Below are 453578 nucleotides of genomic sequence, written 5' to 3' on the forward strand. Positions count from 1 at the left end.
GGGCGCGTCCTCGACCGTGGGCGCGGCGGCGGGGGCGGCGGGGGCGGCGGGGGCGGCGGCCGCCGCGGCGGCGGCGGTCGAGGGCGGCGGCGCCGAGGCGTCCGGCGGCGGCACGGGTGGAGCGTCCTGCACGATGGGTGGATCTACCCGGAGGCCGGGGGTGACCGCCAGCGGGTCGGCGGGCCGCGGCGCCCGCGCGCGCGCCCACCACCACCCCGCCACACCCACAGCGGCGGCGAGCCCGATCACCGCGGCCGCCCGCGCCGTCCGGCGGCGGCGATCGGCGGCAGGGGCCGGCGTCCCGGCGCGCACGGTGGGAACGCCGCCCGGACGCCCGGCGCTGGACGGGTGCGTCGGCACGGGGAGCACCCCGGGCAGCTCGTAGCGCGCGGTGGCCGCGGCGGAGGACGGCCGCGCGTAGTCGCCGGCCAGCGTCGACAGCCGGATGCGCGTCACCTCCGCGGCGAAGTCGAGCATGGTCGCGAAGCGCCCCTCCGGCTGCTTCGCGAGCGCGCGCAGCACCAGCGCGTCCACCTCCGGCGGGATCCCGGCCCGGCGGCGCGACGGCGGCTCGGGCGCCTGCGTCTGGTGCGCGACCAGCGTCGCGATGGCGCTCTCGCCGACGATGGGGAGCGCGCCGGTGAGCATCTCGTACGCGAGGACGCCGAGCGCGTAGACGTCCGAGCGGTGGTCCACCGGCCCGCCCACCGCCTGCTCGGGCGCCATGTACTCGGGCGTGCCGACGATGGCGCCGGCGCGGGTGATGCGGTCCGTGCGGCCGAGCTGCTCCACGTGCGAGATGCCGAAGTCGAGCACCTTTGCGCGCTCCACGCCGTCCGGCCCCCGCACCACGAACACGTTCTCCGGCTTCACGTCGCGGTGGACCACGCCGCGCGCGTGCGCCGCGGCGAGCGCCCGGCACACGTGGTCGAGCAGGCCGAGCGCCCGGCCCACCGGGAGCGGCCCGTCCTCGCGCAGCACGGCACCGAGGCTCCGCCCTTCCAGCGCCTCCATCACGTAGTAGAGCGTGCCGTCGGTCTCCTCGCCGAAGTCGAGCACGTCCACCACGTTCTCCTGGCCGATGCGGCTCGCGGCGAGCGCCTCGTTGCGGAAGCGCTCGCGGAGCTCCGCGTCGGAGGCGCGCTCCCCCCGCAGCACCTTCACCGCGAAGCGCCGGCCCAGCACCGAGTGCTCGCACAGGTAGACCGCCCCCATGCCGCCCTCGCCGAGCTGGCTCAGCACGCGATATCGCTGTCCGAAGACACGGCCCACGAGCGCGTCGGCCGCGGGGCCGGTCGGGTCACCCCCCCGCGGGATCGATTCTGGCGGGCGTGAGGCGGACATGCGCGGGTCACGGCTAGGGTATCATGGAAGGCCTGCTGCACCGAGGGGACGCACCTTGGCCGATCTCGTGATCCTGAATGGCTCCCGCGCCGGGGCCGTCTTCGCGCTGCCGGAGATCCCGACGGTGCTGGGCCGGTCGCCCGAGGCGCACCTGCAGATCGAGGATCCGTGGATCTCCAGCATGCACGCCATGTTCGAGCGGCGGGCGGACGGCGTCTGGGTGATCGACCTGGAGAGCCGCAACGGCACGTTCCTGGGTGAAGACCGGATCGCCGAGGCGCGCATCGAGCCGGGCATGGTGCTCCGGTTCGGGCGCACCGAGGTGCGGGTCGCCGACGGCGAGCGGGCCGCCGAGCCGATCGAGGAGTCCCCTCCGGAGCGGCCGCGCGTCGAGTCGCCCACCGAGCCGCGCCCGCGCGCCGAGGCCCGCGCCACGCTGCGCGGCGACGCGGAGCCCGCGATCACCGCGCTCCGCACCGGCGGCGCCGACCCGAACGCGCTCGCCGCGCGCCCGCTCACCGTGCTGCGCCTCTCCATCCAGGCGACCGGGCGCGGGCGCCCCGCCGACGCGCTCGCGGTCCGCGCCGCGCTCGACGCCGCCGCGCGCGCCGCCAGCAACGAGGGCGCCGTCACCGCCCGCCTGGCGGCCTCTGGCGTCCTGGCGGTGTTCGGGATGCCCGCGCCGGGACCGAAGGATCCGCTGCACGCGCTCCGCGCCGCCCGCACCGCCCGCGCCGCGGTGCGCGCGTTCGGGGTGGCGCTCGACGTGCGCGCCGCGGTGGACCGCGGACCGCTGCTCACCGGGACGCTGCCGGTGCACGACGGCACCGAGCTGGTGGCGCTGGGCGAGGCGGCCGACCGCGTCGAGCGGGTGCTGGCGCTGGCCGGGCCGGGCGAGACGCTCGGCGGGCCGGGCGTGGCGGGCACCGAGGGGCTCGGCCCGGGCATGGTGCTGCGCCTCGGCCGCGAGGAGATCCTCGTCTTCCGCGACGACGGCCGCTGACCGGCCGGTCGCGCCGCGGGCGCTGGCCTGCCGTTCTTGCATCACGTGCCGAATCGGCAGTAGAAGGGGCGGCAGGAGGCCCCATGGGCGCGAGCGATGCGGCCGAGCCGTTCGGCGCGGGAAGGTCCTGCCTGGTCGTCGCGGCGGGCGGCGCGCCGGAGATCGCGGCGGCGCTGGTGCGGGCGGGCTTCGCCCCCGCGGTGGTCGAGGGCGAGCACGACGCGCTCGCCGCGCTGGAGGGCGGCGGGTTCGCGGCGGTCTACGTGGAGCAGGCGCTGGGCAGCGCCGCGGTCTCGACGCTCGCCGCCGCCGCCGGGCAGCGGCTGGGCGGCGCGCCGGTGACGGTGCTCGGGCGCAGCGGCACGGTCCAGGAGGCGGTGGACGCCATGCAGCTCGGCGCCGACGACTACCTGCCGCCGCCGTTCCCCGCCGGCGAGCTGCTGCGGCGCCTCGCCCGCGCGCTGGAGCGCCCCGGGCCCGCGCGCACGGCCGCGCCGGGCCGGCTGCTCGGCCTGGACGGCTCCTCGCCCGCGGTGCGGCGGCTCCACGCCGCCATCGAGAAGATCTCGCGCTACAAGAGCAACGTCCTGCTGCTCGGCGAGAGCGGCACCGGCAAGGAGATCGTCGCGCACGCGCTGCACGACCGCGGGCCGCGCCGGCAGCACCTGTTCGTCCCGGTGAACTGCGCCACGCTCGGGCGCGACATCCTCGAGAACGAGCTGTTCGGGCACGAGCGCGGCGCGTTCACCGGCGCGAACGAGCGCAAGCGGGGGCTGTTCGAGCTCGCCGACGGCGGGACGTTCTTCCTCGACGAGATCGCCGAGATGGACCTCTCCACGCAGGCGAAGCTGCTGCGCGTGCTGGAGCGGAACGAGTTCCGGCGCGTGGGCGGCACCGGCAAGGTGAAGGTGGACCTCTCCATCGTGGCCGCCACCAACCGCGACCTCGAGCAGGCCATCGCCGCCGGGCGCTTCCGCCACGACCTGTACTACCGGCTGAAGGTAGTGACGCTGGTGGTCCCGCCCCTGCGCGAGCGGCGCGAGGACATCCCGGCGCTCGTCCACGCGTTCATCGCCGACTTCAACCGGCGGAGCGGCGGGCAGATCGCCGGGATCGCGCCGGCGGCCATCCAGCGCCTGGTGGAGCAGGACTGGCCGGGCAACGTCCGCGAGCTGCGCAACGCGGTCGAGGGCGCCTGCGTGCTCGCGAACGGCGAGGTGGTGAAGCTCGAGGACCTGGAGCTGGCCGGCCGGCCCGCCGGCGAGGTCCCCGCGCCCCGGCGCCTCGCCGCGCCCCGGCGCACCGCGGCGGCTCCCGCGCCGACCTCGACCGTCGCCGCGCCCGCGCCGGCCGCCGGCGCGGTGGTCGAGGTGTCGCTCGACGAGACGCTCGCCGAGGCGGAGCGGCGAATCGTGCTCGCGGCCCTCCGCCGCCACGGCACGCGCGCCCGGACCGCGCGTGCGCTCGGCATCGGGCTCCGCACGCTCTACACCAAGCTCGCGGCCTGGGGCCTCGAGCCCGAGGATGCCGGATCGGCATGATGCGGCCGGCGCCCACCGACGCCTGCGGATGCGCCAAGCGCCCGGATTCCCGGCGTTCCGGATGAAATGACGCGGTGGCGCGGTTCCTGCTCTCGGGTGGGACGACGCGATGCAGACCGCCCCGCCGCCGCCCTCCGTGCTGCTCCTCGCCCACCCCACGCCGGCGAGCGAGGACCTGTTCGCCGACCTCGCCCGCCGCGAGGACCTGTGCCTGCTGCGCGTCGCCACGGCGGCCGCCGCGAACCGGACCATCGACGAGATGCCGGTCGCGCTGGTGGTGACCTGCCCGGAGGTCCCGGTGGCGGCGGTGGAGTCGGTGCTGTCGCACCTGGAGCGCGCCCGCCCGGGCACGCCGGTGCTGGCGGTGCGGCCGCGCCAGCCGCCCGAGCCGGCCGGCTGGGGCGAGCGCGGCGTGGCGGTGCTCCGCCTGCCGCTGCTCGCCGGCGTGCTCTCGCGGTCGATCGACGTGGTCCTGGGCATGAAGCGCCTGGGTTGAAAGGAACCGGAACGGAATGCAGCTCACCGAACGCGACGCGGCCCGCCTCCTCGGCGTCCCCGAGGCCACCCTGCAGCGGTGGCTGAGGAGCGGCGAGCTCGCCGCCACCCGGCTGAACGAGCAGTACCGGCTGAACAAGATCGACCTGCTCGAGTTCGCCTCCTCGCGCGGGATGGAGATCTCGCCCGACCTGCTCGCCGAGCTGGAGCAGCCGGCGCTGCCGAGCCTGGCCGAGGCGATCCGCGCCGGCGGCGTGCACCACGGGCTGGCCGGCGCCGACAAGTCGGCCACGCTGCGCGACCTGGTGGACCGGCTGGCGCTGCCGCGCGAGGCCGACCGCGACCTGGTGCACCGGATGCTGCTCGCGCGCGAGGCGCTCGGCTCCACCGGCGTGGGGAACGGCATCGCCATCCCGCACGCGCGGAACCCCATCGTCCTGCACGTGTCCACGCCCGCGGTGGCCATCAGCTACCTCGACCGGCCGGTGGACTTCGAGGCGCTGGACGGGAAGCCGGTGCACACGCTCGTGCTGCTGGTGAGCCCGTCCACCCGCGCGCACCTGCACCTGCTCGCGCTGGTGGCCACCGCGCTGCGGGATCCCGGCGTGCTCGCCGCGCTGGACGCGCGCGCCGGAGTGGACGCGCTCGTCCCCGAGATCGAGCGGGTGGAGGCCGCCATCGCGGAGAAGCGCGCGGCGGCGAGGAGGCCATGACGCTCTACCTCGCCGCCGTCGGGGTGCTGGTGGCCGGCGGGCTCGTCGCGCTGGCCGCCTCCGCGCGCCCGCGCCTCGCGCTCGCCGTGGGCAGCGTCGGCGCCGCGCTGGGCTGCGCGCTCGGGCTCGCCGCCTCGCTCGCCGCGCTGCGCGCCCCGCCCGCCGCGCTCGACCTCTCCTGGCCGGTGCCCTCCGGGGCGCTCGCGCTCGGCCTCGACCCGCTCTCGGCCGCGTTCGCGACCGCGATCTTCGCGCTCGGCCTCGCCGCCTCGGTGTACGGCGCCGGCTACCTGCGCCCGCAGGCCGACCGCCGCTCCATGGGGCCGTTCGCGCTGTTCTTCGCGCTCACCCTCGCGAGCATGGCGCTCGTGGTCGCGGCCCGGCAGGCGGTGCTGTTCCTGGTGGCGTGGGAGGGCATGACCGCCGCGTCCTTCCTGCTCGTCGCCCACGAGCACGAGGACGCCTCGGTGCGCCGCGCCGCCCGCACCTACCTCGTGGCCTCGCACCTCGGCGCCGCGTTCCTGTTCGCCCTGTTCCTGGTGCTCGGGCGCGAGGCGGGCTCGCTCCGCTTCGAGGCGTTCGCCGCGCTGCGGGCCGGCGGCGCGCCCGCGGCGCTCCTGGTCCTGTTCGCGCTGGTGGGCTTCGGCACCAAGGCCGGCCTGGTGCCGCTGCACGTCTGGCTGCCCGAGGCCCACCCGGCCGCGCCGAGCCACGTGTCCGCGCTCATGTCCGGCGTGCTCGTGAAGATGGGCGTGTACGGCATCCTGCGGGTGCTCACGTTCCTGCCGCCCGCGCCGGCGTGGGCCGGGCTGCTGCTCGCCGGGGTGGGCCTGGTGGGCGCGCTCGCGGCGCTGGCGCTCGCGCTCGGGCAGCGCGACCTGAAGCGCGTGCTCGCGTACTCCACCGTCGAGAACGTGGGGATCATCGCGCTCGCCGCCGGCCTGGGGCTCGTCGGGGCCGCGGTCCACGCGCCGCTGGTGGCGGCGCTCGGCGTCACCGCCGCGCTGCTCCACGTCTGGAACCACGCGCTCATGAAGGGGCTCGCGTTCCTGGGCGCCGGGGCGCTGGTGCACGGCGCGGGCACGCGCGACCTGGAGCGGATGGGCGGGCTGCTCCGGCGGCTGCCCGTCACCGGCGGCCTGCTGGTGCTCGCCGCGGTGGCGCTGTGCGGGCTGCCGCCGCTGAACGGGTTCGTCTCGGAGTGGCTCGTGTACCTGGGCCTGCTGCAGGGCGGGCGCGGCGCGCCGGGCGGCCTGGCGCTGGCGGCGTGGCTGGCGCTCGCCGCGCTCGCGCTGGTGGGCGCGCTCGCGGCGGTGGTGTTCACGCGGCTCCTCGGCACCGCGCTCCTGGGCGAGCCGCGCAGCGAGGAGGCCGCGCACGCGCACGAGGCCGGGCCGCTCCTGCTCGCGCCGCTCGCGCTGCTCGGGGCGGGCAACGTGGCCCTGGCGCTGTTCCCGGCGCACGCGGCCGCGCTGCTCGCGCCCGCCGCGGCGCAGGTCCTCGGGACCACCGAGGGCGAGGTGCTCGCCGCGCTCGCGCCCGCCGCCGGCGCGCTGGCCGGCCCGCTGCGGGCGGGCGTCCTCGTGCTGGTGGCGCTCGGGGTCGGCGTCGCGATCGCCGCGCGGCGGCTGCGGGCGGGCCGGCCGGTGGCCGAGTCCTCGACCTGGGGCTGCGGCTTCTCCGCCGCGAGCCCGCGCGTCCAGTACACCGCCGCCTCCTACGCGCAGCTCGCGCTCGACGCCGCCGTGCCGCGCCCGCTCCGGCCGCGCGCGCGCCTGCGGCCGCCGGAGGGCGCGTTCCCGGCCGGCGCGTCGCTCGCGCTGGAGGGCGACGACCCGGCGCGCACCCGCGTGTTCGAGCCGGCGTTCCAGCGGGTGGGCGGCTGGTTCAGCCGGCTGCGCAGCTTCCAGCAGGCCCGCCTCAACCTCCAGCTCCTCTACACCGTCGCGGCGCTGCTCGGGCTCACGGCGCTGCTGCTCCTCCGGTACGGTCCGTGACCTCCGCGCTCGCCCTCGGCGCCATCGCCCTCACCGCCGCGAGCGGCCTCGCCGCGGCGCTGCCCGGCCTCCGCCCCGCGCGCGCGCAGGCGCTCGCCACCGCGGTGCTCTGCGCCGGCGCGGCGCTGGGCCTCGCCGCGGCGGGCGTGGCGCTGGCGGGGGGCGAGGCGGCGGCGGGCGGGGTGCTGCGGGTGGACGCGCTCTCCGGGCTGTTCCTCGTGCCCATCCTCGGCATCGCCGCGGCGGGCTCGGCATACGGGCTGCGCTACTTCCCGCAGGCGGAGCGCGGCGCGCGCGCGGTGCGGCTGCAGCTCTTCTACGGCCTCGCGGTCGCCGGGATGGCGCTGCTCGTGTGCGCCCCCGACGCCATCGGCTTCCTCGTCGGCTGGGAGGTGATGGCGCTCGCGAACTTCTTCATGGTGCAGACCGAGGACGAGGACCCGTCGGTGCGCCGCGGCGCGTTCCTGTACCTCGCCGCCACGCACGCCGGCACCCTGGCGCTGTTCGCGCTGTTCGCGCTGCTGCGCCGCGAGGCGGGCACGTTCGAGCTCGCGGCCATGGAGGGCCTCCGGCTCTCCGGCCCCACGGCGGCCGCGGTGCTGGCGCTGGCGCTGGCCGGCTTCGGCATGAAGGCCGGGCTCGTGCCGCTCCACTTCTGGCTGCCCCCGGCGCACGCGGCCGCGCCCAGCCACGTGTCCGCGCTCATGTCCGGGGTGGTGGTGAAGACCGGCATCTACGGGCTGATGCGGGTGACCGGCCTGGTGGAGTCGCCGCCCGAGTCGTGGGGCGTCGCGCTGCTCGCGCTGGGCGGCGTCTCGGCGGTGCTGGGCGTGGCGTTCGCGCTCGCGCAGCACGACCTGAAGCGGCTGCTCGCCTACCACACCGTGGAGAACGTGGGGATCATCGCGCTCGGGCTCGGGCTGGCGCTGCTCGGGCGCGCCCGCGGCGTCCCGGCGCTGGTGGTCCTCGGCCTGGGCGGCGCCGGCCTGCACGTCGTCAACCACGCGCTGTTCAAGTCGCTCCTGTTCCTCGGCGCCGGCGCCGTACACCACGCCACCGGCACGCGCGACCTCGACCACCTGGGCGGCCTCGCGCGCGCCATGCCGCGGACGGCGCTGCTGTTCGTGGTCGGCGCCGCGGCCATCAGCGGGCTCCCGCCGCTGAACGGCTTCGCCTCGGAGTGGCTGGTCTACCTGGGCCTGCTCGACGGCCTGCGCCAGCCCGGGGGCGACCTGCTCGCGTACGTGACGCTGGGCGCGCCGGCGCTGGCGCTGGTGGGCGGCCTGGCCGCGGCCTGCTTCGCGAAGGTGGTCGGGGTGGTGTTCCTGGGCAGCCCGCGCAGCCACCACGCCGACGGCGCGCACGAGCCGCCCGCGGCCATGCTCGCGCCCATGGCGCTCCTCGCCGCCGCCTGCGCCGCCATCGGCCTGTTCCCGGCCGCGACCACCGCGCCGCTCGCCCGCGCCGCGGCCGCCTGGGCCCGCGTCGATCCCGCGCTGCTCGCCGCCCCCGCCGCGCGCGCGGCCGCCGGCGCCGCGCGGGTGAGCGCGGTCGCCGCGGTCCTGCTCGTGGCGACGCTGGCGGTGGCGGCGTGGCGGCGGCGCCGGCTGGCCGGCCGCATCGCGCCCGCCGTGCAGACCTGGGGCTGCGCCTTCTCCGCGCCGACCGCCCGCATGCAGTACACCGGCTCGTCGCTCGCCGCGCTGCTGGTGGCGCGCTTCTCCTGGGCGGTCCACCCGCGGCGCACCGAGCCGCGGCTGGAGGGGCCGTTCCCGGCGCCGGCGCCGTTCGCCACCACGGTGCCGGACACCGTCCTCGACCTCGCCCTCCTCCCGGCGGCGCGCGCGTACGGCTGGATCGCCGAGCGCGCGCGCCTCCTCTACCTCCGCAGGATCCACTTCCAGATGCTGCTCGTGCTCGTGACGCTCCTCGCCGTCCTCGCCTGGGGGTTCGCGTGGTGAACGCACCCATGGTCCTGCGCACCGCGCTCCACGTGGTCGCGCTGCTCGTGCTCCCGCCGCTGCTGCTCGGCGTGATCAACCGCGTGAAGTCCATCGTCGGCGGCCGCCGCGGCCCGCCACTGCTGCAGCCGTACCTCGACCTCGCCAAGCTGCTGCGCAAGGGGGCGGTCTACAGCCGGACCACCACCTGGGTGTTCCGCGCCGGCCCGGTGATCGGGCTCGCGGCGGTCGCCTCCGCCGGCCTGCTCCTCTCCATGGGCGGCGCCCCCGCGCCCATCGCGTTCACCGGCGACTTCGTCCTGTTCGCCTACCTGCTCGGCCTGGGCCGCTTCTTCACCGCGCTCGCCGCGCTCGACACCGGCTCGTCGTTCGAGGGCATGGGCGCGGCGCGCGAGGTGACGTTCGCGAGCCTGGCCGAGCCGGCGCTGTTCCTCTGCCTGCTGGTGCTGGCGCGCGCCACCGGCTCGCTGTCGCTCTCCGGCATGCTCGGTCCCGACCTCGACGCGGCCTGGTCCTCGGCGGCGCCGGGCCTCCTGCTCGCCGCCATCGGCCTGTTCGTGGTGGCGCTCGCGGAGTGCTCGCGCATCCCGGTGGACGACCCCAACACGCACCTCGAGCTCACCATGATCCACGAGGTGATGGTGCTCGACCACGGCGGGCCCGACCTCGCGCTCATCCTGTACGGCGCGGCCATGAAGATGTTCCTGTTCGGCGCCCTGCTCTCCCGCCTGGTGCTCGGCCACGGCGCCGGCGCGCTCGCCTCGGAGGCGCTGTTCTTCCTGGGCGTGATCGCGTTCGCGGTGGCGGTGGGCGTGGTCGAGTCGGTGATGGCGCGGCTGCGCATCGTGCGCGTGCCGCAGCTCCTGGTGGGCGCCTCGGTGCTGTCCGCCTTCGCCCTGGTCCTCCTGCTCCGGTGACCCCGTGACCTCCCTCACCGACCTCGTCTTCATCCTCGTCGTCGTCATCGACTTCTTCCTGCTCGCCTCGAGCCGGCTCGGCGCCGCCATCCGCGCGGTCGCCACGCAGGGGGCGCTGCTCGCGGCCCTGCCGCTGCTGCTGCTGGAGGGCGGGCACCAGGTCGGCCACGTGCTGCTGCTCGCGGTCGGGGCGCTCGCCATCAAGGGCGCGCTCATCCCCTGGCTCATGTTCCGCGCCATCCGCGAGGCCTCCATCCGGCGCGAGATGGAGCCCATCGTCGGCTTCGTCCCGTCGATGGTGCTGGGCGGCATCGGGGTGGCGCTCGCGTTCGCGTTCTCGAGCCGCCTGCCGCTCCCGGGCGGCGAGGCGCACCCGTACCTGGTCCCGACGGCGCTCTCGACGGTGTGGGCCGGGATGCTGCTGGTGGTCTCGCGCCGGAAGGCCGTCAACCAGGTGCTGGGCTTCCTGGTGCTGGAGAACGGCGTCTACGTCTTCGGCCTGCTGCTCACCGGGATCATGCCGGTGATGGTGGAGGCGGGCGTGCTGCTCGACCTGTTCGCCGCCGTGTTCGTCATGGGCATCGTCATGTTCCACATCAACCGCGAGTTCGCCTCGCTCGACACCGAGAAGCTCTCGGCGCTGAAGGACTGACCGCGCATGGTGCTCCTCATCGCCGCCCCGCTCGCGCTCGCGCTGGTCGCGTTCGCGATGCCCTCCGCCCGGCGCCGCCCGCTGGTGCTCCTCGCCGGTGCGCTGGTCCACACCGCCGGCGTCCTGGCGCTGCTGGCCGCCCCGCCGCCCGCCCGCGAGGGCGCCTGGCTCGCGTTCGACCCGCTCGCGCGCGTCACGCTCCTCACCGCCACCGCGCTGTTCCTCGCCTCGGCGGTGTACGCGCAGGGATACCTCGCCCGCCGCGCCGATCGCGACAACCGCGTGTTCGTGGGCGGCCTGCTGGTGCTGCTCTCGGCCATGACCACGGTGGCGCTCTCGCACCACCTCGGCCTGACCTGGGTGGCCATGGAGGCGAGCACGCTCTCCACCGCGCCCCTCATCTACTTCAACCAGAACGCCCGCTCGCTCGAGGCCGCCTGGAAGTACCTGCTCATCGGCTCGCTCGGCATCGCGCTGGCCCTGCTCGGCACGTTCTTCCTGGCGCTCGCCGGGGCGGGCCCGGGCGGCCCGAAGTCGCTGATGGTCGAGGACCTGATCGCGGCCGGCGGCGCGCTCTCCCGGCCGTGGGTGCGGGCGGCGTTCGTGTTCCTGCTGGTGGGCTACGGCACGAAGATGGGCCTCGCGCCGCTGCACTCCTGGAAGCCGGACGCCTACGGCGAGGCGCCCGGGATCCTCGGGGCGCTGCTCGCCGGCGGGCTCACCAACTTCGCGTTCGTCTCGGTGGTGCGCGTGTTCCAGGTGACGATCGCGGCCGGCGAGGGCGCGTTCGCGCGCGACGCGCTCATGGCGCTCGGCCTGCTCTCGATCGGCCTCGCCGCGGTGTTCGTGGTCGGGCAGCGCGACTTCAAGCGCATGCTCGCGTACTCCAGCGTCGAGCACATGGGCATCCTCGCCATCGGCGTGTCGCTGGGCGGCGCCGCGACCGCCGGCGCGTTCTTCCACACCATGAACAACGGCCTGACCAAGGGCGTGCTGTTCCTGTCGGCCGGAAACATCCACCGCGCCTTCGGCTCGAAGACCACCGACGACGTGCACGGCGCCGCGCGTCGCCTGCCGCTCTCCGGGCCCCTGTTCCTGGCCGGCTTCCTCGCCATCACCGGCTCGCCGCCGTTCGGGCCGTTCTTCAGCGAGTTCGCCATCGTGAACGGCGCGTTCGGCGCCGGACGCTACTGGGTGGGCGGGCTGTTCCTCGCGTTCCTGGCGGTGATCTTCGTGGGCATGGCCGCGACCGTGCTCGACGTGGTGCAGGGCGACCCGTCGGACGCGCCGCGCGTGCCCGGCACCGGGGACAGCTGGCTGACCGCCGGCCCGCCGCTGGCGCTCATGCTGGTGGTCCTGGCGCTGGGGGTGTTCCTGCCGGCGGGGCTGAAGGACCTGTTCGGCGCCGCGGCGGCGCTCGTCGGGGGAGGCTGGTGATGGCCCGCAACACGACCGCGACCGCCGGGCACGGCGCCGCGCCCCGCGCCAGCGACGTCCTCGAGACCTGGAACGGCGAGCCGGTGGACGCGCGCGCGGTGCCGGTGCACGAGCCCGCCCGGTTCAACGAGATCGTCCTCGCCGCGCACCGCGGCGGCGGGCGCCTCGCCGCGCTGTTCGGCCGCCCCGACGCCGGGGGCGGCGTCCTCGTGACCGCGGTGCTGGCGGACGACCCGGAGGGCCGGCTGGCGCTGCTCGCCACCCGCGTCGCCGACGCGTTCCCTTCGATCGCGGCCGAGCTGCCCGCGGCCCAGGCGTTCGAGCGCGAGCTGGCGGAGCAGTGGGGGCTGCGCCCCGAGGGCCACCCCTGGCTGAAGCCGCTCCGCTTCGAGCCGCCGCGCCGCGCCGCGCCGGATCCGTTCGGCCGCCAGGACCCGCGCGCCACCATCCCCGGCGAGTACCCGTTCTTCCGGGTCGAGGGCGAGGAGGTGCACGAGGTCGCGGTGGGCCCGGTGCACGCGGGCATCATCGAGCCGGGCCACTTCCGCTTCCAGTGCCACGGCGAGCGCGTGTTCCACCTCGAGATCGTGCTCGGCTACCAGCACCGCGGCGTGGAGCGCCTCCTGCGCGGCGGCCCGGACCGCCGCTCCATGGCGCTCGCCGAGTCGATCGCCGGCGACACCGCGGTGGGCCACGGGCTCGCCTACGCGAAGGCGGTCGAGTCGCTCGCCGGCGTGGCGCCGACCGCGCGCGCCATGTCGCTGCGCGGGATCGGGCTCGAGCTGGAGCGGATCGCGAACCACGTCGGCGACCTGGGCGCGCTGGCCGGCGACGTGGGCTTCCTGCCCACGGCGTCGTACTGCGGCGCGCTCCGCGCCGAGTTCCTGAACGCGGTGGCGGAGATCTGCGGCAACCGCTTCGGGCGCAGCCTGGTGTGCCCGGGCGGCGTGAAGCACGACCTCGACGCGGAGGCGGCGCGCGCGCTGGCCGCCCGCGTCCGCGCGGCCTGGGAGAAGACCCGGCGCGCGGCGTCGCTCATGTTCGAGTCGCCCTCGGTGCGCGCCCGGTTCGAGGGCACCGGCACCGTGCCCACCGCGCTGGCGCAGGCGCTCGGGATGGTCGGGCCGGCCGCGCGCGCCAGCGGCGTGGACCGCGACGTCCGGCGCGACCACGCGTTCGGCATCTACCGCTTCTCCCACGTGGCGGTGACCACCGCCGAGAACGGTGACGTGCTGGCCCGCGCGCTCATCCGCCTGCTCGAGGCCGAGCGGAGCGTGGAGTTCGTGCTCGACCAGCTCGAGCGGCTGCCCGGCGGCCCCTCGCGCACGGCGCCCGGGCCGCTCGCGCCCGGCGCGCTGGTGGTCTCCATGGTGGAGGGCTGGCGCGGGGAGATCGCCCACGTCGCGGTGACCGACGCGCAGGGGCGCCTCGAGGCCTACAAGGTGAAGGACCCGTCCTTCCACAACTGGTTCGGGCTCGCCATGGCGCTCCGCGACGGCCAGATCTCCGACTTCCCGCTCTGCAACAAGAGCTTCAACCTCTCCTACGCGGGGCACGACCTGTGATCGACATCCTGAAGTTCCGGCTCGGCTACGGGAACCAGACCGTGGCCTTCCCCGACGGCCCGCCCCGCTTCCCGGCGCGCTTCCGGGGGCGGCCGGTGGTGGATCCGTCGCGCTGCGAGGCCGGCTGCGCCGGCTGCGCCGGCTGCGCCGAGGCGTGCCCCACCGAGGCGATCCTCGACCCCGGCACCGCGACGATGCGGGTGGACCTGGGGCGCTGCACGTTCTGCGGCGACTGCGTCACCGCCTGCCCGCCGGGCGCGATCCGCTTCACCGGCGACCACCGCCTCGCCGCCCGCACCCGCGAGGCGCTGGTGGTGTCGCGCGACGCGCCGGTGCTCGCGGAGGCGCTCGACGGCGAGCTGCGGCGGGTGCTGGGCCGCTCGCTCAAGCTCCGGCAGGTCTCGGCGGGCGGCTGCAGCGGCTGCGAGGCGGAGCTGAACGCCTCCGGCAACATCCAGTTCGACGTGGGCCGCTTCGGCGTGCAGTTCGTCGCCTCGCCCCGCCACGCGGACGGCCTCGTGATCACCGGGCCCGTCACCGAGAACATGCGCCTCGCGCTGCGCCAGACCTGGGAGGCGGTGCCCGCGCCGCGGATCGTGATCGCGGTGGGCGCCTGCGCCATCTCCGGCGGCCCGTTCGCGGGCAGCCCGGTGACCTGCGGCGGCGCCGCGGCCGCGCTCGACGGGATCCCGGTGGACCTCTACGTCCCCGGGTGCCCGCCGCACCCGATCACGTTCCTCGACGGGATCCTGCGGCTGCTCGGGCGCCTGAAGTAGGCCGGCCGCCGCCCGCGTCAGCCCGTCCAGCCGGTCGGCGCCGGGCGCGCGTCCTCCCGCGGCGCGTGCGGCGGGAGCAGGAGCGGCTCCTCGGGCATCGCGATCCAGAGCGCCACGTAGACCACGATCCCCCAGCCGCCGAGCACGACGGAGAGCAGGAACGCGAGGCGGATCGCGGCGCACGGGACGCCGAAGCGGTTGGCGAGCCCGCGCGCGACGCCCGCGATCATCCTGCCCTCGCGGGCGCGGGTCCACTCGCGGAAGGGCGGGCGGCCCACCAGCCAGCTCGTGCAGGCGGCGCAGCGGGTCGCGCCCGGCGCGGTCTCGGTGCGGCAGTACGGGCAGAGCATCGGTGCGTCCTCCTCCGGAGCCCTACGCGCGCCCAGCCGGGTTTATTTCGCGCGCGCCTCGGCGCGCCCGAAGGCCCCCGCCCACAGGCTCGTCCCGCCGGGCGCCTGGACCACGCGCTGCCGCCGGAGCGGCAGCCCGTAGTGCTCGAACAGGCGCACCAGCTCCTCGGGCGGGACCGGCCGGGCGGCGCGCTCGATCAGGCGCAGCGCCTGCGAGGGCGGCTCGGGCGCCTCGCCGCCGGGCAGGCGCAGCACGATGGAGCAGGCGCCGCCGTCGGCCAGCCAGCCCGCGATGCGCCGCACCAGCGGCTCCGGGTGCAGGTACTCGAGCACCAGCGCGGCGTGGACGAGGTCGAACGCGCCGGGCGGCGCGCGCCAGGTCTCGGCGTCGGTGCAGTACAGCTCGAGGCGCGGGCCCAGGTGGAAGAAGCGCTGCCGCGCGATGGCGAGGTACTGCAGGTTGACGTCGAGGCCCACCACGCGCCCGGTGACCGATGGGTCCACGTGCTCGAGGCCGTCGCCGGTGGCGCAGCCGACCACGAGCAGCCGGTCGGGCTGGGCCGAGAGGTAGGCCTCCTGGAAGAGGCCGTCGAGCGTCGAGCGGAGGTCCAGGCCCTCCGGGCCCAGGTATCGCGCGTGGTCGGCGGCGGGGACCACGGTCCACGGGTTCGGAGCGCGCATCGGTCGCTACCCTACCCCGAAACGGCCGGCCGCGAGCGCGCGCGGCGGAGGGCGGGCCGGGCCGGGTGTCGCGCAACCGGCGGCCGTCGCCTACCCTGGAGACATGCGCGTGCGGCGCCTCGAGCCTGCGGACCTGGACGCCTGCCTCGACCTGTTCGCGGCGGTGTGCGCCGAGCGCCGCTGGCTCGCGACCGAGCCGCCGGTGGACCGCCGCGAGGTGCGCCGCGGGTGGGAGGCGCTGCTCGGGACCGGCGAGGGGACGCTGCTCCTGGCCGAGGCGGGGGCGGGCGCGCCGCCGGCCGGGATGGCGATGCTGGTGGGCCGGACCCTGCCGCAGCTCGGCATGCTGGTCGCCGCCGGCTCCCGCCGCCAGGGCGTGGGCGACGCCTTGGTGCAGGCCGCGGTGGGCTGGGCGCGCGCCGCCGGCGCGCGGGAGCTCGTGCTGCACGTGTTCCCGCACAACACCGCCGCCCGAGCGCTGTACGCGAAGCACGGCTTCGCGCAGACCGCCGTGCTCCGCCGCGCGTTCCCCCGCAGCACCGGCGAGCGCTGGGACGCGATCCGGATGACCAAGCCGCTCGAGCCAGTCTGAGGGAGCTCGGCACGCGCGGCGAAGCCGCGCCCGCGAGGACCTCGCGCGGGCCCGTGCCAGCGGGCGCGCGAGGTCACGGACCCGCGAAGCAGGGTGGGGCCCGCGGAGCTCCGCTCCGTGAGGCGGGCGCAGCCCCGTTCAGATGGGCGCGCCGCGGGCCGCCAGCACGAGCTCCGTCCGGAGATCGTGGAGCTCGCGCTCGAGGCCCACCGGGAACTGGTGCGGGTTCACGAAGCGCTTCACGCCCGCGTGGAAGCGGGCGAGCTGCGCCTGGGTGCGCGCGCGCGCCGCGTCGAGCGGCGGCGGCCGGTACACCTGCCGCCCGCCGCGGAACACCGGGACGAGCAGGTCCTCGGCCGGCGTGCCCTCCGCGAGCTGGCGGCGGCGGGTGGGATCGAGCGGGTCCACCATCACCGGCGACGCCGGGAGGCCGGTGAGCTCGTCGTAGACCACGTCCGCGAGGAAGCCCTGCGGGCCGGAGAACCGGCGCACCTGCAGCAGGCCCGGGATGGTGGTCTTCGCCGCCTGCTCCGACACCTTCACCCGGTGCTCCCAGCGCGCGTCCGCCGACGCGCGGACCGCGCCCAGCTTGTACACGCCGCCCAGCGCGCCGTCGTCCTGGCCGGTGACGAGCCGCGTGCCGACGCCCCACACCCCGATGCGCGCGCCCTGGTCCTTCAGGCTCTGGATGATGATCTCGTCGAGCTCGTTCGAGGCGTACACCGCCGCGCGCGGGAAGCCCGCCTCGTCGAGCATGCGCCGCGCCTGGATCGACAGCCAGGCGAGGTCGCCGGAGTCGAGGCGGACGCCGAGCAGGTCGTGCCCGTGCTCGCGCAGCCAGCGCCCCACCTCGACGGCGTTCCGGATCCCGTCCAGGCTGCCGTAGGTGTCCACCAGGAACACGCAGTTCGCCGGCATCGCCTTCGCGTACTCCAGGAAGGCCTCGCGCTCGCCCGCGTGCAGCATCACCCAGGAGTGCGCGTGCGTCCCCTTCCCCGGGATGCCGTAGAGCCGCGCGGCCAGGGTGTTCGAGGTGGCGGCGCAGCCGCCCACGTACGCGGCGCGGCTCGCGGCCAGCCCGCCGTCGATCCCCTGCGCCCGCCGCAGCCCGAACTCGAGCACCGGGTCCCCTCCCGCCGCGAGGCACACCCGCGCGGCCTTGGTGGCCACGAGCGTCTGGAAGTTCACCACCGCGAGCAGCGGCGTCTCGAGCAGCATGCACGGGATCACCGGCCCGGTGACGCGCACCAGCGGCTCGGTGGGGAACACCACCGTCCCCTCCGGCACCGCGTCCACGTCCACGTCCACCTCGAGCGTGCGGAGCGCGTCCAGGAACCCGGCCTCGAACAGCGGCGCGCCGTCCGCGCCGGCCTGCGTGGCCAGCCAGGCGAGGTCCTCGTCGGAGAAGCGCAGGTGGGACACGAGGTCCATGGCGTGCTCGAGCCCGGCCGCCACCGTGAACCCACCGTGAAACGGGTTCGACCGGAACGAGAGCGTGAACGACGCCTGCTTCGCCGCCGCGCCGCTCTTCCAGGCCGCGTACGCCATGGTCAGCTCGTAGTAGTCGGTGAGCAGCGCGAGCGAGGGGCGGTAGAGCTGGGACGGGACGGACATGCGGTCTCCTGACGCGCCACCCCGGGTGCGGGCGGGACCCTCTTTGCTTGCTTCGGCGCGGCGCGACGATAAGTAGCCTGCCACCGGAGGCCTCGCACCCATGAACGATTTCCTCGGCGTCGTCACCCCCTTCGATCTCGGCCCCGGCCGGACCGGCAAGCTCGTCTCGCTGCCGGCGCTGGAGCGCAAGGGCTTCGGCCCCATCTCGCGCCTGCCCGTCTCGCTGCGCGTCGTGCTCGAGTCGCTCGCCCGCAACGCGGACGGCCAGCGCGTGACCGAGGAGGACGTTCGCGCGCTCGCGCAGTGGAAGCCGCGGGCGGAGCGGACCCGCGAGGTCCCGTTCGTCGTGGGCCGCGTGCTGCTGCAGGACTTCACCGGGGTGCCGCTGCTCGTGGACCTCGCCGCGATGCGCGCGGCGGTCGCGAAGCTCGGCAAGGACCCGATGATCGTCGAGCCGATCGTCCCGGTGGACCTGGTGGTGGACCACTCGGTGCAGGTGGACGCGTTCGCGTCGCCCGAGGCGCTCCGCTGGAACATGGACCTCGAGTTCGACCGGAACGTGGCGCGCTACGAGTTCCTGAAGTGGGGCACGCAGGCGTTCGAGCGGCTCCGCATCGTCCCGCCCGGCATGGGCATCTGCCACCAGGTGAACCTCGAGTTCCTGGCGAAGGGCGTGCTGGAGAAGGACGGGGTGTACTACCCGGACACGCTGGTCGGCACCGACTCGCACACGCCCATGGTGAACGGCCTCGGCATCGTGGCCTGGGGCGTGGGCGGCATCGAGGCCGAGGCGGCCATGCTCGGCCAGCCCACCTACTTCCTCACCCCCGACGTCGTGGGCGTGCACCTGACGGGCGCGCTCCGCGAGGGCGTCACCGCCACCGACCTGGTGCTCCGCGTCACCGAGGTGCTCCGCAAGGCCCGGGTGGTCGGGAAGTTCGTCGAGTTCTTCGGCGCCGGGGCGGAGACGCTGCCGGTGCCGGAGCGCGCCACGCTCTCGAACATGGCGCCGGAGTACGGCGCCACCATGGGCTTCTTCCCGCCCGACGAGCAGTCGCTCCGCTACCTCGAGCAGACCGGCCGGCCGAAGGAGGTCGTGGACACGTTCCGCGCCTACTACGCGGCGCAGGGCATGCTGCGCATCCCGCGTCCCGGCGAGGTGGACTACTCCGAGGTGATCGAGCTCGACCTCGGCACCGTGCGCCCCGCGGTGGCCGGGCCCAAGCGCCCTCAGGACCGCATCGAGCTGCCCGCGCTGAAGCAGACGTTCCGCGAGCTGTTCGCGCGCGCGGACGCGACCGGCTACGGCAAGCCGGCGTCGGAGCTCGGCCAGCGCCACCGGCTCGCGTCGGCGCCCTCCGGCCAGACCCGCCCCGGCGGCGGCCTGCAGGACCCGGACACCGCGCCGGACGGCCGGCACAAGAACACCAGCACGCTCACCGAGACCGAGATGATGAACAACCGGCCCACGCCGGATCCGGTGGGGCTGGTGCCGCGCCTCCCGGACGCCGACGTGGAGGTCGGGCACGGCGACGTGCTCATCGCCGCCATCACCTCCTGCACCAACACCTCGAACCCGAGCGTCATGCTCGCGGCCGGCCTGCTCGCCCGCAAGGCGGTGGCGAAGGGCCTCACGGTGAAGCCGACCGTGAAGACCTCGTTCGGCCCCGGGTCGCGCGTCGTGTCGCGGTACCTCGAGCGCACCGGGTTGCAGAAGGACCTCGACGCGCTGGGCTTCAACGTCGTCGGCTACGGCTGCACCACCTGCATCGGCAACTCCGGACCGCTCGACGGGCGCATCGAGAAGCTGCTCACCGAGCACGACCTGGTGGGCGCCGCGGTGCTCTCCGGGAACCGGAACTTCGAGGCCCGGGTGCACCAGTCCATCAAGGCCAACTTCCTGATGAGCCCGCCGCTGGTGGTGGCGTTCGCGATCGCCGGCACGGTGGACGTGGACCTGGAGCAGGAGCCGCTCGGCACCGGCAAGGACGGCAAGCCGGTGTACCTGCGCGACGTGTGGCCCACGCTCGAGGAGGTGGAGGCGCTGCGCGGCGCGGCGGCGGATCCGGAGCAGTACCGGCAGAACTACGCCGGGTTCTCGCAGAACGATCGCTGGAACGCGCTGCCGGTGCGCGGCGGCAAGCTCTACGAGTGGAACCCGGAGTCCACCTACATCCAGCAGCCGCCCTACTTCGAGGGCTTCGGCCTCTCCGCCGGCACGATCGGAGAGATCACCGGCGCGCGGCCGCTCGCGATCTTCGGCGACTCGGTCACCACCGACCACATCAGCCCGGCCGGCTCGATCAAGCCGTCCTCGCCCGCCGGAAAGTACCTCCAGTCGCTGGGCGTGTCGGTGGCCGACTTCAACAGCTACGGCGCGCGGCGCGGCAACGACCACGTCATGGTGCGCGGCACGTTCGCGAACGTGCGGGTGAAGAACCTGATGGTGCCCGGCGTGGAGGGCGGGGTCACGCGCCACCAGCCGGACGGGGCGCAGCAGCCCATCCACGACGCCGCCCTGCAGTACGCGCGCGAGGGCGTCCCGCTGTGCGTGGTGGCCGGCCAGGAGTACGGCACCGGCAGCTCGCGCGACTGGGCCGCGAAGGGCACGGTGCTGCTCGGCATCCGCTTCGTGGCGGCGCGGAGCTTCGAGCGCATCCACCGCTCCAACCTGGTGGGCATGGGCGTGCTCCCGGTGCAGCTGCCGGAGGGGGTCTCGGCGGCGACGCTGAAGCTCGACGGCAGCGAGACGTTCGACCTGCTCGGCATCTCGGAGGGCCTCGCGCCGCGGCAGGCGGCGCGGCTCGTGATCCACCGCGCCGGGGGCGCGCGCGAGGAGGTGCCGGTCACCGTGCGGATCGACACGCCCATCGAGGTCGAGTACTACCGGCACGGCGGCATCATGCAGTACGTGCTCCGGCAGCTCGTCCAGCGCCGCTGACCCCGGCGCCCGCGCGCCGCCGCCGGCCGCGGCGGTGCGCGGGGGTGGGCGCGCCGCGCGGCGCCGGCCGCTTCCTTGCCCGCGCCGCCCGGCGGGCGTAAGAACGCCGGCCATGTCGCTCCACACCCTGCTCGCGTTCGTCGCCCTCGCCGGTTCCGCCCTGCTCTTCGCGACCGGGGGCCGCGTGCTCGCCACCATCGCGCTCGTGGCGAGCGGCCTCGAGGTGCTGATGGCGCTGGGCGTGCTGCAGCTCCGCGTGGTGCAGCTGCCGCTCGGGCTGGTGCTCGGCCTCGCGCTCGCGCTCCCCGGCCTGGTCGCCTGGTTCCGCGCCACCGCGAAGCCGGCCATCTCCGCCGCCACGGTGGTCGCGCTGGTGGGCACGGTGCAGGTGGTCGCCTACGCGGCGCTGCACCGCTGAGAGCACGTGAACCCATCCCCTCCCGTCGCCGCGGCGGCCGATCCGCGTCGCATCGCGTCGTTGCTCCTCCCTCACATGCCTCGGGGCATGCTCGGTCGTCGCGCCTCGCGCTGCTCGCGTCTCGACCGCCTGGCTCGGTCCGGGGATGGATTCACGCGCTCTGAGCGCCGCGCCGGCGCGCGCTTCAGCGCAGCACGCGCCCGAGCGCGAACACGCCGGCGAGCCCGAACGCCGCGATCCACACCACCAGCCAGGTGACACCCCAGCCGTCGCGCGCCGGCACCGCCGGCGCGGGCGGCTCCGCGGCGTGCGCCGGCTCCGGCGTCGCCAGGATGTCGCGCGAGCGGTCGAGGTCCATGGCGGGCACCATGAGCCGCAGCGCGCGCGTGCCGGGCAGCAGCGCCGCGTCGGCGCCGTCGCGGAACGCGGCCGGGATGCCGTCGGCCTCGAGCATGCCGCGGGCGAGCTCCGCCTCGGCGCGCGTCCAGTAGACGGCGACGGTCCGGTACTCCGACGAGTGCTGCGCGCTCCCCTCGCGCTGCGGCACAAGCTCCACTGGCTCGCCCCCCCAGGCACCCCGATGCTGCCAAACTCTCGCGCCCGGGTCCAATGCGGGCTCGCCTGTTCGTGCGAGGTGCACGTCCTGTCGCCCGCCAACGGGCGAGGCCGGACGCCGGGCGCGCACCCGGCGTCACGCCGCCCGGACGGTGGGTGCGGGACCGGCCGCCGCCGCGGGCGCCGTCCCCATCCGCCAGCGGAGGAGCGGAGGCGTCACCAGCGTGGTCACGAGCACCATGGCGACGATGGCCGCGAACGCGCCCGGCCCGAGCAGCGGCCGCCCGCCGGGCGCGAGCGACATGCCGATGTTCGCGAAGATGAGCCCCACCTCGCCGCGCGGGATCATCCCGAGCCCCACCGCGAGCCGGTCCACCCCCGGCGTCACCACCGCGAGCGCGCACGCCTGCTTGCCGAGGATCGCCGCCACCGAGAGCGCGCCCGCGAGCGCGAGCGAGCCGGTGCCCAGCGCGCCGAGGTCGACCGCGAGGCCCATCCGCACGAAGAACAGCGGGACGAGCACCGCCGCGAGCGGGGTGAGCCGCTCCTCGAGCCGCTCCGCGCCGTCGCTCAGCTCCGCGAACGGCACGCCCTCCAGCACCAGCCCGGCCGCGAACGCGCCCACGATGGGCGCGAGCCCCACCGCCGAGGCCGCCCAGGACAGGGCGAAGCAGACCACCAGCGCCAGCGTGAACAGCACGCCCTGGCCCCGGAGCCGCGCCGCGATCGCGAACAGCCGCGGCGCCGCCCACCGGCCCGCCACGAGCGCGACGCCGAGGAACCCGACCGCCTTCGCGCCGACCCACGCCAGGACCGTCATCACCCCGGAGCCGCCGCCGCCGCCGGCCAGGCCGACCATCACCGCCAGCACGAGCAGGCCGAGCACGTCATCGATCACCGCCGCGCCGAGGACGATCTGCCCGGCCGGCGAGCCGATGCGGCCCATGTCGCGGAGCACGCGGGCGGTGATGCCCACGCTGGTGGCCGAGAGCGCCGCGCCCAGGAACAGGTGCGCGACCGGGCTCGCCTCCGGCAGGAGCCACGCGCCCACCCCGTAGCCGAGCGCCATGGGCACCACCACGCCGATGCACGCCACCAGGAACGCGGACGCGCCGACCTTCACCAGATCGGCGAAGCGCGTGGAGAGCCCGACCTCGAACAGCAGCAGGATGACGCCGAGCTCCGCGAGCGCCTCCAGCACCGCGTCGCGCGCCAGCCCCTCCGTCCCGTGCAGCCCGAGGGCGGGGAGCGCGCCGAGCGCGACGCCGGCGAGGAGCTCGCCGAGGACGGGCGGCTGTCCCAGCCGGGCCGCGAGGACGCCGCCGAGCTTCGCGGCGGTGAGCAGGACGGCGAGGGCGACGAGCAGGTGCGCGATCACGATGGAAGCCTCCACTGCGCCGGCTGCCAGCGGTCCGGGCAGCGGCGCCGGCGCGCTGCCCGGATCGGCGGCGGGGGCCGGCCCGGCGAGGCGCGCCGCCGGCCGGGATGGCCCGCCACCGCGGTCCGCCGCGGGAGAAATGCATCCGCCGGACCACGGCGGGTCGGGAGGCGCCGCCACGCGTCCGCGCGCCTCGGCCGCCGGCCCGTGGATCCGGGGCCGGCGCCCTCCCCGGCGCCCGCCCATGTCAGAGGCTCCGGCTAGGGTCCGCTCGCCGACCCTTCCCCGCGCCTGGCCGTGACCGGCCTGGGCGCGACGGGAGCAGGGGCGGTGTCCGCTAGGTGGAGGTTCCGAGAATGGCCGTGAAGGTCATGGTGGCACCCGCGATCGTGAAGGGCGAGCTCGACAAGCCGCGATCTCCCGGCCGGCAGAAGGAGCCCGGCGACGCCGCGAAGCCCAGGCGGCGCCGCTCGTCCGTCTACGACGCCGACGGCAACGAGGTCTTCATCACGCTCATGTGCCTGAAGTGCCACAAGATGCGGCCGCTCTCGCAGTTCGGCCTGCGCCGCATGGCCGACGGCGCCATCCGGAACCAGCCGTGGTGCCGGACCTGCCGGTCCGGGACCGCCGAGAAGCCGCGCGGGGGGGCTGCAGAAACCGTGGAGTCCTCCGCGGTGGAGGCCCCCCCGGCCGCGAACGGGGTGGCCGCGCCGGCCGAGCCGGAGCGCAAGCGCGCCTCGGGCGCGGTGGCCGCCGAGGTCGCCGCCGCCCTGGCGGCAGGCCGCGGATAGCCGCCGGGCCCGCACCGGGGATCGGGTGGCCCGCGGGGCCGGGGGCGGTGCGCCGCCCTGGGGTGCTGGCGCGCTCGCCTCCGGGGCGCGCCGGCCGCCGGCGCCGCGCGCTCGGTGGCGAGCGGCATTTGGTCGCGGCGGCGCGCGCTCCGGCGAGCGCGCGCCCGCCGGCACGCCCGCTCGACCCGGGACGGACGGCGCGTTCGCCTGCGAGCGAAACCCCAGGATTTGCCGGGCGCTGCCTGCGCACATCGGCGCCATTGACCAATCGCGCGGGCTGAAGTGGACTGCTCCGGGCGCTCGCCCGGCGCCTTTCAAAGCGTAAATAGACCTTTGTGCTCCACGACTTAGCGGCCCTTTCCCGTTTGCGCCGTCCCCTCGCCCGCGAGTAGGATTCGGGCCCTCGCGTTACGAAATCCCAAGCAACTCAAACCTTCAGACAGTTGGCCGGAGTGACCATGGCTGAGTCCACGCTGAAGCAGGTGCTGAAGCAGAAGATCGAGGCGTTCCGCCCGCGGATTCAGAAGCTGAACAAGGAGTTCGGCGAGGTGGTGATCGACAAGGTCAACATCGGCCAGGCGATCGGCGGCGCCCGCGACGTCCGCTGCCTCGTGACCGACATCTCGTACCTCGACCCGCAGGAAGGCATCCGCTTCCGCGGCAAGACCATCCCCGAGACCTTCGAGGCGCTCAAGGCGCACGTGGTCCCGGGCGGCGAGATGCCGACCGTGGAGAGCTTCTTCTACTTCCTGCTCACGGGCGAGATCCCGACGAAGGAGCAGGCGCAGGAGGTGTTCGCGGAGTTCAAGAAGCGCGAGGCGCTCCCGCAGTACGTCATCGACGTGCTCCGCGCGATGCCGCGCGACTCGCACCCGATGGCGATGTTCTCGGCCGGCATCGTCACGATGCAGCGCGAGTCGGTGTTCGCGAAGCGCTACGGCGAGGGCAACCTCAAGAAGACGGACATGTGGGACCCGATGTACGAGGACGCGATGACGCTCGTCGCGCGCCTCCCGGTGCTCGCCGCGTACATCTACCGGATGAAGTACAAGGGTGACACGCACATCGCGTCGGACGCGAGCCTCGATCTCGGCGGCAACTTCGCCAAGATGATCGGGCAGGTGAAGCCGTACGACGACGTGGCCCGCATGTACTTCATCCTGCACTCGGATCACGAGTCGGGGAACGTCTCGGCCCACACCTCGCACCTGGTCGCGTCGGCGCTCTCCGACGCGTACTACTCCTACTCGGCCGGCATCAACGGCCTCGCCGGCCCGCTGCACGGCCTCGCGAACCAGGAGGTGCTCGGCTGGATCCAGCAGACGATGAAGAAGCTGAACAACCAGGTGCCCTCGAAGGAGCAGCTGAAGCAGTTCCTCTGGGACACGCTGAACTCGGGCCAGGTGATCCCGGGCTACGGCCACGCGGTGCTCCGCAAGACCGACCCCCGCTACACGGCGCAGAACGAGTTCGCGAAGAAGCACCTGCCGAACGACCCGCTCTTCCAGCTCGTGAACATGATCTACGAGGTGGCGCCGGGCGTCCTCACCGAGCACGGCAAGACCAAGAACCCGTGGCCGAACGTGGACGCGCACTCGGGCGTGATCCAGTGGTACTACGGCGTCCGCGAGTGGGACTTCTACACGGTCCTCTTCGGCGTCGGCCGCGCGCTCGGCGTGCTCGCCAACCTCGTGTGGGACCGCGGCCTCGGCTACGCCATCGAGCGGCCGAAGTCGGTCACCACCGAGATGCTGGAGAAGTGGGCGCACGAGGGCGGCCGGAAGATCTAGGCCCGCGCCCCGCAGCAGCCTGAAGACACCGAAGGCCGCCCGCGAGGGCGGCCTTCTCCGTTTCCGGATGTCGGAGGCGGCGCGCGCGCTCGCGCCCGGGCGCGGCCGGCGCTCCCCGCTCCCGGGGGCGCCGGCGCGCGTCCCGCGATCAGCGCGCCGCGGGGAGCGCGACCGGGGTGGCGGGGACGGCCGCCGGCGCCTGCGTCGCGGCCACGGCACCGCCGAGCGCGGCGTCGAGCGCGGTGCGCCGCGCGTCGTAGGCGGGGCGGCGGGCGGGGTCGAGCGAGGCGCGGCGGATCTTGTGGATCTCGAACGGATCCAGGATCCGGCCGTCGGGCGCCTCGAGCTGATAGTGCAGGTGCGGCGCGGTGGAGTGGCCGGTGTTCCCGGACAGCGCGATCTGCTCGCCCTTCTTCACGCGCCGGCCCGGGACCATGTCCTTGGGCAGCACCTCGAGGTGCAGGAAGATCGCGTGCCGCCCGGAGGCGGGATCGCGGAGGTCGAGGCAGTTGCCGTTCCCGGCGAAGTTCCAGTTCCGCCGCTCGATGACGCCGTCGAACGTGGCGAACACCGGCGTGCCGGTGGGCGTGCGAAAGTCCACGCCCTTGTGGCGGCGGCCGTCGCGCAGCAGCGAGGTGACCTGGTCGTACTCGTGGATGGGCGCGTCCACCAGCAGCTCCTCGAGCTCGGTGCCGTCGGCGCGGTAGTAGCGCGGCCAGCGCGATCCCTCGGGCTGGAAGCGGTACGCGGCGAACACGCGGCCGAGCTTCTGCGACGCGAACCGCACCGCCTCGACCACCGGCTCGCCCGACGCGGGCAGGCCCTGGGCGGCAGGCGCCGGCGGCGAGTAGAGGATCTCGATCCGGTCGCCCTTGCGGCCGTCGCGGGCGACGCGGAGGTCCCAGACGAGCAGCCGGTTCACCACCTGCGTGAGCTGCTCGCCGACGTCCCGGTCCTCGGGCGGGAGCGCGCGCTGGATCGACTCCTCCAGCGCCCCGGAGAGCGTCGCGACGACGCGGCGCGGGCCGGCGGGCGCGGCGGGCGGCGCCGCGGCGGGCGCGGGCGCCGCTGCGGTCGCGCTCGCGTCCGGCGCCGCGGCCGGGGCGGCCGGCGCAGCCCCGGGGGCAGGGGCGGCCTGCTGGACCGCGGCGGCGGGCGCGGCCGGCGCCTGCGCGCCGGGGGCGGCGTCGCCCGGGGACGCTCCGCCGATCGCGAAGCGGCCGCCGGGAGCCGTGAGGCGGCCGAGCAGGATGCCCGCGGCGAGCGCCACCCCCAGCGCGATTCCGACGCCGACTCGGCGCGCTCCGGGCCGCGGCGTGTGCCCCGGCCGGTGGGGAGGCGGATCGATGGAGAGGCTGACCATGTGCGGGGCTCCGGGGGTGCGGGAGGGCGACGGGAGGGCGGATGATAAACGGCCGACCGGCCCGCGATCTTCCGCCCAAGGGACGCCCCGCGGGCTCCCTCGCGGGCCTGCCCTCCGCCCTCCCCCGTCCGAGCGATCGAGCGGTCGGTCGACCGCGTTGCACCGAGCGCAGCCAGGGCTGCCCCGAGCGCGGCAGCGCCGCGCCGCGGGGACGTCGCGCGAGCCCGCGAAGGCGGGCGCGCGAGGTCACGGGCCCCCGCGCAGCAGGGTGGGGCCCCGCGGAGCTCCGCTCCGTGGGGCGGGGCGCAGCCCCGTCAGAAGAAGAATCGGTCCGTCACGCCGGCGGACCACTCGAGGATCGTCGGCCAGCCCACCACCGCGTCCAGCGTCCGCTCCGCGTCGGCGAGCGCGACCTTCTGCTCGACGACGCTGGCGCTGCACGCGATCAGGCGGCACTCGCCCACCGTCCGGGCCTGCTGAAGCGCCGCACCCGGCTCCTCCGGGTCGGCGTCGTGCGCGGCCACCAGCGCCGGGACGGCCGGGCCGAACAGGTAGACGTCCACCCGGTCGCCCAGCGCGGCGGCGGCCAGGGCGGCGGAGCCGGCCAGGCGGAGCGCGCCGGCGTCGGCGTGCGACACGAAGATCACGGCGCGGCGCTCCATGCGCCCCTTTTACGCGAGACCCGGCGCCTGTGCTATGAGACGCCGCCATGTCGGACCAGAAGAAGCCCGAGTCCCCGGGCCCGGTGGTGATCCGCAAGGGCCACGTGAAGCCCCCGCCGCCCGGCGCGAAGATCGAGGCGCCCGAGGAGGAGCGGCTCGCGCCCGCGACGTCGCAGCCCGCGCCGGCGGCGCAGGACCGCCGCCCGCTCTGGCAGCGCGTGGCGGAGGATCGCAACCCGCGACCCGGCGGCGCCGGCCCGCAGCAGCGCGGCGGCCCGCGCGGCCCCAGGCCCGGCGGCGGCGGTCCGCGCGGCGAGCGGCGCCCCCGCGGCGAGCGTCCCGAGCGGCGGGAGCACGGTGAGCCGGCCCCGGCCGCCTCGCTCGACTCCCCGCGCCCGCCGGCCGGCGAGCCGCCGCCGGCGCCGGAGGTGGAGGTTCCCGACGAGGGCTCCTTCGCGGACATGCTCGCGGGCTCGGAGGCGGGGCCGCGGCGCCGCTTCCAGGTCGGCGAGAAGGTCGCCGGCAAGATCATCCAGATCGGCGGGGACGTCGCGTTCCTCGAGCTCGGGTCCGGCGTGGCCGAGGCGATGATCGAGACCGTCGAGCTGAAGGACGAGGCCGGGAACGTGGCGGCCCGCGTGGGCGACATCATCGACGCGGTGGTGGTGAAGGCCACCGATCGCGGCGCGGTCGTCTCGAAGGGCCACGGCCGCGCCACCCGCGACAACGCCCGCGACGCGGTGATCGAGGCCGCCCACACCGGCCTGCCGGTGGAGGGCGTGGTGAAGGCGGTGAACAAGGGCGGGCTGGAGGTCGAGGTCCACGGCGTCCGCGCGTTCTGCCCGATCTCGCAGATCGACGTGCGGTTCGTGGGCGACGCCTCCTCGTTCGTCGGCCAGAAGCTCCTGTTCAAGGTCACCCGCGCCGACGCGCGCGACGCCGTGCTCTCGCGGCGCGCGCTGCTCGAGGAGGAGCGCGCCCACAAGGCGGCCGAGACGCGCGCGCGGCTCGCGCCGGGCGCGGTGTTCGACGGCGTCGTGACGAGCGTGCAGGACTACGGCGCGTTCGTGGACATCGGCGGCGTCGAGGGCCTGGTGCACGTCTCCGAGCTGGCCTGGGACCGGGTGTCGAAGCCGCAGGACCTGCTCTCGGCCGGCGACGCGGTGCAGGTGCAGGTGCTCCGCATCGACGAGGATCCGAAGAAGGGCGAGCGCATCGGGCTCTCGGTGAAGGCGCTCGCGCCCCGGCCCGAGCCCGCCGCACCGGCCCCGGGCGCGGAGGGCGCCGAGCGGCCCGCCCGCCCCACCCCGCCGCCGCCGCCGCGCGTGGGCGACGTGGTGCAGGCCACCGTCGACAAGGTGGAGAGCTTCGGCGTGTTCGTGCGCTTCGCCGGCGGCCGCGGCCTGGTGCCGGCGAGCGAGACCGGCACGCCGCGCGGGTCCGACCTGCGCCGGAGCTTCAAGGTCGGCGACACGCTGCAGGCGCTCGTGTCGGCGATCGACGAGCAGGGCCGCATCCGCCTCTCCAAGACCGAGGCCGAGCACGCCGCGGAGCGCGCCGAGGCGCGCGAGTACATGGCGAAGGCGCCGCGCGGGCAGGGCAAGGGCTTCGGCACGCTCGGCGACCTGCTCCGGCAGAAGCTCGAGAAGAAGTAGCGCGCCGCCGCGGGACGCGATCACCGTGCGTGGCTTCACGCACGGTGATCGGCGGCGCCCACCGTCTCGACGGACGCACGGTCCGTGCGGGCGCCTCCGGGCCACCCCATCAGAGACAGCGCCAGCGCCGGCTCTCCCGTTCGCGTGTGACCTGCCCGTGCGGTCAACATTGACTCGCGGAGTCCACGTTCCCGGAGCGCCTTCGGAACCTCGAGGTCTCGTTCCGGCGAGCAGTGATCCGCGTCAAAGGCCATGGGACGTAAGCCATTGAAACCATTAGGTCAGCGTCCTTTTGGCCCATCGCAGGAGCCGCCGCGACCTCGTATCTGATGGCCTGTGATCGCCCGGCACCCGAGCGACCCGCGGCCGCGCCGGCGACGCGGCGAAGGAGCGACGCGATGGCCACACAGTACGGTGCACTGTCGTACTCGTCTCGAACCCAATCCCCCGCCCGGGTGATCACCCGCGCCATGGTCGAGGCCCGGCGCGTGCTCGTGGGGGCGCTCGCGACCGCGGCGGTGGTCGCGTTCATGAGCGCGGTCGGCTGGGTCGCGCTCCTGGCCCTCACCGTCACCGTCCCGTTCGCAACCATCGTGATCGCGCTCGCCGTGGGCATCCGCCACCTCCGCCAGGATCGGCGCGCGCTCGCCTGAAGCGCGCCCCGGCGCGGGCCGGCCGACCGCGAACGCCGGCGGCCGGGCCCCGCACCGCTGCGCGCCACGACCCGCGCGCCGCCAGAGCGCGCCCCGAGCCGCCGGCGCGTGCCCGGGGCGCCCTCGCCAGGGCGCGTCGCGCCTCACCCCTCGGTCACGCTCCAGCCCCACGGGCCCAGCCCGGCCCCGGCGCGGTCGGAGAGGTTCGCGCGCACGGTGAGCCCCGGGCGGCGGAGCGTGAACGCCGCGCCGTCCCGCGCCACCTCCGGCCAGCGCGCCGCGATGGCGTCGCGGTGGCGGCGGCGCACCTCGAGCAGCCGCCGGTGGTGCTCGCGGAGCGCGCCGTGCCGGCCGTCGCTCCGGTGGGAGAGCGTCGACCGCAGGAACGTCCGCTCGTCCTGCGGGTCCGGCGGCTCGCCCTGCCCGCGCGCGATGTGCTCGGCGCGGCGACCCTCGGAGACGGCGCGCGCCAGGGCCGCGTCGCCGTGGCTGGTGAAGTACTGGAACGGGCGCGTCTCCCCGTACTCCTCGCCCATGAAGAGGAGCGGCAGGGCCGAGCCGAGCAGCACGAGCGCCGCGATGGGCTCGAGCGCCGGCCAGGGCAGGAGCGCGGCCAGCCGCTCGCCGTGCGGGCGGTTGCCGATCTGGTCGTGGTTCTGCGCGCAGGCCACGAAGCGCGAGGGCGCGAGCCCCGCCACCGGCGTGCCGTGCGGGCCGCCGCGGTAGGCCGAGCGCTCGCCCTGGAAGACGAAGCCCTCCGCCAGCGCGCGGGCCACCTGCTCCGGCGCGCCGAAGTCGGCGAGGTAGCGCTCCCGCTCGCCGGTCACGAGCGCGTGCAGCGCGTGGTGCAGGTCGTCGGCCCAGACCGCGGAGCAGCCCCAGCCGGCGGGCGGCGGATCGAGGACCCGGCGGTCGTTGTCGTCGTTCTCGGCGATCACGTGGATCCGGCGCCCCTCGCGGCGCGCCAGCGCGGAGACCTCGTCGCACAGCGCGGCCACCAGGTGACGCGGCCCGTCGTCGCGGATCGCGTGCGTGGCGTCGAGGCGGAGCGCGTCCACGCGGAAGTCGCGCACCCACTGCAGCGCGGCGCCGAGGAAGTAGGCGCGCACCGGCCCGGCGTCCGGGCCGTCGAGATCGAGGCCGTCGCCCCAGGGGGTGCGGTGACGATCGGTGAGGTACGGCGCGAGCTGCGGGAGGTAGTTCCCCTCCGGGCCGAGGTGGTTGTAGACGACGTCGAGGCACACCGCGAGGCCGAGCGCGTGCGCGCGGTCCACGAAGCGCTGCAGCGCCGCGGGCCCGCCGTACGCGGCGTGCACCGCCCAGCTCTGCACGCCGTCGTAACCCCAGTTGCGCGCGCCCGCGAACGGCTGCACCGGCATGAGCTCGACGCAGGTCACGCCCAGCTCCGCCAGGCCGGGCAAGGCCTCGGCCGCCGCGTCCAGCGTGCCCGCCGCGGTGAACGTGCCGACGTGGAGCTCGTAGAAGACCAGTGCCTCGAGCGGCAGCCCCGCGAACGCGCTCCGCCAGCGGTGCCGCGCCGGGTCGAACACCTCGGACGCCGCGTGAACGCCGTCCGGCTGGGCGCGGGAGGCGGGATCGGGGAGCGCTCGCCCGCCCGGCAGCACGAGCTGGTAGCGCGTGCCGTGCCCGGCGCCGCGGACCTCGCCGGTCCACCATCCCTCCGGCGCGGGCGAGAGCGGGTGGTCGGCGCCGTCGACGCGCACCGCCAGGCGCTCCGCGCGCGGCGCCCAGGCGCGGAACCGGACGCCTCCGGTCGTGATCTCGGGGCCGTGTGCCGGACGCGACATGCGAGCAACGTAGCGCCTCCGGGCGCGCGCGGCGCGGGGTCGCCGCGGGGCCGTGTCGCCCGATCGCGGGGCGCAGCGGCGCACGTTTGCGCGCGGTGCGCGCCGGCGCCAGCTTGCAGGTCGGAACGCGAATTCGGGGCTCGACTCTGCGACCTCTCGTGCGCTAGCTTGGCGTCCCCGTTTTCCGCGCTGCAGCTGCGCGTCCCCAGGCCCTTTTTCCGCTCAATCGTAAAAAGGAATTCCTGATGTCCACCTCTCCTGCCGCTCGTCCCACGTCGAACGCGCACCTCCTCGGCTGGGTCGACGAGATGGCGAAGCTCTGCAAGCCCGATCGCGTCTACTGGTGCGACGGCTCCGAGGCCGAGAAGAAGCGGCTGACCGACGACGCCGTCGCCGCCAAGGTCCTCATCCCGCTCGATCAGCAGAAGTGGCCCGGCTGCCACTACCACCACTCGAACTCGAGCGACGTCGCCCGCGTCGAGCACCTCACCTTCATCTGCACGCCGACGAAGGAGCAGGCCGGCCCGACCAACAACTGGATGGAGCCGAAGGAGGCCTACCGGAAGCTCGGCGCCATCTTCGACGGGTCGATGAAGGGCCGCACCATGTACGTGGTGCCGTACGTGATGGGCCCGAGCACCTCACCCTTCGCGAAGGTCGGCATCGAGATCACCGACTCCGTGTACGTGGCCCTGAACATGGGGATCATGGCGCGCATGGGGAAGGTGGCGCTCGACCGCCTCGGCGACTCGGACGAGTTCAACCGCGGCCTGCACTCGGTCGCCGACTGCAACCCCGAGCGCCGCTTCATCTGCCACTTCCCGCAGGACAACACCATCTGGTCGGTGGGCTCCGGCTACGGCGGCAACGCGCTGCTCGGCAAGAAGTGCCTCGCGCTCCGCATCGCCAGCTATCTCGCGAAGAACGAGGGCTGGCTCGCCGAGCACATGCTGATCCTCGAGGCGGAGAGCCCGACCGGCGAGAAGCAGTACGTCGCGGCCGCGTTCCCGTCGGCCTGCGGCAAGACGAACTTCGCCATGATGATCCCGCCCGCCGCGTTCCCGGGCTGGAAGATCCGGACGGTCGGCGACGACATCTCCTGGATGCGGGTGGGCGAGGACGGCCGCCTCTGGGCGGTGAACCCGGAGAACGGCTACTTCGGCGTGGCCCCGGGCACGAACCGGAAGACGAACCCCAACGCGATGGACTCGGTCCGCAAGGACACCATCTTCACCAACGTCGCCCGCACGCCGGACGGCGACATCTGGTGGGAGGGGATGGACCACGAGGCGCCGGCCGAGCTGATCGACTGGAAGGGCCAGCCCTGGAAGAAGGGCTCCACCGAGAAGGCGGCGCACCCGAACAGCCGCTTCACCGCGCCGGCGAAGAACAACCCCGCCATCTCGCCGCTGGTGGACGATCCGAAGGGCGTGCCCATCTCGGCCATCATCTTCGGCGGGCGGCGCTCCACCACGGTCCCGCTGGTGCTCGAGGCGTTCAACTGGACGCACGGCGTGTACCTGGGCTCGACCATGGGCTCGGAGACCACCGCCGCCGCCACCGGCCAGGTCGGCGTGGTCCGCCGCGACCCGATGGCGATGCTGCCGTTCATCGGCTACGACTGCGGGAGCTACCTGCAGCACTGGCTCGACATGCAGTCGCGCATCCCGAACCCGCCCAAGATCTTCCTGGTGAACTGGTTCCGGAAGAGCGCCGAGGGCAAGTTCCTGTGGCCGGGCTACGGCGACAACATGCGCGTGCTGAAGTGGATGCTCGACCGCGCCGCCGGCCGCGCGCCCGCCAAGGAGACGCTGCTCGGGTACACACCGGGTGACTCGGGCCTCGACCTGCACGGCCTCGACGTCTCGAAGGACGCGATCGCGGCCGCGACCCAGATCGACCTCGGCGAGTGGGAGCAGGAGCTGGAGTCGCAGTCCGAGTGGTTCGAGAAGCTCGGCAAGACGCTGCCCCGGCCGCTCGCGCTCCAGCGCGAGCTGCTGCTCGAGCGCGTCCGCGCCGCCCGCAAGGTGAAGTAGCGCGCGCCGCGCGAGACGTTCCGGGGGCCCGGCCGGCGACGGTCGGGCCCCTTCCCGTCGCGCCGGGCGAGCGGGACCGCCGGCCCCGTGTTAAGCGTCCGGGCATGTGCACCCTCGCCGTCGCGCTGCAGGCGGACCGCCGCTGGCCGGTGATCGTGGCCGCCAACCGCGACGAGCGGAACGGGCGCCCGTCGGAGGGCTGGGGCCTGCGCGACGGCGCGACCGGCATCCGCTACGCGGCGCCGCGCGACCTCCTCGCCGGCGGCACCTGGATCGGCCTCTCGGCGCGCGGCGTGTTCGCGGGCGTGACCAACTACCACGCGCCGGTGCAGTGGTACCCCGACCCGGAGCGCCGCTCGCGGGGCGACCTCGTCCCGCTCGCGCTCGCCGCCCCGGACGCGGAGGCCGCGCGCGCGGCCTTCGAGCGGGCGGACGCGGCGCAGTGGAATCCGTTCCACCTCGTGGTCGCCGACGCGCGCGCCGCGTTCCTCTGGTGGTACGACGGCGAGGCCTCGGGGATCGAGCCGCTCGGCCCCGGCCTGCACGTGGTCACCGAGACCTCGCCGCATGGGCGCGGCCCGCGCCCCGACCTGGTGCGCGCGCACTGGCCGCTCGAGCCCTCGGTGCCCCGCCTGCGAGAGGTGCTGACCCAGCACGCGGCGGTGCCCGGCACCGGCACCGCGCTCGCCACCTGCATCCACATGGACCCGGACTACGGCACCCGCTCGTCGGCGCTGGTGCGCCTCGCGCCCGAGCTGGACCGCTCGGAGCTGTACGCGACCGACGCGCGCCCCTGCCTCGGACCGTACCAGGACCGGGCCGACCTGGTCGCCGCGCTGGCGCGGTCGGCTTGACAGCGCGCCCGCCGGGCGCCATCCAAGGAACCGCCATGGGACTCCTCGATCGGATCACCTTCCAGAAGCAGACGGCCGAGCCCCCCGAGTCGATCGACGTCCAGCCCGATCACGCGATCCGCATCGTGTGGCCGGGGGGGCGCGAGACGACGCTCACCTCCTGGGCGCTGCGCGACTTCTGCCCGTGCGCGTCGTGCGTGGAGGAGGGCACCGGCAAGAAGCTGCTCGACTCCTCCACCATCCCGCCCGACATCCACCCGCTGGAGATCAACCCGGTGGGCGCGTACGCGATCCAGATCCAGTGGTCCGACGGCCACAACACCGGCCTCTACGCCTGGCCGACGCTGCGCCACGCGTGCGGGCTGGAGTAGGCGGCCCCTCGGCTCCGGACCGCTCCGCGGCCCTGCGCTCGCGGTGAGGGCCTACAGCGGACTTCTTCCAGGTGCCGCGACGGGCGCGTGCCGGTTCACCTCGGGCGCGTGCCCCTCGCGCGCACCGCCGAAGCGGATCGCGCGCGGGTCGCCGCGGCCGCCGCGGAGGGCGTGGACCAGCAGCTTGGCGGTGTTCGCGTCGGCGTGCCCGGCCAGCACCTCCGCCACGATGACGTCGGCGGCGCCGCGCGCGTCGTAGGCCGCGGAGCGGTACGCGCGCGGCCGCGTCAGCGCCGCGAACGCGCTCGCCACCGACACCACCTCCACCGCCCGCGAGGGCGCGGCGCCCATGCCCGGGTAGCCCTGCCCGCAGCGCCAGTGGTGGCAGCGCGCCGCCGCCACGGCCGGGTGCGGGCCCAGCTCGCGGGCGAGCTGGAAGGCGCCGAGCAGCGGGTGGGCCGCGATCCGGTGCGCCTCGCGGATCTCCAGCCGGTCGGCGCGCTCCACCACCGTCGCCGGCACGTGGCGCATGCCGAGGTCGTGCAGCAGCGCCGCCGCGGCGAGGTCCGGCAGGGCGCGCGCGCCGCCCACCGCGCTGAGCAGCATGCGGACCGCCACCGCCGCGGTGGTGAACGCGTGGAGGTGGAGCGCCGGCCGCTCCGCGCGGAGCGCCAGCAGCTCCTCGACCAGCCCCTCGGTCAGGCCGGCCGCGGCCACCGCCCGCGCCACCGCGTCGCGGGCCCCGGCGCGCGCGAACAGCGCCCGGTAGGTGGGGTCGTCCAGCGCCACCCCGAGATCGCCGCCCAGCGGCGTGTCGGCGAGCGCGCGGCGCGGCGCCGGCCGCGCGTGCTGGGCGGCCTCCTCGATGGACTCGGGCGACACCACCAGGCCGCGGCGAGCGACCACCCGGCCCTGGCAGTCGAGCAGATCCTCGGCGAGCGTGAGCCGGTCGAACACCGACACGAGGCTAGCAGGCCCGCGCCGCGCGGCGGGAGCCACCGCCCCATCGAGAACGGCGGCCGCGCGATCGGGGGCCCGCGGAGGAAGGAGCGAGCCCCGGGACGCCGGGGCGCACGCTAGCGACGCCGGCCCCGCGCGAGCGCCCGGTCCATCTCGCGCTTCGACTCCCGCTCGGCGATGGCCCCGCGCCGGTCCTCGTGCGAGCGCCCGCGCGCCAGGCCCAGCTCCACCTTGGCCCAGCCCTGCTTGAAGTAGATCCGGAGCGGCACGAGCGTGTAGCCGCGCTGCTCGACCTTGCCGCGGACGCGGTCGATCTCGGCCCGGTTCATGAGGAGCTTCCGGTCGCGCAGCGGCGCGTGGCCGAAGTGCGCCGCCTGCTGGTACTCGCCGATGCGGCAGTTCAGGAGCCACAGCTCCTCGCCGCGCGGCATCGCGTACGCGTCGGACAGGTTGACGTTCCCCTCGCGCAGCGACTTCACCTCGCTGCCGGTGAGCACCAGCCCGGCCTCCCAGGTGTCCTCGACGTCGTAGTCGAAGCGCGCGCGGCGGTTGGACGCCGCCACCTTCTCCGCGGCGTCCGCCGCCTTGCCGCCGGCCTTGCCCTTCATGGCAGCCTGCCGTTGTCGATGAGGCGCGTGGCGCCGAACCACGCGGCGAGCAGCAGCACGCTGCCGGGCTCGGCGCGCGCCACCGGCGCGAGCGTCTCGGGGTGGACGATCTCGACGTAGTCCACCCGGCCGCCGGCCGCCTCGAGGCGGGCGCGCGCCCCGGCCCGCAGCGAGGCCGCGTCCCGCTCGCCGCGGGCGGTGGCCTCGCGCGCGGCGGCGAGCGCCCCCGAGAGCGCGAGCGCGCGCCGCCGCTCGTCCGGCGAGAGGTACGCGTTGCGCGAGGAGAGCGCCAGGCCGTCCGGCTCGCGCACGATGGGCATGCCCACGATCTCGATGCCGAAGGCGAGGTCGCGCACCATGGCGCGGATCACGGCGACCTGCTGCCAGTCCTTCTCCCCGAACAGCGCCACGTGCGGGCGGGTCAGGTTGAACAGCTTCGCGACCACGGTGGCCACGCCGCGGAAGTGGCCCGGGCGCGAGGCGCCGTCCAGCCCCTGCGAGGCGCGCTCCACCGTGACCCAGGTCTCGTGCCCCGGCGCGAACATCAGGGCCGGGTCGCTCGGGGCGAGCACCGCGTCGAGCCCGGCGGCGGCGCACTTCGCGAGGTCGCCCTCGAGGTCGCGCGGGTAGCGGGCCAGGTCCTCGGTCGGACCGAACTGCGTCGGGTTGACGAAGATGGTGCCCACCGCCAGGCCGCGGCGGCCGCCCTCGTCGGCGCGGCGCCTCGCCTCCCGCATGAGCGAGAGGTGGCCCTCGTGCAGGTAGCCCATGGTCGTGACCAGGGCGATGCGCGTGCCGGCCTCGCGCGCGGCGGTGCAGCGGGCCTGCCAGGAGGCCGGGTCGGTGATCAGCTCGGTTGTCTTCACCTTGGGTGTGCTCGATCCCGGCGCTAGATGGGGGCGCCGATGGCGTCCGGCGGCTCTTCCTCCGCCGCTTCGGCGTGGCGCTCCACCGGAACGAGGCGGACCGAGCTGGAGTGGAAGCTGTGCGCGTCGTCGGGGAACGCGCGCGCCTTCACCTCGCCCACGTACGCGCCCACCGCGTCCTGCACGGCGGCGCCGACCTCGCCGAAGCGCTTCACGAACCTGGGCGTGAAGGACGCGTCGAGGCCGAGGAGGTCGTTCAGCACCAGCACCTGCCCGTCGCAGTGCGGGCCCGCGCCGATGCCGATGGTCGGGATCCGGAGCTGCGAGGTGACGATGCGGGCCAGCTCGGAGGGGATGCACTCCAGCACCAGCGCGTAGCACCCGGCCGCCTCGAGGGCGCGGGCGTCGCGCAGGATCTGCTGCGCCTTCTCCGAGTCCTTCCCCTGCACCACGTAGCCGCCCATCTTGTGGACCGACTGCGGGGTGAGGCCGATGTGGCCCATCACCGGCACGCCGGCGCGCACGATCCGGCGGATCACCTCGCCGAACTCGGCGCCGCCCTCGAGCTTGACGGCCTCGGCGCCGCCCTCCGCCACCAGCCGCATGGCGGCCTTCACCGCCTCGTCGGCGCTGGCCTGGTAGCTGCCGAAGCTCATGTCCGTGACGAGGTGGGCCCGGCCGTCGCCGCGGGCGAGCCCGCGCCGCACCATGGCCGAGTGGTAGACCATCTGGTCGAGGGTGACCGGCAGCGTGGACTCGTGGCCCTGCACCGCCATGCCCAGCGAGTCACCCACCAGCACCGCGTCCACGCCCGCGACCGCGACGAGCCGCGCGGCGGTCGCGTCGTAGGCGGTGACCATGGCGATGCGCTCGCCGGACTCCTTCATCCGGCGCAGCTCGTGGATGGTGACGTGCTTGCGTGGCGCGGGGGGATGGGACGACATCTTCGACGACCTCCGGTGTAGGCCCCGGGTCCGGGGTCCTGCCCATTGGTGAGGCGAGGAGACGACTCTAATACGTCCTGGTGCCCAGCGGTACGTAGTGCTGCGTGCCCTTGCGATGCTTGCGGATGACCGCGAGCAGCGCCTCGAGGTCCTCGGGCTCGGACTCCACGTCGATGTCGCTGGTGTTGACCACGAGCAGCGGCGTGTCCTCGTAGTGGAAGAAGAAGTCGTTGTAGGCCTTCGCGAGCGCCTCGACGTAGGCGGGATCGAGGCCCCGCTCGAAGTCCCGGCCGCGCTTCCTGATGCGCGACAGGAGCACGTCGGTGCGGGCCTGCAGGTAGATCACCAGGTCCGGCCGGACCACCCGCGGCCCGAGCAGCTCGTGGATCTGGCGGTAGAGCGCCAGCTCGGCCGGCTCGAGCGTCAGCGTCGCGAAGATGCGGTCCTTCGCGAACAGGTAGTCGGCGACCGTGGAGCTGGAGAACAGGTCCTGCTGGAACAGCACCTGCTGCTGCTGGAAGCGCGAGAGCAGGAAGAACACCTGCGCCTGGAACGCGTGCTTCTTCCGGTCCGCGTAGAAGGCCGGGAGGAACGGGTTCGACTCCGCCTCCTCCAGGACCAGGCGAGCGCCCAGGCGCTCGGCCAGCACCTGGGCGAGGGTCGTCTTGCCCACGCCGATGGGTCCTTCGACCGCGATGTACCGAGGGCGCTCCATCAGGGAAGCTCGCAGGAACGCGCGAGATTGCCACGCACGGAGGTCGCCCGCAAGGCGCGCCCGCGACGGGCCGTCCCGCGGGCCGGCGGGCCGTCGCGCTGCGGCGATCTGACATCTGGATCGTGGGATCCATGATCCCAGGATCAGGGCTGGCCTTGACCCCGCATGTGCAGCCACGTATCGTCATGCTGATTCGCAGGGCGGGAGCTGGAACGCGGGGCTCGGAGGCGGAGATGCGGAGCAGGGTGGCGGTCGGGCAGAAGGCCGTGGCGAAGGCCGGGAAGGCGCAGGAGGACGGGATCGACCCCGCCTACCACCGCGCCATCCTCAAGATCGCGCTCGAGCTCAAGAAGCCGAACGCCCCCAGCTACGACGCCATCGTGGCGACGACCATCCGGTCGATGAAGCTCGACCCGGTCGCGTTCCGGCGGTACCTCGGCGAGAACGGCGCTCGGAACATGAGCCTGATGCTCGCCACCGCCCGCACCGGAGGCCTCTAGGCCGCCGGGCACGGCTCACGGGCGCCCGTTCGACGGATGGGGTCGGTCGGGGCGGGCGGGGAGATTGAGGACGGGCGCCCGTGACTTCTCCGTTGCACGTCAGCCCAGCGTGCGCTCCAGCGCGGCCCACTCGGCCAGCGTGAGCGTCTCGCCGCGTCGGCCCGGGTCCACCCCGGCGGCCGCGAACGCGGCCTCGAGCCGCGCCGGATCCGCGAGCTTCGCCGAGCCGAGCGCGTTGCGCAGCGTCTTGCGCCGCTGACCGAAGCCGGCCTTCACCAGCCGCCGGAAGCGCGCCGGGTCCGCCACCGCGTCCGCGGGCGGGCGGAACAGCGCGCAGAGCACCGCGCTCGCGACCTTGGGCGGCGGCCAGAACGCGCCGGGCGGCACGATCCGCTCCACCGACACGTCCGCCTCGCGCTGCAGCAGGACCGAGAGCACGCCCCAGTCCCGGCTCGCGGGCGGGGCCGCGAGCCGCTCGGCCACCTCGCGCTGGAGGAGGAACACCGCGCGCGACACGTGGGCCACCTGGTCGAGGATCGAGAACAGGATCGGGCTGGTGAGGTGGTACGGCAGGTTCCCCACCACCGCGAGCCGCGGCCCCTCCCCCGCGGCCGCCGCCGCGCCGAAGCGCGCCGCCAGGTCGGCGTAGTCGAGCCGCGCCGCGTCCGCCTCGAGCAGCGTGATCCGGTCGCCCAGCTCGCCGCGCAGCACCCGGACCATGTCGCGGTCGCGCTCCACCGCGGCCACGCGCGCGCCCCGCGCCAGCAGCCGCGCGGTGAGGTGGCCGAGGCCCGCCCCGAGCTCCAGCACCGCGTCGCCGGCGCGCGGCGCGGCGAGGCGCGCGATGTCGTCGAGGACCGCCTCGTCCCCGAGGAAGTTCTGGCCCCAGCTCTTCTTCGCGCGGAGGTCGTACCGGTCGAGCAGCGCGCGCGGGCTCGGATAGTGGTCGGTCATCGCGGGGCGCAGTATGCCCCGGCGCGGCCGCGCCGTCCCGCCCGCCGCTCGGGGGCGCGAGCCGTCAGGTCGCTGGGGCGGCCCGTCCGCGCGGCCGGTGCGGGCGCGGCGGCGTGAGCGCCACCCAGCAAACCAGGATCCCGACGACGATGTCGTTCACCGCCAGTCCGGCATCGAGGTAGCCGAGCACGAAGGGCGACAGCACGGCCCAGGCGCCCAGCACGACGTTGACGGCCTGGAGGCGCGGCAGCGCCATGGCCAGGAACGCCACCAGGAAGATGGCGAGGCCGAGGAAGATGTGATCGCCGAACTCCGGCGTGCGCGGGCCCGCGACCAGCCCGGTCGCGAGCATCCACCCGCCGAACACCACGTTGAGCCACCGCAGGGACATGGCCGCTCCGATCCTCCTGCCGATCAATAGGAACGGACGGTCGCGGCCGCAGGGGCCGGCCGGGCGGGCGCCCGCGCGGCGGGTGCGCGGGTGTGGCCGGATCAGAGGCGCCAGGCGGGATCGGCGTTCAGGTCCGGCCCGGCCCGCTCGCCGCGGAGCAGCGCGTGCGTGCCGGCGACGGCGATCATGGCCGCGTTGTCGGTGCAGAGCCTGACCGGCGGGATGAACACGGACATGCCCTCGTACTCGGCGGCGCGGGCGGTGGCGGCGGCGCGCAGCCGGCTGTTCGCGGCCACGCCGCCCGCCAGCACCAGCCGCTCGAACTGGAGGCGGCGCGCGGCGCGGAACGCCTTCTCCACCAGCGCGCGCACGATCGCCTCCTGGTAGCTCGCGCACAGGTCGGCGAGCGCGGGCCCCTCGGGGACGCCGTGCTTCTTCACGTGGTGCAGCAGCGCGGTCTTCAGCCCGGAGAAGCTGAAGTCGAGGTCGGCGCCCTTCACGATCGCCTTCGGGAAGCGGATCGCGGCCGGGTCGCCCTCCTTCGCCAGCCGGTCGATGGCGACGCCGCCCGGGTACGGCAGGCCGAGCAGCTTCGCGCCCTTGTCGAACGCCTCGCCGGCGGCGTCGTCGCGCGTCTGGCCGAGCAGGCGGTAGTCGCCGAAGCCGTGCGCGGCGTAGAGCGAGGTGTGCCCGCCCGACACCACCAGCCCGAGATACGGGAACGCCGGCGGGACCTCCGCCAGGAACGCCGCCACCAGGTGGCCCTCGAGGTGGTTCACGCCGACCAGCGGCTTGCCCCAGGCGAGCGCCAGCGCCTTCGCGGCCTGCACGCCCACCAGCAGCGCGCCGACCAGCCCCGGCCCGCTCGTCACCGCCACCGCGTCGAGGCCGTCCGGCCCGACCCCCGAGCGCGCCAGCGCCTCGTCCACCACCGGCATCACCTGCACCACGTGGTTGCGGCTCGCCAGCTCCGGCACCACCCCACCCCAGCGCCGGTGGATGTCGATCTGCGTCGACACCACGTCCGAGAGCGCGCGCCGGCCGTCCTCGACGACCGCGCAGGCGGTCTCGTCGCAAGACGTTTCGATGGCGAGGACGCGGGTCATGGCCGTTCGCCCCCTGCGACGAGACCGTTGCGAGCGCAGGGGCAGGCGGATGAGCCTGCCCCGGAGCGAGCGGGGGGACCGGGGGGGCGCGCAGTCCGCGTCCCCCCGGATCCGAATGCCTCGTCGCAGGAGGTCTCGATGGCGAGGACGCGGGTCGGCATGACGGGGGCGGAAGGTAACGCGGTCCGGCCTCGCGCGCGAGCGCAACCCGCGACGCAGGGCTCGCGCCTCCGGGGGACTACCGGAGCTGCCGGCCGAGGATGTCGCGGACGGCGCGCGCCTCCGGGCCGCTCGGGGACAGCTCGAGGAACCGGGTGTACGCGGCGCGGGCCTGCGACGCGCGCCCGGCGCCCTGGTGGATCTCGCCGCGCAGCAGCCAGGCGGGCGCGTAGGCCGGGTCGAGCTCGATGGCGCGGTCGAGCGCGCGGACGGCGTCCCCCGAGCGCTGCGCGTCGTGCAGCGCGCGAGCGAGCCCGACGTACCCGGGCGCCGTCGGGCGCAGCCCCACCGCGCGCCGGTAGTCGACGGCGGCCTCGGCGAACCGGCCCTCCTCGTACTTGCGGGCGGCGGCGGCGAGCAGGCGACGCGGGTCCGCGCCCTCCGCGCGCGGAGCGGCCGCAGCAGGAGCCGCGGTCGTCGCCGGGGCCGCGGTCGGCTCGACGGCCGCGGCCACCGGCGCCGGCGAGGGCGCCTCGGTCGCGGCGGGGGCGCTCGCGGTCGCGGCGGCAGGGTCGGCGTGTGCCGGCGGCGCGGGCGCCTCGACGGGCGCGGCGGCCGCGGCCGGCTGGACGGGCGGGGCAGCGGCCGGGCCGGCGGCCGGGCTCGCCGCGGCGGCAGGCGCGGGCCCGGCGCTCGCGCCGCGCCCCCGCAGCGCGACGGCGCCAGCGACGGCCGCGAGGACGAGCACGCCGAGGCCGATCGCGAGCGGCGCGCGCGAGCGGGCCGCCGCGCGCGACGGCGCCGCCGGTGCCGGGGGCGGGCCCGGGATGACGGCCGCGGCCGGCGTGGGCTCCGGGCGCGCGCGCGGTGCGACGGGCGCCGCGACCGACGGCGCGGCCGGCGCGACCGGCGCCGGCGCTGGCCGCCGCGCGGGGGCGGCCAGCGAGGGCGGCGGGGGCAGCGACCCGGGCGGCGGCAACGGCATCGAGAAGCCGCCCTGGGGGACGAAGCTCGGCGGCGGCGCCGCGGGCGGCTCTGGGCGCGCCGGCGCGGCGCGAGGCGGCTCGGGGGCCGGCTCGGCGGCCTCCGGCGCGGGCGCGTGCGGCGCGGAACGCCCCACCGGCCCGGCGAACCAGTCCACGCCCTGCGGCTCCGGCGTGGCCTCCGCCGGCGCGGTGCGCGCGGGCCGGCCCAGGCGCGGCGCCTGCTCGACCGGCTCCGTCGCGGCCTCGACGGCGGGCGGCGGCGCGGCGACCGGCTCGGGCGCGGGCGGGACCGCCACCTCCTTCGCGATCCCCTCGAAGAAGAGCTTCGAGATCACGCCGGCGGCGGCCAGGTCGTCGTAGTCCGCCTCCTCGATCACCTGCTCGAGCGGGCGCCGCCCGTCGAACAGGCGGAGCAGCGCGTTCACGTCGTCGGGGATCTCCGCCAGCCGCTCGGCCAGCGCGGTCGGGTCGATCTCGAAGACGCGGTCGAGCGAGGGCAGCTGCTCGACGATGCGGCCCCACTCGTCGATGCGGCGCATGCCCTCCATGAGCAGCCCCTGCGTCGAGACCGGGATCCGCTCCTCGCGCTCGATGGGCTTGAACTCGATGGCGAACTCGCCCTCCTGCCAGTTCAGCAGCCGGTAGAACGCGTTCTCGCCGGTGACCTTGCCGCCCAGCTCGCAGTCGAGGATGCGGCCGTCCTTGAAGTAGCAGACGGCCTCGAGCCCCCGGCGGCTCTTCACGTGGAGCGCGCCGGACTTCTTCCCCATCTCCAGCGTCTGGACCAGGTCCACCACGCCCATGTCGGAGAGGTTGCCGGCGAAGCTCGCCTTCAGGTCCTTCTTCTCGAGCCGCTCCTTCTCCTTCTTCTGGAGGAGGAGCTTCACGCGGGTGACGATCTCCTTGATGTAGATGGGCTTCGTCAGGTAGTCCTCGACGCCCAGCTCGAGGCCCTTCACCTTGTACTCGACCGACTTCTGGCCGGTCAGGAAGATGAACGGCGTCCCGCGGTGACGCTCGTCTTCCTTCAGCCGCCGGCACAGCTCGAAGCCGTCCATCTCCGGCATCTTGGTGTCGGAGAGGATCAGGTCGGGCGGCGAGACCGCGCACCGCTCCAGCGCGTCGCGCCCGTTCACGGCGGTCGTGACGGTGAAGCCCGCCTTCTTGAGCGAGACCTCCATCACCCTCAGTGATTTGGGGTCGCCGTCGACGAGGAGCAGGTGCTGCTTCGCCAAGCTGCCGCCTTTCCGCACGTTTCCGTACGTCCACACGCGCCGCGATGACGCCCGGATCTCGCAGCAACGGCCCGGCGGAGTCAAGGCGCGGAACCCGGGGACAGCGCGCGCCCGGGGACGATCAGCGCCCGCGCCGCTCGGCGCGCCGCGCCTCCAGGTTGCGCAGCTCGCGCAGCGCGTCGGCGTTGCGCGGGTTCGCCGCCACCGCGGCGCGGAACATGCGCTCGGCCTGGCCCACGTCGCCGTCGTCGCGCGCCAGCAGGCCAGCCACCTGGCACACGCGATCGCTCGCCGCGCCGGCGGGCTCGCGCAGCGCCTGCTCAACCAGGGCGCGCGCCCGATCGAGGTCCCGGCGCTGCGGGTCGGCCAGGAAGGTGTGCGCGACGGCGGCCAGGTACTCCGGGCGCGGGTCGGCGCGCACCGCCGACTCGTAGAACCCCCGCGCGCGCGCCAGGTCGCGCGTGCGCAGGCACGCCTCGCCCTTCTGGAAGTCCACCCGCGCCGACTCGGCCTGCGCGGGCGTCACGCCGTGCGCGCCACGCACCGCGAGGTACTCGGCCCGCTTGCGGTCGTCGGACAGCGTCTCGTACGCCTCGTTCACCGCGGTGAAGAAGTCGCGCACCGGCTCGGCGAGATCCGCGAGCGCCGGCGCGGCGAAGCGATCGGGGTGGAACTGGCGCGCGAGCTGGAGGAAGGCGCGCTTCACCTCGTCGCGGCCGGCGGTGGGCTGCAGGCCGAGGCGGGCGAACAGGTCGCGCTCCCGTGCGCGCGGCGCGGCGGCGAGCAGCGCGGCCCGGAGCGCGGCCTCGGGCGAGCCGGGCGGCGCGCCGACCGGCGGCGGGGGGGCGGGGGGGGCCGCGGGGATCGCGGGCGCGCCGGGCCGCGGCGCCGCGGCGGCGGGAGGCCGCCCGGCGAACGGCCCGATGCCCATGTTGCGCATCGCCTGCTGCAGCAGGCGCTGGCGCCGCTCCCGCGCCTCTGCCGGATCGCTGCGGCGCGCCGGGACGGCGGGCGCGGGCGGCGGCGCGGCGGGCGCGGCCGGCGCCGCCGCGGGGGCGCCGGTGCGACCGGGCGCGATCGGCTCGGGCTCCGGCTCGAGCTCGAGCACGAGGCCGGCCGCGGTCTCGCCGCTCGGCTGCCGCCCGGTGGCCGGCACCGCCAGCCCGAGCAGCAGCAGCGCCGCGAGCACGGCGCGCGCGCGCTCCGGCTCCACCTCGTCGCCGGCGAAGAACGCCTCCAGCGTCGCGGACGGCGCGAGCCGGCGCAGCAGCGCCTGCTCGGGCGCGGTCCAGCGGAAGGCGCCGGCCACCTCCGCGTAGCCCGAGGCGAGGCGCACCGCCTGGTGCGCGACGGGCTGCAGCGCCGACACGACCAGCGCGCCGGCCTGCGGCCGCTCCAGCGCGTCCACGATGGTGCGCAGCGGCGACAGCCGGCTGCCCCGGGTCCACTCCGGCACGGGCGCGGCCGGATCGAAGCGGAAGGCGCCCGCGTCGAGCGCGGCGATGAGCGCGAAGTAGCCGGCCTGCTGCTCGGCCAGCGTCCGGTCCACGTCGGCGCGCGAGACCGCGCCCAGCTCGACCAGGATCTCGCCCTGCGGGCGCCGGGTGGAGGCCATCAGCCCGAGGCTGCGCGAGAGCGCGTCGATGTCGATGAGCCCCGCCTGCAGGAGCAGCAGCCCGAGCGGCCGGAACCCGGTCACCACCTGCGCGCCGACGGGCCGCCCGTCGCGCAGCCACAGCCGCGAGGTGCCGCCCTCGTGCGCCACCTCGAGCAGGCCGGTGGCGCGCACGTTCAGCGCCTCGAGCAGGATCGCGGCGAGCGGTGTGCGGGCCAGGTCGCCCGGGGCCTCGAGGACGGACATTCGCGACATCTTACCGCGGGCGGGCGGCGTGCGCTCCCGGTGCGGCCGCGCGGGCGTTTTCGGTTTGACCCGGCCACGCCCGCGCCGCAGAGTCGGCGGACGGGGCGGTGGCACCGGGGATCCACCTGGGACGGGTCGGCATGGGCGGCATCGGCATCGTGAACAACCCCCGCTCGCGGCGGAACCGGCGCGACCCGCGCCTGGGCGAGCGGCTGCGGGCGCGACTCGGCGACGCGGGCGAGGTGATCGACGCCGCCACCCCCGACGAGCTCGACCGCGCCGTGGAGCGCTTCCGCGCGCGCGGGGTGGACGTGCTCGGGATCGGCGGGGGCGACGGCACCGCGCACGTGGTGCTCTCGGCGTTCGCGGACGCGTACGGCGACGCGCCGCTGCCGCAGATCCTGCTGCTGCGCGCCGGGGCCATGAACACGGTGGCGCACGGCAACGCGATCCGCGGCAGCCCGGAGGCCATCCTGCGGGCGGTCCTCGCCCGGCGGCAGCAGGGGATCCCCCTCGCCACCGTCGAGCGCGACCTGCTCCGCGTCGAGGCGGACGGGATCGCCACACGCCACGGGTTCATCTTCGGCACCGGCGCGGTGGTGGCGTTCCTCGAGGCCTACTACGCGACGGGCCGGCCCTCCCCGCTCACCGCGGGCCTCCTGCTCGCGCGCTCGGTCGGCTCGGCGCTGGTGCGCGGGCCCTTCGCCGCCTCGCTCACCCGCCGCGATCCGCTCCGGGTGTGGAGCGACGGCGAGGAGTGGTCCGACGCGCGCTACCTCGCGCTCGTCGCCGGCTCCACGCCCGACATCGGCTTCGGCTTCCGCGCGTTCCACCGATGCAGCGAGCAGCCCGGGTCGTTCCACGCGGTCGGGGTCACCGCCAGCCCGCTGCAGATCGCGCTCGCGCTGCCGCGCATCCGCGCGGGGCGGCCGTGGAAGCGGCGCCACGCCCAGGACGAGGTGGCGCGCGAGCTGCGGGTCGAGGGCGACGGGCTGCGCTTCACGGTGGACGGCGACCTGTACGGCCCGGCGCGGGCGGTGCGGATCTCGACCGGTCCGGGCGTCGAGCTGGTGGTGCCCTGACCGCGTTTTCCGGCGGATCCTTTTGACCGGTGAGGGGGTCGCGACTAACCTTCCCGGTCCCACCATGCGCCTGAGCCACGCGGGAGCGAGCGACGTCGGGCGGAAGCGCGCCCACAACGAGGATGCCTTCCTGCTCCTCCCCGAGGAGCAGCTCTACTGCGTCGCCGACGGGATGGGCGGCCACGCCTCCGGCGAGGTGGCCGCGCGCATCGCGGTCGAGGAGATGGCCGAGTTCTTCCGGATCACCGGCCGGGACGACGAGGCCACCTGGCCCTTCCGGCCGGACCCGGTCCGCGACGCCGACGAGAACCGGCTCCTCACCGGCGTGAAGCTCGCGAACCTGCGCATCCACGAGCGGGCCCGGACCGACGAGCGGCTCCACGGAATGGGCACCACCCTGGTCGCGGCGCAGTTCCCCCGCGACGGGCGCGAGGTGCTGGTCGGCCACGTGGGCGACAGCCGCGCGTACCTGTTCCGCCGGGGCGCGCTGCGGCAGCTCACCGAGGACCACTCGCTGCTCAACGACTTCCGGCGCACGCGCCAGCTCACGCAGGCCGAGATCGAGGCGTTCCCGCACAAGAACGTGATCGTCCGCGCGCTCGGCATGAAGGAGTCGGTCGAGGTGGACCTGCTCCGCGAGCCGCTCGAGGACGGGGATGTGGTGCTGCTCTGCTCCGACGGCCTGTCCGGCATGGTGCCGGACGCGCGCATCGCCGAGGTGCTGCGCGCGGTGCCCGGCGACCTCCGCCGGGCGGCCCAGGCGCTGGTCGACGCCGCGAACTCCGCCGGCGGCGCCGACAACGTGACGTGCGTGCTGGTCCAGGCGCAGGGCTAGGGCCGCACCGAGCGTCAGCCGCCCCGAACCCGATCCGGCCCGGCGGCGATCGCGTCCTCGACGCGCTCGCCCGGGGCGAGCGCGGTGCCCGCCCACAGCACCGCCCGGCGCACCGCGGCGCCGGCGGGCACGCGGCAGCCGGGCCCCACCACCGCGCCGGGCCCGATCTCGGCGCCCGCCGCCACCTCCGCGCCGGCGCACACCAGCGCCGGCCCGGCGAGCCGGGCGCCGGGGTCCACCCGCGCGCCCGGGGCGATCCTCACGCCGGGCAGCTGCTCCACCGCGCCCGTGAACGGATCCGCCCCCGCGAAGCGCGCCAGCGGCACGCGGCCGGCGAGCAGGTCGCGGTTCGCCTCGAGGTAGCGCTCCGGCGTGCCGAGGTCGTTCCAGTACCCGGCGGCGACGTGGCCGCGGATCGCGCCGGACGCCATGAGCGGCGGGTAGACGTGGCGGTTCACGTCGGCCTCGAACGGCTCGGCGGGCACCGCGTCGAGCAGCGCCGCCGAGAGCACGTGCACGCCCGAGAAGTGCCAGGGCCGGAGCCCCTCCCCGCCCGGCCCGAACCGCGCGGCGATGCGCCGCACCGCGCCGCCCGCGTCCACCTCGACCGCGGCGTAGCGCGCGCCGGCCGGCATGGGGAGCAGCACCAGGGTGGCGAGCGCGCCCGAGGCGCGGTGGGTGGCGAGCGCGGCGCCGAGATCCACGTCGAACAGCACGTCGCCGTTCACGAGCAGGATCTCGTCCGCGCCGCGGAGCGCCGCGCGCGCCTCGCGGAGCGCGCCGCCGGTCCCGGCGATGACGGGCTCGCGCGAGACGGTCAGCGACAGCCCCAGCGCGCGCGCGGCCGCCTCGGCCTCTGCCGCCATGAGGTCCGGCAGGTGGTGCACGTTCACCACCGCGCGGCGCACGCCCGCCCCGGCCAGCAGCGCCAGCGAGCAGCGGACGAGCGGCACCCCGCACACCGGCACCGCCGGCTTGGGGACGTGCGCGGTGAGCGGGCGCAGCCGCGTCCCGAGCCCGGCACAGAGGACCATCCCGGCGAGGTCGCCCATGGTAGACGCGAGTCTAACCGATGGCCTCCGCGGCGCGACTCCGGCTCATGTACTTCCTGTACTACGGGAACGTGGGCGTGGCGCAGCCGTACCTGGCCGCGTACCTGCGCGGCCTGGGGTTCAGCGGTGAGCAGATCGGCACCGTGCAGATGATCCCCTCGCTGCTCGCGCCGGTGGTGGCGATGTCGTGGGCGACGTTCGCCGACCGCCACGCCACCCCGGCCCGCGGGCTGCGCCTCGCCACCGCCTGGAGCGCGCTCTGCGTGCTGGCGCTGCCGTTCGCGCGCACGCCGGCGGCGGTCGGCGCGGTGCTGGTCGCCGCGGCGCTCGGGGACCGCGCGTACGTGCCGCTGCTCGACTCGGTGACCCTGGAGCACACCCGGGCGCGGCCGGAGCGGTCCTACGCCTCGGTCCGGCTGTTCGGCTCGATCGGCTTCGTGGTGCTGGCGCTCGTGGTCGGGCGCGCGCTCACGCTGCGCGGCAACCGACCGGCCGACCTGCTCGTGCCGTCGCTCATGACCGCGCTGGTGGCCGGCTACGCGCTGGCGGCGCGGCGGCTGCCCGCGCACGCCGGGCCGCCGCACGAGGATCGGCCGGGCCCGCGCGACATGCTCGCGCTGCTCCGCCGGCCGGCGCTGCCGCTCCTGCTGGGCGCGTGCGCGGTCCACTGGGCCGCCTGCGCGCCGTACCACCTGCTGTTCGGCGTGTACGTGCGCGACCGCGGCCTGCCCGCCGACGTGACCGGGCTCGGCACCGCCGCGGGCGTTGCGGCCGAGATCGCCGTGCTGCTCCTGTTCCCCAGGCTGGAGCGGCGCCTGTCGCTGCGCGGGCTCCTCGCCGCCTCGTTCCTGGGCTCGGCGGTGCGCTGGGCGCTGCTCTGGCGCGCCGAGGGCGCGGCGGCCATCGTGCTGCTGCAGCTCCTGCACGGCCTCACCTTCGGCCTGTTCTGGGCAGCCGCCATGAAGGGCATGGCCGAGGTGGTGCCGGCGCGGCTCCGCGCCACCGGCCAGGCGCTGTTCAGCGCGGTGGTGTTCGGGGCCGGCAACGGGGTCGGGTTCGCGCTCTCCGGCGCCGCCTACGACCGGCTCGGCTCGGTGGCCCCGCTGTTCGCGGGCGCCGCGCTGCTGGAGCTCGCGCTGGTGGGCGTGGGCCTCGCCGCGGCCGGCGCGCTGGCGGCGGCGCGCGCCCGCGGGGCGGGGCCGGCGGCGCCGTGATCGCGCCCGCGGTCAGGTGAGCTCGCGCAGCCTGCGGGCGCCGAGCGCCTCGCGCAGCACCAGGAACAGCTCGGCGGTGGCGACCGCGTCGGTGAGCGCGTCGTGCGCCTGGTAGTCGGGGAGGCCGAGCCGGCGCCGCGCGGCCGAGAGGTTCAGGACGGGCGGGTCGGCGGGAAGCTCCGGGAAGCTCCGGCGCTCGCGCGCGTCGAGGCGGAGCAGGAGCTTCACCGTGTCCACCACCGGCGGCCCCGGCCACCGCAGCCCCGCCGCCCGGAACGCGCGCTTCAGGAACCCGAGCTCGATGGGCGCGTGGTGGACGAGGAGGACCGCGCCGCGCAGGCGGCGCTCGAGCTCGGGCAGAACCTCCGCCAGCGGCGGGGCGCCGCGCGTGTCGCCGGCCACGAGCTGGTGCGCCTGCACCGATCGCGGGCTCACCGCCTTCCCGTGCTCCGGGCGGACCAGCGTGCGGTACGCCTCCCCGAGCCGCAGGTGCCCCTCGCGCACCGGGAGCATCCCGACCGCGAGGATGGCGTCGCGCCGCGCGTCCAGGCCGCCCGTCTCGAGGTCGAGCGACCAGTAGACGGCGGACTCCCAGGGCGGCGACGAGAAGAGCACGGCGCGATGGTAGCAGCCGGAAGCGGGAGGGGCTCCGGTCGCAGGCCGGGGTGGGGCAACGCCGCTCCGCGCGGAGACCCCCGCGGGCGCCCGCGCACGCGGGCCCGCGAGGTCACGCCCCGCGCAGCAGGGGTGGGACGCCGACGGCTCCGCCGGCGGGGCGGGGACGCAGTCCCCGTCGGGTCAGAAATCCGTCTTGAAGTGGAACGCCGCGCGGTCCTGGAGCGTCTTCACCGCGCGCAGCGCGTCCTTGAGCCGCGAGCGCTCCATGGCGCTCAGCGCCGCCAGCGTCGCCTCGTTCGACGGCGGGCGGCCCTCGGCCACGGCGCGGAGCTGGAGGCGGAGGCGCAGGCCGTTCAGGAACCGGAACCCCTCCGCGGCCGCCGCGACCGCGTCGCCGTCCAGGATCCCGGCGTCGCGCGCGGCCTCCAGCCGCTCCAGCGTGCCCCGGGCCTCGGTCCGCAGCTCCAGGCCGTAGCAGCGCGCCACCGCCACCACCGCGGCGATGCCCTGCAGCTTCAGGTCCACCGTGGTGGAGCCGCCGCGCAGGCGCAGCAGCAGCGACGTGGGCGGGCGGAAGCCGAGCGCGGCGCGGGCCAGGAAGCGCAGGAACACCGGGCGGTCCACCGCGGTCGCCAGCACCGCGTCGAGCGGCCCGACGTCGAGCCGGCCGGCCACCCGGCGGTAGTCGAAGAAGATGGCCGCCTCGAGCAGCGCCTGCGGCCCGGGCGCGTCCAGCCACGCCTCGAAGCGGCCGCGCCACTCGGCCAGCGGCCCGACCCACCGGCGGGCCATGTAGCCGCCCGGGCACGCGGGGAACCCGGCCAGCTCCAGGTCCGCGTTGACGCGCTCGGCCAGCACCTCGTACCAGGCGCGCCGCGCCTCGCCCTCGTCCGCGTAGACGAGCGCGTTGTCCTGGTCGGTGAGCAGCGTCTGCTCGCGGCGCCCCTCCGACCCGAGCGCCAGCCACGCGTAGGGCGCCGGCGGCTCGCCCAGGTCGGCCTCGGCGAAGCGCAGGATGCGGTGCAGCAGCGCGTCGTTGAGGCGCGCCACGAACCCGGCGATCGCGGCGGCGTCGAGGCCGCCCGCGAGCAGCGCGCCCGCCATCTCGGCCACCCGCCGCCCGTAGCCGGCCAGGCTCTCGCGCGTCGAGACGCGCTCCACCCCGCGCAGCACGGCCATGGGGCCCTGCGCCGAGGCCCGGAGCAGCTCGCCCGAGGTGAGCACGCCCACGATCTCCGCGCCGCGCGTGACCGGCAGGTGGTGCACCCGGGCGTCCAGCGCGAGCCCCCAGGCCTCGTGGATGGGCGCGGTCGCGGGCGTGGTGCGGAGCGGCGAGGTGGCGACGCGCGCGAGCGGCGTGTCCGGCCCGAGCCCCTCGGCGAGCACGCGGTTCCGGAAGTCGTGATCGGTGGCGATGGCGGGCGGGTCGGCGCGGAGCAGCACCGAGGAGACGCCCTCCGCCCGCATGAGCCGCGCCGCGTCGCCCACGGTGGCGTCCCCCGCGATCCAGACCGGCGCCCGGCGCACCAGGTCCCCCACCTGGCGCGAGAGGTCGGCCTGGAACGTGGTGATGGCCGAGTGCTCGAGGCTCGACTTGAGCCGCTCGGCCAGGCCCACCGCGAAGTGCGAGGCGAACTGCGCGTCACCGAGCAGGCGCTGGAACTCGGCGTCCGGCAGCCGGTACGCGAGCAGGTCGTCCTCGACCACCACGTCGATGGTGGCCTTGCGCGTGATGAGCGAGGTGTAGCCGAAGGTCTCGCCCTCCTCGAGCACCTGGAGGATCTGGCCGTCGCGCTCGAGCCGCACCGCGCCCTTGCGGATCACGTACAGGTGGGCGAGCGGCTCGCCGCCCACCCGCGCCAGCCGCGAGCCGGCCGGGTAGTAGCCCACCTCCAGCGACGCGGCCGCCGCCTCGAACAGCGGCTGCGGCAGCGCGTGGAACGGGGGCGTCGCCCGCAGGTACGCGACCGGGTCGAGCGCGGCCATGCGGCGAGGATAGCGGGGCGCGCGGGCGGCGTCACGGCGCAGCGCCGGCGCCGGGGACGGTCAGCGGCGGTCGCCCACGCGCAGCGCGGTGGGCGCCGGCGCCGGACGCACCGGCTCCCGCGGATAGCGCAGGTTGGTGACCAGCTCCTGCACCGCCTGCGGCGGCGCCGGCGTCCGCAGGGACACGACGACCAGGACCGTGAGGTTCACCAGCATGCCCACCGTCCCGAACCCCTGCGGCGAGATCCCCAGCCACCAGTGCGCCGGGACGTCCAGCTCCGGGTGCCAGAACTTGAACCAGTGGACGTAGGCGGTGGTCACCGCGAGCCCGGTCACCATGCCGGCGATGGCCCCCTCGCGCGTGGCGCGCCGCCAGAAGATGCCGGCCACCAGCACCGGGAAGAACGACGAGGCGGCCAGGCCGAACGCCAGCGCCACCACCTCGGACACGAAGCCGGGCGGGTGGACGCCCAGCCAGCCCGCCACCAGCACCGCCACGGTCGCCGCGCCGCGGGCCCAGGCCAGCTCGCCGCGCTCGGAGACGCGCGGGATCCACATGCCCTTCACGAGGTCGTGCGCCACCGCCGCCGAGATGACGAGCAGCAGCCCCGCCGCGGTGGAGAGCGCCGCCGCGAGCGCGCCCGCCGCCACCAGCCCCACCACCCAGGGCGGCAGGCCGGCGATCTCCGGGTTCGCCAGCACCAGCACGTCGGGGTCGATCCGCACCTCGTTGCGGGCCGGATCGCCGGAGATGCGCATCACGCCGTCGCCGTCGCGATCGGTGAACCGCACCAGGCCGGTGCGCTCCCAGTCCGCCACCCAGGCCGGCGCGTCCGCGTGGCGCTTGCCGTTCAGCGACTGGATCATCCCGGCCCGGGCGAACGCCGCCACCGCGGGCGCGGTGGTGTAGAGCAGCGCGATGAACAGGAGCGCCCAGGCGGCGGAGGCGCGCGCGTCGCGCACCTTCGGCACGGTGAAGAACCGGATGATGATGTGCGGCAGGCCGGCCGTGCCGATCATGAGCGCCAGCGTGCTGAACAGCACGTCGATGCGCGGCCGCGCGCCGGCGGTGTAGCGGCCGAAGCCGAGGTCTTCCCCGATGCGGTCGAGCACCTGGAGCAGGTGCACCCCGGGCTCGACGCCCAGGATCCGGGCGCCCTCCGCGCTGACCCGGCCGCCCAGCCCGAGCTGCGGCACCGGGTTCCCGGTGAGCATGATCGACACGAAGATGGCCGGCACCAGGTACGCGGCGATGAGCACGACGTACTGGGCCACCTGCGCGTAGGTGACGCCCTTCATGCCGCCCAGCACCGCGTAGAACAGCACGATGGCCATGCCGAGCAGCACGCCGCGCTCCACCGGCACGTCCAGGAAGCGCGCGAACACCACCCCGACCCCGCGCATCTGCCCGGCCACGTAGGTGAACGAGACGAACACCGCGCACACCACCGCCACGCCGCGCGCCGAGCGCGAGTAGTAGCGCTCGCCCACGAACTGCGGGACCGTGTACTTGCCGTACTTGCGCAGGTACGGGGCGAGCAGCACCGCCAGCAGCACGTAGCCGCCGGTCCAGCCCATCAGGAAGATCGAGCCGTCGCGCCCGAGCAGCGCCACCACCCCCGCCATCGAGATGAACGACGCCGCGGACATCCAGTCCGCGCCCGTCGCCATCCCGTTCAGCACCGGGCTGACTTGCTTCTCCGCCACGTAGTACGCGCTCGTGGTCCGCGCGCGGCCCCACAGGCCGGCGAGCGCGTAGAGCGCGAAGGACGCACCGACGAGCACCCAGGTCCAGGCGACGGGTCCCACGCCTCAGTCCTCGAACACGTCGTGGGCGCGGTCGAGCCGGTTGGCGATCGCCACGTAGGCCGCGACCAGCAGCACGAACACGAGCTCCGCGCCCTGCTGCCCGAACCAGAAGCCGAGCGGGAAGCCGCCGAGGTGGAACGCGTCCAGCGCGTCGGCGAACAGGATCGCGGCGCCGCACGACACCGCCAGCCAGATCGCCAGGATCGCGGCGACGGTGCGCAGGTTGGCCCTCCAGTACGCGTCCCGCCGATCCCGTTCCATGCGAGCCCTCCGCGCGGCGTCCGGACGTCCGGGCCCGAGAGTACCCCGCCTGCGGCGTTCTGGCCTCTTCCGGGGCGCCAGATCCGTCCGCCGCGCCCCTGCCGGGCGCAACATTCGTCGGGACGGTGCACCTCTTGCGCGGACGCGCCGCGTCAACGACCCAACTCGGCGTACCTCCGCGATAAATCTCGCCACCGACAAGGGGCGTTCGTCGCAGTTCGTGCGCGCAGGGACTGCGCTAAGCGCGGTATTTGCGCGCAGACCGTTGTAAACGGCGAATCCGGTGTGCTACCTCGTACCTCAGGCCACGCGGCTGGCGTACCAACCTCACCGTGGAGGAAGAAAATGTCCGTGTCGTCGGCATCCCCTGTCCGACCCGTCCCCCCCGACTCCGGGTCACGTGCTGGAATCACCCGCGAAGAGAAGATGGTCATCTTCGCGTCGTCCCTCGGAACCGTGTTCGAGTGGTACGACTTCTACCTGTACGGCTCGCTCGCGGCGATCATCAGCAAGCAGTTCTTCGCCGGCGTCGACGAGCGCACCGGCTTCATCTTCGCGCTGCTCGCCTTCGCCGCCGGCTTCGCGGTGCGCCCGTTCGGCGCGGTGGTGTTCGGCCGGCTCGGCGACATGATCGGCCGGAAGCACACCTTCCTCCTCACCATCCTCATCATGGGCGGCTCGACGGCGATCGTCGGCATGCTCCCCAGCTACGCCACGATCGGCGTGCTGGCGCCGATCATCCTCATCTCCATGCGCATGCTGCAGGGCCTCGCGCTGGGTGGTGAGTACGGCGGCGCGGCCACGTACGTGGCCGAGCACGCGCCCCCGGGCCGGCGCGGCAACTTCACGAGCTGGATCCAGACCACCGCCACCCTCGGCCTGTTCCTCTCGCTCCTCATCATCCTCGGCACCCGCATCGGCCTGGGGAACGAGGCGTTCGAGAAGTGGGGCTGGCGCGTCCCGTTCCTGCTCTCGCTGATCCTGCTCGGCATCTCCGTCTACATCCGCCTCCAGCTGAACGAGTCCCCGGTGTTCAAGCGGATGAAGGAGGAGGGCAAGGCCTCGAAGGCCCCGCTCACCGAGTCCTTCCTGCGCTGGAACAACCTGAAGATCGTCCTGATGGTGCTGTTCGGCGGCGTCGCCGGCCAGGCGGTGGTCTGGTACACGGGCCAGTTCTACGCGCTGTTCTTCCTCCAGCAGACGCTGAAGGTGGACCCGACCGCGTCGAACTACATGATCGCGGCCTCGCTGATCATCGGCACGCCGTTCTTCATCGTGTTCGGCACGCTGTCCGACAAGATCGGCCGCAAGCGGATCATCATGGCGGGCTGCGTGCTCGCCGCGCTGACCTACTTCCCGATCTTCAAGGGCATCACGAAGTACGCGAACCCGGCGCTGGAGCACGCGCAGGCGACGAACCCCGTGACGGTGGTCGCCGATCCGAAGGACTGCAGCTTCCAGTTCGACCCGATCGGCAAGGCCAAGTTCACGAAGTCCTGCGACGTCGCCAAGGCCTCGCTCGCGAAGAAGGGCGTGCCGTACCGCAACGAGGAGGCGCCCGCGGGCACCGTCGCCACCATCAAGATCGGCGACGTGGCGGTCTCGAGCTTCGCCGGCAACACGCTCTCGCCGGCAGACTTCAAGACGCAGAACGCCGCGTTCGAGAAGACCCTCGGCGACGCCATCAAGACCGCCGGCTACCCCGCCAAGGCGGACATGAACCAGGTGAACTACGTGATGGTCGTGCTGCTCCTGACCATCCTCGTCATCTACGTGACCATGGTGTACGCGCCGATCGCGGCGTGGCTGGTCGAGCTCTTCCCGGCTCGCATCCGCTACACCTCGATGTCGCTGCCGTACCACATCGGCAACGGCTGGTTCGGCGGCTTCCTGCCGACCATCTCGTTCGCGATGGTCGCCGCCAGCGGCGACATCTACTACGGCCTCTGGTACCCCATCGTCATCGCGCTCATCACCGCGGTCCTCGGCACCCTGTTCATGCCCGAGACCAAGGATCGCGACATCAACCACGAGTAGCATGAGCGGCGCGCAGTTCGGGATGATGGCCGGTGGCCTGGCCGTGCTGGGCCCCGTCATCTGGGGAGTGGCGGAGGTCACCAGCAGGTAGTCGCCGCTCGTGCCGGGGCCGGACGTGCACATCCCGCACGTCCGGCCCCTTCCCTTTTGTCCGCGCGGCGCCGGTGGCCGCCGCGGCGACGGGAGGGGATGGGTTCACGTGCTCTCAGCGCCGGCCGGGCGGGCGCACCAGCGTCACGGTGCAGGGCGCCTCCAGCGCGACCTTCGTCGCGACGGTGCCGAGGATCCCGCGCAGCGGCACGTCGGGCGGGGGCGCGCCGATCACCAGGTGCTCGACGCCGTTGGCGCGCGCGTAGTCCACCAGCGCCTGCGCCGCGTCGCCGGACTCGATCACGTGCAGCGAGACCTGCCCGGCCGCGAGCCCCAGCGGCTCGGCCCAGTGGCGGAGCAGCGCCAGGTGCTTGATGCGCTGGTGCGCGGCCGTCTCGTCGGCGCTCGAGCCGCCCAGCTCCGGGGTGGGCCGGATGACCGTCGCCACCGCGAGCCGCCGCGCGTCCTGGAGCGAGAGGAGCCGCCGCACCGTCTGGCGGATGGCCTCGAACTGCGCCTCGTTCGTGTGCTGCGTGGCGATGCAGGCGAGCACGATCGCCGCCCCGGACAGCTCGGTGGACGGGAGCGCCAGCGGCGCCGGCTCGTAGCCGGCGGCCTTGATCCAGCGGCGGAGCAGGGTGAGCGGCCCGGCGGCGCGCCGGCGGCGCCCGCGCTCGGTGATCGTCACCTGGTCCGGGTGCGCCAGGTCGAACGCGACCTGCGCGGCCGAGGCGTGGCGGCGGCTCGCGTCCGGCTCGAGGCACCGCAGGACCAGCTCCTGGAACCACTCCGGCAGCGCCGGCACCAGGGCCCGCGGCGGGGTCGGATCGCGGTACAGCCGCCGGCGCAGGCCGCCGGGCGTGGTGGGCGTGCCGAACGGCAGCCGGCCGGTGGCGAGCTCGTACAGCACCACCCCGAGCGCGAACAGGTCGCTGCGCGGGTCGCTCCGCGCGCCGACCACCTGCTCCGGCGCGATGTACGGCGCCGATCCGATGGGGCGCCGGAACTCCTCGGCGAGGAGGTCCGGGTAGTGGGCGTGGTGCGCGAGCCCGAAGTCCACCAGCACCGCCTCGCCGGTGGGCCGGAACACCACGTTGGCCGGCTTCAGGTCGAGGTGGATCGCCTCCTGCTGGTGCAGGTCGTGAAGCGCGGTGGCGAGCGCGATCCCGATGCGCACCACCTCGTCGAGGGGGACCGGCCCGTCGCCGACCCACTCCTTGAGCGAGCGGCCGCGGACCTCCTCCATCACGAGGTAGGGCTGCCGCTCCAGGTCGCCGGCGGCCACGAAGCGCGGCACGTGCGGCCCCTTCAGCGCGGCGAGCACGGTCTGCTCGACCTCGAAGGAGATCACGCTGCTCGCCGGCTCCCCCGGGCCGAGGCGCGGGATCTTCATGATCAGCGGGAAGCCGGTGTCCGGGCCCGTGACCCGGTAGATCACGCCCATCCCGCCCGCGTGGAAGCGCTCGCCGATGCGGAAGCCGTCCACCACGTCGCCGGGCCCGGGCAGGTCGCTCACTGGGCTCACTCTCCGTGCGCGAGGCGCTGCGCGAGCCGCTCGGGCAGCCCGGCCGCGCGCACCTTCGCGGCGGCCGCCGGCCAGTCGTAGGGGACGCGGTGGAAGGTGATGGACGCGCGCGCCACGTCCACGATGGCGTAGCACGCCGCGGTGTTCCCGTCGCGGGGCTGGCCCGCCGAGCCCACCACCGCGAGCCAGCGGCGGCGGGGCGGGGCCGGGATGGCCACCCCCGGGATCGGCCGGAACGCCACCGGCCGGTCGGCCGCGCCGGTGTAGTAGAGCACCGGCTCGTGGACGTGCCCGCAGAAGACGTAGGGCGCGCCCGCCGCGGCGAGGCTCCGCTGCGCGTGCAGCGGATCGGTCACGTAGGTCCACTCCCGCGGCGCGTCGGCGCTGGCGTGCACCAGCACCAGCGGGTCGCGCCGGATCACCAGCGGCAGGCCGGCGAGGAACGCGCGCGCGGCCGGCCCGAGCCGCTCGCGGGTCCACGCCACCACCTCCTCGGCGATGGGGTTCATGGTGGCCGCCTCGCGCGGCTCGATCACCGCCGCGTCGTGGTTGCCGAGCACCACCAGCGCGCCGCGCTCCGCGTGCGCCTGGACGAGCTCGAGCACCGCGACCGGATCGGCGCCGTAGCCCACCAGGTCGCCGAGGAACGCGTGGCCGTCCACGCCCGCCGCCTCCGCGTGCGCGAGGCAGGCGGTGAGCGCCTCCAGGTTCGCGTGCACGTCGGCGAACAGCGCCAGCCTCATGCGCACCCCCGGGCCGCGTCGCCGCGGCGGACCGCCGGTCCGGCCCCGCGGGCCAGCATAGCAAGCGCAGCCCGTGCGGCCGCGCGGCGCCAGCATTGCGCCAGCGGCCGGACGTGCGGCCGGCTGCCTCCCCCGTTCCGGCGCCGCGCCGTCACGCTCCGTGCGTTTCGACCCAGGGGAAACGCAAAGCGTTCGCGCAAGCGGTGCGTCGCGCGGGCATCATCGACTCGAAGCGGCGACGTCGATTGACCAAGGTCAGCAATTCGCGCAATTTTGTGCGCGGGCGACTCTATCGTTCGCGCATTTCGTGCTGTAGGCTTGCCGCTCGAAATGCCCGAACCCACGATGTGCGCGCTCCCCACGCAATCGCGGTCCTCGGGAGGCAGCCCGGCTGACTCGTCGCACCGCACTTTCGAGAGACGCCCGGCGCGTTCGCGCAGGCATCCAAGGAGAGTCAAATGGCAGAAGCGGCACGGAGCGGTTCCAGCACGGACAAGGGCCACAAGAGCTCGCTCCAGGTCCTCGATTCCCCGGACTTCAAGGCGCTGGTGAAGAAGCGCTGGAGCGTCAGCATGGTGCTGCTCGCCCTGCTCTTCGTCGGCTACTACGGCTTCATCCTGCTGCTCGCGACGAACAAGGCCTTCGTCACGCAGAAGGTCGGCGAGGTCACCACGCTCGCCATCCCGCTCGGCGTCGCGGTCATCATCTTCGCCTGGCTGCTCACCGCCTACTACGTGGGCTGGGCCAACAAGTCGTACGACCCCGAGGTCGAGCGGCTGAAGTCCCAGCTGAAGCGTTGACCCGGATCGCACCAGGAGACCCGTGACCATGACCCACCTCGGCGTGATCCAGCAGCTCATCCTCCAGCAGGCGCAGCAGGCGGCGCCCCAGGCGACCACCACCCTCGGGAAGCCGACCGTCGCGTCCATCGGCTTCTTCTTCCTGATCGTGGCGGTGACGCTCGTCATCACCTACTTCGCGGCGAAGAAGACCAAGACCTCCTCCGAGTTCTACGCCGCCGGCCGCAGCGTGTCCGCGCTCCAGAACGGCTTCGCGCTCGCCGGCGACTACATGTCCGCCGCGTCCTTCCTCGGCATCTCCGGCATGGTCGCCCTCAAGGGCTACGACGGCATGATCTACGCCACGGGCTGGCTCGTCGGCTGGCCGGCGCTCATGTTCCTGGTGGCGGAGCCGCTGCGCAACCTGGGCAAGTTCACGTTCGCGGACGTGGTCGCGTTCCGCCTGCGCCAGAAGCCGGTCCGCATCGCGGCGGCCATCGGCGGCATCCTGACCGTGCTCTTCTACACCATCGCGCAGATGGTCGGCTCCGGCGCGCTCATCCAGCTCATGTTCGGCCTGAAGTACGAGATCGCCGAGATCATCGTCGGCGTGGTCATGCTCGCGTACGTGCTGTTCGGCGGCATGCTCGCCACGACCTGGGTGCAGATCATCAAGGCCGGCCTGCTGCTGTTCGGCGTGACCATCCTGACCGGGCTCGTGCTCGCGAAGTTCGGCTTCAACCCCGGCAACCTGTACCAGGCGGTGGTGGCGCAGTACGGCCAGCCGTCGCTCGAGCCGGGCGGCTTCGTCGCGAACCCGGTGGAGGCGGTCTCCCTGGGCCTCGCGCTCATGTTCGGCCTGCTGGGCCTGCCGCACATCCTGATGCGCTTCTACACGGTCCCGGACGCCAAGGCGGCCCGCAAGTCGGTGCTCTACGCGACCGGCCTCATCGGCTACTTCTACCTGATCATCCCGATCGTCGGCTTCGGCGCGGCCGTGCTCACGCCGGGCGGGCGCGCGTTCATCACCTCGGTCGACAAGGGCGGCAACATGGCCTCGCCGATCCTGGCGGAGCAGCTGCTCGGCTCCGGCTTCCTCGGCTTCATCGCCGCGGTCGCGTTCGCGACCATCCTCGCGGTGGTGGCGGGCCTCACGCTGGCCGGCGCGTCGGCCTACTCGCACGACATCTACGTGAACGTCATCAAGGGCGGGCACGCGACCGAGGAGGAGCAGGTCAAGGCCGCCAAGACCGCGACGGTGGTGTTCGGCATCTTCGCGGTGGGCCTGGGCATCCTCTTCAAGGGCCAGAACGTGGCGTTCATGGTGGGCCTCGCGTTCGCCATCGCGGCCAGCGCGAACTTCCCGGCGCTGCTCATGTCCATCGTGTGGAAGCGCTTCACCACCATGGGCGCGGTCTGGTCGATCCTGGTGGGCGCGTTCTCGTCCTGCATCATGATCCTGCTGTCGCCGACGGTCTGGGGCGAGGTGTTCCACCACCTCGACGCCGCGGGCAAGCCCTACGGCATCCTGCCGTGGAAGAACCCGGCCATCTTCTCGATGACCGCCGCGTTCGTCGCGGGCATCGTGGTGTCGCTCGTGACCGCCGACCAGACGGCGCAGGACAAGTTCGAGGACGAGAAGCTCCGCACGTACCTCGGCGTCGGCGCCGAGTAGCGTCCCGGGCGGCGGCCCCTCCTCGACGCCGCCCTGAAGCCGCGCGGGCGGGCCCCTCCGGGCCCGCCCGTTCTTCTTTCGCGCGCGCCGCGGCGCGCGGCCCGGGCGGCGGCCGCCTAGAACCGGCGGAACTCGCCGTCGCCGGCCTTGCCGTTGCGCGCCGGGAGCGCGGGGAGCTCCGGCGCCACCGGCCGCGCGGCGGGGCGCGTCGGCGCCGCCGCGGTGAGGTGCGGCACGGGGGCCGGCTGCGCCCGCGGGGCGGTGTGGCCGGGGGCGCGGTGGTCGGCCGCGAGCTGGAAGAAGCTCATGAGCTGCTGGAGCGCCTCCGCCTGCGAGGCCATCTCCTCGGCGGTGGAGGACAGCTCCTCCGCGGCCGAGGCGTTCCGCTGCGTCACCTGGTCCACCGTGGCCATGGCCTTCGACACCTGCGCCACGCCGGCCGACTGTTCCTGCGACGCCGCCGCCACCTCCTGCACCAGGTCGGAGGTCTTGCGGATGGCGGGGATCATCTCGGCGATCATGTCGCCCGAGCGCACCGCCACGGCCACCGACGAGGACGCCAGCCCGCCGATCTCCTGCGCCGCCTTCTGGGCGCGCTCGGCCAGCTTGCGGACCTCCGTCGCCACCACCGCGAAGCCCTTGCCGTGCTCGCCGGCCCGGGCCGCCTCGATGGCCGCGTTCAGCGCGAGGAGGTTGGTCTGGTAGGCGATCTCCTCCACGATGCCGATCCGCTCGGCGATCGCGCGCATCGCCTCGACGGCCTCCTTCACCGCCGCGCCGCCCGCGTCGGCGCTGCGCGCGCCGTCCTTCGCCATCGCCTCCGACTGGCGGGCGGCCTCCGCGTTCTGCGTGATCGACGCGCTCATCTCCTCGAGGGACGAGGTGGTCTCCTCCACGCTGGCGGCCTGCTCGCCGGTGCCCTGGGAGAGCGACTGCGACGTGGCCGAGACCTGCGCCGACGCGCCGGTGAGCGCCTCGGCGCCGCCGCGCACCTCGGCGATCACCGTGGCGATGCGCTCCGCGGTGGCGCGCATGGCCGCCTGGAGCCGGCCGGCCTCGTCGGCGCGATCCACGGTGGGGAGCTCGCGCAGGTCGCCCTGCGCCATCCGCTCGAGCGCCGCGACCACGCCGCTCACCGGCGTCACCACCGAGCGCGTGATCACCACGCTGAGCACGCCGCCGAACAGCACCGCGACGAGGAGCGTGACGGCGAGCGTGGTCCGGACCGAGGACGCGACCGCGGTCACCATCTCCGCCCGAGACTGCATCTGCCGGTGGTGCTCCTCGGCCAGCTCGTCGGCCGCGTCCACGACCCCGCGCGCCGACGCGTTGAACTCGGCCGCCGCGGCGCTGCCGGAGTCGGTGGACCCGTGCTTGCCGGCGCGGATCTCGGCCAGGAGCCGGCCCATCCCCGACACGTACGCGTCGAGGTCGCGGTGGATGGCCGAGAGCCGGACCCGGTCGTCCTCGCCCGCCAGCCGGTCCATCTCGCCGACGGACGTGCGGAGCTGCGTGAGGTCGGCCTCCCACTGCCGCTGGTAGTCGGCGACGGTGGCGGCCTGCTCGATGTTGATGAGGATGTCCTTCTCGAAGCGGCGCAGGCCGAGCGCCGCCGCGCGGGCGTCGTCGGCGTGCCGCGCCAGGAGCGCGTCGCCCCCGAGCATCTCGGCGGTGGACGCGCGGATGCGCTCGGTACCCCAGTAGCCGGATGCCGCGACCGCGGCGGTCGTCAGGGCCATGAGGCCGAAGGCGAGGAGCAGGCGGACTCGGATCGACAGGTCTTTCACACAGCCTCCCGGCGCGGACGCGCCAACGGCCCGGGCGGGTGTGCAAGCACGGGCCCGGCCCCGGCGCGGCAGTGCGCCGCGCGCGTCGGGTGCGTGTGGGACGGCGGAACGCTCCAGGTCCCGCGGGCTTGGGACCAGCAGGGGCAGGTTTCCCCATCACCCGCCACAAATGGGTATGGGTCAACCCAGGGTCCGCGGATCGGCCCCGTTCTTGCTCTCCCAGTGATGGCGCGGCGCGGTGCGCGCGGCGGCGGCGCGAGGGCGCGCGCCCGCTACGGCGCCAGCTCGGGCACGTGGCGCGCGAGGACGCGCTGGAGCTCCGCCAGCTCGGGACGGCGCGCGAACGCGTCGCGCACGTAGCGCAGCGAGGCCGGGATGGAGACCAGGAACCCCGGGTTCCCCTTCACGCGGTCGATGAACACGAAGCGCCCGGCGTCCTTCAGCTTGCGCTGCACGGTGAGCAGGTCGAACGTGGCGCGGAACGGGCCGTACTCGAGGCGCGGACCGCCGGCCGCCGCGAACCGCTCCAGCCAGCGGCGCAGGAGCGCGTCGATCAGCTCGGGCGGGAGCTCCACGTAGCTGTCGCGCAGCAGCGCCACGAGGTCGTACTGGCGCGGCCCGAGCAGCGCGTCCTGGAAGTCGATGACCGCCTGCGCGCCGGCGGGCAGCACCATGATGTTGCGCGACTGGTAGTCGCGGTGGGTGAACCCGCGCGGCTCCGCCGCGAGCGCCGCCGCGATCCGGTCGAAGTCGCGGTCCACCACCGCGCGCTCCTCCGGCGAGAGCCGCGCGCCCTTCCAGGCCTCGAGCCCCCACTCCACGAAGTGGTCCAGCTCCCAGCGGTACAGCTCCTCGTCGAACGCGCGGGTGAACGCGACGCACCCGGCCGGCCGGGCCTCGGCCGCGGCGCGCAGCCGGGCGAGCTGGTCGATCGCGTCCTCGTACAGGCGCGCGCGGGGCGCGCCGGCGAGCAGGCGCGTCTCGAGCATGTCGTCGCCGAGATCCTCCAGCACCATCAGCCCCTCGGCCTCCTCGAACGCGAGGATGGCGGGGACGCGCACGCCCAGGCCGGACAGGTAGCGCTGCACGTCGACGAACGGGTTCACGGCGGGCGCGCCGCCCTTCGTGACCTCCTCCGGCTTCGCGTCCGGCGGCATCACCATGACGACGTGCGAGCGCGGGCGCTCGCCGACCCGCCAGTAGCTGCGCAGCGACGCGTGGCCGGCCAGGCGCCGCACGGGCGCGCGGGAGACGTCCTCGCCGGTGGCGCGCGCCACCGCCGCGCGGACGCGGGCCTCGGTCTCCAAGGGTTCGCTCATGCCGTGGGCCTCGCCTCTCCTAGGGGTCGCGCCGCGCCGGTCCGGCGCGTTGACGCGGGTCACGCCGCCTGCCTATAACGCCGGGATTCCCGTCGATCTTTCCGGATCCGGAGCCCCCATGGCCTACCACGAGACCGTCCTCTCCGCGATCGGGCACACGCCGCTCGTCCGCCTGCAGAAGCTCACCGGTCCCGACGACGCGACCGTGCTCGTGAAGCTCGAGTACCTGAACCCCGGCGGCTCCATCAAGGACCGCATGGCGGTGCACATCCTCGAGAAGGCGGAGCGCTCGGGGCTGCTGCGGCCGGGCGGCACCATCGTCGAGAACACCAGCGGCAACACCGGCGTGGGCCTGGCCATGGCGGCGGCGGTGAAGGGGTACCGCTGCGTGTTCACCATGCCGGACAAGATGTCGAAGGAGAAGCAGGACACGCTGAAGGCGTTCGGCGCGAAGGTGATCGTGACGCCGACCAACGTGCCGGCCGACTCGCCCGACAGCTACTACTCGGTGGCCAAGCGCATCGCGGCGGAGACGCCCAACAGCTTCTACGTGAACCAGTACCACAGCCTCGACAACGTCGAGGCCCACTACCAGCTCACCGCCCCCGAGATCTGGGAGCAGACCGGCGGCCGGCTCGACGCGTTCGTGGCCGGCCTGGGCACCGGCGGGACCATGAGCGGCTGCGGGAAGTTCTTCAAGGAGAAGGCCCCCGCCATCCTCAACGTCGGCGTGGACCCGATCGGCTCGGTGTACCACTCGATGTTCAAGACCGGGAAGCTCTCGCAGCCCCACGTCTACAAGGTGGAGGGCATCGGCGAGGACATGATGTGCGGCGCGATGGACCTCTCGGTCCTCGACGACGTCCGCCAGGTGAACGACGCCGAGGCGTTCGTGATGGCGCGCCGGCTCGCCCGCGAGGAGGGCGTCCTCGCCGGCGGCTCCTCCGGGGCGGCGGTGCACGTCGCGGTGAAGCTCGCGAAGGAGCTCGGCAAGGGCAAGGTGATCGTGGTGCCGCTGCCCGACGGCGGGCGCGCCTACATCTCCAAGTTCTACTCGGACGAGTGGATGCGCGACAACGGCTTCCCGGTGGGCGCGGGCGGCCCGGTGTCCGCCGCCACCGTGAAGGACGTGCTCGGCCGCCGCCGCGGCGAGGTCATCTCCGCGCGCAAGACCGACAAGGTCGAGGCGGTGGTGAAGAAGATGAAGGAGCACGACATCTCGCAGATGCCGGTGGTGGACGACACCGGCCGCGCCATCGGGATGATCCACGAGTACGACCTGCTCAACTTCCTCATCGAGGGGAAGCACCGCCTCACCGAGGTGGTCGAGCCGCTGGTGCAACCGCTGCAGGGCGTGGTGGAGCCGGAGACGGCGCTCTCGCGCCTCCGCGACATCTTCAACGACGATCACGTGGCGGTGGTGAAGGAGGGCGATCGGGTCACCGGCATCGTGACCAAGATCGACCTCATCGAGTTCCTGGCGCAGCGGCTCCGCTAGCCGCCCCGCCCTCCCACGGAGCGACCATGGCCGACGCCGAGACGAAGCCCGGGTTCGACACCCTCGCCATCCACGCCGGCCAGGCGCCGGATCCGACCACCGGCGCGATCATGACGCCGGTGTACCTGTCGTCCACCTACGTGCAGGCCTCGCCCGGCGTGCACAAGGGCTTCGAGTACTCGCGCACCCGCAACCCGACGCGCGACGCGCTCCAGGGCTGCCTGGCGGCGCTGGAGGGCGGCCGGCACGCGCTCGCGTTCGCCTCCGGCCTCGCCGCCACCGACGCGATCCTCCACCTGCTCCAGGCGGGCGACCACGTCCTCGCCTCGGACGACGTGTACGGCGGCACCTTCCGCATCTTCGACAAGGTGTTCCGCCGCCACGGGCTGGAGTTCTCGCACGTGGACATGAGCGACCCGCGCAACGTGGAGCGCGGGCTGCGCCCGAACACGCGGCTGGTGTGGATCGAGAGCCCCACCAACCCCATGCTGAAGATCGTGGACCTCGCCGAGGTGGCGCGGATGGCGCGGGCGCACGGGGCGCGCACGGTGGTGGACAACACCTTCGCCACGCCGTACTTCCAGCGTCCGCTCGAGCTCGGCATCGACCTCGTCGCCCACTCCACCACCAAGTACCTGAACGGCCACTCCGACGTGATCGGCGGGGCGCTGGTGACCTCGGACGACGCGCTGCACGAGCGGCTCGCGTTCCTGCAGAACGCGGTGGGCGGGGTGCCCGGGCCGCTCGACAGCTTCCTGGTGCTGCGCGGGCTGAAGACGCTGCACGTGCGCATGCAGCGCCACGCCGAGAACGCGCTCGCGCTGGCGCGCTTCCTGGAGGGCCACCCGCAGGTGGAGCGCGTCACCTACCCGGGCCTCGCCTCGCACCCGCAGCACGGGCTCGCGGCCCGGCAGATGAGGGGCTTCGGCGGCATGCTCACGTTCGTGATCCGCGGCGGCCTGCCGGCGGCGCGCGCCTTCCTCGAGCACGTGCGGATCTTCGCGTGCGCGGAGTCGCTCGGGGGCGTGGAGAGCCTCATCGAGCACCCGGCCATCATGACCCACGCGTCGGTGCCGAAGGAGACGCGCGAGGCGCTCGGGATCGCGGACGGCTTCATCCGCGTCTCCGCCGGGATCGAGGCGGTGGACGACCTCCGAGCCGACCTCGAGCGCGGCTTCGCCGCCGCGCGCCGCGCGTGACGGCGGCCCCGGTCCGTGCCACGCTCGCGGGCATGAGACCGCTCGCTGCCGCCTGCCTCGCCGCCGTCCTCGCCGTCACCGCGGCTCCGGCCGCCCGGGCCGACGACGAGGGCCTCGACGCGCAGGTGCTGGCGCTCCGGGTCGGCGCCTGGATCCCGGCCGGCCCTTCCATGGCCGGCCTCGAGCCCGGCCCGGAGGGTGAGCTCACCCTCGGCGTCCGCCTGCTCTCCTGGCTCGGCGCCGAGATGGGCGCGGGCGTCGCCCGCCCGTCCTCGACGTCGGCGGCCGTGCGCGACGCCGCCGGGGTGGCGCGCACGGTGGAGCCGCGGCTGTGGGACGTGCCGGTGGGCGGCGGGCTGCGCGCGTTCCTGGCCGCCGGCCCGGTGGAGCTCTCGGCAGCGGCCGGCGTCGCGGTGCACTTCGTCAGCGCCGAGCGCGACGTGGCGAGCAGCGCCACCACCGCGGTCACGACCGAGAAGGAGGAGGACGCGTCGCTCGGCGGCTGGGCCGCGGTCGCCGCCATGGTGCCGGTGGGACGCCACACCTCGCTCGGCGTGGAGGGCCGCTTCACCGTGCTGCGCCCGCACCTGTTCGGCGAGCGGCAGCGCCTCGACGCGTTCGCGGCCGGGCTGCGGATCGCGCAGGGGTTCTGATCCGCCTCGGCCCGCGCGCGCCGCTCGGAGCGCGTGAATCCATCCCCGGACCGAGCCAGGCGGTCGAGCCGCGAGCAGCGCGAGGCGCGACGACCGAGCATGCCCGTCGGCATGTGAGGGAGGAGCAACGACGCGATGCGACGCGGATCGGCCGCCGCGGCGACGGGAGGGGATGGGTTCACGTGCGCTTCAGCGCTCCTCGGGCGGGCGCAGCGCGCGGAAGCGCCGCCAGAGCAGCAGGTCGTACAGGACCTTGAGGCCGCCCGCGACCAGGAACGGGACGCTCGCCAGCGCGCCGGCGCCGGCGTAGAGCGGCCCCGCCACCGCCGGCGCGAGCGCCGAGCCCACCGTCCGCGCGATGCCCGTCACCCCCGCCGCGGCGGAGCGCTCGTCCGGGTCCACCACCGCGACCGTGTAGGACTGGCGCGTCGGGACGTCCATCTGCGAGATGGAGAAGCGCAGCAGCAGGACGCCGATGGCGAGCGGCAGCGTGGGCATGAGCGGGACGAGCGCCAGCAGCAGGTTCGAGGGCAGGTGCGTCGCCACCATCGTGTTCACGAGGCCGATGCGCCGTGCGATGGCGGAGGCGGACAGCGCCGAGATCCCGGCGAGCACGTTCGCGCCGAAGAAGATCGCGCCGATGGTGGCGGGGCTGGCGCCGAACCGGCGGTGGAACCACCAGGCCACGAAGCTCTGCACCACCAGGCCGCCCGCGAACGCATCCAGCGAGAACAGCGCGGAGAGCTCCAGCACGACGCGCCGGGAGCGGTGCAGGCCGAGGAGCGCGGCGCGCGGCGAGGCCGCGGGGCGCGGGGCGGTCTCCACGCGCGAGGTCAGGCGCAGGAACAGCGCCGCGAGCGCGAGGCCGAGCGCGCCGTAGAGCGCGGTGACGGCGCGGTAGGAGGCGAGCGGGGCGAGGCCGCGGCGCTGCAGGCCCCCGGCGAGCGCCCCGCCGGCGAGCGCGCCGAGCGCCGTCGCGACCGCGCCGGCCAGCTGGTACCAGGCGAACGTCGCGGTCCGGCGCCCCGCCGGCACCGCCTCGGTGAGCGCCGCCTGCTCGATGGCGAGGAACGGCCCCACCTCGTTGCCGGAGGGGCTCATCACGCCGACCGTCGCCGCGAGCAGCAGCAGCGGGAACGCGGTGGTGGCGGAGAACGCGGCGCCCGCGAGCACCATGAGCAGCGCGCCGGCCACGAGCATGCGGCGGCGGCCGATCCGGTCGGCGCGGGTGGTGATCCAGAGCGACAGGGCGGTGTCGCCGAGCAGCGTGAGCGTGAGCAGCGCGCCGATGCGCGGCTGGTCGAGCCCGGCGGCCTCGAGGTGCAGCACCAGCACCACCGAGAGCAGGCCGTACGCGAACAGCCGCACGGCGCGCGTCGCGAACAGCGTGACGACGTCGGCGGGGCGGCTCACGGGCGGTCCGGGGCCGGCGGCGCCCCGGCGCCGGCGCGCTCCGGGTTCCGCACCTCGAGCGCGAGGCGCGGGAAGCGCAGCGCCACCGCGAACGCCGCGCCGGCGATCACCGCCACCGCCGCGAAGATGCTGCCCATGGCGCCCTGCAGCGCCCCCGCCAGCGGCCCCAGGATGCTCGCGTCGATCGACGCCCGCTCCGGCCCGAGCAGCCGCGAGACCAGCGCCCCGTCGGCGCCGCCGCTCGCGAGCGCGTGCGCGAGCACGCCGCCGAGCACGCCCACCGAGAGCGTGCCGCCGATGGTGCGGAAGAACATGGTGGTGGCGGTCGCGACCCCGCGCCGGTTCCAGGGCACGCTCGCCTGCACCGCGATGACGAGCGGCGTGGAGGCGAAGCCCATGCCGGCGCCGTACGCGAACGCCAGCGCCTGGGGCACGAGGAGCGGCACGCCCGGGCGGAGCAGCAGCGCGAGCGCGACGGCGGCGAGCGCGGTCAGGCCCATGCCGGCCCGGACCAGCGCGCGGTAGCCGGTGCGCGGGAGGAGCCGCCCGGAGAGCGCGCTGCAGATCGGCCACCCCACCGCCATGGACGCGATGGCGCTGCCCGCCTGCGTGGGCGTCCCGCCGAGCACGCTCTGGACCCAGAGCGGCACGAACGTGACCATGCCCAGCATCGCCGCGCCGAGCAGCGCGTTCGCCGCGGAGGACACCGCGATGACGCGGTCGCGGAACAGGTCGAGCGGGAGGAGCGGCTCCGGCGCCCGCCGCTCCACCGCGAGGAAGGCCGCCAGCGCGACGGCGGCGAGCGGCAGGGCCACCAGCCCGGTGGCGGGCGAGCGCACCGCGAGGAGCGCGGAGACGACCGCGATCGAGAGCAGCGCCGCCCCGGCCACGTCGAGGCGGTGCGCGTGGCGCTCCGGCCGCTCGTGGTACACGAGCGCCAGCACCAGCGCCGAGCCGAGGCCGAACGGCACGTTCAGCCAGAACACCCAGCGCCAGGAGGCGAGGTGCACGATCGCCCCGCCGAGCAGCGGCCCGACCAGGCCGGCGATGCCCCAGACCGCGCCGAACACGCCCTGGATGCGCGCGCGCTCCTGCGGCTCGAACAGGTCGCCGGCGATGGTGAGCGTGACGGGCTGGATGGCGCCGGCGCCCAGCCCCTGCAGCGCCCGCGCGGCCACCAGCGCCTCCATCGACCGCGCCATCCCGCAGGCGATCGAGCTCGCCACGAACAGCGCGAGCCCGAACAGCATCACCACCTTGCGGCCCTTCAGGTCGGCGAGCTTGCCGTAGATGGGCACGCTCACCGTGGCGGTCAGCATGTAGGCGGCGAAGGCCCAGGCGTACAGCGCCAGCCCGCCCAGCTCCCCCACCACCGACGGCATGGCGGTCGAGACGACCGTCATCTCCATCGCGGCGAGGAACATCCCGAGGAGCAGGGCGACGACGGTGAGTCCGCGGTGGGTCCGGCGCATGGTCGTGAATCGGGAGGGGCCCCAGCCACAGGCTGGGGAGGGGCACTGCCCCTCCCCGCGGGGACCTCGCGAGCACCCGCGCAGCGGGCCGCGAGGTCACGGGCCCCGCGAAGCAGGGGTGGGGCCCCGACGGCTTTGCCGGCGGGGCGGGGACGCAGTCCTCGTCGTAGTGGAACTGGCCCGGCGCGTCAACGCGGAGCGCAGGCCGCGGCCCCCGGCCCGCCGGACGGCGGGCGGGACCGGGCCTGCGTGCGGCGGGAGCTCAGCGCTGCGACGACGCGGGGACGGCGGCGCCCCGCAGGCCCGCCTTCCGCATGATGATCTCGGCCGGGCAGAAGCCGGTGAAGCCGCTCTGGAACAGGTTCGCGCCCACGAACACGGTGAGCCAGAGCCAGCGGGCGTTCACGAAGAGCGGGCTCGCCTCGACGCCCAGCAGGAGCGATACGAGGATGAAGGTCCCGGCCAGGATGCGGACACCGCGTTCGGCGGTCATGACGAGTCTCCTTCGGGGCGTCCGGCGCCCCTCATTGCAGGCGTGAGAGGCCGGGAACGCCGGGAAGGGTTCGCGATAGAGTGCGCGGCCATGTCCATCGCCGCCGCGACCCTGATCGCCCTCGCCATGACCGCGACCCCGAAGCCCCCGCCCGCCCTCGCCCGCGCCGTCGATCGCTGCACCGCCGCCCTGGTCGCGAAGCACGGCGACGCCGAGCGGGATCGCGCCGCCCGCGGCGCCGCCCAGGCGGCCGCGTTCTGGCGGCCGTCGGACGGCGACGCGAAGGCGTTCGAGGCGCTCTGCGTCGAGCAGTTCCGCCCCCGCGGGAGCGACCTCGATCAGACCTTCAAGCGCTTCGAGGCGAGCTTCGAGGCGCTCGACGGCAACGGCCTGGAGATCGCCCGGACGCTCTCCTCCTTCGCGCAGCTGGACGTCGGGCCCATGCAGCCGGTGGACGGCCTGCTCGCCGCCTACGACCCGTCGGCGCACGTGGTGGACGACCTGTTCGACGGGAAGATCGCGTTCGCGGCGCTGCTCAACTTCCCGCTCACCACGCTCGACGAGCGGCTCCGCCAGGGCGAGGCCTGGTCCCGGCGCGAGTGGGCCGAGGCGCGGCTCGCGAACCGCTTCGCGCGCCGCGTGCCCGCGGCGGTGAACCGCGAGATCGCGAAGGCCGGCGCGGACGCCGACCTCTACATCGCCGACTACAACGTCTACGTGCACCACCTGGTGGACGACCAGGGGGCGCGCCTGTTCCCGAAGGGCAAGCGGCTCCTGTCGCACTGGAACCTGCGCGACGAGCTGAAGGCGCAGTACGCCGACCCGCAGGGCCTGGCGCGGCAGCGCGCCATCGCCAAGGTGATGGAGCGGATCGTGACGCAGACCATCCCGGCCGCGGTGGTGAACGACCCGGCGGTCGATTGGAACCCGTGGACGAACGCGGTGCGCCCCGCGCCGGCCGACGCCATCGAGGCCGGGGCGAAGCCGCGCGCGAAGGTGGACGGCGCGCGCGAGGCCGACGTGCGCTACGCCCGCATCCTCGCGAACTTCCGGGCGCAGCGGGCCGCCGACCCGTACTCGCCCTCGGTGCCCACGCTCATCGCCCGCAAGTTCGAGCTGGAGCGCGAGCTGCCCGAGGCCCGGGTGGTCGCGATGCTGGAGGAGGTGCTGGGCGCGCCGGAGATCAAGCGCATCGCGGCGCTCATCGAGGCGCGGCTCGGGCGCAAGCTGGAGCCGTTCGACATCTGGTACCCGGGCTTCAAGCCGCGCGCGCGCCAGTCGGAGGCGGAGCTGGACGCGATGACGCGCAAGCGCTACCCGACGCCGGCCGCGTTCGCGAAGGACCTCCCGAACGTGCTCCAGCGCCTCGGGTTCGCGCCGGAGAAGGCCGCCTGGCTCGCGGAGCGGATCGCGGTGGACCCGGCCCGCGGCTCGGGCCACGCCATGGGCGCCGCGCGCCGCGGCGACCAGGCGCACCTGCGCACCCGCGTCGGCCCGGACGGCATGGACTACAAGGGCTTCAACATCGCCGTCCACGAGCTGGGGCACAACGTCGAGCAGACCTTCTCGCTCTACGGCGTGGACTCGACGCTGCTGCAGGGCGTGCCGAACACCGCGTTCACCGAGGCGATCGCGTTCGTGTTCCAGGCGCGCGACCTCGAGGTGCTGGGGCTGCCCGGCCCCGGCGCCGAGGAGCAGCGGCTGCGCGCGGTGAGCGACCTGTGGGACGCCTACGAGATCTCCGGCGTGGCGCTGGTGGACCTCGGGATCTGGAAGTGGATGTACGCGCACCCCCAGGCCACGCCGGCGCAGCTCCGCGAGGCGACGCTCGGGATCGCGCGCGACGTGTGGAACCGCTGGTACGCACCGGTGCTGGGCGCCCGCGACGTCCCGCTGCTCGCCATCTACTCGCACATCGTCTCGAACGTCCTCTACGTCCCCGACTACCCGGTGGGCCGGCTCATCTCCGCGCAGATCGAGGACCACCTCGCCGCGCTGCCGAAGAACGCGACGCTGGGCTCGGAGATCGAGCGGATGACCACGGTGGGCGCGGTGTCGCCGGATCTGTGGATGAAGAAGGCCACCGGCGCGCCCGTCTCCGCCACCCCGCTCGTCCGCGCCGCGGCCCGCGCGCTCGACGCGATGCCGGCGCAGGGCGCGACCGGGAGCCGGTAGGCGCGCGACGGCTCCGCCCCCGGCGCGGGTCGCCGCCCCGGGGGCTCGCCGTCAGCGCGCGGCGCCGGCGTCCTGCGCGCCGGCGCTCCCGCAGGCCCGGCACGAGGCCACGAACGCGTGCGCCTCGTCGTAGGCGCCCACGAAGCAGCGGCGGCCGCCGGGCGCGTCGTCGTAGACGGCCACCGCGCGGCTGTACGAGAAGGCGGGCTCGAACTCCTCCCAGCCCACCTCGGCCAGCTCCGCCGGGCACGACTCGCCCGGCATCGCCAGCGCGAGCCGGCCGCTCGCCTCCTCGCGGCAGGGCCGGGCCGCGCGGGCCTCGGCCCAGCGGCGCAGCTCGACGACGTCCTGCGTGGTGCGAAGCATGGCGGCTCCTTCCGTCGCGGGGTGCGGGCCCGGACATGGCGCGCGGGGCCGACGCGCGCACGAGAAGATGGAGGGGCCCCCCGCGCGGCGCCGTCGCCGGGGGATGCGCAGCATGCGGGCATGGCCGAGAACGAGTGGACGGACGGGGCGGCCGACCGGGCGCGCGAGGCGGCCGAGCGGCGCGAGACCGGCGGGGCGAGCGTGCCGGCGGGTGGATCGAAGGGGCCGGGGGACCTGCGGGTGCCGGGCGAGCGGCGCGAGCCTGAGGACGCACCGCCGCGGCGCGCGGGCGTGGTGCCGCCGCCGGAGCGCGAGGAGGCGCCGGAGCTGCTGGGCGAGCAGAGCGACTACCCGATCTCGCGGCCGGATCCCGACCGCGAGCCGGGGTCCTGAGCGCCGGCGCCGGCGACGCGCAGCAGCGTGCGGAGGAGCTCCGCGACGCCCCACGCCTGCGCCACGCAGCCGCGCGGCGTGTACGGCGGCTCGGCGTCGAACACCTCGGAGATCTGCCCGAGGCAGGCGTGGCCGAGCTCGCGAACGAGCCCGTCGAGCGCCCGCCGCGCGCCCTCCAGGTCGCCGGGGTGCACCCGCAGCCAAGCGTCCACCCACGGGCCGATGAGCCAGCTCCACACCGTGCCCTGGTGGTAGGCCGCGTCGCGGGTCCTCAGGTCGCCGTGGTAGGTCGCCTTGTAGTCCGGGTGGTCGCGGGACAGCGACCGCAGCCCCACCGGCGTGAGCAGCCGCTCGCGCACCGTCTCGAGCACAGGCGCCCAGCGCTCGCGGTCGAGCACCGGGCTGGGCAGGGAGATGGCGAGGAGCTGGTTGGGCCGGCACGCGGGGTCGTCCCGCCCGTCCTCGCCGTCCACCACGTCGAAGAGCTGCCGCCCCGGCCCGTTCCAGAAGCGCCGGTTGAAGGACGCGCGGGCGCGCGCCGCCGCCGCTCCCGCGGCCCGGGCCGCCCCGCCCTCCCCCTCCTCCTCGAGCCAGCGCGCCAGGTTCGCGAGCGCGTTGAACCACAGGGCGTTGATCTCGACCGCCTTGCCGCGGCGCGGGGTCACCACCCAGCCCTCCACCTTCGCGTCCATCCAGGTGAGCTGGTAGCCCTGCTCGCCCTGCCGGAGCAGCCCGTCCTCCGGGTCCACCCCGATGCCGAAGCGCGTGCCGCGCTGGTGGTGCGCGACCACGTCCCGGAGCACCGGCAGCAGGCGGCGCAGGAGCTGCCGGTCGCCGGTCGTCCGCACGTACCGGTCCACCGCGTGGAACATCCAGAGCGTCGCGTCGGCGGTGTGGTACAGCCCCGCCGCGTCGCCCTCGGGGAACAGGTTGGGGATGAGCCCGTCGCGCGCGTGGCGGGCGAACGCGCGCAGGATCGCCGCGGCGTCGCGCGCCCGGCCGGTGCAGAGCGCCAGGCCCTCGAGCGAGATCATGGTGTCGCGGCCCCAGTCGGTGAACCAGTGGTAGCCGGCGATCACGGTGCGCGGCGCGTCGCCCTCGGCGCGCGCCTGCGCCTCCTCCTGCACCCGGCCGGCGGGCTCCACCACGAACGCGTCGGCTGCGAGCACCAGCTCGGCCGCGGGACTCTGCCGCGCCGCCTCCGGCGCGCGGGCCAGCAAGGCCTCCCGCCGCGCGCGCTCTGCCCGGAGCGCCTCCTCCGGCGCGAGCGCCGTCACCCGCTCCCACGGCTCGGTGGACGCGACCAGCGTCACCGGCGCCTCGCGCCCGAGGTCCACGCGGAAGCGCCCCGGGCTGAACAGGTCGCCCTGCGTGTCGTAGCCGCGGCTCGCCTCCACCCGGTAGACCACCTCGGCGAGCCGCTCCTCCTCCACCGTGAACGCGGCGCGGGCGCCGTGGAGGACCAGGCGCAGCGGCGGGAAGCGCGGGTCGTCGCCGGCGACCTCGAAGCGCCCGCGCGCCGTCACCAGCCGGTAGGCCGTCACCGGCCCGGACACCGGCGCGTCCTGGGGACGGAAGTGGACGCCGGGCCGCAGCGTGAGCCGCACCGGGCCCTCGCCGTCGAGGAGGCGGTAGGAGACGTGGACCGTGTTCTGGCCGTGCACGAGCACCACGCGCCGCTCCAGCACCAGCCCGCCGAGCCGGTAGGTCCACACCGGCAGCCCGCCCTCCAGCCGGAACGCGCGCAGGTGCTCCGCGCCGTGCAGCGCGAGCCCCACCGAGCGCTCGTCCCCGGCCAGCCGGATGGCCCTGCCGTCGGCGAGCCGGACCCGGTCGGAGAGGTGCGAGAGCATCACCGCGCGCCCGACGCCCGGCAGCGCCGCCACGAGCAGCCCGTGGTAGCGCCGCGTGCAGGCGCCGGCGAGCGTGCCGCTGGCGTAGCCGCCGAGGCCGTTCGCGACCAGCCACTCGCGCTCGAGCAGCGCCTCGGCGCCGTCGCCCGGCGCCCAGCCCTGCCGCACCGGAAGCTCGATCACGCCGCGCCTCCGCCGCCGGCTCGAGCAGCAGCGCGGCGTGCGCCGGCACGAGCCATCCGGCCGCGTCGTCCAGCGCCGGCGTCCCCGCGCCGCCGTAGCGCGGGTCCTCGGTGGAGAGCGCGACGCGCCAGGCGTGCCCCTCCGGCGGCGCGACCAGCGGCTCCGGCAGCGCGTCCGCCTCGAGATCCGGGCCCAGGTTCACGAGCAGGAGCCGGTCGCCCGCGCCGTCGGCGAGCCAGCGGAGCGAGCCCCATGCCGCCCTCGGCGCGCGACCGGAGCAGCGCGGTGTCCTGGGGCTCGTTCTCGGCGACCACCAGGATGCTCCGGCCCGCGGCGACCGCGGCCGCCCGCGCGCGCCGGGCGACGAGCGCCACCACGTGCTCCTCGGAGGCGTCGAACATGCCCTGGGTGGCGTCGAGCCGCAGGCCGTCCACCACCTGCGACGGTCCGTGCGGCCCCTCCGGCTGGAAGCGCGAGGCGGGATCCGGGTAGGCCGCCCCGCCGTCCAGGCGGTAGCGGTAGCGCGCCCCGTCCCCCAGGCCCGGCACCAGCCCCGCGTGCCAGCCGCCGGGCTCGGCCGCGAGCGCGTGGCAGCCGGCGCGCGCGCCCTCGAGGCGCACCTCGACCTGCGCGCAGGTCGGCGCCCACACGCGGAAGTGCACGCCCCCGTCCGCCACCTCGGCGCCGGCGGCGAGCCGGCGGTGCGGGACGGAAGGTGGCGCCTTCGCCGGCGGAGCGTCGATCCTCACGCACGTCACCGTAAGGCGCGCGCCGCCGGACGGCGCCCCGGGCCGCGGCGCCGTGGTTAGCGTGACGTGCGGACGGGGGCGGTCATGACACTCGGGATGATCCGGCGCGGGCGATCGGGCCGGGCGGCGGCGATCGGGGCGGGCGGGCTGGCGGCCGCCTCGGCGCTCGCGTCGCTGGCGTGGTTCCTCTCGCCGGGGCAAGGGGCGGAGCGGCGGGCGCGCGCCACCAGGGCGTTGCGGCAGGCGCCGGGGAAGGCGCGCGCGCAGCTCGAGCGGCTGGAGGTGCGCGCGTCCCTCACGGCGGAGCGCGCGGCCGGGGCGGTCCAGCAGGCCCGCGCCGCCGCCGCGCGGCGCCCCGAGCGGCCGGCCGGCGCCGCGGCGGGCTTCCTGCTCGTGCGCGCGCTCGTCGGGCGCGGGCTGCTCCGCGTCCCGGGCGGCCTCGTGGGCGCGTGGCTGCTGGCGCGGACGGCGTCCGCGCGGCGCGCGTTCGCGGCGACCTCGGGCGCGCTCCGGGCCGCGGCGGCGCGGCTGCGCGGGCTGCGAGGCGGCGGCGCGCCGGCGGCGGGGCACGCGCGGCGCGAGCCGGAGGTGGTCGAGGTGAAGAGCCCCGCCGAGCTGGAGGCCGGGGTGGCGCGTGGGCGGCCGGAGCCCACCTACCGCGATCGTGCCGACCGGAGCGGCCCGCACATGCGGGCCGGCGCCGTTCCCCGCACGCGACGGGCGCCCGCGCCGGCGCTCCACTCGCCGGGCAGCGACGACGTTGCGCCGCGCGCCGACTTCGACGCGCCGGATCCGGGCGCCTCCGTCCGGACCTCCGAGCTCGGCGCCGTCGAGCCGCGAGAAGGCGAGCCCGCGGCGGAGGACGAGGGCGAGCCGGGTGGGCGCGAGCCCACCGGCGACGGCGGGTGACCCGCTGCGCCGCTGCGCCGACCCGGAGGCTCGACCCACCCGCCCCGAGTCGAACCGTACGTACGGGTGAACGCGCACCGAGCGGGGCACAAGTCGTTGAAAACATGTGCTTACGCTCCACGCGGATCTGACCCGTGCGGGATGGCGCACCCATCGGCACGAACCTTCCATTGCGCTCGGGCGGGGAGCCCCTTGGAGGACGGATGCTGCACGCACTCGCCAACCTGTCGATCTCCACCCGCCTTCGCCTGGTGCTGCTCGCCGGCGCCGCCGGCCTGTTCCTGCTCTCGTGGCAGTCGGTCCGCGTGCTGGAGGCGCGCATGCTCGCCGAGCGCCAGGCCAAGGTCCGCGCGCTCGTGGAGGCGGCGCACGCGCTCGTCGAGCACCAGGGCGCCCGCGCCACCCGCGGCGAGATCTCCGCCGAGGAGGCCCGCCGCGCGGCGCTCGAGGCGCTGCGCGCGCTCCGCTACGACGGCGCCGAGTACTTCTGGGTGAACGACCTCGAGCCGCGGATGGTCATGCACCCGACCAACCCGCAGCTCGACGGCCAGGACCTGTCCGGCTACCGGGACCCGAACGGCAAGCTGCTGTTCCAGGAGTTCGTCCGCACGGTGCGCGCGCGCGGCAGCGGCTTCGTGGACTACCTGTGGCCGAAGCCGGGCAGCACGGTGCCGGTGCCGAAGATCTCCTTCGTGACGCAGTACCAGCCCTGGGGCTGGGTCGTCGGCTCGGGCCTGTACGTGGACGACCTCGACGCGGCGGTCCGGAGCGAGGCGCGGCGGGTGCTCGGCACGGGCGCGCTCATCGTGGCGGTGATCCTGGGCGGCGCGGCGCTGGTGGCCCGCGGCGTCCGCCGCTCGCTGGCGCGCGCGGTGAACGCGGCCGGCGCGGTGGCGTCCGGCGATCTCACCGTGCGGATCCCCGACGCGGCGCGGGACGAGCCGGGCCGCGTGCTGGACGCGCTCTCCGGCATGGCCGACCGCCTGTCCGCGGTGGTGGGCGAGGTCCGCGGCGCCTCGGAGTCGATCGCCTCGGCGGCCGAGGAGACGCGCACCGTGGCGGGGACGCTCGCGGAGGCGTCGAGCGGGCAGGCCTCCGACGTGGCCCGCTCCAGCGAGGCGGTCCGCGAGCTGGTCGCCGAGATCGACGGCGCCGCCTCGGAGGCGCGGGCCACCGACGCGCTGGCGCGGCGCGCCGCGGACGACGCCGGCGAGGGCGCCCGGGCGGTGCGCGAGACGGCGCTCGCCATGCGGGCCATCGCCGAGAAGATCGGCGTGGTGGGCGAGATCGCCTACCAGACCAACCTGCTCGCCCTCAACTCGGCCATCGAGGCGGCCCGCGCCGGCGTGCACGGGCGCGGGTTCGCGGTGGTCGCGACCGAGGTGCGGCGCCTGGCCGAGCGGAGCCGCGCCGCCGCGCAGGAGATCGGCGAGCTGGCCGGGGGCAGCGTGGCCGCGGCGGATCGCGCCGCCGAGCTGATCGCGCGCGCGCTGCCCTCCATCGGCGCCACCAGCGAGCGGGTGCAGCGCATCACCGAGGCCGCCGGCCGGCAGCACCAGGCGGCGCGCGCCATCGGCGACGTGCTCCACGGGCTCGCCGGCGCCTCCGAGCGCCAGGCGGCCGCCTCCGAGGAGCTGGCCGGCTCGGCCGCCGCGCTCTCCGACAACGCCGAGGAGCTGGCCCGGACGGTGGGCTGGTTCCGCGTGCCCGAAGGAGGGAGCGCCCTCGCGCCGGTCCCGGCCCGCGTCGAGGCGCCGCGGCGCCCCGGCCGCGAGGCTGCGTGAAAGTGCCGCTTGCGGACGGGGCGCGACGGCGTTCCATTTGAGGGCATGCACCTCTTCAGCCCGCTCGCGCTCCGCTCCGTCACCGTCCGCAACCGCATCGCCGCCTCCCCGATGTGCCAGTACTCGGCCAGCGAGGGCCGGGCCAACGACTGGCATCTCGTCCACCTCGGCGCGTTCGCCACCGGCGGCGTCGGGCTGGTGCTGGTCGAGGCCACCGCCGTCGAGGCCCGCGGCCGCATCTCGCCGCTCGACCTGGGCCTGTGGGAGGACGGGCAGATCGAGCCGCTCGCGCGCATCGTGCGCTTCGCCGAGGGGCAGGGCGCGGCCATGGGCGTCCAGCTCGCCCACGCCGGGCGCAAGGCCTCCACCGCCGCGCCCTGGAGCGGCGGCGGGCCGGTGGCGGCCGCGGACGGCGGCTGGCAGCCGGTGGCGCCGAGCGCGCTGCCGTTCGCGGACGGCTACCCCACCCCCGCGGCGCTCGATCTCGCCGGGATCCGCGGCGTGGTGGACGCGTTCGCGGCCGCCGCCCGCCGCGCGCGCGCCGCGGGCTTCCGGGTGGCGGAGGTCCACGCGGCGCACGGCTACCTCCTGCACCAGTTCCTCTCGCCGCTCACCAACCGCCGCACCGACGCGTACGGCGGCGGCTTCGAGAACCGCACCCGCCTGGTGCGCGAGGTCACCGCGGCGGTGCGCGCCGCCTGGCCGGAAGAGCTCCCCGTGCTGGTCCGCATCTCCGCGACGGACTGGGTGGAGGGCGGCTGGGACGCGGAGCAGTCGGTCGAGCTGTGCCGCGCGCTGAAGGCGCTCGGGGTGGACCTGGTGGACGTCTCCACCGGCGGCCTCGTGCCCGGCGCGAAGATCCCGGTCGGCCCCGGTTACCAGACCGGCTTCGCCGAGCGGATCCGGCGCGAGGCCGGCGTCGCCACCGGCTCGGTCGGCATGATCACGTCGCCCGAGCAAGCGGATCACGTGATCCGCTCCGGCCAGGCCGATCTGGTGCTGCTCGCCCGCGAGCTGCTCCGCGACCCCCACTTCCCGCTCCGCGCGTCGAAGGTGCTGGGCCACGAGGGCCCGTGGCCGAAGCAGTACCTCCGCGCGCGGTAGCGCCGCGGCGGGCGCCGCCGTGGCTCAGGCGCGCCCGCCCGCCCGCGCGTCCTCCTCGGTGACGTCGGTGGCGCCCTCGGCCACGTGGCCGGTGCGGCGCAGCGACCAGCCGGTGGCGAGCCCCAGCACGAACCAGCCCAGCACCACCGCGCCGGCGGCGAACACCGTGTCGCCCGGCACGCGCAGCCAGCGCAGCGTGTTCATGAGCGGGGTCTGCATGAACTCGGCGCTGCGCGCCCACCAGGTGCCGGTCTCGACCGCCGCCCAGGTCTGCAGGATGCCCACCGGCAGCACCGAGATCATCACCATCATCGCCAGCCCCACGTTGATGAGCCAGAACGACCACGCGATGGGGCGCTCCTTCCACGCCGCGCCGGGGCGCAGGGCGCGCAGGCAGAACAGCATCAGCCCGATGCCCAGCATGCCGTAGACGCCGAACAGCGCGGCGTGGCCGTGCACCGGGGTCGTGTTGAGCCCCTGCATGTAGTAGAGCGCGAGGGGCGGGTTGATGAAGAAGCCGAACAGCCCCGCGCCCACCAGGTTCCAGAACGCGACCGAGACGAAGAAGTAGATCGGCCAGCGGTACGCGCTCACCCAGGTCCGCGCCCGGGTGAGCCGGATGTTCTGCCAGACCTCGAGGCCAACCAGCGTGAGCGGGACCACCTCGAGCGCGCTGAACGTGGCGCCGAGCGCCATCACCGAGGACGGCGTGCCGGCGAAGTAGTTGTGGTGGAACGTGCCGACGATCCCGCCCGCCAGGAACACGGTGGTGGAGAAGAACGTCGCGCGCGTCGCCTTCTCCGGGTGGAGCAGCCCGAGGCGCACGAACAGGAACGCGATCACCACCGTCGCGAACACCTCGAAGAAGCCCTCGACCCACAGGTGCACCACCCACCAGCGCCAGTACTCCACCACCGCGAGGTTGGTGGTGCGGCCGTACATGAGCCCGGCGCCGTAGAACAGCGCGATGGCGAGGCTGGAGAGGACGAACAGGAGCAGGAGCGGCCGCGTGGCGCTCGGGCGCCGCAGGGCCGGCCAGAGCGCCCGGAGCATGAGGCCGAGCCACAGGAACAGGCCCACGAACAGGAAGATCTGCCAGAAGCGCCCCAGGTCCACGTACTCGTAGCCCTGGTGGCCGAACCAGTACCAGCTCTCGCCGGGGAGCCGCTGCATCACCGACAGCCACTGCCCGGCGAGCGAGCCGATCACGATGACGAGCAGCGAGACGAACAGCAGGTTCACGCCGAGGCGCTGCCCCGGCGCCTCGGTGCCGGACACCGCCGGCCCCATGTACAGGCCGGTCGCGAGCCAGGCGGTCGCGATCCAGAAGATGCCGAGCTGCGTGTGCCAGGTGCGGGTCACCGAGTACGGCAGGATCTCGGCGAGCGGGAAGCCGTACAGCTTCGAGCCCTCCACGCCGTAGTGCGCGGTGAGCGCGCCGAGCGCGATCTGCACCACCAGGAGCGCGGCCGCCACCCAGAAGTACTTCACGGTGGCGCGCTGGCTCGGCGTCGGGTTCAGCCCGAACAGCGGGTCGCGCAGCGGCAGCTCGTCCGCGGCGACCTCCGGCTCCTTGCGGCTCCCGTGGTACCAGGCGAGCGCGCCGATCCCGGCGAGCAGCAGCACGAAGGAGATGACGCTCCAGACCACCGCCTGGCCGGTGGGGCGGTTCCCGACGAGCGGGTCGTGCGGCCAGTTCTGCGTGTACGTGACCTGCTCGCCGGGGCGGTCGGTCACCGCGGCCCACGCCGTCCACCAGAAGAACGCGGCCATGTCGCGCGCGCGCGCCGGGTCGGTCAGCGCACCGGCCGGGATCGCGTACGCGTCCACGCCGTCGCGGAACACCGAGGCGTAGTGGCGCGCCAGCTCCTCGAACGCCGCGGCGCGCTCCGGGCCGACGCGGATGGTGCGGGCGTCCTCGCTGTAGGTGTTCTCGTGCAGCGTGGTGCGCAGCCGCTCGCGCAGCGCCGCCTGGCGCTCCGGCGACAGCGCCGCGTAGCGGCCCCCACCCTCCGCCCGCGCCCACGTGTCGAGGATCGCGTTCGCCTCGCGGTGCAGCCAGTCCGCCGTCCAGTCCGGCGCCACGTACGCGCCGTGCCCCCACACCGAGCCGACCTCCTGGCCGCCGATCGACTGCCACACGTTCTGCCCGCGCAGGATCGCGCTGCCCTCGATCACGGTCGTGCCGCCCGGCCCGATCACGCGCTCCGGCAGCGGCGGCGCGGACGAGCGGATGCGGGGCGCGTAGCCGCCCAGGATGGCGAACGAGCCGGCGAGGACGATGAACAGCGCGATCCAGTGGGCACGATAGGGCACGGCGGACACCTCCGGCTGCAAGGTGGGTCCCGCGCTCGGGGTGGGCAGCGGGGACGCACGCGGGGTGCGGGCAATCTGGCGCCCGTCTCCACGCCGCGCCCGACCCTCTCGGGCCTCCACCGTACGTGATGGCTGCGCGCGCCGCCTCGCCGGGCGATCCGGCGGACGCGCGCGTGGTGTAGCGTTCGTTTCATGCGCGTCGGCAGGTACGAGATCGCGAGCCTGGTGGACGCACGGTACGCGGTGGACGGCGGTGCGCTGTTCGGGGTGGTGCCCCGGCCGCTCTGGGAGCGGCAGCTCGCGCCGGACGCCCGGCACCGCGTGCCGCTCGTGTCCCGCTGCCTGGTGGCGGTGGACCGCGGCGCGGGCCGGGTGGTGCTCGTGGACGTGGGCCTCGGCGACCGCTGGGACGCGCGGCGGCTCGAGCGCCACGCGGTGGACCGCGCCGGCGCCGGGCTGGACGCGGGGCTGGCGCGGCTGGGCCTGGCGCGCGGCGACGTGACCGACGTGCTCCTCACGCACCTCCACCTCGATCACGCCGGCGGCCTGGTGCGGCTCGACGCGGGCGGCGCGCCGCGGCTGGCGTTCCCGCGCGCCGTGCATCACCTGCAGCGCCGCGCGTGGCACTGGGCCCACTCGCCCAGCGAGAAGGACGCGCGCGGCTTCCTGCCCGAGGACTTCGAGCCGCTGGAGCGGTCGGAGCAGCTGCACCTCGTCGAGGGCGAGCTGCAGCTCTTCCCGGGCCTGGACCTGGTGGTCTCGGAGGGCCACACCGCCGGTCTGCAGCTGCCGCGCTTCGAGGGGGACGACGGCTCGCACCTCGTGTTCGCGGGCGACCTCATCCCCACCCACCTGCACCTCCGCCCCGCCTGGATCTCGGCCTGGGACGTGCAGCCGCTCCTCTCGCTCGAGGAGAAGCGGGTGCTGATGGCCGAGGCGCTGGAGGACGACGGCGTGGTCGTGTTCGGCCACGACGCGCAGATGGCCGCCTGCCGGCTGCAGGAGGCGGACGGCCTGCCGGCGTTCCGGGAATCGGTCGAGCTGTAGCGGGCCTGCGCCGGTCTCCGCTGGCGCCGGAGCGCGTCCTCGGGTACGGAGTGCCGCCATGGACGAGCGGAAGGTGACGGTCACGCGCCGCGGCGCCGAGCGGATCGCCCGGGGCCACCTCTGGATCTACCGGACGGACGTGGAGAAGGCCCCGGCGGGCGCCGAGGCGGGCGACGTGGTGGCGCTGGTGGACGGGCGCGGGCGGTTCCTGGGGAAGGCGTTCTGGTCGGCGCGCTCCAAGATCGCGCTGCGGCTCGTCACCCGCGACGAGGTCCCGGTGGACGAGGCCTTCCTCGCCGCGCGCCTGTCGGACGCCATCGCGCTGCGGCGGCGCGTCTTCGGCGAGGAGCGCTTCGTGCGGCTGGTGCACGGCGAGGCCGACCTGTTCCCGGGCCTGGTGGCGGACCGCTACGGCGACGTGGGGGTGGTGCAGACGCTCGTGCCCGCCACCGACCGGCGCAAGGGGCTCATCGCCGAGCTGCTCGCGGGCGCGCTCGACCTGCGCACGGTGGTGGAGCGGAACGACGTGCGCGTGCGCGAGCTCGAGGGGCTGGAGCAGGTGAAGGGCGTGGTGCGCGGCCCTGCGCCCGGGCCGCTCGAGTACCGCGAGGGCGAGGTCCGGATGCGGCTGGACGTGCTCGCCGGCCAGAAGACCGGCGCGTTCCTCGACCAGCGCGAGAACCACCTGCGCGCCGGGGAGTACGCCACCGGCCGCTGCCTGGACTGCTTCAGCTACGCGGGCGGCTTCGCGCTCCACCTCGCGCGCCGCGCCGAGCGCGTCACCGCGGTGGAGATGCAGCCGGTCGCGGCCGGGCTCCTGCGCGAGAACGCGGCGCTGAACCGCGCCGAGAACCTGGAGGTCGTCGAGGAGAACGCCTTCGACTACCTGCGCGACCGCTCCGAGGAGGAGCCCGCCTTCGACCTGGTGGTGCTCGACCCGCCCGCGTTCGCGAAGAACAAGGAGTCGCTGCCGGCGGCGCGGCGCGGGTACAAGGAGGTGAACCTCCGCGCGCTCCAGGTGCTGGTGCCGGGCGGCATCCTGGTGACCGCCTCGTGCAGCTATCACCTGTCCCCCGAGATGCTGGAGGAGCTGGTGCTCGACGCCGCCAACGACGCCGGGCGCCGCGTGCAGGTGCTCGAGCGGCGCGGCGCCGGCCGAGACCACCCCGAGCTCGCCGGCGTGCCGGAGACCCGGTATCTGAAGGCCCTGTTCCTGCGGGTGCTGTGAGGCGCTTCCGCCGGCCCCCCGTCCGCCCGGCCGCCGGGGGCGCGCACGCAGGGACCGGGTGCGCTTTCGCGCGCACCCTGGACGCGCTAGCATCGTAGGCCCCCGCCGAGGAGGCGCCCACCGGATGGCCATCCGGCCACAGGACCTGTCCCGCCCGCCCGGCCCCGCGCTGGAGCGCGGCCCCCTGCTCGCCCGCATGGACGCGGCGGGCCGCGAGCGGCTGCTGGCCCGGGCCGAGCGGCTCACGTTCGCCGCGCGCACGCGCGTGCACGGGGACGCCGACGCGGGGCGCCACCTGTACCTGATCCTGGAGGGCACCGCGACGCTCCGGCGCGAGCAGCTCGCGCTGCGCCGGCTCGGGCCGGGCGACCACTTCGGCGAGCTGGCGGGGCTGGGCGGGCGGCACCGGGGCGAGACGGTGATCTCCGACGGCCCGCTCACCGTGGCGCGCCTGTCCCCGGCCGCGCTCGCCGACCTGGAGCGCGAGGCGCCCGCGGTCGCGACCCAGCTCGCCATCGGCGTGGCGGCGGCGCTCGCCGAGGACCTCGAGCGCGTGAGCGGCGACATGGACCTGCTGCTGCGCGGCCGCTCGCTGCCGCGCGCGCAGGAGGTCACGGTCCAGGTGATGGGCGAGGCGCGCCGGATCCGCACCGGCACGCGCGTGCGCGACCTGCTGCCCGAGGCCATCGAGGGGGACCTGGTGGTGGCGGGGCTGCTCGGGCAGAAGCCGGTGTCGCTCGCGACGCCGGTGTTCACCGACACCACGGTGGCGCCGCTCACCGTCTCGCACTGGGAGGGGCGCCAGGTCTACGCCCACTCGCTCGGGCTGGTGCTGCTGGAGGCCGCGCACCAGGTGGCGCCGGCGCTGCGGGTGCGCATGGGCCCGTCGCTCGGGGTGCGCCAGCTCGTGGTGGTGGAGGGCGCGGGCGGGGAGGATCGCGCCGCGCTGGCGGCGCGCCTCGCGGCCGGGATGGAGCGGATCGTCGCCGCCGACGCGCCGTTCCGGAGCGAGTACTGGTCCACCGACGAGGCGCAGGGGTGGTTCCTGGAGCGCGGCTGGAGCGACGCCGCCCGGCTGCTGCGCGTCCGCCGGCAGGCCACGGTCCGCCTGGTCTCCTGCGGCGACGTGTACGCGCTGTCCATGGGGCCGCTGCTGCCGTCCACCGGGGCGCTGCACGGCTGGACGCTGGAGCCGGCGGACGGCGACGACGGCCTGCTGCTCGACCTCGGCCGGCTCGACCCGCGCAACGGCCACGGCGCGACCCCGCGCCCGCGGCCGCGCCGGGCCGGCGACATGGTCCGCGACCACCGGGCCTGGCTCGACGCCATGGACGTCACCAGCGTGGGCGCGTTCAACGACCTGTGCATCTCCGGCCAGGTGACGCAGCTCATCCGCGTGGCGGAGGGCTTCCACGAGAAGCGGATCGGCCAGATCGCCGACGCCATCGCGGCGGGGCGCGAGCGGATCCGGATCATCTCCATCGCCGGCCCGTCGTCGTCGGGCAAGACCACGTTCATCAAGCGGCTCACCGTCCAGCTGCAGATCGACGGCGTGAACCCGGTGGGCATCTCGCTCGACGACTACTACGTGGACCGCGAGAAGACCCCGCGCGACGCCCGCGGCGAGTGGGACTTCGAGGCGCTGGAGGCGCTCGACCTGCCGCTCCTGCAGGACCACGTCCGCCGGCTGCTCGCCGGCGAGGCGGTGCGCACGGCGCACTACCACTTCCTCACCGGCCGGAGCCACCCGGAGGGCGGGCCGGTGATCCAGCTCCGCCCGGGCGACGTGCTCATGCTGGAGGGGATCCACGGCCTGAACCCGCGGCTGCTCGGCGCCATCCCGCGCGCGGGCGAGTTGTTCCGCGTGTTCGTGCACCCCGCCACCACGCTCCCGTTCGACCGGCTCACGCGCGTGTCGGCTACCGACCTCCGCCTGCTGCGCCGGATCATCCGCGACCGCCACCACCGCGGCTACTCCGCGGCGGACAACATCGTGCGCTGGCCGTCGGTGCAGGCGGGGGAGCGCGAGCACATCTTCCCGTACCAGGACGAGGCCGAGGCGGTGTTCGACACCTCGCTCATCTACGAGCCCGCCGTCCTGAAGGTCTACGCGGAGCGCTACCTGCTGGAGGTCCCGCCGGACCACCCGGCCTTCCCGACCGCGCACCGGCTCCGCTACCTGGTGGACCGCTTCGTCTCCATCTACCCGGACCACGTCCCGCCGACCTCGCTCATCCGCGAGTTCATCGGCGGGAGCGGGTTCGAGTACTGAGAGGTCTCCCGTGCCGCCGACTCCGGATCGCCGACGGCTCCTCGAACGGCTGGGCGCGCTGCTGGACGACGCGGCGCGGAGGGGATCGCTCCCCGAGGCCGCCACGCTGCGCGACGGGCTGCGCACGCTCGCCGAGGACCAGGCGGTCGCCGAGGCGGTGGCGGACAGCGCCGGCACGCTGGTGGTGGTGCTCGATCGCGAGGGGCGCGTGGTCCGCTGGAACCGCACCTGCACGCGGGTGACCGGCTGGCGCGCGGGCGAGATCGTCGGCCGGCCGTTCTGGGACGTGCTGCTGCTGCCCGAGGAGCGCGACGGGATCCGCAAGGCGTTCTCGCGGATGCTCGCCCGGGACTTCCCGAACCAGCAGGAGGTGCACTGGCGCACCCGCGACGGCGAGGCGCGCCTCATCGCCTGGTCCAACGCCGCGCTGTTCGACGCCGCCGGCGAGGTGGACCGCATCGTCTCGACCGGCATCGACGTGACCGACCGCACCCGGGCCGAGACGGCGCTGCGCCGGCAGGCGCGCCGGCTGGAGGCGCTGGCCGAGGCCTCCCGCGTGTTCGCGGCCGGGCTCGACTACAAGACCACGCTCGACACCGTGGCGCGGCGGCTCTCCGAGCTCATCGGGGACGGCGCGCTCATCCGCGTGGTCTCCGAGGACGGCGAGTGGCTGGTGCCGGTGGCCGTCTACCACCCGTCCCCCGAGCGCGCCGCGCTGCGCCGCAGGGTGCTGCTCGCGTCCCCGCAGCGCACCGGCGAGGGCATCACCGCCGGCGTCCTCGCCTCCGGGAAGCCCCTGCGCATCCCGCACCTCACCCGCGAGATCATCCGCAACGAGATGAAGCCGGAGTACCTGCCCTACCTCGAGGGCGTCTCCAGCCTGCTCATCGCGCCGCTGGAGCAGCGCCGCACCGTGGTCGGGCACCTCACGCTCATGCGCGACGCGGGCGGCGCCCCGTACACCTCGGAGGACGAGGCGCTGCTCGAGGACCTCGCCCACCGGGCCGCGCAGGCGCTCGAGAACGCGCGGCTCTACGGCGAGGCGCAGGCGGCGGTGGCCGCCCGCGACGAGTTCCTCTCCATCGCCTCGCACGAGCTGCGCACCCCGCTCACCGCGCTGCGCCTCGCGCTCGAGAACATGCGCCGGGTGGCGAGCCGCGAGGCGCTCGAGTCGCTCCCGGCCGCCTACGTCGAGCGCGTGCTCGCCACCGCCGAGCGGCAGGGGCAGCGGCTCGAGAAGCTGGTGGCCGCGCTGCTCGACGTGTCGCGGATCCACATGGGCCGGCTGGAGCTCGAGATCGAGGACGTGGACCTCGGCCACGCGGTGTCCGAGGCGGTCGCGCAGGTGGAGGACGAGGCGGCGCAGGCGGGCTCGCAGGTGACCGTGCAGGGGGAGCCGGTGCGCGGCCGCTGGGACCGGCTGCGCATCTCGCAGGTGGCGACGAACCTGCTCTCCAACGCGGTGAAGTACGGGGCCGGCAAGCCGGTGGAGGTCTCGTTCGGCACGCGCGACGGGCGCGCGTACCTGCGGGTGCGCGACCAGGGCATCGGCATCGACCCGGCCGACCAGCGGCAGATCTTCGAGCGCTTCGAGCGGGCGGTGTCGTCGCGCAACTACGGCGGGCTCGGGCTGGGCCTGTACATCGTGAAGCGGATCGTGGAGGCGCACGGCGGGGCGGTCCGGGTCGAGAGCGCGCCGGGCGAGGGCGCCGCGTTCGAGGTGACGCTGCCGCTCCGGCCGGCCGTGCCGCTCCCGGGCGGCGAGGCCGCGCCGCCGGTGCAGCACTGACGCGCCCTTCCCGCCGAGGGCAGCGCGCCGCCAGGCGCGCCCGCGGGGACTTCGCGCGAGCCCGCGCAGGCGGGCGCGCGGGGTCACGGGCCCCGCGCAGCCGGAGCGGGGCCGCGACGGCTCCGCCGGCGGGGCGAGGGCGCAGCCCTCGGGGGTGATTGCCCCACGGCCGCGGCCGCGGCACATCCCGCTCCATGGGATCACCTGACGTGAAGGCGTTCGGCGCGGCGGACCCGGAGCTGGCGGCCTGGGCCGCGGCCACCTACCGGCCCGAGGACGAGGTGCTGCGCGGCATCCGCGAGCGCTCGATCGCCGCGGGCCTGCCGGCCATCCAGGTCGGCGCCATGGATGGGCTCCACCTCGAGGTGCTGGCGCGCGCCTGCGGCTGGCGGAGCGCGGTGGAGATCGGTACGCTCGGCGGCTACAGCGGCGTCTGCCTGCTCCGCGGCATGGGCGAGCGCGGGCGCCTGGACACGTTCGAGCTCGACCCCGGGCGCGCCGCCCTGGCGCGCCGCCACTTCGAGGAGGCCGGCGTGGCGGACCGGGTGCGGGTGCACGTGGGCCCGGCGCTGGAGCGGCTGGCGGCCGTCGAGGCCGAGGGGCCGTTCGACGTGGTGTTCATCGACGCGGACAAGAAGGGCTACCCGGCCTACCTGGACTGGGCCGCCGAGCACCTGCGCGTGGGCGGTGCCGTGCTCGCCGACAACACCTTCGGCTTCGGGCAGGTGCATCGGGCCCGCCCTCAGGGCGAGGACCCCGAGGCCATGGAGGCGCTGCGGACCTTCAGCGCACGGCTCGCGCAGGGCGGCCGCTTCCGCGCCACGCTGCTGCCCACCGGCGAGGGGCTCTCGCTCGGCGTGAAGGTGCGCTGAGAGAGCGTGAAGGAATCGGCCGGTGCCCCATGGACTGGGGCCGCCGGCCGTGATCTTCTCGGGGCGTGAGCGAACACGACGCGCCGCGGGTGGTGAGGCCGGTCCGAAATCAACTCTCGCTGCAGCCGACGGACCTCGAAGCGCTGGTCCCGGACGAGCACCCGGTTCGCGCCATCTGGACGTTGGTCGAGCGGCTGGACCTGTCGGCGTTCTACGACGAGATCGCGTCGCGCGGCAGCAATGCTGGGCGGCCAGCAACGGACCCGGCGGTGCTGCTCGCGCTGTGGCTGTTCGCCAACTCGGAGGGCGTGGGGAGCGCGCGGTTGCTCGAGCGGCTGTGCGAGCGGGACGCGCCCTACCGCTGGATCTGCGGCGGGGTGCCGGTGAACCACCATACGCTCGCCGACTTTCGCGTGGAGCACGGGAAGAAGCTCGACCGGCTCATGACGCAGGTGCTGGCCGCGCTCATGAAGGAAGGCGTGGTGCAGCTCCGGCGCGTGGCGCAGGACGGGATGAAGGTCCGGGCGAGCGCCGGCGCGGCGAGCTTCCGGCGTCGTCAGTCACTGGAGCGCTGCCGCAAAGAAGCCGAGGAACAGGTCCGAAAGCTCAGGCGCGAGATCGAGAGCGATCCGTCAGCTTCGACGAAGCGTGTGCAGGCTGCGAAGGAGCGGGCCGCGCAAGCTCGGCTCGATGCCGTCGAGGCCGCACTTGCGGAGGTCGAAGTCGTCGAGAAGCAGCGCGTCGAGCGAGACGAGAAGAAGCCCTCGGACGCGAGGCGTCGCGGCGAGATCCGCGTCAGCACCACGGACGCGGAGAGCCGCGTGATGAAGATGGCGGACGGTGGGTTCCGGCCCGCCTACAACGTGCAGTTCGCGACGGACGAGAGCGGTGTCATCGTGGGCACCGACGTCACGAACAACGGTACCGACCAGCCGCACGTCGTGCCGATGCTCGACGAGATCCGGCGCCGAACGGGCGAGACGCCACGCGAGTACCTGGTCGACGGTGGCTTCGTGACGCTCGACAACATCGAGGCCATCGCAGAGCGGGGCGCGACTCCGTATGCGCCGCTGCCGAAGCCGAAGAGCAAAGCCGTCGATCCGCACGCTCCGAAGCGCAACGACACACCTGCGATCGGGGCCTGGCGCGTGCGGATGGGGACAGAGGACGCCAAGCGCGTCTACGTGCAGCGCGGCGTCCTCGCCGAGAGGACGAACGCAGATCTCCGTGTGCACCGGCGACTCGACCGGCTGAACGTCCGAGGGCTGGTAAAGGTGAAGACGATCGTGCTGCTCGCCGCGATCAGCTTCAACATCATGCGTCTCGTCGCGAGCAGACTCTCGGCCTAATCGCCTCCGGACGGGACTCCCGGCGCCGGACCGAGCTCCGCCGGCTGAACGAGCCCTCCGACGCCCCTGCGTCCCCGAAGGTGGGCGCGTCTCGACCCCGGGCGCCTGCCCGCGCCGCTTCCCTCAGCGCGGACGGATTACTTCACGGTCCCTGAGCGGGCCCGGGGCTCAGTCCCAGAAGCCGTGCGCGGGGAAGAGCAGCACGTCCTCGATGGACGCGCCGCCGGTGAGCAGCATGAGCACCCGGTCGAAGCCGACCGCCACGCCGCCGGCCTCGGGCATGCGCCCCACCGCCTCCAGGAACCGCTCGTCGAGCGGGTACGCGGGCCGGCCGAGCCTGCGCCGGAGCGCCTGCTCCTCCACGAGCCGCGCCCGCTGCTCGCGCGCGTCGGTCAGCTCGGTGAACCCGTTCGCGAGCTCGAGCCCCCCTGCGTACAGCTCGAACCGCTCCGCCCAGCGCGGGTCGCCGGCCTTCACCTTCGACAGCGCGGCCATCGAGGCGGGCCAGTCCACCAGCCAGGTGGGCCGGTCCACGCCGAGGCGCGGCTCCACCGCGTCGAGCATCACCCGGAAGAAGACGTCGTCGAACGGCTCGCCGGGCGGGCCGGGATCGTGCCCGGCCTCCCGCGCCGCGCGGGCCAGCCGGTCCGCGTCGCCGGCGCACGCCTCCAGGTCCACGCCGGCGTGGCGCCGGAACGCCTCGGCGACCGTGAGCGTCTCGAACGGCGCCCCCAGCCACAGCGCCCGGCCGTTCCGCGTCACGCGCGGCTCGCCGCCGGGCAGGAGCGCGCGGGCGGCGCCCTCCAGCAGCGCCTCCAGGTCGGCCATCATCCCCCGGTAGTCCGTCCCGGCCCGGTAGAACTCGAGCATGGTGAACTCCGGGTTGTGGGTGCGCGAGACCTCGCCGTTGCGGAACACCCGGGCGAGCTGGAACACCCGCTCGAAGCCATCGGCGAGCAGCCGCTTCATGGCGTACTCGGGGCTGTTCTGGAGCCACAGCGGCCGCGACGCCCCGCCGCCCTCCGGCACGAAGGTGGCCTGGAACGCGTCGATGTGCGGCTCCATGCCCGGCGCGGGCACCAGGGACGGCGTCTCCACCTCTTCGTACCCGAGGCCGCCCAGGATCCGGCGCACCTCGGCGGAGAGGCGGGCCCGCGCCCGGGCGGCCTCCCTGCGGCGATCGCTCATGCGGCGGACTCTACCGCCGCGCCCTCCCGTGCGCGCGAGAACCCGCGCGCCGCGCTAAGATCCCCGCCTCGTGAAGCGCCTCCGCCCGATCCCCGCCCTGCTCGCCGTGCCGCTCGCGCTGCTCGCCGCGTGCGCGCACCGCGCGCCCGCCACCCCCCCGACGCCGGCGACCGCCGCGCCGCCGTCGCCCGAGCCGGGCAGCGCCGCCACCACCGCCGCGCTCGCGCCGCTGCGGGCCGGCGCCGACGCGGTGCTGCGCGCGCAGGCGGAGGCGTACTGGGAGGTGTTCACGAAAGGTGCGGACGCGGACCCGGCGGGCGCCTGGAAGGGCCACGAGGACCTGCTCGCGGATCCGGCGCTCGCGGCGGCGCGGGCGGCGGTGGAGGCCGAGCGCGGCGACGGGCGACGGGCCGCGGCGTACCTGCGCGCCTGGCTCGTCGGCGAGCGGCTGGCGCGCGACCTCGCCGAGCCGGTGCGGCGCGTCGCCGAGGCGCGCACCGCCGCGCACTTCCGCTGGGCCGGGCACGAGGTGCCGGTGCGCGAGTCGGCCGCGCTGCTCGCGGCGGAGCCCGAGCCCGCCCGCCGCCGCGCGCTCGCCGAGGCCGCCGCCCAGGCCGCGAGCCCGGTCGCGCCGCTGATCGAGGCGCGCGACGCCCGGCTCGCGGCCGCTGCCCGGACGCTCGGCTATCCGTCGCCGGAGGCGCTCGCGACCGACCTGCGCGGCGAGTCCCCCGCGGTGCTGGGCGCGCTCGCCGACGCGGTGCTCGCCCGGACCGACGCGACCTGGCGCGCGCTCGTCGCCGACCTGGCCGGGCGCGAGGGGATGGCGCCGGAGGCGGTCCGGGCCCGCGACCTGCCGCGGCTGGTGCGCCCGGCGGCGCCCGCGTCCGCGTTCCCGGCCGGCAAGGCGCTCGACGCCGGCGCGGCGATCCTGTCCGGCCTGGGCCTCGACCTCGCGGCCCAGCGCAACCTGCTCCTCGACGCGGCGGCGCGGCCCGGCAAGCTGCCTCACGCCATCGCGCTGCCGGTGGACCCGCCGCGCGACGTGCGGCTCTCCGCGGCGCCGGTCTCGGGCATGGAGGCGCTCCGCGGCGTGCTCCACGAGCTGGGCGCGGCGCTCGCCTACGCGCACGTGGCGCCCCAGGCGCCGCTCGAGTTCCGGCGGCTCGGCCCGGGCGCGGTGAGCGGCGCGTGGGCCATCCTGCTCGAGGAGGTGGCCGGCGCGCCGCAGTGGCTCGAGGCGCAGGGCCTCGACGCCGACCAGGCGCGCGCCGAGGCGCGCAGCGCCGCCGCGCGCCGGCTCATGCGCACCCGCGAGGCGGCCGCCCGCGTGCTCGCGGCGCTCGCGCCGGCCGGCCCCGCCGGCGCCGAGGCCCGCGCCGCGCTCCCCGCGCGCGCCTACGGGTGCCCGGTGGAGGAGCCGGACCTCGCGGCCTGGCGGCTCGAGCCCGATCCGCTGCTGCGCTCCGCCGAGGCGCTCCGCGCCGAGCTGCTCGCCGCGCAGGCCGAGCAGTTCCTCGCCGGCCGCGCCGCGGCGCCGGCCTGGTGGGGCTCGCCGGCGGCCGGCGCGTGGCTGGTGCGCACCTGGGCGGACGGCACGCGGCGCACGCCGGAGGAGCTGTCGCTGGCCATGGGCATGCCCGGCCTCGACGCGGCCGCGCTCGACCAGGTGGTGCGGGCGAGGACCGGGCTGTAGCGCCGCGGCCGGGCTGCCGCGCGCGCGACGGAATGTGCGTGCCCCGCCGCCGCGCCCGGCGCTACCATCGCGCCGGATGGCCGCCGCACCTGCCCCCTCCCCCGCGCCCGCGCGCGCCCCGCTCCGCGTGGCCGCGCCCGCCGACCTCGCGCCGGTCGGCGAGGCGCTCGCGGCGCTCGGGATCGGCCTCACGCTGGTCGACCGCGAGATGCGGGTCCAGCTCGCGAACGACCTCGTCCGCGACCAGGCCCCGGAGCTGTCCTGCGGCGCGGATCACTGCTTCGCGGCGCTGTGGCGCAAGGCGCAGCGCTGCTCCGACTGCCTCCCGCTCCTCGTCTTCCGCACCGGCGAGCCGCAGGAGGGCCTGCGCGAGCGCGGCCGCCCGGGCGCGGCGCCGGAGGCGTGGCGCGTCCGCGCGGTGCCGGTGCACGACGCCGGGGGGCGGCTGGCCTGGGTGGCGGAGTCGTTCATCCGGCTCGCCTCGCTCGCGCCGGACCTCGCCGGGCGCGCCCCCGCGGCCGAGGCGGGCGCCGCTGCGCTGGTGGTCATCGACCGCGAGGAGCGCATCGTCTCCTGGAGCCCGGCGGCGGCGGCGATGTTCGGCTTCCCGCTGGAGGAGGCGCTGGGCCGGCGCATCGATCTCATCGTCCCCGAGGACAAGGTGGACGAGGAGCGGGCGCGCGCCGCGCGGGTGGCCGCCGAGGGGCGCGCCCCGCGCACCGAGACGGTCCGGCGCGCCCGCGACGGGCGGCGCGTCCCGGTGGCGGTCTCGGCGGTCGCGCTGCGCGACGAGGCGGGCGCGCTGGTGGGCAGGACCTGCGTCATCGAGGACCTCTCCGCGCTGCACCAGCTCCGGGGCCAGGTGCGCGCGCAGGAGCAGCTCCTCGCCCACATCACCCGCGAGGCCGCCGACGCGATCCTCGCCGTCGATCTCACCGGGAACGTGACCAGCTGGAACCGCGGCGCGGAGCAGCTCCTGGGCTGGTCCGCCGCGGAGATCACCGGCCAGCCGCTCACCCGCGTCGCGCCGGCCGGCCCGGTGGCGCGGCTGCTGGAGCGGGCGGTGCAGCGCGGGGCGCAGCGCGGCGTCCGGATGGAGTGGCAGGACGCGCGGGGCGCGCCGGTGCCGGTGGACGTCTCGGCGGCGGCGCTGGGCGGCGACCGCGCGCCGAGCGGCGTGGCGCTGGTGGCGCGGGATCTGTCGGCGCAGGTCCGGCTCGACCGGCAGCTGGTGCGCTCGGAGAAGCTCGCCATGGTGGGCAGCCTGGCGGCGGGCCTGGCGCACGAGATCGGCACGCCGCTGAACGTGATCAGCGCGACCGCGGAGTTCCTGCTGCCCGACGCCGGCGAGGAGGCGCGGGCCCAGCTCCGCGGCATCGTCGCCGAGACCGAGCGCATCAGCCGGCTGGTCCGCGACCTGCTCTCCTTCGCGCGCGGCACCTCGCCCGGCAAGACCGCGGTGGCGCTGCCCGGCGCGGTCGCGCGGGTGCTGTCGCTGCTGCGCATCACGCTGGAGCGCCGCCGCGTGCGCCTCGAGACCCGGCTCCCGGACGACCTCCCCGCGCTGCACGCCGACCCGGACGGCCTGCACCAGATCCTCCTCAACCTGGTGGTGAACGCCTCGCAGGCGGTGGCCGAGGGCGGGCGCGTGGTCGTGGCGGCGCGCGCGGTGGAGGAGGACGGCGAGCGCTCGGTCCAGCTCGAGGTGCACGACGACGGTCCGGGCGTCCCGCCCGCGCTGCGCGAGCGCGTCCTCGATCCGTTCTTCACCACCCGCGCCGAGGGCACCGGGCTCGGCCTGGCGGTGGTGGCGCGCATCGTGGCCGACCACGGCGGCGACCTCCGGGTCGGCACCGGGCCGCTCGGCGGCGCGTCCTTCACCGTGCAGCTCCCGGCCGAGGAGGGGCGATGAGCGCGGGGACGGCGGAGGCGGCGGCGCCGCGGGCGGGCGCGCTGCGGGTGCTGGTGGTCGAGGACGACCCGCGCCTGCTCGACATCCTCACCCGGCACCTCGACCGCATGGGCTACGCGGTGCGCGGCGCCGGCGGCGCGGCGGCCGCGCTCCAGCTCCTCGAGGCCGCGCCCGCCGACGTGGTGCTCTCCGACGTGCGCATGCCGGGGATGGACGGGCGCACGCTCCTCGCCGAGGTGCGGGCGCGCCACCCGGACGCGAAGGTGATCCTCATGACCGCGTTCGGCAGCGTGGACGACGCGGTCGAGGCGATGCAGGCCGGCGCGTACAGCTACGTGGTGAAGCCGTTCAAGGTGGAGACGGTCGCGGCCGTCCTCCGCAACGCGGCGCGGGAGCTGGAGCTGCACCGGGAGGTGGACGGGCTGCGCCGCGCGGTGGCGGAGCGCTTCTCCGCCGACCGGCTCATCGGCGGCTCCGCCCGGATGCGCGAGGTGCGCCGGGCGCTGCGCGAGGCCGCCGAGGTGGGCGCGACCGTGCTCGTCACCGGCCGGAGCGGCACCGGCAAGGAGATGGCCGCCCGCGCCATCCACTACGGCGGCCCGCGCGCCGCCGGCCCGTTCGTGGCGGTGAACTGCGCCGCCATCCCCGAGCCGCTGTTCGAGAGCGCGATGTTCGGCCACCGCCGCGGCGCGTTCACCGGCGCGGTCGAGTCGCAGGCCGGCTTCGTGGAGCAGTCGTCCGGCGGCACGCTGTTCCTCGACGAGGTCGCGGAGATCCCGCCCGCGCAGCAGGCCAAGCTGCTGCGCGTGCTGCAGGAGGGCGAGGTCACGCCGGTGGGCGCCGCCCGGCCCGTGAAGGTGGACCTGCGGGTGGTGGCGGCGGCGAACCGCGACCTCGAGCAGATGGTGGCGAAGGGCGCGTTCCGCGAGGACCTGTTCTACCGGCTCAACGTGCTGCGCATCGAGCTCCCCACGCTCGCCGAGCGCGCCGAGGACGTGCCGGCGCTGGCGGAGCACCTCCTGCTCGACATCGCGCGCGGCCACGGCGTGCCCGCGCTGGGCTTCACGCCCGAGGCGCTCGCCGCGCTGGAGCGCCACCGGTGGCCGGGCAACGTGCGCGAGCTGCGCAACGCGGTCGAGCGCGCGCTGCTCGCCGCGCGCGGCCGGCGCATCGACGCCGCCGACCTTCCCGCCGCGGTCGTGCGGGCCCCGACCGGCGCCGAGGCGGTGCCGCCGCCCGGCGAGGGCGGGCTCACGCTCGCCGAGGTGGAGCGCGCGCACGTCGAGAAGGTCCTCGCCATGGTGGGCTGGAACCGCTCGCTCGCGGCGCGGCTGCTCGGCATCGACCGCCGCACGCTGTTCACGAAGATCCAGCGCTACGGGCTCATCGGCCCGCTGCGCCCCGGCCCGGGCGGCGGCGGGGACGCGGACGACGAGGACGCGCCGGGCTGAGAGCACGTGAACCCATCCCCTCCCGTCGCCGCGGCGGCCGATCCGCGTCGCATCGCGTCGTTGCTCCTCCCTCACATGCCTCGGGGCATGCTCGGTCGTCGCGCTTCGGTGCTCGCGGCTCGACCGCCTGGCTCGGTCCGGGGATGGATTCACGCGCTCTGAGCGCCGGCCAACGTACAAGACGATCCCACCGCCGCCCCCGCAGATCCGCCCCACCCCCCGCCCGCCGCGCCTGCGCGCCCGCGCGCAGGCGCGCAGCTGCCCGGCCCGCCTCGGAGATCCGGCGCGGCGCGCCCCGGCCGACCGGTGGCACCCCGGTTGCTGAAGCGGGCCCCGGCGCCCGCGCGGCGGGCCGCGGCGATCCACGGTGGACGCCCCGGGCCGCGCGCCGGCGAAGGAGGCCCCCATGGACGCACTCACGCTCGCGCGGCTCCAGTTCGCGGTGACCGCCGGGTTCCACTTCCTGTTCCCGCCCATCACCATCGGCCTGGGCTGGCTGCTCGTCCTGGCCGAGTGGTTCGGCTGGAAGCACCAGGACGCGGTCTACGTCGAGGTGGCGAAGTTCTTCGGCAGGCTGTTCGCCATCACCTTCGCGGTCGGCGTGGCCACCGGCATCGTGATGGAGTTCCAGTTCGGCACGAACTGGTCGGCGTACTCGAAGTTCGTGGGCGACATCTTCGGCGCCCCGCTCGCCGCGGAGGGCGTGTTTGCGTTCTTCCTCGAATCCACCTTCCTCGGGCTCTACCTGTGGGGCCGCGGGCGGGTCTCGAAGGGCCTGCACTGGTTCTCGGCGCTCATGGTCGCGGTGGGCGCCACGCTGTCGGCGTTCTGGATCATCGTCGCGAACTCCTGGCAGCAGACGCCCACCGGCTACGTGGTCCGGAACGGCCGCGCCGAGCTGGTGGACTTCTGGGCCGCGGTCTGGAACCCGTCCACGCTCCCGCGCTACTTCCACACCGTGGTGGGCGCGCTGGTGGTGGGCGCGTTCGTGATGGCCGGCGTGGCCGCCTGGCACCTGCTCCGCGACGCCGAGTCGGCGTTCGCGCGCAAGGCCCTGAAGCTCGCGGTGGCGTGGGGCCTCCTCGTCTCCTGCCTGGAGGTGATGCCGTTCGGCCACCTCCACGCGCAGCAGGTGGCGCGCACGCAGCCGGAGAAGTTCGCGGCCATCGAGGGGCTCTACACCAGCCAGACCGGCGCGCCGCTGGTGCTGTTCGCGGTGCCGTTCTCCGAGCCGCCGCGGCTGAAGGGCACGCTCGAGATCCCGGGGCTCCTCTCCTGGATGGCGTTCGGCGACACCGGCGCCCACGTGCAGGGCCTCGACCAGTTCCCGCCCGCGAACCGGCCGCCGCTGTGGCTCACGTTCGTCTCGTTCCACAACATGGTGCTGCTGGGCGTCTGGTTCATCGCCATCATGGCCTGGTCCGCCTGGCAGTGGTACCGCGGGCGCCTGTGGACCGACCGCTTCACGCTGCGTGCGCTGGTCTGGTCCATCCCGCTGCCCATCGTGGCCTGCCAGCTCGGCTGGGTGGCCGCCGAGGTCGGGCGGCAGCCCTGGATCGTCTACGGCCTGCTGCGCACCGGCCAGGCCCACTCGCCGACGGTGACCGCCGCCGAGATCGCGTTCTCGCTCGGCCTGTTCGGCCTGGTGTACCTGGCGCTGGGCGCGCTGTGGCTGACCCTGATGGTGAAGAAGGCGCGCGTCGCGCCGCGCCTCCCCGCCGCCGAGCGCGCGCGGGCCGCCGCCTGAGAGGAGACCGACCATGGATCTCAACGTCATCTGGTTCGTGCTGGTGGGCGTCCTCATCGCCGGCTACGCGGTGCTCGACGGGTTCGACCTCGGCGTGGGCGTGCTGTCGCTGTTCGCCCGCGACGAGGAGGAGCGGCAGGTACACCTGAAGGCCATCGGCCCGGTGTGGGACGGGAACGAGGTGTGGCTGCTCACCGGCGGCGGCGCGCTGTTCGCGGCGTTCCCGGTCGTCTACGCCACGGTGTTCAGCGGGTTCTACCTCGCGCTCATGCTGCTCCTGCTCGCGCTCATCGCCCGCGCGGTCGCGCTCGAGTTCCGCGCGCAGCTCGACGGGGCGGCCTGGCGGCGCGGCTTCGACCTCGCGTTCGGCATCGGCAGCCTGCTCCCGGCGGTGCTGCTGGGCGTGGCGGTCGGCAACGTCCTGCGCGGCGTCCCGGTGACCGCCGAGCAGGAGTGGGCGGGCAGCTTCCTCGGGCTGCTCCACCCGTACGCGGTGCTGGTGGGGCTCGTCTCCCTCTCGATGTTCGCGATGCACGGCGCGCTCTGGCTGCGCCTGAAGGCGGAGGGCGCGCTCGAGGCGCGGATGGCCCGCTGGATCCCGCGGCTGTGGGGCGCGTTCGTCGCCACCTACGCGATCGCCACCGCGGCGTCGCTGGTCGAGGCGCCGCACCTGTTCGCCGGCGTGCTCGCGAACCCGCTCTTCCTCGCGCTGGCCGTGCTGGTGGTCGCGTCGATCGCCGCCATCCCGGCGCTGAGCCGCCGCGGCGCCGCCGGCAAGGCGTTCCTCGCCTCGTCCGTCGCGATCGTCGCGATGATCCTGGTGGCGGCGGTCTCGATGTTCCCGCGGCTCGTGCCCTCCTCGATCGACCTCGCGAACAGCCTCACCATCTACAACGCGTCCTCCTCCCCCCGGACGCTCGCGGTCATGCTGGTGATCGCGCTGGTCGGGATGCCGCTCGTGATCGGCTACACCGTGCTCGTCTATCGCGTGTTCCGCGGCAAGGTCCGCCCCGGGACCGGCGGCCACTACGGGGAGCCGGCCCGCGCGATCCAGCCCTAGGGGCCGTCCCCGCCCCGAAGGTCCGGCGCCCCCCTTCCGCCGGTCCCCGCCGCCTCGTCAACCGTGACCTCCGGGTACGGTTGACGAGGCGGTCCTCGCTGGTATCCTGCGCCACTCCGGCCCAGCGATGCCCCTCCTCGTCACCGACAGCGGCGTGCGCCTCGCGTACGCGGATCGCGGCGCCGGCGCGCCGCTGGTGCTGGTCCACGGCTGGTCGCTCTCCTCCGCCGCGTTCGACGACCTCGCCGTGCGGCTCCCCGGTCGCCGCCTGGTGACGCCCGACCTGCGCGGCCACGGCGGCTCCGGCGCGGCGCCCTTCGCGCTGGAGGACCTGGGCCGCGACCTCGCGCTCCTGCTGGATCGGCTCGACCTCCGCGGCGCGGTGCTGGCCGGCTGGTCGCTCGGCGCGCAGGCCGCGCTCGCCGCGCTCCCGGCGGTGCGCGCACGGCTCGCGGGGCTGGTGCTGATCTCCGGGACCCCGCGCTTCACGCTCTGTGACGGATGGCCGCACGGGCTGCCCGCGCAGGCGCTGGAGGTGCTGGCGCACCGGGTCCGCCGCGAACCGGCGCGCGCGGCGGCCCGCTTCTTCGACGGCATGTTCGCGCCCGGCGAGCTCGACCCGGCCGCGCGCGCGCGCACCGGGGCGCTCCGCGCCGCGATCCCCTCGCCCGGCTCCGCCGCGGCGCTCGCCGGGCTGGACGTGCTCGCCGCCGCGGATCTCCGGCCCACGCTCGCCGGCGTCGGGGTGCCCGCGCTGGTGATCCACGGCACGGCCGATCCGATCTGCCCGCCCGGCGCCGGCAGGGCGCTCGCGGCGGGCATCCCCGGCGCGCGCCTCGCCCTGCTCCCCGGCGCCGGCCACGCGCCGCACCTCACCCGCCCGGACGAGGTCGCCGCGCTGCTCCAGGCGTTCCCCGCCGGGGCCGGGGCGGTGGCCGCGTGAACCGCGTCGACAAGCGCCGGGTCCAGGCCGCGTTCTCGCGCTCCGCCGCGGCGTACGACGCGCGCGCCTCGGTGCAGCGCGAGGTGCAGGACCGCGTGCTCGCGCTGGTGGCCGAGGCCGCCCCCGACGCGCGGCGCGTGCTCGACGTCGGCGCCGGCACCGGCGCGCTGCTGGCCCGGCTCGCCGCCGCGCGCCCCGGGCTCCGGCCCGCGGCGGTGGACCTGGCCCCGGGCATGGCGGCGGCGGCGCGCGCGCGCCTGCCCGGCGCCGCGGTGGCGGCCGGCGACGCGGAGGCCCTGCCGTTCGGCGACGCGCGCTTCGACCTGTTCCTCTCCACCTCGGCGTTCCAGTGGCTGCCGCGGCTCGCGCCGGCGTTCGCCGAGGCGCGCCGCGTGCTCGCGCCGGGCGGCGTGCTCGCCGTGGCGCTGTTCGGCGCCCGCACGCTCCACGAGCTGCGCGGCGCCTGGCGCGAGGCCGCCGGCCCGGGCCCGGGCGAGCGCACCCATCGGTTCTTCGACCGCGACGAGGTCGCCGCCGCGCTCGCCGCCGCCGGCCTGCGGGTCCGCGCCGTCGTCGAGGAGGAGCGCCGCGAGCAGCACGCCGACGCGCGCGCGGTGCTGCGCGCGCTGAAGGAGATCGGCGCCACCGCGGCGGTGCCCGGCGCGCGCGGGCTGGGCGGGCGACGCGCCACGCTCGAGCTGCTCCGGCTGTACGAGGCCCGCCACGGTGGCCCCGCCGGCGTGCCCGCCACCTGGCACGTGGTGTACGCGCTCGCGCAGCGCTGACCCACCTGTGGGCGCTGCACCCAGCCCGGTACCCTGCCGCCCGGCGTCCGCCGCGCTACCCTCTCGCGATGTCCCGACCGCGCCCCTTCCCCGCCGCCGTGCTCGCCGCGCTCGCCGTGGCGACGCTCGCGGCCGCGCCGGGGATCGCGGGCGCCGACGCGGCCCGGGACGCCGACCGGGCGGAGGAGGAGGTCGCCGCGCCGGAGCGCGGGGCGGCCCGGCCGCTCCACCGCTCGCCCTGGTACGTGGGCTTCGGCCTGGGCTACGGGACCGGGGCGGTGGGCTCGAGCGTCGACCGACGCAGCTTCCGCGACCTGGTCGGCGGGACCTCCACGTCGCTCGCGGCGCAGCTCGAGGCGGGCGCCACGCTCGGCGCCCGTACCCTGCTCGGCGGCGAGCTGCTGGTGGCCGGCGCCGCCGCGCACCCGGACGATCCGCTGCTCGGCCGCACCACGCGCACCGTCCGCGTCGCGAACCTCGACGCGGTGCTCACGTTCTTCCCGCTCGGCGACGGGCTCTTCTTCCGCGCCGGCGCCGGCGCCTCGCGGCTCTCTCTCTCGGTGAAGTCCGCCTCGGGCAGCGAGGGCGACGCCTGGCTCGGGACGAACGTGCTCGGCGGGATCGGCTACGCGTTCCGGATCGGCCGCCGCTTCAGCCTGAGCATGAAGCTCGACGGCTCGCGCCAGTGGTACCGCGGCGCGGCGGGCCCCGGCGCGTCGCGCTTCTGGGCCGCCTACGGCGGCTTCGCGTGGTACTGAGCGTCCGGTGGGGGCCCGGCGCGCGCGGACCGTCTCCCGGCCACGGGACACCCCCTCGGCGCCGCCCTCGACGTGGGGAGGCGAGAAGGTCGGAGCACCCACCATCCCTGACCGGCTCGCACCCGATAGCGTCGCGTCGCGCGTTCACGGCCCTTTCCGCCCCATGGCGGCCGCGCTAGTGTTCGCTCGAAGCGTCGTTCGATGGTCGAAGGGGGATCCCATCGCTCGCCTGGCCCAGAGACTCGCGCTCGCCGCTCCCGTGACGCCGCAGGCCGAGGCGGACGTCCTCGACCTCGCCGAGCTCGCGGATCGCGACGCGGTCGAGCGCACCCTCGCCGGCGACACCGACGCGTTCGCGGGCGTGGTCCGCCGCCACGCCGGCGGCCTGGTCGGCATGTGCAGCCGCATGGTGAGCGACCCGCGCCTGGGCGAGGAGCTCGCGCAGGAGGCGTTCGCGCGCGCCTACACGCGGCTCGCCTCGTTCCGCGGCGACTGCCGCTTCCGCCACTGGCTCTACCGCATCGCCGTGAACGGCTGCCGCGACTGGCTGAAGGCCGGGGCGCGGGCGGAGCGCGCCAGCGACCTCTCCGGCGACGAGCTGGTCAGCGCGGTGGACCCGGAGCGCGACGCCGCCGCCCGGCAGGCGCTGCTCGCGCTGCAGGGCGCGCTCGCCGCGCTCCCGGCCAAGTACCGCGAGGCGTTCACGCTGTTCCACGTCGAGAACCTTCCCTACGAGGAGATCGAGGCGGCCACCGGCGTGCGCGTCAACGCGCTGAAGGTGCGCGTGCACCGCGCGCGCCTGATGCTGCGCGAGCGCCTCGGCGACCTGCTCGATCCCGACGAGGTGACGCCGTGACGGAGCGCGAGCTCCAGGACCTGCTGGACGGCCGCCCCGGTCCGCTCGCCGCGGAGCGGCTGCTGTCGTCCCTGCCGCCGGAGGAGCGCCAGGCCGCGCTCCGCCTGGTGGCGCTCTCGCGCCTGGCCGGCGCCGGCCCGCGCCCCACGCCGTCCGACGACTTCGTCCGGCGTACCCTCGTGCGCGTGCGCGCCAGCCGCCCGCCGCGGCGGCGGCCGCTGCTCGCCTGGCTGACGGCGCCGCGCCTCTCGCCGCTCGGCGCGCTCGCCGGCGCGGGGGCCGCGGCGTTCCTGGCGCTGGCGGTGGCCCGCTTCCCGGCGCCGCCCCCGCCGGACGCCGCGCGCGCCCCCGAGGCGCGGGTGGTGCGGGCGCGGCTCGCGCTGGCCGCCCCCGACGCGCGGGTGGTGCGCGTCGCCGGCGACTTCAACGGCTGGAAGCCCGAGGTGACGCCGCTCCGGCGCGGCGCCGACGGCGTGTGGACGGTGGAGGTCCCGCTCCGGCCCGGCCGCCGCTACGAGTACATGTTCGTGGTGGACGGCTCGTGGACCACCGACCCGGGCGCGCGCGCCCTCGCCGACGACGGGTTCGGCGGGAAGAACGCGATCCTGGACCTGTAGGCGTGCTCGCGCCGAGCCTCGTCGCCCTCGCGCTGTGCTCGGCCGCGCACGGCGGCAACGGCCGCCTGGTGCTCTCGGCGCGCGCCGGCGCCGGGTGGGCCGGCGACACCTACCTGGGCGCGGACATGGGCGGCGGCGCGTTCGCAGAGCTGGCGCCCTCGGCGCGGCTGGATCTCTCGCTGGCGCCGCGCCTGAAGCTGGACGCCACCGGCGAGGTCTCCCTCGCGCGCTACCAGGCCGGCGGCTTCGGCGCCACGTCCGGGTCCGCCGGGGTCCGTACCCGCTGGCTCGGCGACGGATGGGACGCCTCGCTCGCCGCGGCCGTCGAGCACGCCGCGTTCACCTCCGGCGTGCCGCTCGGCGACCTCGCCGCCGGGCCACAGGTGGACGCCACCACCGCGGCGCTGCTCACGCCGCAGCTCCGGGTGCGGACCGGGCCGGTCGCGCTGCGCGCCGCGGTCACCGGCGCGCTGCGCTCCTCGCGCGCGTCCGGCGACCGGGTGGGCGAGCGCGGGCTCGCGGCGCTCGCCGCCGCGGAGTGGGCGCCGTGCCGGCGCGCGGCGCTGGAGCTGTCGCTCCGGCACGAGCGCGTCGCGAGCGAGGACCCCGCGTTCGAGCTGCGCGCCTGGGGCGGCGCGGCGAGCGCGCTCCTCAACCCCGCCGGCGCGCTGGAGGCGTCGGCGGTCGCGCAGGTGCACCGCGCCGCGCTGCACGGCGGCGTGGACGAGACGGCCTGGCGCGCCACGCTGGACCTCGCCCATCCGGCGGGCCCGGTCTGGCTGGTGGTCTCCGGCGGCTGGGCCCGCAGCGCGACCGGCGGCGCCGGGCGCGCCGTGGCCGACCGCGCGACGGTGTTCGCGGGCGTGCGCGGCAGCGCGCGGGTGCTCTCGTGGTGAGCGGGCGCGGCCGGCTCGCGGCGCTGGCCCTCGCGGCCCTCGCCGGCGCGGGCGCCTGCGCGCCGCGCGCGACCGTCCGCGCGCCCGCGCGGGCATCCACCCAGGGTGAGCGCGCGCCCACCGTGTTCACGTTCCGGGGCCCCGCCGAGGCGGTCGCGCTGCGCGGCACCATGACCGGGTGGGACGCGCTCCCGCTCGAGCGCGAGGGCGATCGCTTCGTGCTCGCGATATCGCTCGCGAGCGGTCGCTACGAGTACCGCTTCGAGGTGCGCCGCGGCGGCGAACTGCGTATCGTGCTCCCGGCGGACGCCGAGCGGGTGGACGACGGCTTCGGGGGCGAGAACGCGGTCCTCCGTGTCCCGTAACCGCGTGCTCCCACGCTCGTCGGGTCGGGTGGTGCGGACGTCGGCAGAACGGAGACACCGTCGGTGATCGTCGCGCTTTTCCTCACCTCGCTCGTCCTCGGCGTCCCCGCGCCGTCGGCGCCGTCCGCGCCGGACCCGGTGCAGGCGGCGGGCGCCGCAGGCGTCCCCGCCGCGCTGGCCCGCGACGTGGCGAGCCGGGCGGGGGCGCGCGGCGTCGCGCCGGAGCGGGCGCTCGCGCCGGTGGTCGCGGCTGCCCGCGCCGGCCTGCCGGGCGAGGTGGTCGCGGCGAAGATCCTCGAGGGCCTGGCCAAGGGCGCCCCGCCGGAGCGCGTGCTCGAGGTCGCCGCGGAGCTGGGCGGCCGCCTCTCGCGCGCGGCGGCGCTGGTGGCGCAGGCGCGCGCCTCCGGGCTGCCGCTCCGCGGCGACCGGACCGCGGCGCTCGCCGACCTGGCCGGCGCGCTCGGCGCGGGCGTGCCGCCGGACGCGGTGCTCCAGCTCGTCGACGCGGCGCGGGGCGCGTCCGGCGGGAGCTGCGAGGCGGTGGTGGCGGCGGCCCGCACGCTCGGTGAGCTGGCACGGCGCGGCGTGCCGGTCCGGGAGACGCTGCCGCTCGGCGCGGCGCTCGCGCAGCGCGCGCCAGCGTCCGCCGGCGAGGTGGCGGCGCTCTACGACGCGTACCGGGCCGAGGGCGGCCGGGACGCGGCGGCGTTCCTGGTCGAGGCCGAGCGCCGCGTCCAGGCCGGCGCGGCGCTGCAGGGCATGGTGGACACGTTCGGCGAGTCGCCCGACCACCTGGTGCGCGCGCGGAGCCGCGCCGCCGACGCCGCCGCCGGCGGCCTGGACAAGGCCTCCGAGCACGTCCGCAGCGCGCGCGAGGGCGTCGGCCCCGGGTCGCCGCCCGGCCTGGAGCGCGTTCCACCCGGCCGCGGGCCGAAGAAGCCCAAGTAGGACCGCCGCCCACCGGTGCGTCGCCTTGTGGTCCCCCGAGGGGGCGGGCTAACATCCCGCCGTGGTCGAGGCCGCCCCTTCCATCCCGACGGACTTCAAGCCGCACCTGTTCGGCAAGTTCTTCCTCCTCCAGCGTCTCGCCATCGGCGGGATGGCGGAGATCTTCCGCGCGCGCGTCCCGGGCGCCGGCGGGTTCGAGAAGGAGCTGGTGGTGAAGCGCATCCTGCCCGCGCGCGCGCAGGATCACGGCTTCATCAAGATGCTGGTGAACGAGGCGAAGCTCACCGTCCAGCTCACCCACTCGAACATCGCCCAGGTCTACGAGTGCGGGAAGATCGACGGGAACTACTTCATCTCGATGGAGCTGGTGAACGGCGTCTCCCTCAAGGAGATGATGCAGGCCTTCGCCCGCGCCGGCGCGCAACTCTCGCCCGAGCAGGCCATCTACATGGTGCTGCAGCTCCTCACCGGGCTCGACTACGCGCACAAGAAGACCGACGCGCAGGGCCAGCCGCTGCAGATCGTCCACTGCGACGTCTCGCCCGACAACGCGCTCGTGTCCTGGGAAGGCGAGATCAAGCTGCTCGACTTCGGCATCGCGCGCGCCGCCACCGGGCTGTCGAACTACAAGGAAGGCATGCTGATGGGGAAGCTCGGGTACGTCGCGCCCGAGCAGGCCTCGCTGGAGCGGCGCTGGGATCACCGGGTGGACCTGTTCGCCGCGGGGATCCTGCTGTACGAGCTGCTCACCAAGCAGAAGCCGTTCCCCAAGGCCACCGACGTCGAGTCGCTCGTCGCCGCGCGCAAGGCGCGGGTGGTGCCGCCGACCTCGATCGACCCGCGCCTGCCCAGGGAGATCGACGCCATCGTGGCGCGGGCGCTCGCCTACGATCCCGACGAGCGCTTCACCGACGCGCGCGCGTTCGCCGGCGCGCTGGTGGACGTGCTCTTCCCGACCCCGCAGTCGTCCATCCAGGACCTGCTCGGCAAGCAGATGCAGCAGGTGTTCGCGGAGAAGATCGCGCGGCAGCGCAGCGCGCGCGCCCACGACCCGCTCATCATGAAGGTGCTCTCCAACCTCGCCGAGAAGCAGCAGGCGCAGGCGGAGTACGAGCGGCTCTCGGCGCCGGCCACCACGCCGCCGGCGGGGCTGCCCGCCGCGGCCGGCTCCGGCGCGTCGCCCTTCGACCCCATCGCGCCGCTGCCCTCGGACGTGCTCCCGGCCGCCGAGCCGGCCCGGCCCCCGCCGCGGAAGGCGCGCAGCCACCGCCCGCCGCCGCGCGAGGGCATCCGGCTGCGCACCGCCGTGCTGGTCGGGCTGGTGCTGGCGGTCGGCGGCGCCGCCGGGCTGCACTACGCCGAGACCTGGCTGCGCACCGGCATCCTGGTGGTCACGTCCGAGCCGCCCGGCGCCGAGGTCACGCTGGATGGCGTCCGCTCCGGCGCGACCACGCCGGCGGTGCTGGAGGGGCTCGTCCTGTCGAGGCCGCACCAGGTCGCGCTGGACGGGCCGGGCGTGCGCGCGGTGACGATGGACCTGGCGCCGGTGCCCGGCACGCTGGTGCGCCGCGTCCACGCCCGGCTCGAGACCGCGCTCGGCGCGGTGACGATCGAGAGCCAGCCGGCGGGCGCCGAGGTGCGCCTGGACGGGCGCGTGGTCGGGCGCGCCCCGGTGACGGTGCTGGGGGTGCGCCTCGACGAGCGCCACCGCGTGGACCTCACCCTCCCCGGCCACGAGATCGACCAGTTCGTGGTGCTGCCGGAGAAGGACGGGACGCGCTTCACCCGCAAGCTCGGCCGCAGCGATCAGCCCGAGCCGCGCGAGAAGGCGATCGGGCCGTAGCCCGGGGGATCGGCGTGCGATGAAGCTCGTCATCGAGGACGCCGAGGGGACGCGGTCGGTGGTGCCGTTCGACGGCGACGAGGTCAGCGTCGGCCGGGCGCCGGAGGGCAACTCCTTCCACATGGCCGATCGCGACGTGTCGCGCCGCCACGCGCGGTTCGTGCGCGCCGGCGGCGCGGTGTTCGTCGAGGACCTGGGCAGCCTCACCGGCACGCGCGTCAACGGCGAGCGGATCTCCGGGCGGCGGCGGCTGCGCGAGGGCGACCTGGTGGAGATCGGCGCCTACGATCTCGCGCTGCTGCCCGACGTGGACGCGGCCGGCGCGGGCGCGCCCCCGCCCATCCCGCACGGCGCGCGCACGCCGGATCCGACCGCCGGCCGCCGCACGCCCGAGCCGGGCACCGCCGCGCCGCCGCCCGGCCGCCCCACCCCGCCCAGCCTGCGGATCCCCGTTCCTGCGGCGGCTGTCGCGCCCGCTGCACCGACCCCGGCCGCGGCGCCTGCCCCCGCGCCGTCCGCGCAGCCCCCGCCGGCCGCCGCCGCGCCGTCGCGGCCCACGCCGCGCCCGTCCGCGCCGGCCCACGCCGCCCCCGCGCCCTTCCCCTCCGCCCCGACCCCCGCCGCGCCCGCGGTGGCGCCGCCCGCCCCGCGCACCTCGCGCACCGGCCGCACCGTGGCGGTCGCGCTCGTCGCGGGAGCGGTGGCGCTCGCGCTCGGCATCGCCGCCGGCTGGACGGTGGGCCGGCTCGGCGCCGCGCCCGCCGCGGAGCCGCCCGGCGCCCCCGCGTCGCGCTGAGGCGCGCCCGCGCCGTCACTCACCGCGGAAGCGGGGCGGCCGCCGCTCGGCGCGCGCCTGCCGCGCCTCGCGCATGTCCGCGCTCTCGAACGCGCGGCGCCGGAGGCCGGCGATCTCCTCGCGCTCCCGCTCGGACAGCCCGCGCTCGTGCATGCCCTCCAGGAGCTGGAGGATCCGCTTCATCCCCTGCACCGCCAGCGGCGCGTTGGCCGCGATCTCGTCGGCCAGCGCGAGCGCCACCGCCTCGGCGCCGGCGGCGGGCGCCACCCGGTTCACCAGCCCCCACGCCAGCGCGGTGGCGGCGTCCACCGGACGGCCGACCAGGAACAGCTCGCGCGTGCGCGCCGCGCCCACCAGGCCGAGGAACCGCCGGATCCCGCCCTCCGGGTAGACCACCCCGAGCTTCGCCGGCGGCAGGCCGAGCAGCGCGCCCTCGCGCGCGACCCGCAGGTCGCACGTGGCCGCGAGCTCCAGCCCGCCGCCGAACGCGCCGCCGTTCAGGAACGCGACCGTCGGGCAGGGGACCGCCGACAGCGCGTCCGCGACGCGCTCCACCGCCTCGTCCGGGCGCAGCCCGGCGCGCGAGGTGCGGCCCATCTCGGCGAGGTCGAACCCGGACGAGAACGCGTCCTCGCCTGCGCCGCGGAGCAGCAGGCAGCGCACCCCGTCCCGCGCGGCGGCGGCGCAGGCCTCCTCGAGCTCGTCCAGGGCGCGGAAGTCGAGCGCGTTCCGCTTCGCGACGTTGTCGACGACGAGGACCCGGACCAGGCCGCGGTCCTCGGTGCGGACGCGCCGGCCGGTCATCCGACGACCAGCAGCACGTCACCCTCGGTGACCGACTGGCCCTCGCGGCAGCGCACCTCCTGCACCGTGCCGCCGTCCTCGGCCTCGAGCGGCATCTCCATCTTCATCGACTCGAGGACCACCAGCACGTCCCCGGGGCTGACCGGGTCCCCGGGCTTCTTCTCGATCCTCACCACGGTGCCGGTGATGTGCGCCGCCACGTTCGCCATCGGTGTCTCCGTCTCGGGCGCCGGACCTGGGGCGCGTGCGGGCCGAAGGTAGCTTGCCCGCCCGGGCCCGGCAACGGGCACGGTGGGCGCCGTCGGCGCCGCGCGCTCCGACCTCGCCCGGCACCCGCCGCGCCCCGCGCGCCCGCCCGGCAGGGCGGCTATCCTCGGGAGGCGGGGTCAACCGTCCTTCCCCGCCGCCACCCCGGGAGCCGCCATGTCCGACGCCGCCGAGCCCAGCCTGCAGGAGCGCTACGCCCCCCGGAACGCCTGCTTCGGCTGCGGCCCGGCCAACGCGAAGGGGCTGCGCGTGCGGAGCTTCGAGCGTGGGGACGAGGTCGTGGCCGAGTGGCAGGCCGAGCCGCACCACGAGGCGTTCGAGGGCATGCTCTCCGGCGGCATCACCGGCACGCTGCTGGACTGTCACTCGAACTGGACCGCGGCGGTGCACCTGATGCGCAAGGCCGGCCTGGACGCGCCGCCCTGCACCGTGACGGCGGACTTCCACGTGCGGCTGCTGCGCCCGACGCCCACCCGCGGCCCGGTCCAGCTGGCGGCGCGGGTGGTGGAGTCCGGCGAGGACCGGGCGGTGGTGGAGGCGACGCTGACCGCGGACGGGAAGCTGCGGGCCACCTGCCGCGGCACGTTCGTGGCGGTGAAGGAGGGCCACCCCGCGTATCACCGCTGGTGAGCGCCGCCGCGCGGCCGCGGCCTGAACGCGAGAGGGCCCGCCGTGGCGGGCCCTCGAGCGCTGGAGGCTTCGTGCTGCTGCCCCCGTTCACCGGCGGGAGGCCGGTTTCGCGTCTGCCCGATCAGTGCCAACCTCGGCGTCCGCCGTCAACGCCTCCCGGCGGGCCTCCTCGCGAGGGGGAGCCGCCTGCAGGTGAGCCGCCCGCCCGTCGAGCAACGATCGGACCGCGCCGGAGAGATCCTGGTAGCTCACCGGCTTGCGCAGGAACAGCGAGACGCCGAGCCCGGAGAGCCGCTCGCGCTCCTGCTCACCCCCTGCGGTGATCACCACCACCGGCAGGTGGGCCAGCGTCGGCTCGGCCCGGATCCGCTCCACCAGCGTGATGCCGGAGACGATGGGCATGAAGACGTCGGTCACCACCACGTCCACGGCCGGCGCGCGCAGCAGCCGGTCGAACGCGGCCGCGCCGTCGCTCGCCACCTCGATGCCGAGGCCCGGGACGTGCTCGGTCTCGGACAGCCGGCGCAGCGCCGCCGCGTACATGGTGGCGACGAGCGCGTTGTCCTCCACGAGGAGGATCCGGAACGACGGGTCCGGGTGGCGCACCCCGGCCACCCGCCGCGCCACGTCGGCGAGCCGCGCGCGGTCCTCGGGGCGATCGTCGGGGACGCGCACCGCCACGCCGGCCGGCGAGCCGTCCGAGCCGTCGCGGCGGCGCACCACCTCGATCTGGAGCTCGACGGGCTCGAGGAGCTGCGGGAACGAGAGCACCAGCGTGACGCGCTCGCCCTCGTCGAACGAGCGCTCGGTGCGGATGAACAGGCCGCCCGCCGAGAGGTTCTCGGTGTAGTCGAGCACGTTCTCGGCGCCCAGGTACTGGACCGCCAGGATCAGCGGGAACCTGGGGTGGGCGCGCCGTTCGTCCATCGCCGCTCCTCGTCCGCGCCGCACGCCGGCGGGACCTCCATGACGCTCGCCTACTGTAGCGCTTCGCCCGCGGGTCCGCGCCTTCCCGGCCGCGCACCACGGTGCACCATGAGGACGCGACGCGCAGAGGGGTGACGCCGTCGGTGCGCCGCGGCGCGGGGGTCGTGCGGGCGGGTGTGCGGCCGTGCGGCGCGCACGCCGGAGGTTGCACCTCCCCTCGCGCCGCCGCTATCGTCGCACGGGCTCGCCCGGGCGAGCGGGAGGCGATCATGGCCGGCATCGAGGGGCGCGTGGCGCTGGTCACCGGCGGTGGGCGCGGCATCGGGCGCGCCATCGCGCTCGCGCTGGCGCGCGCCGGGGCCGACGTGGCGGTGTCGGCCCGCAGCGTGCCGGAGATCGAGGCGGTGTCGGCGGAGGTGGCGGCGCTCGGGCGCCGCACCCTGTTCCTGCCGCTCGACGTCTCGGACCGCGCGCAGCTCGCCGCCGCACCGGCGGCGGTGGCGGCCCGGCTCGGCCCGGTGGACGTGCTCGTCAACAACGCAGGGATCCACGCGAGCGCGCCGCTGCAGCGCATGGACGACGAGACCTGGGACGCGCTCGTCGCGGTGGACCTCACCGCCCCGGTGCTGCTCACCCGAGCGTGCCTGCCCTCGATGTACGACCGCGGCTTCGGCCGCGTGATCAACGTCTCCTCGGTGGCGGGCCGGATCGGCCTGAAGTACGGCTGCGCCTACTCCTCGGCCAAGCACGGGCTCATCGGCTTCACCCGGAGCCTGGCGCTGGAGGCGGCGCGCAAGGGCGTGACGGTGAACGCGATCTGCCCGAGCTGGACGGAGACGCGGATGCTGGACGAGGCGGTCGAGGACATCGCCCGCGCCACCGGTCGCAGCGAGGCGGAGGCGCGCGCGGCGATCCTGAGGGCGAACCCGCTCGGCCGCGCGGCGCTGCCGGAGGAGGTGGCCGACGCGGCGGTGTTCCTCGCGCTGAACGGCGCGGTCACCGGCCAGGCCCTCCACGTCGACGGCGGCGAGGTGATGGCCTGAGAGCACGTGATCCCCTCCCGTCGCCGCGGCGGCCGATCCGCGTCGCATCGCTTCGTTGCTCCTCCCTCACATGCCGACGGGCATGCTCGGTCGTCGCGCCTCGCGCTGCTCGCGGCTCGACCGCCTGGCTCGGTCCGGGGATGGATTCACGCGCTCTGAAGACGGCGCGGCCGGGCGCGCCAGGGGCGCGTCCGGCCGCGGAGGACGCCGCCGCCCGTGCGGGCGGCGGCCCCGGTGCGATCGCTACGGGTTCGCGTTCTGGATGGTGAACTCGACCCGGCGGTTGGCCTCGCGGCCCTTGGCGGTCTTGTTGGACTCGACCGGCTGATCCGGGCCGAAGCCCTTCGCCTCGAGGCGCGACGCGTCCACGCCCTTCGAGACCAGGTAGTCCTTCACGGCCTCGGCGCGCTTCTGCGAGAGCGCCCGGTTCGTCGCGGCGGAGCCGGTGCTGTCGGTGTGGCCCTCGATCGTCACCACGCCCACCTGCGGGTTGGCGGCGACGAGCTTCGCCACGTCGTCGAGCAGCGCGTTGGACTTCGCCTTGATGGTGTCCTTGCCGGTGTCGAAGTAGACCTTCTCCTTGATGTCGATCTTGCCGGCCTTGATCTCGGCGCGCTCCGGGGGGCAGCCCTGGTTCTCGGGGATGCCCGGCTTGTCGGGGCAGCGGTCCTTGTCGTCCGGCACGCCGTCCTTGTCGGAGTCCTTCGGGCAGCCCTGGTTGTCGGTGGCGCCGGGCACGCTCGGGCAGCGATCGAGGCGATCCGGCACGCCGTCACCGTCGGTGTCCTTGTCCGGGCAGCCCTGGTTCTCGGCGACGCCCTTCTCGAGCGGGCAGCGGTCCTGACCGTTGGCGACGCCGTCGCCGTCGTCGTCGAGCGTCGGGCACTGCTCGGGCGTGTGCGACTGGCCGGCCGCGCAGGGATCCGGGGGCGGCGGGGGCGGCGGCGGGGCGGCCTTCTTGCCGCCGGTGAACGCGAAGCCGATCAGGCCGCGGTAGGTGGGCGTGCCGGGGGACTCCATGAAGCCGGGGCCACCCAGGGCGTAGATCTCGCCCTCGCCGAAGCCGTAGCGCACGCCGGCGAGCAGCTCGGCGTTCTGCGACAGGCCGTCGAAGTTGAACGCGCCGCGCGCGGTGAGCTCGGCGCGCAGCTTGCCGGTGGTGGCGACGCCGATGCCGCCGAGCACCTCGTGCGAGAGCTTGTCGCCTGCGGTGAGCTCCACGTCCTTCGTGCGGAACTGGCCGCCCGCGTCCGCCATCACGCGGAGGCCGCCGAAGGTCTTCCCGACCTCGAGGCGCGGCGCGATGATGAAGCCCTTCTCGCCGCCGTAGTCCACCTTGTCGGTCCACGGGAACACGACCTCGACCGCGATCGCGCTCGCGAGCGGCGCGCCGGCGCGCTCGCTGGTGATGCCGTAGCGGAGCATCGCGGAGGGGGCGGCGACGCCGCCCTGCGTCGGGTGGTTGATGGTGGTGTCACCCAGCGGCGACACGTAGTTCTCGGCGTACTGGTAGGCGACGGCCGGCACGTGGATGCCGAGCTCGAGGCGCTTCCAGAGGTTCATCGCCAGGTTGAGGTGGATGGTGGCGCGCTCGCGCAGCAGCTGCGTCTCCTTGGTGCCGTCCGAGAACAGGCCGCGCCCGCGGAGCTCGCCGTTCGTCAGGAGCACCATCGGCGACCGCTCGTAGTGGCCGGTGAGCGCCGCGCGGAACTGGCCTTCCTCGAGCACCTCGCCGTCGCCGAGGACGAGCGAGCCGTGCGCGGTGGGATCGAGGCGAAGACGCTGGCTGTCGATCGCCGGCCGGAAGTTCTGGGCGCTGGCCGTGCTGGCGAGCGCCAGCATGGCTGCCACCGCCAGGAAGCGGATACAGCGTGTCATGTGAAACCCCCTGAAATGGGCGGAGTAGGGTCCCCCTGGGACCTCGAACGGACGGCATTTTGCCACCTCCGGTGGACCCGGCGTCGGGAATTGCTCTACACACCTGAGGGGGGCGCCCCCTTAGGGCCTCCGAGGCAAGCGGTCGCCTTGACGCCCCTGTCGGGCTCTGCGCTAATGATCGATTTCTCGCGCCGCGCCCTCGGGCCTGCGGCGCCGGCCATCCCTCCTGCGAGGCGCGAATGCAGACGAAGTTCCTGCTCGGCGAGAACCAGATCCCCACCCACTGGTACAACGTCATCCCGGACCTCCCGGAGCCGCTGTCCCCGGTGATCCACCCCGCCACCGGCAAGCCGGCCAGCCCGGACGACCTGGTCCGGATCTTCCCGCCGCAGCTCATCGAGCAGGAGGTCTCGACCCAGCGCTGGATCCAGATCCCCGAGCCGGTCCGCGAGATCTACCGGCTGTGGCGGCCGGCCCCGCTGTTCCGCGCCCACCGCCTGGAGAAGGCGCTCGGGACCCCCGCGCACATCTACTACAAGTACGAGGGCGTCTCGCCGGCCGGCTCGCACAAGCCGAACACCGCGGTGCCGCAGGCCTACTACAACAAGCTCGCCGGCACGAAGCGCCTCGCCACCGAGACCGGCGCCGGACAGTGGGGCTCGTCGATCGCGCTCGCGGCGCAGATGTTCGGGCTCGCCTGCACCGTCTACATGGTGAAGGTGTCGTACGGGCAGAAGCCGTACCGCCGCAGCATGATGCAGCTCTGGGGCGCGGAGGTGATCCCCTCGCCCTCCGACCGCACCGCCGCGGGCCGCGGGATCCTGGCCGCGGATCCGGAGAGCCCCGGCTCGCTCGGCGTGGCGATCTCCGAGGCGGTGGAGGACGCGGTCACCCACGAGGACACGCGCTACGCGCTGGGCAGCGTGCTGAACCACGTCTGCCTGCACCAGACCGTGATCGGGCTCGAGGCGAAGGAGCAGCTCAAGCTCGCCGGCGAGTACCCGGACGTCGTCATCGGGTGCCACGGCGGCGGCTCCAACTTCGCCGGCATCGGCTTCCCGTTCCTCGCCGACAAGGCCGCCGGCAAGGACGTCCGCATCCTCGCCATCGAGCCGTCGTCCTGCCCCACGCTGACGAAGGGCGCGTACACGTTCGACTACGGCGACACCGCCAAGATGGCGCCCATCATGCGGATGTACACGCTGGGTCACGACTTCATGCCGCCCGGCATCCACGCCGGCGGCCTGCGCTACCACGGCGCGTCGCCGCTCGTGTCGCAGCTCGTGCACGCGGGCCTGGTGGAGGCGCGCGCGGTGGGGCAGCTCGCCTGCTTCGAGGCGGCGGTGCAGTTCGCCCGGGCCGAGGGGATCATCCCCGCGCCGGAGTCGTCGCACGCGATCCGCGGCGCGGTCGAGGAGGCGCTGCGCGCGAAGGAGGAGGGGAGGGAGCGCGTCATCCTCTTCAACCTCTCCGGCCACGGCCACGTGGACATGACGTCGTACGACCAGTTCCTCTCCGGCAAGCTCGACGACTTCGAGTACCCGGAGGAGAAGGTGCGCGCGTCGCTCGCGCACCTGCCCAAGGTCGAGCTGTAGGCGAGGCCGCCGGGCCGCGCGGGCGCCCGCGCGTGCCCGGTGACGCGTCGCGCGAGCGAGCGCGCGCCGGGAGCACCTTCGGTGCGACGACCCAACCGAGATCGAGCGCCCCGGTGACACCCGCGCAGGCGCCCGGTTAGGTTCATGCGTCCGTCGTTCGACAACTGTCCGTGAACATCACCGCGGCGCGCTCCCCCGCTCGCCGCGACGTCCGGAGGTCCCATGGTCCGCATCGCCGCCCTCGCGGCGCTGCTCGCGCTCGCGAGCGGCCCCGCCCGTGCCCAGGAGACGGTCCGCCTCGGCAACCTCAAGTTCGCCCACTACGGCGCGGTCTCCTACATGAAGGAGCACTGCAAGAAGTTCGGGCTCAACGTGGAGGAGATCGTCTTCCCGAAGGGCATCGACATCTTCCCCGCCATCGTGAAGGGCGAGGTGGACCTCGCCGCCAGCGCCGCCGACGCCGCCATCGCGAACCGCTCCGGCGGCGGCCAGGTCTACGTGGTCGCCGGCTTCGCCAAGGGCGGCGCGCGCCTCGTGTCCGCGGTGGACCAGGCCATCACCAAGGTCGCCGACCTGAAGGGCAAGAAGGTGGGCGTGGCCCGCGGCGGCGCGCAGGAGCTGCTGCTGCTCGCCGAGCTGTCCAAGGCCGGCCTCACCTGGTCGGACAAGCCGGGCAAGGACGTGCAGATCGTCTACATGGCGTTCGCCGACCTCAACCAGGCGCTCATGCAGAAGCAGATCGACGCCATGTGCCAGTCCGAGCCGCAGTCGTCGCAGGCCATCAACAAGGGCTTCGGCAAGGAGGTGCTGAAGCCGTACGACACGCCGCTCGGCGAGCCGGTCCGCGTGATGGTGATGACCGAGAAGCTCTACAAGGAGCGGCCGCAGGTCGCGCAGAAGGTGCTCGACTGCTTCGTGGACGCGACCAAGTACTTCATCGACAACCCGAAGGCCGCCGAGAAGTACGTCGTCGAGCAGATGTTCAAGGGCCAGATCACGCCCGAGGACTACCGGGACGCGATCTCCAACTCCCCGTTCTCCTACGACGTCACCGCCGAGCACATCCAGATCACCACCGACCTGATGGCGAAGTACGGCGTGGGCAAGATGCAGAAGCCCCCCAAGGCCACCGACTGGGTGAAGACCGACCTGCTGCAGCACGCGAAGCAGAAGGCGGGCGTGAAGTAGCGATGAAGGGCGCGCTCCGACTCGCACGGTCGCTGGCCGTGCCGGTGATCTTCCTGGCCGCCTGGGAGGGCGTCTCCCGGGCCGGCTGGGTGTCCCCCATCGTCCTCCCCTCGCCCTCGCAGGTGCTGCTGCGCTGGATCGCCTACGCGCGCCCGCTCGAGCCGTACGCGGGAGGCAACTGGCTGGCCTGGGCGTTCTCCGGCGAGCTCCCGCACGACGCGCTCACCAGCCTGTACCGGGTGGTGGGCGGCTTCGCGGTGGGCGCCGGGCTGGCGCTGCCGCTCGGCCTGCTCATGGGCTCGCGGCCGGTGGTCTACGAGCTGATGAACCCGCTCGTGCAGATCCTCCGGCCCATCCCGCCCATCGCGTACATCCCGCTCGCGATCCTCTGGTTCGGCCTGGGCGACCCGCCGGCGTTCTTCCTCATCTCGCTGGGCGCGTTCTTCCCGGTGCTCATGAACACCATCGCCGGCGTGCGGAACGTGGACGCGATCTACGTCCGCGCCGCCCGCAACCTGGGCGCGTCGGAGTGGACGCTGTTCTGGCGCATCATGGTGCCCGCGGCCATGCCGTACATCCTGGCGGGCGTGCGCATCGGCATCGGCGTCGCGTTCATCGTGGTGATCGTGGCGGAGATGATCGCGGTGAACGCCGGCCTCGGCTACCGCATCCTCGAGGCGCGCGAGTACTTCTGGTCCGACAAGGTGATCGCGGGGATGATCTCGATCGGCATCGCCGGCCTGGGCATCGACCTCGGGATGAGCCGGCTCAACGGGTGGCTCCTTCGGTGGCACCGGGGGATGGAGGGATGAGGATGCCCGCCGAACTCCCCGGCGCCGCCGACGCGGCCATCCGGATCCGCGACGTCCGCAAGGTGTTCACCACCGGCGGGCGCGAGGTGAAGGCGCTCGACGGCATCGACCTCGACATCGCCGAGGGCGAGTTCGTGTGCCTGCTCGGCCCCTCCGGCTGCGGCAAGTCCACGCTGCTCAACGCCATCGCCGGCTTCTCGCCACCCACCGCCGGCACCATCGTGGCGGGCGGCCGGCCGGTGACGGCCCCCGGGCCCGACCGCGCCATGGTCTTCCAGGAGTACGCGCTGTTCCCCTGGATGACCGTGGAGAAGAACGTCGCGTTCGGCCTCGAGATGAAGGGGGCCTCGCGGGCCCAGATCCGCGAGCGGGTGGACGCGCTGCTCGCGAAGCTCAACCTGCGCGACTTCCGCGACCGCTTCCCGAAGGACCTGTCCGGCGGCATGCGCCAGCGCGTGGCCATCGCCCGCGTGCTCGCCATCGACTCGCCCATGCTGCTGATGGACGAGCCGTTCGGCGCGCTCGACGCGCTCACCCGGCGCAACCTGCAGGACGAGCTGCTCCGCATCTGGGCAGAGCTCCGGAAGACCATCGTGTTCGTGACGCACGGGATCGAGGAGTCCATCTACCTCGCAGACCGCGTGGTGGTGATGACCTACCGCCCCGGCACCGTGAAGCGCGACCTGCGCATCACCCTCCCCCGCCCGCGCGACCCCGCCTCGCCCGAGTTCAACGACGTGAAGCGCGAGATCTCCCGGCTGGTGATGGAGGAGCAGCTCCGCCACGAGCAGGCGGAGGCGGCGGCCACCGCCGACTGATCCCGCCGCCGCGGGTCGCGCCCGGCGCGGGCGCTTCCCTGCGGCGCCGCGGGTTCGCATGCATCTCCGGTCGCCGCGCGCGGGGCGGTTCGCGCGCGCGGCCGGAGGTGCCCCGTGACCCTCGCTCGCCTCGCCCTCGCCGCGCTCGCGGCCGCGCTCCTGCCTCGTCTCGCGCACGCCGAGGCGCCGGCGGCCACCCCGGCGGCGCGCCTCGACGAGGCCGCGCTCGTGGCCCTGGCGGTGGCGCTCGCGGTCTCCCCCGCGCCCGCGCTCGACCCGGCCGCCGGCGCCGCCGACCCGGCCGCGGTCGAGCTCGGCGCCACCGTGCGCCTCCGCCAGGTCACGTTCGAGGAGCGCCCGCGGATCCGCGTCACCCTCGCCGGCGCCGGCCCGGCGCGCGCGTGGTGGAAGGTGGAGCGGACGAACCTCCCCGCGGAGGTCGAGCCCGGCGTCGTGTACCGCGACGTGGTGCTGAAGCTGACGCTCGGGGGCCCTGCCGACGCCGTGCAGGCGCTGCTCGACGACGCGGCGCGGCTCGCGCCCGGGGTTCGCATCGAGCCCGCCATGAAGGACCCGGCCCGGGCCACGCCGCCGCCGGCCGCGCTGGCGGCTGCCACGCCGCTCCCTGCGGTGGCCGCCGCCTCGCCCGGGATGCCGGAGGACGCGCCAGCGCCCACGACGCTGGCTGCCGCCGCGGCGCCCCCGGCGGCCGCACTCCCTGCGTCGCCCGCGCCTCCCGGGCCCCCTGCTCCGGCTCCGGCCGCTCCGGCGCCCGCCGCTCCATCCGCCGCTGCTCCGGCGCCGGCCGCGGCGCTCCCCGCGCCCGCGCTCACCCTGCTCGCCGAGGCGCGGACCTCGGAGGGAGAGCGCGTCCAGCGCCTGCTCACCCCCGACGGCCGCGTGCTCGAGCGCGCGCTCGACGCGCACGGGGTGCTGGTCGGCCAGCGGGAGGCGGGCGACCTCTCCACGCTCCCGATCCGGACGCAGCGGCGCGACGAGCGCGGGCAGGTGGTGCAGGTGGTGGACGCGGGGGGCGGCCGCGCGCTGGAGATCCTGCGCGATCCGATGGGCCGCCTCCTGTCCGCCCGCGTCCTGCCCGACGGGCGCTGAAGCGCGACGTCGATCCGCGCGCCCTGCGCGCGGGCGACGCCTCGCCGCGGATGAGACGCGCCTCATCATCGACCTCACCGCTCCACATCCGGACGCGTACGCGCCGCTCGCTCGACGCACGGTCCATGGCGCCACGCGTCACGACGCCATTCACGAAGAGTCAAGGAAGGTGGGTGCCCCAACTGGCCACGCCGCGCCTCTGCCATCCGCCGAAGGACGGGGCTATGGAGATCGAACCTCCTGGAGGTTCGAGCCATGTCCGTCACCCGACGCCAGTTCCTTCAGCTCACCGCCGCCGGCGTGGGCAGCACCGGCCTGGTCGCGCTGGGCTTCTCCCCGGATCGCGTCCTCGCCGACGTCCGCAACTTCAAGCTGTCGCGCACCGCCGAGACGCGGAACACCTGCCCGTACTGCTCGGTGGGCTGCGGCGTCATCCTCTACACGCTGGGCGATCGCTCCAAGAACGCGCACAGCGCGGTGATGCACGTCGAGGGCGATCCCGACCACCCCGTGAACCGCGGCACGCTCTGCCCGAAGGGCGCGTCGTTGCTCGACTTCGTCCAGAGCCCGAACCGCCTGCGCTACCCCGAGTACCGCGCGCCCGGCTCCGACAAGTGGGAGCGCGTCACCTGGGACTGGGCGCTCGACCGGATCGCGCGCCTCATGAAGGACGACCGCGACAAGAACTTCGTCGCGAAGAACGCGGCGGGCGTGACGGTGAACCGCTGGCCCACCGTCGGCCTGCTGGCCGCGAGCGCCTCGTCGAACGAGACCGGCTACATCACCCACAAGGTCTGGCGCGCGCTGGGCGGGGTCGCGATCGACAACCAAGCACGTGTTTGACACGGTCCAACGGTGGCCGGTCTGGCCCCCACGTTCGGCCGTGGCGCGATGACGAACAGCTGGGTCGACATCAAGAACGCCAACCTCGTCCTCGTCATGGGCGGCAACCCCGCCGAGGCGCACCCCTGCGGCTTCAAGTGGGTGGTCGAGGCGAAGGCGCACAACAAGGCGCAGCTCATCGTGGTCGACCCGCGCTTCACGCGGACCGCCGCGGTCGCCGACGTCTTCGCGCAGATCCGCCCGGGCACCGACATCGCGTTCCTGGGCGGCGTCATCCGGCACCTGCTGGAGAAGGACGCGATCCAGAAGCAGTACGTGACCGCGTACACCAACGCCTCGCTCATCGTGAAGGAGGGCTACGGCTTCCAGGACGGCCTGTTCTCCGGGTACGACGAGGCGAAGCACACCTACGACAAGTCGACCTGGTCGTACGAGACCGGACCGGACGGCTTCGCGAGGAGCGACCCGACGCTGCAGGACCCGCGCTGCGTGTACCAGCTCATGAAGAAGCACTACGCGCGCTACACGCCGAAGATGGTGGCGGACATCACCGGCGTGCCCGAGGCCGCGTTCACGCGCATCTGCGACGCGATCGCCACCACCTCCGCGCCGGACCGCACCATGACGGCGCTGTACGCGCTCGGCTGGACGCAGCACTCGGTCGGCTCGCAGAACATCCGCTGCATCGCGATGATCCAGCTGCTGCTCGGCAACGTGGGCATGGCCGGCGGCGGCGTGAACGCGCTGCGCGGCCACTCCAACATCCAGGGGCTGACCGACCTCGGCCTGCTCTCCGACCTGCTGCCCGGCTACCTCACCGTGCCGCGCGACGCGGACACCGACGTCGAGACGTACCTGGCGAAGCGGACCCCGAAGCCGCTCCGGCCCGGCCAGATGAACTACTGGCAGAACTACCCGAAGTTCTACGCGTCGCTCATGAAGGCCTGGTACGGGAAGGCCGCCACCAAGGAGAACGGCTGGGCGTACGACTACCTGCCCAAGCTCGACAAGGTCTACGACATCCTCGCGGTCTTCGACCTGATGCACCAGGGCAAGGTGAACGGGTACCTCTGCCAGGGCTTCAACCCGCTCGCGTCGATCCCGAACAAGCCCAAGCTGCTCGAGTCGCTCTCGAAGCTGAAGTTCCTCGTCACCATCGACCCGCTCGTCACCGAGACCTCGAACTTCTGGCAGAACCACGGCGACCTCAACCCGGTCGAGTCCGCGAAGATCCAGACCGAGGTGTTCCGGCTGCCCTCCAGCTGCTTCGCCGAGGAGGACGGGTCGCTGGTGAACTCCGGGCGCACGCTGCAGTGGCACTGGAAGGCGGCCGAGCCGCCCGGCGAGGCGAAGGGCGACCCCGAGATCGTCGCGGCGCTCTTCACCCGCATCCGGGCGCTCTACGAGAAGGAGGGCGGCGCCTTCGCGGATCCGATCCGCGACCTGACCTGGGACTACAAGATCCCGCGCGCGCCGTCGGCCGAGGAGCTCGCCCGCGAGTTCAACGGCAAGGCGCTCGCGGACGTGAAGGACCCCAAGGCGGATCCGAAGGACCCGAAGGCCCCGCTGCTGGCGAAGGAGGGCGAGCAGCTCGCCACGTTCGCGCACCTGCAGGACGACGGCAGCACCGCGTCCGGCAACTGGCTGTACTGCGGCTCCTTCACGCAGGCCGGCAACCAGATGGCGCGCCGCGACGTCTCCGACCCGAGCGGCCTGGGCGTCACGCCGTCCTGGGGCTGGTCGTGGCCGGCCAACCGCCGCGTGCTCTACAACCGCGCCTCCTGCGATCCGTCCGGGAAGCCGTGGGACAAGAACCGCAAGCTGGTCTGGTGGAACGGCGCGAAGTGGGTCGGGCACGACGTGCCGGACTTCAAGATCGACTCGAAGCCCGAGGAGGGCATGTCGCCCTTCATCATGAACCCGGAGGGCATGGGCCGGCTGTTCGCGCTCGACAAGATGGCCGAGGGGCCGTTCCCCGAGCACTACGAGCCGTTCGAGTCGCCGGCGGCGTCGAACGCGATGCACCCGAAGGTCGGGCCGAACCCGGCCGCGCGCATCTTCCCCGGCGACAAGGCGCAGCTCGGGCTGCCGGGTGAGTTCCCGTACGCCGCGACCACCTACCGCGTGGTGGAGCACTTCCACTTCTGGACCAAGCACGCGCGGATCCCGTCGGTGCTCCAGCCCGAGCTGTTCATCGAGCTGGACGAGGTGCTCGCCGGCAAGAAGGGCATCCGCAGCGGCGACGCCGTCGCGGTCCGCTCGAAGCGCGGCCGCATCGTGGGCAAGGCCGTGGTCACCAAGCGCATCAAGCCCCTGAAGATCGCGGGCCAGGAGGTCCACACCGTCGGGATCCCCATCCACTGGGGGTTCAACGGGCTCACCAAGCCCGGCTACATCTCGAACACCCTCACCCCCTTCGTCGGCGACGCGAACACCCAGACGCCCGAGTTCAAGGCGTTCCTGGTGGACGTGGAGAAGGCCGCGGCGGGGCAGGTCTAGGAGGCGGCCATGGCGTTCCAGTCGCTCGACGTCATCAACCGGTCCGCCTCCACCAGCACGCCGCCGCAGGCGCGCGGCGCGCTGGAGGTGGCGAAGCTCATCGACATCTCCAAGTGCATCGGCTGCAAGGCCTGCCAGTCGGCGTGCATGGAGTGGAACGACCTCCGCGACGAGGTCGGGGTGAACCCCGGGCACTACGACAACCCGGCCGACCTCACCGCGCAGTCGTGGACGGTGATGCGCTTCTACGAGGAGGAGCTCCCCGCGGACAGGGGGCTCGCCTGGCTCATCGTGAAGGACGGCTGCCTGCACTGCGCCGAGCCCGGGTGCCTGAAGGCGTGCCCGGCGCCGGGCGCGATCGTGCAGTACGCGAACGGGATCGTGGACTTCCAGCAGGACCAGTGCATCGGCTGCGGCTACTGCCAGACCGGCTGCCCGTTCAACATCCCGCGCTACTCGATGAAGGACCAGAAGGCGTACAAGTGCACGCTGTGCTCCGACCGCGTCTCGGTCGGGCTCGAGCCGGCGTGCGTCAAGACCTGCCCCACCGGCGCGCTCGCGTTCGGCACCAAGACCGACATGAAGGACCTCGCCGGCGAGCGCCTGGTCGAGCTGAAGGCGCGCGGCTTCGAGAAGGCGGCGCTCTACGATCCGTCCGGCGTGGGCGGCACGCACGTGCTGTTCGTGCTCCCGCACGGCGATCCGGAGCTGTACCGCCTGCCCAAGGACCCGCGGGTGTCGCCGCTGGTGGCGCTGTGGCGCAGCGGCGTCGCCAAGACGCTCGGCGTCCTCACCATGGTCTCGGTCGTGGTGGCCGGGATCTTCCACTACATGAAGGTCGGACCGGTCGAGGTCGACGAGGACCAGAAGGAGAACGGGTCATGATGCCTGCGATGCGGATGCCGCCGGGGAAGGAGGTCGTCCCCCGCTACTCGACCGGCGAGCGCCTCACGCACTGGGCGGTGGCGGTCGCGTACGTGGCCCTGTTCCTGTCCGGCCTCGCCATGTTCCACCCGTTCTTCTACTGGACCAGCGCGCTGTTCGGCAGCGCCGCGTTCATGCGCGTGCTCCACCCGTTCCTCGGCGTGGCGCTGTTCGTGCTGTTCTACGCGTACGCGCTGCGCCTCTGGCGCGACAACATCCTGAGCGACAGCGACCGGAAGTGGATGGGCCAGATGGTCGCGTACATGAACAAGGCGGCCGAGCCCTACGTGGACGGCAAGTACAACGCCGGCCAGAAGCTCATGTACTGGTCGATGATCGTGGTGATCGCCGGCCTGTTCCTCACCGGCATCGTGCTGTGGCGCCCCTACTTCGCGCCCTCCTTCTCGCTCGTCGCGCGCCGCTTCGCGGCGGTGATCCACGCCGGGCTCGCGTTCGTGATGTTCGTGGGCATCGGCATCCACGTGTACGCGGCCTACTGGACCAAGGGCTCGATGCGCGCCATGACCCGGGGCACCGTCTCCGGCGCGTGGGCGCGCTTCCATCACCCGGGCTGGTACGCCCGGATGACCGGCAAGGAGCGGCCGTGACGCGGCGGCGCGGGGCGGCGATCTCGGGGGAGGCCGCGTGAGCACGCTCGTGCAGCTCCCCGGGGTCGAGATCCCGTACCTGCGCCTGCCCGAGCCGGGCCTGCTCTTCACGGGCCGGGCCGCGCGGCTCGAGGCCGTCGCGGCGGAGCGCGGGGGCGATCCGTTCCTCGGCTTCCTGGGACGGCTCGCCGGCGCGCAGCGCGCCGCGACCGCGGCGGTGCCCGGCTTCACGCCGCCGCGCGCGCCGGGCCGCCCCGTGGACCGCGACGCGCTCGCCGCCGATCCGGCGCTCGGCGCGGTGCTCCGTGCGCTCCTCGTGGCGCTCCCCGCGGACGGCCTGCCCGACGCCGCCGCGGAGGCCGTGCGCGGCCTCCGGGACGCCGCGCCGGACGCGCTGCGGCGCATCGCGGGCGGCGTGCTCGCCGGGGCCTCCCGCCCCGAGGACCTGGCCGCGGCGACGTTCGTCGGGGCCGCGCTGCAGGTGCTCGCCACCGTGCGGGCCGCGCGGCTCGACCCGTCCACGGTGGCGCGGGTGGAGGGCGGCTGCCCGGTGTGCGGCTCCCCGCCGGTGGCCGGCGTGGTGCAGGGCGACGATCGCCTCCGCTACCTCACCTGCTCGCTCTGCGCGGCCGAGTGGCACCTCCCGCGGATCCGCTGCGCCGGCTGCCAGGCCACCGCCGGCCTCGCGTATCACCACCTCGAGAACGATCCCGGCGCGCGCGCCGAGACCTGCGCCGCCTGCCAGGGCTACGTGAAGCTGTTCGACCTCGAGAAGCGCCCCGGCTCGGAGCCGTTCGCCGACGACGCGGCCACCCTCGCGCTCGACCTGCTCCTCGGCGAGGCCGGGCACGGGCGCGTCGGCCCGAACCTGTTCCTGCCCGTCGCCGGCTGATCGGGCGCGCGCTACCGCCCGGACTCGACCCAGGCGCGCAGGTGCAGCCGGGCCAGCTCGGCGTGCGCGGCGTGGCCGGCCGCCTCCGCCGCGTCGAGCATCCGCCCCAGCACGTCGTCCATGTCCACCGCCACGTGGCGTTGCCAGCCCGCGCGCAGCGCGAGCGCCCACGCGTCCGCGTGGCGCCCTCCGGCCCGGGCCCGATCGCTCTCGGCGAGGCGGTGCGCGCGCAGCGGCCCCGGCCCGGCCAGCGCCGCGCGCAGCGCAGGATCCGGCGCGGCGCGCCCGCGGGTCGCGCGCAGCCAGGCGGCGGAGATGACGCGCGCGGCGCTCTCGCCCGGGCGCGCCAGGCGGCCGGCGAACGCGAGCGTCCCCCCGAACGCGCCCAGCGCGCCGGCGTACGCGCGGGCCGCCTCCGCGGCGCGCCCGCGCCCCTCCTCGTGCCAGCCCAGCACCGCGCCCGGCCAGGCGAGCTCCGGGCGCCTCTCGAGCGCGGTCCGCGCGGCGGCGGCCGCCGCGGCCCAGTCCTGCGCGAACAGCGCCGTTTCGTCCGCCCCGGTCAGCCGCCGCAGCGCGGCGCGCGCGGCGGCGGGCACGAGCCGTGCGTCGAGCAGCCAGTCCGAGAACGTCTCCCGGGCGACGCCGAGGTCCTGCGCCAGCGCCGCCGCGCCGGTTTCCCGCGCCAGCGCCGCGAGCCCGCTCTCCAGCGCTGCCTCGCACGCCCGGCGCAGGCGCGCCGGCTCGGACGCGAGCCCGGGGGCGAGATCGGTGGGGTGCCAGGCGCCGCCAGGGTGCCAGGCGATCGCCTCCACGGCCCGGCCGCCTGCCCCGAAGCGGATCGCGAGCACCGCGCCGTCGGCGCCGCGCGCGATCGGGAGCGCGTCCGGCAGCAGCTCGCCCCCGCGCACCGCGCCCGCGCCCGGCTCGAGCAGCGCCTCCGGGTCCACCGTCTCGTCGAACGGGCCCAGCCCGCCCGGCAGGAACAGCCCGCGAGGGAGCTGCAGGTGCAGCGCGCGCTCGACGGCGGCCAGGGCGCGGTCCGCGGAGTGCATGCCGGGATGGTAGCCATCCCGGCGGGAGCGCGCTTCTTCTGACGGGGCTGCGCCCCGCCCCACGGAGCGGAGCTCCGCGGGGCCCCACCCTGCTGGCCGGGTCCCCTGCGCCGCCGCGGGCGGCTTCGCCGCGCGCACGGCGGCGCCCCGGCGGGCTCCCTTCGCTCGCCGGGGCTGCGCCCCGCCCCACGGAGCGGAGCTCCGCGGGGCCCCACCCTGCTGGCCGGGTCCCCTGCGCCGCCGCGGGCGGCTTCGCCGCGCGCACGGCGGCGCCCCGGCGGGCTCCCTTCGCTCGCCGGGGCCTCTCCGCGCTACAGCGACCTGGACACCAGCACCACGCCGCAGCCCTGCCAGCTGAACAGCAGGCCCGCGTCGGCGTACTCGCCGGTGGTGGGCATGCCGGGCGCGCGATCGGTCCAGACGCGGCGCAGCTCCAGCGTGCCGCCGGTGACGCAGCCGTTGCCGTCGTGCTCGAGGTCGAGGTCGGCGAGCGTGGCGTAGGCGACGTGCATGCTCGCCTGCGCGGTGTGGATGGTGGCCGCGTTGTCGGACCGGACGCGGCCGATGATGGTCCCCGTGCCGAAGGTCAGGTTGCCGGTGAGGTGCGCGGAGACGTCGAGATCGTACCCGTCCGCCACGCTGTGGAGCGCGCTGGTGACGTCCCAGGCCAGCGTGGCGCCGTCGCGCGCGAACCAGCCGTTCACCGAGAGCTGATCGAGCCCCACGGTGATGGTGCAGCCGGAGTAGGAGATCCGGCCCGCGGTCACGGTCACGCACGTCGGGTCGTCGAAGCCGGTCAGGTCGGCCGCCGGGCGCACCGTGGTGACGGCGCGCTCGATGCCGGCGGCGCGGAGCGCGGTCACCGCGACGGTGGCGCTGCCCCAGGCCTGCGACGCCATCGCGTCCGCGAGCCCGGCCACCGAGGAGCCGTCGCTGCTCGTGCCCGACTGGACCAGCTGCGCGTCGGCCGCGCTGCCCTGCGCCAGGTCCGCTGCGGCCTGCTCCTCGAACGTCGCCGCGCCCGCAGCGCCGTACGTGAACTTGCGGGAGGCGGGATCCGCCGCCTTGTCGTCGCCACCGCAGGCCATCGCCGCCGCGCACAGGGCGGCGATCGTGAGCTTTCGCATGAGAGTCCCCGTCGGCATTCGCCGGTTGGTGAAGCCCATCGCGTAGCACGCGCCCTCGCCGGGAGGGAGCCCCCGAAGCGTGCGGGGACGAACGCCCGACGTCCGCCCACAGGCGGCCAGGTGAGACACGGTGGGTGAACGAGCCTCCGGCCACCGGCGCGGCGGCGCGCCGCGTCAGCCGAGGAACAGATCCGGCATCAGCTCGGCGCCGGGCTCGACCGCGTAGCGCGTGAGATCGGTGATCCCGGCCTCGCGCAGCACCTCGTCGTCGATGAAGAAGTTGCCGGTGCAGCCGCGGGACGGCCGGCGGAGGATCTCCAGGGCAGCGTCGGCGACGATCTCGGGCGTGCGCCCGTGGCGGGCGGTCTCGTCGCCGCCGAGCAGGTTCAGCGCGGCGGTGGCGATCACGGTGCGCGGCCACAGGGCGTTCACCGCGATGCCCTGGTCGCGCAGCTCCTCGGCCATGCCCAGCACGCACATGCTCATCCCGTACTTCGCCATGGTGTAGGCGAGGTGGTTCGCGAACCAGCGCGGCTCCATCGAGAGCGGCGGCGACAGGTTCAGGATGTGCGGGTTCCCGGCGCGGGCGAGGTGGGGGATGCAGGCCTGCGAGGTGGCGAACGTGCCGCGCGCGTTCACCCCGTGCATCAGGTCCCAGCGCTTCATGGGCGTGTCCACCGTCCCGCCGAGGAAGATGGCGCTGGCGTTGTTCACGAGCACGTCGATCCCGCCGAAGCGCTCGACCGCGCGCGCGACGGCCGCCGCGATCTGCGCCTCGTCGCGGATGTCGCACTCCACCGCGAGCGCGCGCCCGCCGGCGCGCTCCATCTCCTCGGCCGCGTCGTGGATCGTCCCCGGCAGCCTCGGGTGCGGGGCCGAGGTCTTCGCGGCCACCACCACATTCGCGCCCTGGCGGGCGGCGGCCACGCCGATGGCGCGCCCGATCCCCCGGCTCGCGCCGGTGATGAAGACGGTCTTGTCCTTGAGTGAAGTCATGGCGGCCTCGGGCTGGGGGTCGAGCCGTTATTCAGGGTCCTGCCACGGCGCGTCAACGGGTCGCTCGGGGCGCCGGTCCGGCCGCGTCCCACCGCGATATCGCTGCGGCCGAAGCGCGCGCCCAGCCTCGCGACGCTCCCACCGGTCGCGTGTGGGACAACGCCCACCCCCACGGCTCCAGATCCGATCCTGAACGCCGGCCCAGGCCCGTCCCGGCGCGCCGGGGCGACCGTTGACTTCCCCGGCCGATGTCCGTAGATCCGAACCGTCCGGTGGGAGAAAGTGGCAAAAAGCGGATCCCGGCGGGAAGATCGGCCAGCCCGTGTTCTTCGGAACCTTCAACCACGCGATCGACGCGAAGGGGCGCACCAGCCTCCCCGCGAAGTTTCGCGAGGCGCTGGCGGCGGCCGGGGAGCCGCGCATCGTGCTGATGCAGTACCCGCACTGGCGGGCCGTGCAGGCGCTCCCGCAGTCGGTCTGGAACGAGCTGGTCAAGAAGGTGATGGAGGCCTCGCCGCTCGACGCGCGGTGGCAGCGCAACGTGCTCAAGTTCGTCTCGAGCGCGCACGAGGTGGACCTCGACGTCCACGGCCGCGTGCTGGTCCCGCCGCCGCTCCGCGAGTGGGCGGGCCTGCAGAAGGACGTCGTCTGGGTGGGGATGGGGCGGACCATCCACCTCTACGACCGGGCGGCCTACGACGAGCAGATGTCCGCGGAGATCCCGGCGGACCAGGTGGTGGACTTCTTCAGGACGGCGTAGCGGGCGAAGGGGAACGGGCAATGTACGAGGCGCGCAACCAGGACGAGGTCACGGTGATCCGCTGCGTGGGCGAGCTCACGCGCGACGAGCTGTCCGCCATCGCGGGGCTGGCGCAGCGCGCCCGCCACGAGGGCCGGATGGTGGTGGTGGACCTGAAGCGCGTCACGCACCTGCACTACGCAGGCGCGGCGCTGCTGAAGGCCATCCCCGGCCTGCGCGCCGCGGGCGCGAGCCGCTACGTGCGCGACCTGGTCCACGCCGGCGGCGCGGGCGGCTACGTGGAGCTGTACGGCGACGTGGAGGAGGCCGTCCGGGCGGCGTGAGCGCGGACTTTCGCCATGAGCCGGTACTCGCGAACGAGATCCTGGAGCTCCTGCGCCCCCGGCCGGGCGAGCTCTTCCTCGACGGCACGCTCGGCGGCGGCGGCCACTCCGGCCTGCTGCTCGAGGCGGGGGCGCGCGTGATCGCCCTCGACAAGGATCCCCGCGCGCTCGCCGCGGCCACCGCCCGGCTCGCCCGCTTCGGCGAGGCGTTCCGCGCGGTGCGCTCCGACTTCCGCGACGCGAAGAACGTGCTCGAGGCGCTCGGCATCGCCGCGGTGGACGGCGCGCTGGTGGACCTGGGCGTCTCCTCGCCCCAGCTCGACGAGGCGGAGCGCGGCTTCTCCTTCTCGCGCCCCGGGCCGCTCGACATGCGCATGGGCGACACCGGCGAGACGCTCGAGGACCTGCTGCGCCGGATCGACGAGCGCGAGCTGGCCCGCATCCTGCGCGAGTACGGCGAGGAGCCGTTCGCGCGGCCGGTGGCGCGCGCCGTCAAGGCGGCGCTGGAGACCGAGGCGCCGCTCGACACCGCGCGCCTCGCCGAGGTGGTCGCCGGCGCGATCCCGCGCAAGGCCTGGCCGCACCGGATCCACCCCGCCACCCGCACGTTCCAGGCGCTGCGGATCGCGGTGAACGACGAGCTCGGCGCGCTGGCCGCGTGGCTGGACGGCCTGCCCGGCGTCCTCGCCCCCGGCGGGCGCGCGGCGGCCATCTCGTTCCACTCGCTCGAGGACCGGATGGTGAAGGAGAAGTTCCGGGCGCTGACGCAGGCCTGCACCTGCCCGCCGGACCTGCCGGTGTGCGCCTGCGGGGCGAAGGCCTCGTTCGCGGCCATCACGCGCAAGGCCGTCAAGGCGTCCGACGAGGAGATCGCGCGCAACCCGCGCGCCCGGAGCGCGCGCCTGCGCGCGGTGGAGAAGCTGCGATGAGCGCCCGCGCCCCCGCGCGCCGCGCCGCGCCGGGCCTCCCCGGCGCCCGGCTGGCCGGCGAGATCGCGCTCGCGGCCGCGCTGCTCGCGGCGCTGGGCGTGTTCCACATCTGGTCGCGCACGCGCGTGGTGGCCGCGGGCTACGCGCTCGGCGAGCTGCAGAAGCAGCACGCCGAGCTGGTGGCCGCGCAGGATCAGCTGCGCATCGAGCTGGAGATGCTGCGCTCCCCCGGGCAGCTGGAGCGGGCGGTGCGCACGAGGCTTTCTGGGCTGGGCATGGCTCCGCCGGACCGCGGTGCGGTGTTGGCGGCAGGCCCGGAGCGTCCGCTAGACGCTCCGGGTAGGGCGGGCGTGGATGGGGTTGGTCACCCTCCTCGGCCGGCGGAGCCATCCCCTTCTGCTGGGCGGGCGGCGGCGGCGGGGCCTGTGGCGGCTCCCGGGGCGGCGTACGCGCTCCGGGGCCCGCTGCGGGCGGGTCGCGCGCCGCCGGGGGAGCCGTAGGCCGTGCGCGCCGGGCCGGACCCCCGCGCCGCGCGCTGGATCGCCATCCGCATCACCGTCTTCGCCGTCCTCCTCGCCGCCGGCCTCGCCGCGGTCGCGGGGCGGGTGTTCTGGCTGCAGGTGCTGCAGCGCGACGCGCTCGCCGGGGAGGCGGTGGACCAGTACCTGCGCGAGCTGGTGCTCCGCCCGCGGCGCGGCGTCATCACCGACCGCAGCGGCGTGCTGCTCGCCGGCAGCGCCGACGCCCAGTCCGCCTACGCCGACCCCAAGCTGCTCGCCGAGCACGACCGCTCCGGCGCCGCGGTCCGCCGCATCGCGCGGATCCTGAAGCAGGACCCGCGGGCGCTGCAGCGGAAGCTCGCGAAGGGCGGGCGCTTCGTGTGGCTGGAGCGGCGCATCCCGCCCGCCGAGGCGGCCGCGCTGCGCAAATGGATCGACGAGGAGCGGGTGCGCGCGGTGCGCCTCGTGCCCGAGACGCGGCGCTACTACCCGAAGCTCGAGCTGGCCGCGCAGGTCCTGGGCGTGGTGGACGACGACGGCGCGGGCCGCGAGGGCGTGGAGCTCGCCGAGGACGAGCTGCTCCGCGGCGAGCCGGCGCGGGTGCCGTCGCTGCGCGACGGGCGCGGGCGGGTGGTGCTCGCCGACGCGCCCTCGCCCGGCCGCGAGCGCGAGGGCGCGCGGGTGGAGCTGACGCTCGACCAGGGCCTGCAGGTGGTGACGGAGCGGGCGCTGGCGCGGGCGGTGACCGGCTCGCGCGCGCTGTCCGGCACCGCCGTCGCGATGGACCCGCGCACCGGCGAGGTGCTGGCGCTCGCCAGCTACCCGGTCGCGAACGCGAACGCGCCGCGCAGCGCGGACGCCATCCGCAACCGCCCGGTGACCGACGCGTTCGAGCCGGGCTCGACCATCAAGACGTTCGTGATCGCGGCGGCGCTCGACCGCGGCGCGGTCGGCCCGAAGGACCCGTTCGACTGCGGCGCCGGGCGCTGGCCGGTGGGCAGCCACGTGATCCACGACACGCACCCGGTGGGCTGGGCGGGCCCGTCGCGCATCCTGGTGGAGAGCTCGAACATCGGGGCGGCGCACGTCGGCGCCCGGCTCGGGCGCGAGGGCGTGCGCGAGGCGCTGCTCGCGTTCGGCTTCGGCGAGCGCCCCGGGATCGGGCTGCCCGGCGAGATCCGCGGGCAGGTGCTGCTGGCCCGGTCCGACATCGCGCTCGCCACCCAGAGCTTCGGCCAGGGCCCCATCACCGCCAGCCCGCTCCAGGTCACGACGGCGATGGCCGCGATCGCGAACGGCGGCGCGCTGGTGCGCCCGCGCCTGGTGAAGCGCGTGCTCGACCCCGCCACCGGGCAGGTGCTGGAGGCGCCCGCCGCCGAGGTGGTCCGGCAGGCGGTGCGCCCGGAGGTCGCCGCGATGGTGGCGCGGTGGCTGGTGGGCGTGGTGGAGGAGCCGAAGGGAACGGGGAAGCGCGCGCGGCTCGACGGCTGGCGCGCCGCCGGCAAGACCGGCACCGCCCAGAAGCCGGACCGGATCTCCGGCGGCTACTCCTCCGACCGGCACTACAGCTCGTTCGTGGGCTTCGCGCCGGCCGAGCAGGCGCGCATCGCCATCGGCGTGTTCATCGACGAGCCGCGGGGCGAGATCTACGGCGGCGAGGTGGCGGCGCCCGCGTTCCGGGAGATCGCCGAGTACGCGCTGCGGATGATGGGCGTGCCGCCGGATCCATCGGCGGTGCGCACGCCCCCGCCCGCCGCGGTCGAGGTGGCGCAGGCGCCGCCCGCGGACGAGCCGCCCGAGCCGCCGGCGGTGGAGTGGGCCGACCGGCGCCAGGCGGCGATGCCCGCAGGCAGCGTGGCGGTCCCGGCGCTCGCCGGGCTCCCCATGCGCGCCGCCATCCGCCGCCTGGAGGAGCTCGACCTCGCCCCCGAGCCGAGCGGCTCTGGCCGGGTGGTCGGCCAGACGCCCGCCGCGGGCAAGGTGGTCGGGCGCGGCTCGCGCGTCCGGGTGACGCTCGCTCCGGCGGGATGATAGAAGGAGGCGCGCCGCCCGTGTCCCGCCGGACACGCCCGCGCGCAAGCGGCCGGACCCGCGGAGGAAAACGAGGCGGACGGCCGTTTGCATGGTATCTCCCGCTGGTAGCGAACAATGAGGCTCTCCACCGTCATCGCCGGCAGCGGCGCCCGCGGCGATCTCGCCGGCGATCCCGAGATCACCCGCGTCACCGGCGACTCGCGGGAGGTGATCCCGGGCGCGGTGTTCTTCGCGCTCCCCGGCGTCCAGCACGACGGCCACGCCTTCGCCGCCGAGGCGGCGCGACGGGGCGCCATCGCCGTGGTCGCCGAGCGGCCGGTCGAGTGCGCGCCCGCGCGGCTGCTGCTCGCCCCGTCCGCGCGCAGGGCCATGGCGCTCGCCGCCGCCAGCTTCCACGGCCGGCCGGCCGAGCGCCTCCGCATGGCCGCGGTCACCGGCACGAACGGGAAGACGACCGTCACCTACCTGGTGGAGGCGTGCGCGCGCGCCGCCGCGGTGCCGGTGGGCGTGCTCGGGACGATCTCGTTCCGCTTCCCCGGCGCGGACCGGCCCGCCAGCCACACCACTCCGGAGTCCACCGCCATCCAGGCGGTGCTGGCGGAGATGGTCGCGGCCGGCGCGAGGGACGCGGTGATGGAGGTCTCGTCGCACGCGCTCGCGCAGGAGCGGGTGGCCGGGATCCGCTTCCAGGCGGCCGGCTTCACGAACCTCACGCGCGACCACCTCGACTACCACCGCGACATGGACGCGTACTTCGCGGCGAAGCGCCGGCTGTTCACCGAGCACCTCGCGCCCGGCGGCACCGCGGTGATCAACGCGCGCGATCCCTGGGGCGCGCGCCTGGCCGACCAGCTCGGGCCGGGGCCGCGCGTCTGGCGCTACGGCGTCCGGGCCGGCGACGCGCTGCGCGCGCTCGAGGTGCGGACCGGCCTCGCCGGCACCAGCGCGACGTTCGAGACGCCGGCCGGCGCCATCGCGATCCGCTCCCCGCTCGTCGGCCAGCACAACCTCGAGAACCTGCTCTGCGCCGCGGGCCTCGCGCTCGGCCTGGGCCTGCCGCCGGAGGCGGTCGCCCGCGGCCTCGCCGCCTCGCACGGCGCGCCGGGCCGGCTGGAGCGGATCGACGGCCGCGGCCTGTCGGTCTTCGTGGACTACGCCCACACCGACGACGCGCTGGCGCGCATGATCGCGGCGCTGCGCGGGCTCTCGCCGCGGCGGCTGATCTGCGTGTTCGGCTGCGGCGGCGACCGGGACCGCGGCAAGCGCCCGCTCATGGGCGCGGCGGCCGCGGCCGCGGACCTCGCCATCGTCACCAGCGACAACCCGCGCACCGAGGACCCGCTCGCCATCATCGCCGACGTGCTGCCCGGCCTGGACCGCGCCGGGAAGCCCTCCCTCGGCGCCGCCCGCGCGCGCGCCGGCGAGGACGGCTACCTGGTCGAGCCGGACCGTCGCGCCGCCATCGCGCTCGCGGTGGAGTGCGCGCGCGAGGGCGACGCGGTGCTCGTCGCCGGCAAGGGGCACGAGGACTACCAGCAGGTGGGCGCCGAGAAGCGCCCCTTCTCCGACCGCGACGAGGCGCGCAAGGCGCTCGGGATCGCATGACCACTCCCCGCTCCACCCCGCAGTTCACGCCCGACGAGCTCGCGGGCGCCACGCGAGGCCGCTGGCTCGGCGCGCCGCCGTCCGCGGTGGCGGGCGTCTCGACCGACACCCGCACGCTCTCCCCCGGGCAGCTCTTCGTGGCGCTGAAGGGCGAGCGCTTCGACGCGCACGATCACCTGGAGGCCGCGGCCGCCGCCGGCGCCGCCGCGCTGGTGGTGTCGGAGGCCTGGGCCGCCGCGCACCCCGCCCCGCCCCGCGCCGCGCTGGCGGTGGCCGACCCGCTCGCCGCCCTCGGCGCCATCGCCCGCCACCACCGCTGCCGCTTCGGCATCCCGGTGATCGGGGTCACCGGCTCGAACGGCAAGACCACCACGCGCGAGATGATCGCGGCGATCCTGGCCACCCGCGGCCCGGTGCTGAAGACCGAGGGCAACCTGAACAACGAGGTGGGCGTCCCGCTCACGCTGTTCGGCCTCGAGGACGCGCACGCGACCGCCGTCATCGAGATGGGGATGAACCACCCCGGGGAGATCGCGCGCCTCGCCGCCATCGCCCAGCCGCAGGTGGGCGTGGTGACGCTGGCGGCCCCCGCCCACCTGGAGGGGCTCGGCACGGTGGACGCGGTGGCCGACGCGAAGGCCGAGCTGTACGAGGGGCTGCCCGCCGGCGGGATCGCGGTGGTGAACGCGGACGACGCGCGCATGCTGAAGCGCGGCGTCGCCTCCGGGCGGCGCATGCTCACCTTCGCCTCCGGCCGCGGCCGCCGCGGCGACGTGGTGGTGCTCGAGGTCGTCTCGCAGTCGGTGGAGGGGCTCCGCTTCGTCCTCGGCGTGGGCAACCGCGAGGTCCCGGTCCACATCCCCGGCCTGGTCGGCGCGCACAACGCCCGCAACGCCGCGGCCGCCGCCTGCGCGGCCATCGCGGTGGGCTGCACCGACCGCGAGATCGCGCAGGGGCTCGCCGCGGTGCGCCCGGTGGGCCGCCGCCTGCGCCTGGAGCGCCTCCCCTCCGGCGTCCAGCTGGTGGACGACTGCTACAACGCGAACCCGGCCTCGATGTCGGCGGCGCTGGACGTCCTGCGCGACCTCGCGGCCGCCCCCGGCGCCCGCGCGTTCGCGGTGCTCGGGGACATGCTCGAGCTGGGCGCGTTCGAGGCGGAGGCGCACCGCGCGCTGGGCGCCGAGGCGGCCGCCGCGGGCGTGGCGGTGCTGGCCGCGTTCGGGCCGCGCGCCCGCGCCACCGCCGAGGCGGCCGGCGCGGCCGGCCTCGCCGAGACCTTCCACACCGAGGACCTGGACCGCCTCGTCGCGTTCGTGCGCGAGCGGCTCCGTCCCACCGACGTCCTGCTCGTGAAGGGGAGCCGCGGCATGAAGCTCGAGCGGCTCGTCGAGGCCCTGCGCTAGATGCTCTACCACCTCCTCTACCCGCTGGCCTACAAGCTCAGCCTCCTCAACGTCCTCCGCTACCCGTCGTTCCGCATCGTGGCGGCGGGCCTCACCGCCATGGTGCTGGGCCTGCTGCTCGGGCCGATCTTCATCGAGCGGATGCGGGTGCTGCAGTACGGCTCGACCAACGTCCGCGAGGACACGCCGGACACGCACAAGAAGAAGGCGGGCACGCCGTCGATGGGCGGCGCGCTGATCCTCGCGTCGGTCGCGATCGCCACCCTGCTGTTCGCGGACCTCGCGAACCGCTTCGTGTGGGCGGCGCTGCTCGTGACGCTGGGCTACGGCGCCATCGGCTTCACCGACGACTGGCTCAAGATCTCGAAGAAGAACTCGAAGGGCCTGGCCGGCAAGAAGAAGCTCGTGCTGCAGGTGCTGGTGGTGGTGGTGGTCTACTACGCCTGCCTGACCGACTGGCGCTTCCACGTCGAGCACCGCTTCCCGTGGGTGTTCGTGGGCAGCTACGTGGACCTCCACGTCACCCTGCCGTTCGTGCCCTCCCGGCTCTTCAACCCGGACCTCGGCTTCCTGTACCTGCCGTTCATGGTGTTCGTGGTGATCGCCACCTCGAACGCGGTGAACCTGACCGACGGCCTGGACGGCCTCGCCATCGGCCCGACCGTCGTGTCGGCCATGACGTTCCTGGCGCTGTCCTACGTGGCGGGCGCCACCATCGCCGGGTTCAGCCTGGCCGAGTACCTGCGGGTGCCGTACATCCCCGGCGCGGAGGAGCTGGGCGTGTTCTGCTCGGCCATCTTCGGCGCGGGCGTGGCGTTCCTCTGGTACAACACCTATCCGGCGTCGGTGTTCATGGGCGACGTGGGCTCGCTCGCCCTGGGGGGCGGCCTCGGCATGATGGCGGTGCTCACCAAGAACGAGTTCGCGAGCGCCATCCTGCACGGCGTCTTCCTGACCGAGACGGTGAGCGTCATCCTCCAGGTCTGGTCGTTCAAGACCACCGGCAAGCGCATCTTCCGGATGGCGCCCATCCACCACCACTACGAGCTGAAGGGGTGGGCGGAGCCGAAGATCATCGTCCGCTTCTGGATCATCTCGGTGATGCTGGCGCTGGTTGCGCTGCTCTCCATCAAGCTGAGGTAGCCGTGGCCGCACCGGACCTGAAGGGCACGAGGGTGACGGTGGTGGGGCTCGCGAAGAGCGGCGTCGCCGCCGCGCGGCTCTGCGCCCGCGAGGGCGCGCGCGTCACCGTCACCGACCGCCGCGGCGAGGCCGAGCTGGGCGGCGCGCTCGCCGCGCTCCCGGCCTCGGTGACCCGCCACCTGGGCGGCCACGACCCCGCCGACTTCACCGGCGCCGAGCTGGTCGTGGCGTCGCCGGGCGTGCCGCTCGCGAACCCGGAGATCCAGGAGGCGCGGCGGCGCGGCGTGGCGGTGTGGGGCGAGGTCGAGCTGGCCGCGCGCTTCCTGGGCGGCCTGCCGATCGTCGGGATCACCGGGACGAACGGCAAGTCGACCACCACCGCGCTCACCGGCGCGCTGCTCGCCCGCGACCGGCGGACGTTCGTGGGCGGCAACCTGGGCACCCCGCTCTCCGAGCTGGTCCTGTCCGGCGAGCCCGCCGACGCCGCGGTGGTCGAGCTGTCCTCCTTCCAGCTGGAGGGGATCGAGCGCTTCCGCGCCCGGGTGGCGGCGGTCCTGAACGTCACCCCCGACCACCTCGACCGCTACCCCGACGTGGACGCGTACGCGGCCGCCAAGGCGCGGCTGTTCGCCACGCAGCAGCCGGACGACGTGGCCGTCGCGAACGCGCGCGACCCGCGGGCGCTCGCCATGGCCGGCGCGTCCCGCGCCGACCTGCACACCTTCGGCTTCGGCGCGCCCACCCCCGCCTCCGCCCGCGACGAGGGCGGCGAGCCCGGGCCCGAGGGCACCGCCATCTGGTTCACGCCGCGCGGGCGCGCGCCCGAGCGCTACCAGCTCCGCAACCGCGCGCTGCGCGGCCGGCACAACCGCGAGAACGCCATGGCCGCCGTGCTCTGCGCGCGCCTCATGGGCGTGCCCGGCGAGGCGGTCCAGGCCGGGCTCGACGCGTTCCCCGGCCTGCACCACCGGCTCGAGCTGGTCGCGGAGGGGCGCGGGGTGGAGTGGGTGAACGACTCCAAGGCCACCAACGTGGACTCCACCTTCGTCGGCCTGGCCGCGTTCCCGTCCGGCGCCCCGCGCGTGGTCCTCATCATGGGCGGCCGCGGCAAGAAGGCGCCCTACGCGCCGCTGCGCCCGCTGTTCGGCGGGCGAGTCAAGGCGCTGCTCACCATCGGGGAGGACGCGCCCGCCATCGAGCGGGAGCTGGGCGACCTCGCGCCCACCGAGCCGTGCGGCGACCTGGCCGACGCGGTCCGCCGGGCGGCGGTCCTCTCGGGGCCGGGCGACGTGGTGCTGCTCTCCCCCGCCTGCGCCAGCTACGATCAGTTCGCGAACTACGAGGAGCGCGGCGAGGCCTTCCGCCGGCTCGCGACGGAGCAGGCGCGATGAGGCTCTTCCGCCACGCCCGGGAGGAACGCGCGCCCGAGGCGCCGCGGGCGGGCGCGCCCGGCTTCGACCCGCTCCTGATCTCGGCGGTGCTGCTGCTCGTGGCGCTCGGCCTGGTGATGGTCTACTCGGCGAGCGCGGTGGAGGCGGGCCGCCGCCTGGGCGACGAGTTCTACTACCTGAAGCGGCAGCTGGTGGCCGTCGCCATCGGCCTGGCCGGCATGGCCGCGGTGCTGCGGGTGGGCTACCGCCGGCTGGCCGCGCTGGCGTACCCGCTGCTCGCGGCCACGCTGGCGGCGCTCGTGCTGGTGAAGCTGGTGGGCCGCACCGCCGGCGGCGCGCAGCGCTGGATCCCGCTCGGCCCGGTGAACCTGCAGCCCGCCGAGCTCGCCAAGGTCGCGCTGGTGCTCTACCTCGCGCACTCGCTCTCGCGGAAGCAGTCCAAGATGCGGATGTTCTCCATCGGCCTGCTGCCGCACCTGCTCGTCACGCTGCTCATGGTGGGCCTGTGCCTGTGGCAGAAGGACCTCGGCACCGGCTTCATCCTGTTCATGGTGCTGTTCGCGATGCTGTTCGCGGCCGGCGCGCGGGTCTCGTACCTGGTGGCGGCGGGGCTGGTGGCCGCGCCCATCGCCTGGCACTTCATCAAGTCCACCGAGTACCGGTACCAGCGGTGGCTCGCGTTCATGAACCCCGAGCAGTACAAGACCACCTTCGGCTTCCAGCTCTGGGAGTCGCTGCTCGGCACCGCGAACGGCGGCTGGCTGGGGCAGGGGCTGGGCCAGGGCAAGGGCAAGCTGTACTTCCTGCCCGCCGCGCACACCGACTTCATCGCCGCGGTGCTGGCGGAGGAGACCGGGCTCATCGGGATGGCGCTCCTGCTCGTGCTCTACGGCGTCGTCCTCTGGCGCGGCACCCGCGCCGCGCTGCGCGCGCCGGACGCGTTCGGCTGCTACGCCGCCCTGGGCGTCACCGCGCTCGTCGGCACGCAGGCGCTCGTCAACCTGGCGGTGGTGTTCGGCCTCGCGCCGACCAAGGGGCTCACCCTGCCCTTCGTATCGTACGGCGGCAGCTCCATCATGACGCTGCTCGCCGCGACCGGCCTGCTGCTGTCGGTGAGCGGCGAGCGCGGCGGCTTCCTGACCCGGGCGCCCGCGGCGGTGCGGGTGGGCGCGCCCATCGGCGGCGCGCCGCGGCTGTCCGCGGCCCGCGCGGAGGACGCGTCATGAGGATGATGGTGGCGGGCGGCGGCACCGGCGGCCACGTGTTCCCCGGCATCGCGCTGGCGGAGGAGGTGGTCACGCGCCACCCCGCCAACGACGTGGTCTTCGTGGGCACCGCCCGCGGCCTGGAGGCCTCGGTGGTCCCGGCCGCCGGCTTCCCCATCGAGCTCATCGAGGTGAAGGGGCTGAAGGGGAAGGGCATCGCGGGCGCGCTGCTCAACCTGCTGCTGCTGCCCCGCGCGTTCCTCCAGTCCTGGCGCATCCTGCGGCGCTGGCGGCCGGACGTGGTGGTGGGCGTGGGCGGCTACGCCAGCGGCCCGGTGGTGCTCACCGCCTGGGCCATGCGCATCCCCACCGCGGTGCAGGAGCAGAACGCGATCGCCGGCCTCACCAACCGGCTCCTCGGGCGCGTCGTGAAGGCGGCGTTCACCGCGTTCCCCGAGGCGGCCCGGCACTTCGCGGCCCGCAAGGTCTACCAGCTCGGCAACCCCATCCGCCGGCGGCTGATGGAGAACTACATGCGGCCCGAGTCGGCGCACGGCCAGCCGCGGCTGCTCGTGTTCGGTGGCTCGCAGGGCGCGCACGCGCTCAACATGCGCGTCATCGAGGCGCTGCCGCACCTCGCCGACCTGCGCGAGCGGATCCAGATCACGCACCAGACCGGCGCGCGCGACCGCGAGTACGTCGAGAAGGGCTACCGCGCCTGCGGGTTCACCCCGGACGTGCGCGAGTTCATCGACGACATGAGCGCGGCGTACGCGGGCTGCGACCTGGTGGTGTGCCGGGCCGGCGCGACCACGCTCGCCGAGCTGACCGTCTGCAAGAAGCCGTCGATCCTGGTCCCCTTCCCCGCCGCCGCCGACAACCACCAGGTGAAGAACGCGCGCAGCCTGGTGGACGCAGGGGCCGCGGTGATGATCGAGGAGCGCGACCTCACCGGCGAGGTGCTGGCGCGCGAGATCCGCGAGATCCTGGACGCGCCGGAGCGCCGCGAGCGGATGGCGCGGGCCGCGGGCCGGCTGGGCAGCCCGCAGGCCGCCAAGGAGATCGCGGACGTGTGCATGGAGCTGGTCCGCCGCCGCTGGGGCTCGCCCTTCGGCCAGGCGCGCGAGCCCGGGCAGAAGCCCGCGCGCCCGCCGGATCCCGCGTCGTAGCGCCCGAGGAGCGTCCCGAGACATGAGCCTCTTCCGTTCCAGGCAGGCCAAGATCCACTTCGTGGGCGTGGGCGGCATCGGCATGAGCGGCATCGCCGAGGTGCTGCTCAACCTCGGCTACACCGTCTCGGGCTCCGACCTGCGCGAGTCCGAGACCACCCGGCGGCTGGCCGGGCTGGGCGGGCGCATCTCCTACGGCCACGCCGCCGAGAACGTGCTGCAGGTGGACGTGGTCGTGATCTCGTCCGCGGTGAAGCGCGACAACCCGGAGGTGCTGGAGGCGCGGCGCCGCAAGATCCCGGTCATCCCGCGCGCCGAGATGCTGGCCGAGCTGATGCGCCTCAAGTACGGCGTCGCCATCGCCGGCTCGCACGGGAAGACCACCACCACCTCGATGGCGGCGCACCTGCTCGCGCACGCCGGCCTCGACCCCACCGCGGTGGTGGGCGGCAAGGTGAACGCGTTCGGCTCGAACGCCAAGCTGGGCAAGGGCGACTACATGGTGGTGGAGGCGGACGAGTCCGACGGCTCGTTCCTGCGCATCCCGCCCACCATCGCCATCGTCACGAACATCGACCCGGAGCACCTCGATCACTGGAAGACCCCGGACGCGCTGCGCCGCGGCTTCGTGGACTTCGTGAACCGGGTGCCGTTCTACGGGCTCGCCATCCTCTGCATCGACCACCCCACCGTGCAGTCGATCCTGCCCGACGTGGAGAAGCGGGCCGTCACCTACGGCGAGAGCCACCAGGCCGACTACCGGGCCGAGGCCATCGAGCTGTCCGGCCACGCGGTCCGCTTCGACGCGTTCCGGCGCGACGAGGCGCTGGGGCGCTTCGAGGTGGCCATGGTGGGCCGCCACAACGCGCTCAACGCGCTCGCGGTGATCGCGCTCGGCGACGAGATGGGCATCCCGCCGCTCGTGACGCGCGAGGCGCTCCGCAGCTTCCAGGGCGTGCAGCGGCGCTTCACGGTCCGCGGCGAGGCGGCGGGCGTGACGGTGGTGGACGACTACGGCCACCACCCGGCCGAGGTGAAGGCCACGCTGCAGGGCGCCCGCGAGGCGTTCAAGCGGCGCGTGGTGTGCCTGTTCCAGCCGCACCGCTACACCCGCACCCGCGACCTCATGGCCGAGTTCGCCACCGCGTTCAACGACGCGGACGTGCTGCTGCTCACCGACATCTACGCCGCCGGCGAGGAGCCCATCCCCGGCGCCACCGCCGCGAACCTCGCCGACGCGATCCGCGCCTGGGGCCACCGCGACGTGACGCTCGTCCCGCGCGCCGAGCTGGCCCGCGCCGCCAGGGAGCGGGTCCGCCCGGGCGACCTGGTCCTCACGCTCGGCGCCGGCGACGTGACCGCCGCCGGCCCGGAGCTGCTGGCGCTGCTCGAGCGATGAGCGCTCCCTCCCCCCGCCCGCGGCGCGGCCCGGCCCGCCCGGCCCCCCGCGCATGACCTGGCGCGACGAGATCGCCCGCCGCGTCCGCGGCGAGCACCTGCGCGACGCGCCGCTCGCGCCGCGCACCGCGGTGCGGGTGGGCGGTCCGGCCGACCTGCTCTGCCGCCCCGCCGACGGCGACGCGCTCTCGGCGCTGCTCCGCGCGGTGCGCGAGCTGGGGGTGCCGCTCTCGGTGCTGGGCGGCGGCGCGAACACGCTGGTCGCGGACGCCGGCGTGCGCGGGGTGGTGCTGCGGCTGCCGCAGGAGTTCCCGGGCGAGTCCACCGACGGTGACACGCTGGTCCTCTCCGCCGGCGCGCCCATCTCGCGGCTGCCGGCGCGGGCGCACGCGCACGGCCTCGTCGGCATGGAGTTCCTGGGCGGGATCCCGGGGACGCTGGGCGGCGCGGCCGCCATGAACGCCGGCACGCGCCTGGGCGAGATGAAGGACGTCGTCACCCGGCTCGAGCTCGCCACCCCCGACGGCACCGGCTTCGTGCCGGCCTCGGCGCTGGGCTACGCCTACCGGACCTGCCGGCTCCCGCCCGGCGCGGTCATCGCCCGCGTCGAGGTGCGGCTCCACCCCGGCGACGTGGCCGCGAGCGAGGCGCTCATGCGCGAGGACCGCGAGCGCCGCCGCGCCACCCAGCCGCTCTACCGGCCCACCTTCGGCTCCACCTTCACGAACCCGCCGGGCGAGTACGCCGGGCGCCTGGTGGAGGCGGTCGGGCTGAAGGGGCACCGCGTCGGCAACGCGATCTGGTCGCCGGTGCACGCGAACTTCGTGACGAACCTGGGCGGCGCCACCGCCCGCGACGTGCTCGCGCTCGTGCGGCTGGCGCGGGCCCGGGTGCAGGAGCGGTTCGGGATCGCGCTCGAGACCGAGGTCCGGCTCCTGGGCGAGTTCCTCGAAGAGGATCTGGAAGGGCTGGACGGGCACGCCGCCGCGGGCGGCGGCCCCGGCGCGGCGAGCGGGGGCGTGCGCCCCCCGGAGGCGACATGAGCACGTGGACGGGCAAGCGGGTGGCGGTGCTGTACGGCGGACGCTCCAGCGAGCGCGAGGTGTCGCTCAGGACCGGCGCCGCCTGCGCCGACGCGCTCCGGCAGAAGGGGCACGAGGTGGTGCTGCTGGACGTGGACCTCGAGGTGGCGGCGCGGCTCCGCGCCGAGCGGGTCGAGGTCGCGTTCGTGGCGCTGCACGGCCGCTTCGGCGAGGACGGCAGCATCCAGGGGCTGCTCGAGTCGATGGCCATCCCGTACACCGGCTCCGGCGTGCTCGCCTCGGCCATGGGCATGGACAAGACCGTGTCGAAGGCGATCTTCCGCTCGCTCGGCCTGGCCGTCGCCGACTACCGCGTGTTCCCGCGCGCCTCGGCCGGCTCGATCGGCGTGGGCGATCTCCCGTTCGGCCTTCCGTGCGTGGTGAAGCCCGCCGGCGAGGGCTCGTCCGTGGGCGTGCACCTCGTGAACGAGGCCGCGGAGCTCGGCCCCGCCTGCCGCGACGCCGCCTCCCACGCCGGCGACGTGATCGTCGAGCGGTACGTCAAGGGCACCGAGGTGGACGTGGCGGTGCTGGACGGGAAGGCGCTCGGGGCGATCGAGATCGTCCCCGCGAACGCGTTCTACGACTACGCCGCGAAGTACACCGCCGGCACCACGAAGTACTTCTACCCGGCGCGCCTCCCCGAGGCGCACGTCCGCGCGGTGATGCAGGCGGCCGAGGCCGCGCACCGCGGGATCGGCTGCAGCGGCGTGACCCGCGTGGACTTCATCGTGGCCGGCGACGGGACGCCGTACATCCTGGAGGTGAACACGCTGCCCGGGATGACCGCGACGTCGCTCGTCCCGAAGATCGCCGCCGGCCTGGGCCTGTCGTTCCCCGACCTGTGCGAGCGGATCCTGGACGGCGCTGCGTTGAAGGCCTGAGCGAGGTCCGCGCCGCCCGTCAGCGGGCGACGTACGCCTTCGCCTCGTGGCACGCCTTCGCGCAGCTCCCGCCGCTGGCGGTGCGCGTGAAGCCGAGCTTCAGCACGTAGCCGCCGCTCCCGTAGGCCACGCTGTCGCGGACGTGCCGCTCCTGCCTGGACGCGTGCGCGTCGTGGCAGGCCCGGCAGGCGAGGCCCCGCTCCCGGTTCACGTGCACCGCGTGCAGGTTCCGGGCGCCGTCCCGGAAGCGGGTGAACGCGGTGGTCTCGGCCTCCGAGACCAGCCGGTCGTTGTGGCAGCCGAAGCAGAGCGCGTAGCTTCGCCGGTCGTAGGGCGCGTACAGCTTGTCGGGCAGGTCCGCCACCAGCAGCCGCGGGTGGTCGCCGCCGTGGGTGCGGTGGCAGGCGGCGCAGTCGCGCTCGCGGACCGGCTCGTGCCAGACCGGGTTCTCCTCCAGCCATCGGCGCATGTTGAGCATCGTCCGCCCGTCCGCCGCCGTCATGCCGTCCTTCGAGTGGCAGCCGACGCACAGCTCGAATGCCGGCGCGATGAGCAGCGCCTCGTGGCGGGCGGCGTGGGGATCGTGGCAGCTCGCGCAGGCCCGCCCCTCGGTCACCGGGGCGTGCTTCATCGGCGCCGCGGCGGCCTGGGCGGCGACCCCGGGGTGGCAGCGGGCGCACAGCTCGGCCACCGGGGCCGCGAGCAGCGACGGGCCGGCGCCGTCGTGCGGGTTGTGGCAGGTGGTGCAGGAGCGGACGGCCGGCGCGTGCTTGAGCTTGCGCGCCATCACCTCGCGCATCTCCTCGTGGCACTCGAGGCACCCGGCGTTCACGCTCGCGTGGCGCAGGGGGCCGGGGCTGGCGCGGTCGGCCGAGCGGTGGCAGGCGCCGCAGTCGCCGGCCGCGTACGGCGCGTGGGTCGAGCGGGCCTGGCCGGGCGGGAGCGGCGCCGTCGCCGCGGCGGCGCGCCGCACCGCGGGCACGGGCGGCGCCGCCGCGGCCGTCCCCGCGGGCGTAGCGCGGGCCGGCCCGGCCGCCCCGGCAGCGATGCTGGCCGCGGCGAGGAATCCCGCCACCTTGGCGCGCCCGTGGTGCATGTGCGTTCGCTCCCGGTGGCCGGCCGGCGCGGGCGACTCCTCCCGCCCGGCTCGGAGCGCTGCGTGCTGCCCGAGATGCTAGCGCATCCTCACCGGAAGACGAGAAGCCGGGCGGTCCGGGATTCGCGGGCGGAAAACTTGCCAGCGGCCGGTGCTGCGGCATCCTGCACCGTCGGGTGATAGCGCCCGGAAGCGCCCTCTGGTTTCATGCACGTGGGCTGCGGTGGGCGGATGTATCCGGGTGGCGGGAGCGGCGGTGGCGCGGGGTCCGAACCGGCGGCGCGTGGACAGGGTTCCGGGGGAGCGGCGGCGACGGCTGGCCCGCGCGATGGCGCTCGCCCTGCCCTCGATCCTCGCGCTCGCGGCCCTGGGCGGCGCCGCGACCCTCGGCTGGCGCGTCGGCTGGAAGAGCGACCTGCTGCGCGTCCGCGAGATCCGGTTCGAGGGGCTCTCGCGCGCGACGCCGCAGGAGCTGCTCGATCTCTCGCCGGTGCAGCCGGGCGACCACCTCCTGTTCGTCGACACCGACGCGATGGCGGCGGCGCTGCGGCGCCACCCCTGGATCGCGTCGGCCCAGGTCCGCCGCACCTTCCCGCCCGCGCTCGAGGTGCAGCTCGCGGAGCGGCGGCCGGCCGCGCTGGTGGACCTGGGCGGCCTGTACCTGGTGGACGACCGCGGCGAGGTGTTCAAGCGCGCGGTCCCGGGCGACGGGCTGGACCTGCCGGTCATCACCGGCATCGAGCGCGAGGCGTGGGCGGAGGGGCGCGGCGAGCTCGCGCCGCTGCTGGGCGGCGCCCTGGCGCTGCTCGGCCGCTGGTCGGCGCGCGGCCTCGACGCGCGCTCGACGATCTCGGAGATCCACGTGGACCCGGAGTACGGGACCACGCTCTGGTCGGACGAGGGGACGGAGATCCGCCTCGGACAGGGAGATCTGGAGGAGAAGCTGACGCGCCTCCACCGCGTCCTCTCGGCGCTCGACGCCGAGGGGGAGCGGGCGGAGGTGCTGCACCTGGACAACCGCCGCCGCCCGGACTGGGTGGCGGTCCGGGTGGCCGGTCGGCGCGGTGAGCCGGACGGACGGTCGTCGTACGCAGCGGGTGGTGGTGGTGGTCCGCAGGGACGCTCGTCGTCGCTGCGGTAGGACGGGTCCGAGAGGGCCCTAGGTGGGCGAAAGCGCGACGGCGCGGTCACGCCCGGAGGTTCAACATGGCGAAGAGCGGGGACATCCTCGTCGGCCTGGACATCGGCACGACGAAGATCTGCGCCATCGTCGGCGAGGTCACCGACGACGGCTCGATCGACATCATCGGCATCGGCTCGCACCCGTCGAAGGGGCTGCGGAAGGGCGTGGTGGTCAACATCGACGCCACCGTCGCCTCGATCAAGCGTGCGATCGAGGAGGCCGAGCACATGGCGGGGTGCGAGATCACCACCGTCTACACCGGCATCGCCGGCGGCCACATCAAGGCGTTCCCCTCGCACGGCGTGGTGGCGGTGAAGGACAAGGAGGTCCGCCAGCAGGACGTGGACCGCGTCATCGACCAGGCCAAGGCGGTCGCCATCCCGCTGGACCGCGAGGTGATCCACGTGCTCCCGCAGGAGTTCGTGGTGGACGACCAGGACGGCGTGAAGGAGCCGGTCGGGATGAGCGGCGTGCGCCTGGAGGCGAAGGCGCTCATCGTCACCGGCGCGGTCTCCTCGGCGCAGAACATCGTCAAGTGCGCGCAGCGCACCGGCCTGAACGTGGCCGACATCGTGCTGCAGCCGCTGGCCTCCTCGCTCGCGACGCTCTCCGAGGACGAGAAGGAGCTGGGCGTGTGCCTGGTGGACGTCGGCGGCGGCACCACCGACATCGCCATCTTCCACAACGGCTCGATCCAGCACACCGCGGTGATCTCGCTCGGCGGCAACCACCTCACCAACGACGTGGCGGTGGGGCTGCGCACGCCCACCCACGAGGCGGAGCGGATCAAGAAGCAGTACGGCTGCGCCATGGCCTCGATGGTGGACAAGACCGAGACCATCGAGGTGCCGAGCGTGGGCGGCGGCCAGCCGCGGGTCCTCTCGCGCCACATCCTCGCCGAGATCGTGGAGCCGCGCGTCGAGGAGATCTTCATGCTGGTGCAGCACGAGATCCAGAAATGCGGGATGGAGGAGATCCTCGCCTCGGGCGTGGTGATCACCGGCGGCTCGACGCTGCTCGCCGGGATGCCCGAGATGGCCGAGGAGGTGCTGGGCGTGCCGGTGCGGCGGGGGCTGCCGCGGGGGATCGGCGGCCTGGTGGACGTGGTGAAGAGCCCGATGTACGCCACCGCGGTCGGCCTGGTGATCTACGGCGCGCACCAGCAGGACGACAGCCCGTACTTCAAGATCCGCGACGAGAACGTGTACCGGAAGGTGAAGGTCCGCATGAAGGAGTGGCTCGGGCAGATCTTCTAGCCGCGGGGGAACCGACCAATGATCGAGTACACCGACAGGCAGGACGCGGCGAAGATCAAGGTGATCGGCGTCGGCGGCGGTGGCGGCAACGCCATCAACACCATGGTGGCGGGTCGCCTCGAGGGCGTGGAGTTCATCGCCGCCAACACCGACGTGCAGGCGCTGGCCGCGAACAAGGCGGGGGTGAAGATCCAGCTCGGCAAGTCCGCCTCGCGCGGGCTGGGCGCGGGCGCGAACCCCGAGGTGGGGCGCACCGCGGCGCTGGAGGAGCGCGAGCAGATCGCCGCGGCGCTCGAGGGCGCCGACATGGTGTTCGTGACCGCCGGCATGGGCGGCGGCACCGGCACCGGCGGCGCGCCGGTGGTGGCCGACATCGCGAAGGCCACCGGGGCGCTCACCGTGGGCGTGGTGACGAAGCCGTTCCTGTTCGAGGGGAACAAGCGGCGCAAGCAGGCCGAGGCCGGCATCGCCGAGCTGGCCGCGGCGGTCGACACGCTCATCGTGATCCCGAACCAGCGGCTGCTCTCGGTGGCGGGCGAGAACATGTCGCTCGCCGACGCGTTCAAGCGCGCCGACGAGGTGCTGCTGAACGCGGTGCAGGGCATCTCCGACCTCATCACCGTGCACGGCATCGTCAACGTGGACTTCGCCGACGTGCGCACCATCATGGGCGGCCAGGGCATGGCGCTCATGGGCACGGGCCGGTCCTCCGGCGAGCAGCGCACGGTCGAGGCGATGCAGGCCGCCATCAGCTCGCCGCTGCTCGAGGACGTCACGCTCGACGGCGCCACCGGCCTGCTGGTGAACATCACCGGCGGCCCGAACCTGACGCTGCACGAGGTGAACGAGGCGGTGTCGATGGCGCAGTCCGCCGCCGACGCCGACGCGAACATCATCTTCGGCTCGGTCATCGACGAGCGGCTGGGCGACGAGGTGAAGATCACCGTCATCGCCACCGGCTTCCAGGCGCGGGAGGAGCGCAGCCGCGCCATCGCCCGGAAGGTCGAGCCGGTGGAGGCGCGGGCGCCGGCGACGGTCCGGCAGGTGCCGCCGCCGCTGCCGGTCGAGGCCACCGCCAAGGCGCCCATCCGGCTGCAGACCCCGGCGGCGCCGGCCCACGCCACCGCGCCCGCGAAGGTGTCGTTCCGCCGCGAGGCGCCGGTGTACCGCCCGGCCGACGAGGACCAGTACGACATCCCGGCGTTCCTGCGCCGGGGCAACCCGCCGCGCGAGTAGTCCTCCCCGGAACCTCGCGCCCCGCGGCGCGCCCGCTCGCCGGGCGCGCCGCGCTTCGTTCCGGGGCCTGCGCTACGGCGCGGGCGGGGGCGGCTCCGGCGGGACCGGGGCGTCGGGCAGGTCCGCCGCCGGCGCGCCGTCGAGCCCGAGCCGCGCCGCGATCGGCACCTGCGCCCGCAGCACCAGCGCGACCAGCTCCGGGAGCGGCAGCCCCACCTCCTCCGCGCCGCGCCGGATGTACTCGCGGTCCACCGAGCGCGCGAACGCCTTGTCCTTCATCCGCTTCACCACCGACTCCACCGGCACGTCGGCGATCCGCCTCGAGGGGCGGACCAGCGCGCAGGCGCCCACGAAGCCGGTCAGCTCGTCGGCCGCCACGATCGCCTTCTCCATGGGCGCCTCGCGCGCGACGCCGGTGTAGAACGCGTGCCCGCCCACCGCCTTCACGATGGGCTCCGGCCAGCCGCGGGCGCGCAGGATCTCCATGCCGCGGAACACGTGGTCCTGCTCGGTCGGGAAGCGCTCGTAGTCGAAGTCGTGGAGCAGGCCCACCAGGCCCCAGGTCTCCAGCCCGGCCGGATCGGCCACGCCGGCGCGCAGCGCCAGGGCGCGCATCGACGCCTCGACCGCCAGCGCGTGGCGGCGGAGCGGCTGGGACGCGGTGTGCTCGCAGAGGAGCGACCAGGCGGCGGCGCGGGACGGGACGGGGGCGGTCATGCGCCGATGGTAGCCGCCGGCCGGTGCGCGCGCACCGGGTCTCCCCGTTCCGGCGCCGCTCCCCGTCCGCGCTCAGCCGAGCTCACCCAGCAGCGCGCCCAGCCGCGCAAGGACCGCCGGCCAGCCCGGCTTCATGCCCTCGAACGCGCGGCGGCCCAGCGGCGAGTCGAGATCGAACCCCTCGTGCGTCAGCGTGAGCCGGGTTCCGGTGCCCTCGGGCGTGAGGCGCCAGGTGATGATCGTGTCGAGGGTCCCCGAGGCGAAGCGGTACCGCAGCAGGCGCTCCGGCTGGACCTCCAGCACCTCGCACGGCTGCTTGCCGAACGGGCCCATGTCGAGATCGAACCGGTGGCCGACGACCGGCCGGACGTCACCCGCGGCCCACCAGCGGGCGTGCAGCTGCGGGTCCGTGAGCGCCCTCCACACCGCCGCGGGCGCGTGCGCGTAGAAGTGCTCCAGGTGGATGCCAGGCGAGGGGGTCATCTCGTTCCTTTCTCGTCGAGGAGGTCCTCGAGCGCGGTGAGGCGCTGCGTCCAGTAACGCTCGAACGTCTCGAGCCAGCGCTCGACCTCCGAGAGCGGGCGCGGATCGAGGTGGTAGTAGCGCTCGCGACCGCGCGGCTCCTCGCGGACGAGCCGGGCCCGCCTGAGGACCTGGAGGTGCTCGGAGACGGCCGGGCGCCCGACCTCGAACGCGCGCGCCAGCTCGTTGACGGCGCGAGGACCCTTGCGGAGCTGCCACAGGATCTCGCGCCGGATCGGGCTCGCGAGCGCGGAGAAGACGTCGACGTGCGGCATGCGTCGACAATATGTCGGAACTTTCCGACGCGTCAACGATCTCCGACGGGTCGCTCCCGGCCGGGCCGGACCCCGGCGCGCGCACGCCGCGCGCCGAGGGAGCTACGCGCCGCGCGCGAGCCTGGGCACCAGGTGCCGGACCGAGGCGTCGTAGCGCCAGCTCGTGCCCATGTGGCCGCCCTCGAACTCCTCGTGCACCACCGGCACGCCGCCCGCGCGCAGCGCCTCCGCGACCATGCGGGCGCCCCAGCGCAGGTGGAACTCGTCGCGGGTGCCGCAGTCGAGGAACACGCTCGCGAGGCGCCGGTAGGCCTCGAGCGCGCGCGGCACGAAGCGGACCGGATCGGCCTCCAGCCAGCGCGACCACACGTCCTCGCGGATCCGGCCGCTGGGCAGCTCGAACGGGAGCGCGAGGCCGAGCGGCGCGGCGGGATCCGCGGCGTAGTGCGCGGCCATCGCGAGCACGTTCAGCACCGGGTGGTCGGCGCCCGCGAGCCTCGTCTCGCGCGCCCGCTGCTTCGCGTCGTCCAGCCACGCGGCCGCGTCGGGCGCGCCGAGCAGCGCCGCCGCCGCCTGGGGGAGGTCGTGCAGGTAGCAGTACTCGAAGTAGGCGTCGCCGGCGTGGCAGCCGAGGTGCGCGAAGACGTCGGGCCGGTCCCGGCCCATGCACAGCGCGCCGTAGCCGCCCGAGCTCTTCCCCACCACGGCGCGCGCCTCGCGCCGCGGGACGGTCCCGAGCCGCGCGTCCACCAGGCGCACCACGTCCTCCGCCACGTAGTCCTGGTAGCGGCCCACCGCGGGCGCGTTGATCCACTGCGTCCCGCCCAGCGCGGTGAAGCCGTCCGGGAACACCGCCACGAACGGCGGGACCTCGCCGGCCGCGACCAGCGCGTCGAGCCGCTCCGGCACGGTGGGCTGGAACGCGCTCACGTTCAGCCAGCCGCGCGCCGAGCCGGCGAAGCCGTGGAGGAAGTAGACCGCGGGCAGCCCGGCCGCGCCGCCCGGCGGCACCCAGCACAGCAGCGGCCGCCGCGCCGGATCGCCGAGCGGGTTCCCGGCCAGCGCCTGCGAGTCGATCTCGAGCTCCAGCAGCGATCCGTGCATGTCGCCTCCGCGTGGTCGAGCGGTAACGCGGCGCCGCTGCGGGGGCAAGCGCAGCCCCCGGGACGCACGAAGGCCGCCCCGGGGGGCGGCCTCCGGCGCTGCGCGCTGGGCTCCGCGCGCTACAGGTCGAACTGGCCGCGCCAGCCGACCTGCAGCCACTCGTGGAACTTCTTGTCGTTGATGCTGCCGCCGCCGGAGATCACGCCGGAGGCGTCGCCCTTGTCGTAGCGGCCGAGGCTCAGCATCAGGAACGGCCCGGTGCGGAGCTGCGGCGCGACGAAGAAGTCCATGCCGGCCTGCAGGTTCAGCCACTCCACGCCCTTCCACTTCATGGTCAGGTTCTCGCCGCCGCCCTCCGCCTTCAGCCGGTTCCACTCGTACCCGATGCCGAGGCCGAGCCACGGCGCGAGGTTGCCGGCGCGCGGCAGCGTGTAGATCCCCTCGACCCCGAGCCGCATCACGTACGCGGAGCAGTCCACCCCGGACACGTCGCACGTCGACTTCAGGTCGCCCCCGGCGCGGGCGAAGCCGTAGGAGAAGTAGGGACCGACCGCGAGGTCCGGCGTCACCCGGAACAGCGCGTCCACCTGGATCGGCACCTGCCCGTCCACCCAGTCGGACATCTTCAGCTTGTCGCCGCCGCCGCCGCCCACGTCCCCGAGCCCCCAGGCATAGCCGAGCCGGAGACCCAGGCTGACCTGCGCGCTCGAGGCGGTCGGCAGCATCAGCGCGGCGAGCACCGCGCCCAGCGTCACGATCCTGCGCATGGCGTTCCCCCTCACGTGATCGGGGTCGCCGCCGGCGCGGAAGTCGCGCCGCGAGCCCCGCTGCCGCGAGATGATACGTGGCGGGGGTCCGCCGGCAACTTCGCGGCAGGGCACGCGATCCGGCGCTGCGACACGCCGCCGCGGCGGCAGCGGCGGCGCTCGGAGCGCGTGAATCCATCCCCGGACCGAGCCAGGCGGTCGAGCCGCGAGCAGCGCGAGGCGCGACGACCGAGCATGCCCGTCGGCATGTGAGGGAGGAGCAACGACGCGATGCGACGCGGATCGGCCGCCGCGGCGACGGGAGGGGATGGGTTCACGTGCTCTCAGCGGCCGCGCGCGAGCACCAGGCCGGTGCGGGCGGTCAGCTCGGTGGTGCGGGCGAGGAGCGACTGCGCCTCCGCGTACAGCGGATCGGCGTCGCCCGCCTCCTCTGCCGGGAGCTCGCCGATGCGCGCGAGCAGGTCGGTCACGCGGAGCAGGTGCTGGTGCGCGAGCAGGAGGTCGCGCCCGAGCCGCGCGCCCTGGCGCGTGAAGATGAGGCCGCTCTGGAACAGCCGCGAGAGGCCGCGCCGGTTCACCTCGTCCACGCCGCGGCAGCGCGCCTGCAGCTCGCGCAGCCGGCGCGACTCGCGCGCCTGCGCGAGGTCCACCACCGTGGACGGGCTCGCGGCGGCGCGGCGCGATCGGGGGAGCGGGGACGGCATCGCGGGGAATCGTAGGCACCCCGCGCCACCACGGTCAACGGGCGCCGGCGCTTGACAGTTCGCGCCGGAGGTGGAGGCCGCGCGCGCTCCCGCGGGGGCGCGCGCCGCGCGTCACGCGAGCGCGCGCGTGGCGAGCTCGGCCACCTTCTCGAGCGCCTTCTCCAGGCCGGCCGGGTCCGAGCCGCCCGCCTGCGCCATGTCCGGCTTGCCGCCGCCGGAGCCGCCCACCAGCTTCGCGGCCTCCTTCACCAGGTCGCCGGCCTTCAGGCGCGCGGTGAGATCGCGGGTCACCGCCACCAGCAGGATCGCCTTGCCGTCCTGCTCGGCGCCGAGCGCCACCACGCCCTTGCCCAGGCGATCGCGCAGCTTGTCGGCGAGCTCGCGCAGCGCCTTGCCGTCGCCGTCCACGCGCGCGGCCAGCACCTTCGCGCCGCCCACGTCCTTCGCCAGCGCGGCGAGGTCGCCGGACTGCGCCGCGGCGGCCTTCGAGCGCGCCTCCTCCAGCGCGCGCTCCAGGTCCTTCACGCGCCGCTGCGTCTGGTCGATCTTCTGCGCGACCTCCAGCGCGCCGGCCTTGAGCAGCGCCGCGGCGCGCCGCAGCTCCTCCGCCTCGCGCTGCTGGACCTCGACCGCGCGCGCGCCGGTGTACGCCACCAGGCGCCGCACGCCCGAGGCGATCGACTCCTCCGAGCCGATCTTGAAGAACGCGATGTCGCCGGACCGGCGCACGTGCGTGCCGCCGCACAGCTCCTTGGAGGGGCCGATGCGGACCACGCGCACCACGTCGCCGTACTTCTCGCCGAAGATCATCATCGCGCCGGCGTGGCGCGCCTCCTCCAGCTTCAGCACCGCGGTCTCGGTCTCGGCGTTCTCCCGGACGAGGTCGTTCACCCGCCGCTCCACCGCGGCCAGCTCCTCCTCGGTGACCGGCTGGAAGTGCGAGAAGTCGAAGCGCAGGTAGTCCGGCGCCACCACCGAGCCGGCCTGCTTCACGTGCTCGCCCAGCACCTCGCGCAGCGCGAACTGCAGCAGGTGCGTGGCGGAGTGGTTCGCGCGCACGAGGTCGCGCCGGCGGTCGTCCACCGCGAGCTCCACCGCGTCGCCCACCGCCACCTCGCCGCGCAGCACCTCGCCCACGTGCGTGACCAGCCCCGGCACCGGGCGCTGCGCGTCGTCCACCCGGATCTCCAGCCCCGGGCCGGTGATGCGGCCCACGTCGCCCACCTGGCCGCCGGACTCGCCGTAGAACGGCGTCGCGTCGGTGACGAGCTCGACCTTGTCGCCCTTGCCGGCGCGCGCCACGCGGGCGCCGTTCGCGAGGATCGCCTTCACCTGCGCGCGGGCCGCCGGCTGCTCGTAGCCGAGGAACTTCACCTCGCCGAGCTCGCGCGCGATCTGCTTGTGCAGGTCGTCGACGCCCTGCTCGCCCGAGCCCTTCCACTCGGAGCGCGCGCGCTGCTCCGCCATGTGGCGGTCGAAGCCCTGCTCGTCCACGTCGAACCCGCGCTCCGCCGCGATGACGCGGGTGAGGTCGAGCGGGAAGCCGAACGTGTCGTAGAGCTGGAACGCCACCTTGCCGTCGATGATCGGCCGCGCCCGGCCCGGCGCCGGGGTGGCGGGCTTGCCGTCGTGGATCGCGTCGGGGACGAGCTTGCGCATCTCGCCCTCGAGGATGGCGAGCCCCTTGTCGAGCGTGCGGCGGAAGGACTCCTCCTCCTGCTGCGCCACCTTCTCGATGAACGCGCGGTTCTCCCGCGTCTCCGGATAGGCCCCGCCCATCTCGTCGATGACGGCCCCGCACACCGCCGCCAGGAACGGCTTCTCCAGCCCGAGCCGCTTCCCGTGCCGGATGGCGCGCCGCATGATCCGGCGGAGCACGTAGCCGCGCCCCTCGTTCGACGGGAGCACGCCGTCGCCCACCAGGAACGTGGTGGCGCGGGCGTGGTCGGCGATGACGCGCATCGAGACGCCGTCGTCGGACGCGGCGTCGTAGCGCTTCCCGGAGAGCCGCTCCACCGCCTGGATGATGCTGCGGAACAGGTCGGTGTCGTAGTTCGAGCGCTTGCCCTGCACGACCGACGCGAGCCGCTCCAGGCCGGCGCCCGTGTCGATGGAGGGCTTGGGCAGCGGCGTGAGCCCGCCGTCCTGGCCGCGCTCGAACTGCATGAACACGAGGTTCCAGATCTCGAGCCAGCGGTCGCAGTCGCAGGCGACGCCCTGGCACTTGCGCCCGGCCAGCTCCTCGGCGCAGGGGATGTCGTTGCCCTGGAAGTAGTGCAGCTCGGAGCAGGGGCCGCACGGGCCGGTGTCGCCCATGGCCCAGAAGTTGTCCTTCGCGCCCAGCTTGTGGATGCGCTCCACCGGCACGCCCTGCGCCTTCCACAGCTCGAACGCCTCCTCGTCCCAGGGCAGCGTCCCCTCGCCCGCGAAGACGGTGGCCGCGAGCCGGTCCTTCGCGATGCCGAGCCACGCCGGGCCGGTGACGAGCTCCCACGCCCAGGCGATCGCGTCGCGCTTGAAGTAGTCGCCGAAGGAGAAGTTCCCCATCATCTCGAAGAACGTGTGGTGACGGGCGGTGAACCCGACGTTCTCGAGGTCGTTGTGCTTTCCGCCGGCGCGCACGCACTTCTGCGCGGTGGTGGCGCGCGAGTAGTCGCGGCGCTCGCGTCCGGTGAACACGTCCTTGAACTGGACCATCCCGGCGTTCGTGAAGAGCAGCGTCGGATCGTTCTGCGGGACGAGCGAGGCGCTCGCCACCCGGCGGTGGCCGTGCTCCTCGAAGTAGCGCTGGAACAGCTCGCGGATCTCGGCGGCGGTCAGGGTCTTCATAGATGGGATCGGCATCAATAACAGAGGTTTGCGCCGGGAGCCACCGCCGCGCGGCCCGCCCGCGTCCCGCGCGTCAGCGACCGGCGGCGTCCACGCCGGGCAGGACCACCCGCCAGGCGCCGTCCTCGCGCACCAGCGTCACCTCGCCCTTCCCGCCGGCCTCGTCCTCCACCGCCACGATCGCGGTCCCGGACGACTCGCGCACCACCACCGCGCTGCGGATCCGCGCGGCCCGGGCGGCGAAGTCGCCCAGCACGAGCTCGCGCCCGCTCGCCGGCACCACCCCGGGCGCCCGGCCTGCCAGCGCCTTCGCCTCGGCGTCGAGCGCCTCGCGCGAGCGCGCCGAGAGCATCGACCAGACGGTGCCGGCGTCGCCGGCGCGCGCCGCGGAGGCGAAGCGGCGGTACTGGTCGGCGGGGCTGGCCGGGGCGCGGCAGGCGGCGAGGGCGAGGGCGCCGGTGACGAGGACGGCGAGGAGCGCAGGGGAGCGGAGGCGTCGCATGGCGCGAGTGTAGCCTCGCGGCCGGCCTCCCGCCTCCCCGGCAGGCGCCGGCCCTGCGGGGCCCGGCTCGCCCGCCGGCGTGCTGCCCGGGGCTGGCCCACCACGCGCCGGGCGCCCAGCTTTTCGTCCGGGAGGAACCACGATGAGGATCCATGCCTTGCTTCTGGGCGTCCCGGCCGCGATCGGGCTCGCCTGCAGCACCCCGAGCTCCCGCTCCAGTGCGCACACGTCGAGCGCGCGCACCAGCCAGCGGGCCAGCGCCGACGCCGCCGCCAGCGCGCCGGCGGCGACCAACCCCGCCGCGCGGGCCGAGGAGGGCGCGCAGGCCGGCGCGACCTCGGACGTGAAGGGCCACGCCAGCGACCAGGTGATCTCCGGGCGGGTGGCGCAGTCCGACGGCAGCACGCTGACCATCCAGTCGGCGGACGGGACGCAGCGCTCGCTCCACGTGGCGGCCCAGACCGTCGTCACCGTGGACGGCCACGACGCGCGGATCTCCGACCTGGCGCCCGGCCAGGACGTGCGCGCCAGCTTCAACGAGGTGGACGGCCGCGAGATCGCCGTGAAGGTCGAGGCGATGGGCGCGGCCGGCACCGGCAGCAGCGGCTACACGCCCGGCACGCCGCCGGGGGCGCACCCGTCGGACGGCTCGCGCAACGACGCCGGGCGTGGCGGGACCACCGGCGCGCCGGAGAGCACCACGCCGCAGGGCTCGAGCCCCGGGACGCGGTACTAGCGACCGGACGACGAGCGGGAGGCGGGGGCGTGGGGGCCTCCGGGCGCATCGGCCCGGGGGCCCTCGCGATCACGGCTTCAGGAGGCGCAGGCGCCACACCGGCTCGCCGCTCGCGAGGTAGCGGCGCTCGCGCGTGGACGGGATCTCGTCGGGCGCGGCCTCCGCGAAGCGGCCCGGGCCGGCGGCGTTGCGGAAGCCGGCCTCCTCGAGGCGGATCACCGCCTCGCGCGCGTAGCGCTCCACGTCGGTGCGGAAGTCGAGCACGCCGCCGGGCGCGAGCAGGCCGAGGAGCAGCGCGGACATCCGATCGTCCACCAGGCGCCGGCGGTGGTGGCGCCGCTTCCACCACGGGTCGGGGAAGTGCACGTGGATCGCCGCGAGCGAGCCCGCGGCGAACAGCCGCGGGGCGAGGAGCCGCGCGTCCCCGTTCAGCACCAGCAGGTTGGAGAGCCCGTGCCGCGCGCCCTTCGCCGCCAGCACCGCGGCGAACTTCCGCCGCTGCTCGATCCCCACCAGCGCCCGGTCGGGGAACGCGCGCGCGAACCCGAGCGCGAAGCCGCCGTGTCCGCAGCCGATCTCCAGCTCGAGGCGGCCGCCGGCCGCGCCGAAGCGGGCGCGCCAGTCGGGCAGGAGGTCGCGCACGATGGGTGCGTCGTCTTCGATGGAGAAGATCATGAGCGGGCCTCTCTTAGCATGGTAAGAAACCTCCGTGCTCCGGCGCCTCCTCCTGCCGGCTCTCCTGGCCGTGGCGCTCGGCGCCGGCGGCTGCCGCGGACGCAGCCCCGGCCCGCCCCCCGAGCGCTTCGTGCCCGCCGCCGTGCGGGCGGTGGTGGTCGTCCCGGAGACCGGGCGCGCCAGCCGCGAGCTGGCGGCCCTGCACGCCGCCGTGTCGGCGTTCCCCGGCGCGACCGCCGTCGCCGAGGCGCGCGGGGCCATCGCGGCCCAGCTCGGCTTCGACCCGCTCGATCCGAAGGGCCTCGCCGAGGCCGGCGTGGACGCGCGCCGCGGGGCGGCGCTCGCGCTGCTCGACGCGGGCGGCGCGCCGCCGCGGGCGCTGCTGGTGCTCCCGGTGGGCGACGCGGCCAGGATGGACGCGTTGCTGGCGCGCCTCGCCCGCGAGCGGCTCGGGGCGGACCTCCGCACCGCCGAGCCGCGCGGGACGTTCTCGACCGTCGCGTTCCGGCGCGCCGCCGGCGAGCCCATCGCGCTCGCCTACCTCGTCACCCAGCGCACCGCGCTCGTGTCGCAGGGGCCGGGCGCGGCCGACCTCGTGGCCGAGGCGGCCGGGCTCGCGCCGGAGCGGGCGCTGGCGGGGGACGCCGCGTTCGGCGCCGCGCGGCGGGCGCTGGGCGACGCGCCGGCCGCGGTCGCCTTCGCGCCGCCGGGCTCGCCGCTCCTCGCGCGCGCGTGGCCGGTGCGAGACGGCCTCGCCCTGGGCCTCTCGGGCGGGCCGGGCGGGCTGCGCGCCAGCGCGGCCGTGCTGCTCGGCGCGCGCGAGCCGTCCTTCCGCGCGCTCGCCGGCGGCGGCGCGGCCGCGGCCCTGCTGGCGCGCCTCCACCCCGAGGCGCAGCTCGCGGCGCGCTGGGACGGCGAGCCCGGCCCGCTCGGCGGCAAGCTCGTCCCGATGCTCTCGCGCGCCGACCGCGCGCGCCTCGCCGCCCGCGGCCTCGACCCGCAGCGCGACGGGTTCGACCTGCTCGCGCCCGGGGTGGCCCTGGCGCTCTCGCTCTCGCCGGGCCTGGAGCTGACCGGGCTCACCGAGGCGACGCTCCGCGCCGATCCGCTGCGGCTCGTGCGCCTCGAGGCGGTGGCGCGCGTGAAGGACCGGGAGCGCGCCCGGGCCGCGTTCGACCGGATCGCCCCGCCCCCGCGGCGCCCGCGCGCCGCCCGCGCCGGCGCCGGGTCGCCCGCCCCGGGCACCTGGCGGATCGCCACGCCGAGCGGCGAGCTGGCCTGGCGGCTCGATGGCGATCGCCTGGCGCTCGCCGGCGGCGCTCCCGGCGCGCTCGACGCGCTGGTGGCGCGGCTCGACGGCGGCGGCGACGGCTTCCGCGCGCCCACGCGCGCCGCCGGGGCGGCGCTGAAAGGCGGGCTGGGGGGCGCGGTGCTCGACGTGCAGCGGCTGGTGGCCGGCGTGCGCGCGCTGCCGGAGGACGCCTTCGGCACCGGGCCGTCCGGGTTCGTGGTCCGGTCGGTGGTGGACCGGTTCCTGGAGCCGGCCGCGCGCCTGTCGGCGGTGTCGCTCGGCGCGCAGCTCGCGGAGGGGGCGCTGGTCCTGGCCGCGGAGGTGGAGGTGATGCCGTCCGCGCCGCAGGTGCGGCCGTGATCCGGCTCGCCGGCGTCACCAAGGCGTTCCGCGACGGCGACCGCCCGGTGCCGGTGCTGCGCGGCATCGACCTGGAGGTGCGGCCGGGCGAGCTGGTCGCGATCGTGGGCCCCTCGGGCTCGGGCAAGTCCACCCTGCTCTACGTCGCCGGCGCGCTCGACCGTGACTTCGCCGGGGAGGTCGAGGTGGCCGGCACGCGGCTCGCCGGGCTCTCGCCCCGCGCGCGGGCCGAGCTGCGGAACCGCGCGGTGGGCTTCGTGTTCCAGTCGTTCAACCTGCTCGCGGGGATGTCGGCCCTCGAGAACGTGATGCTGCCGGGGATGCTCCGCCGCGAGGGCGCGGAGGGCACCGCCGCGGTGCGCGCCCGCGCCGCCGAGGCGCTCGCGTCGGTCGGGCTCGCGGAGAAGGCGCGCGCCACGCCGGCGCACCTCTCCGGCGGCGAGCGCCAGCGTGTGGCCATCGCGCGGGCGCTGCTGGCGCGCCCGCAGGTGCTCCTCGCCGACGAGCCGACCGGCAACCTCGACGCGGTGAGCGGCGACGGCATCATCCGGCTGTTCCAGCGCATGGCCGCCGGCGGGATGACCGTGCTGGTGGTGACGCACGAGGAGCGCGTGTCCGAGGCGGCCTCGCGGGTGCTCCACCTCGAGGACGGGAGGCTCCGGTGAGCGCGCGTGGCGTCCTCTGGATCGCGCGGGCGAACCTGCGCGCCGACCGCAAGGGCGCGCTGCTGAACGCGGCCGCCGCCTGCGTGGGCGCGGCGGCGCTGGTGTTCATCCTGGCGCTCGGCATGGGCGTCTCGCACGCGGCCCGGCGCATGTTCCCGGCGGACGCGCGGCTGGTGGAGGTGGTCCCGGCCGGCGTGGCGCTGGGCGGGGTCCTGGGCGGCGGGCGCCTCGACGACGCGGCGCTGGCGCGGCTCGGGCGCCTCCCCGGCGTCGAGCAGGCCTGGCCGCGGCTCTCGCTGCGCGTGCCGGTGGCGGCGTCCCGGCCGCCCACCGGGCTCGACTACAACTGGCCGCCCGGCATGACCCTCCAGATCCCGGTGGTGGGCGTGGCGCCCGGGCTGGTGCAGGCCGACCTGCGGGCGGGGCGCGCCTTCGCGGACCCGGGCCCGGGCGGCGGCCCGATCCCGGTGCTGCTCTCGCGGCGGCTGCTCGAGGTCTACGACAAGACCATCGCGCCGGCCTGGAACGTGCGGAGGCTGCCGCCGGGCCTGTCCATCGTGGGGCTCCAGCTCCCGGTGCGGGTCGGCTTCTCGATCGTGCCGCAGAAGACCGAGGACCGGGTGTACGAGGCGCGCCTGGAGCTGGCCGGGCTCTCGGATCGCGTGCCGCTCTACCTGATGGCGATGCCGCTCGACACCGTGCGGCGCCTGCACCGCGAGTACGGCAAGCCGGACGCGGGCTACACGCAGGTGACGCTGCTCGCGCGCCGCCCCGACGACGTGCCGGCGGTCATGGCGGCGGTGCGGCGCATGGGCTTCTCGGTGGACGAGGGGGAGCGCTCGGCGGCGGAGCGCGTGGGCACGGTGGTGGCGGTGACCACCGGCGCGCTCGCGCTGCTCGCCGGCGTCCTGTGCGCGCTCGCGGCGCTCGCCATCGCGCAGTCGCTCTCGGCGAGCGTGCGCGGCCGGGCGAAGGAGATCGCGATCCTGGAGGCGGTGGGCGCGGCGCCCGCCGACGTGCGCGCGGTGGTGCTCGCGGAGGCGGCGCTGGTGGGGCTGGTGGGCGGCGCGATCGGCACCGCGCTGGCGGTGGCCGCGGCGCGGGTCACCGACGCGGCCGCGGCCCGCGCGCTCCCGGACTTCCCGTTCCGCCCGGACACCTTCTTCGCGCTGCCGCCCTGGCTCGTCGTGCTCGGCGTCGCGGTGCCGGCGGCGGCGGCGGTGGTGGGCGCGCTCGCGCCGGCGGCGTTCGCGGCGCGGATCGATCCGGCGAGAACGTTGTCGTGATGACCCTTCGACTCCGCCCGCTCGTCCCGACCCTTCGACTCCGGCGAGCCTCCGGCTCGCCTACGCTCAGGGTGAGCGGAAGTCAGAGACGCTCGGGGTGAGCGAGACGACTGGGGCACGGCCGGAGTCGAGGGACGCTCAGGGTGGCCCTTCGACTCCGGCGAGCCTCCGGCTCGATCGCTCATCCCGAGCGTAGCGCGGCCTTCGGGCCGCGCGGAGTCGAGGGACGAACCACGAGCAGCGGTGCCGCCGCCTACCCGCGCCCGGGCCGCACGACGATCATCGCGCCCACCAGCAGCTTGTGGCTGCGGGGGTTCTTGATCCCGTTCCAGCGGCACAGGTCCTGGAGCTCGACGCCGAAGCGCTGCGCGATGGACCAGAGCGTGTCGCCGGCGCGGACCCGCAGCGTCTGGTGCGCGGGCTTCGCGGCGGGCGCGGCGGCGGAGGCGGTCCGCACCGGCGCCTGGGCGGCGGCGCGCTCGGCGGCGGCCGGGCGGCGCGCCTCGGGCTCCGGCGCGCGCGCGGCCACCGCCACCCCGGCGGCGGGCCGCGGGATGATCAGCTCCGTGCCGACGCGCAGCTTCCGCGCGCTCTTCAGGCCGTTCATCTCCAGGATGCCCTGGGCCGGCACGCCGTAGCGCTGCGCGATCCGGCCGATGCTGTCGCCGCGGCGGACCACGTGCCCGGCGAACGTCAGGCGGGTCTTCGCGCGGAGCGCCGGCCACGCCTCGGCGAACGCCTCGGCGCGCTCGGCGGGGATCTTGATCCTGTACGGGCGGGGCGGCGTGCAGGCGCGGCGCAGCTCGGGGTTGAGGTCGATGATCTCCTTCTCGGAGACGCCGGCGGCGCGCGCGATGACGGTGAGCAGCGTGGCGTCCGGGACGTCCACCTCCTCGTACTCCGTCCACGCCTGCCGCTCGATCTCCTCCTGCCGGAACCCGAACGCCTCGTGGTGCTTGGTGATGATGGCGGCCGCCATCAGCTTCGGCACGTAGCCCTTGGTCTCGGCGCGGAGCACCTTCTTGCCGGGGACGTCCGCCATCTCCCAGAAGTCGTCGTACCCCATCCGCTGCGCGGCGAGGACGCGGCCGGCGCCGGCGTTGTAGCCGGCCCACGCCAGCCGCCAGTCGCCGGTCTGCTCGCGCAGCCGCTTCAGGAAGCGCGCGGCGGCGCGGGCGGAGCGCTCCGGATCGCGCCGCTCGTCCACCCAGAAGTCCTGCTTCAGGCCGTAGCTCTTGCCCGTCGCGGCGATGAACTGCCAGGGGCCGGACGCCTTGGCGCGGCTGTAGGCGAAGTTGCCGAAGCCGCTCTCGATCATCGCGAGGAAGACCGTGTCCTGCGGCAGCCCCTCGTCCTTCAGGATCTTGCGGTACCGCTCCATGTACCGGTGCGAGCGCCCGAGCCACTTCACGAAGTGGGCGCGGACGCTGGGCGACTGGAAGAAGCGGACGTACGCGACCACCGCCTCGTTCACGTCGATGGGGATGTCGTACTCGGCCTGGAGCGTGGCGAGATCGTGGTCGATCTCGGGGAGCAGCGGGATCCGCCCGGCGCCCTCGCCCCGCGGCGTGGCGTCGCGGCCCAGCGCGCCCTCCACGCGGTCGCGGATGGGGGACTCGAGCCCGAGCCCGTCGGCGCCCACCGTCCGGCGGCCCTCGGCGCCGTCCTGCACCCGCGACGCCTCCTCGGCCTGGCGCAGGTCCTCCAGCTCCGCCGACTCCTGCTCGATCTCCTCCGCGATGGCGGGCTCGTCGGGCGCGTCCGCGTTCGCGATCGCGTCCTGCACCGACGGCTCCTGGCGGCGCTGCGCCGGCTTCGGCGGCGCCACGATCTGCGCCTCCGGCACCTCCGCGGCGGGCAGGGCCTGGGCGGCGGCCTGGACGGTGACGCCCCGGGAGGCGGGGCCCTGGGGGCTGGCCGGCCCGGCCAGGGCGAGCGCGCAAACGGCTAGGAAGGTCGTGCGGATCTGCCTCATCGCTCCTCGGCTTCTGCTGCGGGGGGCCGGTCCGTTGGCCGGCCGTTCGGATGCCACATCGTACCGGGGCCACCGGGTCGTGCCAAATCGGGCGCCCGGGGGATCTGCTGACTCCTCTCACTGCGGCGGACCGTCCTCCTCCTCGCTTCGGGGGACCGCTGCCTCGCCTGGCCGCCGATCGACCACCCCGATCGCCGGAAGCCTGTGCACCGCCCTCGCGGCAACGTCAGGCCCCTTCGGCGGCCATCCGCGCGGGTGCGCGCAGGGGGCCGCGCGGCTAAAGCACCCCGCCACGGTCGCTCCGGTACCGCCCTGGAACCGCCGGCACCCCCGGGCATTCCGGCGTTCCCCACCGAAATCGGTCCGTGCTACACCCCCGACCCCGCTTGCCGCACGCCTGACCATGCAGATCGGCCCCTACCAGTTCCCCGGCCGCTACTTCCTCGCCCCGCTGGCCGGCGTGTCCGACCGCCCGTTCCGCGCCATCTGCCGGCGCATGGGCGCGAGCTTCGCGTACACCGAGATGGTCTCGGCGCACGGCCTGATGCACGGCGCGCTGCAGACCTCGAGCTACCTCGACCGCGAGCCGGACGAGGACCCGTTCGCGGTACAGATCTTCGCCTCGGAGCCGGAGGTGCTCGCACGCGGGGCCGCGGTCGCGGTCGCGGCGGGCGCCGGCATGATCGACGTCAACATGGCCTGCCCGGTGAAGAAGGTGTGCGGCAGCGGCGCCGGGGCGGCCATGGGGCGCGATCCGCGCAGGGTCGAGGAGGCGGTCCGCGCCATCCGCGCCGCGGTCCCGGTACCGGTCACGGTCAAGATCCGCGCCGGCTGGGACGAGGGCGAGGTGAACTGCGTCGACGTCGCGCGCGCGGCCGAGGCCGGCGGCGCCGCGGCGGTGGCGCTGCACGGGCGCACCCGCAGCCAGCTCTACTCCGGCAAGGCGCGCTGGGAGCTGGTCCGGGCGGTGAAGCAGGCGGTCGCGATCCCGGTGCTCGGCTCGGGGGACGTGTGGACCGCCGCCGACGCCGTGCGCATGCGGGAGGAGACCGGGTGCGACGCGGTGCTGGTGGCGCGCGGCGCCTGCGGCAACCCGTGGATCTTCCGCGAGCTGCGGGCCATCGAGGCCGGCCGCCCGCCGCCCCCGCCGCCCGGCCGCGACGAGTGGGTGGGCACGGTGCTCGAGCACGTCCGCCTCCAGGTGGAGCACCGGGCCCGCATGGCGCCGGGCGAGCCCGCCGAGGCCTCGGAGCGCCACGCCATCCGCGAGCTGCGCAAGCACCTGCTCTGGTACACGCGCGGCCGGCGCGGCGGCGTGCACTTCCGCCGCGACGCGGCCGCGCTGGTGACCGCGGCCGACGTGGCGGCGCAGCTGGAGCGCCACTTCCCCGCGGGCGGCGACAGCTTCGAGCTCGATCCCGGCTTCCGCGCCTCGGAGGACGGCGAGTGAGCGCGCGCGGACCGCACGGCGGCCGGCGGGGATCGGCGCGGTGAAGGCGCTGCTCCTCGAGGGCGCGCCCGACGCGCTCCGGCGCGCCTGCGAGGCGGGGCGGCTGGAGGTGGTCGAGGTGCGCTCGATCCCGGACGGCCGCGCCCGGCTCGCGCGCGAGGCGTTCGCGCTGGTGGACGGCCGCATCACGCGGCCCTGCGCCCTCGACGAGGAGCTGCGCCAGCGGGTGGACGCCTTCTTCGACCGGCTCGAGGGCCAGCCCGCGAGCGGTCTCTACGACGCGGTGATGCGCGAGGTGGAGCGCCCCCTCATCTCGGGCGCGCTGGCCCGGGCCCGGGGCGTGCGCTCCGCCGCCGCGGAGGCGCTCGGCATCGACCGCGGTACGCTGGCCCGCCGCATGCGCGCGCTCGGCCTGGACGAACCATGACCCAGACGCAGTCCCTCGCCCTGTACACCGCCGCCATCCTGGTGGGCGCGCTCACCGGCGGCTCGCTCCCGCTGCTCGGACGCGTGGGCCGCTCCGACATCGGCCTGTCGTTCTCGGCGGGCGTGATGCTCGGCGCCGCGTTCTTCCACATGCTGCCCGAGGCGGTGGAGGAGAGCGGCGCGGGGATCCTGCCGTACGTGCTGGTCGGGTTCCTGCTCCTGTTCCTGCTGGAGCGCTTCGTGCTCGTGCACGTCTGCGCCGAGCCCGGGCCGAACGCGCGGCTCTCGCAGGCCGCCCCGCTTCCGGCCGGGGTGGAGGCCGCCGGCCACGATCACCACGCCCACGCCCACGCGCACGTCGGCGCGGACGGCGCGGTCGCGCTGGAGGAGGACGGCACCGGGTGCGCCGTCCACACCACGCTCGGGCTCGCCGCGTTCGTGGGGATGAGCGCGCACACGCTGGTGGACGGCTTCGCGCTCGGCGCCGCGAGCGGCCACGCCGAGCTCGGGCTGCTCGTGTTCCTCGCCATCCTCGCGCACAAGATCCCGAACTCGTTCTCGCTCTCGGCCATCCTGCGCGCCGAGGGCTACTCGCGCGGCCGGGCGCTCGCGATGAACGCGGCCTTCGCGCTGATGGTGCCGGTCGGCGCCGGCATCTACCTGGTGCTGCGCCAGGTGGTGCGGGTCGAGACGTTCACCGCCGCCGCGCTCGCCGCGAGCGCGGGCACGTTCCTGCACCTGTCGCTCTCGGACATCCTCCCCGACCTGCACCGCCGCGGCGGCTCGAAGTGGGTCCTCTCCGGCGCGCTGCTGTTCGGGCTCGCGGTGATGTGGGGGCTGCGCGCGCTGAACCACGCGCACTGAACGACAGTCCGCGGCCGGCGATCACCTGCGGTGATTGGCGGCCGCGCTGTCGTTCAGCAAGGTTGCCACGGGGCGTGCCGCCCCGCCCCGTCGAGCGGAGCTCGCCGGGGTCCCCACCCCTGCTGCGCGCGGATCACCGCGCGGACGCGAGGGGGCTACGCGATCCGCAGGTGCTCCGCCAGCGCCCGGTCGCCGCGGCGGAACGCGTCGAGCGCGTCGTCGGCGGGGGAGCGGCGCGAGGCGGCGCGCTCCCGGAGCGGCGCGAGCCATACCCGCTCGTCCTCGCCGCGCTGGCCGCAGCAGTGCTGCCGGCACAGGCCGTTCCCGGCCGCGTCGAGCAACGTCGCCGCCACGTCCGCCAGCACCCGGCCGTCGGGCAGCCGCGCCTCCAGCCCCTCGCGGCCGGCGCCGATCATGAGCGCCCGCCGCTCGGCCACCGACAGGCCGCGCACCGTGTCCCAGGCCCAGGCCCGCGCCTCGCGGTCGTAGAGCAGCCCCTTCCAGAACGCGACCAGCGCCTTGGTCATGGCGGCGTCGCAGGCGTCGGCGGCGCGCACCTCCACCACGCCCTTCACCCGCACCTCGGGGAACAGCGTGGTGAGGTGATCCTCCCAGTCCATGAGCGTGGGGCGCTCGCCGGCGATGCCGTCGGCGAGGAACTGCCGGAACGTCCGCCCGCCCGGATCGACGTAGCCGCCGTCGCGGCGGAAGAAGATCATGGGGATGTCGAGCGCCCACTCGGCGTAGCGGCGGTACGGGTCGTCGTCGAACCCCGGCTCGAACGCGAAGCCGAGCAGGCCGGCGCGGGACGGGTCGGTCTCCTCCCACACCGCCACCCGGTACGACTTCCAGCCGACGGGCCGGCCATTCACGATGGGTGAGTTCGCGAACAGCGCCGCCACCGCCGGCTGGACCGCCAGCGCGACCCGGAGCTTCTCGGCCATGTCGCGCGGCCCGGAGAAGTCGAACGAGGCCTGGGCCGAGGCGGTCATGGACATCATGTCCGGCCCGAGCCGGCCCCGGGCGGCCAGGTACGGCCGCATCACCGCGTAGCGGTTCTTCGGCATCCAGGGCGAGCTCGCCGGCGTGCCCCACGGCCGGTAGCCGGCGGCGAGGAACTCGAGCCCGAGGTCGGCCGCGAGCTCGCGGCACTTCTGGAGGTGCCGGTCCAGCTCGGCGGCCACCACGTGCACGTCGGCGAACGGCCGGCCGGACAGCTCGATCTGCCCGCCCGGCTCGATGGAGACGGTGAGCCCCTGGCACTGCGAGGCGATGATCCGCCCGTCCTCCTCGAACGGCTCGTAGCCGTACCGCGAGAACCCGCGCAGCACCGCCGCGACGCCCCGCGGCCCGTCGTACGGGATGGGCTCGAGCGTGCCCGCGACGAGCGCGAGCTTTTCGTGCTCGAGGCCGACCTTCCAGCCGGCGCGAGGCCGCTCGCGCGCCGCGAACCAGCCGGCGAGATCGTCGATCCCGCGCACCGGCGGGCTGTCCTGGACATGGGCGTCGAGCGACATGCGGGCGGAATCTACCCGCGCCCCGCCGGTGGCGCTACCTCGTCTCGCCGCCCGCCGGGCGTGCGTCCGCGCGCGCCGGCGCCGCGGGCTGGAGCAGGTCCTCCAGGAAGAACGCGGACAGCTCCGCGCGCCCGGCGAGACCCGCCTTGCGGTACACGGCGAGCGCCTGCTGCCGCACGGTGCGCTCGCTCGTCCGCCGCAGGTCCGCCACGTCCTTGTGCGCGAGCCCCTTCAGCAGGAGCAGCGCCACCTCGCGCTCCGCCGCCGAGAGGCCCCAGCGGTCGAACTGGTGGTCGATGGCGGCGGCCAGGCCGCGCAGGTGCTCCTGCGACTCGGCGCGGAAGCGGGCCAGGTCGGCCTCGGCGCGCACCAGGTCGCGCTGCAGCGCCCGGGTGCGGCGCCGGGCGAGGGCGAGCTGCGCCCACAGCGCCACCGCCCCGCCGAGCGCCACCGCCATGATCGCGACCTCGAGCGCGATGTGCCCGGGGGAGCCGCCCGCGCGCGCGTCGGAGGCGACGTCGAGCCCCACCAGCACCGTCACGAGGCCCAGGATGGCCGAGGGGACCGCCAGCACCCACGGCCTGGGCGCGTCGGCGTCCGCCGCATGTGCGCCGCCCAGCCCCGCGGATGCGCTCTGCTTTTCCACGTGTGTCATCCGTCGGATGGCGGCCGGCCGGGGGGCCGGACAGGTTGGGCGCGTCCGGCCCGAACCCGCCGGCCCAGGAGCCCGCACGCCATGCCGACCCTACCCCTGCACCCCGCCATCGTCCACGTCCCCCTCGGTCTCGCCTTCGTGCTGCCGCTCGTCGCGGCCGGGCTCGCCGTCGCGCTCTGGCGCGGCGCCCTGCCCCGGCGCAGCTTCGCCGTCGTGGTGGCGCTCCAGGCGATCCTGGTCGGGGGCGGCGTCGTGGCGATGCAGCTCGGCGAGCGCGACGAGAAGCAGGCCGAGACGGTGATCTCGGAGAAGCTCATCGAGGCGCACGAGGAGCGCGCGGAGGTGTTCGTGTGGGCCGCCGGCGCGGTGCTCGCCGTCAGCGCCGCGGTGCTGGTGGTGCCGGCGGCCGCCGCGACCGCGGTGGCCGGGGTCGTGGTGGCGGGCACGGTCGCGGTCGCCGCGCTGGCGGTGTCCGCCGGCCAGGCGGGGGGTGAGCTCGTGTACCGCCACGGGGCGGCGAGCGCCTACCTCCTGCGCAGCGCGCCCGCCGGGGCGATCCCGGCGGTGGACGCGGCACGCGTTCACCGCGAGGCCGAGCACGACGACGAGGACCGCTGAGGGGGCATGGGCCGCCCCCGGGCATGATTCCCGGCCCCGCCGGTTGGATCCCGGTGGGACCTGGGCCGGGCCGATCTGCTTGCGCGGGATCCTGCTGCAACCTATCCTCCCACGATACGTAGGTTTTCCCGCTTGCCTGCCCTACCCTCCCTGCCCAGGCGCCCCATGATCCGCCCCTTCCGGCTGTTCGCCACCCTGGCGGCCTCGCTCGCGCTCGCGCTCGGCGTCACGGCCCGCTTCGTCCGCGCCGAGCCCGAGGCGCCTCCGCCGGCCGTCGCGTTCAAGGGCGCCGCGCCGGTGCCGGCGCGCGCCGGCGGCAACGGCGACTACCAGCTCGAGCGGCTGCCCATCCTGTCGAGGGTGATCCTCCAGGTGAAGGACAACTACGTGGACCCGGGCCGCGTGGATCCGAAGGGCATGGTGGTCGCGGCGCTCGAGGCGGTGGAGAAGACCGTCGCCGAGGTGATGGTGCAGGGCGACGAGAAGTCGCCCCGGCTCACGCTCACGGTGGGCAGCGCCTCCCGCGAGCTCGACATCTCCGGCGTGAAGAGCATCTGGGAGATCCGCACCGTCCTCGGCGAGGCGATGGGCTTCATCCAGCAGCACCTCGTCGCCCACAAGGACCTGCGCGAGATCGAGTACGCCGCGGTGAACGGCCTGCTCCAGACGCTCGACCCGCACACCGTCCTGTTCGACCCGAAGTCGTTCAAGGAGATGAAGCTGCAGACCCGCGGCGAGTTCGGCGGGCTCGGGTTCGTGGTGGCGATGCGCGACAGCAACCTGACCGTGGTCCGGGTGCTCCGGAACACGCCGGCGCAGCGCGCCGGGGTGAAGCCGAAGGACGTGATCGCGCGCATCGAGGAGCAGTCCACCGTCAACATGGACCTGCAGGACGCGGTGGACCGCCTCCGCGGTCGGCCGCAGAGCAAGGTGGCCATCACCATCCAGCGCCCGACCCAGGAGCCGCGGCGGATGGTGCTGACCCGCGAGGTGATCAGCATCGAGACGGTGCCGCAGGCGCAGCTCCTCGACGGCAACGTCGGCTACGTCAAGCTCACCCAGTTCTCCACCAACAGCACCCGCGACCTGGTGCAGGCGCTCCAGCAGCAGCGCGCGCAGGCCGGCGGCAAGCTGCAGGGCCTGGTGCTCGATCTCCGCGGCAACCCGGGCGGCCTGCTCGACCAGGCCATCTCGGTCTCCGACCTGTTCCTCTCGGAGGGCGTGATCGTCAAGACGGTGGGCGAGGGCGACAAGCAGCAGATCCACGAGGTGAAGGAGGCGAGCGCCGAGCCCTCCGACCTCACCGGCCTGCCCATCGTCGTCATCGTCAACAACAGCACCGCCTCCGCCAGCGAGATCGTCGCCGGCGCGCTCAAGAACAACGGGCGCGCGCTGGTGATCGGCCGCCAGAGCTTCGGCAAGGGCTCGGTGCAGGTGCTCTACGACTTCAGCGACCCGAGCCGCCCCGCCGACGAGGCCGCGCTCAAGCTCACCATCGCGCAGTACCTCACCCCGGGTGACGTCTCCATCCAGGAGGTGGGCATCACGCCGGACGTGCTGCTGCTGCCGGGCCGCGCGCTGAAGGAGCAGGTCAACTACTTCGCCCCGCCGCGCTCGATGGGCGAGGCCGACCTCGACCGCCACCTCACCAACCCGGCCGACCGCACCGTCCCCGAGGCGGCCCGCGCCGAGGCGCGCAAGAAGCGCCAGGACAAGCCGCCGCTCGAGCTGCGCTACCTGCTCGACGAGAAGGAGGACCTGGTCGCGAAGCAGCTGAAGAAGGACGCGGCCGCCGAGGCCTCCCCGCACGGCGACGTGACCGAGCTGACGCCGGAGCAGCAGGAGGACGAGGACGCCGACGCCGATCCGGATCGCTTCGTCGAGGACTACCAGATCCGCTTCGCGAAGGACCTGCTGCGCCGCGCGCCCTACCCGGATCGCGCCCGCCAGCTCGAGGCCGCCAAGGCGCTCGTGTCCGAGCGGCACCAGCAGGAGGAGACGCGGCTGCAGAAGCGCCTCGCCGAGCTGGGCGTCGACTGGGCCGACGGCCAGGCCAGCCGCGGCAACCCGCGCGCGGTGGTGACGGTGTCGCCGCCGCCGGGCAAGGAGCTGCGCGCCGGCGAGACGATGCCCTGGACCGTGACGGTCGAGAACCGCGGCGACGCGCCGTTCCGGCGCCTCCGCGCCTGGACCACCGCCGACAAGAACGGGCTGCTCGACCGCCGCGAGTTCGTGTTCGGCGCGGTGCGCCCGGGCGAGAAGCGCACCTGGACGGCCCCGGTGAAGCTGCCGAAGGGCATGGACACCCGCCGCGACGAGGTGACGCTCCACTTCGAGGACGAGGGCGGCAAGGCGCCGCCGGACGTCACCACGGCGGTGGCGGTCACCGAGGTGCAGAAGCCGGTGTTCGCGTTCAGCGCCCAGGTGGACGACGCCAAGGGCGGCAACGGCGACGGGCTCCCGCAGCGGGGCGAGACGTTCAACCTCCGGGTGGACGTGCGCAACGCCGGCCCGGGCGTCTCGGGCGACAAGACCTACGTGCTGCTGAAGAACCTCGGGGACGAGAAGCTCTTCATCAAGAAGGGGCGCGAGGTGATCGGCGCGCTCAAGCCGGGCGAGGTGAAGACCGCCACCATGGAGGTCGAGCTCCGCCGCGGCTCGAAGAGCGACACCTCGCCGGTCCGCGTCACCATCGTGGACGAGAAGATGGACGAGTACGTCTCCGAGAAGCTCGACCTGCCGGTGGCGACGGACGAGCCGGCCCGCACCGCCGCGCACGGCGCGGTGCGCGTGGAGGTCGCGGACGCCCAGCTCCGCACCGGCGCGAGCGCCACCGCCCCGGTGATCGCGGCCGCGCGCAAGGGCGCGGTGCTGCCGGTGGACGCCCGCTTCGGCGAGTTCTACCGGGTCGAGTGGCAGAAGGGGCGCTACGCGTTCGCCGCCGAGGGCGAGGTGAAGCCGCTGAAGGCGGCCGGGACGGCGCGGAGCGGCGCCGTGGTCGAGGTGTGGCAGCGCGAGCCGCCGCGCATCGCGTTCTCGCCCGACCCGCTGAAGGGCGCGCCGGTGGTGGACGGCAACACCTTCAAGCTCCAGGGCACCGCCAGCGTGCCGCCCTCGGCGGATCCGACGGCGCGCCTGCGCGACGTGTTCGTGTTCGTGAACGAGCAGAAGGTCTTCTTCAAGGTCCAGCCGGACACGGCCACCTCCTCGAAGATGGACTTCACCGCCGACCTGCCGCTCAAGCCCGGCAACAACGTCGTCACCGTGTTCGCCCGCGAGGACGACGAGTTCCAGAGCCGCCGGAGCGTGGTGGTGTTCCGCCGCACGCCGCCGGAGGTCGCGGCCGAGGCCGGGCGCGGGCAGGCGCAGCGGAGCAGCGGGCAGTAGGCAGGAGCCACCGCCCTCGCCTCTCCAGGGCCCCGGACCGCTCCCCGCGGCCGGGGCCCTCTCGTCGGAGGCCGGACCGGCGCCGCGGGGAACCTGCTCCCGGGTCCCACCCGGCGACCCGCGATTCGCCCCGCGGGGCCCCCTCCGGTAGAATTCCGCCCCCATGGCGGAGGTGAGACAGCAGCCCGCCCCCGCCCACTCCTCGGAGCCCGGGGCGGGGTCCGGGGCCGGCTTCGAGCTGCGGCTCGAGCGCGGCGGCGCCTCGGTGCGGCTCGCGGATCGCGAGCTGGCGCCGGGGCTCACGCTCGAGTCGCTCACGCTCCGCGTCCCGGACGTCCACTTCCCGTTCGACGCCGGCGCCGGCGCGGCGCAGTTCCGCAGCCGGCTCACCGACCTGCTCGAGCTGCGCGTGGCGCTCACGCCCGCGCCGGTCGAGGCCGCCCTGGCCCGCGCCGGCCTGGGCGCCCTGGGCCTGGAGGACGTCCGGATCGCGTTTCGCGAGGGCTTCGCCGAGCTGGCCGGGCGCATCGCCGCGGGGCCGGCGTTCACGCTGCAGGCGGGGCTCCTGCCGCGCGGCGAGCGGGGCCTGGCGCTCGTGTTCCACTCGCCCCGGCTCTACGGGCCGGCGCCGCTCCCGGCCGCCGCGCTCCCGCACCTGGCGGCGCGGGCGCTGGAGGCGGCCGGCGCCGCGGCCCTGCCGGGCGACCCGCTCGCGCCGCTGCTGCGCGCCGCGCTCGCGCCGCGGGGCTGGAAGCTGCCGCGCCCGCACGGCGCGCGCCTGGCGAAGGCCGCGTTCGCGCCGGGCGTCGCGCGGATCGCCTGGGAGGCGGCGGCCGGGCCGGCCGAGGCGGGCGGCGCGCCGGAGCTGCTCGCCGCCGACGAGGGCGCGCGCGCGTTCGCGCCGGCCTGCGAGGCGCTGGCGCGCGGCGAGCCCGAGCACGCGCGCGAGGCGCTGCTGGCCCAGGGGGCCGCCGCGGCCGCCCACCCGTTCGCGGCCGAGCTGCTGCTCTCGCTCCTGCTCCTCGAGGATCGCTTCCACGACGAGGCGCTCGACCTCGCCGCGGCCTGGCTGCAGCGGCGCCCGGACTTCGCGCCGGCGCTCCTCGCCGAGGCGCTGGTGCGGCAGGCGCGCGGCGAGCCGGCCCGGGCGGCGCGCGCGTACACGGCGCTCGCCGCCGCCGCGGGCGGCCGGGGCGAGGCGTTCGCGGCGCTCGCCGCCGCCGAGGCGGTGTTCGACGTGCCGGGCGCGGACCCGGCCGACGCGCTGCGCGCGGCCGAGGTGGCGCTGGAGGTCCGGCGCGACCACGTGCCCGCGCTCCGGGCGCTCCGCGCGCTCTCGGCCGCCTCGGGGGATCGCGAGGCGCTGGTCCGCGCCGACCGGCGGCTGGTGGCCTACGATCCGGATCCCCAGGAGAAGGCCCGCGCCCACGCCGAGCTGGGCGAGCTGCTGCTGCACAGCGATCCGGCCGCGGCCCGCCTCCACCTCGACCAGGCGCTCCGCCTCGCCCCGGAGGATCCGGCCCCGCTCGCCGCGCTGGCGCGGGCCTGCGCCGCGGCGGGCGAGCCGCTCCGCGCCGTCCGGGCGCTGGACCGGCTGAAGGAGCTCCACCTCGCGCGCGGGGATCGCGCCGCGGCGGCGGATGCGGCGCTGGAGGCGGGCGCCGCCTGGGAGGGACCGCTCGCGCACGCCGAGAACGCGCTCCTGCGCTACCGCGCCGCCGCCGAGCTGGCGCCGGGCCCCGAGGTCCACGCCCGCGCCGCCCGCGCCGCCGAGGCGCTCGGGCACTGGGCCGAGGCGTCCGACTTCCACGCGATGGCGCTCGCCGGCATCGACGCGGCCACGCCGGACGGCGCGGCGCTGGCGGTGCGCACGCGGCTCGCGCTCGCCGAGGTGGCCGAGCGGCGGCTGGGCGATCCGGCCGCGGCGGCGGCGCACCTCGAGGCGGCGGCGACGCTCGCGCCCGGCGACGCGACGGTGCTGGCGCGGCTGGCGGAGCGGCTCCGCGGGCTGGGACGGCCGCCGGCGCTCGCCGCCGCGCTCGACCGGCTCGCCGGGCTGGAGCCGGACCCGGACGCGCGGGCGGCGCTGCTGGCCGAGGCCGGCGCCGCGCTGCGCGCGGCCGGCCAGGACGGCGAGGCGGCCCGCCGCTTCGCCGCGGCGCTGGCGCTCGCGCCGGCCTGCGCCCCGGCCCTCTCCGGCCAGGCCGAGCTCGCCGCGGCGCTCGGCGACGCCGCCGCGGAGCGCGAGGCGCTGGAGCGGCTGCGCGCGCTGACCGCGGACGCGGAGGCCGCCGCCGCGCTCGACGATCGCATCGCCGCGGCCGCGGAGCGCGCCGGCGACCTCGCCGCGGCGCTCGCCGCCGCGTCCTCGGCCCGCGCCGCCCGGCCCGACCCGGCCCGGCTCGCCGCCGAGCTGCGGCTGGCGCGACGGGTGGCGGACGCGAGCACCGTGGCGGAGCTGCTGGCGGAGTCCGCCCGCCTGGCCGCGGCGGCCGGCGACGCGCCCACCGCGGCCGCGGCCTGGCTGGAGCGGGGGCGGTTGCTCGTGCCGGTGGACCCGCCCGCCGCCCTGGCGGCGCTCGCGGAGGCGCGGGCGGCGGCGCCGGGCGACCCGGCGGTGCTGCGCGTGCAGGCGGACGCGGCCGCGCGCGCCGGCGACCCCCGGCTCGCGCTCGGGGCGCTGCGCGCGCTGCTGGCGGGCGGCGCCGCCGACGCCGCCGAGCTCGAGCTGCGCGCGGCGCGGGCGGCGCTGGACGCGGGCGAGCCGTCCGCGGCGCGCGAGCACGCGGAGCGGGCGCACGCGCTCGAGGCCCCCGGCGCGGGCGCGCTGCTCGCGGAGGTGCTCGCGGCCACCGGCGACGACGCGGCGCGGGCGGCGCTCCTCGAGCGGCTCGGGCGCTGGCTGGAGGCCGCCGAGCTGCACGAGCGGGCCGGCGACCTGCCGCGCGCGCTCGCCGCGTGCGAGCGCGCCGCCGACGATCCGGCCACCACCCCGGCCGCGCTGGCCCGCCTCGCCGAGCTGCGGGCGGCGGGCGGCGACGCGCGGGGCGCCTCGCGGGCGCTGCTGCTCCTCGCGCGGCTCACCGGCGGGCGAGACGGCGCCACCCTGGCGCTGCGCGCGCACGGGCTCGATCCGGCCGGCGAGGCGCTCGACCTGGCCGCGCAGCTCGACCCGTCGTTCGCGCCCGCCCGCGCCCGGCGCGCCGCCGGGCGCGTGGCGGAGGACCCGCGCGGCGCGCTCGGCGACGCGGAGGCGGCGCTGGCCGGCGACGCGCTCCCTGCCGCGGAGCGCGCCGGCCTGCTCGCGCTCGCCGCCGGGGCAGCCGCGGCGTGCGGCGACGCCGGGGCGGCGCGCCGGCACCTCGCCGCCTACTGCGAGGCGGTCCCCGGCGACGACGCGGCGCTGGCGCGCCTCGCCGGGCTGCACCGGCGCGCCGGCGATCCGGCCGGGCTGGAGGCGGCGCTCCGCCGGCGGCTCCCGCCGGCGCGCGGCGCGGACGCCGCCGCGGTGCGGGCCGAGCTGGCCGCGCTCCTCGCCGGGCGCGGCGAGGCGGCCGAGGCCGCGCGGCTCGCGGGCGAGGCGCTCGATCGGGATCCGGCCTGCCTCCCGGCGCTCCGCGTGCTCTGCGCGGCCCCCTGCGCCGGCGCGCTCTCCCCGGCGCAGGCGCTCGACCTCCTCGGGCGGCGCGCCGCCCACCCGCTCGCGGACGCCGCCGAGGCCGCCGCCGCGCAGGCCGGGCGCGCGCGGCTGCTGGCCGCCGCCGGCGATCTCGCGGGCGCGCTCGACGCCGCCCGCGCCGCCGCCGGGGCCGGCGACGACGACGCCGCGCTGGAGCTCCGCGCCGACCTGGCGGCCCGCGCCGGGGCGCCCGCCGAGGCGGCCCGCGCGCTGCTCGCCCGGGCGCTCCGGGCGCGCGACCGCGGCGAGCCGGACGCGGGCGACCGGCTCGCCGAGGCCGGGCTGGCGCTGCTCGCCGCCGGTGCGGCCGAGGACGCGGCCGGCGCCGAGGCGGCGCTGCGCGACGCGCTCGCGCTCGCGCCCGGCCGCGAGAGCGCCCGCGCCGCGCTCGCGGCCCTGGCCGAGCGCGCCCGGGCCCGGGGGGACGCCGCCGCCGAGCGGGACGCGCTCGCCGCGCTGGTGCCGCTGCTCCCCACCGGCGCGAAGCCCGCGGCGCTCCTGCGCCGGGCCGCGCTCGCGGCCGCGCTCGGCGACCGCGCCGGCGCGCTCGCCGCTGCCGAGGAGGCCCGCGCGCTCGCCCCGCGGGATCCCGCCGCGGTCGAGGCGGCGCGCGCGCCCGCGGAGGCCGCGGGGGACCTGGGCGCGGTGGCCGACCGGCTGGAGGACCTGGCCGCGCTGGAGCCGGCCTCGGCCGGGCGGCGGCGGCTCGAGCGCGCCGGCCTGCTGGCGCGCCTCGGGCGCACCGTCGAGGCCGACCGCGCCTACGCGGCGGCGCTGGCCGCGCTCCCGCCCGACCGCGGGCTCGCCGAGGAGCACGCGGCCTTCCGGCGCGCGCACCTGCCCGCCCGCCCCGCCGGCGAGCCGCTCGAGGCGTACGCGCGCCGCGCGCCGACGCCGCGCGACGCGGCCCGGGCGCTCCGCGCCGCGGCGGCGCTGGCGCTCTCGCAGGGCGATCTCGCCGGCGCCATCCGCGCCGCGCGCCGCGCCTACGCCCGCACGCAGGACGACCTCGCCTTCGCGGCGCCGCTGCTGGCGCGCGTCCTCTACCTGGGCGGCGCGTCCGGCGAGGCGCTGGTGGTGCACCGGCGCCTGCTCGAGGCCGGCCTCGGCGCGCTCCCGCCCGAGGACGCGCTCGCGCTGGCGCGCCAGCTCGCCGAGCTGGCCGAGGACCGCGGCGAGCGCGCGCTCGCGCTGGCCGCGCTGACCGAGGTCCTGGCCCGCCGTCCGCAGGACCTCGAGGCGGCGGTGCGGCGGCTGGCGCTGGACGACGACCCGGAGCGCGGCGCCCGCGTCGTGCTCGCGGCGGCGGAGGCGGCCCGGTCCGGCGCGGCGCGGGCCGACGCGCTCGGGCGCGCCGCGACGGCGCTGCTCGCCGGCGGCCGGCCCGACCTCGCCCGCGACCTCTACCGGCGGGCCCGCGCCGCCGCCGCGGCCGACCCGGCCCGCAGCGCCGCGCTGGCCGAGGCGCGCGCCGGGGCGCTGGCGCGGGCCGGCGCGCCCGAGGCCGAGCGGCTCGACGCGCTGGGCGAGGCCGCCGACCTCGCGCTCGACGCCGGCGAGCCGGACGCCGCGCGGCGGCTGCTCGCCGACGCGGTGGTGCTGGCCCGCGCCCTCGATCGCCCCGCGGAGGCCGCCCGGCTCTCGCTCCAGCTCGACGCGCTCGCGGCCGCGGCCGGCGACTTCGCCGCGGCGGCCGCGCACGCCCGCGCCGCCGGCGCGCTGCTGCTCGACGCCGGCGATCCGGCCGGCGCCGCCGAGGCGCTGGAGCGCGCGGTGGCCGCCGCGCCGGGCGAGGCGGAGGGCGTGGCGCTGCTGGAGCGCGCCGCGCACGCGCTGGGCGACGCGGGGACGCCGCACCTCGCCCGCGCGCTCGCCGCCCGGGCCGCCGCGGCCGCGCCCGGCCCCGCCCGCGCCGCGGCGCTGGTGGCGCTCGCGGACGTGCACGCGGCCGCCGGGGCCACCGGGCCGGCCGAGGCCGCGCTCCGGGAAGCGCTCGCGCACGACCGCGGGAGCGCCGCCGCCCGGGAGCGGCTCACCGCGATCCTGAGCGCGACCGGCCGCGATCCGGAGGTCGCGCGGATGCTGCTGGAGCGCGCCGAGCGCGAGGCCGACCCGGCGGCGCGCGCCCGCATGCGGCGCGACGCGGTGACCCGGCTGGCCGCCTCGCCGGATCCCGCCGACCGCGCCCGCGCCGCGGAGGCCTGCGCCGCGCTGGCCACCGAGGGGCCGGCCGATCCGGTGGCGCTCCGCGCGGCCGCGGCGCTGCTCCGCGACCTGGGGCGCCGCGAGGAGGCGATCCCGCTGCTCGCCGCGCTGCTGCGCGCCGACCCGGACGACGAGGACGCCGCCCGCGAGCTGGCGCACGCGTACGCGGACCGCCACCTGGAGCGCGCCGAGCTGTTCCTCGGCCGCGCCGCGCACGCGCGCGGGCCGGCGCGCGCCGGCCGGCTGCGCGAGGCCGCGCGGGCGCTGCACGCGGCCGGCGAGGACGGGCGGGCGCGGGCCGCGCTGCGCGACGCGTTCGACGCCTGGCCCGCGGACGACGGCGCGTTCGTGGCGGCGCTGCGCGAGGCGGCCGCCGACCCGGAGCGGCTCGACGGCGTGCTCTCCGCCCGCGCCGCGGCGGTGCCGGCCGAGGCGGCGAGCTGCCACCGCGCGCGCGCCGACGCGCTGCTCGCGTTCGGCGAGGGCGAGCGCGCCGCCGCCGCCTACGAGGCCGCGCTCGCGGCCGCGCCCGGCGACGTGGAGACGCTCGCGGCGCTGGCCGCGTGCCTGGCCGCGACCCGCGGCCCGGCGGCCGCGGCCGAGCTGGACCGCGGCCTGGTGGCGTGGGCCGGGGAGGCGCGCGGCGCCGTGCCCGCCTCCGCCGAGGCGGCGGCGCGCTACCGGCTCGGCCTCTCCGCCTGGGCCGAGGGCCGCGCCTCCGACGGGATCGCGCACCTGGAGCGGGCGCTCGCGCTCGCGCCCGCCGACGAGCGCGCCGGCATCGCCTGGGCGGCGCTGGCGCACGGGCACGCCGCGCTGGGCGACCCGGCGCTGGCGCTCGCCGCCGCCCGCAGCCGCGCCGAGCGCGCGCTCGCGCTGGGCCTGGCCGAGGAGCGCCGGGTGGCGCTGGAGGCCGCCGCGGAGCTGGCCGAGGGGCTCGGCGACGCCGGCCGCGACGCGGCCGAGCTGCTGGAGGCCCTGCTCCAGCTCCGCGCGCGCGACGGCGAGGGGCCGGAGGCGCTCGCGGCGCTGGCCGGGCGCACCGCCGCGGCGCTGGACGCGGCGGGCGAGCCGGCGCGGGCCCGCGACGCGCGCGCGCTCGGCGGCCTGGAGCCGGCCGCGCCGGACGCCGCCCCGCCGCCCGCGGCGCCGCCCGCCGGCGCGCGCGAGGCGGCCCGCGCGGCCGCGGAGCGCGCGCTCTCCTCCGAGGATCCCGCCGAGCGCGCCGAGGCGTTCACCGCCGCGGCCGAGGCGCTGGCCCGCGCCGGCGCGCCCGACGACGAGGTGCGCGGCGCGCTCGAGCTCGCCGCCGGCGCCGACCCGGACGCGCCCGGCCCGTGGCGCGCGCGGGCGCGCCTGGAGGCCGCCTGGGGCGAGCCGCTCGCCGCGGCCCGCGCGCTCCTGTCGGCGTCCATCCGCAGCGACGGCGACGAGGCGTCGCGCAGCGCGCTCGAGGCCGCGCGGCTGTTCGAGGACGCCGGCGCCCACGGCGACGCCGCGCGCGCGTACCGGGCCGCGGTGCTGGCGCGGCCCGGCTGCGTGCCCGCCCGCACCGTGCTCGCGGAGGAGGCGCTCGCCGCGGGCGACCCGGGCGCGGCGGTCGAGCACCTCCGGGCCATCCCCGAGGCCGGGCTCGCGCCCGACGCCCGCACCGCGCACCGCCGGCGCCTCGCCCGCGCCCTGGACGCGGCCGGCCGCGCCGGCGAGGCCGAGGCGCTCTACGCCGAGCTGCTCGCGGCCGACCCCGGCGACCCCGAGGCGTTCGAGCGCGCGGCCGCGCTGGCGCTCGCGCGCGGCGCCCTCGACGCGTGGCTCGATCTGGCCCAGCTCCACGAGCAGGCGCTCGCGGCCTGGGGCCAGACCGCGCGGCGGCGCGATCTGCGCCAGGCCCGCGGCGAGCGCTTCGCCGCGGCCGGGCACCTCGAGGCGGCGCGCGGCGCGTTCCTGTCGGTGCTGGAGCTGGATCCGGTCCACCCGCCCGCGCTGGACGCGCTCGCGGCGCTGGACGGCCGGCGCGACGGGTGGGCGGAGGCCGCCGCGGGCCTCGCGGCCGAGGCCGCCGCCGCCGGAGATCCCGCCGAGGCCGCCGCGCTGCACCTGCGGCGCGCCCGCATCCAGCTCGACCGGCTCGGCGACGAGGACGCCGCGGCCGCGACGCTCCACGACGCGCTCGCGGCGGCGCGCGCCAGCGGCACCGCCGCCGCGCTGCGCGGCGCCGAGGAGGCGGAGGCGCTGCTCGCCGGGATGGGCCGCCCGGCGGCGCCGCCCGCGGCGGAGCCGGACCCGATCGCCCCTCGCGCGCCCGCCGCCGACCCGGTCGCCGAGGTGCTGCGGGCGCAGGCGGCCGCGGCCGAGGGCGTGGCCCGGGCCGAGCTGCTGGAGCGCCTCGCCGGCCACCTCGAGCGCGCCGGCGACGCGCCCGGCGCCGCGGACGCGCTGATCGAGGCGCTCGAGGCCGACCCCGAGCGCGACCTCACCTGGTCCTGGCTCCTGTCGGTGGCCTCCGGCGACGTGACGCGGCTCGCCCGCGCCGAGGCGATCCGCGCCCGGAGCGCCGAGCCCGCCGCCGCCGAGCTGCCGCCGCCCGCCGGGTGGTCGGACGAGGAGATCGCGCTCGCGGCCGAGGGGCCGGGCGCGCTGCCCGCCACGCCCGCGGTGGGCGCCGAGCTCGGGCCGGACCACCCGCTGCCGGTGGCGGAGCTGGCGGCCCGCGGGCGCGCCTGCCTGCAGGCCGCGGAGTGGGAGCCGGCGCGCGCCTGGCTCGCGGAGGCGCTGGCCCGCGACCCCTCGGACCTGACGCTCGCCCGCGACCTCTCGCGCGCCGCCGAGAAGCTGGGCCGCTTCGACGACTACGTGCGCCTGGGCGAGGCCTGCGCCGACGCCATCGCCGCCTACGACCCGCTCGCCGCCGCGGCGCGGCTGCGCCACTTCGCCGAGCTGCTCCGCACCCGGCTCGGCGACCCGGAGCGCGCCGCGGTGATGCTGGAGAAGGCGCTCTCGCTCGTGCCGGACGACTTCGAGGCCCAGCGCGAGCTGCTCGTGGCCCGGGCGGCGCGCCCGGAGACGCAGGCCCGCGCGGCGGAGGGCTGGCTGGAGCTGGCGCGGCGCGATCCCTCCGACGCGACCGCCCTCGCCGAGGCGAGCGCGCTGTGCGCGGCCCTCGCGGCCGCCGAGCGGACCGGCGCGGAGGACTCCGCCCGGCTCGCCGAGCGCGCGCGCCTGGCGGCCTCGCTCGCCGCGTTCGCCGATCCGTCACGGAGCGCGCCCGCCGGGGCGCCGGTCGCCGCGCACCTGCCCGCCGCGCTCCGCGAGCGCGTCGCGGCGCCGGGCGCGAACGGCCCCTGCGCGCGCCTGGTGTCGCTGCTCGCGCCGTGGCTCGAGCCGCTGTTCCCGGCCGACCTCGCCGCGCGCGGCGCCGGGCCCGCCGACCGGCTCGCGCCCGCCGCCGCGCCGGCGCTGCACGCCGCGCTGGAGCGGGCCGCGCGGGCGCTCGAGGCCCGCCCGCACGCGGCGCTCCTCGGCGCCCGCCCCGGGCGCGAGGTGGTCATCGAGAACACCCGCCCGCCCTCGGTGGTGCTGCCGGCCGGGCTCGCCGGCCTGCCCGAGGGCGCGCTCGCGTTCCTGGCCGCCCGCACGCTCGACCTCGTCGAGCACGGCTGGGCGCTGCTCGGGAAGTTCGCGCCGCGCGACGCCGCCATCCTGCTCGAGCTGGCCTGCCGCTTCGGCGGTGGCGCGCCGCCCGCCATGGGCCTCCCCGCCGCGCACGCCGGCGCGTTCCTCGCCGCGCTGGAGCGGACCGTGCCCGGCGAGGTGAGCGCCACCGCGGCCGCGCTGGCCGGCCCGGCCGCGGCGGAGCTCCGCACGCTCGACCCGCGCGCGCTCGCGGCGGCGGTGCGCCGGACCGCGAACCGGGTGGGCCTGCTCCACGCCGGCGACCCCGGCCACGCGCTCCGCACGCTCGCGCTCCTCGACCGGCGCCTCGACGGCGGGCCGCTCGATCCGGTCGAGGCGCTCGCCCTCCCCGACCTCCGCGACCTGGCGCTCCTGGCCCTGTCGGATCCGTTCGTCGAGCTCCGGCTCGCGGTGCTAGGCTAGCCGGCCCCGTGCCTCGCCCTCCGTCCCACCGCGCGCCGCGCGCGCTCTCCCTCGCCGGAGCCGTCCTGCTCGGCGCGCTCGGCCCCACCGCGTGCCGCAGCGACGGCGCCGAGGACTGCCCGGGCGAGGTCGTGGGCGTGTTCGGCCTGCAGGCGCGCCGCGTGGAGGCCTCGACCGCCTGCACGGTCGAGCCGGCGGGCGGCTGGGCCGCGACCGTGCCCGAGACGATCCCCGCCGAGCTCGCCGGCGATCCGGAGGCCGTGTTCCCGGTGACGCTGGCGCAGGACCCGCGCACCGGGGCGGTGGCGCTGTGCACCGGCCGCGACCACGAGGCGGTGCTGCGCGGGGTGCGGAGCGGCGACCACGTCCAGGCCTCGGCGGCGGCCGGCGAGGCCGTGCTGAGCGCGTGCGCCGCCACCTGCACCGCGGCGCTCACCGTCGCGATCGAGGGCGACCTCGCGTTCCCGGCGGGTGGGCCGCCCACGCTGGCGGGGACGCTGGTGGAGACCTACGGGGCGACCGGCGGCGCGTGCGCGCCCTGCGCGCTCCCCTGCACCGCGAGCTACGCGTTCACCGCGGTGGCCCGCTAGGATCCTGGAATGGCGAAGGCGACGAGCAAGGCGCGGCGCGCGGTGGTGCTCCTGTCGGGAGGGCTCGACTCGAGCACCTGCCTGGCGGTGGCGCGCGCCGAGGGGCTGGAGGCGCACTGCCTCTCGGTGGACTACGGGCAGCGGCACAAGGGCGAGCTGGCGCGGGCGCGGCGCATCGCGCGGGCGCTCGGCGCCGCCGGCCACCGCGTGGTGAAGGTGGACCTCTCCGCGTTCGGCGGCTCGGCGCTCACCGACGCGGCCATCGCGGTGCCGAAGGGGCGCAGCGAGGCGCGGATGGCGCGGGACATCCCGGTCACCTACGTGCCGGCCCGCAACACCGTCATGCTCTCGCTCGCGCTCGCCCACGCCGAGGTGATCGGCGCGGAGCAGATCTTCGTGGGCGTGAACGCCATCGACTACTCCGGCTACCCGGACTGCCGGCCGGCCTTCCTGCGGGCGTTCGAGCGCCTGGCGAAGGTCGCCACCCGGGCCGGCGTGGAGGGGCGGCCTCTCCGGATCCGCGCGCCCCTCCTCAGGCTCTCCAAGGCGGGGATCGTCCGGCTGGGCACGAAGCTCCGCGTCCCCTACCGCTTGACCCTCTCGTGCTACGACCCGATCCGCGGCCGCGCCTGCGGCCGGTGCGATGCCTGCCGCCTGCGCCGAAAGGGATTTGCCGAGGCGGGGGTGCAGGACCCAACTCAATACGCGAAGTGACCGGCCGAGGGCCGGCGGAGGACCCGCAAGGATGCCGCAGATCACGAGGAAGTACCCCGGCAAGAACGCCGGTGAGATCTACGAGAAGGTCGACGAGGTGATGGACCGCCTCGCCCAGAAGCTGTCGCTCGACTACCAGAAGGACGGCGGCGCGAAGACCGGCAAGGTCTCGAAGATGGGCGTCAGCGGCGCCTACGCGGTGAAGGACGAGGAGGTCGTCATCGACCTCAAGTTCCCGATGCTGGTCCCGGGCTCGATGCGCCAGAAGGTGCAGGAGGACATCGAGCGGAAGCTGGACGGGCTGTTCGGCTGAGCCGGGGCCCTCCGCGCGCCGGAGGTCCGCGCGTCCTGGGCCGCCCGTCGAAGGACGAGCAGCGCCGCGCGCCCTAGTCCAGCGGCACCACGATCGCCCCGGCGCGCTCGTTCATGCGCTCCACCGCGGCGTAGATCGCCTGCAGGGGCGAATCGCCGGACCCGCTCGCGGACTTGAGCGCGGTCCGGCGCCGCTTCGCGGACGGGCCGGCCACGATGCGGGCGCCGGCGCGCCCGTGCAGCGCGTCCGGCCACACCCGGACCTGCATGCCGGCGCGGTAGAGCGCGAGCAGGACACGTCCCATCTCTGCGGCGACGCGTTCGTCGGCGTAGGTCATCGAGCGTTCCGTGGTGCGATCCCGCCGGGTCCGGCCGCGAGGCATGGCCCCATCCTCCCGGAATCCGGCGTTCGGCTGCGCATCCTAGCGGGGGTGCCTGACAGCGCCAGTTTCCGGCCCCGCCGGTCGGGTGCGGCCGGACCGGCCAGGCCCCAACAGGCCTGTCCCGCCTGGCGCCCCGGCGGCTTCTCGCCCCCGCGCGGCACGGCTACGTTCAGGGTGCATGATCGCGCGCTGGACGAGCTTCGCCGTGGGGCTGGCGCTCCTGCTCGCGCCGCTCGTGCTGGGCTACGGCGAGGTCGGGCCCATCCTGCACGACGTGGCGGTGGGGCTGCTCGTCTGCATCGGCACGGTCGCGGCGATCGAGTGGCCGCCGGCGCGGTACGCGCTCGCGGCGCCGGCCGCGTGGCTGGTGTGGACCGGCCGCGGCGCCACCGAGCCCGCCGCCGGCGTGGCCGAGATGACCGCGGGCGCGGCGCTGCTGGTGCTCGCGTTCGTGCCCGGCGCCCGCGCGGTGCCGCGGCTCGGGCGCGAGGACCGGCCGGACCACGCGCGCGCCTGAGGCCGGGCGCTCCGCCCCCGCTCCGGATCCCGCATCGCGTACAATCCGCCCGTGCCCGCCGCCGCCCCCGTCGCGATCGCCCACGCCGGAGCGCCCGCGCGGTGAGCCCGCCGCGCACTCGCCCTCCCGCCGATCCCACGCGGACCGCGCTCGACGCGCTCGCGGCGCTGCCGCCGGCGGATCAGCTCACGGTGGCCGCCGCGCACCTGGGCGGCGCCCCGCAGGCCGTCCTCGCCGCGCTCGGGCTCCGCGCCGGCTCCGAGCTGGACCCTTCGCCGGAGCGGCTCGACGGCGCGCTGCTCGAGTCGCTCTGCGCGCGCGCGCTGGCCGGCGCGGACGGCGCGGTGTTCACCCCGCCGGCCGAGGCGCGCGCGCTCGCGGCGCTGGGGCTCGCCCACGCGGCGGCGCGGCGCGGCGGGCCGGCGCCGGCGGAGGCTGCGGCGGCGCTGCTCGCGGGGCGGGCGCAGCCGGCGCTCTCGCGCGCGCTCGACGGGCTGGCGGTGCTCGACCCGGCCTGCGGCGGTGGCGCGCTGCTCGCCGCGGCCGAGCGCCTGGCGCGCGGCGTGGGCGCGCGGCTGCGGCTCGCCGGGATCGACCTCGCCCCGCTGGCCGCCCGGGCCGCGGAGGCACGGCTCGCGCTCCTCGGGGCCCGGGCTGCGATCCGCCGCGGCGACGCGCTCGCCGCCCCGTGGCCCGCCGCCGACCTGGTGCTCGCGAACCCGCCGTTCCTGCGCCACGAGCGGCTCGCGGCCGCCGCGAAGGCCCGCGCCGCCGCGGCGAGCGGGCTGGGGCGGCAGGCGGACCTCTCCGCGCACTTCGCGGCGGTGGCGCTGCGGCACGCGCCCGTCGCGGCGCTGGTGTGGCCGCGGGCGCTCGACGTGTCGCGCTCGTCGGAGCCGCTGCTCGCCGACGCGCGGGCGCGCGGCGGGTTCGCGGTGCGCCTGCGCTCGCGCGCGGCCGGCAGCTTCGCCGCCTCGGTGGACACCGCGCTGGTGGTGTGGGCGGAGGGCGCCGCCGAGGCACCGGCCGCCGAGGCCTCGGTGCCGCTCGCCGCGCTCTCCGACGCGGAGCTCTCGGCGCTCGCCCGGGGCGCGGGCGGCCGGCGCGTCCGGCTGCGCCGCCCGCGGGCGGCGGCCCCGCGTGGCGCCACGACCCTGGGCGCGCTCTGCGAGGTGCGCTTCGGCACGAAGAGCGGGTGCAACGCGTTCTTCCACCTCGCCCCGCTCGGCGGCGGCCGCTACGCGTCGCCGCTCGCCGGCGAGGTCCGGCTCGCGCCCGCCGACGTGGTGCCGCTGCTCGCCTCGCTGAAGGAGGCGCGCGCGCCGGAGCTGGCCGACCCGCAGGGCGTCCTGTTCCGCCCGCCGGCCGCGCCCGGCGCCGCCGCACGCCGCTACCTCGCGCTCGGCGAGGCGGCCGGGGTGCACCACCGCCCGAGCTGCGCGGGCCGCGCGCCGTGGTGGCGGCTCGCGCCCGGCCGCGGGCCGGCGCCGCTCCTCTACCCGGCCAAGGTGGGCGCGCGGGCGTTCGCGTTCCTGAACGAGGCGGGGCTGTGGGAGGACAAGAAGTGGCACGCGCTGTTCCCGCGCGCCGGGGCGCCGCCCGCGTGGCAGCTCGCGCTCCTGCTCGCCGCCACGCCCGTCCGGCTGGCGGTGGACGAGGGCGCGCGCCAGCTCACCGGCGCGCAGGCCATCGCCGACGTGGACTGCCGCGTGCTCGCCGCCGCGCCGTTCCCGCCGGCGGACGCGTTCCGCGCCGAGGCCGCCGAGCTCGCCGCGCTGCGGGCCGCGCTGGCCCGGGACCCCGTCACCACCGACCTGCGTGCCACGCTGGACCGGCCGGCCCAGCGGGCGCTCGACCGGCTGGCCGGGCGCCTCCTCGGCGAGACGGCGGCGGCGGTGGAGCGGCAGCGCGACGCGCTCGCGGAGCGGGTGGCGGCTCGCCTCGCGCACGCGGCCGAGGTGCGGCGCCTCCTGCTGCGGGCCGGCTAGTCTCGAGGCGGCTCGCGCGCCGGATCGGAAGCGTCGAGATCCGGCAGGACGTCCCCAGCGCGCCGCGGGAGGGTCGCGACGTAGGTCGTGCCGGCGCGCGTCCGGATGCGCGCGAGCTCCCCGCGATGCTGCAGCATGATCTTGCGCGCGGCCGCGACCCGGAGCGTACCGACCGCGTCGTCGGCGCCGTCGGGTCGCACGCCGCGCTCGAAGAACGTCACGAGCGTGTCGCCCCGGTCGAGCGGGCGCGCGAACTGGACGCGCACCACCACGACGTCGTCGTGCTCCCGCCAGCGCAGCGACACCCGTTCCTCCGCCCGGGTCCGCTTCAGCGCGTCCTCGAGCAGGATCGTCACCGCGTACGCGATCCGGCGCGGATCCCACTCCCCCGTCCCGTCGCGCTCGGCGTCCGGCGCGTACTCGACCGCGCGATCCGGGAACCTCGCCGCGACGTCGTCGAGCGCGCTCTGGCAGAGCTCGGAGAGCGTGGTCGGCTGGAGGTCGAGCGGGAACTCCTCGTGCTCGGTCCCACGGTTCGGGTTCCGGTCGGCGGCCGGGGCCTGGCGGCCGAGGAGCAGCTCGCTCCCCCGGTCCATCGCGCTGGTCTCGATCGTCATGTCGTGCTCCGGAGCTGGGGCCCGCACCGCGGACCTCGTTCGTGTAGGGAAAGGCCGGGCGACGTGAGGAAATTCCGGCCGCCCTTTCGGATGGTGGGCAGCGTCGAGCACGCGGGCCGCGCGGCCACTGCGGGCCCGATCGCGAGCACGGCGCGGGGGGTGCCGTCCGGCACGGCGCTCGCTCCCACGCTCGCCGGCGCCCGCCTGCACGATCCGCCGCGCGCGCCCATGTTTCGCGCGCGAAGGAGCGCACATGGCGCGCGAGCGGCGAAGGGAGCGCGGGCGGCGCACGGTCGGGTACGCGGTGGTCGGCCTCGGGCACATCGCGCAGGCGGCGGTGCTGCCGGCCTTCGAGCACGCGCGGGGCACCTCGCGCCTCGCGGCGCTCGTCTCCGGCGACGCGACCAAGCGGAAGGCGATCGGCAAGCGCCACGGCGTGCCGACGTTCGGGTACGAGGACCTCGACGACGTGTTCGCCCGCGAGGACGTGGACGCCGTCTACATCGCGCTGCCGAACACCGAGCACGCCGCCTGCGCCGTTCGCGCCGCGCGCGCGGGCGTGCACGTCCTCACCGAGAAGCCGATGGCGACCTCCGAGGAGGACTGCCGCGCGATGATCGCCGCCGCCGAGGAGGGCGGCGTGAAGCTGATGGTGGCGTACCGTCTCCACTTCGATCCGGCCACGCTCGAGACGGTCGAGCTGGTGCGGGCCGGGAAGCTCGGCGAGCCGCGCTTCTTCTCGTCCGACTTCTCCTACCAGGTGGAGCCGGGCAACATCCGCACCGACGCGCGCCTGGGCGGAGGCGCGATCTGGGACCTCGGCCCGTACTGCGTGAACGCCGCGCGCTACCTGTTCGGCGCGGAGCCGATCGAGGTCTTCGCGATGGAGGCGCTCGCCCGCGACCGGCGCTTCCACGGCGTGCCCGAGGCCTGGTCGGTCACGCTGCGCTTCCCCGACGAACGGCTGGCGACGCTGACGTGCAGCTTCGGCGCCGCCCCCGTGGACACCTGCCGCCTGGTCGGCACGAAGGGCGACGTGCGCCTCGAGCCGGCGTTCGAGTACGTCGGGAGCCTCGTCCGCCACCTCACCATCGACGAGCGCACCAGGACGAAGAAGTACCCGCCGTCCGACCAGTTCGCGCCGGAGCTGGTCCATTTCTCGCGCTGCGTCCTCGAGGACCGCGAGCCCGAGCCGGACGGCTGGGAGGGGCTCGCCGACGTGCGGATCATCGAGGCCGCGCTCCGCTCCGCGCGGGAGCGCCAGCCGGTGCGGCTCGAGCCGATCGAGCGCCGCCGCCGGCCGCGGGCGGAGCAGGCCATGCACCGCCCGCCGGTGGCGAAGGCCGGCGTCGTGCACGCGCAGGCGCCGTCGCAGTGAGGGCGTCGCCGGGGCGAGCTCGACCAGGCCACCCGCCCGCCATCTCGCGGGCGAGCGGCGTCCAGCGCCTCAGCCCCGCGGCGGCTCGCCCGCCTGGCAGTCCGGGCACGTCCCCACCAGCTCGTGGTGGTGCGCCTCCAGCCGGAACCCGTACCTCGAGGCCACCTCGCGCTGCAGGATCTCGAACGCCTCGAACTCGAACTCGACCACCCTCCCGCAGCGGGAGCAGACCAGGTGGTCGTGGTGGTGCCGCCCGAAGGTGGTCTCGTAGCTGCGGGCGTCGCCGGCCACGATGGCCGGCTCGAGGATGCCCGCCTCGGCGAGCAGCGGCAGGGTCCGGTACACGGTCGCCTTGGACCCGCGGATCCCGCGCTGCTTGAGGTCGGCGATGAGCTCGTCGATGGGATAGTGCCCCTGGCGCGCCAGGGCGGCCTCGACGATGGCGGCGCGGGCCTCGGTGAGGCGGAGGTCCCGCTGGTGCAGGAACCGCTCGAAGCGCTCCAGCGCCTCGCGCGTGCGACCGTCCACGCCTTCCGCGCGTCCCTCGCTCACATCGCCATACCTAGCGAGCGGGGGACCCTCCCGTCAACGCGGCCCCGAAATACCCCCCGCCCGCCCGGGCGTTCACCTGGGCGCGCGCTCGCCTGCGCGTCCACCGCCCGCCCATCCGATAATGCAGCCCACCGTGCCCTCCTCCTCCCGTCCCCTCTTCCCGCCCGCCCTGCTCGCCGCGGCGCTCGCCGCCGCCGTCGTCCCCGCCGCCGCGCTCGCCGCGCCTCCGCCCCCGGTGCCCACCGCCGACGCGCCGTCCCGCGAGGCCGCCCGCGCGCTCACCGCGATCGTGGACGGCTCGCCGCTCGCCGGCGCGCGGGTCGGGATCCTCGTCTCGGCAATCGACACGGGCGAGGTGGTCTACGCGCGCGACCCCGACGTCCTGCTCAACCCGGCGTCCAACGTGAAGCTGGTGACGAGCGCCGCCGCGCTGGCGCGGCTCGGGCCCGAGTACCGATTCGCGACCGAGGTCCTGGCCGAGCCGAAGGGTGGCGCGGCGCGGGCGCTCTACGTGCGGGGCAAGGGCGATCCCTCGATCGTGACCGAGCGGCTCTGGGCCATGGCGGGCGACCTCCAGCACCTCGGCGTGAAGCGCGTCGGCGAGCTGGTGGTGGACGAGGGCTTCTTCGACGGCGAGCGGACCGGGCCCGGCTACGACCAGGAGGAGGGCGATCGCGCGTACCTCGCGCCCGCCGGCGCGCTGTCGCTCAACTTCAACGCGGTGGCGGTGCACGTCGGACCGGGCGACCGGCGCGGCGCGCGCGGCCGGGTGGAGCTCGAGCCCGCCAGCGACTACCTCGAGATCGAGAACCGCACCACCACCGTGCGCGCGGGCTCGCCGCGGCGAGTGATCATCGAGTCGGTCGCGCGCGGCGGCAAGCAGCGGATCGTGGTGAAGGGGCGCGTGCCGCTCGGCAGCCGGGTGCAGCCGCAGTGGCGCCGCATCGAGGACCCGGCGCTCTACCTCGGCCACACGCTGGCGCGGCTGCTCGAGCTGCGCGGGGTGAAGGTTGGGAAGGTGCGCGCCGGCGCGACGCCCGAGGGCGCGCGGCTGGTGCTCGTGGCGCAGTCGGACCCGCTCGGCGAGCTCGTGCGCCGGCTCAACAAGACCTCGAACAACTTCGTGGCCGAGCAGCTCCTGAAGACGCTCGGCGCCGAGGTGAAGGGCGCGCCCGGGACCTGGCCGAAGGGCGTGCAGGTGGTGGAGGAGTTCCTGGCCGAGGCCGGCGTGCCGCGCGGCACGTACGTCATGAAGAACGGCTCGGGCCTGAACGACACGAACCGCTTCAGCGCCCGGCAGCTCGTGACGCTGCTCCGCGCCATGTACGCGCGGTTCCCGCTCCAGCCCGAGTACCTCTCCTCGCTGCCGGTGGCCGGCCGCGACGGCACCATCCGCTGGCGGATGGAGGGCACCGAGGCCGCCGGCCGGCTCCGCGCCAAGACCGGCACGCTCGAGAACGTCACCAGCCTCTCCGGCTACGTGGAGGACGGCGCGCACCGGACGCTCGCGTTCGCGGTGCTGGTGAACGACTACCCGGGCCGCTCCGCCGGCGTGCGCCGCGCCGTCGACGCGCTCGGCGCCGCGCTGGCCGCGAGCGGCGGCCCGCCGGCGGGCCTCGCGGCGGCGGTGGCGCAGGGCAAGGAGCCGGGGCCGGCGGCCGTCGTGCCGGTCGCCGCGACGCTGGACCTCGCGCGCTCGGCGCAGCCGTACTACGCGCTCGCCCGCACCGGCGACCCGCGCAACGAGCCGTTCCTGCGCGGCGCGCTGCGGGCCGAGAGCGACCCCGCGCTCCGGCTCGCCATCGCCGAGGCGGTGTACCTGTCCGACCCCGAGGGCGAGGCGGCGCGGCGGAGCTTCCTCGACCAGGTCACCCCCGACGCGCGCGTCCTCGGGCGGCTCTGGTCGGCCCTGGGGACCGAGGAGCCGCCGCCGGTCGTCCCCTCCCTCGCCGAGCTCGCCGGCGAGGGCGTGCCGGAGGCGCTCGCGAAGCTGGTCGAGCTCGCGCCCGCCGCCGCGCTCGACGGTGCGCTCGCGGCCCGCCTCGCCGAGGCGCTCGCCGGCGTGGCCGCGTCCGCGCCCGACGAGCTCGTCCAGGCGCTCCGGGCCGCGCGGGCGTCCGACGCGGACGCCGCCGTCGGCGCGCTCGGCGCCGGGCTGGCGCGCAGCGACGAGCGCGAGCACCCCTTCCCGCCCGCGCTCGCCGCGCTCGCCGGCCGGCAGGACGAGCTCGGGGCCTACGCCCGCACGCTAGGCCCACGGCTCGAGGAGGCCCGCCACGCCGCCGAGGCGGTCCGCGCCGCGCCGGCGCTCGTGCCCGTCGGCGGGACGGTCGTGCCGGCCTCCGGGCGGTAGGCCGGGGCCCCGGCGTCGCCGATGTCAGGGGGGGCGGCTAGGCTCCAGCCTTCACTCACGACGCCTGCGTCCAGCGCAGGCCACGCAGGGGAGAGCGACGCCATGGTGAACAGGGTCATCCTCGTCGGGAACCTCGGGAAGGATCCGGAGGTCCGGTACACGTCCGGCGGCCAGGCGGTCGCGAACCTCCGCATCGCCACCTCCCGCTCCTGGACCGACAAGCAGTCCGGGCAGCGCAAGGAGGAGACGGAGTGGCACGACGTCGAGGTCTGGGGGAAGCAGGCCGAGCAGTGCGGTGAGTACCTGGCGAAGGGCCGCCAGGTCTACGTCGAGGGCCGGCTCAAGACCGACAAGTGGCAGGACAAGCAGTCCGGCCAGGAGCGCTCGAAGGTGAAGGTGGTCGCCGAGACCGTCCGGTTCCTCGGCGGTGGCGGCGGCGCCGGCCGCGGCGCCGGCGGCCCCGGCCGCCAGCACGGCCCCGACGACGCCCCTCCGGGCGGCTTCGAGGAGCCGGATTCCGGCCCTGGCCCCGGCTTCGGCTCGGGGGGCGGCGCGGGCGGCGGTGGGCCGGACGACATTCCGTTCTAGCCGGCGCGCATCGCGGGCAGCATCGACGGCGCGGGCCACTGGCCTCCGCCGTCTTCCTTTCGAGGCCATGGCGCCCCGCGGGCCCGGAGGTGCGCGCGTGTCGGCGCGGCGCGCATTTCTGGTGTTCGCTCTCCGTGCGATAAGGCTGCATGTCCTTCTGGAAGCGATGGCTGGGCCGAGGCGCGTCCGAGGTGGAGCCTGCCGGCGAGGCGCCGGCGGCGGAGACGCCGGAGTTCCCCTACCCGCTCGTGGCCGTCCCGGGCCGCATCGCGCTGGAGGAGTGGCAGCGCCTGCGCGAGGCCTGGCGGCCGGAGGGCGCGTGCCCGGTGCTGCTCGGCACGCGCGAGCAGGTGGAGTCCGCGCGCGAGGGGCTGGAGGGCGGCGACGCGGCCACGATGCTGAAGGCCGCCGAGGTCCTCGACGCGCGCGAGGCGCTCGATCGCCGGCTGCGCGAGCTGGAGCAGGACTACGCGGAGGATCCGCCGGACGACAACGAGACCGGCCTCTTCGTCCCGCAGGGCGCCTGGCCCGCCGCGCCGTCGCGCGGCCACCAGCTCGGCGCGCACTGCGACATCACCACCGACCTCCCGCATCCGGTCGTGTACCTCGCGCGGATCCCGACCGTGCGCTCGTGGGAGGCCTTCGCCTACCTGAACTACGGTGCGTGGAACGCGTGCCCGGCGACCGAGGAGCACGTCGCGCTGCACCGGCACTGGCACGAGCGCCACGGCTCGGAGGTCTACGCGATCGCCGGAGACGTGGTGGAGTGCTGGGTGCCGCGCCCGCCGGAGGATCGCGAGGGCGCCGAGGCGCTCGCGCGCGAGCAGTGCCTGTACTGCGACGACATCGTGCACCAGGGGACGCAGACGCTGCTGAACCTCGCCGCCGAGCTGAAGGACGCGCACGCGTGGTTCTTCTGGTGGGACTGACCCGCCGTTGCCCCGGTCGACGAGGGAAGACGATGATCAAGCTCACCGAACTGCTCCGCACTCGCGGCTTCAGCGAGTCCAAGTCGACCAAGATCGTTCGTCATCTGGACAGCCGAGTGGACATGAGGATGCTGCGGCGACGCGGGCACTTCGAGTTCTACCAGCGCACCCAGCCGAAGGACGTCTTCAACTGCGAGCAGATCGTCTCGTTCCTGGGCGACGAGAACCGCCGTGCGATCTTCTGCGGCGTGTATTCGGTCGGCGGCAAGCGCGAGGTCACCGCGGACGAGCCGCTGAGCATTCCGATCGGCTACCCGCATCCAGAGCTGCTCGACGGACCAGGGGTCATTTACGATCTCTCGAAAGTCTCAGGGTTCGAGGACCTCGAGGATCGGGTGGTGATCGACTGGGGCGACGCTGCGCTCTCATGGGCCCAGTGGTTCCGGGATCGCGAGGTGGTCGAGGTCCTGCCCACGGGCTACGTGATGGACTGGCCCGGGTACCAGGCCGTGCGGCTCCCGCTCGCCGATCTCCGCGCCATCGTCGCGAGCCCTAGTGCGAACCGCGAATGGGTCCGTCGGCTGAGCTCCGTAGCGGGCGTCTACTGCATCCTCCATGCAAACACCGGTGAACTGTACGTCGGCTCGGCGTCCGGGAAGGAAGGCATCTGGGGAAGGTGGCGCGTCTACGCGGACACGGCGCACGGCGGCAATGTTCGCCTTCGAGCCCGGTGTGAGAACGTTGCCGGCTACGAGGACGATCTTGTGTTCTCGATCCTTCAAGTGCTCCCGATCGGCTCGTCCAAGGACGAGGTCATCGCTGCCGAGACCTGCATGAAGGAGAAACTGGGAGCGCGAGCGTTCGGGCTGTGCGCGAATTGAGGAAGCTCCGCCGCGAGGACGGCCGCCGCCCTCGTTGCCTCCGTGCCTTGTTGGAGCGGGCTGTTCGCTGACGCTGTGCGCCCTGCGAACGCGCGGCGCAGATCGCAAGCTCCATCGAGGCCACGTCCTGCCTGGCGGGCGTGCAGTCGCGAGGCGCGGGTGCACGCACCCATCGGCACCCCGCGCCACACGGGACGACATCCCGCGACTGCGGCCTTGCCGGCGCGCCGCTGGAGTCGCGACCTTGCGTGATAGGCTCGCGCCCTCCCCCGCCACATGGCCACCATCCTCGAGAAGTACGAGCAGATCCTCGCGGCCGACCCCCGGTCGCGCATCTTCGTCGAGCTCGCCCGGGCCTTGCTCGAGCGCGGGCAGCACGCGCGCGCCATCGAGATCTGCCGGCAGGGCCTCGAGCACCACCCGTCCTCCATCCTGGGGCGCGTGATCTGGGGACGGGCGCTCCTCGAGTCGGGTGACACGAAGGACGCGAACGATCAGTTCGAGATCGCCATCGCCGTCGATCCGGGCAGCCCGTACGCGTACAACCTGGTGGGCGAGGCGCTGGTCGCGAAGGGGCTCTTCCGCGAGGCGCTGCCCGTGCTCCTGCGGGCGGTGGAGCTGCAGCCGGCGGACGCCCGCGTGCGCGGCTGGCTGGAGCAGGCGAAGCGCGGCGTGCGCGAGGACGGCGCCGCGCCGGGGGCCGAGGACACGCCCGCGCCGGCGCGCGCCGCCGCGCCGGACGAGGTGACCGAGCCGTACCGGCCGCTCGCCGACGAGCCGCCGAAGGCGGAGATCCCGCCGGAGCTCGAGGCGACCGCGACGTTCGAGCTCCCGCCGCGCGCGGCGCCCCGGCCGCGGACGGCCGCTTCACCCACCGTCGCGCCGGCGCCCCCGGTGCTGGCGCGCGAACCGGGCCGGGCGCCGCCGGCCGACGGCGGCGACGCGGCGCTCGAGGCCGCGCTCGCCTTCGACGTCGCCTACCCGCGGAACGCCGCGCTGCCCGCGGACGAGCCGCTCGATGCGCCCGCGGCGCCGGCCAGCGCCGTCGAGCCCCCGGACGCGGACGAGCCGCTCGGCCGGCCCGCCGAGCCGGCGTCGAGCGCCCCGGCGGCCCCCGCGCCCCCGCGCCCGCCGCCCATCCGCGCCACCCCGCCGCCGCTCGCGCGCGACGAGCTGCCCGCCTCCCTGCTCTCGCTCATCCCCGGTCCGCCGCCCCGCGGCGGCGCGGCGGCCGGCGCTGCGATGGGCGCGCCCGCGGCCCGCGCCCGCCCTGCGACCGCGCCCACCCCCGACGCCGCCGAGGCGGAGCGGATCGCGGCGGAGTACGAGCGCGAGGTGCGCGAGCGGCTCCTCGCCGCGCCGGAGCCGCCGCCCTCCTTCCTGCGCCGCCACCGCCGCGCGGTGCTGGCCGGCGCGGCCGTGTTCGCGCTCCTCGCCGGCGCCGCCGTGTACCTGGTGGTGGACGCGCGCGTCGCCGCCCGCAACGCGGTGGGCGCCGCCGCGCGCGCTCGCGCCGGCCTCGCCCGCGACACCGCCGGCTCGCTCGCCGAGGCGGCGCGGCTGCTCGCCGAGGCGCGCCGCTTCGGCGCCGGGCCGGAGGTCACCTCGCTCGCCGCGCAGGTGGCGGCGGTGCGCGCGGCCGAGTTCGGCGACGACGACGCCCGCGCGCTCGCCTCGGGCCTCATGACCTCCGACGCCGCCGGGGACGGCGCGCTGGCCGCGCGCTGGCTGCTGGCGGAGCAGCCCGGGGAGCGCGCCGCGGCCGAGGCCGCCATCCTCTCCGCGCCGCCCTCCTCCGAGCCGCTGGTCCAGGCGCTCGCCGGCCGGATCCTGGCCGGCCGGGGCGAGCGCGAGGCGAGCCGCGGCCGCCTCGAGATCGCCGCGCACGCGAACCCGCCGCTGCTCCGGGCCCTGTCCGACCTGGGCGACGCCGCGCTCGCGGCCGGCGACGCCGAGGGCGCGCTCGCGACCTACGCCGCGGTGCTCTCGGCGCACGCCACCCACCCGCGCTCGGTGGTGGGCGCCGCCGAGGCGCGCCTGGCGCTGGGGCGCGATCTCGACGCGGCCCGCGCATCGCTCGCGGCGGTGGAGGCCGACGCCGGCAGCGCCCCGCCGCGCGACCTGTGCCTGCGCTTCGAGCTCGCCTCCGCCCGCGTCCTCGCCGCCACCGGCGACGCCGCGGGCGCGGCCGCTCGCCTCGCCCGCGCGGCCCAGGCGCTCGGGGACAGCGCGCCGCTCGCCGCGGCGCTCGCCGACGTGCACCTCGCCGCCCGCGCCTGGGACCGGGCCGAGACCGCCGCCGCCCGCGCGGTGGCGCTCGCGCCGAAGGACGAGGGCGCGAAGGTGCTGCTCGCCCGCGCCCGGATTGGCCGCGGCCGCCTGCTCGAGGCGCTCGCGGCCACCGACGGCGCCGAGGGCCGCGCGGTCCGCGTGCAGCGCGCCATCGCCCGCTACCGGCTGGGCCAGTACGCCGCCGCCCGCGCCGAGCTGGAGCGCACCGCCCGCGACGGCCGCATGCCTGCCGAGGCCGCGGTCTGGTACGCGCTGACCGACGTGGCCCAGGGGCGCGCCGCCCGCGGGCGCACCCTGCTGGAGAAGCTCGCCGCCACCCGCTCGCCGCCGCCGCTCGCGCACGTGGCGCTGGGCCGCGCGCTCGAGGCCGAGGGACGCGCCGACGACGCCGAGAAGGCGTACCAGGACGCGATGACCCGCGAGCCGCGCGCGCCCGAGCCGGCGCTCGCGCTCGGCGACCTCTTACTGCGCCGCGGGCGCGCCACCGACGCGCTCCCGGTCCTCGAGAAGGCGGTCGCGCTCGATCCGGCCGAGCCCGAGGCGCGCCGCGCGCTCGGCGCGGCCCGGCTCGCCGGCGGCGAGCCCTCGGCGGCGCGCGCCGAGCTGGACGCGGTGCTGCTGGCCCGGCCGAAGGACGCCGCGGCGCTGCGCCTGCTCTCCGCGGCCTGGCTGGCGGAGTCGCAGCCGGCGGAGGCGCGCCGCGCCGCCGAGCGCGGCCTCGCCGTCGCGCCGCGCGACCCGGCCCTGCTGCTCGCCGGGGCCCGGGCGGCGCAGGCCGACGGCGATCGCGCCGTCGCCCGCGCCCTCGCCGAGCGCGCCCTGAAGGCGGGAGCCCGGGGCGAGGACGCCGCCGAGGCCCGGCTCCTGGCGGCGACCCAGACGGCGAAGCGCAGGTAGCGCGCGCGGCGCTAGCATCGGGGCCATGGCCCTCGCCCCGGTCCGCGCCGCCGTCTTCGACGCTTACGGAACCCTGTTCGACGTGGCCAGCGCCGCCGCCGAGGCGCGCGGCGCGCTCGGCGACCGCTGGCAGCCGCTCGCCGAGCTGTGGCGATCGAAGCAGCTCCAGTACACCTGGCTCCGCAGCCTGGCCGGCCGCCACGCCGACTTCTGGCAGGTGACCGGCGACGCGGTCGACTTCGCGCTCGAGGCGCTCGGCCTCGCCGACGCGGCGCTGCGCGCGCGGCTGATGGAGTCCTACCGCCACCTCGCCGCGTACCCCGAGGCGAAGGACGTCCTCACGCGCCTGCGCGGCGCCGGCGTGCGCCTGGCGGTGCTCTCGAACGGTGCGCCGGCCATGCTCGCGTCCGCGGCGGAGAGCGCCGGGCTCGCCGGCCTGCTCGAGCAGGTCCTCTCGGTGGAGGACGTGGGCGTGTACAAGCCGCACCCGGCCGTCTACCGGCTGGCCGTGGACCGCCTCGGCGTGCCTGCGGCGGAGATCGTGTTCGTCTCCTCGAACGGCTGGGACGCGTTCGGCGCGAAGGCGTTCGGCTACCAGGTGGCCTGGTGCAACCGCGCCGGCCAGCCCGCGGAGCGGCTCCCCGCCGCCCCCGACGCCGAGATCCGCTCGCTCGCCGAGCTGCCGCCGCTGCTGGGCCTGCCGTAGGGCGCTCGCCCTTCGACAGGCTCAGGGCGAGCGGGTCGGAAGCCGCTCGGGCTCAGGGTGAGCGGAGAGGATCCGCTCGTGGTGAGCCCCGTCGAACCGCGAGCGGATCTGGCCCGACCATCCCGTTGGGTCGCACGCGCGGTGAGGGCTTGCGCGGGCCGGCGGCCTGCTAAACACTGAACCATATGGTTCAGTATACGGAGCGGCTCGACACCACGTTCGCGGCGCTCGCGGATGCGACCCGGCGCGGCGTGCTGGAGCGCCTCGGGCGCGGCGACGCCTCCATCGGCGAGCTGGCGACCGGCTTCGAGATGACGCTCACCGGGATGAAGAAGCACGTGCGGGTCCTGGAGGACGCGGGGCTCGTCACGACGGAGAAGGTCGGTCGCGTTCGGAGCTGCAGGCTCGGCCCGCGCCGGCTGGAGGACGAGCTCGCCTGGATGGCGGGGTATCGCCGGATGCTCGAGGCGCGCCTCGACCGCCTGGACGCGCTCCTGAGGCGCACGAAAGGACGGACCGAATGACGAGCCAGGCCGTGAAGCAGCGCGCCGCGAAGGCGGCGGTGTCCACCCCGACCGATCGCGAGATCCGCGTGGAGCGGATCTTCGACGCTCCGCGCGAGCGCCTGTGGCGAGCGTTCACCGACCCGGCGCTGCTGGCGCAGTGGTGGGGCCGGGGGAACCGCCTGGTGGTGGAGCGCTACGAGCTGGAGAAGGGCGGTCACTGGCGCTTCGTGGAGCACGCCGACGACGGCGTCCACGGGTTCGAGGGGCGGTTTCGCGAGGTGACGCCGCCGGAGCGGCTCGCCATGACGTTCGAGTGGGACGGCATGCCGGGCTACGTGGCGATCGAGACCACCGTCCTCGAGGATCTGGGCGACGGCCGCACCCGCCTCGTCGCGACCACGCTCTTCCACACCACCGAGGAGCGCGACGGCATGCTCGGCGCCATGGGCGAGGGCCTGGACCAGAGCTACGCCGCCCTCGACCGGCTGCTCGCCGGCGGCGCGTGAGCGGGACCGCCGCCCGCTCGCGGTTCGACGGGGCTCACCGCGCGCGGGCCTCTGGATGCTCCGCTCGCCCTGAGCCTGTCGAAGGGCGGGCGGAGGCGGCCCGGCCGGCCTGGCGGCGCGCGAACCGCTCCTTCACCTCGTAGGCGAAGCCGTCGAGGATCTCCGGATCGATGGGATCGCCGTTCGCCGCGAGCGTCAGCGAGAGCAGGCCCTCCCGCGCGGCCGCGTGGTAGAGCTGCGCCTCGGCGAGCCGGGTGGGCATGCAGTCGAGCGGGCCGGCGCAGAGGATCCCGTCCACGCCGCGGTGCCGCCAGGCCTCGAGCGCGAGCCCCATCGCCAGCACCGACTCGTGCTCGAGGTCCTCGCGGAGGTAGCCCTGCGCCTCCCTCGCGACCCGGTGCGGCGGCTCCGGGGCAGGCCAGCCCAGCGGCTCGCCCGCGGCGCGGAACACGAGGTTCACGATGCGCTGGCGCAGCCGGCGCTTCAGGTGGTCGCCCACGCTGCCCTTCAGGCCGCGCCGGAACTGCACCGCCTCGGAGTACTGCAGGTACTCCACCACCGGCTCCAGCCGGACGCGCACGCCGCGCCGCTCCAGCTCGTCGGCCACGTAGCCGTTCGAGGCCGGATCGGAGCGGACGTAGATCTCGCCCACGATCTGCACGGTGGGGTACGGCCGCGGGTCGCGCGCATCCGCCAGCTCGCGTGCGCACCCCGCCACCGCGTCGCGGATCCCCCAGAGCCCGCCGCCGAGCACCTCGCGGAGCACGGTGCGGGCCGACAGGTCCCCCGCAGCGCCCCGCTCGATCGCCTCGAGCAGCCGCGCCGACCCGCGCGCGTGGATGGCGTTTGCCGCGCCGGGCGTCCGCTCGACCGGGCGCGCGTCGCGCAGCGCATCGGCGAGCGCGCCGCGGGCGGAGGCGCCGGCGAGCACGATCGCGCCCAGGCCGGGCGGCACGCCCTCGAAGTAGTCGTGGTCCGGCGGCGACCAGATCTCCACCCGGTCCGAGAGCCCGGCGCGCTCCAGGATCAGGCGGTGGAGCTGGCGGTACATGCCGAACCGGCACGGGCCGCTCGAGCCGGGCATGAAGAAGGTGAACCGGCCCTCCGGCTCGCGGGCGAGGTGCTCGAGGAGCGCGCCCGCGGTGATCGTCATGGGCAGGCACTCCTTACCGCTGGTGTGCCGCCGGCCGAGCCGGATGGTGTCGGCGGTGGCGGGCGGCAGCACCTCCGCGTGCAGGCCGACGCCGCGGAACGCGGCCGCGAGCGCCTCGGCCTCCGGCCCCATGGGCGGCACGAGCACGCGGGTCCCGTCGGCGCGCACGTCGGCGAGCGTCCGCTCGCGGAGCGGCATCGGCTCCGCCGCCGGGCGTCCCTCGGCCCCGCAGCCGCGGAGGTCCTCGCGGACGCAGTGCAGGAACGCCTCGACGCGGGTCTTGGTGCCGGCGTCGGCGGCGTGGCCGTCGGTCTCGACGATCGCGAAGGGCTTGCCGTCGAGCAGCCGCGCGAGGTGGTGCTGCGTGAAGCTGTCCGGGCCGCAGCCGTAGTTGCTGGTGAAGATCGCGTACACGCCCGGCGTCCGGCGGACCCGGTGCGCCGTGCGCAGGATCCGCTGCGTGTAGGACCAGAACGCGCCGGGGACGAGCGGCGTCGCGCCGTCGAGCGGGAAGCAGTCGAGCGGGATCGCCACCGCGCCCTGCTCGCGCAGCAGCGCCGGCACGTTCGCGTTCAGCACCTCGTCGTGGATGGTATAGGTCCGGCCCAGCACCACCACCGCGAGGAGCCCGTCCGCCCGGCAGCGCTCGAGCGCCGCCGCGCCGATCGCCTCGAGCCGCGCGTCGAACGCCCGCTGCGCCTCGCGCGCGGCCTGGTGCGCGCGCCGTGCGGCGGCCCGATCGCGGACGCCCACCCGCGCCGCGAGCGCGTCCATCGACGCGACGAACCGCTCCGAGTCGAGGTAGCCCGCGCCGCCCGCGTTCAGCGTGGGGGCGACCAGCCGCCGCGCGAAGTCCTCGCCCAGGTCGGCGGCGAGCACGTCCGGCGCGCCGTGCACCATCGGGCAGAGCCAGGTGTGGCGCTCGTCGCGGACCCGCGGCAGGTCGCGGATCATCGGGAAGAAGAGGTGCTCGGCCCCGGTCGCGGCGAGCGCGGCCGCGACGCCGTGCACCTGCTGCATGGGCGCGCAGAACGGGACGTTGCAGAGGTCGATCCCCTGCCGCAGCGCCTCGCGGCCACCGGACCCGAGCACCTCCACGCCCAGGCCCAGCGTCCGGAAGAACGTGCCGAAGTACGCGAGGAGCGTCTTCAGCTGGAACGCGTCGGCGAGCGCGACCCGCGGGGCGCCGGCCGGCGCCGTGCCCAGCCCCTCCACCAGCGCGCGCACCGCCGCCTCGCGCTCGCGGAACGGGTCCGGCGCGCCGGCCGGGAGCTTGCGCGCGCGGGTGCCCTGATCGAACAGCGCGCAGGCGCCGCCCCAGGTGAAGGCGCGACGCTCGGTGCCCACCGCGGTGCGGAGCCGCTCGATGCGGCAGCGGTTGCCGGCGCCGCCGCAGCCCTCCGCCGAGCGGCACACGAACGTGTCCTTGCGCTCCACCCGCGCGGCGAGGAAGCGCGAGAGGTCGAGCGCGCCGGCGTGCGCGTCCAGGCCGGCGAGCCCGGCGCGCGCCAGCCGCGCGATCCCGAACGCGCCCACCGTGCCCGGCGACGGCGGGACGATCACCTCGGCGCCGGTCTGGCGCGCCACCGCGGCGGCGAGCGCGTCGGCGCTGAACGGCATGCCCTGGCAGAACACCACCTGGCCCACCGGGCGCGCGCCCTTCACCCGGTTCACGTAGTTCTGCACCACCGACTCGTAGAGCCCCGCCACCACGTGCGCGCGCGGCGCGCCGGCCGCTGCGGCCTGGTCGAGGATCTCGGCCATGAACACCGCGCAGTGCTGGCCGAGCGCGACGCAGCCGTCCGCGCCGATGGCCTCGCGCCCGAGCGCCGCCGCGTCGAGCCCGCCCAGCCGCCGCCCCTGCTCCTCGATGAACGAGCCGGTGCCGGCGCTGCACGCCTCGTTCATGGCGGCGTCCACCACGCGCCCGCCCTCGAGCCGGATGTACTTCGCGTCCTGCCCGCCGATCTCGAAGATGGTGTCGACGCGCGGGTCGTAGGCGCAGGCGCCCTCGGCGTGCGCGGCGATCTCGTTCAGCACGAACACGCGGTCGGTCCCGAAGCAGGACGCGAGCAGGGACCCGACGATCTCGCGCCCGCTGCCGGTCACGCCTGCGCCGACGACCGCGCGCCGCGCGCAGGGGCCCTCCAGGAACGAGGACACGAGCGACTGCGCGGCCCGGACCGGATCGCCGGACGTGCCGGTGTAGGCCTCCCAGGCGGGCATGCCGGCGGCGAGGTCGAGCGCGACCGCCTTCGAGCCGGTGGAGCCGATGTCGAGGCCGAGCAGGATCGGGCCGTCGCCGGCGGGCGGCGGCGGCCGCGGGACGCGGCGGACGCGCGAGAGCGCGCCGGCGAGCGGCGGCAGCGCGTCGAACGACGCGTGCTCGGGGGGGCGGAAAAGGCCCTCGAGCGGCGGCACCGCCTCCGGGCGCGCCGCCGCGAGGAGCGCGCACCCGAGCGCGTCGAGGTACAGCGCCTCGTCGCCCTCGCCGTCGCGCAGGTCGAGCCCGCGGCCGGCGAGCGCCTCGCGGAAGCAGGCCCGCACCCGCCGCGAGCGGCTCACGCCGCCGGTCAGCCACACGTCGCGCGGGCTGCCGGGCCGCACGAACACCAGCACGTTCGCGCAGATCGCGTCGAACAGGCCCGCCAGGATCCGCTCGCGCGCCTCGCCGCGGTTCGCGAGGTGCGTCATGTCGGTCTTGAGGATCACCGGGCAGCGGCCGGAGAGCGGCGCGGCCTCGGCGCCCACCGCGAGCGCGTCGGCCTGCGCCGGCGTGAGCCCGAAGCGCTCCACCAGCTGGCGCAGGAAGTTGCCGGTGCCCTGCGAGCAGCGCGGGTTCTCGCGGTAGCGGTCGCGCCCCTCCGCCTCGTGCACGAGCACCGAGAAGCCGTGCGCGCCGAGGTCCACCACCGTGGCCGGCGCGGCCCCGTGCAGCCGCACGTGGCCGGCGGTGCGCGCCTGCTTGGGCGGGATGCGCGGCAGCTCGAGCCGCCGGCCCAGCCGCCCGGTGGCGCGCGCGCCGGCCACCCCGTCCCAGCCCCATCCCTCCAGCACCTCGCGCACCGCGGCGGCCGGATCGCCGCCGTGCTCCACCAGCGCCCGCCGCGTCCAGGCGAGCGCGCCGCCCTCCCCTTCGACCTCCGCGAGCTTCACCGTCTCGGCACCCGCGTCGATCCCCACGAACCGTTGCATGGCGCGAGTGTCACGCCGATGGGCGGGGAAGGCACGCCCGAAAAGCGGGCACCTGCCGGCGGCCCGGGAGCGTGATCGGGATCAACGCAAGGTCCGGGCGAGCGTGCCGACGCGACCCCGTTCACGGAGCGTCGGCGCGCAGCGCGCGCGACACGCGCTCCACCTCGCGGAGCACGCGCACGACGTTCCCGCCCAGGAGCTTGCGGACGTCCTCGGGCGAGCGGCCGCGGGCGAGGAGCGCCGCGACGAGCTTCGGCAGGTCCGCGTGCGACTCGATCCCGTCCGGCGGGACGATGCCGCCGTCGAGGTCCGACCCGAGGCCGACGTGGTCCACGCCGGCCACCTTCACCAGGTGCTCGACGTGGTCCACGAGCACCGAGAGCGGCGGGCGCGGCAGCGCGTGCGCGACGCGGAGCTCGGCCAGGTAGGGCGCCCACCTCCGCTCGACCGGGTCCGCGCCTTCGAGCGAGCGGGCGAGCGCGGCCACCTCGGGCGCGTGCGCCTGCTCCGCCGCCGCGGCGCGCGCGGCGTATCCCGCGTCGAGGAACACCGAGTGGAAGTTCACGCCCACGACGCCGCCGCCCGCCGCGATGGCGCGCACGAGGTCGTCGGGCAGGTTGCGGCGGTGCTCGGACAGGGCGCGCGCGCAGGAGTGCGTGGCGAGCACCGGCGCGCGGCTCGCGGCGACGGCCTGCGCCGCGGACGCGTCGGAGAGGTGCGAGACGTCCACCGCGATCCCGAGCCGGTTCATCTCGGCGACGGCGGCGCGGCCGAGCGGCGAGAGCCCGCCGTGGCGCGGGGCGTCGGGCTTGCCGGCGTCGGCGAACGCGGTGTGCGCGTTCCAGGTCAGGCCGACGTACCGGACCCCGAGCGCGTGCATCCGCTCCAGCTCCGCGAGGTCCCCGTGGAGGGGCTCGGCGCCCTCCATGCCGAGGAGGACCGCGATCTTCCCCGCGGCCCGGGCCGCGAGCAGCTCGTCCACGCTCCCCGCCATCACGAGGTCGGCGGGGTGGCGGGCCATCTGCGCGCGCACCGCCGCCGCGAGCGCCAGCGCCCGCGCGTGCGCCTCCGCCTCGGGCCGCTCCGGCGGGTGCCACAGCACGAAGAACGCCGCGCCGACGCCGCCGCGCCGCATCGAGTCGAGGCTCACCTGGCCCAGGTCGCGCCGTGGCTCGCCGAGATCGTAGCGCTGCTCGAGGAGCCACTGCGGCGTGTCGAGGTGCAGGTCCACCACCGGCGCGTCGCGGAGGACGTCCTCCGCGGAGCCCGTCGACGCCGCGCGAGTCGTGGTCACGCCGGCGCCCGGGCCGGCGCAGGAGAGGAGCATGGGCATCGCGAGCAGCCACCCGTTCCGCGGCATGCGGCGCCGTCGCGATGCAGGCTACACCCGCCTCCGTCCCGGAGCACGGGACGAACGGGGCCGCTGGCGCCGGGTCCCTTCCGCGTGCCCAGCCCCGCCGAGCCACTCGAGCGCGGTGCGGAGGGTGCGGCCGAGCGGCACCCCCCGTTCCCGGTCGTCGGCGAGCCCGAGCTCCTGCGCGCCCAGGAACACCGCGTACTCGAGCTGCGCGAGCACCGTCGCGTCCTTCCGTCCACGCTCGCGGTGAATGGCCGCGAGGTAGTCGATCCGGCGGGCGTCCACGCGGTCGAGGGCCTCGCGCGCCCTCGCGTCGTGCAGCGCCCAGCCCCGGACCGCCCGGTCGAGCGCGTGATCGAGCCCGACGGCCGCCGCCCCGAGCCGCGCGCTGCGGGCCTCGGCGGTCCCGGGGCCCGACGTCGCCGCGATGACGTCGCCGGTGTGCAGCTCCGTCCACGCGTCGAGGAGCGCGGCGTGGAAGGCGTCCACGTCGCGGAAGTGGTGGTAGAAGGCGCCCTTCGTCCTTCCCATCGCCCCGCAGAGCCGGTCGATCGTCACCGCCTGCGGGCCCTGATCCCGCAGCAGGGCGAGCCCGGCCCGGCACCAGCCGGAGCGGGCGTCGCCGCCGGCGGCTGCGCTGCGCCCCGTCGCGGTCACGCGGCCCTCCAGGCGCCGTCCGGGCCGCGCGCCACCATCGCGGACCGCTTCCCGAACGGCGCGGGCGTGACGTGGCGCCGGGCGTCCCAGACCTCGATCCGCTCCGGCCGGAACCGGACCAGCACGAAGTCCCCGCCCTCGGGGCCCTCCGGCCAGAACGCCCGCCAGAACGGCTTGAACCGCCGCCGTCGCTCGGCGGCGTCCTCGACGATCTCGGCGCGGCCGACGAGGACCGCGCACGCCGCGCGCGCGTCGTCCTCGTAGGCGAGCGTGGCCGCGGGATTCTTGCGGAGCTGCTCGACCTTCCGCGACCCGCCGCTCGTGCCGAGCCACACGGAGAAGTCGTCGTCCGGCGGGAGCGGCTCCAGCACGCGCGCGTGCGCGACCCCGTCGGCCACCGTGGCGAGGAGGCAGTAGCGCTTGCGGCGCATCGTCGAGCGCGCGGCCCGGAGCACGGCGCCGACGCCATCGCGGGCGCGCGCGGTCGCCCAGCGCCGGTAGAGGAGCGCGAGCGAAGCCAGGAGGTGATCGCGGAGCGAGGGGGCCATGCGCGCCTGCATACCATACCGTATGGTATGCGACGCGAGTCCCTCTCGGGCACACGGGCGCCGCGCACGCCTCGGCGGCCGCCGAGGCTCAGCGCATGACGCGGTGGAACCGCACCCGCCTGCGGACACTCCTCAGCTTCAGGGCCGTCATCGTCGCGACGACCGCGAGGAAGGTCGCGCCACCGACCTGGGGCGCGAGCTGGCCCTGCGCATCGAACCGATGGAACAGCTCGGCGGCGGTGAACCCGACCGCCATCGCGGCCACCAGGCCGACGACCGCTCCGACGAGCAGGACCTTGAAGAGCGCCGCGCGGCTGCGATGGCCGCAGCGCGGGCACGGGGCGAGGCGGGAGGCTGCGGCGGCGCCGAGCTCGGCGTCGTACTGCGCGCTGCTGAGCGACACGCCGTTCGCCGTGAGCCCTGCCCCGACGCCGGCGACGATCGCCAGCGCCACCATGCCGCAGCGCGAGCACCGGTAGTCCACGGACTGCTCGCCCGCCTCGACATCGACGCCCACGTGGATCGGGATCATGGAGAGCTCCGTCTGTCAGCGGTAGATGACGGGCGTCCCGGGCAGCCCGGGCGAAGGGACGGGGGCGTTGTGCATCGGGCGGCTGTTCAGCTCCTGCTGCCGCGTCTCCTGGTTCTGTTTCATCAGCTGGGCCACGCGGAACGCGGCGCCCCCGCGGCGGCGCGCGACTCGGGCGTGGCGGCCTCTTTCGGCTCGCACACGCAGCCGGTCGCGGTGCCCATGATGACGATGGCGCCGAGCCGCATCCCGAGCTGGCTGCAGTGAGCCTCGCACTCGGGGCGCGACTCAGGACGGAAGCGGTAGCTCGGACTGAAGGCCGGAACCGTCGTGGTTGAGCAGGCGCAGAGGGAGGCAACGGCGATCGAGGCGACGGCGAGGAGGGCGCGCAACGGTCTTCTCCAGGTGACGTGCTCCCAGAGTACAACCGATTTCACGATGCGTCGCAAGATGCCCCCCCCCTACCGCCTCCACCTCCCCGCCTCGACGAAGCTGTAGTACCCGCCCGCCGCCACGATGACGTGGTCGCGGGCGAGCACGCCGACGAGGTCGGCGGCGGCGCGGAGGCGGGCGGTCAGGTCCACGTCGTCGGGGCTGGGGGTGGGATCGCCGCTCGGGTGGTTGTGGACGAACACGACCCCGTGCGCGCCCTCCCGCACCGCGGGGCGGAGCGCGTCGCGCGGGGAGACGGGGCACTGCGACAGCGAGCCCTCCGCCACCTGGACGGCGCGCAGGAGCCGGCCCCGCACGTCGAGCAGCACCACGTGGAAGCCCTCGCGCTCGGCGTGGGCGGCGTGGCGGAGCAGCTCGTGGACGCTGCGGGGGTCGAGGCAGCGCTCGCCGCGGCGCGGCGGGGACCAGGCGCCGCGGCGCCCCAGCTCGAACGCAGCCGCGAGCGCGGCGGCGCGGGCGACGCCGATGCCGGGCCAGGACGCGAGCGCGTCGGGTGGCGCCCAGGCCAGCTCGGGGAGCGGCAGCGCCTCGACGAGCGAGAGCGCGGCGGCCCGCGCGGAGACGCGGCCGGTGCCGGTGCCGAGCACGAGCGCGAGGAGCTCCGCGTCGGAAAGCGCGCGCGGGCCGGCGGCGAGGAGCCGCTCGCGCGGGCGGTCGGTCGGCGAGGAGGGGGTGGACGACGAGGCGTCGGCGGGCGCGTCGGAGGCGGCGGTCATGGCGGAGGGCGCTGGAGCAACCGCCGTGCCCGGCGGTCGCGCCCGGATGCTGCACGCCTGCGCAGGCGGGGCGCCCAGGCCCGTCCGACGGCGGGCTCGCGCCCGGACCGCGGGTGCGCGGCGCGGCCGGTGCCGACGCGGCCGCCGCGGCGCGGCAAGCTCGCCGGAACCACGGCCCGGTCGAGGCGAGGCCTGGCCGCGGAGTGACCCGGAGGAGCGGGCTCGGGTATCCTCGGCGGCCATGCTCGACCACCGCAAGACCGCCCCCGCCGCGCTCGCCGCGGCAGCCCTCGTCCTCTCCCTGCCCGGCGCGGCCGACGCCTGCACCAGCATCCTGGTCTCGAAGGGCGCGAGCGCGGACGGCTCCACCTTCATCACCTACGCTGCGGACTCGCACGACCTCTACGGCGACCTCCCGCTCCGCCCCGCCGCGCAGCACGCGCCGGGCGCGCAGCGCGAGATCATCGAATGGGACACGGGCAAGTTCCTGGGCCGCATCCCGCAGCCGGCCGTCACCTACCACGTGGTCGGCAACATCAACGAGCACCAGGTCGCCATCGGCGAGACCACCTTCACCGGCCGCAAGGAGCTGCAGGATCCCGAGGGCCGGGTGGACTACGGCTCGCTCATGTACATCGCGCTGGAGCGCGCCCGCACCGCGCGCGAGGCGATCCAGGTGATGACCGACGTCGTGGCCGAGTACGGCTACGCCTCCACCGGCGAGTCCTTCTCCATCTCGGATCCGAACGAGGCCTGGATCCTCGAGATGATCGGCAAGGGGCCGAAGCGGAAGGGCGCGGTGTGGGTGGCCCGCCGCATCCCGGACGGCTACGTGTCGGCGCACGCGAACCACGCCCGCATCCGCCAGTTCCCGCTCGACGAGCCGAAGACCACGCTCTACGCGAAGGACGTCATCTCGTTCGCCCGCGAGAAGGGCTGGTTCAAGGGGAAGGACGCCGAGTTCAGCTTCGCCGACACCTACGCGCCGCTCGACTTCGGCGCGCTGCGCGCCTGCGACGCGCGGGTGTGGAGCGTGTTCCGCCGGGTGGCGCCGGGGCAGCCGCTGCCGTCCTCGATGGTGAAGGGCCAGGACCCGAAGGCCGAGCGCGTGCCGCTGTGGGTGAAGGCAGAGAAGCCGCTCGCGGTGCGCGACGTGATGGCGCTCATGCGCGACCACTTCGAGGGCACCGAGCTCGACCTGTCGAAGGGCGTGGGCGCCGGCCCGTTCTCGCTGCCGTACCGCTGGCGGCCCATGACGTTCAAGGTGGACGACCAGGAGTACCTGAACGGGCGGGCCATCTCGACGCAGCAGACCGGCTTTTCGTTCGTGGCGCAGTCGCGCGCCGCGCTGCCGGCGGCGGTGGGCGGGGTGCTCTGGTTCGGCGTGGACGACACGTACAGCACCGTCTACGTGCCGATGTACTGCTCCATCCACGAGGTGCCGCGCAGCTTCGCGGTGGGCACCGCCGACTTCAAGACGTTCAGCTGGGACTCGGCGTTCTGGGTGTTCAACTTCGTGTCGAACTGGGCCTACTCGCGCTACTCCGACATGATCCAGGACGTGAAGCAGGTGCAGGGCGAGCTGGAAGGCGGGTTCCTCTCGCGGCAGGCGGAGCTGGAGAAGGCCGCCCTGACCCTCTACAAGGACTCGCCCGGCCTGGCCCGCGACTACCTCACCCGCTACTCGGTCAGCCAGGGCGACCTGGTCACGGCGCGCTGGCGCAAGCTGGGCGAGTCGCTGATGGTGAAGTACCTCGACGGCAACGTGCGCGACGCGCAGGGCAACGTCACGCACCCGGACTACCCGGAGGCCTGGCGCCGGCGCATCGCGGCCGAGGACGACGGCATCCTGCGGGTGCCGAAGGAGCCGCAGAAGGTGGCGCAGTAGTCTCCGCGGACCGCTCGCCCTTCGACTCCACCGCTCATCCCGAGCGTAGGCCGGGCCCCTCGACTCCGGGCCGCTCCGCGGCCCTACGCTCGGGGTGAGCGAAGACGACTGGGGCACGGCCGGAGTCGAGGGACGCTCAGGGTGAGCGGATCGAATCCGCTCATCCCGACCCCTCGACTCCGGGCCGCTCCGCGGCCCTACGCTCGGGGTGAGCGGAGGCGACTGGGGCACGGCCGGAGTCGAGGGACGCTCGGGGTGAGCGGGCACCCCCACGGCCGCGCGGAGTCGAGGGAGGAGCTACTTCCCCGCCTGCTTCGGCGCGGCCTTCACCAGCTCCGCCTCGATCTCGATCTTCACCTCGTCGCCGACCACCGGGCCGGCCTCCACCGTCTTCGACCAGTTCAGGCCGTAGTCGCGGCGGTTCACCATGGTGGTCGCGACCAGGCCGCGGCGCTGGCCGCCCGTGGGGTCCTTGATCGCGCTGGTCGGTCCGAGCACCTCGAGCACCACCGGCTTCGTCACGCCCTTCATGGTCAGGTCGCCGGTGACCTTCAGCTTGCCCTCGCCGATCTTCTCCACCCTGGTGGACTTGAAGGTGATGGTCGGGTACTTCGCGACGTCGAAGAAGTCGGGCGACTTGAGGTGCGCGTCGCGATCCGGCACGCGGGTGTTCAGCGTGGTCACGTCGATGGTGGCCTCGACCGACGACCGGGTGACGTCCTTGTCGTCCAGCTTCACCGTGCCGGTGGTCTTGCCGAACTCGCCGCGCACGTTGCTGATGACGAGGTGACGCACCGTGAAGCTGGAGAGGGTGTGCGCCGGGTCGATGGTCCAGGTCTCGGCCTGCGCGTGCGCGAGCGCCGGGACGGCGAGCGCGAGGAGGACGGGGAGGAGTCGCTTCATGGTGCGGTTCCTTTCGGGACGCGCCGGGGGTCCGGACGCGAGGTCCGCCCGGTCGTCTAACCGCGGCGCTGCCGGGGTCAACGAGGGCGCCCCACGGGGGCCGCGCGAATGGCCGCTAGAACCGCGCGCCCAGCCCGCCCATCAGGCCGAGCTGGTCCTCCTGCTCGAACGTCAGCTCGCCGGCGAGGAACATGGGGCCGAGCTCGAGCCGGGCCCCGAGCCCGACCTGGAACCACGCCTTCCAGCCGTCGCGCTTCGCGCTGCCGACGCCGAAGGTGATCGCCGCGTCGAGCCCGCGGTGCGTCTCGAACCGCTGGGAGATCCGCGCCAGGACCACCGGCGTCCACTCGCGCGTCGCGTCCGGCAGGTGCCGGTAGCCGTAGCCTGCGATGCTCAGGTCGAGCGTGGAGAAGGAGTAGCCGGCCTCGCCGCCGAGCCGCGAGCCGGAGCTGCCGTTGCCGCCGGCGTCGATTCCCGCGCCGCCCCAGGCGGTGAGGAAGAAGCGGTTCGGCCTCCCCTCGTCGTCGTGCTCCTCCTCCTCGGGCACGTCGTCCCAGTCGCCGTCCTGCGCGACGGCCAGCGCCGGGAACGCACTTCCGAGCAGGGCGGCGAGGAGGAGGGCGCGCACGCGCGGATGATAGGCGAGCGGCGCGGCGATGGAGGCGGCCCAGTGGGGACCGTCGGGCACGGACGACCCCGCCCGCCCTTCGACAAGCTCAGGGCGAGCGGACTTTCAGGGCAGCTGGGTATCGAGAACTCCGCTCATGCTGAGCCCCGTCGAACCATGAGCGGGGACCGGGTCAGGCGCGCAGGAAGCGCTCCAGCAGCCGGTACCCGCGCTCGAGCGCGGCGAGCTCCACCCACTCGCCGCGCTGGTGCGCCTGCGCGGTGGCGCCGGGGCCGAGGTTGACGGCCGGGATGCCGTGGGCGGCGAGCCGGGCCACGTCGGTCCAGGCCTGCTTCGGCTCGGCGGCGACGCCGGTGCGCTCGAGCAGGCGGCGCACCAGCGGGTGATCGGCGTAGGCGGGGCAGGCCGGGGAGAGATCGGTCAGCTCCACCTCGGCGCCGACCCGCTCGCCGAGCGCGCGCAGCTCGGCCGAGGCCTGCTGCAGCGTGCGGTCGGGCGCGAAGCGGTGGTTCACGTTGAGCGTGCAGCGGTCCGGCACCACGTTGCGCGCGCGGCCGCCCTCGATGCGGGTGACGCTCGTCACCTCGCGGAACACGAGGCCCCCGGAGACCGCCTCGCGCGGCGCGCGGGCGTGCAGCTCGGCGAGCAGCGCGCCGGCCCGGTGCACCGCGTTCTCGCCCTGCCAGGGCCGCGCCGAGTGGGCGGCGCGTCCCTCGAACGTGAACGTCGCGTGGATGGAGCCGACGCAGCCGAGCTGGAGCACGTTGTCGGTCGGCTCCAGGCAGAGGGCGAGCTCGGTGCCGGCGAGCTCGTCCGCCGCGTGGAGCACGTCGGCGAGCTCGTTCTCGAGGTACGGCCCTTCCTCGCGCGCGTAGAACACGAGCAGGAGCTCGCAGAAGCGCTCGGCGCGCGGCAGCCGCTCGGCCACCTCCATCATGAGGGCGAGCCCGCCCTTCATGTCCGAGCTGCCCGGCGCGATGAGCCGCCCGCCCTCGCGGCGCGGCGGCCCGCGATCGTCCTCGTGCACCGGCACGGTGTCGAGGTGGCCGCAGAGCGCCACCCGCGGCCGGCCCTCGCGCGCCGCCTCGGCCCCGGCGCCGGCGTCCACCTGGACCACGAGCGAGTCCTTCACCCGGCGCACGCCGAGCCCGAGCGCCCGCGCCCAGGCCTCGACCTGGTCGCAGAGCGCGCGCTCGTGGCCGATGGGCGAGAGCACGCCACACAGCGCCTCGGTGCGGCGGGCCAGCGCCTCGGCCAGCTCGGCGGTCGCCGGGTCCATGGCCGGCTAGACCTGCACCTCGAAGTCGCGCAGCGCCTGGTTCAGCGAGACCTTCTTGTCGGTCGCGGCGCTGCGGCGGCCCACGATGAGCGCGCAGGGGATGTTGAAGGTGCCGGCCGGATACTGCTTCGGGCGCGTGCCGGGGATCACCACCGAGCGCGGCGGGACGCGGCCCTTGTGGACCACCTGCTGCGCCCCGGTCACGTCGATGATGGGCGTGGACGCGGTGATGACCACGTTCGCGCCGAGCACGCAGTCCTCCTCGACCAGCACGCCCTCGACGAGGATGCAGCGGCTGCCGATGAAGCAGCCGTCCTCGATGATGTTCGGCCGGGCCCCGGGCGGCTCGAGCACGCCGCCGATCCCGACGCCGCCGGCGAGGTGCACGTTCGCGCCGACCTGCGCGCAGGAGCCGACGGTGGCCCAGGTGTCCACCATCGAGTTCGCGCCCACGCGCGCGCCGATGTTCACGAAGCCGGGCATGAGCACCGCGCCCGGCTCGAGGTGCGAGCCGAAGCGGGCGACGCCGCCCGGCACCAGGCGCACGCCGGCCTTCTCGAGATCCTTCTTGAGCGGGATCTTGTCCCGCGTCTGGAACGGCCCGAAGTCGGTCGTCTCCATCCCGGTGATGCCGAAGTAGAGGTTCACCGCCTGCATCAGCCAGGCGTTCACCTGCCACTCGCCGTCCTTCTTCTCCGCCACCCGCAGCTCGCCGCGGTCGAGGCCGTGCAGCGCCTTCACCACCGCCGCCTTGGCCTGCGGGTCCTGCAGCCGGGCCCGATCCTCGAAGGCCCCCTCGATCAGCTTCCGCACGTCGTTCCAGTCGCTCATGGCTCGATCCTCGCCCAGGCCCGGATGGCCTCCTCGCACTCCTCCAGCGTGGGCACCAGCGCCACGCGGACGTATCCTTCTCCTGCGCCGAACGCGATCCCCGGCGCCACCACGATGCCCGCGTCGAGGAGCTGCAGCGCGTAGCTCGAGGAGGTGTGCCCCTCCGGCACGCGGACCCAGAGATACAGGGTGGCGTCCGACGCGTCGACGGCCAGCCCCTTCTCCGCGAAGAAGCGCAGGAACCGGTCGCGCTTGCGCCGGAAGATCTCGCGCCGCTCGGCGGCGTGGGCGTCGTCGGACCAGGCCGCGGTCGCGGCGGCGGCCACGAACTCGGGCTGGGAGACGCCGGGGTGGCTGCGCAGCGCGCGCAGCCCGCGGACGAGGTCCGGGTCGCCGGCCAGGAAGCCGCTGCGGTAGCCCGTCATGCCGCTCCGCTTCGAGCAGGAGTGGATGGCGAGCACGTTCTCGAGTTGCACCTCCAGCATCGAGGCGGGCGGCTCGCCGAAGTAGATGTCGGCGTAGCACTCGTCGGAGGCGACGATGAACCCGTGCTCGAGCGCGGCCGCGCCGACGCGCCGCAGGTAGTCGCGGGGGGCCTCGGCGCCGGTGGGGTTGTGCGGGTAGCTGATCCAGTAGACGAGCGTCTCGCGCAGCACGGCCTCGCCCACGTCCTCCGGCTCGAGCAGGAACCGGCGGCGGGCGGTGAGCGGGACCTTCACCGGCTCGAGCCCCGCGAAGCGCGCCCCCACCTCGTAGGTGGGGTAGCCCGGATCCGGCATCACCACCTTGCGGCGGCGCGGGTCGCCCGCGAACGCGAGCGGCAGGTGGAAGATCGCCTCCTTGGCGCCCGCGCAGGCGAGCACCTGGGCCTCGGGATCCACCGCCACGCCGAAGCGGCGCTGGAGGTACCCGGCCGCCGCGCGGCGGAGCGCCGCGGTGCCGAACGCGCTCGGGTACTGCGACACCTCGGGCACGGCGGCGCGCAGGGCCTCGCGCAGGAACGGCGGCGTCGGCTCCTTGGGATCCCCGAGGCCGAAGTCGAACAGGCGCTTCCCGGCCGCGGCGAGCGCGCGCCGGCGCTCGTCGAGCTCGACGGAGAGGTTCTTCCGGATCTGGCCGAGCACCGGGTTCGTCGGGAGGGTCCGCACGGAACCGTGAACAATATCGAACTCCGGCGGGTCCTGCATTATAAGCGGGCGCATGCTCTCGTACGACGTGGTGGTCATCGGCTCCGGCCCCGCCGGAGAGAACGGCGCCATCCAGGCCGCGCTCCTGGGCAAGAAGGTCGCGCTGGTGGAGAAGGAGGCCGTGCCGGGGGGCGCGAGCGCCAACACCGGCACCATCCCTTCGAAGGCGCTCCGCGAGACCGCCCTCGCCATCCAGCAGGCCCGCAGCCGCGACGCGCACGGCATCGAGGTCCGCGTCTCCGGCACCGTCACCGTCCCCGAGCTGATGGGCCGCCGCGGCCTGGTCACCGCGCGCGAGCACTCCCGCATCCGCAGCGCGCTCAACCACGCCGGCGTCGAGATGTTCCGCGGCATCGCCAGCTTCGTGGACCCGCACACCATCCGCGTTTCGGTGCCGGACGGCGGCCAGCAGGACCTGCACGCCGAGGTGGTGCTGCTCGCCACCGGCACGCGGCCGTTCCACCCGCCGCAGTACTCGATCGACAACGCGCGCGTCTACGACTCCGACTCGATCCTGATGCTCGACCGCATCCCCCGCTCGCTCGCCATCCTGGGCGGCGGCGTGGCCGGCTGCGAGTACGCGTCGATCTTCGCCGCGCTGGGCGTGAAGGTCGCCATCATCGACTCGAAGGACCGCCTGCTCCCCTGGCTCGACGCCGAGCTGTCCCTCGCGATGCAGGACTCCTTCGACGTGCTCGGGATCACCCGGCACCAGGTGACGCGCGCGCTGAAGCTGGAGCGCGGCGAGCGCGACGTGCTCGTGACGCTCGCCGACGAGTCGCGCCTGGTGGCGGAGAAGGTGCTGGTCGCGGCCGGCCGCATCGGCAACGTCGAGGCGCTCAACCTCGCCAACGCCGGGCTGAAGGCCACCGACAAGGGCCTGCTCGACGTGAACTCGCACTACCAGACGGCGGTGCCGCACGTGTACGCGGCGGGCGACCTGGTCGGCTTCCCCGGCCTCGCCTCGAGCTCCATGGAGCAGGGGCGCGTGGCGATGAACCACGCCTGCGGCGGCAACCGCAAGCAGAAGCTGCCCGAGCTGCTGCCGGTGGGCATCTACACCATCCCGGAGATCTCCTCGGTGGGCGAGAGCGAGGAGGCGCTCAAGGCGAAGGGGCGCGACTACGTCATCGGGCGCGCCAGCCTGGTGGAGAACGCCCGCGCGAACCTGGTGGGCGAGGCGGTGGGCTTCCTGAAGGTGCTCGCCGACCCGGCCAACGGCGCGATCCTGGGCGTGCACTGCATCGGCCCGCACGCGTCGGACACGGTGCACCTCGGCCAGGCGGTGATGGCGCTGGGCGGCGACCTCCGCTACTTCGCCGAGACGGTGTTCAACTACCCGACGCTGCAGGAGGCGTACAAGTACGCCGCCTTCGACGCGCTCGACCGCATCCGCGACCGCGGCGGGAACGTCACGCCGATCGACCGCGCCGCCGCGAAGTAGGGCGCTGCTTCTTCGGCGCTGCTCCGCCGCGGATCTTCGGCTTCCGCTCCCCCTTCCCCGCTCGTCCCGAGCGTAGGGCCGCCGTGCGGCGGCCCGGAGTCGAGGGACGCGACCGCTTCGGCGCGGGCTCGTCGAGCTCCGGGTAGTGCCGGAAGATCCCGCTCTCGTTGAACGGGATGCGCCGGTCCGACGCGAGGTACGCGGCGACGCCGGGGCGGGCCGCCACCGCGTCGTGCAGCGCGACCAGGCGCGGGAAGCGCCGCTCGATGCGGCGCATGGCGCGCGGGAACGCGTAGCGGAGCCCCTCGATCACCTGGAAGGTGGAGAGGTCCGGGTAGCTGCACCCAGCGCCCACCAGCCAGCGCCCTCCGCCGGCGGGGTTCGAGTCGAGCGCGCGATCGAGGTAGCGCAGGAACAGCGGGATCCGCTCGCGCCGGAACGCCTCGGCGGCGCGCCCCGCCTCGCGCCGCTGGTCCTCGTAGTAGAGCGAGGTCGCCACCGGGTGGTGCACCGCGTGCACCTCGGCGACCAGGTCCGCGATGGTGAGCTGGAGCTGGTGCGCGCGCAGCCGGCTCGCCTCGTCCGGCGGGACCAGCCCGATCCGCGGCGCGAGCCACTGCAGGATGGCGGCGGTCTGCGCCACCACCACCTCGCCGTGGCGGAGCGCGGGCGGGCCGAGCGGGGTGAGCCACGGCCCGGGCTCCTCGAGGAGCCGCATCACCGCCGCGGCCCCGCCGCCCCCGGCGTCGGGCAGGCGGGCCAGGTCGGCGTAGGGGACGCCCGCGTCCTCGAACGCGAGCCGGATGAACTCGCCGCGGCCCTGCAGGCCCGGCCAGTAGACGAGCTCGTACGCGGGTTCGGTGGCCATGTCCGCAGGCATGCCGGCCGCGGCGGCCCGGGGCAACCGCTCGTCGGGGCGGAAAAAAGCGCGCGGGGCGGCGTGGTGCCCGCCCCGCGTTCCCCATCCCCCCCGCGGCGTCCCTCCCCGCGACAGACCACCGCGCGCGCCGCGACCCCCCGGACGCGGCGCGCGCGTCACTGCATGTGCTTCGGCTCCAGCTGCTCGAGCGGCACCGCGAGCGACTTGCCATTGGGCAGGAGGTTCACGGGAACCGCGGCGCCGGCGGAGGCGAGCTTGAACCGCTCGCAGCGCGCGAAGTCGCCCTCGCAGTAGTAGCCCTGCCACACGCGCAGGGACGACTTCATCGCGAACTGGGCGAACAGCGGGCACGACGCGATGCGGGAGCATCTGGCCATCCGGTCCCTCCGGCGCCCGTCCACGGCGCCTTCCATCGAGCGTGGGGATTGTAGCCCCTCACTCACCCGAAGGGTCCCCCGGACCGTGCGGCGAATGGTCGCCCGACGGCGCGCGTGCGGCGCGACGCCCGCACGCGCAGCGAAGGCCGCGACTTCTCGCGGTGATTGGCGCGTCAACCAAGCCGGGCGCGCGCCTGCGCCAGCGCCGCGTGCACCTGCTCGAGCGCGCGCTTCGCCGAGGCGAGCTCGTCGCGCTCGGCGCGGAGCCGGTCCAGCTCCGCCGCGAGCTGATCGCGCTCGCGGGCCAGCTCGCCCACCGCGGTGCGCAGCCGGGCGCCGTCGGCGGCGCCGGCGCGGAGCTCCTCGGAGAGGCGCTCCACCTCCTTCTCGCGCTCGGCGCGCACGCGCGCCTCCTCGTCGGCGCGGCGGGTGACGTCGTCGAGCAGGCGGGCGCGCTCCTCGTCGAGCGCGGAGAGCGCCTGCGCGCGCCGCACCGACTCGTCGCGCTCCTGCTCCAGCGCGTCCATCTCGCCGAGCAGGTCGGAGAGCACGCCGCGCTTGTCCTCCAGCTCCTTCTCGGCGACGGCGAGCCGCTCGGTCGCCCCGCGCGCCTCGCCGGCGGCGCGGGCCAGCTCCTGCCGCGCCTCGTCGAGGTCGGCGCGGAGCGCCTCCTCGCGCTCGCGCGCGCGCAGGAGCTCGACCTCGAGGTCCTTCACCAGCCCGAGCACGCTCTCGGCGGCGCGGCCCGGATCGGCCGGCACCGGCTCGATGCGCGGCGCGGGCTTCGCGGCCTCGGCCACCCGGCGCTTGATCTTCTGCAGCCGCTCGCGGCGCTCCTGCACGTCGCCCTGCGGCGCGGCCGGCACCTCGGCGGCGGGCGCGATCGACGCGACCGCGGGGGCGGCGGCGCGCGCGACCGGCGCGGCGACCGGCGCCGGCGGCTCGACCGCGGCCACCTGCGCGGCGGCCTCGGCGGCGGCGTGGATCGCGACCCGCCCGCGCTCGCCGGCGGCGCGGGGCTCGGCGGCGGGCGCCACCGGCGACGCGAGCGCCTCGGGCGCGACCGGCTCGGCGGCGACCGGCGCCTCGGCGACGGCGACCGCCTCGGGCGCGGGGGCGACCTCGGCCTCCGGCGCGGGCGCGGCAGGGGCGCCGGCGGCGCGGAGCCGCGGCTTGAGCTTGGGGACGTTCGCGTCGAAGGCCTTGCGCATGTCGGTCACGCTCCCGCGGCGCCGGTGGCCGCGGCGGCGGCCTTGACGCGCCCGAGGATCTCCGTCTGCACCGCCTCGAGATCGGTCGCGCCCTTCGAGTCGGCGTCGTAGCCGAAGATGGGGCAGCCCTCGCTCGACGCCTGCGCGAACTTCGTGCACTGGCGGACCACCGTGTCGAGCAGGTAGTCGGCGTAGTGCTCGCGGAGCGCGCCCAGCGCCTCGCGGGCGATCTTGAACGTCTGGTTGTAGGCGTTCACCACGATGAAGATGTTCTCGAGCTGGTGCGACAGGTCCTGCTCGAGCCCCTGGATCGTCTCGAACAGCAGCCGCAGGCCGTCGTAGGAGAGGAAGTCGGCCAGCACCGGGATGACGAGATCCGTCGCGGCCATGAGCGCGTTCAGGTTGAGCAGCCCGAACGACGGCGGCGCGTCGAGCACGATGAAGTCGTAGCGCCCGGCGGTGCCCTGGAGCGCGTTCCGCAGCCGGAACTCGCGCCCGGCGAGCGGCATCAGCGCGAGGTCGATGGTGCTCATGGCGAGGTTCGCCGGGACCAGCGACAGGTTCGGCATGCCGGTCGGGACGGTGACCTCGTCGATGGGCACCTTGCGGATGAGCACCTCGTGCAGCGTGCGGGTGAAGCTCGAGCCCTCCTGGCCGAGGCACTTGGTGGCGTGGCCCTGGCTGTCGAGGTCGATCATGAGCACGCGGTAGCCGCGCTCGGCGAGGCGGTACGCGTACGACGTCGAGAGGCTGGTCTTGCCGGTGCCGCCCTTGAAGTTGAGGAAGAGCTGGATGCGGTGCGGGTACGGCTCGGGCATCCGCTTCAGCTTCTCGCGCAGGACCGGGAGGTCCGCCATGCCGAAGCCGTCCTTGCGGCCCAGCGCCGACGCCACCTGCTTCTCGGTGGCGCCGACGATCTCGGCGAGGCGCTTCGCGGTGTACCGGACGTTCTCCATCGTGTCCTCTATGCCATGAACCAGCGCGCCCCGCGCTGGACGAGGGCGCCGCGGGCCGCGAGCGCGGCGAGCACGGCGTCGACGCGCGGCTGCGGCGCGCCGAGCACGGCGGAAAGATCCGCGGGGGTGCAGCCGCGGAGCGCGATGCGGACCTCGCCCACGATCCCGGCCTCGAGGCCGGGGTCGGCGGGGGCGGCCTCCACGACGGCGACCGCCACCGCGGCGCGGGCGGCGGGGGCGAGGGGGCGTGCCTCGACCGGCCCGGCACGGGCGGGGGAGGCGGCGGCGGACCGAGCGGGGGCGTGGGGGCGTGCCTCGACGAGCTCGGCACGAGCGGGGGAAGGGGCAGCGTGCCGTGCGGGGGAATCCGCTCGCCCCGAGCCCGTCGAGGGGCGGGCGGGGGCGAGCGCGTCGGCCCCGGCGATCACCGCGTCGCGCAGCGCGGTCGCGTCCATGGCGGCGAGCCGCTCGGCGATGCGCCGCGAGGCGGCCCGGCGCGCGGGCGCGGAGCCGTCGGACGAGATGCGCTCGCCGGACACGCGCGACAGCGACGACGCGGCGGCGCGGCGCACGCTCGCGTCGGGGTGCTCGAGCGCGCGCGCCAGCGCCCCCTGCGCGCGGGCGGTGGGCCGGCCGGACAGGGCCGCCGCGGCCGCGCGGGCCACGCCGCGGTCGGGATCGCCGAGCGCGACCGAGAGCGCCGCCTCGGCGCGCTCGCCGGGCGCGAAGCCGAGCAGGAGCGCCGCCCGGCGACGGACGATGGGGCTCGGATCCGAGAGCGCGCCGGCGAGCCGCGGCTCCGCGTCGCCCGAGGCCACCGCGTTCAGCGCCTCCAGCGCCGCCACCCGCACCGCCGGGCGCGCGTCCTCCAGCGCCCGCTCCGCGAGCGGGGCCGCGAACGGCTCCTTGAACCGGGCCAGCGCCCCGAGCAGCGCCGCCTTCACGTCGCCGTCCTCCTCGCGCCCGAGCGCGGCGGCGAGCAGCGGCGCGGCGGCCTTCGAGCCGAGCGCCTCCAGCGTCCGGACCGCGCGCTGGCGCGTGCGCGCGTCGGGCGCGCGCAGGTCGTCCATGGACCGCTCGTAGAGCACGCGATCGGCGCGGGTGGCGAGCAGCTCCTTCATCCGGTCGGTGTCGCGTCCGGAGAGCCCCACCCGTCCCTCGGCCTCGAACCGGCCGGCGAGCTGCGCCACCGCCTCGGCCCCCTCGCGCGCCTTCGGCACGTGCACGGTGCCGCCCGCGTCCACCCGGACGCCGCCGGCCTCGGCCGCGGCCTTCCACGCCCGCAGCACGTCGATCTCGGCGCGCAGCTCGGCGATGAAGCCGGCCAGGTCCGCACCGCCCTCCTCCGGGCCCGGGGCGCCGTCCGCGCCGGGCGCGCCGCCGATGCGGGCGCGCTCCACCAGCCCGGACAGGAGCCGCTCCCGCTCGCCCTCGAGCAGCCGCACCCGCTCGACGAGGTCGTCGGCCTGCGCCTGCGCGTCGGCCCGGGCCCCGCGCTCGGCCGCGGCGGCCTGCTCCAGCTCCACCTCGCGCCGGTGCGCCTTCGCCGCGTCGGCGCGGGCCCGCTCGGCGGTGGTGCGCGCCGCCGCGAGCTCGGATTCGAGCTGGGAGACGCGGCACTCGAAGAAGACGATCTTCTCGAGCGCGCTCCTGAGGAGCCCCTCCGGATCGATCGCCGCCGCCACTCCGTTGACCTTCGCCCCGTCCGCCATTCACCCGCCCTCGGGCCAACGCGCCGCCCGCCGCCGCGCGCCCGCGAGATCCCGCCTGATCCCGGGATCTTGCGTCGATATCGCAGCATACGGGTTCGGGATCCCGATGGCAAACAACTTGACCCGCGGCCCGTCCCGGTGATCCCGGCCCGGACCGAGGGTCGCGACGACGCCCGGCCCGGCTCAGGCGTGTTCACGCGGCGTGACGTCCTCCAGCCCGTGCGCGCCCGCCCCGCGCTCGGAGCGCCAGAGCAGGAACGAGAACACGAAGCCGGCGCTGGAGAGCACCGCCAGCATCAGCACCACCGGCACCCAGCCCCCCGGTGCAGCGGCGCTGGCGTGCCCGGCGTCCTTCACCTTGCCCATGCCCCAGCTCATGCCCGCCCAGCCCACCTGCTGGCAGAACGTCATGAGCGCGTAGGCGGAGCCGAGCCGCGACCCGGGCACGAGGTAGGTGACCGCCGGCCAGAGCACCGCCGGCACGAGCGCGAAGGCGAGCCCCATCATCGCCATCGCGAGCACCAGCTCGAGCGGCGTCCCCGCCGCCAGCACCGTCCCGAGCAGCGGGAGGCGGACCTCGGGGAGCACCACGCCGGTGTGCCACCAGAGCATGAGGAGGAACGGCGGCACGAGCAGCGCCGAGCCGGCCGCCATCATCAGGGCCCGCTTGCCGAACTTGTCCGCCAGGAGCCCGAACAGCGGCATGCCGATCATCGAGAGCAAGGGGAGCACGCTCTTCAGGCTGCCGGCCGCCTCGTTGGTGAGGCCGCGGTAGTCGATGAAGAACAGGTTCGCGAAGGTGCGGAACGGGAAGATGGTCGCGTAGAACGCGACGCAGAGCCCGACCACCCACCAGTAGGCGCGGTCGAACCGGACCAGGTCGCCGAGCACCAGCTTGTCGGTCGCGACCGTGCCCTTCACGCCGTAGCGCCGCGCCGCGTTCGCCTCCAGGCCGGCGTAGATCACCGCGAACACGAACCAGGCCACGCCCAGCACGCCGGCGAGCAAGAGCGGCGCCTGCCAGCCGCGCTCGAACAGGCCGCCCGCGAAGTTCGGCGACTGGTCGGCGGCGAGCGAGCCGAAGCGGGCGATGAGGAGCTGGATCGCGAGCGCGAAGGAGATCTCCTTGCCCTTGAACCAGCGCCCCACCACCGTGGTCGCGGCCACGATGAACAGCTCCGAGCCGACGCCGAGCACGAAGCGCCCCGCGGCCATGCCGAGCGCGGGAGTGCCCGGCGTGAGCACCGGGCCGAACGCGATGAGCAGCGTGCCGGCCGCGCCGATGGCGCCGAACAGCACCGACGAGCGCGCGGTGCCGAGCCGGTCGATGAGCACGCCGCCGGCGAGCAGCGTGAGCAGCGCCGCGACGTTGTAGGCGGTGTCGAGCAGGCCCACCTGCTCGCCGGTGAACCCGAACGCCTTCTCGAGCAGCGGGGTGACCGGGTAGAGCGCGTCGAAGACGTAGTAGTTGCCGAACATCGCCACGCTGCAGGCGAGCAGCACCAGCCATCGGTAGCCGGCCGGCTGCGGGCGCGGCGAGGGGGCGGCCTCGGTCATGGCCGCGCACATTACCCGAGAGCGCCGCGGAGGTGCGGGCCGAGATCAGGGCTGCGGGGGCGGGCCCGCCGGGAAGGACTCGCCGCGGCTGCGCACGTAGTCCCGCTCGTCCGCAGCCGGCAGCGACTGCGGCTCGGGCACGCCCGGCCGCGGCGCGGCGGACGCGGCGCGCGCGCCGGCCAGCCCCTCGAACAGGTCCCGCGCCTCGGAGGGCGTGGCGGCGGCCGGGAACGCGTGCGGCGTGGGCACGCGCCAGATGTCGGGGATCTCGCCCGCGGCGAGCTGGAGGAGCGCCGCCTCGCTGCGGGCCACCACCAGCGCGCCGCCGCGCTCGCCGCGCACCTCGTCGTAGCGCAGCACCTGCTCCTGCCGGAACAGGATGGGGAAGCCCTTTACCACGCGGAAACCCCACTCGTAGAGCGCGTCCACGCGGCCCAGCGGACGGCCGTCGAGATCGCGGACCGCCTGGCCGATCCGCACGCCGTTGCGATCGTCGGTCATGGCGCCGGAACGGTAACCCCTGGCACCCCCGCCCGGCACGGCCGCGGCGGGGCGGGACTCGCCCGGGGGCCCGCCACTGCGCCCGCCGACCGGCCGGCCGGGCGCGGCGCCGCGGCGGTTACGCGCCGCGCTTCACCCGCGCCGCCCGCACCTTCACCACGCGGCGCGGATCGGCCTCGGCCACGGTGAACACCCAGCCCTTCCAGAAGAACCGGTCGCCGCGCGCCGGGATCGCGCCCGCCAGCGAGGAGACGAACCCGGCCATGGTCTCGAAGCCCTGGTCCTCGGGGACGCCGGCCTGCGCGGCCCGGTTGAACTCCGCCACCGCCGCGGCGCCCTGCACGGTGAACGACCCGTCGGCGTGCTGCTCCACCTCGCGGCCCTCGTCCTCCTCCTCGAACTCGTCCTGGATGTCGCCGACGATCTGCTCGAGCACGTCCTCGATGGTGCAGATGCCCATCACCCCGCCGAACTCGTCCACCACGAACGCCATGTGCAGGTGGCGGCGCTGCATCTCGCGCAGGAGCTGCTCCACCGGCTTCGACCAGGGGACGAAGTGCGCCGGGCGCAGGATGTCCGCGAGCACGATGAGCTCCGGGTGCGCGAGCAGCGGGACGAGGTCGCGCGCGTGGAGCACGCCGGCGATCTGGTCCAGGCTCTCGCGGTACACCGGCATGCGCGAGTGGCCCTCCTCCGAGAGCGTGCGGATGATCTGCGGCACCGGCGTGCCGAGCTCCACCGCCACCACGTCGGTGCGCGGGACCATCACGTCGCGCGCCACCTTCTCGCGGAACTCGAAGACGTTGTGGATGAGCTCGCGGGTCCCCTCCGAGCCGCTGCCGCCGCGCCCGGCGTACTCGGCGAGCGCGCGCTCCATCTCGTCGAGCGGCGGCGGCGGGAGCGAGAAGCGGGCGCGCCGGCCGGCGGACCAGGCCACCGCGCGCGCCAGCGGCCGGAGCAGCTCGCTCAGGCCGCGGAACGGGAGCGCCAGCGCGAGCGCCACGCCCTCGCCGTGCGCGGCGCCGAGGCCCCGGGCCGCGGCGGAGATCGGCAGCGAGACGAGCCCGGCGACGAGCGCCGCCACCAGGCGCGCCGGCCAGGGCGGCAGGCCGGGGACGAGCGCGGGGCCACCGGCGCCGGCCAGCACGCCCGCGAGCAGCGTGCCGAGCGTCGCCGCGGCGCGGAGCGTGAACGCGGTCGCCTCGGCGTCGCCGGCCAGCGCCCCGAGCGCCCGGGCGCGCGCGCCCGCGTCGGGCGGCTGGGCGAGCGCCTGCGCCCGGGGCACGCCCACGGCCACCAGCGCCGCCTCCAGCGCGGCGGCCACTGCCCGCAGCGCCAGGAGCGCCGCGATCCCCGCGACCAGCCACAGGATCTGCGCTGCCGAAGCTCCCTCCATGGACCCCGTACCCTAGCAAAACCGGGGTGAGGCGCACGGGGCGGATTCTGCTATAAACCCGCGCATGGCGAAGAAGGCGCGCGTGTACGTCACGCTGAAGCGCGGGGTGCTGGACCCGCAGGGGTCGGCGGTGAACCGCGCCCTGCACGCGATGGGCTACGGCGAGGTCTCGGACGTCCGGCTGGGCAAGTTCATCGAGGTCGCCCTCGACGAGAAGCTCCCCGAGGCCGAGGCGCGGAAGCGGCTCGAGGAGATGTGCCGCAAGCTGCTCGCCAACACCGTCATCGAGGACTTCCGCATCGAGCTCTAGCTCGGACGGCACCGGACCATGCGCGTCGGCATCCTCACCTTCCCCGGCTCCAACTGCGACCACGACTGCTACCACGTGGTGAAGCACGTCATGGGCGCCGAGGCCCAGTACGTCTGGCACAAGGACCGCCTGCCCGCGAAGCTCGACGCGGTGGTGGTGCCGGGCGGCTTCAGCTACGGCGACTACCTCCGCTGCGGCGCGCTGGCCCGCTTCTCGCCGGTCATCGCCGACCTCGTCACGTTCGCGCAGCAGGGCGGCCCGGTGCTCGGCATCTGCAACGGGTTCCAGATCCTGTGCGAGGCCGGGCTGCTGCCCGGCGTCCTGATGCGGAACGCGTCGCTGAAGTACATCTGCAAGGACGTCACCATCCGCGTCGAGGGGCAGGAGACGCCGGTGACCCGCGGGCTCGCCGGCCAGTCGCTCACCATGCCGATCGCCCACGCGGAGGGGAACTACTTCGCCGACCCGGAGACGCTCGACCGGCTCGAGGGCGAGGGGCGCGTCGTGTTCCGCTACGTCGGCGGCGCGCCGAACGGATCGGCCCGCGACATCGCCGGCATCTCCGGCGGCCCGGCGCGCAACGTGGTCGGCCTCATGCCGCACCCGGACCGCGCCAGCGAGTCGATCCTCGGCCTCGAGGACGGCAAGCGCATGTTCGCGGCGCTGCTCGGCTGAACGGGCGGCGTCGCCCGATCCCGGGGGGCCGAGGACGGACGTTGCCACAGGTCGATCTCACCGGGCCGGCGGGCCGGCTGGAAGCGCTGCTGGAGGAGGTCCCCGGCGCGCGGTTCGCCGCGCTGGTATGCCACCCGCACCCGCGCTTCGGCGGCACCCTCCACAACCACGCCACCTACCGGCTCGCCCGCGCGGTGCGGGCGCAGGGCGGCCACACGCTCCGCTTCAACTACCGCGGCGTGGGGCGGAGCGCGGGCGCGTACGACCGCGGCCCGGGCGAGGTCGAGGACACGCGCGCGGCGCTCGCCTGGCTCGCGGCGCGCCACCCGGACCTGCCGCTCCTCTGCTGCGGCTTCTCCTTCGGCTCGTGGATGACGATCCTGGCGGGCGGTCCGGACCCGCGCGTGCGCGGGCTGCTGCTCGCGGGGCTCGCGCTCCGCTCCGCCGACCTCGACCTGGTGCGCGACGCCGCCGACGCGCGCGCGGTGGAGCGGCCGGCGGCGGTGGTCCAGGCGGAGCGGGACGCGTTCGGCGCGCCCGAGGAGGTCCGCGCGGTGCTCGAGGGCTCGCGCGGCACGCGCCGGCTCGCCGTCGTGCCCGGGACGACGCACCTCTTCACCGAGGACCTCCCCGCGCTGCAGCGCGAGGCGGAGGCGGCGCTCGCCTGGCTCCTCGAGGAGGCGCGCATCCCGTGAGGCTCGACGCCCGGCGGACCGGCGAGGCCATCGCCGCCGCGCGCGGGGAGCTGGCGCGCATCTGGAGGTCGGCGCGCGCCAGCGCGGCCGACGGCCGGCGCGCGCCCGCGGCCGCGCTGGACGGCGTGGTGGAGGGGTTCGTGGGCGCCGTCGGCGACGCGCTCGCGCGCGGCGCGGCGCCGGAGGAGGCCTGGGAGCGGACCACCGGCCTGGTGCGGCTGCAGGCCGGGCCGGACGGCGGCGCGCTCGAGGCGGAGTGGCGCCTGCTCGGCGAGGTGCTCTCGTCGGCCTGCGAGACGCTGGAGGCGGACGCGGACGCGACCGATCGCGTGGCGCAGGCGGTGGACGCGGGGCGCCGCGGGGTCGAGGCGCTGCGCGCCGGCGGGCGCCGGAGGGGCGTGGCGGTGGCGTGGAGGGTGGGGAGGTAGGGCGCGGGCGCGGACTACGCGTGGTGCGCGGCCGGGGCGGACGGGCCGCCGCTCGCGTGCCGGCGGACCATGGCGAGCAGCATCTCGAGGTCGAACGGCTTCTGGATGAAGCCGTCGGCGTCGATGGCGCCGTCGCGGCCCATGGCGGAGAGGATCACCACCGGGATCTCGCTGATGTCCGGATCGCCCTTCTGCGCGGCCCGGAACTCCCAGCCGTTCATCACCGGCATCATGAGGTCGAGCAGGACGAGCTCAGGGTGGAACGCCCGGATCTGAGCGAGCGCCTCCTCGCCGTCGCCGGCCGAGACCACCTGGTGGCCCTCCTCCGCCAGCACCTCGGCGACCGCCTGGCGGATGTCCGACTCGTCGTCGACGATGAGTACGCGGGCCACGGATACACAAGTATCTACGGAGCGCGCAGCCTGCAAATTCGCGTCGGTGGCATGGAGGGGGTCCCAGGGGCCGGTGACCGACCGCGGGGCGGGTCGGCCCACACGGCGCTCAGGTGCCGGCGAGCTGGACGCCCTCGAACACCAGGGTCGGGGTGCGCATGGCGGAGTAGCGGTAGGGGTCGTTCCCCACCGCCACGAGCCGCTTCCAGAGCTCGAGGTGGTTGCCGGAGACGTTCATCTCCCCGACCGGCTCCGCCAGCGCACCGGCGCGCACCCTGAACCCACGCACCCCGAGCGAGAAGTCGCCCGTGGTCCCGTTCGAGTTGCCACCCAGGAAGCCGGTGACGAGCACCCCGTCGCCCAGCTCCGCCAGCAGCGCCGCCTGCGAGCGCTCGCCCAGCTTCCAGGCGAGGTTCGAGGAGCGACCGGTGGTGGGCGGCACGCCGAGCTTCCGGCCGTAGTACGTGTCCACGTAGAGGCTCCGCAGCACGCCGCGCTCGAACACCGGGAACGGCCGCGCCGCGAGCCCCTCGCCGTCGTACAGCCGCGAGCCGAGGCCGCGGCGCACGTGCGGGTCGTCGCGCACGTCGAGCAGCGCGCTGCCCACCTCGGCGCCGACCTTGCCCTCGAGGTACGAGCGCTTCTGCTGGATCGCCGACGCGGAGAGCGGCGCGAACAGCGCGCCCACCAGCCGCCCGGAGGCGCGGTTGTCCACCGCGAGCGCGGTCACCGCCGACTCGCCCTTGCGCGAGCCGATGCGGCCGACCGCCCGCTCGCCCGCCCGCCGCCCGATCACCTCGGGGGACTCGACGTCGGAGCGGTGGCGCGCGCCGGACGAGGCGTACTCCTCCGGGCGCCGGCCGTCGGGGTCCTTCACCGTCACCTCGGCGCCGATCCAGAAGTCGGTGCCGCGCCGGCGGCCCTCGAAGCCGTTGGTGTGGACGAGCGCGCTCTCGCTGAGCGAGTCGGAGACGCTGGTGGACACCGACAGGATCGCGTGCGCGCCGGGCACCGCGCGCGCGGCGGTCTCGATGGCCTCGGCCTGCCGGCGCCGCTCGGCCGCGTCGAGCGCGCCGTGGTGCGGGTCCTCCAGCTCGAGGTCGAGGTCCGCCTGGCCCTGGTACAGGCCGGGATCCGGCAGCCGGCGGTGCGGGTCGGGCGCGAGCGTGCGGGCGAGCGCGACCGAGTCGTCCACGAAGCGCTCCAGCGCCTCGGGGCGCAGGTCGCTCGTGCCCACCGAGACGTAGCGGCCGTCCACGTACAGGTCGAGGCCGAGCCCGCGGGTGGTGGCCTCGCTCACCTTCTCGAGCCGCCCGTCGCGCCACGCCACCTCGACGTGCCGCGCGCGGTAGGCGCCCACCGCGGCCTCGTCCGCGCCCCGGCCCCGCGCCAGCGCGGCGGCGTCGCGCGCGATCTCGAGCAGGTCCTTCACGAGCCCCTCCCGCCGACCGTCATCGAGGCGACGCGCACGGTGGGCAGCCCCTGCGACACCGGCACGCTCTGCCCGTCCTTGCCGCAGGTCCAGCCGCCCTCGTCGATGGCGAGGTCGTCGGACACCATGTCCACCTGCTCGAGCGCCTTCGGGCCGTTGCCGATGATGTTCACGTCCTTCACCGGGCGGGTGAGCTTCCCGTCCTCGATGAGCCAGCCGTTCTTCACGTAGAACGTGAAGTCGCCGGCGCCGATGTTGACCTGGCCGTTCGAGAAGTTCACGCAGTAGATGCCCTTCTTCACCGACTGGATGATCTCCTCGGTCCGGTGGGGGCCGGGGAGCATGTACGTGGAGCGCATGCGCGGGAGCGGCGGGTAGCGGTAGCTCTCGCGCCGGCCGTTGCCGGTGGGGGCGACGCCGTAGTGGCGCGCAGAGATCGCGTCGTGCAGGTAGGTCGCGAGCACGCCGTTCTCGACGAGCTGCGTGGTGCCGGCGGCGTTCCCCTCGTCGTCCACGTTGATGGAGCCGCGCGCGCCCGCGTTGGCGGCGTCGTCCACGATGTTCACGAACGGCTTCGCGATGGGCTTGCCGATCTTGTCGGCGTAGATGGACACGCCCTTGCGGTTGAAGTCGGCCTCCATGCCGTGGCCGATGGCCTCGTGGAGCAGGATGCCGGAGGAGCCGGCCGCGAGCACCACCGGCATCTCGCCGGCCGGCGCGGCGACCGCCTCGAACAGCACCGAGGTGCGGTCCACCGCCTCGCGCACCACGCGGTCGAGCCGCTCGGGCGTGTAGAACTCGAACCCGGCCCGGCCGGCCACGTTGTAGCCGCTCTGCTCGCGCCGCCCCTTCTCCTCGGCGAGCACCGACAGGAAGAGCAGCGTCATGGGCTGGCGGTCCTCGACCACCCGGCCGGACGAGTCGGCGAGCAGCACCGCGCCGTCCTCGTCGCGGAGGAACACGTTCACCTTCTTGACGCGGGGGTCGGCCGAGAAGGCGCGCTCGTTCAGCCCGGCCACGAGCGGCAGCTTCTCCTCGGGCCGCACCTCGCTCCACGGGCGGACGAGCGGGTAGCGGTCGGGCAGGCCGCCCTGCACGTGCAGCCGCTGCGGGCCGGGGCGCGAGGGGCCGTCCGCGATCGCGGCCGCGGTGCGGGCGCACTCGATCAGCGCGGGGAGCGACAGGTCCTCGGTGTAGCCGTAGCCGGTCTGGTCGCCCTTCACCACGCGTACGCCCACCCCGAGCTCGACGCTCGCGTAGGCGCGGTTCACCGCCCCGTCCTCGAGGCCGAGGTCCGAGGACACCCGGTGCTGGAAGAAGACGTCGGCGTGGTCGCCGCCGCGCGAGAGCGCCGCCGAGAGCGTCTCGGCGATCATCCGCTCGGTCACGCCGAAGCGCGCGAAGTAGCCGATGCCCTCTCGCGGGCCGGTCGGGGCCCCCTGTCCGTACTCGCTCATCCGATCCCTTGCTCCGCCGCTCCGGCGGGTCCGAGTGGATAGGTGTAACGCGGATCCGGCCGGGGCGCCCCGCCCCCGTGGCCCGCCGCGCCCGCGCGGGCCCGACGCGGGCGGGAAGCGGACGGGCGCGCGCCGGAGTGCTAATGCTTCGGGAATGCCCGTCGCCACCCTGAACGGAACCGAGATCCACTGGCGCGACGCCGGAAGCGGCTCGAGCGCCGTCGTCTTCCTCCACGCGTTCCCGCTCCACTCCGGGATGTGGACGCGGCAGATCGCCGCGCTGGAGCGGAAGCACCGGGTCATCGCGCTCGACTACCGCGGCCTCGGCAAGAGCGGCACGCCGCCCGAGGCGTCCACGCTGGACCTGCTCGCCGGCGACGTGCGCGCGCTGCTCGCGCACCTGCGGATCGGGCGCGCGGCGGTGGCGGGCCTGTCGATGGGCGGCTACCTCGCGTTCGAGCTGTACCGCCAGGCGCCGGGCCTGTTCCGCGGGGTGGCGTTCTGCGACACCAAGGCCGGCGCGGACGACGAGCCCGGCAAGGCGAACCGCGAGAAGTTCGCGCGCACCGCCCTGGAGAAGGGGCTGGGCTGGGTGGCGGACGAGATGGTGCCGAAGCTGCTCCGGCCCGGCGCGGACGCAGCCGTCGTGAAGGAGGCCCGGCACCTCATCCTCGACGGCACGCCCGCCGGCGTGGCCGCCGCTCAGCGCGGGATGGCGCGGCGGCCGGACTCCGTCCCCACGCTCGCGACCATCGGCTGCCCGGCGCTGGTCGTGGTCGGCGCCGAGGACGGCATGACCCCGCCCGTCGAGGCCAAGAAGATCGCCGCCGGCGTGAAGGGCGCGAAGCTCGTCACCATCCCGGACGCGGGCCACCTCTCGAACATCGAGAACCCCGAGGCGTTCAACGCGGCGCTGACCGCGTTCGTGGACGGGCTGCCGGCGTAGCGAGAGGCGGCGCCATGCGCGGCCGCGCCCGCGGCGCGGCGCAGCCCCGTCATCATGACGGTTCCCGCACCGACTCGGTGAGGCCGGCGACGGCGGCGGCCACCGCGCGCTCGATCTGCGCGCGGATCTCCTCGGTGAGGCCCGCGTCCTCGTCGGCCAGCACGTCGAGCTGCTCGGCCACGTAGGCGGCGAGCGCCGGCTGCACGCTCTCGAGCGGCGGTGGCTCCTTCTCCACCGCGCGGAGCTGGTGGTACTCGACCGCGCCGAGCCGCTCGCCGAACGCCTGGTCGAACATCGCCCAGGCCTCGAACGCGAGGTCCTGCGCGGCCACCGCGGCGGCGTCGGGGAGCGGCGCGGCGTCGAGCCAGGCGGCGAGGTCCGGCTGCGCGTTCTGGAAGCGGTCGCGCCGGCGCTGCAGCTCGCGCGGCGCGGCGGCGGCCAGGTTCTTCCACACCGCCTCGACCAGCTCCGGCTCGAGCACCTCGCCGTCGGCGGCGCCGCGCTCCGGCAGCTCGGGCGGCGCGGCCGGCTCCGGCACCACCTCGGGCGCGTCGTCGAGCGCCCCGAGGCCCGCGGCGAGGCGGGCCCACAGGCCGAACAGGTTCGAGTAGAGCCGGCGCGCCGCCTCGGGCGACTCGAAGCGCGGCTCGTCCTGGAAGATGCCGGGGATGACCGCCGAGCGCGGCTCGCCCGCCGCCTGCGCCTGGGTGAACATGGTCACCACGTCCTCGGCGCGGTTCTTCGAGCCGGCGCGCTCGAGCAGCGCCGAGAGCACCTCCGGACCCTCGTACACCGGCGCGATCCCCGGCGTGGCGTCGTCGCCCTTCCCTCGCCTGCGGCTCATGCATCCTCCGTAGGCCGGTGGATCCGGCCCGAGACGCGGCGCAGCACCGCCCGGGGGACCAGGCGCGACGCGGCCGCGGTGAGCTTGTAGATCGGGTGCGGCACCCACACCACCTCGCGATCGCGGAGCTGCTCGATCGCCTCGAGCGCGGCCGCCTCGGCGGTGAGCATGCCGGGCGGCTTTCCGAACCGGCCGCCGGTGCCGGCCACCTCCCCGAACTCGGTGTCCACCGGCCCGGGACAGAACGCGCCCGCCCACACGCTGCTGCCGCGCAGCTCCTCGGCGAGCCCCTCGGTGAACGAGAGCACGAACGCCTTGGTGGCGCCGTACACCGCCGTGTACGGGGTGGCCTGGAACGCGGCGGCCGAGGCGACGTTCAGGATCGCGCCGCCGCCCGCCGCGCGCAGCTCGGGCAGGAACGCGTGCGAGAGCAGCACCAGCGCCTCGCAGTTGACGCGCAGCATGGCCGCGAGCCGCGCCGGGTCGGCGCGCTCGAAGCGGCCGTACTGGCCGAGGCCGGCGTTGTTGACGAGCAGCCCGGCGCCGCCCAGCCGGCGCGACGCCTCGACCAGCCGCTCCGGCGCGCCCGGCGCGGCGACGTCGAGCGCGAGCGGGTGGATCTCGGCGCGGCCGGCCGCGTGCGCCTCGGCCGCGAGCGAGCGGAGGCGGTCCTCGCGGCGGGCCACCGCCAGGACCGGCCGGCCCCGGCGCGACAGCTCGCGCGCCAGGGCCAGGCCGATGCCGGCGGAGGCGCCGGTGACGACGGCGAGCGGCTCGGGTGCGCCGGGCGGGGCCATGACGGGCGAGTGTAACAACCCCGGGCCGGGAAGGCCCGGGGTCACCCCGACGCGGCGGCGCGACGCACCCGCGCGCCCGGGGCTTCACTCCTCGTCGTCGTCGTCCGCCATCCCGAGGCAGCCCGGGCCGGGGCCGTTCATCATGCCCATGCCGGGCCCCATGCCCGGGCCCATGCCCATGCCCGGGCCGCGGCCGCCGCCCCGCCGGAACTTCATCATGCCCGGGCCCATCCCCGGCCCGAACCGGCCCTGGAACCGCTCCAGGAACAGGACCGCGCGGGCGCGCTTCTCGGGGGAGAGGTCCTTCGTGACGGTCGCGACCACGTCCCGGTCGAGCGACTGCATCTGCGCGCGGGCGTCGAGCGCCGTCTTGATGGCCTGATCGACCTCGCCGGCCGACACCTTCTCGCCCTGGGCGGCGCGGCGCAGCACCTGATGCGCGTCGTGCATTTGCCTGTGGAGCGCGAGCCGCCGGTCGTCGAACTTCGCCACCTGCTGGCCCAGCTTCAGCGCCTGCTCCGGCTCGAGGTCGAGCGCCTCGGCGAGGCCCAGCGTGCGGGTGAGCCGCATGCGCCGTTCCATCCGCTCGGGATCGCCGCGCGGCCCTGCGGCCTGCGCACCCGCCTGGCCTCCGCCCGGGCCCGGACCTGCCCCGCGACCCTGGGCCAGGGCCGCGAGCGGCAACACCACCAGCACTGCGAGGAGCTTCCTCATCGCGTTCCTCCTTGCTCTCTGTCGTTCACCGGTGAAGGACCGTCCTTCACCCACCGTCATACGCGGCGAGCGCCGCGGACTCCTGGTCGCTCGAGGCGGTCTCCTCGAGCGAGAGCACCTCGGTGTCCTGCCACAGCGTGTCGAGGTCCGGCTCCTGCCAGCGCTCCGCCTCGGCCACCTCCGCCGGCGCGGCCGCGCGGCCGGGCAGCCGCTGCCGGACCGCGACCGGCACGATCACGATCGCCGCCGCGGCGGCGATCGCGAGGAGCCCCACCGCCAGGCGGCGGCCGGTGCCGAGCGCGCGGAGCGTCCGCGCGGCGGGGCGGCGCGCCGCGAGGGCCGCCGAGGTGGACTCGGCGAGGCCGTCGAGCGCCCGGAGCTCGAGCTCGCCCGGGGGCGGCAGCCGGGCCGCGGACAGGAGCGCCGCCGCGCGGTCGGCCTCGGCGCGGCAGCCGGCGCAGGCGGACAGGTGCCGCTCCAGCGCGGCCGCCTCGGCGCCCTCCAGCGCGCCGGCGGCGTGCAGCGAGACGGCGAGGGCCTGGTCCCGGCAGGCGGTCACGGCGACGCCTCCTCCCCGGCGAGCGCCTGGAGGCGGCGCACCGCGTGGTGGAAGCTCACCTTGGCGGAGTTCTCGGTGGTGCCGAGCGCGGCGGCGATCTCGGAGAACGGCAGCTCGGCGTCGATGCGCAGCGTGAGCACCTCGCGCTGGCGGCGCGGCAGGGCCAGCACCGCCCGGCGCACCCGCGCCTCGCGCTCGGCGCGGACCGCCGCCTCGTGCGCCGCCGGCGGGGTGGCGACGTCCGCGTCGAGCGCCTCGAGCGGCGCACGCGTCCAGCGGGTCTCGTCGCGCAGGTGGTTCTTGCCCAGGTTCACCGCCACGCGGACCAGCCAGCGGCGGAACGGCACCGCCCCGGCGCCGCCGCGGGCCAGCGTGCGGCGGGCCGCCTCGAACGCGCGCAGGAACGTGCGCTGCGCCAGGTCGCGTGCGTCCTCCGGGGTCCGCGCGTAGCGGCGCACCAGCGCGAGCACCAGCCGCTCGTGGTGGCGGACGACCTCGCCGAACGCCCGGTCGTCGCCGGCCAGGAACGCCGCGACGGCCACCTCGTCGGACACCGGCGCCGCTGCGCCCTGGGGCATCCCGGGGCCGGGGGTCGCCGGCGTGCCGGAGCGCGCACCGCCCGGCACCACCCGGAGCGTCGGCCGCCCTCTCTCGACGTCGTCCGCCATGCGAATCCCCGGGGTCACGCCTGCCAAGACCCCTTGCCCGTCCAGAGGTTAAAGACTAATCCTGCGGCCCGGATTCCAACCGATTCGAAGGGGTTGCCGCATGCTGGACCTCAAGGCCGTCGCCGCCGACTTCGAGAGCTTCGAGCGCCGCCTCGCCCGCCGGGGCGAGGGCGCGGTGCAGGCGCTCGCGCCGGTGAAGCCGCTCGCCGCCCGCCGCCGTGAGCTGAACGTACTGCTGGAGAAGCAGAAGAAGGAACAGGCGGACGCGAACGCGAACATTCGGCAACTGGCCCGCACCGACAAGGACGCGGTGGAGGGCGCCCGCGCCTCGCTGCGCGCGCTCGGCGACGAGGTGAAGAAGACCGAGGCCGCGCTCGGCGAGGTCGAGGCGGAGCTCACCCGCCTGCTCATGCTGGTGCCGAACCCGCCGAGCGACTCGGTGCCGGACGGCAAGGACGAGCACGACAACGTGGTGGTGAGGACCTGGGGCGAGAAGAAGGCCTACGGGTTCACCCCGAAGCCGCACTGGGAGCTGGGCGAGGCGCTGGGCGTGCTGGAGTGGCAGCAGGCCGCGAAGCTGTCCGGCTCGCGCTTCACCATCCTGAAGGGCGCGGCGGCGCGGCTGGAGCGCGCCATCGTCTCCTTCTTCATCGACGTCCACACCTCGCGCGGCTACACCGAGATCCTCCCGCCGTACCTCGTGACCGGCGAGACCATGACCGGCACCGGGCAGCTCCCGAAGTTCGAGGAGGACCTGTTCAAGACCACGAACGAGCCGCCGATGTACCTCATCCCCACGGCGGAGGTCCCGGTCACGAACATGCACCGGGACGAGATCTTCGAGGCGAACGCGATGCCGGTGTCGTACTGCGCGTTCAGCCCGTGCTTCCGCGCCGAGGCCGGCTCGGCCGGCCGCGACACCCGCGGGATCATGCGCCAGCACCAGTTCCACAAGGTGGAGCTGGTGAAGCTCTCCAAGGCGGAGGAGAGCGACGCCGAGCACGAGAAGATGCTCGACGACGCCTGCGAGGTGCTGCGCCGGCTCGGGCTGCACCACCGCGTCTCGCTGCTCTGCACCGGCGACATGGGCTTCTCCTCGGCCAAGACCTACGACATCGAGGTGTGGTGCCCGGGCCAGGGCGCCTACCGCGAGATCAGCTCGGTCTCGAACTGCGAGGACTTCCAGGCCCGCCGCATCCGCGTGCGCTACCGCGGCGAGAACGGCAAGCCGCGCCTCGCGCACACGCTGAACGGCTCGGGCGTGGCGGTGGGCCGCACCATCGTCGCGATCCTGGAGCAGTGCCAGGAGGCGGACGGGACCGTGGTCATCCCCGAGCCGCTCCGCCCGTACATGGGGGGCCTCGAGCGGATCGCCGCCGAGACGTTCCCGCGGGGCGTGGAGCGGTAGGTAGGCCGGGCCCCGAGGCCGGGCCCCTCGGGTCCCGCTCATCCCGAGCGTCCCTCGACTCCGGCCGTGCCCCAATCGTTCCGCTCACTCCGAGCGTCCCTCGACTCCGGCCGTGCCCCAATCGTTCCGCTCACCCCGAGCGTAGGGCCGCGAAGCGGCCCGGAGTCGAGGGGCCCGGCCTACGCTCGGGATGAGCGGATCGGAGTCGAGGGGGCCCGGCGTACGCTCGGGATGAGCGCACGGAAGACGCGCTACAATCCCGGCCGATGGCCCTCTACGCCGCGCGCTGGGAACGTTCGCTCAAGGTGAGCACGGCGCTGTTCGTCGGCCTCACCGGCGCCGGCGCCGCGATCACCGCGTTCGCTGCGCGGCGCCCCGAGACGCCCGACGTCGGCCTGCCGGCGCTGCTCTTCGCCGCGCTCCCGGTGCTCATCGTCGCCACCGCCGTCCTCGTGTGGGCGCTCGCCCCGAGCGGCTTCGAGATCGAGGCCGCGCTCATCCGCGTGGAGCGGCCGCTCCTGCCGATCGAGATCCCGCTCCGCGAGGTGCGCGAGGTGGAGCTGCTCGCGCCGGGCGCGCTCGCCGGCGCCATCCGGCTGCTCGGGACGAGCGGCGCGTTCGGCCACTACGGCCGGTTCCGCTCGCGCACGCTGGGGAAGTTCCGGATGTACGCGACGCGGGGCGACGGCCTCGTGCGCGTCACCACCGAGCGCGACACGTTCGTGCTCTCGCCGGATCCGGCCGAGCCGTTCGTGGAGGAGGTGCTCTCCCGCGCGGCGCGGGCGCGGCGGGTGAAGCCCGGGAGCCGGTTCGCCTCGCCACCGCGCTGAGGCTCAGGCGGCAGCGAGCTCCATCACCACCTCGGCGCCCGCCCCGGTCTCCGCGACGTAGGCCCGCCCCCCGTGGCCGCGCGCGATCTCCGCCACGATCGCGAGCCCCAGGCCCGCGCCCTCCGGGCCGGCGGCCTCGCCGTGGCCGCGCTCGAACGCCTGGAACACCCGCTCGCGGTCGGCCGGCGCGATCCCCGGCCCCTCGTCCTGCACCGCGATGCGGGCCAGGTCGCCGGCGCGCGCGAGCCGGACGGTCACCGGCCGGCCGCGCGGACCGTGGCGGATTGCGTTCGAGAGCAGGTTGTCGAGCGCCTGGCGGACGCCGGCCGCGTCGAACGTCGCCGGCAGCGCCTCCGGTCCCTCCACCTGCACCAGGATCCCCTTCGCCTCGGCCGCGGCGCGGGCCGCCTCGGCGGCCTCGTGCGCCGCCTGGACCAGGTCGCCCGCGGTGCGGTCCCAGGCGCCGCGCCCGGCGGTGGCGAGGTCGAGCAGGCGGGTGGCGAGCCGGGCCAGCCGGTCCACCTCGCGCCGGGTCTCGTCCAGCGTCTCCACCAGCTCCGGCGCCTCGCGGCGGCGGCGCAGCGCGAGGTCGATGGAGGTGCGCATGAGCGTGAGCGGCGTGCGCAGCTCGTGGGCGGCGTCGGCGACCAGCCGGTCCTGCGCCTCTCGCGCGCGCCGCAGCTTCGCCGTCGCGTCCGCCACCACCCGGCCCAGCGCGGCGATCTCGTCGTCGCCCTCGGCCGCGGGCGGGGCCGCCTCGAGGTTGCCCTCGCGCAGCGCCGCCATGTGGCCGGTGAGCGCGTTCACCCGCCGCGCGAGGCGCCGCGCGTGGAACGTCTGGAGCAGGAACAGCCCCGCGCCGAGCAGGAGCGCCATGGCGAAGCCGGCGCGGCGGAACGCGTGGACGGTGTCGTGCACGCCCGCGAGCGAGGCGGAGAGCTCGAGCGCCCAGGGCGCGCCGTCCGGGCTCGAGACCGCCACCGTGAGCACGCGGTCCCGGCCGCCGTGGTCCGCCCGAAGCCGCGTGGCGAGCCGCGGCTCGGGCCCGAGGCCGACGGGCGAGAGGCGGTCGTCCACCAGGCCCGCCGGCGCGTCCTCCGGAAACACCAGGATGCGGGTCCCCGCCGCGTCGTAGAGCGCCGCGGCCGGCGCGAAGCGGGTCAGCGAGCCGCGCAGCGGCGAGGTGGCCATGTGCAGGTGGGGCTTCCCGCCCGGCGCGTCGAACAGCGACACCGCCTCGGCCGCGGCCTGCCCCATGAGCGCGTCGTCGAGCGCGCGCTCCAGGCTGGCGCGGAACAGCTCGCCGGCCGCGAACGCCGCCGCGAGCATGCCCAGGAGCGGCACCACCGCCCCGAGCAGCCAGAGGCGCGCCGCCAGCTTCACGCGGCGCCCCCCGGCGGCACCACCAGCCGGTAGCCCACCCCGCGCACCGACTCGATGCGCACGCCCGGCGCGCCGAGCCGCTCGAGCTTGGTGCGGAGGTAGCCGACGTACACGTCCACCACGTTCGAGTTGCCCTCGAACTCCTGGCCCCACACCGTCTCGATGAGGCGGGTGCGCGAGAGCACCTCGCCGGCGTGGCGGGCCAGCTCGGCCACGAGGCCGTACTCGCGGGCGGTGAGCGTCTCGGACTGCGCGCCCACGATCAGCGCCCGCCGGCGGGCGTCGAGCGTCACCGGCCCGAGCGCCGAGACGTCGGTGGCGCCGCCGCGGCGGTGCAGCGCCTCGATGCGGGCGATGAGCTCGTCGAAGTCGAACGGCTTCACCAGGTAGTCGTCGGCTCCGGCGCGCAGCCCGGTGACCTTCTCGCCGGTCGAGCCGCGGGCGGTGAGCAGCAGCACCGGCGTGCGCAGGCCCCGCGACCGCCACTCGCGCAGCACCGAGATGCCGTCGAGGTCGGGCAGCGACCAGTCGAGCAGCACCACGTCGTAGGCGATGGTGGTCGCCTGCTCGCGGGCCGCGAGGCCCGTGCCGCAGACGTCCACCTGGTGGCCTTCCTCGGCCAGGCCGCGCGCCAGCACGCGCGCGACCCGGTCCTCATCCTCGACCAGCAAGAGCTTCATGCGCGGGCTCCGGGGCTGGTGCCGATGATCCCTCGGCCCGGCGCGCGAGCCAAGGATAGAGCGCCGGGAGCACGAGGAGCGTGAGGATGGTGGAGGTGACGAGGCCGAACGCGACCACCGTGGCGAGCGGGCGCTGCACCTCGGCGCCGACCCCGGTCGCGATGGCCATGGGGATGAAGCCCAGCGCGGCCACGAGCGCCGTCATCAGCACCGGCCGGGCGCGCTCGCGGGCCGCGGTGGCGGCCGCCTCGGCCGGCGAGCGCCCCTCGGCCTCGAGCGCCACCAGCCGGTTCATCAGCACCACGCCGTTCAGCACCGCCACGCCGGAGAGCGCGATGAACCCCACCGCCGCGGAGATCGACACCGGCATGCCGCGGGCCCAGAGCGCGATCATCCCGCCCACCGAGGCGAACGGGACGTTCATGAAGATGACGAGCGCCGGCTTGAGCTTCCGGAACGCGGCGAGCAGCACGCCCACGATGAGCACCAGCACCACCGGGATGACCACGCCGAGCCGCCGCTTCGCCTCGTTCAGCGTCTCGAACGAGCCGCCCCACTCGATGCGGTAGCCGGCCGGCGGGCGCACCTGCGCCGCCACCGCGCGCTCGGCCGCGCCCACCACGCCGCCCAGGTCGGAGCTGCGCACGTTGAAGCCGACCACCAGCCGGCGCTCCGCGTCCTGGCGCGAGACCAGGCTCGGCGCCACCTCGCTCGACACGTCCGCCACGCGCGAGAGCGGCACCAGCGCGCCGCCCGGCGCGGGCAGGCCCAGCGACGGGAGCGTGAACGCGCTCGCCCCGTCGCCCAGGCGCAGCACGATGGGGATGCGGAGCGGGCCGTCGTAGGTGGCGCCCACCTCGACGCCGGTGCGGACCGCCGTGACCGCGTCGAGCACGTCGCGCACCGTGAAGCCCGCCGCCGAGACGTCGAGCGGCCGCGGCCGGACCTCGAGCAGCGACACCGCCGGCGGTGCGTAGATGCGCACGTCCTCGGCGCCCTTCACCTGCTCCACCACGCCCGTCACCTGCTCGGCGAGCGCGCGGAGGTCGGCGAGGTCCTCGCCGTAGACCGAGATGGTCACGTCGGCCACCGAGCCGCCCAGCAGCTCGTTGAAGCGCATCTGGATGGGCTGGGTGAAGGCCGGGTCACCGCCCGGCGCCTCGCGCCCGATCGCGAGCTCCACCTCGCGGATGAGCTGGTCGCGGGTGAGGCCCCTCCGCCACTCCGAGCGCGGCTTCAGCGTCACGAACACGTCCGCCTGCTCGAGCCCCATGATGTCGGTCGCGACCGCCGGGCTGCCCACGCGCGAGACGATGCGCGTCGCCTCCGGCACTTGCGAGAGCACCGCGGCCTCCATGCGCCCCGCCTCGCGCACCGCCGACTCGAGCGAGATGTCCGCCGCGCGGGTGGTCTGGATGACGAGGTCGCCCTCGTCGAGCTGCGGCACGAACTCCGAGCCCGCCGTCAGGAACAGCGCCACGCCCAGCGTGAGCAGCGTCACCGCCCCCGCCGCCACCGCCTTCGGGCGCGCCAGCGTGCGGTCGAGGAGCGGCAGGTAGAGCCGGTCGAGGAGGCGCACCAGCGGCGGCGGGCGGGCCGGGATGTCCTTCGGGCGGAGCAAGAGCGCCGCCGCGGCAGGGATGAACGTGACCGAGAGGACGAGCGAGGTGAGGAGCGCGAACACCACCGTCAGCGCCATCGGGCGGAACATCTTCCCGTCCACCCCGGTGAGCGACAGCACCGGCACGTAGACGAGCAGGATGATGAGCACCGAGAAGAACACCGGCGTCGCCATCGAGCGCGTCACCTCGCGCACGTGCGCCGCCATCTTCTCGCGCCCGCCGCGCCGGTCGGCCGACGCGAAGGTCGCCGCGGCCACGCCGTGGAAGATCGCCTCCACCATCACCACCGCGCCGTCCACCACCAGGCCGAAGTCGATGGCGCCCAGGCTCATCAGGTTGCCCGGGATGCCCAGCAGCACCATGGCGCCCGTCGCGCCCAGCATCGAGAGCGGGATGGCCGAGGCCACCAGCAGGCCCGCGCGGAACGAGCCCAGCATGAGGAACAGCACCGCCACCACCAGCAGGCCGCCCTCCAGCAGGTTCTTGAAGACCGTGCGGAGCGTGCCCTCGACCAGCTTGGAGCGGTCGTAGACGATGTCCACGGTGACGTCGTCCGGGAGCGCCGTGCGCACCTTCGCCATCGCGTCGTGGACGCGGTCCATCACCTCGAGCGCGTTGTCGCCGCGGAGCATCTGCGCCATGAGGTAGACCGTCTCGCCGTGGCCGTTCTTGGTGGCGGCGCCGATGCGCGGCATCGCGCCCACGCGGATGTCCGCCACCTCGGCGAGCCGCACCGGCGGGAGGTTGCCGCCCTGCGGGTGGACGAGCGCATGCGCGAGGTCGGTCGGGTCCTTCGGGAGCGCCACCGCGCGGAGCAGCGACTGCGCCGAGCCCGCCGGCACGCTCGCGCCCGCCGCGGTGCCCGTCGCCTGTTCCAGCGCGCCGCGCAGGTCGGCGAGCGTGAGCCCGCGCTGCGCCATCCGCACCGGATCCGCGCGGACCTCGAGCGTGCGCTGCTCGCCGCCCCAGGTGTTCACCTCCACCACGCCCGGCACGCTGCGGAGCAAGGGCGACACGCGCAGCGTCGCCATCTCCAGCAGCTCCGCCGGCGTGCGGCGGTTGGAGGAGATGGTGAAGTGGAAGATCTCGCCCAGGCCGCCCGTCACCGGGCCCAGCTCAGGCGCCGAGACGCCGTTCGGCAGCGCCACCGTGTCGAGCCGCTCCTTCACCACCTGGCGGGCGCGGTAGGTGTCGGCGCCGTCGTCGAAGACCGCCGTGACCGAGGAGATGCCGTAGCGCGAGAGGCTGCGCTGCTCCACCATGCCCGGCACGCCGCCCAGCGCCGCCTCGATGGGCCGGGTGACGAGCTTCTCCACCTCCTCCGGCGTCAGGCCCGGCGCGCGCGTCAGCACCAGCACCTGGTTGGTGGTGATGTCCGGCATCGCGTCGAACTTGAGGCGCGCGCTGAAGATGGCGCCGACGATCGCCAGGGCCACCGTGAGCGCGACCACCAGCTTGCGGTGGTCCACGCACCACGCCACCAGCCGTCCGATCACGGCTGCTCCTCCGACGCGGCCAGCGCCGCGTCCGCCGCGACCTCGACGCCCGGCTCGACGCCCTTCACGAGCGCGTCCGCGCCGGAAGTGGCGAGCACCTGCACCGGGAGGCGCTGCGGCTTCCCCGCGACGTTGCGCACCACGTAGGCCTGCTTGCCGTCGAGCGCCACCGCGCGCGCCGGCACCGCCGCGGCCGCCTCGCCCATCTTCACCGCGAGGCGCGCCGAGAGGCCCGCCGGCAGCCGCGCGCCGCCGTTCCGGCCTGCGAACCAGGCCGCCGTGGTGCCGTCGCGCGGATCCACCACCGGCGCGCGGCCCAGCAGGTCCACCGGGTGGCGCGTGCCGTCCGGCAGGATGAGCTCGAACTTCGCCGTCGGGGGCGGCGCGTACGCCAGCCGCGCCTCCACCCGCGTCTCGCCGTCGGCGGCGACCCGCGCGATCGGCTCGCCCGCCGCCTCGCGCGTCTCGCCGATGGAGGCCTTCACCTCGTGGACCATGCCCGAGATCGGCGAGCGCAGGCCCACCTGCCCCGAGCCGTCCAGGATGCGCCGCGCGTCCGCCGCGCCGAGGTCCGCCGCGCGGAGCGTCGCGAGCGCGCTCTGCTGGTCCGCGCGCGCCTCGGCGAGCTTCGTCTCCGACTCGAGCAGGTCGGAGAGCTTCACCAGGCCGTCCTTCTTGAGCCCGTCGAGCTGGTCCTTCCGCCGCTGGTAGGCCTCGAGGCGCGTCGTCGCCGCCGCGTAGGCGCCCGCCGCCTGGACCACCTCCGGCATCACCACCTCGGCGATCACCTGGCCCCGGGCCACCTTCTCGCCCGCGCGGACCGAGATCTTCGTGATCCGGGCGCGGAACGGCGGCGTCACTGCGGCCACGCCCTCCGGCGCCGGCAGCACCGTCGCCGGGGCCTCGAGCAGCGAGACGCCCTCCGCCGCGCGGGCGCGGACCCACGGCGTGCGCGCGCTCGTCGCCGCCGCCGGCGTCGTGTCGGCGGCGCCTTGCTGCTGCTCCTTCGCGAGCTTCAGCGAGGCCGGCTCAGTCGGCGAGCCCGCCGCCTGCTGCGCCGGCGCCGGGGCCGGCTCCTTCGAGCAGGCCGCGAAGGCGACGAGCGCGGCGGCGAGGAGGGACGTGCGAGAGGTTCGGTTCACGGCGTGACTCCGGTGCTGCGGGGTTGCGAAGCTTCGGTATCGCGCCCGTCCGGGCTAGGTGATCCGCTCACCCTGAGCGGAGGCGGGGCCGAAGGCACCGCCCAAGTCTGACCGTCCCCCTCACCCTGGGTTCCGCTCACCCTGAGCGTAGGCGGGGCCGAAGGCACCGCCGATGTCTGACCGTCCCGCTCACCCTGAGCTCCGCTCACCCTGAGCGTAGGCGGGGCCGAAGGCACCGCCGAAGTCGAAGGGCGAGCGGCGGCGTCCGGCGCCCCATCCGTCGGCACCAGCGCCACCAGCATCGCGACCTTCGCGCGCGCCCAGGCGTGCGCCGCCCGCGCGCGCAGCTCGCGCGCACGCGCCGCCGCCGCGCTCCGGCGGGCCACCAGGACCTCGACCACGGTCGCGTCGCCCGCGCGCATCGCCGCCTCGCGCAGCCGGGCGCTCTCCGCCGCCGCCGGGACCAGCGTCTTCTCCAGCGCGTCCAGGACCTCGCCCGTGTGCTCCACCTCGTGGAACGCGCGCGCCAGCTCCGTTACCGCGCGGCGCGACGCGTCCTCCGCCTCGCCCGCGCGGCGGGCCGCCGCCGCGTCGAAGGTGGCCGCCTCGCGGTGGCCCCGCTCGAACACCGGGAAGGTGAAGCCGACGATGCCGTAGAGGACGTCGTTCCCCGTCGAGTCTCGCTGCGCGCGCGCGCCCAGCTGGAGATCGAGGCCCCGCGCCGAGCGCGCCTCCGAGGCGCGGGCCCGGTCCGCCTCCGCCGCGAGCTTCTCCGCGCGCGCCGCCGGCAGCGCCGCCGCACGCGCGATGAGCGCCGGCCACGCCGCGCGCTCCGGGACCGTCGCCATCGGCAGCTCGCCCGAGGTCGTCATCGGCAGCGGCGTCGCCCGGCCCACCATCTCCGCCAGGCGGAAGCCCAGGTCCGTCACCTCGCCCTCGACCGAGAGCGACGCCAGCCGCGCCTCCGCCTCGTAGGCGTCCGCGTCCGCCGCGTCCGCGCGGGTCAGCGCGGCGGCCTCCGCCGCGCGGCGGGTGCGGGCCGCGAGCTCCATGGCGAGGCCCAGCTCCTCGCGCGAGAGCTGGAAGGCCGCCTCCGCTGCCCACATGTCCAGCCACGCCTGCGCCGCGTCGAGGCGGCGCGAGAGCGCCACCGCGCGCGCCTCGTCGCGGAGCTGCTGCTCCTCGGTGCGGGCCGCCTTGCGGCGGTTGCCCGAGAGGCCCGCCAGGTTGAAGGACTGCGTGAGGGCTACCTCGCCCTCCAGCCGCGGGTTCGCGTCCCTGGTCGAGAACCCGGGCTGGAGGACGAGTGAGGGGTTGGAGGTGAGCAGGCCAATCTTCGAATTGCCCTCGGATTTGACCGAGACCGCGCGCTCCGCGCCCGCGACCGAGGGCGCCTCCGCCGCGAGCCCCAGCGCCTCGTCGAAGGTGATGGCGTAGACGCGCTCCGGCGCGAGCGGGGCCATCTTGTGAGGTGGCGAGGCGTGGAACTGCGGCGACGTCGAGGCGTTCGCCGGCGCAGTCGCGGGCGGGACGCCAGACACGTCCGGAGCCGACGGTTCGGCGACGACCAGGAGCGAGAGGAGAAGGACCGAGGAGGGCATCATCGCGGGCCGTGTTCTGTCGCGGCCGGCGCGCCGCGGCATGGGTTCCCCGTGAGAAGGCTCTCAGAAAAGGTCCTTTAGAAGCGGCATGTTGTCGCAAACCGAGGCGTGACGCCGGGGTCCGCTCACTCCACCGCTTCAGCCGGGTGCTCACACCCCCGTGTGGCGCTCATTCCCCCGCTGATGGCGAGCGCGGGCCCGCACCACTGGTACGGGTTCGCAGGAGCGGGCCCACTGGTGCGGGCCGGAGCCGAGGCCCCATCCCTGCGCAGCCCCTTCCCCATCCGCTCATGCCGAGCGTAGGCCCGCACCCGAGGTGCGGGCCGGAGTCGAGGCAGGCCCCCTCAGCCCCCGCTCCCCCCGTTCACGGAGCAGGGGGAGCCGGGCGCGAGAGGCGATGCCGCCGCCCCCCACCGCGCCGCCGGCAGGTCTCGGTCCCAGCAGCGGAGGGGGGTTCGTGCTGGGGCCTACGACCCGTCGACACGGAGGTGCCCGCCGGCCTTGCGGGGCGCGCAGCCGGCGGGTGCGACGAGGTGGGGGACGGCAGGCATCGAGGAGGACCGTACGAGAGGGCGCCCGGCCACTGCATGGGAGGCGGATGAGCCCGCTCTCACGCGCCCCGCGCCCCGGCCGCCCGCCCCTGCGTTCTCCGCTTGATCCCCGGACGGCGGTGCCGTATATGGGCGGACTCCGAGCGCCGGACAGGATGCCCCCGGGGCCCGGAAGCAGACGGAACGAGGACGGATTCGCGGTTTTCGGAGGAGTGGCCGAGCGGTTTAAGGCGGCGGTCTTGAAAACCGCAGAGGGTTCACGCCCTCCGAAGGTTCGAATCCTTCCTCCTCCGCCAGGACAGAAGGAGCGGAAGAAGGGTTCTGGAAAGGTGGCCGAGAGGCCGAAGGCGCTGGTTTGCTAAACCAGTATACGGGGTGACCTGTATCGAGGGTTCGAATCCCTCCCTTTCCGCCAATCTCGCAGCACCGCAGGACCCGCAGCGCCGCAGCACCCCGCCCTCCCCGGGCGGCACAACCGAATAGGCTTTGCGCCCTTAGCTCAGTTGGATAGAGCGTCGGACTACGAATCCGAAGGCCAGAGGTTCAAATCCTCTAGGGCGCGCCAGTTTTACGGGCACTTGGCACATCGCCAGGTGCCCGTTTCCGTTTCCGGGGCCGCGTTGGGCCACGGGCGGCGTGCCCCGACTGCAAGTTGGGCCTCCGAGCGTGCAGTGGGGACCTCATACGGTCTCTTGGTAGGATCCGCATATCTGATTGTCAAAATTTGTACAAACACTCAACAATTATCGCTGCCTACGCACCAAATCACTATTCTTCGCCACTCGCGAGGAAGGGCACTCCAGGGCGCCCCAGGAAGCTGTTCGACCACCAACTCCTCTCGCTGCACCTGCCGTCCGGGATCCACCGTGACCTTCGCGCCTACGCTCTCGACCAGAGCCGATCGCTCAACGACATCCTTGTCGAGGTGATCGAGGCTTGGTGGGCCAGACGACGCCTGCGCACGCCCGAGGCGAAGTAATGCCGGCGTCAAGAAGCACTGCCTGTCGATCGAACGTGGGCGTGTCGGCCCCGGGTGGTAGACAGCCTTGAGGTTCCGATGAGTTCCCGAAAGAAGCGCAGGCCAGCGGAGCAGCTCGCCATGAATACGGTTCTTCAATCCACGCCCGACGATTCCCCCAACGGCAGCGGGCTCCACCTTGAGTGGGAGGGGCGACGTGCGTACAGGTCGAAAATCCCGATTCCTCGGGTCCTGGAACCGGATGCACGTTTGTCCAAAGGCGACGGCGACAGCCTCGTAGTGGAGGGAGATAACCTCCAAGTCATGGTGTCGCTTCGCTCACAGTTCAACTCGTCTGTGGACGTGGCCTACATCGACCCTCCGTACAACCGGGGCGGAAATGACTTCCGATACAGCGATGCCCGATACCACGATCCCAACGCCGAAGGGAAAGACGCCGAGTACGTCTCTAACGAAGACGGCGGACGCCATACGAAGTGGCTGAACTACATGGCCCCCAGGCTCGCGATGATTCGTGAGCTGATGAAGGACACGGGAGTGATCTTCGTCTCGATCAACGACATCGAGCTGTTTCGACTCGGCATGTTGATGGATGAGATCTTCGACGAGAAGAATCGAATCGGAATCGTGTGCTGGAAGGGCTCTGCCGACAACAACCCCAGCCGAATCGCTATCGAGCACGAGTACGTTCTCTGCTACGCCAAGCGTGCCAGTGAACTGCCGAAGGTTTGGCGTCCAGTGAACCAGGAACTCAGCCAGTCTCTCATGGAGGAGTTCCGTCGTCTCAAGGACGCCGCGAAGACCCAAGACGATCTCGCCAAGAGCTGGAAAGCGTTCCTCAAGGACAACAAGGCGTCCTTCGAGCGCCTTGGTCGATACACCGCGGTGGATGAGCGTGGTCCCTACCAGGTAGGTTACCGCGTCCACAACACGCATCCCGCTGGATACCGGTACGACATCATTCACCCTGTCACGAAGAAACCGTGCCGGATCCCGAGCAACGGGTACCGCTACACCGAATCGACCATGAAGCGGCTCATCGACGAGGGTCGAATCATCTTCGGCAAGACCCACGAGCAGATCGTTCAGATGAAGGATTACCTGGACGAGTACAGGGATACGCTCCGAAGTGTCGTCTCTCTCGATGCGCGCAAGGGCGCATACACTCTGAAGGCGCTCTTCGGCGACAAATTCGACGGATTCGACTACCCGAAGCCCGTCGAGCTCATCGAACTCCTCGTGGGGGCGGCCGGCGGGAAGGACGCACTGGTGCTCGACGCCTTTGCGGGCAGCGGGACGACCGCCCATGCCGTCATGCGTCTGAACAAGATTGATGGTGGACGGCGACGCTTCATCCTCATCGAGGAGGGAAACGGAAAGGATCGGTACGCCCGGACCCTGATCGTCCCCCGTCTCCGCAAGGCGGCCAAGCGGGACGACCTGAAGTGCGACTTCAGGTTCCTGAAGACTGGTCGAGAGCTCGACCGAGACGCCATTCTCGGCCTCGAGCGCGACAGAATCATCAACGTCATCTGCCAGACCGATCGTACAGGAGTCGGAGGAGGCGGCATCAAGCGGGTTGACCGTGGCAGGTACGTCATCGGACACAACAAACGCGACGAGGCCATCGCTCTCGTCTGGAACGGACGGGCGAACAGCGCGGTCACCGTCAAGATCGTAGACGAGGCGCTCGCTGAGGTGGCCAAGTTCGGCCTCAAGACACCGCTGCGCATCTACGGCACCGTCTGCCGGATCAGCGAAACTCGGAGCTTTACCTTCTGTCAGATCCCGGATGAGATCCTTGCGTCGTTGCACTATGGTCCCTTGGAGATCGAGACCGAGAACGACGAAAGGACATCAGCTTGAGTGTCATCAGGCTGTTCGACTTCCAGGAAGCAGCCGTCGCGCGGGTACTGGATGCGGTGAACGACTGGACGGCGGCATGCGCCGCCCATGGTCCTCCGCGACTCGGAAGACAGCCGATCCCGTTTGTGGGCCTCCTGAAGGCGGTCACGGGAGCTGGCAAGACCCCGATGCTTGCGGCCGTGTGCCAAGGTCTCGGACCGGCAGTCGTACTCTGGACATCGAAGTCCAGCGCTGTCGTTGACCAGACCTACAAGAACTTGCAAGGCAAGTATGCCGGCCTTCTGCCCCCAGGGACCCGAGTCATCCGGGAACGGCCAAGTAGGGGAGATTGGGAGCACCTAATCGCCGCGAAAGCGGGCGTGGACATCTGGGTCACGACCGTTGGCTCCTGGAACGAAGCAGAGGCGGTCGCGGCAGGCGGAAGCGCCGACGCCCGCCTAAACATGCATCGTCCTCACCCGGACTGGGGCGGAAGGCTATCCCCATGGGAGCAGCTGCGGACGCGGCTCAAGCGTTCACTCTGGGTGATCTACGACGAGGGTCACAACCAGACCCCCACTCAGCTTGACCAGTTAGTCCGGCTAGAGCCCATGGGGTTCCTGCTGGCCTCGGCCACGCCCCCGGCTAGTGAGCTATTCGGCAAGCTGAACGAGGCCATCCGCGACGACGATATTTTCGGGCCCATCGCATCCCAGGCGCGCGTATCCATTTCGACGGCGGACGTGGTCAAGGCTCAGCTCCTCAAGCACACGCTCGAGGTTCTGGACTACCAGGCCGAACCCGAAGCGATGCTCGACGAAGTCATCGATCGGTTCAGGCGATTGGAGAAGGCCGTTCACCGCGAGCGCTCCTCGACCTGCCCTCGCGCGGTCTACGTAGTGGAAGAGAGCAACCCGCGGCGTGGATCCACAGAGTTGTCCAGGCCGGTAGCGATCTGGAACCACCTGCGCCGCCGCAAGATCCCGGCCGAAGAGATCGCTCTTTACACTCAGACGAAAGAACTTCCTGAGGATGCCGAGAAGGTTTCATCTCTGAACGCTCTCCAAGATCGGCATCGCCACATCATCTTCAACCGAGCGCTGCAAGAAGGTTGGGACGATCCAGAGGCGTACCTCTGCTATTTCGACGGTGAGACAAACTCGTACACGAGGATCCAGCAAATTATCGGCCGTGTGCTACGGCAACCGATGGGCCGGCACTCGGGAGAGGAGGTTCTCAATACAGCTACCCTCTTCATCCGAGTCCCAAACCGTAAGTACGAGGAGATCATCCGGCAGATCAAGAATGAGTTGAGCCTCTACGCACTTGATGCGGATGATCCATTCGGCGGGTCGGCCATCCGACTGAAGACCCGCGGTGAACCCCTCAAGGCCATTTCTGTTAAGAGCGGTGGCAAGCGATTCTCGGTTCCCAACTACGTTCTTGGGGATGCCCAACTCGCTGGCGCTATCCGCCAGGTGGAGGCGCGAGGCAGAAGCATGTGGGCAGAAGCGGACCTCATCGCGAAGGGAACCAGGCGGTCGCGGACGATCGCCTTGGAAAAGGGAAGTGATCGCGTGAAGTTCGAGGAGTTCGCAAACAACATCCGCACGCCGAACGCCGACTACTTCCGAAGGAAGCTCCTTCTGACGAATCGATGGGCCGCCCACCAGGTACACGCCGATTCGTACGCAGGTCGATCCTTTCACCAGGCGTCTTGCCCTCGGTCGGCGGCACAGGAAGCACTCGCCACCTTGGCAGGAGCCGTGGCAACGGCGTACGAACAGTCAGTGGAGTACCAGAAGAACGAGATCGCCGGCGAACGTTCCTGGCACGTTGCCCCCCATCGGCCATCGGGTGCGGACCTGCTCACGTTCAGGCATGCCACGCACGCCAGCTACTCGCGGAAGTCCTTCAACAAGGATGAGCGCGAATTCGCTGACGCTCTGGATTCCTTCGGCAAGGGAACCTGGTGCCGGAACCCTTCGACCCCTGGAGAGGGATGGGCCTTGCCACTGCCGAGCAAGGTAGGGGACTCCCTCAACTTCTTCCCGGACTATCTTTGGTGGGTGAAGAGGACGTGCTTGGCCATCGATACGACGGGCAGACACATCCTCCAGGCGAAGGTCCGCGGGAAGCTAATGTCCATCGAGGTTCCGATGATCGTCCTCGCAACGCGGGGGAAGGTCGCCCCGGACTTCGCCACGCTACAGGACGACGAGGGTTGGACGTTCGCGCGAGCGCGCCGCGGCATGCCGCCAGTCCCGCAGCATTGCGACACCTTGGACGACCTGGTCAAGGCACTCTACGACCTCGCGTGAGAGTTCCGTGGCCGAACTGGCTCCCCGGGCCTCGTCTTGCCGCCGTTCGGCCTGAAGGCGCCGTATCGCCGTTGAAGTGGACTGGGGAAGCGGATGCCGTTCCCAAACCCGCCTAATGCCTTTTGGAATGTTTGGGAACACCGGTTCTCGGGACCTCTCGCGTTCCTTTCGGCCACCGCCCTACTACCTATACGAAACCGTACTATGTGGCCGCAACGTGCGATGAGGCCCGCGGTAGACTGCGGGTGGCTTACTTCTCAGGCCACTCGTAGCTCACGTCGTGGATGTCATCGAGCTCAACCGCCGAAATGCCGAGGGCAGCGTACTTGTCTGGCTTGAATTCGATTCGGACCGTGCCCTGAACGATGGCGGGACGCGAGACCTCTGCCGCGACGACCCAATCGTTCCAGTTGCCATCCCAGACCGGATAGTCCGCCTGCTCCTCCGCAGAGGCCCCGTAGTACTCATGCTTGTCAATGAAGACGTCTGCATTCAGCGGGTCAACGTGGATGGAAGCGGGCATCATCGCGGCATCCTGTCCCAAGTCCTCAAGGGAATCGACATCTAGCTCCACCGAGACGGTGCCGATTCCACTAACGGAAGCAGTGCAGTCGTCGCTTGGGAACCTTGAGTCATGTACGTCCTTGCCTATGAGATCCCGCAACAGTGCGTCCTGAATCGCCTTCTGGATCACCTTCTGCGAGTCGGCAAGGAGCGCCTTCACCTCTGTGGTCCAGTTCGCGACCTGTTGTTCGGACGTAAGGGTCTTCGCGTGCGCTCGAACCGCACTCTTCACTTCGTCATGTACAACAAAGTCGCCGATACTCTCGTGAGCCACTGCACCCAACTTCTCGGACGCAGTACGCAACAGTTTGTCGCCGCAGACGGCGTGCCACTTACCCTTTTCGGCGGCCATCAATCGCGCCAGCGCTGCAAGGATGAACGAATCCGGTATGTGGTCACGGTTCTTGGGTTGGTCAAAGGGCGGGCCGCCACTGAAGTACGCATCCCACGCCTGCGTCGTGTCCGCTGGGTCGATCTCAACTACAGTAGCCTTGGAGTTGCCCACCCACTCTTGTAGCCCGTTCGCAATGTAGAACTCAGTGGAGTGTTCGTCTTCCTGAAGCACGTCAACGGCGTCCTGTAACGTCGACCGAAGATGATCGTTCATCCAAGCCACGGCCCGTGAGGTTTGAACGACCTTCTTGATGCCTTCCTTGTATTCTTGCGCGCGCCTTGTGGCAGTCTCACGAAGGACCAGGCGATGAAGACACATACGCACGATTCCGTGCTCGGATAGGTCACGAAGTCGCCGCATCGGGCCTGACCGCGGTCCGAATTCGCGCAGGAGCGCCGATGTGTCCACGTACACGTGGAGGTCGCTGGCCATGGCGTCGCATTATGCGTGAACCGACACCGCTAGTCATCCACCAGGGTTCGTCCACCTCAGGGTGGGACGGGGCCACTCCGGGGCCCACAGAACGGGAAGACCGTGCAAGTTTCCCAACTTTGAGGCGCCGGCGTAAGGCATTGGAACCTGGAGACGGCAAGATCAGCCATGAGCTCGTGGGCGCCTACGAATCCGACAGCCAGAGGTTCAAACCCTCTAGGGCGCGTCACCACAGAGGGCGGTTTTTCGCGGGTATTTCCCGGGAACTCCGGCCCTTCCTTTTGCGGGGCTCGTGTCGCCGCATTAGGCCGGAACGCCAACGAACGACCACAACCGCGTAGGCACCGGCTCCTCGAGGTTCCATCGAACCGTGACCGGCCGGTCCCCCTCGCACGACTCGTTGGCGTCCTCCGGCGCGACGTCCGCGAGGAATCGGAACCAGTCGTCTGCGTATGAGAAGATCGCTGCGCCGCCTGTCCCCTTGCCTCCCGTCCAGGCGGCGATCGGGTTCCGCTCGAGAACGGTTCGTAGCGCTCGCTCCGCATTCGCGTCTGGTCCGCGATCCTCGAGCAACCGCGGCTTCCGCGACGCAACGTCACGAACGCGCCGGACGAGCTCCTCGATCCGGAGAACGCGCCCCGTCAACGCGTCGGCGTCGAGCAGCGCCGAGACTACGAGCACCTTGTAGCTCTTGGTCATCTCAGTCGCTTTGACCTGCCCCGCATCACTGGGCGGCTGATGATGCCAGTCCGGTGAGACTGTGAGCCAACTCGTTTGGCGTCCTGTTGTCCAGCGAACTGTGCGGCCTGACCTCGTTGTAGTCGACTCGATACGCCTCGACCTTGCGACGGACGTCATCGAGGCTGATGAACCAGTTCTCGTTCAGGCACTCGTCGCGGAACTTCCCGTTGAAGCTCTCGATGTGCCCGTTCTCGGTCGGCTTGCCCGGCGTGATGAAGTCCAGGCGGACCTGATTGGTATAGGCCCAGGCGTCCACCGCGCTGCTCGTGAACTCCGTCCCGTTGTCGATGCGGATGACCTCGGGCGTGCCGTGGAGCTCGCGGAGGCGCTCCAGCGCGCGCACGACGCGCGCCCCGGTGAGCGAGTGGTCGGCCTCGATGAGCAGGCACTCGCGGGTGAAGGCGTCGATCAAGTTCAGGGTCCGGAACTGGCGTCCGCTTGCGAGCGAGTCCTGCGTGAAGTCCATCGTCCACTGCTGGCGCGGGCGCGTCGGCGGCGGTGGAACCACGCGCAGTGACGACGTGATCCGCTTCCGCCTCTTTCGCCTGACAGCCAGCCCCTCCGAGCGGTACAGCCGGAACACGAGCTTGTGGTTCAGGTGGTGCCCTTCGCGGTCGAGGAGCACATGCAGGCGCCGGTAGCCCCAGCGCGGACGCTGGGCGGCTAGATCCCGCAGGCGTGCCCGGACTTCGGCGCGCTCCGGCCGGCGGCTGCAGTAGTAGAGCGTCGACGGCGCGAGCCCGACGACGCGACAGGCCCGACGCTTCTTCATCGCGAACTTCGCCCCCAGCTCGATTACCGCCGGGCGAAGCGCGGCGGGCCCTACCATTTTTTTCCGAGAAGGTGCTGCAGCGCCTGCTTGTCGAGGGTGAGATCGGCGACCAGGGTTTTGAGCTTCCGGTTCTCATCCTCGAGCGCCTTGAGGCGCTTCACGTCCGAGACCTCCAGCCCGCCGTACTTCGACTTCCACCGGTAGAAGGTCGTCTCGGTGATCCCGACCTTCCGGGTCACGTCCTGGACCTTGGCACCGGCCTCGACCTCGTTCAGCACCTTGATGATCTGCTCTTCGGTGAACTTGCTCTTCCGCATCCGTCCTCCACTGTCAGTAGATGACTGGCAGTCAGATCCGTCCAGTTTTCGGGGGGCAGGTCAGCTTCGAACGCGCGGGGCTGCGCCCGTGCACGATCGAGCGCCCGCTTCTGCGCCTCATCTAGATACCCATCGCGTCGACGAACTCGAGCCAGCTCCCGTGGGTAACGCGCACGGAACGTGGCTCGAAGCCGTCGTGACAGGTCTCCACCGCGCTAGGTGTCGTGTCTCACGACGTTGTTCATTGAGAGGAGATGTTCATCCGGCCGCTTCCGTGGCTGAGTGCAGCTGCCAGGCACACACCCACCCCACGGAGAAGCGAACCGGATGAACGTTCACTCTTCTGCCCGAATCACTCGGGCGGTCGAGCCCTGCTCGTCACCCAGGAGCACTGGTCCGTCGCAAGAGCCGCTGAAGCGGCGGGGATGAGCCCCCGGACGGTCTACAAGTGGCTTCGCCGTTTCGAGGTCGAGGGTGCCGAAGGCCTGCTCGACCGCTCATCGCGGCCGAAGCGGTCGCCCACCGCCATCTCGCCGGGCTGGCAGCAGCTGGTCCTGGAGCTGCGTCGTAGCCGCATGACCGGGGCGGCGATCGCCACACGACTGAAGACTCGATGTCGTGCGGGCCGCACGGCCGCGCGCGCATGAGACAGCATCGCAGGTCGCGTTCGTGCCGCACTTTAGCGCGGCGTGGCGCGAGCCCCCTGCCCGACTCTGTCCGCCCACCAACCGCCGCCCGCATCCATGTCTGCCCGCTCGCCAGTCTCTAGGCGGAAACTAAGCTGGGACGCCGCGCGGTTATCCGGCCAAGCCTTGATCACTCTGACCCGCCGCTCCGCAGCGAACGCGCAACAAAGCCTTCGCTCCGTCCTCCGCCTTGCCCCCACTCACAGTTCCATGTATCGCGCAACCGCCTTGTAGAGGTCGACTTCACCACCGCCCCCCGGCTTGAATCTCTCGGACGTGAAGTCGGAGTCGTTTAGCTGGACGCGCGCCAACGCGTGAGCGAACTCGGGCACCGGAGAGTTAGCGCCTAGCCTCGGGTACAGCTTTTTCAGGACGCGCATCATTGCCCGAAAGCCATTGGTCCGATTCAGAATTGCGCCTCGTTCATCCGAGTCCCACGCTGCGGGCCATCGGGAACGGACAGCATCGAAGAACTTCATCACGATCTCGCCGATGACTACGTCCCGCTGCTGCAGGAACAGCAACCTGAAGGGATACTCTACGCGCTGCAGGTCATCCGGCGGATTCGGGTCGACGCCTCTGAGCAGACGATCTCGATCCCCCATCGGATCGCCTGAGATAAAGGACATGAGCGACTCGACAAACGTTGCCTGCGTAAGCCGTTCGCCCACACGCCCCGGCGTCGCTGTTCCGAGTCTTTTGATTTTCCGAAAGAACGGACTCTTAGGCGTCTGGTCGAGCGCCACCGCGATGTTGTGGCAGGTCCTTTGCGGGCTCCTGGCTTTTGAGAGCTCGGCCAGGTCGTACGCCAAACTCTTATTTACTTTTGTCTGCGCAAGATTCACCGTCGAGAAGATATACGCCTGGTCCTCGACATCGATGTCGACAAACACGCTGACATTCACATCGAAGGGAGGTCCTTGGTAATCCATGAGACCAGCAATCCTGTGTTGCCCGTCGAGCACTCGCGCAATGTTGCGATAGTATATTGGCTCTAAACCATTGCCAGGTTCGGGATCGTTCTTCAACGTAAGCACGGAGCGGCTCGGGTCGTACTCAGCGGATCGCGCGTCTACCGCCAGGATGACGGAGGTCGGAAAACACGCATCGAACGTCTTCACATACGCCTGCAGCTCGCTGACTCGCTGCGGGTTTAGTGGACGCTGGATCCCAAGATAGGTCTCAACGTCGCGTTCCTTTAGCATCCTGCGCACATCGAAATGCGCAATCTTGCACAAGCGCTCCGAAGGCATCACCCCCGCAAAGAATTGCCCGATGGGCTGTCGAACAGGGATAGCGGGGAACTCAAACCGAATGCTGCCTTCAGGAGTATTTGTGAGCACTGTCATTCACCGTCCCCGACGTGGCGCTGAAACTCGCGGACAAAATTCGTCTCGGGCGCGCGTAGCGTTCGCTCAGACACCTCCGGGAGACGTAGGCGGTGGTACAACATTGAAACATACCGCAACAGCAGCGCAAGAAGGCTGAGCGCCACGGAAAGCGCAAACACAAAGGGAACGTCCCTGATGGTGTTTGCTTTCAATAAAGCGAACAGCGCTCCGCAGATAACTACGGTCAACACGCCGATCGTCGACAGCGGCAGCTTGTGCGGAAATATCCGCGCGCCGTCCGGATCATGAAGCATCAAGTATAGAGTAGGCGCTAACGTTGAAATCGTGAACACGAGGAGCTCACCGTTTCGGAAAGTTGCCACGGTGGTGATAAGAATGCTCTTCTCTTGGACGTCGCTGGTCGCGTACCCAATTAACCCACCCAGCCAGAACGGTAGAGTCGACCACAAGAGCAGATAGAGCATTTCGTGGAAGGCGGATTCCGCGATTTTGCCCGAAACTTGAGACAAGCTGCCAATGACCCAAGCCCGCGCGAGTAGGCTCTGTTTCGGCGCTTGCCCTGCAGATGGTGCTTTCGCCAACGACGTCCTCCTCGCTTGATCGAAATCTATCCGCCTCGGTGTCCTTCAGCGTCGCCTCGACCGCGTGTAGAGGCGAGCGGTTGCTTCGGCACCGCGGTCATGCCGCTCATTGTTCGAACACCCGATCGTTGTGCCAACGCAACAGGGCAGGATCTGGTCGATCTCGAGCGCTCGCCGGCAGCTGGATCATGCGTCCCTGCAGGGCATAGTACGTCTTGCCGTTCTCGAACTCCTGCCGGAGCCGCGAACTCACCTCGAATCTGAACTCGGGCGTGACCGTCACGTATCCGCGATCGAGCAGCCAATGAATGTCGGCCCGTAGCAGGAGGCCGTTGCGGACTTCGTGTGGGCCGCCCTCGGCGTAGCCTCGAATGTGAGCGACATCGAGGACCGGTAGCGAATGTTCGCCGCTCACAGCACAGGCGCCGCGGTACGCCTGCGTCACGGCCACCCGGAACGTCCCCTGCCCCAGGCGCGGGTGCATGAGCTGAGGCGATCCGTAGCGCGTCCCGTCCTCGACCTCAGCCCACTGCGCTACCCCCTCGGCCGCGAGCGGGGCTCGTTGGCCACGAAGCCGATCCAGACACGCCTCCCAGATTCGGCGACCCTCGCCCTGGGCGACGTCATAGCCGGCGCCACGCACGATGTTCCTGGAGAAGTTGGCGGGCTCCTCGACCCAGTCTTCCTCCGCGAAGAACACCGGCTGGGAGATCATGAGGCAGCCGACCTTGTACTGCTTCGCCGGGTCTAGGATCTGGCCGCGGCGATACTTCTCGATGCGATTGCACATGGCGCCGAAGTCCGCGGAGCCGTTTCGCTCGCCGAACGCTTCCCAGGCGAGTTTCGCGGTCACGATCTCATGTCGCGCGAAGAGCCCGAAGCCGCCGATGACGTAGTGCGGCTTCTTGAGACGGAAGAAGAACGGCTCACCCGGCGCGAGCGCCCGAAAGGCAGTGCCGCCCGAGGGCTGCCAGAAGTTCACGTCCTCGAGTGGCTGTCGTGTCGCGAGGAACGAGAACCAGTCGAAGTCGGTGTTGGCGACGAATCCCCGCACCGGCGCATTGTAGCTCCGGGAGTGAAGGAACGCGATCGCGGACCGCGCCCTACCCCGCCCGCAGCGTCGCGTACGCCTCGAAGAACGCCGGCGGGATCGGCGCCTCCAGCTCCCAGGTGATGCTCATGGGCCGGCTGCCCTGGTGCGAGCGATAGCGGACGGTTCCGAGGAACGTGAACTGGTCGTCCACGGTGGGCCGCGCGAACAGGTAGAAGCGCCAGCCCTGCCGGTGCCCGTCGATGTAGGCCTGTCCGGTGGGTGAGCTCTCGCTGGTCGTGCTCTGCGATTGCCAGTGAAACAGCGTCGGCGAGATGGCGTAGTCCTCGTACGACGTCGTCGGCGAGAAGCGACCGCTGGTGGACTTGTCGATGGTGACGAAGAAGAGCTGCACCTTCTGGTCCGTCATCCGGTGCACGCCCTCCATCGAGAAGACGCGCTTCTCGACGGTGGACTTCCCGACGGCGGCGAAGACCTCCTCGCGTGCGTAGGTGCGGTGAACGGCGAGCGGCCACTCGGGCGGGACATCGGCCACGCGGGCGCCGACGGCGACCCGCTCGTCGAGCACGGCGCAGAGCTGGGCCAGCTCCTCGCGCAGCGGCGCGCTCGAGCGCACCGGCGCGAGCAGCTCCTCGATCGACGAACCGGAGCCGCTGAAGAGCCGGAGCGCGAGCATCAGCAGGCGTCGGCGGGTTCGCTCGTCGCTGGCGTCCAGCCGCGCCGTCGGCTCGACGGCGAGCCGACGATACAGCCGCAGCCGCTCGGGCTCGTCGATGTGCGTGAGGTTCCCCATCCGCCGGGACGTGCGCTCCTCCCCCTCGGGCCCTGCGGCGGGCAGGAGCCCGGCGGCGCGGCGCAGCGTCGTCCAGCCTCGGACGCTGCTCGAGTAGACGTCGTCCAGCTCGCGGCCGGTCGCGTCCAGGAACTCGCCGAGCGTGATCCGGGGCCGCTCCCGCGCGAGCGCCTTCAGCTCCTGCGCGAGCCGACCCTGGCCGCCGCGGATCGCCTGCCTCAGGTTGTCGAGCACGATCTCGCGTGCGACGCGCTCGAGCTGGAGATGACATCCGGAGGGCAGCGTCGGGAACCCGCCCTGGACCGCGCGCTGGAGGTGGCCGCGCGGGATGCCGGTCATCGCGGTGAGCTTTCGATCGAACCGATACTCCGCCCGCTGCTGGCCGATGAAGTCGAGGACGAGCGCCTGCGTCTTCCCGGGGTGGAGGCGGAGCCCGCGACCGAGCTGCTGCAGGAACAGGGTCGCGCTCTCGGTGGGCCGGAGCAGGAGCAGCGTGTCGACGAACGGCAGGTCGACGCCCTCGTTGTAGAGGTCGCAGGTGAACAGGAACGCGACCTCGCCGCGCTCGAGCTTGCGCGGCGCCTCGTCGCGCTCGTCGGCATCGGTCGCGCCGTGGATGACGAGCGACGGGATGCCGGCCTCGGTGAACCGGCGCGCCATGAACTCCGCGTGCGCGACCGAGACGCAGAAGCCGAGGCCTCGCGCGGTCTCGGGGTGGCCGTGGAGCTCCCTCAGCTTCGAGACGACCAGGCGCGCCCGCTCGTCGTTGCCGGTGTAGACCTTGTCGAGGCCGCCGAGGTCGTACCCGCCTCGCCGCCACTCCACGCCTTCCAGCGAGACGCCGTCGGCGACGCCGTAGTACTCGAACGGCGCGAGGAGCTGCTTCTCGAGCGCGTGCCACAGCCGGATGTCCGCGGCGACGTGGTGATCGAACCAGCCGAGGACGTCGAGCCCGTCGGCGCGCTCGGGGGTCGCGGTGAGCCCGAGCAGGATCTTCGGCGCCACCGCCTCGAGCAGCAGCCCATACGTCTTCGCGGCGGCGTGGTGGAACTCGTCCACGATGACCGTGTGCCAGTAGTCGCGGCCGAGCGCCGCGGGGAGGTCCTTGCGGTCGAGGCTCTGGATGGTCGCGAACAGGTGCTCGTACGATGCGGGCGTCGAGCCGCCCTTGAGGAGCTCGCCGAAGCTGTGGTCGCGCAGGACGTTCCGGAACGCGTGCAGGGCCTGCTCGAGGATCTCCTCGCGGTGCGCGACGAAGAGCAGGCGCGGCCGGACGCCGTCCTTCACCTGGGCCGCGTAGTCGAACGCGGCGATCATGGTCTTGCCGGTCCCGGTCGCGGCGACGACCAGGTTCTTCCAGCGGCCGTGCTCCTCGCGCTCGACGCGGAGCTTCTCCAGGATGGCCCGCTGGTACTCGTACGGGCGCAGGTCGAAGAAGAACGGCGTCGCGGCCCCGCGCTCCCCTCGCTCCGACGACAGCGCCGCCTTCAGCCTGCGCACCGCGTCCGGCTGGTCGGGGTGGTACGGCTCGAACTCGCCGTCCTCCCAGAGCGAGGCGAACGCGCCCCGGAACTTCTCGACGATGGCGCGCGACTCGACCTCGCTCGCCTTCAGGTTCCACTCGATGCCGTCGGACAGCGCGGCGGACGAGACGTTCGCCGAGCCGACGTACACCGAGCTGAACCCGGTCGCCCGCTGGAACAGCCACGCCTTCGCGTGCAGCCGGGTCCGGCGCGCGTCGAACGAGACGCGGACCTCGGCGCCGGGCAGCCGCGCGATCGCGTCCAGCGCCTCGCGGTCGGTCGCGCCCATGTACGTGGTGGTGAGGACCCTCAGCCGCTTCCCGACCCGCGCGAACACCTCGAACGCGCTCCGGAGCCGCCGCCAGCCGTGCCACTTGATGAAGGACACGAGCATGTCGACCGAGTCCGCGCTGTCGATCTCGGCGGCGATCTCCGCGCCGAGGCGGGGCTCGTTCCGGGCGTGGGTGAGGAGCGTCGAGACGCCGAGCGGAACGGTGGGCCGGGCGGGCGCGGTGGGCGGTGGGTGGATGGCGAGGAGCAGCTCGGGAGGGATGACGAGCGAGGTCCCCTGGAGCGCCTCCGCGTCCACCTTCGTCCTGAGGACGCCCAGCAGCTCGTTCACGATCTCGGCCTGGCTCGCCGGACCGCCGTCCTTCGGGAGCGCCCGCAGCGTCCGCTCGAGCTCGGCCGCGAAGTATCGCGCGAGGCGCTCGTGCGCGGCGGCGGCGTCCAGCGGCTGCCGGACGGCGCGCTCGGAGGCGGCGAGCCCCGCGAGCGCGTCCGTCGTGGAGGTGCTGAGGAGGAGGTCGTAGACGCCGGCGGGGAGGCGCTTCGTCATCGACCGGCGAGGCTAGCACGAAGCGTGCACCGCGCCCTGCGACCCCGGTCGCCTTCGACGTCGGACGAGCGGCCGCCGGTCGAGACCTGGCGCCACCCCCTCCGGAGGGGCGGGATCTCGCGGACGCGACGCGTGGACACTCTGGCCTGATCTCGTCATATTATGACTACCTGCCCTGAGGTACTCCACAGGTGGGGAGCCCGTGACCCTCGACCTCACGAAAGCGCTGTTTCAATCCCGGACACGCACCGCGTTACTGCAGGCGGTGCTCCGTGACGGCGTCGCCGATTCGCTGAGCGGCCTCGCCAGGCGTACTGGCCTTTCGCAGCACGCGGTCGCGGTCGAGGTGCAGAACCTGGCGGGCGCAGGCCTGGTGAGGGTTGAGTCGGTCGGGGGCGCAGACGTGGTCCAGGCCAACCGCGATCACCCCGCGCTCAGACCGCTCGTGCAGCTGCTCTCCATTGCGGCCGCGAGGCCGCTGCGTCGGGACGACCCGGGGCTGCGGGCGTCGCTCGCCCATTTCGCCGGACCGGCGCGGACGGGGAAGCGGCGGGCACACCCCACGCTCGAGACCACGCTGGCAAGGGGCCTTGCCGCCGCCAGGCGCGAGCCGCCGCTGCTGACGTCGGTCGCGCTCGCGCTCCTGAGGAATCGGCGCGCGGTCGACTGGGCCGGCCTCGAGGAGGAGGCGCGCAGGCTCAAGGTGAAGCACGAGCTCGTGACGGTGGTCGAGCTGGTGGCCGAGGTCTCCGGGCGCGCGGAGCTGAGGGCGCACGTCGCTGACCTGAAGGACCGTCGGCGAAGGGCGGTCTCGTTCGTCGTGGACGACTCCACCAGGGCCGCGCTCGAGGCAGCGCTGCCCGCGTCTGGCCTGAGCCTCGCCGCCACGAGGGCGGCCGCCGCGGAACGTCAGCGCCTGCGGAGGATGGGACCCGCCGCGCGCGCCCTTCTCGCGCTGGAGCTCGGCGAGCGGTCGCGCGCCCTGCGGAGGGCGCGCCCATGACCGGATTCAGCGCCCGCACGGTCAGGTCCTTCGAGGTGGCGCGCGAGGCCTTCCGGCTGCTCACTGCGAACGGCATCCAGACCGCGATCGTGGGGTCCGTGGCCGTCGCGGTGCACGGTTATCCACGGGCGACGCGCGACCTGGACCTCGGTGTGGCGGTGGTCGCGTTCAAGGTCCTCCAGCCCGCCGCTGCCGAGCTCCGGAAGCTTGGATACGACGTCCACGCCAGCGAGCCCTCGGTCGACGATCCGGTGGGCGGGATCATCACGGTCTCGGGAGACGACTTCGACCCCATCGAGATCGTGAACCTGCGAAGCCCCGGCGGGCGATACGGGCGGGTCGCGCGCGAGGCCATCGCGTCCGCGCAGCAGCTCGCTGAGCTGGGTCTGCCCGTCGTCGATCTCCCGCACCTCGTCGCCCTGAAGCTCGTGGCCGGCTCCAGGAAGGACGAGCTCGACGTCCTCGAGCTCCTTCGCGCGAACCCGGAGAAGGTCGACGACGTCGTCGCCGCGTGCGGGAAGTACCGCCTGAGAAAGCACCTGGAGCGCGTGCTCGCGACGCCGGACTGAGTCGGCTGACGGCGGACCGCGCCCCTACCCCGCCCGCAGCGTCCCCGGAGCGCGAAGCGCTGGGTCGGGAGCGCTCGCGAATGAGGACGAGCGGGAGCGCCCCCGCCTCAGCTCCGCGCCCCCCGTGCGGCATAGGCGCTCGCGGCCGTGCGCCGCCGGACCAAGGTGTTGAAGACGAGCGACGGGATGCAGAAGTGCGTGACGCCCACGATCCCCGCGACCGCGGTCAGCGACGCGCCGAGCGCGTAGCCCAGGGCCATCGCGCCCTCGCGGAACGCGAGCCCGGTCGCGAGGAGCCAGACCGCCGCCAGGCCGCACGCGAACCGGCGCTGGATCGCGTGGTGCGGCAGCGGCCGCGTCCGGGTGAGGTGCCGGACGAGGTGGTTGTACATGAGGTCGAAAGGATGGAACGGGAGCGCGGCACCGAGCGCCGCGATCACGGCGAGCGTCCAGAGCACGGCGGGGGACGCCAGGATCGTCCCGGTCGCCATGACGAGCGCGCAGACCGCGGGCGACCATCTCATCCAGGGACCGAGCTCGGTGAGGGTGGCGTCGTCGAGGCCGAGGAAGCCCTGCGCCTCGAGACGGCAGCGTGTGATGGACAGTGACTGCATGGCCTGCCTCCTTCTCCTTCTGCTACATCGGGCCGCCCGCGGGCCCCTCCGGGCGGGCGGGGCCCCGCGAGCGACCGGAGGCCCTCGCTCAGTGGACCGAGGGCGGCGGGCTGGCGAACAGATAGGGGCGCGCGTCCACCCACTGCCATCCGCTCCCGCTCCGCTGCGCGAGCATGACGACGTGCAGCTTCAGCGTGCCCCTGGAGCCGCTCGGCAGCCTGGCGTTCTGGAGCTCGTGGTCGAGATCCAGCAACGCGAGGTCGCCCCCGAGGCGCCGCACCGACTGGATCGAGAACTTGGAGGTCGTGCCCTCGAGCACGGTCTCGCAGTCGTGGCGGTAGGTCGTCTCCACGCCGGACCGTCCCCGCCCGATCTCGCCCATCGGCGAGATCAGCGTCCCGTTCTCGGTCCAGCAGGCCGCCACCTGCTTCGCGTCGAACCGGTTGAACGCGTCGTTGAACTTGCGGAGTGAGGTCTCGAGCGACGGCTCCGCGCTGGTGTCCGGCGTCCCCACTGCTTGCGTCGATTCCATGGATCGCCTCCGTGAGAATGGCGCCGACGTGCTGGCGCCGACCTCCCCGTGGTCGAGGGCGCGATCCGGCGCAACGCCCTCGGGCCGCCAACGTGGGGCTCAAGCGGAGGTTGACCTCCGCGCGTCATCCCGCGTTCGTCGTGAGGTCGGGCCGGCCGCTCGACAGGCGGGCCGCTGCGGTCCCGCCTCAGTTCCTCCGCGCGAACGGGACCGGCGGCGTACGCCTCGAGGACCGCGCGCCTCGCGCTCGAGGAGCTGCGCCTCGGGGGTGGCGCGAGTGCCGGGGTGCTTCGCGAGCTCCTGGTAGATCACCGGGTCGTCGAAGCCTGCCCGCGCGGCGTCGTCGATGCCGGCGCCGTGGAACACGCAGTCGATGCGCGCCCAGCAGATGGCTGCGAGGCACATGGGGCACGGCTCGCCGCTCGTGTGGAGCTCGCGCCGCCCTACCGACCCTTCCAGGTTTCGGCGCCTTGTCACATCCCGAAGCCCTGCGCCGTCCGAGCGCGGACAGGAGGAGACATGTTCGGATCGGTAAGAAACAGTAGGGCTTCACGGCTGTGGTCGCGGGTCGCTTGCCCGGCCGCCGCGGCGCGGGTCGGGGCCGTCGTGCTCGCCGCACCGGCAGCCGCATGGGCCTCGGACCCGCAGGCCAGGGTCGCGGCGTACGCGCTCACGCCGCAGCGGCTCACGGCGCAGATCGGCATCCTGCTGGCGCTGATCGGCGCGATCGCCGGCTGGCGGGCCCTGGCCCGCGCAGCAGCTCGTGCGGGCGCGGGTGACGGGCGGCGCGGGGCGATCGTGGCCCTGGTGATGGGGCTCATTGGGCTCGTGATCGGCGGCCAGGTGGTGGCCGGCGCGAAGGGCGGCCTCGGCACGGGCCAGGGGTTGGCTGGAGCGGTCGTGGCGGTCGTGGTGGGACTCATCGGCATGGCCCTCGGTGGGTTGGCGCTGGCTCGTACGCGGCGCCGCATACCCGGCCGCGAGATGACATGAGCTCGATGAGCACGACCTCGAATCCGGCGGAGCGCTTCGAGCCGCACCGCGGCCGCCTGCTCGGCCTCGCCTACCGCATGCTCGGCTCGATGGCCGACGCCACCGACGCGGTGCAGGAGACCTACCTGCGCTGGCACGCGGCCGAGCGCGAGGAGGTGGAGGACGCGCGCGCGTTCCTCATCACCACGACGACGCGCATCTGCCTCGACCTGCTGACCTCAGCGCGCGCACGGCGCGAGGCGTACGTCGGTCCATGGCTCCCGGAGCCGGTCCTCGACACGGCGGCGCTCGCGCCGGACGCGCACACCGAGCTCGCCGAGGATCTGTCGGTCGCGTTGCTCCTGACGCTCGACCGGCTGTCGCCGCTCGAGCGCAGCGCCTTCCTGCTGCACGACGTGTTCGACCTGTCGTTCGCCGAGATCGCCCGGGCGCTGGAGCGAAGCGAGGCTGCGTGCCGGCAGCTCGCCTCCCGCGCCCGGGCGCGCGTTCGCGCGGCACGACCGCGCGTCGCGACCGAGCCGGCGGCGCCTCCAGGCACGGTGGACTCGAAGCACGCGCAGCTCATGGCCGCGTTCGCGGCCGCGGCGCAGGCGGGCGACGTGGATGCGCTGATGCGGCTGCTCGCGGCGGACGTGCGCGTGGTGACGGACGGCGGCGGCAAGGTGCCGGCGGCGCTGGACGTGGTCGAGGGCGCCGACCGCGCGGCGCGCTTCCTGGTCGGGGCCACGCGCAAGCGCCCGGGCCAGTGGTGGCGCGAGGACTTCACGGTGCGCTTCGCGATCGTGAACGGCCTGCCGGGCGTGGTGGTGGACGGCTCGGACGGACCGGTGCAGACGTCGGCGTTCGAGATCGAGGACGGCGTCATCCGGGCGCTCTACGTCGTCCGGAATCCGGACAAGCTGCGGCACCTGGCGGGCGCGGCTGCGCCGGGCACCTGATGACCGACGGCGGCGGCGACCGGGGCGCCTGGATCCGGGCGGACCTCACGACGCCGCCCGCTCCGTGGTGAGCGCGCCCCCGACCACCACCCGCCCGCCGGCCGCGGCCGGGATGCGCGGCCCGGGGGTGAGAATGCCGGCGAGGTTGAGCGGATCGGCGGCGCACACCTCCAGCGGCGCGTCCTCGGCCGCCTCCCGCCGCGTGGCGCGGAGGGCGTCCACGGCCTCGGGCGCGGCGAACTGCTCGCCGCTGAAGCCGGAGACGAACCGGCCACCGCGGATCTCCCCGCGGGCCTCGAGCGTGCGGTAGACGCGGACGAGGTCGCGCCAGGGCGGCGGGCGCGCCTCGCGGGCGAGGAGGTCGCGGAAGACGACGCCGTAGCGGCGGAGGTACTGCCGGGCGAGCGGCTCGAGCGTGGCCTCGGGCAAGGCGTCTGCTTCTGCGCCGGGCGCGGGCGGGCCGGCGCGCAGGAGCGCCCAGCGGCCGCCGGCGGCGGCGGGGCGCGTGCGATGGCCGGGCGGCGGCGAGACGAGCGCGCGCAGGCCGGCGAAGCCGTCGCAGGCGACGCGCCCGCCGGAGACGAGCTCCCAGAGCGCCTCCTCGGCCTCGCCGGCTTCGGTCCGGACGGCCTGGGCGAGCTCGCCGAGGAACGACGCGCCTCGGCGGGCGAGCACCTCGACCAGCTCGGCGGCGATGGTGCCGAGGGGCGGCGGCTCGGCGCCGGCGGCGGTGGCCTCGAGCAGCCAGGGCAGGTCCTCGCGCAGCGCGAGCGTCACGGGCGCGGAGCGGGTGGGCGCGCCGCGGCGCCTCGGGGGCAGGCCGTCCTGCGGCGGCGCGACGTGCAGGCGGCCCCAGGCGACCTCGCCGGACGCGCACAGCGCGTCGAGGAGGCGCGGCTCGTAGGCCTGGACGCGGGCGGGCAGGAGGTCGCGCTCCCAGGCGCCGGCGGCGGCGTGGAAGCCCTGGAGCTGGCCGATCACCTCCAGCAGGCCGGACGTGCCGTGGAGCCGCGTGCCGGGCGCGGCGTGCTGCCAGCGCGCGAGGAAGCGCAGGAACACGGCGGTGCTGACGGGCTCGATCTCGCGGCGGAGCCGGCCGATGGTCAGCCGATGGATGCGCGCGAGCACGCCGCGCTCGCACCAGTGGGGCGTGTCGGGGCTCCAGGGCTCGCCGGGCAGGAACGTGCCGCGGAGCACCCTGCCCTCGGCCTCGAGGGCGGCGAGGGCGGCCTCCGTGGCGGCGAGCGGGAGGGCGGTGCGCGCGGCGAGGCGGGCGGCGGTGACGGGGCCGAGGTGGGTCATCCAGCCGCGGAGGACGGCGAGCATGGGGTCGGGGGCGGGCGCGGGGGCCGCTCGCCCTTCGACTCCGGCCGCGTTGCGGCCTACGCTCAGGGTGAGCGGATGGGCTGAATCGAGAGCAAGCGGGGTCGAGCGGGTCAGGGTGAGCGGATTGACTGAATCGAGCGGGAGCGCGCCGAGCCGTTCGGTCGCCACCCACCACGTCCGTTCACCGTCCGTCACCGTCCGCGCCCGGCCGGCGGCGGCGAGCGCGTCGAGCCAGGGCGCCCACGCGGCGGCCTCGCCCGCGGGCAAGAGCACGAGGTCGAGCAGCGCGTCGTGGACCTCGTCGGCGTCGCGCGGCGCGGGCCAGACCTGCGACGCGACCTCCTCGATGGCGGCGGGATCGAGCGCGCCGGCGGCGGCCGCCTCGGCGGGCGGGAGCGCGCGGCGCACGGCGACGGCGCGGGCGCGGCGCTCCTCGAGCGGCGCGTCGTCGAGGTAGGCCCAGGGCCGCGCGTTCAGCAGCTCGTGCGCGAGCGGCGACGGCTCGGGCGTGTCCACGGCGACGAGCCGGATCTCCCCGGCGGCGATGCGCTCGAGCACGCCCCGGAGCGCGCCGGCGTCCATGGCCTCGCCGAGGCAGTCGCGGAGCGTCTCGCGGACGAGCGGGTGATCGGGCACCTCGATCGGCCCGCCGGGCGCGTTGTCCTGGCAGGCGGTCTGCGCGGGGAACACCGCGGAGAGGAGATCGTCGGCGCGCATCCGCGCGATGGGCGGCGGCATGCGCTTGCCCTTGAACAGGCGCGGGATGGCGAGCGCGCGCGTCGCGTTCCAGCGCCAGCGCACGCCGAACATGGGCGCCTGGAGGACGGCCTGGGTGAGCACCTCGTCCAGCGTCGCGGGCGTGACGTACGAGAAGATCGACTCGAGCGGGAACGCGTGCTGCGGGCCGAGCGAGAGGAGCACGCCCTCGTCGGTGGCGGCGGCCTGGAGCTCGAAGTCGAACGTGCGACAGAAGCGCTTGCGGAGCGCGAGCCCGAGCGCGCGGTTGGTGCGAGCGCCGAGCGGCGCGTGGACGACGAGCTGCATCCCGCCGGCCTCGTCGAAGAAGCGCTCGGCGACGAGCGTGTGCTGCGTGGGGAGCGCGCCGAGCATGGCGCGGCCGGCGGCGAGGTACTCGACGACCTGCCGCGCGCCGGCCGCGGGGAGCGCGGCCTCGGCCTCGAGCCAGGCGGCCGCGGCGGCGGGGTCGGCGAGGCGGGGCTCGAGCTCCTCGCGCAGCGCGGAGACCTCGGCCGACAGGGCCCCGCTGCGCCCGGGCGCCTCGCCGTTCCAGAACGGGACCCCGGGCGGCGCGCCGTGGGCATCCTCGACCCGCACGACGCCGGCCTCGACGCGGCGGATGCGCCACGACGTCGTCCCGAGCAGGAAGATGTCGCCGGCGATGCTCTCCACCGCGAAGTCCTCGTCGAGCTGCCCGACCACCGCGCCCTCGGGCTCCGCGACCACGGCGTACTGCGCGGTGTCGGGGATGGTCCCGCCGCCGGTGAGCGCGGCGATGCGCGCGCCGCGCCGGCCGGTCACGCGCCGGTTCACGCCGTCGCGGTGGAGGAGCGCGGAGGCGCGGCCGCGGGAGGTCGCGATGCCCTCGGAGAGCATCTGCACCACCGCGTCGAAGTCCTCGCGCGCGAGCGCGCGGTAGGGCCAGGCGCGGCGACACAGCTCGAACAGCCGGTCCTCGTGGATGGCGCCGCAGGCGGCCTCGGCGACGACCTGCTGCGCGAGCACGTCGAGCGGCGCGTCGCGGACGGCGACGGGCTCGAGCCGCGCGCGCCGCAGGCCGCGCACGAGCGCGGCGCACTCGACGAGCTCGTCGCGGCTCATGGGGAACAGGCGCCCCTTGGGCGTGCCGCCCTTCACGTGCGCGGCGCGGCCGATGCGCTGGAGGCCGGTGGCGAGGGCGCCGGGCGAGCCGAGCTGGACCACCACGTCCACGTCACCCACGTCGATGCCGAGCTCGAGCGAGGCGGTCGCGACCACGGCCTTGAGGGCCCCGGCCTTCAGCCGCTCCTCGGCGGCGAGCCGGCGCGTCCGCGAGAGGCTGCCGTGGTGCGCGGCCACCTCGCCCTCCCCGAGGCGCTCGGCGAGCGCGTGCGCGGCCCGCTCGGCGAGCCGACGCGTCCCGACGAACACGAGCGTCGAGCGGTGCGCGCGGACGATCTCGGCCACGCGATCGTAGGTCTCGGCCCACAGCTCCTTCGAGGCGACCGACGAGAGCTCGTCGCGCGGGACCTCGATGGCGAGGTCGAAGGCGCGCCGCCGGCCCACCTCGACGATCGAGCAGCGCGGCCGGCCGGTGCGGCCGACGCGCGGGGCGCCGACCAGGAACCGCGCCACCTCGGCGACCGGCTCCACGGTGGCGGAGAGGCCGATGCGCTGCGGCCGCCGCCGGGCCAGCGCCTCGAGCCGCTCGAGCGAGAGCGCGAGGTGCGCGCCGCGCCTGTCCCCGGCGAGCGCGTGGATCTCGTCCACGATCACGGTCTCGACGCCCTCGAGCGTCTCGCGGCCGCGCTCGCCGGTGAGGAGGAGGTACAGCGACTCGGGCGTGGTGACGAGGAGGTGCGGCGGGCGCAAGAGCAGGCTGCGGCGAGCGGACGCGGTCGTGTCGCCGGTCCGGACCGCGACGCGCAGCTCGGGCGGCGCGAGGCCGGCCTCGAGCGCGGCGGCGCGGATCTCGGCGAGCGGCGCCTCGAGGTTCCGGGCGATGTCGTTCCCGAGCGCGCGGAGCGGCGAGACGTAGACGACGCGCGTCCGGTCCTCGAGCCGGCCGGCGAGGCCGTCCTGGAGGAGCCCGTCGATGGCGGAGAGGAACGCGGCGAGCGTCTTGCCGGACCCGGTGGGCGCGGAGACGAGCACGTCGCGGCGGAGGGCGATCTGGGGCCAGGCGAGCGACTGCGGCTCGGTGGGGTCGCCGAAGCGGCCGGCGAACCAGGCGCGGACGACCGGGTGGAAGGTGTCGAGCACGCCGCGGATCTAAGGGGGCGCGGGCGGACCCGCCGCCGGGCGGTGGACCGGGCCCCGAGCGAGCGGGCGCCCGCTGGTGGGGCAGGATCGCCACGGCCGCGCTGGCGCGGCGGAGGATGCGTGCCGCGTTCACTCGACGTCCGGGATCAAAGGCTCCTTGTCCGCCCGCCTGCTACGGTGTCCTTCCACGCGGGCCCGGGCGGTGCCGGCGTGTCGGTCCCCGGGCGTACCATCGGTCTCAGAGGCGCGCGTGAACGTCACCGTCATCGACACGCTGGGCGAGTGGGCGGACGCGGTCGCGGCGCTGCCGGCGACGGGCCCGCTGCCGTCGCGCACGGCGCTCGTCCCCTCGGAGCGCCACGCGCACGCGCTGCGGCGGGAGCTGGCGTGGACGGGGCGCGCCGGGGTGCTCGCGGGGACGCGGTTCCTCGGGCCGCTCACGGCGGCCATCGAGGTGCTCCAGGCCGCGGGCGTCGCGTTCACGCCGGGCGAGGGCGCCCTCCGCCCTGCCCGGCTCCTGGCGCTCTTCCAGGAGGATCTGCCGCTCGAGCACTTCGACCTCGAGCTGCTCCGCACGACGCGCGGCTGGGACGAGGCGTTCGCGAGCGCCATCGGCGACCTCGAGGCGGCGGGCCTCGGCCCGCGGGACCTCCCGGCGGAGCCGGCCGCCGCGCGCGACCTGGCGCGGCTCTGGTCGCGCGCCGAGGCGGGCGCGGGGACCTCCTTCTCCTCCGCACGGATCTTCCACGAGGCCGCGGCGCTGCTCGCCCGCGACCCGTGCGCGTGGCCGTTCCTCGGTCCGACGCTCGCGCTCGCGACCGGGCACGAGGACGCGGTGCACGCGGGCTTCCTCCGGGCCATCCCGGACGTGCGGCTCGCGGTTCAGACGGCGCGGCCGATAGGGGAGCGGCACCTGGAGCGGGTGGCGCGGCTCTTCGGCACCGACGTGCGGAGCGCGCTCGCCGCTCGGGGTCCGACGGGCTCACCGCGCGCGGAGAAGTCGACCGAGCGCGACCTCCTCGCGACCTACCTGCTCACCGACGCAGCGGTGCTCGCCGATCCGGCGCGCCCGCGCAGCGGCGGGCCGGACGGCACGGTGGACCTCGAGGAGCACGCGGGCGTGGAGGCGGAGCTGGAGGCGACCGCGCTGTGGGTCGCGCGCCAGGTGCTCGAGGCGCGGCGGCCGCTCGAGGAGATCGCGATCCTCGTGCCGGCGCAGGATCCGCTGGCGGGGCTCGTCGCCGATCGGCTGGCGCGACTGCCGTTCGACGGTGGGCCGCTCCCGGTGTTCGTCGCGGGCGGCCTCCCGGCCATCTCGACCGCGGCGGGCGCCCGCATCCTCGCGGTCCTGCGCGCGCTCCGCTCGCACCTCTCCGCCGAGACGCTGGCGCCGGTGCTGCCCGCGCTCCGCCTCGACGGGATCGCCGGCGGCGACCGCACGCACCTCACGCACGGCGAGGCGATGGAGCTCGCCTTCGGCCTGGGGATCGTCGGCGGCAACCCGGCCCACCCGGCCGGCGCGCTCGCCTGGTCGGAGCGGGCCGCGGCGCGGGCCGGCGAGCTGGCGGCCGCGCTCGCGCAGGTGCACGCGGACGACGACTCCGCGGAGCGGGAGCGCTGGCGGCTCGAGCGCACGCTGAAGAGCCTGCGCGCGATCCGGCCGGCGCTCGACGCGCTGGTGGGCGTCGCCCGCAAGATCGTGGACGGCGCGCCGCTCGCAGCCGTCGCGGACGTGCTCGGGGGCTTCCTGGCGCGCTGGCTGCTCGCGCCGGGAGAGGGCGCCGCGCTCCCGGCTCGCCTCGCGGAGGCCCTCGCGCCGGCGTGCGCGGGGACGCTCGGGAAGGCGCTCTCGGGCGACGACGCGCTGCAGGTCATCGAGGACCAGCTGCTCGGCCTGCGCGTGGCGCACGGCCGGTTCGGCGAGCCGGCGGTGTACGTCGGCACGGTGGCCGGCGCGGCGGGGCTCGGGTTCGGCGCGGTGCGGATCGTGGGGCTCTGCGAGGGCGTGCTCCCGTCGCAGCCGCGCGAGGATCCGGTGGTGCCGGGCGCGCTCCGCGAGCAGCTCGAGCGCGGCGCACCGGGCCGCGTGGTCCCGCGTGCCGAGGATCGGGTGGCCGCCCAGGTGCACGCGCTCGTGGCCGCGGTGCAGGGCGCCCGCGACGCGGTCGCGCTCTCCGCCCCGCGCGTCGATCTCGCCCGCACCGAGCGCGAGCCGGGCGCCATCTTCATCGACGCCGCCGCCGCGCTCGCACGCCCGCACGCCGGCACCGGCGAGCCCGCCGAGGCGGTCCCGGACGGCGCCGCCCTCCGCCGCGACGCGTTCCGGCCCGCGGCGAGCGCCGCCGCGCGGTTCCGCGACGCGCACCCGATCTCCGACGCGAGCTGGCTCGACCGCGTCGCCCGCACCGCCGCGGCGCTCCCGCCGGAGTGGACGGGCGCGCCGGTGGTGGACCTCGCCCGGCTCGCCGCGCTCCGCACGCCCACCGGCCCGCTCGGCCCCTCGGACGGCATCTTCGACGGCGGCGGCCCGTTCCCGCCGGTCCCGGGCATCGCCCCGGAGCGGCCCATCTCCGCCTCCGCGCTCGGCCAGCTCCTGCAGTGCCCACGCCTGTTCCTGATGCGCCGCATCCTCGGCTGGGACGAGCCCGCCGGCGCGCCCTCGCTCCGCGAGCTCGACCCGCTCTCGTTCGGGAGCCTGCTCCACCGCGTGGTGGAGCTGTTCTACCGCGAGCACGGGGACGCGTTCTCGCGCCGCGAGGGCACGCTCGGGAAGTGGCAGCTGCGTGCGCGCGCGGTCGCGGATCGCGCGTTCGAAGGGCTCCTCTCCGAGGTCCCGCTCGTCGGCGAGGGCGTCCGCCAGAAGGAGCGCGAGCGGCTGCACGACGCGCTCCGCGAGTTCCTCGCCTACGACTGGGAGGGAGGGCCGCGCCGGTTCGTCGGCGTGGAGCTGCCGTTCGGCACCCCCGAGGCGCCGCTCTCGGTGGACGCGGACGGCCAGACGCTGCACGTCCACGGCTACATCGATCGCGTGGACGCCGAGGACGGCGTGACGCTGGTGCGCGATCTCAAGTCGGGCAAGGCGCACCCGCGCGCCGGGAAGGAGGCCGGCCCCACGCCGCTCCGCGACGTGCAGCTCGGCCTGTACCAGCTCGCGGCGCGCAAGCTCGCGAAGGCGTGGAGGACGCCGGTGAAGGTCCAGGGCGCCTACGCGTACGCGAGCGGCCGGGGCGAGGTGGAGGAGCGCGCGTTCCGCGCCGACGCGGGCGCGCTCGAGCAGGCCACGGCCGAGTGGCTCGCGACTGCGGCGCACCTCCTCGCTGCACGGTGGTTCCCGCCCAGCGCCGACGAGGGCGACTGCACCTACTGCCCGTTCCACGTGGTCTGCGGCAGCGGCGCGACCCGGCGCGCCCGCGAGGCGCTCGCGGACGTCGAGGACGGGCCGCTCGCGCGCTTCCGCGCGCTGAAGCTGGACGAGGGGGACGAGGAATGAGCCCGCGGAAGCCCGCACCGGACCAGGCCGACCGCGAACGGGCCATCCACGCCCGCGACGAGAACGTCATTGCCGACGCCGGCGCCGGGACGGGCAAGACCACGCTGCTCGTGGCGCGGCTGGTGGAGCGGGTCGCGCCCGAGGACGACGGGCCCGCGCTCCCGCTCGGGCGCATCGCGGCGGTCACCTTCACGCGCAAGGCGGCCGGCGAGCTGCGGCTCCGCATCCGCGAGGCGCTCCTGCGCGCGCTCGCGCGGGCCGACCTCACGGAGCTCCGGCGCCGGCGCCTCGCCGACGCGCTCTCCGCGCTCGACACCGCGCACGTGGGCACCATCCACGCGTTCGCCGATCGGCTGCTGCGGCTCCGGCCGGTCGAGGCGCGGCTCTCGCCGTCGTACGACATCGTGGAGGACGACGCGCCGCTGGTGGACGAGGCGTTCGCGGCGTTCCTGCACGCGGTCGAGGCGGGGACGCTCGCGGACGAGCTGCCCGGACTCGACCCGAAGCTCGCGGCGGCGGCGCAGGCGGCGTTCCTCGACGCGCTGCGCGCCGGCGTCCGCGCCGAGCGGCGCGTGCACGACCACGGCGTCGTCCCCGGGCTCGACTGCCTCATCGAGGCGCTGGTGCACACGCGCGACGTCCCGCCGGTCGTCCCGGCGGCGCGAAGGCCGGACCTCGGGAAGTTCCGCGACCTCGCGGACGAGCTCCTCGGCTACGCCGCGGACTCGAGCGGCGAGGGCGCCGGATCGCGGTGGGTGGCCGCCACGCGGCGGCGGATCGAGCGGATCCGCGACCAGGAGGACCCGGTCCTCGTCCTGAAGGAGCTCTTGCGGTGCGCGCCGCACCGCAAGCTCGGGATGAAGGCGGACTTCCCGGGCGACCCCGCGGGCTGGGCGCTCTACAAGGCGTTCCTCGGCGACGACGGCAAGAAGGCGCTCCGCGAGGGCTCGCTGCGCGACGACCTGCTCCGCCCGTTCGCCCGCTGGCTCGCGCGCCGGCTCGTCGCCGCCGCGCCCGCGGTGGTGGCGATGTACGAGCGGGTGAAGGCGCGCCACCGCGCGGTGGATCAGCTCGACCTGCTGCTCGAGCTGCGCGACCTGTTACAGCGCGATCGCGCCGTCCGCGCGGAGTACCAGGCGCTGTTCGACCACGTGATGGTGGACGAGTTCCAGGACACCGATCCGCTCCAGGCCGAGGTGGTCCTGTACCTCTGCGAGCAGGGCGCGGTGGCCGGGGACTGGCGCGACGTCCGGCTCGTGCCGGGCAAGCTCACCATCGTGGGCGATCCCAAGCAGTCGATCTACCGCTTCCGCCGCGCCGACATCGGCGTGTACGCGGCGGTGCGGGCCATCGTCGAGCGCGGCCCGCACGTGGTGGCGAAGCTGAAGGCCAACTTCCGCTGCGAGCCGGCGCTGGTCCGGTGGCTGAACGGGACGTTCGACGGCGTGCTCGGGAAGGCGGCCGCCGACGCGCCGGTGTTCGACCCGGAGGCCGGGACGGTGGCGAACGAGCCGCTGCTCGCGGGCCGCGACGGCGGCGCGCCCTCCGCCGTCCAGGTCCTGCCGCTCGCGGCGGAGTCCGGCAAGAAGCCCGAGCTGCGGGCCACCGAGGCGACGGCGCTCGCGGCGTGGCTCCGCTGGCTGGTCGAGGGGAAGCGGCGAACCATCGTGGACCCGGCGACGGGCGCGCTGCGGCCCGCCGGCTACGGTGACGTCTCCGTGCTCGTCACCGCCACGGCCAACCTGCCGCTCCTCTTCCCGGAGCTGGACCGCCTGGGCGTGCCGTACGCGGCGCGGGGCGGGACGCTGTTCCTCGAGGATCCGCTCCACCAGCAGTTCCTGCTCGGCCTGCGGGCGCTCGCGGACCGCGACGACGGGATCGCGCAGGCGGCGCTGCTGCGGCCGCCGTTCTTCGCGGTGGATCACGACGACCTCGCCCGGGCCCGCGCCGCCGATCCGGCGTCCACGCACGCGGGCGTGCTCCGCGCGCGCGCGGCGCAGGCGATGGTTCGCGAGCTCCGCCGGACCCGGCTCGATCGCCCGCCGGGCGCGACCGCCCGGGACCTGCTCGAGCGGACCGCGTTCGGCCGCGCGGCCGCGCTCGGCCCGAACGGCGCGCAGCGGCTCGACGCGCTCCGCGAGCTGTGCCTCGTGCTCGACGCGGTCGCCGCCGAGGGGCTCGACTACGACGCAACCACCGCGCGGCTGCGCGCCTGGGTGGACGACGCGGTCCAGCTCGATCCGCCGAGGCCGGTCGGGACCGACGCGGTGCAGATCCTCACCGTGCACCAGGCGAAGGGGCTCGAGTTCCCCGTCGTCGTCCTCTGGGACGGGTGCGCGAACCTGGCCGCCCGCGACGTGCGCGCGCCGTTCGTGGTGGACCGGACCGGCGAGGCCTGGGCGGTCGCGCTCGACGGGCTCGAGTGGGAGGAGCCGGAGGGCGGCGAGGTGGCCGGCCGCGAGAAGCGCTACCTCGACGCCGAGCGGCTGCGCCTCGTCTACGTGGCCGCGACCCGCGCGCGCGACCTGCTGGTCCTGCCGGTCGCGGGCGAGCCGGACCCGGAGTGGATCACCGGCCGGCTCGTCTCCGGCGAGGCGGCCGCGCCGGTGGAGACGCTCGATCCGTACCTGGTCGGCGCGGAGCCGGCGTGGGCCGGCGAGCTCCCCGCCCCCGCGCCGCGGCCTCCGACCGACGGCTCCGCGCTCGCCGCCGAGGTGAGGGCCGCCTGGCAGTCCGCGAGCGCGGACGCGACCCGGCCGCGGTTCGCGCCGGCGTCCGTCACCGGCGAGGCGCACGCGCTCGTCGAGGCGGCGGAGCGGCCCGGCGAGGCGGGCGCACCCAGGCCGGAGCGTACCAGCCGCCACGGCCGCGTGTTTGGCGACACGGTCCACCTGGCCATCGGGCTCGTGCTGCGCGACCCGGCGCTCGCGCCCGCTGCCGCCGTCGCGCGGGCGGCCGGCGCGACCGGCCTCTCCGAGCGACGCGCCGAGGCGGCCGACGACGTGGCCCGGGCGCTCGCCGCGCTCGAGCAGGCGGGGCTGCGCCGCGCACCCGGGCCCGACCTGCAGCTCGAGTACCCGGTGGCGCTCGCGGGGGACGGGAAGCTCGTCCAGGGCTACGTGGACCTGCTCGGCGTCCGCGGCGGCCGCGTGGTCGTCGTCGACTTCAAGACCGACGCGCCGCCCGCCGGCGACGTGCACGCGTCGCACGCGGCCTACGTCGAGCAGGTGCGGGGCTACGCGCGGATCCTGGTCGCCCTGGGCGTGGCGCGGGAGGGCGCGGTGGACGCGGGGCTCCTGTTCACCGCCGACGGCGGGCTCCGCTGGGTGTGAGGCCCCGCGCCGGGATCAGTGCAGCGTGTGCTCGTCGTGGGCGAGCTCGGACTCGAGCACCATCTCGACGAGGTAGCCGTCCACCCGGTCGGGCACCTTCTCGACCACCTCGGGCGAGAGCCAGCGCACCACCACCTCGAGCTCGACGCCCTGTCCGCGCACCTCGACCGGGCGCGCCTTCACGAACCACGGCTCGCCGGGGAGCACCGCCAGCTGGAGCGCGTTGCACGCGGTGCAGGCGATCTCCCACTCCTTCGGATCGAGGCGCCCGTCCGGCAGGTAGGGCGTCTGCGGGCGTTCGGCCATGGCGTCGCGGAGGGCGCGAGGGCGGCGGGGCATGCGCTCACCCATACCCCGCGCATCCGACATCGCCTCCCGCGCGCACGCCGCTTGCTGAGGGACCTCTCCACCGACGGGCCGTGGCTCCGGTTGCGGCCTTCGGCGCCGGCGGTGGGTCCACCGCGCGGCGAGACGGTCCGCGCGGCGGACCATCCCCGAACCCCCGGAGGCCGTCATGACCGAACTGGAAGCCCTCCTCGCCGAGCTCGAACGCTGCGCCGGCCCCGACGACCCGCGCGCCGTCCAGGTCCTGTCGCGCATGCTCGACCGGCTCCTGCGCGCTCCGATCGCCGACTGCGCGCTCTGCGCGTGGCAGGACCTCGCCAGGATCGCGGGCGCGATCCGCGCCTCGGGTGGGACCGTCACCGCCGAGCAGCAGGCGGGGATCGACGCGGCCTTCGAGGAGGGCGCGAAGCTGCTCGTCCCGTTCGATCCCTCCGCCGTCCCCTCTCCCGCCTCGCTGCCAGCGCGGGTCGCCCGCGCCCTGCGGCCCGGCCGCAACGACCCCTGCCGGTGCGGCAGCGGCCGGAAGTACAAGCGATGCCACCTCGCCGAGGACGAGCGGGCGGCGCACTGACCGGCCGGCGTTCACGGTGGGTGACCGTCCGTCCCGCGGACGCCCTGCCGGCGGTGTGGGTCCAATGCGCAGCGTTCGCGCGCGGCCCCGCGAGCCACCCACCGCGCCCCTGGTTTCCCGGTGGTTCGCGACGCACCCGCGGGGATCATGTGACTGACATCCGCGGCGGCGTGTCTTACTCGTGTTGGCGCTGGGCCACTGGACCCGAGGTGCATCGGTGAACGTCCCCCTCACGCAGCGCTTCATCTCCGCCGTGGCGAAGGCGCACGAGCTTCACGCGAGCCAGGAGCGGCCCGGCTCGGGCGCGCCGTACCTCACGCACCTGCTGGGCGCGGCGGCGAACGTGCTGCACTTCGGGGGCGACGAGGACCAGGCCATCGCCGCGCTGCTGCACGGCGTGGCCGCCGACGGCGACGCGCGGGCGACGCTCGAGACGATCCGCGAGGCGTTCGGCGCCCGCGTGGCGGACCTGGTGGCGGGCTGCCGCGACGCGTTCGACAGCGCCGAGCCGGCCTGGCGCGCGCGCAAGGAGGCCTACCTCGCGCGCCTCGCCACCACGCCGCGCGACGTGCTGCTGGTGGCGGCGGCCGACAAGCTCGACGACGCGCGCGCCATCGTCACCGACCTGCGCACGCGCGGTTCGCAGGCCTGGTCGCACCTGCCCGGCGGCCGCAGCGGCTCGCTCTGGTACTACACCGCGCTCGCGGCCACCCTGGCGCGCGCCGGCGTCGGCAGCATCGCGGTCGCGCTCGAGGCCACGCTCGACGAGATGGCGAACGCGGCGGTCGACTGCGAGGTGGACGACCGCGTCGCGCTCGCCGAGCAGTTCGGCTGCCTGGCGCTGTCGGCCGTGCAGGCCTGAGGGCGCGGCCGCTCGCCCTTCGACGAGCCGCCCGGCGCGCCGGCGCGGATACCCCCGTATCGCCGCGGCGAGGACGACCGCGCGCCGGCATCTACCGCTCCGCCCGCCGGATCGCCCGGCGGCATCGCGGAGGCCGGCCATGGCGGACGTCGTCTATCGCCCGGAGATCCACATCGAGCGCCTCCCGGGCTCGGTGCGGAAGGCCCATCTGCCCGCCGAGCAGGCGCCGGTGATCTTCGGGACGCACGGCGCGGTCGCGGAGCACTACGGGCGCGCACCAGGCACGTACGAGCCGCACGCGACCACGCTCGACTACGTGATCGCGGCGGCCGGTGGTTGACTGCTGGGGACCTTCGGAGGCGCGCTGGAGGCGCGCCACATTCCCGCGACCGACGACCGGCTGACCGTGACCGTCACCGGAGAGGTGGAGCTGGAGGGCAAGGTGCTCGTGATCCGGCGCATCCACGCGCGGCTGGAGCTGCGCGCGACGCCGGAGCACGCGGCGACGGCGCAGCGGGTGCACGGCTTCTATCACGAGGCCTGTCCGGTCTACCGGAGCCTCTCCCCGGCCATCGCCATCACCTCGGAGCTGGTGCTGCTGCCCGAGACGGCGTGAAGCACGGCGGGCGCCCGCGCCGCCCCGCGCGCACCCGGCATTGACTTTCCGCGCAATCTGGGGCAATGTTCCTGTTCGTTCGATGACGTTTGGCCCGATTCCATCAAGACGAGGCGAGGGCGGCGGCCCTGAGACCCTCGGCCAGCTCCCGGTCGGCATCGACCGGGGTTGTGGCAATGCCGCCTGCGATGGAGGACCCATGACGACCCCCGAGAAGACGACGTAATCGCAGGGCCCTGGCGCGTCCGCGGGGTGGCTCCGGCCGCCCGGTGACCCGCCGCGCCCGCCGTCGCCCCTCGCGGGCGAGCGGCCGGACGTGTCCGCCCGCCGGGTAGGCTGATCCTGCCCGGCGGCCCACGCGATCAATCCAAACCTATCCGCCCGCATCGCGGGCGGCGCGGGACCCATTGCGTCCCGGGAAAGGAGCGAACCATGCAGCCCTACACGCTGGGCGTCGCCGGCCTGCTCGCGATGGCCTGCGACTGCATCCGCCGCGGCGACCTCGACGGCGCCGCGGCCGCCATCGCGCGCGCCCGCGCGCTCCACCGTCCGGCGCGCGCAACGCGGCGCGGCGCCGAGGAAGCGGGGACTCGATGACCGCGAAGGAGACGACGAACCGGATCCTGGGCGAGCTGCGCCGCGCCTACCAGCTGGCGGAGGAGCAGCGCGCGCCGGAGGCGCTCGAGATCTACCGCGGCCTGATCGCCGAGGCGCGCCAGGCGGGCCTCGACTCGGCGCACCTGCACTGGGCCTGCGCGGTGGCGGCCGACTACACGGGGGAGCTGGAGATGGCGTTCGAGCAGATCACCACCGCGATCGCGAAGGACCCGCTGGCGCCGCCGTTCCGCCACTCCTTCGACCTCATCAGCCGCCACCTCCGCGCGGCGCTCGCCGACCCGGAGCGCGACGCGGACGATCCGTCCACGCCGCGCCTCTACGCGCTGCTGCAGCGCTCGGACGAGGCGGACGTGGGGGCGCACCTCGCCATGGCGCGCTTCCACCTGGCGAAGGGCCACGCGGCGGAGGCGCGGGCGATGCTCGACGCGGTGACCTTGCTCCACCCCGCGGCGCGCGAGGCGTGGGAGCTGCTGGGCCGCGTGGCCCGCGAGGCGGGCGACGCCGCGACCGCGGAGCGGGCGCGCCTCGAGGCGTCCGCGCTCGGCGACGGCGAGCTGCCGTTCGCGATCCCGGGGCCGGCGTCGGCGTGAGCGGGCACCCGACCTCGCCTCCGCTGTCCGTGCTTCCCCCTCCTCGGGGTCGGCCCGCGCGCCGGCTGCGACATTCCGTGCTGGTACGCTCGGAGCACCCCGAGTGGCCGTCGTTTCGACGCAGAGTGATCCTGCTAGCGTCGCCGCGATCCACGGGCAGCAAAGGGGGAGACCATGGCGACGAGGAAGAAGGCGCGGGCCACGCGGAGGGCGTCGCGCAGGGCGAAGGTCCCGACCCGCGGGTTGCACCCGGTGTTCGGCCCCATCCCCGACCCGGGCCCGGAGGCGCTGGCCGGCAGCATCGCGGGCCTGCGCGGGCCCTGGGCCGGAGGCTGGCACTTCGGACCGGTGGCGGACCCGGGCCCGGGCTTCGGGAGCTGGCGCGACTCGCTGTTCGGCCGCATCGATCGCGGCGCGCTCGACGCCGCCGCGCTGAAGCAGATGGCCGACCTGCGGGTGCGCCGGATCCGCGCCGCGGCGAAGGCGATGCAGGAGCAGCTCGAGCTCACCGAGGAGGAGTTCAAGCTCCTGGCGCGCTTCCCGGACAAGCTGCAGATCGATCCGGCCCGGCTCCCGCCGCACCTCGATCCCGGCGACCCGCCGCCCGAGCTGCGCCCCATCGACTTCCTCCGGTTCGTCCGTGACCACCGCGTCGCGGCGCTGAAGCAGACCATCGAGTACCTGAACGCCTCGGCGGTCGCGATCGAGGCGGCGCGGTAGCTCGACGAGGCGGGGCAGCGGCGGGCGAGCCGCTCCTGCCCCGCCGCGCGGAGGCGGCGATGGCGGGCTGCGACGTCGTCCTGGTCGGCTACGAGGACGAGGAGAACCTCGGCCTGCGGTACCTCGCCGCCTACCTCGCGCAGGCGGGCGTGACGGTGGACCTCGCGCCCTACCGCGCGGGCGTCCGCCGGGAGCTGCTCGCCTACCTGCGCGCGCGCCGTCCCCGGCTGGTGGGGTTCTCGCTCATCTTCCAGGGGATGCTCCCGGACTTCGCCGACCTCGTCGCGTACCTTCGCGCGAACGGCGTCGCCGCCCACTTCACCATGGGCGGCCACTTCCCCAGCCTCGCCTGGGAGCGCACGCTGGCGCTGGTCCCGGGGCTGGACACGGTGGTCCGCCACGAGGGCGAGCTCACGCTGCTCGAGCTGGTGCGCGCGCTCGACCAGCCGGCGCGCTGGCGCGCGATCCCCGGCCTCGCGTTCCGCGACCACGGCGTCCCCGCCGCGACGCCGGCGCGGCCGCTCGTCCCGACGCTCGACGCGCTGCCGTTCCCCGTGCGCCGGCGCGAGACGCTCGCCGCCCGCGGCGTGGGCATCGCCTCGCTGGTGGCGAGCCGCGGCTGCTACTACGACTGCTCGTTCTGCTCGGTCCAGACGTTCTACGGCGAGCCGCCGGGTCCGCGCCGGCGCACCCGCTCGCCGGGCAACGTGGCGGACGAGATGCAGGCGCTGCACGACGGCAAGGGCGTGCGGGTCTTCATCTTCAAGGACGACGACCTCGCCACCCGCGGCCCGCGGGCGCGCGGGTGGATCGAGGCGTTCGCGCGCGAGCTGGAGGTGCGACGGCTCGGCCGGCGCATCGCCTGGCGCATCTCCTGCCGCGTGGACGACCTCGACGCGGACCTGCTCCGCCGGCTCCGGGGGGTCGGGCTGACGTGGGTGTACCTCGGCATCGAGTCGGGCTCGGAGCAGGGCCTGCGCACGTGCAACAAGCGCTTCACGGTGGACGCCGTCCGGCGCGGGGTCGCGCTGCTGCGCCGCCTCCGGCTGGCGTTCGACTACGGCTTCATGCTGCTCGACCCGGACTCCACCTTCGCGTCGGTGCGGGAGAGCGTGGGCTTCCTCGAGGACCTGGGCCGCCGCGGCGACGCCTCGGTCCACTTCACCAAGATGTTCCCGTACGTCGGGACCGCGATCGCGGCGCGGCTCGCGGCGGAGGGCCGGCTCGCGGGCACCGACGCGGCGCCGGACTACGCGTTCCGGGACCCGCGGCTGGACCTGCTCCAGGGGTTCCTGTCGGAGGCGTTCCACGAGCGCAACTTCGGGCCGACCGGCCTGGTGAGCGCGAGCCGCATGGCCGCGTTCGACCTCGAGCTCGCGACCCGTTTCGGCGGCGGCGCGAGCGACGGCACCCGCGCCTACCGCGCCTCGATCCGCGCGCTCACGGCGGAGGGGAACGCGATCGCGATCTCGGCGGTGCGGCGCGCGCTCGACGTGCTCGAGGCCCGCTCGGTGGACGGGTGCGTCGCCGCCTGGCCGGCGCTGCTCGAGCTGGCCCGCCGCGCCCGCGAGGCGGACCTCGACCTCGCAGGCCGGCTGCGCGAGGTCATGGCCGACAACGGCCACGACGCGCCGCGGCCCCGCGCGCTCCTCAGCGCGAAGCGCCCGGCCCGGCGGCGCCCGGCGGCGAGGCGGGTCCGGCCGCCCGAGGGCCGTGCATCAGCTCGAGCACGGCGCGGTACAGGCGCTGGCGCGCGTCGTGGCGCTGGCTGGCGCGGGTGATGTACCGGACCACGACCTCCATGCCGTTCGCGGCAGGCACCACCTGGATGCCGGGCACGGCCGAGAAGCTCTGCACGGCGTAGCGCGAGGTGGTCTTCCGCCACTCGCTCTCCGCCGCCTTGGCGTTCGCCTCGGTCTCCTTCTCGACCAGGTGCTGCACGCCGTCGATGACGGGGTACGGGTCGCGGCCGAGCGGGACCAGCAGCCGCAGCTCGTCCCACATCCACTGGCCGGAGGTGGAGAAGTTGAAGTAGTGGCCCTCGATGGCGAACGAGTTCACGAACGACACGCGGCGGCCGGTGGGGTGGCCGGCGTCGTTCCAGCTCCCGGTCTCGAGCAGCACGGTGTGGAAGAGCCCGATCTCCACCACCTCGCCGCCCACGCCCTTGATCTCCACCCAGTCGCCCACGCGGATGCCGTTTCGGCCCATGAGGATGAACCAGCCGAAGAAGGCGACGATGAAGTCCTTCAGCGCGACGGTGAGGCCGGCGCCGGCGAGGCCGAGGACGGTGGTGGCCTGCCCGGGCGCGCCGAACACCACGAAGAGCGCCACGAGCACGGTGACCACGTTCACGCCCAGGCGCGCCACGGTGCGCACGGTCTCGACCCGCAGCCGCTCCTTCGCGCGCTTGCGGAAGAAGCGGTCCACCGCCTCGCCGAGCCCGAACCCGGCCGCCACCACCGCGAGCAGGCCCAGCAGGCCCCACAGCAGCCGGTGCAGCGCGGCGCGGACGTGGCCGTGCACCACCTCGCGCCACTGGCCGTAGGTGTCGGAGAGCTCGTTCAGGTCCTGCAGGCGTCGGCCGATGGTGGCGAGGCGGCGCTGGTCGTCGCTGAAGCGCTGGAGCGCCTTCACCGCCTCGGCCTTCGCGGCGCGATCCGCTGCGGCCGCCTCGCCGGCGGCCACCCGCGCGGCGGACGCCTTCGCGGCCTCGCGCTCCTCGGCCTCGCGCTTCTTCCGCGCCACGAGGTCGTCGCGGCGCTTCGCGAGCCGCTGCGCGCGATCCTGGATGTCGGCCTGCGCGGCCGCGAGCTGCGCCGCCTTGGCGCGGTGCCAGCTCCACCCCCGCCAGCGCGAGAGCAGGCTGGGCGCGGTCGCGGGCGCCGCCGCGACCGGCGGCCGCGGCTCCTTCTGCGCGGCGTCGTACACCTCGCGCAGGCGGCGGATGCGCACCTGCGGATCGCCGCCGGCGCGCTGGAGCTGATCGGTCGCGGAAGCGAGCTCGTTGTTCTCGAGCTCCAGCTCGGCCCGCGCGACCTCGAGCTGGTCCTCGAGCTCCACCGGCTCGCGCTCCGGCGCGGCCTTCACCCTCGCCTCGAGCGCCGCCACCCGCCCCTCGGCCGCGTCCACCGCCGCCTGCGCCCGGGCCCGCGCGTCGGCGAGCGCCTTCAGCTCCGGCGTCTGCTCGGGCACGCTCTCGGCGGCGTCGCGCATCGCCACCGCGAACGCGAGGTCGATGGCGTGGTCGGCGAGCCGCTCGGCCTGGCGCGAGAGCTCCTGCTCCTCGGGCGTGCTCGCGAACGCGGAGAGCTGCTTCGCGGTGAGGAGCGGCCGCATGTCCACGAGCCGCGTGCGGCGCGGCCGCTGGCCGCCCGGGCCCTGGCCCGGCGCGCCGGCGGGTGCGTTGCCGGCTCCGCCACCGCGGGCGCTCCCCTGCCCGGGCGCGCCGCCGCCGGCCGACGGCGCACCGGCCGCGCCTGCGTCGGGCGCGCCGCGATCGCGCGTGAGGAAGAGCCCGGCGCCGACCGCGCCGAGCAGGAGCACCAGCAGGATCACCGTCACCGTTCGCGAGACGTTCACGGCGCGGCAGCACAGCACGAACTCGGGGCGGCGCCAAGGTGGGCCGGCGTGGGCCTCGTCCGCGCGACGAGTCGGCGCGGCGCCGGGCCGCCGGGCGAGGGCCGCAGCGCCCCCTCACCGCCCCCGCGGCTCGAGCTTCAGCTCCACCCAGCCCCGCACCGAGCTCACCTGCCAGATCCGCTCGGCGCGCGAGAGGTCACCCAGCGTGAGCGCCGCCTCCTCCAGCTCGCCGGCCTCGAGGAGGTGCGCGCGGAACGTGCCGGGCAGGAGCCCGGCGGACGCAGGCGGGGTGAGCCTGCGGCCGCCGCGCTCCAGCACCAGGTTGCCGGTGCTGGTCTCGGTGAGCTCGCCGCGCTCGTTCCAGAGGATCACCTCGTCGGACTCCGGGTGGCAGGCGCGGGCGCGCTCGAACGGCTCGCGCCGCGAGGTCTTGAACCGGAGGAAGGCGTCGGCGGAGTCCACCGGGTCGGGGGCGAGCGCGGCGCCGAGCGGCCGCGAGGACGGGAGGGGCAGCGCCTCCACCGCGAGGCGCCCATCGGCCGCGAGCTCGAGGCGGACCTTGCGCGAGCCCTCGAGCCCGGCCACCGCGCCCTCGAGCGCCGCCCGGACCGCGGCCGGATCGAAGGGATGGCCGAACCGCGCCGCGGCGCCGGCGAGCCGCGCGAGGTGCCGGTCGAGCAGGAACCAGCCGCCCGCCGGCTCCCACCGCAGCGCCTCCAGCAGCAGGAGCCCGCTCACCTCGCCACCTCGTGCCAGCTCGCGACGGCGCGGATGAGGTTGCGCGCCTTCAGCTCCGCCTCGCCGTGCTCCGCCTCGGGCACGGAGTCGGCCACGATGCCGCCGCCGGCGTGCAGGTGCACGTGGCCGCCCGCGACGACGATCGTGCGGATGGCGACGTTCAGGTCCGCGGTGCCCTGGAAGCCGAGGTAGCCGATGCTGCCGGTGTACACGCCCCGCGCGACCGGCTCCAGCTCGTCCACGATCTCCATGGCGCGGATCTTGGGCGCGCCGGTGATCGAGGCGGCGGGGAACGCGGCGCGCAGGAGGTCGCAGACGCCGCGTCCGGGCGCGAGCCGGCCGCGCACGGTCGCGACGAGGTGGTGGACCGAGGGGTGGCGCTCGACCTCGGGGAACGCGTCCACCCGCACCGAGCCGGGCGCGCACACGCGCCCGAGGTCGTTCCGCGCCACGTCCACGATCATGGCCAGCTCGGCGCGGTCCTTCGCGCTCGCGAGCAGCGCCGCCCGCAGGCGCGCGTCCTCCTCCGGCGTCGCCCCGCGTGGCGCGGTCCCCTTGATCGGCCGCGTCTCCACCTCGGCGCCGTCCACCCGCAGGAAGCGCTCCGGGGAGGCGCACGACACCTGCACGGCGTCGAAGCCGAGCCAGGCCGCGAAGGGCGCCGGGTTGAGCCGCATGAGGCGGCGGTGGAGCGCCCAGGGATCGCGCCCGCGCGCCGGCGCGAACCACCGCCCGGTGAAGTTCACCTGGTACGCGTCGCCGGCGGCGACGTGGTCCTGGATGCGCCGCACCGCCGCGAGGTACGCGTCGCGCGTCAGGTCGCGCGAGAGCGGCTCGTCCGGCGCCGCGTCGTCCGGCGCCGCGTCGTCGGGCGCGGTGCCCCGCCGCGCAGCCTCGAGCACCGCGCGCCGGACCTCGCCGAGGGGCGCGCGGCCCGGGAGGTCGGGCGAGGCGAGGCAGGCGAGGTACGCCCGGCCCGCGCCGCGATCGAGCACGAGCACGCGATCGTAGAGGCCGAGCACGGCGTCCGGGGCGCCGCTCGCGTCGCGCGCGGCGCGTGGCAGGCGCTCCAGCTCACCCGCGAGCCCGTACCCGAGGTAACCGGCGGCCCCGCCCACGAACGGCGCGGGAAGCCCGCCCGCGTCCACCTCGAGGCGGTGCGCCGCGAGGAGCCGTTCGACGACGTCGAGCACCTTGCCGCGGAGGGTGGCCCGCTCGCCGGTCCAGCGTCGCAGCTCGACCTGGCCGTCGCGCGCCACCAGCGTCGCGAACGGATCGAAGCAGGCGAACGAGAACCGCCCCAGGCGGCCGTCCACCGCGCGGCTGTCGAGGAGCACGAGCCCGGGCCTGCGCCGGAGCGCGTCCACGCACCGCTCGAAGCCCTCGACGCCGAGCTCGAGCGCCTCGACCGCCGCCTGGAAGGTCACCGCGCGCGGGGCGAGCATCGCGGCGTTCTACGCCGTCCCGAGGCCGGCCCACCAGCCGAGCCCGCACCTGGGACGCGGCCCACCGGGCGCGCGGCCGGTTCAGGCCGCCGGCGCGCCGAGCACGCGCAGGTAGGACAGCCCGTCCATGCGCTCCACCTCGAAGTAGCCGTGGCGCGCGCCCCACTCCGCCCACTCGACCGCGGCGCCGCGGACCCACACCACCGATCGATCGGAGCCGCGCAGGAGGCGGCGCTGCTTGCGGCACCAGGCGAGGCGTCCGAGCGGCCCGAACACGGGGTCGATCAGCTGCTCGCGCAGCGCCGTCAGGACCGCCTTCAGCGTGCCGCCCTTCGACGCGTCTCGTCCCGGATCCGGAACCATGTCTGGTCGCTTCCTGCCGGCGCCGCCGTGGTCGCGCACCCGCCGCGCACCGCGCGCCCTGGGGCGCGCAGCGGCTCGTCGTGGCACGAAGGGTGGCGCGGGTGAGTTCCGCCGTGTCGCTCACGGCGTCCTGGAGGCCGGCGAGCTGCGCCGGCTGACACCGGTATACCACCGGGAGCGCCCCGGCGCTCGCCGCGCCGGCGGCGGTCATCTCAGGGCGACGGGTCGACATCTCCCCGTCCTTCGATTACATCCACCGAGAGCCTCCCGCCTCGGGAGGACCAGGGCGCACGGTCCGATCGGCGCCGCGCCGCCCACTCCCCGACAACCGATTGAAGGTCCGCACACGGACCTCCGCACGGCGAAGGCCCGCAGCGCGCACGCGCGGACACCGTCCGCGCGCGCTCGTTCGTCGCCGCGCCGCGCACGCAAGAGAGGCAACGCGCATGAGCTTCAAGGATCTCGAGAAGAGAAACACCCAGCCTCACGTGGACACGCCGGCCCAGGCGGAGGCGAGGGCGGCCGCCGCGGCCGACGTGAAGACGAAGGCCGACGCCAAGGCGGCGAAGAACGCCGCGCAGCGCGAGAAGGGCGCGAACGACGCGTCGAAGGGCGCGGCCGCCGCGCCGCCGGCCAAGGAGACGAAGGCCGCTCCGAAGGCGAAGTGAAGTAGCGTCCGGGGTCGTGGCGGCGCCCGTCCGCCACGACCGCTCCACCCGCTCCCGCGCGCCGGGCCCCTCGCCTCGCGGTCGAGCCCGACGCTCCGTCCGACCGATTCTCGAGTCGCGTCGTGTCGCCGCATCGTCACCTCACCGGAATGGTCGCGCCCCGATCGGCGGCGATCTTCTCCGGAATGCGGCGCCTGTCTCGTGGTTCAACGACATGCGTTCCGGCACTGCGAGCGGAGACCTCCCCGCGAGCGGGCGCGCCCACCCTCACCCCACGGGAGCCACCATGGAAGACCACCGTGAAACCGCGCAGCCGAAGGTGCTGCTGGTCGAGGACGACGACGACCTGCGCGTCGCCATGGCGGGCTGCCTCGCGGGCGCGGGCTTCGACGTGACGCTGGTCGCGACGGGGGCGGACGCGGTGCGCGCGGCGCTGCGCGATCACCCGCAGGTCATGGTCATCGACGTGATGCTGCCGGACTCGGGCGGGCTCGGGGTCGCGGAGGCGCTGCACCGCTACCCGGAGCTGGAGCAGGTGCCGGTGCTGTTCACCACCGGCCTCGCCGCCCCGGCGGTGAAGGCGCTGCTCGCGCCGGCGCCGGTGCTGTTCAAGCCGTTCGGCCGGCGCCAGCTCGTGAGCGCGGTGCGGAGCGCGGTGCAGCGGCGGCCGCCGGCTTCCCAGGCGCCGGCGGCCGCGCCCTGACTACGGCACGAGCTGCACCACGTCGTGCGTGTCCTTGCCGAGGTCGGACGCGCGGGTGAAGAGCGGGACGGTGTCGTTGGAGAGCCAGAGCGGCAGCAGGTTGAGGTCGTTCCACTCGCCCGGGACCCCGCTCGCGCCGCCGGGCCACGCCGACTCGGCCCGCTTCACCGCGCCGCGCGAGAGCTCGACCACCAGCCGGTTGGACGGGCCGCTCGAGAACATGAACGCGTTCGCGGACGCGGCGCGCGCGCCGTGCGAGGACGCGTCCACCACGCCGAAGCCGCCGTCGGTGGGGATGCCGGGGAGCCCGGGGAGCGGCGCCGGGAACGCGCCGAACGCGGTCGGCACGCTGAACGGCCCGCCCATCGGGTGCGCGAAGACGATCCGGTGGAGCTTGCCCCAGCGCCAGTCCTCCGGGTTGGTCGAGCCGCCGAACGCGGCGGCGAAGTCCGGGCCGGAGAGGAGCGCCAGCGCGTCGGCGAGGCTCTTCAGGAGCACGAGATCGCGCCGGTCGGCCGGGCTCGCCTCGAGGCCCGGTACCGCGAAGAAGTCGATCCCGGAGGCGCCGACGCCCTGCTGCGCGTCGAAGCGGTCGAGCAGGTTGCGGAGCGCGGTCATGGCCTGCTGGCTGGGCGGGAGCGGCATCGTGCCGAGCTTCGAGTCGATGACGTTGCGGATCGCCTGGCCGCGCCAGGTCGAGTAGATGGTGGCGGCGACGCTCGCGTCCACCTCGGCCTGCGGGGGCGGCGAGAGCTTCCCGGGCGGATCGTCGGAGTCCCAGCCCTCCGGGATCCCGGTGGGCGTCGAGCCGTCCCAGGCGGCGAGCCGGGCCACCGCGTCCGCGACCGCGGCGTCGGCGCCCAGCGCCGCGAGCGGCGCCGGCGCGCCCTCGCGCCGCGCGTGCTCCAGCGCCGCGGTGAGGTACGGCACCAGCACCTCCGCGTCGAGCAGCGTCACGTCGGCCTGGATGGACTGCATCTGCTCGAACGTCATCTTCCCCGCGGCGAGCACGTCCTTCACGCGCCGGGTGATGCGGCCGGCGCGGAACCCGGCGTCGAAGCCGGGCGCGAGGTAGTAGATGCCGCCGCCCGGGCGCAGCTTCGTGAGCGGCGCGTTCTCGAGCGTCAGGCCGGCGGGGTCGTTGTTCGCGTTGACGGCGAAGCCGGCGGGCGGGTTGACGACGTGCGGGAGCTCCTCGAGCGGCACCACCTCGTACGGCAGCACCTGGAGCGGCTGCGGGTGCTGCACCGGCAGCCACTCGTTGCCGCCGGTGCCGTCGCGGATGAAGAACGGCGGCAGGCCGTCCACGGTCCCCTGCTGCAGGTCCTCGCGCACCGGCACGGCGGAGTGGGTGAAGTAGGCGATGTTGCCGGCGTCGTCGGCGTAGCAGAAGTTCTGCGACCCGACGTCGAAGTGGCGCATGGCGGTGACGAAGTCGTCGATCCCGGTCGCCAGGTCGTAGCCGAGGAACGCGTCCAGCTCGCGCGTGCCGGAGAAGCCGGTGTACTGGACCGAGAGCGCCACGCCGGTGGTCGGGTCGAGCTGGATGATGGGGCCCTGGTTGCGCCGCGGCACCACCAGCGTGGCGGCGGGGATGCCGTTGCCGGGCGGCACCGGGACGAGGTCGTTCATCGCCGCATCGCCGATCACGTTCGCGAGGTACGCCTCGGGGTACGGGATCACCGGCTCGAGCGCGCCCTGGTACACGGTGGCGAGCCCGCTCGGCGACGTCGGATCGGGCACCACCTGCTCCTGGAAGACGTCGGTCACGTCGAACGGGTCCACGGTCGCGCCCCAGGCCAGGTGGCGGTTGTGCCCGACCACCACCGACGGCACGCCGGCGAAGCTGTTGCCGATGACGTCGAACGGACCGGCCTGCAGGTGCACCGGATAGAAGGTGGACGGCGCGCCGAGCGCGAGGTGCGGGTCGCTCGCGAGCATGGGGCTGCCGCCGGCGGTGTACGCGCCCGCGATCACCCACTGGTTGGAGCCGTCGCGCTCCTCGCGATCGGTGAGCCGGCTCAGGAACGCGTCGCCCTTCACCCGGCCGAGGAACTCGGCCGCGAGCGCGACGGCGCGCGGGTGCAGCCGTTCCGTGCTCGGCGCGGCGGCCCGGGCCGTCGCCGCGGCGGCGGGCGAGGGCGCGAGCGCGTCCGGCACGGTGGAGGCGGAGTCGAACGGCGCCGAGCGCCACAGGTCCTCGAAGAACAGCGCCGCGCCGTCGAAGCCCAGGGCGGCCCCGGCCTGCTGGTAGGTCGCGAGCGCCACGGTCCGCTCGACGTCGTCCACGTCGAACGAGAGGCCGAACGCGATGAGCTTGGCGGCGAGCAGCGAGTCCTGCACGGTCCAGGGCTCGAAGGTGGTGAGCTCGAGCGCGGCGTACTCGGGCGGCAAGGGGTGCGTCTCCGCCCAGGCGTTCACGCCGTCCGCGTACGCCTCCAGCGCGGCCACGGCGCGCGTCGAGAGGAGCGGCAGGCTGCGCGCCGCGGCCCGCGCCAGGCCGAACGTGCGGAGCTGCACGTCGCCGGGGAGCGCGCCGGGCCCGAGCAGCTCGGCGAGCCGGCCGGCGGCGCGGCGGCGGGTGACGTCCATCTGGAAGAGGCGATCCTGCGCGTGCACCCAGCCCTGCAGCAGGAACAGGTCGTGCTCGTCGGCGGCGCGCAGGTGCGCGATGCCGGCGCCGTCGCGCGTGATCGTCGCGGCGCCGTGCAGCCCGGGCAGCCGCCCCGGCGCGGTGCCGCCGCGGGCGGCGGAGGCGGCCGACGCGGTCGGTGTGGAGGACGAGGAGCAGGACGTGAGCCCTGCGAGGACGGCGAGCGAGGCGGCGACGAGGGCGGCGCGCATGCGGGCTCCGGTGTGGGCCTGAGGGTCACACCGATGTCGCGCCTTGGACCCACATGGTCAACGTCGCCGCAGGGGTGGCCACACCAAGGCCGGGGCGTTCGCGGACATCCGGTGTGGCGGCCGGCCGGCCACGCCCCGGAGCCGTTCCCGCCTGCGGGCGAGGAGGCAGGAGGTCCGCCTGGCCGCGGCCGGCGATCACCTCCCCTGCTCACGGTGAGAAGAAGGCCCGGGGCGGTCCGTGCCGCCGCCCCGGGCCCGTGCCGCCTAGAACCGGTGCGCGACGCCCACGTCGAGCGTCCACGCGGTGAACGTGGTCTCGTACGCGGCGATCCCCTGCGCGAGGTTCGACCCGGCCTGCTTGCCCTCGGGCGCGTAGGTCCCGCCCACGCTCACCGAGGTGCGGCCGAGCTCGAGGCCCACGCCCGCCGTGACGTGGTGCTCGAGCACCGCCGGGAACGCCAGGTTCTCGAGCGCGCGGTCCGCGTTGAGCGGGCTCTTGCCGTAGTCGTAGCCGGCGCGGAGCTTCAGCCAGCTCGCCGCGGCGTACTCGGCGCCGACCTTCAGCACCCACTGATCCGACCAGTCGAGGTCGAGCTGCATCCCGCCGGTGAGCGCCGGGTCGGTCTGGAGGCGCGGCTGGTTGCGGCCGTTGGTCTGCGACCAGCGGATCCACTGCACGTCGGCGGCGACGGCCAGCCCGGTCACCGGCCGCAGGCCCACGCCGAACGTCAGGAGGTCGGGCTGATCGAGCTCCAGCTTCTCCACGCCGGGGCCCACGTTCGCGGTCGCGCCGGTGGCCGGGTCCACCACGATGGTGTGCGCCGGGACCTCGTACTCGAAGTCCTGGAACCAGCCGCGGCTCTCGTAAGCGACGCCGGCGGTGAGCCACCCGACGGGCCGCCAGGTGGCGCCGACGGTGAACCCGCCGCCGTACGAGATGGCGCCGTCGCGCGGCTGCAGCCCGAGCCCGCCGCCGGCGGAGTACTCGAGCGTCGCGTACATGATGTTGGCGGTCACGCCCAGCGAGAGCTCGGGCGTCACGCGGTACGACACGCCGGGCGCGAGCCGGAGCTGGGAGTACGACGTGTACAGGCGGCCGCCCAGCAGGTCCTGCGGGTAGTCCACGCCGAGGCCGGCGATGCCGTAGCCCCCGAGGCCGAAGGTGAGCCGGTCGCCGAGCGGGACCACCAGGCCGAAGCCGGGGATGAGCGTGGGGCGGCGCGAGGAGGTCTGCTCCTGCCCGGAGGCGGCGCCGACCGCGCGGTAGCGCACGTCCGCGTCGAGGATGGTGATCCCGAAGTCCACCCGGCCGTCCACCAGCGACAGGCCCGCCGGGTTCGTGATCACGGTGGCCGAGTCGAGCGGGAGGCCCACCGAGGCGCCGCCCATCGCGCTCTGCACCGGCCCGAAGCCGATCATGCGCATGCCGTTCACCGCCCCTGCCTGCGACGCCCACAGCGCGAGCGCCGCGGCGACGATCCACCTCTTGCCGGTCATCGTTGACTCTCCCTGGTTGGTCGAACCCCGGGCGCGCCCCTGCGGGGAACGTGCCGACCCTCCTGGTGGGACCGGAGGGTCCGCACTCCGGGTCACCGTGACCTTGCCCCGGGCCGGTCCCGGGTTCGCGCAGGGTGCGTGTCACCCAGCGTAAACGACCGTCACTGGGGGTCTTTCCGGTCCGCGGTGACTCCCCGGCTTCCGGGTGACGGCGCCGCGGACCCAGGGTCAACCGCGAGGACCCCCGAAATCGGGATGCTCCGATGTGCCGCGAGGTCGCCTCGCCTCCGCGCGGCTCGCACAGGCCGCCGCGGGGCGAGGACCCGCGCGAGGTGCCCTGCGCGCAGCCGCGCCGGCGGGGGACGTGCGCCGGTGATCCGGGTCAAGCAACGCGCCGGCGACGTGCCCGCCGCGCGGGCATGCCGCGTCCCACGGGTCGGGGGCGCGCCGATTGCACCCGGCGTCACCTGAACGGTCGGTCCGAGTCGTCCGGCGCCGCCGCCCCCGCGCGGCGCAGAGGGTGGGAGATCATCAGATGTCGACACTTCGCAACGCGAAGATCGCCACGCGCCTCACGGCGAGCTTCAGCCTGTACATGGTCATCGCGGTCTTCGTGGCGGTCGCGCTGCTGTACGCCCTCGCCCGGGTGACCGATCGCGTGGCGGCGGTCTCGGCCGCCGCGCTCGATCGCGACGTCCTCGCCCAGCGCGCCGCGCTCGCCACCGGTGACGCCGGCGGCCTGCTCGCGGAGGCGACCGCGGCCCCCGACGACGCGCGCCGGGCGGCGCCGCTCTCGCACCTCGACCGCCTCCTCGACGAGGACGCGGCCGCGGCGCGCGCGCTCGGGGCGATGTCGCTCGACGCGGAGGAGCGCGGGCTGCTCGGCCAGGCGGAGGCCGCCGGCGCCCGGCTCCGGGACGCGGCGACGCGCGCCCGGCGCTCGCTGGGCCAGCCGGACGACCCGGTGCGCGCGACCGACCTGCAGCAGGTGATCTCGGCGCGCGCGGACCTGCAGGGCGCCTGGCAGCGCCTGGCGGGGCTCGAGACCGAGCGCGTGCGGGAGGCGGCCGCCGCCGCCCAGGCCGACGCGGCCGTGGTGCGGCTCTGGATCTACGCGGGCCTGACGCTCGCCGGCACGCTCGTGATCCTCGCGAGCGTGACGCTCACCCGCAGCATCACCGTCCCGCTGCGCGCGACGGTGGTCCACGCCGAGCGCATCGCGCGCGGCGACCTGCGCGAGGAGGTCGAGGTGACCGGCCGCGACGAGATCGGTCAGCTCGAGCAGGCGATGCAGGCCATGACCGAGAAGCTGGCCGAGGTCATCGGCGAGGTGCGCGGGAGCACCGACGCGCTCACCTCGGCCTCGCAGCAGCTCTCCGCCACGGCGCAGAACGTGTCGCAGGGCACCGGCGAGCAGGCCGCGTCGGTGGAGGAGACCACCTCCTCGCTGGAGGAGATGAGCGCGTCGATCACGCAGAACGCCGAGAACAGCCGGCAGACCGAGACGATGGCCCTGGAGGGCGCCCGCAACGCGCAGGAGAGCGGCGAGGCGGTGCAGCGCAGCGTGGAGGCGATGCGCACCATCGCCGAGAAGATCTCCATCATCGAGGAGATCGCCTACCAGACGAACCTGCTCGCGCTGAACGCGGCCATCGAGGCGGCGCGCGCCGGCGAGCACGGTCGCGGGTTCGCGGTGGTCGCCACCGAGGTCCGCAAGCTGGCGGAGCGGGCGCAGAAGTCCGCCGGGGAGATCGGCGCGCTGGCCGGCTCGTCGGTGGAGGTCGCCGAGCGCTCCGGCGCGCTCATCGCCGAGCTGGTGCCGGCCATCCGCAAGACCTCCGACCTGGTGCAGGAGGTGGCGGCGGCCTCGCGCGAGCAGTCCACCGGCGTCCGCCAGGTCACGAAGGCGATGGGCGTGGTGGACCAGGTCACGCAGCGGAACGCCTCCGCCGCCGAGGAGCTGTCGTCCACCGCCGAGGAGATGTCCTCGCAGGCCGAGGCGCTCCAGCAGCTGGTGGCGTTCTTCCGGGTGCGCGAGGCCCACGCCCCGGCCCGCCCGCGCCCGGCCCTGGCCGCGCCGCGGCTGCCGCCGCCCGCGCCGATGGCCGCCGCCGCGCGGGCCCCGGGTGCGCCGGGCCGGGCGAACGGCAAGCCGGATGGGACGGTGGAGAAGGAGTTCAGGCGCTTCTGAGCGGATCGACGGGCGCGTCCGAGGTCACCGCCACCAGCAGGTAGGGCCCGGCCGCCCCGATCCACGCCCGGAGCGCGGCGCGGACCGGGCCCTCCAGCGCCAGCGCGAACCGGCGCGCGCGCAGCCCGCCCAGCCGCTCCGGCGGCGCGGGCGGGCCGATGGAGAGGCGCACCGCGCGCAGCGGGACGGTGAGCCCGGTCCCGAGCCACTTCACCACCGCCTCCTTCGCGCCGAACGCGGCGCACGCGGCGAAGCCGGCGCGCGGCTCGCCCAGCGCCCGCTCGAACGCGCGCAGCTCCTCCGGCCAGAACGCCTCGCGGCGGAACGCGCCGTCGAGCGCCTCCACCCGCACCAGGTCGAGCCCCACCGGCGCGCCGAACGCCGCCGCGGCCGCCACGCCCTCGGTGTGCGTGATCGAGACGTACGCCGGGAGGCGCGCGCCGCGGGCGTCGAGCGCCACCGGCTGCGCCGTCCCGGCCCCGGCGTCGCGCAGCACCGCCGCGCACGCGCCCGGCGCCCGCAGCAGCCGGTCCACGGCGGCCCGCGCCGCGGCGCGCCCGGCCGCGAACTCGAACCGGCGCCGCGCGGTGGCCGCCGGCGGGAGCAGTGCGCGCTCCGCCGCGGGGAGCCCCGCCAGCGCCGCCTCCGCCCCGGCCACCGGGCGGAAGGCGATCACCGGCGCGCCGTCCCCCGCGGCCGCGGTCATGCGGCGACCTCGACCGCGGCGATGCGGCGGAGCTCCAGCCCGGTCACCTCGAGCAGCTCCTCGCCGTCCTCGCCCGCGACCACGAGGTCGTAGAACACGCGCGGTGCGTCCTCCGCGGTCCGGCGCGCCTCGACCCGGGCCCGCTCGCCGGCGCGGAGCGCGCGCCCGGCGCGGAGCCGCTCGACGGCGATGGGCACGCACACCCACCCCTCGCCGTAGCCCTCCAGGCTGCCCGCCACCTGGAACGCGGCGTCGAGCAGCAGCGGGTCGACCCGGAACGCCGGCGCGCGCACGCCCGGGATCGCCGCGCGCAGGTCGGCCGGCTCCACCGTCGCCCGCGCCGCGCCGCCCAGCAGCTCCAGCCAGCGCACGCGGCAGAACAGCGGGCCGAGCTCCACCGGATCGCGAGACAGCCGGTAGAACGAGCGGGCCCGCACCAGCCCGTCGCTGTCCGGCAGCGCGTGCCGCGGCGAGGCCGGCGCCGCCGCCTCGAGGCGCACCACCGCGCGCGCGTGGACGCGCTCGTTCCCGGCGGGCAGCGCGATGGGCAGGCTCGAGACGAGCCGCACCGCGAGGACGCCGCCCTCCCCGGGCTCGACCACCGCGCGCACGTCGAGCGCGGCGCGCGCGAGCGCCACCGGCGCCTCGATGCGGAAGCCGGTCACCTCCGCGACGCGCTCGCCGGGCCGCCCCAGCGCCGCCGCCTCCGCGAGCAGCTCCAGCGCGAACGCGCCCGGGAGGATGGGCCGGCCGTCCACCCGGTGCTGCGCCAGGAACGGCGCGTCGGCCCGGAGCCGCGCCCGCGCCACGAGGCCGCCGCCCGGACGCGGCTCGGCCGCGTCCACCAGCGGCGAGGCGCTGCGCACCAGCGGCACCCCGCCGTCGTCGAGCAGCGCCACCGGGCGCGCGCCGTCGGCGGACGCGCCCAGGAACGGCCAGGCGTGCAGCATGCGCTCGGAGGCGAGCAGCGTCTCCGGCGCGTCGCCCGAGCGCAGCTCGGAGACGAACCAGTAGCGCCCCTCCTCGGGCGAGATGGAGGTGACGCCCATGGCGTCGAGCCCGGCGGCGATGTCCGGGTTCGAGGCCGCCCAGCCGATCTCGCGCCAGGCCGGCCAGTCGATGGTGACGCAGTGGACCGCCCGCCCGCGCCGCGCCATCCACGCCGGCAGCAGCGCGGCCACGAGCGCGTTCGCGCCGGCGTAGTCGGTCTGCCCGCGGTTGCCGAAGCGCGCCACCCCGGAGCCGAACGCCACCACCGCGCGGAGCGGGTCGGCGCGCGTCGCGTCGAGGAGATGCAGGAGGCCGGCCACCTTGGAGTCGAGCACCCGCGCGACGTCCGCGGCGGTCTTGCCGGGCACGCTGGCGGACCGCTCCACCATGGCCCCGTGGCCCAGGACGGTGATGGGGCCGAGCCGTGCGCGGACGTCGTCGACCACCGCCCGCACCGAGGCCGGGTCGGTCACGTCGCACACCGCGTACTCGAGCGCGAGCCCCTCCTTGCGCGTGCGCTCCAGGTTGCGGTGCAGCTCGCGATCCCGCGCCAGCGCGTCCATCTCGCGCGCGAAGCGGACCGGGGTGAGCCCGGGCTCGCCGCGGCGGCGGACGATCTCGCGTCGCCGGAGCTCGGCGAAGGCGCGGTCGTCCAGGGCGAGGTGCGGGAGCGCCGGATCCGGGGGCGGCGTGCGGCCGGTGACGACCACCTTCGCCCCGAGCCGCGCGACGGCGCAGGCGCACTCGAACACCACGCCGCGCCCGCCGCCGGAGAAGAGGAGGACGTCGCCCGGGCCGATCTCGCGCCGCACCGGCGCCCCGGCGTCGAGCGCCGCCTGTCGCAGCGCCACCACCGTCCGGCGGCCGGCGGCGAAGCCCACCTGCACGCGCTCGTTCCCGTCCTCCAGCTCGGCGACGAGCGCGCGCGCCAGGTCGGCGGCGTCCACCGCTGGTGCGAAGTCGAGCGCCTTCACCAGCGCCCCTGGCACCTCCTGCTTCAGCGCCAGCGCGAGGCCGTGCTGGAACGCGCCCGAGGGATCCGCGGCCGGCGCGCCCAGGCCGAGCGTGCCGCCCAGCGAGGTCACGGCCACGTACGCGCCGGGCCGCGCCGGGGTGGAGGCGAGGAGCGCGTCGTAGATCCGGCGCACCAGCGCATAGGACGTCTCGGCGGCCGCGCGGGCCGCGCCGGCGATCGCGCCGCCGTCCAGGGAGAGGTCGAGCCGCGCCGGCGCGCCGAACGCGGTGAGGTCCACCAGCACCTCGGGCGCGCCGAGCGACGCGACCGCGGCGTCCACCGCCTCCGGGGTCGAGGACAGGGCCTCGGCGCCGCGGGACCGCAGCGCCTCCGCCACGACCTCCGCCGCGCCGCCGGCCGCGCCGACCACCAGCGCGCGCCGGCCCGCGAGCGGTAGGCGCGGGGACCGCGCCGGGAGCGCCACCGGCACGGCCTCGGGCACCAGCCGGTCGGCGGCGAGGCCGTCGCCGGGCGGGATCACCACGGGCCCCGCCGCGGCAGCGGAGGGCGCCGCCTCCTCCAGGATCACGTGGTGGTTCACCCCGGCCATGCCGAACGTGCTCACCGCCGCGCGGCGCGGGTGGCCGGCGACGGGCCAGGGGCGGGCCTCGGTGGCGAGCTCCGCCGGGATGGCCTCGAGGCGCAGCTCGGCGTCGAGATCGCGGGTGGCGTTGGAGGGCGGCAGCACGCGGCGGTGCAGCGCCAGGCAGGCGCGCACCAGCGCGATGAGCCCGGCCGCGCTGGTGGTGTGGCCGACCTGCGACTTGGAGGCGGAGAGCACGAGCGGGGTCGCGCGCGGCAGACCGCCGTACACCGCGGCGTAGGTGGCGACCTCGGTGCGGTCGCCGAGGCGGGTGGCGGGGCCGTGCGACTCGAGCAGGTCCACCGTCTCGGGCCGCACCCGCGCATGGGCGAGCGCCCGGCGCAGCGCGAGCTGCTGGCCGCTCGTGCTGGGCGAGTAGATCGACAGCCCGCGACCGTCGCTGGAGATCCCGTGGCCGCGGACCACCGCGTAGATGCGGTCGCCGTCGGCCCGGGCGTCGGCGAGGCGCTTCAGCGCCACCGCGCCGGCCCCCTCCGCCGGCACGAAGCCCTCGGCGTCCACGTGGAACGGCAGGCCGCCGCGCGGCGACAGCGCGCCGAGCAGCCCGAGCGCCACGTAGTACTCGGGCACCAGGTTGTAGGCGACGCCGCCGGCCAGCGCGACGTCGACCTCCCCGCGCGCCAGCGCCTCGCAGGCGGCCGCCACCGCCGCGAGCGAGGAGGCGCAGGCCGCGTCCACCGTGAGCGGGATGCCGCCGAGCCCGAAGGCGGCGGCCACCCGCGCGGTGAGCGCGTAACCGGAGGTGGCGGCGAGCGCCTGGGGCCAGCGCGCCTCGCCGCGCGCGTCGAACACGGCGCGGGCGCGGGCCACCACCCCGGCGATGCAGGGCTCGTCGAGCCCCGCCTCGCGCATCGCGTCCTCGGCGAGCGCGAGCGTGTTCCCGAACGCGACGCGGGTCTCGACCGCCGCCTCGCGGGCGCGGAGCGAGAGCTGCCCGAACACCGCCTGGCCGCGCAGGCCGCGCGCGCGGGCGGCCTCCCAGCCCGCATCGGCGAGCGCCTGCTCCGCGGCGAGCAGCGAGATGGGCACCGCGCCGTCGAGCGCCGGCGCCTCCGCGGGATCGATCCCGTAGCGCTCGGGCTGGAACGGCGGCGGCGACACCGGGGCGGCGAGCCGGGTGCGGAACGCGTGCGCCAGCTCGGCGTTCGCGCCCACCAGCGCGTCCACGTCGAAGCGCGAGCGCGGCAGGTCGAGCACCGGGTCGGCGTGGTCGAGCACGTTGCGCCAGTAGGTGTCCACGTCGTTCGCGCCCGGGACCACCAGGCCCACGCCCACGACGGCGTAGCCCTGCTCGTCGCGCCGGGGCCGCGGGCGCGGCGCCGGGGCGGCCGGCCGGGGCGCGCCCGGCGCGGCCAGCACCGCGTGGTAGGCGACCGGCTCGGGGCCGCCGTCGCTCACGCCGATGCGGCGCGGCGCCCCGGCGGTCGCGGGCGCCGGCGCGGACGCGGGCCAGGCGCCCCGGTGCAGCGCGAGCGCGGCCTCCACGAGCGCCACCATCCCGGTGGCGCCCTGGAGGAAGCCGGTCGAGGGCACGCACGAGCCGGTGGGCACGGGGGCCTTCCGCGCACGGTAGGCGGCGGCGAGCCCGGCCGCCTCGCCGGCGTCGCTGGCGAGGCCGGCGGCGCGCGAGACCACCGCGTCCACCTCGGCCGGCCCGATGCCCTCCACCGCGGCACGGGCCGCCCGCTCCACGCAGCGCGCCAGCGCGCCCGCGTCGCGGGCGCCCGGCTCGGCGGCGGCGCCCAGCCGCTCCACCAGCGCGTACACCCGCGCGCCGGCGACGTCGTCCTCGCGCCGGAGCACCAGCGCGGCCGCGCCCTCCCCCGGCAGCGTGCCCGCCGCCTCGGGGTCGAACGGGCGCGGGACGTCGTCGGCCAGCTCGCCGCGGTGCGCGAGGGAGAGCAGCACCGACGGCGTCACCAGCGGCGACACCGCGCACACCACCGCAACGTCGCACTCGCCGCGCCGGAGCGCCTCGATCGACTCGGAGAGCGCCGCCAGCGACGACGCGCTGCCCACGTCCACCGCCGCGTGGCCGCCGCGGAAGTCGAACAGGTTCGCGGCCCGGCCGGCCACGATGCTCGACGAGGTGAAGAGCGAGTCCGGCTCGATGGCCGGGCAGGCCAGGTCCACCACGCGATCCAGGATGGCGAGCGCCAGCTCGCGGCGGTCCGGCGCCTCGCGCGCCAGCGCGTCGCCGATGGGGATGGCGAGCCGGTTGCGGCGGATGCGCCGCATCGGATCGGTGCGCGGGTCGGGACCGAGCGTGGTGGCCGCGATGCGGATCTGTCCGCGCTCCACCGGCGCGGCGCCGGGCTTCATGCCGGCGTCGGCGAGCGCCTCGGCCATGGTCTGCAGCGCGAGCTTCTCGGCGAGGTGCAGCCGCTCCACCTGGAGCGGCGGGACGCGGAGCGCGCGCCAGTCGAGCGGCACGTCGTCGAGGAGCGCCGCGCGCGGCGCCCGCCCGCCCAGCAGCGCGCCCGCCTCCGGGCCGAACGCCACCGGATCGAAGCGCGCCGCCGGCACGCGCGCGAACGGCGCCGGCCGGCGCGCCGAGAGCCGCGCCCAGAGCGCGTCCAGGCCGGAGGCGCCGGCGAGCCGGCACCCCATCCCCACCACCGCGATGCGGGCGCCCTGGCTCACGCCACGCCCTCGCTGGCCCGCCCGTCGCGGACGCGCCGGCTGTAGCGCCGCCAGGCGCGCTCGGCCGCCTCGCCGATGGGGCCGGCGGCGGCGCCGGTCGCGACCGTTCGGCCGCACACGCCGCGCAGCTCGGCCACCAGCGCGTCCCCCGCCACCACCGTCACGTCGGCGCGCCACAGCCCGCCCTCCGGCGCGACCATCTTCACGTGGATCCCGAACGCGTCGCCGGCCGCGGGCGCCGCGTGCACGCGCACCTTCTCCACCGAGCAGACCGCGTGCGGCGCCCCGGTCACCCCGAGCCAGGCGAACGACGCGAGCTCGCTCGCCGCGGCGAGCGCGGCCGCCAGCCGCTCCACCTCGTCGCCGTCGCCCGCGTCGGCCCCGCCGGCCGCGACCATGAAGCCGTCGGAGCGCGCCCAGGCGAGCACGCCGTCGGCCGCGCCGAGGACCGGCGCGAGCGCGTCGCGCAGCTCCGCCCCGCTCGCGGCCCGGCCGCGCCGCTCCGGCGCGATGGCGCGCAGGATCTCGGCGGGCGCCGCGGCGGCCGGCCCGGGCGCGCCCACCCGCACCGTGGCCTCGGCCTCGCTCTCGCCCAGGATGGCGCGCAGCCGGAGCGCGCCGTCGCTGGCGTGCGCCACGTCGACGAGCGGCTCGCGCGCCGGCGCCGCCTCGCCGGAGGCGCGCAGCTCCAGGTGGGCGACCTCGCGGACGCCCTCGCCGGCCGCGCCGAGCAGCGCCTCCAGCAGGCGACGCGAGGCGGCCACCGCCGGCCCGCGCGCGTCATTCACCACCGGTGTAGCGACGGCGGCCGCGGCGTGCGGGGCCACGGCGAGCGGCGTGGCGGTGGGCCGGGGGGCGCCGCCGCCGGGCGGGCGGGGGCCGCCGCCGGGACCGTCCGGATCGGCGGGCGCGAGCCGGCGGGCGAGCGCGTCGGCCGCCTTGCGGATGGTGTTCGCGTCGCGGAGCTTGAAGCCGGGATCGGGCGGCAGGCCGAAGCGCTCGCGCGCGGCGGCGAGCACCGCCACCTGCTTCACCGTGTCGATGCCCAGCTCGGCCTCGAGGTCGAGGTCGGCGTCGAGCATCTCCGCCGGGTAGCCCGTCCGCTTCACCAGCTCCTCCACGATGGCGGCGCCCACCTGCTCGCGGGCAGCCTCGAGCGTGAGGCGAGGGGCGGCGCGGCCGAGCGCGTTCGGGGGTGGCGGCGGGGGCGCCGAGGAGACCGCAGGCGCCGGCGCGGCGACGACCTTCGGCGGGGGCGGGGCAACGGTCGGGGCAGCGGTCGGGGCGACGGGCGCGACGACGGGCGCCACATGGACGCGGCTGGCGAGCCACGCGGTCGCCTTCGCGATGGTGTTCGCGTCGCGGAGCTTGAACGCCGGATCCGGCGGCACGCCGAGGCGCTCGCGGACCGCGGCCAGCACCGCCACCTGCTTCACCGTGTCGATGCCGAGCTCGGCCTCCAGGTCCAGCTCGGGGTCGAGCATCTCCTCGGGGTAGCCGGTGCGCCGGGCGTACTCCGCGACGAGCGCGCGTCGGACCTCGTCGGCGCCGACCGCGGGCGCCGCGGCGGCCACCGGCTCGGCGGCGGGCGCGGCCACGGGAGCGGTGGCCGGTGCGGGAGCGGGCTCGGGTGCGGCCACCGCCTGGGCGACCGCGACCGGCTCCTGCCCGGCCGGCGCTGCGACCGGCGCGGGCGCTGGGGCGGCGACGGCGACGGACGCCGCGAGCGCCGGCTGCTCCGGCACGGTCCCGGTGAGCACGCCGTCGATGAGGTCGCGGATCCCGCGCAGCAGCGTCGCCACGTAGGCCGGCATCGCCTCCGGCGACGGGGCCGCGCCCGCGCCCTGCGGCGCGGAGCGGATCTCGGGAATGCTGCGGGACGGGGTGCTCATCGCAGTGTCCTCCTCCAGGACTCCAGCGCCGTGGACGAACAGGCAGGCGAGCGCGCGCTGGAGCTGCTCGACCTCGCCGACCTTCGGGTGGAGCGTGGCGTGCGCGACGTGCGGGCGATCCCCGAGGATCTGCCCGACGAAGGTGGTGAGCGGCCACTTGGGCCCGCACTCCACGAAGAGCCGCACGCCGCGCGCGTGGAGCGCGTCCACCGCCGGCCGGAGCCGCACCGGCTCGACGAACTGGCTGGCGAGGTGCTCGGGAAAGCGCTCCGGCGAGACCTCGGCGAGGCTCCGCCCGGTGACGGTGGAGACGATCTCCACCTCCGGCGCGCGGAACGGGATGGTGCGGAGCAGGCGCAGGTAGCGCGGCTGCGCCGCGGCGATGAGCTGCGAGTGGTAGCCGTGCGAGACCGCCAGCACGGTCGCCTCGACGCCCTCGTCCGACGCCCGGCGGAGCAGCTCGGGCATGGCGCGGCGGTCGCAGGAGACGATGCAGGCGCCGGGCCCGTTGTCGGCGGCGAGCGCGGCGTAGCCGGGGAGCCCGGCCGTGAACCGCGCGGCCCGCTCGGCGCCGCAGGTGAGCGCGACCATCTGGCCGGGGTCGTCGCGGGTGAGCGCCAGCACCGAGAGCGTCCGCTCGCGGACCACCGCGAGCCCGTCCTCGAGCGACATGGCGCCGGCCGCCACCAGCGCGGCCAGCTCGCCCGCGCTCTGGCCCATGAGCGCGCGCGGCGCGAGGCCGTGGCGCACGAGCAGCCGGTGCAGCGCCACGTTCACCACGAACACCGCGCAGTGGATGTCCTCGTCGCTCTGCGCGTAGGCGTCCGGCCGGTCGGTGAAGAACGACGGCCGCAGCGGGCGCCCGCACAGCGCCTGGTAGGCGCGGTCGGCGTCGTCGAGCGTCCGGCCCAGCGACGGGAACGCGGCGAGCGCGTCGCGGAGCATGTTCGGGTACTGCGGCCCCTGGCCCGGGAACGTCACCGCCACCTGCGCCGGTTTCCGCGCATCCGCCGCGTGCACGCCCTGGGCCCGGAGCAGCCCGAGGTCGAGCCCGACGCGCACCGCGCGGGAGAGGTGCGCGGCGCGCGCGGCGAGCGCCGCGGGATCCGCCGCCACCACCGCGGCCCGGAACGGCGCCTCCGCCGCCGCCCGGCGCGAGGCCCGGAGCGCCGCGAGGTAGTCCTCGGGGCCCGCGTCGCGGAGCGCGCTCGCGAGCCGCTCCAGCGCCTCGGCGCAGCCGGCCGCGTCCTCCGCGCCCGCGGCGGCGATGGCGAGCGGCCGCGCCGCGAGGGACGAGGCGGCGAGCGCCGGGGCCGGGGCCGCCTTCTGGACCGGAGGAGGCTGCACGACCGGGGCGACGCGGGCCGGCGCGGCGGGGCGGTACTCCTCCACCAGCGCGTGCACGTTCGTGCCGCCCAGGCCGAAGCCGGACACGCCTGCCCGCCGGGGCGCGCCGTCGGGCGCGGTCCAGCGCTCGGCGCGCGTGACCACCTCGACCGGGCCGGCGCCGAAGTCGATGGCCGGGTTGGGCCGCTCGACCTCGAGCGACGGCGGCAGCAGGCCCTCGCGCACGGCCAGCACCGCCTTCAGCAGCGCCGGGGCGCCGGCCGCGCCGAGCAGGTGGCCGATGTTGGACTTCACCGAGCCGATGCGGAGCGGCCGGGCCCGTCCGCGCCCGTACGCGCGCACGCAGGCCTCCACCTCGGTCCGGTCGCCGAGGGCGGTGCCGGTGCCGTGGCACTCCACGTAGTCCACCAGCGCGGGATCGATCCCGCCCGCCTCCAGCGCGCGCCGCATGGCGAGCGCCTCGCCTTCCAGCGACGGCGCGAACACCGACTTGCCCTTGCCGTCGCTGGACGCGCCCACCGCGCGGACGAGCGCGTGGACGCGCTGCCCGTCGCGCTCGGCGTCGGCGAGGCGGCGCAGCACCAGGACGCCCGCGCCCTCGCCCGGCACGAACCCGTCGGCGCGCGCGTCGAACGGCGTGCTCCCGGTGGCGGAGAGCGCGTTGAAGCGGCAGCAGCCCACGTAGAACTCGGGCTGCATGTCGGCCCACACGCCGCCCACCAGCGCCGTGTCGCAGGTGCCGTCGCGGAGCGCCTGCACCGCTGCCTGGAGCGCGGCGAGCGTCGAGGCGCAGGCCGACTCGACGGTGAGCTGCGGGCCGCGCAGGTCGAAGCGGCGCGCGATGCGCGCGGCCATGACGCTGCCGAGCCACCCGGGCAGCGAGTCCTCCGCGAGCGGGGGCAGCTCGCCCTCCACCCGCGCCCGCGCGGCGTCGAGCAGCGCCCTGGCCTGCGCGCCGGTGAGCCCGGCGGCCGGCGCCGCGGCCTCCACCTCGGCGGCGAGGCGCGCCAGGTGGAAGCGCACCTCGGCGAGGAGCTTGCGCCCCTGGCACGCCATGAAGCCGAGGAACACGCCGGTGCGGCCGCGATCCCAGGCGCCGCGCTCGAGGCCGGCGTCGGCCACCGCCTCCTCGGCCACGCGCAGCGCGAGGAGGTGCGCCGGGTCCACCGCCTCGCGCGCGGCGGGCGGGATGCGCCAGCGCGCGTCGGCGAGCGCGGGCGCGTCGGTGAAGCCGCCCAGGCGCGTGTAGCTGCGCTCCAGCCGCGCGGCGTCGGGGTGGCAATAGCGCGACGCGTCCCAGCGGCTCGCCGGGACGTCGCGGATCGACGACCGCCCGTCCTGCAGCGCGCGCCAGAACGCCGGCACGTCCTCGGCGCCGGGGAGCATCGCGCCCAGGCCGATCACCGCCAGCGGCGCGGCCTCTGCCGGTGCGCGCCACGCCCCGGCGGCCGCGGGCGCGGGCGAAGGGGCCGCCAGCACCGCGTGGTAGGCGAGGCCGCCCAGCGACACCGCGCTCACCGCGGCGCGCGCGGCGTCGCAGCCGGCGCGCGGCCGGAGCGGCGCGGGCGCGCGCGGCACCTCGAACGCGGTCTCCTCGAGGCGGAGGTCCGGGTGCGGGCGGGAGAACCCGGCCTGCGGCGGGACCACCCCGTGCTGCAGCGCCAGCACCGTGCGCAGCATGCCCACCGCGGCGCTCGCGCCGCGCAGGTGGCCGACCTGCGCCTTGGCCGAGCCGATGGCGACCGGCCCGGGGACGCCGCGATAGCCCTGCGCGAGCGCGGCGAGCTCGCTCGCGTCGCCGCGCGGCGTGCCGGTGGCGTGGCACTCCACGAAGCCGACCGTGGCGGGATCGACCGCGCCCTCCTCGTGCGCCCGCCGGATCGCGAGCGCGAGGCCGTCCGGGCGCGGCGCGAGCGGCGAGGCCGCGGCGCCGTCGCAGGCGCCGGCCACGCCGAGCACCACCGCCAGGATGCGATCGCCGTCACGGAGCGCGTCGTCGAGCCGCTTGGCGGCGAACATGACCGCGCCCTCGCCGGGCAGCGTCCCGTCGGCGGCGGCGTCGAACGGGCGCGGCCGGCCGGCGGAGAGCACGCCCATGCGCGAGAGCGCCACCAGCTCGGCCGGCGAGAGGAGCTCGCTCGCGGCGCCGAACAGCGCGCAGTCCACCGTCCCGTCGCGCAGCGCGCGCGCCGCCACGTCGAGCGCGGCCAGCCCCGAGGCGAAGCCGGCGTCCACCGCGGCGTGCGGCCCGCGCAGGTCGAGCAGCATGCCCACGCGCCCGGCCGCGATGCTGCCGGCCGAGTTCACCACCGGCTCCTCGCTGGCCGGCCGCAGCCGGGCCTCCAGCGAGGCGCGCGCCGACGCGAGCGCCGCCTCGGCCGCCGCGACGGGCACGCCCGCCTCGCCGGCGGCCTCGCGCACCGCCGACGCGAGCGCGTCGAGCCGGACGCGGAGCCCGGTGTCCGGCCGCCAGCCGAGGCCCGTCGCGCCGAGCCACACGCCGGTGCGCTCGCGCGGCAGCGCCTTCACCGCGGCCAGCGCCTGGCGCCCCGCCTCCAGCACCTGGAGTTGCGCGGGGTTCATCGCGTCGGCGTCGGCCGGCGGCATCCGGAAGGCGCGCCAGTCGGGCCGGAACCCGGTCACCTGGGCCGCGGCCGGGAGCCGGCCGAGCCCGAGCCGCTCCCAGTCCCACGCCCCGCCCGCGAGCGGCTCGAACGCGTCGCGCCCGGCCTGCATCGCGTCCCAGAACGCCTCGACGCTGCCTGCGCCCGGAAGCACACACCCGACGCCGATGAGGGCGATCGGGACCCTGGGTGTTCCCCGCTGCTCCGAAGTGGTCACGCCGGAGAGGGTGGCGGATAACGTCACTTTTCGTCAATAGGGGTGGTGCAATTATCCACGAATTGCGACATGCACAAACGAATAGGTGAATATTTTGCGTGCGGGGCTGCCCGCGAAGCGCGCACGCGCGCACCCGGGTTGCGCAGACACCATGCGGTTTCCGGAAATTGACTGGGTGTGATGCGACTCCGGGTCCGTTGAGACTCCGGGTGCGTTCGCCTCGATCGCGCCCCTCGTGGTCCACGACGACCCTATTGACTGTCGGCGTGTGTTCTCGGGGGGGCGGGCGCCGTCCACCGCGCGCGACCGCGGCCGGGGCGGTGGACGGGCCGCCGGGGAACGGCCTCACGCGGCCGCGGACGCGGCGGACGTCGCTGCCCTGGGCTCGTGGAGGCCGACGCGGTTCCCCTCGCTGTCGATCAGGATCGCGAAGCGGCCGTGCGGGCCGATGTCGGTGACCGGCACGATCACCTTCCCGCCCGCGGCCTCGACCCGGCGGAGGCAGCGCTCGAGCGAGCCGCGGGTATCGAGGTACACGATGGGGCCGTCCGTCCCGGGCCGTGCGTGCTCGCTCTTCACGATGGCGCCGCCGGTGCCCTTCCCCTCCGAGTACGGGAAGAACGCCATCGGCATCCGGCCGCTGGTGTCCACCTTCAGCTCGGTCCCCAGGACGGCCTCGTAGAAGCTGCGGGCGCGGTCGAAGTCGATCGCGGGCAGCTCGAACCAGTTGATCGCGGTGCTCATGTGTCTCTCCCTCGGAGGTGCGGCGGTGCATCCGCCGGACGCGAGGGGAAGATGCTTGCGGGCGATGTCAGCGTTATGTCAGGTTTCGAGCACGCTCCCCGCCCGGAGCCCTGCCAGCCGGGGACGCAGCCAGAGGCAGCCGAGATGGACCGCCAGGCCCGCCTGTTCGCCATCGCCGAGTACCTGCGCGGCCGCCGCACCGGCGTGACCGCCGCGCAGATCGCCGAACGTTTCGGGGTGACGCTCCGCACCGTCTACCGGGACCTCGACGCGCTCCGCTCGGCCGATCTGCCGCTCCGCGCCGAGCAAGGGCGCGGCGGCGGCTACGCGCTCGACCGGCACTACGCGCTGCCGCCCATCAACCTGAGCGCGCGCGAGGCGGCGGTGCTCGTCGCGCTCGGCGCCTACGCGGCGCGCATGCGCCTGCTGCCGTTCGCCGAGACGCTGGAGGCGGCGCTCGACAAGGTGCGCGGGGCGCTGTCCGCCTCGGCGCAGCGCGAGCTCCTGAAGGTGCTCGACGGACTGCAGTTCGTGGGCGTGCCGGCCCTGCCCTCGCCGGCGGCCGTGCGGCGCGCCGTGGAGGAGGCGTGGTTCGGCGGGACGGCGCTGCGGGTTCGCTACCGCCGCGCCGACGAGAGCACCAGCGAGCGCACCGTGAAGGTGGCCGGTGTGATCATGGAGCGCCACGCCACGCTGGTGCACTGCGTGGACGTGGACACCGGCGAGGCGCGCCACTACCGGCTCGACCGCATCGACGTGGCGACCCCGGTGACCTCCGCGCCCGCGAGTCCGGGCGGCGGGCGCCGGTGAGGCTCAGCGCGGCGCCTCGGCGGAGTCGCGCCGGCGCAGGATCACCACCGAGCCGACCAGCACCAGGATGAGCACGGTGAGCAGGCCCAGCTCGCTCATGACGTGCCGGAACTTCTCGTCGCTGGTGGGCGACTGCGCGCCGAATTCCGCGGTGATGACGAGGATGCGCCGGATCGCGGCGATGAGCGCGACGAGCAGGAACGGCTCCGGAACGAGCAGGTGGTCGCGGAACGACACCTTCACCGTGTAGAGGAGCTCGACGATCATCATCGCGAGCAGGATCCGGTCGAGGAGCTGCACGATGATCTGCAGGTCGAGGTCGCGGCCCAGCGCGCCGAGCAGGTCCACGCCTCCGTGGAAGAGCAGCGCCGCGCAGGCCAGCGTCAGCAGGATGCCCAGCGCGACGTAGATGAAGTCCTGGACCCAGGTGATCCCGACCGAGACCCATTCCCGCGCCTGCTTGTTCAAGTTCCCTCCTTCGCGCCACGGGTCATCCTGCGCGGCCGCCCCGATCGCCTTCCGGGCGTCCGGGCGTGCGCCGGACTATATTAATGAACGCGCAGCCCGGCGCCCCTCGCGCCGAGGACCCGCGCCGCCGCCGGCTGGCGGCGGCCCACCGCGCCACCTTCTGCACCGGGACCCGCGCGCCTCGCGCGGAGGCGGCCTCGTGCGATCGCGTGTGCGCCGACGAAGGAGCGTATCGATGGACCTCGAGAAGGGGATGCTGGTGCAGCACGCGTCGCTGGGGATCGGGAAGGTCGTGGCGGTGGAGCGCGACGCCGTGCACGTCTACTTCGCGGGCGGCGACGGCCGCGTGGCTGCGAAGCTGAAGCTGCCGACCGCGCTCCCGTTCCTCTCGCCCGCCGCGGGCGCGAACGCGTGGCTCGCCGCGCTCCCCGCGTTCCGGCTCGATCCGGACACCGGGCGCTACGAGGTCGCGGACGGCCGCATCACGCACGCGGAGGCGCTGGAGCGCTACCGCGCGGCCTCGTCCGATGCGACCGACGCCGAGGCCGGCGCGGAGCCCGCGAAGGTGAAGCGCGACCGCGCCTGGAAGTGGCGCCGCGCCCACGAGGCCTGGGAGCAGGAGCTCGGCGGCGGCGAGGGCGAGCGGCTGCTCGCCGCGGGGGACGTGGGCGCGCTCGTCGCCCGCGCCGTGAAGGTCGAGCACCACGTGCGCCCGCTGCTGCCGGCGGCGGAGCGCCCGGCCTTCGCGGCCGCGCTCTCGGATCCCGCCTCCGCGGGCGAGCTGTTCGCGGCGCTGTTCGCCCTGCTCGCGGCGCCGAAGCCGGAGCAGGCCGCGTTCGAGCGCCTCGCCGCCGCGGTGGGGGCCCTGCCCGCCCCGGCCACGCTCGAGTCGCGCTGGCAGGTGCTCACGCTGCTTCCGTTCGTGGCCCGCCCGGACGTCCACATGCTCCTCGAGCCGCGCACCACCTGCGCCGCGGCGCTCCGGCTGGGGATCGAGCTCGCGTACACCCCCGAGCCGAGCTGGGCCACCTACGCCGCGCTGCTCGGCGCCTCGGGTCGGCTGCTGGCGCAGCTCGCGCCGCTCGGCGCGCGCGACCACGTGGACGTCGAGACGTTCTTCCACGCGAACGTCAAGGCGCCGCCGCGCGCCCCGCGCGCGCCCCAGCCCCGGCGCACGCCGCGCCTCCCCACCGCGGTGGCCTGAGGCGCCGCCCCTTCGCGTGGCGCCCTGCTGCGGCGCACGCCGGCTGCCTGAGTCTCCCGGTCGCAGCCCTCTCAGGTGCATGCCCCGCGGCGCGCGCGGGAGCACCTAAGCTGGACGCCCGCCGCGCGGCGCCTGCCGCCGGCGCGCGTGCCAGCCACCGGAGGGCCTCATGATCCGCGCGGACATCCTCGACCAGTTCCCCGACCTGTTCGGCCGCAAGCGCGTCAACGGCCGCGAGCTCGACGTGGACGCGACCATCGAGACGCTCACCCGCGAGCTCGAGCCGGACATCGAGGCCGCGCTGACCGCGCGCGGCGCGCTGCTCCGCTCGCCCGAGCCGGTGGCCACGAAGTACGCGTGGCCGCACTGGAACGAGGCGTTCGAGGATCCCGTGGGCGGGAGCGCCTGGACGTTCCGCCAGATCGTCCAGGGCATGATCGACAACTTCCTCGGCAAGGAGAGCCCGCTGCGCTGGCGGCTCAACGACGAGGTGCCGATCCCCGAGCACGTCCACCCGTCGCGCAACCCGGGCCTGGAGCTGACCGGGCCCTGGCACCCGCTCGACATGGCGTTCAACGCGCTCAACAGCCCGGCGCCGATGAACATGCCGGACTTCGAGGACGCCTCGCCGCCGCACTTCCGCCCCGACGGCGCGCCCGCGCGCGAGCCGGTGGGCGTGTTCGCGGCGCTCAAGAACGCGAAGGATATCTTCGAGGGGCGCTGGTCCGACCGCGCCTACGAGGTCGAGAAGAAGGGGAAGGTCCGCAGCTACCGGATCACGACGCCGCAGGCGAAGTGGCCCACGCGCCTGGCGCGCCCGCCCAGCCTGCACGTGCGCTATGACCACGTCACCGTGGACGGCCGGCCCGCGCCGGGCCTGGTGGTGGTGGCGACGCTCTGGACGCTGAACGGCTACGACCCGCTCACCCGCGTCGGCAGCGGCGCGTACTTCTACATCCCGAAGCTGCAGACGCCGCGCGAGGCGCTCATCGTGGAGCGGCTGCTGTCGCGCCTGGAGGGGATGATCGGCGTGCCCGCCGGCACGCTCAAGGCGAAGATGCTCTACGAGGAGGGGAACGCCGGCCGCCAGCTTCCCGCCATCGTCTGGACGCTGCGGCGGCGGCTGCTCGGCACGAACGTCGGCCGCTGGGACTACCTCGGCAGCCTCATCGAGATGTGGAAGGACGATCCGCAGGGCGTCTTCCCCGACCCGCAGACCGTGGGCATGGCGACGCCCGGGATGCTCGCCTACCAGCGCTACAACGCGCTCCTCATGCTCATGGCCGGCATGAAGGACGGCGAGCTGACCCACGCCGCGCCCATCGGCGGCATGGCCGCGGTGATGATCTACCAGGGCGGCGATCCCTACGGCCGCGCGCGCTACAACCCGCTCGCGCTCCGCGCCATGGTGATCGACAAGCTGCGCGAGCGGTTGCTGGGCCTGTTCTTCGTGCCCGACGCGCCGCTCCGGCCCGGCGAGCTCCCCACGCTCGACGCGATCCTCTCCGGCAAGGTCCGCGGCACGCTCCACGACGCCTACCGGCAGAGCTGGGTGGCGAGCCCGGAGCCCGAGTACGTGGGTGCCGGCAACGGCCCGCTCCGCGCGCGGGTGGGCGCGCTGCAGGAGCTGCTCGACGCGCCGGTGGAGCTGGTGGACGCGGGCGGGAAGCCGGTGCCCACGGTGGCGAGCGGGCTCTCAGACGCCGAGCGGGCCGTGTTCCACGCGCGCGGCCTGGTGGACGCGAACGGGCGCATCACGCCGTTCGTGCTGGCGCGCGAGCACGTGGACGCGCCGGAGAAGCTCCTCGACCGGGCGCGCTGGGAGGCGATCTACCGGGTGCCCGAGGGCGACGTCACCATCGAGCACGTCCAGCACGCGTTCTACATGGCGGCGAACTACGGGTTCCAGATCCTGAACGGCAACTTCGCCGCCGCCATCGACGACTACGAGCTGAAGCTCCGCTTCATGAACGACCTCGCCACCTACCGCATCAACGTGTCCTGGCTGTGGGCGCTCCTGCGTCACCAGGCGCCCGTCACGAAGGACGGCCACCTGCTCCGCGCCACGCTCACCGGGGACGGCGTGGTGCTCGGCAAGCCCGCCGAGCCGGTGAAGGCCGGGACGCACCTCGATCGCGCGCTGTTCGAGAAGGTGTACACGTTCCACGGTGAGTGGACGGACGCGTTCTTCGCCGAGCAGGACCGCCGCGGCGAGCCCGCGCGCTTCGACCGCTCCAAGGCGCCCGTCATCATGGAGCTGCTGCACCGGCAGCTCCTCTCCCCGCGCTACATTCAGCACAGCGCCCGCGCGCTGTTCGTGATCGGCGCCGCCCGCCCCGAGGACCGCGCCGGCCTGCTCGACGCCATGTTCGACCTCGAGCGCGCCGACGTCGCCGCGCGGGTGGAGAAGGGCGCGCTTCCGAAGGGCGCGCTGGAGGCGCACGACTACGTGAACGACGTGTTCGGGGGGTAGGGCGAGGACGCCGGGTTCGATTCCCGGCGCCTCCACTCGCACGCCCCGCCGCCTCACCGCGCCATCAGCGCAAACACGCCCCAGCCCAGGTATTCGCGGGTGAACGTCGCGTAGCGCTCGGGCGCGACGGTCAGTTCGGCCCGGACCTCCTTCGCGAAGTCATCGCCGGCGTTCGCCTCGAGCCATCGGCGCATCGTGAGCCACTTCGCTACCTCGTACCGGTCCCAACTGCCCGGGTCGGCCAGCACCATCTCGACCACGTCGTAGCGGAGGTTGCCGAAGGACGCGAGGAGGTCCCGGAGCAGGAGGAAGTCCGAGGTGGAGGCGGCGTGGCATCCCCTGGCGACCTCCTCGGTCGGCGGCATTTTCAGCCAGTACGGCTCGCCGACGAGGATGGTCCCTCCCGTGCGGAGGCTCCTGGCCAGGAGCTCGATGGTGCCGGCGACGCCGCCGCCGATCCAGGTGGCGCCGAGACACGCTGCCACACCGACCTTCTCGCCGGCGACGTGGCCGGCCGCGTCGCCGTGGATGAACTCGACCCGATCGGCGACTCCCAGTTCGGCGGCGCGGCGCCTCGCCTGCTCGGTGAACAGCTGGCTCATGTCGATGCCGGTGCCGCGGATCCCGTGATCGCGCGCCCACGTGCACAGCATCTCGCCCGAGCCGCTGCCGAGATCGAGCACCCGCGTCCCCGGCTCCAGCCGGAGCGCCGCGCCGAGCGCGGCGAGCTTCTCCGGCGTGAACGGGTTGTGGATGCGATGCGCGCTCTCGCTGACGTTGAAGATCCGTGGGATGTCCACTGCAGTGCTCCTTTCGCGCGCTGGATGCGCTAGCCTCGCGTGAGGGTGTACCGGGGCTCGGCCGAGCGGTACCCCGCATCATGATGCCGCAGCCTGCACCATCCAGGGACCCGGGATGAGGCTACGTGTCAGCGATCGCGCGCCGGACGTCGCGCTGGAAGGCGTCGATGGGGGCCGGCTCGAGTGCAGCAGGCCTGGCGCACCGGCGGTGGTGCTGTTCACGCGCTACGCGGGCTGCCCGGTCTGCCAGCTCGAGGTCGCGCGGATCGCGAGCGCGATGCCCGAGTTCCGTGCCCGTTCGTGCGGGGTCTGGATGGTGTTCCAATCGACCGCGGAGCACCTCCGGGCGGCCATGGCAGAGTGGAAGCCGGGCTTCGCGGCCGTAGCGGACCCGACGGCGCACCTGTACGAGGCGTTCGGGGTCGAGGCGAGCGTGGCGGGATATCTCGCTCCCGGCTCGCTGCTCGCGCTGGTGCGCGCGACGATGGCCGGCAAACGCCACGGCCGGTTCGAGGGCCGGGAGACGCAACTGCCGGCGGGGTTCGTGCTCGACCCGACCGGACGGATCGCCCTCGCACACTACGGCCGCAGCGTCGGGGACGACGCTCCGGTCTCCGCACTGCTCGGCGCCCTGGACTCGTTGAACAACGGCGCAGACCAGCGCGTTCGCCCGGTGCCGTGAAGGCGATCCTCCAAGGCGCGGCACGGCCGCAGCGACGCCGCGTCTCGTCTCGCGCCGTCATCGCGACCTCGATCGCGCTCGGGCTGGCCGGCTGGGCGGTCGCCGCGGCGGTGCGCGCCGGTTCGGGCGCGCCGTCGCAGCGAGGAGGCCTTCCGTTCACCGCGGCGGTCGTCGCCGGACTCGTGGCGCACGAGCTGCTCCATGCGCTCGCGTTCCTCGCCGCCGGAGCCAGGGTTTCCGAGCTCCGCTTCGGGGTGCGGCTCCGGCGCGGCGTCGCCCATGTCGCGTGCGCACGCGCGGTGAGCGCGCGGGGCTTCCGGTTCGTCGCGATCGTGCCGGGGGTGGCGCTCGGCCTGGCGCCACTCGTCGCCGGCGTGGCGACTCGCTCTTACCTGGTCACGCTCTTCGGCGCGATGCTCCTCGCGGCCGCCGGAGGGGATCTCATGCTCGTGTGGGCGGTCCGGGACGTCGGCCCGAACGCGTCTATCGGTGACGACCCGGCGGACCCGAACGTCATCCTCGTCGCGAACGAGCGTCGCTGACGCGCGCGGCGGTCGCGGGATGGACGCTCGCGCTCACCGCGCTCCGCGCGCCGCCCAGTCACCGCACCGCGCGCAGCCGCCCGCCGCCGCCCCAGCGCGCGGCGAGCGACGACTCGCGCGCCACGATCTCGGCGGTGTCCCGGGCGATCATGAACTCCTCGTTCGTCGGGATGACGGCGGCCATGGGGCTGGTGCTGCGCGTGATCCGGCCGCCCTGCCCGCGCCCGTGGGCCTCGTTCGCCTTCGGATCGAGCGCGAAGCCCGCGAACGAGAGCAGCCCGATGATCTGCGCGCGCACCTTGGCCTGGTTCTCGCCGATGCCGCCGGTGAACACGAGGGCGTCCACGCGGCCGAGCGACACGAACATGCCCGCCGCGGCCTTCGAGACGGAGTAGCAGAACTTGTCGATCGCGAGCCGGGCGCGCTCGTTCCCCGAGTCCGCCGCCCGCTCCAGCGTCAGCATGTCCTTCGAGACGCCGGAGATGCCGAGCAGGCCCGAGCCCTCGTTCAGCTTCTCCATCACCTCGTCCATGCTGCAGCTCAGCTGCTTCTTCATGTGCGCGATGATCGACGGGTCGATGTTACCGCTGCGCGTGTCCATGACCACGCCCTCGAGCGGCGTGAGGCCCATGGTCGTGTCCAGGCTCTGCCCGTTGCGCACCGCCGCGAGCGAGCACCCCTTGCCGAGGTGCGCGGTCACGATGGCGTGATCGTCCGGGTCCAGGCCGAGCTGCTTCACGGCCAGCTCCGAGACGTAGCGGTGGCTGGTGCCGTGGAAGCCGTAGCGCCGGACCTCGTGCTCGAGGAACCACGCGTAGGGGACCGCGTAGAGGTACGACCGCGGCGGCATGGTCTGGTGGAAGGCGGTGTCGAAGACCGCCACCTGGGGCAGCTCGGGGAGGAACTCGTGCGCCACCTCGATGCCGCGCACGTTCCAGGGGTTGTGGAGCGGGCCGAGCGGGATGCACTCCTTGATCTTGGTGATCACCTCCGGGGTGATCAGGATCGAGGTGGAGAACTTCGCGCCGCCGTGCACGACGCGGTGTCCGATGCCCAGCAGCCCGCCCAGGAGGCCGAGCTCGCGGAGGAGCTCGTGCACGGTGCGCAGCGCGGCGTCGATCGACTCGCCCGCGACGGTCCGCCGCTCCGAGCGGCCCTCGTGCTGGAGCTCGAGGGCCGACTGCCCGCTCCCGAGGGGCTCGATCTTCCCGGCGACGTGGACGTGGCCGTCGGTGGCATGGACGACGGCGAACTTGGTACAGGCGCTGCCGCAGTTGAGGACGAGGACGTTCATCGGGTGGGGACCGTGGGCGGAAGGTCGAGCCCTTATACAGCATCCCTTCCGGGTCGGGATCGCACGAGCCCCCCCTCGATCGGCTCCGCATCCTCCCGACGCACGCGTGCCCTACTCCTCGGAGCGACCGCCCGACTCCCGGTTGCGCTCGTAGCGCCGCGTCTGCGGGAACGGCGGCAGCCAGGCCTCGCGACGGATGGTCCAGAGCTCGTAGGTCGGCGTCAGCTGGTCCGGCGCGTCGAGGCAGCCCAGGTTCACGCCCATCTCGTCGTCGAAGAGCCCGAACACGGGCGAGCCGCAGCGCGGACAGAAGGACCTCCCGGCGAACGTGCGCGACTCGCCGGTGATGGTCACCGCCTCCGCCGGGAAGATCGCCGACGCGTGGAACAGCGCGCCGTGGTTCTTGCGGCAGTCGAGGCAGTGGCAGATGCCGACGCGGTACGGGCGGCCGGTCGCCACGAATCGAAGGTCACCACACAGACAGCCGCCGGTGAATCGTTCCATCTGCGCCTCCTCTGGAATCCGCGCTCGCTCGTTGCTTCTAGCCGGCCGACTCTGGCGAGGCGAGGTGACGGCCGCACGCCGTTCTACCGGCCGCTACCTCGCGCGTGGCCCGTGCCGTCGCGTCTCGGTTGGGGCCGGATCGATGGTCCGTGCCCGCCCGCCGGGTCGAGTGCATGGGGGTTGGTCTCCCCTCGAGGAGGACGCGCGTATGCCCAAGATCGTCGTGAACGCATTCCTCACCCTGGACGGCGTCATGCAGGCTCCGGGCGCTCCGGACGAGGACCGTGAAGGTGGCTTCGTGCACGGAGGCTGGATGGCCCCCTACTCCGACGACGTCCTGGACCGGATCGTCGGCGACGGGTTCGCGGACGCCGACGGCTTCCTGCTCGGGCGCAAGACCTACGACATCTTCGCGAGCTACTGGCCGAAGTTCACCGACCCCGGCAACCCCGTCGCGAGCTCGCTCAACGCGCTGCCGAAGTACGTCGTGTCGCGCGGCCTCGACCGCGTGGGCTGGAACAACTCCCACCTGATCAAGGGCGACGTGGTCGCCGAGCTCCGCACGCTGCGGCGGCAGCCCGGCCGCACCGTGCAGACCTGGGGCAGCGCGGAGCTGCTCCAGACGCTGCTCCAGCACGATCTCGTCGACGAGTACCGGTTGTTCGTCTTCCCGGTGCTGCTCGGCTCCGGCAAGCGCCTCTTCGCCGGCGGCACGGCGCCGGCGGCGCTGAGGCGCGTCGAGACCGTCAGCGGCCCGAAGGGCGGGACGTACCTGCGCCTCGAGCGCGCCGGGAAGCCGGAGTACGGGCGGATGGACGCGTAGGTCTACCTCGTCAGCACCACGTGCATCGCGCGCTCGGTCGCGACGTGCTCGGTGCAGCGGTAGCCGAGGGCGGCCGTGTCGAGGCCGGCGAGGAGGTGCTCGCCGCGGCCGAGGAGGACGGGCGAGATGGCGAGGTGGACCTCGTCCACGAGCCCGGCGGCGAGGTACTCGCGGACAGTCGCGACGCCGCCGCCGAGGCGGACGTCCTTCCCACCCGCCGCCTCCTTCGCGCGGTCGAGCGCGGCGTGGATGCCTTCGGTCACGAAGTGGAAGGTGGTCCCGCCCTGCATCTCGAGCGGCGGGCGGGCGTGGTGCGTGAGCACGAAGACGGGCACGTGATAGACGGGGTTCTCTCCCCACCACCCCTTCCAGCCGTCGTCGGGCCACGGGCCGCGCGACGGCGCGAACATGTTGCGACCGAGGATCCAGGCGCCGACGTTCTCGAAGCTGCGCACGGCCAGGTCGTCGTCCACGCCGCGCCGGCCCTCGTCGGCCCCCGGCCCCGCGCCGTCGCCGTGCATCCTCCGGAACGTCCGCGTGTCGAGCACCCAGCGGTGCAGCGCCATGCCTCCGACGCCGAGCGGGTTCTCGAGGCTCTGGTCCGGGCCGGCGCCGTAGCCGTCGATCGAGATCGAGAACGCATTCACACGAAGCTTCGACATGGTTCGATTCCTCTCGCGCAGGCCGCGCCCGCGGCAGCAGGGACCCCCGTCATCGGATCGAGCGACGCACGAGGCGAGCCGGAGGATACGTGGTGACGTGGGCCACCCCACGCGTAGGACGGACGCCGCCGGCCGGCACCGTCCCGATGGGGTGAAGACGGATCGACGGCTCGAACGTCACGTCGCCGCCTCGCGTGCCTCTGGATGGCTTCCGGAGGCCTGCCGCACCGCGCGCCGGGCGTTATCCTACGGACCTTCTTGCACGGGCACCGATGAGGCGGCGGAGCGGATGACGAACGCGATCGAGACGGCGGGCCTGGTGAAGCACTTCGGCGCGACGCACGCGCTGAACGGCGTGGACCTCGCCATCCGGCGGGGCTCGGTGTACGGGCTGCTGGGCCCGAACGGCGCCGGCAAGACCACGACCATCCGCATCCTCGCCACCCTGCTGCGCCCGACCGCCGGCCGCGCCATGGTGCTCGGCCACGACGTGGCCCACGAGCCGGCCGCGGTGCGCAGCAAGGTGAGCCTGACCGGCCAGTTCGCCTCGGTGGACGAGGACCTCTCCGGCCAGGAGAACCTGGTGCTGGTGGGGCGGCTGCTGGGCCTCGCCTGGCGCGACGCGCGGCGGCGCGCGACGGAGCTGCTCGACGCGTTCGGCCTCGGCGACATGGCGGGCCGGCAGGTGCAGACCTACTCGGGCGGCGAGCGGCGGCGCATCGACATCGCGGCGAGCCTGGTGACCGTCCCGGAGATCCTGTTCCTCGACGAGCCCACCACCGGGCTCGATCCGCGCAGCCGCACGCAGGTCTGGGACCTGGTGCGCCGCATCGCGGCCGGGGGCACGACCGTGCTCCTCACCACCCAGTACCTCGACGAGGCGGACCGGCTGGCGGAGCGCATGGCGGTGATCGATCACGGCCGCGTCATCGCGGAGGGGACGAGCCGCGAGCTGAAGGCGTCGGTCGGGTCGAACGCGCTCCGGCTGCGGCTCGCCGACGCGGGCCAGCGCCTGGCGGCGCAGCAGGTGATCACGCGCGTGCTGGGCGATGGGGTGATGCCCGGGTCGGAGCCGGCGGAGGTGGCGGCGCGGCTCGAGAAGGCGGCGCAGGCGGGCGCGGTCCTCACGGCGCTCAGCGAGGGCGGGATCGAGATCGCGGAGGTGACGGTGGGCAACCCGAGCCTGGACGAGGTGTTCCTGGCGCTCACCGGCCGGCCGGCGGAGCGGGACGAGTCCGAGGGCGGCGGCGAGAAGGAGGCGAGCCGATGAACGCGGTCCACGAGGCGCTCGCGATCCGCGCGCGGCCGCGGCCGGCCTCGGCGGCGTCGGCGGTGCTGACGCTGGCGTGGCGGGCGATGCTGAAGATCAAGCACGTCCCCTTCCAGCTGTTCGACGTGACCGTCACGCCGATCATGTTCACCTTGCTGTTCACGTTCATCTTCGGCGGCGCGCTGGCCGGCTCGCCGCGCCAGTACGTGCAGTACCTCGTGCCCGGCGTGCTGGTGCAGACGGTGCTGTTCATCACCGTCTACACCGGCGTGGGGCTGAACTCGGACATCCGCAAGGGCCTGTACGACCGCTTCCGGTCGCTGCCCATGTGGCAGCCGGCGCCGCTGCTCGGGGCGCTCGCGGGCGACGTGTTCCGCTACTCGGTGGCCGGGGCGGTGATCCTGGTGGTCGGGTTCATCCTCGGCTTCCGGCCGCAGGGCGGGGCGCCGGGCGTCCTCGCCGCGATGGCGCTGGTGCTGGTGTTCAGCTTCGCGCTCTCGTGGCTGTGGATCGTGGTGGGCATGCTGGTGCGCACGCCCGAGTCGGTCATGACCACGAGCTTCGTGTTCCTGATGCCGCTCACGTTCGCGAGCGACATCTTCGTCGGCCTGGGGACGATGCCCGGCTGGCTCCAGGGCGTCGTCCGGCACAACCCGGTGACGCACCTCGCGAACGCGTCGCGCGACCTCATGCACGGCCGGCCGGCCGGCGCGGACGTGTCCTGGACGCTGCTCGCGTCGCTCGTGATCGTGGCCGCGGTGGCGCCGCTCGCGATGCGGCTCTACCGGAAGGAGCGGTAGCGCCCCCGCTCGGCCTCGACGGGCTCGGGGGGCGCGGGGGCCGGGGGCGCGCCTACCGCGCGATGGGCTTGTAGCGGAGGCGCTTCGGCTTCGCGCCCTCCTCGCCCAGGCGGCGCCGCTTGTCGGCCTCGTACTCCTGGTAGTTCCCGGTGAAGAACGTCCACTGCGAGTCGCCCTCGGCCGCCAGGATGTGCGTGGCGATGCGGTCGAGGAACCAGCGGTCGTGGGAGATGACGAACACGCAGCCGGCGTACTCGAGCAGCGCGTCCTCCAGCGCCCGGAGCGTCTCGACGTCGAGGTCGTTCGACGGCTCGTCGAGCAGCAGCACGTTCGCGCCGGTCATGAGCGTCTTGGCGAGGTGGAGCCGGCCGCGCTCGCCGCCGGACAGCGTGCCCACCACCTTCTGCTGGTCGGCGCCCTTGAAGTTGAAGCGCCCGATGTAGGCGCGGCTGGGCATCTCGAACTTGCCCACCTGCACCTGGTCGTGGCCGCCGGAGATCTCCTCGAACACGGTCAAGTCCGAGGACAGGTTCTCGCGGCTCTGGTCCACGAACGCGAGCTTCACCGACGGGCCGATCTCCACCGCGCCGGAGTCCGGCTGCTCGGCGCCGGTGATCATCTTGAACAGCGTGGACTTGCCCGCGCCGTTCGGGCCGATGATGCCGACGATGGCGCCGGGCGGCACGATGAACGACAGCTTGTCCATGAGCAGCCGGTCGCCGAAGCCCTTCGAGACGTCCTTGAACTCGATCACCTTCTGCCCGAGCCGCTCGGCCACCGGGATGAAGATCTCCTGCGTCTCGTTGCGCTTCTGGTACTCGACGGTGGACATCTCCTCGAACCGCGACAGGCGGGCCTTGCTCTTCGCCTGCCGCGCCTTCGGGTTCTGGCGCACCCACTCCAGCTCCTGCTTCATCGCCTTGATGCGGGCGCTCTCCTGCTTCGCCTCGACCTCGAGCCGCTGCTCCTTCTGATCGAGCCAGCTCGAGTAGTTGCCCTTCCACGGGATCCCGCGGCCGCGGTCCAGCTCCAGGATCCACTCGGCGGCGTTGTCGAGGAAGTAGCGGTCGTGCGTCACCGCCACCACCGTCCCCGGGAACCGGGTGAGGAACTGCTCCAGCCACTCCACCGACTCGGCGTCGAGGTGGTTGGTGGGCTCGTCGAGCAGCAGCATGTCGGGCTTCGAGAGCAGCAGCTTGCAGAGCGCCACCCGGCGCTTCTCGCCGCCGGACAGGTGCTTGATGACCGCGTCCCAGGGCGGCAGCCGCAGCGCGTCGGCGGCGATCTCGAGCGCGTTGCCGGTGTCCGCGCCCGCGTTCGCGATGATCGCCTCGAGGCGCGCCTGCTCCTCGGCGAGCTTCTCCATGTCGGCGTCCGGCTCGGCGTAGGCGGCGTAGATCGCCTCCAGCCGCTTCTGCGCGTCTGCCACCTCGCCCTGCGCCGACTCGACCTCCTCGCGGACGGTGCGCTCGCCGTCCAGCTGCGGCTCCTGCGGGAGGTAGCCGATGCGGATGCCGGCCTGGCGGGTGACCTCGCCCTCGTACTCCTCGTCCACGCCGGCCATGATCCGGAGCACGGTGGACTTGCCGGCGCCGTTCAGGCCAAGCAGGCCGATCTTGGCGCCGTGGAAGAACGAGAGCGAGATGTCCTTGATGATCTGCCGCTTGGGCGGGACGATCTTGCTCACGCGGAGCATCGACATGACGTACGGGGGCATTTCGCGCGTTCTCTCGGGAAGGGGGAAGGCGCGGGAATCTACCCGAAAACCGGCCTGCGCGCCGCGCCATGCGCGCCGCGCGCTCGAGGCCCGAGACGGCGAGAGGGCCGGCGGGGCGGCGCTCGCCCCTGCCGGCCCTCCGCGCCCTCGGCCTCGCGCCCGGGTCAGGTCCGCTGGTGCTGCTGCTCCCACTGCCGCGCGAACTCGGCGCCGGCCCGCCGGACCTCCTCGTCGCTCAGGTCCTTCACGTGCGTGGCGAACGACCAGGAGTAGCCGAACGGATCGGCGACGCCGGCGCAGCGGTCGCCCCAGAACATGTCGGCCGGCTCCATCCTCGAGGTGGCGCCGGCCTGCGTGGCCTTCCGGTAGGCCGCGTCCGCGTCCTCGGTCCAGAGCCAGAACGTGGTGGGCGCGGGGTGCTCCGGGCTCGGCGCCGCCGTGCTCATGCCGGGCATCTCGTCGTTCAGGTAGAAGGTCGAGTCGCCGATCTTGAGCTCGGCGTGCCAGATCAGCTTCCCGTCCGGCGACGGCATTCGCATCAGCTCCTGCGCACCGAGCGCCTTCTTGTAGAACTCGATGGCCTTCGCGCAGTCGCGCAGCACCAGGTTCGGCGTGAGCGTGTGCGCTCCCTGCGGGATGGGCTTCGTCGTGGCCATGACCGTCCTCCTCGAGTGCACTGCGGGTTCCGCCGCCGTGTAAGGCGCGACCGGGGTCGCGATCGAGCCCGAGATGGGCCCGGCGCCGTGACGTGGGTCGGATGGGCCGTAAGCGCCGGTTCGGCCACCGGACCCGCCGCGCGCCCGGTGGGTCGCCTCCCTCGGACCTGCGCGCCAGCGTGCCGCGCGTCCGATTGGCGCACCGGATTGCACGCGTCGTTTACACCGGATCGTCTCCCCCGAGCGGAGATACCGTGCTCGCCGAGGGGAGATCACCATGGCTCGTCGGGCCGTCGCCCTGGGCGCCGTCCGCTCGCCGTGCTGGAGCCTCGTCGCCGCCGCGCTCGCGCTGCTCGGACCGTCCGGCCCGGCGACCGCCACCGAGCTCGACCTCGGGGTCGCGGACCTCGAGCTCCGCCTGGACACCACGCTCCGCTACAACCTCGGCCTCCGCACCGACGCCGTGAGCCGCCGGCTCGGCGACAACCCCGCCTTCACCGCGGGCGAGAACAGCGTCTCGCAGGGCGACCTCACCACGAGCCGGCTCGACGTGCTCGCCGAGCTCGACGCCTCCTGGCGGCACCGGTTCGGCGTCCGCGTCACCGCGGCCGGCTGGTACGACCAGGCCTACGTCCACGAGCGCGCCACCCGCAGCCCGCGGCTCGTCGCGCAGGGCATCCCCGGCTCGTACCTGAACGACGACTTCAGCCAGGTGGTCCGCCGCCGCTACCACGGCCCGTGGGGCGAGCTGCTCGACGCGTTCGCGTTCGCGCAGCTCCGGGCCGGCGGCGTCCCGGTGTCGCTGAAGGCGGGCCGCCACACCGTCTACTGGGGCGAGTCGCTCATGCAGGCGGGGCTCACCCACTCGGTGGCCTACGCGCAGATGCCACTCGATCTCCAGAAGGCGTTCGCGAACCCGGGGGCCGAGCCGAAGGAGCTGTTCCGCCCGCTCGCCAGCGTCTCCGCGCAGGCGCAGCTCGCGCCCACCCTCTCGCTCGCCGCCCAGGTGTTCCTCGAGTGGCAGCCGTTCCTGTACCCGGAGGGCGGCACGTTCCTCGGCGCCTCCGACGCCACCTACGACGGGCCGGACGGCCTGTACCGGAACGGCGCGTACCTGGTGAACGGCGGCGTGAACTGGCCGCGCCAGGCGGGCGACGCCGGCGTGGCGCTGCGCTGGGCGCCGGCCTGGCTCGACGGCACGCTCGGGCTCTACTACCGGCGCTTCACCGACAAGTTCGCGGCGGTGCTGCTCACCCGGAACCCGGGCGCGCAGGGGCCGCTCAGCCCCGAATACCCGTCGCCGTTCCGCTACCAGCAGTACTACGGCGCCGACGTGGACCTCCTCGGCGTGAGCCTGGCGAAGCAGGTGCTCGGGGTGAGCGTGGGCGCCGAGGCGTCGTGGCGCCACGGCATGCCGCTCGTCGCGCAGTCGCCCGGCTTCGCGGTCGCGCCGGCGCCGCCGCTCCAGGCCGCGCTGTTCCCGCACGGCCTCCCGCGCAAGATCGGCAGCTCCTACCAGGCGCGCGGCGACACGCTGCACGGCCTCGTCAACCTGCTGGGCGTCGTCCCCGGGGGCGAGGCCTTCTCCAGCGCGGCCTGGGCGCTCGAGCTCACCTTCAGCCGCCGGCTCCGGGTGACCGACAACGAGGATCTGTTCTACGGCGAGGGCTACGGCGTGTGCCGGCCGGATCCGGCGCTGGTGCAGGCGGGGCTCGCCCGCACCCGCCACGACGGCTGCGCCACCCGCGGGCACGTCGGCCTCGGCGCGAGCCTCACGCCCACCTGGTTCCGGGTGGCCTCGGGCGCGGACCTGTACGTGCCGGTGACGGTCTCGTGGACCGTCCGCGGCAACTCGCCGGTCGGCCAGGGCGGCAACCAGGCCTCGGGGAGCTGGACCGCCGGCGCCGGCCTCGACCTGCGGAGCCGCTACCGCGTCGAGCTGCGCTACGCGGACTGGTTCGGGAAGACGAGCGGGGGCGCCACGATCGACACGGCGAACGGGCTGCCCGCGCTCCTGAAGAGCCGCGGGAACGTGACGCTCACCGCGAAGACGACGTTCTAGACGCTCGAGGAGGATGCCATGACGGTGCGTGAACGGGCGTGCGCGGCGCTGCTGGCGGCGGTGCTCCCTGCGGCCGTCCCGGCGCTCTCGCCGGAGGAGGCGCGGCAGCTCGGCTCGACGCTCACCGCGCTGGGCGCGGAGCGGGTGGGCAACGCGGACGGGACCATCCCGGCGTACACCGGCGGCCTCACCACCCCGCCGCCCGGCTTCGTCGCGGGCAGCGGCAGCCGCCCGGATCCTTTCGCCGCGGAGCGCCCGCTCCTCTCCATCGACGCCGCCAGCGCGGCCCGCCACGCCGACCGGCTCTCGGAGGGCGCGAAGGCGCTCCTGGCGCGCTACCCCGGCTTCCGGATGGACGTGTACCCGACCCACCGCACCGCCGCGTTCCCGGCGTTCGTGACCGAGCAGACCGTGCGCGCCGCCACCTCCGCCCGCACCACCCACGGCGGCGTCTCGCTCGCCGGCGTGCACGCGGCCTACCCGTTCCCCATCCCGAAGACCGGCAACGAGGCGATGTGGAACCACCTGGTGCGGTTCAACGGGCGCTGCCTCCACAAGCGGATCTCCGCCTACCGCATGGAGGCGTCGGGCCGGCTCACGCACGCCAGCACCGCCCGCGTGATCGAGGACTACCCGTACTGGACCGAGCGGACCGCGTCACCGAACGTGTACTTCCGGTTCCGGATCCAGTACGAGGCCCCTGCGCGCCGCGCCGGCGAGGGCTTCATCCTGGTGGACCCGATCGACTACCTGGAGCGCGGCCGCCGCTCCTGGCAGTACCTGCCCGGCCAGCGGCGCGTGCGCCTCGCGCCCGACCTCGCCTACGACACCCCGAACGCCGCCACCTCCGGCGCGCAGACCTTCGACGACGCGCTGCTGTTCAACGGCGCCATGGACCGCTTCGACTTCACGCTGGTGGGGAAGAAGGAGATCTACGTCCCGTACAACGTCTACCGCGCCGCCTACCAGGCGCGGCCGGAGGAGCTGTTCCGGAAGCACTTCGTGAACCCGGACCTGTTCCGCTGGGAGCTGCACCGGGTGTGGGTGGTGGACGCGCGGCTGAAGCCGGGCAAGCGCCACGTGTACGCGCGGCGGGTGTTCTACCTCGACGAGGACAGCTGGGCGATCCTGACCAGCGACCAGTACGACGCCCGCGGGCAGCTCTGGCGCGTGGGGATCGCGTTCATGGCGCCGAGCTACGACGTGCCGGCCATGTGGGCCGACGCGTTCCTGCACTACGACCTCGCCACCGGCGGCTACGGCATCAACAGCTGGCCCGGCAAGGACGGCTGGATCCGCACCGGCGCCTGCCCGGGCGACGCCGAGTGGTCGCCGGACGCGCTCGCGGGATCGGGCCTGCGCTGATGCGCCGCCGGGCCCACGTCGCGGCGCTGGGCCTGCTCCTCGCGGCGTCCCCCGCCGCCGCGGCGGGGTTCGTGGATCCGCTCGACCAGCCCGCCGGCCCGAGCGCGCTCGCGGCGCGGCGGCCGCTGCTGTCGGTGGCCCGCGCGGGCGAGCGCCTGGTGGCGGTCGGCGAGCGCGGGCTGGCGGTCCTCTCCGACGACGGCGGCGCGCGCTGGACGCAGGCGGCGGTGCCGGTGAGCGAGGACCTCACCGCGGTGCGCTTCGCGTCGCCGCGGCTCGGCTGGGCGGTGGGCCACGGCGGCGTGGTGCTCGCGAGCGAGGACGGCGGCGCGCGCTGGGAGCGACGCCTCGACGGGCGCGGGCTGGCGCGGCTCCTCGACGCGTGGGCGCGGGACGGCGCCGGCCGGATCGCGCCGGCCGCGCTGGCGCAGGCGCGCGACCTCGCGGCGCGCGGCCCGGACCAGCCGCTCCTCGACGTGTGGCTGGACGCCGCCGGCCGCGAGGGCTTCGCGGTGGGCGCGTTCGGCCTCGCGCTCGCCACCCGCGACGGCGGGCGGACCTGGACGCCCTGGCTCGACCGGCTCGAGAACCCGCGCGCGCTGCACCTGCACGCGCTCCTCGAAGCCCGCGGGGCGCTGTACCTCGCCGGCGAGCAGGGCCTGCTCCTGCGGCTCGACCGCGCCGCCGGGCGCTTCCGGGCGGTGGCCATCCCGTACGCGGGCACCCTGTTCGGCCTCGCCGCCGACGGGCGCGCGCTGCTCGCGTTCGGGCTGCGCGGGACGGTGCTGCGCAGCGTGGACGGCGGGCCCTGGCGCAAGGTCGCGTCCGGCGTGGAGGCGGCGCTCACCGGCGGCGCGGCGCTGCCCGACGGGCGGCTGGCGCTCGCGGCCGCCTCCGGCGAGCTGCTCGTGTCGGCGGACGGCGGCGCCACCTTCGAGCGCGTCTCGGCGCCGGGCGCGGTGCTCGCGCCCGCCTTCGCGATCGCGCCGGCGGGTCCGGGCGCGCTGGCGGTGGCCGGCGCCGAGGGCGTGCGGGTGGTGGCGCTGCCGCGCCCGCGCGAGGCGCCGTGAGGCGGGCGAGCGCGCGCGCGCCGGGGCACGAGCGCCCCGACGCAGCCGGTCCTGCGACGGGGAACGCGTCCTCGCGCGGCGCGCCCGGGCCGTTCGATCCCGCCGAGGGGAGCTGGCTGGAGCGGCTGGTGTTCGGGCACCGCGCCGCGGTGGTGATCCTGACCGCGCTCGTGACGCTCGCGCTCGGGGCCGCGGCCGCCACCCGCCACGTGGTGAGCGCCGACCTGGACCGGATCACGCCCGGCTCCCACCCGTTCGTGCAGGCCGCCCGCGCCCGCGCCGACCGGCTGCGCGGCCTCGGCAACACCCTCCTCGTGGTGGTCGAGAACCCGCGCGGCGACGTCTGGGATCGCGCCTACCTGGAGGCGCTCCGCGACGCGAGCGACACGCTGTTCCTCATGCCCGGCGTGGATCGCCCCTGGGTGAAGTCGCTCTGGACGCCGTCGGTCCGCTGGACCGAGGTGACCGAGGAGGGCTTCCGGGGTGGCCCGGTGATGCCGGACGCGGCCGACGGCTCGCCGGAGGCCATCGCGGCGCTGCGCCGGAACGTGCGGCGGGCCGGGCTGACGGGGACGCTGGTCGCGCTCGACGAGCGATCCAGCGCGGTGCAGGTGCCGCTGCTGGATCGCGATCCGGTCACCGGCGCCGGCCTCGACTACCGTGCGCTCTCGGCGGAGCTGGAGGCGCTGCGGCGGCGCCTCGAGGGGCCGGCCGGCGACGGGCCGGTGCGCGTGCGCATCGTCGGCTTCGCGAAGCGGGTGGGCGCGATCCTCGACGGCACCGTGGCGGTGGGCGCCTGGTTCGGCGTGGCCGCCGCCATCGCGGCCGCCATCCTGTGGCTCTCCTCGCGCTGCCTCCGGAGCACGGCGCTGGTGCTCGCCTGCTCGGGCGTGGCGCTGGTGTGGCAGCTCGGCATCGTCTCGCTGCTGGGCGTGCCGCTCGATCCGTTCTCGGTGCTGGTGCCGTTCCTGATCTTCGCCATGGGGGTGTCCCACGGCACGCAGAAGATGAACGGCGTGCTGCAGGACGTGGGGCGCGGCGCCGACCGGCGGCTCGCGGCTCGCCGCACCTTCCGCCGGCTCTTCCCGGCCGGGCTCACCGCGCTCCTCACCGACGCGGTCGGGTTCTCGGTGCTCGCGCTGGTGGACGTCCCGGCCATCCGGCAGCTCTCCCTCGCCGCCACGGTGGGCGTGGGCGTGCTCATCGTCACGAACCTGGTGCTGCTGCCGGTGCTGCTCTCGTACACCGGGGTGAGCGGCGCGGCGGCGCTGCGGAGCCTCCGCGGCGAGGCCGGCGGCGCGGGGCCCTGGGGCGCCTGGCGGCTGGTGGACCGCTTCACCGAGCCGCGCTGGGCGGCGGGGATCCTGGCCGTGGCCGCGGTGCTCGTCGGGATCGGGCTCGCCGCCGGGCGCGGGGTGCCGGTCGGCTCGACCCAGCCCGGCGCGCCGGAGCTGCGCGCCGACGCCCGCTACAACCAGGACGACGCCTACCTCGCGGCCCACTACGGCGCGTCGAGCGACGTGTTCGCGGTGATGGTGGAGACGCCGCCCGAGGGCTGCACCTCCTGGGAGACGCTCGTCGAGGCCGACCGGCTGGGCTGGGCGCTGCGGCAGGTCCCGGGCGTGCAGGCCACCGCCTCGCTCGCCGACGCGGTCCGGCAGATCACGGCGGGCTCGTTCGAGGGCTGCCCGAAGTGGCTGACGCTCTCGCGCGACCCGCGGATCCTGGGGGGCGCGGCCGAGGCGGCTGGGACGCGCAACCCCGACCTGTTCGACCCGGAGTGCACGGTCATGCCGGTGCTCGCGTACCTCTCCGACCACCGCGCCGACACGCTCGACCGCGTGGTGGCCGCCGCCGAGGCGTTCGCGCGCGACCACGCCTCGCCGGGCCGCGCCTTCCTGCTCGCAGCGGGGAGCGCGGGCGTGGAGGCCGCCACCAACCTCGCCGTCCGCGAGGCGCAGCCGCGCATGACCGCCTGCGTGTTCGCGGCGGTGGTGGCGCTCTGCCTGCTGGTCTTCCGGAGCTGGCGGGCGGTGGTGGTGACGGTGGTGCCGCTCGCCACCACCGCGGTGCTGTGCCGGGCGGTGATGGCGTGGCTGGGCATCGGCATGACCCTCGCCACGCTGCCGGTCATCGCGCTCGGCGTGGGCATCCCGGACTTCGCGCTCTACCTGCTCTCGGTCCAGCTCGCGCACCAGCGCGCGGGCGCGCCGCTCGGCGAGGCGCACCGGCGCGCGCTCCGCTTCACCGGGCGGCCGGTGGTGCTGGTGGCCGTGACGCTCGCGGCGGGCGTCGTCACCTGGGCGTTCTCGCCGCTCCGCCTCCAGGCCGACATGGGCATCCTGCTCACCTTCATGTTCCTCGGGAACATGGTCGCCGCGGTGGCGCTCGTGCCGGCGCTCTCCCGGCTCCTCCTCCGGGAGGTCCCCGCCCGATGACCGCCCTGCCGGACAGCGCCACGGGTTCCCGGAGCGTGAACGTCACCGACCTCGTGGACGCGGGGCGGCTCGGGCGCTTCCACCTGGGCGCGTTCGCGGTGCTGGGCGGCTGCCTGGTGATGGACGGGTTCGACCTGCAGGCCATGGGCTACGCCGCGCCGGCGCTGGCGCGCGACTGGGGGCTGCCCATCGCCCGCCTCGGCCCGGTGTTCGGCGCCGGCCTGCTGGGCCTGTTCCTCGGCTCGATCCTGGCCGGCATGGCGGCCGACCGGATCGGCCGCCGCCCGGTGCTGATCGGCTCGACCGCGGCGTTCGGGGTCTTCACGCTCGCCACCGCGGCCGCCGGCTCCATGCCCTCGCTGCTCGCGGCCCGGTTCCTGGCCGGCCTCGGCCTCGGCGCCATCATGCCGAACGCCACCGCGCTGGTGGGCGAGTACGCGCCGCGCCGGAACCGCGTCGCGACCATGATGATCGTGACGAACGGCTTCATGGTGGGCGCGGTCGCGGCCGGCGCGCTGTCCGCCTGGCTCGTCCCCGCGTACGGCTGGCGCGCGCCGTTCTGGATCGGCGGCGCCATCCCGCTCGTCCTGCTCCCGCCCATGGCGCGCTGGCTGCCCGAGTCGCTGCAGCTCCTGGCGGTCTCCGGGCGCCGGCCGGCGGAGCTGGCGCGCTGGCTGCGGCACGCCGCGCCGGGCGCACCGGTGGGCCCGGGCGTCCGCTACACCGTGCGCGAGGCTCCGCGCCGCGGGTTCGTGCTCGTGGAGCTGCTCCGCGGCGGGCGCGCCGCCGCGACGGTCCTGCTCTGGCTCGCGAACTTCGCGAACATGATCGTCATCTACGCGGTGGCGAGCTGGCTGCCCACGCTCGTGCGCGAGGCGGGCTTCTCCACCGCGACCGCGGTCTGGGCCGGCACCGCGGTGCAGCTCGGCGGGCTCGTCGGCACGGTGGTGCTGGGCCTCGTGCTCCAGCGGCTCGGCTTCGTGCCGGTGCTGGCGAGCTGCTTCGCGACGGCCGCGGCGTGCCTGCTCGTGCTGGGCCGCCCCGGCCTCCCGCTCCCGGCGCTCCTCACCGTCGCGTTCGTGGTGGGCTGGGCGGTGCAGGGCGGCCAGCCCGGCCTCAACGCGCTCGCCGCCACGTTCTACCCGACCGACCTCCGCTCCACCGGCATCGGCGCCGGGCTCGGCGTGGGCCGGCTGGGCGGCTTCCTCGGCCCGCTGGTGGCGGGCGCGATCCTGGCGCGCGGCGGCGGCGCGCAGGGCGTGTTCCAGGCCGCCGCGGTGCCGGCGGTCGCCTCCGCGCTCGTCATGCTCGCGCTGCGCCGGGCGGCCCCGGGCGTGGGCGCGCGCGCGCCGGAAGGCCACGCGCCGGCCGCCGGACGATGAAGGCGCTTCCCGGCGCCTCCGCTCCCGGCTCGGTGGATTCACGGTGAGTGGATCCCGGCCCAGCGCAGCGCCTTCGCCGCGGCCGGCGATGTCCGCCGCGGGTGCTAGCCTCGGGGCGTACGGGCGCGCCGCATGCGCCCGGGGGAGCCCCGATGAACGCCCTCGTCCCGATCCTCGTCGCCGCGCTCGCGGTCGCCGCCGCGGTGGCGGCGCTGGTGGCGCTGGTGCCGCCGCGCGTGGCCGCGACGGTGCGCGCGCTGCTCGCCGACCGGCTCGACGCGGTCGAGCGCGCGCAGGAGCGGCTGGAGCGGACGCTGCGCGAGGAGCTGGGGCGCGGGCGCGCCGAGGCGGCGCAGGGGACGCAGCGGCTCCGCGAGGAGGTCCGCGCCTCGCTGGGCGAGTCGCTCGGCCGGATGGGCGAGGCCACCGAGCGCCGGCTCGACGCGCTGCGCGCCACGGTGGAGCAGCGGCTGAAGGTGCTGCAGGAGGAGAACGGCGCGCGCCTCGAGCAGATGCGCGCCACCGTGGACGAGAAGCTGCAGGGCACGCTCGAGAAGCGCCTGGGCGAGTCGTTCCGGCTGGTGAGCGAGCGCCTCGAGGCGGTGCAGCGCGGCCTGGGCGAGATGCAGACGCTCGCGAACGGGGTGGGCGACCTGAAGCGCGTGCTCGCGAACGTGAAGGTGCGCGGCACGTTCGGCGAGGTGCAGCTCGAGGCGCTGCTCGAGCAGCTCCTCGCGCCGGAGCAGCTCGCGAAGAACGTCGCTACGCGCCCCGGCTCGGGGGAGCGGGTCGAGTTCGCGATCCGGCTCCCCGGCCACGACGGGGCGCGCACCGAGGTGCTGCTGCCCATCGACGCGAAGTTCCCCATCGAGGACTACCAGCGCCTGGTGGACGCGTCGGAGCGCGGCGACGCCGCCCGCGTCGAGGAGGTGAGCCGCGCGCTGGAGGTGCGCGTCCGCGGCTGCGCCCGCGACATCCACGACAAGTACATCGCGCCGCCCGGCACCACCGACTTCGCGCTGCTGTACCTGCCCACCGAGGGGCTCTACGCCGAGGTGGTCCGCCGCCCCGGCCTCACCGAGGCGCTGCAGCGCGACCTCCAGGTGGTGGTGGCCGGGCCGACCACGCTCGCCGCGCTGCTCAACAGCCTGCAGATGGGCTTCCGCACGCTCGCCATCCAGAAGCGCTCGAGCGAGGTGTGGCAGGTGCTCGGCGCGGTGAAGACCGAGTTCGGCAAGTTCGGGCAGGTGATCGAGAAGGTGGACCGGAAGCTCCAGGAGGCCTCCACCACGCTCGGCACGGTCGCGACGCGCAGCCGCGCCATCCAGCGGCGGCTCCGCGACGTGGAGGCGCTCCCGGCCGTCGACGCCGCGGCGCACCTGCCCGCGATCGACCCCGCGCTCGAGCCGGTGGAGGACGACGTGCCGGCGTAGGCCGGCCCCTGTCCACCCGCGCGCGACGATGTCCCCATGCCGGCCGCGTCCACGCCGCGCCTGATACGCACCCTCGGTCACGCGCTCGTCCGCGGACGCTCCGCGCGGATCCGCGTCGCGGACGGGCTGCCCGCCGGCGCGGCGCCGCACGGGCCGGTGGACGTGCTCGCGCTCGCGTTCGACGGTGCGTGGCGCGTGGCCGCCCGGGAGCGCCCCGCCACGCTGCGCGTCCTCGCGCTCGACCGCATCGCCGCAGCCCGCGCGACCTGCCGCCGCGCCGGCCCACCGCCGCCGGACTTCGACCCGCTCGACTTCACGCGCTGCGCCTGGCTCGACGGGAGCGGCCCGGCCCGCACCGTCACCGTGCGGCTCCCCGCCGCGCTCGCCCCGCTCGCGCCGGCGCTGCTGCCCGGCGCCCGCTGCGTCCCCGGATCCGGGGACGGTGCCGTGCTCTGCCACGTGCGCACCTCGCGCCCGGACCTGCTCTCGGCGCTCACCGCCTCCCTCGGCGCCGGCCCCGCGCTAGACTGCGAGTCCATGCCGACCGCAACGACCCGGCCGCCCGCGGCCCGGACGAGCGCCCAGGCCCGGCTGCTCGGCCTCGCCACCTTCATCCTGGCGCAGCCCGGCCCGGTGTCGCGCCGGCGCATCTACGAGGCGTTCCCGGACGACTACGCCGGGAGCGCCGACGCGAAGGAGAAGAAGTTCTCGCGCGACAAGCGCGACCTCGAGCGGCTCGGCTTCGTGCTCGACCGCGAGGACGTGCCGGGCGGCGACGACCAGGTCGGCTACTTCATCGACCCGCGCGCCTCGGCGCTGCCGCCGCTGGAGCTCGCGCCGGAGGAGGCCGCGGTGGTGTGGACCGCGGGCGTGTCGGCGCTGCGCGCCTCGGATCACCCGCTACGCGACGAGCTGGAGAGCGCGCTGCGCAAGCTCCTGGTGGGCGCGAAGGGGCTCCCGCCGCGCGCCGCGGCCGTGGAGGAGCTGGCGGCGGACGGCGCGCCGGCCTCGGGCGCGCTGCTCGACAAGCTGGTGGACGCGTGGGAGCGCCGCCGCACCGTGACGCTCGAGTACCTGCGCATCGCCACCGGCGAGGTGGTCCGGCGCGACGTGGACGTGTACGGCTGGGGCCGCCGCCGGGGCGAGTGGATCTTCGCCGGCCACTGCCACCTGCGCGACGCCGAGCGCGTGTTCTACCTCTCGCGCGTGCGCGCGCTGAAGGTGAACGCGCGCCGGCGCGACCCGTACCGGATCCCGGCGACCTTCGACGTCCGGCGCTGGACCCGCCAGCAGATCTGGGACTACGACGTCCACCCGCCGCGCGAGGCGGTGATCCGCTTCCGCGGCTCGCTGGCGCGCGTGGCCGGCCAGCTCCTGCCCGCGGCGCGGCTGCGCCCCGACGCGGAGGGTGGGCGGGTGGCGCGGCTCGAGGTGCGGAACCTGCGCGGCCTGGTGCGCCAGGCGCTGGCCTGGGGTCCCGAGGCGGAGCTGCTCGAGCCGGCCGAGGGCCGGGCCATGGCGCGCGAGATGCTCGCCACGCTCGCCGCCGCGCTGGACGGGAGGTCGCCGTGAGCGAGCCGTATCTCAGGTCGCTCCGGCGGCTGCTCCTGCTGGTCCCGGTGGCGGTGCGCGCCGCGCGGCAGGGGCGCGGCGTCCCGCTCGATCGCGCCGTCGAGGTGACCGGCGCGCGCAGCGTGGCCGAGCTGGCCGCGGACGTCGAGAGCATCCGCTCGCTGTGGGTCGATCCGGAGCGCGCCGAGGACCTGGTCTCGCTGTACGTCGAGGACGGCGAGGTTCACCTCGTGTACGCGCACGAGCTGGGCCGGCCGGTGGCGCTGTCGCTCTCCGAGGGCGCGGTGCTGCTCGCCGCGCTCGCGCCGTTCGAGGAGACCGCCGGCAAGCCGGTGCGCGAGGCCAGCCGCAAGCTGCGCAAGGCCATCCCCGAGCCGCTCCGCCCCGAGGCCGAGCAGCTGGTGCGCGGCCTCGACGTGGTGCTCGCGCCCACCGGGCCCTGGGCCGGCGCGCTCGAGCAGGCCATCGCCGCGCGCGTCGAGGTGGTGCTCGACTACCGCGCGGTCGGCGACGGGGCGGTGGCGCGCCGCACGGTGGAGCCGCGCGCGCTGTTCCACCGCGACGGCCAGTGGTACCTGGCCGCCTGGAACGTGGAGAAGGCGCACGAGCACCTGTACCGGCTCGACCGGATCGCCGCGGTGACCACCGGGGCGCGGGTCTTCGGCCCGCACCGCGTCTCCCTGGCCCGCTACGCGGGGCGGCTCTACTTCGAGTCCGGCGCGGAGCGCGAGGTGACGCTCCGGCTCACCGGCGTGGCGGCCCGGGTGGCGCGCTCGAACCCGGCGCTGCGCATCCGCGAGCGCGACGACGGCTCGGTGTCGCTCGCGCAGCGGGTCACGCCCGGCAACTACCTCGCCGGCGCGGTGCTGGGCTGGGGCGGCGAGGCGACCGTGGAGGGCCCGCCGGACGTCCGCGAGGCGCTCCGGGCGCGGGTGGCCGAGCTGGCGGCGCGCTACGCCGGCTAGGCCGGCGGCAGCGTCGCCAGCGCCTCCTCGATCCGCGCGCGCACCAGGTCGCGGAGCTTCGGCGCGTCCTCCGGCTTCAGGCCCTCGACGCTCACCGGCGCGAGGATCCGCGCGGTCCCGCGGCAGGGGCGCACCCACGGGCCGCCCTTCGGCATGCCGTGCGCCGTGCCGGACACCGCCACCGGCAGCACCGGGACGCCCGCCTCGATGGCCAGGCGGAACGCGCCGGACTTGAACGGGAGCATGCGCCCCTTGGCGCTGCGCGTGCCCTCCGGGAACATCATCACGTTCATGCCGCGCGCGAGGTAGCCCTTCGCCTTGCCGAGCGCCTCGCCGCCGCTCTCCGCGTCGCCGCGGCGCACCGGGATGTCGCCCGTCATGCGCAGCATGGTGCCGACCCAGGGGATCTTGAACAGCTCCTCCTTGGCGACCCACTTCATCTCCCGCGGCATCCGCGAGAGCAGCAGGATGTCGAGCATCGACTGGTGGTTCGCGACCACCACGTACGGGCCGGCACCGGGCCAGCGGCCCTCGAGCTTGAGCCGCCAGGGCGGGAACGTCTTGGTGATGGCGACGCCCACGAAGCGCAGGAAGCGGCCGGCCACCACGCGGTTCCGGTCGAACGCGACGGTGAGCGCGAGGAGCACCGCCTGGATCGGCAGCGCCAGGGCGAGGATCAGGAGGACGAAGACGTAGCCGACGGCGGCGATCGGCACGTAGAGGGAGCGCGAGAGCTGGGGCACGGAGACCGCATCCTGCCGGGCGGACGTCATCGGATGGTCACCGGGCCGGAGAGATGCCCGCCGGCGCGGGCGGACGGCGGGGACGGGCGGGCCAGCTTCGGCCGGGCCAGGTGGTGGTCCGTGCGCGACTGGAACACCGCCGCGGCGGCCAGCACGCGCGCCTCCTCCAGCGGCGCGCCCACGAGCTGCATCGACACCGGCAGCCCGTCCACGAGGCCCATGGGCAGCGCCACCGCCGGCAGGCCGGCCAGGTTGCCGGCCGCGCCGAGGAGGTCCGGGAACGCGAACATCGCGTCGAAGTTCTCGGTCACGCGCGGCGGCGGGTACGGGAGGTTCGGCGCGAGCACGAGATCGTACCGCGCGAAGAAGCCGGCCAGCGCGCGCTGCACCTCGCCGCGCACGCGCATGGCGCGGACGTAGTCGGACGGGTTGCCCTTCGGCAGGTAGTCGTCCGGCTTGCGGGTGGCGTGGGAGCGGTCGGCGAGCTCGCGGGTGCGGCCGGAGCGGATCAGCTCCTCGAACGCGGTGGCCGCCTCCGCCTCGATGAAGAACGACGCGAGCGGCTCGTAGGGCAGGTCGGGCAGCGCCGCCGGGGTGAGGATGGCGCCGGCGTCGCGCAGCACCGCCTGTGCCGCCTCGTACGCGGCGCGCGCGCCGGGCGCGACCGCCGGCTTCTCCGGGAACCCGAGCACCGCGACGCGCAGGCCGCGCGGGATCCCGCCCCGGACCTTGCCGTTGCCGAGCCCCGGCGGCGGCGCGATCGAGGTCGGGTCGCGCGGGTCGACGCCGGAGAGCACGCCGAGCACGAGCGCGCAGTCCTCCGCGGTCCGCGCCATGGGGCCGAGCTTGTCGAGCGTGTACGAGAGCGCCATGGCGCCGGCGCGGGAGAGCACGCCGTACGTGGGACGCAGGCCGGTGACGCCGCAGAACGCGGCCGGACAGGTGATGGAGCCCCAGGTCTCCGAGCCGATCGCGAACGGCACCAGCCCGGCGGCCACGGCGGCGCCCGCCCCGGAGGACGAGCCGCCCGCCCAGCGCGTCGGATCCCAGGGCGTGCGGCAGGGCCCGTTCAGCGCCGCCTCGCCGGTGTGGTAGCCGAGGCCGCCGGCCAGCTCGATCATGGACAGCTTCCCGAGCAGCACGCCGCCCGCCTCGGCGAGCCGCCGGGCGACGGTCGCGTCGCGCTCGGGCGCCCGGTCCGCGTACGGGCGCGCGCCGAACGTCGTCCGGATCCCGGCGGTGTCCACCAGGTCCTTCAGGCCGTAGGGGACGCCGTGGAGCGGCCCGCGCCAGCGGCCGGCGACGAGGTCGGCCTCGGCGGCGCGCGCGTCGGCGAGCGCGCGATCGCGGGTCACGGTCACGAAGCAGCCCAGCGCAGGGCCGAGCGCGTCGATGCGCGCGAGGTACGCCTCGGCGAGCTCCACCGGGGAGAGCTCGCGCGCCTGGATGCGGCGCGAGAGCGCCGCCACGCCGGAGAACAGGACGTCGTCGTCGAGGGCCATGGGCTACTCGCGCGGGCGCGCCGGGGCGGCGCGGAAGACGAAGGCCGGCTCGGCGTCGGCCCGGAGCGGGAACGCCCGGATGGCACCCGTGGCCTCGTCGGGCGCGGGGGCCGGCGCCGGCGGGGCGGCCGCCGCGGCAGGCGAGGACGCGGGGCCGCCGGAGCGCGCGGTGGCGCACCCGGCCGCGACGGCGGCGGGCGCGAGCGCGAGCACGCGCAGGAAGTCGCGGCGGGGGGTGCCCTGCGGACGTCGTGGGGAGCTGGGCATGCGGCTGTCTCTAGCAGATTTCGGGGGCGCGGCGGGGCGGCGGTGCCCGGTCGGGCGGGGGGGCGGAGACGGCCTGGCCGCGCGGGCCGCGCCGGGGCAGGATCCCGGGGTGCCGGAGCTGCCGGACATCGAGGTGTACGTCGAGGCGCTCGCGGCGCGGGTGCTGGGTCAGCCGCTGGAGCGCATCCGGCTGGGGAACCCCTTCCTGCTCCGCTCCGCAGACCCGCCGCTCGCGGAGGCGGAGGGGCGGCGCGTCGCCGCGGTGCGCCGGCAGGGCAAGCGCCTCGTCCTGGCGCTCGACGGCGACCTCCACCTGGCGCTGCACCTCATGATCGCGGGCCGGCTGCACTGGAAGGACCCCGGCGCGCGGCTCCCGGGGAAGGCGGGGCTGGCGGCGTTCGACTTCCCCAACGGCACGCTGGTCCTCACCGAGGCCGGCACGAAGCGGCGCGCCGCGCTCCACCTGGTGCGCGGCGCCGCGGCGCTCGCCGCGCTGGACCGCGGCGGCATCGAGCCGCTCGACGTGGACCTCGCCGCGTTCGCCGCCGCGCTCCGGCGCGAGAACCACACGCTGAAGCGCGCGCTGACGGATCCCTCGCTCTTCTCCGGCATCGGCAACGCCTACTCGGACGAGATCCTGCACCGGGCCCGCCTGTCGCCGGTCGCGCTGACGTCGCGGCTCGGCGACGCAGAGGTGGCGCGCCTGTTCGAGGCCACGCGCGAGGTGCTGACCGGCTGGACGGCGCGGCTCCGCGAGGAGGCGGGGAGCGGCTTCCCCGAGGGCGTCACCGCGTTCCGCGAGGGAATGGCCGTGCACGGACGGCACCGCCAGCCGTGCCCGGTGTGCGGCACCGCGGTGCAGCGGATCGTGCGCGCGGAGAACGAGGTGAACTACTGCCCGCGCTGCCAGACCGGCGGGCAGATCCTCTCGGACCGCTCCCTCGCCCGCCTGCTGAAGCACGACTGGCCACGGACGGTGGACGAGCTGGAGCGCAACCCGGCGCTCGGCCTCCGGCCCGCGCCGGGGCCGGCCGGGCCGCGATCCAGGGGGCCGCCGCGCCGTTCGTCGCGCTGACGCCCCGCGCCTGCGTCGAGTCCCACGCGCACGGTGCCACGCGCGCGACGCACCCGTGGACCGGAAGGCGACGGCCCGTCCGTGCGGAAGTGCCTGCAATCTGGTGGGGGCGGCTGCGCCCGAGACGCACTGCGGCAATGTGTCGGCGCACCTCGGGCGATGCGGGGTGCGGCATATTGCAAAAGATGCACCAATTGATCTGCGTCTCATTGACAGCGGATTTATTTTGGGATTTCCTCTTCGCCCCAATTCAAGCTCGTCGACTCCTACCGCCGCACCGAGGAGATCATGGCCTCCGACTTCACGCCCCCGCAGAACCCGCCCTCGTCGCCCGTTCCCAAGAAGAAGATCCGCCGGGAGGACGCGCTCGCGTACCACTCGTCCGGCCGCAGGGGGAAGATCGAGGTCGTCCCCACCAAGCCGTGCGCCACCGCGCGCGATCTCGCGCTCGCCTACAGCCCGGGCGTGGCCGAGCCGTGCCTCGAGATCGAGAAGGATCCCGACGCTTCGTACCTCTACACGGCGCGTGGAAACCTGGTCGCGGTGGTCTCCAACGGGACCGCGGTGCTCGGCCTCGGCAACATCGGGCCCGCCGCCGGCAAGCCGGTGATGGAGGGCAAGGGCGTCCTCTTCAAGAAGTTCGCCGACGTGGACGTGTTCGACATCAACGTGGACGCGCTCGAGATCGACAAGTTCTGCACGGTGGTGAAGGCGCTCGAGCCCACCTTCGGCGGCATCAACCTCGAGGACATCAAGGCGCCGGAGTGCTTCGTCATCGAGGCGCGCCTGAAGAAGGAGATGCAGATCCCGGTCTTCCACGACGACCAGCACGGCACCGCCATCATCTCCGGCGCGGCCCTGCTGAACGCGCTGGAGCTGGCCGGCAAGAAGATCGGCGACGTGCGCGTGGTGGTCTCCGGCGCCGGCGCGTCCGCCATCGCCTGCACCAAGTTCTACCTGACGCTCGGCGTGCGGCGCGAGAACGTCGTCATGGTGGACACGAAGGGCGTCATCTACCGCGGGCGCACCGAGGGCATGAACGAGTGGAAGGCGGAGTTCGCGGCCGACACCAAGGCCCGCACGCTCGCCGACGCGCTGAAGGGCGCGGACGTGCTGCTGGGCTGCTCCACCAAGGGGATGGTCGCGCAGGAGATGGTCCGCTCGATGGCGAAGGACCCCATCGTCTTCGCGCTCGCCAACCCGGATCCCGAGATCGACTACCCGGAGGCGAAGGCCGCGCGCGAGGACGTCATCATGGCGACCGGGCGCTCCGACTTCCCGAACCAGGTCAACAACGTCCTCGGCTTCCCGTACATCTTCCGCGGCGCGCTCGACGTCCGCGCCAAGGCCATCACCGAGGACATGAAGATGGCGGCGGCGAAGGCGCTCGCCGAGCTGGCCAAGCAGGACGTGCCGGACTCGGTGTCGCGCGCCTACGCCGGCGAGAAGTTCCGCTTCGGCCGCGACTACATCATCCCGAAGCCGCTCGACCCGCGCGTGCTGCTCTGGGTCGCCCCGGCCGTGGCACAGGCCGCCATCGACGGCGGCGTGGCCCGCGTGAAGCTCGACATGGACGAGTACCGCGACCGGCTGCGCAAGATGCAGAGCCGCTCGCACCAGGTGATGGGCTCCATCTTCACCAAGGCGAAGAAGAAGCTCGCCCGGATCGTGTTCCCGGAGGGCCACCACCCGAAGATCCAGCAGGCCGCCGAGATCCTCCGCGAGGAGGCGATCTGCGAGCCGGTGCTGCTCGGGCCGGTGGAGGCGATCCGCCGCTCCATCGCGGACCAGCGGCTCGACGACCTCGACGGCGTGACCATCATCGACCCGATGGACAGCCCCGAGTTCGCGCGCTACGTGGCGCGGTACTGGGAGCTGCGCCAGCGCCGCGGCATCACGGTGGAGGAGGCGCGCCGCCGCATCCGCACGCGCAACTACTTCGGCGCGGTCATGCTCGAGCTGGGCGAGGTGGACGGGCTCGTCACCGGCCTCACCAGCGGCTACGCCGACGCGGTCCGCCCCTCGCTCGAGGTGGTGCGCACCCGCGCCGGCAAGCGCGCGGCCGGCGTGTACATCGTGGTCACGAAGCACGACTTCAAGTTCTTCGCCGACTGCACCGTGAACATCGACCCGGACGCCGACGAGCTGGCCGAGATCGCCATCACCACCAGCGACCTGGCCCGCTACTTCGAGGTGACGCCGCGGGTGGCGATGCTCTCCTACTCGACGTTCGGGTCCGCCGGCGGCGGCAGCCCGCAGAAGATGCGCGACGCCGCGGCGCTGGTCCGCCAGCGCCGTCCGGACCTGGAGGTCGAGGGCGAGATCCAGGTCGCGATCGCGACCAACGGCGACGTCCGCGTGCCCGAGTTCCCGTTCTCGACGCTCAAGGAGGACGCGAACGTGTTCGTCTTCCCGAACCTCGACTCGGCCAACATCGCCTACCAGCTGCTCGAGAACGTGGGCGGCGCCGAGGTCATCGGGCCGGTGCTGCTCGGCATGCACAAGCCGGTGAACTGCCTGCAGATGGGCTGCTCGGTGCAGTCGATCGTGAACCTGGCCGCGATCACGGCGCTGCGCGCGCAGGGCGATCAGTTCCTGTTCTGATCTGACGGGGCTGCGCGCCGCCCCACCCTGCTGCGCGGGCCCCGTGACCTCGTGCGCCCGCCTTGGCGGGCTCGCACGAGGTCCCCGCGGGCGCGGCTTCGCCGCGCGCTCGAGAGCACATTGACAGGCGGGGGAGGGCCGGACCACCCTCCCCCGCCATGTCCCGCGCCGCCCCCCGCCCGCTCCGCCTCGCGCTCGCCGGCTTCGGCAACGTCGGCCGGACCTTCGCCGAGCTGCTCCCTGGTCCGTACGGCCGCGCGCTCCGCGCCGAGGGCGCGGCGCCTGTCGTCACCGCCATCTTCACGAACCGTCACGGGGCCGCGATCGATCCGCGCGGGCTGCCGCTCCGGCGCGCGCTGCGGCTGGTGCGCGCCGGCGGCTCGCTCGACGCGCTCCACCGCGGGCCGCCGGTCGCCTCGGCGCTCGACCTCGTCCGCCGCGCGCCGGCCGACGTGCTGGTGGAGCTGACCCCCCTCGCGCCCACCACCGGCGAGCCGGCCATCTCGCTGGCCCGCGCCGCGCTGGGGCGCGGGCTGCACGTGGTGACCGCGAACAAGGGGCCGGTGGCGCACGCCCGCGCGCGGCTGGCGCGCCTCGCGGCACGGAACGGCGTGCGCTTCCTGCACGAGGGCGCCGTGCTCGACGGGACGCCGGTGTTCAACCTGGTGGAGCGTTGCCTGCCCGGCGCGCGGATCCTCGGCTTCCGCGGCCTGCTCAACAGCACCACCACCCGCGTCCTCGCCGGCATGGAGGCCGGGGCGAGCTTCGAGGCGGCGCTCGCCGACGCGCAGCGCGCCGGCGTGGCGGAGGCCGACCCGCGGCACGACCTCGAGGGCTGGGACGCGGCGGTGAAGGCCTGCGCGCTCGCGAACGCGCTCATGGGCGCGGACGTGCGGCCCGCCGCCGTCGAGCGCCGGGGCATCACCGGCCTCGGCCCCGAGGACGTCCGCGCCGCCCGCGGGCGCGGGGCGGTGCTCCGCCTCGTCGCCCGGGCGCGGCGCGACGGCCGCGCGGTGCGGGTGAGCGTGGGGCCGGAGGAGGTCGCGGACGGCGACGTGCTCGTCTCGCGGGGCGCCGACGGCGTGCTCGTGCTCGAGACCGACCTCATGCGCGAGATCGGCATCTGGGAGGGCGCCGGCGGGGTGGACCAGACCGCCTACGCGATCCTGTCCGACCTGGTGGCGATCGCCCGCGGGCGCCGGCGCCGCTGATCGCGCCGGCTCAGCAGCGCGGCGCAGGACCGCCGGGGCCCTCGCCGTCCTGCGGCTCGCCGTCCTGCGTGCCGGCCCCGGACCGGGGCCGCTGCGGCACCGCTCAGGTAGGCACGCCCATGCGCGGCAGGATCACGAACTGCATCAGGAACCAGAGCGCGGCGACGGCGGCGAAGGCGAGGAGATCGTTCATGTGGACCGTCGTGGGAGCCGGGGCCCCGCCGAAAGGGTTCACTCCCCCGCCCGTAGTTCGACGCGCTCACCACGCGCGGGGCCGGGATGGCTGGCTCACACGAGCGGGACTCCCGACCGCTCGTCCTGAGGGCGGCGGAGGGCGAGCCCCTTACCCGACCTGCTCCAGCACGCGCGCCAGCCGCGCGCGCACCTCGCTCGCGATCGGCGCCAGCTCCGGCCGCGCGGCGGCGATGGTCTGCATGGGGTCGACGGAGGTCACCACCGCCTTGCCGTCGTCGCCCTCGTACACCACCACGTTGCAGGGGAGCATGACGCCCAGGTCCACCACGGCCGAGAGCGCCTGGTGCGCGAGCGTGGGGTTGCAGGCGCCGAGGATCCTGTACTTGCGGAAGTCCAGGCCGAGCTTGGCCTTCAGCGTCTCCTTCACGTCGATCTGCGTCAGGATCCCGAAGCCCTCCGCCTTGAGCAGCTCCGGCAGCTTCTCCAGCGCCTGCTCGTAGGTCCAGGACGACGGCTTCTTCATTCCGAGCTGGGACATCGTCTCGATTCTCCTTTCGCGGTGCGAGCCTCCCACCCCGGCGCCGGTTCGTCCGCGCCCCCGAAGGAATCCCGCGCTCGCGGCGTGGCTCTGACGACCGAGAGGCCGATCGCCGGCCGGGAGGACGCCCATGGGGAAGCGAGCACTGGTGCTGGGCGGCGGCTTCGCCGGCCTGGAGAGCGCGGTCCGGCTGCGCGCGCGCGGCTTCGAGGTCACGCTGGTCTCCGACCGGCCCTACCTGTTCATCCACCCCACCTCGATCTGGATCCCGACCGGCGAGCTGGCGTTCGACGACGCCTGCCTGGACCTCGCCGGCGTGGCCGCGCGCCGCGGGTTCGAGCTGCGCGTCGGGAAGGTCGAGGAGATCGAGGGCGCCTCCCGGCGGGCGAAGGTGGACGGGCGCCGGCTCGCCGCCGACCACCTGGTGGTCGCGCTCGGCGCCTCCCGGCTCCGGCCGGAGGGGGTCGAGCACACGGTGACGCTCGGCGGGGACCCCGCCGCCGCCACCTCGTTCCGCATGGCGCTGGAGGCGCTGCTCGCGCGAGGCCGCGGGCGCATCGCGGTCGGCTTCGGCGGGAACCCCAAGGCGCCCTCGGCGGTGCGCGGGGGCCCGGCGTTCGAGGTGGGGTTCAACCTCGACGCGCTCCTGCGCCGGCGCGGCCTGCGCGACCGGTTCGAGCTGACGTTCTTCGCGCCCATGGCGCGGCCCGGCGAGCGCATGGGCGCGAAGGCGGTGGAGGCCGTGGGGCGGATGCTGGCGCGCCAGGGCATCGCCGCCCGCACCGGCCGGAAGATCCTGTCCTTCGACGCGGGCGGGGTGGCGCTGGAGGGCGGCGAGCGCATCGACGCCGACCTGGTCGCGTTCCTCCCGGCAGGCGATGGGCACCCGCTCGCGAGGGCGTCCGACCTGCCGCTCGACGAGGCCGGCTTCGTGCGCGTGGACTCGGGCTGCGCCGTCCCCGGGATGCCGGGGGTGTGGGCGGTCGGCGACGTGGCCGCGCTGGAGGGGCCGGCGTGGCGCGCGAAGCAGGGACACCTGGCGCAGGCGATGGCGCGGGTCGCCGCGGACAACGCCGCCTCCTGCGAGGCGGGCGGTGCGCCGTGCGCGAGCTACCTCGGGCACCTCGCGATCGTGTGCCTGATGGACACCGGCACCGGCGGCGCGCTGGTGTACCGGGATGATCGGACGGAGCGCCTGGTGCCGCTGCCGGTGGTGGGCCACTGGATGAAGAAGGCGTGGGGACGGTACTTCAAGGCGGAGCGGCGCGGGGTGGTGCCGAGGTTTCCGGGGATGTAGGGGGGGGCTGGCTTTGAGGGTGCGGAGTTCGGAAGCTCGCTCGTGGTGAGCTTGTCGAAGCACGGGCGGGGGGCGGTTCTGAAGCCGCTCGTGGTGAGTTGGTGTCGCTCGTGGTGAGTTGGTGTCCGCTCGTGGTGAGTTGGTGTCGCTCGTGGTGAGTTGGTGTCCGCTCGTGGTGAGCTTGTCGAACCAACGGGCGGGGGTGCGGTTCTGAAAGGCGCTCGTGGTGAGTTGGTGTCCGCGCGTGGTGAGCTTGTCGAACCAACGGGCGGGGGGCTTTGAGGGTGCGGGGGCGGTCGGGGGCGGGGCTGCCTGACCGGAACCGGGGGCGGCGGGGATCGGCTTGCGAGAGGCTCGTGGGTGAGGCGCGGGGCGCAGGGCGCGGGGCGGGCCGGGCGAATCACCGTTAGTGAACGGCTGCTTGCGGCCCAACGGGAACGACCTTCGCGCTTGACGGGGTCGGGGCGGGGAGCGGCTTGCGCGAGCGGAATGGCTGGGGCGCAGGGCTCTGGGGCGTCGGCAGGGCGCGGCTGAGGCGCTGGAGGACGACGCGAGGGGTCGCGGGACCCTGGGGGCGTTCGCGCTTCGGGGGCGAGTTTCGTGCGCTTCACGGAGGGCGGAATCCTCGTGCGATGCTTCGTGCATGGACAACGCAACCGAGTTCACGAAGCGTCTCGTCGAGCTGCTGCGGTCGGAGCGGCACGCCATGGCGGAGTTCCTGGTCGCGCTGGCGGAGTTCGACCGGCGGGCCCTATGGCGGGAGCGGGGGCACACCTCGCTCTTTTCGTTCCTCCGGCGCGAGCTGGGGCTGTCCGCCGGCGCGGCGCAGTACCGGAAGACGGCGGCGGAGCTCATCCAGCGGTACCCGGCGGTGGACGGCGCGCTCCGGGAGGGCAAGCTGTGCCTGTCCTCGGTCTGCGAGCTGGCGAAGGTGGTGACCACCGAGAATTTCGCGGAGATCCTGCCGCGGTTCTACGGGCTGTCGAGCCGGGATGCGGCGGAGGTGGCTGCGTCGATCCGGCCGGTGGAGAATCCGCCGCGGCGCGAGGTCGTCGTGCCGGTCCGGTCGGTCTCTGTGCCGTCGGCGGTGACGGTGCCTGCTGCGGAGCCGATTCTATTTCGGGCGCCCGAACTGAATGTACCCAGCAGGGTCGAGACCTCTCACTCAGAGGTCGCTCGCACTGAGCCTGAGTCCGCTCGCAGCGAGCCTGTCGACCTGCGGGCGGCGACGCCTGTCCCGAAGCCCAGCTCCATCGACTGGCTCGACGGCGATCAGGCGCGGATGCACCTCACCGTGTCCAAGGCCTTCCTGAAGAAGCTCGAGGCGGCTCGGGATGCGCTCTCGCACTCCATGCCCGGTGCCACCCGCGAGAACGTCCTCGAGGCGGCGCTCGACCTGCTCCTCGTCGAACGCGACCGGCGCAAGGGGCTCACGGCTCGGCCGCAGAAGACGCCTCGTCCCTCCACGCGGCCGGACCACATCCCGGCCCACGTGCGCCGCGAGGTCTGGGCCCGCGACTGCGGGCGGTGCACCTTCGTCCTCGCCTCGGGCGAGCCGTGCGGGTCCACGCACCGGCTCGAGCTCGATCACATCGTCCCGCGAGCACGCGGCGGGGGCTCGACGGCGGACAACCTCCGCATCCGTTGCCGGGGGCACAACCTCGAGGAGGCGCGGCGGGTGTTCGGGAACGCGCTCGTGGACGCGTATGCGGGCGCGGGCGGCGGCGGCGGGGCGCCGCTACTCGGAGCCGCGGCGGCTCACAGGCTCACGCGCAGCGCCACGCCGGCGTCCAGCACGGGCGCCTTGCCGAGCCGCGGATCGGGCGAGGCGCCGAGGAACGCGGCGGCGCCGGCGGGGACCTCGTAGGCGAAGCGGAGCTCGCCGCCCTTTCGTCCCATGTGGCCGGCCACGAACGTCTCGACGCGCAGGTAGGTCAGCGCCAGCACCGAGTGGTCGAGGCGCACCACGAACGTGCGATCCGACAGGTTCCCGAGCGCGGAGAGCGTGAAGATGGTGTTGTTCCAGCGGCCGGGCTTGGGCAGCGTCACGAACGTCCCGGCGTAGTGGCGGCCGAGGTAGAACGGGCGGAACGCGGTGGGGTCCTGCTGCACCAGCGCGGGCGCGGCGGGGTTCGTGAGATCGAGCCGCGGGGCGCCGGCAGCGAGGAACGGGTACACGTCCGCGTCCGAGTAGCCGGCGTCGTCGAAGAAGTACTCGGCGCCGACCAGGACGGCGTCCTCGTCCGAGTAGTTCGCCGACCAGCTCCCGCCGAGCACGATCTGCGGGGTGAAGCCGCGCGGCTCGTACGGCGCGTAGCCGAACGGGTCCGTCAGCGTGGGCGCGGTCTTCCGCCAGCGGGGCCCGTCGGTGCCGGTGCGCAGCGCGGCCTCGGCGTAGAGGTCGAAGTCCCCGAGGCCGCCGGACAGGTCCACGCCGAAGCGCGGGCGGTGGCCGTCCTGCACCATGGCGTCGAGCCCGAGCTCGGCGGTGCCGGCCACCAGCTCGGCCCGGCCCCCGGCGCCGACGCGGCCGACGCGGTCGGTGGCGCGCGCCTCGCCGGCCAGGTCCTCGAACGCGAGCACGCCGTAGAAGTTCCAGCCGCGCGCCTCCCAGGGCACGTGCACCTTCACCATGCTGGTGCCGCTGCGCGCGTCGTAGACGGCCAGCGGGTCGCGCTTCGAGGGGTGGAGGAAGTCGGTGGGGTTCCAGAACTTGCCCACGCCCCACTTCACGTGCTGCTTGCCGGCGGTGACGAACGCGCGCCGGCCGAGGTCGAAGTTCACCCACAGCTGATCGAGCGTGCCGCGCGGGTTCGAGGCGGCGGTGGCGGCGGACTCGGTCACGCCGGCGCTGGGCTGGGTGAGCGCGACGCTGGTCCGCGAGAGCGTCGGGTCGTAGCTCATGCGGCCGAGCACGAACGCGCGGACCCGATCGTTGGGCCGGGCGTCGAGGTAGGTGTCGAGCAGGTTCGGCGAGGCGAGGTACCAGTCGGCGGGGTCCACGCCCTCCTGCCAGGTGCCGATCGTGCGCAGGTAGAGCTGCCCGCCGATGCGGAGCGGGTCCTCGCGCTCGCGCGAGATGATCCCCTCGGGCGGCGGGGGCACCGCGTTGGGCGAGCCGCGGCTCCCGAACAGCTCGGCCTCGACGTCGCCGCGGTCGCGCGCGGCGGGAGCCGGCGCCGGCGCGGTGCCCTCGGCGCCGCGCGTGGCCTCCGGGGCCGGTGCGGCGGCGGCGGGCGGCGCGGCGGGCGCGCCGAACAGGTCGTCCTCGCTGGGGCGGTCCTGGGCCGAGGCGGGCCGGCCCGGGAGCGCGCAGAGGGCGGCCGCGGCGAGCAGCGCGGCGGTGCGGGGCGAGGGCATGGGCGCGCTCCTACCGGCTCTTCGACTCGAGCCAGGCCTTGGTGAAGAGGTTGGCCTCCAGCGAGCGGAGGTCGATCTCGCGGATCAGGATCAGGGTGGAGTTCCCCTTCTCGATCTCGTCGTAGATGCGGATCTCCTCCGGGTACCAGACCTCGCCCTTCTTCGACTCCGAGTAGATCTTCCGCCAGCGCGGCGTGTAGGTGGTGCGCATGAGCCGGCCGGAGAGCGCCACGTCCTGCCGCTTCAGGATGTTGAGGGTGGCCTTGTCCACCCACAGCCGCCGCACCGGGTAGGAGACGTCCACCCCCGGCTTCACCGTGAGCACGAGCTCGTGCACGTCGAACACGCCCAGCTTCGAGTCGCCCTTCCACTCGGCGGTGTAGTCCTCGGACAGGCGCGGCTCGGAGAGGTCGTCGCGGCGCGTGTCGGTGCCGCCGATGCGCTCGCGCTCGGTGCGCCGCTCCCACCGGCCGGTCGACGGCTCGTAGCTCCACAGGTTCTTGTCGATGCGCAGGTAGCCCTTGCCGGCCTCGGCCTTGGGCTTGGTGAACAGGAAGAGCTGCTTGTCGTCCTCGTCGCGCCGGTAGACCAGCAGCTCGTAGACGACGTCGGTCTTCCCCTTCTCCTTCGCCTCCATGTAGCAGAGCGCCTTCCAGTCGCCGGAGTTGCGCTGGCGGTCGTCGAGCGTGGCGACCACGCGCTTCAGCTCGTCGGGCCCGAGCGCCGCGGCGGGCGGCGCCGCGAGCGCCAGGGCGGCGGCGGCGAGGGAGAGGACGGCGGCGAGGCGTGCGTGCATGGTGCGGGTCCCTGGGGTTCAGCCGATGTGGTGCATGGCGGTGACCGGCCGCAGGCGCGCCGCCCGTCGGGCGGGGAGCAGCGCGGCCACGACGGTCACGCCGGCGAGGAACAGCACGTCGGCGAGGATGGCGCCGGGCTGGAGCAGGAACGAGAGCTTCTCCTGCATGAGGAACAGCTGCATGCCCTCGGGCACGCCGATGCCGGCCAGGTTGAGCAGGAGCGCGATCCCGGCCGCCACCGCCGCGCCGGCGGCGGCGCCGGTGAGGCCGAGCAGCGCCGTCTCCAGCACGAACAGCCACAGCACCTTGCGGCGCTGCATGCCGATGGCGCGCAGCGTGCCGATCTCGCGCGTCCGCTCGCGGATGGCGATGGCGAGCGTGTTGAGGATGCCGATGACGACCACCACCATGAGCACGAACACGAGCAGCGCGGTGAGCGCGCGCAGGCCGAGGATGAACTGCTTGAACTGGCCCATCTCGTCTTCCCAGGTGGTGACGTCGAGCTTCTGCCCGGTCCAGTCCTCGCTCGGCACCTTCTGCATGAGCTTGATCCAGTACGGCTGCGACTCGGGCTCCATCACCCGCCAGCCCGCCTCGGCCAGCGCGGCGCGCAGCCGGCTCGCCACCGCCGGCGCGTCGGCCGGGTCCTTCAGGTAGAGGTGCAGCGCGCCGGTGGCGGTGGGCGCGAGGCCGTAGAGCCGGCGCAGCGTGTCCCCCTGGATGAAGGCGCTGAACGCGGAGAGCAGCCCGACGTTGCGGGCGATCACCGCCACCCGGACGTCGGCGGTGTTGTTGACGCCGCGGGTGGTCGGGGCGGAGAGCGTCACCACGTCGCCCACCTTCACCTTGAGCCGGTCGGCCTGCCCCTGGAACAGCAGCACCGTGTCCGGCTGGGCCAGATCCTCGAGGCGGCCCTCCACCGGGCGGATCACCTTCGCGAACCCGCGCTCCTGGGCCACGTCCACCCCGCCCAGCACCAGGTCCATCGACGAGCTCTCGGAGACGGCCTTGGCCCAGCCGCGCCCGCGCACCGCGACGTAGTCGATCTCCGGGACGAGCGCCCGCACCGTGTCGAGCGCGCGCGGGTACTCGGACACGATGGGCGCGGCGCTGCCCGAGGTGATCTTGAAGAACCCGCCCACGTTCACGTGGCCGGTGAGCAGGGTGGTGGCCGACACCATCATGGCCCGCTCCACCCCGCCGGTCAGGCTGGAGAGCAGCACGAGCAGCGCCGTCACCGCCGCGAGCGCGCCGCCCAGGAACAGGTTGCGCCGCGTGTGCCGGGTGAGGTTGCGGGCGGCGATCTGGAGGTCCACGCCGATCACGATCAGTCCTCCGTCGCCATCGCCTCGACGGGCGTGACGCGCATGGCGAGCAGCGCCGGGTAGAAGCCGGAGAGCACGCTCACCACCACCACCACCAGGATCGACACGGCCACGCTGCCGCCGCCCAGGGTAGGCATGAGCGCGGGGCCCGAGAACAGGAAGTTGAGGAGGTCGGAGGTGGCGGGGATGCCGCCCGCGGCGCGCACCGCCCACACCCCCAGCCCGCCGAGGCCCGCGCCGGCCAGCCCGAACGCCAGGCCCACCGAGGCGATCTCCACCAGCATCATCGCGAGCACGAACCGGCGCTGGGCGCCGATGGCGCGCAGCGTGCCGATCTCCTTCACCCGCTGGAGCGTGGCCATCACCATGGCGTTGTTGATGATGACGAGCGCGATGGCGAAGAAGATCACCACCGCGCTGTAGAGGATCACCCGCAGCAGCGTGACGAACTGGCCCACCAGCCCGGACGCCTGCTGCCAGTCGATCACCTTCAGGTGCAGCCCGGCCCGGTCCGAGGCCGCCTGCACGTCCCGCATGGTCTCGCGCAGCCGCGCCGGGTCGCGCAGGATCAGCGCCGCGTTCAGCGCCACGCCGCGGTCGATCTCCTCCTGCGAGTACGTGCGCGTGGAGAGATCCTCGGCGGGCCGGTCCGCCCGGCGGTCGGCGAGCAGCCGCCCCTCGTCGATGCGGGCCGCGCGCGACTCGCCCTCCAGCGCGCCGCCGCCGCCGCCGAACAGCGCCGCCTCGGCGTCGTCGCGCGCCAGGTCGGTGGCGCCCACCGAGCGCTTGATGGCCTCGATCTCCGCCGCCCGCTCGCGGGTCATGTAGCCGTACAGATCGCGGAACGACTGCAGGTCCATCACGCTCATCATCCCGGCGATGCCGGACTTCTCGATCTGCCGGAACTGGATGAACCCGTAGACCTTCACGTTCACCGAGTTGAAGTACCCGCTCTTCGCCGGCGCCTTGATGGTGATGGTGTCGCCGACGTTGATGACGTACAGGCGCAGCAGCGGGGCGAGCTGGTCGTAGAAGATCCGGTAGCGCGCGTCGAAGCTCGCGTCGTCGGCGTCGAACAGGCGCGCGAGCAGCGCGGGCAGCGCCTCCGCCGCCGCGGCCGGGCCGAGCGCGCGCCGCAGCCGGACGGTGGCCTCCTCCGCCTGGATGGGGTCGAGCTGCAGGAGGATGTCCTTCAGCCCGGCGCGGTTCTCGCGCACCCAGCGCTGCAGCTCCTCGTCGTCCGCGATGCGGCGGCCGCGCCGGTCGCGCGCCTCCTTGATCTGGTCGAGCCGCCGCGCGTTCCGGAGCTTCAGCCACTCCTCGGCGTACTGCTTGCCCACCAGGATCCCGCGACGGCCGCGCGGGATCATCTCGCCCTCGGCCACCTGCGCGAGCTGGAACGCGCGGAAGAACGCGTCCACGTCGGTGCCCACGTAGCGGATGAACGTGAAGCCGCCGTCCATGGACAGCTTCGCGATCCGGTTCTCCAGGAACTCGAGGTTGCCGTAGCGGTCGCGGTCGAACCCGGCCCAGAACGCGTCGTCCGCGGCGCGGGTCAGGTCGGCCCACTCCCGCCGCCGGTCCTCGGCGTCGCGGCCCTCCAGGTCGGCGATGCTGCGCGCCTGGCCCAGCTCGTCGCGGAGCAGGCCCACCATCCGGCGCACGTGCGCCTTGCGCGCCTCGTAGCCGCGCAGCGCCTCCGGCGTGCGGTCGCCGCCCTCCACGCGCCGCACGTCGGCGCGGAGCCGCTCCAGGGCGACGTCGAACACGTTCCCGGTGGCGACCATGGCCTGGTCGATGCCCATCGGCACCACCGTCTCCACGTTCGGGACCGTCGAGAGGACCTGCTTCACCTTCGCGAAGTCCTCGATGGGCTCGAGCAGCGACTCGCCGCGGAGGCCGCCGTACAGCTCCAGCGAGTCCTCGGAGCGGGCGTCGTACACCTGCAGCTGGCCGCCCAGGCTGCCCTGGATCGAGGTGCGCATGCCGCGGTCGATCGAGTCGAGGAGCGACAGCCCCAGCACCACCAGGAACGCGCCGCCCAGCACGATGGCGCCGATGATGGAGGTGCGGACCTTGCTCGCGGCCAGGTTGCGGAACGCGATCCGCAAGAGGACCAGCAGCGCGTCGCGCCGGCCGGTCACCGCGCCGCCTCCGCCGCCGCGCCCTGCCCCGCCTCGCGGCCCACGATGCGCCCGTCGGCGATGCGGATCACCGCGCTGGCGTGCGCCATCACCTTGGGATCGTGGGTGGAGAAGACGAACGTGGTGCCGTCGCGCGCGTTCATCTCCTTCATGAGGTCGATGATGTTCTCGCCGGTGGCCGAGTCGAGGTTGGCGGTGGGCTCGTCCGCGAGCACCAGCGACGGCGCGGTCACGAGCGCGCGGGCCACCGCGACGCGCTGGCGCTGGCCGCCGGACAGCTCGCTGGGACGGTGCCGGGCGTGGCTGGCGAGGCCCACCGCCTCGAGCAGCCCCAGGACGCGCGCCTCGCGGTCCCGCCGCGAGAGCCCGCCCTGGAGCAGCAGCGGGAACTCCACGTTCTGGAACACCGACAGGACCTGGACCAGGTTGAAGCTCTGGAAGATGAAGCCGATGGTGCGCAGGCGGAGGTCGGTGAGCTGCCGCTCGCTGAGGCGCGAGGTGTCCTTCCCGTCCACCTGCACGACGCCGGTCGTGGGCGTGTCCACGCAGCCGATGAGGTTGAGCAGGGTCGTCTTCCCGCTGCCCGACGGCCCGGCGATGGACAGGAACTCGCCCCGCCCGATCTCGAGCGTCACGTCCCGGAGCGCCGGCACCACCGTCTTGCCGAGCATGTAGTCCTTCGAGACGCCCTGCACCGCGACGATGGACATGCCCACGCTCCTCCGCGGCCCCAGGGGCCGCGCGCGCCGCTTCTACCCCAAGTGACACCAACGGGCTAGCGACATCGTGCTGCTCAGTCGTCCTGGCGCCCCACCGCGACCGCGAACCCGCCGGGCTCCTCCTCGACCGCGTGCACGGTCCAGGGCCGGCAGCATACCGGGCAGTCCTCGACGTACGTCTGCGACGCCCCGCCGCCGGGATCGACGAAGATCGTCACCAGCTCGCCGCAGTACGGGCACTCGATCTCGATGTCCAAGGTGCCCCCCGTTATAGTCGCGGCGTGGCGAAGCGGCCGTTCAACGAGGGTTTGCAGAAGCTGAAGGCGCTCTCTCCTCCCCGTGAGGAGCGGCCCCAGAAGCCCGTACGCCCTCCCCCGCCGCCGCCCCCCGCGCCGCCCGCGGAGCCGAGCGAGTCCGAGCTGTGGGCGCAGGCGACGCGCGGCGCGCGCCCGGTCGAGCGCGGGCCCGACACCGTGGCGCCGCCCGCGCCCCGCGGCGCCCCCGGCGCCCACTGGCACCCGGACCTCGAGGCCATCGACGCGCTCCGCGCCCTGGTCTCGGGGGAGGCGCCCTTCGACCTCTCCGACTCCGACGAGTACATCGAGGGCCGGGTGGCCGGGCTCGACCAGTCGGTGGTCCGCAAGCTCCGCCGCGGCGAGTTCGCGGTGCAGGGCCACGTGGACCTGCACGGTCTGACGCGCGCCGAGGCGAAGCAGGCGGTGGACGCGTACCTGCGCGGCGCGCGGCAGGCGGGCAAGCGCTGCGTCCTGGTGGTCCACGGCCGCGGGCTGCACTCCAAGGACCAGCTCCCGGTGCTGAAGGACGCGCTCAGGAGCTGGCTCGCCTCGGCGCGCTTCGCGCGGCACGTGCTGGCGTTCGCGACCGCGCGGCCGGTGGATGGCGGGGCGGGGGCGCTCTACGTGCTGCTGCGCCGGCCCGGGCGATAGCGCGCAGCCCCGAGCGTTGGAGCCCGGGTCGGGCGGGAGGATTCGCCCCAGCCTGCCCGGGACGTTGCGGAAACCTTTGGGTGGCGCGTTGGCTCTGAGCCACCGTGACCACGCACATTCCTTCCAAGGCCTCCCGCCTGGCGACGCTCGCCGCCGCCGCGGCGCTCCTCGCGCCCGCCGCGGCCCTCGCCGCGCCGCTCACCATCGAGGACGCGATCCGCGCGGCCTGGGCGCGGAACCCGGGCCTGCAGGCCTCGGCCGCGCAGGCCGAGGCGGCCCGGGCCGACGCCGACCGCGCCCGCGACGCCCGCCTCCCCACGCTCTCCTTCACCGCCCGGGCGTTCCGCACCGACGAGCCGATGATGGCGTTCGGCACCCGGCTCGATCAGGGCCGGATCACCATGGCCGACTTCGAGCCCGCCCGCCTGAACGATCCGCCGGGCATCGGCGGCGTGGGCGCCGGCGCCAGCATCCAGGTGCCGCTGTTCATGGGCGGCCGGCTGCTCGCCGGGCAGAGCGCCGCGGGCGCCATGGCCGGCGCGGAGGGCGCCTCGCACGCGCAGCGGCAGCGCGAGCTGGCCGCGGGCGTGGTGCAGGCGTACTTCGGCGCGCAGGCCGCCGACGAGGGCGTCCGCTACGCGGAGGACCTGCTCGCGCAGGCGCAGGAGACCGAGCGCTTCGTCCGCCAGCGCGCCGCCCAGCAGCTCGCGCTCGAGGCGGACGTGGCCCGCGCGGTGGCGTTCCGCGCGCAGGCCGAGGCCGAGCGCGCCGCAGCGCTGCAGCGCCGCGCCACCGCCCGCTCGGCGCTCGTGATGCTGGCCGGCGACGAGGTGGCCGACGCCGAGCTGACCACGCCCATCGACGCGCTGCCCGCGCTCCCCGGAGGCGCCGCCCCGCCGCCCGAGCGCCCCGACCTGCTCGCCGCGCGCCTGCAGCGCGACGCGGCCGAGGCCGGCGTGCGCGCCGCGCGCGGCAGCCTGCTCCCGGCGCTGTTCGCCCAGGCGAGCGCCGAGACCCTGCGCACCCCCAGCCTCTCCGACGGCACCGCCTGGACCATGGTGGGCGTCATGGCGAAGTGGGACCTGTCGCTCGGCGACGCCCGCGCGCTGCGGGCCGCCCAGGCCCGCGCCACCGCCGCCGGCGACGCGCTGGTCTGGCGCGAGCGCGAGGCCGCTCGCGAGGGCGGCGAGGCGCGCCGCGCGGTGGAGACCGCCGACGCCCGGGTGCGCTCCGCCCAGGAGGCGGTGGCCGCCTCCGAGGAGGCGCGCCGGATGCGCGCCGCCCGCCATCGCCAGGGGATGCTCCCCCTCACCGACCTGCTCGACGCCGAGACCGGCCTCGCCGGCGCCCGGGCCCTGCTCGTCGCGAGCCGCCTGGAGGCGCGCCTGGCGCGCGCCCGGCTCGCCCTCGCCCTCAACGCTCCCATCGAAGGACTCACGCCATGAACCACCGCTCCCTGATGCTCGCGCTCGCGCTCGCCGCCCCGGCGCTCCCCGTCCCCTCCCTCGCCGCCGAGGCCGCGGCCGCCCCCGCGGCGCCGGCCCGCGTCCGCGCCGCCCGCGTGGACGGCGGCGGCGCCAGCCGCACCGTGGCCGCGAACGTGGTCGCGGTGCGCCGCGCCACCCTCTCGACGCGGCTCGCCGCCAGCGTCACCCAGGTGCACGTGGAGGAGGGCCAGCGCGTCGCCGCGGGCCAGCTGCTCGTGTCCCTGGCCGACGGCGACGTGAAGGGCGGCCTCGAGGCCGCCGAGGCCGCGCTCGCCGCCGCCTCCGCCCACGAGAAGCGCATCGAGGCGCTGCTCGCGGAGCGGGCCGCCACCACCTCCGAGCTGGAGGGCGCGCGGGCCCAGCGCGCCCAGGCCGCCGCCGCGGTGGCCGGCGCCCGCGCCAACGTGGGCTACTCGCTGCTCCGCGCCCCGTTCGCCGGCACGGTCCAGTCGCGCCGGGTGAACACCGGCGACCTGGTCGGCCCCGGCCAGCCGCTGCTGCAGCTCGAGGGCGACGCGCTCGAGCTGACCGCCAGCCTCTCCGACGACGAGGCGCGCGGCCTCGCCGTGGGCAAGACCCTCCCGTTCCTCGCCGGCGCCACCCGCGGCACCGCCGAGATCACCGCGCTCACCCCCGGCGGCGATCCCCTCTCCCACCGGCGCGGGCTGCGCGCCCGCGTCCAGAAGGCGGAGGGCGAGCTCCGCTCCGGCTCGTTCGCGCGCCTGGTGTTGCCGGCGGCCGCCGGCGCGAAGGCGGGCGCCGGGCAGGCGGCGCTGTGGGTGCCGAAGAGCGCGCTCGTCCAGCGCGGCGATCTCACCGGCGTGTTCGTGGCCGACGGCGGCAAGGCCCGCCTGCGCTGGATCTCGCCCGGCGAGCCCGCCGGCGAGGCGGTGCTGGTGCGGGCCGGGCTGCGCGCCGGCGAGACCGTCATCGACGCGCCCGGCGCGCTCCGCGACGGGCAGGCGGTGGAGGTGACGCCGTGACGATCCCCGAGCAGGGCCAGCGCCTCGGCCTGGCCGGGCGCCTGGCGCGCCCGTTCCTGCGCTCCAAGCTCACGCCCGTCATCGTCCTCGCCTCCATCCTGCTCGGGCTGGCCGCGGTCTGGCTGACCCCGCGCGAGGAGGAGCCGCAGATCGTCGTCCCCATGGTCGACGTGATGGTGCCGTTCCCCGGCGCCAGCCCGCGCGACGTGGAGACCCAGCTCGTCACCCCGCTCGAGCGCCGGCTCTGGGGCATCCCGGGCGTCGAGTACCTGTACAGCTCGAGCCGGGCCAACGTCGGTTTCATCACCGTGCGCTTCAAGGTGAACGAGCCGCTCGAGCCCTCGCTGGTGAAGGTGCACCAGGAGCTGGGCGCGCACCCCGAGCTCTTGCCCTCCGGCACGCTGCCCCCGGTGGTGCGGGCGCTCACCATCGACGACGTCCCGTTCCTGACGGTCACGCTCCACGCCGAGGACCCGCTCCCGGCCGGCGAGCTGCGCAAGCTGGGCGAGGAGGTGGCGCGCGAGCTCTCCGACGTGCCGCGCACCGCCAGCGTGCAGGTGGTGGGCGGCGCCCGCCGCACCGTGCGCGTCGAGCCGGATCCGGCGCGGCTGCGCGCACTCTCGGTGTCGCTCGCCGAGCTGCACCAGGCGCTGCAGGGCGCCCAGGCCCAGCTCCCGGCCGGCGCGCTGGTCGAGGGCGGCAAGCGCATCGAGCTGGAGGCGCAGGGCTTCGCCCGGTCCGCCGCCGAGCTGGACCGGGTGGTGGTGACGGTCCGCGACGGCCGACCCATCTACGTCGAGGACGTGGCCCGGGTGGTGGACGGCCCCGAGCCCGAGCCGGCGGTGGTGCTCACCGCCGAGAAGGGCAAGGAGGGCTTCGAGCAGGCCGTGTCCATCGTGGTCGCGAAGCGGCCGGGCACGAACGCCACCGAGCTCGCCCACGAGGTCCTCGCCAAGGTGGACGCGCTCCGCGGCGGGCTCATCCCGGCCGGCGTGAAGGCCGACGTCACCCGCAACTACGGCGAGACCGCCGGCGAGAAGTCGAACGAGCTCATCGAGCACCTGCTCATCGCCACGCTCTCGGTGATCGCGCTCATCCTGCTCGCGATGGGCTGGCGCTCGGCGGTGGTGGTGGCGGTGGCGGTGCCGGTCACGCTGGCGCTCACCCTGCTCATCACCTACCTGAACGGCTACACGCTGAACCGCGTCACGCTGTTCGCGCTCATCTTCTCCATCGGCATCCTGGTGGACGACGCCATCGTGGTGGTCGAGAACATCCACCGCCACCTGCACCTGCCCGGCCCGAAGCGCAGCTTCGCCCAGGTGGTGCTGGACGCGGTGGACGAGGTCGGCAACCCCACCATCCTCGCCACCGTCGCGGTGATCGCCGCCATCCTCCCCATGGCCATGGTCCGCGGGCTGATGGGCCCGTACATGCGCCCCATCCCTGTGGGCGCCAGCGTGGCGATGGTGTTCTCGCTCCTCATCGCGTTCGTGGTGAGCCCCTGGGCCGCCATGAAGGTGTTCCGCAAGGAGGCGCACCTCCCCGACACCGACGCCACCGGGCTCCACCCGGCCGATCCGGGCCGCGAGCCGCCGGAGCCGGCCTCGGCGGAGCCGCACGCCGTGGCCGAGTCGGCGCCGGAGGGCCGCATCGCCCGCCTCGACCGCAAGGTCATCCGCGCGCTGCTCGGCTCGTGGAAGGTGCAGCTCGGCTTCCTGGCGCTGGTGACGGCGCTCCTGCTCGGCGCGGTGGCGCTGCTCTTCACCGGCGCGGTGAAGGTGAAGATGCTGCCGTTCGACAACAAGAGCGAGTTCCAGGTGCAGCTCGACCTGCCCGCCGGCGCCGCGCGCGAGGAGGCGCTGGCGCTGGGGCAGGACGTCGCCCGCCGCCTGCTGGCCGAGCCGGAGGTGGAGAGCGTCCAGGTGCACTCCGGGGTGGCCGCCCCGTTCACGTTCGTCGGCATGGTCCGCCACAGCTTCCTGCGCGAGGCGCCGGAGATGGTGGACCTGCAGGTGAACCTCTCGCCCAAGGGCGAGCGCAAGGCCGCCAGCCACGCCATCGCGGTGCGGGTCCGCCCGCTCGTCGAGGCGCTGGCGCACCCGGCCGGCGCGCGCGTCAAGGTGGTCGAGATCCCGCCGGGCCCGCCGGTGCTCGCCACCATGGTGGCGGAGATCTACGCGCCGTCCGCGCAGGAGCGCGACCGCCTGGGCCGCGAGGTCAAGGCCGCGTTCGACGCGGTGCCGGGCGTCGTCGACGTGGACTCCTCGCTGAACCCGACCAGCCCGAAGCTGGCGCTGGCGGTGGACCGCGAGAAGGCGGCGCTGCACGGCGTGCAGCCCGCCCACGTGGTGCAGACGCTGGCCGCGGCGGGCTACGGCGCGCCGCTCGGCACGTTCCACGGCTCGCAGGGCGCCGCGCAGGTGCCGGTGCTGCTGCAGCTCGCGCCGGCGCAGCGGACCCGCCTCGACGCGATGCTCGCGCTCACGGTCCCGGGCGCGCGCGGGCTGGTGCCGCTCTCCGAGCTGGTGCGCGTCGAGGAGACGCGCGAGGCGCCGGAGATCCAGCACAAGAACCTGAAGCCGGTGACCTACGTCACCTCCGACCTGGCCGGCGAGATCGAGAGCCCGCTCTATGCGCTCCTGGCGCTGAACCAGAAGCTGGAGGGGCTGAAGGGCGACCGCGGCGAGCCGGTGGCCCGCTACGGCCTGGCCCACCCGCCCGACACCGAGCACGCCTCGATGAAGTGGGACGGCGAGTGGCACATCACGCTGGAGGTGTTCCGCGACCTCGGGCTCGCGTTCGGCGCGGTGATGCTGCTCATCTACGTGCTCATGGTGGGCTGGTTCCAGAGCTTCTCGATGCCGCTCGTGATCCTGGTCCCCATCCCGCTGTCGCTCGTCGGCATCCTGCCGGCGCACGGCCTGTGGGGCGCGTTCTTCACCGCCACCAGCATGATCGGCTTCATCGCCGGCGCCGGCATCGTGGTGCGCAACAGCATCATCCTGGTGGACTTCGCCGAGCTGAAGCTGCGCGAGGGGATGCCGCTCGCGGCCGCGGTGGAGGAGGCGGTGCTGGTCCGCTTCCGGCCCATGGCGCTCACCTCGCTCGCGGTCATCGTGGGCAGCGCGGTGATGCTGGCCGACCCCATCTTCCAGGGCCTGGCGGTGGCGCTCATGGCCGGCGCGGTGGCATCGACCCTGCTCTCGCGCTACGCGGTGCCGGTGATCTACTACGTGCTGGCGCGGCGCGGCCGCGCGGCCGAGCTGCAGCGCGAGGGGGCGCGGGCCGCCGAGCTCGCCGCTCAGAGCAGCGTGCCGGAGAGGATCAGCGTCGCCGTGGTGAAGTAGATGACGAGCCCGGTCACGTCGACCAGCGTGGCCACGAACGGCGCGGAGGCGCTGGCGGGGTCCAGCTTCAGGCTGCGCAGCACGAACGGCAGCAGCGAGCCCGCCAGCGTCCCGAACGTCACCACGCCGATCAGGCTGCAGAACACGGTGGCGGCGACCAGCAGGTAGTGCTCACCGTAGGTGGGCCGCACCGCCTGCCACAGCACGATGCGCAGGAACCCGATGGTGCCGAGCACGGCGCCGAGCGCGAGCCCGGCGCCGATCTCGCGCCGCATCACCCGCCACCAGTCGCGGAGCCGGACCTCGCCGAGCGCCATGGCGCGGATGACGAGGGTGGTGGCCTGCGAGCCGGAGTTGCCGCCCGACGAGATGATGAGCGGCACGAACAGCGCCAGCACCACCGCGCGCGCGATCTCGCCCTCGTAGCGCGCCATGGCTGTGGCGGTCAGCATCTCGCCCAGGAACAGGGCGGCGAGCCAGCCGGCGCGCTTCTTCACCATGGCGGTGAAGCCGACCTCGAGGTACGGCGCCCCCAGGGCCTCCATGCCGCCGATCTTCTGGATGTCCTCGGTGGCCTCCTCCTCGACCACGTCGACGATGTCGTCCACCGTGACGATGCCCTTGAGGTGCCCCTCGGCGTCCACCACCGGCAGCGCCATGAAGTCGGTGTCGCGGAACACGCGGCTCACCGCCTCCTGGTCCTGGTCGTCGCGCACGGTGACCGGGTCGGTGCGCATGATGTCGCGCACCCGGCGCCCCGGCTGCGCGGCGAACAGCTCGCGGAAGCTCACCACCCCGAGCAGCCGCTGCGCGTCGTCGAGCACGTACACGTAGTAGATGGTCTCGAGCCGCTCCTGGGCCTGGCGGCGCAGGTAGATGATGGCCTCGTCCATCGTCATGTCCGGCCGGAGCCGCGCGTACCGCGGGCTCATCAGGCCGCCGGCGTCGTCCTCGGCGTAGGCGAGCAGCGCGCGCACGTCGCGCCGGGTCTGCTCGTCGAGCAGGCCGAGCAGCCGCTCGCGCTCCTCCGGCTCCGCCGCCTGCACCAGGTCGGCGGCGTCGTCCGGCGCGAGCAGGCGCGCCCAGGAGCGCTGCTCCTCGTGCGGCACGGCGCGGAGGAGATCGGCCTGGTCGCGCGCCGAGCGCGTCAGGAACAGGTCCTCCGCCTCCGCCCGCGGCAGCAGGTGGAAGCCCTCCACCCGGTCCTCGGGGGAGAGCACCGGCCACAGGTCCGCCAGCTCCTCGGCGGTGACCTCCTCGCGCGCCTCGGTGTCGGCCATGGGCGTCGCCCCGCTAGAGCCCGGCGGCGATGGCGCGGGCCGCGGCGGCCGGATCCGGCGCGTCGCGGAGCGGTCGCCCCACCACGATGACGTCGGCGCCGGCGCGCACCGCCTCGGCGGGCGTCGCCACCCGGGCTTGATCGCCCTTCGCCGCCCCCGCGGGCCGGACCCCGGGCACCACCAGCAGCGGGCCGGGCCCCACCGCCGCGCGCACCGCCGCGACCTCGTGCGGCGAGCAGACGATCCCGCCGGCGCCGGCGACCACCGCCAGCCGCGCCAGCCGGACCACCGCCGCCTCGGGCGGGCCGGCGAGGCCGACGGCGTCGAGCGCCGCGGCGTCCAGGCTGGTGAGCACCGTCACCGCCAGCACCCGCACCCCGGGGCCGGCGCCGCGCACGGCCGCCCTCACCATCTCCGCGCCGCCGGCGGCGTGCACGGTCAGCAGCGCCGCGCCGCTCGCGGCCGCGCTCCGCGCCGCGCCCTCCACGGTGTTGGGGATGTCGTGCAGCTTCAGGTCGAGGAACACCGGCCGGCCCAGCCGCGCCGCGCCGCGCACCGCGGCGGGCCCTTCGGCCGCGAACAGCTCGAGGCCCACCTTGAGCAGGCCGACCTCCGGCGCGACGGCCCGCGCGAACGGCTCCGCCGCGGCGAAGGTGGGGAAGTCGAGCGCGGCGCAGATCCGTTCCGACGGCTTCATGGCTAGGCCTTTCCGACCTGCATGCGCCCGACCTCGCGCAGCAGCGCGTCGGCCTCGGGGCGGGGCAGGCAGTTCTTCACCTCGAACAGCGCGAACGCGAGCAGGTCCTCGAGCGCCTCCAGCGCCCGCGCCCGCGCCGCCGCGCCGGTCCAGGTCCCGACCGCGAGCACGTTCGCGAGCACCAGCATCACGTCCACCGACCCGTCCTCGGCGAGGCGGACGCCCTCGAACAGCGCCCGCTGCTTCGGGGGCAGGCGCTCGAAGTAGCTGTTGAGCCGCGCCGAGGCGTCCGGCTGCGCGGCGGCGAGCGCCTCGTGCACGCGCACGAAGATGCGGCGGTAGATCTCGAACGGCCCCGAGGTGCGCACGCCGGGCGGCGGGGTCGGGCGCGGCGTCTCCGGCACCGGCTCGGGCGCCGGGGCCGCGGGCACGGCCGGGGCCGCCAGCACGCCGCGGCGGACCAGCATCACCGCGGTGGCGAGCGCCTCGCGCAGGGTGAGGCTGGCGGCCCGGGCCGCCTCGCCGATCGTGCGCACCCCGTCCACCGCCTCGACGAGCCGCGCCTCCAGCGCGGCGAGCCCACCGGCCGCGTCCGCGCCGCCCCGGGCCCGGTGCAGCACCACGTCGCGCCCGCCCAGCTCGCGACCGAGCTGCTCCGCCTCCTCGACCCGCCGCATGCCCTCCAGCAGGAGCTCGCGGGTCCGCTGGGGCAGCTTCACCGCGTTCTGCTCGTCGGTCCGTCCCTCGAGGAACGCGAACGTGCCGGCGGGCTCCAGGAACGCGCCCATCAGGATCTCGGTCACCTGGAGCGTCATCCCCTCGTAGAGCTGGCCGGGCGAGAGCAGCCCCTGGTCCACCAGCACCTGCCCGAGCGGATGACCGGCGGAGACGAGGTGGCGGCAGCGCTCCTGGTCCTCGGGCCGGACCAGGCCGGACCGCACCAGCATCGGGCCGAGCCGCTCGGCGGGCTCGGACGAGGAGGCGAACACCACCTGCCCGTCGCGGAAGAAGATGCTGCGCCGCCGCAGCTGCTCGGGCCGGTCGGGCGCGGCCGCGTGCTCGCCGTCGGCGCCGAACGCGAGCAGCAGCACGCCGGTCTTGAGCGAGGTGAACACGAACTGGATCACCTCGGGCACGGAGAGCGCCGAGAGCGAACCCGCGAACCACGAGCGCGGCGTCTCGCCGCGCGCGGGGGCGATGAGCGCGAACGCGCCGCGCGCCGACACCAGCTCGGCGTCGCCACCTCCGGCGAGCCCCAGCGCCTCCGCCTCGCGCGGCGGCAACGTGACCTGGCCCTCGGCCCCCACCGACAGCTTCGCGCGCATCCACCCCTCCGCTGCCCGGCGCGGCGGGATGCGCCCGCCCGGGCCGGACCGACTACGTCGCCGCCCGGACCGCCTCGGCCGCCTTGCGCGCGACCTCGCCCACCGGGACGAGCTCCACCGCGCCGCCCTTGCGCAGCTTCCACTCCACGTTGCCGGCGGCGAGCCCCTTCTTCCCCACCGCGATGCGGATGGGGATGCCGAGCAGGTCGGCGTCCTTGAACTTCACCCCGGCGCGCTCGTCGCGGTCGTCGAACAGCACCTCGACGCCCTCCTTCCCGAGCGCGGCCACCACCTCCTCGGCCGCCTTGCGCAGCTCCGGCTCCGGCCCGAGCGTGAGCACGGTGGCGTGGAACGGCGCGATGGCCATCGGGAACACGATGCCGTTGTCGTCGTGGTGCAGCTCGATGGCGGCGGCCAGGATGCGCTCCACGCCGATGCCGTAGCTGCCCATCACGATGGGCACCTGCTTGCCCTCGGCGTCGAGCACGGTCGCCTTCATCGACTCGGAGTACTTGGTGCCGAGCTTGAAGATGTGGCCGATCTCGAGCGCCTTGAAGACGTCGAGCGTGCCGTCGCACCGCGGGCAGCCCTCGCCGGCCTTCACCGTGCGCAGCTCCGCCAGCGTGGCGCCGTGCGCGAGGACGTCGCGCCGGACGTCCACGCCGCGCAGGTGGAAGCCGTCCTCGTTCGCGCCGGTGACCATGTCCTTGCGGTCGGCGAGCGACGGGTCCAAAAGGACGCGCGCCCTCGTGAACCGCACCGCGCCGAGCGAGCCGGCCCGCGCGCCCATGAGCGGCGGGATCTCCTCGGGGTGCGCGGGGCGGACGGCCACCGCGCCGGTGGCTGTCTGCAGCTTCGCCTCGTTCAGCTCCTGGTCGCCGCGCACCACCGCGATGACCGGCTGCTCGTCCGCCATGTACACGAGCGTCTTCAGCTGCCGCCGCGCCGCCACCGAGTACGGCGCCTGCTCCAGCGCCTCGATGGTGACCACGCCGGGGGTGGCGAACTTCTCGGGCGTCCCGAGCCCGGGGCCGTCCGCCTCCGCGGCGACGCGCGAGGTGGCGGTCTCGGTGTTGGCGGCGTACCGGCACCTCGGGCACGCGGCCACCAGGTCCTCGCCGGCGTCGGTGCGCACCATGAACTCGGAGGACTCGCTGCCGCCCATCGAGCCGGAGTGCGCCTGCACCGCCACGAAGTCGAGGCCGCAGCGGGTGAAGATCTTCTCGTAGGCCCGGCGCTGGTCCTCGTAGCTCCTGTCGAGCCCGGCCCGGTCCACGTCGAAGGAGTACGCGTCCTTCATGGTGAACTGCCGGACTCGCAGCAGGCCGGACTTGGGCCGCGGCTCGTCGCGGAACTTCGTCTGGATCTGGTACCAGACCTGCGGGAGCTGCCGGTAGCTGCGCAGCTCGTCGCGCGCGACGGCGGTGAAGATCTCCTCGTGCGTCATGCCGAGGCAGTAGTCGCCGCCCTTGCGGTCCTTCAGCCGGAACATGTTGTCGCCCATCACGTCCCACCGGCCGGACTCCTTCCAGATCTCCGCGGGGTGGAGGGCGGGCAGGTAGAACTCCTGGCCGCCGATGGCGTCCATCTCCTCGCGCACGATCGCCTCGACCTTCGCGAGGGAGCGCTTCGCGAGCGGCAGGTAGTCGTAGATGCCGGCGCCGAGCTGGCGGATGAAGCCGGCCCGGACGAGCAGCTTGTGGCTCGCGACCTGCGCGTCGGCGGGCGCTTCCTTGAGCGTGGGGATGAAGGCCTGGCTGTAGCGGACGGCGTGCATGGGGGTGGGTTATACAATGGAACCTCATGCCTGCGCGCACCCGCTACGCGCTCGCCGCCGCGGTGGTCCTGGCGCTGGGGGCGGCCCTCCTGTCGCAGCTCCCGGCCGGCACCTTCGGCCGCCGCGCGCCCCCGGCGGTGGAGACCCCGGAGCTCGCCGCCCAGGGCAAGCGCGTGCTCACGCAGCAGTGCTGGCACTGCCACCGGGAGATCCCGCTCGCGCCGCGGGTGGCGGGCTGGGACGCCCCGCGCGCCTACGAGGCGCTGGGGCGCCTGCCGGAGCTGAACCCGGCCATGCCGCCGTTCCGCGGCACCGACGCCGACCGCCGCGCGCTCGCGGCGTATCTCGCCGCGCTCGCCGCGGGCCGCGCGCCGTGAACGACAGTCCGTGAGCCGCGATCACCTGCGGTGTCGCGGCTCACGCTGTCGTTCACGCATGATCTGACGGGGCTGCGCCCCGCCCCACGGAGCGGAGCTCCGCGGGGCCCCACCCTGCTCGCCGGGTCCCTTGCGCCGCCGCGGGCGGCTTCGCCGCGGACCCGACGGCGCCCCGGCGGGCTCGCTCCGCTCGCGGGGCGCTACTTCGGCGCGCGCTGGCCGGAGATCTGGATGGCCTCGGCCACCAGCGCCTCCTCCAGCTCCTCCGCCTTCATGCGCTTCACGATCTTGCCGTCGCGGAACAGCAGCCCCACGCCGTTGTGGCCGTAGGCGATCCCGACGTCGGCGGCGGCCGCCTCGCCCGGCCCGTTCACCTCGCAGCCCATCACCGCCACCTGCACCTCGCCCTTCAGCGTGGCGAGGCGGCGCTCGACGCGCTCGGCCACCGGGATCATGTCCACCGAGCACCGGCCGCAGGTGGGGCAGGAGGTGAGCGTGGCCCCGCCGAACTTGAGGCCGAGCGAGGTGAGCAGCATGCGCGCCACCCGCACCTCCTCGACCGGATCGGCGGTGAGGGAGATGCGGATGGTGTCGCCGATGCCCTCGCCCAGCAGGATGCCCAGCCCCGCGGCGCTCTTCACCGTGCCGGCGAGCAGCGTGCCGGCCTCGGTGACGCCGAGGTGGAGCGGGTAGTCGAACTGGCGCGAGAAGAGCCGGTTCGCCTGCACGGTCATGGCGACGTCGTGCGCCTTCAGCGAGACCTTGATCTCGCGGTAGCCCTCGTCCTCGAGGAAGCGGATGTGGCGCTCGGCGCTCTCCACCATGCCGGCGGCGGTGGGCCAGCCGTGCTTCTCGACGATGTCCTTCTCCAGCGAGCCGGCGTTCACGCCGATGCGCACCGGCACCATGCGCTCGCGGGCGGCCTTCACCACCTCGCGGACGCGATCGCGCGAGCCGATGTTGCCGGGGTTGAGGCGGATGCCGTGCATCCCGGCCTTCAGCGCGGCGAGCGCCAGCCGGTAGTCGAAGTGGATGTCGGCCACCAGCGGCACCGGCGTGGCCTTCACGATCTCCGGCAGCGCGGCGGCGGCGTCCTGGTCCGGCACGGCCAGGCGCACCACGTCGGCGCCCGCCTCGGCCAGCGCCCGGATCTGGGTCAGCGTCGCCGCGGCGTCGGCGGTCTGCGTGGTCGTCATCGACTGCACCGCGATGGGCGCGTCGCCGCCGATCCGCACGTTGCCGACGCGGATCTGCCGCGTCTTCCGGCGCTCGCCCAGCGTCGCGCCCTCACCCTGCCCGTATGCGCCCACTCGACACCTCCGAAACGGCACGGCGGCCGCGTCCGGATCTAGGACGGGGCCGCCGGCTTCGCCAGCCTGAGGTCGGGGCCTACTGCTTGCCCGCCGCCTTCAGCTCCTGGTCGATGACGGCCTTGAAGGCCTCCAGCGGCTGCGCGCCGGAGATCAGCCGGCCGTTGATGAAGAACGCCGGGGTCCCGCTCACGCCGGCCGCCTCGCCGGCCTTGTGGTGCTCCTGCACCACCGGGGCCTTCTCGCCGGACTCGAGGCAGCGGTCGAACTTCGCGCCGTCCGCGCCGACCTCGCGCGCGTAGCCCTTCAGGTCGTCCACGGCGAGCTTGCCGTTCGCCGCGAACAGCCGGTCGTGCATCTCCCAGTACTTGCCCTGGTCGCCGGCGCAGTGCGCCGCCTCGGCGGCCTTCGGCGCGAGGTCGTGCGAGGGAAGCGGGAAGTCGCGGTAGACCACCCGGACCTTGCCCGGGTAGGCGGCCATCACGTCCTTCACGGTCGGCTCGGCGCGCACGCAGAACGGGCACTGGAAGTCGGAGAACTCGACGATGGTGATGGGCGCGTCGTTCGGGCCCTTCGACGGGCCGGTGGCCGCGACCTCGACCTTGGGCGGCATGTACGCGGGCAGCAGCACCTCGACGTTCATGTCCTTCTTCAGCTTCTCGTAGTAGGCCGTCAGCTCGGCCTGCGCCTTCTGGTTCTTGATGAACCGCGCGATGTCCGGCTTCACCTGGTCGATGGGCGGGAGCTGCTGGCCGCCGGCCTTGGCGCGCTCGTACAGGGCGCGGACCTCGTCGTCGGCGGGCTCGGGGATCTTCGCGACCACGTCGCGGTTCACCAGCTCGTCCGGCGTGATGCCCTCGGCCTTCGCCTTCGCCTCGAAGACGCGGCGGCGGATCATCGACTCCAGGCCCTGCCGCTTCAGCTGGTACTTCTGCTCCTCGTACTGCTGCTCGAGCTGCTTCAGGTCGCTCTTCACGAGCTCGTCCAGCTCGCCCGTGGTGATGGCCTGGCCGCCCACCTTGGCGACCGGCGCCGACGGGTTCTCCTTCTGCTGCGCCGGCTGCGCCGGGCGAGGGGACTGGCAGGCGGCCGCAAGGACGGCGAGCGCGCCGAGGACGACGTTGCGCATGGGGATGAGGGCTCCGCGGGAGGTGTGTCGGGCCAACGGCCCGGAGGAGGCGAACCTTCCGCCAAAACGGCCGGTCCGTCAACGGTTTCGACCGCGCGCGGCGGGGCGCCCGGCGCCCCCTCGCCCGGGCGATGCGCGGGCGAACCTTCGCCGTGACACGCTGGCTCCAAGCGGCTATTCAGAGGTCCCCTCGCACCTGGGAGGTCACGCCATGTCCAAGCACGAGCGGCTCGTCATCGTCGGCAGCGGTCCCGCGGGCTACACCGCGGCGCTCTACGCCGCGCGCGCCAACCTCCAGCCGCTGCTGTTCGAGGGCATGCAGCCGGGCGGGCAGCTGACCATCACGAGCGAGGTGGAGAACTTCCCCGGCTTCCCCGAGGGCATCCTCGGGCCGGAGCTGATGGAGAAGATGAAGAAGCAGGCCGAGCGCTTCGGCACGCGCTTCGAGGCGAGCGAGATCACGCGGGTGGACTTCTCCCAGCGCCCGTTCAAGCTCTGGCAGGACGACACGCTCTACACCGCCGACGCGGTGATCGTCGCCACCGGCGCCTCCGCCAAGTGGCTGCAGATCCCGTCGGAGAAGCAGTACCAGGGGCGCGGCGTGTCGGCCTGCGCCACCTGCGACGGCTTCTTCTTCCGCGGGGTGGAGATCGCGGTGGTGGGCGGCGGCGACACGGCGCTGGAGGAGGCGAGCTTCCTCACCAAGTACGCGAGCAAGGTGCACGTGGTGCACCGCCGCGGCGAGCTGCGCGCCTCCAAGATCATGCAGGACCGCGCCCGCAAGAACCCGAAGATCGAGCTGGTGCTGAACGCGGTGGTGGACGAGATCCTCGGCGACGGCAAGGCCGTCACCGGCGTCCGGCTCAAGGACACCCGCGACGGCTCGACCCGCGAGCTGCCGCTGAAGGGCGTGTTCATGGGCATCGGCCACGAGCCGAACACCGGCATCTTCAAGGGCCAGCTCGAGATGAACGAGGTGGGCTACCTCGCCGTGAAGGCGCCCTCCACCGCCACCAGCGTGCCGGGCGTGTTCGCGGCCGGCGACGTGTCGGACCCGCACTACCGCCAGGCGATCAGCGCGGCCGGGACCGGCTGCTCCGCCGCCATCGACGCGGAGCGCTGGCTGGGCGAGCACGTCACCGAGAGCTGGAACTAGCCATGAAGATGATCGACGTCGGCGCGAAGCCGAAGACCGAGCGCGTGGCCGTGGCGCACGGCTTCGTGGCGATGTCCGCCGACACGGTGGGCAGGATCCGCGCGGGCGAGGTGGAGAAGGGCGACGTGCTCGCGGCCGCGCGCCTGGCGGGCATCATGGCGGCGAAGAAGACGCCGGACCTGGTGCCGCTCTGCCACCCCATCGCGCTGTCCGCCGTGGACGTGAGCGCGGTGCCGGGCCCGGGCGGCGTGGCGGTCGAGGCGACCGTGCGGACGGTGGACCGGACCGGCGTGGAGATGGAGGCGCTCGCGGCGGTCTCGGCCGCGTGCCTGACCATCTACGACATGCTGAAGCGGTACGAGAAGGGCATGTCGATCACGGCGATCGAGCTCATCGAGAAGAAGGGCGGGCGGAGCGGGCACTGGACCCGCGGCCCCGCAGCCCCGCCGGATCGACGCCGAGGAAGCGGATCACGTTCGCGCCGCACACGCGGCGGATGACGGCGGGCGCGAGCCCGGCCTTCGCCATCCGGTCGGCCGCCCGCGCCAGCGCCAGCAGGTCCCCCCCGCCCACGCCGGCGTCCGAGCCGAGGACGATCCCCTCCGGCCCGAGCGACGCCACCATCCGCACCGCCGCGTCCACCGCGCCGCGTGGGCCCGCGCCGCCGGACAGCGCCAGGCCCGCCAGGTGGCCGCAGGCGCGGATCGCCTTCACGGTGCGTTCATCGGCGCCGGCCACCAGCACCCGCGCCGGCTCCAGCTCCGACTCGCGCAGCGCCGCGAGCAGCCGCCGGGTGAGGCGCTCGCGCCCGCGCAGCGGCACCGCCGCGACGACCGGCAGCCGCAGCTCGCGCGCCAGCTCGAGCTGGCGCGCCAGCACCCGCTCCTCCAGCGCGCCGCCCTCGGCCAGCCCGACCGCGCCGAGCGCCGCCACCTCCCGGCGGCCCAGCGCGTCCGGCAGCTCGGCGAGCAGCGCCTCCAGGCCGCGCGCCGGGATCCGGCGCGGGTGGATGCCGAGGGCCGCCCAGGCCGCGAGGCCGCCGCGGCGCAGGCGCCGGGCGGCGGTGGACACCTGGTCCCAGCCGCGGCGGATGGCCGCGGGCGTGGCCGTGACCACCGCGTCGCCGGACGGCACCAGCGCCCCCTCGATCCCGAAGAAGCGGAGATCGGCGACCTCGCGCGCCCCGAGCGCGCCGGCGTGGAGGAAGGCGTCGAACACGGCGGGATCGTAACCGGCCGTGGCGGGGAAAGCCCGCGCGGACGCCGCGGCGGGGCGCTGCGGCGCGATCAGCGCGGGCGCCGCAGCAGCGTCGCCCCGCCGTCCTCCACCCACTCCACCGGGAGCTCCGCCGCGAGCGGCAGCTCCACCGGGCCGAGGACCAGCCAGCCCCCGGGACGCACCGCGGCGAGCAGCGCGCGCAGCACCGTCGCCGCGACGGCCGGGTCGAAGTAGATGAGGACGTTCCGGCACAGCACCGCGTCGAACGGGGGCCCGGGGAGCGGGTCGCGGACGAGGTTGTGGTGTCGGAGCTCCACCGGCGCGCGCACGTCGGGGTGCACCACCCGCGCGCCGTCCGAGCCGGCCGGCAGGAGCCAGCGCGCCGCGATCGCCGGCGGGACCCGCCGGAGCGCCCGCGGCCCGTAGCGCGCGCGCCGCGCCGCCTCGAGCGCGCGGGCGGAGAGGTCGGTCGCGAGGATCCGGTCGCCCGCGGCGGCGTCCCGACCCGCCTCGCGCAGCAGCATGGCGAGCCCGTAGGCCTCCTCGCCGCTCGCGCAGCCCGCCGACCAGAGGCGGAGCGGCGCCGGGCGGCCGCCGGCGAGCCGTGCCAGCGCGGCGAGCTGCTCGGGGTGGCGCCAGAACGAGGTCTCGCGCACCGCCGCCTGCTCCACCAGCGCCGCCAGCGCCGCGGCGTCACCCCCCGCCACCGCAGTCGCGAGCCGCGCCGGCGTCGTGCCCCGGTCGTCCGCGGCACGGTCCAGGGCAGCGCGCAGCGCGTCGCCCAGGCCGCTCGCGAGGGAGAGCCCCGTCTCCGCGGCGAGCGCGCGGGCCACCGCGGCGAGCGCCGCCGGCCCCGGGGCGCCGTCCGTCACGGTGCCGCCGGCGCGCCCGCGCCCGCCAGCGCCGCGCGCAGCGGCGACGGGTCGAGGAGCGGGAGGACCTCGCCGCCATCCACGCACAGTCCGGCCACGAGCGGCGAGCCCCGCCAGCCCTCCGGCGCCGCCTCGGCCGGATCGCCCTCGAACAGCTTCGGCGCGTCCACCGTGCCCACCACGCGCTCCACCGCCAGGCCCAGCGCCGGCGCGCCCGCGAGGATCACCACGCGCGCGTCCAGGTCGAGGTCCGCACGCGCGCCCGCCGCCGCGGCCAGGTCCGCCGCCACCACCGGCACCCCGCGCCAGGAGAAGGTCCCGAGCACGTGGGCCGGCGCCCCCGGCAGCGGCGAGAGCGCGACCATGCGGACCACCTCCGTCACCTGCGCCACCGGCAGGAGCGCCCGCCGGCCTCCGGTCTCGAGCACGAGGTGCAGCCCCGGGAGCGAGGCGCCGCCGAGCGCCGCGAGCGCCCGCTGCGCGTCGCGGAGCGCACCGGAGAGCCGGCGGACCTCGGCGGTGAGCGCCGCGCGCGCGGAGGCGGTGAGGAAGTCGTCGGGCATCGCGTCGGGGGAGGATAGCGCAACCGGGGGGAGGGGGTGGGCCCGGGGGGCGGGGATGGGCGGGGGCCGGGGATGGGCGGGGGATGTGGAGGGGGGGCTTTGAGGGTGCGGGGGGTTCGGGGGATGTGGAGGGGGGGCTTGAGGGTGCGGGGGGCGGGGGCCGGATGGCGGGCGGGGGGGCTTTGAGGGTGCGGGGCGTTCGGGGGGCGTGGCCGTGTGGCCGGAGCCGGGGATGGCGGGATCGGCTTGCGAGAGGCTGGAGGGGGAGGCGCAGGGCGCGGGGGGAGATCGGTGGAACGGAACGGGAACCAATCGAGACATCGCTGACAGTCGGGGTGAGGCGGGCGTAGAGCGGTGACGGAACCAGTCAGGACATCGCTGACAGTTCAGCGGCGAGCCTGGCGTCGAAACCAGTCGAGACATCGCTGACGGTTCGGGGTGAGGCGGGCGTCGAGCGGTGACGGAACCAATCAGGACATCGCTGACAGTTCAGCGGCGAGCCTGGCGTGGGTCGGTGACACGGACTGCGACCCTTCAACCCCTCGCGAACGGTTCGGGCGGTGAGCCTGGCATCGGCGGTGACACGGCGTACCTCCGCGCGAGACGCACTCACGGTGTAACGACGCAACTGCGCTCCGCCGGAAGGGACGGCGCCCAGTCGTGCGCCGGAGACGGCGCAGCGCGGACCGCTCCGCTCGCGGTGAGCCTGTGTATGAACCGCGAGCCAGACGCGAGACGGGAAGGCACGAGTCTGGACTCCCGGGGACATGACTCGCGAGCGCAGCGAACGTTTGCGACCCACACGGTCAGTGGATGGCGGTCTCACGATGCGTTAATATCTGCCCAATCATGATGCGCGGCGCTCGTCAGCTCCGGTTCCGGCTCTCCCCTCCCCGCACCCATGGCGGGCGACGGGCGGGTGCGGGGCGCAAGCCCTCGGGAGCGCGGGCGGGGGTCTCGCACCACGGGCGGCCCGCGGTCACCGGCTCCACGCCGGTGGACGTCACCTTGCGCGTGCTCCCGCACGTCTGGAACCTGCGGAGCCTGCGCGCGCTCCGCGTCATCGAGGAGGCGCTCGAGGCCGCCACGGCGGCTCGCAGCACCTTCCGCGTGGTCCACTTCTCGCTCCAGGGGAACCACCTCCACCTCATCGTCGAGGCGGAGGAGGCGCGGGCGCTCTCCGCGGGGATGCAGGGGCTCTGCATCCGCCTGGCGAAGGGGCTCAACCGCATGATGGGCCGGCGCGGGAAGGTCTTCGCTGACCGCTACCACGCGCGCGTGCTGGCGACGCCGTCCGAGGTCCGCAACGCGCTCGCCTACGTGCTGCTCAACCACCGGAGCCACCTCGCGCGGATGGGAAAGCCGGTCGGGCACGGGGGCGTGGACCGGTTCTCCTCCGGCTGGTGGTTCGACGGGTGGCGCGGCGGCGGACCTGCGATGACCACGGCACCGCCAAAGGTCACCGCGGCCCCGCGCACGTGGCTCCTCGCCACGGGCTGGCGCCGCCGCGGCCTGCTCTCACCCGACGAGCTCCCTGGACGCCCGCCCCGCCGGTGAGCCGATCTCGTCCCGGCGCTGCCCTCCCGCGGCGCCGTCGCGCGGACGAGCGCCGCACCCACGCACACGCCCCGCCCGCGCGCAACCTCGCCCGCGACCTCGACTCGCCCTCGTCAGCCCCTTCCGCGCAACTGGCTCCGGACCGCACCGCGCTCGCGCTCGGCTCGCCCCGCGCGTGCGCCACGCCGCCCGCCGCCACGCCGGCCCAGGCGGCGTCCGACGCCGCGAGCCCGTCCGTCCGCTCGCCTCGCCGCCAGCGCTGCCGCCGTCAGGCAGCCCAACCATCCGCGGGCCGACGCCGCCACCCCATACATGCGCCCGCTCGCCCCACCGCGCGGCCACGCACGCCGGCACCGCGGCTTCGTCCTGCAGCACCGCGGCCACGCCCTGCCGGCGCCGAGGGCCCCGCCTACGGCACCGCCGCCCCGCCCTCCAGGAGCGGGTCGCTCGCGGCCTCCACCCAGCCCTCGGGGGCGACGCGGGCGGCGTGGGCGTTCGACCAGCGACGCTCGCGCCACAGCAGCCGGTGCCCCCTCGCCTCCAGCGCGCGGGCGGTGGCGGCCTCGAGCCCGTTCGGCTCGACCTGCAGCGCGTCGGGCCTCCACTGGTGGTGGATGCGCGGGGCGGCGAGCGCCTCGGCGAGCCCCATGCCGTCGTCCACCACGTGCGAGATCACCTGGGCCACCGTGGTGGGGATCGTCGTCCCGCCGGCGGCGCCGACCACGAGGGCGAGCTTGCCGGCGCGATCGAACACGAGCGTGGGCGCCATCGACGACAGCGGCACCTTGCCGGGCGCGGGGGCGTTCGCGCCGGTGCCGACGGCGCCGAACACGTTCGCGGCCCCGGGGGCGGCGTCGAAGTCGTCCATCTCGTCGTTGAGCAGGATCCCGGTGCCGGGCACGACCACGCAGGAGCCGAACGAGAAGTTCACGGTGGTGGTGAGCGCCACCGCGTTGCCCTCCCGGTCCACCACCGACAGGTGCGAGGTCTGGCTCGACTCCTGCGTGGGCGGCGGCGCGTCCACGACGGCGGCGCGCTCGCCCACCGCGGCGGCGAGCCGCGCGGCGCCCTCGGGCGAGACGAGCTCGCGCTCGACCTGGGCCGCGGCGGGCACGAACGCGGCGTCGCCGAGCACCGCGCGCCGCGCGAACAGCCGCTTCTCCACCTCGGCCATGGCGTGCAGGAAGCGCTCGGGCCGGTAGCCGCCGGCCCGCGGGTCCTCGTGCTCGAGCGCCTGCAGCAGCCCGACCACGATGCTGCCGCCGGACGAGGGCAGCGGCATCGAGACCACCCGGTGGCCGCGGTAGCGCCCCTCGAGCGGCGTCCGCTCGCGGGTGCGGTAGGCGGCGAGGTCCGCCTCGGTCAGCACGCCGCCCTCGGCGCGCGCGGCGCGCGCGATCCGGCGGGCGAGCGGCCCACGATAGAACGCCTCGGGGTCGCGCCCGAGGGTCCGCAGCGTGCGCGCCAGCTCGGGCTGGCGGAGCCGCCACCCGGGCGCGGGCGCGACCGGCGCATTGCCGGCGCCGCGGTCGAGGAAGGTGCGCGCGGCCTCGGGGCGCGCGCCCAGACACGCGAGGCGGGCCCGCGCGGTTCGCACGTAGTGCAGGTTCACGGGCGCGCCCTGCTCGGCGAGGCGCGCGGCCGGCTCCACCAGCCGCCGCAGCGGCCGGGTCCCGAAGCGCCGCGCCAGCTCGGCGTACCCCTTCACCGCCCCGGGCACCGCCACCGCCAGGCCGCCGTCGAGCGAGCGCGAGGGCCCCGCCCCCGCGGCGCCGCCGGCGAACATGGTCGCGGACGCGCCGGCGGGCGCCACCTCCCGGAAGTCGAGCGCCACCACCCGGTCCTCCCGCGCCAGGTACACGAGCGCGAACCCGCCGCCGCCGATCCCGGACGACTGCGGCTCGACCACGCCGAGCGCGAACGCCGCGGCCACGGCCGCGTCCACCGCGTTCCCGCCCTCCCGCAGCACCTGCGCGGCGGCGGCGCTGGCGGCGGGGTGGCCGGTGGCGACCGCGCCGCGCGGGGAGGCGGCGGTGGCCGAGAGCAGGAGGGCGAGCAGGAGCGGCATGCCGGACCTCTACCACGCCGGGATCCCCCTCCCGATCGGTCCAGCGGGCACCTCCGGGCCCCCCGCCGGCGCCGCCCGGAGGCCCGCGCTCCGGGTCACACGTGCGCAGGCTTGATCGCAGCCCCCACCCGCGCCTAGCCTCCGCGACCATGCCACGCACCCGCACACCGCTCGCCGCCATCGTCCTCGCCGCCGGCAAGGGCACCCGGATGAAGTCGAACAAGGCCAAGGTCCTGCACGAGGTCGCGGGCCGGCCGCTCGCGTACTATCCGGTGAAGCGCGCCCTGGAGCTGGGCGCGAGCCCGGTGGTGGTGGTGGTGGGCCACCAGGCCGAGGCGGTGGAGGCGGCCCTCTCCGCCGCGCTCCCCGAGGCGCCGCTGCGCTTCGCGGTCCAGGAGCAGCAGCTCGGGACGGCGCACGCGGTGCTCGCGGCGAAGCGCGCCCTGCGCGGCTACCGCGGCCCGGTGCTGATCCTCTCCGGCGACACGCCGCTGCTCCGCGCCGAGACGCTCGAGGCGGTCGTGTCCGCCGGCCGCCGGGCCCGCGCCGCGGTCTCGCTCGCCACCATGACCCTCGAGGTCCCGCGCGGCTACGGCCGGGTGGTGCGTGACGCGCGCGGCCGGCCGGCGCGCATCGTGGAGGAGAAGGACGCGACCGAGGCCGAGCGCGCGGTGCGCGAGGTGAACGCCGGGCTGTACTGCGTGGACGCGGAGCTGCTCTGGAAGAAGCTCGCGAAGGTGGGCACCGCCAACGCGCAGCGCGAGTTCTACCTCACCGACCTGGTGCCCATGGCCGCGCAGGCGGGCGGCGTGGCGGGCGTCGAGGTCCCCGCCGAGGAGGCCTCCGGCGTCAACGATCGGGTCGAGCTCTCGCGGGCGAACCGCGTGATGGTGGGCCGGCTCGCCGAGGCGTTCATGCGCGCGGGCGTGACCATCGAGGACCCGGCCCGCTTCGACTGCGACGAGGGCGTGGAGATCGGCGCGGACGCGGTGATCGAGCCGAACGTGCGGCTGCGCGGTCGCACCCGCGTCGGCGCGCGCACGCGGGTGGGCGTCGGCGCGGTCATCACCGACGGCGTCCTCGCCGACGGCGTGACGGTGAACCCGTACACCGTGATCTCGGAGGCGCAGGTCGCCGAGGGCGCCATCCTGGGCCCGTTCTCGCGCCTCCGCCCGGGCGCCGACATCGGCCCCGAGGCGCACGTGGGCAACTTCGTCGAGGTGAAGAAGAGCCGGCTCGGGAAGGGTGCGAAGGCGAACCACCTCGCCTACCTCGGCGACGCGGAGATCGGCGCGGGCGCGAACATCGGCGCCGGCACGATCACCTGCAACTACGACGGGGAGCGCAAGAACCCGACGCGGATCGGCGAGGGGGCGTTCATCGGCTCCGACTCCATCCTGGTCGCGCCCATCGAGATCGGCGCCGGCGCCTACGTCGCGGCAGGCTCCACGCTCACCGACCCGGTGCCGGCAGGCGCCCTGGCGCTCGGCCGGGCACGCCAGGTGACGAAGGAGGGGTGGGTGGCCCAGCGGCAGGCGGAGAAGCAGATGAAGGGGACGGCCACCGGCCCGGCGTCCGCCCGCAAGGGCCGCCCGGCCGCCCGGCGGGCGAGTTAGCAGCGCGCGCGCCCCGCGTGGTATTGAGGCGACCCTATGTGCGGAATCGTTGGTTACGTCGGCCCCCGGCAGTGCGTGGATCTCATCGTGGGTGGTCTCCGGAAGCTCGAGTACCGTGGGTACGACTCGGCGGGCGTGGCGGTGGTCGGGCCGAACGGCCTGGCGGTGAAGCGGGCGAAGGGCAAGCTGCAGAACCTGGTGGCGCTGCTCGCCGACGCGCCGCTCGCCGGCACGACCGGCATCGGCCACACCCGCTGGGCGACCCACGGCAAGCCCTCGGACGAGAACGCGCACCCGCACTGCTACGGCGGGGTCGCGGTGGTCCACAACGGGATCATCGAGAACCACCTCGAGCTGAAGGCGGCGCTGGCCGCGCGCGGCCACAAGTTCTCGTCGGAGACCGACACCGAGATCTTCGCGCACCTCATCGCGGACGCGCTCGCCGCCGGCGCGCGCGACCTGCGCGCTGCCGTGGGCCAGGCGCTCGCGCAGGTGAAGGGCACGTACGCCATCGCGGTGGTCTCGCAGCAGCGGCCGGAGGAGATCGTCGCCGCCAAGAACGCCTCGCCGCTGGTGGTGGGCTACGGCAAGGGCGAGAGCTTCCTCGCCTCCGACGTGCCCGCCATCCTCGAGCACACGCGCGAGGTGGTCTACCTGGAGGAGGGCGAGCTGGCGGTGCTCACCCCCGCCGGCATCGCGCTGTACGGGCGCGACGGCGAGCCGCTCGCGCGCAAGCCGCGCAAGATCGAGTGGAGCGCGGTGGCCGCCGAGAAGGACGGCCACAAGCACTTCATGCACAAGGAGATCTTCGAGCAGCCGCGGGCGGTGGCAGACACCATCCGCGGGCGCGCCTCGCTGGAGCAGGGCGACGTGGCGCTCGACGGCATGGAGCTGCCCGCGGACTACGCCCGCTCGCTCGAGCGGATCGTGATCGTCGCCTGCGGCACCTCCTGGCACGCCGGCCTGTCCGGGCGCCAGATGATCGAGTCGCTGGCGCGCGTGCCGGTCGAGGTCGAGCTGGCGAGCGAGTTCCGCAACCGCGATCCGCTGGTCGACGAGCGGGTGCTGTGCCTCGCCATCTCGCAGTCGGGCGAGACCGCCGACACGCTCGCCGCGGTGAAGATCGCCCGCGCCCGCGGCGCCCGCGCCTACGCCATCTGCAACGTGGTGGGCTCGGCCATCAGCCGCGAGTGCGACGGCGGCACGCTGTTCACCCGCGCCGGCCCGGAGATCGGCGTCGCCTCGACGAAGGCGTTCACCACCCAGCTCGCCGCGCTGTTCCTCATGGCGGTCCGGCTCGGCCGGCTGCGCGGCACGCTGTCGCCGGAGCGCGCCCGCGAGCTGCTCGAGGACCTGCGTCGCGTGCCCTCCTGGATGGAGCAGATGATCCGCCAGGAGGCGCAGCTCATGCCCATCGCCAAGCGCTGCGCCGCCGCGCGCGACGTGCTCTTCCTCGGCCGCGGCAGCGAGTACCCGGTGGCGCTGGAGGGCGCGCTCAAGCTGAAGGAGATCTCGTACATCCACGCCGAGGGTTACGCCGCCGGCGAGATGAAGCACGGCCCCATCGCGCTCATCGACGAGGAGCTGCCGGTGGTGGTGCTGGCGACGCGCGAGCCGGCGTACGAGAAGACGCTCGGCAACATGGAGGAGGTGCGCGCCCGCGGCGGCCAGGTGTTCGCCGTCGTGACCGAGGGCGACACGCACGCCGCCAGCCTGGCCGAGGTGGCGATCACCGTCCCGCCCGCGCCGCCGGTGCTCGTGCCGCTCCTGTCGATCATCCCGCTCCAGTTCCTCGCCTACCACGTGGCCGACCTGAAGGGCACCGACGTGGACCAGCCGCGGAACCTCGCGAAGAGCGTGACGGTCGAGTAGCGCGCGGGCCCGCGCCCGCGCCGGACCTCGCGCGCGGCGCGCGGGTGCGGTAGACCTCGGCCGTGGTCACCCGCCGCCTGTTCGTGGCCCTCGAGCCCGCCGACGCCGTGCGACGCCGCATCGGCGCCGCGTCGGACGCGCTCCGCGCGGCGGCCGGGCGCGCGGCCGGCGACGTCCGCTGGGTGGCGCCCGACGGCGTGCACCTGACCTTGCAGTTCCTGGGGGCGGTGCCCGAGGAGCGGGTGGAGGCGGTGCGCGCCGCGGTCGAGGCGGCCGCCGCCGGCGCCCGGCCCATGGCGCTCGAGGTGAGCGGCGCGGGCGGCTTCCCCAACGCGCGCCGCCCGCGGGTGGTCTGGCTCGGGCTCGGCGGCGACGTGGCCGCGCTGTCGGCGCTGGTGGCCGACCTCGGCGCCCGGCTCGCGCCGCTCGGCTTCGCGCCCGAGTCGCGCCCGTTCTCGCCGCACCTCACGCTGGGCCGCGCGCGGGATCCGCGCGGCGCCCCGGGGCTCGGCGGCGCGCTCGCCGCGCAGGCGCACGCCGACGGCTTCGGCTGGCGCGCGACCGAGCTGGTGCTGTTCGAATCGCACCTCTCGCCGAGGGGCGCCCGCTACGAGGCCGTGCTGCGCGCCCCGCTCGGCGGCGGGTAGTCGCTCCCGCGACTCCGCGCGGCCGCGCTGCGCTCGGGATGAGCGGGAGGGAGCCGGGCCGCCGCCCTACCCCGTCCGGCGCCGCGTCAGCTCCTTCAGCTGCCCGCCGACCACCGCCAGGAAGCGGCCGAAGAAGTCCTCGAACCGGCCGATCTCGTCGGGCGGCCCTGGGGGCGGCGCGGTCACGTCGTGGTCGCCGCCCGCGAGCCGCGCGGAGAGGTCCTCCATGGTGGAGATCATGCGACCCAGCCGGCCGAAGACCAGCCGCTGCAGCAGCAGCACCAGCACGCCCGCGAGCAGCAGCGCCATGGCGCAGATCACCGCGAACACCCGCGTGCGGGCGCGCATGAACGTGGCGTGCACGTCGGTGATGTCGTGGAGCACGAACAGCGCGCCCACCCGGCGCCCCGCCGCGTCGCGCACCGGCACCAGGCCGCGCGCGAACGTGCGCCCGCCGCGCTCCAGCTCGTCCACCAGCTGGCCCTCGTCCGGTACCTCGGCGAGGTCGCCCTGGAACGCGGTGAGCGCCGGGTCGTCGGCGGTCGCGTCCACCACCACCGTGGCGGGCTGGTCGTCCCAGGGATCGCGCCGGCCCTCGCGCGTGGCGGCCCAGGCGGCGCGGTCGAGGAACTTCTTCTCCACGACCAGCGCATAGGCATCGCCGGTCTGCGCGCTCATGCGGCCGAGGAAGTGGTCCACCTCCTCGCCCAGCTCCACGTAGCCGAGCGCCGCGCCCGCGTGCGCCAGCGGCCGGACCACGCGCAGGGCGAACGCGGTCTGGCCGAGCTCCATCCCCGCCCCGCGCGCGCCCGACTCGACCGCCTGCGCGAGCGTGGCGCGCCCCACCATGTCGCCGTGCTGCTCGGGCTTGTGGACGCGCAGGAAGCAGGTCCGCGCCGGGTCGACGAAGTACCAGTGGGTGATGTCGTGCTGCGCGCGCAGCCCGGCGAACACCGGCGCCGCGAGCGCCAGCAGCCGCTCGCGATCGCGCGCCGCGAACGCCTCGGCGAACGCGGGGTTCGCGGCGAGCACGGAGAGCGTCGCGTCCAGCTTCTCGACGTCGGCGCGCTGCATGGCGGCGAACGTCCCGCCCGCCGCGCGGATGGCCTCGGCGCCCACCAGCCGCACGTTGCGCTCGGCGGCGCCCCGCACCACCGCGGCGACCGCGAGCGCCACCACCGCGAGAGCGGCCACGATGGCGAGGACCAGCTTCGTCTTGATCGAGATGGCCTTCATGTCGGGACCCCCGCGCTACGGGATGGGCTCGCCCAGCACCTGCCGCGCCACGCGGCGGAGCGCGTCGATCTTGGCCTCGTCGTCCGGCGTGGCCTCCTCGACCAGCGCCAGCGAGAAGCCCACGTGGATCGCGATGAGCCCCTTGGTCTTGAAGACCGGCAGGTTCTTGCGCGCGATCACGGCGTCGATCTGGCGGATGGTGTCGTACAGCTTCCCCATCGTTCGCTCCCCGTCGGCACCGAGGGCCGACCGGGCGCCCCATTGCCAGCGGGGTGCCGCGCACCCGCGGAGCGATGACGCAGGGTTGGACGCATCCCCTCCCGGGGCGCCCCCACCCAGGGGTGGTACGGCACCTGCGCGGCCGCGCACACCCGCCCGGCGCGCGCCCACGTCGCACCGGCTTGCACTCCCCACCGCGGCGCGCGAGATCTCCGGGCGTCGCTCGGCCCCACCGGAGGACGCACATGCCTCAGGACGCTCCCGCCGGACTCGCGCCCGGCTTCCTCGTCGCGGCGCCGGCGCTGGCGGACCCGAACTTCAACGGCTCGCTCGTGCTCATGGCCGAGCACCACGCGCAGGGCGCGCTCGGCTTCGTGGTGAACCGGCCCGGGCCCATCACGGTGGCGGACGTGCTCGGCGGGCTGGACGCGGGGCTGCGGGAGCGCGCCGAGGGCGCCGGGCGGGCGGACGACCCGGTGCTGGTGGGCGGGCCGGTGCAGCCGGAGCGGCTCTGGATCCTGTTCCGGCCCGGGCCGGCGGCGCCGGAGGAGGGCGCGGTGGCGCTGGGGGCCGGGCTCGCGCTGGGCGGCTCGCGCGAGCTGCTGGAGGCGCTGGTGCGCGCGCGCGACCCGGGGCCGTACCTGCTGCTGCTCGGCTACGCCGGCTGGGCGCCGCTCCAGGTCGAGCGCGAGGTCGGCGAGGGCGCGTGGGTGCCCCTGCCGCTGCAGGGCGACCTCGTGTTCGACGTGCCCATGGAGAAGCGCTGGGAGACCGCGGTGCGGCGGCTCGGGCTCGATCCGGCCGGCTTCCTGGTGGGCGGCGGCGGCGCCGAGGCCTGAGAGAGCGTGAACCCATCCCCTCCCGTCGCCGCGGCGGCCGATCCGCGTCGCATCGCGTCGTTGCTCCTCCCTCGCATGCCTCGGGGCATGCTCGGTCGTCGCGCCTCGCGCTGCTCGCGTCTCGACCGCCTGGCTCGGTCCGGGGATGGATTCACGCGCTCTGAGCCCGGGCCCGCCGGGGGCCGGGCTTCACCCTGCGTCTACGCCGCCTCCCAGGCCAGCTCGCACTCCGCGTCGAGCCCGCTGGTCTGGCGCGCCTCGGTGCGGATGTCCTTCGCCCCGACCCGCTCCAGCACCGCGGTGAACACGCCGCAGTGGAACGGCGGCGCGAGCAGCTCGCGGCGGAACGTGACGCGGGCCCGGCGCTCGCCGGTCCACTCCAGCCGCCGCTCGCCGTAGCTCACCGCGCCCTTGTAGGCGCTCGGGACGTTCGCGAGCAGCTGGCGCGCGCCGCCCGCCTCCGAGAGCGCCAGCATGGTCTTGCCGACCATCGAGTCGAGCACCATCCCGCCGGCGCGGTGCCCGATCCGGAAGAACGCCTGCTGCTCGCCGCCGAGGCGCCCGCCGATCCGGTCCGCGACCGCCGCCGCGAGCGCCAGGAAGTCGGTCACCGGGTAGCTGAAGAACTCGACCCGGCTCGCCTTGCCGGTGGGGTCGCAGGCGCGCGCGGCCTCGTCGCCGGCCACCTCCCGCACCACCGAGAACAGCGCGTTGAAGACGAGCCCGCGGACGGTGTCGTCGCTGCGGGCGGCGGCGATGCGGGCCTCGAGGTCCTGTCGATCGACGGGCATGGACCGGGCAGTCTGCCCCAAGCGGCGGGGTGCCGGGCAGAGACCCGCGCGGGATGGGCGCGGATTCCCGCGCGATTCCTTGACTCCACCCGACCGCCCGTTCAGTATCCGGACGTTCAGGTCCGGCGGCCCCGGTGTCAGGGGGCGCTGGTAGGGGAAGGGAAGTCACGCAGCAGAGGTCGCCGGGAGCGCCCTTCACACAGGCCACGGCGAGCGGGGCCGAACGGATCGACCCCGCGCCAGGCGCGGCGCGCCCTACAAGGAGACGAAAGATGCCCGTGGGACCGGAGAAGGAGAAGGCGATCGAGCTGGCCGTCGCGTCGATCGAGAAGGCGTTCGGCAAGGGCTCGATCATGCGCCTCGGCAACGAGGACGCGCTGGTGAAGGACGTCCAGGCGGTCTCGACCGGCGCGGTCTCGCTGGACATCGCGCTCGGCGTGGGCGGCTTCCCGCGCGGCCGCATCATCGAGATCTACGGCCCGGAGTCCTCCGGCAAGACCACGCTGGCGCTGCACGCCATCGCCGAGGCGCAGCGGCGCGGCGGCATCGCCGCGTTCGTGGACGCCGAGCACGCGCTCGACGTGGGCTACGCCCGCAAGCTGGGCGTGCGCACCGACGACCTGCTCATCTCGCAGCCCGACAGCGGCGAGCAGGCGCTCGAGATCGTCGAGACCCTGGTCCGCTCCGGCGCCATCGACGTGCTGGTGGTGGACTCGGTGGCGGCGCTCGTGCCCAAGGCCGAGCTCGAGGGCGAGATGGGCGACGCGCACATGGGCGTGCAGGCCCGCCTCATGAGCCAGGCGCTCCGCAAGCTCACCGGCACCATCGCGAAGTCCGCGACCATCGTCATCTTCATCAACCAGATCCGCATGAAGATCGGCGTGATGTTCGGGAACCCGGAGACCACCACCGGCGGCAACGCGCTCAAGTTCTACGCGTCGCAGCGGCTCGACATCCGCCGCATCGGGGCCATCAAGGACGGCGACTCGGTCATCGGCAACCGCACCCGCGTGAAGGTGGTGAAGAACAAGGTCGCCCCGCCGTTCAAGGAGGTCGAGTTCGACATCATGTACGGCCAGGGCATCAGCCGCGAGGGCGACGTGCTCGACCTCGCCTCGAACGAGAACATCGTCGAGAAGAGCGGCACCTGGTTCAGCTTCGGCGGCGAGCGCATCGGCCAGGGGCGCGAGCAGGCCAAGGCGTTCTTCCGCGAGCACCCCGAGATCCTCCAGCAGATCGAGTCGCGCCTGTTCGAGAAGTTCGGCATCCACCGCGGCCCGGTGGCCGTCCCTTCCCCGCCGGCGGAGGAGCCGGTCGAGGAGCGGAAGCCCCGCGCCAAGGCGAAGTGATCCGCAACGCCCTCGCCCGCCCCCACGGGCGAGGGAGCCGCGACCGCGGCCCGGTCGGGCCGGCCTCGAGAGAGGCCGGCCCGCTTCGTCTCTGCCTCGCGCACTGCGCCGCGCGGCCCGGCACGCCTGGGCGCCCGCCTGCACGGCGGGGGATCCGCCGGGTGGGCAAGCGGGCGAGGGGCGAACCGGGTTAGACTCCCGCCCTTCCGGAACCGACGTGGCGAAGGCCCTCAGCGACAAGAGCTGGCTCGAGCACCTCCTCGCGGAGGAGCTGAAGCAGCACGACCCCGAAGCGGCCCGCGCGCGGCTGCCGGCCGACGTGCGCGCGGCGGCCGAGGCCCGGGGCGACCTGCTCCCGGCGGCGCGCCTGCTGGTGGCCCGCTCGCTGCGCCGACGGCGGCTCTGCGCCGAGGCCCCGCCGCCCGAGGACGCGTTCCTCGACGAGGTCCGCACGCACGTGGGGCTGGCGCTCGACCTCGCGCTGCTGCGCGGCGAGCCGTTCCTGCGCACGCGCCAGCGCGCCGAGATCGCGGCGTTCCTGGCGGCGGCGCTCGGCCTCGACGCGCTCGCGCTGGAGGTCGAGCCGGAGCAGCCCGGCGGGTCCACCGACCGGGCCGTGGAGCGCGCGCTCCGCGGCGCCGCCGAGGCGCTCCAGGCCCGGGCCTACCCGGCCGGCGATCCCGTCTCCGGGCTGCCGCTCCACCCCGGAGCGACGGCGATCCTCCGGCGGCGGCTCGCGCGCGTGGTGCTCGGCTTCCACCGCGCCGGCCGGCTCGACCCCGAGGCGCTGGCGCGCCACGGCGCCTACGCCGCGCGCGAGTCGGTGCTGCTCGCCGAGGCGCTCTCCGGCCTGCTGCTCTCGGCCGGCTCCGACGGCGAGCGCGCCCGCGGCGTGCGGGTGCGCCAGCTCCCCCGGCTCGGCCTCTCGCGGGTCGAGCTGCGCGACGCGCGACGCGTGGTGGCGTCCCCTCGCGCCCCCGAGGAGCTCGCCGCGGCCGCGCCGGAGCGGGTGCGCCCGTTCCTGCTCGAGCAGCTCCTGCTCGCGCAGCTCCGGGTGCGGCTCGACGGCGACGCGACGCGCGGCTGGATCGAGCGGTTCGCCACGGCGGCCGGGCTCGACGCGCAGGCGGTCGCCACCGCGCAGGTGGAGGCGGCCGCGCAGCACTGCGATCACGAGGTCTGGTTCGAGGCGTTCGACGAGGGCGGCGTCCCGGTGGACTGGCAGGTCCTCGCCGACGAGTGGGAGTCGGTGGCGGACCACGTGGTCGAGCGCGTCTCCACCGCGGTCACCGACAACCTGGGCTCGCTGGCGACGGAGATCCGCGAGACCGGCGAGCTGGGCGGGCTGCTCGCGAAGGCCGCCGCCGGGAAGAAGCTCGACGCGGCCGAGAAGCGCAAGGTGAAGGCGCAGCTCATCGACCTCGCCAAGGCGGTGCCCGCGCTCGCCATCTTCGCGGCGCCCGGCGGCATGCTGCTGCTGCCGCTGCTCGCGAAGCTGCTGCCCTTCAACCTGATGCCGAGCGCCTGGGACCGTCCGCCGCGCGGGGACGGCGCGCCCGCTCCCGGCCGCGCCAGCGCGAAGCCCGCCGCCGCAACCGGGGACCCCGCCGCCGCGCCCGCCGTGAAGGCGCCGGGCAAGGCGGGCGGCCGCAAGCGCGAGCCGGCCTGACGATTCCTCGATTCCGCGCGGCTCCCTCGGTCCCGCGCGGCTCCGTCGACTCCGCGCGGGATGAGCGCAAAGGATCCGCTCACCCTCACGATTCCTCGACTCCGCGCGTACCCACGCATGGGCGGGCCACAGGCCCGCCGGAGTCGAAGGGCTACTTCGCGGCGGTCCGCTTCAGCCGGAGCGCCAGCCGCAGCGCGTCCTCGTTCACGCCGGCGGTGAGCGTCCGGCCCCGGTCCTGCGCGACCGTCCGGTCGATCGCCGCCGCCACCTGCGCGGCGTCCGCGCCGAGCGGCTCGCGCGCCGCGATCCAGCCCAGCCCGAGCACGGCCGCGTGGCGCGCGGCGACGGCCGCGTCTCCGTCCACCGGGCGCGCGATGGCGTCGGCGAGCGCGCGCGCGTGCGCGGCCCCTCCGGCGCGGCCCACCTCCAGCGCGGCCCGATCCCGCACCGCCGGATCGGGATCGGCGAGCTTGCCCGCCCAGCAGGCCGCGTCCTGGCAGGCGGCCGCGGCGGCGAGGCGCGCCTTCATCCCGGCGAGCGCCTCGCCCTCCTGCGCGGGGCAGCCGTTGCCGCAGGCGCGGATGGCTTCCTCCACCACCGCCGCCTCCGGCGCCCCGCCCAGCCGCGACAGCGCCGCGAGCGGCGCCTCGCGCACGCGCCACGCCCCCGCGGCGGCGGCCGCGCGCAGCGCCGGCAGCGCCGCCGGGTCGCCGATCCGCGCGAGCGCCTCGCAGTAGCGATCGCGCGCGTCCGGGTCCGGCTCGCGGGCGACGAGGTCCGCGAGCGGCTTCACCGCCTCGCGCGCGCGCAGCCGGCCGAGCGACTCCGCCGCGAAGACGCGCACGTAGACGCCGACGCGGGGATCCGGATCCCGGTAGGTGAGCCGCGCGACCAGGGCCGGCACCGCGTCCGGGCCGCCCACGTCGCCGAGCACCTGCGCCGCCTTCGCGTACAGCGCGCCGCTCACCACGCCGCGCGTGCGCGCCCAGTCCTGCAGCGCCGCGTCCTTCCCCTCCAGCACTGCCAGCAGCGGCGCGGCCATGGGCCGGCCGATCTGCGCGGCGGCGAACGCCGCCTCCGGGAAGAACGTGACGCCCGGGCGCTCCTCGAACAGCATCCGGAGCACCACCGGGCCGGCCCGCGCGTCGCCGATCCGGCCCAGCGCCAGGATGGCGCGCTTGGCGGTGAACGGCTCGACCTCGGTCGAGGTCGCGATGCGCACCAGCGTGTCGATCGCGGCCGGGTCGCCGATCTCGCCGAGCGCGTCGACCGCCGCCACCTGCGTGTAGCCGTCGGGCGAGGCGGTCAGCTCGACGAGCGCCGGCACCGCCTCGCGCGCCCGGAGCGCGCCGAGCGCGGTGGCGATGTGCCGGTTCGCGTCGCGCGTGTCGCGGTCCTGCGCGGCGCGGTCCACCGCGTCCAGCAGCGGCTTCACCGCGGCCGGGTCGCCGATCTCGCCGAGCGCCATGGCCGCCTCGCCGCGGGCCCGCGGCGCCTGCTTCAGCACCTCGACCAGGTACGGCACGGCGGCGCGGCGGTCGCCCGGCGCCTTGCGCACCTGCGCGAGCGCTTCGAGCTTCTCGTCGGTGCGGCTCCTGCTGGCGGCGCGCTTCGCCCACCCCTCCGCGTCCTTCGGGCTTCCACACGCGGTGACGAGCAGGCAGGCGAGCAGGGCGGCAGCGCGGCGCAGCGTCATCATGGGCAGCTCCTCGGCTCCGGGGGACGGCGTTCAGCGGCCGGCGGCGCCCTGGCGGGGCGCCGGGACGGCGATGGGGGTGAGTTCGGGATCGTCGATGGCGAGCGCGGCGCGCCGCTCGCGGGCGGCGGCGGCGAGCGCCTCGATGGCGGGGGCGAGCTCGGGGGCGTGGGCCTCCGCCGCGCGCATCCGCTCCACCGCGGCCTCGAGCACGGCGGCGTGGCGCGCCTCGCGCGCCTTCATCGCGTCCACCGCCTCGAGGAAGGTGCGGAAGAACGCCTTCAGCTCGTCCCCCCGCCGAAGGGTCCGCATGCGCGGGAAGCGCCCCTGCGCCATGATGGAGAGGTAATGGCCCATCACGAACACCGGCCCGGCCACGCGGTGCGTGATCACGATGCCGAGCAGGCCCAGCGCGCCCGAGAGCAGCAGGGCGATGCCGGCGAACGCGGCCAGCAGCAGGCGGTCGCTGCGGGCGATGAGCGCGCGCGTGTCGGCGTCCTGCGGCAGGAGCGCGGTGGCCTGCGCGTGGGCCTGGTGCAGCCACAGCCCGAACGCGATCGCCACCACCAGCCCCGCGCCGGCCATGGTCAGCGCGTACTTGAGCTGGAACCCGCGATCGAGCAGGAAGTGGCGCCGCGCGTGGCCCGCGCCGGAAGGGCTCGCGGGGGAGACCTCGGACATCGTGCGTTCCCCTTTCCGCCTGGGCCCGCCTGGACGCCGACCGGGCCGGGCGATTCTACCGCGCGAGCGACCCCCCGCAACGCGGCTCGGCCGTCCCATGTCGGCGCGGCGGGGACAAAGTGTGCGCAGGGCGGACCGCCCGGAGGGCGCCGCGCGTGAGCGCGCGCAGACCGCTCGCGGCCGCCTGCGAGGCGGTGTACCGCGCCGCCCTGGCGCGCACCGCCGCCGCGCGCCTGGTGACGGAGGCGCTGGCGCGCGAGGCGCTCCCGCCCGGTCCGGTGCGCGTGGCGGCGCTCGGCAAGGCCGCCGCGCCCATGCTGGAGGCGGCGCTGGCCGCGCTCCGCGGGCGCGCGCGCGATCCGCTCTGCGTGCTGCCCGAGGGCGCGCGGCCGCCGATGGCGCCGGGCGCCCGCTGCATCGCCGCAGGCCACCCGCGGCCCACCGCCGGCTCGCTCGAGGCGGGACGGGCGCTCCTCGACTGGGCGGGCGCGGGCGCCGGCGCGCCGGCGCTGGTCTTGCTCTCCGGCGGCGGCAGCGCGCTGGCGGTGGCGCCCGCGGAGGGCGTCGCGGCGGAGGAGAAGGCGGAGGCGATCGCCGCGCTCATGCGCGCCGGCCTCACGATCCAGGCGCTGAACGCGGTGCGCAAGCACCTCTCGCGGCTGAAGGGCGGCCACCTCGGCGCGCGGCTCGCGCCCGCCGACGTCCGCGTGCTGGTGCTCTCCGACGTGCCCGGCGACGACCTCTCGGTGATCGCCTCCGGCCCGCTCGCGCCGGATCCGAGCACGTTCGGCGAGGCGCTCGCGGCGGTGCACGGCGCCGGCGCGGCCCTGCCGGACGCGGTGCGGGCGCGGCTCGAGGCGGGCGCGCGCGGCGCCGTGCCGGAGACGCCGAAGCCGGGCGACCCGCGCCTCGCCGGCGTGCGGCACCGGCTGCTCGCCGGCCCGGTGGACCTGGCGCGCGCCGCCGCGGACGTGGCGCGCGAAATGGGGATGGAGGCGGCGGTCGACCCGGTCCCGCTCACCGGCGACGTGGTGGCGGTGGCGGCGCGGCTGGCGCTCTGGGCGCGCGAGCGGGCGGCCCGGCCCGGCGCGCGCGGGCCGCGGCTGCTCGCGCTCGGCGGCGAGCCCACCATCCGCGTCCCGGCCGCCGCGGCCGCGCCCGAGGGCGGGCGGGCGCAGCACCTGGCGCTCCTCGCCGCCGCCGGCCTGGACGGCCTGCCGGCGGCGCTGCTCGCGGCCGGCTCCGACGGGCGCGACGGGCCCACCGGACAGGCGGGCGCGGTGGTGGACGGCGAGAGCGCGGGCGAGGCGACGCGGCGCGGGATCGACCTGGCCCGGGCGCTCGCCGAGGCCCGCTCCGGCCCCGCCGCGGTGGCGCTCGGCGCCGCCATCCCGCGCTTCGAGACCGGGACGCACCTGTGCGACCTGGTGCTGGTCGCGGTGGAGTGACAGCGCCTCCCGTTCGCGTGGGGCCCGTCGCGAGGCACACGGTGGCGTCGCCGAGCCGGGCACACGAGGACCGAGCAGCGCAGGCGTTCCCGTCGGCACGTCGAGCAGCGCAGGGACGAGTCTGCCCGGCGCAGGCAGCCAGCGTGCGCCGCAGCAGGGCTCCACGCGAATGGGCGGCGCTACCGTCCCCGGGCGCGTCCGGTTGGCGCTCGATCTCGCGCCCTCGCCCGCGTATACAGGGGCGGCCATGCGCATCGCCTTCCTCGGCACCCCCGCCTTCGCGGTCGCCGCGCTCGACGCGCTGGAGCGGGCCGGCCACGCGCTCGTGACCGTGGTGGCGCAGCCCGACCGCCCGGCCGGCCGCGGCCAGGCGCTGCGCGAGCCGGCCACCAAGGCCTGGGCCCGCGCGCGCGGCGTCCCGGTGCTCCAGCCGGAGAAGGTCCGCGACGGGACGCTCGCCGCCGCGCTCCGGGCGCTCGCGCCGGACGCGCTGGTGGTCGCCGCCTACGGCCGGATCCTGGGCAAGGACCTGCTCACGCTCGCCCCGCACGGCGCCCTCAACGTGCACGGCTCGCTGCTCCCGCGCTGGCGCGGCGCCGCGCCCATCCAGTGGGCGGTGGCCGAGGGCGAGCGCGAGACCGGCGTCACCATCATGCAGATGGACGAGGGGCTCGACACCGGCGACGTCCTGCTGCAGCGCGCGCTCGAGATCGGCGAGGACGACACCTCGGAGACGCTGGCGCCGCGGCTGGCGGCGCTGGGGGGCGAGGCGCTGGTCGAGGCGCTCCGCCTGCTCGAGGCCGGCGCGCTCGTGCCGGTTCGCCAGGACGCGGCGCAGGCCACGCTGGCGCGCATCCTGGAGAAGGAGGACGGGCGCATCGCCTGGACCCGCCCGGCCCGCCGCATCTCCGACCGGCTGCGCGGCTTCACGCCCTGGCCCGGCGCGTTCACCACGCTGGAGGGCCGGACGCTGAAGGTGCTGGAGGCGCGGCCGGGCGCGGACGTGGCGACGCCGGCGGGCGAGCCCGGCGAGGCCGAGGTGGTCCCCGGGCGCGGGCTGGCGGTCGCGTGCGGCGGCGGGAGCGCGCTGCTCGTCACGCGCGTGCAGCTGGAGGGCAGGCCGGCGCAGTCGGCGCTCGACCTCGCGAACGGCCTGCGCAGGAAGCGCTTCCGGCTGGGCACCTGATGGCCGGCCGCCCGACGAACCCGGCCGCGGGCGCGCGCGGCATCGCGTTCGACGTGCTCCGGCGCGTCGAGGAGGGCGGCGCGTACGCGTCGCGCGCGCTCGACGCCGCGCTCGGCGCGGCCGGCGCGCTCGATCCGCGCGAGGCAGGGCTCGCCACCGAGCTGGTCTACGGGACCCTGCGGCGGGCGCTCGCGCTCGATGCCGCGCTGGCGCCGCACTCCCGCCGCGCGCTCGCCGAGCTGGACCCGGCCGCGCGCGTGGCGCTGCGGCTCGGCGCCTACCAGCTGCTCGTGCTCGGCACGCCCGCGCACGCCGCCGTCGGCGAGACGGTGGCGCTCGCGAAGGCGGTGGACCACGGCCGCGCCGCCGGGTACGTGAACGCGGTCCTCCGGTCGCTGTCGCGCGCGGCGCGCTTCCCGGACCCGCCGGCGCTCGAGGCGGATCCGGCCGGCCACGTCGCCGCGGCCGAGGCGCTGCCGCGCTGGGTGGCGGAGGAGTGGGTGGGCTGGCTGGGCGCCGGCGAGGCGCTGGCGCTCGCCCGGGCCATGAACGCGCCCGCCCCGCTGTGCGTGCGCACGCCGGATCGCGAGGCGCTGCTCGCACGCGCCCGCGCCGCCGGCCTCGCCGCGGCGCCGGCCGCCCGGGCGCCGGGCGGGGTGGTGCTCACCGGCGCGTCGGTCGGCGAGCTGGCCCGCGCGGCCGGCGGCGTGCCGTTCCAGGTCCAGGACGAGGCCGCCCAGCTCGTGACGCTCCTCGCGGCGGGCGACCTGGCCGGCCGGCCGGCCCGCGTGCTCGACGCCTGCGCCGCGCCGGGCGGCAAGGCGTTCCACCTGGCCGAGCTGCTCGGGCCCGGCGCCGAGGTGGTCGCGATCGAGCTCCACCCGCGCAAGGCCGACGAGCTGGCCCGCGAGGCGGCGCGGCGTGGCCTGCCCGCGGTGCGGGTGGTGTGCGCCGACGCAGGGAAGCCCATCCCCGGGCTCGAGCCCGGGAGCTTCGACGCGGTGCTGGTGGACGCGCCCTGCGCCGGCCTCGGCACGCTCCGGCGCCACCCCGAGCTGAAGCTGCGCCGGGCCCCCGGGGACCTGCCGCGCATGGCCGCGCTCCAGCGCAAGATCGCCCTGAACGCGGCGCGCTACGCCCGGCCCGGCGCGCCGGTCGTCTACTCGATCTGCTCGCTCTCCCGCGCCGAGGGGCCGGAGGTGGTCGAGACGCTGCTCGGCGAGGGCTTCCGCCGCGCCCCGCCGCCCGCCGGCTTCCCGGCCGACGTGCTCGACGCGCGCGGCGATCTCCTCACCCTCCCGAGCCGCCACGGGACCGACGGCTTCTACGCCGCGCGGCTGGTGCGGGACGTGCCCTCCACCGACTAGGATCGCCCCATGCCCCTGCCCATCCGCATCGCCCCGTCGATCCTCTCCGCCGACTTCGGCCGGCTCGCCGAGGAGGTCCGCGCGGTCGAGGCCGCCGGCGCCGACGTGATCCACGTGGACGTGATGGACGGGCGGTTCGTGCCGAACATCACCATCGGCCCGCTGGTGGTGGAGGCGGTGCGCAAGGTCACGAAGCTCCCGGTGGACGCGCACCTCATGATCGTCGAGCCGGAGAAGTACGTGGAGGCGTTCGCGAAGGCGGGCGCCGACCTGGTCTCGGTGCACGCCGAGGTCTCGCCGCACCTCCACCGCACGCTGCAGGCCATCCGCGCCGCGGGCGCGCGCCCGGCGGTGGCGCTCAACCCGTCCACCGACCTCACCGCCGTCGAGTACGTGCTCGGCGACTGCGAGATGGTGCTCGTCATGACCGTCAACCCGGGCTTCGGCGGGCAGAAGTACATCGAGGCCTGCACCGAGAAGGTCCGCCGCCTGCGGGCCATGGCGGACGCGCGCGGGCTGGCGCTCGAGATCGAGGTCGACGGCGGCGTGAAGCCGGAGACCGCCGCCAAGGTCGCGGCGGCGGGCGCGAACGTGCTCGTCGCCGGCACGGCCGTGTTCGGTGCGCCGGACTACCGCCAGGCCATCGCGGGCATCCGCGCCGCCGCGGAGCGCGGCCGCGGCTAGTCGTCCTCGACCGGCTCGATCCGGACGCGCACCACGCCGTCCTCGACCATGCCGAGCTTGCGGGCCGCCGCGTAGGACAGGTCCACCACCCGGCCGCCGGCGAACGGCCCGCGATCGGTGACCTTCACCACCACGCTCTTGCCCGACTCGAGCGACGTCACCTTGAGCCGCGTGCCGAACGGCGCGGTCCGGTGCGCGCAGGTCATGGCGTGCATGTCGAAGCGGCTGCCGCTGGCGGTCCGCCGCCCGTGGTGCCGCTTGCCGTAATAGCTCGCGAGGCCGACCTGCTCACCCGGGCGCGCGGGCGCCTCGGCGGCGCGGGCCGGCTCGCCGCCGCCGGGACCGCCGCCGGCCTCGCGCGCGGGTCCGTGCGCGCAGGCGGCCGCGGCGCAGAGCGCCACCGCCGCCGCGCGGAGCGCGCGCCCGCTCACGCGGTGCGCCTCCCTCGGAAGGTGCGCTGGACCTCCGGGTGATCGGCGATGAGCGTCAGCGCCTCGTCGAGCAGCGTCTTGCCCGGCTCCATCTTGAACCAGGTCGAGGCACCCGACGGGTGCGGCAGCGGGATGACGTCGGTCTTCACGCCGTGGAAGTACGCACGGAGCGTGCGCCCGACCACGGCCGCGATGGGCTCCGTGCGGCCGAGCACCTCCTGGATGGCGAGGCGACCGACCGGGATCACGAGCCGAGGCCGGAGGATCTCCACCTCCCGCCGGACGAAGCCCCGCCACAGCGCGCACTCGTCGGGCGTGGGCACGCGGTCGCCGCCGCCCGGCGCCTTTCCGGGGAAGCATCGCACCACGGCGGAGATGTAGACGCGCTCGCGGACCAGGTCCTCGCCGGCGCCGGTGGCGCGCTCCAGCCAGCGGAACAGCGTCTTGCCGGCGGTCCACGCGAACGGGCGGCCGAAGCGCGCCTCGTGCGGCCCGGGCGCCTGGCCGATGAGGAAGATCCGGCTCGGCACCGGCGGCCCGTGGATCGGCGGGCCGAAGCCGCGCGGCCGGAACGCCGCCACGTCGCGGAGCACCGCCTCGAGCGCGGTGACGGTCTTCGGGGGGCGCGGCACGGGGAGCCGAGCCTATCCGGCACCGCGGCCGCGCGCCAACCGGGCCGGGTGCGCAGGCGTGCGTGCGTCTGCTACCCCTCGCGCCAGGGCTCCTCGCGCACCGAGTGGATCCAGCCCTCGCAGCGCGGGACGTTCGCGGGCACGCCCACGAACCCGAAGTGCCAGGCGGCCGCGGCGGCGGTGGCCGACAGCACCGCGTCGAGGTGCTCGCCGTCGCCGTCCTCGACGATCTGCGCCGCCTGCTCCATCTCGAATTCGAGCTTGGCGGCGTGGCGCAGCGTGCGGAGGATCTTCGCGCGGGTGGAGGAGCGCGCGACGCCGTCGCGCTCGTCGTCGCGGTAGGTGCACACCCCGCACATCGCGCGCGCCACGTGGCCCGGGCGCACCTCGACCACGAGCGGCTTGCCGGCGGCCGGCGGATCCCAGGGCAGGAAGGCGGCGGTGGCGCGGGCCATGGTGCACAGGCCGAAGAAGGTCTGCCGGAACGCGCGCGCGCTGGTGGGGGTGGCCGGCTCGGCGCGGTAGCAGTCGGTGAAGCGCGGGCGGTCCTTCCCGAGCTCGGCGCGCAGCCGCGCCGCGCCCTCGGAGAAGTCGCCGCCCTGCCCGAGGAAGCGCTCCTCGAGGTTGCGGCCCAGCACCGCCGGGCCGCGGATGGCCTGCCGCAGCACCCCCAGCTGCCGCAGGTGGGTCTCGGAGAGCGAGAGCGCGAAGTCGACGCCCAGGGTGAGGCGCCCCTCGGCCCAGCGCGCCTCCTCCGCCAGCCAGGCGGCGAAGCGCGCCTGCACGTCGCGGCGGCCGGGCGCGTCGGTGAACGGGCGCCACAGGCGCGTCAGGCGCGCCCGCTCGGGCTCGCACTCGATCTTGGCGGCGAGGATCTGGTTGCCGGCGCCCTCGATCCCGCTCCAGCGCAGCCCGATGACCACGCCGCGCTCGGGCAGCCCGATCCTGGGCGGCGACGCCCTGCCATAGACGGCACCCGAAGCGGTGGATGGCTCGTTCTCGTTTGGCATGGCGCTCGCTGCGTTTATCGCCCGGTTCCGGCGGGTGTCAACCGGCGCCGGACCCCCGCCCCCGATTCACGCGCGGGGGCGGCGGAAGCGGACGCTCCGTCCGGCCGACGCGCGCACGGACCCCCATTGGCGCGGGCCCTGCCGGGACGCAGCGCCCGGTGCACGGCCGAGCGCTCAGGGGGTTCCCTCTACGGGCCGCCGTGCCCAGAGTACGGGCGAACATGGCTTCCCCCGCTCGCATCCTCGTCGTCGAAGACGACGTCGCCATCCGGGAAACGATCGCCGAGCTGCTGCAGGAAGAGGGCTACGCGGTCAGCTGCGCCTCGAACGGCGCGGAGGCGCTGGACCGGCTCGCGGCGGTCGATCAACCGCCCAACCTGATCGTGCTCGACCTGATGATGCCGATCATGGACGGATGGGCGTTCCGCTCGGTCCAGCGCGGCGACCCGCGCCTCTCCGCGATCCCCGTGCTCGTGCTCTCGGCGGGCCACGGCGGCGACAGCCGCGCCGTCGCCAACCTGGCCGCCGAGGCATTCCTCCCGAAGCCGTTCGATCTGGCGAGCTTCGTGGACGCGGTGCACCGGCTCTGCTGACCTCGGCGCGGACGCGCGCCGCCGCGCGCGCCCCGAGCAGCGCCGCCAGGATCGTCGCGAACACGTACGGGCGCAGCGCGTCCGCCTTCACGCGCCAGACGAAGTGCACCACGCCGAGCGCGGCCACCGCGTAGACCAGCCGGTGCAGCCGCTTCCAGCGCGCGTACCCGAGGCGCCGGACCCAGCGGTCGGTGGACGTGACCGCGAGCGGCACGAGCAGCAGCCAGGCGACGAACCCGACCGCCATGAACTTCCGCTTCAGCACGTCCTTCGCGAGCACGTGCAGGTCGAAGAACTGGTCCACGCCCACGTACCAGCACAGGTGCAGCGTGGCGTACGCGAACGTGAACAGGCCGAGCATGCGCCGCACCCGCACCGGCCAGGCGAGGCCGAGGAGGTCGTGCGCCGGCGTGGGCGCGAGCGAGAGCGTGAGCAGCGTGAGCGTCCAGAAGCCGAGCCGGTTGAGCACCGCCTCGATGGGGTTCGCGCCCAGCCCGCCGGTGAACGCGTCCCAGGCGAGCTTCGCGAGCGGGAGGCAGCAGGCGGCGAAGGTGAGCGCCTTCAGGAGGCGCAAGCGGATGTGGATGCCGGCGCGCGTCACGTCGGGTCAGTAGTTCTTGCGCAGGTCGAGGCCGGCGTAGAGCGGCGCGACCTCGGCGGCGTAGCCGTTGAACGGCAGCGTCTTGCGGCGGAAGAACTCGCCGATGCGCCGCTCCCGCGCCTGGCTCCAGCGCGGGTGGTCCACCTCGGGGTTCACGTTCGCGTAGAAGCCGTACTCGTCCGGCGCGGCGTCGTTCCAGGTGGTGTGCGGGCGGTCCGCGAGGAAGGTGATCCGCACGATCGACTTCGCGCCCTTGAACCCGTACTTCCACGGCACCACCAGCCGGAGCGGGGCGCCGTTCTGCCCGGGCAGCACGCGGCCGTACAGCCCGACGGCGAGCAGCGCGAGCGGGTGGTTGGCCTCGTCGATCCGGAGCGCCTCCACGTACGGCCATGGCAGCACCGGGCGGCGCTGGCCGGGGAGCTGGTCGCGATCGAGAAGCGTCTGGAACGCGACGTACTTCGCGCGCGAGGTCGGCTCGAGGCGGCGCACCAGGTCGGCGAGCGGGAAGCCCACCCACGGGATCACCATGGACCAGGCCTCCACGCAGCGCATCCGGTAGACGCGCTCCTCCGGCGGGAACATGCGGACGAGCGCGTCCACGTCGAGCGTCTGCGGCCGCTTCACCTCGCCGGCGATGGTGACGGTCCACGGGCGGGCACGGAGCGAGCCGGCGTTGCGCGACGGGTCCTCCTTGGAGGTCCCGAGCTCGTAGAAGTTGTTGTAGCCGGTGACCGAGTCCCAGGGCGTGGGCGTCTCGCCGCCGGCCTGGTCCACCTTGCGCGCCACCTGCAGCGCCGCGCCGGTGGGATCGCCCGCCCGCGCGCCGCGCGGCAGGAGCAGCCCCACCGCGCCCGCGGCGCCGAGCGCCAGGAAGTCCCGCCGACGCAGGTACAGCGCCTCCGGGGTGGCCTCCCGCTCCGCCATGTCCGGCCGCCAGCGCGCCATCGCCGTCCTCCGTCTCCGCAGGGGATACGCGCCCCCCGGCGCCGGGTTGCATAATGGCCGCGGCATGGCCCTGCTGCGTTGCCACGGCGCCCTGGACGAGCTCGCGATGTGGGGCGAGGACCGGCGCCGCCGCGCGCCCGTCCCGTTCCGCGGGGCGGACGCCGCGCCGCTCGACTGCTTCGGCCCGCTCCCAGCGCTGCCGCCGCCGCCGGGCGCGTCCGGCCCGTGGCGCGCCCCCTCGCCGCGGGCGTGCCCGGGCGACGGGGAGATGTCGGCGATGGCGCGGCCGCCGGAGGGCACGCGGCGCGGCACGGTGGTGCTGGTGCCGCCGTGGAAGATCCCGCGCCTCGGGCTGGTGGCGCGCTGGGAGCGCGCGCTCGCCGCCGAGGGGTTCGCGTGCTGGACGCTGGTGCCGCCGCGCCACCTGCACCGCGCCGCGCCGGGCGTGCGGAGCGGCGAGGGGTTCGTCACGCCCGACGTCCCGGCGCTGCGCGCCGCGATGGAGCAGCTCGTGCTCGAGATCCGCGTGCTCCTCGCGCTCGCCCGCGCGCACGGGGGCGCGGCCGGCCTGTGCGGGCTCTCGCTGGGCGCGCTCGCGGCCGGGCTCGCCGCCACCGCACCCGAGGCGGCGGACTTCGCCGCGCTGGTGGCGCCGCCCGTGGACCTCGCCGCGGTGTTCGAGGGGACGCGGATCGGCCGGCGCTACCTGGGCCTGGCGCGCCGCGCCGGGGCGCCGCCGCCGCCGGCGCCGGAGCTCGGCGCGATGCTGGCGCCGTTCCGGCCGGACGCGCGGCCGCCCACCGCGCGGCGGGTGCTGGTGGTGACCGGCGACGCGGACCGGATCGCGCTCCGGCCGGGCGCGGACGCGCTCGCGACGCGCTGGGGCGCCGCGCGGGCGAGCTTCCCGCGCGGGCACCTCACGCTCATCTTCGGGTGCGCCGCGGCGCGCCGCGCGGTGGCGCGCTTCGCCGCGGCCGGCTGACTACTTCTTCTTCGCCGCCCCGCCCGCCTTGCAGGCGTCGCGCGCGGCCTTCACCTCGTCGAAGAACGCGGCCGGCACGACCCCGCCGCGCACCACCTGCCAGGTCTTCTCCATGGCGGTGCGCCAGGCGGCCGGATCGCCCTTCTCCACCTGCAGCCCCTGCTTCTGCATGGCCGTGACGGCGTCGGTGTTGAGCCGCTTCACCTCGACGTCCACCTTCTCGCCCAGCTCCTTGGCGATGGCGACCAGCTTGGCGCGGGTGTCCGCCGGGATCTTCTCCCAGGCGTCCTTGCGCACCAGCGTCGCGCCCATCATCCAGCTCCAGGGCAGGTCCATCATGTGGCTCGCCTTCTCGTGCAGGCGGGCGGTGAGGACGTACAGCGGCACGTTCGGGATGCAGTCGATCATGCCGGTCTGCAGCGAGGGGACGATGTCGTTGGACGAGAGCACCACCGGCTTCAGCCCCGCCGCGCGGAACGCCTCCACGCTCTTCGGGTCGCCCTCCCAGGCCCAGATCTTCGCGTTCGCCATGTCCGCCGGCGAGCGGTGCGCCGAGGAGCAGAACAGGTGGATGGCGCCGATGCGGCTCCACTGCAGCGCGATCAGCCCGCGCCTCTCCAGCGCCGCCTCGAGCTGCGGCCGCATCTTCGCGAACGCGCACTCCATCTGCGCCTGGTCCTCGAACAGGAACGGGACCGAGAGCGCCTGCGGCTCGGGGATGACGTCGTGCATGCCGACGTTGGAGATGGCGGCGCCCTGGAGCTGGCCGATCCCCATCTTCCGGACCATGTCGCCCTCGCTGCCCTGGGCGCCGCCGGCGTAGATGCGGAGCTTCACCTGCCCGCCGGACGCCTGCTCCCAGCGCTGCGCCATCTCCTTCAGGATCTCGTGCCAGGTGGACCCCTGCGGCGCGAGCGTGCCGAGCTTGATGACCACGTTCTGGGCGCGGGCGGCCGGGGCGAGCGCCGCGAGGAGCGCGGCGAGGAGCAGCTTCTTCACGTGGGACTCCCGGGACTAGAGGAACAGATCGTCGACGTGGTCGAGCAGCGCGCGGGCGCGCCGCTGGGCCAGGATGTTGGCGAGCCGGTACCTCGGCTCGGCGTCCGGATCGGCGCGCACGACCTCCTCGAGGACGCGCGTGAACTCGGCCCGGTCCTGCTGCTGGACGAGGACGCCCTCCGCCCAGGAGACGAGCGGACCCAGCTTCTTGTTCATCGAGAGGGCGAGCGCCCGGTCCAGGTGCGCCCTGGCCCTCCCCGCCCCGCCGCCCTGGGCGGCGCTGCGGGTGGCGTCGTAGGAGACGAAGAACTCGTGGATCGCCCCCTCGCCCCATCGCTCGTCGAGCTCGAGCGCGCGCTCCATCATCGCGATCGCGACCGGCAACTCGGCCACGAGCTGCATGTCGCCCTTGCCGTTCACGATGGCGAGCGTCCAGGCGGAGGCGGTCCAGTACAGCAGCGGGACGTCCTTCTTCTCGGCGCGCCGGAGCGCGCCCGCCACGTCGCGCCCGTCGCGGAGGCGGCGGGAGAGCTTCTCGTGGCGGACCTCCAGCCCGCGCAGCCCGTACTCGCGGGCGCGCAGGAAGAGCTTCTTCGCGCGGGCGCGGCCGGCGCGGGCCGCGTCGATGCGGCCGTCGAGGTCGGCCTGCTCGGCGTCCGCCTGCACGAACGCGTAGCCGTACTGGGTGAAGCTGCTGGTGAGCGCGGTGAGGAGCCCGACGTGCCGGGGGTTCTCCTCGAGGATCCCCTCCATCGTCTTCAGGCCGAACGGGACCGCGTCGCGCACCAGCTCCGGATCGTCGTCCGAGGCGTAGGAGGTGCCGCTCTGCGCGATCGCGTCCGCCGCGAAGGAGAGCGCGGCGCTCTTGCACCCGGCGAGCGGCGGCAGCGTGACCGCCAGTATGAGGGCGACGTGTGTACGGTTCACGCGGGATGGCCCGTCCGCGGAGGGATCGTGATAAGCGTGGGTACTCATAGATGCCCCTCCGTGAGGGGTCAATCGACTTTCGCGTGACCGCCCCAACCATCTCCAGCCACGGCGATCCGGAAGCGCAGGGCACGCGCATCGAGCGCGGCCTCGTCACGTTCCTGCTCGTGACGATGATCCTGCTGCCGGCCGCCTCCACCGTGTCGCGGCGCCTCCTCGGCCGGGAGCTGCCCGGCTCGGCCGTGCTCGCGCAGCACATCACCCTCTGGGTGGGCTTCCTCGGAGCGATGCTCGCCACCGCGAGCGGACGCCACCTCGCCCTGTCCACGCTCGACGTCATCCCGGTCGGCTGGCCCCGCACCGCGGCCTGGTTCCTCGGCCAGGCCGTCTCCGCCGCGGTGACCGCGCTGCTCGCCTGGGCGTCGCTCGAGCTGGTCAAGGTGGAGTGGACCGGCTTCGGCCAGGTCGCGTTCGGCATCAAGGTGGCCTGGAGCCAGCTGGTGATGCCGGTGGGCTTCGCGATCATGGCGCTGCGCTTCGCGTGGCGTGCCGGCGCGCCGTGCGAGTCCCTCCGCTGCTGGGGGCTGCGCGTCGCCGCCGCGCTGATCGCCGCGGGCGCCTTCCTGCTCGGCTCGGCCGTGCCCGGCCCCGCGCTCACCTGGATCCTGTCGATCCTGGTGCTGCTCGCGTTCCTGCTGGGCGCGCCGGTGTTCGTGGCCATGGCAGGCCTCGCCATGGTCCTGTTCTTCCGCGACGCGGGCGATCCGATCGCCGTCGTCGCGGTCCCCACCGCCACGTTCAACCTGGTCTCGTCGGCCACGCTGCCCGCCATCCCGCTGCTCACCGCGGCCGGCTACGTGCTCGCCGAGGGCGGCGCGGCGCGCCGGCTGGTGCGCGCGTACAAGGGGATCTTCGGGTGGATGCCGGGCGGCGTCGCGGTGATGGCGACGTTCGTCTGCGCGCTGTTCACCACCTTCACCGGCGCGTCCGGCGTCACCATCCTCGCGCTGGGCGGCCTGCTGCTCCCGGCGCTGCTCGAGGACGGCTACCCGGAGGACTTCTCGGTCGGCCTGGTCACGGCGGCCGGCTCGCTGGGCCTGCTGTTCCCGCCCTCGCTGCCGGTGATCCTCTACGGCGTGGTGGCGCAGGCGCCCATCGACCACCTGTTCATCGGCGGCCTGGTGCCGGGCCTGCTCATGATCGTCCTCGTGGCCGCGTACGGCGTCCTCGTGGGCGTCCGCTCCCGCGCGCCGCGGCAGGCGTTCCACCCGCGCGAGGCGCTCGCCGCGCTGTGGGACGCGAAGTGGGACCTCGGGCTCCCGACGCTCGTCGTCGTGGCGGTGGGGTCCGGGTTCGCCACGGTGGTGGAGGCCGCCGCGCTCGCCGCCGCCTACGCGCTGGTGGTGGAGCTGCTGGTGTTCCGCTCGATCGGCCCGGTCCGCGACCTGCCGCGGGTGCTGGTCCACGCGTCCACGCTGGTCGGGAGCGTGGTGATCCTGCTCGGCACCGCGCTCGGCCTCACCTCCTGGTTCGTGGACGCGGAGATCCCCACCCGGCTGGTGGAGTGGATGACGGCGCACGTGCACTCGCCGGCGCTCTTCCTGCTCATGCTGAACGCGGTGCTGCTGGTGCTCGGCAGCGTGCTCGAGATCTACTCGGCCATCGTGGTGCTGGCGCCGCTGGTCGCGCCGCTCGGCGTCGCGTACGGCATCGAGCCCATCCACCTCGGCGTGGTGTTCCTCGCGAACCTCGAGCTCGGGTTCCTGTTCCCGCCCATGGGGCTCAACCTGTTCCTGTCGGCCTCGCGGTTCAACAAGCCGCTGCCGTACCTGTACCGGAAGGCGTTCCCGTTCCTGCTCATCATGAGCGCGGGCGTCCTCGCCATCACCTACCTGCCGGCCATCACCACCGGCGTGGTGGAGCTGCTGGCGCGGGACTAGCGCGCCGGCGCGCGGGCCGGCCAGCCCTCGCGCAGCGCGAACACCGCCAGCGTCACGGCGTACGCGCCGGCCACGTCGATGGTGTAGTGCAGGTGCGCGAGGAACACCGACGCGACCACCAGCACGTGGCCCACGAGCGCCGGCCAGCGCAGGCGCGGCCACCGCCACACGTAGAGCAGGAGCAGGAACGTGGTGGCGGTGTGGCCGGAGAAGAACAGGTCCTTGGTGAGGTACGCGCGCATCGAGCCGTTCGCGAACACCTGCCACGGCGAGAGGAGCTGCACGTACGCGTCCCAGGGGGCGTGCCCGGAGATCCCGGGGCCGGCGCGCGCCGGGTCGGGCGCGCCCAGGCCGGTCATCGCGATGGTGGCGCCGCGGAGCAGCGACACGATCGCGCCAGCCACGTTGTAGCGGACGAAGGTGCGCGGCGAGATCCAGAGCAGCGCGGCGGCCACCGGCAGGTAGATGCCCAGCCAGAGCACGTAGTTCCCGCGCGCCACCCACTCGACGTAGGGGACGTGCGCGAGCAGGAGGTCGGGCAGCGCGGCGGGCGCGGGGCGGAGCTCGTTCCAGACCGCGGCCGCGGTCATGGCGGCGTAGCTCGCCAGGCGCAGCGCGAGCGCGAGCAGCACCGCGGCCCAGGCGGCGCGCAGGGCGGGCCACCCGCCCTTGGCCGGCGGCGGCGCGCTCGCGGACGGGGCGAGCCGCGCGGGCTCGGGCTGGGGCGACGGGGCGGCCATGGCGGGGGTGTATAGAGCACGCCGCCGGCCGGGGCACCAGCCACCCACGGCGCCCTCCGCCGACGTGGGTTACAATCCGTCCATGTCCTTCGACTCCCCGTCCCGCTTCCCGGCCCGCGAGCAGGTGCTCGTCCGCGGCGCCTCCGACGTCGAGCGCCGCTTCATGTCGGCGGTCTACCGCTGGATGACGCTGGGGCTCGGCGTCACCGCGCTGGTCGCGACTGCGGTGGCGAGCTCCGAGACGCTCCTCCTCGCCATCGTCGGGAACCGGATCCTGTTCTACGGGCTGATCCTGGGCGAGCTGGCGCTCGTGATCTGGATCTCCGCCGCGGTGAACCGGCTCCCGGCGGCGGCCGCGGGCGGGCTGTTCCTGCTCTACTCCGCGATCAACGGCGCGACGCTCTCGGTGGTGCTGCTCGTCTACACCGGGGCGTCGGTGGGGATCGCGTTCCTCACCACCGCCGGCACGTTCGCGGCGATGAGCGTCTACGGCACGGTCACCCGGCGCGACCTCACCGGCTGGGGGAGCTTCCTGTTCATGGGGCTCATCGGGATCGTGATCGCGAGCCTCGCGAACCTGTTCTTCCGGTCCGACATGATCTCGTGGGTGGTGTCGTGCGCGGGCGTGCTGGTCTTCACCGGCCTCACCGCCTACGACACCCAGAAGCTCCGCGCGTACGCGCGCGCGGGGGGCGGCGCGGCGGCGGCGCCGGTGAGCGGCGCGCTCTCGCTCTACCTCGACTTCGTGAACCTGTTCCTGTCGCTGCTGCGGCTGTTCGGGAACCGGCGCTAGCTCAGGCCGGTGTCCCGCCGTCGGGCCCGGCCCCGGCGAGCGTCCGCAGCAGCTTCGGGCGCACGCCGGTGGCCGCGAGCAGCGCGTCCAGCCGCGCCTGCGCGTCGCGCGACGTGGCCCGGACCTTCTTCCCGAGGATGAGCTCGTTCTTCACCGAGTGCTCCCAGCCGGTGAGCTCGGTGACGGTCACCTTGTAGCCGTGCGCCTCGAGCGCCAGCGCGCGGAGCACGTTGGTGAGGTGCGAGCCGAACTCGCGCCGGTGCCAGGCGTGCGCGAACAGCGGCGCGAGCAGCGGCGAGGGCTCCTTCGCCTCGTCGAGCTGCCGCGCCACCTCGGCCTGGCAGCAGGGGACCACCGCCACGTGGTCGGCGCCGTGCCGGATCGCGAGCGCGAGCGCGTCGTCGGTGGCGGTGTCGCAGGCGTGCAGCGCGGTGACGAGGTTGACCCGCTCCGGCACCGGCGCGGCGTCGATGGGCGCCTCCACGAACGAGAGCCGGTCGAAGCCGAGGCGCGCGGCGCGCTCGGCGCCGGCCTTCGCGAGGTCGGGGCGCGACTCGAGCGCGAGGAGCCGGCCCTTGCCGGCCGGCCCGAGGAACAGCTCGTACAGGATGAAGCCGAGGTAGCTCTTGCCGGCCCCGCAGTCCACCACCACCGGATCGCCGAAGCGCCCGAGCACGTCGTCGAGCGCGGGGGCGAGCAGGTTCGCGAGGTGGTTCACCTGCTTCAGCTTCCGGAGGCTGTCGGCGTTGAGATCGCCCTGCCGGGTGAGCAGGTGCAGCTCCTTCAACAGCGCCGGGGACGTGCCCGGGAGCAGCTCGCGGCGGACCGCCTCACCCTTCACCTGCCTTCGCATGGCGAGGTTCTAACCCGGCGGCGCCGCGGGCGGAACCTCGGGGCACGCCCGAGGCGTTGACGGGGGCGGCGGGGCGGAAGAAGGTCGGCGGGTGACCGCTCTCAGCCCTCCCTCGCCGGACCGCGCGCCCGCGCGCGCCTACCTCTCCCGCCCCGGCCCGTGGCTGGTGGCCCACCGCGGCGGCAGCGCGCTCGCCCCGGAGAACACGCTCGTCGCGTTCGACCGGGCGGTCGCCCTCGGCGCGGACGCGCTCGAGATCGACGTGCGCCGCACCGCCGACGGCGCGGTGGTGGTGTTCCACGACGACGACACCGCGCGCCTCACCGGCGTGCCGGGGACCATCGAGGCGCGGACGCTCGAGGAGGTGGGGCGGCTCGACGCGGCGTTCGGGTTCACGCCGGACGGGGGGGCGACGCGGCCGCTCCGTGGGAAGGGGGTGCGGGTGCCGACGCTGGCGGAGGTGCTGGCGCGGTATCCGGGGCTGCGGCTGAACATCGACGCGAAGCCGGACGAGGCCGCGCTGGCGGAGGCGCTGGCGCGGGAGATCCGGGCCGCGGGGGCGGAGGACCGCGTGTGCGTCGGGTCGTTCTTCGACGCGCAGGCGGAGCGGCTCGCGCCGCTGTTGCCCGGGTGCGCGCGGTACCTGCCGGAGCAGGCGGCGACGTGCCACGTGATGGCGGCGCTGTCGGGGCAGGCGGCGGAGGGGTGTCCATCCGGCTACGACGTCGCGGATCTGCCGCATCGGATGGGGGAGATCGAGGTGGTGTGCCCGAAGGTCGTCGAGCACTTCCACGGGCTGGGGATTCCGGTGCACGTGTGGACGGTGGACGATCCGGTCGAGATGGGGGAGCTGCTCGCGCTCGGGGTGGATGGGATCGTCACCGATCGGCCGGATCTGTTGGCGAGGGTGTTGGGGAGGTAGCTCCCGGTAGATGGGCTGCGGGGCTGCTGGGTTGACCGGAAGAGGAGCTGGAAGTGGGCAGCGGGCCGGCGGGGCGGGCCTTGTTGGCCGCGAGCGGCGGCGCAGGATCGGCTTGCGAGAAGCCTGTGGGGCGTGGCGGGGCTGGCGGTCGGTGGCCGCGGTCGTGTGGTGCCGCTCATGGTGAGCCGCCGGAATTCCCCTCGCGGTGAGCCGCGGGAATTCCGCTCATGGTGGGCCACCCGAACTCCGCTCATGGTGAGCCGCTGGAGTTCCGCTCATGGTGAGCCCCGTCGAACCATGAGCGAGGTCGAACTCTCGGTGAGCGACCGCTTGCGGCCCAACGGGAACGCGCTCCTCACTTGACGCGCCATTCACTGTAAGGCGAACCCGCGGTCCTGGGCGCACGGAAACGCCGCCCAGAACGCACGGCCTCGTGCCTGCGCCTCGCGCCGTCGTTCCGAGCGCTTCTGCGACCCCTCCCTGCTCTTCTCGCGCGTGCGGGCTTCTGCGTGCGTCCGGCGAGGGCTCGGAAACCCGTGAGAGAGTGGTCGCATGGACACTGCGCGTGAACTCTCGGATCGGCTCGCCGCCCTCCTTCGCCGTGAGCGCTCGGCGCTCGCAGAATTCCTGGTCGCGCTCGCGGGCTTCGACGCGCGGCGCGCGTGGGCGGAGCTGGGGTACGCCTCGCTATTCCACTACCTGCACCGTGAGCTGGGGCTGTCGAAGGGCTCGGCGCAGTACCGCAAGGTCGCGGCGGAGCTCATCCAGGCGGTCCCGGCCATCGTCGAGCCGCTGCGGAACGGGCGGCTCTGCTTCACGACCGTCATCGAGGTGGCGCGGGTGGTCACGGCGGAGAACTGGGAGGCGGTGCTGCCGCGGTTCTACGGGCTGTCGCGGCATGAGGCGGCGAAGGTGGTCGCCGCATTGGCGCCGCATCCGGCGCCGCCGGTTCGAACGGTCCTCACGGCGGTGCGTGCGCCTGCTGGTTCAACTGTTGAACTGGCCACCCCTGCGGTGACCTCTGGTTCAACTGTTGAACTGGCCGCCACGGGGGTGACCGCTGGTTCAACTGTTAAACCGATGGTCCCGCGAGAGACGTCTGGTTCAACTGTTGAACCACGGGGCCCTGCGATGACCTTGGTGGCCCTGGCGTCGTCTCCCCGTTCCACGGACCTCTCCCCGCTCACGGCGGACCGTCAGCGGCTCCACGTGACGGTAAGTGAATGTTTCGTGCGCAAGCTGGGGCGACTGAGGGATCTCCGCCCGGACCTCTCCGACGACGCGCTCCTCGAGGCGGCGGTGGATCTGCTGCTGGCGAAGGCTGAGAAGCGCGTCGGCGCGCTCACGGACCGGCCTCGGGGCGGCGTGCGTCCCGGTCAGGCCGATCGCGTCCCCGCCCACGTTCGCCGCGAGGTCTGGCGGCGGGATGGCGGGTGCTGCCAGTGGCGGTTGGCGAACGGGGAGCTCTGCGGCTCCACGCACGCGCTGCAGCTCGACCACGTCGTTCCGCGGGCGCGGGGCGGCGAGTCCACCGCGGCCAACCTTCGCGTGCTCTGTGCGGCGCACAACCTCGAGGCGGCGCGGCTCGTGTTCGGGGACGCGTGGATGGGCAGGTACACCAAGGGCCGGCGCGATGGGGATCGGGCCGGCCCTGCGGTGGTTCGCTATCTGTCCGGCGATCCGCGGGACTTGGCGCCTAGTGGTGCTCCGTGACCAGCTCGGGGTGCTTCTCCACCAGCTCGTCGAAGTTGCCGGGGAAGTCGAGGATGGGCTCGCTCTTGTGCATCACCCAGATCCGGCTCGCCACCTCGCGCACCAGCTCCTGGTCGTGCGTCACCACGATCACCGTGCCCTCGTAGCGCTGCAGGCCCTCCGACAGCGCGGCGATGGACTGGAGGTCGAGGTGGTTGGTGGGCTCGTCGAGCACGAGCACGTTGTCCTTGAACAGCATCAGCTTCGCGAGCAGGAGGCGCACGGTCTCGCCGCCGGACAGGGTCGCGGTCGGCTTCATCCGCTCCTCGCCGGAGAACAGCATGCGCCCGAGCAGGCCGGAGATCTCCTCGTTCGAGAGCTTGTCCTCCATCTCGCGGAGCCAGCCGAACGCGGTGGTGCCGGGGCGAATCACGCCGGCCTGGTCCTGCGGCAGGTAGCCGACCTGCGCCTGGTGGCCCCACTTCACGTGGCCGCGGTCGGGGGCGAGCTCGCCGGCGATCATCTTCACCAGCGTGGACTTGCCGACGCCGTTCTTGCCGACGACGGCGATCTTCTCGCCACGGGTCACGAGCGCGCTGAAGGGCCGCACCACCTGCAGGCCGGGGCCGTAGGCCTTCTCGATGTCCTCGATCGTGAGCGTCTGCTTGCCGGAGGGCGCCTTCTGCTCGAACTTGATGAACGGGGCGGCGATGTTCGACCGCTTCATGTCCTCGAGCTTCAGCTTCTGCATGGCGCGGACGCGGCTCTGCACCTGCGACGCGCGCGTGCCGGCGTGGAACCGGGCCACGAACTCGCGGAGCTGCTCGATCTTCTTCCGCTTCTCGGCGTTCTCCGACTCGACGCGCGACCGGACCTGACCCTTCTGCCGGACCATGTCGTCGTAGCCGCCGGGGTACGTGATGATGGTCTCGTAGTCGATGTCGGCGATGTGCGTGCAGATCGCGTTCAGGAAGTGCCGGTCGTGCGAGATGGTGATGAGCACGCCCTCGTACGCATGCAGGAACTTCTCCAGCCAGCGGATCGACTCGATGTCGAGGTGGTTGGTGGGCTCGTCGAGCAGCAGCCCCTGGGGCTTGCCGAACAGCGCCTGCGCGAGCAGCACGCGCAGCTTGTAGCCGCCGGCGAGCGCGCGCATGGGCTGGTCGTGCCAGGGCTCCTCGATGCCGAGGCCCTGCAGCAGCTCGGCGGCGTCGGCCTCGGCCGAGTAGCCGTCCTCCTCGCCGATGACGCCCTCCAGCTCGGCGAGGCGGACGCCGTCCTCGTCGCTGATCTCGGGCTTCGCGAGCAGCAGCTCCTTCTCGCTCATCGCCGACCACAGCGCCTCGTTCCCCATCAGCACCACGTCGAGGACGCGGTTGTCCTCGTACTTGAAGTGATCCTGGCGGAGGATGCCGAGCTTCTTCGGCCGCTGCACCTGGCCGGCGTCGGGGTCCTCGTCGCCGGCGATGATCTTCATGAAGGTGGTCTTCCCGGCGCCGTTCGGGCCGGTCAGGCCGTAGCGGTTCCCGGGCGAGAACGAGACGTCCACGTCCTCGAATAGCTTCTTGGGCCCGAAGGCCTTGGTGACGTTCTGAACGCTGATCATGGGAGCGGCGCCTTCTTAACGGATCTCCGGAAGTTTTGCGAGGCGGATCGCGGACTTCACTGGGCGCGCCGCGCGCCTCCCCGCCGCCGCGCGGGCCCCGGATGCGCGCCGTCCCGGAGGGCACTCCGCGCTCGACCGCGCGCCGGGGCGCAGGTACGCTGCCGCACCGTGCACTCCACGCCCGGCGCCGCCCGCCTCTTCCATGGCCCCGGCGGCCGCGCGCTCCTCGTCCTCACCTTCATCAACCTGTTCAACTACCTCGATCGGTTCGTGGTCTCGGCGCTGGTCGAGAGCCTGCGCGCGGACCTGTGGCTCACCGACACGCGCCTCGGCTGGCTGATGACGAGCTTCACCATCGTCTACGCGCTCGCCTCCCCGGTGTTCGGCGCGCTGGGCGACCGCCGGTCCCGTCCCCCGCTCGTCGCGCTCGGCGTCTTCCTCTGGAGCGCCGCCACCATGCTCTCCGGCGCGGCGCGCGGCTTCTTCACGCTGCTCCTCGCCCGCGCCGCGGTGGGCGTGGGCGAGGCCGCGTACGGCACGCTCTCGCCCGGCCTGCTCGCCGACTACTTCGGCAAGGACCGCCGCGGCCGCGCCTACGCGACGTTCTTCGCCGCCATCCCCATCGGCTCCGCGCTCGGGTACATCGTGGGCGGCCTCGTCGAGCACCGCTTCGGCTGGCGGACGGCTTTCGTCATCTCCGGCGCGCCCGGCGTGCTGCTCGCCTACTGGTGCCTGCGCCTGCCCGACCCGCCGCGCGGCGCGAGCGAGCGCCCCTGGCTCGAGCTCGGGAAGCGTGGGCTCGCCGCGACCTATCGCCGGCTCCTCGCGAACCGGCCCTACGTGCTCGCCGTGGCGGGCTACGCCGCCTACACGTTCGCGGTGGGCGGCATGGCGTTCTGGATGCCCGCGTTCCTGGAGCGCTCGCGCGGCGTGCCCCGCGCCATCGCCACCGTCCAGTTCGGCGCGGTGGTGGTGATGACCGGGTTCGCCGGCACGTTCGCCGGCGGCTTCTTCGCCGACTGGCTCCGCCGCCGCCGGCGCGAGGCCGACCTGTGGGTCTCCGGCATCGCCACGCTGCTCGCCGCGCCGCTCTCGCTGGCGGTGTTCCTCACCTGGCGCCCCGGGCTCTACCTGTCCGCGCTCATCGCCGCGCAGCTCCTGCTGTTCGCGTCCTCCGGGCCCATCAACGCCGCGCTCATGAACGTGGTCCCGCCCGCCGAGCGGGCCACCGCGGCGGCGCTCTCCATCCTCGCCATCCACGTGTTCGGCGACCTGCCCTCGCCCACGCTCATCGGCGTGCTGTCCGACCACAGCTCGCTCGGGCGCGCCGTGCTCATCGTGCCCGCCGCGATCCTGATTTCCGGGGCGATCTGGACGTGGGCGGCGTGGCGCGGGGAGCGGGCGGCGGCGTTGGCCGGCGCCGGCCCGGGCGACGACCGCGCGGCGTAGTGCTAGCCCGCGCTCCGCTGCGGCGACTCCTCGGGGGCCCCGACCCCGGGGCCCCGACCCCGGGGGGCCCCGACCCAGAGTAACGCGATTCGGCCGCCCGGTCCGTAGTTCGGCCCATCCGTGCGAGCGCGGCCCCAGTGTCTTCGGGCGTCTTCGCGGGGCACGAGAACTGCGACTCCGCACGGCGTGACCGCCCCGCGCCAGATCCTCCCGCACGCCACCTATCTCGTCACCCGCCGCTGTTCGCAGCGGCAGTTCCTGCTGCGGCCTTCCGAGTCCACGAACGCGATCGTGCTCTACGTCCTTGCCGTGGCAGCCCGGCGGTACGGGATCCTGATTCACGCGTTCTGCGCTCTCTCCAACCACATCCACCTCGTCGTCACCGACCCCGGCTCGCGCCTCCCCGCCTTCCAGCAGTACGTCGACGCGCTCGTCGCCAGGGCCGTCAACGCTTCCCTCGGTCGGTGGGAGAGCTTCTGGGCCCCGAGCAGCTACAGTGCGGGGCCCCGACCCAGAGTAACGCGATTCGGCCGCCCGGTCCGTAGTTCGGCCCATCCGTGCGAGCGCGGCCCCAGTGTCTTCGGGCGTCTTCGCGGGGCACGAGAACTGCGACTCCGCACGGCGTGACCGCCCCGCGCCAGATCCTCCCGCACGCCACCTATCTCGTCACCCGCCGCTGTGCACAGCGACAGTTCCTGCTGCGGCCGTCGGAGTCCACGAACGCCATCGTGCTCTACGTCCTGGCCGTGGCGGCCCGGCGGTACGGGATCCTGATCCACGCGTTTTGCGCTCTCTCCAACCACATCCACCTCGTCGTCACCGACCCCGGGTCGCGCCTCCCTGCCTTCCAGCAGTACGTCGACGCGCTCGTCGCCAGGGCCGTCAACGCTTCCCTCGGTCGGTGGGAGAGCTTCTGGGCGCCGAGTAGCTACAGCGCCGTGCGCCTCGTCTCCCCGGCAGACGTGCTCGACAAGACGGCATACGTGCTCGCGAACCCGGTCGCGGCGGGCCTCGTGCGCACGGCTTCGGAGTGGCCGGGCCTCTGGTCGGATCCTTCGATGCTCGGCTCGGGCAAGATTGTCGTCCGTCGCCCCAAGCACTTCTTCTCGGCGAACGGCTCGATGCCCGAGTCCGTCGAGCTCGCCCTCGTCGCGCCGCCGGGTTTCGACTCTGCCGACCAGTTCCGCGAGCAGCTCGTCGACGCGCTGGCCGCGCGCGAGCGCGAGGCCGTGCGAGCACAGGAGGTAAAGGGCCTCGGGTTCATGGGACCGCGGAAGGTGCTCGCGCAAAGGCCCAACGGGCGCCCGGCACCTGGGGAACCGCGGCGCGCGCTCAACCCACGGATCGCGAGCCGGGACAAGTGGAGGCGCATCGAGGCGCTCGGAAGGCTTCTCGAGTTCCTGCAGGACTACCGGACCGCGCTCCGCGCCTGGAAGAACGGGATGCGCGCTGTCGTCTTCCCGGCGGGAACGTACGGAATGCGCATCGGCCACGACGTCGTGTGCGCCGCGGCTCCGTAGGCCGACGCCACCCAGACACAGCGGAACCTGCGCGAGCGGTCGCCTGTGGCGCTACCGCAGGCGGCGGTGCGTCCGGATCGGCCCCGAGCACCAACCAAGGCCCGCTTCCCCGGCGCGATCGCGAGTTCCGAGTAGTCTTTGACCACGTTTCGGACTGCGCTGTCGCCCCGTACACACCGCGTTCGGCGGGCAGGGCACCGCGGCGGCGCCCTCACCTAGCCAATTACTCTGGGTCGGGGCCTCCCCACACCGCGTTCGGCGGGCAGGGCACCGCGGCGGCGCCCTCGCCTAGCCAATTACTCTGGGTCGGGGCCTCGCGAACCACAACGCCATCCCCGTCCGTCGATCGGACCGAGGCGTCCTGACCAGGATCCACCCCAGCGCTGCCAGATCGAGGAGCAGGAAGGCGGCGAGGATCGGAACCGCGGTGAGGAAGAAGGAGACGGCGTCTCCTGGCCCGCCAGGCATGCCTTCTTCTCCCGGCTGAACCCAGAGGGCCGACCCGACCTTCAGGAAGAGAATCATCCCGGCGAGGTTGAGCGAGGCCCAGAGCCAGCGCTTACGGAGGTGACGCTTTGGTTCCATGTCGGGCATCCACGCGATGGAGTTCGTACCGCTCGCCACCCTCCTCGCCTTTCCAGTTGAACAGGATCATCGCGCCTCCGCGCCCTTCGGTGAGGAGGTCGGTTCTGAATCCGCTGCGATGTTCCGCGAGAGCATCGAAGACGAGCCAGATCTCGCGCTTTCGCACACCCCACCGGCCTTTCCCGCCCACGAGCTTCGGCTCGGGTGAACCCAGGAGGCCCAGGACCGGCGCCGGGATGTGCTCGGCCGTGAAGCCCGTCTCGGTGAAGACCATCCGCCCGCCGTCGTTCGATGCCCACTCGCCGCGTACCTCGGCAGGCTCGATGGAGCCACCCGAACAGTGAACCAGGGTGCAGGCGACAGCGACGACAGCGCAGGCATGCTTCATGTCCACTCGATCACCTCGCGGTCCTTCACCGAGGACGAACCTCCACCTCGAACCCATGGGCCCGCGCTTCCCGACGGAGCACGTTCGCGCTCCGCGATGCGGTGATCACCAGCCGGCCTGCCTCCCACGCGACGGTTGGCTTCTCGAGGTCGGGGAGCGCGTCCTCCGAGAACACGATCGTCCCCGCCGCGTCCTTCGACGCGGCCTCGCGGACGAGCACCCGGTCCGCCACCGACGTCAGCAGGCCGTTCGCGTACTCCACCTCGTCCACGACCGCGACCCATTGCGCCGACGGGTCGGCAACCCTGTGCACGACCCGGCGCGTGCCGCGTTCGCACGAGGCCGCTGGCACGGCCAGCGCCGCGACGATTCCCAGCGCGACGATCGATGCGGCTCGCTTCGTCATCGGAGTCCCCCCGCGACGAACGCGAGCATACCAGACCGGGACGATGCGTGAAGCGGCTCCGGGCGTACGGGGCGTGTCCGCGCCCGGACCTAGACCGGCAGCATCCGGTACAGGTCCTCGAGCCGCCCCTCGGCGTACGCCCGGACCAGCTCGGGATACGCGCCGCGATCCAGCTCGCGGAGCAGCGCGTACTTCCGGCCGTGGTAGTGCCCCACCGCCTCGGCGAGCCGCCAGCCGTCTGCGCCGCCGCGGGCGATCGCGCCCTTGAACGCCGCGTGCCGCACCGCGTGCACCCACTTCTGCACCGCGGGCGTCTTCCGCCGCGCCCCCTCGGCGCGGTAGCGGAGCGCCCACAGGAGCGCGTAGCGATCCACCTTGCTGCGCATCGCCTCCACCGAGGTCGCGAAGCGGTGCTCGACGTGGATGGGCAGCTGAACGGTCGGCGCGGGCGGCAGCGCCTCGTGCACGATCATGGTGGCGTCCCACCGCGCCGCCTCGCGCCGGATCAGCCGCACGTGGTGCTCGGTGCGGAACAGGAACCGGTGCCCGTCGAGGTCGGCCCAGTCGCGGCGGACCAGGCCGTGGTAGGGAACGGTCCCGCCGCCGGTCGCCTTCCAGGCGCGGATGGCCGCGATCGCCTCCGGCTCCAGCCACTCGTCCGAGTCGAGGAAGAAGACGTGGGTGCAGCCCTCGAGCGCCTCGACGGCGGCGGCCCGCGCGGCACCGTAGCCGCGCCAGGCCAGGTCCACCCGCCGGAACCCGCGCGCGCGCGCCAGGTCGGCGGAGCCGTCGGTCGAGCGGGAGTCCACCGCGACGCACGCGTCGGCCACCGCGGCGATGCCGGCGAGGCAGCGATCGAGCGTGTCGGCGCTGTTCCCGTGGATGACGAACCCGCCGAGGCGCATGGCGGCGGACCCTACTTGGCCCGCCCCGGCGCGCGCAAGCGCGGCGTGCCGGGGCGGCGCCGCGCGCGAGGGCTCCACCCGGGCGGCCTCCACCGATACAATGCCCGCATGTCGCAGCCTGCCTTCCAGGGCCCGCCTCCGTCCGGCCCGGGCGCCCCTCCGCCGCCGCCCCCGCAGCGCCCGCCGTTGCGCCACGCCCCCGGGATCCTGCGCCTGGTGGCCCTCGCGATCGCGTTCCTCGGCACGGCCGCGCTCCTCGTCGCGTTCGCGCTGCGCGGCCGCCCTTCCGCGCCCTCCACCCCGCTCACCGCGCTGCCGCCGCTCGAGGCGGAGCACGACCAGCGCACCGGCGAGGACGTGGCGCCGTTCACCGGCTTCGCCGTGTCGGTGGACACGATCCCGCCCGGCGCGCTGGTGCTGGTGGACGGCGTGGCCCGGGGCGAGGCGCCGGTGCTCGCGGGCCTCGACTGCCCGCCCGGCCGCGAGATCGAGATCCGGGCCGAGGCCGCCGGTCGCCGCGCCTCGGCGCGGGTCGCCTGCCGCGCCGACGCGCTGGTGAAGATCACGCTCCGGCTCGAGCGCTAGCCTTGGCCGTGCGCGCCGCCGAGCGGATCTTCTGCGCCTGCGCGCCGGGCCTCGAGGCGGTGCTGGCCGCCGAGCTGCGCGCGCTGGGCCTTGAGGCGCGCGCCGTGGACGGCGGCGCCGAGGCGGTGGGCGAGGACGCCGCCGCGCTCGCGTGCCTGGGCGCGCGCACCGCCGACACCGCGCTCCTCCGGCTCTGGGAAGGTTCCGCCGCCGAGCTGCCGGCCGCGAAGCGCGCCGCCGCGGCCCGGGCCGGCGGGCTCGAGCTCCTGGTGCGCGCCCGGGGTGGGCACGCGACGGTGAGCGTGGACGCGGCCGGCGCGCCGCTGTTCCGGCGCGGGTGGCGGGCGCGGGTGGGCGCGGCGCCGCTCCGCGAGTCTCTCGCCGCCGGCATCCTGCTGGCGTGCGGCTGGACCGGCGACCGGCCGTTCCTCGATCCGATGTGCGGCTCGGGCACGCTCGCCATCGAGGCCGCGCTCGTCGCCGCCGGCCGCGCCCCGGGCCTCGGCCGGACCTTCGCGTTCGAGCGCCTCCCCGGCCACGACGCGGCGCGCACCGCGCGGCTGCGCGCACACCTCGAGGCGCGGTCCCGGCCGGTGAGCGTGCCGATCCACGCCTCCGACCGGAACGCCGGCGCGCTCCGGCTCGCGCAGAAGAACGCGGCCGCGGCCGGCGTGGCGGACGCGATCGCGTTCGCGCGAGAGGACGCCGCGCGGGTGGTGCCGCCGCCCGGCCCGGGGCTGTGCGCGGTGAACCCGCCCTACGGCGTGCGCCTCGACCAGGACGCGGCCGGCGCCTGGCGTGCGCTGGCCACGCTCATGGGCCGGCTCGCCGGATGGGAGGTGGCGGTGCTCGGGCCCGACCGCGGGCTCGAGCGGCTGCTCGCGCGCCCGCCCTCCGAGGCGCTGCCGGTCCAGAACGGCGGGATCCGCTGCCGGCTGCTGCGCTGGCGCGGCTGATCGTCCCGCGCGGGCAGGCGGCCAGGCGGGCAGGCCGCCGCGCGCACGGGTCCGCATCGTGTGCCCGCATGTGGAGGGAGCTCGCCGCCCGGCTCACCCGGCGCCCGCGCGCCGACGCGGCCGGAGGCCTGCTCGTGCCCAGCCGCGCCCGCCCGGGCCGGCCCAAGATCGACGTCGCGCGGGTGGCGCACCGCTTCCCGAACGAGGTGATCGCGCTCCAGGACGTGAACATCGCCGTGCACGCGGGCGAGTTCGTGTGCCTGCTCGGCCCGTCCGGCTGCGGCAAGACCACGCTGCTCTACGCGCTCGCCGGCCACCTCGCGCCGAGCGGCGGCCGCATCTCGATCGACGGCGTCGAGGTGAAGGGGCCCGGACCGGAGCGCCTGCTCGTGTTCCAGGAGCCGGCGCTGTTCCCGTGGCTGACGGTGCGGCAGAACCTGCTGTTCGCGCTGCGGGCGAGCGCCATCAAGCGCGCCGAGGCGGCCCGGCGCGCCCGGGCGTTCGTGGAGATGGTGGGCCTCACCGGCTTCGAGGACGCGCTCCCGCACGAGCTGTCCGGCGGCATGCGCATGCGCGTGCAGCTCGCGCGCGCGCTGGCGCTCGACCCCGCGGTGCTGCTCATGGACGAGCCGTTCGCGGCGCTCGACGCCCAGACCCGTGGCCAGATGCAGCAGCACCTGCAGCGGATCTGGATGCGCGATCGCAAGACGGTGGTGTTCGTCACCCACGACGTGCGCGAGGCGCTGGTGCTGGGCGACCGGGTGGTGGTGATGGCGGCGCGGCCGGGGCGCGTGCTGGAGGACCTGGAGGTCCGGCTGCCGCGGCCGCGCGACCCGGACGATCCGGCGCTGGTGGACCTGTCGCGGCGAATCCGCGACGAGCTGCGCCGCGCCGACGAGTCGGGGCGCCGGACGGCGCCGGCGGAGGAGGAACACGATGCGCGAGCGGCTCCGGACGGCGGTGTTCCTGGCGGGCGCGCTGCTGACGTGGGAGCTCGCGGCTAGGTTCGGGCCCTGGCCACGCTGGCTGTTCCCCGGGCCGTTCGCGGTGGCGGACGGCATCCGCGCCATGGCGGCCGACGGGCGGCTCGGCGCCGCGGTGCTCCGGTCGCTGGGCCGGCTGGCGCAGGGCTACGCGATCTCCATCGCGGTGGGCGTGCCGCTCGGCGTGGCGCTGGCGCGGAGCGCGCTCGTGCAGGCGGCGCTCCGCCCCATCACCACCGGCCTGCAGGCGCTGCCGTCCATCTGCTGGCTGCCGCTGGCGGTGCTCTGGTTCGGGCTCTCCGAGGCGGCCATCGTGTTCGTGGTGGTGATGGGCTCGCTCCTCGCGGTCTCGATCGCCACCGAGGACGCCATCGCGGGCGTGGACCCGGTGCTCCTGCGCGCGGCCGGCACGCTGGGGATCCGCGGCCCCCGCTTCCACCTGGGCGTGCTCCTCCCGGCCGCGCTGCCCGGGATCCTCACCGGCCTGAAGCTGGGCTGGAGCTTCGCGTGGCGCGCCCTCATGGCCGGCGAGCTGCTGTTCGTGGCGGGCGGCCTGGGGCAGCTCCTCGCCCAGGGGCGCGAGCTCCTCGACGCCGCGCAGGTGATGGGCGTGATGGTCTGCATCGTGGCGCTCGGGATCCTGGTGGACCGCGTGCTGTTCCGGCTGCTCGAGCTCCGCGTCCGCCGCCGCTGGGGCCTGCTCGAGGCCGCCTGACCCACGACCGAGGAGGCCGCTCCCGTGCGCCGCTCCGCCCGCGCCCTCGCCGCGCTCGTCACGCTGGGTGCAACGCTCCTCGCGGCACCGCTCGCCTGCCGCCGCGGCGGTGATGCGGCCACCCGACCGCTGCGCGTCGGCCACTTCCCGAACCTGACCCACGCGCAGGCGCTGGTGGGCTTCGCCGACGGGACGTTCTCTCGCGCGCTCGGCGGGCGGGTGGAGGCGAAGCAGTTCAACGCGGGCCCGGGGGCGATCGAGGCGCTGGCGAGCGGAGACCTCGACGCCGCCTACGTCGGACCGGGCCCGGCCACGGTCGCCTACCTGCGCACGCGCGGCGATCTGCTGCGCGTGGTCGCGGGCGCGACCTCCGGCGGCGCCGTGCTGGTGGTGCGCGACGCGCGGCGCGCCGCCGACCTCGCCGGCCAGCGGGTGGCGAGCCCGCAGCTCGGGAACACGCAGGACGTCGCGCTCCGCACCTGGCTGTCAGCGCAGGGCCTCCGCGTGGGCGACGGGCCCGGCCAGGTGCGGGTGTATCCGGTGGCGAACGCGGAGATCCTCGGGCTGTTCGCGCGCGGTGAGCTCGCCGGCGCCTGGGTGCCCGAGCCGTGGGGCGCGCGCCTCGTGGCGGAGGCCGGCGCGCGCATCCTGGTGGACGAGCGCACGCTCTGGGAAGGCGGGCGCTTCCCCACCGCGGTGCTGGCCGTCTCGCGCCGCGCGCTCGAGACGCGGCGCGCCGACGTGCTCGCGCTGGTGCGCGCCCACCTCGAGCTGACCCGGCGCTGGGAGCGGGATCGCGAGGCCTTCGCGCGCGCCGCGAACGCGGCGTTCGGGGCGCTCACCGGGAAGCCGCTCCCGGAGCCGGTGCTGCACGACGCGTTCTCGCGGATCGACCCCGCGTCGGACCCGATGGCGGCGCAGCTCGCGCTCATGGCGGAGCAGGCGCGCGCGCTGGGATTCGCGCCCGCCGGCGATGTTTCGGGTATGGTCGACGGCTCCCTGCTGCAGGAGCTGTCTGCCCGATGACGGATCGCCTCCCCGCCGCGCTGCTCGCGCTCGTCGCCACCGTCCTGGCCTGGTCCGGCATCGGCCCGAAGGACCGGGGCACCTGGCTCATGGAGGTCGCGCCGGTGCTCGTCGTCGTCCCGGTGCTCGTCGCGACCCGGCGGCGCTTCCCGCTCACCCCGCTCCTGTACGTGCTCGTCGCGCTCCACGCCGCGGTGCTGTGCGTGGGCGGCCACTACACCTACGCCGAGGTGCCGGCCGGCTTCTGGGTGCGCGACGCGCTCGGCCTGGCCCGGAACCACTACGATCGCCTCGGCCACCTCATGCAGGGCTTCGTGCCCGCGCTGGCGGTGCGCGAGCTGCTCCTGCGAACCTCGCCGCTGCGGCGCGGGCGCTGGCTGACGGCGCTCGTCACCTGCGTCGCGCTCGCCATCTCCGCGGCCTACGAGCTGGTGGAGTGGCTGGCGGCGGTGCTGCTCGGCCAAGGCGCGGACGCGTTCCTCGGGACGCAGGGGGATCCGTGGGACACGCAGTGGGACATGTTCCTGGCGCTGGTGGGCGCGGTGGCGGCGCAGGCGCTCCTGTCGCGCGTGCACGACCGGGCCCTCGCGCGCCTCGGCGCGAGCCCGGACGGCCGTCGCCCCGGCGATCGGATGGCGGCGTGAGGCTGCGCGCCCTCGCGATCGCCGGCCTCGCCGCGCTCGCCTCCGGCTGCGCCGCGACGCGGCCGCTGCCCGCGCCCGCGCCCGCGCCCGCGCCCGCGCCCGACCTCGCCGCGCCGCCCGTCGCCGGCGGCGACGGAGCGCCGGGCGCGCGCGCGCCGGAAGCAGCGGTGGACGGCGGCGAGGACGCCGCGGTCGCGCCGGTGGTGACCTCGGCAACCGCCCCGGAGCGCGGCGCCGGCGCCGAGGCGACACCGGACGTGCCGCGCGACCCGGCGCTGGAGCGGCTCCGCGACGAGGTGCTCGAGGCGGCGCGGGCCCGGCTCGGCGCTCGCACCCGGCTCGACTGCTCGGGATACGTGCTCGCGGCGCTGCGGGCGGCCGGGCTCACGCCGCGGCTCGGGCCGGCGCGCTCGCGCTCCGAGGCGCTGTACCGCGCCTCGCGCCCGGTGGAGCGGCCGCGCCCCGGCGACCTGGTGTTCTTCCACGACACCTACGACCGGGACCTGAACGGCCGCGCCGGCGATCGCTTCACGCACGTCGGCCTGGTGGAGGCGGTGGAGGGCGACGCGGTGACGATCCTGCACCGCGGCGGCCGCGTGGAGCGCATCCGCATGGACCTCACCCGCCCGTCCGATCCCGAGGCGAACGATCCGGTGCGCATGGCGCGCCGGCGCGACGCGCGCGGGACCCGGTACCTGGCGGGCGAGCTCTTCGCCGCCTACGGGGAGTTGCTGGACGCCCGCGTCACGCAGATGTTGCAGGGAGGCCGCGCGGCCGTGCCGCGCGCGCGCCATCCTGCGGCACGATGACGGACGACCGGATCCCACTGGACGAAGGCCAGGCCGCCGAGGTGGCCGTGGACGCCGCCGCCGGCACGGTGGTGGTGCGGATCGGCCGGCTGCAGCGCATCCTCTCGCTGGACGAGGCGCTGCTCGTCTCCGTGCAGCGCTTCCGGCGCCCCTGGCGCACCGCGCTGGCGCGGACGCTCACCCGCCTCGGCGACGGGAAGAGCTGGACGGTCATCGGGCTCGCCTGCATCGCCAGCGCCACCCAGCGCGGCGCGCACCTCGGCCTGCGCATCGGCGCGGCGACCGGGATCGCGACGCTGCTCTCGCAGGCGCTGAAGCGCAGCCTCACCCGCGCCCGACCGGACGCGGCCATCACCGGCTTCGAGGCGCTGGCGGCGAACCCGGATCGGTTCTCGTTCCCGTCCGGTCACACCGCGGCGGCGTTCGGCGTGGCGATCGCGTTCGCGGACGAGCCGGCCGGCCTCGGGCCCGCCGCCCTGCTCCTCGCGGTGGGGATCGGCCTGTCGCGCGTCTACCTGGGCGCCCACTACCCGCTCGACGTGGTGGCGGGCGCGGTGCTGGGCGTGTTCGGCGGCCTGGCCTCGCGGCTGCTGGTTTCCTGAGCGCGTCCCTCGACTCCGCGCCGCCGGAGGTCCCTCGACTTCGCGCGGCCCTTGGCCGCGCTACGCTCGGGATGAGCGCGAACGCCCGCTCTCCCTGGGCGTCGGCGGGCCGCGGGCCCGCCGGAGCTGTCTACTCCGACGTCGCGGGCGCGTCCTGGTCGGCGCGGCTGCGCGGGTGGCGCACGTCGGTCCCCTGCACCATGTAGACGACCATCTCGGCCAGGTTGGTGGCGTGGTCGCCGAAGCGCTCCAGGTGCTTCGCCGCGAACATGAGCGAGGTGGCGCGCCGGATGTTGCGCCCGTCCTCCATCATGAGCGCCAGCAGGTCGTTGAAGATCTTGAGGTAGAGCGCGTCGAGCAGGTCGTCGCCGCGCATCACCTCCTGCGCCTTCTCCACGTCGCGGGTGACGAACGCGTCGAGCGCGCGCTTGAGCTGCGCCTCGGAGAGGTCCGCCAGCTTGGAGAGATCGTGCAGGGGCACCAGCGACGGCGCCTGGTTGAGGTCGAGCGCGCGCTCCGCGATGTTGACGGCGAGATCGCCCATCCGCTCGAGGTCGGTGACGATCTTGAGCGCGGTGGTGATGAAGCGCAGGTCGGAGGCGGCCGGCTGGCGGAGGGCGAGGATGCGGCGGCAGGCGCCGTCGATGTCCACCTCCATCCGGTTGACCTCGCGGTCGCGCAGCTTCACCTGCTCGGCCAGCGGCGAGTCGCGCTCCACGATCGCGCGCACGCTCGCCGCGATGGCCTGCTCCACCAGCCCGCCCATCTCCAGCAGCCGGTCGCGCAGCGTGCGGAGCTCGGTCTCGTACGACTTGTCGGTGTGCGTCGCCATGGCGTCCCCGTCCCGGAGCTTACCCGATCCGCCTACCCGAACTTCCCGGTGACGTAGTCCTCGGTGCGCTGCTCGCGGGGGTTGGTGAAGATCTGCTCGGTCGGCCCCACCTCGACGAGATCACCCATGTAGAAGAACGCGGTCTGGTCGGAGACGCGGGCCGCCTGCTGCATGTTGTGGGTGACGATCGCGATGGTGTAGCGCGCCTTCAGGTGGTGGATGAGGTCCTCGATCTTGGCCGTCGCGATGGGGTCGAGCGCGCTGGCCGGCTCGTCCATCAGCACCACCTCCGGCTCGACCGCCAGCGCCCGGGCGATGCAGAGGCGCTGCTGCTGGCCGCCGGAGAGGCCGAGCGCGCTCTCGCCCAGCCGGTCCTTGACCTCGTCCCACAGCGCGGCGTTCACGAGCGATCGCTCCACCCGCTCGGCGAGGGCGGCGCGGTCCTTCAGGCCGCTCACCCGCAGCCCGTAGGCGACGTTCTCGAAGATCGACTTCGGGAACGGGTTCGACTTCTGGAACACCATGCCGACCCGGCGGCGCAGCTCGACCGCGTCGATGTGCCGGTCGAACACGCTCGCGCCGTCGAGCAGGATCTCGCCCTCGGCGCGCGCGCCGGGAATGAGGTCGTTCATGCGGTTCAGGGCGCGCAGGAAGGTGGACTTGCCGCAGCCGGACGGGCCGATGAGGGCGGTCACCTGCCGCTCCGGGAGCGCGAGCGAGATGTCCTTCACCGCCAGCTTCTCGCCGTAGCGCACGGAGAGGTGGCGGGCCTCCATCTTGGGGACCGGGGCGGCGGCGGGGGCGGGGGCGGGGAGGCTCATGTCAGTGACCGGCGGCGGCGCGGCGGCGCGTGCGGGTGCGGATGGCGATCGCGACCAGGTTCAGCGCGAAGGTGAGGGCCAGCAGGACGAGCACGGTCGCGTACAGCAGCGGCCGCGTCGCCTCCACGTCGGGCGACTGCGTGGCGAGCACGTAGACGTGGTAGCCGAGGTGCATGAACTGCGAGAACGGCGAGCCGGGGAGGTCGGGCAGGAAGTAGGCGACGCCGGTGAACAGGATGGGCGCGACCTCGCCCGCGCCGCGCGCCACCGCCAGGATGGCGCCCGTGAGGATGCCGGGGAGCGCGCCGGGCAGCACCACGCGCGCGAGCGTCTGCGACTGGGTGGCGCCGAGCGCGAGGCTGGCGTCGCGCAGCTCGCGGGGGACGGCGCGGAGCGCCTCCTCGGTGGAGACGATCACCACCGGGAGCGTGAGCACCGCGAGCGTGAGCGAGGCCCAGATCAGCGCGGGCTGCCCGTAGTGCAGCGTGCCGGGCTCGGAGAGCGCGCGATCCAGGCCGCGGCCCACGAACTGGATGAAGAAGCCCAGGCCGAACAGGCCGAACACGATGGACGGGACGCCGGCCAGGTTCGTCACCGCGACGCGCACCGCGCCGGCCAGGCCCGAGCGGGGCGGCGCGTACTCGTGGAGGTAGACGGCGGTCGCGACGCCCACCGGGAGCACCGCGACCGTCATGAGCAGCGTCATGACGGCGGTGCCGTAGATCGCCGGGAAGATGCCGCCGCCGGTCATCCCCTCCTCCGGCGCGGCGGTGAGGAACTCCCAGGAGACGCGGGCGGCGCCGCCGCGGACGACGTCCCACAGGATGACGCCCAGCATGGCGACCACCAGGAAGGCGGCGGCCCCGGTGAGGAGCGCCAGCGCGCCCCCGACGGCCTTGCGGCGGCGGACGGTCACGCCGCCCCTCCGGACATGCGGCGCACCAGGCGCTTCACGAAGGCGGCGGCGAGCGCGTTCAGCACGAAGGTGAACAGGAAGAGCTCGACGCCGATGAAGAACAGCACCGAGTAGTGCGCGCCCCCGAACACCACCTCGCCCATCTCCGCGGCGATGGTGGCGGGGAGCGTGCGCACCGAGTCGCCCAGGCTCCAGGAGGTGATGGCCGCGTTGCCGGAGGCCATCAGCACGATCATGGTCTCGCCGATGGAGCGGCCGAAGCCGAGGACCACGCCGGCGAGGACCCCCGGGGCGGCCGCGGGCAGGATCACCCGGAACGCCGTCTCCCAGCGCGTGGCGCCGAGCGCCAGCGAGGCCTCGCGGTAGGCGCGAGGCACCGCCTGGAGCGCGTCCTCGCTCACCGTGAAGATGACCGGGATGACCGTCAGCGCCAGCCCGAGCCCGGCCACCACCGCGTTCAGCCGGAACGTGAAGCCGAACGCGGACTGCAGCCAGGTCGCCATCACCATCAGGGCGAAGAAGCCGAGCACGACCGAGGGGATGCCGGCGAGCAGCTCGATGACCGGCTTCAGCACCTCGCGCAGCCGGCGCGGCGCGAACTCCGAGGCGTAGAGCGCCGCCGCGATGCCGACCGGGACCGAGACCAGCATGGACACCGCCGTCACCTTCAGCGTGCCGACGAACAGCGGGATCATCGAGTACTTCGGCACCCCGCTCACCGGCTGCCACATGTAGCCGGGCGGCCGGCTGGGGCGGAGCACCTGCGGGAGGAACATCTTGCCGAAGCTCGCCTCGCCCCGGACCTCGGGGTCGGTGAGCAGCGGCAGCGCCTCGCGCGCCACGAACACGAAGATGAGGACGACGGCGGCGATCCCCGTGAGCGCGATCAGGGTGATGATCCCCCGGATCGCCGCCTCGCGGAGCTGCCGCCGCCGGATGGAGGGGAGAGGGCGGTCCTCCCCCCTCCGGAGCGGTGCGATGGCCGGCACGGACGCGGATTCAGCCATGGCTCGATTGCGCGGACGTGGCGGCCGTGTGACGGGACGGTGACGACGCCCCTACTTGATCGGGAAGTAGCCGACCTTGGTGACGAGCTGCTGGCCCTCGGGCGAGAGGCAGTAGTCGATGAACGCCTTCACCTCGCCGGCCGGCTTGGCGCGCGTGTACATGAACAGCGGGCGGGCCAGCGGGTACTTCCCGCTCTTCACGTTCTCGGCGCTGGGCGCGTACGCCTGGCCGTCGGCGCCCACCACCTTCACCTCCTTCACCCCCTTGGCGTAGGCGGCGCCGCCGTACCCGATGCCGCCCTTCTCCTTCGCGACCGCGTTCACCACCGCGGCCGTGCCGGGGAGCGTCTGCGCGGCCGGGGCGTAGTCGTCGCCCTTCAGCACGTGCTCCTTGAAGAACACGTAGGTGCCGGAGGAGTTCTCGCGGGAGTAGAGGACGATGCGCTGGTCGGGCCCGCCCACCTGCTTCCAGTTGGTGACGTCGCCCACGTAGATCTGGTGGAGCTGGTCGATGGTGAGCTGGCTCACCGGGTTCGACTCGTTCACGTACAGCGCGACGCCGTCCTGCGCGACCGGGATCTCGGTGGGGAGGACGCTGTAGCGCTCGCGCACCTTGCCCTTCTCGTCCGACTTCATCGAGCGCGAGGCGTTCGCGATGTCGGTGGTGCCGTTGATGAGCGCGGCGATCCCGGTGCCGGAGCCGCCGCCGGTGACCTGCACCTTCTTGCCGGGGTTCTTGTTCATGTAGTCCTCGGCCCAGCGCTGGGCGAGGATCACCATCGTGTCGGAGCCCTTCACGGTCACGGCGGCGGAGGCGAGGGCCGGAACCGCCGCGGCGAGCGCGGCGAGGGCGAGCAGCATGCGCTTCATGGAGTTCTCTCCTTCTCGGTTGGCTGCGATCTAGATCTCGACGAGGGAGGACCGGTGACGGTCGCGTGACGACCGCGTGAACCCGTCACCGGGCCGCCGGACGCCTAGAACTTCGCCTGGAGCTGCGCGACGAAGCTGTCCTTCTTCGGGTCGGATGGCGCCGTGTCGCCCTTCTCCCGGTTCATCGGGTGGTAGTAGGCGACCGACAGCTTCAGGTTGCTGCTGAGGATGGTGTGCAGCGCCGCCGAGACCTCGTCGGTGATGAAGACCTTCCCCTGGTTGGCCGCGAGGTTGCGGTCGAGCTTCACGTTCGGGTTGAACGTGTCGTAGCGGACGGCCACCTGGTTCCAGGGCCCGACGTTCTGGGTGAGGATGACGTCCCAGCCGTAGCCGATGAGCCCCAGGCTGTCGCCGGCGCCGCCCGCGCCGGTGCCGATGGCGGTCTTGCCCCACACGTACTCGCCCTTCAGCGCGGTGCCACCGACCGGGAGCAGGTCGAGGTAGAGCTGCAGGTCGGCGCCGAGGCGCACGCGATCGTAGGTCTCGTTGGTGGCCGAGGTGTAGTCGATGGTCTTGCCGTACCAGCCGGACACGCCGCCGGTGATCATGCCGAGGTCGACGCCGAGGCGGCCGATCACGTCCTTGCGCTGGTCGTTGTCCTTGCCGGCCGCGCCGTCCACGCCGTTGCCGTTGAACACGCCCACCTTGAAGTTCACCGGGCCGTAGGCGCCGCGGAGGGCGACGCCGAGGTCGTACTCGCCCTTCAGGAAGTGGCCGGCGAACATGGCGCGCTCGAGCAGGTCGAGGTCGGAGGAGGAGCGGATGCCGACGTCGTAGCCGAACGGCATGAGCTGGAGGCCGGCGTCGATCGCGAAGCCCTTCAGGAAGGGCAGCTTGAACGAGGCGTACGCCTCCTTGAGGCCCACGCCGGAGGGCGTGGCATCGAGCTGGATAACGTACTGCGCGAGGTCGGTGTCGTAGACGGCCTTGAAGCGGCCGCGGCGGACGTAGAAGCCGTCGCGCTGGGGCGCGCCCTTCTCGTACTTCGCGGCCTCGAGCCAGCCGAACCGCGGCTGGACGTAGCCGGAGAACTTGAGCTTCTTCAGGCCGGAGACGTCGGTCTTCATCTCGGCGAGCTGCTCGGCGAGGGCGTCCACCTGGCCCTTGAGCGCGGCGGTGTCGACCTCGGAGGATTCCGCGGGCGCGGAGGACGCCGGCGCGGCGGCCTCCTGCGCCAGCGCCGCGGGCGCGAGCCCGACGGCGAGGATGGCGGCGATGAGACGGTTCATGGGTTCCTTGCCCCTGTCGTGTTGGACGACGAGCGGATGCTCGGTTCGGGGGCTTTGTAGGAAGCCGGCGTGGCGCGCCCACGGCGCCGGGGTGACGCTTGCGTGAAGCGGTCACGTTCGGTGAACGATGCGTGACGAACGCGCGAGCGGCGGGTGACCGGGGCGCGCCGGAGGCGCCGCGGCGGTCACGCCGCCGGCAGGCGGGCCCAGAGCCGGGTGCCGCCGGCGCCGCTCTCGACGCCGACCTCGCCGCCCATGCCCTGGACCAGGTGCTTCACGATGGCGAGGCCGAGGCCGGTGCCGCCCTGGTCACGCGATCGGCCCGAGTCCACCCGGTAGAAGCGCTCGAACAGCCGCGGCAGGTGGTGGCGCTCGATGCCGGGGCCGGTGTCGGCGACGGACACCACCCAGGCGTCGCCGTCGCGCGCCGCCGACACGGTCACCGACCCGGCGGCGGTGTACTTCACCGCGTTGTCCACCAGGTTCACGAGCACCTGCTCGAGCGCGCGGCCGTCGGCGCGGACGACGGCGCCGGCCGGGACCTCGGCGCGGAGCGCGAGCCCCTTCGCGCGCGCGGCCGACGCGAACAGCTCCAGCACCTGCCGCGCCAGCGCCCCCACCCCCACCGGCGCCAGCTCGAACGTCCACTGGCGCGACTCGATGCGCGAGAGGTCGAGCAGGTCCTGGGTGAGCCGCGAGAGCCGCTCGGCGTGGCGCGCCACGATCTCCACGAACGCGCGCCCCGCGGCGGGGTCCTCCACCGCGCCGGAGAGCAGCGTCTCCGCCGCCGCCCGGATCGCGGCGATGGGCGTGCGCAGCTCGTGGCTGGCGTTCGCCACGAAGTCGCGGCGCGTCGCCTCGGCCCGCCGGGCATCGGTGACGTCCCGGAGCAGCACCAGCACCTCGCCGCGCAGCAGCGGCGAGAGCGCGGCGAGGTAGGTGCGGCGCTGGATGGGCAGCTCCAGCCGGCGCGCGGTGCCCTCCAGCGCGCGCTTCACGGCTTCCGACAGCTCCGCGCTGCGGGTGATCTCGAGCGGCGTCAGGCCCGCGGCGCGCCCGCTCGCGGCCAGCGTGTCGAAGGCGGCGTTCGAGGCGCGCACCCAGCCGTCGCGCGAGATGAGCGCGGCGGCGTCCGGCAGCGCGGCGAGCAGCTCCTGCTCGGCCGGCACGCGCAGCGCGGAGAAGCGCCGGCGCTCGCGCTCGGCGAGCAGCTCCTCCAGCTCGCGCACGTCGCGCCCCAGGTCGGCGGGCGGCCCGCCCGACAGCTCCGCCCGCAGCGCGCGGATCGCGGCCGCCAGGGGCGATCTCGACAGCACGCCGCCCTCAGCGCTTCTCGCTCGGATCCACGAGGCGATAGCCGATCCCCCGCACCGTCTCCAGCAGGTCCCGTCCCGACCCCAGCTTCTCACGGAGCCGCTTCACGTGCGTGTCCACCGTGCGCGTCTCGACCTCGGCGGACATCTCCCACACGTCCTCGAGGAGCTGATCGCGCGACTGCACCCGGCCCAGCCGCGACATGAGCGTGGTGAGCAGCTTGAACTCGAGCGGCGTGAGCACCACCTCCGCGCCGTCCACGTAGACGCGGTGGGACTCCACGTCCACGCGGATGGGCCCGACCGACTCCGGCGGGCGCTCCGACGGGCGCGCGCCGGCACGGCGGAGCACCGCCTTCAGCCGGAGCACCAGCTCGCGCACGCTGAACGGCTTGGTCACGTAGTCGTCGGCGCCCAGCTCGAAGCCGACCACCCGGTCCACCTCGTCGCCCTTGGCGGTGAGCATCACCACCGGGACGTGCCGGGTGCGGGGGTCGGACTTGATCTGCCGGCACACCTCCGTCCCCGAGACGTCGGGCAGCATGACGTCGAGCAGGACGAGGTCCGGCACGCGGCGGCGGAGGTGCGAGAGCGCCTGCTCGCCGGTGGTGGCGAGCAGCGTCTCGAACCCGGACGCGCGCAGGTTGAAGTCGAGGAGCGAGAGCAGGTCTCGCTCGTCGTCCACCAAGAGAACGGACGTCACGCCCACACCTTAACGCAGGGCCGGGTGACGGGCGCGTGGCGGCCGTGCCACGGAAAGGTGAAGTCGACGCCGGCGGGGGTAGGATGGCGGGATGCGCCCGGCCGCCGCAGCCCTGCTCCTGCCCGCCCTCGCCTGCGCCGCCGGCGCGCGGCCCCCGTCCGCGCTGGGCGCCGCGGACGCCGGGCCGAGCCGCTGCCTGCTCCTGGCGCCGTTCGAGAACGCCAGCGACGCGCCGCACGCCGGCGAGGCGGCCACCGCCGCGGTGCGGGCCGCGCTCGATCCCGCCCGGACCGCCGCGCTCGCCGACGACGACCTGCGCGCGCTGTTCCGCGAGACGCCGCTCGAGCTTCCGGAGGGCGTCTCCCCCTCGCTCGCGCTCGAGCTCGCCGAGCTGACCGGCGCGGACGCGGCGGTCTACGGCACGGTGGAGGGCCGCTCGCGCGACGCGGCCGCGCCCACCCTGCTCGTGTCGCTGCGCGTGGTCGACGCCGGCCGCCGCGAGCTGCTGGTGGCCGAGACGGTCCCGGTCCGCCCCGCCGCCGGCGAGGCGCCCGAGGACGCCATCCGGCGCGCCCTCGCCGCGGCGCGCCCGGCGCTGGCGCGCCTCGGGGACGCCTCGGGGCGCCGCTGCTTCGACCCGGCCCGCCTCGGCGCGCTTCGCGGCGTGGCGATGGCCGAGGTGCGCCGCCAGCCCGCGCCGGCGCCGGCCGCCGTGGTGGTGCCGGTCGCCGCCGCGGCGATGCCGGCGGCGCCCGGGCCCGCGGCGGAGCCGGCGGGCACGCGCACGCCGCGGCAGGCGGACTGGGCGCGGCGACTTGCCGCAGGGGAGCGCTTCCTGCTCGAGGACGCCTCCTTCGCCGGACGGACCGCGGAGCTCCAGCGCGACGGCGGCCTGGCCGACCTCGTGCTCGCGCTCGCCGCCGCGCCGGGTGTGGCGGTCCGGGTCGAGGCGTTCGTGGACGCCACGCCCGACGCGCAGGCCGACCAGCGCCTCTCGCAGGCCATGGCCGACGCGGCCGTCGGGCGCCTGCGCGAGCTGGGCGTGGCCGAACGACGTCTCTCCGGGGTCGGATGCGGCGGGGAGCGCCCGCTCCTCCCCAACTTCACCGTTCGTGGACGTACCGCGAACCGGCGTCTCGAGATCGTGGGGCACGCCGAGCCGTGACGGCGGGCGCAGCCGGTCGTCCCTTGGCTGCGGGGGAGGTAGCATCGGACGCGTGGAAGCCAGTCAGCCGGGCCGGACGCCAGCGGTGATGGCGCTCGCGCCGCCGCAGGATGCGGCGGTGCGCTCCGCGTTCGCGTCCACGCCGCTGGCGTGGCTGCTGGGCGCGTTCGCCACCATCCTCTCGGTGGGCGCGGTGGACTCGCTCACCCGCAGCGACGTCTCGCTCATCCTCTTCTACCTGGTGCCCATCGGCTTCGGGACCTGGTTCGTCTCGCTGCGCTGGGGCGCGGCGCTGGCGGTGGCGAGCGCGGCGGTCTCCACCGGCGCGGACGTGCTGTGGCGCCTGCAGCACGCCGCGCAGGACCTGGCGATCGGGACCCAGGTGTGGAACGGCTTCATGCTGCTCGGCACCGCGACCGCGCTGGTGCTCGTGCTCGGCGCGCTGAAGGGGCGCCTGGAGGGGCAGGAGCTGCTCGCCCGCACCGACGCGCTCACGCAGATCGCGAACCGGCGCGCGTTCATCGAGGCGGCGCAGCTCGAGCTGGAGCGCGCCCGCCGCCACGGCCGGCCGCTCACGGTGGCGTACGTGGACTGCGACGACTTCAAGCTGGTGAACGACCGGCTCGGCCACGCGGAGGGCGACGCGCTGCTCGTCACGGTGGCGCAGACGCTGCGGGGCGGCACGCGCGCGGTGGACGCGGTGGCGCGCCTCGGCGGCGACGAGTTCGGCCTGCTGCTGCCCGAGACCGACGCGGCCATGGCCGATGCGCTGCTCGGACGCCTGCTGGCGACGCTGCAGGCCGCGGTCACGCGGCACGGCGGCTGGAAGGTGGGCTTCTCGGTGGGCGCCGCGGTGTTCCTGTCCCCGCCGGACGACGTGGACGACCTGATGGCCCGCGCCGACGAGCTCATGTACGGCGCCAAGCGGCACGCCAAGGGCTCGATCCGCCTGGACGTGTTCGGGGGGATCGCGCCGGTGGCCGCGGACGGGACCGATCCGCGGTAGACAGGGGCATGCGCTTCTTCGCCACCTGCGCCAAGGGCACCGAGGGTGCCCTGCGGCGCGAGCTGTCCGGCCTCCGCCTCCCCGCCGTCCGCGGCGATCGCGGCGGCGTCTCGTTCGAGGGGGCGCTGGAGGCCGGCATGCGGGCCTGCCTGCACGCGCGGACCGCCATGCGCGTCCTGCTGGAGCTGGCGCGCTTCCCGGCCCCGGACGCGGCGGCGCTGTACGAGGGCGCGCGCGCGGTCGCGTGGCAGGACTGGCTCGACGTGCGGACCACGCTGGCGGTGGAGGCGACCGTCTCCTCGACCACCATCACGCACTCCGGCTTCGCGGCGCTCAAGGTGAAGGACGCGGCGGTGGACGTGCTGCGCGAGCGGCTCGGCGCGCGCCCGGACGTGGACCCGAAGGACCCGGACGTGCGGATCGTGCTGCACCTCGCCCGCGACGAGGCCACGCTGTCGCTCGATCTCGCCGGCGCGCCGCTGCACCGGCGCGGCTACCGCGCGGTGACCACCGAGGCACCGCTCAAGGAGACGCTGGCCGCGGCGGTGCTGCTGCTCGGCGGCGTCGACCCGGCGCTCCCCTTCGCCGACCCGATGGCCGGCTCCGGGACGCTCGCCATCGAGCACGCGCTGCGCGCCCGGCGCATCGCGCCCGGCCTGGACCGCGCGTTCGGCTTCCAGCGCTGGCCGAGCTACCGGGGCGGCCCGCAGTCGGCCTGGGACCGCATGAAGGCGGCGGCGCGCGCCGAGATCCTGCCGCGGGCGCCGGCGCCGATCGTGGCGCGCGACGGGCACCCGAAGGCGATCCAGGCGCTCCGGCTGAACGCCGCCGCGGCGGGCGTGGAGGCCGACCTCGAGATCTCGCAGGCCGACGCGCGCGACCTCCAGCCGTCCGCGGACGCGGGCGCCATCGTGACCAACCCGCCCTACGGCGAGCGCCTGGGCGGCGGCGGCGAGGGCGCGAGCGCGGCCGAGGCGCGCGTCGCGGGCAAGAAGCTGCAGGGCTTCTACCGCGGCCTGGCCGAGATGCTGGTGCGCCACCACGGCTGGACCGCGGTGGTGCTCTCCGGCAACCCGCTCCTCGAGCGGGCCATCCCGATCCGGCCCGCGGTGGATCACCGGCTCTGGAACGGACCCCTCGAGGCCCACCTGCTGAAGTACGAGCTCCCGTGACCTCCTTGCGGAGCGCCGGACGCCGCGCCTAACGTTCCCGCGTGGCCGCCCCCGCCCCGCTCCTCGCCCTCGCGCTGGCGCTCGCCGCCGGCGGCCCGGGGGGTGCGCCGCCGGTGCCGGTGGCACCCTCGCGGCAGGGCACGCTCGACGCCCGGCGCGAGGCGATCGCGCAGGAGCTGCTTCGGATCGGTGGCGCGCTCCAGCGCGAGATCGAGGCCGGCGACGTGGGCGCGGTCCTGGCGCGCGTGCCGGCCGAGGGGCTGCGCTGCGCCGGGCAGGTGGTGCCGCGCGCGCGGGTGGAGCGCGACCTGCGCGAGTCGTCGCGCTGGCTGCACCAGACGCTGTTCGGCGCGCCCGAGGGCGCCGGCGGCGGCGCGCCCGCGAGCCTGCGCGCGTTCCTGGCGCGGGCGAAGGAGGTCGCGGTGATGGTCAGCTTTCGCCGCGACCCGCGCGCCGGCCCGGTGGGCCGGCCCTGCCTCGAGTTCCGCGCCCGCGACCTGGTGAACCCTGCCCCGCCGTTCTGCTTCGAGAAGCAGGGCAAGCGCTGGTGGCTCACCGAGTCGCTGTATCCGTGCGGCTGACGTCCCTCGACTCCGCGCGGCCGTTCGGCCGCGCTACGCTCGGGATGAGCGACCTCCATCCGCTCACCCTGAGCGTAGGCGGGCCGCAGGCCCGCCGGAGTCGAAGGGTCGCCCTGAGCGTGGGCCACGCCGGCGGCGTGCCCCGAGTCGAAGGGCCTCAGTGCTGCAGCGCCGCCAGGCGGCTGCGGGCGCGGGCGAGCTGGCCGTGGGGCCGGAGCCCCTCCGGCAGCGCCTGCCCCTCGGCGATCGCGCGCTGCAGGGTGGCGCGCGCGGCGTCGTCCTCCCCGAGCGTCTGCTCCGCCTCGGCCTTCAGCACCAGCACGCGGATGCGCCGCGGCCCCTGGGCGCGCTCCAGCGCGCGGCCGGCGGCGGCGAGCGCGTCGGCGGGCCGGTCGAGCTTGAGGTAGAGCACGGCCAGGTTGGTGGGCGGCACGTACTCGCCGGGCAGGTCGCGCTCCGAGGCGAGCAGCGCCGGGAGCGCGCGGGCCGGCTCGCCCAGGCGGACCGCGGCCGAGAGCCGCTGGCCGTCGAACGCGGAGCGCGCGAGGGGCGTGGGCGCGCGGGCGGCCTCGCGCTCGAGGAACGCGAGCCACCGGCGCGCCAGCGCCTTCGCGCCGGCCGCGTCGCCGGCCGCGTCGCGGGCGGCGGCCAGGCCGTCGTAGAGCCAGGAGCGGTCGTCGGCGAGCACGTCCTTCGCGTCGAGCGCGCGGCGCGCGACCGGCTCCAGCGCGGCGAGCGCCGCCCGCCGGGCCGCCTCGTCCTCCAGCTCGAGCGCGCAGGACAGGCCCTGCGCCGCCACCCGGGCCCGGCCCGGGCCGGACGGGACCGAAGGGAGCGCCTCGCGGGCGGCGCCGGCGCAGGCCGCCGGATCGCCGGCGAGGCCGAGCGCCTGGACCCGCGCCTCCGCGGCGCGGGCGCGGCCCGGCCAGCGCGGGCCGCCCGCCGCGAGCGCATCCTGGTAGGCGGCGGCCGCGTCGGCGTGGCGGCGCTCGCCGGCCAGGCGATCGGCGCGGGCCAGCGCCGCGTCCGCCTCGGACGCGCGGGCCTTGCGGAGCGCGCGCTCACCGTCCAGCGCGAGCTTCTCGATCTGCGCGGCGGTGGCCGTGCCGGCCCAGCGGAGCACCACGCCCTCGGTGGCCGGGTCGATGATCATCAGCGTGGGCCACACGTCGATCGGGAACTGCTCCACGAACGGCGCGTTGCCGGGCTTCTCGGTGTCGATGTCGAGCCGGACGAACCGCCCGGCGAGCTTCCGGAGCCGCGCGTCCGGGAGGACGTAGGCCCGCATGAAGCGGCAGGTGGGTCACCAGGGGGCCCAGACGTCCACCAGCATCGGGACGTTCCGGGCCTTGGCCTCGGCGAGCGCGCGAGGGTAGTCGTCTTCGATGACGCCCTTCGGCGCGGCGGCGGCGGCCGGAACGGCGGCCGAGAGCGAGGCGGCGGCGAGGGCGGCGAGCAGGGCGGTGCGCATGCGACCGCAGGTATAACGCGATCCCGCCGGCGGTCCAGCGTCGCGTCACCGCCCGAGGGCGGCCCGGACCTCCTCGAACGTGGACTCCGACAGGTACATCTCCAGCGCGCCCTCCGGCAGCACGAGGCGGGCCGGCTGCCGGAAGCCCTTCTTCGGCGGCTCGGGCGGCCGGGCCTCCAGGATCTTCGACGCCTCCACCCGGATCGCCACCCGCCCCGCGCGGCGCGCCGCGTCCAGGCCGGCAGCCGTGAGCGGCACCGGCTCCAGCAGCCGCCGCCGGAACGGCAGCGCGAGCCAGTAGGCGCCCTGCGCGATGACCGCGCCCCACACCACCGCCATGCTCCGCCAGGTGAAGACGTTGACGATGACGGCGAGGAGCGAGCCGATCATGAGGATGTTCGCGATGCGGTGGACGAGGTCCTCCCAGCGCCGGGGCCGCAGGATCACGAGCTCGCCCGGCAGCACGTGGAGCTGCCCCTTCACCGCGCCGCCGCGCACCGGCTTGCCGGCCGGATCCACCAGCAGCGCGAGCACCGTCCCGAACGCCTTCGGCTCCATCCGTCCTCCCGTCGTGGAAGGGGGCGAGGCTACACCGGCGCGCGCCCGCGCGGGGGTCTTCCGCACAGCAGCCAGTTCGCGACGAACCCCACCCCCACGCCCGCCACGCAGGTCGCGACCACGCCCGGCCACCCCGCCGCGTGCAGCGCCAGGCCCGGCACCGCCGAGCCCAGCGTCCCGCCCACGTAATAGAACGTGAGGTACAGCGCGCTCGCGCCGCCCTTGGCCGTGCGCGCCGTCACGTTCACGAACCCCGGCGCCACCGCCTGCGCGGTGAAGGTGCCGAGCACCAGCACCAGCAGCCCCGCGATCGCGAGCGGGAGCGAGCCCGCCAGCGCGGCCAGCATCCCCAGCGCCTCGACCACCAGGCCGATGCCGATGAGCCGTCGCGGCGGGATGCGCCCCGCGAGCCGCCCCGCGATCGGCGAGGCGACCACGCCCGCCGCGTACACCAGGTAGACCGCCGAGATCTGCCCGGTGGTGAGGTGCCAGGGCGCGCCGGCCAGGTGGTACGGGAGGTAGGTGAAGATCCCGATCCAGCCGAAGAACAGCGAGGCGCCCACCAGGTAGGCGCCGAGGAGCCGCGGATCGCGCAGGTGGCCCAGCATGCCGCGCGTCGCCGAGGCCCAGCCGATCACCGGCGCACCCGTCGCCGGCGCCAGGCCGCGCGCGAGCGCGAGCGCCGCCGCGAGCGTCACGATCGCGAACGCGACGAACGCCGCGCGCCAGCCCGCGTTCGCCGTGATGGCCCCGGACAGCACGCGGCCCGCCAGCCCGCCCACCACCGAGGCCGCGATGATCCCGCCCACCACCGCCGGCAGGTCCGCGTTCCGGAAGCGGTCGCCCGCGTAGGCCACCGAGACCGCCGTGACCCCCGGCACCAGCACCCCCTGCATGGCCCGGAGCACGAGGAGCACGGAGAAGGAGGGCGCGAAGGCGCAGGCCAGCGTGGCGAGCGCGAGCAGCGCGGTGGACCCCGCCATCACGCGACGCCGCCCGATCGCGTCCGCCAGCGGCCCGTAGAAGCTGGAGGCCGCCGCCACCGCGAGCACGACCGCCGAGACCGTCAGGCCCGCCCGCGCCGGCCCCACCCCGAACTCGCGCGAGATGACCGGCAGCACCGGCTGCGTGACGTACATGTCCGCGTAGACCGCGACCGTCCCCGCGTAGAGCGCCGCCGTCTCCCGTCGCACCCGCGCACGATACCGCGCGGGCGGCGAGCCCGCCTCAAGGCGCGGCGCCGCCAAGGTGCGTCCCCGCGTACGCGTCCACGAGCGCCTCTCCGAAGACCCGCCGCGCCTCCTCGAGGTTGTGGCCACGGCAACGGATGCGAAGGTTGTCCGCCGTCGAGGCCCCGCCGCACGCGCGCGGAAGGATGTGGTCCAGCTCGAGCCGGTGCGTCGACCCGCAGCGCTCCCCCGACGCGAGGAGGAAGGTGCACCGCCCGCCGTCGCGGGCCCAGACCTCGCGACGGACGTGGACCGGGATGTGGTCCGGCTTGGAGGGACGGATGGTCTTCTGCGGCTTCGCCGTGAGCCCCTTGCGCCGCGCACGATCGGCGATGAGCAGATCGAGCGCCGCCTCGAGGACGTTCTCGCGGGAGGCGCCGGGCATGGAGTGAGAGAGCGCGTCCCGCGCCGCATCGAGCTTCTTCAGGAATGCCTTGGAGACGGTGAGGTGCATCCGCGCCTGGTCCGAGTCGAGCCAGGCGACGGAGCTGGACTTGGCGACCGGTACCGCAACACAGGCCGCCTGCGGGATCGACGCGGATGGCTCGGCGGAAGGGGAGACGGGTGGCGTTTCATGCGCATGAAACAGAGCAACCGGCGCGGGGGCCGCGTCACGCAATGCCTCGGCCGGGAGCGCAGCAGGCACCGTGATCCGGAGTGGCACGACGACTTCGCGCCGCGGCGGGTTCTCGACTGGCCGGATGGATGCAGCGACCGCTGCCGCTTCGCGGCTCGACAGGCCGAAGAAGCGCGGCAGCACCTCCGCACAATTGTCGGTGGTCACCACCTTCGCCAGCTCGCAAACCGACGAGAGGCACAGGCGGCCCTCCCGGAGCGCACCCTCCACCGCGGGATGGCGCTGGATGAGCTCGGCGGCAGTCTTCCGGAGCTGGGCGGAGCCGGCCGAGAGCTTCAGCTCCCGATGGAGGAACGAGAACAGCGACGTGTGCCCGCGCTGCTGCCAAAGCCCCCGCCGGTCGAACTCCGCCAGCGCAAGCAGGAACTCCACCATCGCGTGCCGCTCGGACCGCAGCAGCTCGACGAGACGCTTCGTGAACTCGGTTGCGTTCTCCATGCACGAAGCATCGCACGCTCATTTCGCCTTCCGTAAAACGCACCAGGATCGTCTCAGGCGCGCGAACGCGACCAGGGTCTCGCGACCCCTCGGCTCGCTACCCAGCGCCGCAAACCGCGCCCTGCGAGCGCGCCAGACCCCTGCGCCCCAGCGTTTCCGCTCGCGCAAGCCGCTCCCCACCTCGACCCCGTCAAGCGCGAAGAACGTGCCCGTTGGGCCGCAAGCATTCAGTCACTCACGGTGACCGCCCTCGCGCGCGCCCCGCGCCCCCGCGCCCCGCGCCCCACCCACGAGCCTCTCGCAAGCCGATCCCCGGCCCGGGTTCCGGCCGACCAGCCCCGCCCCGGAGCGCCCCCGCACCCTCAAAGCCCATCCTCCGCCCGTGGTTCGACAAGCTCACCACGAGCGGCATCAGCTCCCGCACCCTCGAGCCCCTCCGCCCTTCGACAAGCTCACCACGAGCGCCTTCAGAACCCCGCGGCACCCTCAAAGTCCCTCACCCCCCCTACCCCGCCGCCACCTTCACCCGCTCCTCCACCTTCCCCGCCCCCCGCCGCTTCATCGACAGCCCCAGCGTGAACCGCGCCACCGGCTCGTCGCCGTACTTGTCCGGCACCGTCGCGACCACCTCGACCGGCAGCGTGACCCGCTCGCCGGTCCGGTCCGCCTCGCGCACCGCCTCCGCGACCCGGAGGCCGTCCCGCGAGCGGAACACCACGTCGCCGTCGGCGCGCTTCAGGAAGTCGGCCTTCAGGTCGGCGAAGATCAGGTTCACGCCCTTGTGCTTCGAGTAGATGAGCCGGGCCGCGACCAGCCCGCCGGCGATGTCGGCGCCGGCGCAGAGCGCGCCGAAGTACATCGACCCGAGGTGGTTCCGCGACTGCCAGCGCAGCGGGATCTTCACCGCGCAGCCCTGCTCGTCGAGCTCCAGCACCCGCGGCCCGAGGAACAGCAGCACCGGGATCTTCAGCGACAGCAGGCGGACCAGCGCGGTCTCCTTCAGCAGCATGCTCGGGCTCCCCGCGCGCTCGGCGCGCCATGACGCAGCGCGTGAATCATAGGGGGCGCAGCCGATCCGCCGCGCCGCCCCTGCGGGGGCCAGGCTCCCGGGCGACGCGCCCGCGCCGGCGCCGGCGCCTACTCGGCCGCGGTGGCCTGCGGCAGCGCCACCGGGCGGTAGCGCCGGGCGATGGCCTGGAACGCGAACGCGGCGGCGAGCATGAGCGCGGCGAACGCCCAGAAGTACGCGGCGCCGGTGAGCGGCACGAGCTCGGTGACGAGCGCGGTGAGCAGGTTCCCGAGCGCGATGGTGAGGAACCAGAGCGACATGATGGTGCTGCGCATGGAGCGCGGCGCCTGCGTGTAGCTGAACTCGAGGCCGGTGACCGACACCAGCACCTCACCGGTGGTGAGCAGCAGGTACTGCGGCAGCTGCCAGAGCGCGTGCGGCGCGTGGCCGGCGTCGATGAGCGTCTGCACCACCGCCGCCGCCGCGAACGAGAGCACGGTGAGGAACATGCCGCCGGTCATGCGCGAGAGCGGCGTGCGGGCGATCCCGCGCCGCTCCAGCGCCGGGAAGATCACCCAGTTGAAGAGCGGGATGAGCGCCATCACCATGAACGGGTTCAGCGCCTGGAGCTGCGCCGGCGAGAGCGTGAAGGTGCCGAGGTGCAGGTCCATGTCCTTCGCCTGGAGCACCCAGCTCGAGCCCTTCTGGTCGTAGAGCGCCCAGAACAGCGTCACCGCCGCGTACACGCCCATGATGCGGAACACCGCCCGCGCGCCGTCCACCGCCTCCTGCGGGTGGCGCTCGCGCGCGACGTCCAGCCAGTGCTGCCCGGGCTTGCCGGTGCCGAGGCGCGAGAGCGCGTAGCCGACCACGCGGAACAGGCCGTGCGGGTTCGGACCGGAGGGCGGCGCGAACGCGTAGTGCTTGCGGCCGAGCCAGAACACCACCAGCGCGATCGCCATGAGCACGCCGGGCAGCGCGAACGCCAGCGAGGGGCCGACCGTGAGGAGCAGGAGCGGGATGAGGAGCTTCGCGCTCGCCGAGCCGAGGTTGATCGACCAGTAGAACCAGCCGTACACGCGCTGCAGCAGCCCGTGCTGCTCGGGCCGGAACTGATCGCCCACGAACGCCGACACGCACGGCTTGATCCCGCCGGCGCCCGCGGCGATGAGCGCGAGCCCCACGAAGAAGCCGGTGCGCGTCTCCCAGGCGGCGAGCACGCCGTGGCCGAGCACGTAGAACAGCGAGATCCAGAGGATGGTCCGGTAGCGCCCCAGGAACCGGTCGGCGATCCACCCGCCCACCAGCGGCGTGAGGTACGTCGCCATCACGAAGTAGTGGTAGTAGGCCTTCGCGTCCTGCGCCTCGTACAGCAGGTGCTGGAGCATGTAGACGGTGAGGATCGAGCTCGTCCCGTAGAACGAGAAGCGCTCGCAGGCCTCGTTGCCGACGATGTACTTGACCTGCGGCGGGTAGCGCTCGGGCGCGGACGCGGACATGGCGCGCGAGTCTGCCACGGGAGCCCCGGGGCCGGGCAACCGCTACGCCGCCGCCTCCGCCGCCGGCGGCGCCTCCACCGGCCGGTACCAGCGGGCCACCGCCGCGAACACGAACGCGGCCGCGAGCATCATCGCCGCGAAGAACGCGTAGTACGCGACGCCCTGGAAGCGGTTCAGCCAGGCGACGAGCGCGGTGAGCAGGGAGCCGACCGAGATGGTCACGTACCAGAGCCCCATCACCACGCTGCGCAGGTGCTTCGGCGCCTGCGAGAACGCGAACTCGAGCGCGGTGACCGAGACCAGCACCTCGCCGATCACCAGGAACACGTACTGCGGGATCTGCCAGGCCACGTGGAGCGCCGCCCCGCCCTGCAGCGCCGACTCCACCGCGGCCGCCGCCACGAACGACAGCACCGTCACGAACATGCCGACGGTCATCTTGCGCAGCGCGGTCACCTTCACGCCGCGGCGCTCCAGGGCCGGGAACACCCAGACGGCGAACACCGGGATGAACGTGAGCACCATGGCCGCGTCGAGCGTCTGCACGTTGCCGGCGGCGATCTGGAAGCCGAACACGTGCCGGTCCATCCGCTCGGCCTGGAGCGTCCACGACGACCCGTACTGGAAGAAGAGCGCCCAGAACACGATCACCGGCGCGAACACCGCCAGGATGCGCAGCACCGCGCCGGCCGCCGAGCCGCGGCCCGGGCCGCCGTCCTCCGCGGGCGGGGCGACGCGCGCCGGCGGCACGTGCACGTAGCGGCCGCGCCCCAGCCAGAAGACCAGCAGCGCCGCCGCCATGGCGACGCCCGGGACGCCGAACGCCACCCGCGGGCTCACGTGGTCGAGCAGGAGCGGGATGACGATCGTCGAGACGGTCGAGCCGAGGTTGATCATCCAGTAGTAGAGGTCGTACAGCCTCGCGAGCAGCCCCTTGTCCTCCGCGGGGATCTGGTCGCCCGCGAAGGCGGAGGCGCAGGGCTTCAGGCCGCCCGCGCCGATGGAGATGAGCGAGAGGCCGACCAGCAGCCCCCAGGCGCTCTCCCACACCGCCAGCACCGCGTGCCCGGCCACGTACCCGAGCGACAGCCACAGGATCGTGTTGTACCGGCCCCAGTACCGGTCGGCGAGCAGCGCGCCGAAGATGGGCATGAGGTACACCGCGCCGGTGAACACCTGGTAGGCGGTGACCGCCTCGTTCTCGGCGAACCCCAGGTTCCGCACCATGTGCAGCACCAGGATGGACGCCATCCCGTAGTACGAGAACCGCTCGGCGGCCTCGTTCCAGGCGAGGAACTTGATGGACGGCGGGAAGCGGGACTTCGCGGTCTCGGGCATGCGGGGGCACTGTGCCATGCCGGGGGGCCGCGCGCGAGACGCTGCGCGGCGCAGGGGCCCCGGTTACAAAGGCGCGCCGATGATCCGGATCTCGACCGAGGAGGCCGCGCAGCGCATCGCGCAGGGCGGCTACGACCTGGTGGACGTGCGCGAGCCGCACGAGTGGGCCGGCGGACACATCCCCGGCGCGCGCCACGTCCCGCTCGGCGCGCTCGCCCGCGCCCCCGCCGACCACCTGACGCGCGACCGCGTCATCTTCGTGTGCGGCCACGGCATGCGCAGCCAGACCGCGTGCGCCATCGCCCGCAGCGCCGGCCTGAGCGAGGTGTTCAGCGTGGACGGCGGCGTGGTGGGCTGGGCCGCCGAGGGCCGCCCGCTGTCGCCCTGAGCCGCGCGCGCTCTCAGCGCCCGCCGCGCAGCGCGGACACCCCCAGCGCGATCCAGCCGGCGATGAACGCGACGCCGCCGAACGGCGTGACGGCCCCGAGCGCGCGCACGCCGCTCAGCGCGAGCGCGTAGAGGCTGCCGGAGAACAGCACCGTCCCGGCGAGGAACGCCCAGCCGGCGAACGCGGCCGCGCCGCCGGGCGTCCGCGCGTACGCCCAGCCCGCGGCCAGCAGGGCGAGCGCGTGGTACATCTGGTACTGCGCGCCGGTCTGGAAGACGGCCAGCAGATCCGGCGCCAGCCGCGCCTTCAGCGCGTGCGCGCCGAACGCGCCCGCCGCCACCGCCACCGCCCCCGAGATCGCGCCGAGCGCGAGGAAGAGCCTGTCCATGGCGGCGGAGTATCGCCGATCGCCCGGCCGGGCGGGCGTCCCGCCTTGGCCTTGCGGCGGCGCGGCGCGGCCCGCACACGCTCGGCCATGGACCTGGACTTCGCGAAGAGGAAGTGCGTGCCGTGCGAGGGCGGCATCCCGGCGCTCGCGCCGGACGCGGTGGACGCCGGGCTGGGCGCGCTCGACGGGTGGGACGCGCAGGAGGGGAAGACGCGGCTGCACAAGCACCTGCGCTTCGCCGACTTCGTCGCGGCCATGAAGTTCGTGAACGCGATGGCGGACCTCGCCGAGGCCGAGGGCCACCACCCGGACTTCTGCGTGCACTACTCCACCGTGGACGTGACGCTGTGGACGCACGCGGTGGGCGGGCTCTCCGACAACGACTTCATCCTGGCCGCGAAGCTGGACCGGCTGCGCGAGGCCGCCGCCGCGCGTCGCTGAGCGCGCCCTCGGCGGGCGCGCTGAATAGGCGCCGCGCGCGCGCCGTCACTCCGGTGGAGGGAAACCGCACCGGAGGAACCATGACGAACGTCGCCCGCAAGCTCGCCCTCGCCGCCGCCCTCGCCGCCGCCGTCCCCGCCGCCGCGCACGCGAAGCCGTGCGATCACGACGCGCCGGTGGTGACGTACCCGGCCCCGGCGCCGCTCCCCGCGCCGGCCGGCTGGCGCGACGATCGCTGGGACGATCGCGGCCCGCGGCCGCACGACGGCTGGCGCGCCCGCGAGCGCGCCGCGCTCCGCGCCGAGTACGCGCGGCTCGACGGCGCCCGCGACCGCTTCTACGCGCGCTGGAACGGCTACCCGCCCCCGGGGAAGGCGCGCAAGTTCGAGCGCTGGTACGCGCACGAGCGCGGCGAGCTCGACCGCCGCTGGGAGGCGCTCGAGGGCTACGCCTGGCGTTGAGGCCCGCGTTCCCCGCGCCCTCACCACCCGCTCACCTCGGAGCACCCCGCCGCCCGCCGTGCGCCCCCGCGCCGGCGGGCGGCCCCGTCTCGACGCCGTGGACCCCGCGCCGGTTCGCGGTTAGACCAGGAGACGTGTCGCGCTCCGCCCTCTCCTTCGCCGTCTTCCTCGCCGTCGTGCTGTCCATCCTCGGCGGCATGCACGCCTACCTGTGGCTGCGCCTGGTGCGCGACCCGTCGCTGCCGGAGCCCTGGCGGCGGATCGGCACCGTGCTCCTGGCGCTGCTCGCCGTCGCCATCCCGGTGGGCATGTTCTCGGTGCGGCTCGCGTCCGGCTGGGCGGCGCGCTGGCTGCCCGTCGCCGCGTTCACCTGGCTCGGCCTCGCGTTCATCCTGTTCTGCGCCGTGGCCGCCATCGACCTCGCGCGCCTCTCCGCCCAGCTCGCGCTGTTCGTGGGCGACTGGCTGCGCCAGGTCCCCGATCCGCCCGCGGACCCGGGCCGGCGGCTGTTCGTGGCGCGGGCGGTGGCCGGCGGTGCGGTGGTCGCGGCGGGCGGCTCGGCCGCGCTCGCGTTCCGGAGCGCCACCGGGCCGGCCGAGATCCACGAGGTCGCGGTCCGGCTGGACCGGCTGCCGCCGGCGCTGTCCGGCCTGACCATCGCGCAGATCTCCGACCTGCACGTCGGCCCGGCCATCCGCGAGCGCGAGGTGCGCCGGGTGGTGGAGCAGACGAACGCGCTCCGCCCCGACGTCATCGCCATCACCGGCGACCTCGTGGACGGCAGCGTGCGCGAGCTGGGCCACGCGGTCGGCGAGCTGTCGCGGCTGCAGGCGCGGCACGGCGTGTTCTTCGTCACCGGCAACCACGAGTACTACTCCGGCGTGGACGCCTGGGTGGCGGAGCTGGGGCGGCTCGGGATCCGCGTGCTGCGGAACGAGCGCGTGACCGTGGGCGACGCGGGCGCGTCGATCGACCTCGCCGGCGTGGACGACTGGAGCGCGGGCCAGTTCGGGAACGGCCACGGCATGAACCTGCCGCGCGCGCTGGACGGGCGCGATCCGGAGCGCAGCCTGGTGCTCCTCGCCCACCAGCCGCGCGCCATCGGCGAGGCGGTGCGCGCCGGCGTGGAGCTGCAGCTCTCCGGGCACACCCACGGCGGGCAGATCTTCCCGTTCAACCTGCTGGTCCGGGCCGCGTATCCGTACGTGAAGGGGCTGTACGCGCACGACGAGGCGAGCGCCCGCGGGCAGATCTTCGTGTCGCGCGGCACCGGGTACTGGGGCCCGCCCATGCGCCTCGGCTCGCCGCCGGAGATCGCCAAGATCGTCCTGACCTGACCTGATCGGGACGCCACCGGCGAGCGCTCGCCCGGGGGGACGGGGCGTTTCACGGTGCGTCGCGAACGCCGGCGTGGCCCGCTTGGGCCCTGCCCGCGCGGTAAGCACCGTTTTACCCTTGGCGTTCGCAGGAGGCAGCCATGCGGGCCCGCTCCATCGCCATCGTCGTCGCGGTCTTCGCCGCCGCGGCGCTCACCGCCGTGTTCGTGGTCTCGCAGCTCCCGCACGCGGGGCGCACCAGCCCGCTCCCGGGGACGCCCGGGGCCGCGGTCGCGACCTCGAGCCCGCCCGCGCCGCCGGCCACCGCCTCCGACGGCTTCCTCGACGTGCGGGTGACCGCGGGCGGCGCGCCGCAGGCGGGCGCGGAGGTCCGGGCCTACCTGCGCGCGCGCGGCGCGAACGGCGCCCCCGCCTGGCTCGCGGCCGGGATCGGCGTCGCCGGGAAGGACGGCGTGGCGCGGCTGGCGGCCCGCCCCGGCGCGTACCTGGTGGCGGCGCGCGCGGTGGGGCTCGCTCCCGGACGGGCCGAAGTGATCCGGCCGAGCGGCGAGGAGGTCACGCACGCGGACGTGGCGCTCGCGCCGCCGGTCGCGCTCTCGGGACGCGTGACCGGGCCGGATGGCCGGCCCGCGCCGGCCCGCCTGGAGCTGGTCCCGCTCGCCTCGGCGCTCGGCGACGCGGCACCGGACGCGCCGCCGGAGGAGCTGGCCCGGGTGGAGACGGGGCGGCGCGGCGCGTTCGAGGTGCCCGGGCTCGCGCCGGGCCTGTACGCGGTGCGCGCCGACGGCGCCGGGTTCCACGCGCTGCTCGTGCCACGGGTGGCGGTGCCGCGCGCCGCGCCGCTCGAGCTGCGGCTCGACGCGCTGGCGCTGCTCGACGGCGCGGTGACCGGCGCCGACGGCCGGCCGGCGGCGGGCGCGGTGGTGCGGGCCGCCTCGGCGGACCACTCGGCCGAGATGACGGTGGGTGAAGACGGGCGCTTCCAGCTCCCGGTCCCAGCCGGCGAGTACCGGCTGCTGGCCGGGCGTGGCGGCGAGGCCGCGGCGCTCGCGGAGCGGGTGACCGCGGGCCCGGGGACGGCGCGGCGCGGGCTGGCCCTGCGGCTCGGGCCGGGGGCGGCGCTGGAGGGGCAGGTGGTGCGCGCCTCGGACGGCGCGCCGCTCGCCGCGGCCGAGGTGGTGCTGCGGCCGCACCAGGCGTCGGCCGCGCTGGCGCGCGCCACCGCCGACGCGTCCGGGCGCTTCCGCGTGGAGGGGCTCGCGCCCGGGCCCTGGGACGTGCTCGCCGCCGCGCCCGGCGCCACGCCGGGGCGGGCCGAGGCGGTGACGCTCGAGCCGGGCCGGAGCTTCCCGCTGCGCCTCGCGCTGGCGGGGCTCGGCGCGGTCGAGGGCGTGGTGACGGATCCGGCCGGCCGGCCGCTGGCGCGCGTGCGCGTGCGCCTCGGCGCGCGCGGCGACGGCCTCGCCGCGCTCGCGCCGCGGGAGGCCCGCACCGACTTCGAGGGGCGCTTCCGCCTGGAGGACGTGGAGGTGGGACGCGCCGAGCTGGCCGCGGTGCAGGACGGGGCCGCGCTCGGCGCGGCGCGCGCGGTGCGCGTGCAGGCGGGCCGGGCGGCGCGGGCCGACTTCTTCCTCGCCCCGCCGGGCGCGCTCGCCGGTCGGGCCTCCGCGGGCGGCAAGCCCCCGCCGCTCGGGACCGCCGTCCTCGCCGCCACGCTCCAGGGCCCACCGCAGGTGGCGCGCACCCTCGTCGACGCGAGCGGCAACTTCGAGCTGCTGCTGCCCGCTGGCGACTACCGCGTCCTGGCGGCGCCGGCCGACGCGGCCGGCACAAACGTCCGCGCCGCGCCGACGTTCGCGCGGGTGGAGCCGGGCGGCACCACGCGGCTCGAGCTGCGGGTGACGGCGGCCGCCGAGGAGGAGGGGCCGGAGGTGCGCGTGCTCGAGCCGGGCGGCGCGCCGTCGGCCGGCGCGGAGGTGACGCTGGCCCGCCCCGGCGACGCCCGGGTGGCGATGGCGGCCCGGGCCGGCGAGGACGGCCGCGTGCGGCTGGGGCGCGACATGGGCCTGGCCGGGCGCGAGGTGGAGGTGCGGGCGCACAATGGCGGGCGCAGCGGCGCGTTCACCGGGCGGCTGCCGGCCGCCGGCGCGGTCGCGGTGACGCTCTCGCCCGGCGCCGCGCTGGAAGGCGTCGTCCGCGGCGGCGGGGCGCCGGTGAAGGGGTTCGCGCTGGAGGTCGCCTCGCAGCCGGCGCCGGAGGGCTGGCGCACGCTCGAGGTGCACCGCTTCGCCGGGGATCGGTTCGAGCTGGGCGACCTGCCCGCCGGGCCGCTGCGCGTCGCGGTGCGCACCGCGGACGGGCGGCGCGGCGAGGCGGAGGTGCGGCTCGCGGCGGGCGAGGTGCGGCGCCTCGAGGTCGCGGTCTCGGCGGCGGTGCCGGCGCGCGCCCCCGCCGGCCGGTGACGGGCGGCCCCGGGCCGGTTACAGGGGAGGCCCATGTCCCTCCCCGTCGTCGGCAAGGCGCACGAGGCCAGCGCCGCGCAGCCCTTCACCTGGTTCGTGTACGGCTCCTCGCTCGATCCCGAGGCGTTCGCCGCCTGGGCGCGCGATCACGGCTACGCGCCCCCCGACCTCGGGCAGGGCCGGCCCGCGGCGCTCCCCGGCTTCCGGCTCGCGTTCGACGTCGTGTCGCGCTTCTGGGGCGGCGCGGTGGCGAGCCTGGCGGAGGCGGAGGGGGAGGCGGTGGAGGGGCTGGCGCTCGCGCTGCCCGGCGTGGCGCGCGGGATGGTCGAGCACAAGGAGGGCGTCATCTCCGGGCTGTACGCGCCGCAGGAGGTGACGCTCCGGCTGGCGGACGGGTCCGCGGCGCGCGCCGTCGCGTTCCGCGCCGCGCCGGACCGCCGCCTGGCGCGAGACGCGCCGCCCTCGCCCGCCTACCTCGAGGCGGTGATCCGCGGCGCGCGCGCCGCCGGGCTGTCCGACGCGTGGATCCGCAAGCTCGAGGCGCTGCGCCCGGCGCGCTGACCGCCGCGCCCGCTACCCGGCGCCGAGCGCCGCCACGATCCCGGGGAGGCGCGCGCAGGCGCTGCCGCGCGCGAAGAAGCCGCGCTCCGACCGGGCGGCCAGCTCGGCGAACGGGTTCTCCTCGGGGTTCACGTCCACCAGCGCCGCGCCGCGGTGGAACGCGATGCGGCCGATCTGCATGGGCAGGTTGGTGGCGCCGCTCGTGCCGACCACCAGGAGCAGGTCGGCCGCCTCGGCAGCGCGGACGGCGCTGTCCATCCGGTAGTTCGCCTCGTCGTAATACTCGTCGAACCAGAGCACGTGCGGGCGCAGCCAGCCGCCGCAGGCGGGGCAGGAGAGCTGGGAGCGCTCGCGCTCGGTGAACGGGTCGTCCTTGCGGCGCGGCGCCATCGCCGGCAGGTCCAGCAGCCCGACGCCGCACTCCGCCGCGCAGCGGACGTAGGCGGCGTCGCCGTGGATGCAGAACACGCGGCGCGAGCCGGCCCGGCGGTGCAGCCCGTCGATGTTCTGCGTGACGAGCGTGAACCGCTCGCCCAGCGCCGCCTCGAGCCGCACCAGCGCCTCGTGCCCCGGGTTCGGCCGGGCGTCGCGGCACACGCCGAACCGGTACAGGTACCAGCGCCACACCTCGTCCGGCGCGGCCTCGAACATCTCCCGCGTGGCCATCTCCTGCGGCATGTAGTTGCGGGAGCCGACCACCCAGTAGCCCTCCGCGCCGCGGAACGTGGGGATGCCGCTCTCCGCCGAGATCCCGGCGCCGGTGAGCGCCACCACCTTCCCGCCCGACCCCCGCACCTCGGCCAGGATGCGCTCCAGCTTCGCCTCGAGCCCCGCGGTCGCCATGCCGTCCATGTTAGCCCGCCGGCGGACCCCGCAGCTCCCCCTCGCGGCGGGCCGGCAGCCGCTCGCCGCGCGCCACCGCGGCCACGATGCCGGCGAGCGCGCGCACCCCGTCGGTGAGGGCGGCCGGGCCGGGCTGCAGGATGATCGCGCTCCGCACCTCGTAGAGCTGGTCCTCCCGCACCGCCGGGACCTCCGACCACCCCGGCCGCGCCCGGATCACCTCGCGGCGGGCCTTCTTCCCGCACCAGCTCGCCACCACCGCGTCCGGCGCGCGCCGCGCCACCTCCTCCGCGGCGACGATCCGGCCCCTGGCCGCGTGCGAGGCGCGGGTCTCCGCGCACACGTCGTCGGCGCCGGCCAGCTCCAGCAGCTCCGAGACCCAGCGGATCCCGGCGATGAGCGGGTCCGGCCACTCCTCGAAGAACACGCGCGGGCGCCGGGGCAGCGCGGCCGCCGACTCCGCCACCCGCGCCAGGCCGGCCTCGAGCTCGGCCGCGAGCGCCTCCCCCGCCTCGGCGCGGCCCACCGCGGCGGTGACCAGCCGGAGCGTCTGGAGGATCTCCGCCACCGAGCGCTGGTTCGTGACCAGCACCGGGATCCCGCGCCGCACCAGGTCGCGAGCGACGTCGGCCTGAAGGTCGGAGAAGCCGACCACCAGGTCCGGCCGGAGCGCCGCGATCGCGTCCCCGTCGGCGGACAGGAACGCGCTCACCCGCGGCTTGCGGCGGGCCTCGGGTGGACGGACGGTGAACCCGGAGACGCCCACCACCAGGTCGCCCGCGCCGATGCGGTAGAGCGTCTCGGTGGTCTCCTCGGTGAGGCACACCACGCGGCGGGGGTGCGGCGGGGCCTGCGAGAGGAGCGCGGCGAGATCCACGTTGGGCCCCCTGGCGCGACGGCGCACCCCGGTTATAAGGGGTGGGCGTGTCCACCGCCGTCACCGAAGGCATCGAGGTCACCGTCCGCAGCACGTTCCGGCCCGAGCGCTCCGAGCCCGGGCGGTTCCTGTTCTCGTACACGGTGCGGATCGCGAACCAGGGCGAGGTCCCGGCGCAGCTCGTGTCGCGCCGCTGGATCATCCTCGACGCGAGCGGCGAGCGCGAGGAGGTGGTGGGCGACGGCGTGGTCGGCCAGCAGCCCCACCTCGAGCCCGGCGAGCACTTCGAGTACACCAGCTTCTGCGTGCTGAAGACGCCGCACGGCTCGATGCGCGGCACCTACCGGATGGTGCGCGACGACGGGCAGGCGTTCGACGCCACCATCGCGCCGTTCCCGCTGGTCGTGCCGGGCTCGCTGAACTGATCGCGACGGCGCCGGCGGGCGCCGCTCAGAGCGCGTGAATCCATCCCCGGACCGAGCCAGGCGGTCGAGACGCGAGCAGCGCGAGGCGCGACGACCGAGCATGCCCCGAGGCATGCGAGGGAGGAGCAACGACGCGATGCGACGCGGATCGGCCGCCGCGGCGACGGGAGGGGATGGGTTCACGTGCTCTCAGGGACCGTGAAGTAATCCGTCCGCGCTGCGGGTGCGGCGCGGGCAGGCGCCCGGGGTCGAGCGCGCCCACCTTCGGGGACGCGGGGGCGTCGGAGGGCTCGTTCAGCCGGCGGAGCTCGGTCCGGCGCCGGGAGTCCCGTCCGGAGGCGATTAGGCCGAGAGTCTGCTCGCGATGAGACGCATGATGTTGAAGCTGATCGCGGCGAGCAGCACGATCGTCTTCACCTTTACCAGCCCTCGGACGTTCAGCCGGTCGAGTCGCCGGTGCACACGGAGATCTGCGTTCGTCCTCTCGGCGAGGACGCCGCGCTGCACGTAGACGCGCTTGGCGTCCTCTGTCCCCATCCGCACGCGCCAGGCCCCGATCGCAGGTGTGTCGTTGCGCTTCGGAGCGTGCGGATCGACGGCTTTGCTCTTCGGCTTCGGCAGCGGCGCATACGGAGTCGCGCCCCGCTCTGCGATGGCCTCGATGTTGTCGAGCGTCACGAAGCCACCGTCGACCAGGTACTCGCGTGGCGTCTCGCCCGTTCGGCGCCGGATCTCGTCGAGCATCGGCACGACGTGCGGCTGGTCGGTACCGTTGTTCGTGACGTCGGTGCCCACGATGACACCGCTCTCGTCCGTCGCGAACTGCACGTTGTAGGCGGGCCGGAACCCACCGTCCGCCATCTTCATCACGCGGCTCTCCGCGTCCGTGGTGCTGACGCGGATCTCGCCGCGACGCCTCGCGTCCGAGGGCTTCTTCTCGTCTCGCTCGACGCGCTGCTTCTCGACGACTTCGACCTCCGCAAGTGCGGCCTCGACGGCATCGAGCCGAGCTTGCGCGGCCCGCTCCTTCGCAGCCTGCACACGCTTCGTCGAAGCTGACGGATCGCTCTCGATCTCGCGCCTGAGCTTTCGGACCTGTTCCTCGGCTTCTTTGCGGCAGCGCTCCAGTGACTGACGACGCCGGAAGCTCGCCGCGCCGGCGCTCGCCCGGACCTTCATCCCGTCCTGCGCCACGCGCCGGAGCTGCACCACGCCTTCCTTCATGAGCGCGGCCAGCACCTGCGTCATGAGCCGGTCGAGCTTCTTCCCGTGCTCCACGCGAAAGTCGGCGAGCGTATGGTGGTTCACCGGCACCCCGCCGCAGATCCAGCGGTAGGGCGCGTCCCGCTCGCACAGCCGCTCGAGCAACCGCGCGCTCCCCACGCCCTCCGAGTTGGCGAACAGCCACAGCGCGAGCAGCACCGCCGGGTCCGTCGCTGGCCGCCCAGCATTGCTGCCGCGCGACGCGATCTCGTCGTAGAACGCCGACAGGTCCAGCCGCTCGACCAACGTCCAGATGGCGCGAACCGGGTGCTCGTCCGGGACCAGCGCTTCGAGGTCCGTCGGCTGCAGCGAGAGTTGATTTCGGACCGGCCTCACCACCCGCGGCGCGTCGTGTTCGCTCACGCCCCGAGAAGATCACGGCCGGCGGCCACAGTCCATGGGGCACCGGCCGATTCCTTCACGCTCTCTCAGCGCCGGACCAGCTCGTCGAGCAGGTCGCGCTCGGTGAGCAGCCCGCGCTTCAGGAGCGCGCGGAACAGCGCCGCCATCGCCTGCGCGGGCTTCACGATCTCCGGCTCGGCGGGCGCGCCGGCGGCGAGGCGCTCCAGCGCCGACAGGATGGCGCGCTCACCGTCGGTGAACGGCGACGGGTCGGCCATCGGCACCGGCGTGAGCGTGCCCAGCCCCTCCTGCGGGATGGCGCCGAGCAGCGCCGCCCGCGCGGCCTCCACCTCCTCGGGCCCCGGGTGATCCTCGAGCTCGAGCGAGAGGCCGGGTGACAGGGGGGCGGCGAGCGCGCGCGGGGCGGCCGGCGATGGTGCGGACGGCAGCGGTGCAGACGGCAGCGGTGCGGACGGCAATGGTGCGGACGGCGAGGGTGCGGCCGGCAGCGGGGCGGCGCGCGCCGGCGCGGCGGGGGCGGGGGCGGGCGCGGGGGCGGGACGGGCCGCCGGTGGTGCCGGGGGCGCGCCGGCAGGGCGCGGGATCGGCTGCGGCGCGTGGCCGGGGCGGACGGCGCCGGCGGGCGCGGGCGGCGGGGGGCGGAAGGCGGACGCGCCGGGAGGCCGGGCGCCCGGGGGCGCCAGCGCGCCGGGCGGCGGGAGCGGACGGGTGGGGCCGGCGGGGACGCGACCCGCGGCGCCGGGCGGCGGCCCGGGGCGCGGCGGGGCAGCGGGCGCGGGTCGCGCCTGCGGCGGGATGGCCTGGGCCGACCCCGGGGCGGGCGCGGGCCGCGCCTGCGGCGGGATCGCCGGGCCGAACCCCGGGGCGGGCGCGGCGGCGGGGCCGGGCGGCCGCGGCGCGGGCGGCGCCGCCACCGCGGCGCCGGCGGGGCGCGGCGCGGCGGCGGACGCAGCGTCGGTGGGGGGCGCGGCGCCGGGCGGCGGCGCGGCCCGGGGTGCGGCAGGGCGGGGGGCGGCTGCGGCGGCGCCGCTGCCGAAGAACGCCTCCAGCGCGTCCTTCGAGCCGCCGCCGAACGGGTCGAGCACCGCCTCGCCGGGCGGGTCGTCGGCGTCGAGGTCGAGCGCGATCGCCTCGATGGCGTGGTCGTGCGGGTACCGGTCCCTCACCGCGGCCGCGATCTCGCGATCGCCGCCGATGCACACCTTCACCTTTCGCCCGGTGCGGAAGCGCAGCTCGTCCACCACCGCCAGGTTGGTGGGATCGGACATCGCCACCGCGAGCGTGCCGGTGTCGGCGCCGAGCGGGAAGACGTTGTTGCGCAGCGCGAACTCGCGCGGCACGAGGCGCAGCGCCAGCTCCAGCGCGTACGGCTCGAGCGCGTCGAGGTGCGCCACCTCGTAGCCGTACTTGCGCGACAGCGCCTGGACGATGTCCGCCTCGCCCGCGAGCTTCAGGTCCACGAGCGCCTGGCCGAGCCGGACGCCCCACTGGCGCTGGTGCCCGAGCGCGGACTGCAGCTGCGTGGCGTCGATGACGCCCGCCTCGAGCAGGAGCTCCCCGAGCCGCCTCTTCCCGATGGCGTCCATGCGCGGCGGATCCTACCTTCGCCCCGCACGGCGGGTCGAGCCCCTCGGGGCGCGCGCGACGCCCATCCGCCTACATGCGCTCAGCGGCCACCGCCGCCACCGGACGCGGCGTCCGCGCGGGTGGCGATGGCCAGCCGGCTCAGGCCGGCGCCGCGGGCGAGCTCCATCACCTGCACCACCCGGCCGTGCGGCACGCCCTCGTCCGCCTGCACCAGCACCACCAGCTCCGCGTTGCGGCCGGCCGCCTCGGCGAACGCGGCGGTGAGCGCGTCGTCGGCGAGCACCTTCCCGCCCACCACCGCGCGCCCGTCGGCGAGCACCGCCACCGCCAGGTCCTGCGGGATCTGCGAAGCCTCGCCCTTCCCGCCCTTCGGCAGGTTCACCTTGAAGCCGCCCTTCTCCTGGCCGGCCTCGGCGATCGCCGTGGTCGTCACCATGAAGATGATGAGGAGGACGAGGAAGATGTCGGTGAGCGGCGTGATGTTGATGTCGGCGAAGATCCCGCCGCCGACCTCGTCCTCGCCGCCGTCGCCGCTCGAGGGTCCGCCGAGCGCCATGCGCTAGCCCTCCCCGGCGCTGCGGGCCGCGGGCTCCTGCGGGCGGGCGCCGCCCGCGAGGACCTCCTTCACGATCTCGAGGTACTCCTCGGTGAGCAGGCGGAGCTGCAGCGCGAGCTTCTGCACGTGCACGTTGAGGAAGTTGAAGATCACCACCGCCTCGATCGCCACCGCGATGCCGCCCGCGGTGGTGACGAGCGCCTCGGAGATGCCGGCCGCCACCACCGTGAAGCCGCCCTGCCCGGTGGCGGCCATCTGGCGGAACGCGTGCATGATGCCGACCACGGTGCCGAACAGGCCCACGAACGGCGCGGTGGCGCCGACGGTGCCGAGGATCCACAGGTTGCGGCGGAGCTTCAGGTTCACCTGCTGGCGCTCGCGCTCCACCGCCGCGGCGATCTTCTCGGCGGTGGGCGCCGGGGCCCGGCCGCCGGGGCCCGGCCGCGGCGCCACCGCCACCAGGCCGGCCAGGAACACGTCGGCCGCCGGCGAGCCGGAGCGCTCGCACTGCGCGCGCCCGTCCTCGAGGTCGCCCCGGTACAGCGCGCGGGTCACCGCGTCGGCCAGGCTCTTCGCCCGGGCGGTGAAGCCCCAGAGCGCGATGCCGCGCTCGATGGCGACCGCGAGCGCGATGACCGAGCACGCGACGATGATCCACATCGACGCGCTGCCGGTCTTCATGATGCCGACGAGGCTGGTGTCCAAGGTGCGTCTCCGGGGTGGGGAACGGAGGGAGTCTAACCGCGGCCTCGCGCCGGCGGGGGGCTTCTCGGTCCCTCGGCGGCGAACGCGCGGGGGCCCGCGCGCATTCCCCCTGACGCCTGTCAGTCGGCCCGGCCGGGGGACCCGGGAGCGGGCGCCGGCTCGGCGCGGAACAGGTCCGGCGGCGGCGGGGCAGAGCGCTCGTCCAGCTCGACCACGCGCGCGCCGCGCGGCGGGTCCAGCCGGAACAGGCCGGGATCGAGGGCGGGGTTCACCTCCACCTCCCGCCAGCGCAGCTCGAGCCGGACGCGCGGGCGCTCCGAGCGCAGCTTCACCTCGGACGGGAAGCGCCCCTCGCTCGCGGGCGAGAACGCGCCGAAGGCGAGGTCGTATTCGCCCGGCCCGCCCCCCTCGACCGTGCGCCAGGAGCGCTCCACCGCCGCGCCCCGCCCGATCCGCAGCACCTGCGCCCACGGGCCCGCCTCGAGCGTGAGCGCGACGTGGCCGGCGCCGGGCTCGGCGGCGGCGGGCCGGCCGTCGAGGAGCGGCGCGCCGCCGCACAGGATCCGCACCAGCTCGCCCGCCGTGAGCGGCAGCGGCACCAGGCGCGCCAGGTTCTCGGGGGTCGCCTCGCCGCGGTAGAGCACCTTGCTCCGCGCGTCGTACAGCGAGAAGCGCCCGTCGGCCGCGACCAGCACGGCGGCCACGTTCCCGAAGAAGTCGAGCGTCTCGAGGTGCAGCCGGTCCGGCACCTCCGCCGCCACGAACTGCGAGACGGTGCCCGACTGCCCCTGCGCGTCCACCGCGACGCGGGCCTCGCCGCGCACCGCGCGCACCCTCCCCTGCGCCGCCTGGACCTGCGCGAGCAGCGCGGCCGGGTCGAGCGACAGGTCGGGGGGCGGCACGCGTGGGCGGCAGCCGGCGGTGGCCAGCGCGGCGAGCGCGAGCGCGGCGAGGCGGGAGG

General features: G+C 75.1%; 384 protein-coding genes, 3 tRNA genes and 3 pseudogenes (2 of these 390 cut by a window edge). 208 read left to right on the forward strand and 182 right to left on the reverse strand.

The window, feature by feature from the left end; genetic code table 11:
* Positions 1-1242, reverse strand: the 5' portion of a protein-coding gene (locus A2CP1_RS19100; RefSeq protein WP_245529843.1) for a serine/threonine-protein kinase. 120 nt of this gene lie to the left of the window's left edge; 1242 of the gene's 1362 nt are visible here — the first part of the coding sequence; the start codon lies at positions 1240-1242; its stop codon lies off the left edge, out of view.
* A 157-nt stretch (positions 1243-1399) separates the two neighbouring features.
* On the opposite strand from A2CP1_RS19100, the gene A2CP1_RS19105 reads away from it, so the two are divergent.
* The 11 genes from A2CP1_RS19105 to A2CP1_RS19155 all read left to right on the forward strand — a co-directional run bounded on the left by A2CP1_RS19105 (position 1400) and on the right by A2CP1_RS19155 (position 14401).
* On the forward strand, positions 1400-2347 hold the full coding sequence (locus tag A2CP1_RS19105; protein ID WP_015934870.1) for an FHA domain-containing protein: 948 nt from the start codon (positions 1400-1402) through the stop codon (positions 2345-2347).
* 83 nt (positions 2348-2430) lie between these two features.
* Positions 2431-3888, forward strand: coding sequence for a sigma-54-dependent transcriptional regulator (locus A2CP1_RS19110; RefSeq protein WP_015934871.1), 1458 nt, complete (start codon positions 2431-2433; stop codon positions 3886-3888).
* Positions 3889-3997: 109 nt separating this feature from the next.
* Complete coding sequence (locus A2CP1_RS19115) at positions 3998-4384, forward strand: hypothetical protein (protein WP_011422700.1); 387 nt, start codon at positions 3998-4000, stop codon at positions 4382-4384.
* Between the two features lie 16 nt (positions 4385-4400).
* Positions 4401-5096, forward strand: a complete 696-nt coding sequence (locus tag A2CP1_RS19120; RefSeq protein WP_015934872.1) for a PTS sugar transporter subunit IIA — start codon at positions 4401-4403, stop codon at positions 5094-5096.
* The gene (locus A2CP1_RS19125) at positions 5093-7093 is read left to right on the forward strand and encodes a proton-conducting transporter transmembrane domain-containing protein (RefSeq protein ID WP_015934873.1); all 2001 of its coding nucleotides are present in this window, start codon (positions 5093-5095) and stop codon (positions 7091-7093) included. The genes A2CP1_RS19120 and A2CP1_RS19125 overlap by 4 nt, the downstream gene beginning before the upstream one ends.
* On the forward strand, positions 7090-9054 hold the full coding sequence (locus A2CP1_RS19130) for a proton-conducting transporter transmembrane domain-containing protein (RefSeq protein WP_015934874.1): 1965 nt from the start codon (positions 7090-7092) through the stop codon (positions 9052-9054). The genes A2CP1_RS19125 and A2CP1_RS19130 overlap by 4 nt, the downstream gene beginning before the upstream one ends.
* A gap of 8 nt (positions 9055-9062) precedes the next feature.
* Positions 9063-9971: a respiratory chain complex I subunit 1 family protein gene (locus A2CP1_RS19135; RefSeq protein WP_012527689.1), complete on the forward strand. Its 909-nt coding sequence runs from the start codon at positions 9063-9065 to the stop codon at positions 9969-9971.
* Between the two features lie 4 nt (positions 9972-9975).
* Entirely contained in the window at positions 9976-10623 is a 648-nt protein-coding gene (locus A2CP1_RS19140) for a hydrogenase (protein WP_015934875.1), read from the forward strand.
* Between the two features lie 6 nt (positions 10624-10629).
* A complete protein-coding gene (locus A2CP1_RS19145; protein WP_012527691.1) occupies positions 10630-12060 on the forward strand; it encodes a proton-conducting transporter transmembrane domain-containing protein in 1431 nt (476 codons plus the stop codon).
* A complete protein-coding gene (locus A2CP1_RS19150) occupies positions 12060-13625 on the forward strand; it encodes a hydrogenase large subunit (RefSeq protein ID WP_015934876.1) in 1566 nt (521 codons plus the stop codon). The genes A2CP1_RS19145 and A2CP1_RS19150 overlap by 1 nt, the downstream gene beginning before the upstream one ends.
* The gene (locus tag A2CP1_RS19155; RefSeq protein WP_015934877.1) at positions 13622-14401 is read left to right on the forward strand and encodes an NADH-quinone oxidoreductase subunit B family protein; all 780 of its coding nucleotides are present in this window, start codon (positions 13622-13624) and stop codon (positions 14399-14401) included. The genes A2CP1_RS19150 and A2CP1_RS19155 overlap by 4 nt, the downstream gene beginning before the upstream one ends.
* A 17-nt stretch (positions 14402-14418) precedes the next feature.
* On the opposite strand, the gene A2CP1_RS22845 is transcribed toward A2CP1_RS19155, so the two are convergent.
* Both A2CP1_RS22845 and A2CP1_RS19165 read right to left on the reverse strand, forming a co-directional pair.
* Positions 14419-14751: a PspC domain-containing protein gene (locus A2CP1_RS22845; protein ID WP_015934878.1), complete on the reverse strand. Its 333-nt coding sequence runs from the start codon at positions 14749-14751 to the stop codon at positions 14419-14421.
* A 42-nt stretch (positions 14752-14793) separates the two neighbouring features.
* Positions 14794-15432 carry a class I SAM-dependent methyltransferase gene (locus A2CP1_RS19165; protein ID WP_015934879.1) on the reverse strand — a complete coding sequence of 213 codons (639 nt, stop codon included), beginning with the start codon at positions 15430-15432 and terminating at the stop codon, positions 14794-14796.
* Between the two features lie 103 nt (positions 15433-15535).
* Between A2CP1_RS19165 and A2CP1_RS19170 the strand changes: the two genes are divergently transcribed.
* Positions 15536-16024, forward strand: a complete 489-nt coding sequence (locus A2CP1_RS19170; protein ID WP_015934880.1) for a GNAT family N-acetyltransferase — start codon at positions 15536-15538, stop codon at positions 16022-16024.
* 138 nt (positions 16025-16162) lie between these two features.
* Here the strand turns inward: A2CP1_RS19170 and A2CP1_RS19175 are convergent, their stop codons facing one another.
* Positions 16163-17638, reverse strand: a complete 1476-nt coding sequence (locus A2CP1_RS19175; protein ID WP_015934881.1) for a nicotinate phosphoribosyltransferase — start codon at positions 17636-17638, stop codon at positions 16163-16165.
* Between the two features lie 100 nt (positions 17639-17738).
* Here A2CP1_RS19175 and A2CP1_RS19180 point away from each other — a divergent pair, with 100 nt between their 5' ends.
* Positions 17739-20579, forward strand: coding sequence for an aconitate hydratase (locus tag A2CP1_RS19180; RefSeq protein ID WP_015934882.1), 2841 nt, complete (start codon positions 17739-17741; stop codon positions 20577-20579).
* 112 nt (positions 20580-20691) lie between these two features.
* Positions 20692-20997, forward strand: coding sequence for a hypothetical protein (locus A2CP1_RS19185; RefSeq protein WP_015934883.1), 306 nt, complete (start codon positions 20692-20694; stop codon positions 20995-20997).
* A gap of 184 nt (positions 20998-21181) precedes the next feature.
* Here the strand turns inward: A2CP1_RS19185 and A2CP1_RS19190 are convergent, their stop codons facing one another.
* Together A2CP1_RS19190 and A2CP1_RS19195 are read right to left on the reverse strand one after the other, a co-directional pair.
* Positions 21182-21553 carry a putative signal transducing protein gene (locus tag A2CP1_RS19190; RefSeq protein WP_012527700.1) on the reverse strand — a complete coding sequence of 124 codons (372 nt, stop codon included), beginning with the start codon at positions 21551-21553 and terminating at the stop codon, positions 21182-21184.
* Positions 21554-21688: 135 nt separating this feature from the next.
* Positions 21689-22930 (reverse strand): cation:proton antiporter, encoded by a 1242-nt coding sequence (locus A2CP1_RS19195; RefSeq protein WP_015934884.1) that lies wholly within the window; start codon positions 22928-22930, stop codon positions 21689-21691.
* Positions 22931-23286: 356 nt separating this feature from the next.
* On the opposite strand from A2CP1_RS19195, the gene A2CP1_RS19200 reads away from it, so the two are divergent.
* On the forward strand, positions 23287-23721 hold the full coding sequence (locus A2CP1_RS19200; RefSeq protein ID WP_015934885.1) for a hypothetical protein: 435 nt from the start codon (positions 23287-23289) through the stop codon (positions 23719-23721).
* 458 nt (positions 23722-24179) lie between these two features.
* Positions 24180-25511 carry a citrate (Si)-synthase gene (locus A2CP1_RS19205; RefSeq protein WP_012527703.1) on the forward strand — a complete coding sequence of 444 codons (1332 nt, stop codon included), beginning with the start codon at positions 24180-24182 and terminating at the stop codon, positions 25509-25511.
* 148 nt (positions 25512-25659) lie between these two features.
* Here the strand turns inward: A2CP1_RS19205 and A2CP1_RS19210 are convergent, their stop codons facing one another.
* Positions 25660-26781, reverse strand: coding sequence for a M23 family metallopeptidase (locus A2CP1_RS19210; protein WP_245529844.1), 1122 nt, complete (start codon positions 26779-26781; stop codon positions 25660-25662).
* Positions 26782-27188: 407 nt separating this feature from the next.
* A complete protein-coding gene (locus tag A2CP1_RS19215) occupies positions 27189-27536 on the reverse strand; it encodes a DsrE family protein (protein ID WP_012527705.1) in 348 nt (115 codons plus the stop codon).
* 47 nt (positions 27537-27583) lie between these two features.
* Between A2CP1_RS19215 and A2CP1_RS19220 the strand changes: the two genes are divergently transcribed.
* Positions 27584-29191, forward strand: coding sequence for a 30S ribosomal protein S1 (locus A2CP1_RS19220; protein WP_015934887.1), 1608 nt, complete (start codon positions 27584-27586; stop codon positions 29189-29191).
* Positions 29192-29646: 455 nt separating this feature from the next.
* On the forward strand, positions 29647-29844 hold the full coding sequence (locus A2CP1_RS19225) for a hypothetical protein (RefSeq protein ID WP_245529846.1): 198 nt from the start codon (positions 29647-29649) through the stop codon (positions 29842-29844).
* Between the two features lie 143 nt (positions 29845-29987).
* Here A2CP1_RS19225 and treZ read toward each other — a convergent pair whose 3' ends face one another.
* On the reverse strand, positions 29988-31652 hold the full coding sequence (treZ, locus tag A2CP1_RS19230) for a malto-oligosyltrehalose trehalohydrolase (RefSeq protein ID WP_015934889.1): 1665 nt from the start codon (positions 31650-31652) through the stop codon (positions 29988-29990).
* Positions 31653-31897: 245 nt separating this feature from the next.
* On the opposite strand from treZ, the gene A2CP1_RS19235 reads away from it, so the two are divergent.
* The 3 genes from A2CP1_RS19235 (at position 31898) to A2CP1_RS19245 (ending at position 34913) form a co-directional block, all read left to right on the forward strand.
* Positions 31898-33688: a phosphoenolpyruvate carboxykinase (GTP) gene (locus tag A2CP1_RS19235; RefSeq protein ID WP_015934890.1), complete on the forward strand. Its 1791-nt coding sequence runs from the start codon at positions 31898-31900 to the stop codon at positions 33686-33688.
* A gap of 104 nt (positions 33689-33792) precedes the next feature.
* A complete protein-coding gene (locus tag A2CP1_RS19240) occupies positions 33793-34542 on the forward strand; it encodes an NRDE family protein (protein ID WP_015934891.1) in 750 nt (249 codons plus the stop codon).
* 35 nt (positions 34543-34577) lie between these two features.
* Complete coding sequence (locus A2CP1_RS19245; protein ID WP_012527711.1) at positions 34578-34913, forward strand: DUF971 domain-containing protein; 336 nt, start codon at positions 34578-34580, stop codon at positions 34911-34913.
* Between the two features lie 51 nt (positions 34914-34964).
* Here the strand turns inward: A2CP1_RS19245 and A2CP1_RS19250 are convergent, their stop codons facing one another.
* From A2CP1_RS19250 to A2CP1_RS19270, 5 genes are all read right to left on the reverse strand, one after another.
* Complete coding sequence (locus A2CP1_RS19250; protein ID WP_245529848.1) at positions 34965-35870, reverse strand: HD domain-containing phosphohydrolase; 906 nt, start codon at positions 35868-35870, stop codon at positions 34965-34967.
* A gap of 119 nt (positions 35871-35989) precedes the next feature.
* Positions 35990-36481, reverse strand: a complete 492-nt coding sequence (gene smpB / locus A2CP1_RS19255) for an SsrA-binding protein SmpB (protein WP_012527713.1) — start codon at positions 36479-36481, stop codon at positions 35990-35992.
* Positions 36478-37347 (reverse strand): pantoate--beta-alanine ligase, encoded by an 870-nt coding sequence (panC, locus tag A2CP1_RS19260; RefSeq protein ID WP_012527714.1) that lies wholly within the window; start codon positions 37345-37347, stop codon positions 36478-36480. The genes smpB and panC overlap by 4 nt, the downstream gene beginning before the upstream one ends.
* 23 nt (positions 37348-37370) lie before the next feature.
* Positions 37371-38291: a 3-methyl-2-oxobutanoate hydroxymethyltransferase gene (gene panB / locus A2CP1_RS19265; protein WP_015934893.1), complete on the reverse strand. Its 921-nt coding sequence runs from the start codon at positions 38289-38291 to the stop codon at positions 37371-37373.
* Between the two features lie 67 nt (positions 38292-38358).
* A complete protein-coding gene (locus tag A2CP1_RS19270) occupies positions 38359-39006 on the reverse strand; it encodes a deoxynucleoside kinase (RefSeq protein WP_015934894.1) in 648 nt (215 codons plus the stop codon).
* Positions 39007-39239: 233 nt separating this feature from the next.
* On the opposite strand from A2CP1_RS19270, the gene A2CP1_RS19275 reads away from it, so the two are divergent.
* Positions 39240-39506 carry a hypothetical protein gene (locus A2CP1_RS19275; RefSeq protein WP_012527717.1) on the forward strand — a complete coding sequence of 89 codons (267 nt, stop codon included), beginning with the start codon at positions 39240-39242 and terminating at the stop codon, positions 39504-39506.
* 99 nt (positions 39507-39605) lie between these two features.
* On the opposite strand, the gene rsmA is transcribed toward A2CP1_RS19275, so the two are convergent.
* The 5 genes from rsmA to A2CP1_RS19300 form a co-directional block, all read right to left on the reverse strand.
* Positions 39606-40460: a 16S rRNA (adenine(1518)-N(6)/adenine(1519)-N(6))-dimethyltransferase RsmA gene (gene rsmA / locus A2CP1_RS19280; protein ID WP_012527718.1), complete on the reverse strand. Its 855-nt coding sequence runs from the start codon at positions 40458-40460 to the stop codon at positions 39606-39608.
* 64 nt (positions 40461-40524) lie between these two features.
* On the reverse strand, positions 40525-40851 hold the full coding sequence (locus A2CP1_RS19285; protein ID WP_012527719.1) for an SPW repeat domain-containing protein: 327 nt from the start codon (positions 40849-40851) through the stop codon (positions 40525-40527).
* A 101-nt stretch (positions 40852-40952) separates the two neighbouring features.
* Positions 40953-41957: a tRNA (adenosine(37)-N6)-threonylcarbamoyltransferase complex transferase subunit TsaD gene (gene tsaD / locus A2CP1_RS19290; protein WP_015934895.1), complete on the reverse strand. Its 1005-nt coding sequence runs from the start codon at positions 41955-41957 to the stop codon at positions 40953-40955.
* 238 nt (positions 41958-42195) lie between these two features.
* On the reverse strand, positions 42196-44337 hold the full coding sequence (locus tag A2CP1_RS19295; protein WP_015934896.1) for a response regulator: 2142 nt from the start codon (positions 44335-44337) through the stop codon (positions 42196-42198).
* A 121-nt stretch (positions 44338-44458) separates the two neighbouring features.
* Positions 44459-46198: a DUF4388 domain-containing protein gene (locus A2CP1_RS19300; protein WP_015934897.1), complete on the reverse strand. Its 1740-nt coding sequence runs from the start codon at positions 46196-46198 to the stop codon at positions 44459-44461.
* Positions 46199-46305: 107 nt separating this feature from the next.
* On the opposite strand from A2CP1_RS19300, the gene A2CP1_RS19305 reads away from it, so the two are divergent.
* The gene (locus A2CP1_RS19305) at positions 46306-47280 is read left to right on the forward strand and encodes a diacylglycerol/lipid kinase family protein (RefSeq protein WP_245529850.1); all 975 of its coding nucleotides are present in this window, start codon (positions 46306-46308) and stop codon (positions 47278-47280) included.
* Between the two features lie 64 nt (positions 47281-47344).
* Positions 47345-48115 (forward strand): Stp1/IreP family PP2C-type Ser/Thr phosphatase, encoded by a 771-nt coding sequence (locus A2CP1_RS19310; protein WP_012527724.1) that lies wholly within the window; start codon positions 47345-47347, stop codon positions 48113-48115.
* A 14-nt stretch (positions 48116-48129) separates the two neighbouring features.
* Here the strand turns inward: A2CP1_RS19310 and A2CP1_RS19315 are convergent, their stop codons facing one another.
* Positions 48130-49167, reverse strand: coding sequence for a nucleotidyltransferase family protein (locus A2CP1_RS19315; protein WP_015934899.1), 1038 nt, complete (start codon positions 49165-49167; stop codon positions 48130-48132).
* 20 nt (positions 49168-49187) lie between these two features.
* Here A2CP1_RS19315 and A2CP1_RS19320 point away from each other — a divergent pair, with 20 nt between their 5' ends.
* Positions 49188-50381 (forward strand): MFS transporter, encoded by a 1194-nt coding sequence (locus A2CP1_RS19320; RefSeq protein WP_015934900.1) that lies wholly within the window; start codon positions 49188-49190, stop codon positions 50379-50381.
* A gap of 12 nt (positions 50382-50393) precedes the next feature.
* Here A2CP1_RS19320 and A2CP1_RS19325 read toward each other — a convergent pair whose 3' ends face one another.
* From A2CP1_RS19325 to A2CP1_RS19340, 4 genes are all read right to left on the reverse strand, one after another.
* Positions 50394-50996, reverse strand: coding sequence for a 3'-5' exonuclease (locus A2CP1_RS19325; protein WP_015934901.1), 603 nt, complete (start codon positions 50994-50996; stop codon positions 50394-50396).
* 183 nt (positions 50997-51179) lie between these two features.
* Positions 51180-52985, reverse strand: coding sequence for a DUF294 nucleotidyltransferase-like domain-containing protein (locus A2CP1_RS19330; RefSeq protein ID WP_015934902.1), 1806 nt, complete (start codon positions 52983-52985; stop codon positions 51180-51182).
* A 60-nt stretch (positions 52986-53045) separates the two neighbouring features.
* Positions 53046-54794 (reverse strand): sodium:solute symporter family protein, encoded by a 1749-nt coding sequence (locus tag A2CP1_RS19335; RefSeq protein WP_015934903.1) that lies wholly within the window; start codon positions 54792-54794, stop codon positions 53046-53048.
* 3 nt (positions 54795-54797) lie between these two features.
* Complete coding sequence (locus A2CP1_RS19340) at positions 54798-55055, reverse strand: DUF4212 domain-containing protein (protein ID WP_015934904.1); 258 nt, start codon at positions 55053-55055, stop codon at positions 54798-54800.
* A 426-nt stretch (positions 55056-55481) separates the two neighbouring features.
* On the opposite strand from A2CP1_RS19340, the gene A2CP1_RS19345 reads away from it, so the two are divergent.
* Positions 55482-57092 (forward strand): MFS transporter, encoded by a 1611-nt coding sequence (locus A2CP1_RS19345; protein ID WP_245529852.1) that lies wholly within the window; start codon positions 55482-55484, stop codon positions 57090-57092.
* A 205-nt stretch (positions 57093-57297) separates the two neighbouring features.
* Here the strand turns inward: A2CP1_RS19345 and A2CP1_RS19350 are convergent, their stop codons facing one another.
* Complete coding sequence (locus A2CP1_RS19350; protein ID WP_015934906.1) at positions 57298-58698, reverse strand: serine/threonine protein kinase; 1401 nt, start codon at positions 58696-58698, stop codon at positions 57298-57300.
* A gap of 5 nt (positions 58699-58703) precedes the next feature.
* Positions 58704-59450, reverse strand: a complete 747-nt coding sequence (locus A2CP1_RS19355; RefSeq protein ID WP_015934907.1) for a metallophosphoesterase family protein — start codon at positions 59448-59450, stop codon at positions 58704-58706.
* Between the two features lie 458 nt (positions 59451-59908).
* Here A2CP1_RS19355 and A2CP1_RS19360 point away from each other — a divergent pair, with 458 nt between their 5' ends.
* The gene (locus tag A2CP1_RS19360; RefSeq protein WP_015934908.1) at positions 59909-60250 is read left to right on the forward strand and encodes a DUF485 domain-containing protein; all 342 of its coding nucleotides are present in this window, start codon (positions 59909-59911) and stop codon (positions 60248-60250) included.
* A 28-nt stretch (positions 60251-60278) separates the two neighbouring features.
* Complete coding sequence (locus tag A2CP1_RS19365) at positions 60279-61904, forward strand: solute symporter family protein (RefSeq protein WP_015934909.1); 1626 nt, start codon at positions 60279-60281, stop codon at positions 61902-61904.
* Between the two features lie 116 nt (positions 61905-62020).
* Here the strand turns inward: A2CP1_RS19365 and A2CP1_RS19370 are convergent, their stop codons facing one another.
* Positions 62021-63691: a methyl-accepting chemotaxis protein gene (locus A2CP1_RS19370; protein WP_015934910.1), complete on the reverse strand. Its 1671-nt coding sequence runs from the start codon at positions 63689-63691 to the stop codon at positions 62021-62023.
* A 272-nt stretch (positions 63692-63963) separates the two neighbouring features.
* Entirely contained in the window at positions 63964-65010 is a 1047-nt protein-coding gene (locus tag A2CP1_RS19375; protein WP_015934911.1) for an aminoglycoside phosphotransferase family protein, read from the reverse strand.
* Between the two features lie 118 nt (positions 65011-65128).
* On the opposite strand from A2CP1_RS19375, the gene A2CP1_RS19380 reads away from it, so the two are divergent.
* Genes A2CP1_RS19380 through A2CP1_RS19390 form a run of 3 tightly spaced genes read left to right on the forward strand, consistent with a single transcriptional unit; the run spans position 65129 to position 68360 of the window.
* Positions 65129-66508 (forward strand): pyridoxal-phosphate dependent enzyme, encoded by a 1380-nt coding sequence (locus A2CP1_RS19380; protein ID WP_015934912.1) that lies wholly within the window; start codon positions 65129-65131, stop codon positions 66506-66508.
* A gap of 26 nt (positions 66509-66534) precedes the next feature.
* Positions 66535-67707 (forward strand): cystathionine gamma-synthase, encoded by a 1173-nt coding sequence (locus A2CP1_RS19385; protein WP_015934913.1) that lies wholly within the window; start codon positions 66535-66537, stop codon positions 67705-67707.
* Positions 67708-67739: 32 nt separating this feature from the next.
* Positions 67740-68360, forward strand: coding sequence for a hypothetical protein (locus A2CP1_RS19390; RefSeq protein WP_245529854.1), 621 nt, complete (start codon positions 67740-67742; stop codon positions 68358-68360).
* A 189-nt stretch (positions 68361-68549) separates the two neighbouring features.
* Here A2CP1_RS19390 and A2CP1_RS19395 read toward each other — a convergent pair whose 3' ends face one another.
* The 3 genes from A2CP1_RS19395 to A2CP1_RS19405 form a co-directional block, all read right to left on the reverse strand.
* Positions 68550-69773 (reverse strand): MFS transporter, encoded by a 1224-nt coding sequence (locus tag A2CP1_RS19395; protein ID WP_015934915.1) that lies wholly within the window; start codon positions 69771-69773, stop codon positions 68550-68552.
* Positions 69770-71245 (reverse strand): MDR family MFS transporter, encoded by a 1476-nt coding sequence (locus A2CP1_RS19400; protein WP_015934916.1) that lies wholly within the window; start codon positions 71243-71245, stop codon positions 69770-69772. Before A2CP1_RS19400 ends, A2CP1_RS19395 begins: the two co-directional genes overlap by 4 nt.
* A gap of 262 nt (positions 71246-71507) precedes the next feature.
* The gene (locus A2CP1_RS19405) at positions 71508-71738 is read right to left on the reverse strand and encodes a YgaP family membrane protein (RefSeq protein WP_012527742.1); all 231 of its coding nucleotides are present in this window, start codon (positions 71736-71738) and stop codon (positions 71508-71510) included.
* A gap of 90 nt (positions 71739-71828) precedes the next feature.
* Between A2CP1_RS19405 and A2CP1_RS19410 the strand changes: the two genes are divergently transcribed.
* Positions 71829-73913 carry a hypothetical protein gene (locus A2CP1_RS19410; protein ID WP_015934917.1) on the forward strand — a complete coding sequence of 695 codons (2085 nt, stop codon included), beginning with the start codon at positions 71829-71831 and terminating at the stop codon, positions 73911-73913.
* Positions 73914-73964: 51 nt separating this feature from the next.
* On the opposite strand, the gene A2CP1_RS19415 is transcribed toward A2CP1_RS19410, so the two are convergent.
* Positions 73965-74279, reverse strand: a complete 315-nt coding sequence (locus A2CP1_RS19415; protein WP_015934918.1) for a hypothetical protein — start codon at positions 74277-74279, stop codon at positions 73965-73967.
* Between the two features lie 120 nt (positions 74280-74399).
* Here A2CP1_RS19415 and A2CP1_RS19420 point away from each other — a divergent pair, with 120 nt between their 5' ends.
* Positions 74400-74672: a hypothetical protein gene (locus A2CP1_RS19420; RefSeq protein WP_015934919.1), complete on the forward strand. Its 273-nt coding sequence runs from the start codon at positions 74400-74402 to the stop codon at positions 74670-74672.
* On the opposite strand, the gene A2CP1_RS19425 is transcribed toward A2CP1_RS19420, so the two are convergent.
* Entirely contained in the window at positions 74627-76708 is a 2082-nt protein-coding gene (locus tag A2CP1_RS19425; protein WP_015934920.1) for an amylo-alpha-1,6-glucosidase, read from the reverse strand. The genes A2CP1_RS19420 and A2CP1_RS19425 overlap by 46 nt on opposite strands.
* Positions 76705-77457, reverse strand: coding sequence for an early set domain-containing protein (locus A2CP1_RS19430; RefSeq protein ID WP_041450564.1), 753 nt, complete (start codon positions 77455-77457; stop codon positions 76705-76707). Before A2CP1_RS19430 ends, A2CP1_RS19425 begins: the two co-directional genes overlap by 4 nt.
* 84 nt (positions 77458-77541) lie before the next feature.
* On the opposite strand from A2CP1_RS19430, the gene A2CP1_RS19435 reads away from it, so the two are divergent.
* From A2CP1_RS19435 to A2CP1_RS19445, 3 genes are all read left to right on the forward strand, one after another.
* Positions 77542-78366 carry a hypothetical protein gene (locus A2CP1_RS19435; RefSeq protein ID WP_015934921.1) on the forward strand — a complete coding sequence of 275 codons (825 nt, stop codon included), beginning with the start codon at positions 77542-77544 and terminating at the stop codon, positions 78364-78366.
* A 203-nt stretch (positions 78367-78569) separates the two neighbouring features.
* Positions 78570-80150: a methyl-accepting chemotaxis protein gene (locus A2CP1_RS19440; RefSeq protein WP_015934922.1), complete on the forward strand. Its 1581-nt coding sequence runs from the start codon at positions 78570-78572 to the stop codon at positions 80148-80150.
* 45 nt (positions 80151-80195) lie between these two features.
* The gene (locus tag A2CP1_RS19445) at positions 80196-81254 is read left to right on the forward strand and encodes an NADH:flavin oxidoreductase/NADH oxidase (protein ID WP_015934923.1); all 1059 of its coding nucleotides are present in this window, start codon (positions 80196-80198) and stop codon (positions 81252-81254) included.
* 24 nt (positions 81255-81278) lie between these two features.
* Here the strand turns inward: A2CP1_RS19445 and A2CP1_RS19450 are convergent, their stop codons facing one another.
* On the reverse strand, positions 81279-83570 hold the full coding sequence (locus A2CP1_RS19450) for a nitric-oxide reductase large subunit (protein WP_015934924.1): 2292 nt from the start codon (positions 83568-83570) through the stop codon (positions 81279-81281).
* A gap of 192 nt (positions 83571-83762) precedes the next feature.
* On the opposite strand from A2CP1_RS19450, the gene A2CP1_RS19455 reads away from it, so the two are divergent.
* The 6 genes from A2CP1_RS19455 to A2CP1_RS19480 all read left to right on the forward strand — a co-directional run bounded on the left by A2CP1_RS19455 (position 83763) and on the right by A2CP1_RS19480 (position 92127).
* Complete coding sequence (locus A2CP1_RS19455; protein WP_015934925.1) at positions 83763-84617, forward strand: MBL fold metallo-hydrolase; 855 nt, start codon at positions 83763-83765, stop codon at positions 84615-84617.
* Between the two features lie 58 nt (positions 84618-84675).
* Positions 84676-85845, forward strand: coding sequence for a class I SAM-dependent rRNA methyltransferase (locus tag A2CP1_RS19460; RefSeq protein ID WP_015934926.1), 1170 nt, complete (start codon positions 84676-84678; stop codon positions 85843-85845).
* A 124-nt stretch (positions 85846-85969) separates the two neighbouring features.
* Positions 85970-88117: a cyclic nucleotide-binding domain-containing protein gene (locus A2CP1_RS19465; RefSeq protein WP_015934927.1), complete on the forward strand. Its 2148-nt coding sequence runs from the start codon at positions 85970-85972 to the stop codon at positions 88115-88117.
* Positions 88118-88127: 10 nt separating this feature from the next.
* Complete coding sequence (locus A2CP1_RS19470) at positions 88128-89906, forward strand: sensor histidine kinase (RefSeq protein ID WP_015934928.1); 1779 nt, start codon at positions 88128-88130, stop codon at positions 89904-89906.
* Positions 89907-90100: 194 nt separating this feature from the next.
* Positions 90101-90778, forward strand: a complete 678-nt coding sequence (locus A2CP1_RS19475; protein ID WP_015934929.1) for an O-methyltransferase — start codon at positions 90101-90103, stop codon at positions 90776-90778.
* Positions 90779-90843: 65 nt separating this feature from the next.
* Complete coding sequence (locus A2CP1_RS19480; protein WP_012633071.1) at positions 90844-92127, forward strand: IS1182-like element ISAde2 family transposase; 1284 nt, start codon at positions 90844-90846, stop codon at positions 92125-92127.
* A 168-nt stretch (positions 92128-92295) separates the two neighbouring features.
* Here A2CP1_RS19480 and epmA read toward each other — a convergent pair whose 3' ends face one another.
* On the reverse strand, positions 92296-93315 hold the full coding sequence (epmA, locus tag A2CP1_RS19485) for an EF-P lysine aminoacylase EpmA (RefSeq protein ID WP_015934930.1): 1020 nt from the start codon (positions 93313-93315) through the stop codon (positions 92296-92298).
* A 70-nt stretch (positions 93316-93385) separates the two neighbouring features.
* Here epmA and A2CP1_RS19490 point away from each other — a divergent pair, with 70 nt between their 5' ends.
* The 15 genes from A2CP1_RS19490 to A2CP1_RS19560 all read left to right on the forward strand — a co-directional run bounded on the left by A2CP1_RS19490 (position 93386) and on the right by A2CP1_RS19560 (position 109988).
* Positions 93386-95011 (forward strand): hypothetical protein, encoded by a 1626-nt coding sequence (locus tag A2CP1_RS19490; protein ID WP_015934931.1) that lies wholly within the window; start codon positions 93386-93388, stop codon positions 95009-95011.
* A 76-nt stretch (positions 95012-95087) separates the two neighbouring features.
* Complete coding sequence (locus A2CP1_RS19495) at positions 95088-96923, forward strand: PAS domain S-box protein (protein WP_015934932.1); 1836 nt, start codon at positions 95088-95090, stop codon at positions 96921-96923.
* Complete coding sequence (locus A2CP1_RS19500) at positions 96920-98374, forward strand: sigma-54-dependent transcriptional regulator (RefSeq protein WP_015934933.1); 1455 nt, start codon at positions 96920-96922, stop codon at positions 98372-98374. Before A2CP1_RS19495 ends, A2CP1_RS19500 begins: the two co-directional genes overlap by 4 nt.
* Positions 98375-98780: 406 nt before the next feature.
* Positions 98781-100121, forward strand: a complete 1341-nt coding sequence (locus A2CP1_RS19505; protein WP_015934934.1) for a cytochrome ubiquinol oxidase subunit I — start codon at positions 98781-98783, stop codon at positions 100119-100121.
* Between the two features lie 13 nt (positions 100122-100134).
* Positions 100135-101181: a cytochrome d ubiquinol oxidase subunit II gene (gene cydB / locus A2CP1_RS19510; protein WP_015934935.1), complete on the forward strand. Its 1047-nt coding sequence runs from the start codon at positions 100135-100137 to the stop codon at positions 101179-101181.
* Between the two features lie 127 nt (positions 101182-101308).
* Entirely contained in the window at positions 101309-102124 is an 816-nt protein-coding gene (locus A2CP1_RS19515; protein WP_015934936.1) for an alpha/beta fold hydrolase, read from the forward strand.
* Positions 102121-102909, forward strand: coding sequence for a methyltransferase domain-containing protein (locus tag A2CP1_RS19520; protein WP_015934937.1), 789 nt, complete (start codon positions 102121-102123; stop codon positions 102907-102909). Before A2CP1_RS19515 ends, A2CP1_RS19520 begins: the two co-directional genes overlap by 4 nt.
* Before the next feature lie 68 nt (positions 102910-102977).
* Positions 102978-103667 carry a hypothetical protein gene (locus tag A2CP1_RS19525; protein ID WP_015934938.1) on the forward strand — a complete coding sequence of 230 codons (690 nt, stop codon included), beginning with the start codon at positions 102978-102980 and terminating at the stop codon, positions 103665-103667.
* Between the two features lie 259 nt (positions 103668-103926).
* A complete protein-coding gene (locus A2CP1_RS19530; RefSeq protein ID WP_232288280.1) occupies positions 103927-104523 on the forward strand; it encodes an RNA polymerase sigma factor in 597 nt (198 codons plus the stop codon).
* Entirely contained in the window at positions 104520-105140 is a 621-nt protein-coding gene (locus tag A2CP1_RS19535) for an isoamylase early set domain-containing protein (RefSeq protein ID WP_015934939.1), read from the forward strand. Before A2CP1_RS19530 ends, A2CP1_RS19535 begins: the two co-directional genes overlap by 4 nt.
* 2 nt (positions 105141-105142) lie before the next feature.
* A complete protein-coding gene (locus A2CP1_RS19540) occupies positions 105143-106036 on the forward strand; it encodes a hypothetical protein (protein WP_015934940.1) in 894 nt (297 codons plus the stop codon).
* Positions 106033-106401, forward strand: coding sequence for a glycogen-binding domain-containing protein (locus A2CP1_RS19545; protein ID WP_015934941.1), 369 nt, complete (start codon positions 106033-106035; stop codon positions 106399-106401). Before A2CP1_RS19540 ends, A2CP1_RS19545 begins: the two co-directional genes overlap by 4 nt.
* 63 nt (positions 106402-106464) lie before the next feature.
* Positions 106465-107349: a hypothetical protein gene (locus A2CP1_RS19550; RefSeq protein ID WP_015934942.1), complete on the forward strand. Its 885-nt coding sequence runs from the start codon at positions 106465-106467 to the stop codon at positions 107347-107349.
* Between the two features lie 61 nt (positions 107350-107410).
* Positions 107411-109192, forward strand: coding sequence for a serine/threonine-protein kinase (locus tag A2CP1_RS19555; protein WP_012527771.1), 1782 nt, complete (start codon positions 107411-107413; stop codon positions 109190-109192).
* Positions 109193-109211: 19 nt separating this feature from the next.
* Positions 109212-109988 carry an FHA domain-containing protein gene (locus A2CP1_RS19560; RefSeq protein WP_015934943.1) on the forward strand — a complete coding sequence of 259 codons (777 nt, stop codon included), beginning with the start codon at positions 109212-109214 and terminating at the stop codon, positions 109986-109988.
* Positions 109989-110003: 15 nt separating this feature from the next.
* On the opposite strand, the gene A2CP1_RS19565 is transcribed toward A2CP1_RS19560, so the two are convergent.
* Positions 110004-110792: an enoyl-CoA hydratase-related protein gene (locus A2CP1_RS19565; RefSeq protein ID WP_015934944.1), complete on the reverse strand. Its 789-nt coding sequence runs from the start codon at positions 110790-110792 to the stop codon at positions 110004-110006.
* Positions 110789-111001, reverse strand: coding sequence for an acyl-CoA carboxylase biotin carboxyl carrier protein subunit (locus tag A2CP1_RS19570; protein WP_011422791.1), 213 nt, complete (start codon positions 110999-111001; stop codon positions 110789-110791). The genes A2CP1_RS19565 and A2CP1_RS19570 overlap by 4 nt, the downstream gene beginning before the upstream one ends.
* Before the next feature lie 214 nt (positions 111002-111215).
* Between A2CP1_RS19570 and A2CP1_RS19575 the strand changes: the two genes are divergently transcribed.
* The gene (locus A2CP1_RS19575) at positions 111216-111689 is read left to right on the forward strand and encodes a PaaI family thioesterase (protein WP_015934945.1); all 474 of its coding nucleotides are present in this window, start codon (positions 111216-111218) and stop codon (positions 111687-111689) included.
* Positions 111690-111776: 87 nt separating this feature from the next.
* Here the strand turns inward: A2CP1_RS19575 and A2CP1_RS19580 are convergent, their stop codons facing one another.
* The gene (locus tag A2CP1_RS19580) at positions 111777-112616 is read right to left on the reverse strand and encodes a response regulator (protein WP_015934946.1); all 840 of its coding nucleotides are present in this window, start codon (positions 112614-112616) and stop codon (positions 111777-111779) included.
* A 269-nt stretch (positions 112617-112885) separates the two neighbouring features.
* Here A2CP1_RS19580 and A2CP1_RS19585 point away from each other — a divergent pair, with 269 nt between their 5' ends.
* On the forward strand, positions 112886-113659 hold the full coding sequence (locus A2CP1_RS19585) for an SDR family NAD(P)-dependent oxidoreductase (RefSeq protein WP_015934947.1): 774 nt from the start codon (positions 112886-112888) through the stop codon (positions 113657-113659).
* Positions 113660-113902: 243 nt separating this feature from the next.
* Here A2CP1_RS19585 and A2CP1_RS19590 read toward each other — a convergent pair whose 3' ends face one another.
* Entirely contained in the window at positions 113903-115537 is a 1635-nt protein-coding gene (locus A2CP1_RS19590) for an OmpA family protein (RefSeq protein WP_015934948.1), read from the reverse strand.
* A 239-nt stretch (positions 115538-115776) separates the two neighbouring features.
* Here A2CP1_RS19590 and A2CP1_RS19595 point away from each other — a divergent pair, with 239 nt between their 5' ends.
* The 9 genes from A2CP1_RS19595 to A2CP1_RS19640 all read left to right on the forward strand — a co-directional run bounded on the left by A2CP1_RS19595 (position 115777) and on the right by A2CP1_RS19640 (position 126826).
* Positions 115777-117132, forward strand: coding sequence for a TrpB-like pyridoxal phosphate-dependent enzyme (locus tag A2CP1_RS19595; protein ID WP_015934949.1), 1356 nt, complete (start codon positions 115777-115779; stop codon positions 117130-117132).
* A 222-nt stretch (positions 117133-117354) separates the two neighbouring features.
* Complete coding sequence (locus A2CP1_RS19600) at positions 117355-118320, forward strand: ABC transporter substrate-binding protein (RefSeq protein ID WP_015934950.1); 966 nt, start codon at positions 117355-117357, stop codon at positions 118318-118320.
* Between the two features lie 2 nt (positions 118321-118322).
* Positions 118323-119132, forward strand: coding sequence for an ABC transporter permease (locus A2CP1_RS19605; RefSeq protein ID WP_015934951.1), 810 nt, complete (start codon positions 118323-118325; stop codon positions 119130-119132).
* Positions 119133-119134: 2 nt separating this feature from the next.
* The gene (locus A2CP1_RS19610; RefSeq protein ID WP_015934952.1) at positions 119135-119950 is read left to right on the forward strand and encodes an ABC transporter ATP-binding protein; all 816 of its coding nucleotides are present in this window, start codon (positions 119135-119137) and stop codon (positions 119948-119950) included.
* 114 nt (positions 119951-120064) lie between these two features.
* Positions 120065-121060 carry a hypothetical protein gene (locus tag A2CP1_RS19615; RefSeq protein ID WP_015934953.1) on the forward strand — a complete coding sequence of 332 codons (996 nt, stop codon included), beginning with the start codon at positions 120065-120067 and terminating at the stop codon, positions 121058-121060.
* Positions 121061-121315: 255 nt separating this feature from the next.
* On the forward strand, positions 121316-124402 hold the full coding sequence (gene fdnG / locus A2CP1_RS19625; RefSeq protein WP_015934954.1) for a formate dehydrogenase-N subunit alpha: 3087 nt from the start codon (positions 121316-121318) through the stop codon (positions 124400-124402).
* A gap of 9 nt (positions 124403-124411) precedes the next feature.
* Complete coding sequence (gene fdxH, locus A2CP1_RS19630) at positions 124412-125287, forward strand: formate dehydrogenase subunit beta (protein WP_015934955.1); 876 nt, start codon at positions 124412-124414, stop codon at positions 125285-125287.
* Positions 125284-125934, forward strand: coding sequence for a formate dehydrogenase subunit gamma (locus tag A2CP1_RS19635; protein WP_012527785.1), 651 nt, complete (start codon positions 125284-125286; stop codon positions 125932-125934). The genes fdxH and A2CP1_RS19635 overlap by 4 nt, the downstream gene beginning before the upstream one ends.
* Before the next feature lie 37 nt (positions 125935-125971).
* Positions 125972-126826, forward strand: coding sequence for a formate dehydrogenase accessory protein FdhE (locus A2CP1_RS19640; RefSeq protein ID WP_015934956.1), 855 nt, complete (start codon positions 125972-125974; stop codon positions 126824-126826).
* Positions 126827-126837: 11 nt separating this feature from the next.
* Here the strand turns inward: A2CP1_RS19640 and A2CP1_RS19645 are convergent, their stop codons facing one another.
* From A2CP1_RS19645 to A2CP1_RS19655, 3 genes are all read right to left on the reverse strand, one after another.
* Complete coding sequence (locus A2CP1_RS19645) at positions 126838-127878, reverse strand: hypothetical protein (protein WP_015934957.1); 1041 nt, start codon at positions 127876-127878, stop codon at positions 126838-126840.
* A 311-nt stretch (positions 127879-128189) separates the two neighbouring features.
* Positions 128190-129005 (reverse strand): hypothetical protein, encoded by an 816-nt coding sequence (locus A2CP1_RS19650; RefSeq protein ID WP_245529855.1) that lies wholly within the window; start codon positions 129003-129005, stop codon positions 128190-128192.
* Between the two features lie 174 nt (positions 129006-129179).
* Entirely contained in the window at positions 129180-130001 is an 822-nt protein-coding gene (locus A2CP1_RS19655) for an SDR family oxidoreductase (RefSeq protein ID WP_015934959.1), read from the reverse strand.
* Between the two features lie 322 nt (positions 130002-130323).
* Here A2CP1_RS19655 and A2CP1_RS19660 point away from each other — a divergent pair, with 322 nt between their 5' ends.
* The 14 genes from A2CP1_RS19660 to A2CP1_RS19725 all read left to right on the forward strand — a co-directional run bounded on the left by A2CP1_RS19660 (position 130324) and on the right by A2CP1_RS19725 (position 145827).
* Positions 130324-130761, forward strand: coding sequence for a division/cell wall cluster transcriptional repressor MraZ (locus A2CP1_RS19660; protein WP_012527790.1), 438 nt, complete (start codon positions 130324-130326; stop codon positions 130759-130761).
* 20 nt (positions 130762-130781) lie between these two features.
* Complete coding sequence (locus A2CP1_RS19665) at positions 130782-131084, forward strand: STAS domain-containing protein (RefSeq protein WP_011422810.1); 303 nt, start codon at positions 130782-130784, stop codon at positions 131082-131084.
* Complete coding sequence (gene rsmH, locus A2CP1_RS19670) at positions 131081-132013, forward strand: 16S rRNA (cytosine(1402)-N(4))-methyltransferase RsmH (RefSeq protein ID WP_015934960.1); 933 nt, start codon at positions 131081-131083, stop codon at positions 132011-132013. Before A2CP1_RS19665 ends, rsmH begins: the two co-directional genes overlap by 4 nt.
* Positions 132010-132513 (forward strand): hypothetical protein, encoded by a 504-nt coding sequence (locus A2CP1_RS23995; protein ID WP_012527792.1) that lies wholly within the window; start codon positions 132010-132012, stop codon positions 132511-132513. Before rsmH ends, A2CP1_RS23995 begins: the two co-directional genes overlap by 4 nt.
* 3 nt (positions 132514-132516) lie before the next feature.
* A complete protein-coding gene (locus A2CP1_RS19680) occupies positions 132517-134544 on the forward strand; it encodes a penicillin-binding protein (protein WP_015934961.1) in 2028 nt (675 codons plus the stop codon).
* Positions 134545-134661: 117 nt separating this feature from the next.
* Positions 134662-136152 carry a UDP-N-acetylmuramoyl-L-alanyl-D-glutamate--2,6-diaminopimelate ligase gene (locus A2CP1_RS19685; RefSeq protein WP_015934962.1) on the forward strand — a complete coding sequence of 497 codons (1491 nt, stop codon included), beginning with the start codon at positions 134662-134664 and terminating at the stop codon, positions 136150-136152.
* Positions 136149-137555 (forward strand): UDP-N-acetylmuramoyl-tripeptide--D-alanyl-D-alanine ligase, encoded by a 1407-nt coding sequence (locus A2CP1_RS19690; protein ID WP_015934963.1) that lies wholly within the window; start codon positions 136149-136151, stop codon positions 137553-137555. The genes A2CP1_RS19685 and A2CP1_RS19690 overlap by 4 nt, the downstream gene beginning before the upstream one ends.
* Entirely contained in the window at positions 137556-138698 is a 1143-nt protein-coding gene (gene mraY / locus A2CP1_RS19695; protein ID WP_011422816.1) for a phospho-N-acetylmuramoyl-pentapeptide-transferase, read from the forward strand.
* Between the two features lie 2 nt (positions 138699-138700).
* On the forward strand, positions 138701-140089 hold the full coding sequence (gene murD, locus A2CP1_RS19700) for a UDP-N-acetylmuramoyl-L-alanine--D-glutamate ligase (RefSeq protein WP_015934964.1): 1389 nt from the start codon (positions 138701-138703) through the stop codon (positions 140087-140089).
* The gene (gene ftsW, locus A2CP1_RS19705) at positions 140086-141315 is read left to right on the forward strand and encodes a putative lipid II flippase FtsW (protein WP_015934965.1); all 1230 of its coding nucleotides are present in this window, start codon (positions 140086-140088) and stop codon (positions 141313-141315) included. The genes murD and ftsW overlap by 4 nt, the downstream gene beginning before the upstream one ends.
* Positions 141312-142463 carry an undecaprenyldiphospho-muramoylpentapeptide beta-N-acetylglucosaminyltransferase gene (gene murG / locus A2CP1_RS19710; protein ID WP_015934966.1) on the forward strand — a complete coding sequence of 384 codons (1152 nt, stop codon included), beginning with the start codon at positions 141312-141314 and terminating at the stop codon, positions 142461-142463. Before ftsW ends, murG begins: the two co-directional genes overlap by 4 nt.
* Before the next feature lie 22 nt (positions 142464-142485).
* The gene (gene murC / locus A2CP1_RS19715) at positions 142486-143862 is read left to right on the forward strand and encodes a UDP-N-acetylmuramate--L-alanine ligase (RefSeq protein WP_012527799.1); all 1377 of its coding nucleotides are present in this window, start codon (positions 142486-142488) and stop codon (positions 143860-143862) included.
* Between the two features lie 52 nt (positions 143863-143914).
* The gene (gene murB / locus A2CP1_RS19720; protein WP_015934967.1) at positions 143915-144904 is read left to right on the forward strand and encodes a UDP-N-acetylmuramate dehydrogenase; all 990 of its coding nucleotides are present in this window, start codon (positions 143915-143917) and stop codon (positions 144902-144904) included.
* Complete coding sequence (locus A2CP1_RS19725) at positions 144901-145827, forward strand: D-alanine--D-alanine ligase (protein WP_015934968.1); 927 nt, start codon at positions 144901-144903, stop codon at positions 145825-145827. Before murB ends, A2CP1_RS19725 begins: the two co-directional genes overlap by 4 nt.
* A gap of 19 nt (positions 145828-145846) precedes the next feature.
* On the opposite strand, the gene A2CP1_RS19730 is transcribed toward A2CP1_RS19725, so the two are convergent.
* The gene (locus A2CP1_RS19730) at positions 145847-146923 is read right to left on the reverse strand and encodes a cytochrome c3 family protein (RefSeq protein ID WP_015934969.1); all 1077 of its coding nucleotides are present in this window, start codon (positions 146921-146923) and stop codon (positions 145847-145849) included.
* 256 nt (positions 146924-147179) lie between these two features.
* Here A2CP1_RS19730 and A2CP1_RS19735 point away from each other — a divergent pair, with 256 nt between their 5' ends.
* From A2CP1_RS19735 to ftsZ, 3 genes are all read left to right on the forward strand, one after another.
* Positions 147180-148064 (forward strand): cell division protein FtsQ/DivIB, encoded by an 885-nt coding sequence (locus tag A2CP1_RS19735; RefSeq protein ID WP_041450721.1) that lies wholly within the window; start codon positions 147180-147182, stop codon positions 148062-148064.
* Between the two features lie 65 nt (positions 148065-148129).
* Entirely contained in the window at positions 148130-149362 is a 1233-nt protein-coding gene (gene ftsA / locus A2CP1_RS19740; RefSeq protein WP_012527804.1) for a cell division protein FtsA, read from the forward strand.
* Positions 149363-149380: 18 nt separating this feature from the next.
* Positions 149381-150598, forward strand: coding sequence for a cell division protein FtsZ (gene ftsZ, locus A2CP1_RS19745; RefSeq protein WP_012527805.1), 1218 nt, complete (start codon positions 149381-149383; stop codon positions 150596-150598).
* A gap of 72 nt (positions 150599-150670) precedes the next feature.
* On the opposite strand, the gene A2CP1_RS19750 is transcribed toward ftsZ, so the two are convergent.
* The 8 genes from A2CP1_RS19750 to A2CP1_RS19785 all read right to left on the reverse strand — a co-directional run bounded on the left by A2CP1_RS19750 (position 150671) and on the right by A2CP1_RS19785 (position 158018).
* Complete coding sequence (locus tag A2CP1_RS19750) at positions 150671-151315, reverse strand: HD domain-containing protein (protein ID WP_015934971.1); 645 nt, start codon at positions 151313-151315, stop codon at positions 150671-150673.
* Between the two features lie 72 nt (positions 151316-151387).
* Positions 151388-151798 (reverse strand): SRPBCC family protein, encoded by a 411-nt coding sequence (locus A2CP1_RS19755; RefSeq protein WP_015934972.1) that lies wholly within the window; start codon positions 151796-151798, stop codon positions 151388-151390.
* Entirely contained in the window at positions 151795-152112 is a 318-nt protein-coding gene (locus A2CP1_RS19760) for an ArsR/SmtB family transcription factor (RefSeq protein WP_015934973.1), read from the reverse strand. The genes A2CP1_RS19755 and A2CP1_RS19760 overlap by 4 nt, the downstream gene beginning before the upstream one ends.
* A gap of 102 nt (positions 152113-152214) precedes the next feature.
* Positions 152215-153216 (reverse strand): alpha/beta hydrolase, encoded by a 1002-nt coding sequence (locus tag A2CP1_RS19765; protein WP_015934974.1) that lies wholly within the window; start codon positions 153214-153216, stop codon positions 152215-152217.
* A 119-nt stretch (positions 153217-153335) separates the two neighbouring features.
* A complete protein-coding gene (locus A2CP1_RS19770; RefSeq protein WP_015934975.1) occupies positions 153336-153983 on the reverse strand; it encodes an autotransporter domain-containing protein in 648 nt (215 codons plus the stop codon).
* Between the two features lie 323 nt (positions 153984-154306).
* Positions 154307-154687 carry a hypothetical protein gene (locus tag A2CP1_RS19775; RefSeq protein WP_015934976.1) on the reverse strand — a complete coding sequence of 127 codons (381 nt, stop codon included), beginning with the start codon at positions 154685-154687 and terminating at the stop codon, positions 154307-154309.
* A gap of 111 nt (positions 154688-154798) precedes the next feature.
* Positions 154799-157516: an alanine--tRNA ligase gene (gene alaS, locus A2CP1_RS19780; protein WP_015934977.1), complete on the reverse strand. Its 2718-nt coding sequence runs from the start codon at positions 157514-157516 to the stop codon at positions 154799-154801.
* Between the two features lie 73 nt (positions 157517-157589).
* Positions 157590-158018, reverse strand: a complete 429-nt coding sequence (locus tag A2CP1_RS19785) for a hypothetical protein (protein WP_015934978.1) — start codon at positions 158016-158018, stop codon at positions 157590-157592.
* A 142-nt stretch (positions 158019-158160) separates the two neighbouring features.
* Here A2CP1_RS19785 and A2CP1_RS19790 point away from each other — a divergent pair, with 142 nt between their 5' ends.
* Positions 158161-158754, forward strand: a complete 594-nt coding sequence (locus A2CP1_RS19790) for a hypothetical protein (RefSeq protein WP_015934979.1) — start codon at positions 158161-158163, stop codon at positions 158752-158754.
* Between the two features lie 69 nt (positions 158755-158823).
* On the opposite strand, the gene trmB is transcribed toward A2CP1_RS19790, so the two are convergent.
* On the reverse strand, positions 158824-159429 hold the full coding sequence (gene trmB / locus A2CP1_RS19795) for a tRNA (guanosine(46)-N7)-methyltransferase TrmB (RefSeq protein WP_015934980.1): 606 nt from the start codon (positions 159427-159429) through the stop codon (positions 158824-158826).
* 34 nt (positions 159430-159463) lie between these two features.
* Here trmB and A2CP1_RS19800 point away from each other — a divergent pair, with 34 nt between their 5' ends.
* The 3 genes from A2CP1_RS19800 to A2CP1_RS19810 are packed head-to-tail and all read left to right on the forward strand — an operon-like array spanning position 159464 to position 163031.
* Entirely contained in the window at positions 159464-161080 is a 1617-nt protein-coding gene (locus tag A2CP1_RS19800) for a hypothetical protein (RefSeq protein WP_015934981.1), read from the forward strand.
* Positions 161077-161745: an ABC transporter ATP-binding protein gene (locus tag A2CP1_RS19805; RefSeq protein WP_015934982.1), complete on the forward strand. Its 669-nt coding sequence runs from the start codon at positions 161077-161079 to the stop codon at positions 161743-161745. Before A2CP1_RS19800 ends, A2CP1_RS19805 begins: the two co-directional genes overlap by 4 nt.
* A complete protein-coding gene (locus tag A2CP1_RS19810; protein ID WP_015934983.1) occupies positions 161742-163031 on the forward strand; it encodes an FtsX-like permease family protein in 1290 nt (429 codons plus the stop codon). Before A2CP1_RS19805 ends, A2CP1_RS19810 begins: the two co-directional genes overlap by 4 nt.
* A gap of 253 nt (positions 163032-163284) precedes the next feature.
* Here A2CP1_RS19810 and A2CP1_RS19815 read toward each other — a convergent pair whose 3' ends face one another.
* Entirely contained in the window at positions 163285-165006 is a 1722-nt protein-coding gene (locus A2CP1_RS19815; RefSeq protein WP_015934984.1) for a lytic transglycosylase domain-containing protein, read from the reverse strand.
* A 403-nt stretch (positions 165007-165409) separates the two neighbouring features.
* Between A2CP1_RS19815 and dusB the strand changes: the two genes are divergently transcribed.
* Genes dusB through A2CP1_RS19830 form a run of 3 tightly spaced genes read left to right on the forward strand, consistent with a single transcriptional unit; the run spans position 165410 to position 167746 of the window.
* Entirely contained in the window at positions 165410-166456 is a 1047-nt protein-coding gene (gene dusB, locus A2CP1_RS19820) for a tRNA dihydrouridine synthase DusB (protein ID WP_015934985.1), read from the forward strand.
* A gap of 40 nt (positions 166457-166496) precedes the next feature.
* A complete protein-coding gene (locus tag A2CP1_RS19825) occupies positions 166497-166883 on the forward strand; it encodes a helix-turn-helix domain-containing protein (RefSeq protein ID WP_015934986.1) in 387 nt (128 codons plus the stop codon).
* Entirely contained in the window at positions 166880-167746 is an 867-nt protein-coding gene (locus A2CP1_RS19830; RefSeq protein ID WP_015934987.1) for a ZIP family metal transporter, read from the forward strand. The genes A2CP1_RS19825 and A2CP1_RS19830 overlap by 4 nt, the downstream gene beginning before the upstream one ends.
* A gap of 155 nt (positions 167747-167901) precedes the next feature.
* On the opposite strand, the gene A2CP1_RS19835 is transcribed toward A2CP1_RS19830, so the two are convergent.
* Positions 167902-169263 (reverse strand): glutamate--cysteine ligase, encoded by a 1362-nt coding sequence (locus A2CP1_RS19835; protein ID WP_015934988.1) that lies wholly within the window; start codon positions 169261-169263, stop codon positions 167902-167904.
* Positions 169264-169297: 34 nt separating this feature from the next.
* Entirely contained in the window at positions 169298-169918 is a 621-nt protein-coding gene (locus A2CP1_RS19840; protein ID WP_015934989.1) for a helix-turn-helix transcriptional regulator, read from the reverse strand.
* Between the two features lie 81 nt (positions 169919-169999).
* On the opposite strand from A2CP1_RS19840, the gene A2CP1_RS19845 reads away from it, so the two are divergent.
* The 6 genes from A2CP1_RS19845 to A2CP1_RS19870 all read left to right on the forward strand — a co-directional run bounded on the left by A2CP1_RS19845 (position 170000) and on the right by A2CP1_RS19870 (position 185519).
* Complete coding sequence (locus A2CP1_RS19845; protein ID WP_015934990.1) at positions 170000-170536, forward strand: hypothetical protein; 537 nt, start codon at positions 170000-170002, stop codon at positions 170534-170536.
* A gap of 165 nt (positions 170537-170701) precedes the next feature.
* Entirely contained in the window at positions 170702-173923 is a 3222-nt protein-coding gene (locus A2CP1_RS19850) for an MXAN_5808 family serine peptidase (RefSeq protein ID WP_015934991.1), read from the forward strand.
* A gap of 163 nt (positions 173924-174086) precedes the next feature.
* A complete protein-coding gene (locus A2CP1_RS19855; protein WP_015934992.1) occupies positions 174087-183902 on the forward strand; it encodes a hypothetical protein in 9816 nt (3271 codons plus the stop codon).
* An 8-nt stretch (positions 183903-183910) separates the two neighbouring features.
* The gene (locus A2CP1_RS19860) at positions 183911-184492 is read left to right on the forward strand and encodes a hypothetical protein (protein ID WP_015934993.1); all 582 of its coding nucleotides are present in this window, start codon (positions 183911-183913) and stop codon (positions 184490-184492) included.
* A 9-nt stretch (positions 184493-184501) separates the two neighbouring features.
* Positions 184502-185206, forward strand: coding sequence for a 7-cyano-7-deazaguanine synthase QueC (gene queC, locus A2CP1_RS19865; protein WP_015934994.1), 705 nt, complete (start codon positions 184502-184504; stop codon positions 185204-185206).
* Between the two features lie 31 nt (positions 185207-185237).
* The gene (locus A2CP1_RS19870; protein WP_015934995.1) at positions 185238-185519 is read left to right on the forward strand and encodes a polyhydroxyalkanoic acid system family protein; all 282 of its coding nucleotides are present in this window, start codon (positions 185238-185240) and stop codon (positions 185517-185519) included.
* A gap of 73 nt (positions 185520-185592) precedes the next feature.
* Here the strand turns inward: A2CP1_RS19870 and A2CP1_RS19875 are convergent, their stop codons facing one another.
* Complete coding sequence (locus tag A2CP1_RS19875) at positions 185593-185901, reverse strand: hypothetical protein (RefSeq protein WP_012527829.1); 309 nt, start codon at positions 185899-185901, stop codon at positions 185593-185595.
* Positions 185902-186079: 178 nt separating this feature from the next.
* Between A2CP1_RS19875 and A2CP1_RS19880 the strand changes: the two genes are divergently transcribed.
* Both A2CP1_RS19880 and A2CP1_RS19885 read left to right on the forward strand, forming a co-directional pair.
* A complete protein-coding gene (locus A2CP1_RS19880; protein WP_015934996.1) occupies positions 186080-186418 on the forward strand; it encodes a hypothetical protein in 339 nt (112 codons plus the stop codon).
* A gap of 101 nt (positions 186419-186519) precedes the next feature.
* Positions 186520-188406, forward strand: a complete 1887-nt coding sequence (locus A2CP1_RS19885) for an N-6 DNA methylase (protein ID WP_015934997.1) — start codon at positions 186520-186522, stop codon at positions 188404-188406.
* Here A2CP1_RS19885 and A2CP1_RS19890 read toward each other — a convergent pair.
* Positions 188403-189023 carry a sensor histidine kinase gene (locus A2CP1_RS19890; RefSeq protein WP_015934998.1) on the reverse strand — a complete coding sequence of 207 codons (621 nt, stop codon included), beginning with the start codon at positions 189021-189023 and terminating at the stop codon, positions 188403-188405. The two genes, A2CP1_RS19885 and A2CP1_RS19890, sit on opposite strands and share 4 nt — an antisense overlap.
* Before the next feature lie 253 nt (positions 189024-189276).
* Between A2CP1_RS19890 and A2CP1_RS19895 the strand changes: the two genes are divergently transcribed.
* Positions 189277-190401 (forward strand): Gfo/Idh/MocA family protein, encoded by a 1125-nt coding sequence (locus A2CP1_RS19895; RefSeq protein ID WP_015934999.1) that lies wholly within the window; start codon positions 189277-189279, stop codon positions 190399-190401.
* A gap of 69 nt (positions 190402-190470) precedes the next feature.
* On the opposite strand, the gene A2CP1_RS19900 is transcribed toward A2CP1_RS19895, so the two are convergent.
* Positions 190471-190929 carry a Fur family transcriptional regulator gene (locus A2CP1_RS19900; protein WP_041450722.1) on the reverse strand — a complete coding sequence of 153 codons (459 nt, stop codon included), beginning with the start codon at positions 190927-190929 and terminating at the stop codon, positions 190471-190473.
* A 157-nt stretch (positions 190930-191086) separates the two neighbouring features.
* Here A2CP1_RS19900 and dacB point away from each other — a divergent pair, with 157 nt between their 5' ends.
* From dacB to A2CP1_RS19940, 8 genes are all read left to right on the forward strand, one after another.
* Entirely contained in the window at positions 191087-193306 is a 2220-nt protein-coding gene (dacB, locus tag A2CP1_RS19905; RefSeq protein ID WP_245529859.1) for a D-alanyl-D-alanine carboxypeptidase/D-alanyl-D-alanine endopeptidase, read from the forward strand.
* Between the two features lie 102 nt (positions 193307-193408).
* Entirely contained in the window at positions 193409-193894 is a 486-nt protein-coding gene (locus A2CP1_RS19910) for a single-stranded DNA-binding protein (protein ID WP_015935002.1), read from the forward strand.
* Between the two features lie 149 nt (positions 193895-194043).
* Entirely contained in the window at positions 194044-194823 is a 780-nt protein-coding gene (locus A2CP1_RS19915; protein WP_015935003.1) for a DUF4253 domain-containing protein, read from the forward strand.
* 32 nt (positions 194824-194855) lie between these two features.
* Positions 194856-195704 (forward strand): GIY-YIG nuclease family protein, encoded by an 849-nt coding sequence (locus tag A2CP1_RS19920; protein ID WP_015935004.1) that lies wholly within the window; start codon positions 194856-194858, stop codon positions 195702-195704.
* Positions 195705-195980: 276 nt separating this feature from the next.
* Positions 195981-198893, forward strand: a complete 2913-nt coding sequence (locus A2CP1_RS19925; protein WP_015935005.1) for a tetratricopeptide repeat protein — start codon at positions 195981-195983, stop codon at positions 198891-198893.
* Between the two features lie 25 nt (positions 198894-198918).
* On the forward strand, positions 198919-199599 hold the full coding sequence (locus A2CP1_RS19930) for a haloacid dehalogenase type II (RefSeq protein WP_015935006.1): 681 nt from the start codon (positions 198919-198921) through the stop codon (positions 199597-199599).
* 185 nt (positions 199600-199784) lie between these two features.
* Positions 199785-200123 carry an ArsR/SmtB family transcription factor gene (locus tag A2CP1_RS19935; protein ID WP_015935007.1) on the forward strand — a complete coding sequence of 113 codons (339 nt, stop codon included), beginning with the start codon at positions 199785-199787 and terminating at the stop codon, positions 200121-200123.
* Positions 200120-200611 (forward strand): SRPBCC family protein, encoded by a 492-nt coding sequence (locus A2CP1_RS19940; protein ID WP_015935008.1) that lies wholly within the window; start codon positions 200120-200122, stop codon positions 200609-200611. The genes A2CP1_RS19935 and A2CP1_RS19940 overlap by 4 nt, the downstream gene beginning before the upstream one ends.
* Before the next feature lie 34 nt (positions 200612-200645).
* Here A2CP1_RS19940 and A2CP1_RS19945 read toward each other — a convergent pair whose 3' ends face one another.
* The 7 genes from A2CP1_RS19945 to radC all read right to left on the reverse strand — a co-directional run bounded on the left by A2CP1_RS19945 (position 200646) and on the right by radC (position 209219).
* The gene (locus tag A2CP1_RS19945) at positions 200646-204959 is read right to left on the reverse strand and encodes an acyl-CoA dehydratase activase-related protein (protein WP_015935009.1); all 4314 of its coding nucleotides are present in this window, start codon (positions 204957-204959) and stop codon (positions 200646-200648) included.
* A 121-nt stretch (positions 204960-205080) separates the two neighbouring features.
* On the reverse strand, positions 205081-206319 hold the full coding sequence (locus tag A2CP1_RS19950; RefSeq protein ID WP_015935010.1) for a dipeptidase: 1239 nt from the start codon (positions 206317-206319) through the stop codon (positions 205081-205083).
* A 21-nt stretch (positions 206320-206340) separates the two neighbouring features.
* Complete coding sequence (locus A2CP1_RS19955; protein ID WP_015935011.1) at positions 206341-206973, reverse strand: TetR/AcrR family transcriptional regulator; 633 nt, start codon at positions 206971-206973, stop codon at positions 206341-206343.
* Complete coding sequence (locus A2CP1_RS19960) at positions 206970-207521, reverse strand: pyridoxamine 5'-phosphate oxidase family protein (RefSeq protein ID WP_015935012.1); 552 nt, start codon at positions 207519-207521, stop codon at positions 206970-206972. Before A2CP1_RS19960 ends, A2CP1_RS19955 begins: the two co-directional genes overlap by 4 nt.
* An 88-nt stretch (positions 207522-207609) precedes the next feature.
* Entirely contained in the window at positions 207610-208053 is a 444-nt protein-coding gene (locus tag A2CP1_RS19965) for a hypothetical protein (RefSeq protein WP_015935013.1), read from the reverse strand.
* Positions 208054-208175: 122 nt separating this feature from the next.
* Positions 208176-208442, reverse strand: a complete 267-nt coding sequence (locus A2CP1_RS19970) for a hypothetical protein (RefSeq protein ID WP_245529860.1) — start codon at positions 208440-208442, stop codon at positions 208176-208178.
* Between the two features lie 69 nt (positions 208443-208511).
* Positions 208512-209219 carry a RadC family protein gene (gene radC / locus A2CP1_RS19975; RefSeq protein WP_015935014.1) on the reverse strand — a complete coding sequence of 236 codons (708 nt, stop codon included), beginning with the start codon at positions 209217-209219 and terminating at the stop codon, positions 208512-208514.
* A 241-nt stretch (positions 209220-209460) separates the two neighbouring features.
* Here radC and A2CP1_RS19980 point away from each other — a divergent pair, with 241 nt between their 5' ends.
* Positions 209461-211107, forward strand: coding sequence for a dipeptidase (locus A2CP1_RS19980; RefSeq protein WP_015935015.1), 1647 nt, complete (start codon positions 209461-209463; stop codon positions 211105-211107).
* A 297-nt stretch (positions 211108-211404) separates the two neighbouring features.
* Here the strand turns inward: A2CP1_RS19980 and A2CP1_RS19985 are convergent, their stop codons facing one another.
* From A2CP1_RS19985 to dapC, 5 genes are all read right to left on the reverse strand, one after another.
* Positions 211405-212010, reverse strand: coding sequence for a YceI family protein (locus tag A2CP1_RS19985; RefSeq protein WP_015935016.1), 606 nt, complete (start codon positions 212008-212010; stop codon positions 211405-211407).
* Positions 212011-212125: 115 nt separating this feature from the next.
* Positions 212126-212638: a hypothetical protein gene (locus A2CP1_RS19990; protein WP_245529861.1), complete on the reverse strand. Its 513-nt coding sequence runs from the start codon at positions 212636-212638 to the stop codon at positions 212126-212128.
* 172 nt (positions 212639-212810) lie between these two features.
* Positions 212811-213917, reverse strand: coding sequence for a succinyl-diaminopimelate desuccinylase (dapE, locus tag A2CP1_RS19995; protein ID WP_015935018.1), 1107 nt, complete (start codon positions 213915-213917; stop codon positions 212811-212813).
* A 6-nt stretch (positions 213918-213923) separates the two neighbouring features.
* A complete protein-coding gene (locus A2CP1_RS20000) occupies positions 213924-214748 on the reverse strand; it encodes a 2,3,4,5-tetrahydropyridine-2,6-dicarboxylate N-succinyltransferase (protein WP_015935019.1) in 825 nt (274 codons plus the stop codon).
* On the reverse strand, positions 214745-215974 hold the full coding sequence (gene dapC, locus A2CP1_RS20005) for a succinyldiaminopimelate transaminase (RefSeq protein ID WP_245529863.1): 1230 nt from the start codon (positions 215972-215974) through the stop codon (positions 214745-214747). Before dapC ends, A2CP1_RS20000 begins: the two co-directional genes overlap by 4 nt.
* On the opposite strand from dapC, the gene sthA reads away from it, so the two are divergent.
* Positions 215949-217379, forward strand: coding sequence for a Si-specific NAD(P)(+) transhydrogenase (sthA, locus tag A2CP1_RS20010; RefSeq protein ID WP_015935021.1), 1431 nt, complete (start codon positions 215949-215951; stop codon positions 217377-217379). The genes dapC and sthA overlap by 26 nt on opposite strands.
* Here sthA and A2CP1_RS20015 read toward each other — a convergent pair.
* The 8 genes from A2CP1_RS20015 to A2CP1_RS20050 all read right to left on the reverse strand — a co-directional run bounded on the left by A2CP1_RS20015 (position 217348) and on the right by A2CP1_RS20050 (position 225969).
* Complete coding sequence (locus tag A2CP1_RS20015) at positions 217348-218247, reverse strand: glutathione S-transferase (RefSeq protein WP_245529865.1); 900 nt, start codon at positions 218245-218247, stop codon at positions 217348-217350. The two genes, sthA and A2CP1_RS20015, sit on opposite strands and share 32 nt — an antisense overlap.
* A gap of 167 nt (positions 218248-218414) precedes the next feature.
* Positions 218415-218636, reverse strand: coding sequence for a hypothetical protein (locus tag A2CP1_RS20020; RefSeq protein ID WP_015935023.1), 222 nt, complete (start codon positions 218634-218636; stop codon positions 218415-218417).
* A 173-nt stretch (positions 218637-218809) separates the two neighbouring features.
* Positions 218810-219847 (reverse strand): hypothetical protein, encoded by a 1038-nt coding sequence (locus A2CP1_RS20025; RefSeq protein ID WP_015935024.1) that lies wholly within the window; start codon positions 219845-219847, stop codon positions 218810-218812.
* Positions 219848-219852: 5 nt separating this feature from the next.
* A complete protein-coding gene (locus A2CP1_RS20030) occupies positions 219853-220803 on the reverse strand; it encodes a ParA family protein (protein ID WP_015935025.1) in 951 nt (316 codons plus the stop codon).
* Between the two features lie 8 nt (positions 220804-220811).
* A complete protein-coding gene (locus tag A2CP1_RS24000) occupies positions 220812-222488 on the reverse strand; it encodes a HEAT repeat domain-containing protein (protein WP_280959882.1) in 1677 nt (558 codons plus the stop codon).
* Between the two features lie 210 nt (positions 222489-222698).
* On the reverse strand, positions 222699-224072 hold the full coding sequence (locus A2CP1_RS20040; protein WP_245529867.1) for an MFS transporter: 1374 nt from the start codon (positions 224070-224072) through the stop codon (positions 222699-222701).
* 45 nt (positions 224073-224117) lie between these two features.
* Positions 224118-224573 carry a hypothetical protein gene (locus A2CP1_RS20045; RefSeq protein ID WP_015935028.1) on the reverse strand — a complete coding sequence of 152 codons (456 nt, stop codon included), beginning with the start codon at positions 224571-224573 and terminating at the stop codon, positions 224118-224120.
* A gap of 118 nt (positions 224574-224691) precedes the next feature.
* Positions 224692-225969, reverse strand: a complete 1278-nt coding sequence (locus A2CP1_RS20050; protein ID WP_015935029.1) for a hemolysin family protein — start codon at positions 225967-225969, stop codon at positions 224692-224694.
* A gap of 64 nt (positions 225970-226033) precedes the next feature.
* On the opposite strand from A2CP1_RS20050, the gene purS reads away from it, so the two are divergent.
* Genes purS through A2CP1_RS20070 form a run of 4 tightly spaced genes read left to right on the forward strand, consistent with a single transcriptional unit; the run spans position 226034 to position 228077 of the window.
* The gene (gene purS, locus A2CP1_RS20055) at positions 226034-226279 is read left to right on the forward strand and encodes a phosphoribosylformylglycinamidine synthase subunit PurS (RefSeq protein ID WP_012527872.1); all 246 of its coding nucleotides are present in this window, start codon (positions 226034-226036) and stop codon (positions 226277-226279) included.
* 18 nt (positions 226280-226297) lie between these two features.
* Positions 226298-226954 carry a phosphoribosylformylglycinamidine synthase subunit PurQ gene (gene purQ, locus A2CP1_RS20060; protein ID WP_015935030.1) on the forward strand — a complete coding sequence of 219 codons (657 nt, stop codon included), beginning with the start codon at positions 226298-226300 and terminating at the stop codon, positions 226952-226954.
* Between the two features lie 41 nt (positions 226955-226995).
* Positions 226996-227649, forward strand: coding sequence for an alpha/beta hydrolase (locus A2CP1_RS20065; protein ID WP_015935031.1), 654 nt, complete (start codon positions 226996-226998; stop codon positions 227647-227649).
* Positions 227646-228077, forward strand: a complete 432-nt coding sequence (locus A2CP1_RS20070) for a hypothetical protein (RefSeq protein ID WP_015935032.1) — start codon at positions 227646-227648, stop codon at positions 228075-228077. Before A2CP1_RS20065 ends, A2CP1_RS20070 begins: the two co-directional genes overlap by 4 nt.
* 14 nt (positions 228078-228091) lie before the next feature.
* On the opposite strand, the gene A2CP1_RS20075 is transcribed toward A2CP1_RS20070, so the two are convergent.
* The 3 genes from A2CP1_RS20075 to A2CP1_RS20085 all read right to left on the reverse strand — a co-directional run bounded on the left by A2CP1_RS20075 (position 228092) and on the right by A2CP1_RS20085 (position 231358).
* Positions 228092-228469, reverse strand: coding sequence for a response regulator (locus A2CP1_RS20075; RefSeq protein ID WP_015935033.1), 378 nt, complete (start codon positions 228467-228469; stop codon positions 228092-228094).
* 109 nt (positions 228470-228578) lie between these two features.
* Positions 228579-229901, reverse strand: a complete 1323-nt coding sequence (locus A2CP1_RS20080) for a TldD/PmbA family protein (RefSeq protein ID WP_015935034.1) — start codon at positions 229899-229901, stop codon at positions 228579-228581.
* Positions 229898-231358, reverse strand: coding sequence for a TldD/PmbA family protein (locus tag A2CP1_RS20085; RefSeq protein ID WP_015935035.1), 1461 nt, complete (start codon positions 231356-231358; stop codon positions 229898-229900). Before A2CP1_RS20085 ends, A2CP1_RS20080 begins: the two co-directional genes overlap by 4 nt.
* A gap of 154 nt (positions 231359-231512) precedes the next feature.
* Between A2CP1_RS20085 and A2CP1_RS20090 the strand changes: the two genes are divergently transcribed.
* Positions 231513-232304, forward strand: coding sequence for an alpha/beta fold hydrolase (locus A2CP1_RS20090; RefSeq protein WP_015935036.1), 792 nt, complete (start codon positions 231513-231515; stop codon positions 232302-232304).
* 52 nt (positions 232305-232356) lie between these two features.
* On the opposite strand, the gene A2CP1_RS20095 is transcribed toward A2CP1_RS20090, so the two are convergent.
* The 5 genes from A2CP1_RS20095 to A2CP1_RS20115 all read right to left on the reverse strand — a co-directional run bounded on the left by A2CP1_RS20095 (position 232357) and on the right by A2CP1_RS20115 (position 235886).
* Positions 232357-233148 (reverse strand): hypothetical protein, encoded by a 792-nt coding sequence (locus A2CP1_RS20095; protein WP_015935037.1) that lies wholly within the window; start codon positions 233146-233148, stop codon positions 232357-232359.
* Positions 233145-233945, reverse strand: coding sequence for an SDR family NAD(P)-dependent oxidoreductase (locus A2CP1_RS20100; RefSeq protein ID WP_015935038.1), 801 nt, complete (start codon positions 233943-233945; stop codon positions 233145-233147). The genes A2CP1_RS20095 and A2CP1_RS20100 overlap by 4 nt, the downstream gene beginning before the upstream one ends.
* 84 nt (positions 233946-234029) lie before the next feature.
* Entirely contained in the window at positions 234030-234659 is a 630-nt protein-coding gene (locus A2CP1_RS20105; RefSeq protein ID WP_015935039.1) for a hypothetical protein, read from the reverse strand.
* A gap of 46 nt (positions 234660-234705) precedes the next feature.
* Positions 234706-235218, reverse strand: a complete 513-nt coding sequence (locus A2CP1_RS20110; protein WP_015935040.1) for a zf-HC2 domain-containing protein — start codon at positions 235216-235218, stop codon at positions 234706-234708.
* Positions 235215-235886 carry an RNA polymerase sigma factor gene (locus A2CP1_RS20115; protein WP_015935041.1) on the reverse strand — a complete coding sequence of 224 codons (672 nt, stop codon included), beginning with the start codon at positions 235884-235886 and terminating at the stop codon, positions 235215-235217. Before A2CP1_RS20115 ends, A2CP1_RS20110 begins: the two co-directional genes overlap by 4 nt.
* A gap of 100 nt (positions 235887-235986) precedes the next feature.
* On the opposite strand from A2CP1_RS20115, the gene serS reads away from it, so the two are divergent.
* Positions 235987-237294 (forward strand): serine--tRNA ligase, encoded by a 1308-nt coding sequence (serS, locus tag A2CP1_RS20120; protein WP_015935042.1) that lies wholly within the window; start codon positions 235987-235989, stop codon positions 237292-237294.
* 266 nt (positions 237295-237560) lie between these two features.
* The gene (locus A2CP1_RS20125; protein ID WP_015935043.1) at positions 237561-238124 is read left to right on the forward strand and encodes a PH domain-containing protein; all 564 of its coding nucleotides are present in this window, start codon (positions 237561-237563) and stop codon (positions 238122-238124) included.
* Positions 238125-238127: 3 nt separating this feature from the next.
* Here the strand turns inward: A2CP1_RS20125 and A2CP1_RS20130 are convergent, their stop codons facing one another.
* Genes A2CP1_RS20130 through A2CP1_RS20150 form a run of 5 tightly spaced genes read right to left on the reverse strand, consistent with a single transcriptional unit; the run spans position 238128 to position 246051 of the window.
* Positions 238128-239507, reverse strand: coding sequence for a sensor histidine kinase (locus A2CP1_RS20130; RefSeq protein ID WP_015935044.1), 1380 nt, complete (start codon positions 239505-239507; stop codon positions 238128-238130).
* Positions 239504-240187 carry a response regulator transcription factor gene (locus A2CP1_RS20135; RefSeq protein ID WP_015935045.1) on the reverse strand — a complete coding sequence of 228 codons (684 nt, stop codon included), beginning with the start codon at positions 240185-240187 and terminating at the stop codon, positions 239504-239506. Before A2CP1_RS20135 ends, A2CP1_RS20130 begins: the two co-directional genes overlap by 4 nt.
* Positions 240162-243305 carry an efflux RND transporter permease subunit gene (locus A2CP1_RS20140; protein WP_015935046.1) on the reverse strand — a complete coding sequence of 1048 codons (3144 nt, stop codon included), beginning with the start codon at positions 243303-243305 and terminating at the stop codon, positions 240162-240164. The genes A2CP1_RS20135 and A2CP1_RS20140 overlap by 26 nt, the downstream gene beginning before the upstream one ends.
* Entirely contained in the window at positions 243302-244447 is a 1146-nt protein-coding gene (locus A2CP1_RS20145) for an efflux RND transporter periplasmic adaptor subunit (RefSeq protein WP_015935047.1), read from the reverse strand. Before A2CP1_RS20145 ends, A2CP1_RS20140 begins: the two co-directional genes overlap by 4 nt.
* Positions 244444-246051: a TolC family protein gene (locus A2CP1_RS20150; protein ID WP_245529868.1), complete on the reverse strand. Its 1608-nt coding sequence runs from the start codon at positions 246049-246051 to the stop codon at positions 244444-244446. Before A2CP1_RS20150 ends, A2CP1_RS20145 begins: the two co-directional genes overlap by 4 nt.
* A gap of 754 nt (positions 246052-246805) precedes the next feature.
* Between A2CP1_RS20150 and A2CP1_RS20155 the strand changes: the two genes are divergently transcribed.
* From A2CP1_RS20155 to A2CP1_RS20175, 5 genes are all read left to right on the forward strand, one after another.
* Positions 246806-246895 (forward strand) — tRNA-Ser (locus A2CP1_RS20155).
* Positions 246896-246922: 27 nt separating this feature from the next.
* Positions 246923-247014: transfer RNA gene (locus tag A2CP1_RS20160), tRNA-Ser, on the forward strand.
* A gap of 73 nt (positions 247015-247087) precedes the next feature.
* Positions 247088-247164 (forward strand) — tRNA-Arg (locus A2CP1_RS20165).
* Between the two features lie 492 nt (positions 247165-247656).
* Positions 247657-249444, forward strand: a complete 1788-nt coding sequence (locus A2CP1_RS20170) for a site-specific DNA-methyltransferase (RefSeq protein ID WP_081444560.1) — start codon at positions 247657-247659, stop codon at positions 249442-249444.
* Complete coding sequence (locus tag A2CP1_RS20175; protein WP_015935050.1) at positions 249441-251744, forward strand: DEAD/DEAH box helicase; 2304 nt, start codon at positions 249441-249443, stop codon at positions 251742-251744. The genes A2CP1_RS20170 and A2CP1_RS20175 overlap by 4 nt, the downstream gene beginning before the upstream one ends.
* 250 nt (positions 251745-251994) lie before the next feature.
* On the opposite strand, the gene A2CP1_RS20180 is transcribed toward A2CP1_RS20175, so the two are convergent.
* The 3 genes from A2CP1_RS20180 to A2CP1_RS20190 form a co-directional block, all read right to left on the reverse strand.
* The gene (locus A2CP1_RS20180) at positions 251995-253134 is read right to left on the reverse strand and encodes a PIN domain-containing protein (RefSeq protein WP_150106371.1); all 1140 of its coding nucleotides are present in this window, start codon (positions 253132-253134) and stop codon (positions 251995-251997) included.
* A 303-nt stretch (positions 253135-253437) separates the two neighbouring features.
* Entirely contained in the window at positions 253438-253833 is a 396-nt protein-coding gene (locus A2CP1_RS20185; protein ID WP_015935052.1) for a hypothetical protein, read from the reverse strand.
* Between the two features lie 25 nt (positions 253834-253858).
* A protein-coding gene (locus A2CP1_RS20190; RefSeq protein WP_076611841.1) for an IS3-like element ISAde4 family transposase occupies positions 253859-254964 on the reverse strand; the annotation gives its coding sequence in 2 pieces (ribosomal slippage) (positions 253859-254709 and positions 254709-254964; 1107 coding nt in all).
* Positions 254965-255218: 254 nt separating this feature from the next.
* Here A2CP1_RS20190 and A2CP1_RS23075 point away from each other — a divergent pair.
* The gene (locus A2CP1_RS23075; RefSeq protein WP_081444561.1) at positions 255219-255611 is read left to right on the forward strand and encodes a leucine zipper domain-containing protein; all 393 of its coding nucleotides are present in this window, start codon (positions 255219-255221) and stop codon (positions 255609-255611) included.
* Between the two features lie 239 nt (positions 255612-255850).
* Here the strand turns inward: A2CP1_RS23075 and A2CP1_RS20200 are convergent, their stop codons facing one another.
* From A2CP1_RS20200 to A2CP1_RS20215, 4 genes are all read right to left on the reverse strand, one after another.
* Positions 255851-256999: a DGQHR domain-containing protein gene (locus A2CP1_RS20200; protein ID WP_015935055.1), complete on the reverse strand. Its 1149-nt coding sequence runs from the start codon at positions 256997-256999 to the stop codon at positions 255851-255853.
* Positions 256996-257583 carry a hypothetical protein gene (locus tag A2CP1_RS20205; protein WP_150106372.1) on the reverse strand — a complete coding sequence of 196 codons (588 nt, stop codon included), beginning with the start codon at positions 257581-257583 and terminating at the stop codon, positions 256996-256998. Before A2CP1_RS20205 ends, A2CP1_RS20200 begins: the two co-directional genes overlap by 4 nt.
* Positions 257584-257689: 106 nt before the next feature.
* Positions 257690-258637: an HNH endonuclease gene (locus A2CP1_RS20210; protein ID WP_015935057.1), complete on the reverse strand. Its 948-nt coding sequence runs from the start codon at positions 258635-258637 to the stop codon at positions 257690-257692.
* Between the two features lie 49 nt (positions 258638-258686).
* Positions 258687-261788: a DEAD/DEAH box helicase gene (locus tag A2CP1_RS20215; RefSeq protein WP_015935058.1), complete on the reverse strand. Its 3102-nt coding sequence runs from the start codon at positions 261786-261788 to the stop codon at positions 258687-258689.
* Between the two features lie 202 nt (positions 261789-261990).
* Here A2CP1_RS20215 and A2CP1_RS20220 point away from each other — a divergent pair, with 202 nt between their 5' ends.
* Both A2CP1_RS20220 and A2CP1_RS20225 read left to right on the forward strand, forming a co-directional pair.
* Positions 261991-262791: a hypothetical protein gene (locus A2CP1_RS20220; protein WP_015935059.1), complete on the forward strand. Its 801-nt coding sequence runs from the start codon at positions 261991-261993 to the stop codon at positions 262789-262791.
* Complete coding sequence (locus A2CP1_RS20225; RefSeq protein ID WP_015935060.1) at positions 262788-263360, forward strand: hypothetical protein; 573 nt, start codon at positions 262788-262790, stop codon at positions 263358-263360. The genes A2CP1_RS20220 and A2CP1_RS20225 overlap by 4 nt, the downstream gene beginning before the upstream one ends.
* A gap of 107 nt (positions 263361-263467) precedes the next feature.
* On the opposite strand, the gene A2CP1_RS20230 is transcribed toward A2CP1_RS20225, so the two are convergent.
* Together A2CP1_RS20230 and A2CP1_RS20235 are read right to left on the reverse strand one after the other, a co-directional pair.
* On the reverse strand, positions 263468-263974 hold the full coding sequence (locus tag A2CP1_RS20230) for a DUF4395 domain-containing protein (protein WP_015935061.1): 507 nt from the start codon (positions 263972-263974) through the stop codon (positions 263468-263470).
* 88 nt (positions 263975-264062) lie between these two features.
* Positions 264063-264506: a YybH family protein gene (locus A2CP1_RS20235; protein WP_015935062.1), complete on the reverse strand. Its 444-nt coding sequence runs from the start codon at positions 264504-264506 to the stop codon at positions 264063-264065.
* Positions 264507-265025: 519 nt separating this feature from the next.
* Between A2CP1_RS20235 and A2CP1_RS20240 the strand changes: the two genes are divergently transcribed.
* Entirely contained in the window at positions 265026-265499 is a 474-nt protein-coding gene (locus tag A2CP1_RS20240) for a DUF6223 family protein (protein WP_015935063.1), read from the forward strand.
* A complete protein-coding gene (gene sigJ, locus A2CP1_RS20245) occupies positions 265496-266437 on the forward strand; it encodes an RNA polymerase sigma factor SigJ (protein WP_015935064.1) in 942 nt (313 codons plus the stop codon). The genes A2CP1_RS20240 and sigJ overlap by 4 nt, the downstream gene beginning before the upstream one ends.
* A gap of 45 nt (positions 266438-266482) precedes the next feature.
* Here the strand turns inward: sigJ and A2CP1_RS20250 are convergent, their stop codons facing one another.
* Positions 266483-270742 (reverse strand): DEAD/DEAH box helicase, encoded by a 4260-nt coding sequence (locus A2CP1_RS20250; protein ID WP_015935065.1) that lies wholly within the window; start codon positions 270740-270742, stop codon positions 266483-266485.
* Between the two features lie 250 nt (positions 270743-270992).
* Here A2CP1_RS20250 and A2CP1_RS20255 point away from each other — a divergent pair, with 250 nt between their 5' ends.
* Complete coding sequence (locus A2CP1_RS20255) at positions 270993-274232, forward strand: PD-(D/E)XK nuclease family protein (RefSeq protein ID WP_015935066.1); 3240 nt, start codon at positions 270993-270995, stop codon at positions 274230-274232.
* Positions 274229-277564: a UvrD-helicase domain-containing protein gene (locus tag A2CP1_RS20260; protein ID WP_015935067.1), complete on the forward strand. Its 3336-nt coding sequence runs from the start codon at positions 274229-274231 to the stop codon at positions 277562-277564. Before A2CP1_RS20255 ends, A2CP1_RS20260 begins: the two co-directional genes overlap by 4 nt.
* Positions 277565-277579: 15 nt before the next feature.
* Here the strand turns inward: A2CP1_RS20260 and A2CP1_RS20265 are convergent, their stop codons facing one another.
* Positions 277580-277903 carry a hypothetical protein gene (locus A2CP1_RS20265; RefSeq protein ID WP_011422925.1) on the reverse strand — a complete coding sequence of 108 codons (324 nt, stop codon included), beginning with the start codon at positions 277901-277903 and terminating at the stop codon, positions 277580-277582.
* 175 nt (positions 277904-278078) lie between these two features.
* Between A2CP1_RS20265 and A2CP1_RS20270 the strand changes: the two genes are divergently transcribed.
* The 8 genes from A2CP1_RS20270 (at position 278079) to A2CP1_RS24110 (ending at position 283667) form a co-directional block, all read left to right on the forward strand.
* Positions 278079-278480, forward strand: a complete 402-nt coding sequence (locus A2CP1_RS20270) for an SEC-C metal-binding domain-containing protein (protein ID WP_015935069.1) — start codon at positions 278079-278081, stop codon at positions 278478-278480.
* 217 nt (positions 278481-278697) lie between these two features.
* Positions 278698-279342 (forward strand): HD domain-containing protein, encoded by a 645-nt coding sequence (locus A2CP1_RS20275; protein ID WP_015935070.1) that lies wholly within the window; start codon positions 278698-278700, stop codon positions 279340-279342.
* A gap of 139 nt (positions 279343-279481) precedes the next feature.
* A complete protein-coding gene (locus tag A2CP1_RS20280; RefSeq protein ID WP_015935071.1) occupies positions 279482-279682 on the forward strand; it encodes a hypothetical protein in 201 nt (66 codons plus the stop codon).
* 3 nt (positions 279683-279685) lie between these two features.
* Positions 279686-279958: an OsmC family protein gene (locus tag A2CP1_RS20285; RefSeq protein WP_280959892.1), complete on the forward strand. Its 273-nt coding sequence runs from the start codon at positions 279686-279688 to the stop codon at positions 279956-279958.
* 432 nt (positions 279959-280390) lie between these two features.
* Complete coding sequence (locus A2CP1_RS23530; protein ID WP_015935073.1) at positions 280391-280555, forward strand: hypothetical protein; 165 nt, start codon at positions 280391-280393, stop codon at positions 280553-280555.
* Positions 280552-281166, forward strand: a complete 615-nt coding sequence (locus tag A2CP1_RS20290; RefSeq protein ID WP_015935074.1) for a tetratricopeptide repeat protein — start codon at positions 280552-280554, stop codon at positions 281164-281166. The genes A2CP1_RS23530 and A2CP1_RS20290 overlap by 4 nt, the downstream gene beginning before the upstream one ends.
* A 174-nt stretch (positions 281167-281340) precedes the next feature.
* Positions 281341-281886: a hypothetical protein gene (locus A2CP1_RS20295; protein WP_015935075.1), complete on the forward strand. Its 546-nt coding sequence runs from the start codon at positions 281341-281343 to the stop codon at positions 281884-281886.
* Between the two features lie 59 nt (positions 281887-281945).
* On the forward strand, positions 281946-283667 hold the full coding sequence (locus A2CP1_RS24110) for a B12-binding domain-containing radical SAM protein (RefSeq protein ID WP_015935076.1): 1722 nt from the start codon (positions 281946-281948) through the stop codon (positions 283665-283667).
* A gap of 349 nt (positions 283668-284016) precedes the next feature.
* Here the strand turns inward: A2CP1_RS24110 and A2CP1_RS24115 are convergent.
* The 4 genes and pseudogenes from A2CP1_RS24115 to A2CP1_RS20315 all read right to left on the reverse strand — a co-directional run.
* Positions 284017-285225, reverse strand: a pseudogene (locus tag A2CP1_RS24115) (mechanosensitive ion channel family protein); the annotation flags it as partial.
* 357 nt (positions 285226-285582) lie between these two features.
* On the reverse strand, positions 285583-286206 hold the full coding sequence (locus tag A2CP1_RS20305) for an aminotransferase class IV family protein (protein ID WP_015935077.1): 624 nt from the start codon (positions 286204-286206) through the stop codon (positions 285583-285585).
* Positions 286203-287651 (reverse strand): aminodeoxychorismate synthase component I, encoded by a 1449-nt coding sequence (gene pabB / locus A2CP1_RS20310; protein ID WP_015935078.1) that lies wholly within the window; start codon positions 287649-287651, stop codon positions 286203-286205. The genes A2CP1_RS20305 and pabB overlap by 4 nt, the downstream gene beginning before the upstream one ends.
* A gap of 81 nt (positions 287652-287732) precedes the next feature.
* Entirely contained in the window at positions 287733-288014 is a 282-nt protein-coding gene (locus A2CP1_RS20315) for a hypothetical protein (RefSeq protein ID WP_015935079.1), read from the reverse strand.
* A 446-nt stretch (positions 288015-288460) separates the two neighbouring features.
* Between A2CP1_RS20315 and A2CP1_RS20320 the strand changes: the two genes are divergently transcribed.
* The gene (locus tag A2CP1_RS20320) at positions 288461-288682 is read left to right on the forward strand and encodes a hypothetical protein (RefSeq protein WP_015935080.1); all 222 of its coding nucleotides are present in this window, start codon (positions 288461-288463) and stop codon (positions 288680-288682) included.
* 286 nt (positions 288683-288968) lie between these two features.
* Positions 288969-289385, forward strand: coding sequence for a response regulator transcription factor (locus A2CP1_RS20325; protein ID WP_015935081.1), 417 nt, complete (start codon positions 288969-288971; stop codon positions 289383-289385).
* Here A2CP1_RS20325 and A2CP1_RS20330 read toward each other — a convergent pair whose 3' ends face one another.
* The gene (locus A2CP1_RS20330) at positions 289386-292229 is read right to left on the reverse strand and encodes a penicillin acylase family protein (protein WP_015935082.1); all 2844 of its coding nucleotides are present in this window, start codon (positions 292227-292229) and stop codon (positions 289386-289388) included.
* A gap of 264 nt (positions 292230-292493) precedes the next feature.
* Positions 292494-293726 carry an OmpP1/FadL family transporter gene (locus tag A2CP1_RS20335; RefSeq protein WP_015935083.1) on the reverse strand — a complete coding sequence of 411 codons (1233 nt, stop codon included), beginning with the start codon at positions 293724-293726 and terminating at the stop codon, positions 292494-292496.
* Positions 293727-294261: 535 nt separating this feature from the next.
* On the opposite strand from A2CP1_RS20335, the gene A2CP1_RS20340 reads away from it, so the two are divergent.
* On the forward strand, positions 294262-295917 hold the full coding sequence (locus A2CP1_RS20340) for a methyl-accepting chemotaxis protein (protein ID WP_015935084.1): 1656 nt from the start codon (positions 294262-294264) through the stop codon (positions 295915-295917).
* Here the strand turns inward: A2CP1_RS20340 and A2CP1_RS20345 are convergent.
* The 4 genes from A2CP1_RS20345 to A2CP1_RS20360 form a co-directional block, all read right to left on the reverse strand.
* A complete protein-coding gene (locus A2CP1_RS20345) occupies positions 295904-296623 on the reverse strand; it encodes a 4'-phosphopantetheinyl transferase superfamily protein (RefSeq protein WP_015935085.1) in 720 nt (239 codons plus the stop codon). The two genes, A2CP1_RS20340 and A2CP1_RS20345, sit on opposite strands and share 14 nt — an antisense overlap.
* Positions 296620-301875, reverse strand: a complete 5256-nt coding sequence (locus tag A2CP1_RS20350; RefSeq protein WP_015935086.1) for an SDR family NAD(P)-dependent oxidoreductase — start codon at positions 301873-301875, stop codon at positions 296620-296622. The genes A2CP1_RS20345 and A2CP1_RS20350 overlap by 4 nt, the downstream gene beginning before the upstream one ends.
* Complete coding sequence (locus A2CP1_RS20355) at positions 301872-307982, reverse strand: type I polyketide synthase (RefSeq protein ID WP_015935087.1); 6111 nt, start codon at positions 307980-307982, stop codon at positions 301872-301874. Before A2CP1_RS20355 ends, A2CP1_RS20350 begins: the two co-directional genes overlap by 4 nt.
* Positions 307983-308300: 318 nt before the next feature.
* On the reverse strand, positions 308301-308699 hold the full coding sequence (locus A2CP1_RS20360; RefSeq protein WP_015935088.1) for a VOC family protein: 399 nt from the start codon (positions 308697-308699) through the stop codon (positions 308301-308303).
* Positions 308700-308843: 144 nt separating this feature from the next.
* On the opposite strand from A2CP1_RS20360, the gene A2CP1_RS20365 reads away from it, so the two are divergent.
* Positions 308844-309509, forward strand: coding sequence for a helix-turn-helix transcriptional regulator (locus tag A2CP1_RS20365; protein ID WP_015935089.1), 666 nt, complete (start codon positions 308844-308846; stop codon positions 309507-309509).
* Positions 309510-309512: 3 nt separating this feature from the next.
* Here the strand turns inward: A2CP1_RS20365 and A2CP1_RS20370 are convergent, their stop codons facing one another.
* Positions 309513-309977 (reverse strand): phosphate-starvation-inducible PsiE family protein, encoded by a 465-nt coding sequence (locus A2CP1_RS20370; protein ID WP_015935090.1) that lies wholly within the window; start codon positions 309975-309977, stop codon positions 309513-309515.
* A gap of 235 nt (positions 309978-310212) precedes the next feature.
* On the opposite strand from A2CP1_RS20370, the gene A2CP1_RS20375 reads away from it, so the two are divergent.
* Both A2CP1_RS20375 and A2CP1_RS20380 read left to right on the forward strand, forming a co-directional pair.
* Positions 310213-311181: a hypothetical protein gene (locus A2CP1_RS20375; protein ID WP_015935091.1), complete on the forward strand. Its 969-nt coding sequence runs from the start codon at positions 310213-310215 to the stop codon at positions 311179-311181.
* Between the two features lie 169 nt (positions 311182-311350).
* Positions 311351-313654: an aldolase/citrate lyase/malate synthase family protein gene (locus A2CP1_RS20380; protein ID WP_015935092.1), complete on the forward strand. Its 2304-nt coding sequence runs from the start codon at positions 311351-311353 to the stop codon at positions 313652-313654.
* 53 nt (positions 313655-313707) lie between these two features.
* On the opposite strand, the gene A2CP1_RS20385 is transcribed toward A2CP1_RS20380, so the two are convergent.
* Positions 313708-314454 (reverse strand): SAM-dependent methyltransferase, encoded by a 747-nt coding sequence (locus A2CP1_RS20385; RefSeq protein ID WP_015935093.1) that lies wholly within the window; start codon positions 314452-314454, stop codon positions 313708-313710.
* 115 nt (positions 314455-314569) lie between these two features.
* Between A2CP1_RS20385 and A2CP1_RS22850 the strand changes: the two genes are divergently transcribed.
* Both A2CP1_RS22850 and A2CP1_RS20395 read left to right on the forward strand, forming a co-directional pair.
* On the forward strand, positions 314570-315136 hold the full coding sequence (locus A2CP1_RS22850; RefSeq protein ID WP_015935094.1) for a peroxiredoxin-like family protein: 567 nt from the start codon (positions 314570-314572) through the stop codon (positions 315134-315136).
* A complete protein-coding gene (locus tag A2CP1_RS20395) occupies positions 315133-315678 on the forward strand; it encodes a DUF3267 domain-containing protein (protein WP_015935095.1) in 546 nt (181 codons plus the stop codon). The genes A2CP1_RS22850 and A2CP1_RS20395 overlap by 4 nt, the downstream gene beginning before the upstream one ends.
* A 58-nt stretch (positions 315679-315736) precedes the next feature.
* Here the strand turns inward: A2CP1_RS20395 and A2CP1_RS20400 are convergent, their stop codons facing one another.
* Together A2CP1_RS20400 and A2CP1_RS20405 are read right to left on the reverse strand one after the other, a co-directional pair.
* A complete protein-coding gene (locus tag A2CP1_RS20400) occupies positions 315737-316972 on the reverse strand; it encodes an acetate/propionate family kinase (protein WP_015935096.1) in 1236 nt (411 codons plus the stop codon).
* 111 nt (positions 316973-317083) lie between these two features.
* Positions 317084-317476, reverse strand: coding sequence for a GFA family protein (locus tag A2CP1_RS20405; RefSeq protein ID WP_015935097.1), 393 nt, complete (start codon positions 317474-317476; stop codon positions 317084-317086).
* Positions 317477-317684: 208 nt separating this feature from the next.
* On the opposite strand from A2CP1_RS20405, the gene A2CP1_RS20410 reads away from it, so the two are divergent.
* Positions 317685-318299, forward strand: coding sequence for a dihydrofolate reductase family protein (locus A2CP1_RS20410; RefSeq protein WP_015935098.1), 615 nt, complete (start codon positions 317685-317687; stop codon positions 318297-318299).
* Positions 318300-318301: 2 nt separating this feature from the next.
* Here A2CP1_RS20410 and A2CP1_RS20415 read toward each other — a convergent pair whose 3' ends face one another.
* Positions 318302-318961: a dihydrofolate reductase family protein gene (locus A2CP1_RS20415; protein WP_015935099.1), complete on the reverse strand. Its 660-nt coding sequence runs from the start codon at positions 318959-318961 to the stop codon at positions 318302-318304.
* Positions 318962-319250: 289 nt separating this feature from the next.
* On the opposite strand from A2CP1_RS20415, the gene A2CP1_RS20420 reads away from it, so the two are divergent.
* Entirely contained in the window at positions 319251-320231 is a 981-nt protein-coding gene (locus tag A2CP1_RS20420) for a daunorubicin resistance protein DrrA family ABC transporter ATP-binding protein (protein ID WP_015935100.1), read from the forward strand.
* Positions 320228-321031 (forward strand): ABC transporter permease, encoded by an 804-nt coding sequence (locus A2CP1_RS20425; RefSeq protein WP_012527982.1) that lies wholly within the window; start codon positions 320228-320230, stop codon positions 321029-321031. The genes A2CP1_RS20420 and A2CP1_RS20425 overlap by 4 nt, the downstream gene beginning before the upstream one ends.
* A gap of 52 nt (positions 321032-321083) precedes the next feature.
* On the opposite strand, the gene ettA is transcribed toward A2CP1_RS20425, so the two are convergent.
* A complete protein-coding gene (gene ettA, locus A2CP1_RS20430; protein WP_015935101.1) occupies positions 321084-322748 on the reverse strand; it encodes an energy-dependent translational throttle protein EttA in 1665 nt (554 codons plus the stop codon).
* A gap of 164 nt (positions 322749-322912) precedes the next feature.
* Complete coding sequence (locus A2CP1_RS20435) at positions 322913-323404, reverse strand: VOC family protein (RefSeq protein WP_015935102.1); 492 nt, start codon at positions 323402-323404, stop codon at positions 322913-322915.
* A gap of 277 nt (positions 323405-323681) precedes the next feature.
* On the opposite strand from A2CP1_RS20435, the gene A2CP1_RS20440 reads away from it, so the two are divergent.
* The 8 genes from A2CP1_RS20440 (at position 323682) to A2CP1_RS20475 (ending at position 335691) form a co-directional block, all read left to right on the forward strand.
* Positions 323682-325466 carry a DUF1302 domain-containing protein gene (locus A2CP1_RS20440; RefSeq protein ID WP_015935103.1) on the forward strand — a complete coding sequence of 595 codons (1785 nt, stop codon included), beginning with the start codon at positions 323682-323684 and terminating at the stop codon, positions 325464-325466.
* Between the two features lie 18 nt (positions 325467-325484).
* Positions 325485-326831 carry a DUF1329 domain-containing protein gene (locus A2CP1_RS20445; protein WP_015935104.1) on the forward strand — a complete coding sequence of 449 codons (1347 nt, stop codon included), beginning with the start codon at positions 325485-325487 and terminating at the stop codon, positions 326829-326831.
* Positions 326831-327901, forward strand: a complete 1071-nt coding sequence (locus A2CP1_RS20450) for a WD40/YVTN/BNR-like repeat-containing protein (protein ID WP_015935105.1) — start codon at positions 326831-326833, stop codon at positions 327899-327901. Before A2CP1_RS20445 ends, A2CP1_RS20450 begins: the two co-directional genes overlap by 1 nt.
* On the forward strand, positions 327898-330339 hold the full coding sequence (locus A2CP1_RS20455; RefSeq protein ID WP_015935106.1) for an efflux RND transporter permease subunit: 2442 nt from the start codon (positions 327898-327900) through the stop codon (positions 330337-330339). Before A2CP1_RS20450 ends, A2CP1_RS20455 begins: the two co-directional genes overlap by 4 nt.
* A complete protein-coding gene (locus A2CP1_RS20460; RefSeq protein WP_015935107.1) occupies positions 330336-331721 on the forward strand; it encodes an MFS transporter in 1386 nt (461 codons plus the stop codon). The genes A2CP1_RS20455 and A2CP1_RS20460 overlap by 4 nt, the downstream gene beginning before the upstream one ends.
* Before the next feature lie 152 nt (positions 331722-331873).
* Positions 331874-333154, forward strand: coding sequence for a DNA recombination protein RmuC (locus tag A2CP1_RS20465; RefSeq protein WP_015935108.1), 1281 nt, complete (start codon positions 331874-331876; stop codon positions 333152-333154).
* A 36-nt stretch (positions 333155-333190) separates the two neighbouring features.
* Entirely contained in the window at positions 333191-334726 is a 1536-nt protein-coding gene (locus A2CP1_RS22855; protein WP_015935109.1) for a helix-turn-helix transcriptional regulator, read from the forward strand.
* Positions 334723-335691, forward strand: coding sequence for a WYL domain-containing protein (locus tag A2CP1_RS20475; RefSeq protein WP_015935110.1), 969 nt, complete (start codon positions 334723-334725; stop codon positions 335689-335691). Before A2CP1_RS22855 ends, A2CP1_RS20475 begins: the two co-directional genes overlap by 4 nt.
* Here A2CP1_RS20475 and A2CP1_RS20480 read toward each other — a convergent pair.
* The 3 genes from A2CP1_RS20480 to A2CP1_RS20490 are packed head-to-tail and all read right to left on the reverse strand — an operon-like array spanning position 335688 to position 338203.
* On the reverse strand, positions 335688-336434 hold the full coding sequence (locus A2CP1_RS20480; RefSeq protein ID WP_245529875.1) for a lysophospholipid acyltransferase family protein: 747 nt from the start codon (positions 336432-336434) through the stop codon (positions 335688-335690). The two genes, A2CP1_RS20475 and A2CP1_RS20480, sit on opposite strands and share 4 nt — an antisense overlap.
* Before the next feature lie 26 nt (positions 336435-336460).
* A complete protein-coding gene (locus A2CP1_RS20485) occupies positions 336461-337936 on the reverse strand; it encodes an amidase (protein WP_015935112.1) in 1476 nt (491 codons plus the stop codon).
* Between the two features lie 3 nt (positions 337937-337939).
* A complete protein-coding gene (locus A2CP1_RS20490; protein ID WP_015935113.1) occupies positions 337940-338203 on the reverse strand; it encodes a hypothetical protein in 264 nt (87 codons plus the stop codon).
* A gap of 109 nt (positions 338204-338312) precedes the next feature.
* Here A2CP1_RS20490 and A2CP1_RS20495 point away from each other — a divergent pair, with 109 nt between their 5' ends.
* The 3 genes from A2CP1_RS20495 (at position 338313) to A2CP1_RS20505 (ending at position 343093) form a co-directional block, all read left to right on the forward strand.
* Complete coding sequence (locus A2CP1_RS20495) at positions 338313-339278, forward strand: DNA-formamidopyrimidine glycosylase family protein (protein WP_015935114.1); 966 nt, start codon at positions 338313-338315, stop codon at positions 339276-339278.
* A 288-nt stretch (positions 339279-339566) separates the two neighbouring features.
* Positions 339567-341882, forward strand: coding sequence for an NADP-dependent malic enzyme (locus tag A2CP1_RS20500; protein WP_015935115.1), 2316 nt, complete (start codon positions 339567-339569; stop codon positions 341880-341882).
* A 158-nt stretch (positions 341883-342040) separates the two neighbouring features.
* Positions 342041-343093: a homoserine dehydrogenase gene (locus A2CP1_RS20505; protein WP_015935116.1), complete on the forward strand. Its 1053-nt coding sequence runs from the start codon at positions 342041-342043 to the stop codon at positions 343091-343093.
* A 343-nt stretch (positions 343094-343436) separates the two neighbouring features.
* On the opposite strand, the gene A2CP1_RS20510 is transcribed toward A2CP1_RS20505, so the two are convergent.
* Positions 343437-343826 (reverse strand): DUF302 domain-containing protein, encoded by a 390-nt coding sequence (locus A2CP1_RS20510; protein WP_012528001.1) that lies wholly within the window; start codon positions 343824-343826, stop codon positions 343437-343439.
* Positions 343827-343956: 130 nt separating this feature from the next.
* On the opposite strand from A2CP1_RS20510, the gene A2CP1_RS20515 reads away from it, so the two are divergent.
* Both A2CP1_RS20515 and A2CP1_RS20520 read left to right on the forward strand, forming a co-directional pair.
* Positions 343957-345123, forward strand: coding sequence for an NAD(P)/FAD-dependent oxidoreductase (locus tag A2CP1_RS20515; protein ID WP_015935118.1), 1167 nt, complete (start codon positions 343957-343959; stop codon positions 345121-345123).
* 643 nt (positions 345124-345766) lie between these two features.
* Positions 345767-346990: an HNH endonuclease gene (locus tag A2CP1_RS20520; RefSeq protein WP_015935119.1), complete on the forward strand. Its 1224-nt coding sequence runs from the start codon at positions 345767-345769 to the stop codon at positions 346988-346990.
* Here A2CP1_RS20520 and A2CP1_RS20525 read toward each other — a convergent pair.
* The 6 genes from A2CP1_RS20525 to A2CP1_RS20550 form a co-directional block, all read right to left on the reverse strand.
* The gene (locus A2CP1_RS20525) at positions 346882-348483 is read right to left on the reverse strand and encodes a hypothetical protein (protein ID WP_015935120.1); all 1602 of its coding nucleotides are present in this window, start codon (positions 348481-348483) and stop codon (positions 346882-346884) included. The two genes, A2CP1_RS20520 and A2CP1_RS20525, sit on opposite strands and share 109 nt — an antisense overlap.
* 10 nt (positions 348484-348493) lie before the next feature.
* A complete protein-coding gene (locus A2CP1_RS20530) occupies positions 348494-349279 on the reverse strand; it encodes an outer membrane lipoprotein-sorting protein (protein ID WP_015935121.1) in 786 nt (261 codons plus the stop codon).
* A gap of 18 nt (positions 349280-349297) precedes the next feature.
* Entirely contained in the window at positions 349298-350605 is a 1308-nt protein-coding gene (locus tag A2CP1_RS20535; RefSeq protein ID WP_015935122.1) for an ABC transporter permease, read from the reverse strand.
* Between the two features lie 2 nt (positions 350606-350607).
* Entirely contained in the window at positions 350608-352749 is a 2142-nt protein-coding gene (locus A2CP1_RS20540; RefSeq protein WP_015935123.1) for an ABC transporter permease, read from the reverse strand.
* Positions 352746-353459, reverse strand: coding sequence for an ABC transporter ATP-binding protein (locus A2CP1_RS20545; RefSeq protein ID WP_012528006.1), 714 nt, complete (start codon positions 353457-353459; stop codon positions 352746-352748). Before A2CP1_RS20545 ends, A2CP1_RS20540 begins: the two co-directional genes overlap by 4 nt.
* A gap of 83 nt (positions 353460-353542) precedes the next feature.
* Complete coding sequence (locus A2CP1_RS20550; protein ID WP_012528007.1) at positions 353543-353725, reverse strand: CPXCG motif-containing cysteine-rich protein; 183 nt, start codon at positions 353723-353725, stop codon at positions 353543-353545.
* 24 nt (positions 353726-353749) lie between these two features.
* Here A2CP1_RS20550 and A2CP1_RS20555 point away from each other — a divergent pair, with 24 nt between their 5' ends.
* From A2CP1_RS20555 to A2CP1_RS20570, 4 genes are all read left to right on the forward strand, one after another.
* Entirely contained in the window at positions 353750-354415 is a 666-nt protein-coding gene (locus tag A2CP1_RS20555; RefSeq protein ID WP_015935124.1) for a Smr/MutS family protein, read from the forward strand.
* 104 nt (positions 354416-354519) lie between these two features.
* Entirely contained in the window at positions 354520-355860 is a 1341-nt protein-coding gene (locus A2CP1_RS20560; RefSeq protein ID WP_015935125.1) for a TolC family protein, read from the forward strand.
* Positions 355857-356885, forward strand: a complete 1029-nt coding sequence (locus A2CP1_RS20565; protein ID WP_015935126.1) for an efflux RND transporter periplasmic adaptor subunit — start codon at positions 355857-355859, stop codon at positions 356883-356885. The genes A2CP1_RS20560 and A2CP1_RS20565 overlap by 4 nt, the downstream gene beginning before the upstream one ends.
* Positions 356882-360235 (forward strand): efflux RND transporter permease subunit, encoded by a 3354-nt coding sequence (locus A2CP1_RS20570; protein WP_015935127.1) that lies wholly within the window; start codon positions 356882-356884, stop codon positions 360233-360235. Before A2CP1_RS20565 ends, A2CP1_RS20570 begins: the two co-directional genes overlap by 4 nt.
* Here A2CP1_RS20570 and mgtE read toward each other — a convergent pair.
* Genes mgtE through A2CP1_RS20590 form a run of 4 tightly spaced genes read right to left on the reverse strand, consistent with a single transcriptional unit; the run spans position 360190 to position 365314 of the window.
* Complete coding sequence (gene mgtE / locus A2CP1_RS20575; RefSeq protein ID WP_012528012.1) at positions 360190-361515, reverse strand: magnesium transporter; 1326 nt, start codon at positions 361513-361515, stop codon at positions 360190-360192. The genes A2CP1_RS20570 and mgtE overlap by 46 nt on opposite strands.
* 13 nt (positions 361516-361528) lie before the next feature.
* The gene (gene pyrF, locus A2CP1_RS20580) at positions 361529-362212 is read right to left on the reverse strand and encodes an orotidine-5'-phosphate decarboxylase (RefSeq protein WP_015935128.1); all 684 of its coding nucleotides are present in this window, start codon (positions 362210-362212) and stop codon (positions 361529-361531) included.
* Between the two features lie 2 nt (positions 362213-362214).
* A complete protein-coding gene (locus A2CP1_RS20585; protein ID WP_015935129.1) occupies positions 362215-363537 on the reverse strand; it encodes a DUF4388 domain-containing protein in 1323 nt (440 codons plus the stop codon).
* A 52-nt stretch (positions 363538-363589) separates the two neighbouring features.
* Positions 363590-365314 (reverse strand): proline--tRNA ligase, encoded by a 1725-nt coding sequence (locus tag A2CP1_RS20590; RefSeq protein WP_015935130.1) that lies wholly within the window; start codon positions 365312-365314, stop codon positions 363590-363592.
* Between the two features lie 26 nt (positions 365315-365340).
* On the opposite strand from A2CP1_RS20590, the gene A2CP1_RS20595 reads away from it, so the two are divergent.
* Positions 365341-365691, forward strand: coding sequence for a c-type cytochrome (locus A2CP1_RS20595; protein WP_012528016.1), 351 nt, complete (start codon positions 365341-365343; stop codon positions 365689-365691).
* Positions 365692-365891: 200 nt separating this feature from the next.
* On the opposite strand, the gene ispG is transcribed toward A2CP1_RS20595, so the two are convergent.
* Both ispG and A2CP1_RS20605 read right to left on the reverse strand, forming a co-directional pair.
* Positions 365892-367001: a flavodoxin-dependent (E)-4-hydroxy-3-methylbut-2-enyl-diphosphate synthase gene (gene ispG / locus A2CP1_RS20600; protein WP_012528017.1), complete on the reverse strand. Its 1110-nt coding sequence runs from the start codon at positions 366999-367001 to the stop codon at positions 365892-365894.
* 79 nt (positions 367002-367080) lie between these two features.
* A complete protein-coding gene (locus A2CP1_RS20605; protein WP_015935131.1) occupies positions 367081-368130 on the reverse strand; it encodes a thioredoxin in 1050 nt (349 codons plus the stop codon).
* Between the two features lie 211 nt (positions 368131-368341).
* Here A2CP1_RS20605 and trxB point away from each other — a divergent pair, with 211 nt between their 5' ends.
* Positions 368342-369286 (forward strand): thioredoxin-disulfide reductase, encoded by a 945-nt coding sequence (gene trxB, locus A2CP1_RS20610; RefSeq protein WP_015935132.1) that lies wholly within the window; start codon positions 368342-368344, stop codon positions 369284-369286.
* Between the two features lie 2 nt (positions 369287-369288).
* A complete protein-coding gene (gene moaC / locus A2CP1_RS20615) occupies positions 369289-369786 on the forward strand; it encodes a cyclic pyranopterin monophosphate synthase MoaC (RefSeq protein ID WP_015935133.1) in 498 nt (165 codons plus the stop codon).
* On the opposite strand, the gene A2CP1_RS20620 is transcribed toward moaC, so the two are convergent.
* From A2CP1_RS20620 to A2CP1_RS20630, 3 genes are all read right to left on the reverse strand, one after another.
* Positions 369677-370504 (reverse strand): TatD family hydrolase, encoded by an 828-nt coding sequence (locus tag A2CP1_RS20620; RefSeq protein ID WP_015935134.1) that lies wholly within the window; start codon positions 370502-370504, stop codon positions 369677-369679. The two genes, moaC and A2CP1_RS20620, sit on opposite strands and share 110 nt — an antisense overlap.
* A 68-nt stretch (positions 370505-370572) precedes the next feature.
* The gene (locus A2CP1_RS20625; RefSeq protein ID WP_015935135.1) at positions 370573-371376 is read right to left on the reverse strand and encodes a CheR family methyltransferase; all 804 of its coding nucleotides are present in this window, start codon (positions 371374-371376) and stop codon (positions 370573-370575) included.
* Positions 371373-371939, reverse strand: coding sequence for a chemotaxis protein CheW (locus A2CP1_RS20630; RefSeq protein ID WP_015935136.1), 567 nt, complete (start codon positions 371937-371939; stop codon positions 371373-371375). Before A2CP1_RS20630 ends, A2CP1_RS20625 begins: the two co-directional genes overlap by 4 nt.
* Positions 371940-372788: 849 nt before the next feature.
* On the opposite strand from A2CP1_RS20630, the gene A2CP1_RS20635 reads away from it, so the two are divergent.
* A complete protein-coding gene (locus A2CP1_RS20635) occupies positions 372789-373496 on the forward strand; it encodes a hypothetical protein (protein WP_015935137.1) in 708 nt (235 codons plus the stop codon).
* Between the two features lie 409 nt (positions 373497-373905).
* Here A2CP1_RS20635 and ggt read toward each other — a convergent pair whose 3' ends face one another.
* Complete coding sequence (ggt, locus tag A2CP1_RS20640; protein ID WP_015935138.1) at positions 373906-375564, reverse strand: gamma-glutamyltransferase; 1659 nt, start codon at positions 375562-375564, stop codon at positions 373906-373908.
* Between the two features lie 149 nt (positions 375565-375713).
* On the opposite strand from ggt, the gene glmU reads away from it, so the two are divergent.
* From glmU to thpR, 3 genes are all read left to right on the forward strand, one after another.
* Entirely contained in the window at positions 375714-377180 is a 1467-nt protein-coding gene (gene glmU, locus A2CP1_RS20645; protein ID WP_015935139.1) for a bifunctional UDP-N-acetylglucosamine diphosphorylase/glucosamine-1-phosphate N-acetyltransferase GlmU, read from the forward strand.
* Between the two features lie 36 nt (positions 377181-377216).
* Complete coding sequence (glmS, locus tag A2CP1_RS20650) at positions 377217-379052, forward strand: glutamine--fructose-6-phosphate transaminase (isomerizing) (RefSeq protein ID WP_015935140.1); 1836 nt, start codon at positions 377217-377219, stop codon at positions 379050-379052.
* A gap of 62 nt (positions 379053-379114) precedes the next feature.
* Positions 379115-379699, forward strand: a complete 585-nt coding sequence (thpR, locus tag A2CP1_RS20655; RefSeq protein ID WP_015935141.1) for an RNA 2',3'-cyclic phosphodiesterase — start codon at positions 379115-379117, stop codon at positions 379697-379699.
* A gap of 66 nt (positions 379700-379765) precedes the next feature.
* On the opposite strand, the gene A2CP1_RS20660 is transcribed toward thpR, so the two are convergent.
* Together A2CP1_RS20660 and A2CP1_RS20665 are read right to left on the reverse strand one after the other, a co-directional pair.
* On the reverse strand, positions 379766-380935 hold the full coding sequence (locus A2CP1_RS20660; RefSeq protein ID WP_015935142.1) for a cache domain-containing protein: 1170 nt from the start codon (positions 380933-380935) through the stop codon (positions 379766-379768).
* A 15-nt stretch (positions 380936-380950) separates the two neighbouring features.
* Positions 380951-381154: a hypothetical protein gene (locus A2CP1_RS20665; RefSeq protein ID WP_015935143.1), complete on the reverse strand. Its 204-nt coding sequence runs from the start codon at positions 381152-381154 to the stop codon at positions 380951-380953.
* A gap of 245 nt (positions 381155-381399) precedes the next feature.
* On the opposite strand from A2CP1_RS20665, the gene A2CP1_RS20670 reads away from it, so the two are divergent.
* The gene (locus A2CP1_RS20670) at positions 381400-381993 is read left to right on the forward strand and encodes a YqgE/AlgH family protein (RefSeq protein WP_015935144.1); all 594 of its coding nucleotides are present in this window, start codon (positions 381400-381402) and stop codon (positions 381991-381993) included.
* A 200-nt stretch (positions 381994-382193) separates the two neighbouring features.
* On the opposite strand, the gene A2CP1_RS20675 is transcribed toward A2CP1_RS20670, so the two are convergent.
* The gene (locus A2CP1_RS20675) at positions 382194-382784 is read right to left on the reverse strand and encodes a DUF2378 family protein (protein ID WP_015935145.1); all 591 of its coding nucleotides are present in this window, start codon (positions 382782-382784) and stop codon (positions 382194-382196) included.
* A 272-nt stretch (positions 382785-383056) separates the two neighbouring features.
* Between A2CP1_RS20675 and recA the strand changes: the two genes are divergently transcribed.
* Both recA and A2CP1_RS20685 read left to right on the forward strand, forming a co-directional pair.
* A complete protein-coding gene (gene recA / locus A2CP1_RS20680) occupies positions 383057-384133 on the forward strand; it encodes a recombinase RecA (protein WP_015935146.1) in 1077 nt (358 codons plus the stop codon).
* Positions 384134-384350: 217 nt separating this feature from the next.
* Positions 384351-385802 (forward strand): LETM1 domain-containing protein, encoded by a 1452-nt coding sequence (locus A2CP1_RS20685; RefSeq protein ID WP_015935147.1) that lies wholly within the window; start codon positions 384351-384353, stop codon positions 385800-385802.
* Positions 385803-385953: 151 nt separating this feature from the next.
* Here A2CP1_RS20685 and A2CP1_RS20690 read toward each other — a convergent pair whose 3' ends face one another.
* Complete coding sequence (locus A2CP1_RS20690) at positions 385954-387501, reverse strand: HEAT repeat domain-containing protein (RefSeq protein WP_015935148.1); 1548 nt, start codon at positions 387499-387501, stop codon at positions 385954-385956.
* Positions 387502-387531: 30 nt separating this feature from the next.
* A complete protein-coding gene (locus A2CP1_RS20695; RefSeq protein ID WP_015935149.1) occupies positions 387532-388179 on the reverse strand; it encodes a hypothetical protein in 648 nt (215 codons plus the stop codon).
* Between the two features lie 155 nt (positions 388180-388334).
* Between A2CP1_RS20695 and A2CP1_RS20700 the strand changes: the two genes are divergently transcribed.
* From A2CP1_RS20700 to rpe, 4 genes are all read left to right on the forward strand, one after another.
* A complete protein-coding gene (locus A2CP1_RS20700) occupies positions 388335-389627 on the forward strand; it encodes a glycerate kinase type-2 family protein (RefSeq protein WP_015935150.1) in 1293 nt (430 codons plus the stop codon).
* Positions 389628-389874: 247 nt separating this feature from the next.
* Positions 389875-390813 carry a methionyl-tRNA formyltransferase gene (fmt, locus tag A2CP1_RS20705; protein WP_015935151.1) on the forward strand — a complete coding sequence of 313 codons (939 nt, stop codon included), beginning with the start codon at positions 389875-389877 and terminating at the stop codon, positions 390811-390813.
* Positions 390813-392180, forward strand: a complete 1368-nt coding sequence (locus A2CP1_RS20710; RefSeq protein ID WP_015935152.1) for an RsmB/NOP family class I SAM-dependent RNA methyltransferase — start codon at positions 390813-390815, stop codon at positions 392178-392180. The genes fmt and A2CP1_RS20710 overlap by 1 nt, the downstream gene beginning before the upstream one ends.
* A gap of 9 nt (positions 392181-392189) precedes the next feature.
* Positions 392190-392864 (forward strand): ribulose-phosphate 3-epimerase, encoded by a 675-nt coding sequence (gene rpe, locus A2CP1_RS20715; RefSeq protein ID WP_012528040.1) that lies wholly within the window; start codon positions 392190-392192, stop codon positions 392862-392864.
* Here the strand turns inward: rpe and A2CP1_RS20720 are convergent.
* The 3 genes from A2CP1_RS20720 to A2CP1_RS20730 all read right to left on the reverse strand — a co-directional run bounded on the left by A2CP1_RS20720 (position 392861) and on the right by A2CP1_RS20730 (position 394937).
* Positions 392861-393295: a septal ring lytic transglycosylase RlpA family protein gene (locus tag A2CP1_RS20720; RefSeq protein WP_015935153.1), complete on the reverse strand. Its 435-nt coding sequence runs from the start codon at positions 393293-393295 to the stop codon at positions 392861-392863. The two genes, rpe and A2CP1_RS20720, sit on opposite strands and share 4 nt — an antisense overlap.
* On the reverse strand, positions 393292-393927 hold the full coding sequence (locus tag A2CP1_RS20725; RefSeq protein WP_015935154.1) for a uracil-DNA glycosylase family protein: 636 nt from the start codon (positions 393925-393927) through the stop codon (positions 393292-393294). Before A2CP1_RS20725 ends, A2CP1_RS20720 begins: the two co-directional genes overlap by 4 nt.
* Before the next feature lie 71 nt (positions 393928-393998).
* Positions 393999-394937 (reverse strand): hypothetical protein, encoded by a 939-nt coding sequence (locus A2CP1_RS20730; RefSeq protein WP_015935155.1) that lies wholly within the window; start codon positions 394935-394937, stop codon positions 393999-394001.
* Between the two features lie 221 nt (positions 394938-395158).
* Between A2CP1_RS20730 and A2CP1_RS23090 the strand changes: the two are divergent.
* Positions 395159-395455: pseudogene (locus tag A2CP1_RS23090) on the forward strand (response regulator transcription factor); the annotation flags it as partial.
* Here the strand turns inward: A2CP1_RS23090 and A2CP1_RS24005 are convergent.
* Both A2CP1_RS24005 and msrP read right to left on the reverse strand, forming a co-directional pair.
* Complete coding sequence (locus tag A2CP1_RS24005) at positions 395343-396131, reverse strand: protein-methionine-sulfoxide reductase heme-binding subunit MsrQ (protein ID WP_015935156.1); 789 nt, start codon at positions 396129-396131, stop codon at positions 395343-395345. The pseudogene A2CP1_RS23090 and the gene A2CP1_RS24005 overlap by 113 nt on opposite strands.
* Positions 396132-396137: 6 nt before the next feature.
* The gene (msrP, locus tag A2CP1_RS20745; protein ID WP_015935157.1) at positions 396138-397079 is read right to left on the reverse strand and encodes a protein-methionine-sulfoxide reductase catalytic subunit MsrP; all 942 of its coding nucleotides are present in this window, start codon (positions 397077-397079) and stop codon (positions 396138-396140) included.
* Positions 397080-397143: 64 nt separating this feature from the next.
* Between msrP and A2CP1_RS20750 the strand changes: the two genes are divergently transcribed.
* Complete coding sequence (locus A2CP1_RS20750; protein WP_015935158.1) at positions 397144-398061, forward strand: hypothetical protein; 918 nt, start codon at positions 397144-397146, stop codon at positions 398059-398061.
* Here A2CP1_RS20750 and A2CP1_RS20755 read toward each other — a convergent pair whose 3' ends face one another.
* Both A2CP1_RS20755 and A2CP1_RS20760 read right to left on the reverse strand, forming a co-directional pair.
* Positions 398062-399060, reverse strand: a complete 999-nt coding sequence (locus A2CP1_RS20755; protein ID WP_015935159.1) for a TRAP transporter substrate-binding protein — start codon at positions 399058-399060, stop codon at positions 398062-398064. It lies immediately after the preceding gene.
* 15 nt (positions 399061-399075) lie between these two features.
* Positions 399076-399987 carry a TRAP transporter TatT component family protein gene (locus tag A2CP1_RS20760; protein ID WP_245529880.1) on the reverse strand — a complete coding sequence of 304 codons (912 nt, stop codon included), beginning with the start codon at positions 399985-399987 and terminating at the stop codon, positions 399076-399078.
* Positions 399988-400070: 83 nt separating this feature from the next.
* On the opposite strand from A2CP1_RS20760, the gene A2CP1_RS20765 reads away from it, so the two are divergent.
* A complete protein-coding gene (locus tag A2CP1_RS20765; protein ID WP_245529881.1) occupies positions 400071-401927 on the forward strand; it encodes a TRAP transporter large permease in 1857 nt (618 codons plus the stop codon).
* On the opposite strand, the gene A2CP1_RS20770 is transcribed toward A2CP1_RS20765, so the two are convergent.
* A complete protein-coding gene (locus A2CP1_RS20770) occupies positions 401924-402667 on the reverse strand; it encodes a phosphatase PAP2-related protein (RefSeq protein ID WP_015935162.1) in 744 nt (247 codons plus the stop codon). The genes A2CP1_RS20765 and A2CP1_RS20770 overlap by 4 nt on opposite strands.
* Positions 402668-402749: 82 nt before the next feature.
* Here A2CP1_RS20770 and A2CP1_RS20775 point away from each other — a divergent pair, with 82 nt between their 5' ends.
* A complete protein-coding gene (locus A2CP1_RS20775; RefSeq protein ID WP_015935163.1) occupies positions 402750-403460 on the forward strand; it encodes a Bax inhibitor-1/YccA family protein in 711 nt (236 codons plus the stop codon).
* Between the two features lies 1 nt (position 403461).
* Here A2CP1_RS20775 and A2CP1_RS20780 read toward each other — a convergent pair whose 3' ends face one another.
* Positions 403462-404313 carry a class I SAM-dependent methyltransferase gene (locus A2CP1_RS20780; protein WP_015935164.1) on the reverse strand — a complete coding sequence of 284 codons (852 nt, stop codon included), beginning with the start codon at positions 404311-404313 and terminating at the stop codon, positions 403462-403464.
* 91 nt (positions 404314-404404) lie between these two features.
* On the opposite strand from A2CP1_RS20780, the gene A2CP1_RS20785 reads away from it, so the two are divergent.
* Entirely contained in the window at positions 404405-405235 is an 831-nt protein-coding gene (locus tag A2CP1_RS20785; protein WP_015935165.1) for a glycerophosphodiester phosphodiesterase family protein, read from the forward strand.
* 552 nt (positions 405236-405787) lie between these two features.
* Positions 405788-406948 carry an HNH endonuclease gene (locus A2CP1_RS20790; protein WP_015935166.1) on the forward strand — a complete coding sequence of 387 codons (1161 nt, stop codon included), beginning with the start codon at positions 405788-405790 and terminating at the stop codon, positions 406946-406948.
* Here the strand turns inward: A2CP1_RS20790 and A2CP1_RS20795 are convergent.
* Entirely contained in the window at positions 406932-408533 is a 1602-nt protein-coding gene (locus A2CP1_RS20795; protein ID WP_015935167.1) for an ABC-F family ATP-binding cassette domain-containing protein, read from the reverse strand. The genes A2CP1_RS20790 and A2CP1_RS20795 overlap by 17 nt on opposite strands.
* A 168-nt stretch (positions 408534-408701) precedes the next feature.
* Here A2CP1_RS20795 and A2CP1_RS20800 point away from each other — a divergent pair, with 168 nt between their 5' ends.
* The 3 genes and pseudogenes from A2CP1_RS20800 (at position 408702) to A2CP1_RS20810 (ending at position 411502) form a co-directional block, all read left to right on the forward strand.
* On the forward strand, positions 408702-409982 hold the full coding sequence (locus A2CP1_RS20800) for a spinster family MFS transporter (RefSeq protein ID WP_015935168.1): 1281 nt from the start codon (positions 408702-408704) through the stop codon (positions 409980-409982).
* A gap of 186 nt (positions 409983-410168) precedes the next feature.
* Positions 410169-410483: pseudogene (locus A2CP1_RS20805) on the forward strand (transposase); the annotation flags it as partial.
* Between the two features lie 122 nt (positions 410484-410605).
* Complete coding sequence (locus A2CP1_RS20810) at positions 410606-411502, forward strand: hypothetical protein (RefSeq protein WP_015935169.1); 897 nt, start codon at positions 410606-410608, stop codon at positions 411500-411502.
* A 559-nt stretch (positions 411503-412061) separates the two neighbouring features.
* On the opposite strand, the gene A2CP1_RS23095 is transcribed toward A2CP1_RS20810, so the two are convergent.
* The 3 genes from A2CP1_RS23095 to A2CP1_RS20830 all read right to left on the reverse strand — a co-directional run bounded on the left by A2CP1_RS23095 (position 412062) and on the right by A2CP1_RS20830 (position 413786).
* Entirely contained in the window at positions 412062-412475 is a 414-nt protein-coding gene (locus A2CP1_RS23095; protein WP_245530056.1) for a hypothetical protein, read from the reverse strand.
* Between the two features lie 25 nt (positions 412476-412500).
* A complete protein-coding gene (locus tag A2CP1_RS20825; protein ID WP_015935170.1) occupies positions 412501-412881 on the reverse strand; it encodes a hypothetical protein in 381 nt (126 codons plus the stop codon).
* An 89-nt stretch (positions 412882-412970) separates the two neighbouring features.
* Positions 412971-413786: a glycosyltransferase gene (locus A2CP1_RS20830; protein WP_015935171.1), complete on the reverse strand. Its 816-nt coding sequence runs from the start codon at positions 413784-413786 to the stop codon at positions 412971-412973.
* 108 nt (positions 413787-413894) lie between these two features.
* Between A2CP1_RS20830 and A2CP1_RS20835 the strand changes: the two genes are divergently transcribed.
* From A2CP1_RS20835 to A2CP1_RS20870, 8 genes are all read left to right on the forward strand, one after another.
* Complete coding sequence (locus A2CP1_RS20835; protein ID WP_015935172.1) at positions 413895-414371, forward strand: PEGA domain-containing protein; 477 nt, start codon at positions 413895-413897, stop codon at positions 414369-414371.
* 8 nt (positions 414372-414379) lie between these two features.
* Entirely contained in the window at positions 414380-415327 is a 948-nt protein-coding gene (locus tag A2CP1_RS20840) for a THUMP domain-containing class I SAM-dependent RNA methyltransferase (protein ID WP_245530057.1), read from the forward strand.
* Between the two features lie 68 nt (positions 415328-415395).
* Positions 415396-416331 carry an ABC transporter ATP-binding protein gene (locus A2CP1_RS20845; RefSeq protein ID WP_015935174.1) on the forward strand — a complete coding sequence of 312 codons (936 nt, stop codon included), beginning with the start codon at positions 415396-415398 and terminating at the stop codon, positions 416329-416331.
* Positions 416264-417025 carry an ABC transporter permease gene (locus A2CP1_RS20850; RefSeq protein ID WP_041450733.1) on the forward strand — a complete coding sequence of 254 codons (762 nt, stop codon included), beginning with the start codon at positions 416264-416266 and terminating at the stop codon, positions 417023-417025. Before A2CP1_RS20845 ends, A2CP1_RS20850 begins: the two co-directional genes overlap by 68 nt.
* A gap of 24 nt (positions 417026-417049) precedes the next feature.
* Complete coding sequence (locus A2CP1_RS20855) at positions 417050-418051, forward strand: ABC transporter substrate-binding protein (RefSeq protein WP_015935176.1); 1002 nt, start codon at positions 417050-417052, stop codon at positions 418049-418051.
* Positions 418048-418695: a DUF2238 domain-containing protein gene (locus A2CP1_RS20860; protein WP_015935177.1), complete on the forward strand. Its 648-nt coding sequence runs from the start codon at positions 418048-418050 to the stop codon at positions 418693-418695. The genes A2CP1_RS20855 and A2CP1_RS20860 overlap by 4 nt, the downstream gene beginning before the upstream one ends.
* A complete protein-coding gene (locus A2CP1_RS20865) occupies positions 418692-419504 on the forward strand; it encodes an NlpC/P60 family protein (protein ID WP_015935178.1) in 813 nt (270 codons plus the stop codon). Before A2CP1_RS20860 ends, A2CP1_RS20865 begins: the two co-directional genes overlap by 4 nt.
* Positions 419501-420106 (forward strand): phosphatase PAP2 family protein, encoded by a 606-nt coding sequence (locus A2CP1_RS20870; protein ID WP_012528073.1) that lies wholly within the window; start codon positions 419501-419503, stop codon positions 420104-420106. The genes A2CP1_RS20865 and A2CP1_RS20870 overlap by 4 nt, the downstream gene beginning before the upstream one ends.
* 130 nt (positions 420107-420236) lie before the next feature.
* Here the strand turns inward: A2CP1_RS20870 and phoU are convergent, their stop codons facing one another.
* From phoU to A2CP1_RS20910, 8 genes are all read right to left on the reverse strand, one after another.
* A complete protein-coding gene (gene phoU, locus A2CP1_RS20875; RefSeq protein WP_015935179.1) occupies positions 420237-420938 on the reverse strand; it encodes a phosphate signaling complex protein PhoU in 702 nt (233 codons plus the stop codon).
* A 32-nt stretch (positions 420939-420970) separates the two neighbouring features.
* Positions 420971-421714 carry a phosphate ABC transporter ATP-binding protein PstB gene (gene pstB / locus A2CP1_RS20880; protein WP_174315319.1) on the reverse strand — a complete coding sequence of 248 codons (744 nt, stop codon included), beginning with the start codon at positions 421712-421714 and terminating at the stop codon, positions 420971-420973.
* Positions 421715-421760: 46 nt separating this feature from the next.
* Positions 421761-422675, reverse strand: a complete 915-nt coding sequence (gene pstA / locus A2CP1_RS20885) for a phosphate ABC transporter permease PstA (protein WP_015935181.1) — start codon at positions 422673-422675, stop codon at positions 421761-421763.
* The gene (gene pstC / locus A2CP1_RS20890; protein ID WP_015935182.1) at positions 422672-423682 is read right to left on the reverse strand and encodes a phosphate ABC transporter permease subunit PstC; all 1011 of its coding nucleotides are present in this window, start codon (positions 423680-423682) and stop codon (positions 422672-422674) included. The genes pstA and pstC overlap by 4 nt, the downstream gene beginning before the upstream one ends.
* Before the next feature lie 51 nt (positions 423683-423733).
* Positions 423734-424552 (reverse strand): phosphate ABC transporter substrate-binding protein, encoded by an 819-nt coding sequence (locus A2CP1_RS20895; protein ID WP_015935183.1) that lies wholly within the window; start codon positions 424550-424552, stop codon positions 423734-423736.
* A gap of 104 nt (positions 424553-424656) precedes the next feature.
* Positions 424657-425841 carry a porin gene (locus A2CP1_RS20900; RefSeq protein WP_015935184.1) on the reverse strand — a complete coding sequence of 395 codons (1185 nt, stop codon included), beginning with the start codon at positions 425839-425841 and terminating at the stop codon, positions 424657-424659.
* 185 nt (positions 425842-426026) lie between these two features.
* On the reverse strand, positions 426027-427157 hold the full coding sequence (locus A2CP1_RS20905) for a sensor histidine kinase (RefSeq protein WP_015935185.1): 1131 nt from the start codon (positions 427155-427157) through the stop codon (positions 426027-426029).
* Between the two features lie 7 nt (positions 427158-427164).
* Positions 427165-427857, reverse strand: a complete 693-nt coding sequence (locus tag A2CP1_RS20910) for a response regulator (protein ID WP_015935186.1) — start codon at positions 427855-427857, stop codon at positions 427165-427167.
* Between the two features lie 91 nt (positions 427858-427948).
* Between A2CP1_RS20910 and A2CP1_RS20915 the strand changes: the two genes are divergently transcribed.
* From A2CP1_RS20915 to A2CP1_RS20930, 4 genes are read left to right on the forward strand one after another with little or no spacing between them, the layout of a single operon-like run.
* Positions 427949-429022, forward strand: a complete 1074-nt coding sequence (locus A2CP1_RS20915) for an OmpA family protein (protein ID WP_015935187.1) — start codon at positions 427949-427951, stop codon at positions 429020-429022.
* Between the two features lie 52 nt (positions 429023-429074).
* Positions 429075-430028 (forward strand): GGDEF domain-containing protein, encoded by a 954-nt coding sequence (locus tag A2CP1_RS20920; protein WP_245529883.1) that lies wholly within the window; start codon positions 429075-429077, stop codon positions 430026-430028.
* An 8-nt stretch (positions 430029-430036) separates the two neighbouring features.
* On the forward strand, positions 430037-431200 hold the full coding sequence (locus A2CP1_RS20925) for a THUMP domain-containing class I SAM-dependent RNA methyltransferase (protein WP_015935189.1): 1164 nt from the start codon (positions 430037-430039) through the stop codon (positions 431198-431200).
* Between the two features lie 41 nt (positions 431201-431241).
* The gene (locus A2CP1_RS20930; RefSeq protein ID WP_015935190.1) at positions 431242-431781 is read left to right on the forward strand and encodes a hypothetical protein; all 540 of its coding nucleotides are present in this window, start codon (positions 431242-431244) and stop codon (positions 431779-431781) included.
* Positions 431782-431938: 157 nt separating this feature from the next.
* Here A2CP1_RS20930 and A2CP1_RS20935 read toward each other — a convergent pair whose 3' ends face one another.
* The 8 genes from A2CP1_RS20935 to A2CP1_RS20965 all read right to left on the reverse strand — a co-directional run bounded on the left by A2CP1_RS20935 (position 431939) and on the right by A2CP1_RS20965 (position 439978).
* Positions 431939-433069, reverse strand: coding sequence for a hypothetical protein (locus A2CP1_RS20935; RefSeq protein WP_015935191.1), 1131 nt, complete (start codon positions 433067-433069; stop codon positions 431939-431941).
* A 15-nt stretch (positions 433070-433084) separates the two neighbouring features.
* Entirely contained in the window at positions 433085-433252 is a 168-nt protein-coding gene (locus A2CP1_RS23535) for a hypothetical protein (protein ID WP_012528087.1), read from the reverse strand.
* Between the two features lie 45 nt (positions 433253-433297).
* Positions 433298-433810: a hypothetical protein gene (locus A2CP1_RS20940; protein WP_015935192.1), complete on the reverse strand. Its 513-nt coding sequence runs from the start codon at positions 433808-433810 to the stop codon at positions 433298-433300.
* A 29-nt stretch (positions 433811-433839) separates the two neighbouring features.
* Complete coding sequence (locus tag A2CP1_RS20945) at positions 433840-435003, reverse strand: MFS transporter (protein ID WP_015935193.1); 1164 nt, start codon at positions 435001-435003, stop codon at positions 433840-433842.
* A gap of 34 nt (positions 435004-435037) precedes the next feature.
* Entirely contained in the window at positions 435038-436114 is a 1077-nt protein-coding gene (locus tag A2CP1_RS20950) for an HNH endonuclease (RefSeq protein ID WP_015935194.1), read from the reverse strand.
* Between the two features lie 505 nt (positions 436115-436619).
* Positions 436620-437123 carry a DUF4442 domain-containing protein gene (locus A2CP1_RS20955; protein WP_015935195.1) on the reverse strand — a complete coding sequence of 168 codons (504 nt, stop codon included), beginning with the start codon at positions 437121-437123 and terminating at the stop codon, positions 436620-436622.
* A 128-nt stretch (positions 437124-437251) separates the two neighbouring features.
* A complete protein-coding gene (locus A2CP1_RS20960; RefSeq protein WP_015935196.1) occupies positions 437252-438622 on the reverse strand; it encodes a POT family MFS transporter in 1371 nt (456 codons plus the stop codon).
* A 42-nt stretch (positions 438623-438664) separates the two neighbouring features.
* A complete protein-coding gene (locus A2CP1_RS20965; protein WP_015935197.1) occupies positions 438665-439978 on the reverse strand; it encodes a POT family MFS transporter in 1314 nt (437 codons plus the stop codon).
* 61 nt (positions 439979-440039) lie between these two features.
* On the opposite strand from A2CP1_RS20965, the gene A2CP1_RS20970 reads away from it, so the two are divergent.
* Positions 440040-440348, forward strand: coding sequence for a rhodanese-like domain-containing protein (locus tag A2CP1_RS20970; protein ID WP_015935198.1), 309 nt, complete (start codon positions 440040-440042; stop codon positions 440346-440348).
* 13 nt (positions 440349-440361) lie between these two features.
* Here A2CP1_RS20970 and A2CP1_RS20975 read toward each other — a convergent pair whose 3' ends face one another.
* Positions 440362-440736, reverse strand: coding sequence for a DUF423 domain-containing protein (locus tag A2CP1_RS20975; RefSeq protein WP_015935199.1), 375 nt, complete (start codon positions 440734-440736; stop codon positions 440362-440364).
* Between the two features lie 87 nt (positions 440737-440823).
* Between A2CP1_RS20975 and A2CP1_RS20980 the strand changes: the two genes are divergently transcribed.
* The 5 genes from A2CP1_RS20980 (at position 440824) to A2CP1_RS21000 (ending at position 445998) form a co-directional block, all read left to right on the forward strand.
* On the forward strand, positions 440824-441177 hold the full coding sequence (locus A2CP1_RS20980; protein WP_015935200.1) for a 4a-hydroxytetrahydrobiopterin dehydratase: 354 nt from the start codon (positions 440824-440826) through the stop codon (positions 441175-441177).
* A gap of 80 nt (positions 441178-441257) precedes the next feature.
* On the forward strand, positions 441258-441638 hold the full coding sequence (locus A2CP1_RS20985) for a hypothetical protein (protein WP_015935201.1): 381 nt from the start codon (positions 441258-441260) through the stop codon (positions 441636-441638).
* A 134-nt stretch (positions 441639-441772) separates the two neighbouring features.
* A complete protein-coding gene (locus tag A2CP1_RS20990; RefSeq protein ID WP_015935202.1) occupies positions 441773-442975 on the forward strand; it encodes a metallophosphoesterase in 1203 nt (400 codons plus the stop codon).
* 140 nt (positions 442976-443115) lie between these two features.
* Entirely contained in the window at positions 443116-445437 is a 2322-nt protein-coding gene (locus A2CP1_RS20995; RefSeq protein ID WP_015935203.1) for a carboxypeptidase regulatory-like domain-containing protein, read from the forward strand.
* Between the two features lie 33 nt (positions 445438-445470).
* Positions 445471-445998: a gamma-glutamylcyclotransferase family protein gene (locus tag A2CP1_RS21000; RefSeq protein WP_015935204.1), complete on the forward strand. Its 528-nt coding sequence runs from the start codon at positions 445471-445473 to the stop codon at positions 445996-445998.
* A gap of 12 nt (positions 445999-446010) precedes the next feature.
* On the opposite strand, the gene A2CP1_RS21005 is transcribed toward A2CP1_RS21000, so the two are convergent.
* Both A2CP1_RS21005 and A2CP1_RS21010 read right to left on the reverse strand, forming a co-directional pair.
* Positions 446011-446841, reverse strand: coding sequence for an SIR2 family NAD-dependent protein deacylase (locus A2CP1_RS21005; RefSeq protein ID WP_245529885.1), 831 nt, complete (start codon positions 446839-446841; stop codon positions 446011-446013).
* 10 nt (positions 446842-446851) lie between these two features.
* Positions 446852-447718 (reverse strand): helical backbone metal receptor, encoded by an 867-nt coding sequence (locus A2CP1_RS21010; protein WP_015935206.1) that lies wholly within the window; start codon positions 447716-447718, stop codon positions 446852-446854.
* A gap of 47 nt (positions 447719-447765) precedes the next feature.
* On the opposite strand from A2CP1_RS21010, the gene apaG reads away from it, so the two are divergent.
* Positions 447766-448143, forward strand: a complete 378-nt coding sequence (gene apaG / locus A2CP1_RS21015; RefSeq protein ID WP_015935207.1) for a Co2+/Mg2+ efflux protein ApaG — start codon at positions 447766-447768, stop codon at positions 448141-448143.
* Between the two features lie 342 nt (positions 448144-448485).
* Here apaG and A2CP1_RS21020 read toward each other — a convergent pair whose 3' ends face one another.
* The 5 genes from A2CP1_RS21020 to A2CP1_RS21040 all read right to left on the reverse strand — a co-directional run.
* Positions 448486-449769, reverse strand: a complete 1284-nt coding sequence (locus tag A2CP1_RS21020) for an IS1182-like element ISAde2 family transposase (protein WP_012633848.1) — start codon at positions 449767-449769, stop codon at positions 448486-448488.
* A gap of 65 nt (positions 449770-449834) precedes the next feature.
* Positions 449835-451355, reverse strand: coding sequence for a GspE/PulE/PilB domain-containing protein (locus tag A2CP1_RS21025; protein WP_015935208.1), 1521 nt, complete (start codon positions 451353-451355; stop codon positions 449835-449837).
* Between the two features lie 80 nt (positions 451356-451435).
* A complete protein-coding gene (locus tag A2CP1_RS21030) occupies positions 451436-451912 on the reverse strand; it encodes an ExbD/TolR family protein (protein ID WP_015935209.1) in 477 nt (158 codons plus the stop codon).
* A 3-nt stretch (positions 451913-451915) separates the two neighbouring features.
* Positions 451916-452617, reverse strand: a complete 702-nt coding sequence (locus A2CP1_RS21035) for a MotA/TolQ/ExbB proton channel family protein (protein WP_012528106.1) — start codon at positions 452615-452617, stop codon at positions 451916-451918.
* Between the two features lie 119 nt (positions 452618-452736).
* Positions 452737-453578, reverse strand: partial view of a LolA family protein gene (locus A2CP1_RS21040; protein ID WP_015935210.1) — the 3' portion only. The gene runs 31 nt beyond the window's last position; 842 of the gene's 873 nt are visible here — the last part of the coding sequence; the start codon falls outside the window, past its right edge; the stop codon is at positions 452737-452739.

The organism is Anaeromyxobacter dehalogenans 2CP-1 (assembly GCF_000022145.1).
Taxonomy (GTDB): Bacteria; Myxococcota; Myxococcia; order Myxococcales; family Anaeromyxobacteraceae; genus Anaeromyxobacter; species Anaeromyxobacter dehalogenans.

Bases quoted from the DNA above. Each gene is read 5' to 3' on its own strand.
- A2CP1_RS20410 (WP_015935098.1), top strand. From the start codon at position 317,685: ATGCCCAAGATCGTCGTGAACGCATTCCTCACCCTGGACGGCGTCATG.
- A2CP1_RS19665 (WP_011422810.1), top strand. From the start codon at position 130,782: ATGTACGAGGCGCGCAACCAGGACGAGGTCACGGTGATCCGCTGCGTG.
- purQ (WP_015935030.1), top strand. From the start codon at position 226,298: ATGCGCGTCGGCATCCTCACCTTCCCCGGCTCCAACTGCGACCACGAC.
- murG (WP_015934966.1), top strand. From the start codon at position 141,312: ATGAGGATGATGGTGGCGGGCGGCGGCACCGGCGGCCACGTGTTCCCC.
- A2CP1_RS19815 (WP_015934984.1), bottom strand. From the start codon at position 165,006: ATGAGGCAGATCCGCACGACCTTCCTAGCCGTTTGCGCGCTCGCCCTG.
- A2CP1_RS20935 (WP_015935191.1), bottom strand. From the start codon at position 433,069: ATGCGGGCCTACGTCCTCCCGGACGCGCGGCTCCGGAAGCTCGCCGGG.
- A2CP1_RS19215 (WP_012527705.1), bottom strand. From the start codon at position 27,536: ATGGAGCGCCGCGCCGTGATCTTCGTGTCGCACGCCGACGCCGGCGCG.
- A2CP1_RS19420 (WP_015934919.1), top strand. From the start codon at position 74,400: ATGGCCGAGAACGAGTGGACGGACGGGGCGGCCGACCGGGCGCGCGAG.
- A2CP1_RS20265 (WP_011422925.1), bottom strand. From the start codon at position 277,903: ATGCCCCGCCGCCCTCGCGCCCTCCGCGACGCCATGGCCGAACGCCCG.
- A2CP1_RS19645 (WP_015934957.1), bottom strand. From the start codon at position 127,878: ATGCACTCCGCGGACCGCGCCCTGGCCGCCGTCGAGCGCGCGCTGCAC.
- A2CP1_RS19110 (WP_015934871.1), top strand. From the start codon at position 2,431: ATGGGCGCGAGCGATGCGGCCGAGCCGTTCGGCGCGGGAAGGTCCTGC.
- A2CP1_RS19785 (WP_015934978.1), bottom strand. From the start codon at position 158,018: ATGCGACGCCTCCGCTCCCCTGCGCTCCTCGCCGTCCTCGTCACCGGC.
- A2CP1_RS19455 (WP_015934925.1), top strand. From the start codon at position 83,763: ATGCGCGTCGGCAGGTACGAGATCGCGAGCCTGGTGGACGCACGGTAC.
- A2CP1_RS19445 (WP_015934923.1), top strand. From the start codon at position 80,196: ATGCACCTCTTCAGCCCGCTCGCGCTCCGCTCCGTCACCGTCCGCAAC.
- A2CP1_RS19840 (WP_015934989.1), bottom strand. From the start codon at position 169,918: ATGACACACGTGGAAAAGCAGAGCGCATCCGCGGGGCTGGGCGGCGCA.
- A2CP1_RS20510 (WP_012528001.1), bottom strand. From the start codon at position 343,826: ATGTCCCAGCTCGGAATGAAGAAGCCGTCGTCCTGGACCTACGAGCAG.
- A2CP1_RS20955 (WP_015935195.1), bottom strand. From the start codon at position 437,123: ATGCTGCTGAAGGAGACCGCGCTGGTCCGCCTGCTGTCGCTGAAGATC.
- A2CP1_RS20225 (WP_015935060.1), top strand. From the start codon at position 262,788: ATGACCGGATTCAGCGCCCGCACGGTCAGGTCCTTCGAGGTGGCGCGC.
- A2CP1_RS20400 (WP_015935096.1), bottom strand. From the start codon at position 316,972: ATGAACGTCCTCGTCCTCAACTGCGGCAGCGCCTGTACCAAGTTCGCC.
- A2CP1_RS22850 (WP_015935094.1), top strand. From the start codon at position 314,570: ATGAGGCTACGTGTCAGCGATCGCGCGCCGGACGTCGCGCTGGAAGGC.
- alaS (WP_015934977.1), bottom strand. From the start codon at position 157,516: ATGAAGACCCTGACCGCCGCCGAGATCCGCGAGCTGTTCCAGCGCTAC.
- A2CP1_RS19200 (WP_015934885.1), top strand. From the start codon at position 23,287: ATGGCCGTGAAGGTCATGGTGGCACCCGCGATCGTGAAGGGCGAGCTC.
- A2CP1_RS20505 (WP_015935116.1), top strand. From the start codon at position 342,041: ATGTCCCGCGCCGCCCCCCGCCCGCTCCGCCTCGCGCTCGCCGGCTTC.
- A2CP1_RS19790 (WP_015934979.1), top strand. From the start codon at position 158,161: ATGAGGATCCATGCCTTGCTTCTGGGCGTCCCGGCCGCGATCGGGCTC.
- queC (WP_015934994.1), top strand. From the start codon at position 184,502: ATGGCGAAGGCGACGAGCAAGGCGCGGCGCGCGGTGGTGCTCCTGTCG.
- A2CP1_RS21000 (WP_015935204.1), top strand. From the start codon at position 445,471: ATGTCCCTCCCCGTCGTCGGCAAGGCGCACGAGGCCAGCGCCGCGCAG.
- A2CP1_RS20770 (WP_015935162.1), bottom strand. From the start codon at position 402,667: ATGGCCGCCCCGTCGCCCCAGCCCGAGCCCGCGCGGCTCGCCCCGTCC.
- A2CP1_RS19315 (WP_015934899.1), bottom strand. From the start codon at position 49,167: ATGGGCGACCTCGCCGGGATGGTCCTCTGTGCCGGGCTCGGGACGCGG.
- A2CP1_RS22855 (WP_015935109.1), top strand. From the start codon at position 333,191: ATGCCGGCCGCGTCCACGCCGCGCCTGATACGCACCCTCGGTCACGCG.
- A2CP1_RS20825 (WP_015935170.1), bottom strand. From the start codon at position 412,881: ATGACGAAGCGAGCCGCATCGATCGTCGCGCTGGGAATCGTCGCGGCG.
- A2CP1_RS19245 (WP_012527711.1), top strand. From the start codon at position 34,578: ATGGGACTCCTCGATCGGATCACCTTCCAGAAGCAGACGGCCGAGCCC.
- A2CP1_RS19945 (WP_015935009.1), bottom strand. From the start codon at position 204,959: ATGCAACGGTTCGTGGGGATCGACGCGGGTGCCGAGACGGTGAAGCTC.
- A2CP1_RS19600 (WP_015934950.1), top strand. From the start codon at position 117,355: ATGGTCCGCATCGCCGCCCTCGCGGCGCTGCTCGCGCTCGCGAGCGGC.
- A2CP1_RS19730 (WP_015934969.1), bottom strand. From the start codon at position 146,923: ATGCACCACGGGCGCGCCAAGGTGGCGGGATTCCTCGCCGCGGCCAGC.
- A2CP1_RS20235 (WP_015935062.1), bottom strand. From the start codon at position 264,506: ATGGAATCGACGCAAGCAGTGGGGACGCCGGACACCAGCGCGGAGCCG.
- A2CP1_RS19175 (WP_015934881.1), bottom strand. From the start codon at position 17,638: ATGTCCGTCCCGTCCCAGCTCTACCGCCCCTCGCTCGCGCTGCTCACC.
- murB (WP_015934967.1), top strand. From the start codon at position 143,915: ATGACCTGGCGCGACGAGATCGCCCGCCGCGTCCGCGGCGAGCACCTG.
- trxB (WP_015935132.1), top strand. From the start codon at position 368,342: ATGTCCAAGCACGAGCGGCTCGTCATCGTCGGCAGCGGTCCCGCGGGC.
- A2CP1_RS20405 (WP_015935097.1), bottom strand. From the start codon at position 317,476: ATGGAACGATTCACCGGCGGCTGTCTGTGTGGTGACCTTCGATTCGTG.
- A2CP1_RS19460 (WP_015934926.1), top strand. From the start codon at position 84,676: ATGGACGAGCGGAAGGTGACGGTCACGCGCCGCGGCGCCGAGCGGATC.
- A2CP1_RS20180 (WP_150106371.1), bottom strand. From the start codon at position 253,134: ATGGCCAGCGACCTCCACGTGTACGTGGACACATCGGCGCTCCTGCGC.
- A2CP1_RS20925 (WP_015935189.1), top strand. From the start codon at position 430,037: ATGCGCTTCTTCGCCACCTGCGCCAAGGGCACCGAGGGTGCCCTGCGG.
- A2CP1_RS20670 (WP_015935144.1), top strand. From the start codon at position 381,400: ATGCCTCAGGACGCTCCCGCCGGACTCGCGCCCGGCTTCCTCGTCGCG.
- A2CP1_RS20435 (WP_015935102.1), bottom strand. From the start codon at position 323,404: ATGGCCACGACGAAGCCCATCCCGCAGGGAGCGCACACGCTCACGCCG.
- A2CP1_RS19475 (WP_015934929.1), top strand. From the start codon at position 90,101: ATGGGATCACCTGACGTGAAGGCGTTCGGCGCGGCGGACCCGGAGCTG.
- A2CP1_RS19135 (WP_012527689.1), top strand. From the start codon at position 9,063: ATGGTCCTGCGCACCGCGCTCCACGTGGTCGCGCTGCTCGTGCTCCCG.
- A2CP1_RS19965 (WP_015935013.1), bottom strand. From the start codon at position 208,053: ATGATCCCGATCCACGTGGGCGTCGATGTCGAGGCGGGCGAGCAGTCC.
- A2CP1_RS20260 (WP_015935067.1), top strand. From the start codon at position 274,229: ATGAGCCCGCGGAAGCCCGCACCGGACCAGGCCGACCGCGAACGGGCC.
- A2CP1_RS20445 (WP_015935104.1), top strand. From the start codon at position 325,485: ATGACGGTGCGTGAACGGGCGTGCGCGGCGCTGCTGGCGGCGGTGCTC.
- A2CP1_RS19115 (WP_011422700.1), top strand. From the start codon at position 3,998: ATGCAGACCGCCCCGCCGCCGCCCTCCGTGCTGCTCCTCGCCCACCCC.
- A2CP1_RS23530 (WP_015935073.1), top strand. From the start codon at position 280,391: ATGCAGCCCTACACGCTGGGCGTCGCCGGCCTGCTCGCGATGGCCTGC.
- A2CP1_RS20360 (WP_015935088.1), bottom strand. From the start codon at position 308,699: ATGAGCACCGCGATCAACTGGTTCGAGCTGCCCGCGATCGACTTCGAC.
- A2CP1_RS19375 (WP_015934911.1), bottom strand. From the start codon at position 65,010: ATGAGCGAACCCTTGGAGACCGAGGCCCGCGTCCGCGCGGCGGTGGCG.
- sigJ (WP_015935064.1), top strand. From the start codon at position 265,496: ATGAGCTCGATGAGCACGACCTCGAATCCGGCGGAGCGCTTCGAGCCG.
- A2CP1_RS20270 (WP_015935069.1), top strand. From the start codon at position 278,079: ATGACCGAACTGGAAGCCCTCCTCGCCGAGCTCGAACGCTGCGCCGGC.
- A2CP1_RS20965 (WP_015935197.1), bottom strand. From the start codon at position 439,978: ATGGCACAGTGCCCCCGCATGCCCGAGACCGCGAAGTCCCGCTTCCCG.
- A2CP1_RS20895 (WP_015935183.1), bottom strand. From the start codon at position 424,552: ATGAAGCGCATGCTGCTCGCCCTCGCCGCGCTCGCCGCGGCGGTTCCG.
- A2CP1_RS20500 (WP_015935115.1), top strand. From the start codon at position 339,567: ATGGCCTCCGACTTCACGCCCCCGCAGAACCCGCCCTCGTCGCCCGTT.
- A2CP1_RS20025 (WP_015935024.1), bottom strand. From the start codon at position 219,847: ATGCGCAAGGCCTTCGACGCGAACGTCCCCAAGCTCAAGCCGCGGCTC.
- A2CP1_RS20870 (WP_012528073.1), top strand. From the start codon at position 419,501: ATGACGGACGACCGGATCCCACTGGACGAAGGCCAGGCCGCCGAGGTG.
- A2CP1_RS19355 (WP_015934907.1), bottom strand. From the start codon at position 59,450: ATGAGGCTGGCGCTGTTCGCCGACGTGCACGCGAACCTGGAGGCGCTC.
- A2CP1_RS19390 (WP_245529854.1), top strand. From the start codon at position 67,740: ATGAGACCGCTCGCTGCCGCCTGCCTCGCCGCCGTCCTCGCCGTCACC.
- panB (WP_015934893.1), bottom strand. From the start codon at position 38,291: ATGTCGTCCCATCCCCCCGCGCCACGCAAGCACGTCACCATCCACGAG.
- A2CP1_RS19180 (WP_015934882.1), top strand. From the start codon at position 17,739: ATGAACGATTTCCTCGGCGTCGTCACCCCCTTCGATCTCGGCCCCGGC.
- A2CP1_RS20450 (WP_015935105.1), top strand. From the start codon at position 326,831: ATGCGCCGCCGGGCCCACGTCGCGGCGCTGGGCCTGCTCCTCGCGGCG.
- dapC (WP_245529863.1), bottom strand. From the start codon at position 215,974: ATGACCACCACGTCGTACGAGAGCATGCGCCCGCTTATAATGCAGGAC.
- A2CP1_RS20605 (WP_015935131.1), bottom strand. From the start codon at position 368,130: ATGCGCAACGTCGTCCTCGGCGCGCTCGCCGTCCTTGCGGCCGCCTGC.
- A2CP1_RS19120 (WP_015934872.1), top strand. From the start codon at position 4,401: ATGCAGCTCACCGAACGCGACGCGGCCCGCCTCCTCGGCGTCCCCGAG.
- A2CP1_RS23995 (WP_012527792.1), top strand. From the start codon at position 132,010: ATGAGCGCCCGCGCCCCCGCGCGCCGCGCCGCGCCGGGCCTCCCCGGC.
- A2CP1_RS19690 (WP_015934963.1), top strand. From the start codon at position 136,149: ATGACCACTCCCCGCTCCACCCCGCAGTTCACGCCCGACGAGCTCGCG.
- A2CP1_RS20240 (WP_015935063.1), top strand. From the start codon at position 265,026: ATGTTCGGATCGGTAAGAAACAGTAGGGCTTCACGGCTGTGGTCGCGG.
- A2CP1_RS19440 (WP_015934922.1), top strand. From the start codon at position 78,570: ATGCTGCACGCACTCGCCAACCTGTCGATCTCCACCCGCCTTCGCCTG.
- A2CP1_RS20215 (WP_015935058.1), bottom strand. From the start codon at position 261,788: ATGACGAAGCGCCTCCCCGCCGGCGTCTACGACCTCCTCCTCAGCACC.
- A2CP1_RS20730 (WP_015935155.1), bottom strand. From the start codon at position 394,937: ATGCCAAACGAGAACGAGCCATCCACCGCTTCGGGTGCCGTCTATGGC.
- A2CP1_RS20830 (WP_015935171.1), bottom strand. From the start codon at position 413,786: ATGCGCCTCGGCGGGTTCGTCATCCACGGGAACAGCGCCGACACGCTC.
- A2CP1_RS19415 (WP_015934918.1), bottom strand. From the start codon at position 74,279: ATGCTTCGCACCACGCAGGACGTCGTCGAGCTGCGCCGCTGGGCCGAG.
- A2CP1_RS20590 (WP_015935130.1), bottom strand. From the start codon at position 365,314: ATGCACGCCGTCCGCTACAGCCAGGCCTTCATCCCCACGCTCAAGGAA.
- A2CP1_RS20085 (WP_015935035.1), bottom strand. From the start codon at position 231,358: ATGAGCGAGTACGGACAGGGGGCCCCGACCGGCCCGCGAGAGGGCATC.
- phoU (WP_015935179.1), bottom strand. From the start codon at position 420,938: ATGGCGACGCACACCGACAAGTCGTACGAGACCGAGCTCCGCACGCTG.
- A2CP1_RS20280 (WP_015935071.1), top strand. From the start codon at position 279,482: ATGGCGGACGTCGTCTATCGCCCGGAGATCCACATCGAGCGCCTCCCG.
- A2CP1_RS20950 (WP_015935194.1), bottom strand. From the start codon at position 436,114: ATGGAGAACGCAACCGAGTTCACGAAGCGTCTCGTCGAGCTGCTGCGG.
- A2CP1_RS19980 (WP_015935015.1), top strand. From the start codon at position 209,461: ATGCTCGACCACCGCAAGACCGCCCCCGCCGCGCTCGCCGCGGCAGCC.
- A2CP1_RS20425 (WP_012527982.1), top strand. From the start codon at position 320,228: ATGAACGCGGTCCACGAGGCGCTCGCGATCCGCGCGCGGCCGCGGCCG.
- A2CP1_RS20340 (WP_015935084.1), top strand. From the start codon at position 294,262: ATGTCGACACTTCGCAACGCGAAGATCGCCACGCGCCTCACGGCGAGC.
- A2CP1_RS19605 (WP_015934951.1), top strand. From the start codon at position 118,323: ATGAAGGGCGCGCTCCGACTCGCACGGTCGCTGGCCGTGCCGGTGATC.
- A2CP1_RS20985 (WP_015935201.1), top strand. From the start codon at position 441,258: ATGACGAACGTCGCCCGCAAGCTCGCCCTCGCCGCCGCCCTCGCCGCC.
- A2CP1_RS19960 (WP_015935012.1), bottom strand. From the start codon at position 207,521: ATGGCCCCCTCGCTCCGCGATCACCTCCTGGCTTCGCTCGCGCTCCTC.
- A2CP1_RS19580 (WP_015934946.1), bottom strand. From the start codon at position 112,616: ATGGACGAACGGCGCGCCCACCCCAGGTTCCCGCTGATCCTGGCGGTC.
- A2CP1_RS19845 (WP_015934990.1), top strand. From the start codon at position 170,000: ATGCCGACCCTACCCCTGCACCCCGCCATCGTCCACGTCCCCCTCGGT.
- A2CP1_RS19935 (WP_015935007.1), top strand. From the start codon at position 199,785: ATGGTTCAGTATACGGAGCGGCTCGACACCACGTTCGCGGCGCTCGCG.
- A2CP1_RS20200 (WP_015935055.1), bottom strand. From the start codon at position 256,999: ATGACAGTGCTCACAAATACTCCTGAAGGCAGCATTCGGTTTGAGTTC.
- A2CP1_RS19405 (WP_012527742.1), bottom strand. From the start codon at position 71,738: ATGACCGCCGAACGCGGTGTCCGCATCCTGGCCGGGACCTTCATCCTC.
- A2CP1_RS19410 (WP_015934917.1), top strand. From the start codon at position 71,829: ATGTCCATCGCCGCCGCGACCCTGATCGCCCTCGCCATGACCGCGACC.
- A2CP1_RS20980 (WP_015935200.1), top strand. From the start codon at position 440,824: ATGGACCTGGACTTCGCGAAGAGGAAGTGCGTGCCGTGCGAGGGCGGC.
- A2CP1_RS19495 (WP_015934932.1), top strand. From the start codon at position 95,088: ATGGCCGCCGCACCTGCCCCCTCCCCCGCGCCCGCGCGCGCCCCGCTC.
- A2CP1_RS20975 (WP_015935199.1), bottom strand. From the start codon at position 440,736: ATGGACAGGCTCTTCCTCGCGCTCGGCGCGATCTCGGGGGCGGTGGCG.
- A2CP1_RS19890 (WP_015934998.1), bottom strand. From the start codon at position 189,023: ATGACGATCGAGACCAGCGCGATGGACCGGGGGAGCGAGCTGCTCCTC.
- A2CP1_RS20115 (WP_015935041.1), bottom strand. From the start codon at position 235,886: ATGGCGGACGACGTCGAGAGAGGGCGGCCGACGCTCCGGGTGGTGCCG.
- A2CP1_RS19205 (WP_012527703.1), top strand. From the start codon at position 24,180: ATGGCTGAGTCCACGCTGAAGCAGGTGCTGAAGCAGAAGATCGAGGCG.
- purS (WP_012527872.1), top strand. From the start codon at position 226,034: ATGGCGAAGAAGGCGCGCGTGTACGTCACGCTGAAGCGCGGGGTGCTG.
- A2CP1_RS20845 (WP_015935174.1), top strand. From the start codon at position 415,396: ATGTGGAGGGAGCTCGCCGCCCGGCTCACCCGGCGCCCGCGCGCCGAC.
- A2CP1_RS19570 (WP_011422791.1), bottom strand. From the start codon at position 111,001: ATGGCGAACGTGGCGGCGCACATCACCGGCACCGTGGTGAGGATCGAG.
- A2CP1_RS20595 (WP_012528016.1), top strand. From the start codon at position 365,341: ATGCCTGCGCGCACCCGCTACGCGCTCGCCGCCGCGGTGGTCCTGGCG.
- A2CP1_RS20530 (WP_015935121.1), bottom strand. From the start codon at position 349,279: ATGCACGCACGCCTCGCCGCCGTCCTCTCCCTCGCCGCCGCCGCCCTG.
- A2CP1_RS19125 (WP_015934873.1), top strand. From the start codon at position 5,093: ATGACGCTCTACCTCGCCGCCGTCGGGGTGCTGGTGGCCGGCGGGCTC.
- A2CP1_RS20185 (WP_015935052.1), bottom strand. From the start codon at position 253,833: ATGACCAAGAGCTACAAGGTGCTCGTAGTCTCGGCGCTGCTCGACGCC.
- A2CP1_RS20295 (WP_015935075.1), top strand. From the start codon at position 281,341: ATGGCGACGAGGAAGAAGGCGCGGGCCACGCGGAGGGCGTCGCGCAGG.
- A2CP1_RS19170 (WP_015934880.1), top strand. From the start codon at position 15,536: ATGCGCGTGCGGCGCCTCGAGCCTGCGGACCTGGACGCCTGCCTCGAC.
- A2CP1_RS20050 (WP_015935029.1), bottom strand. From the start codon at position 225,969: ATGGAGGGAGCTTCGGCAGCGCAGATCCTGTGGCTGGTCGCGGGGATC.
- A2CP1_RS20585 (WP_015935129.1), bottom strand. From the start codon at position 363,537: ATGCGCGCGAAGCTGTCGGTGGGGGCCGAGGGCCAGGTCACGTTGCCG.
- A2CP1_RS20320 (WP_015935080.1), top strand. From the start codon at position 288,461: ATGAGCTTCAAGGATCTCGAGAAGAGAAACACCCAGCCTCACGTGGAC.
- A2CP1_RS20325 (WP_015935081.1), top strand. From the start codon at position 288,969: ATGGAAGACCACCGTGAAACCGCGCAGCCGAAGGTGCTGCTGGTCGAG.
- glmU (WP_015935139.1), top strand. From the start codon at position 375,714: ATGCCACGCACCCGCACACCGCTCGCCGCCATCGTCCTCGCCGCCGGC.
- A2CP1_RS20690 (WP_015935148.1), bottom strand. From the start codon at position 387,501: ATGATGACGCTGCGCCGCGCTGCCGCCCTGCTCGCCTGCCTGCTCGTC.
- A2CP1_RS20415 (WP_015935099.1), bottom strand. From the start codon at position 318,961: ATGTCGAAGCTTCGTGTGAATGCGTTCTCGATCTCGATCGACGGCTAC.
- ftsW (WP_015934965.1), top strand. From the start codon at position 140,086: ATGAGGCTCTTCCGCCACGCCCGGGAGGAACGCGCGCCCGAGGCGCCG.
- mgtE (WP_012528012.1), bottom strand. From the start codon at position 361,515: ATGGCCGACACCGAGGCGCGCGAGGAGGTCACCGCCGAGGAGCTGGCG.
- A2CP1_RS19285 (WP_012527719.1), bottom strand. From the start codon at position 40,851: ATGTCCCTGCGGTGGCTCAACGTGGTGTTCGGCGGGTGGATGCTCGCG.
- A2CP1_RS20525 (WP_015935120.1), bottom strand. From the start codon at position 348,483: ATGCCCTCGCCCCGCACCGCCGCGCTGCTCGCCGCGGCCGCCCTCTGC.
- A2CP1_RS20835 (WP_015935172.1), top strand. From the start codon at position 413,895: ATGTCGCAGCCTGCCTTCCAGGGCCCGCCTCCGTCCGGCCCGGGCGCC.
- A2CP1_RS23095 (WP_245530056.1), bottom strand. From the start codon at position 412,475: ATGAAGCATGCCTGCGCTGTCGTCGCTGTCGCCTGCACCCTGGTTCAC.
- A2CP1_RS20095 (WP_015935037.1), bottom strand. From the start codon at position 233,148: ATGAGCCGCAGGCGAGGGAAGGGCGACGACGCCACGCCGGGGATCGCG.
- A2CP1_RS19585 (WP_015934947.1), top strand. From the start codon at position 112,886: ATGGCCGGCATCGAGGGGCGCGTGGCGCTGGTCACCGGCGGTGGGCGC.
- pyrF (WP_015935128.1), bottom strand. From the start codon at position 362,212: ATGAAGCCGTCGGAACGGATCTGCGCCGCGCTCGACTTCCCCACCTTC.
- A2CP1_RS19835 (WP_015934988.1), bottom strand. From the start codon at position 169,263: ATGTCGCTCGACGCCCATGTCCAGGACAGCCCGCCGGTGCGCGGGATC.
- A2CP1_RS23535 (WP_012528087.1), bottom strand. From the start codon at position 433,252: ATGCGCACCGCCCTGCTCGCCGCCCTCGCCGCCGCCTCGCTCTCGGCC.
- A2CP1_RS19500 (WP_015934933.1), top strand. From the start codon at position 96,920: ATGAGCGCGGGGACGGCGGAGGCGGCGGCGCCGCGGGCGGGCGCGCTG.
- A2CP1_RS19435 (WP_015934921.1), top strand. From the start codon at position 77,542: ATGACACTCGGGATGATCCGGCGCGGGCGATCGGGCCGGGCGGCGGCG.
- A2CP1_RS19850 (WP_015934991.1), top strand. From the start codon at position 170,702: ATGATCCGCCCCTTCCGGCTGTTCGCCACCCTGGCGGCCTCGCTCGCG.
- A2CP1_RS20490 (WP_015935113.1), bottom strand. From the start codon at position 338,203: ATGCCCAGCTCCCCACGACGTCCGCAGGGCACCCCCCGCCGCGACTTC.
- A2CP1_RS20150 (WP_245529868.1), bottom strand. From the start codon at position 246,051: ATGATGCCCTCCTCGGTCCTTCTCCTCTCGCTCCTGGTCGTCGCCGAA.
- A2CP1_RS20375 (WP_015935091.1), top strand. From the start codon at position 310,213: ATGGACCTCGAGAAGGGGATGCTGGTGCAGCACGCGTCGCTGGGGATC.
- A2CP1_RS20915 (WP_015935187.1), top strand. From the start codon at position 427,949: ATGCGCCCGGCCGCCGCAGCCCTGCTCCTGCCCGCCCTCGCCTGCGCC.
- fdxH (WP_015934955.1), top strand. From the start codon at position 124,412: ATGGCGTTCCAGTCGCTCGACGTCATCAACCGGTCCGCCTCCACCAGC.
- pstB (WP_174315319.1), bottom strand. From the start codon at position 421,714: ATGGAGGCCCGCCACCTCTCCGTGCGCTACGGCGAGAAGCTGGCGGTG.
- A2CP1_RS22845 (WP_015934878.1), bottom strand. From the start codon at position 14,751: ATGCTCTGCCCGTACTGCCGCACCGAGACCGCGCCGGGCGCGACCCGC.
- smpB (WP_012527713.1), bottom strand. From the start codon at position 36,481: ATGAAGGGCAAGGCCGGCGGCAAGGCGGCGGACGCCGCGGAGAAGGTG.
- A2CP1_RS19595 (WP_015934949.1), top strand. From the start codon at position 115,777: ATGCAGACGAAGTTCCTGCTCGGCGAGAACCAGATCCCCACCCACTGG.
- A2CP1_RS19950 (WP_015935010.1), bottom strand. From the start codon at position 206,319: ATGCCGCGGAACGGGTGGCTGCTCGCGATGCCCATGCTCCTCTCCTGC.
- A2CP1_RS19775 (WP_015934976.1), bottom strand. From the start codon at position 154,687: ATGCCGTCCCCGCTCCCCCGATCGCGCCGCGCCGCCGCGAGCCCGTCC.
- A2CP1_RS19275 (WP_012527717.1), top strand. From the start codon at position 39,240: ATGCGGAGCAGGGTGGCGGTCGGGCAGAAGGCCGTGGCGAAGGCCGGG.
- A2CP1_RS19830 (WP_015934987.1), top strand. From the start codon at position 166,880: ATGACCCAGACGCAGTCCCTCGCCCTGTACACCGCCGCCATCCTGGTG.
- A2CP1_RS21030 (WP_015935209.1), bottom strand. From the start codon at position 451,912: ATGGCGCTCGGCGGACCCTCGAGCGGCGACGGCGGCGAGGACGAGGTC.
- A2CP1_RS20695 (WP_015935149.1), bottom strand. From the start codon at position 388,179: ATGTCCGAGGTCTCCCCCGCGAGCCCTTCCGGCGCGGGCCACGCGCGG.
- ettA (WP_015935101.1), bottom strand. From the start codon at position 322,748: ATGCCCCCGTACGTCATGTCGATGCTCCGCGTGAGCAAGATCGTCCCG.
- A2CP1_RS19925 (WP_015935005.1), top strand. From the start codon at position 195,981: ATGGCCACCATCCTCGAGAAGTACGAGCAGATCCTCGCGGCCGACCCC.
- A2CP1_RS20960 (WP_015935196.1), bottom strand. From the start codon at position 438,622: ATGTCCGCGTCCGCGCCCGAGCGCTACCCGCCGCAGGTCAAGTACATC.
- A2CP1_RS19915 (WP_015935003.1), top strand. From the start codon at position 194,044: ATGTCCTTCTGGAAGCGATGGCTGGGCCGAGGCGCGTCCGAGGTGGAG.
- A2CP1_RS19750 (WP_015934971.1), bottom strand. From the start codon at position 151,315: ATGACCGCCCCCGTCCCGTCCCGCGCCGCCGCCTGGTCGCTCCTCTGC.
- serS (WP_015935042.1), top strand. From the start codon at position 235,987: ATGCTGGACCTCAAGGCCGTCGCCGCCGACTTCGAGAGCTTCGAGCGC.
- A2CP1_RS19465 (WP_015934927.1), top strand. From the start codon at position 85,970: ATGGCCATCCGGCCACAGGACCTGTCCCGCCCGCCCGGCCCCGCGCTG.
- A2CP1_RS20465 (WP_015935108.1), top strand. From the start codon at position 331,874: ATGAACGCCCTCGTCCCGATCCTCGTCGCCGCGCTCGCGGTCGCCGCC.
- A2CP1_RS19985 (WP_015935016.1), bottom strand. From the start codon at position 212,010: ATGAAGCGACTCCTCCCCGTCCTCCTCGCGCTCGCCGTCCCGGCGCTC.
- A2CP1_RS19240 (WP_015934891.1), top strand. From the start codon at position 33,793: ATGTGCACCCTCGCCGTCGCGCTGCAGGCGGACCGCCGCTGGCCGGTG.
- A2CP1_RS20380 (WP_015935092.1), top strand. From the start codon at position 311,351: ATGATCCGCGCGGACATCCTCGACCAGTTCCCCGACCTGTTCGGCCGC.
- A2CP1_RS19880 (WP_015934996.1), top strand. From the start codon at position 186,080: ATGATCGCGCGCTGGACGAGCTTCGCCGTGGGGCTGGCGCTCCTGCTC.
- A2CP1_RS19655 (WP_015934959.1), bottom strand. From the start codon at position 130,001: ATGACTTCACTCAAGGACAAGACCGTCTTCATCACCGGCGCGAGCCGG.
- A2CP1_RS19725 (WP_015934968.1), top strand. From the start codon at position 144,901: ATGAGCACGTGGACGGGCAAGCGGGTGGCGGTGCTGTACGGCGGACGC.
- A2CP1_RS19400 (WP_015934916.1), bottom strand. From the start codon at position 71,245: ATGCGCCGGACCCACCGCGGACTCACCGTCGTCGCCCTGCTCCTCGGG.
- A2CP1_RS19855 (WP_015934992.1), top strand. From the start codon at position 174,087: ATGGCGGAGGTGAGACAGCAGCCCGCCCCCGCCCACTCCTCGGAGCCC.
- A2CP1_RS20710 (WP_015935152.1), top strand. From the start codon at position 390,813: ATGGCCGGCCGCCCGACGAACCCGGCCGCGGGCGCGCGCGGCATCGCG.
- A2CP1_RS20665 (WP_015935143.1), bottom strand. From the start codon at position 381,154: ATGGGGAAGCTGTACGACACCATCCGCCAGATCGACGCCGTGATCGCG.
- moaC (WP_015935133.1), top strand. From the start codon at position 369,289: ATGAAGATGATCGACGTCGGCGCGAAGCCGAAGACCGAGCGCGTGGCC.
- A2CP1_RS20100 (WP_015935038.1), bottom strand. From the start codon at position 233,945: ATGGCCCCGCCCGGCGCACCCGAGCCGCTCGCCGTCGTCACCGGCGCC.
- A2CP1_RS20565 (WP_015935126.1), top strand. From the start codon at position 355,857: ATGAACCACCGCTCCCTGATGCTCGCGCTCGCGCTCGCCGCCCCGGCG.
- A2CP1_RS19930 (WP_015935006.1), top strand. From the start codon at position 198,919: ATGGCCCTCGCCCCGGTCCGCGCCGCCGTCTTCGACGCTTACGGAACC.
- dusB (WP_015934985.1), top strand. From the start codon at position 165,410: ATGCAGATCGGCCCCTACCAGTTCCCCGGCCGCTACTTCCTCGCCCCG.
- A2CP1_RS20030 (WP_015935025.1), bottom strand. From the start codon at position 220,803: ATGGAGAACGTCCGGTACACCGCGAAGCGCCTCGCCGAGATCGTCGGC.
- A2CP1_RS20795 (WP_015935167.1), bottom strand. From the start codon at position 408,533: ATGATCAGCGTTCAGAACGTCACCAAGGCCTTCGGGCCCAAGAAGCTA.
- A2CP1_RS19610 (WP_015934952.1), top strand. From the start codon at position 119,135: ATGCCCGCCGAACTCCCCGGCGCCGCCGACGCGGCCATCCGGATCCGC.
- A2CP1_RS20040 (WP_245529867.1), bottom strand. From the start codon at position 224,072: ATGACCGAGGCCGCCCCCTCGCCGCGCCCGCAGCCGGCCGGCTACCGA.
- A2CP1_RS19755 (WP_015934972.1), bottom strand. From the start codon at position 151,798: ATGACCCCCTCGCCTGGCATCCACCTGGAGCACTTCTACGCGCACGCG.
- A2CP1_RS21025 (WP_015935208.1), bottom strand. From the start codon at position 451,355: ATGGACGCCATCGGGAAGAGGCGGCTCGGGGAGCTCCTGCTCGAGGCG.
- A2CP1_RS19385 (WP_015934913.1), top strand. From the start codon at position 66,535: ATGGCCGACGCCGAGACGAAGCCCGGGTTCGACACCCTCGCCATCCAC.
- ggt (WP_015935138.1), bottom strand. From the start codon at position 375,564: ATGCCGCTCCTGCTCGCCCTCCTGCTCTCGGCCACCGCCGCCTCCCCG.
- A2CP1_RS20995 (WP_015935203.1), top strand. From the start codon at position 443,116: ATGCGGGCCCGCTCCATCGCCATCGTCGTCGCGGTCTTCGCCGCCGCG.
- mraY (WP_011422816.1), top strand. From the start codon at position 137,556: ATGCTCTACCACCTCCTCTACCCGCTGGCCTACAAGCTCAGCCTCCTC.
- A2CP1_RS19565 (WP_015934944.1), bottom strand. From the start codon at position 110,792: ATGACCGGCCGGCGCGTCCGCACCGAGGACCGCGGCCTGGTCCGGGTC.
- msrP (WP_015935157.1), bottom strand. From the start codon at position 397,079: ATGGCGCGCTGGCGGCCGGACATGGCGGAGCGGGAGGCCACCCCGGAG.
- A2CP1_RS19685 (WP_015934962.1), top strand. From the start codon at position 134,662: ATGAGGCTCTCCACCGTCATCGCCGGCAGCGGCGCCCGCGGCGATCTC.
- A2CP1_RS20750 (WP_015935158.1), top strand. From the start codon at position 397,144: ATGGCCCTGCTGCGTTGCCACGGCGCCCTGGACGAGCTCGCGATGTGG.
- A2CP1_RS19270 (WP_015934894.1), bottom strand. From the start codon at position 39,006: ATGGAGCGCCCTCGGTACATCGCGGTCGAAGGACCCATCGGCGTGGGC.
- A2CP1_RS20090 (WP_015935036.1), top strand. From the start codon at position 231,513: ATGCCCGTCGCCACCCTGAACGGAACCGAGATCCACTGGCGCGACGCC.
- A2CP1_RS20125 (WP_015935043.1), top strand. From the start codon at position 237,561: ATGGCCCTCTACGCCGCGCGCTGGGAACGTTCGCTCAAGGTGAGCACG.
- A2CP1_RS20900 (WP_015935184.1), bottom strand. From the start codon at position 425,841: ATGAACCGTCTCATCGCCGCCATCCTCGCCGTCGGGCTCGCGCCCGCG.
- A2CP1_RS19575 (WP_015934945.1), top strand. From the start codon at position 111,216: ATGTCCGACGCCGCCGAGCCCAGCCTGCAGGAGCGCTACGCCCCCCGG.
- A2CP1_RS20170 (WP_081444560.1), top strand. From the start codon at position 247,657: ATGAGTTCCCGAAAGAAGCGCAGGCCAGCGGAGCAGCTCGCCATGAAT.
- A2CP1_RS20790 (WP_015935166.1), top strand. From the start codon at position 405,788: ATGGACACTGCGCGTGAACTCTCGGATCGGCTCGCCGCCCTCCTTCGC.
- A2CP1_RS19560 (WP_015934943.1), top strand. From the start codon at position 109,212: ATGAAGCTCGTCATCGAGGACGCCGAGGGGACGCGGTCGGTGGTGCCG.
- A2CP1_RS20015 (WP_245529865.1), bottom strand. From the start codon at position 218,247: ATGGCCACCGAACCCGCGTACGAGCTCGTCTACTGGCCGGGCCTGCAG.
- treZ (WP_015934889.1), bottom strand. From the start codon at position 31,652: ATGTCGCGTCCGGCACACGGCCCCGAGATCACGACCGGAGGCGTCCGG.
- cydB (WP_015934935.1), top strand. From the start codon at position 100,135: ATGGATCTCAACGTCATCTGGTTCGTGCTGGTGGGCGTCCTCATCGCC.
- A2CP1_RS20045 (WP_015935028.1), bottom strand. From the start codon at position 224,573: ATGACCGACGATCGCAACGGCGTGCGGATCGGCCAGGCGGTCCGCGAT.
- A2CP1_RS19525 (WP_015934938.1), top strand. From the start codon at position 102,978: ATGTCCCGACCGCGCCCCTTCCCCGCCGCCGTGCTCGCCGCGCTCGCC.
- A2CP1_RS20335 (WP_015935083.1), bottom strand. From the start codon at position 293,726: ATGACCGGCAAGAGGTGGATCGTCGCCGCGGCGCTCGCGCTGTGGGCG.
- A2CP1_RS19220 (WP_015934887.1), top strand. From the start codon at position 27,584: ATGTCGGACCAGAAGAAGCCCGAGTCCCCGGGCCCGGTGGTGATCCGC.
- A2CP1_RS20520 (WP_015935119.1), top strand. From the start codon at position 345,767: ATGGACAACGCAACCGAGTTCACGAAGCGTCTCGTCGAGCTGCTGCGG.
- A2CP1_RS19360 (WP_015934908.1), top strand. From the start codon at position 59,909: ATGGCAGAAGCGGCACGGAGCGGTTCCAGCACGGACAAGGGCCACAAG.
- A2CP1_RS19380 (WP_015934912.1), top strand. From the start codon at position 65,129: ATGGCCTACCACGAGACCGTCCTCTCCGCGATCGGGCACACGCCGCTC.
- A2CP1_RS21005 (WP_245529885.1), bottom strand. From the start codon at position 446,841: ATGGCGACCGCGGGGCTCGAGGCGAAGCTGGAGCGCATCCTGGCCGAG.
- A2CP1_RS20315 (WP_015935079.1), bottom strand. From the start codon at position 288,014: ATGGTTCCGGATCCGGGACGAGACGCGTCGAAGGGCGGCACGCTGAAG.
- radC (WP_015935014.1), bottom strand. From the start codon at position 209,219: ATGACCGCCGCCTCCGACGCGCCCGCCGACGCCTCGTCGTCCACCCCC.
- A2CP1_RS19365 (WP_015934909.1), top strand. From the start codon at position 60,279: ATGACCCACCTCGGCGTGATCCAGCAGCTCATCCTCCAGCAGGCGCAG.
- A2CP1_RS20290 (WP_015935074.1), top strand. From the start codon at position 280,552: ATGACCGCGAAGGAGACGACGAACCGGATCCTGGGCGAGCTGCGCCGC.
- A2CP1_RS19765 (WP_015934974.1), bottom strand. From the start codon at position 153,216: ATGCACGGATCGCTGCTGGAGCTCGAGATCGACTCGCAGGCGCTGGCC.
- A2CP1_RS19320 (WP_015934900.1), top strand. From the start codon at position 49,188: ATGGCCTCCGCGGCGCGACTCCGGCTCATGTACTTCCTGTACTACGGG.
- pstC (WP_015935182.1), bottom strand. From the start codon at position 423,682: ATGGCTGAATCCGCGTCCGTGCCGGCCATCGCACCGCTCCGGAGGGGG.
- A2CP1_RS20850 (WP_041450733.1), top strand. From the start codon at position 416,264: ATGCGCGAGCGGCTCCGGACGGCGGTGTTCCTGGCGGGCGCGCTGCTG.
- tsaD (WP_015934895.1), bottom strand. From the start codon at position 41,957: ATGACCCGCGTCCTCGCCATCGAAACGTCTTGCGACGAGACCGCCTGC.
- A2CP1_RS20545 (WP_012528006.1), bottom strand. From the start codon at position 353,459: ATGTCCATCGTCGCGGTGCAGGGCGTCTCGAAGGACTACATGCTCGGC.
- A2CP1_RS19345 (WP_245529852.1), top strand. From the start codon at position 55,482: ATGGTCATCTTCGCGTCGTCCCTCGGAACCGTGTTCGAGTGGTACGAC.
- ftsZ (WP_012527805.1), top strand. From the start codon at position 149,381: ATGATCGAGTACACCGACAGGCAGGACGCGGCGAAGATCAAGGTGATC.
- A2CP1_RS19590 (WP_015934948.1), bottom strand. From the start codon at position 115,537: ATGACACGCTGTATCCGCTTCCTGGCGGTGGCAGCCATGCTGGCGCTC.
- A2CP1_RS20660 (WP_015935142.1), bottom strand. From the start codon at position 380,935: ATGAAGGCCATCTCGATCAAGACGAAGCTGGTCCTCGCCATCGTGGCC.
- A2CP1_RS20635 (WP_015935137.1), top strand. From the start codon at position 372,789: ATGATGCGCGGCGCTCGTCAGCTCCGGTTCCGGCTCTCCCCTCCCCGC.
- trmB (WP_015934980.1), bottom strand. From the start codon at position 159,429: ATGATCTTCTCCATCGAAGACGACGCACCCATCGTGCGCGACCTCCTG.
- dapE (WP_015935018.1), bottom strand. From the start codon at position 213,917: ATGGACCCGGCGACCGCCGAGCTGGCCGAGGCGCTGGCCCGCCGCACC.
- A2CP1_RS20345 (WP_015935085.1), bottom strand. From the start codon at position 296,623: ATGACCGCGGCCGCGGGGGACGGCGCGCCGGTGATCGCCTTCCGCCCG.
- A2CP1_RS19235 (WP_015934890.1), top strand. From the start codon at position 31,898: ATGTCCACCTCTCCTGCCGCTCGTCCCACGTCGAACGCGCACCTCCTC.
- A2CP1_RS20365 (WP_015935089.1), top strand. From the start codon at position 308,844: ATGGACCGCCAGGCCCGCCTGTTCGCCATCGCCGAGTACCTGCGCGGC.
- A2CP1_RS20135 (WP_015935045.1), bottom strand. From the start codon at position 240,187: ATGAAGCTCTTGCTGGTCGAGGATGAGGACCGGGTCGCGCGCGTGCTG.
- A2CP1_RS19165 (WP_015934879.1), bottom strand. From the start codon at position 15,432: ATGCGCGCTCCGAACCCGTGGACCGTGGTCCCCGCCGCCGACCACGCG.
- A2CP1_RS20420 (WP_015935100.1), top strand. From the start codon at position 319,251: ATGACGAACGCGATCGAGACGGCGGGCCTGGTGAAGCACTTCGGCGCG.
- A2CP1_RS20775 (WP_015935163.1), top strand. From the start codon at position 402,750: ATGTCCTTCGACTCCCCGTCCCGCTTCCCGGCCCGCGAGCAGGTGCTC.
- pabB (WP_015935078.1), bottom strand. From the start codon at position 287,651: ATGCTCGCCCCGCGCGCGGTGACCTTCCAGGCGGCGGTCGAGGCGCTC.
- ftsA (WP_012527804.1), top strand. From the start codon at position 148,130: ATGGCGAAGAGCGGGGACATCCTCGTCGGCCTGGACATCGGCACGACG.
- A2CP1_RS20515 (WP_015935118.1), top strand. From the start codon at position 343,957: ATGGGGAAGCGAGCACTGGTGCTGGGCGGCGGCTTCGCCGGCCTGGAG.
- A2CP1_RS19760 (WP_015934973.1), bottom strand. From the start codon at position 152,112: ATGCCGCACGTCGACGTCTTCTCCGCGCTCGCGAGCCCGATCCGGCGC.
- A2CP1_RS20020 (WP_015935023.1), bottom strand. From the start codon at position 218,636: ATGGCCAGATGCTCCCGCATCGCGTCGTGCCCGCTGTTCGCCCAGTTC.
- A2CP1_RS19515 (WP_015934936.1), top strand. From the start codon at position 101,309: ATGCCCCTCCTCGTCACCGACAGCGGCGTGCGCCTCGCGTACGCGGAT.
- sthA (WP_015935021.1), top strand. From the start codon at position 215,949: ATGCTCTCGTACGACGTGGTGGTCATCGGCTCCGGCCCCGCCGGAGAG.
- A2CP1_RS23075 (WP_081444561.1), top strand. From the start codon at position 255,219: ATGTTCATCCGGCCGCTTCCGTGGCTGAGTGCAGCTGCCAGGCACACA.
- A2CP1_RS19340 (WP_015934904.1), bottom strand. From the start codon at position 55,055: ATGGAACGGGATCGGCGGGACGCGTACTGGAGGGCCAACCTGCGCACC.
- A2CP1_RS20940 (WP_015935192.1), bottom strand. From the start codon at position 433,810: ATGGAGCCGAAGGCGTTCGGGACGGTGCTCGCGCTGCTGGTGGATCCG.
- glmS (WP_015935140.1), top strand. From the start codon at position 377,217: ATGTGCGGAATCGTTGGTTACGTCGGCCCCCGGCAGTGCGTGGATCTC.
- A2CP1_RS20970 (WP_015935198.1), top strand. From the start codon at position 440,040: ATGATCCGGATCTCGACCGAGGAGGCCGCGCAGCGCATCGCGCAGGGC.
- A2CP1_RS19330 (WP_015934902.1), bottom strand. From the start codon at position 52,985: ATGGCCGCGCTCGACCCGGTCGCGTACCTGCGGGCGACGCCCCCGTTC.
- A2CP1_RS19650 (WP_245529855.1), bottom strand. From the start codon at position 129,005: ATGCGAAAGCTCACGATCGCCGCCCTGTGCGCGGCGGCGATGGCCTGC.
- A2CP1_RS19300 (WP_015934897.1), bottom strand. From the start codon at position 46,198: ATGTCCGTCCTCGAGGCCCCGGGCGACCTGGCCCGCACACCGCTCGCC.
- A2CP1_RS19770 (WP_015934975.1), bottom strand. From the start codon at position 153,983: ATGCGCAGGATCGTGACGCTGGGCGCGGTGCTCGCCGCGCTGATGCTG.
- A2CP1_RS19505 (WP_015934934.1), top strand. From the start codon at position 98,781: ATGGACGCACTCACGCTCGCGCGGCTCCAGTTCGCGGTGACCGCCGGG.
- A2CP1_RS20440 (WP_015935103.1), top strand. From the start codon at position 323,682: ATGGCTCGTCGGGCCGTCGCCCTGGGCGCCGTCCGCTCGCCGTGCTGG.
- A2CP1_RS19910 (WP_015935002.1), top strand. From the start codon at position 193,409: ATGGTGAACAGGGTCATCCTCGTCGGGAACCTCGGGAAGGATCCGGAG.
- A2CP1_RS19870 (WP_015934995.1), top strand. From the start codon at position 185,238: ATGCCGCAGATCACGAGGAAGTACCCCGGCAAGAACGCCGGTGAGATC.
- A2CP1_RS19895 (WP_015934999.1), top strand. From the start codon at position 189,277: ATGGCGCGCGAGCGGCGAAGGGAGCGCGGGCGGCGCACGGTCGGGTAC.
- epmA (WP_015934930.1), bottom strand. From the start codon at position 93,315: ATGAGCGATCGCCGCAGGGAGGCCGCCCGGGCGCGGGCCCGCCTCTCC.
- A2CP1_RS20000 (WP_015935019.1), bottom strand. From the start codon at position 214,748: ATGAGCGACTGGAACGACGTGCGGAAGCTGATCGAGGGGGCCTTCGAG.
- A2CP1_RS19310 (WP_012527724.1), top strand. From the start codon at position 47,345: ATGCGCCTGAGCCACGCGGGAGCGAGCGACGTCGGGCGGAAGCGCGCC.
- A2CP1_RS20485 (WP_015935112.1), bottom strand. From the start codon at position 337,936: ATGGCCCTCGACGACGACGTCCTGTTCTCCGGCGTGGCGGCGCTCTCG.
- recA (WP_015935146.1), top strand. From the start codon at position 383,057: ATGCCCGTGGGACCGGAGAAGGAGAAGGCGATCGAGCTGGCCGTCGCG.
- A2CP1_RS20230 (WP_015935061.1), bottom strand. From the start codon at position 263,974: ATGCAGTCACTGTCCATCACACGCTGCCGTCTCGAGGCGCAGGGCTTC.
- rsmA (WP_012527718.1), bottom strand. From the start codon at position 40,460: ATGACCGACCACTATCCGAGCCCGCGCGCGCTGCTCGACCGGTACGAC.
- A2CP1_RS19150 (WP_015934876.1), top strand. From the start codon at position 12,060: ATGGCCCGCAACACGACCGCGACCGCCGGGCACGGCGCCGCGCCCCGC.
- A2CP1_RS20330 (WP_015935082.1), bottom strand. From the start codon at position 292,229: ATGCGCGCCGCCCTCGTCGCCGCCTCGCTCGCCGTCCTCGCAGGGCTC.
- A2CP1_RS19940 (WP_015935008.1), top strand. From the start codon at position 200,120: ATGACGAGCCAGGCCGTGAAGCAGCGCGCCGCGAAGGCGGCGGTGTCC.
- A2CP1_RS20105 (WP_015935039.1), bottom strand. From the start codon at position 234,659: ATGAGGAAGCTCCTCGCAGTGCTGGTGGTGTTGCCGCTCGCGGCCCTG.
- fmt (WP_015935151.1), top strand. From the start codon at position 389,875: ATGCGCATCGCCTTCCTCGGCACCCCCGCCTTCGCGGTCGCCGCGCTC.
- A2CP1_RS19875 (WP_012527829.1), bottom strand. From the start codon at position 185,901: ATGCCTCGCGGCCGGACCCGGCGGGATCGCACCACGGAACGCTCGATG.
- A2CP1_RS20860 (WP_015935177.1), top strand. From the start codon at position 418,048: ATGACGGATCGCCTCCCCGCCGCGCTGCTCGCGCTCGTCGCCACCGTC.
- A2CP1_RS19635 (WP_012527785.1), top strand. From the start codon at position 125,284: ATGATGCCTGCGATGCGGATGCCGCCGGGGAAGGAGGTCGTCCCCCGC.
- A2CP1_RS20460 (WP_015935107.1), top strand. From the start codon at position 330,336: ATGACCGCCCTGCCGGACAGCGCCACGGGTTCCCGGAGCGTGAACGTC.
- A2CP1_RS19185 (WP_015934883.1), top strand. From the start codon at position 20,692: ATGTCGCTCCACACCCTGCTCGCGTTCGTCGCCCTCGCCGGTTCCGCC.
- A2CP1_RS20630 (WP_015935136.1), bottom strand. From the start codon at position 371,939: ATGCCCGACGACTTCCTCACCGCCTCCGCGCGCGCGGCGCTCACCGCC.
- A2CP1_RS20780 (WP_015935164.1), bottom strand. From the start codon at position 404,313: ATGCGAAGGCAGGTGAAGGGTGAGGCGGTCCGCCGCGAGCTGCTCCCG.
- A2CP1_RS19920 (WP_015935004.1), top strand. From the start codon at position 194,856: ATGATCAAGCTCACCGAACTGCTCCGCACTCGCGGCTTCAGCGAGTCC.
- A2CP1_RS24110 (WP_015935076.1), top strand. From the start codon at position 281,946: ATGGCGGGCTGCGACGTCGTCCTGGTCGGCTACGAGGACGAGGAGAAC.
- A2CP1_RS20675 (WP_015935145.1), bottom strand. From the start codon at position 382,784: ATGCCCGTCGATCGACAGGACCTCGAGGCCCGCATCGCCGCCGCCCGC.
- murC (WP_012527799.1), top strand. From the start codon at position 142,486: ATGAGCCTCTTCCGTTCCAGGCAGGCCAAGATCCACTTCGTGGGCGTG.
- A2CP1_RS19145 (WP_012527691.1), top strand. From the start codon at position 10,630: ATGGTGCTCCTCATCGCCGCCCCGCTCGCGCTCGCGCTGGTCGCGTTC.
- rpe (WP_012528040.1), top strand. From the start codon at position 392,190: ATGCCCCTGCCCATCCGCATCGCCCCGTCGATCCTCTCCGCCGACTTC.